General features: G+C 58.9%; 422 protein-coding genes, 5 tRNA genes, 1 other RNA gene, 9 pseudogenes and 1 riboswitch (2 of these 438 only partly in view). Of the genes and pseudogenes, 214 read left to right on the forward strand and 223 right to left on the reverse strand.

What is annotated here, in order from left to right; all coding sequences use genetic code 11:
- Positions 1 to 61, reverse strand: partial view of a tRNA adenosine(34) deaminase TadA gene (gene tadA / locus ACMG4M_RS11955; RefSeq protein ID WP_414430086.1) — the 5' portion only. 392 nt of this gene lie to the left of the window's left edge; 61 of the gene's 453 nt are visible here — the first part of the coding sequence; its start codon is at positions 59 to 61; its stop codon lies beyond the left edge, outside the window.
- Between the two features lie 348 nt (positions 62 to 409).
- Between tadA and purT the strand changes: the two genes are divergently transcribed.
- A complete protein-coding gene (gene purT / locus ACMG4M_RS11960; protein WP_414430087.1) occupies positions 410 to 1603 on the forward strand; it encodes a formate-dependent phosphoribosylglycinamide formyltransferase in 1194 nt (397 codons plus the stop codon).
- 16 nt (positions 1604 to 1619) lie between these two features.
- A complete protein-coding gene (locus ACMG4M_RS11965; protein ID WP_035246668.1) occupies positions 1620 to 2015 on the forward strand; it encodes an NINE protein in 396 nt (131 codons plus the stop codon).
- A gap of 35 nt (positions 2016 to 2050) precedes the next feature.
- On the opposite strand, the gene ACMG4M_RS11970 is transcribed toward ACMG4M_RS11965, so the two are convergent.
- Positions 2051 to 2485: a hypothetical protein gene (locus ACMG4M_RS11970; protein ID WP_277672757.1), complete on the reverse strand. Its 435-nt coding sequence runs from the start codon at positions 2483 to 2485 to the stop codon at positions 2051 to 2053.
- A 12-nt stretch (positions 2486 to 2497) separates the two neighbouring features.
- Positions 2498 to 2833: an ArsR/SmtB family transcription factor gene (locus ACMG4M_RS11975; protein WP_414430088.1), complete on the reverse strand. Its 336-nt coding sequence runs from the start codon at positions 2831 to 2833 to the stop codon at positions 2498 to 2500.
- 99 nt (positions 2834 to 2932) lie between these two features.
- On the opposite strand from ACMG4M_RS11975, the gene ACMG4M_RS11980 reads away from it, so the two are divergent.
- Entirely contained in the window at positions 2933 to 4186 is a 1254-nt protein-coding gene (locus tag ACMG4M_RS11980) for an NADH:flavin oxidoreductase/NADH oxidase family protein (RefSeq protein WP_414430089.1), read from the forward strand.
- Between the two features lie 159 nt (positions 4187 to 4345).
- Here ACMG4M_RS11980 and ACMG4M_RS11985 read toward each other — a convergent pair whose 3' ends face one another.
- Positions 4346 to 6364: an FAD-dependent oxidoreductase gene (locus tag ACMG4M_RS11985; protein WP_414430090.1), complete on the reverse strand. Its 2019-nt coding sequence runs from the start codon at positions 6362 to 6364 to the stop codon at positions 4346 to 4348.
- Between the two features lie 223 nt (positions 6365 to 6587).
- Between ACMG4M_RS11985 and ACMG4M_RS11990 the strand changes: the two genes are divergently transcribed.
- On the forward strand, positions 6588 to 7190 hold the full coding sequence (locus tag ACMG4M_RS11990; protein ID WP_414430091.1) for a TetR/AcrR family transcriptional regulator: 603 nt from the start codon (positions 6588 to 6590) through the stop codon (positions 7188 to 7190).
- Positions 7191 to 7194: 4 nt separating this feature from the next.
- Here ACMG4M_RS11990 and ACMG4M_RS11995 read toward each other — a convergent pair whose 3' ends face one another.
- From ACMG4M_RS11995 to ACMG4M_RS12020, 6 genes are all read right to left on the reverse strand, one after another.
- Positions 7195 to 8199 (reverse strand): alpha/beta fold hydrolase, encoded by a 1005-nt coding sequence (locus ACMG4M_RS11995; RefSeq protein WP_414430092.1) that lies wholly within the window; start codon positions 8197 to 8199, stop codon positions 7195 to 7197.
- Between the two features lie 79 nt (positions 8200 to 8278).
- Positions 8279 to 9628, reverse strand: coding sequence for an ATP-binding protein (locus ACMG4M_RS12000; RefSeq protein WP_414430093.1), 1350 nt, complete (start codon positions 9626 to 9628; stop codon positions 8279 to 8281).
- Entirely contained in the window at positions 9625 to 10293 is a 669-nt protein-coding gene (locus ACMG4M_RS12005) for a response regulator transcription factor (protein ID WP_035246642.1), read from the reverse strand. Before ACMG4M_RS12005 ends, ACMG4M_RS12000 begins: the two co-directional genes overlap by 4 nt.
- A complete protein-coding gene (locus ACMG4M_RS12010; RefSeq protein ID WP_414430094.1) occupies positions 10293 to 10610 on the reverse strand; it encodes a PepSY domain-containing protein in 318 nt (105 codons plus the stop codon). Before ACMG4M_RS12010 ends, ACMG4M_RS12005 begins: the two co-directional genes overlap by 1 nt.
- Before the next feature lie 4 nt (positions 10611 to 10614).
- Entirely contained in the window at positions 10615 to 10923 is a 309-nt protein-coding gene (locus ACMG4M_RS12015) for a PepSY domain-containing protein (protein WP_414430095.1), read from the reverse strand.
- A gap of 186 nt (positions 10924 to 11109) precedes the next feature.
- Positions 11110 to 12396: an acetyl-CoA C-acetyltransferase gene (locus ACMG4M_RS12020; RefSeq protein ID WP_035246635.1), complete on the reverse strand. Its 1287-nt coding sequence runs from the start codon at positions 12394 to 12396 to the stop codon at positions 11110 to 11112.
- 314 nt (positions 12397 to 12710) lie between these two features.
- Between ACMG4M_RS12020 and ACMG4M_RS12025 the strand changes: the two genes are divergently transcribed.
- Positions 12711 to 14129, forward strand: coding sequence for a 3-oxoacyl-ACP reductase (locus ACMG4M_RS12025; RefSeq protein ID WP_414430096.1), 1419 nt, complete (start codon positions 12711 to 12713; stop codon positions 14127 to 14129).
- Positions 14130 to 14574: 445 nt separating this feature from the next.
- Here ACMG4M_RS12025 and ACMG4M_RS12030 read toward each other — a convergent pair whose 3' ends face one another.
- Entirely contained in the window at positions 14575 to 15492 is a 918-nt protein-coding gene (locus tag ACMG4M_RS12030) for a sterol desaturase family protein (protein WP_272961474.1), read from the reverse strand.
- A gap of 96 nt (positions 15493 to 15588) precedes the next feature.
- On the opposite strand from ACMG4M_RS12030, the gene ACMG4M_RS12035 reads away from it, so the two are divergent.
- The 6 genes and pseudogenes from ACMG4M_RS12035 (at position 15589) to ACMG4M_RS12060 (ending at position 22733) form a co-directional block, all read left to right on the forward strand.
- On the forward strand, positions 15589 to 16503 hold the full coding sequence (locus tag ACMG4M_RS12035) for a LysR family transcriptional regulator (protein ID WP_414430097.1): 915 nt from the start codon (positions 15589 to 15591) through the stop codon (positions 16501 to 16503).
- Positions 16504 to 16560: 57 nt separating this feature from the next.
- Positions 16561 to 17061: an FxsA family protein gene (locus tag ACMG4M_RS12040; protein ID WP_414430098.1), complete on the forward strand. Its 501-nt coding sequence runs from the start codon at positions 16561 to 16563 to the stop codon at positions 17059 to 17061.
- A 216-nt stretch (positions 17062 to 17277) separates the two neighbouring features.
- A complete protein-coding gene (locus ACMG4M_RS12045; RefSeq protein ID WP_414430099.1) occupies positions 17278 to 19497 on the forward strand; it encodes a TonB-dependent receptor in 2220 nt (739 codons plus the stop codon).
- Positions 19497 to 20681, forward strand: coding sequence for a sialidase family protein (locus ACMG4M_RS12050; RefSeq protein ID WP_414430100.1), 1185 nt, complete (start codon positions 19497 to 19499; stop codon positions 20679 to 20681). The genes ACMG4M_RS12045 and ACMG4M_RS12050 overlap by 1 nt, the downstream gene beginning before the upstream one ends.
- Positions 20678 to 21160, forward strand: a complete 483-nt coding sequence (locus ACMG4M_RS12055; RefSeq protein ID WP_414430101.1) for a TlpA family protein disulfide reductase — start codon at positions 20678 to 20680, stop codon at positions 21158 to 21160. Before ACMG4M_RS12050 ends, ACMG4M_RS12055 begins: the two co-directional genes overlap by 4 nt.
- A 248-nt stretch (positions 21161 to 21408) precedes the next feature.
- Positions 21409 to 22733, forward strand: a pseudogene (locus ACMG4M_RS12060) (Na+/H+ antiporter family protein).
- A 77-nt stretch (positions 22734 to 22810) separates the two neighbouring features.
- On the opposite strand, the gene ACMG4M_RS12065 reads toward ACMG4M_RS12060, so the two are convergent.
- The 4 genes from ACMG4M_RS12065 to ACMG4M_RS12080 all read right to left on the reverse strand — a co-directional run bounded on the left by ACMG4M_RS12065 (position 22811) and on the right by ACMG4M_RS12080 (position 26736).
- Positions 22811 to 23089 (reverse strand): hypothetical protein, encoded by a 279-nt coding sequence (locus ACMG4M_RS12065; protein WP_035246619.1) that lies wholly within the window; start codon positions 23087 to 23089, stop codon positions 22811 to 22813.
- Between the two features lie 161 nt (positions 23090 to 23250).
- Complete coding sequence (locus tag ACMG4M_RS12070) at positions 23251 to 24270, reverse strand: AraC family transcriptional regulator (RefSeq protein ID WP_414430102.1); 1020 nt, start codon at positions 24268 to 24270, stop codon at positions 23251 to 23253.
- 125 nt (positions 24271 to 24395) lie between these two features.
- Positions 24396 to 25553: a fatty acid desaturase family protein gene (locus ACMG4M_RS12075; RefSeq protein WP_272974487.1), complete on the reverse strand. Its 1158-nt coding sequence runs from the start codon at positions 25551 to 25553 to the stop codon at positions 24396 to 24398.
- 64 nt (positions 25554 to 25617) lie between these two features.
- Positions 25618 to 26736 carry a ferredoxin reductase gene (locus ACMG4M_RS12080; RefSeq protein ID WP_349380009.1) on the reverse strand — a complete coding sequence of 373 codons (1119 nt, stop codon included), beginning with the start codon at positions 26734 to 26736 and terminating at the stop codon, positions 25618 to 25620.
- A 302-nt stretch (positions 26737 to 27038) separates the two neighbouring features.
- Here ACMG4M_RS12080 and ACMG4M_RS12085 point away from each other — a divergent pair, with 302 nt between their 5' ends.
- From ACMG4M_RS12085 to mscK, 12 genes are all read left to right on the forward strand, one after another.
- Positions 27039 to 27686 carry a TetR family transcriptional regulator gene (locus ACMG4M_RS12085; RefSeq protein WP_272974485.1) on the forward strand — a complete coding sequence of 216 codons (648 nt, stop codon included), beginning with the start codon at positions 27039 to 27041 and terminating at the stop codon, positions 27684 to 27686.
- Positions 27687 to 27920: 234 nt separating this feature from the next.
- The gene (locus tag ACMG4M_RS12090; RefSeq protein WP_272974484.1) at positions 27921 to 28790 is read left to right on the forward strand and encodes a MaoC family dehydratase; all 870 of its coding nucleotides are present in this window, start codon (positions 27921 to 27923) and stop codon (positions 28788 to 28790) included.
- Positions 28791 to 29222: 432 nt separating this feature from the next.
- Positions 29223 to 30326: a tRNA 2-selenouridine(34) synthase MnmH gene (mnmH, locus tag ACMG4M_RS12095; RefSeq protein WP_414430103.1), complete on the forward strand. Its 1104-nt coding sequence runs from the start codon at positions 29223 to 29225 to the stop codon at positions 30324 to 30326.
- Between the two features lie 358 nt (positions 30327 to 30684).
- Complete coding sequence (locus tag ACMG4M_RS12100; RefSeq protein WP_335627643.1) at positions 30685 to 31557, forward strand: putative selenate ABC transporter substrate-binding protein; 873 nt, start codon at positions 30685 to 30687, stop codon at positions 31555 to 31557.
- 12 nt (positions 31558 to 31569) lie between these two features.
- Positions 31570 to 32220 (forward strand): ATP-binding cassette domain-containing protein, encoded by a 651-nt coding sequence (locus tag ACMG4M_RS12105; RefSeq protein WP_414430104.1) that lies wholly within the window; start codon positions 31570 to 31572, stop codon positions 32218 to 32220.
- Positions 32217 to 33737 carry an ABC transporter permease gene (locus tag ACMG4M_RS12110; RefSeq protein WP_272998730.1) on the forward strand — a complete coding sequence of 507 codons (1521 nt, stop codon included), beginning with the start codon at positions 32217 to 32219 and terminating at the stop codon, positions 33735 to 33737. The genes ACMG4M_RS12105 and ACMG4M_RS12110 overlap by 4 nt, the downstream gene beginning before the upstream one ends.
- Before the next feature lie 37 nt (positions 33738 to 33774).
- Positions 33775 to 34548, forward strand: a complete 774-nt coding sequence (locus tag ACMG4M_RS12115; protein ID WP_414430105.1) for a PhzF family phenazine biosynthesis protein — start codon at positions 33775 to 33777, stop codon at positions 34546 to 34548.
- Positions 34548 to 36707 carry a selenide, water dikinase SelD gene (gene selD / locus ACMG4M_RS12120; RefSeq protein WP_414431134.1) on the forward strand — a complete coding sequence of 720 codons (2160 nt, stop codon included), beginning with the start codon at positions 34548 to 34550 and terminating at the stop codon, positions 36705 to 36707. The genes ACMG4M_RS12115 and selD overlap by 1 nt, the downstream gene beginning before the upstream one ends.
- Before the next feature lie 47 nt (positions 36708 to 36754).
- Positions 36755 to 37144 carry a PA2779 family protein gene (locus ACMG4M_RS12125; protein ID WP_414430106.1) on the forward strand — a complete coding sequence of 130 codons (390 nt, stop codon included), beginning with the start codon at positions 36755 to 36757 and terminating at the stop codon, positions 37142 to 37144.
- Positions 37145 to 37297: 153 nt separating this feature from the next.
- Entirely contained in the window at positions 37298 to 38152 is an 855-nt protein-coding gene (locus tag ACMG4M_RS12130; protein WP_232222035.1) for a PA2778 family cysteine peptidase, read from the forward strand.
- Between the two features lie 81 nt (positions 38153 to 38233).
- The gene (locus ACMG4M_RS12135; RefSeq protein ID WP_269530021.1) at positions 38234 to 38365 is read left to right on the forward strand and encodes a hypothetical protein; all 132 of its coding nucleotides are present in this window, start codon (positions 38234 to 38236) and stop codon (positions 38363 to 38365) included.
- 88 nt (positions 38366 to 38453) lie between these two features.
- Entirely contained in the window at positions 38454 to 41822 is a 3369-nt protein-coding gene (mscK, locus tag ACMG4M_RS12140) for a mechanosensitive channel MscK (protein ID WP_414430107.1), read from the forward strand.
- A 75-nt stretch (positions 41823 to 41897) separates the two neighbouring features.
- On the opposite strand, the gene ACMG4M_RS12145 is transcribed toward mscK, so the two are convergent.
- Positions 41898 to 42113: a TIGR02450 family Trp-rich protein gene (locus tag ACMG4M_RS12145; RefSeq protein ID WP_035246582.1), complete on the reverse strand. Its 216-nt coding sequence runs from the start codon at positions 42111 to 42113 to the stop codon at positions 41898 to 41900.
- A gap of 821 nt (positions 42114 to 42934) precedes the next feature.
- Here ACMG4M_RS12145 and trmY point away from each other — a divergent pair.
- Positions 42935 to 43534, forward strand: coding sequence for a tRNA (pseudouridine(54)-N(1))-methyltransferase TrmY (trmY, locus tag ACMG4M_RS12150; RefSeq protein ID WP_277672744.1), 600 nt, complete (start codon positions 42935 to 42937; stop codon positions 43532 to 43534).
- Between the two features lie 251 nt (positions 43535 to 43785).
- Here trmY and ACMG4M_RS12155 read toward each other — a convergent pair whose 3' ends face one another.
- Together ACMG4M_RS12155 and ACMG4M_RS12160 are read right to left on the reverse strand one after the other, a co-directional pair.
- On the reverse strand, positions 43786 to 44193 hold the full coding sequence (locus tag ACMG4M_RS12155; protein WP_035246574.1) for an SMI1/KNR4 family protein: 408 nt from the start codon (positions 44191 to 44193) through the stop codon (positions 43786 to 43788).
- Positions 44194 to 44306: 113 nt separating this feature from the next.
- On the reverse strand, positions 44307 to 45437 hold the full coding sequence (locus ACMG4M_RS12160; protein ID WP_035246571.1) for a sterol desaturase family protein: 1131 nt from the start codon (positions 45435 to 45437) through the stop codon (positions 44307 to 44309).
- A 281-nt stretch (positions 45438 to 45718) separates the two neighbouring features.
- On the opposite strand from ACMG4M_RS12160, the gene ACMG4M_RS12165 reads away from it, so the two are divergent.
- Complete coding sequence (locus ACMG4M_RS12165; protein ID WP_414430108.1) at positions 45719 to 47599, forward strand: ATP-binding cassette domain-containing protein; 1881 nt, start codon at positions 45719 to 45721, stop codon at positions 47597 to 47599.
- Positions 47600 to 47613: 14 nt separating this feature from the next.
- Positions 47614 to 48948 carry a succinylglutamate desuccinylase/aspartoacylase family protein gene (locus ACMG4M_RS12170; protein WP_414430109.1) on the forward strand — a complete coding sequence of 445 codons (1335 nt, stop codon included), beginning with the start codon at positions 47614 to 47616 and terminating at the stop codon, positions 48946 to 48948.
- A 149-nt stretch (positions 48949 to 49097) separates the two neighbouring features.
- On the opposite strand, the gene ACMG4M_RS12175 is transcribed toward ACMG4M_RS12170, so the two are convergent.
- From ACMG4M_RS12175 to gyrA, 12 genes are all read right to left on the reverse strand, one after another.
- A complete protein-coding gene (locus ACMG4M_RS12175; RefSeq protein WP_414430110.1) occupies positions 49098 to 49400 on the reverse strand; it encodes a ComEA family DNA-binding protein in 303 nt (100 codons plus the stop codon).
- Between the two features lie 93 nt (positions 49401 to 49493).
- Complete coding sequence (gene pyrF / locus ACMG4M_RS12180; RefSeq protein ID WP_335627951.1) at positions 49494 to 50189, reverse strand: orotidine-5'-phosphate decarboxylase; 696 nt, start codon at positions 50187 to 50189, stop codon at positions 49494 to 49496.
- Positions 50190 to 50355: 166 nt separating this feature from the next.
- Positions 50356 to 51525: a lipopolysaccharide assembly protein LapB gene (gene lapB / locus ACMG4M_RS12185; RefSeq protein ID WP_414430111.1), complete on the reverse strand. Its 1170-nt coding sequence runs from the start codon at positions 51523 to 51525 to the stop codon at positions 50356 to 50358.
- Positions 51522 to 51752 carry a lipopolysaccharide assembly protein LapA domain-containing protein gene (locus tag ACMG4M_RS12190; protein WP_297766424.1) on the reverse strand — a complete coding sequence of 77 codons (231 nt, stop codon included), beginning with the start codon at positions 51750 to 51752 and terminating at the stop codon, positions 51522 to 51524. Before ACMG4M_RS12190 ends, lapB begins: the two co-directional genes overlap by 4 nt.
- A 57-nt stretch (positions 51753 to 51809) precedes the next feature.
- Positions 51810 to 52160 (reverse strand): integration host factor subunit beta, encoded by a 351-nt coding sequence (gene ihfB, locus ACMG4M_RS12195; RefSeq protein WP_290511045.1) that lies wholly within the window; start codon positions 52158 to 52160, stop codon positions 51810 to 51812.
- 68 nt (positions 52161 to 52228) lie between these two features.
- The gene (gene rpsA, locus ACMG4M_RS12200) at positions 52229 to 53911 is read right to left on the reverse strand and encodes a 30S ribosomal protein S1 (protein ID WP_035246555.1); all 1683 of its coding nucleotides are present in this window, start codon (positions 53909 to 53911) and stop codon (positions 52229 to 52231) included.
- 174 nt (positions 53912 to 54085) lie between these two features.
- Positions 54086 to 54769 (reverse strand): (d)CMP kinase, encoded by a 684-nt coding sequence (gene cmk / locus ACMG4M_RS12205; RefSeq protein ID WP_277672740.1) that lies wholly within the window; start codon positions 54767 to 54769, stop codon positions 54086 to 54088.
- On the reverse strand, positions 54766 to 57009 hold the full coding sequence (locus ACMG4M_RS12210) for a bifunctional prephenate dehydrogenase/3-phosphoshikimate 1-carboxyvinyltransferase (protein WP_414430112.1): 2244 nt from the start codon (positions 57007 to 57009) through the stop codon (positions 54766 to 54768). The genes cmk and ACMG4M_RS12210 overlap by 4 nt, the downstream gene beginning before the upstream one ends.
- Before the next feature lie 125 nt (positions 57010 to 57134).
- Positions 57135 to 58247 carry a histidinol-phosphate transaminase gene (hisC, locus tag ACMG4M_RS12215; protein ID WP_414430113.1) on the reverse strand — a complete coding sequence of 371 codons (1113 nt, stop codon included), beginning with the start codon at positions 58245 to 58247 and terminating at the stop codon, positions 57135 to 57137.
- A 124-nt stretch (positions 58248 to 58371) separates the two neighbouring features.
- Positions 58372 to 59454, reverse strand: coding sequence for a prephenate dehydratase (gene pheA / locus ACMG4M_RS12220; protein ID WP_277672737.1), 1083 nt, complete (start codon positions 59452 to 59454; stop codon positions 58372 to 58374).
- Between the two features lie 12 nt (positions 59455 to 59466).
- Entirely contained in the window at positions 59467 to 60549 is a 1083-nt protein-coding gene (gene serC, locus ACMG4M_RS12225) for a 3-phosphoserine/phosphohydroxythreonine transaminase (protein WP_414430114.1), read from the reverse strand.
- A 192-nt stretch (positions 60550 to 60741) separates the two neighbouring features.
- The gene (gene gyrA, locus ACMG4M_RS12230; protein ID WP_414430115.1) at positions 60742 to 63510 is read right to left on the reverse strand and encodes a DNA gyrase subunit A; all 2769 of its coding nucleotides are present in this window, start codon (positions 63508 to 63510) and stop codon (positions 60742 to 60744) included.
- A gap of 349 nt (positions 63511 to 63859) precedes the next feature.
- Between gyrA and ACMG4M_RS12235 the strand changes: the two genes are divergently transcribed.
- The 7 genes from ACMG4M_RS12235 to ACMG4M_RS12265 all read left to right on the forward strand — a co-directional run bounded on the left by ACMG4M_RS12235 (position 63860) and on the right by ACMG4M_RS12265 (position 71532).
- Positions 63860 to 65203 carry a TRZ/ATZ family hydrolase gene (locus ACMG4M_RS12235; RefSeq protein WP_414430116.1) on the forward strand — a complete coding sequence of 448 codons (1344 nt, stop codon included), beginning with the start codon at positions 63860 to 63862 and terminating at the stop codon, positions 65201 to 65203.
- 13 nt (positions 65204 to 65216) lie between these two features.
- Positions 65217 to 65915 carry a bifunctional 2-polyprenyl-6-hydroxyphenol methylase/3-demethylubiquinol 3-O-methyltransferase UbiG gene (gene ubiG, locus ACMG4M_RS12240; RefSeq protein ID WP_035246877.1) on the forward strand — a complete coding sequence of 233 codons (699 nt, stop codon included), beginning with the start codon at positions 65217 to 65219 and terminating at the stop codon, positions 65913 to 65915.
- A 172-nt stretch (positions 65916 to 66087) separates the two neighbouring features.
- Positions 66088 to 66768 carry an HAD-IA family hydrolase gene (locus ACMG4M_RS12245; RefSeq protein ID WP_414430117.1) on the forward strand — a complete coding sequence of 227 codons (681 nt, stop codon included), beginning with the start codon at positions 66088 to 66090 and terminating at the stop codon, positions 66766 to 66768.
- Positions 66765 to 67541, forward strand: coding sequence for a YciK family oxidoreductase (locus ACMG4M_RS12250; protein WP_414430118.1), 777 nt, complete (start codon positions 66765 to 66767; stop codon positions 67539 to 67541). Before ACMG4M_RS12245 ends, ACMG4M_RS12250 begins: the two co-directional genes overlap by 4 nt.
- A 294-nt stretch (positions 67542 to 67835) precedes the next feature.
- A complete protein-coding gene (locus ACMG4M_RS12255; RefSeq protein WP_414430119.1) occupies positions 67836 to 69002 on the forward strand; it encodes a putative solute-binding protein in 1167 nt (388 codons plus the stop codon).
- Between the two features lie 124 nt (positions 69003 to 69126).
- On the forward strand, positions 69127 to 70209 hold the full coding sequence (locus ACMG4M_RS12260) for a putative solute-binding protein (RefSeq protein WP_414430120.1): 1083 nt from the start codon (positions 69127 to 69129) through the stop codon (positions 70207 to 70209).
- A gap of 135 nt (positions 70210 to 70344) precedes the next feature.
- Complete coding sequence (locus ACMG4M_RS12265; RefSeq protein ID WP_414430121.1) at positions 70345 to 71532, forward strand: putative solute-binding protein; 1188 nt, start codon at positions 70345 to 70347, stop codon at positions 71530 to 71532.
- 363 nt (positions 71533 to 71895) lie between these two features.
- Here the strand turns inward: ACMG4M_RS12265 and ACMG4M_RS12270 are convergent, their stop codons facing one another.
- Positions 71896 to 73257 carry an ABC1 kinase family protein gene (locus ACMG4M_RS12270; protein WP_414430122.1) on the reverse strand — a complete coding sequence of 454 codons (1362 nt, stop codon included), beginning with the start codon at positions 73255 to 73257 and terminating at the stop codon, positions 71896 to 71898.
- Positions 73258 to 73432: 175 nt separating this feature from the next.
- Here ACMG4M_RS12270 and ACMG4M_RS12275 point away from each other — a divergent pair, with 175 nt between their 5' ends.
- From ACMG4M_RS12275 to ACMG4M_RS12300, 6 genes are all read left to right on the forward strand, one after another.
- Positions 73433 to 74461, forward strand: a complete 1029-nt coding sequence (locus tag ACMG4M_RS12275; protein WP_272961682.1) for a hypothetical protein — start codon at positions 73433 to 73435, stop codon at positions 74459 to 74461.
- A gap of 62 nt (positions 74462 to 74523) precedes the next feature.
- Complete coding sequence (locus ACMG4M_RS12280) at positions 74524 to 75537, forward strand: putative solute-binding protein (RefSeq protein WP_272961681.1); 1014 nt, start codon at positions 74524 to 74526, stop codon at positions 75535 to 75537.
- 192 nt (positions 75538 to 75729) lie between these two features.
- Positions 75730 to 78060, forward strand: a complete 2331-nt coding sequence (locus ACMG4M_RS12285) for a TRAP transporter large permease subunit (RefSeq protein ID WP_414430124.1) — start codon at positions 75730 to 75732, stop codon at positions 78058 to 78060.
- 172 nt (positions 78061 to 78232) lie between these two features.
- Positions 78233 to 78385, forward strand: coding sequence for a hypothetical protein (locus ACMG4M_RS12290; RefSeq protein WP_272962188.1), 153 nt, complete (start codon positions 78233 to 78235; stop codon positions 78383 to 78385).
- Positions 78386 to 78390: 5 nt separating this feature from the next.
- Positions 78391 to 78753 carry a PilZ domain-containing protein gene (locus ACMG4M_RS12295; RefSeq protein ID WP_272962189.1) on the forward strand — a complete coding sequence of 121 codons (363 nt, stop codon included), beginning with the start codon at positions 78391 to 78393 and terminating at the stop codon, positions 78751 to 78753.
- Entirely contained in the window at positions 78746 to 79471 is a 726-nt protein-coding gene (locus tag ACMG4M_RS12300; RefSeq protein WP_414430125.1) for a class I SAM-dependent methyltransferase, read from the forward strand. Before ACMG4M_RS12295 ends, ACMG4M_RS12300 begins: the two co-directional genes overlap by 8 nt.
- A gap of 192 nt (positions 79472 to 79663) precedes the next feature.
- Here the strand turns inward: ACMG4M_RS12300 and ACMG4M_RS12305 are convergent, their stop codons facing one another.
- The 5 genes from ACMG4M_RS12305 to rnd form a co-directional block, all read right to left on the reverse strand.
- Complete coding sequence (locus tag ACMG4M_RS12305) at positions 79664 to 80119, reverse strand: HIT family protein (RefSeq protein WP_272962191.1); 456 nt, start codon at positions 80117 to 80119, stop codon at positions 79664 to 79666.
- The gene (locus tag ACMG4M_RS12310; RefSeq protein ID WP_272962192.1) at positions 80116 to 80463 is read right to left on the reverse strand and encodes a hypothetical protein; all 348 of its coding nucleotides are present in this window, start codon (positions 80461 to 80463) and stop codon (positions 80116 to 80118) included. The genes ACMG4M_RS12305 and ACMG4M_RS12310 overlap by 4 nt, the downstream gene beginning before the upstream one ends.
- 66 nt (positions 80464 to 80529) lie before the next feature.
- Complete coding sequence (locus ACMG4M_RS12315; RefSeq protein ID WP_272962193.1) at positions 80530 to 80982, reverse strand: YcgN family cysteine cluster protein; 453 nt, start codon at positions 80980 to 80982, stop codon at positions 80530 to 80532.
- On the reverse strand, positions 80975 to 81280 hold the full coding sequence (locus ACMG4M_RS12320) for a YcgL domain-containing protein (RefSeq protein ID WP_272962194.1): 306 nt from the start codon (positions 81278 to 81280) through the stop codon (positions 80975 to 80977). Before ACMG4M_RS12320 ends, ACMG4M_RS12315 begins: the two co-directional genes overlap by 8 nt.
- Positions 81280 to 82353 carry a ribonuclease D gene (gene rnd, locus ACMG4M_RS12325; protein ID WP_297766363.1) on the reverse strand — a complete coding sequence of 358 codons (1074 nt, stop codon included), beginning with the start codon at positions 82351 to 82353 and terminating at the stop codon, positions 81280 to 81282. Before rnd ends, ACMG4M_RS12320 begins: the two co-directional genes overlap by 1 nt.
- A gap of 236 nt (positions 82354 to 82589) precedes the next feature.
- Between rnd and gpmA the strand changes: the two genes are divergently transcribed.
- Positions 82590 to 83336: a 2,3-diphosphoglycerate-dependent phosphoglycerate mutase gene (gpmA, locus tag ACMG4M_RS12330; RefSeq protein ID WP_272961692.1), complete on the forward strand. Its 747-nt coding sequence runs from the start codon at positions 82590 to 82592 to the stop codon at positions 83334 to 83336.
- Positions 83337 to 83571: 235 nt separating this feature from the next.
- Here the strand turns inward: gpmA and ACMG4M_RS12335 are convergent, their stop codons facing one another.
- Genes ACMG4M_RS12335 through ACMG4M_RS12365 form a run of 7 tightly spaced genes read right to left on the reverse strand, consistent with a single transcriptional unit; the run spans position 83572 to position 92468 of the window.
- Positions 83572 to 86856 carry an efflux RND transporter permease subunit gene (locus tag ACMG4M_RS12335; protein WP_414430126.1) on the reverse strand — a complete coding sequence of 1095 codons (3285 nt, stop codon included), beginning with the start codon at positions 86854 to 86856 and terminating at the stop codon, positions 83572 to 83574.
- Positions 86853 to 88016 carry an efflux RND transporter periplasmic adaptor subunit gene (locus ACMG4M_RS12340; protein WP_414430127.1) on the reverse strand — a complete coding sequence of 388 codons (1164 nt, stop codon included), beginning with the start codon at positions 88014 to 88016 and terminating at the stop codon, positions 86853 to 86855. The genes ACMG4M_RS12335 and ACMG4M_RS12340 overlap by 4 nt, the downstream gene beginning before the upstream one ends.
- Positions 88013 to 88972, reverse strand: coding sequence for a hypothetical protein (locus tag ACMG4M_RS12345; protein WP_414430128.1), 960 nt, complete (start codon positions 88970 to 88972; stop codon positions 88013 to 88015). Before ACMG4M_RS12345 ends, ACMG4M_RS12340 begins: the two co-directional genes overlap by 4 nt.
- Positions 88969 to 90060 (reverse strand): hypothetical protein, encoded by a 1092-nt coding sequence (locus tag ACMG4M_RS12350; protein WP_297766349.1) that lies wholly within the window; start codon positions 90058 to 90060, stop codon positions 88969 to 88971. Before ACMG4M_RS12350 ends, ACMG4M_RS12345 begins: the two co-directional genes overlap by 4 nt.
- Entirely contained in the window at positions 90057 to 91682 is a 1626-nt protein-coding gene (locus ACMG4M_RS12355) for a GH3 auxin-responsive promoter family protein (RefSeq protein WP_414430129.1), read from the reverse strand. Before ACMG4M_RS12355 ends, ACMG4M_RS12350 begins: the two co-directional genes overlap by 4 nt.
- Positions 91683 to 91695: 13 nt before the next feature.
- On the reverse strand, positions 91696 to 91911 hold the full coding sequence (locus ACMG4M_RS12360) for a hypothetical protein (RefSeq protein WP_414430130.1): 216 nt from the start codon (positions 91909 to 91911) through the stop codon (positions 91696 to 91698).
- Positions 91908 to 92468 (reverse strand): hypothetical protein, encoded by a 561-nt coding sequence (locus ACMG4M_RS12365; protein WP_414430131.1) that lies wholly within the window; start codon positions 92466 to 92468, stop codon positions 91908 to 91910. Before ACMG4M_RS12365 ends, ACMG4M_RS12360 begins: the two co-directional genes overlap by 4 nt.
- Before the next feature lie 294 nt (positions 92469 to 92762).
- On the opposite strand from ACMG4M_RS12365, the gene ACMG4M_RS12370 reads away from it, so the two are divergent.
- Both ACMG4M_RS12370 and ACMG4M_RS12375 read left to right on the forward strand, forming a co-directional pair.
- Positions 92763 to 93683, forward strand: a complete 921-nt coding sequence (locus ACMG4M_RS12370; protein WP_414430132.1) for a helix-turn-helix domain-containing protein — start codon at positions 92763 to 92765, stop codon at positions 93681 to 93683.
- A 125-nt stretch (positions 93684 to 93808) separates the two neighbouring features.
- On the forward strand, positions 93809 to 94801 hold the full coding sequence (locus ACMG4M_RS12375; protein WP_297766336.1) for a putative solute-binding protein: 993 nt from the start codon (positions 93809 to 93811) through the stop codon (positions 94799 to 94801).
- A gap of 154 nt (positions 94802 to 94955) precedes the next feature.
- Here the strand turns inward: ACMG4M_RS12375 and ACMG4M_RS12380 are convergent, their stop codons facing one another.
- The 6 genes from ACMG4M_RS12380 to ffs all read right to left on the reverse strand — a co-directional run bounded on the left by ACMG4M_RS12380 (position 94956) and on the right by ffs (position 99348).
- Positions 94956 to 96098, reverse strand: a complete 1143-nt coding sequence (locus ACMG4M_RS12380) for an acyl-CoA dehydrogenase family protein (protein ID WP_297766333.1) — start codon at positions 96096 to 96098, stop codon at positions 94956 to 94958.
- Between the two features lie 176 nt (positions 96099 to 96274).
- Positions 96275 to 96874 (reverse strand): recombination mediator RecR, encoded by a 600-nt coding sequence (gene recR, locus ACMG4M_RS12385; protein ID WP_297766330.1) that lies wholly within the window; start codon positions 96872 to 96874, stop codon positions 96275 to 96277.
- Positions 96875 to 96886: 12 nt separating this feature from the next.
- Positions 96887 to 97204: a YbaB/EbfC family nucleoid-associated protein gene (locus tag ACMG4M_RS12390; RefSeq protein WP_272961727.1), complete on the reverse strand. Its 318-nt coding sequence runs from the start codon at positions 97202 to 97204 to the stop codon at positions 96887 to 96889.
- 28 nt (positions 97205 to 97232) lie between these two features.
- Positions 97233 to 97622: a DNA polymerase III subunit gamma/tau C-terminal domain-containing protein gene (locus tag ACMG4M_RS12395; RefSeq protein WP_414430133.1), complete on the reverse strand. Its 390-nt coding sequence runs from the start codon at positions 97620 to 97622 to the stop codon at positions 97233 to 97235.
- A complete protein-coding gene (dnaX, locus tag ACMG4M_RS12400) occupies positions 97538 to 99097 on the reverse strand; it encodes a DNA polymerase III subunit gamma/tau (RefSeq protein ID WP_414430134.1) in 1560 nt (519 codons plus the stop codon). Before dnaX ends, ACMG4M_RS12395 begins: the two co-directional genes overlap by 85 nt.
- Before the next feature lie 154 nt (positions 99098 to 99251).
- Positions 99252 to 99348: signal recognition particle sRNA small type (ffs, locus tag ACMG4M_RS12405), an RNA gene on the reverse strand.
- A 170-nt stretch (positions 99349 to 99518) separates the two neighbouring features.
- Between ffs and gap the strand changes: the two genes are divergently transcribed.
- Entirely contained in the window at positions 99519 to 100535 is a 1017-nt protein-coding gene (gene gap, locus ACMG4M_RS12410; protein WP_297766325.1) for a type I glyceraldehyde-3-phosphate dehydrogenase, read from the forward strand.
- A gap of 99 nt (positions 100536 to 100634) precedes the next feature.
- Here gap and ACMG4M_RS12415 read toward each other — a convergent pair whose 3' ends face one another.
- The 5 genes from ACMG4M_RS12415 to ACMG4M_RS12435 all read right to left on the reverse strand — a co-directional run bounded on the left by ACMG4M_RS12415 (position 100635) and on the right by ACMG4M_RS12435 (position 105150).
- Entirely contained in the window at positions 100635 to 101153 is a 519-nt protein-coding gene (locus tag ACMG4M_RS12415; protein WP_297766322.1) for a hypothetical protein, read from the reverse strand.
- A gap of 228 nt (positions 101154 to 101381) precedes the next feature.
- Positions 101382 to 101831, reverse strand: a complete 450-nt coding sequence (locus ACMG4M_RS12420) for an Hsp20 family protein (RefSeq protein WP_035246484.1) — start codon at positions 101829 to 101831, stop codon at positions 101382 to 101384.
- 168 nt (positions 101832 to 101999) lie between these two features.
- Positions 102000 to 104054, reverse strand: coding sequence for a hypothetical protein (locus tag ACMG4M_RS12425; RefSeq protein WP_414430135.1), 2055 nt, complete (start codon positions 104052 to 104054; stop codon positions 102000 to 102002).
- Positions 104003 to 104668, reverse strand: a complete 666-nt coding sequence (locus tag ACMG4M_RS12430; protein WP_052042598.1) for a 2OG-Fe(II) oxygenase — start codon at positions 104666 to 104668, stop codon at positions 104003 to 104005. The genes ACMG4M_RS12425 and ACMG4M_RS12430 overlap by 52 nt, the downstream gene beginning before the upstream one ends.
- Before the next feature lie 14 nt (positions 104669 to 104682).
- The gene (locus ACMG4M_RS12435) at positions 104683 to 105150 is read right to left on the reverse strand and encodes a YbjN domain-containing protein (RefSeq protein WP_035246481.1); all 468 of its coding nucleotides are present in this window, start codon (positions 105148 to 105150) and stop codon (positions 104683 to 104685) included.
- A gap of 168 nt (positions 105151 to 105318) precedes the next feature.
- Here ACMG4M_RS12435 and ACMG4M_RS12440 point away from each other — a divergent pair, with 168 nt between their 5' ends.
- From ACMG4M_RS12440 to ACMG4M_RS12460, 5 genes are all read left to right on the forward strand, one after another.
- Positions 105319 to 106005, forward strand: a complete 687-nt coding sequence (locus ACMG4M_RS12440) for a hypothetical protein (RefSeq protein ID WP_414430136.1) — start codon at positions 105319 to 105321, stop codon at positions 106003 to 106005.
- 277 nt (positions 106006 to 106282) lie between these two features.
- Positions 106283 to 106831: a PadR family transcriptional regulator gene (locus ACMG4M_RS12445; protein WP_035246477.1), complete on the forward strand. Its 549-nt coding sequence runs from the start codon at positions 106283 to 106285 to the stop codon at positions 106829 to 106831.
- Positions 106828 to 107640, forward strand: a complete 813-nt coding sequence (locus tag ACMG4M_RS12450; RefSeq protein ID WP_052042596.1) for a DUF1853 family protein — start codon at positions 106828 to 106830, stop codon at positions 107638 to 107640. Before ACMG4M_RS12445 ends, ACMG4M_RS12450 begins: the two co-directional genes overlap by 4 nt.
- Entirely contained in the window at positions 107637 to 108671 is a 1035-nt protein-coding gene (locus ACMG4M_RS12455; RefSeq protein WP_035246475.1) for a DUF2804 domain-containing protein, read from the forward strand. The genes ACMG4M_RS12450 and ACMG4M_RS12455 overlap by 4 nt, the downstream gene beginning before the upstream one ends.
- Positions 108665 to 109183 (forward strand): DUF4282 domain-containing protein, encoded by a 519-nt coding sequence (locus ACMG4M_RS12460; protein ID WP_035246473.1) that lies wholly within the window; start codon positions 108665 to 108667, stop codon positions 109181 to 109183. The genes ACMG4M_RS12455 and ACMG4M_RS12460 overlap by 7 nt, the downstream gene beginning before the upstream one ends.
- A 214-nt stretch (positions 109184 to 109397) precedes the next feature.
- On the opposite strand, the gene ACMG4M_RS12465 is transcribed toward ACMG4M_RS12460, so the two are convergent.
- The 13 genes from ACMG4M_RS12465 to ACMG4M_RS12525 all read right to left on the reverse strand — a co-directional run bounded on the left by ACMG4M_RS12465 (position 109398) and on the right by ACMG4M_RS12525 (position 122332).
- Entirely contained in the window at positions 109398 to 111548 is a 2151-nt protein-coding gene (locus ACMG4M_RS12465; protein WP_084573427.1) for an acetyl-CoA hydrolase/transferase C-terminal domain-containing protein, read from the reverse strand.
- Positions 111549 to 111560: 12 nt separating this feature from the next.
- A complete protein-coding gene (locus tag ACMG4M_RS12470; protein WP_414430138.1) occupies positions 111561 to 111893 on the reverse strand; it encodes a DMT family transporter in 333 nt (110 codons plus the stop codon).
- An 8-nt stretch (positions 111894 to 111901) separates the two neighbouring features.
- Complete coding sequence (locus ACMG4M_RS12475) at positions 111902 to 112906, reverse strand: CobW family GTP-binding protein (protein ID WP_414430139.1); 1005 nt, start codon at positions 112904 to 112906, stop codon at positions 111902 to 111904.
- Between the two features lie 3 nt (positions 112907 to 112909).
- Positions 112910 to 113944 carry a dihydroorotase gene (gene pyrC, locus ACMG4M_RS12480; RefSeq protein WP_414430140.1) on the reverse strand — a complete coding sequence of 345 codons (1035 nt, stop codon included), beginning with the start codon at positions 113942 to 113944 and terminating at the stop codon, positions 112910 to 112912.
- 214 nt (positions 113945 to 114158) lie between these two features.
- Positions 114159 to 114248, reverse strand: a tRNA-Ser gene (locus ACMG4M_RS12485).
- Positions 114249 to 114351: 103 nt separating this feature from the next.
- Positions 114352 to 114540: a carbon storage regulator CsrA gene (gene csrA / locus ACMG4M_RS12490; protein ID WP_011589077.1), complete on the reverse strand. Its 189-nt coding sequence runs from the start codon at positions 114538 to 114540 to the stop codon at positions 114352 to 114354.
- A 230-nt stretch (positions 114541 to 114770) separates the two neighbouring features.
- Positions 114771 to 115997, reverse strand: coding sequence for an aspartate kinase (locus ACMG4M_RS12495; protein WP_035246464.1), 1227 nt, complete (start codon positions 115995 to 115997; stop codon positions 114771 to 114773).
- A gap of 93 nt (positions 115998 to 116090) precedes the next feature.
- Positions 116091 to 118691, reverse strand: a complete 2601-nt coding sequence (gene alaS / locus ACMG4M_RS12500) for an alanine--tRNA ligase (protein WP_272961709.1) — start codon at positions 118689 to 118691, stop codon at positions 116091 to 116093.
- A 176-nt stretch (positions 118692 to 118867) separates the two neighbouring features.
- The gene (locus tag ACMG4M_RS12505; RefSeq protein ID WP_035246462.1) at positions 118868 to 119635 is read right to left on the reverse strand and encodes a sulfite exporter TauE/SafE family protein; all 768 of its coding nucleotides are present in this window, start codon (positions 119633 to 119635) and stop codon (positions 118868 to 118870) included.
- Between the two features lie 214 nt (positions 119636 to 119849).
- Positions 119850 to 120317: a regulatory protein RecX gene (locus ACMG4M_RS12510; RefSeq protein WP_035246461.1), complete on the reverse strand. Its 468-nt coding sequence runs from the start codon at positions 120315 to 120317 to the stop codon at positions 119850 to 119852.
- Positions 120310 to 121347 carry a recombinase RecA gene (gene recA, locus ACMG4M_RS12515; protein WP_035246459.1) on the reverse strand — a complete coding sequence of 346 codons (1038 nt, stop codon included), beginning with the start codon at positions 121345 to 121347 and terminating at the stop codon, positions 120310 to 120312. Before recA ends, ACMG4M_RS12510 begins: the two co-directional genes overlap by 8 nt.
- Positions 121348 to 121501: 154 nt before the next feature.
- Positions 121502 to 121990: a CinA family protein gene (locus ACMG4M_RS12520; RefSeq protein WP_035246457.1), complete on the reverse strand. Its 489-nt coding sequence runs from the start codon at positions 121988 to 121990 to the stop codon at positions 121502 to 121504.
- 129 nt (positions 121991 to 122119) lie between these two features.
- Positions 122120 to 122332 (reverse strand): wax ester/triacylglycerol synthase domain-containing protein, encoded by a 213-nt coding sequence (locus tag ACMG4M_RS12525; protein WP_084573426.1) that lies wholly within the window; start codon positions 122330 to 122332, stop codon positions 122120 to 122122.
- Positions 122333 to 122579: 247 nt separating this feature from the next.
- On the opposite strand from ACMG4M_RS12525, the gene ACMG4M_RS12530 reads away from it, so the two are divergent.
- From ACMG4M_RS12530 to ACMG4M_RS12550, 5 genes are all read left to right on the forward strand, one after another.
- Positions 122580 to 123467 carry a LysR substrate-binding domain-containing protein gene (locus ACMG4M_RS12530; protein ID WP_035246455.1) on the forward strand — a complete coding sequence of 296 codons (888 nt, stop codon included), beginning with the start codon at positions 122580 to 122582 and terminating at the stop codon, positions 123465 to 123467.
- A gap of 106 nt (positions 123468 to 123573) precedes the next feature.
- Positions 123574 to 124068 (forward strand): hypothetical protein, encoded by a 495-nt coding sequence (locus tag ACMG4M_RS12535; protein WP_035246454.1) that lies wholly within the window; start codon positions 123574 to 123576, stop codon positions 124066 to 124068.
- On the forward strand, positions 124068 to 125633 hold the full coding sequence (locus tag ACMG4M_RS12540) for a GMC oxidoreductase (protein ID WP_272961711.1): 1566 nt from the start codon (positions 124068 to 124070) through the stop codon (positions 125631 to 125633). Before ACMG4M_RS12535 ends, ACMG4M_RS12540 begins: the two co-directional genes overlap by 1 nt.
- Complete coding sequence (locus ACMG4M_RS12545) at positions 125630 to 126394, forward strand: glutathione S-transferase N-terminal domain-containing protein (RefSeq protein WP_272961712.1); 765 nt, start codon at positions 125630 to 125632, stop codon at positions 126392 to 126394. The genes ACMG4M_RS12540 and ACMG4M_RS12545 overlap by 4 nt, the downstream gene beginning before the upstream one ends.
- Positions 126391 to 126750, forward strand: a complete 360-nt coding sequence (locus tag ACMG4M_RS12550) for a rhodanese-like domain-containing protein (RefSeq protein WP_035246450.1) — start codon at positions 126391 to 126393, stop codon at positions 126748 to 126750. Before ACMG4M_RS12545 ends, ACMG4M_RS12550 begins: the two co-directional genes overlap by 4 nt.
- 42 nt (positions 126751 to 126792) lie before the next feature.
- On the opposite strand, the gene ACMG4M_RS12555 is transcribed toward ACMG4M_RS12550, so the two are convergent.
- Complete coding sequence (locus ACMG4M_RS12555; protein ID WP_035246448.1) at positions 126793 to 128151, reverse strand: WS/DGAT/MGAT family O-acyltransferase; 1359 nt, start codon at positions 128149 to 128151, stop codon at positions 126793 to 126795.
- Positions 128152 to 128444: 293 nt separating this feature from the next.
- Here ACMG4M_RS12555 and ACMG4M_RS12560 point away from each other — a divergent pair, with 293 nt between their 5' ends.
- Positions 128445 to 129098, forward strand: a complete 654-nt coding sequence (locus tag ACMG4M_RS12560; protein ID WP_035246856.1) for a peroxiredoxin — start codon at positions 128445 to 128447, stop codon at positions 129096 to 129098.
- A 66-nt stretch (positions 129099 to 129164) separates the two neighbouring features.
- Positions 129165 to 129545, forward strand: coding sequence for a rhodanese-like domain-containing protein (locus ACMG4M_RS12565; protein WP_035246446.1), 381 nt, complete (start codon positions 129165 to 129167; stop codon positions 129543 to 129545).
- 43 nt (positions 129546 to 129588) lie between these two features.
- Here ACMG4M_RS12565 and ACMG4M_RS12570 read toward each other — a convergent pair whose 3' ends face one another.
- The 4 genes from ACMG4M_RS12570 to hmpA form a co-directional block, all read right to left on the reverse strand.
- The gene (locus ACMG4M_RS12570; protein ID WP_272980156.1) at positions 129589 to 130197 is read right to left on the reverse strand and encodes a DUF3365 domain-containing protein; all 609 of its coding nucleotides are present in this window, start codon (positions 130195 to 130197) and stop codon (positions 129589 to 129591) included.
- Between the two features lie 36 nt (positions 130198 to 130233).
- On the reverse strand, positions 130234 to 131607 hold the full coding sequence (locus ACMG4M_RS12575; RefSeq protein WP_414430141.1) for a TonB-dependent receptor domain-containing protein: 1374 nt from the start codon (positions 131605 to 131607) through the stop codon (positions 130234 to 130236).
- Positions 131517 to 132266: a TonB-dependent receptor plug domain-containing protein gene (locus ACMG4M_RS12580; RefSeq protein WP_414430142.1), complete on the reverse strand. Its 750-nt coding sequence runs from the start codon at positions 132264 to 132266 to the stop codon at positions 131517 to 131519. The genes ACMG4M_RS12575 and ACMG4M_RS12580 overlap by 91 nt, the downstream gene beginning before the upstream one ends.
- A gap of 106 nt (positions 132267 to 132372) precedes the next feature.
- The gene (gene hmpA, locus ACMG4M_RS12585; RefSeq protein WP_035246441.1) at positions 132373 to 133596 is read right to left on the reverse strand and encodes an NO-inducible flavohemoprotein; all 1224 of its coding nucleotides are present in this window, start codon (positions 133594 to 133596) and stop codon (positions 132373 to 132375) included.
- A gap of 78 nt (positions 133597 to 133674) precedes the next feature.
- On the opposite strand from hmpA, the gene ACMG4M_RS12590 reads away from it, so the two are divergent.
- The 3 genes from ACMG4M_RS12590 (at position 133675) to ACMG4M_RS12600 (ending at position 136064) form a co-directional block, all read left to right on the forward strand.
- Positions 133675 to 134115, forward strand: coding sequence for an RrF2 family transcriptional regulator (locus ACMG4M_RS12590; protein WP_272961716.1), 441 nt, complete (start codon positions 133675 to 133677; stop codon positions 134113 to 134115).
- Positions 134116 to 134335: 220 nt separating this feature from the next.
- Entirely contained in the window at positions 134336 to 134716 is a 381-nt protein-coding gene (rnk, locus tag ACMG4M_RS12595; RefSeq protein ID WP_035246438.1) for a nucleoside diphosphate kinase regulator, read from the forward strand.
- Between the two features lie 73 nt (positions 134717 to 134789).
- Positions 134790 to 136064, forward strand: coding sequence for a bifunctional O-acetylhomoserine aminocarboxypropyltransferase/cysteine synthase (locus ACMG4M_RS12600; protein ID WP_414430143.1), 1275 nt, complete (start codon positions 134790 to 134792; stop codon positions 136062 to 136064).
- A 193-nt stretch (positions 136065 to 136257) separates the two neighbouring features.
- Here ACMG4M_RS12600 and ACMG4M_RS12605 read toward each other — a convergent pair whose 3' ends face one another.
- Both ACMG4M_RS12605 and ACMG4M_RS12610 read right to left on the reverse strand, forming a co-directional pair.
- Entirely contained in the window at positions 136258 to 136731 is a 474-nt protein-coding gene (locus ACMG4M_RS12605) for an NYN domain-containing protein (protein ID WP_035246435.1), read from the reverse strand.
- A gap of 613 nt (positions 136732 to 137344) precedes the next feature.
- Positions 137345 to 138250 (reverse strand): LysR family transcriptional regulator, encoded by a 906-nt coding sequence (locus ACMG4M_RS12610; RefSeq protein ID WP_035246434.1) that lies wholly within the window; start codon positions 138248 to 138250, stop codon positions 137345 to 137347.
- Positions 138251 to 138350: 100 nt separating this feature from the next.
- Between ACMG4M_RS12610 and ACMG4M_RS12615 the strand changes: the two genes are divergently transcribed.
- From ACMG4M_RS12615 to fdxA, 4 genes are all read left to right on the forward strand, one after another.
- Positions 138351 to 139217: a pirin family protein gene (locus ACMG4M_RS12615; protein ID WP_272961719.1), complete on the forward strand. Its 867-nt coding sequence runs from the start codon at positions 138351 to 138353 to the stop codon at positions 139215 to 139217.
- Positions 139218 to 139271: 54 nt separating this feature from the next.
- On the forward strand, positions 139272 to 139898 hold the full coding sequence (gene ycaC / locus ACMG4M_RS12620; RefSeq protein WP_035246431.1) for an isochorismate family cysteine hydrolase YcaC: 627 nt from the start codon (positions 139272 to 139274) through the stop codon (positions 139896 to 139898).
- A 274-nt stretch (positions 139899 to 140172) separates the two neighbouring features.
- The gene (mutS, locus tag ACMG4M_RS12625; protein WP_414431135.1) at positions 140173 to 142716 is read left to right on the forward strand and encodes a DNA mismatch repair protein MutS; all 2544 of its coding nucleotides are present in this window, start codon (positions 140173 to 140175) and stop codon (positions 142714 to 142716) included.
- 338 nt (positions 142717 to 143054) lie between these two features.
- Positions 143055 to 143390: a ferredoxin FdxA gene (gene fdxA, locus ACMG4M_RS12630; protein ID WP_272961721.1), complete on the forward strand. Its 336-nt coding sequence runs from the start codon at positions 143055 to 143057 to the stop codon at positions 143388 to 143390.
- Positions 143391 to 144034: 644 nt separating this feature from the next.
- On the opposite strand, the gene ACMG4M_RS12635 is transcribed toward fdxA, so the two are convergent.
- The 4 genes from ACMG4M_RS12635 to arsS form a co-directional block, all read right to left on the reverse strand.
- Positions 144035 to 144373 (reverse strand): Hpt domain-containing protein, encoded by a 339-nt coding sequence (locus ACMG4M_RS12635; protein ID WP_035246429.1) that lies wholly within the window; start codon positions 144371 to 144373, stop codon positions 144035 to 144037.
- A gap of 144 nt (positions 144374 to 144517) precedes the next feature.
- Positions 144518 to 145162, reverse strand: a complete 645-nt coding sequence (locus ACMG4M_RS12640; protein WP_035246428.1) for a TIGR04282 family arsenosugar biosynthesis glycosyltransferase — start codon at positions 145160 to 145162, stop codon at positions 144518 to 144520.
- A complete protein-coding gene (locus ACMG4M_RS12645; protein WP_035246426.1) occupies positions 145149 to 145838 on the reverse strand; it encodes a TIGR04283 family arsenosugar biosynthesis glycosyltransferase in 690 nt (229 codons plus the stop codon). The genes ACMG4M_RS12640 and ACMG4M_RS12645 overlap by 14 nt, the downstream gene beginning before the upstream one ends.
- On the reverse strand, positions 145835 to 146794 hold the full coding sequence (gene arsS, locus ACMG4M_RS12650) for an arsenosugar biosynthesis radical SAM (seleno)protein ArsS (RefSeq protein WP_035246425.1): 960 nt from the start codon (positions 146792 to 146794) through the stop codon (positions 145835 to 145837). Before arsS ends, ACMG4M_RS12645 begins: the two co-directional genes overlap by 4 nt.
- Positions 146795 to 147324: 530 nt before the next feature.
- Between arsS and ACMG4M_RS12655 the strand changes: the two genes are divergently transcribed.
- A tRNA-Arg gene (locus ACMG4M_RS12655) sits at positions 147325 to 147401 on the forward strand.
- A 228-nt stretch (positions 147402 to 147629) separates the two neighbouring features.
- On the forward strand, positions 147630 to 147806 hold the full coding sequence (locus ACMG4M_RS12660) for a PLDc N-terminal domain-containing protein (RefSeq protein WP_084573421.1): 177 nt from the start codon (positions 147630 to 147632) through the stop codon (positions 147804 to 147806).
- Here ACMG4M_RS12660 and ACMG4M_RS12665 read toward each other — a convergent pair.
- Both ACMG4M_RS12665 and ACMG4M_RS12670 read right to left on the reverse strand, forming a co-directional pair.
- The gene (locus ACMG4M_RS12665; protein ID WP_035246423.1) at positions 147763 to 148503 is read right to left on the reverse strand and encodes an START domain-containing protein; all 741 of its coding nucleotides are present in this window, start codon (positions 148501 to 148503) and stop codon (positions 147763 to 147765) included. The genes ACMG4M_RS12660 and ACMG4M_RS12665 overlap by 44 nt on opposite strands.
- A 203-nt stretch (positions 148504 to 148706) precedes the next feature.
- Positions 148707 to 150152, reverse strand: a complete 1446-nt coding sequence (locus tag ACMG4M_RS12670) for a phospholipase D-like domain-containing protein (protein WP_035246421.1) — start codon at positions 150150 to 150152, stop codon at positions 148707 to 148709.
- Positions 150153 to 150562: 410 nt separating this feature from the next.
- Between ACMG4M_RS12670 and ACMG4M_RS12675 the strand changes: the two genes are divergently transcribed.
- The 4 genes from ACMG4M_RS12675 to recD all read left to right on the forward strand — a co-directional run bounded on the left by ACMG4M_RS12675 (position 150563) and on the right by recD (position 161532).
- Positions 150563 to 151921, forward strand: a complete 1359-nt coding sequence (locus ACMG4M_RS12675; protein WP_052042588.1) for a KamA family radical SAM protein — start codon at positions 150563 to 150565, stop codon at positions 151919 to 151921.
- A gap of 182 nt (positions 151922 to 152103) precedes the next feature.
- Positions 152104 to 155511 (forward strand): exodeoxyribonuclease V subunit gamma, encoded by a 3408-nt coding sequence (recC, locus tag ACMG4M_RS12680; RefSeq protein ID WP_414430144.1) that lies wholly within the window; start codon positions 152104 to 152106, stop codon positions 155509 to 155511.
- A 381-nt stretch (positions 155512 to 155892) separates the two neighbouring features.
- Complete coding sequence (gene recB, locus ACMG4M_RS12685; RefSeq protein WP_414430145.1) at positions 155893 to 159486, forward strand: exodeoxyribonuclease V subunit beta; 3594 nt, start codon at positions 155893 to 155895, stop codon at positions 159484 to 159486.
- 105 nt (positions 159487 to 159591) lie between these two features.
- Positions 159592 to 161532, forward strand: coding sequence for an exodeoxyribonuclease V subunit alpha (recD, locus tag ACMG4M_RS12690; protein ID WP_414430146.1), 1941 nt, complete (start codon positions 159592 to 159594; stop codon positions 161530 to 161532).
- Between the two features lie 419 nt (positions 161533 to 161951).
- On the opposite strand, the gene ACMG4M_RS12695 is transcribed toward recD, so the two are convergent.
- From ACMG4M_RS12695 to ACMG4M_RS12740, 10 genes are all read right to left on the reverse strand, one after another.
- Positions 161952 to 162275 carry a YdbL family protein gene (locus tag ACMG4M_RS12695; RefSeq protein WP_414430147.1) on the reverse strand — a complete coding sequence of 108 codons (324 nt, stop codon included), beginning with the start codon at positions 162273 to 162275 and terminating at the stop codon, positions 161952 to 161954.
- Positions 162276 to 162286: 11 nt separating this feature from the next.
- Positions 162287 to 162475 (reverse strand): YnbE family lipoprotein, encoded by a 189-nt coding sequence (locus ACMG4M_RS12700; protein WP_035246412.1) that lies wholly within the window; start codon positions 162473 to 162475, stop codon positions 162287 to 162289.
- A complete protein-coding gene (locus tag ACMG4M_RS12705) occupies positions 162472 to 165027 on the reverse strand; it encodes a YdbH domain-containing protein (protein ID WP_414431136.1) in 2556 nt (851 codons plus the stop codon). Before ACMG4M_RS12705 ends, ACMG4M_RS12700 begins: the two co-directional genes overlap by 4 nt.
- A gap of 221 nt (positions 165028 to 165248) precedes the next feature.
- Entirely contained in the window at positions 165249 to 165782 is a 534-nt protein-coding gene (locus ACMG4M_RS12710; protein WP_414430148.1) for an FMN-binding protein, read from the reverse strand.
- A complete protein-coding gene (locus tag ACMG4M_RS12715) occupies positions 165782 to 167425 on the reverse strand; it encodes a lipoprotein insertase outer membrane protein LolB (protein ID WP_414430149.1) in 1644 nt (547 codons plus the stop codon). Before ACMG4M_RS12715 ends, ACMG4M_RS12710 begins: the two co-directional genes overlap by 1 nt.
- A gap of 100 nt (positions 167426 to 167525) precedes the next feature.
- Positions 167526 to 169193, reverse strand: coding sequence for a class I adenylate-forming enzyme family protein (locus ACMG4M_RS12720; protein WP_414430150.1), 1668 nt, complete (start codon positions 169191 to 169193; stop codon positions 167526 to 167528).
- Positions 169180 to 170097, reverse strand: a complete 918-nt coding sequence (locus ACMG4M_RS12725) for an oxygenase MpaB family protein (RefSeq protein ID WP_414430151.1) — start codon at positions 170095 to 170097, stop codon at positions 169180 to 169182. Before ACMG4M_RS12725 ends, ACMG4M_RS12720 begins: the two co-directional genes overlap by 14 nt.
- 147 nt (positions 170098 to 170244) lie before the next feature.
- Positions 170245 to 170871, reverse strand: coding sequence for a TetR/AcrR family transcriptional regulator (locus ACMG4M_RS12730; protein ID WP_272980078.1), 627 nt, complete (start codon positions 170869 to 170871; stop codon positions 170245 to 170247).
- A 298-nt stretch (positions 170872 to 171169) separates the two neighbouring features.
- Positions 171170 to 172294, reverse strand: coding sequence for an acyl-CoA dehydrogenase family protein (locus ACMG4M_RS12735; RefSeq protein ID WP_414430152.1), 1125 nt, complete (start codon positions 172292 to 172294; stop codon positions 171170 to 171172).
- A gap of 116 nt (positions 172295 to 172410) precedes the next feature.
- Positions 172411 to 173613 carry an acyl-CoA dehydrogenase family protein gene (locus tag ACMG4M_RS12740; protein WP_414430153.1) on the reverse strand — a complete coding sequence of 401 codons (1203 nt, stop codon included), beginning with the start codon at positions 173611 to 173613 and terminating at the stop codon, positions 172411 to 172413.
- 182 nt (positions 173614 to 173795) lie between these two features.
- Between ACMG4M_RS12740 and ylqF the strand changes: the two genes are divergently transcribed.
- Positions 173796 to 174734 (forward strand): ribosome biogenesis GTPase YlqF, encoded by a 939-nt coding sequence (gene ylqF / locus ACMG4M_RS12745; RefSeq protein WP_414430154.1) that lies wholly within the window; start codon positions 173796 to 173798, stop codon positions 174732 to 174734.
- Positions 174735 to 175333: 599 nt separating this feature from the next.
- Here the strand turns inward: ylqF and ACMG4M_RS12750 are convergent.
- The 6 genes from ACMG4M_RS12750 to hsdR all read right to left on the reverse strand — a co-directional run bounded on the left by ACMG4M_RS12750 (position 175334) and on the right by hsdR (position 185870).
- Positions 175334 to 176497: a hypothetical protein gene (locus tag ACMG4M_RS12750; protein ID WP_414430155.1), complete on the reverse strand. Its 1164-nt coding sequence runs from the start codon at positions 176495 to 176497 to the stop codon at positions 175334 to 175336.
- A 151-nt stretch (positions 176498 to 176648) separates the two neighbouring features.
- The gene (locus tag ACMG4M_RS12755) at positions 176649 to 178061 is read right to left on the reverse strand and encodes a hypothetical protein (RefSeq protein WP_414430157.1); all 1413 of its coding nucleotides are present in this window, start codon (positions 178059 to 178061) and stop codon (positions 176649 to 176651) included.
- Positions 178062 to 178100: 39 nt separating this feature from the next.
- Positions 178101 to 179456, reverse strand: coding sequence for a restriction endonuclease subunit S (locus tag ACMG4M_RS12760; RefSeq protein ID WP_414430158.1), 1356 nt, complete (start codon positions 179454 to 179456; stop codon positions 178101 to 178103).
- Entirely contained in the window at positions 179456 to 181111 is a 1656-nt protein-coding gene (locus ACMG4M_RS12765; RefSeq protein ID WP_414430159.1) for an N-6 DNA methylase, read from the reverse strand. Before ACMG4M_RS12765 ends, ACMG4M_RS12760 begins: the two co-directional genes overlap by 1 nt.
- Before the next feature lie 38 nt (positions 181112 to 181149).
- A complete protein-coding gene (locus ACMG4M_RS12770; protein ID WP_414430160.1) occupies positions 181150 to 182226 on the reverse strand; it encodes a Fic family protein in 1077 nt (358 codons plus the stop codon).
- A gap of 119 nt (positions 182227 to 182345) precedes the next feature.
- Positions 182346 to 185870, reverse strand: coding sequence for a type I restriction-modification system endonuclease (hsdR, locus tag ACMG4M_RS12775; protein WP_414430161.1), 3525 nt, complete (start codon positions 185868 to 185870; stop codon positions 182346 to 182348).
- A 908-nt stretch (positions 185871 to 186778) separates the two neighbouring features.
- On the opposite strand from hsdR, the gene ACMG4M_RS12780 reads away from it, so the two are divergent.
- The gene (locus ACMG4M_RS12780; protein ID WP_007150272.1) at positions 186779 to 188119 is read left to right on the forward strand and encodes a tyrosine-type recombinase/integrase; all 1341 of its coding nucleotides are present in this window, start codon (positions 186779 to 186781) and stop codon (positions 188117 to 188119) included.
- 205 nt (positions 188120 to 188324) lie between these two features.
- Here ACMG4M_RS12780 and ACMG4M_RS12785 read toward each other — a convergent pair whose 3' ends face one another.
- The 12 genes from ACMG4M_RS12785 to cadR form a co-directional block, all read right to left on the reverse strand.
- Positions 188325 to 188675, reverse strand: a complete 351-nt coding sequence (locus ACMG4M_RS12785) for a DUF3147 family protein (protein ID WP_035246388.1) — start codon at positions 188673 to 188675, stop codon at positions 188325 to 188327.
- Positions 188676 to 188705: 30 nt separating this feature from the next.
- A complete protein-coding gene (locus ACMG4M_RS12790) occupies positions 188706 to 189053 on the reverse strand; it encodes a DUF6488 family protein (RefSeq protein WP_035246386.1) in 348 nt (115 codons plus the stop codon).
- Between the two features lie 32 nt (positions 189054 to 189085).
- Positions 189086 to 189979, reverse strand: a complete 894-nt coding sequence (locus tag ACMG4M_RS12795) for a HupE/UreJ family protein (protein ID WP_007148867.1) — start codon at positions 189977 to 189979, stop codon at positions 189086 to 189088.
- 3 nt (positions 189980 to 189982) lie between these two features.
- Positions 189983 to 193111 (reverse strand): efflux RND transporter permease subunit, encoded by a 3129-nt coding sequence (locus ACMG4M_RS12800; protein WP_035246384.1) that lies wholly within the window; start codon positions 193109 to 193111, stop codon positions 189983 to 189985.
- A gap of 12 nt (positions 193112 to 193123) precedes the next feature.
- Positions 193124 to 194356: an efflux RND transporter periplasmic adaptor subunit gene (locus ACMG4M_RS12805; RefSeq protein ID WP_414430162.1), complete on the reverse strand. Its 1233-nt coding sequence runs from the start codon at positions 194354 to 194356 to the stop codon at positions 193124 to 193126.
- Positions 194356 to 195600, reverse strand: a complete 1245-nt coding sequence (locus ACMG4M_RS12810; protein WP_414431137.1) for a TolC family protein — start codon at positions 195598 to 195600, stop codon at positions 194356 to 194358. The genes ACMG4M_RS12805 and ACMG4M_RS12810 overlap by 1 nt, the downstream gene beginning before the upstream one ends.
- A gap of 75 nt (positions 195601 to 195675) precedes the next feature.
- Positions 195676 to 196638 carry a M56 family metallopeptidase gene (locus tag ACMG4M_RS12815; RefSeq protein ID WP_414430163.1) on the reverse strand — a complete coding sequence of 321 codons (963 nt, stop codon included), beginning with the start codon at positions 196636 to 196638 and terminating at the stop codon, positions 195676 to 195678.
- Positions 196638 to 197024, reverse strand: coding sequence for a BlaI/MecI/CopY family transcriptional regulator (locus ACMG4M_RS12820; protein WP_007149039.1), 387 nt, complete (start codon positions 197022 to 197024; stop codon positions 196638 to 196640). The genes ACMG4M_RS12815 and ACMG4M_RS12820 overlap by 1 nt, the downstream gene beginning before the upstream one ends.
- A gap of 265 nt (positions 197025 to 197289) precedes the next feature.
- Positions 197290 to 200418 carry an efflux RND transporter permease subunit gene (locus ACMG4M_RS12825; RefSeq protein WP_007150465.1) on the reverse strand — a complete coding sequence of 1043 codons (3129 nt, stop codon included), beginning with the start codon at positions 200416 to 200418 and terminating at the stop codon, positions 197290 to 197292.
- Positions 200415 to 202154 carry an efflux RND transporter periplasmic adaptor subunit gene (locus ACMG4M_RS12830; RefSeq protein ID WP_035246376.1) on the reverse strand — a complete coding sequence of 580 codons (1740 nt, stop codon included), beginning with the start codon at positions 202152 to 202154 and terminating at the stop codon, positions 200415 to 200417. Before ACMG4M_RS12830 ends, ACMG4M_RS12825 begins: the two co-directional genes overlap by 4 nt.
- Positions 202144 to 203439 (reverse strand): TolC family protein, encoded by a 1296-nt coding sequence (locus ACMG4M_RS12835; RefSeq protein ID WP_035246375.1) that lies wholly within the window; start codon positions 203437 to 203439, stop codon positions 202144 to 202146. The genes ACMG4M_RS12830 and ACMG4M_RS12835 overlap by 11 nt, the downstream gene beginning before the upstream one ends.
- A gap of 795 nt (positions 203440 to 204234) precedes the next feature.
- Positions 204235 to 204642: a Cd(II)/Pb(II)-responsive transcriptional regulator gene (gene cadR, locus ACMG4M_RS12840; RefSeq protein WP_007148576.1), complete on the reverse strand. Its 408-nt coding sequence runs from the start codon at positions 204640 to 204642 to the stop codon at positions 204235 to 204237.
- 95 nt (positions 204643 to 204737) lie between these two features.
- Between cadR and ACMG4M_RS12845 the strand changes: the two genes are divergently transcribed.
- The 3 genes and pseudogenes from ACMG4M_RS12845 (at position 204738) to ACMG4M_RS12855 (ending at position 207461) form a co-directional block, all read left to right on the forward strand.
- Positions 204738 to 205634 (forward strand): cation transporter, encoded by an 897-nt coding sequence (locus ACMG4M_RS12845; protein ID WP_007150338.1) that lies wholly within the window; start codon positions 204738 to 204740, stop codon positions 205632 to 205634.
- A 3-nt stretch (positions 205635 to 205637) separates the two neighbouring features.
- Positions 205638 to 206150 (forward strand): signal peptidase II, encoded by a 513-nt coding sequence (gene lspA, locus ACMG4M_RS12850; protein ID WP_035246372.1) that lies wholly within the window; start codon positions 205638 to 205640, stop codon positions 206148 to 206150.
- Positions 206151 to 206171: 21 nt separating this feature from the next.
- A pseudogene (locus ACMG4M_RS12855) lies at positions 206172 to 207461 on the forward strand (ISL3-like element ISPpu12 family transposase).
- An 83-nt stretch (positions 207462 to 207544) separates the two neighbouring features.
- On the opposite strand, the pseudogene ACMG4M_RS12860 reads toward ACMG4M_RS12855, so the two are convergent.
- The 6 genes and pseudogenes from ACMG4M_RS12860 to ACMG4M_RS12885 form a co-directional block, all read right to left on the reverse strand.
- Positions 207545 to 207679 (reverse strand): annotated as a pseudogene (locus ACMG4M_RS12860) (Cd(II)/Pb(II)-responsive transcriptional regulator); the annotation flags it as partial.
- 390 nt (positions 207680 to 208069) lie between these two features.
- On the reverse strand, positions 208070 to 210379 hold the full coding sequence (locus ACMG4M_RS12865) for a heavy metal translocating P-type ATPase (protein ID WP_007151136.1): 2310 nt from the start codon (positions 210377 to 210379) through the stop codon (positions 208070 to 208072).
- Positions 210380 to 210409: 30 nt separating this feature from the next.
- Positions 210410 to 211762, reverse strand: a complete 1353-nt coding sequence (locus tag ACMG4M_RS12870; protein WP_081737601.1) for an APC family permease — start codon at positions 211760 to 211762, stop codon at positions 210410 to 210412.
- A gap of 129 nt (positions 211763 to 211891) precedes the next feature.
- Positions 211892 to 212641, reverse strand: coding sequence for a copper resistance protein B (locus ACMG4M_RS12875; RefSeq protein WP_039926256.1), 750 nt, complete (start codon positions 212639 to 212641; stop codon positions 211892 to 211894).
- Positions 212638 to 214395: a copper resistance system multicopper oxidase gene (locus tag ACMG4M_RS12880; RefSeq protein ID WP_007150118.1), complete on the reverse strand. Its 1758-nt coding sequence runs from the start codon at positions 214393 to 214395 to the stop codon at positions 212638 to 212640. The genes ACMG4M_RS12875 and ACMG4M_RS12880 overlap by 4 nt, the downstream gene beginning before the upstream one ends.
- Positions 214396 to 214483: 88 nt before the next feature.
- Entirely contained in the window at positions 214484 to 215017 is a 534-nt protein-coding gene (locus ACMG4M_RS12885) for a plastocyanin/azurin family copper-binding protein (protein ID WP_039926258.1), read from the reverse strand.
- A gap of 203 nt (positions 215018 to 215220) precedes the next feature.
- Between ACMG4M_RS12885 and ACMG4M_RS12890 the strand changes: the two genes are divergently transcribed.
- The 8 genes and pseudogenes from ACMG4M_RS12890 to ACMG4M_RS12925 all read left to right on the forward strand — a co-directional run bounded on the left by ACMG4M_RS12890 (position 215221) and on the right by ACMG4M_RS12925 (position 222327).
- Positions 215221 to 215889 carry a response regulator transcription factor gene (locus ACMG4M_RS12890; protein ID WP_007151491.1) on the forward strand — a complete coding sequence of 223 codons (669 nt, stop codon included), beginning with the start codon at positions 215221 to 215223 and terminating at the stop codon, positions 215887 to 215889.
- A 19-nt stretch (positions 215890 to 215908) separates the two neighbouring features.
- Positions 215909 to 217243 (forward strand): ATP-binding protein, encoded by a 1335-nt coding sequence (locus tag ACMG4M_RS12895; protein WP_197017557.1) that lies wholly within the window; start codon positions 215909 to 215911, stop codon positions 217241 to 217243.
- A gap of 673 nt (positions 217244 to 217916) precedes the next feature.
- Positions 217917 to 218111 carry a hypothetical protein gene (locus ACMG4M_RS12900; protein WP_231504753.1) on the forward strand — a complete coding sequence of 65 codons (195 nt, stop codon included), beginning with the start codon at positions 217917 to 217919 and terminating at the stop codon, positions 218109 to 218111.
- Between the two features lie 80 nt (positions 218112 to 218191).
- Positions 218192 to 218686, forward strand: a complete 495-nt coding sequence (radC, locus tag ACMG4M_RS12905) for a RadC family protein (RefSeq protein WP_007150682.1) — start codon at positions 218192 to 218194, stop codon at positions 218684 to 218686.
- Between the two features lie 100 nt (positions 218687 to 218786).
- Positions 218787 to 219755 carry a DUF932 domain-containing protein gene (locus tag ACMG4M_RS12910; protein WP_039926261.1) on the forward strand — a complete coding sequence of 323 codons (969 nt, stop codon included), beginning with the start codon at positions 218787 to 218789 and terminating at the stop codon, positions 219753 to 219755.
- An 84-nt stretch (positions 219756 to 219839) separates the two neighbouring features.
- Positions 219840 to 220340: a hypothetical protein gene (locus ACMG4M_RS12915; protein ID WP_232211688.1), complete on the forward strand. Its 501-nt coding sequence runs from the start codon at positions 219840 to 219842 to the stop codon at positions 220338 to 220340.
- On the forward strand, positions 220337 to 221344 hold the full coding sequence (locus ACMG4M_RS12920; RefSeq protein WP_007151632.1) for a YqaJ viral recombinase family protein: 1008 nt from the start codon (positions 220337 to 220339) through the stop codon (positions 221342 to 221344). The genes ACMG4M_RS12915 and ACMG4M_RS12920 overlap by 4 nt, the downstream gene beginning before the upstream one ends.
- Before the next feature lie 98 nt (positions 221345 to 221442).
- Positions 221443 to 222327, forward strand: a pseudogene (locus tag ACMG4M_RS12925) (hydrolase or metal-binding protein).
- Here ACMG4M_RS12925 and ACMG4M_RS12930 read toward each other — a convergent pair.
- On the reverse strand, positions 222324 to 222653 hold the full coding sequence (locus ACMG4M_RS12930) for a helix-turn-helix domain-containing protein (protein ID WP_232211689.1): 330 nt from the start codon (positions 222651 to 222653) through the stop codon (positions 222324 to 222326). The pseudogene ACMG4M_RS12925 and the gene ACMG4M_RS12930 overlap by 4 nt on opposite strands.
- Positions 222654 to 222903: 250 nt before the next feature.
- On the opposite strand from ACMG4M_RS12930, the gene ACMG4M_RS12935 reads away from it, so the two are divergent.
- The 3 genes from ACMG4M_RS12935 to ACMG4M_RS12945 all read left to right on the forward strand — a co-directional run bounded on the left by ACMG4M_RS12935 (position 222904) and on the right by ACMG4M_RS12945 (position 224733).
- On the forward strand, positions 222904 to 223464 hold the full coding sequence (locus ACMG4M_RS12935; RefSeq protein ID WP_007150011.1) for a DUF4339 domain-containing protein: 561 nt from the start codon (positions 222904 to 222906) through the stop codon (positions 223462 to 223464).
- Between the two features lie 39 nt (positions 223465 to 223503).
- Complete coding sequence (locus tag ACMG4M_RS12940; protein WP_007150918.1) at positions 223504 to 224292, forward strand: hypothetical protein; 789 nt, start codon at positions 223504 to 223506, stop codon at positions 224290 to 224292.
- An 84-nt stretch (positions 224293 to 224376) separates the two neighbouring features.
- Positions 224377 to 224733, forward strand: a complete 357-nt coding sequence (locus ACMG4M_RS12945; protein WP_007150100.1) for a hypothetical protein — start codon at positions 224377 to 224379, stop codon at positions 224731 to 224733.
- Between the two features lie 232 nt (positions 224734 to 224965).
- On the opposite strand, the gene ACMG4M_RS12950 is transcribed toward ACMG4M_RS12945, so the two are convergent.
- From ACMG4M_RS12950 to ACMG4M_RS12960, 3 genes are all read right to left on the reverse strand, one after another.
- Positions 224966 to 225163, reverse strand: coding sequence for a helix-turn-helix transcriptional regulator (locus ACMG4M_RS12950; RefSeq protein WP_035249040.1), 198 nt, complete (start codon positions 225161 to 225163; stop codon positions 224966 to 224968).
- A gap of 49 nt (positions 225164 to 225212) precedes the next feature.
- Positions 225213 to 225923 (reverse strand): inovirus Gp2 family protein, encoded by a 711-nt coding sequence (locus ACMG4M_RS12955; RefSeq protein ID WP_083787459.1) that lies wholly within the window; start codon positions 225921 to 225923, stop codon positions 225213 to 225215.
- A 376-nt stretch (positions 225924 to 226299) separates the two neighbouring features.
- Positions 226300 to 227415: a winged helix-turn-helix domain-containing protein gene (locus tag ACMG4M_RS12960; protein WP_196220376.1), complete on the reverse strand. Its 1116-nt coding sequence runs from the start codon at positions 227413 to 227415 to the stop codon at positions 226300 to 226302.
- A 422-nt stretch (positions 227416 to 227837) separates the two neighbouring features.
- On the opposite strand from ACMG4M_RS12960, the gene ACMG4M_RS12965 reads away from it, so the two are divergent.
- Complete coding sequence (locus ACMG4M_RS12965; protein ID WP_035249049.1) at positions 227838 to 228536, forward strand: hypothetical protein; 699 nt, start codon at positions 227838 to 227840, stop codon at positions 228534 to 228536.
- Positions 228537 to 228882: 346 nt separating this feature from the next.
- Here the strand turns inward: ACMG4M_RS12965 and ACMG4M_RS12970 are convergent.
- The 8 genes from ACMG4M_RS12970 to infC form a co-directional block, all read right to left on the reverse strand.
- Positions 228883 to 228959: transfer RNA gene (locus ACMG4M_RS12970), tRNA-Pro, on the reverse strand.
- A 376-nt stretch (positions 228960 to 229335) separates the two neighbouring features.
- Entirely contained in the window at positions 229336 to 229695 is a 360-nt protein-coding gene (locus ACMG4M_RS12975) for a MerR family transcriptional regulator (RefSeq protein WP_035249051.1), read from the reverse strand.
- Positions 229676 to 229978, reverse strand: coding sequence for an integration host factor subunit alpha (ihfA, locus tag ACMG4M_RS12980; protein ID WP_035249053.1), 303 nt, complete (start codon positions 229976 to 229978; stop codon positions 229676 to 229678). Before ihfA ends, ACMG4M_RS12975 begins: the two co-directional genes overlap by 20 nt.
- 25 nt (positions 229979 to 230003) lie before the next feature.
- Positions 230004 to 232394: a phenylalanine--tRNA ligase subunit beta gene (pheT, locus tag ACMG4M_RS12985; protein ID WP_414430164.1), complete on the reverse strand. Its 2391-nt coding sequence runs from the start codon at positions 232392 to 232394 to the stop codon at positions 230004 to 230006.
- Between the two features lie 99 nt (positions 232395 to 232493).
- Positions 232494 to 233513, reverse strand: coding sequence for a phenylalanine--tRNA ligase subunit alpha (gene pheS, locus ACMG4M_RS12990; RefSeq protein WP_272974448.1), 1020 nt, complete (start codon positions 233511 to 233513; stop codon positions 232494 to 232496).
- Positions 233514 to 233780: 267 nt separating this feature from the next.
- Positions 233781 to 234140: a 50S ribosomal protein L20 gene (rplT, locus tag ACMG4M_RS12995; protein ID WP_035249061.1), complete on the reverse strand. Its 360-nt coding sequence runs from the start codon at positions 234138 to 234140 to the stop codon at positions 233781 to 233783.
- Between the two features lie 27 nt (positions 234141 to 234167).
- A complete protein-coding gene (rpmI, locus tag ACMG4M_RS13000; protein WP_035249063.1) occupies positions 234168 to 234362 on the reverse strand; it encodes a 50S ribosomal protein L35 in 195 nt (64 codons plus the stop codon).
- Positions 234363 to 234400: 38 nt separating this feature from the next.
- Positions 234401 to 234946 carry a translation initiation factor IF-3 gene (infC, locus tag ACMG4M_RS13005; RefSeq protein WP_035249272.1) on the reverse strand — a complete coding sequence of 182 codons (546 nt, stop codon included), beginning with the start codon at positions 234944 to 234946 and terminating at the stop codon, positions 234401 to 234403.
- Between the two features lie 445 nt (positions 234947 to 235391).
- Here infC and ACMG4M_RS13010 point away from each other — a divergent pair, with 445 nt between their 5' ends.
- Positions 235392 to 236594: a helix-turn-helix transcriptional regulator gene (locus ACMG4M_RS13010; RefSeq protein ID WP_272974447.1), complete on the forward strand. Its 1203-nt coding sequence runs from the start codon at positions 235392 to 235394 to the stop codon at positions 236592 to 236594.
- 243 nt (positions 236595 to 236837) lie between these two features.
- On the opposite strand, the gene ACMG4M_RS13015 is transcribed toward ACMG4M_RS13010, so the two are convergent.
- The 3 genes and pseudogenes from ACMG4M_RS13015 to guaB form a co-directional block, all read right to left on the reverse strand.
- Positions 236838 to 238616, reverse strand: a complete 1779-nt coding sequence (locus ACMG4M_RS13015) for an acyltransferase family protein (RefSeq protein WP_414430165.1) — start codon at positions 238614 to 238616, stop codon at positions 236838 to 236840.
- Between the two features lie 47 nt (positions 238617 to 238663).
- A pseudogene (gene guaA, locus ACMG4M_RS13020) lies at positions 238664 to 240236 on the reverse strand (glutamine-hydrolyzing GMP synthase).
- Positions 240237 to 240332: 96 nt separating this feature from the next.
- Entirely contained in the window at positions 240333 to 241802 is a 1470-nt protein-coding gene (gene guaB, locus ACMG4M_RS13025) for an IMP dehydrogenase (protein WP_035249070.1), read from the reverse strand.
- A gap of 163 nt (positions 241803 to 241965) precedes the next feature.
- On the opposite strand from guaB, the gene xseA reads away from it, so the two are divergent.
- Complete coding sequence (gene xseA / locus ACMG4M_RS13030) at positions 241966 to 243324, forward strand: exodeoxyribonuclease VII large subunit (protein ID WP_035249072.1); 1359 nt, start codon at positions 241966 to 241968, stop codon at positions 243322 to 243324.
- On the opposite strand, the gene ACMG4M_RS13035 is transcribed toward xseA, so the two are convergent.
- From ACMG4M_RS13035 to ndk, 13 genes and pseudogenes are all read right to left on the reverse strand, one after another.
- Positions 243269 to 245197 carry an ATP-binding protein gene (locus tag ACMG4M_RS13035; RefSeq protein ID WP_272962705.1) on the reverse strand — a complete coding sequence of 643 codons (1929 nt, stop codon included), beginning with the start codon at positions 245195 to 245197 and terminating at the stop codon, positions 243269 to 243271. The two genes, xseA and ACMG4M_RS13035, sit on opposite strands and share 56 nt — an antisense overlap.
- Positions 245198 to 245205: 8 nt before the next feature.
- The gene (locus ACMG4M_RS13040; RefSeq protein ID WP_035249077.1) at positions 245206 to 246063 is read right to left on the reverse strand and encodes a hypothetical protein; all 858 of its coding nucleotides are present in this window, start codon (positions 246061 to 246063) and stop codon (positions 245206 to 245208) included.
- Between the two features lie 4 nt (positions 246064 to 246067).
- On the reverse strand, positions 246068 to 247933 hold the full coding sequence (locus ACMG4M_RS13045) for a TonB-dependent receptor plug domain-containing protein (protein ID WP_414430166.1): 1866 nt from the start codon (positions 247931 to 247933) through the stop codon (positions 246068 to 246070).
- 28 nt (positions 247934 to 247961) lie between these two features.
- A pseudogene (locus tag ACMG4M_RS13050) lies at positions 247962 to 248120 on the reverse strand (hypothetical protein); the annotation flags it as partial.
- Between the two features lie 104 nt (positions 248121 to 248224).
- On the reverse strand, positions 248225 to 249631 hold the full coding sequence (gene der / locus ACMG4M_RS13055) for a ribosome biogenesis GTPase Der (protein ID WP_035249081.1): 1407 nt from the start codon (positions 249629 to 249631) through the stop codon (positions 248225 to 248227).
- 129 nt (positions 249632 to 249760) lie between these two features.
- The gene (gene bamB, locus ACMG4M_RS13060; protein WP_035249083.1) at positions 249761 to 250903 is read right to left on the reverse strand and encodes an outer membrane protein assembly factor BamB; all 1143 of its coding nucleotides are present in this window, start codon (positions 250901 to 250903) and stop codon (positions 249761 to 249763) included.
- Positions 250904 to 251539, reverse strand: coding sequence for a YfgM family protein (locus tag ACMG4M_RS13065; protein WP_035249086.1), 636 nt, complete (start codon positions 251537 to 251539; stop codon positions 250904 to 250906). It lies immediately after the preceding gene.
- A 112-nt stretch (positions 251540 to 251651) separates the two neighbouring features.
- A complete protein-coding gene (gene hisS, locus ACMG4M_RS13070) occupies positions 251652 to 252890 on the reverse strand; it encodes a histidine--tRNA ligase (RefSeq protein WP_414431138.1) in 1239 nt (412 codons plus the stop codon).
- A 139-nt stretch (positions 252891 to 253029) separates the two neighbouring features.
- The gene (ispG, locus tag ACMG4M_RS13075; protein WP_035249088.1) at positions 253030 to 254148 is read right to left on the reverse strand and encodes a flavodoxin-dependent (E)-4-hydroxy-3-methylbut-2-enyl-diphosphate synthase; all 1119 of its coding nucleotides are present in this window, start codon (positions 254146 to 254148) and stop codon (positions 253030 to 253032) included.
- 20 nt (positions 254149 to 254168) lie between these two features.
- Complete coding sequence (locus tag ACMG4M_RS13080) at positions 254169 to 255074, reverse strand: helix-turn-helix domain-containing protein (RefSeq protein WP_414430167.1); 906 nt, start codon at positions 255072 to 255074, stop codon at positions 254169 to 254171.
- Positions 255071 to 255823, reverse strand: a complete 753-nt coding sequence (gene pilW / locus ACMG4M_RS13085) for a type IV pilus biogenesis/stability protein PilW (RefSeq protein ID WP_272980116.1) — start codon at positions 255821 to 255823, stop codon at positions 255071 to 255073. The genes ACMG4M_RS13080 and pilW overlap by 4 nt, the downstream gene beginning before the upstream one ends.
- Before the next feature lie 26 nt (positions 255824 to 255849).
- On the reverse strand, positions 255850 to 256995 hold the full coding sequence (gene rlmN, locus ACMG4M_RS13090) for a 23S rRNA (adenine(2503)-C(2))-methyltransferase RlmN (protein WP_035249094.1): 1146 nt from the start codon (positions 256993 to 256995) through the stop codon (positions 255850 to 255852).
- 83 nt (positions 256996 to 257078) lie between these two features.
- A complete protein-coding gene (gene ndk / locus ACMG4M_RS13095) occupies positions 257079 to 257510 on the reverse strand; it encodes a nucleoside-diphosphate kinase (protein WP_035249095.1) in 432 nt (143 codons plus the stop codon).
- A gap of 309 nt (positions 257511 to 257819) precedes the next feature.
- Here ndk and sufB point away from each other — a divergent pair, with 309 nt between their 5' ends.
- From sufB to ACMG4M_RS13130, 7 genes are all read left to right on the forward strand, one after another.
- Positions 257820 to 259259 carry a Fe-S cluster assembly protein SufB gene (sufB, locus tag ACMG4M_RS13100; RefSeq protein WP_035249097.1) on the forward strand — a complete coding sequence of 480 codons (1440 nt, stop codon included), beginning with the start codon at positions 257820 to 257822 and terminating at the stop codon, positions 259257 to 259259.
- Positions 259260 to 259399: 140 nt separating this feature from the next.
- Positions 259400 to 260155, forward strand: a complete 756-nt coding sequence (gene sufC, locus ACMG4M_RS13105) for a Fe-S cluster assembly ATPase SufC (protein WP_272962709.1) — start codon at positions 259400 to 259402, stop codon at positions 260153 to 260155.
- Complete coding sequence (sufD, locus tag ACMG4M_RS13110; protein ID WP_272962710.1) at positions 260152 to 261378, forward strand: Fe-S cluster assembly protein SufD; 1227 nt, start codon at positions 260152 to 260154, stop codon at positions 261376 to 261378. Before sufC ends, sufD begins: the two co-directional genes overlap by 4 nt.
- Complete coding sequence (locus ACMG4M_RS13115; RefSeq protein WP_272962711.1) at positions 261378 to 262592, forward strand: aminotransferase class V-fold PLP-dependent enzyme; 1215 nt, start codon at positions 261378 to 261380, stop codon at positions 262590 to 262592. The genes sufD and ACMG4M_RS13115 overlap by 1 nt, the downstream gene beginning before the upstream one ends.
- 140 nt (positions 262593 to 262732) lie before the next feature.
- Positions 262733 to 263092: a HesB/IscA family protein gene (locus ACMG4M_RS13120; protein WP_035249106.1), complete on the forward strand. Its 360-nt coding sequence runs from the start codon at positions 262733 to 262735 to the stop codon at positions 263090 to 263092.
- A gap of 1 nt (position 263093) precedes the next feature.
- Positions 263094 to 263639, forward strand: a complete 546-nt coding sequence (gene sufT / locus ACMG4M_RS13125) for a putative Fe-S cluster assembly protein SufT (RefSeq protein ID WP_272962712.1) — start codon at positions 263094 to 263096, stop codon at positions 263637 to 263639.
- A gap of 99 nt (positions 263640 to 263738) precedes the next feature.
- A complete protein-coding gene (locus ACMG4M_RS13130) occupies positions 263739 to 264185 on the forward strand; it encodes a SufE family protein (RefSeq protein ID WP_414430168.1) in 447 nt (148 codons plus the stop codon).
- A 158-nt stretch (positions 264186 to 264343) separates the two neighbouring features.
- On the opposite strand, the gene ACMG4M_RS13135 is transcribed toward ACMG4M_RS13130, so the two are convergent.
- The 4 genes and pseudogenes from ACMG4M_RS13135 to iscR form a co-directional block, all read right to left on the reverse strand.
- On the reverse strand, positions 264344 to 264910 hold the full coding sequence (locus tag ACMG4M_RS13135; protein ID WP_035249110.1) for a heme NO-binding domain-containing protein: 567 nt from the start codon (positions 264908 to 264910) through the stop codon (positions 264344 to 264346).
- A 318-nt stretch (positions 264911 to 265228) separates the two neighbouring features.
- On the reverse strand, positions 265229 to 265795 hold the full coding sequence (locus tag ACMG4M_RS13140; protein ID WP_414430169.1) for a heme NO-binding domain-containing protein: 567 nt from the start codon (positions 265793 to 265795) through the stop codon (positions 265229 to 265231).
- A 95-nt stretch (positions 265796 to 265890) separates the two neighbouring features.
- Positions 265891 to 267043: pseudogene (locus tag ACMG4M_RS13145) on the reverse strand (IscS subfamily cysteine desulfurase).
- 134 nt (positions 267044 to 267177) lie between these two features.
- Positions 267178 to 267642, reverse strand: coding sequence for a Fe-S cluster assembly transcriptional regulator IscR (gene iscR / locus ACMG4M_RS13150; RefSeq protein ID WP_062817401.1), 465 nt, complete (start codon positions 267640 to 267642; stop codon positions 267178 to 267180).
- A 215-nt stretch (positions 267643 to 267857) separates the two neighbouring features.
- Between iscR and ACMG4M_RS13155 the strand changes: the two genes are divergently transcribed.
- Positions 267858 to 267934 (forward strand) — tRNA-Met (locus tag ACMG4M_RS13155).
- A 206-nt stretch (positions 267935 to 268140) separates the two neighbouring features.
- Here ACMG4M_RS13155 and ACMG4M_RS13160 read toward each other — a convergent pair.
- Entirely contained in the window at positions 268141 to 268542 is a 402-nt protein-coding gene (locus ACMG4M_RS13160) for a hypothetical protein (protein ID WP_414430170.1), read from the reverse strand.
- 141 nt (positions 268543 to 268683) lie between these two features.
- On the opposite strand from ACMG4M_RS13160, the gene ACMG4M_RS13165 reads away from it, so the two are divergent.
- Positions 268684 to 269229: a hypothetical protein gene (locus tag ACMG4M_RS13165; RefSeq protein ID WP_414430171.1), complete on the forward strand. Its 546-nt coding sequence runs from the start codon at positions 268684 to 268686 to the stop codon at positions 269227 to 269229.
- A 551-nt stretch (positions 269230 to 269780) separates the two neighbouring features.
- Here the strand turns inward: ACMG4M_RS13165 and ACMG4M_RS13170 are convergent.
- The 7 genes from ACMG4M_RS13170 to ACMG4M_RS13200 form a co-directional block, all read right to left on the reverse strand.
- Positions 269781 to 270173, reverse strand: coding sequence for a tyrosine-type recombinase/integrase (locus tag ACMG4M_RS13170; protein ID WP_414430172.1), 393 nt, complete (start codon positions 270171 to 270173; stop codon positions 269781 to 269783).
- A gap of 272 nt (positions 270174 to 270445) precedes the next feature.
- Positions 270446 to 270973: a hypothetical protein gene (locus ACMG4M_RS13175; protein WP_414430173.1), complete on the reverse strand. Its 528-nt coding sequence runs from the start codon at positions 270971 to 270973 to the stop codon at positions 270446 to 270448.
- 165 nt (positions 270974 to 271138) lie between these two features.
- Entirely contained in the window at positions 271139 to 271351 is a 213-nt protein-coding gene (locus ACMG4M_RS13180) for a hypothetical protein (RefSeq protein ID WP_035249117.1), read from the reverse strand.
- A 281-nt stretch (positions 271352 to 271632) separates the two neighbouring features.
- The gene (locus tag ACMG4M_RS13185) at positions 271633 to 272244 is read right to left on the reverse strand and encodes a TPM domain-containing protein (protein ID WP_414430174.1); all 612 of its coding nucleotides are present in this window, start codon (positions 272242 to 272244) and stop codon (positions 271633 to 271635) included.
- A complete protein-coding gene (locus ACMG4M_RS13190; RefSeq protein ID WP_414430175.1) occupies positions 272244 to 272960 on the reverse strand; it encodes a TPM domain-containing protein in 717 nt (238 codons plus the stop codon). The genes ACMG4M_RS13185 and ACMG4M_RS13190 overlap by 1 nt, the downstream gene beginning before the upstream one ends.
- Positions 272957 to 273547 carry a LemA family protein gene (locus ACMG4M_RS13195; RefSeq protein ID WP_035249122.1) on the reverse strand — a complete coding sequence of 197 codons (591 nt, stop codon included), beginning with the start codon at positions 273545 to 273547 and terminating at the stop codon, positions 272957 to 272959. The genes ACMG4M_RS13190 and ACMG4M_RS13195 overlap by 4 nt, the downstream gene beginning before the upstream one ends.
- On the reverse strand, positions 273531 to 273851 hold the full coding sequence (locus tag ACMG4M_RS13200; protein ID WP_035249124.1) for a GIY-YIG nuclease family protein: 321 nt from the start codon (positions 273849 to 273851) through the stop codon (positions 273531 to 273533). Before ACMG4M_RS13200 ends, ACMG4M_RS13195 begins: the two co-directional genes overlap by 17 nt.
- Before the next feature lie 69 nt (positions 273852 to 273920).
- Between ACMG4M_RS13200 and ACMG4M_RS13205 the strand changes: the two genes are divergently transcribed.
- The 11 genes from ACMG4M_RS13205 to uca all read left to right on the forward strand — a co-directional run bounded on the left by ACMG4M_RS13205 (position 273921) and on the right by uca (position 284944).
- Entirely contained in the window at positions 273921 to 274316 is a 396-nt protein-coding gene (locus ACMG4M_RS13205) for a hypothetical protein (RefSeq protein ID WP_035249126.1), read from the forward strand.
- Positions 274317 to 274506: 190 nt separating this feature from the next.
- A complete protein-coding gene (locus ACMG4M_RS13210; RefSeq protein ID WP_414430176.1) occupies positions 274507 to 274869 on the forward strand; it encodes a HopJ type III effector protein in 363 nt (120 codons plus the stop codon).
- Positions 274870 to 274940: 71 nt separating this feature from the next.
- Complete coding sequence (locus tag ACMG4M_RS13215; protein WP_414430177.1) at positions 274941 to 275483, forward strand: glutathione peroxidase; 543 nt, start codon at positions 274941 to 274943, stop codon at positions 275481 to 275483.
- Between the two features lie 78 nt (positions 275484 to 275561).
- Positions 275562 to 275876 carry a hypothetical protein gene (locus ACMG4M_RS13220; protein ID WP_035249130.1) on the forward strand — a complete coding sequence of 105 codons (315 nt, stop codon included), beginning with the start codon at positions 275562 to 275564 and terminating at the stop codon, positions 275874 to 275876.
- Between the two features lie 13 nt (positions 275877 to 275889).
- Positions 275890 to 276675, forward strand: a complete 786-nt coding sequence (locus tag ACMG4M_RS13225; protein ID WP_414430178.1) for a dienelactone hydrolase family protein — start codon at positions 275890 to 275892, stop codon at positions 276673 to 276675.
- 187 nt (positions 276676 to 276862) lie between these two features.
- Positions 276863 to 277005, forward strand: a riboswitch (guanidine-I (ykkC/yxkD leader).
- A gap of 56 nt (positions 277006 to 277061) precedes the next feature.
- Positions 277062 to 278126, forward strand: a complete 1065-nt coding sequence (locus ACMG4M_RS13230) for a putative urea ABC transporter substrate-binding protein (RefSeq protein WP_035249134.1) — start codon at positions 277062 to 277064, stop codon at positions 278124 to 278126.
- A gap of 84 nt (positions 278127 to 278210) precedes the next feature.
- The gene (locus ACMG4M_RS13235) at positions 278211 to 279029 is read left to right on the forward strand and encodes an ABC transporter permease (RefSeq protein ID WP_272962088.1); all 819 of its coding nucleotides are present in this window, start codon (positions 278211 to 278213) and stop codon (positions 279027 to 279029) included.
- Between the two features lie 14 nt (positions 279030 to 279043).
- Complete coding sequence (locus tag ACMG4M_RS13240; RefSeq protein ID WP_272979917.1) at positions 279044 to 279835, forward strand: ABC transporter ATP-binding protein; 792 nt, start codon at positions 279044 to 279046, stop codon at positions 279833 to 279835.
- A 10-nt stretch (positions 279836 to 279845) separates the two neighbouring features.
- The gene (locus ACMG4M_RS13245; RefSeq protein ID WP_272974574.1) at positions 279846 to 280562 is read left to right on the forward strand and encodes an urea amidolyase associated protein UAAP1; all 717 of its coding nucleotides are present in this window, start codon (positions 279846 to 279848) and stop codon (positions 280560 to 280562) included.
- 58 nt (positions 280563 to 280620) lie between these two features.
- The gene (locus ACMG4M_RS13250; protein WP_272962085.1) at positions 280621 to 281262 is read left to right on the forward strand and encodes an urea amidolyase associated protein UAAP2; all 642 of its coding nucleotides are present in this window, start codon (positions 280621 to 280623) and stop codon (positions 281260 to 281262) included.
- A 91-nt stretch (positions 281263 to 281353) separates the two neighbouring features.
- Positions 281354 to 284944, forward strand: coding sequence for an urea carboxylase (uca, locus tag ACMG4M_RS13255; protein ID WP_414430179.1), 3591 nt, complete (start codon positions 281354 to 281356; stop codon positions 284942 to 284944).
- 73 nt (positions 284945 to 285017) lie between these two features.
- Here uca and ACMG4M_RS13260 read toward each other — a convergent pair whose 3' ends face one another.
- From ACMG4M_RS13260 to ACMG4M_RS13270, 3 genes are read right to left on the reverse strand one after another with little or no spacing between them, the layout of a single operon-like run.
- Positions 285018 to 285248 (reverse strand): DUF1272 domain-containing protein, encoded by a 231-nt coding sequence (locus ACMG4M_RS13260; protein WP_414430180.1) that lies wholly within the window; start codon positions 285246 to 285248, stop codon positions 285018 to 285020.
- A gap of 20 nt (positions 285249 to 285268) precedes the next feature.
- Positions 285269 to 285448: a hypothetical protein gene (locus ACMG4M_RS13265; RefSeq protein WP_035249151.1), complete on the reverse strand. Its 180-nt coding sequence runs from the start codon at positions 285446 to 285448 to the stop codon at positions 285269 to 285271.
- Between the two features lie 51 nt (positions 285449 to 285499).
- Positions 285500 to 285847, reverse strand: coding sequence for a DUF4345 family protein (locus ACMG4M_RS13270; protein WP_035249153.1), 348 nt, complete (start codon positions 285845 to 285847; stop codon positions 285500 to 285502).
- A gap of 195 nt (positions 285848 to 286042) precedes the next feature.
- Here ACMG4M_RS13270 and ACMG4M_RS13275 point away from each other — a divergent pair, with 195 nt between their 5' ends.
- The 3 genes from ACMG4M_RS13275 to ACMG4M_RS13285 all read left to right on the forward strand — a co-directional run bounded on the left by ACMG4M_RS13275 (position 286043) and on the right by ACMG4M_RS13285 (position 290600).
- Positions 286043 to 286828: a helix-turn-helix domain-containing protein gene (locus ACMG4M_RS13275; RefSeq protein WP_414430181.1), complete on the forward strand. Its 786-nt coding sequence runs from the start codon at positions 286043 to 286045 to the stop codon at positions 286826 to 286828.
- Positions 286829 to 286892: 64 nt separating this feature from the next.
- Positions 286893 to 289796: an RNA polymerase-associated protein RapA gene (rapA, locus tag ACMG4M_RS13280; protein ID WP_414430182.1), complete on the forward strand. Its 2904-nt coding sequence runs from the start codon at positions 286893 to 286895 to the stop codon at positions 289794 to 289796.
- 144 nt (positions 289797 to 289940) lie between these two features.
- Positions 289941 to 290600, forward strand: coding sequence for an alpha/beta hydrolase (locus tag ACMG4M_RS13285; protein ID WP_414430183.1), 660 nt, complete (start codon positions 289941 to 289943; stop codon positions 290598 to 290600).
- A 130-nt stretch (positions 290601 to 290730) separates the two neighbouring features.
- Here the strand turns inward: ACMG4M_RS13285 and ACMG4M_RS13290 are convergent, their stop codons facing one another.
- Genes ACMG4M_RS13290 through coxB form a run of 4 tightly spaced genes read right to left on the reverse strand, consistent with a single transcriptional unit; the run spans position 290731 to position 295072 of the window.
- The gene (locus ACMG4M_RS13290; RefSeq protein WP_272963339.1) at positions 290731 to 291609 is read right to left on the reverse strand and encodes a cytochrome c oxidase subunit 3; all 879 of its coding nucleotides are present in this window, start codon (positions 291607 to 291609) and stop codon (positions 290731 to 290733) included.
- A gap of 29 nt (positions 291610 to 291638) precedes the next feature.
- Entirely contained in the window at positions 291639 to 292214 is a 576-nt protein-coding gene (locus ACMG4M_RS13295) for a cytochrome c oxidase assembly protein (protein WP_035249163.1), read from the reverse strand.
- 27 nt (positions 292215 to 292241) lie between these two features.
- On the reverse strand, positions 292242 to 293849 hold the full coding sequence (gene ctaD, locus ACMG4M_RS13300; RefSeq protein ID WP_035249166.1) for a cytochrome c oxidase subunit I: 1608 nt from the start codon (positions 293847 to 293849) through the stop codon (positions 292242 to 292244).
- Between the two features lie 14 nt (positions 293850 to 293863).
- Positions 293864 to 295072 (reverse strand): cytochrome c oxidase subunit II, encoded by a 1209-nt coding sequence (coxB, locus tag ACMG4M_RS13305; protein WP_272974582.1) that lies wholly within the window; start codon positions 295070 to 295072, stop codon positions 293864 to 293866.
- Between the two features lie 400 nt (positions 295073 to 295472).
- On the opposite strand from coxB, the gene ACMG4M_RS13310 reads away from it, so the two are divergent.
- Positions 295473 to 295802: a DUF1820 family protein gene (locus tag ACMG4M_RS13310; RefSeq protein WP_297770556.1), complete on the forward strand. Its 330-nt coding sequence runs from the start codon at positions 295473 to 295475 to the stop codon at positions 295800 to 295802.
- Positions 295803 to 296274: 472 nt separating this feature from the next.
- Here the strand turns inward: ACMG4M_RS13310 and ACMG4M_RS13315 are convergent, their stop codons facing one another.
- Entirely contained in the window at positions 296275 to 296532 is a 258-nt protein-coding gene (locus ACMG4M_RS13315; protein WP_052042991.1) for a twin transmembrane helix small protein, read from the reverse strand.
- Between the two features lie 160 nt (positions 296533 to 296692).
- Here ACMG4M_RS13315 and ACMG4M_RS13320 point away from each other — a divergent pair, with 160 nt between their 5' ends.
- The 8 genes from ACMG4M_RS13320 to ACMG4M_RS13355 all read left to right on the forward strand — a co-directional run bounded on the left by ACMG4M_RS13320 (position 296693) and on the right by ACMG4M_RS13355 (position 304079).
- Positions 296693 to 297448 carry an SURF1 family protein gene (locus tag ACMG4M_RS13320; RefSeq protein ID WP_414430184.1) on the forward strand — a complete coding sequence of 252 codons (756 nt, stop codon included), beginning with the start codon at positions 296693 to 296695 and terminating at the stop codon, positions 297446 to 297448.
- The gene (locus ACMG4M_RS13325) at positions 297448 to 298062 is read left to right on the forward strand and encodes a hypothetical protein (RefSeq protein WP_035249178.1); all 615 of its coding nucleotides are present in this window, start codon (positions 297448 to 297450) and stop codon (positions 298060 to 298062) included. Before ACMG4M_RS13320 ends, ACMG4M_RS13325 begins: the two co-directional genes overlap by 1 nt.
- Positions 298063 to 298075: 13 nt before the next feature.
- Positions 298076 to 299146, forward strand: coding sequence for a COX15/CtaA family protein (locus ACMG4M_RS13330; RefSeq protein WP_035249181.1), 1071 nt, complete (start codon positions 298076 to 298078; stop codon positions 299144 to 299146).
- Between the two features lie 2 nt (positions 299147 to 299148).
- Positions 299149 to 300060, forward strand: a complete 912-nt coding sequence (cyoE, locus tag ACMG4M_RS13335; protein WP_035249185.1) for a heme o synthase — start codon at positions 299149 to 299151, stop codon at positions 300058 to 300060.
- Positions 300061 to 300298: 238 nt separating this feature from the next.
- Positions 300299 to 300754, forward strand: a complete 456-nt coding sequence (locus ACMG4M_RS13340) for a DUF962 domain-containing protein (protein WP_035249188.1) — start codon at positions 300299 to 300301, stop codon at positions 300752 to 300754.
- A 259-nt stretch (positions 300755 to 301013) separates the two neighbouring features.
- Positions 301014 to 301601 (forward strand): LemA family protein, encoded by a 588-nt coding sequence (locus ACMG4M_RS13345; RefSeq protein ID WP_035249191.1) that lies wholly within the window; start codon positions 301014 to 301016, stop codon positions 301599 to 301601.
- A gap of 10 nt (positions 301602 to 301611) precedes the next feature.
- On the forward strand, positions 301612 to 303519 hold the full coding sequence (locus ACMG4M_RS13350; RefSeq protein WP_414430185.1) for a M48 family metallopeptidase: 1908 nt from the start codon (positions 301612 to 301614) through the stop codon (positions 303517 to 303519).
- A gap of 194 nt (positions 303520 to 303713) precedes the next feature.
- The gene (locus ACMG4M_RS13355) at positions 303714 to 304079 is read left to right on the forward strand and encodes a hypothetical protein (protein WP_035249197.1); all 366 of its coding nucleotides are present in this window, start codon (positions 303714 to 303716) and stop codon (positions 304077 to 304079) included.
- Between the two features lie 344 nt (positions 304080 to 304423).
- On the opposite strand, the gene ACMG4M_RS13360 is transcribed toward ACMG4M_RS13355, so the two are convergent.
- On the reverse strand, positions 304424 to 305470 hold the full coding sequence (locus tag ACMG4M_RS13360) for a GNAT family N-acetyltransferase (protein ID WP_414430186.1): 1047 nt from the start codon (positions 305468 to 305470) through the stop codon (positions 304424 to 304426).
- 280 nt (positions 305471 to 305750) lie between these two features.
- Between ACMG4M_RS13360 and ACMG4M_RS13365 the strand changes: the two genes are divergently transcribed.
- Both ACMG4M_RS13365 and ACMG4M_RS13370 read left to right on the forward strand, forming a co-directional pair.
- Complete coding sequence (locus ACMG4M_RS13365; RefSeq protein ID WP_084573500.1) at positions 305751 to 306347, forward strand: cold-shock protein; 597 nt, start codon at positions 305751 to 305753, stop codon at positions 306345 to 306347.
- Between the two features lie 76 nt (positions 306348 to 306423).
- Positions 306424 to 307968 carry a sodium:solute symporter gene (locus tag ACMG4M_RS13370; protein WP_035249203.1) on the forward strand — a complete coding sequence of 515 codons (1545 nt, stop codon included), beginning with the start codon at positions 306424 to 306426 and terminating at the stop codon, positions 307966 to 307968.
- Positions 307969 to 308086: 118 nt separating this feature from the next.
- Here the strand turns inward: ACMG4M_RS13370 and ACMG4M_RS13375 are convergent, their stop codons facing one another.
- Both ACMG4M_RS13375 and ACMG4M_RS13380 read right to left on the reverse strand, forming a co-directional pair.
- On the reverse strand, positions 308087 to 308743 hold the full coding sequence (locus ACMG4M_RS13375; protein ID WP_035249205.1) for a hypothetical protein: 657 nt from the start codon (positions 308741 to 308743) through the stop codon (positions 308087 to 308089).
- The gene (locus tag ACMG4M_RS13380) at positions 308733 to 309986 is read right to left on the reverse strand and encodes a sialidase family protein (RefSeq protein WP_232222113.1); all 1254 of its coding nucleotides are present in this window, start codon (positions 309984 to 309986) and stop codon (positions 308733 to 308735) included. Before ACMG4M_RS13380 ends, ACMG4M_RS13375 begins: the two co-directional genes overlap by 11 nt.
- Positions 309987 to 310271: 285 nt before the next feature.
- On the opposite strand from ACMG4M_RS13380, the gene ACMG4M_RS13385 reads away from it, so the two are divergent.
- The 4 genes from ACMG4M_RS13385 to ACMG4M_RS13400 all read left to right on the forward strand — a co-directional run bounded on the left by ACMG4M_RS13385 (position 310272) and on the right by ACMG4M_RS13400 (position 313541).
- Entirely contained in the window at positions 310272 to 310979 is a 708-nt protein-coding gene (locus ACMG4M_RS13385; protein WP_035249207.1) for an START domain-containing protein, read from the forward strand.
- Between the two features lie 95 nt (positions 310980 to 311074).
- Positions 311075 to 311818, forward strand: a complete 744-nt coding sequence (locus ACMG4M_RS13390; RefSeq protein ID WP_035249209.1) for a lysophospholipid acyltransferase family protein — start codon at positions 311075 to 311077, stop codon at positions 311816 to 311818.
- A gap of 293 nt (positions 311819 to 312111) precedes the next feature.
- Positions 312112 to 312951, forward strand: coding sequence for an SDR family NAD(P)-dependent oxidoreductase (locus ACMG4M_RS13395; RefSeq protein WP_272963327.1), 840 nt, complete (start codon positions 312112 to 312114; stop codon positions 312949 to 312951).
- Complete coding sequence (locus ACMG4M_RS13400; RefSeq protein WP_414430187.1) at positions 312951 to 313541, forward strand: DUF938 domain-containing protein; 591 nt, start codon at positions 312951 to 312953, stop codon at positions 313539 to 313541. Before ACMG4M_RS13395 ends, ACMG4M_RS13400 begins: the two co-directional genes overlap by 1 nt.
- Before the next feature lie 15 nt (positions 313542 to 313556).
- Here ACMG4M_RS13400 and ACMG4M_RS13405 read toward each other — a convergent pair whose 3' ends face one another.
- Entirely contained in the window at positions 313557 to 313817 is a 261-nt protein-coding gene (locus ACMG4M_RS13405; protein WP_052042996.1) for a DUF1145 domain-containing protein, read from the reverse strand.
- A 111-nt stretch (positions 313818 to 313928) separates the two neighbouring features.
- Between ACMG4M_RS13405 and rhlB the strand changes: the two genes are divergently transcribed.
- Positions 313929 to 315185, forward strand: a complete 1257-nt coding sequence (gene rhlB, locus ACMG4M_RS13410) for an ATP-dependent RNA helicase RhlB (protein WP_272963325.1) — start codon at positions 313929 to 313931, stop codon at positions 315183 to 315185.
- Positions 315160 to 315480: a thiosulfate sulfurtransferase GlpE gene (gene glpE, locus ACMG4M_RS13415; protein WP_035249215.1), complete on the forward strand. Its 321-nt coding sequence runs from the start codon at positions 315160 to 315162 to the stop codon at positions 315478 to 315480. The genes rhlB and glpE overlap by 26 nt, the downstream gene beginning before the upstream one ends.
- A 146-nt stretch (positions 315481 to 315626) precedes the next feature.
- On the opposite strand, the gene ACMG4M_RS13420 is transcribed toward glpE, so the two are convergent.
- A complete protein-coding gene (locus tag ACMG4M_RS13420; RefSeq protein WP_035249217.1) occupies positions 315627 to 316310 on the reverse strand; it encodes an OmpW/AlkL family protein in 684 nt (227 codons plus the stop codon).
- Between the two features lie 133 nt (positions 316311 to 316443).
- Here ACMG4M_RS13420 and ACMG4M_RS13425 point away from each other — a divergent pair, with 133 nt between their 5' ends.
- Positions 316444 to 317448 (forward strand): hypothetical protein, encoded by a 1005-nt coding sequence (locus ACMG4M_RS13425; RefSeq protein ID WP_414430188.1) that lies wholly within the window; start codon positions 316444 to 316446, stop codon positions 317446 to 317448.
- Between the two features lie 143 nt (positions 317449 to 317591).
- Here the strand turns inward: ACMG4M_RS13425 and ACMG4M_RS13430 are convergent, their stop codons facing one another.
- Positions 317592 to 319058, reverse strand: coding sequence for a PhoH family protein (locus ACMG4M_RS13430; protein ID WP_035249221.1), 1467 nt, complete (start codon positions 319056 to 319058; stop codon positions 317592 to 317594).
- A gap of 318 nt (positions 319059 to 319376) precedes the next feature.
- Between ACMG4M_RS13430 and ACMG4M_RS13435 the strand changes: the two genes are divergently transcribed.
- Positions 319377 to 319838: a methyltransferase family protein gene (locus tag ACMG4M_RS13435; RefSeq protein WP_035249223.1), complete on the forward strand. Its 462-nt coding sequence runs from the start codon at positions 319377 to 319379 to the stop codon at positions 319836 to 319838.
- Here ACMG4M_RS13435 and ACMG4M_RS13440 read toward each other — a convergent pair.
- On the reverse strand, positions 319738 to 320460 hold the full coding sequence (locus ACMG4M_RS13440; RefSeq protein WP_084573501.1) for a YiiX/YebB-like N1pC/P60 family cysteine hydrolase: 723 nt from the start codon (positions 320458 to 320460) through the stop codon (positions 319738 to 319740). The two genes, ACMG4M_RS13435 and ACMG4M_RS13440, sit on opposite strands and share 101 nt — an antisense overlap.
- Positions 320461 to 320922: 462 nt before the next feature.
- Between ACMG4M_RS13440 and ACMG4M_RS13445 the strand changes: the two genes are divergently transcribed.
- The 3 genes from ACMG4M_RS13445 to ACMG4M_RS13455 all read left to right on the forward strand — a co-directional run bounded on the left by ACMG4M_RS13445 (position 320923) and on the right by ACMG4M_RS13455 (position 323476).
- Positions 320923 to 321969 (forward strand): M14 family zinc carboxypeptidase, encoded by a 1047-nt coding sequence (locus ACMG4M_RS13445; protein ID WP_272974403.1) that lies wholly within the window; start codon positions 320923 to 320925, stop codon positions 321967 to 321969.
- Between the two features lie 144 nt (positions 321970 to 322113).
- Positions 322114 to 322584 carry a hypothetical protein gene (locus ACMG4M_RS13450; RefSeq protein ID WP_035249227.1) on the forward strand — a complete coding sequence of 157 codons (471 nt, stop codon included), beginning with the start codon at positions 322114 to 322116 and terminating at the stop codon, positions 322582 to 322584.
- Positions 322585 to 322801: 217 nt separating this feature from the next.
- Positions 322802 to 323476, forward strand: a complete 675-nt coding sequence (locus ACMG4M_RS13455; RefSeq protein WP_272963317.1) for a TorF family putative porin — start codon at positions 322802 to 322804, stop codon at positions 323474 to 323476.
- 148 nt (positions 323477 to 323624) lie between these two features.
- Here ACMG4M_RS13455 and ACMG4M_RS13460 read toward each other — a convergent pair whose 3' ends face one another.
- The 5 genes from ACMG4M_RS13460 to ACMG4M_RS13480 all read right to left on the reverse strand — a co-directional run bounded on the left by ACMG4M_RS13460 (position 323625) and on the right by ACMG4M_RS13480 (position 327642).
- Positions 323625 to 324563, reverse strand: a complete 939-nt coding sequence (locus ACMG4M_RS13460) for an endonuclease/exonuclease/phosphatase family protein (protein WP_414430189.1) — start codon at positions 324561 to 324563, stop codon at positions 323625 to 323627.
- Between the two features lie 343 nt (positions 324564 to 324906).
- Complete coding sequence (locus ACMG4M_RS13465) at positions 324907 to 325314, reverse strand: hypothetical protein (RefSeq protein ID WP_035249232.1); 408 nt, start codon at positions 325312 to 325314, stop codon at positions 324907 to 324909.
- 12 nt (positions 325315 to 325326) lie between these two features.
- Positions 325327 to 326565, reverse strand: coding sequence for a hypothetical protein (locus ACMG4M_RS13470; protein WP_414430190.1), 1239 nt, complete (start codon positions 326563 to 326565; stop codon positions 325327 to 325329).
- An 83-nt stretch (positions 326566 to 326648) separates the two neighbouring features.
- Positions 326649 to 327095 carry a copper chaperone PCu(A)C gene (locus ACMG4M_RS13475; protein ID WP_272974387.1) on the reverse strand — a complete coding sequence of 149 codons (447 nt, stop codon included), beginning with the start codon at positions 327093 to 327095 and terminating at the stop codon, positions 326649 to 326651.
- Complete coding sequence (locus tag ACMG4M_RS13480; protein ID WP_035249237.1) at positions 327076 to 327642, reverse strand: SCO family protein; 567 nt, start codon at positions 327640 to 327642, stop codon at positions 327076 to 327078. Before ACMG4M_RS13480 ends, ACMG4M_RS13475 begins: the two co-directional genes overlap by 20 nt.
- A 91-nt stretch (positions 327643 to 327733) precedes the next feature.
- Between ACMG4M_RS13480 and miaB the strand changes: the two genes are divergently transcribed.
- Complete coding sequence (gene miaB, locus ACMG4M_RS13485) at positions 327734 to 329071, forward strand: tRNA (N6-isopentenyl adenosine(37)-C2)-methylthiotransferase MiaB (protein ID WP_272963313.1); 1338 nt, start codon at positions 327734 to 327736, stop codon at positions 329069 to 329071.
- Positions 329072 to 329102: 31 nt separating this feature from the next.
- On the opposite strand, the gene ACMG4M_RS13490 is transcribed toward miaB, so the two are convergent.
- From ACMG4M_RS13490 to ACMG4M_RS13500, 3 genes are all read right to left on the reverse strand, one after another.
- Complete coding sequence (locus ACMG4M_RS13490) at positions 329103 to 329792, reverse strand: anti-sigma factor domain-containing protein (RefSeq protein WP_035249240.1); 690 nt, start codon at positions 329790 to 329792, stop codon at positions 329103 to 329105.
- Positions 329789 to 330343, reverse strand: coding sequence for an RNA polymerase sigma factor (locus tag ACMG4M_RS13495; protein WP_035249242.1), 555 nt, complete (start codon positions 330341 to 330343; stop codon positions 329789 to 329791). Before ACMG4M_RS13495 ends, ACMG4M_RS13490 begins: the two co-directional genes overlap by 4 nt.
- A 130-nt stretch (positions 330344 to 330473) precedes the next feature.
- Positions 330474 to 332474 (reverse strand): hypothetical protein, encoded by a 2001-nt coding sequence (locus ACMG4M_RS13500; RefSeq protein ID WP_273010331.1) that lies wholly within the window; start codon positions 332472 to 332474, stop codon positions 330474 to 330476.
- 296 nt (positions 332475 to 332770) lie between these two features.
- On the opposite strand from ACMG4M_RS13500, the pseudogene ACMG4M_RS13505 reads away from it, so the two are divergent.
- The 4 genes and pseudogenes from ACMG4M_RS13505 (at position 332771) to ACMG4M_RS13520 (ending at position 336492) form a co-directional block, all read left to right on the forward strand.
- Positions 332771 to 333776: pseudogene (locus ACMG4M_RS13505) on the forward strand (PhoH family protein).
- Positions 333748 to 334257: an rRNA maturation RNase YbeY gene (ybeY, locus tag ACMG4M_RS13510; RefSeq protein WP_272963309.1), complete on the forward strand. Its 510-nt coding sequence runs from the start codon at positions 333748 to 333750 to the stop codon at positions 334255 to 334257. The pseudogene ACMG4M_RS13505 and the gene ybeY overlap by 29 nt, the downstream one beginning before the upstream one ends.
- Positions 334257 to 335138: an HlyC/CorC family transporter gene (locus tag ACMG4M_RS13515; protein WP_414430191.1), complete on the forward strand. Its 882-nt coding sequence runs from the start codon at positions 334257 to 334259 to the stop codon at positions 335136 to 335138. The genes ybeY and ACMG4M_RS13515 overlap by 1 nt, the downstream gene beginning before the upstream one ends.
- 40 nt (positions 335139 to 335178) lie before the next feature.
- A complete protein-coding gene (locus tag ACMG4M_RS13520; RefSeq protein WP_414430192.1) occupies positions 335179 to 336492 on the forward strand; it encodes a rhomboid family intramembrane serine protease in 1314 nt (437 codons plus the stop codon).
- Between the two features lie 342 nt (positions 336493 to 336834).
- Here the strand turns inward: ACMG4M_RS13520 and ACMG4M_RS13525 are convergent, their stop codons facing one another.
- Entirely contained in the window at positions 336835 to 337575 is a 741-nt protein-coding gene (locus ACMG4M_RS13525; protein ID WP_414430193.1) for a hypothetical protein, read from the reverse strand.
- 7 nt (positions 337576 to 337582) lie between these two features.
- On the reverse strand, positions 337583 to 338212 hold the full coding sequence (locus ACMG4M_RS13530) for a B-box zinc finger protein (RefSeq protein ID WP_414430194.1): 630 nt from the start codon (positions 338210 to 338212) through the stop codon (positions 337583 to 337585).
- Between the two features lie 299 nt (positions 338213 to 338511).
- Here ACMG4M_RS13530 and lnt point away from each other — a divergent pair, with 299 nt between their 5' ends.
- The 6 genes and pseudogenes from lnt to ACMG4M_RS13560 all read left to right on the forward strand — a co-directional run bounded on the left by lnt (position 338512) and on the right by ACMG4M_RS13560 (position 346186).
- Entirely contained in the window at positions 338512 to 339999 is a 1488-nt protein-coding gene (lnt, locus tag ACMG4M_RS13535) for an apolipoprotein N-acyltransferase (RefSeq protein WP_273010328.1), read from the forward strand.
- Positions 340000 to 340093: 94 nt separating this feature from the next.
- Positions 340094 to 340961 (forward strand): annotated as a pseudogene (locus ACMG4M_RS13540) (MBL fold metallo-hydrolase).
- A gap of 12 nt (positions 340962 to 340973) precedes the next feature.
- Positions 340974 to 342197, forward strand: a complete 1224-nt coding sequence (locus ACMG4M_RS13545; protein ID WP_414430195.1) for a lycopene cyclase family protein — start codon at positions 340974 to 340976, stop codon at positions 342195 to 342197.
- A 26-nt stretch (positions 342198 to 342223) separates the two neighbouring features.
- Positions 342224 to 343972, forward strand: coding sequence for a SulP family inorganic anion transporter (locus tag ACMG4M_RS13550; protein WP_273010326.1), 1749 nt, complete (start codon positions 342224 to 342226; stop codon positions 343970 to 343972).
- Positions 343973 to 344009: 37 nt separating this feature from the next.
- Complete coding sequence (locus tag ACMG4M_RS13555) at positions 344010 to 344438, forward strand: TIGR01244 family sulfur transferase (RefSeq protein ID WP_035249261.1); 429 nt, start codon at positions 344010 to 344012, stop codon at positions 344436 to 344438.
- A 2-nt stretch (positions 344439 to 344440) separates the two neighbouring features.
- A complete protein-coding gene (locus ACMG4M_RS13560) occupies positions 344441 to 346186 on the forward strand; it encodes a SulP family inorganic anion transporter (protein WP_272963302.1) in 1746 nt (581 codons plus the stop codon).
- A 115-nt stretch (positions 346187 to 346301) separates the two neighbouring features.
- On the opposite strand, the gene ACMG4M_RS13565 is transcribed toward ACMG4M_RS13560, so the two are convergent.
- On the reverse strand, positions 346302 to 346916 hold the full coding sequence (locus ACMG4M_RS13565; protein WP_035249265.1) for a YdcF family protein: 615 nt from the start codon (positions 346914 to 346916) through the stop codon (positions 346302 to 346304).
- A 140-nt stretch (positions 346917 to 347056) separates the two neighbouring features.
- Between ACMG4M_RS13565 and leuS the strand changes: the two genes are divergently transcribed.
- The 5 genes from leuS to ACMG4M_RS13590 all read left to right on the forward strand — a co-directional run bounded on the left by leuS (position 347057) and on the right by ACMG4M_RS13590 (position 352558).
- Positions 347057 to 349492: a leucine--tRNA ligase gene (leuS, locus tag ACMG4M_RS13570; RefSeq protein ID WP_414430198.1), complete on the forward strand. Its 2436-nt coding sequence runs from the start codon at positions 347057 to 347059 to the stop codon at positions 349490 to 349492.
- 9 nt (positions 349493 to 349501) lie between these two features.
- Entirely contained in the window at positions 349502 to 350011 is a 510-nt protein-coding gene (gene lptE, locus ACMG4M_RS13575) for an LPS assembly lipoprotein LptE (protein ID WP_414430199.1), read from the forward strand.
- The gene (holA, locus tag ACMG4M_RS13580; RefSeq protein WP_414430200.1) at positions 350011 to 351012 is read left to right on the forward strand and encodes a DNA polymerase III subunit delta; all 1002 of its coding nucleotides are present in this window, start codon (positions 350011 to 350013) and stop codon (positions 351010 to 351012) included. The genes lptE and holA overlap by 1 nt, the downstream gene beginning before the upstream one ends.
- A 45-nt stretch (positions 351013 to 351057) precedes the next feature.
- A complete protein-coding gene (locus ACMG4M_RS13585) occupies positions 351058 to 351606 on the forward strand; it encodes a DJ-1 family glyoxalase III (RefSeq protein ID WP_414430201.1) in 549 nt (182 codons plus the stop codon).
- A gap of 97 nt (positions 351607 to 351703) precedes the next feature.
- On the forward strand, positions 351704 to 352558 hold the full coding sequence (locus tag ACMG4M_RS13590) for a class I SAM-dependent methyltransferase (protein WP_414430202.1): 855 nt from the start codon (positions 351704 to 351706) through the stop codon (positions 352556 to 352558).
- A 166-nt stretch (positions 352559 to 352724) separates the two neighbouring features.
- On the opposite strand, the gene ACMG4M_RS13595 is transcribed toward ACMG4M_RS13590, so the two are convergent.
- Entirely contained in the window at positions 352725 to 354014 is a 1290-nt protein-coding gene (locus ACMG4M_RS13595) for an alpha/beta fold hydrolase (RefSeq protein ID WP_414430203.1), read from the reverse strand.
- 228 nt (positions 354015 to 354242) lie between these two features.
- On the opposite strand from ACMG4M_RS13595, the gene ACMG4M_RS13600 reads away from it, so the two are divergent.
- From ACMG4M_RS13600 to ACMG4M_RS13710, 23 genes are all read left to right on the forward strand, one after another.
- Positions 354243 to 355499, forward strand: a complete 1257-nt coding sequence (locus ACMG4M_RS13600; protein WP_297770421.1) for a glutamate-5-semialdehyde dehydrogenase — start codon at positions 354243 to 354245, stop codon at positions 355497 to 355499.
- Positions 355499 to 356182 (forward strand): nicotinate-nucleotide adenylyltransferase, encoded by a 684-nt coding sequence (gene nadD / locus ACMG4M_RS13605; RefSeq protein WP_414430204.1) that lies wholly within the window; start codon positions 355499 to 355501, stop codon positions 356180 to 356182. The genes ACMG4M_RS13600 and nadD overlap by 1 nt, the downstream gene beginning before the upstream one ends.
- Complete coding sequence (rsfS, locus tag ACMG4M_RS13610) at positions 356172 to 356528, forward strand: ribosome silencing factor (RefSeq protein ID WP_035250109.1); 357 nt, start codon at positions 356172 to 356174, stop codon at positions 356526 to 356528. Before nadD ends, rsfS begins: the two co-directional genes overlap by 11 nt.
- Positions 356528 to 356998, forward strand: a complete 471-nt coding sequence (gene rlmH / locus ACMG4M_RS13615; protein WP_414430205.1) for a 23S rRNA (pseudouridine(1915)-N(3))-methyltransferase RlmH — start codon at positions 356528 to 356530, stop codon at positions 356996 to 356998. Before rsfS ends, rlmH begins: the two co-directional genes overlap by 1 nt.
- Before the next feature lie 27 nt (positions 356999 to 357025).
- Positions 357026 to 358912: a penicillin-binding protein 2 gene (gene mrdA, locus ACMG4M_RS13620; RefSeq protein ID WP_414430206.1), complete on the forward strand. Its 1887-nt coding sequence runs from the start codon at positions 357026 to 357028 to the stop codon at positions 358910 to 358912.
- Positions 358909 to 360054 (forward strand): rod shape-determining protein RodA, encoded by a 1146-nt coding sequence (gene rodA, locus ACMG4M_RS13625; protein ID WP_414430207.1) that lies wholly within the window; start codon positions 358909 to 358911, stop codon positions 360052 to 360054. Before mrdA ends, rodA begins: the two co-directional genes overlap by 4 nt.
- 143 nt (positions 360055 to 360197) lie before the next feature.
- Positions 360198 to 361244, forward strand: a complete 1047-nt coding sequence (mltB, locus tag ACMG4M_RS13630) for a lytic murein transglycosylase B (protein WP_297770411.1) — start codon at positions 360198 to 360200, stop codon at positions 361242 to 361244.
- Complete coding sequence (locus ACMG4M_RS13635; protein WP_414430208.1) at positions 361241 to 362113, forward strand: septal ring lytic transglycosylase RlpA family protein; 873 nt, start codon at positions 361241 to 361243, stop codon at positions 362111 to 362113. The genes mltB and ACMG4M_RS13635 overlap by 4 nt, the downstream gene beginning before the upstream one ends.
- A 185-nt stretch (positions 362114 to 362298) precedes the next feature.
- The gene (locus ACMG4M_RS13640; protein WP_414430209.1) at positions 362299 to 363459 is read left to right on the forward strand and encodes a D-alanyl-D-alanine carboxypeptidase family protein; all 1161 of its coding nucleotides are present in this window, start codon (positions 362299 to 362301) and stop codon (positions 363457 to 363459) included.
- A 70-nt stretch (positions 363460 to 363529) separates the two neighbouring features.
- Positions 363530 to 364402: a D-amino acid aminotransferase gene (locus ACMG4M_RS13645; protein WP_414430210.1), complete on the forward strand. Its 873-nt coding sequence runs from the start codon at positions 363530 to 363532 to the stop codon at positions 364400 to 364402.
- Positions 364403 to 364405: 3 nt separating this feature from the next.
- Positions 364406 to 364675 carry a YbeD family protein gene (locus ACMG4M_RS13650; RefSeq protein ID WP_297770400.1) on the forward strand — a complete coding sequence of 90 codons (270 nt, stop codon included), beginning with the start codon at positions 364406 to 364408 and terminating at the stop codon, positions 364673 to 364675.
- Positions 364676 to 364907: 232 nt separating this feature from the next.
- A complete protein-coding gene (locus ACMG4M_RS13655; protein ID WP_414430211.1) occupies positions 364908 to 365210 on the forward strand; it encodes a hypothetical protein in 303 nt (100 codons plus the stop codon).
- A 371-nt stretch (positions 365211 to 365581) separates the two neighbouring features.
- The gene (lipB, locus tag ACMG4M_RS13660; RefSeq protein ID WP_414430212.1) at positions 365582 to 366271 is read left to right on the forward strand and encodes a lipoyl(octanoyl) transferase LipB; all 690 of its coding nucleotides are present in this window, start codon (positions 365582 to 365584) and stop codon (positions 366269 to 366271) included.
- A 16-nt stretch (positions 366272 to 366287) separates the two neighbouring features.
- Positions 366288 to 367268, forward strand: a complete 981-nt coding sequence (gene lipA / locus ACMG4M_RS13665; RefSeq protein WP_035250131.1) for a lipoyl synthase — start codon at positions 366288 to 366290, stop codon at positions 367266 to 367268.
- A 141-nt stretch (positions 367269 to 367409) separates the two neighbouring features.
- Positions 367410 to 368918 carry a D-alanyl-D-alanine carboxypeptidase/D-alanyl-D-alanine-endopeptidase gene (gene dacB, locus ACMG4M_RS13670; RefSeq protein WP_414430213.1) on the forward strand — a complete coding sequence of 503 codons (1509 nt, stop codon included), beginning with the start codon at positions 367410 to 367412 and terminating at the stop codon, positions 368916 to 368918.
- A gap of 148 nt (positions 368919 to 369066) precedes the next feature.
- Positions 369067 to 369735: a glutathione S-transferase family protein gene (locus tag ACMG4M_RS13675; protein WP_035250253.1), complete on the forward strand. Its 669-nt coding sequence runs from the start codon at positions 369067 to 369069 to the stop codon at positions 369733 to 369735.
- A gap of 53 nt (positions 369736 to 369788) precedes the next feature.
- Positions 369789 to 370409 carry a class I SAM-dependent methyltransferase gene (locus ACMG4M_RS13680; protein WP_414430214.1) on the forward strand — a complete coding sequence of 207 codons (621 nt, stop codon included), beginning with the start codon at positions 369789 to 369791 and terminating at the stop codon, positions 370407 to 370409.
- Between the two features lie 331 nt (positions 370410 to 370740).
- A complete protein-coding gene (locus ACMG4M_RS13685; RefSeq protein ID WP_297770380.1) occupies positions 370741 to 371178 on the forward strand; it encodes a copper resistance protein NlpE in 438 nt (145 codons plus the stop codon).
- 379 nt (positions 371179 to 371557) lie between these two features.
- Positions 371558 to 372229, forward strand: a complete 672-nt coding sequence (locus tag ACMG4M_RS13690) for a MotA/TolQ/ExbB proton channel family protein (protein ID WP_272962204.1) — start codon at positions 371558 to 371560, stop codon at positions 372227 to 372229.
- The gene (locus ACMG4M_RS13695; RefSeq protein ID WP_035250138.1) at positions 372219 to 372599 is read left to right on the forward strand and encodes an ExbD/TolR family protein; all 381 of its coding nucleotides are present in this window, start codon (positions 372219 to 372221) and stop codon (positions 372597 to 372599) included. The genes ACMG4M_RS13690 and ACMG4M_RS13695 overlap by 11 nt, the downstream gene beginning before the upstream one ends.
- Positions 372599 to 373009, forward strand: coding sequence for an ExbD/TolR family protein (locus ACMG4M_RS13700; protein ID WP_272962205.1), 411 nt, complete (start codon positions 372599 to 372601; stop codon positions 373007 to 373009). Before ACMG4M_RS13695 ends, ACMG4M_RS13700 begins: the two co-directional genes overlap by 1 nt.
- Positions 373006 to 373749, forward strand: coding sequence for an energy transducer TonB (locus ACMG4M_RS13705; RefSeq protein WP_349379997.1), 744 nt, complete (start codon positions 373006 to 373008; stop codon positions 373747 to 373749). The genes ACMG4M_RS13700 and ACMG4M_RS13705 overlap by 4 nt, the downstream gene beginning before the upstream one ends.
- Positions 373750 to 373864: 115 nt before the next feature.
- Positions 373865 to 374584 carry a ZIP family metal transporter gene (locus ACMG4M_RS13710; RefSeq protein ID WP_035250143.1) on the forward strand — a complete coding sequence of 240 codons (720 nt, stop codon included), beginning with the start codon at positions 373865 to 373867 and terminating at the stop codon, positions 374582 to 374584.
- Positions 374585 to 374813: 229 nt separating this feature from the next.
- Here the strand turns inward: ACMG4M_RS13710 and ACMG4M_RS13715 are convergent, their stop codons facing one another.
- The 4 genes from ACMG4M_RS13715 to ACMG4M_RS13730 all read right to left on the reverse strand — a co-directional run bounded on the left by ACMG4M_RS13715 (position 374814) and on the right by ACMG4M_RS13730 (position 378248).
- Positions 374814 to 375416 carry a flavin prenyltransferase UbiX gene (locus tag ACMG4M_RS13715; protein ID WP_035250146.1) on the reverse strand — a complete coding sequence of 201 codons (603 nt, stop codon included), beginning with the start codon at positions 375414 to 375416 and terminating at the stop codon, positions 374814 to 374816.
- Positions 375413 to 375871 carry a DUF2214 family protein gene (locus tag ACMG4M_RS13720; protein ID WP_035250148.1) on the reverse strand — a complete coding sequence of 153 codons (459 nt, stop codon included), beginning with the start codon at positions 375869 to 375871 and terminating at the stop codon, positions 375413 to 375415. Before ACMG4M_RS13720 ends, ACMG4M_RS13715 begins: the two co-directional genes overlap by 4 nt.
- A 158-nt stretch (positions 375872 to 376029) precedes the next feature.
- On the reverse strand, positions 376030 to 377382 hold the full coding sequence (mpl, locus tag ACMG4M_RS13725) for a UDP-N-acetylmuramate:L-alanyl-gamma-D-glutamyl-meso-diaminopimelate ligase (RefSeq protein ID WP_414430215.1): 1353 nt from the start codon (positions 377380 to 377382) through the stop codon (positions 376030 to 376032).
- 62 nt (positions 377383 to 377444) lie between these two features.
- Positions 377445 to 378248 carry a helix-turn-helix domain-containing protein gene (locus tag ACMG4M_RS13730; RefSeq protein WP_035250152.1) on the reverse strand — a complete coding sequence of 268 codons (804 nt, stop codon included), beginning with the start codon at positions 378246 to 378248 and terminating at the stop codon, positions 377445 to 377447.
- A gap of 208 nt (positions 378249 to 378456) precedes the next feature.
- Here ACMG4M_RS13730 and ACMG4M_RS13735 point away from each other — a divergent pair, with 208 nt between their 5' ends.
- The gene (locus ACMG4M_RS13735) at positions 378457 to 379413 is read left to right on the forward strand and encodes an esterase/lipase family protein (protein WP_414430216.1); all 957 of its coding nucleotides are present in this window, start codon (positions 378457 to 378459) and stop codon (positions 379411 to 379413) included.
- A gap of 54 nt (positions 379414 to 379467) precedes the next feature.
- On the forward strand, positions 379468 to 380463 hold the full coding sequence (locus ACMG4M_RS13740; RefSeq protein WP_272974397.1) for a lipase secretion chaperone: 996 nt from the start codon (positions 379468 to 379470) through the stop codon (positions 380461 to 380463).
- 93 nt (positions 380464 to 380556) lie between these two features.
- On the opposite strand, the gene ACMG4M_RS13745 is transcribed toward ACMG4M_RS13740, so the two are convergent.
- Positions 380557 to 381081 (reverse strand): hypothetical protein, encoded by a 525-nt coding sequence (locus tag ACMG4M_RS13745; protein WP_272962911.1) that lies wholly within the window; start codon positions 381079 to 381081, stop codon positions 380557 to 380559.
- Between the two features lie 188 nt (positions 381082 to 381269).
- Between ACMG4M_RS13745 and ACMG4M_RS13750 the strand changes: the two genes are divergently transcribed.
- Positions 381270 to 382532 carry a 6-phosphofructokinase gene (locus tag ACMG4M_RS13750; protein ID WP_272962912.1) on the forward strand — a complete coding sequence of 421 codons (1263 nt, stop codon included), beginning with the start codon at positions 381270 to 381272 and terminating at the stop codon, positions 382530 to 382532.
- A gap of 62 nt (positions 382533 to 382594) precedes the next feature.
- Here the strand turns inward: ACMG4M_RS13750 and murI are convergent, their stop codons facing one another.
- A complete protein-coding gene (murI, locus tag ACMG4M_RS13755) occupies positions 382595 to 383383 on the reverse strand; it encodes a glutamate racemase (protein ID WP_414430217.1) in 789 nt (262 codons plus the stop codon).
- Between the two features lie 392 nt (positions 383384 to 383775).
- On the opposite strand from murI, the gene ACMG4M_RS13760 reads away from it, so the two are divergent.
- Positions 383776 to 384144 carry a rhodanese-like domain-containing protein gene (locus ACMG4M_RS13760; RefSeq protein WP_414430218.1) on the forward strand — a complete coding sequence of 123 codons (369 nt, stop codon included), beginning with the start codon at positions 383776 to 383778 and terminating at the stop codon, positions 384142 to 384144.
- Between the two features lie 162 nt (positions 384145 to 384306).
- A complete protein-coding gene (ppa, locus tag ACMG4M_RS13765; RefSeq protein ID WP_035250163.1) occupies positions 384307 to 384837 on the forward strand; it encodes an inorganic diphosphatase in 531 nt (176 codons plus the stop codon).
- 200 nt (positions 384838 to 385037) lie between these two features.
- Here the strand turns inward: ppa and ACMG4M_RS13770 are convergent, their stop codons facing one another.
- Complete coding sequence (locus ACMG4M_RS13770; RefSeq protein WP_272962916.1) at positions 385038 to 386066, reverse strand: helix-turn-helix domain-containing protein; 1029 nt, start codon at positions 386064 to 386066, stop codon at positions 385038 to 385040.
- Positions 386067 to 386162: 96 nt separating this feature from the next.
- Between ACMG4M_RS13770 and ACMG4M_RS13775 the strand changes: the two genes are divergently transcribed.
- Complete coding sequence (locus tag ACMG4M_RS13775; RefSeq protein WP_035250167.1) at positions 386163 to 387026, forward strand: metal-dependent hydrolase; 864 nt, start codon at positions 386163 to 386165, stop codon at positions 387024 to 387026.
- A gap of 167 nt (positions 387027 to 387193) precedes the next feature.
- Here ACMG4M_RS13775 and ACMG4M_RS13780 read toward each other — a convergent pair whose 3' ends face one another.
- Genes ACMG4M_RS13780 through ACMG4M_RS13810 form a run of 7 tightly spaced genes read right to left on the reverse strand, consistent with a single transcriptional unit; the run spans position 387194 to position 393075 of the window.
- Complete coding sequence (locus ACMG4M_RS13780) at positions 387194 to 388201, reverse strand: DUF2333 family protein (protein WP_035250169.1); 1008 nt, start codon at positions 388199 to 388201, stop codon at positions 387194 to 387196.
- A gap of 28 nt (positions 388202 to 388229) precedes the next feature.
- Positions 388230 to 389570 (reverse strand): ATP-binding protein, encoded by a 1341-nt coding sequence (locus tag ACMG4M_RS13785; protein WP_035250171.1) that lies wholly within the window; start codon positions 389568 to 389570, stop codon positions 388230 to 388232.
- The gene (locus tag ACMG4M_RS13790; RefSeq protein ID WP_035250173.1) at positions 389567 to 390232 is read right to left on the reverse strand and encodes a response regulator transcription factor; all 666 of its coding nucleotides are present in this window, start codon (positions 390230 to 390232) and stop codon (positions 389567 to 389569) included. The genes ACMG4M_RS13785 and ACMG4M_RS13790 overlap by 4 nt, the downstream gene beginning before the upstream one ends.
- On the reverse strand, positions 390213 to 391118 hold the full coding sequence (locus ACMG4M_RS13795) for an FAD:protein FMN transferase (protein WP_035250174.1): 906 nt from the start codon (positions 391116 to 391118) through the stop codon (positions 390213 to 390215). The genes ACMG4M_RS13790 and ACMG4M_RS13795 overlap by 20 nt, the downstream gene beginning before the upstream one ends.
- 19 nt (positions 391119 to 391137) lie before the next feature.
- Positions 391138 to 392394, reverse strand: coding sequence for a DUF3570 domain-containing protein (locus ACMG4M_RS13800; RefSeq protein ID WP_052043092.1), 1257 nt, complete (start codon positions 392392 to 392394; stop codon positions 391138 to 391140).
- Positions 392395 to 392404: 10 nt separating this feature from the next.
- Complete coding sequence (locus ACMG4M_RS13805) at positions 392405 to 392632, reverse strand: DUF4266 domain-containing protein (RefSeq protein ID WP_035250177.1); 228 nt, start codon at positions 392630 to 392632, stop codon at positions 392405 to 392407.
- The gene (locus ACMG4M_RS13810; RefSeq protein ID WP_035250179.1) at positions 392629 to 393075 is read right to left on the reverse strand and encodes a TlpA family protein disulfide reductase; all 447 of its coding nucleotides are present in this window, start codon (positions 393073 to 393075) and stop codon (positions 392629 to 392631) included. The genes ACMG4M_RS13805 and ACMG4M_RS13810 overlap by 4 nt, the downstream gene beginning before the upstream one ends.
- Positions 393076 to 393221: 146 nt before the next feature.
- Here ACMG4M_RS13810 and dsbD point away from each other — a divergent pair, with 146 nt between their 5' ends.
- From dsbD to ACMG4M_RS13875, 13 genes are all read left to right on the forward strand, one after another.
- Positions 393222 to 395093 carry a protein-disulfide reductase DsbD gene (gene dsbD, locus ACMG4M_RS13815; protein ID WP_035250181.1) on the forward strand — a complete coding sequence of 624 codons (1872 nt, stop codon included), beginning with the start codon at positions 393222 to 393224 and terminating at the stop codon, positions 395091 to 395093.
- A gap of 36 nt (positions 395094 to 395129) precedes the next feature.
- The gene (locus ACMG4M_RS13820; protein WP_156964920.1) at positions 395130 to 395411 is read left to right on the forward strand and encodes a hypothetical protein; all 282 of its coding nucleotides are present in this window, start codon (positions 395130 to 395132) and stop codon (positions 395409 to 395411) included.
- A 90-nt stretch (positions 395412 to 395501) separates the two neighbouring features.
- Complete coding sequence (aroQ, locus tag ACMG4M_RS13825; RefSeq protein WP_035250183.1) at positions 395502 to 395942, forward strand: type II 3-dehydroquinate dehydratase; 441 nt, start codon at positions 395502 to 395504, stop codon at positions 395940 to 395942.
- A 3-nt stretch (positions 395943 to 395945) separates the two neighbouring features.
- Positions 395946 to 396404: an acetyl-CoA carboxylase biotin carboxyl carrier protein gene (accB, locus tag ACMG4M_RS13830; RefSeq protein ID WP_035250186.1), complete on the forward strand. Its 459-nt coding sequence runs from the start codon at positions 395946 to 395948 to the stop codon at positions 396402 to 396404.
- 12 nt (positions 396405 to 396416) lie between these two features.
- Complete coding sequence (gene accC / locus ACMG4M_RS13835; protein WP_035250187.1) at positions 396417 to 397769, forward strand: acetyl-CoA carboxylase biotin carboxylase subunit; 1353 nt, start codon at positions 396417 to 396419, stop codon at positions 397767 to 397769.
- A gap of 165 nt (positions 397770 to 397934) precedes the next feature.
- Positions 397935 to 398819, forward strand: coding sequence for a 50S ribosomal protein L11 methyltransferase (gene prmA / locus ACMG4M_RS13840; protein ID WP_273008925.1), 885 nt, complete (start codon positions 397935 to 397937; stop codon positions 398817 to 398819).
- A gap of 134 nt (positions 398820 to 398953) precedes the next feature.
- On the forward strand, positions 398954 to 400156 hold the full coding sequence (locus ACMG4M_RS13845) for a zinc-ribbon and DUF3426 domain-containing protein (protein ID WP_035250192.1): 1203 nt from the start codon (positions 398954 to 398956) through the stop codon (positions 400154 to 400156).
- Positions 400157 to 400354: 198 nt separating this feature from the next.
- Positions 400355 to 401395: a tRNA dihydrouridine synthase DusB gene (gene dusB, locus ACMG4M_RS13850; RefSeq protein ID WP_084573529.1), complete on the forward strand. Its 1041-nt coding sequence runs from the start codon at positions 400355 to 400357 to the stop codon at positions 401393 to 401395.
- A 44-nt stretch (positions 401396 to 401439) separates the two neighbouring features.
- On the forward strand, positions 401440 to 401721 hold the full coding sequence (gene fis / locus ACMG4M_RS13855) for a DNA-binding transcriptional regulator Fis (RefSeq protein WP_035250194.1): 282 nt from the start codon (positions 401440 to 401442) through the stop codon (positions 401719 to 401721).
- Positions 401722 to 401812: 91 nt separating this feature from the next.
- Positions 401813 to 403381 (forward strand): bifunctional phosphoribosylaminoimidazolecarboxamide formyltransferase/IMP cyclohydrolase, encoded by a 1569-nt coding sequence (gene purH / locus ACMG4M_RS13860; RefSeq protein WP_035250196.1) that lies wholly within the window; start codon positions 401813 to 401815, stop codon positions 403379 to 403381.
- 241 nt (positions 403382 to 403622) lie between these two features.
- On the forward strand, positions 403623 to 404909 hold the full coding sequence (gene purD, locus ACMG4M_RS13865) for a phosphoribosylamine--glycine ligase (protein WP_035250198.1): 1287 nt from the start codon (positions 403623 to 403625) through the stop codon (positions 404907 to 404909).
- A 71-nt stretch (positions 404910 to 404980) separates the two neighbouring features.
- A complete protein-coding gene (locus ACMG4M_RS13870; protein WP_414430219.1) occupies positions 404981 to 406036 on the forward strand; it encodes a cyclic nucleotide-binding domain-containing protein in 1056 nt (351 codons plus the stop codon).
- Positions 406008 to 408803: a hybrid sensor histidine kinase/response regulator gene (locus ACMG4M_RS13875; protein ID WP_349379999.1), complete on the forward strand. Its 2796-nt coding sequence runs from the start codon at positions 406008 to 406010 to the stop codon at positions 408801 to 408803. Before ACMG4M_RS13870 ends, ACMG4M_RS13875 begins: the two co-directional genes overlap by 29 nt.
- Here ACMG4M_RS13875 and ACMG4M_RS13880 read toward each other — a convergent pair.
- Together ACMG4M_RS13880 and ACMG4M_RS13885 are read right to left on the reverse strand one after the other, a co-directional pair.
- Positions 408742 to 409773 carry an AraC family transcriptional regulator gene (locus ACMG4M_RS13880; RefSeq protein ID WP_414430220.1) on the reverse strand — a complete coding sequence of 344 codons (1032 nt, stop codon included), beginning with the start codon at positions 409771 to 409773 and terminating at the stop codon, positions 408742 to 408744. The genes ACMG4M_RS13875 and ACMG4M_RS13880 overlap by 62 nt on opposite strands.
- Positions 409760 to 411235, reverse strand: a complete 1476-nt coding sequence (locus tag ACMG4M_RS13885; RefSeq protein ID WP_335627793.1) for an AAA family ATPase — start codon at positions 411233 to 411235, stop codon at positions 409760 to 409762. Before ACMG4M_RS13885 ends, ACMG4M_RS13880 begins: the two co-directional genes overlap by 14 nt.
- A 260-nt stretch (positions 411236 to 411495) precedes the next feature.
- Here ACMG4M_RS13885 and coq7 point away from each other — a divergent pair, with 260 nt between their 5' ends.
- Positions 411496 to 412155 (forward strand): 2-polyprenyl-3-methyl-6-methoxy-1,4-benzoquinone monooxygenase, encoded by a 660-nt coding sequence (gene coq7 / locus ACMG4M_RS13890; protein ID WP_035250209.1) that lies wholly within the window; start codon positions 411496 to 411498, stop codon positions 412153 to 412155.
- 275 nt (positions 412156 to 412430) lie between these two features.
- Here the strand turns inward: coq7 and speD are convergent, their stop codons facing one another.
- Entirely contained in the window at positions 412431 to 413237 is an 807-nt protein-coding gene (speD, locus tag ACMG4M_RS13895) for an adenosylmethionine decarboxylase (protein WP_052043094.1), read from the reverse strand.
- Positions 413238 to 413368: 131 nt separating this feature from the next.
- Positions 413369 to 413794 carry an OsmC family protein gene (locus ACMG4M_RS13900; protein ID WP_035250212.1) on the reverse strand — a complete coding sequence of 142 codons (426 nt, stop codon included), beginning with the start codon at positions 413792 to 413794 and terminating at the stop codon, positions 413369 to 413371.
- A 300-nt stretch (positions 413795 to 414094) separates the two neighbouring features.
- Between ACMG4M_RS13900 and crp the strand changes: the two genes are divergently transcribed.
- A complete protein-coding gene (gene crp, locus ACMG4M_RS13905; RefSeq protein WP_035250214.1) occupies positions 414095 to 414724 on the forward strand; it encodes a cAMP-activated global transcriptional regulator CRP in 630 nt (209 codons plus the stop codon).
- A gap of 453 nt (positions 414725 to 415177) precedes the next feature.
- Here the strand turns inward: crp and trpC are convergent, their stop codons facing one another.
- The 4 genes from trpC to trpE are packed head-to-tail and all read right to left on the reverse strand — an operon-like array spanning position 415178 to position 419122.
- The gene (trpC, locus tag ACMG4M_RS13910; protein ID WP_272963064.1) at positions 415178 to 415972 is read right to left on the reverse strand and encodes an indole-3-glycerol phosphate synthase TrpC; all 795 of its coding nucleotides are present in this window, start codon (positions 415970 to 415972) and stop codon (positions 415178 to 415180) included.
- Positions 415973 to 415986: 14 nt separating this feature from the next.
- Positions 415987 to 417030 (reverse strand): anthranilate phosphoribosyltransferase, encoded by a 1044-nt coding sequence (gene trpD / locus ACMG4M_RS13915; protein WP_297770248.1) that lies wholly within the window; start codon positions 417028 to 417030, stop codon positions 415987 to 415989.
- The gene (locus ACMG4M_RS13920) at positions 417027 to 417629 is read right to left on the reverse strand and encodes an anthranilate synthase component II (protein WP_035250222.1); all 603 of its coding nucleotides are present in this window, start codon (positions 417627 to 417629) and stop codon (positions 417027 to 417029) included. Before ACMG4M_RS13920 ends, trpD begins: the two co-directional genes overlap by 4 nt.
- On the reverse strand, positions 417629 to 419122 hold the full coding sequence (gene trpE / locus ACMG4M_RS13925) for an anthranilate synthase component I (RefSeq protein ID WP_414430221.1): 1494 nt from the start codon (positions 419120 to 419122) through the stop codon (positions 417629 to 417631). Before trpE ends, ACMG4M_RS13920 begins: the two co-directional genes overlap by 1 nt.
- A gap of 457 nt (positions 419123 to 419579) precedes the next feature.
- On the opposite strand from trpE, the gene ACMG4M_RS13930 reads away from it, so the two are divergent.
- The 3 genes from ACMG4M_RS13930 to ACMG4M_RS13940 are packed head-to-tail and all read left to right on the forward strand — an operon-like array spanning position 419580 to position 420939.
- Positions 419580 to 420038, forward strand: coding sequence for an MOSC domain-containing protein (locus tag ACMG4M_RS13930; protein WP_335627789.1), 459 nt, complete (start codon positions 419580 to 419582; stop codon positions 420036 to 420038).
- Positions 420035 to 420601, forward strand: a complete 567-nt coding sequence (locus ACMG4M_RS13935) for a DUF1415 domain-containing protein (protein ID WP_414430222.1) — start codon at positions 420035 to 420037, stop codon at positions 420599 to 420601. Before ACMG4M_RS13930 ends, ACMG4M_RS13935 begins: the two co-directional genes overlap by 4 nt.
- Positions 420598 to 420939, forward strand: coding sequence for a DUF3301 domain-containing protein (locus ACMG4M_RS13940; protein WP_414430224.1), 342 nt, complete (start codon positions 420598 to 420600; stop codon positions 420937 to 420939). The genes ACMG4M_RS13935 and ACMG4M_RS13940 overlap by 4 nt, the downstream gene beginning before the upstream one ends.
- Before the next feature lie 96 nt (positions 420940 to 421035).
- On the opposite strand, the gene ACMG4M_RS13945 is transcribed toward ACMG4M_RS13940, so the two are convergent.
- The 7 genes from ACMG4M_RS13945 to cyoA form a co-directional block, all read right to left on the reverse strand.
- The gene (locus ACMG4M_RS13945; protein ID WP_297770230.1) at positions 421036 to 421587 is read right to left on the reverse strand and encodes a response regulator transcription factor; all 552 of its coding nucleotides are present in this window, start codon (positions 421585 to 421587) and stop codon (positions 421036 to 421038) included.
- Between the two features lie 3 nt (positions 421588 to 421590).
- Complete coding sequence (locus ACMG4M_RS13950) at positions 421591 to 422919, reverse strand: ATP-binding protein (RefSeq protein WP_414430225.1); 1329 nt, start codon at positions 422917 to 422919, stop codon at positions 421591 to 421593.
- Positions 422920 to 423036: 117 nt separating this feature from the next.
- Positions 423037 to 423747 carry an SURF1 family protein gene (locus ACMG4M_RS13955; RefSeq protein ID WP_272962888.1) on the reverse strand — a complete coding sequence of 237 codons (711 nt, stop codon included), beginning with the start codon at positions 423745 to 423747 and terminating at the stop codon, positions 423037 to 423039.
- 140 nt (positions 423748 to 423887) lie between these two features.
- Entirely contained in the window at positions 423888 to 424244 is a 357-nt protein-coding gene (gene cyoD / locus ACMG4M_RS13960; RefSeq protein ID WP_035250241.1) for a cytochrome o ubiquinol oxidase subunit IV, read from the reverse strand.
- The gene (gene cyoC / locus ACMG4M_RS13965; RefSeq protein ID WP_272962889.1) at positions 424241 to 424876 is read right to left on the reverse strand and encodes a cytochrome o ubiquinol oxidase subunit III; all 636 of its coding nucleotides are present in this window, start codon (positions 424874 to 424876) and stop codon (positions 424241 to 424243) included. The genes cyoD and cyoC overlap by 4 nt, the downstream gene beginning before the upstream one ends.
- Positions 424869 to 426869 (reverse strand): cytochrome o ubiquinol oxidase subunit I, encoded by a 2001-nt coding sequence (gene cyoB, locus ACMG4M_RS13970; RefSeq protein WP_414430227.1) that lies wholly within the window; start codon positions 426867 to 426869, stop codon positions 424869 to 424871. Before cyoB ends, cyoC begins: the two co-directional genes overlap by 8 nt.
- Positions 426870 to 426907: 38 nt before the next feature.
- Positions 426908 to 427894 (reverse strand): ubiquinol oxidase subunit II, encoded by a 987-nt coding sequence (gene cyoA, locus ACMG4M_RS13975; RefSeq protein ID WP_414430229.1) that lies wholly within the window; start codon positions 427892 to 427894, stop codon positions 426908 to 426910.
- A 246-nt stretch (positions 427895 to 428140) separates the two neighbouring features.
- On the opposite strand from cyoA, the gene ACMG4M_RS13980 reads away from it, so the two are divergent.
- Positions 428141 to 429439, forward strand: coding sequence for an MFS transporter (locus ACMG4M_RS13980; protein ID WP_414430230.1), 1299 nt, complete (start codon positions 428141 to 428143; stop codon positions 429437 to 429439).
- A 438-nt stretch (positions 429440 to 429877) separates the two neighbouring features.
- Here the strand turns inward: ACMG4M_RS13980 and ACMG4M_RS13985 are convergent, their stop codons facing one another.
- Entirely contained in the window at positions 429878 to 430987 is a 1110-nt protein-coding gene (locus tag ACMG4M_RS13985; protein ID WP_414430231.1) for an NADH:flavin oxidoreductase, read from the reverse strand.
- 158 nt (positions 430988 to 431145) lie between these two features.
- On the opposite strand from ACMG4M_RS13985, the gene ACMG4M_RS13990 reads away from it, so the two are divergent.
- Both ACMG4M_RS13990 and ACMG4M_RS13995 read left to right on the forward strand, forming a co-directional pair.
- The gene (locus tag ACMG4M_RS13990) at positions 431146 to 431607 is read left to right on the forward strand and encodes a winged helix-turn-helix transcriptional regulator (protein ID WP_414430232.1); all 462 of its coding nucleotides are present in this window, start codon (positions 431146 to 431148) and stop codon (positions 431605 to 431607) included.
- Positions 431604 to 432239, forward strand: coding sequence for an N-methyl-D-aspartate receptor NMDAR2C subunit (locus tag ACMG4M_RS13995; protein WP_414430233.1), 636 nt, complete (start codon positions 431604 to 431606; stop codon positions 432237 to 432239). The genes ACMG4M_RS13990 and ACMG4M_RS13995 overlap by 4 nt, the downstream gene beginning before the upstream one ends.
- 232 nt (positions 432240 to 432471) lie before the next feature.
- On the opposite strand, the gene ACMG4M_RS14000 is transcribed toward ACMG4M_RS13995, so the two are convergent.
- From ACMG4M_RS14000 to ACMG4M_RS14030, 7 genes are all read right to left on the reverse strand, one after another.
- Positions 432472 to 432765 carry a hypothetical protein gene (locus ACMG4M_RS14000; protein WP_414430234.1) on the reverse strand — a complete coding sequence of 98 codons (294 nt, stop codon included), beginning with the start codon at positions 432763 to 432765 and terminating at the stop codon, positions 432472 to 432474.
- A gap of 636 nt (positions 432766 to 433401) precedes the next feature.
- Positions 433402 to 434148, reverse strand: coding sequence for a DUF2971 domain-containing protein (locus ACMG4M_RS14005; protein WP_414430235.1), 747 nt, complete (start codon positions 434146 to 434148; stop codon positions 433402 to 433404).
- A gap of 422 nt (positions 434149 to 434570) precedes the next feature.
- A complete protein-coding gene (locus ACMG4M_RS14010; protein ID WP_414430236.1) occupies positions 434571 to 436010 on the reverse strand; it encodes a hypothetical protein in 1440 nt (479 codons plus the stop codon).
- A 284-nt stretch (positions 436011 to 436294) separates the two neighbouring features.
- On the reverse strand, positions 436295 to 436891 hold the full coding sequence (locus tag ACMG4M_RS14015; RefSeq protein WP_414430237.1) for an NlpC/P60 family protein: 597 nt from the start codon (positions 436889 to 436891) through the stop codon (positions 436295 to 436297).
- 28 nt (positions 436892 to 436919) lie between these two features.
- Positions 436920 to 437594: a ribulose-phosphate 3-epimerase gene (gene rpe, locus ACMG4M_RS14020; RefSeq protein ID WP_414430238.1), complete on the reverse strand. Its 675-nt coding sequence runs from the start codon at positions 437592 to 437594 to the stop codon at positions 436920 to 436922.
- A gap of 85 nt (positions 437595 to 437679) precedes the next feature.
- Positions 437680 to 438351 (reverse strand): N-acetylmuramate alpha-1-phosphate uridylyltransferase MurU, encoded by a 672-nt coding sequence (gene murU, locus ACMG4M_RS14025; RefSeq protein WP_414430239.1) that lies wholly within the window; start codon positions 438349 to 438351, stop codon positions 437680 to 437682.
- On the reverse strand, positions 438348 to 439352 hold the full coding sequence (locus ACMG4M_RS14030; protein ID WP_414430240.1) for an aminoglycoside phosphotransferase family protein: 1005 nt from the start codon (positions 439350 to 439352) through the stop codon (positions 438348 to 438350). The genes murU and ACMG4M_RS14030 overlap by 4 nt, the downstream gene beginning before the upstream one ends.
- A gap of 90 nt (positions 439353 to 439442) precedes the next feature.
- Between ACMG4M_RS14030 and ACMG4M_RS14035 the strand changes: the two genes are divergently transcribed.
- The 6 genes from ACMG4M_RS14035 (at position 439443) to ACMG4M_RS14060 (ending at position 446210) form a co-directional block, all read left to right on the forward strand.
- Positions 439443 to 441725 (forward strand): LPS-assembly protein LptD, encoded by a 2283-nt coding sequence (locus ACMG4M_RS14035; protein ID WP_414430241.1) that lies wholly within the window; start codon positions 439443 to 439445, stop codon positions 441723 to 441725.
- Positions 441718 to 443046 (forward strand): peptidylprolyl isomerase, encoded by a 1329-nt coding sequence (locus ACMG4M_RS14040; RefSeq protein WP_414430242.1) that lies wholly within the window; start codon positions 441718 to 441720, stop codon positions 443044 to 443046. Before ACMG4M_RS14035 ends, ACMG4M_RS14040 begins: the two co-directional genes overlap by 8 nt.
- Positions 443043 to 444047, forward strand: coding sequence for a 4-hydroxythreonine-4-phosphate dehydrogenase PdxA (gene pdxA, locus ACMG4M_RS14045; RefSeq protein ID WP_414430243.1), 1005 nt, complete (start codon positions 443043 to 443045; stop codon positions 444045 to 444047). The genes ACMG4M_RS14040 and pdxA overlap by 4 nt, the downstream gene beginning before the upstream one ends.
- Positions 444044 to 444838 (forward strand): 16S rRNA (adenine(1518)-N(6)/adenine(1519)-N(6))-dimethyltransferase RsmA, encoded by a 795-nt coding sequence (rsmA, locus tag ACMG4M_RS14050; protein ID WP_035244893.1) that lies wholly within the window; start codon positions 444044 to 444046, stop codon positions 444836 to 444838. Before pdxA ends, rsmA begins: the two co-directional genes overlap by 4 nt.
- 76 nt (positions 444839 to 444914) lie before the next feature.
- Positions 444915 to 445292: a Co2+/Mg2+ efflux protein ApaG gene (apaG, locus tag ACMG4M_RS14055; protein WP_052042452.1), complete on the forward strand. Its 378-nt coding sequence runs from the start codon at positions 444915 to 444917 to the stop codon at positions 445290 to 445292.
- Between the two features lie 111 nt (positions 445293 to 445403).
- Positions 445404 to 446210: a symmetrical bis(5'-nucleosyl)-tetraphosphatase gene (locus ACMG4M_RS14060; protein WP_414430244.1), complete on the forward strand. Its 807-nt coding sequence runs from the start codon at positions 445404 to 445406 to the stop codon at positions 446208 to 446210.
- A gap of 198 nt (positions 446211 to 446408) precedes the next feature.
- Here ACMG4M_RS14060 and ACMG4M_RS14065 read toward each other — a convergent pair whose 3' ends face one another.
- On the reverse strand, positions 446409 to 447326 hold the full coding sequence (locus tag ACMG4M_RS14065) for a DMT family transporter (RefSeq protein ID WP_414430245.1): 918 nt from the start codon (positions 447324 to 447326) through the stop codon (positions 446409 to 446411).
- 415 nt (positions 447327 to 447741) lie between these two features.
- Between ACMG4M_RS14065 and ACMG4M_RS14070 the strand changes: the two genes are divergently transcribed.
- From ACMG4M_RS14070 to ACMG4M_RS14085, 4 genes are read left to right on the forward strand one after another with little or no spacing between them, the layout of a single operon-like run.
- Complete coding sequence (locus tag ACMG4M_RS14070; RefSeq protein ID WP_414430246.1) at positions 447742 to 448980, forward strand: multifunctional CCA addition/repair protein; 1239 nt, start codon at positions 447742 to 447744, stop codon at positions 448978 to 448980.
- Positions 448959 to 449696: a pteridine reductase gene (locus ACMG4M_RS14075; RefSeq protein WP_414430247.1), complete on the forward strand. Its 738-nt coding sequence runs from the start codon at positions 448959 to 448961 to the stop codon at positions 449694 to 449696. Before ACMG4M_RS14070 ends, ACMG4M_RS14075 begins: the two co-directional genes overlap by 22 nt.
- Positions 449697 to 449716: 20 nt before the next feature.
- Positions 449717 to 450142, forward strand: coding sequence for a DUF4124 domain-containing protein (locus ACMG4M_RS14080; RefSeq protein ID WP_414430248.1), 426 nt, complete (start codon positions 449717 to 449719; stop codon positions 450140 to 450142).
- Entirely contained in the window at positions 450115 to 451059 is a 945-nt protein-coding gene (locus ACMG4M_RS14085; protein WP_414430249.1) for a DUF4124 domain-containing protein, read from the forward strand. Before ACMG4M_RS14080 ends, ACMG4M_RS14085 begins: the two co-directional genes overlap by 28 nt.
- Positions 451060 to 451452: 393 nt before the next feature.
- Here ACMG4M_RS14085 and folK read toward each other — a convergent pair whose 3' ends face one another.
- A complete protein-coding gene (gene folK, locus ACMG4M_RS14090; RefSeq protein WP_035244901.1) occupies positions 451453 to 451959 on the reverse strand; it encodes a 2-amino-4-hydroxy-6-hydroxymethyldihydropteridine diphosphokinase in 507 nt (168 codons plus the stop codon).
- The gene (folB, locus tag ACMG4M_RS14095; RefSeq protein ID WP_035244902.1) at positions 451952 to 452314 is read right to left on the reverse strand and encodes a dihydroneopterin aldolase; all 363 of its coding nucleotides are present in this window, start codon (positions 452312 to 452314) and stop codon (positions 451952 to 451954) included. The genes folK and folB overlap by 8 nt, the downstream gene beginning before the upstream one ends.
- A 201-nt stretch (positions 452315 to 452515) precedes the next feature.
- On the opposite strand from folB, the gene plsY reads away from it, so the two are divergent.
- Positions 452516 to 453106, forward strand: coding sequence for a glycerol-3-phosphate 1-O-acyltransferase PlsY (gene plsY, locus ACMG4M_RS14100; protein ID WP_414430250.1), 591 nt, complete (start codon positions 452516 to 452518; stop codon positions 453104 to 453106).
- Between the two features lie 186 nt (positions 453107 to 453292).
- Here plsY and tsaD read toward each other — a convergent pair whose 3' ends face one another.
- Positions 453293 to 454330 carry a tRNA (adenosine(37)-N6)-threonylcarbamoyltransferase complex transferase subunit TsaD gene (gene tsaD, locus ACMG4M_RS14105; RefSeq protein WP_414431139.1) on the reverse strand — a complete coding sequence of 346 codons (1038 nt, stop codon included), beginning with the start codon at positions 454328 to 454330 and terminating at the stop codon, positions 453293 to 453295.
- Positions 454331 to 454490: 160 nt separating this feature from the next.
- On the opposite strand from tsaD, the gene rpsU reads away from it, so the two are divergent.
- The 5 genes from rpsU to ACMG4M_RS14130 all read left to right on the forward strand — a co-directional run bounded on the left by rpsU (position 454491) and on the right by ACMG4M_RS14130 (position 459438).
- A complete protein-coding gene (gene rpsU / locus ACMG4M_RS14110) occupies positions 454491 to 454706 on the forward strand; it encodes a 30S ribosomal protein S21 (protein ID WP_035244904.1) in 216 nt (71 codons plus the stop codon).
- 13 nt (positions 454707 to 454719) lie between these two features.
- The gene (locus tag ACMG4M_RS14115) at positions 454720 to 455166 is read left to right on the forward strand and encodes a GatB/YqeY domain-containing protein (RefSeq protein WP_035244905.1); all 447 of its coding nucleotides are present in this window, start codon (positions 454720 to 454722) and stop codon (positions 455164 to 455166) included.
- Between the two features lie 137 nt (positions 455167 to 455303).
- Entirely contained in the window at positions 455304 to 457205 is a 1902-nt protein-coding gene (gene dnaG / locus ACMG4M_RS14120) for a DNA primase (RefSeq protein ID WP_414430251.1), read from the forward strand.
- Positions 457206 to 457388: 183 nt separating this feature from the next.
- On the forward strand, positions 457389 to 459293 hold the full coding sequence (gene rpoD, locus ACMG4M_RS14125; RefSeq protein WP_272974781.1) for an RNA polymerase sigma factor RpoD: 1905 nt from the start codon (positions 457389 to 457391) through the stop codon (positions 459291 to 459293).
- A 68-nt stretch (positions 459294 to 459361) separates the two neighbouring features.
- Positions 459362 to 459438: transfer RNA gene (locus ACMG4M_RS14130), tRNA-Ile, on the forward strand.
- Positions 459439 to 459609: 171 nt separating this feature from the next.
- Here ACMG4M_RS14130 and ACMG4M_RS14135 read toward each other — a convergent pair.
- Positions 459610 to 459681: the 3' portion of a hypothetical protein gene (locus ACMG4M_RS14135; protein ID WP_156964810.1), read on the reverse strand. Its footprint extends 1383 nt past the window's final position; 72 of the gene's 1455 nt are visible here — the last part of the coding sequence; the start codon falls outside the window, past its right edge; the stop codon is at positions 459610 to 459612.

The following is a 459681-nucleotide window of genomic DNA, read 5'->3' on the forward strand; positions in this document are numbered from 1 at the left end:
CCACCTCGGCACCCTGCCGGGCCAGCTCCAGTGCCCTCTGCATCCAAATTTCGTCGTTCATGGCTCTATCCTGATGGTTGCGCGGCAATGGTATGTCCCAGCAAGCCCTAGCCCGGATTTCTCACCCAAACGCTCCTCAATTCGGGTTTGGCACTACTATACAAGATAGAAAGGCATTTTAGAGTAGATTCCATTTTGTATCTCACGCTTGCCATGCATTAGACGAGCGCTAAAGCACCGCCAGCGCGCCCAGACAGCTTGAAAAGGCATCCAGCCTGTCGCTGCGCTGGCTGAACGCACTGGCGGCACTTTATCACTCGCCTACTACATGGCATTGGATGAAAAGTCCGGGCTAGCACCAACACCCCATTTCGTTACAATCATGCCATCAACCGCATTGAGAGCTGTTATGACATCCATCGGCACACCTTTTACCGACACCGCCACCCGCGTCATGCTGCTGGGCAGCGGCGAACTGGGCCGGGAAGTGGCCATCGAACTGATCCGTTATGGCTGCGAAGTGATCGCCGTGGACCGCTATGATCACGCCCCTGCCATGCAGGTGGCCCAGCGTAGCCATGTCATCAACATGCTCGACGGAGCCGCCTTGCGCCAACTGGTAGAACAGGAGAAGCCGGCGCTGATCGTCCCGGAAATCGAAGCCATCGCCACCGACGAACTGGTACAACTGGAAAGCGAAGGCTTTACCGTCGTGCCTACTGCCCGGGCGGCAAAACTGACCATGAACCGGGAAGGCATTCGCCGACTGGCGGCAGAAGAATTATCTCTACCCACCTCGCCCTACCGCTTTGCAGAAAGCCTGGAGGACTACCAACAGGCCGTTGCCGAGATCGGCCTGCCCTGCGTGGTCAAACCGGTGATGAGTTCCTCCGGCAAGGGCCAGAGCACGGTGAAAACCGAAACGGATATCCAGACCGCCTGGGACTATGCGCAATCCGGTGGCCGCGCCGGACAGGGCCGGGTCATCGTGGAGGGCTTCGTGGATTTCGATTATGAAATCACCCTGCTGACCGTGCGACACCGGGATGGCACCCGCTATGCCACCACCTACTGCGCTCCCATCGGCCACCGCCAGGAAAACGGCGATTACCAGGAATCCTGGCAGCCGCAAGCCATGAGCGAAAAAGCACTGCAAGCGTCTAAACAGGTCGCCGGCGCCATCACCGAAGCCCTGGGCGGCATGGGTATTTTTGGCGTGGAGCTGTTTATCAAGGGTGATAACGTGTATTTCAGCGAAGTCTCTCCCCGCCCCCATGACACCGGACTGGTGACCTTGCTGTCGCAAAACCTGTCGGAATTCGCGCTGCATGCCCGTGCTATTCTTGGCCTGCCGATTCCGGATATCGAACAACGCGGCCCCAGCGCTTCCTCGGTACTGCTGGTGCAAGGTGAATCCAGCGAGATGCGTTACAGTGGCTTGGACAAGGCCCTGGCCCAACCGGAAACGGAAGTGCGCCTGTTCGGCAAACCGGAAGTGAAAGGCAGCCGCCGCCTGGGTGTCGCCCTGGCGAGAGGCGAATCCATTCAGCAAGCGCGGGACAAGGCCAATGCTGCCAGCGCGGCTCTGAACGTCGATCTTTAAAACGAGGATAATAACAATGCAAAATCAGGACACGCACAGCAAAGTGATCGGCTATCTGCTGTGGATTTTCGGTTTCATGGGCGCCCATCGCTTTTACTATGGTCGCCAGATCACCGGCACCATCTGGTTCTTTACCCTGGGCCTGTTTTTCATCGGCTGGATCATCGATCTATTCCTGATCCCGGGCATGGACGATGCGGCGGACGAACGCTACGAACCCGGCAGCATCGACTACAACATCGGCTGGGTTCTGCTTACCTTCCTGGGCATTTTCGGCATCCACCGTTTCTACATGGGCAAGGTGATCACCGGCATCATCTATCTGCTTACCGCCGGGCTGTTCGGGCTGGGCATCCTCTACGATTTCTGGACCTTGAACGGACAGATCACCGAGAAGAACCGCCTGGCCTGAACCCGGCAGACGCCACGCCCATCGCGGGCGTGGCCTCAACGCATCACAAACCCCGCAAACAACACCGCGAAACCACCCACCTCGGCCACGATCAACGACACCATGAATGTGGACATGGCCAGCTCTGGCACACTACCGCCACCGAGACGATGGGGGCGCTGCAACTGATTACGGGTGTCCTGCAGGAAGCCGTGGATAATATAGCTGCCGATGGCCAGGCCAAAAAACACCACGTTTGCCAGCACCGCCAGCGTATTGATCCAGTCGTCCCAGACGCTGAGCAGCGCAAAGCGCTCCAGTACCAGACAGGCAAATGCATACATCAGGCTGGCCCGGTGGGCCACGTCCACATAGTAATGCGCCCGACCCTTTTCATTGGTAGCGATCTGCCAGTACTTCCACACCCCGGTCAGCAGCCCCGTCAGAAAGTAAATACCGCAACCCCACAACGCCCATTGGTCTGCTGTCATTCTGCTCTCTCCTTATAATTCGAAAAAATGCGCCAGGGTAGCCAGCATTTGCGGCTGGGCATGGCAATAACGTCGACGCCCTTCCCGCTCAACCCGGATAAGCCCGGCCTCGGCCAGCTCACGGACATGGTGGGATACCGTGGGTGCACCAATGTTGAGACGCTGCATGAAATCCCCGAAGGCACAGCCCGCCGGCACTTTCGCCAGATCCGCATGACCATGGGCACGACAGTGCTCCAGAATCACTTGATAGATACGCAAGCGGTTGGGGTTCGACAGGGCACGAAAGGCCGCTGCCAACTGATCCGCTGAACTCTCCGGTATGTCTTTCTGTGCCAAAACCGACACCTCCACACAAAATGGTTTGACGGGTATAAAACTAACTTATAGTTTGACCATCATCAAACTATATAGCTGCTGACCTGCACAGGTCGCTGGAGGACAATCGTGAGCCACGCGGACACTCTCGGACAATCACTGGCCCTGCCCTGCGGAATAACGCTGAAAAATCGCTTCGCCAAATCTGCCATGAGCGAAGCGCTGGGCACCATCGATAATCATGTCACCCCCGCACTGGAGCGGCTCTACGGTCGCTGGGCCCAGGGCGGTACCGGACTGCTGATTACCGGCAACATCATGATTGACCGCAACCACACCGGCGAGCCCCGTAACGTAGTACTGGAAGATGAGCGCGACATGACCCTGCTGAAACGCTGGGCCGAGGCCGGCAAAAACCAGGGCAATGATATCTGGGTGCAACTCAACCACCCGGGCAAGCAGATCCCGCGCATGCTCGCCAGCGGTGATACCCTGGCCCCCTCCGCTGTCCCCTTCGGCAAGGAGCTCAAAAGCGCCTTCAAGACGCCACGGGCGCTCACAGAAGATGAAATCTTCGACATCATCCGCCGTTTCGCTACCAGCTCGGCACTAGCCAAGAAGGCCGGCTTCACCGGCGTGCAGATTCATGGCGCTCACGGTTACCTGGTCAGCCAGTTCCTGTCCGGCCATCACAACCGTCGCAACGATAAATGGGGCGGCTCCCTGGAAAACCGCATGCGTTTTCCGCTGGAGATCTATCGCGCCATCCGTGACGCCGTTGGCCCGGATTACCCGGTGAGCATCAAGCTCAACTCTGCGGATTTCCAGCGTGGTGGTTTCACCGAAGAAGAATCCATGACCGTAGCGGAAACCCTGGCCAATGAAGGTCTGGATCTGCTGGAGATTTCCGGCGGTAACTACGAAAACCCGGCCATGGCCGGCGCCAAAGGCGTGCGCGAAAGTACGGTGAAGCGGGAAGCCTATTTCCTGGATTACGCCCAGGCGATTCGCAAGCGGGTCTCCACGCCACTGATGGTGACTGGCGGCTTCCGCTCAGCCGAGGCCATGGCACAAGCCGTGGAAAGCGGCGCCACCGACCTGGTTGGTATTGCCCGCCCCCTGGCAGTGGAACCAGATCTGGCCAATCGCATTCTCGCCGGCCAGGAAGGCGTTATAAGCCGGGTCACACCGCGCAAGACAGGCATCAAGATGATCGACGAGATGGCCATGATGGAAGTCTCCTGGTTTTCCCGTCAGTTGCACCGCATGGGCAAGGGACAGGACCCGAAACCGGATGAAAGCGTGCTGCTATCGTTGTTCAAGGTGATCACGGAGATGGGTATCGGCAGCTTCAAGACCCGACGGTTGCGGGCAAACAGCTGAAAGGCAGTGAATAGTTAATAGCGAAAAACACAAAAAAGCCCTTGCCGAGATTTGCCGGCAAGGGCTTTTTTGTAGGAGCGGCGCTTGAGCCGCGAACCTGCTTGCGAAAACATTCCCAGGGACGCTTCGCGGCTCAAGCGCCGCTCCTACATCCCGCCCTTAAAGGGCCGCGGCTACTTCCGCACCCTGCTTGATGGCGCGCTTGGCGTCTAGCTCTGCAGCCAGGTCGGCACCGCCGATCAGGTGGAAGTTTTTCGCTTCTTCCTGATACAGCTCGCGCAGGGATTCCTGACCGGCACAGATCACCACGTGGTCCACATCCAGTACCCGGCTTTCCTCGCCGATCTTGATATGCAGGCCGGCATCATCGATTTTCTCGTAGCTGCAACCTTTCAGCATGTCCACGTTGCGGGATTTCAGGGTGGCGCGATGCACCCAGCCGGAGGTCTTGCCCAGATCCTTGCCCAACGAGGTCGGTTTACGCTGTAGCAGCGTGATCTGCCGGGCGGGTTTTTCCACCTCCGGCTCAACCAGGCCACCGGGTGCATTGCTATCCATGTCCACGCCCCACTCCTTCATCCACTCCGGCAAGGGCTGCTCGCCGTCACGGGGGTGTTCAGCCAGGAATTCGGACACATCAAACCCGATACCGCCGGCACCGATCACCGCCACTTTCTCACCCACCTTCGCCTTGCCACGCAGTACATCCACGTAGGACAGCACCTTGGGGTGATCGATGCCGGGGATACCCGGCGTACGCGGCAGTACACCAGTGGCGATGACGATTTCATCAAAGCCCTGGGCCTGCAGATCTGCCACTTCCACCCGGGTATTGAGTTTCAGGGTCACCCCGGTGTTTTCAATTCGCTTGCTGAAATAGCGAATGGTGTTGTGGAACTCTTCCTTGCCCGGCACTACCTTGGCCATATTGAACTGGCCGCCGATCTCGCCAGCCTGATCAAACAGGGTCACATCGTGACCCCGCTCTGCCGCCACCGTGGCACAGGACAGGCCCGCCGGGCCGGCGCCGACTACCGCCACCTTCTTGGGCTTGGCAGTGCGCAGATAAAGCAGCTCGGTTTCGTGACAGGCACGGGGATTGACCAGACAGGATGCCCGCTTGAGCTGGAAGGTGTGATCCAGACAGGCCTGGTTACAGGCAATACAGGTATTGATCTCGTCGGCCTTGCCCTGCTCGGTCTTCTTCACGAAGTCCGGGTCCGCCAACAACTGACGGGCCATGGACACCGCATCCGCCTGACCGCTCTTGAGAATCTCTTCCGCCACATCCGGATCGTTGATGCGGTTGGAGGCGACCACCGGAATGGACACCACCTCTTTCACCTGGCGGGTGGCTTCGGCAAAGGCTGCCCGGGGCACAGAGGTCACGATGGTAGGCACACGGGCCTCGTGCCAGCCGATACCGGAGTTCAACAGACTGCTGCCGGCTGCTTCCAGGGCCTTGGCCAGTTCCAGCACTTCTTCGCGGGTGGAGCCTTCCGGCACCAGATCAATCACCGACATGCGGAACATGATGATGAAATCATCGCCACAACGCTTGCGGATTTCGCGGACGATTTCCACCGGGAAACGACGGCGATTTTCTGCATTGCCGCCGTACTTGTCCTTGCGTTTGTTGGTGCGCGGCGCGGTGAACTGGTTAATCAGATAACCTTCGGACCCCATGATTTCCACACCGTCATAACCGGCCTTCTTGGCCAGGTAGGCAGTGTGGGCAAAATCTTTCACCGTCTGCTCCACTTCCTTGGTGGACATGGCCTTGGGCTTGAACGGGTTGATCGGGCTCTTGATCGCCGAGGCGGAACGGGAGAACGGGTGGTAGCTGTAACGGCCCGCATGAAGCACCTGCAGGGCAATCTTGCCCCCTTCCCGGTGCACCGCATCGGTGACCTTGCGGTGGTTCATCACATCAAAGCGGCTGTTGAACAGCCCGGAGAACGGGTAGAACCACCCTTTCTTGTTCGGGTTGAAGCCACCGGTAACAATCAAGCCAACACCGCCACGGGCACGCTCGGCAAAGTAAGCCGCAAGCTTGGGAAACTGCCAGAAGCGGTCTTCCAGACCGGTGTGCATGGACCCCATGATCACCCGGTTCTTGAGCTGGGTATGGCCCAGATCCAGGGGGGAAAGCAGGTTGGAATAGCGGTCGGATGTCATGGTGTGTGCTCCGTATCGTCACCAGAGATGGCTACGCGTTAATTATCTGGACGGCGTCAAGTTAATGGCTTATTTTGACACTGTCAAGATTATTGCTGAAACTAGTGTTTGAACAGAATAGGCATTTTTACCACAGAGACCACCGGGTTCACTGAATGGAAACCACCGCAGACTCTGTCTGGTGGGTAACTTGCCACAGGATAATCACGCCAGGATCATTTTCATGTCACGACCCGCGCGCTATCACCACGGCGACCTGCATTCCACCCTGCTCCGGGAAGCCAACCGGCTGCTGGACGAGGATGGCATTAATGGCCTGTCCCTGCGCAAGCTGGCGGAACGGGCCGGCGTCTCCCGTACCGCACCCTACCACCATTTCCGTGACAAGAATGCGCTGCTCTGCGCTCTGGCGACCCAGGCGTTCAGCCAACTGGATGAAATGATCGGTCGGCAATTACAGGGGGAAGGCTCGAAAGAACGGATTCAGCACTTTGTCCGCGAGTATCTGCGCTTTGCCACCGAACACCCGGAACAGTACGAGCTGATGTTCGGCCGCACCATCTGGAAAAGCGGGGCTCCCACCGAGGAACTGAAGGCGGTGGCCTATCGCAGCTTCCGCAACTATGCCGAACGGCTTGGGAGCCAGCTTCAGGGACGACTGCCCGCTGACACCGACCCCCTGCGTGTGGCCCAGGCCAGCTGGGCCACCGTCCATGGCCTGTGCCGCCTTCTGATCGATGGTATCTACGTGAACCGGGAAGACATAGAAGCCGTCAGCGAACAGTCAGTGGCACTGATCATGGCCGCCCTGGCCCCTTCAGCATGATCGGCTAACGACTTTGTTGCAGAAATGTCCGTAGCCCCGCCATATAGCGATCAAAAGCTTCGAACTGGGGCACATGGCCAATACCCTCCAGTTCCACCAGGGTGGCATCGGGTATGCGCTGGGCAGTCTTTTCGCCCAGCTGGTCGTAGCGGCCCAGGGTCTCACGAATCCCCTCAGGAGCCCGGTTACGTCCCAGGGCAGTTCGATCACGGGTACCGATAACAAGCAGCGTGGGCACCGCAAGGCGGTCAAAATCCTGCACCACCGGCTGGCTGAAAATCATGTCGTAGTGTAGCGCCGAGCTCCAGGCAATACGGGGATAATCCGGCCCTCGAATCCAGCCCTGTTGCAGGGTCAGCAGCGGGTCGTAGGCCTCCTTCCACTGACCATCAAAATAGCTGGCGGTCATGTAGCTCTTCACTTTTTCCGGGGTCTTGTTCAGCTCCCCCTGATACCAGACATCCACGGACTGCCATGGCACCTGCTTCTGCTGCCAGTCTTCCAGGCCGATGGGATTGACCAGCACGAGCCCATCGCTGCGCTCCGGAAACATCAGCGCAAAACGGGTAGCCAGCATGCCGCCCATGGAATGTCCCACCACCGTGACGCTGTCCACTTTTAGTGTGTCCAGCAGGCGACGGGTGTGGTCCGCCAGGGTCTGAAAGCTGTATTGGAAATGTGCCGGCTTGGAGGACTTGCCGAAACCGATCTGGTCCGGCACCACCACGCGGTAACCGTCGGCCAGCAATTCGATGATGGTGCGCTCCCAGTAGGCACCGGAAAAATTCTTGCCGTGCAGAAGCAGCACCGTTTTTCCATTGCCCTGTTTCGGCGCCACATCCATGTAGGCCATTTGCAGATCCTGTTGCTGATCGTTCAGGCTCAGCGTCTGCACCGGGAAGGGATAGGAGAAATCCGTCAGACGGGCATCAAGGGACAGCGGGGCAGCGACCAGGCGTCCGGCCAGCAACAGTCCCGCCAGCACCAGCCACAGTGGCTGTACTTTCATGGGGCGCTCCTTATCAGGCGTTGTCAGGTGTTTATGGTCCGAGTGCTATTGCCGCACCGGGGTTCCCGGCCAACCAGGATTATGGCCAGGGGGCCTCTGAATAACTTCCTGCGGCCGGGACCGGCAACCGCAGTTCCACCCGCAGACCTCCCCAGGCGCTCTCCCCCAGGGACAGCTCGCCCCCGTAAGCCGCCACGGTATCGCTGACAATGGCCAGCCCCAGGCCATCCCCCGGAGTGCGTTCGTCCAGGCGCTGACCACGCTGCAGCACTTGCTGGCGTCGCTCTGGCGCAATACCCGGGCCATCATCCTCCACGCACAGGTGCAGATGCCCGTCGCGGTCATCCAGGGTCAGGCGAATGCGGCTATCCGCCCACTTGAAGGCGTTATCCAGCAGGTTGCCCAGCACTTCCAGCATATCGTCCCGCTCCAGTGGCTGAGCGGGCAACTGATCGCCCTCCACCACCACTTGCAGAGAACGGTGATGTGCCCGCTCCAGCGTCGTTAAAAGCAGGGGCACATGGTCGGCAGGACAAAACCGGTTGCTGGCTGTCACGCCGGCCGCCACGCGGGCCCGCCCCAGAGCCCGGCGGATAGTCGCTTCCATCTGACCCAGCTGCTCTTCCAGCAATGCATGAAGAGCCGGGTCAGCGGTTTTCAGTGGTTCATTGCAGCGATTTTTCAGCACCGCCAACGGGGTTTTCAGCGCGTGCCCAAGGTCACCCAAAGCGTGACGGGAGCGCTGCAGCTGCTGCTCGGTATGACGCTGCAGCCGATTGATTTCCAGCACCAGCGGATGCAGCTCCAGCGCCACGTCTTCATTAAGCGCATTGCGCTGCCCACCGCGAAGTTGTTCGATTTCCTTGCGCGCTTGTCGCAATGGCGACAACCCCCGGCGCAACAACCACTGCTGCACCACAGCCAACGCCAGCAATACCACCAACCAGGCGATCAGCACGGCGGTGCGGGTACGGCTGTACGCTGTCATTACCGGGGTGTAATCCTGGGCCACAACGATCGTCACCGGCTGATCATTCATCCGGTACTCACCACGATAACGCAGTAACTGCTGACTACCCGGGCCTGGCTGCAGCGCCTCGTCCATGCCGGGGAGGCCCGGCAGTGTTAGCGTGGCGTCCCACAGGGACCGGGAACGCCAGCGGCTGTCAGCCACTTCCACCACAAAATAACGCCCGGACAGAGGCCGCCGATAGGCCGGATGCAGACGGGTCGGGTCGAGGGTGAGCTCATCATTCTGCCCCCGGCCGATGGCGGTGAGCACTCCGGCAGCATCGTCACGGAGCGAATCGCTTAGCGCTTCACGCTGCTCCCGCTCCAGCCACCACAGTGCCCCCTGGCTAATCAACAACCCTGCCAGCAGCAAGCTGACAAACAGGCTGATACCCAAGCGGCGGCCAATGGATCTCATCCGTCGCCCCCGATGAACACATAGCCCTGCCCCCGGCGGGTTTCGATCGCACCCTTGCCGAGTTTGCGGCGCAGCCGGTTTACATGCACTTCCAGCACATTGGAATCCCGGTCACTTTCGTTGTCATAGAGGTGGGAAGCCAGTTGCCCCTTGGAAAGCAACCGACCCGGGTTATGCATGAAATACCGCAACATGCGGAACTCGGCACCGGTCAGCGTCATTTCCTGCTCACCCTGCCAGACGCTCTGGCGCTGCTCATCCAGTGTCAGGCTGCCGACGCGCAGGCGCGAGTCATTGACGTTGCCATGGGTGCGCCGCAGCAGGGCCTGTACCCGCAACAATAATTCATCCGGGTGGAAGGGTTTGGTCAGGTAGTCGTCAGCGCCCACTTGCAGGCCCTCGATCTTTTCCGACCAGCTATCCCGGGCGGTGAGAATCAGCACCGGCACGCCCAGGCCCTCTGCCCGCCACTGACGCAATACCTGCAGCCCGCCCATGCCGGGCAAGCCCAGGTCGAGAATCACCAGATCGAAAGGATCATCGTGCGCCTTTACCAGTGCATCCCGGCCATCAGCCAGCCAGTCCACCGCATAACCGTGCTCACGCAACATGGGGATCAGTTGATCAGCCAGGGATACGCTGTCTTCCACCAACATCAACCGCATCAATCGTCTCGCTCATCGTCCAGCCAGGTTCCGTCACGGGCATCGATTTCCAGCTCACGAACCACACGCTCACGGGTCAGTAACTCGATTTCGTAGACAAGAATACCGTCATCCCGCTCCAGCTCCACCTCCAGCAGGCGGGCATCCGGGTAACGATCATGGATAGCGTCCAGTACGGTTGCAAAAGGCAGCACAAGGCCCTGCTCTCGTAATCGCAGGGCCTCTTCGTGGCCGACATCATCTGCGGTCAGCGAAGGGGACATCAGGCCAAGCAGGACGAGAAGACTCGCCCTGCCGGCCAGGATCGGGATTGGCAAGGGATCAGTCCCGCTCATCCTTCAGCACATCGCCGGTACTGGCATCAATGTCCACGTCCCATTCCTGCCCCTGGCCATCACGCAGCTCCACCTGGTAGATGTAGCGGCCATATTCATTTTCCAGGTCGGTATCGGTGATCTGTGCTTCCGGGTGCTTGTCCAGAGCCACCTTGTCGAGCGTCTCCAGTGACTGAATCGTGCCGTCTTTCACCAGTTGTGGCACTTGCTGGTGGGGAACATCATCAGCATAAACGGTGCCGGCGGCAGCCACGCCAAGCAGGGCTGCGATCAGAGTGGTTCGGGTCAATGTCATGGTGTTTCTCCTTTCCTTTTGGGTTGGGTTTCCCTGTCGGGATTGAGAACACTGTACGAGTACAACCTGAATCTACCCTGAACGGTAACTGAAACCAGCATGAATGGGTGGGCAGATATCCCCGTCGTATATTTCGGGCATAAAAAAACCGGCCCGAAGGCCGGTTTTTCTGAGTCATGCCAGCGATTACTTCTCGAGAATCGCTACCACGCCCTGGCCGCCAGCAGCACACACGGAGATCAGTGCGCGGCCGGAGCCTTTTTCGTTCAGCAGCTTGGCAGCGTTGGCGATGATACGGCCACCGGTAGCAGCGAACGGGTGACCGGCTGCCAGTGAGGAGCCTTTCACGTTCAGCTTGCTGCGATCGATGCTGCCCAGCGCTTTCTTGCGGCCCAGTTTTTCCTTGCAGAAGGTCTCGTCTTCCCAGGATTTCAGGGTAGACAGTACCTGGGACGCAAAGGCTTCGTGGATTTCGTAGAAATCGAAGTCCTGCAGGGTCAGGTCCAGCTTGTCCAGCATGCTCGGCACGGCGTATGCCGGGGCCATCAGCAGGCCTTCTTTCTTGCCGATGAAGTCCACGGCTGCGGCTTCACCGATGGTCAGGTAGGCCAGTACCGGCAGGCCACGCTCTTTGGCCCACTCTTCGGTGGCCAGCAGTACCGTGGAAGCACCGTCGGTCAGCGGGGTGGAGTTGGCCGGGGTCATGGTGCCGTCCGGGCCGCCGAAGCAAGGCTTCAGGGTAGCCAGTTTTTCCAGGGTGGAATCACCGCGCATGTTGTTGTCGCGTTCCAGACCCTTGAAAGGAGTGATCAGGTCATCCTGCCAGCCATCTTCATAGGACTTGGCCAGGTTCTGGTGGGATTTCCACGCCAGCTCGTCCTGATCTTCACGGGCAATGCCCCACTCCTTGGCGGTGAGTGCCTGGTGCTCGCCCATGGACAGGCCGGTGCGCGGCTCGCCGTTCTTGGGAATGTCGGGCATCAGGGATTTCGGGTTGAGCAGCTTCAGGCCCAGCTTGGCGCGCTCGCCGTTGGTCTTGGCACGGTTCAGAGCCATGAACACCTTGCGGGCGTCTTCGTTCACACCCAGGGGCGCGTCAGAAGTGGTATCCACACCGCCAGCGATGGCGCAATCGATTTGCCCCAGGGCGATCTTGTTAGCCACCAGGATGGCCGCTTCCAGGCCGGTGCCGCAGGCTTGCTGCAGGTCATAGGCCGGAGTTTCCGGGGCCAGCTTGGAACCCAGCACGCATTCGCGCACCAGGTTGAAGTCACGGGCGTGCTTCATGACTGCACCGGCAGCCACTTCGTCGATTTTCTCGCCGTGCAGCTTGAAACGATCCACCAGACCGTCGATGGCAGCAGTCAGCATGTCCTGGTTGCTGGTATCAACATAGGCGGAGTTGGAACGGGCAAACGGGATACGGTTACCGCCGATAATGGCAACCTTACGTACGGCTTTACCTGCCAGCATAGTCATGTCCTCTAAAGATGGCGGTGAGCAACAACAGCGTGAAAACGCTTAAGTATTCACTCGAATGGGCGCAGTCTACCCGCAACCGGCACGGCCTCATTGGCTCAAACGCCTGTTTGACTACCGGCGCCGGTCAATACACCCGCCACATTGCAGTGATTCAATACGCGCCAGTGTGCGACAGGGCTGACCGTCATGCCCTACGAAAGAAGTCTTATTTTGACCATTCTTTCTCCGGCACCCCTTTAAACCTGTCCCGGTTGACATAAGGTTAAGCGGGACTCATTCATCATTTGATGGCAAAGGACAGGACCATGAGCGATACCTATCAGGCGATTGCCAATTCCTCTATGGGCAAGGCGCTGTTTGGCGCAATCAACCTCCCTATTCCGGTCATTCTCGAGCGCTGGCAGCCGGGCCAGGCTTCCTTCATCAAGGGCCGCGTGCTGGTAGGTGCCGCCAACGGTTCCACCGGTATCGATACCGTACTGGCGACCCTGAATGGGGCTCCGGAAGCACAGGTCGCAGTACTGGCCAACACCGGTAACGCCACCGAGCTGCAGAAGAAAGCCGGCAAGCTGGGCGTGAGCGCGGACAACTACACCGCCAACCGCGAAGACGATGCCAAGTTCAAGGGCCTGGTATTCGATGCTACCGGCATCCAGAACCCGGACGAGCTGAAAGCCCTGTGGGAATTCTTCCACCCGGTGATCCGCAAGCTGGATAAATGTGCCCGCGTTGTGGTCATCGGCCGCACCCCGGAAAAACAGACTGGCGCTGCCCGCGTAGCCCAGCGTGCCCTGGAAGGTTTCACCCGCTCCGTGGGCAAGGAAATCAAGAAAGGCGCCACCGCCCAGCTGGTGTATGTAGACGAAGGCGCAGAAGCGCAACTGGCGTCTCCCCTGCACTTCTTCCTGTCACCGAAATCTGCCTACGTATCCGGCCAGGTGGTTCGCGCCACCGAAGCGGGCTTCAAGGCTGCCAAGTTTGACTGGGACAAGCCGCTGGCCGGCAAGAAAGCCCTGGTAACCGGTGGCTCCCGTGGTATCGGTGCTGCTATTGCCGAAGTACTGGCCCGTGACGGCGCTACCGTTACCGTGCTGGATATTCCGCCCATGGCCGACGACCTGAACCAGGTGGCCGGGCAGATCGGTGGCGATACCCTGGAACTGGACATCACCGCTGACGACGCCCCTGCCACCATCGCCGCCAAGGCCAAGGAAATCGGCGGCTACGATGTGGTCGTGCACAACGCTGGTGTCACCCGCGACAAGATGCTGGGCAACATGCCAGAGAAATTCTGGGACATGGTGCTGAACATCAACATCGCCAGCCAGCTGCGCATCAACGAAAAACTGCTGGCTGACGGCGGCATGGGCAAAGGTGGCCGTATCATCTCCATCAGCTCCATCGCCGGTATCGCCGGTAACCTGGGCCAGACCAACTACGGCACCTCCAAGGCAGCCGTGATCGGCATGATCGACGCCTACAAAGATGAGTACGCCGAGAAAGGCATCACCATCAACGCCGTGGCGCCGGGCTTCATCGAAACCCAGATGACCGCCGCCATCCCCTTCACCATCCGTGAAGCGGGCCGTCGCATGAACGCCATGAACCAGGGCGGTCAGCCGGTGGATGTAGCCGAAACCATCGCCTTCTTTGCCAGCCCGGCCTCTCAGGGTCTGACCGGTAACGTAGTGCGTGTGTGTGGTCAGATGCTGCTGGGTGCCTAAACCCAGAAGCAAGTTGAAAGTTTCGAGTTGCGACGCGACTTGAGACTTTTGCCACACGATCAACAAAAGAGCCGCGCCGAAAGGTGCGGCTTTTTTGTGTCTGGGTTGTGCTCCCAATCTATCAACGATAGCCGCTGTAGGAACGGAGCGTAGCGGAGTAACACACGTAGTTCCGTGCGGCCCGAAGGGTGAGCGTAGCGAATAACTTCTCTTGAAGGGCGAACCGTGTGTGAACGCGGGAATCAACCGAAGGATGATCAGACGCTGACTCGACAGGTTTTAAAAAAGGGTGCGGGAACGGATATGTCTGCCGCCTCGCTTCGCTCGGTTCGCTCCTCGTCACTCGAGACTGATGTTAAAAAGCCCCGCCAGGCTATCCCCGGCAGGGCGCGGAAGATCCCGTGCTCTCCCGCAACGAGGCGCTACAACATCAGCGCGGTAACTGTCATGCCGCTTTCGCCAATTTTTCTTCGCGCTTCTTTTTGGCTTTCGCCGCCCCACCCGGCATGTACTGGCGCACATCCCAGAAGAAATAGCGTTTCAGCACGCTGTTGGCCTCGTCATCCTTCTGGCGCCAGCCGTAGACGTCAGGCTTTTGCTTTTCGATGGCCAGGGTGCCGAAGATCAGCCAGTCGTAGATCGCCAGCGTGGAGGTCACATTCTTGGCGGAATTGGGGCCACGGGAATGGTGGTGGTGATGCTGGGTCGGGAAGGTCAGCACATGGGCCAGCGCCCACATGGTCTTGCGCACCCAGGCCCACTGGTGATTATGGAAGTAGAGATCCCAGTTCCAGTTCACATGGGTCTGCGCGGCCCAGATGCCCTTGATGGCGGTGCCGACCAGAAACACTTCCACCAGGCCCAGATACAGGCACACCAGCTGGAAGGTGTAATTCGGCATGATCAGCCACCAGGCCCAACCATTCACAAAGGTCTGGGTCACTGACAGTTGGCCCTTGTTGTCCTGGCCACCAGCCAGATGGTGGGGACGATGGCTCATCTTGTAGAACGCCTGCACCCATTGCAGGAAACGGTTCTTCGGTCGGCGGCTATGGGCAAACAGGTGAAATGCGCCGTGAATCAACTCTTCAATGCAGAAGAAGACGATCAGTGTCGGCCAGAAATACTGCGCTTCCAGCCAGGCCAGAGAACCGGCACTGCCGGGAAACAGCCGGGAAAGCCCCAGCGTCAGCAGCAGCAACACCAGGGGGCGCTGCACGGCCACCATCATGAAGGTGGCCAGAAAAGCGATTTTCCAGTCCTGCCGGGTCTTTTTACCGTCGCGGGTGCGGCCGGCCACCAGCTCCCAGATTGCTGTCAGAATGATGAATACCGTTACAAAGGCGGTCAGTTGCTGATCCATTGTTATTCTCCGGTTTAATCCTGTCGTTGCGCACACCCCAGAAAATAACCAGCTGGCACTCCTTTTCCTAATTGATATTTGATATAAGTAATATCCATGAAGCTGAACTTACGCAGTATCGACCTGAACCTGCTTCCCGTCTTCGCTGCCATCATGGAAGCTGGGCAACTGTCGCGAGCCGCCGACCAACTGGGGATGAGTCAACCCGCTATCAGCGCGGCGCTGCAACGGCTGCGTCACACCCTGGACGACGAGCTGTTTGTGCGAACCCGCCAGGGGATGGAACCCACTCCCCGCGCCCGGGAATTGCACCTGCTGCTCGCTCCCCAACTGGCGTCCCTGGGCGATGTCCTCGATCCAGGCAACCGCTTTGATCCCACCAGCAGCCAGCGCCATTTCCGGCTGCTCAGCGCGGATTACTTCGAGATGGTGATGCTGCCACCACTACTGCAGCGCATTCGCCACCGGGCACCTAACGTGGTGCTGGAAATCGCCCCCGCCGGCGACAACATGGCCGAGATGCTGCACAAGGCCCACGCCGACCTGGCCGTGGATGCTTTCGTCCAGGAAGACAGCCGACTCCACCGTGAGGTCCTGGTGGAAGAAAACCTGGTGGTGGTGGCGCGCCGAGGCCACCCTCTCTTCAAGGGGCGCTGCAGTAAATCACGATTTCTGGAGGCCGAGCATGTGGTGCTGCCTGACCGTAACCGCCGTCTGCCGCTGGACCAGATTCTCAACGCACCAGGCTGGCAGCGCCGCACCGGTGCCCGGGTGACCCAGTTTGCCAGCATGCTGGCCGTCAGCGCCCGCTCGGACATGATCGGCACCGTTCCCGAACGCCTGGCACGCCATTACGCCGAGGCGCTGCAATTGCAGGTATTGCCTTTTCCCGTGTCGATCCCCCCGGTACCGATTTATATGCTCTGGGCAGAAGCCCAGGAACGTGACCCCGCCCATCGCTGGCTGCGCCAGCAACTGACCGATTCCATGGCCCCGGAACCAGCCCCTTGAATCCCTGTCCAATTAACACCATCTTGAGACACATATACCTCTGACACAGGACACCCCATGGGTTTCGGTCGCATTTTCTTCTTCATCTTCGGTTTTGCCCTGCTGGAAGTGCTGGTGCTGGCGAAAGTGGCTAGCCTGATTGGCTGGCCGATCACTATCGTCGCCACCGTGGTTACCGCCCTGTTGGGTAGCTACCTGTTCCGCCGCCAGGGGCTGGAGACCTGGATACGTCTCAACCAGCGTATGCAACAGGGCGACATGCCCGGCCAGGAAATGGTGGAAGGGATCATGCTGCTGCTCGGCGGCGCCCTGCTGATCACCCCCGGCTTCATCACCGATGCGGTGGGCTTTGCCCTACTGCTGCCGGGCTCGCGCCGTGCCATGGCCCGCAAGGTCATCGAGAAAGGCACCCTGCAGGGCTTCACCACCATGCAGGGTGGCGGCTTCACCTATAGCCGTTACACCCAGCAAGGCCCCAACCCCTTCCAGCAACCGCCCCGACAGGACGATGGCAATGTGACCATTGAGGGGGAGGCACACAGGGAAAAAAATGAATAATTAATAGTGAATAATTAATAACTCGCGGGGCAGGATCGCGGCTTTTCCAAACACATGAGTCCGCGCCCAGACTCCGTGCGCGGCCTCTGGCATTGCAAACCTGAGAACAGACCTCGCGAACTATTAACTATTCATTCCCCCCACCTGCGACACTTTGCCACATTGGCCAACGCCCCGATTTTGCCAATAATGCCCCCGCCATCATCCGGGGGTTCCATGCATCGTCGTGTTTTCACCAGTATCCTGCTCAGCAGTCTCTCCTCGTTGCACGCCAATGAGCTGGAGACCATTTCTGTCAGTCAGTCCGGTTCAGCGCTGGATAGTCCGGCCTCTGCGCTCAGCAGTCAGATCACCGCTGCCGAGGTGGCGGACATCAACACTGCAGACAGCGAGGACGTGATCAAGTACCAGCCCAACCTGATGGTACGGAAACGCTTTATCGGCGACCGCAACGGCCTGCTTACCTTCCGCGATATGCACAATTTCCAGACCCCGCGCGCACTGGTTTACAGCGACGGGCTGCTGCTCAGTAATTTTCTCGGCGCCAACTTTGGCACGGCTCCCCGCTGGGATGTGGTGCAGCCCCGGGAAATCGATCGGGTGGAGATTCTCTACGGTCCCTACTCTGCCCGTTACAGCGGCAACAGCCTGGGCGGTGTCACCGTGTTCCACACCACGATGCCCAGCCAGCCAATGGCCCACCTCAGTGCCGGTACCTTTTTGCAGGACTTCGACGACTACGGCACTGACGAGTCGTATCTGGGCCATCGGTTGAACGCCGTGGTCGGCAATCGCAAAGGTGCCTGGAGCCTGCTGCTGGCCGCCAGCCGGCTGGAAAACGAAAGCCATCCGCAGAGCTTCGGTCTCACCCGTGGACCCGGCGCCAATCCCGGCACCCCGGTAACCGGGGCCTACCCCTATTCCCAGGGCGGCTATCTCTACAATGCGGCCAGCGGCAGCGAGGTGACCGAGCAGAACCTGAAACTGAAGCTGGGCTACGACCTGACCCGCGATCTGCAGGCCCGCCTCACCCTGGCCTGGCTGGACCGCCGTGATGAAACCCTGACACCCCAGACTTACCTGCGCGATGCCAATGGCAGCCTGATCTACAATGGCGATGTGACCATCAACGGTGAGGATTTTGCCGTCACCAGTCAGCGACTGGGCCTGAGCGAAAGCCAGGATCTGATCACCGGCCTGGAGCTGGATGGCAAGCTGGGTAATGGCTGGGACATCCAGACCGGCGTATCCGACTACCGGGTACTGGACGACACCAGCCGTCGCTCCGGCACCGATTTCGCGGTGGCCAGGGTCGGCGGCCCCGGCACCTTCAGTGATGACCAGGGCACTGGCTGGCAGACCTTCGACCTGAATCTGGGACATCGCCACGATGGCGGCTGGCTGGGCCAGCGAGTGGCCTTCGGTTACCACATCGACCGCTACCGCCTGGACGAGATCAACTACGACACCAGCGAGTGGCGTACCACCCGGGGCCGCACCCTGAAAAGCGCCTCCCAGGGCGAAACCCGCACCCAGGCCCTGTTTATCGAAAACCAATGGGCACTCACCGACAAACTGGATCTGACACTGGGTGGTCGTCAGGAATGGTGGCAGGCCAGCGACGGTCGTCTGGTCCAGAACGGTGCCTCCGCTGCCTATCCGCAACGCCACGAACAGGCCTTTTCTCCCAAGGCCAGCCTGAGCTATCGGCCAACCGGCGACTGGCTCACCAGCCTGTCCCTGGGCAAGGCTCACCGCTTCGCCACCGTGGGTGAACTTTACCAGGGCAGCCTGGATAACAATGGCGACTTCAATGCGGCCTTCGACCCGAATCTGAAAACCGAGGTGGGCCTGAGCAAGAATCTGATGGTGAAGCACTTCTTCCCATTGGCAACGGTGACCGTGAACCTGTGGGAAAACGACGTGGACGATGCCATCTTCCGGCAGACCAACGTTTTCACTGGGGTAAACAACTTCCAGAACATCGATCGGGTGCGCTCACGGGGCATCGAGTTCATCGCCAACTGGCCGGACCTGCTGGTGGACGGTCTGACCGTGGACTTCAACGTCTCCTACACCCGCGCCATTATCGAAGACAACGCCGCCCAGCCGGCCTCTGAAGGCAAGCAGTTCCCCCGCGTTCCCCGCTGGCGTGCCAACCTGCTGGCCCGCTACCAGGCCACACAAAAACTGAACCTGAGCAGTGGCCTGCGCTACGCCAGTGATCCCTATGACAGTCTGGATAACAGCGACGGCGATGCGGAAGGTTTCGGCTTTACCGACGACTATCTGGTGCTGGATGTACGCGGGCGCTACCAGCTGGATAATCACATCAGCGTGGCGCTGGGCATGGATAATGTCACCGATCATCGCTACTACGTGTTTCACCCCTACCCGGGCCGCACCTTGTTTGCCGAAGTTAACTGGGATTACTGATGCCGTATCGAGCACTCGCCTGCCTGACACTCACACTGCTGGCCATGGCGCCCGCAGTGTCAGCGCATTCTGCCCACAGCCACAACACCAAGGCGGCCTGCGAAGACCGCATTGCCCCCGCATGCGGTCGCGCCCCGACCCCGGCCTTCGATCATGATGGCAAGCTCTGGTGGGTCTGGTATCAGCAGGATCATATTCGTGTGCAACAGCAAGGCGGCGAACCGCGGATCGTCAACCCGGAACCGGAAGCGGTGGATGACCAGGGCGAAGATCGCCCGCAAATCGCCTTCGGCCCGGACAATCAAATCTACCTGCTATGGACCAAAAAACCGGACACACCCTGGACCGGGCATATCCGTTTCAGCCGCTCCCTGGATGGCGGCAACAGCTTCAGCGAACCGGTGACCATCAATGACGATCGCCGCACCATCGCCCACCGCTTTCCGGCCATGGCCGTCAACGACGACGGCGAGCTGTTCCTGGTGTGGGTGGACAAACGCGACCAGCAGAACGCCAAAGACGCAGGCCAGGACTATGTGGGCGCGGCGCTTTACTACACCCACTCCACAGACCACGGCGCCAGCTTCGCCCGCAATCAGCGCCTGGCCGCCCATTCCTGTGAATGCTGCCGGCTGGCCATGAGCATTGATGAGCAAGGCCTGCCAGTAATTCTCTACCGCCAGGTGTTCACCGGCGGCATCCGCGACCACGCCCTGATCCGCTTCCGGGATGCCACCACCCCAGAGCCCATCGAACGGGCCAGCGACGATCAATGGCAACTCAACGGCTGCCCCCACCATGGTCCGGCGCTGGCCATGGACGGCAACCGCCGTCATCAGCTCTGGTTCACCGCCGGACAAAAACGCCAGGGCCTGTTCTACCAGCGCAGCGGAGACAGCCCGATAAAACTGGGCGGCCCCGCCGCGGCCCACGGCCAGGTAGCGGTGCTGGGTGATACCGTGGCACTGGCGTGGAAGGATCTGGACGATGGGGAACGCAGCGTTATCCGTTTGAAACTGTCCTGGGATGGCGGAAAGCGCTGGAATGACGTGCGCTCCCTGCTGTACACCCGCAACGGTTCCGACCACCCCTTGTTGATCAGCAATGGCGAGCAGATTTTTCTCGCCTGGCGCACCGACGATGAAGGCAACCAGTTGGTAGCGATTAGCGGAGAAAGCCAATGAAACACCTGACGCTTTTCATGATGCTGCTGGCTTTCTCCTGCTTCGCCACGGCCCTGGAGCCACTGCACCGGGGGGGCTACCAGCAGGTCCTGGAGCAGCATCCACGCCCCGTACTGGTGGTGCTCTGGTCGGTGGACTGCCCGCCCTGTTATGACGAACTGGCTGCCCTGGGTCGACTGCATCAGGAAGGCGAGACGTTGCCGGTGGTGCTGGTCAACACCGACACCCTGCGCAGCAGCGATGATGTGGCCGCCACCCTGCAGCGACATAACACCGACGCCCTGCCCAACTACCAGTTCGCCGATCCAATCCCCGCCCGACAACGCCGGGAAATCGACCCGAACTGGTACGGCGAACTGCCGCGCAGCTATCTGATCGAGGAAGACAGCACCCAGGGGCACAGCGGCACCCTCACCGAAGAACGCCTGCGCCAGTGGCTGCAAAGCCTGTCTGCCGACAATAGCCAGCACAGCTTCTGAGGCTATTAAATACATTAGGGCTATGTTTTTATTTTCCGTAGGAGCGCCGCTCCTACAGTCTGACTTAACTACCGGCTTACTAACTGATCGCTGGCAGGGAAAACGATTCGCCATGCGAGCATGGCTCCTACATCGCTCTCAACGGCGCTCTACCAGACATCAAGGGGTCTTGCGGGTTAGCAAGCCCTCCCCCACCCCTGCTAAACTCCGCGCCTTCCAACCGACCCAGCCCGCCCGGCGGAGGCGCCATGAGCCCGTTACTCAACCCCATCGTCTGGTCCGTGATTCTGCTCATGGGCCTGAGCATTGCGCGCATGAATGTGGTGCTGGCGCTGCTGTGCGCGGCGCTGGTGGCAGGCATTGGTGGTGGGCTGGATCTGGAAAGCACTCTGGCGGCCTTTGGCGACGGCCTGGGTGGCGGCGCCAATATCGCCCTGAGCTATGCCTTGCTCGGTGCCTTTGCGGTAGCCATTGCCCGTTCCGGCATTACCGAATGGCTGGCCGCCCGCATCATCGCCCGGCTGGGTCGCACCCCGGCCCCACACCAGCTACGCCGGATTCGTACCCTGCTGCTCACCGTGCTGCTGGCTGCCGCCATCATGAGCCAGAACCTGGTGCCCATTCATATCGCCTTTATCCCCATCCTGGTGCCGCCGTTGCTGGAGGTGATGCACCAGCTGCGCCTGGATCGACGACTGGCCGCCTGCGTGCTCACCTTCGGGCTGATCACGCCCTACATGGTGTTGCCGGTGGGCTTCGGCAGTATTTTCCTGCATGCCCAGCTCGGCCCCAGCCTGGCAAAAGCCGGCCTTGAGATTCCCAAAGGAGAACTGCCGCTAGCCATGCTGCTGCCCGCGGCGGGCATGGTGGTGGGTTTGATTCTGGCGTTCATCCGCTATCGCAAGCCCCGCGATTACCGGCCGGTAGAGCTCCCCGGCGAGGAACAACACGTCTCGCTCTCGCCGCGCAACGTCATCGTCGCCGCCATCGCCCTGGCCGCCGCCTTGGCACTACAGCTTTACAGCGACTCCATTATTCTCGGTGCCCTGGTGGGGTTTCTGGTGTTTACAGCGGGGGTGTAGTGCCCTGGCGGGAATCCCAGGATGCCTTTACCCAGGGCGTGAAAATGATGTCCCTGATCGGTTTTATCATGATTGCCGCCAACGGCTATGCCGCGGTGGTAGGCGCCAGCGGGCAGGTGCCCGTGCTGGTGGAAAGCGTGACCAGCGGCCTGCAAAGTCCACCATTGGCAGCGGCGCTGTTATTACTGCTCGGCCTGTTTGTGACGCTGGGGATTGGCTCGTCGTTCTCCACCATCCCCATCATCACCACCCTGTATGTGCCGCTCTGCCTGGCACTGGGTTTCTCCCCGCTGGCCACCGCCGCCCTGGTCGGAAGCGCTGCCGCGCTGGGAGATGCGGGCTCCCCGGCCTCGGACTCCACGCTGGGGCCCACCGCCGGCCTGAATGCCGATGGTCAGCACGACCATATCCGCGACACGGTGATTCCCACTTTTATTCATTACAACCTGCCACTGATCGCCGCAGGTTGGCTGGCTGCCATGGTGCTCTGAATAAAGCGTCCGCTAGCTTGACCGTTGGAGCCTTTTTCACAAGGCTTCAACGAACCAACAAACGCTACAGCTCCGAATTACTTACTCTTCCACATACGGGCCACCGCCTTGTCACTGCCCAACAAACCCACCACTTCACACACCAGACCCACCGCCAGGAAAACAGCGACAGGAATCAGCCCGCCATACAGCTGCGCCACCAGCGTTGCCGCCAGGGCCCCGGTAGCAAGCACCAGAAACAATGTACCGACCACAATCAGAATTTTTCGATGCGAGGGGCGATAGGCATAGCTGTCATCACCAGACTCAAAGGGGGTGAGAATGGGAGAGAAAACTTTGCGCAGAGACTCTTTCACTGGTTAACACCGACTAAACGTTTTGATGGATGCCCCACCACCCGGTGAGGCGAAGAATTACGGCACCCTTGCATGGTGACGCCTGAAAATATTTCTACGATAAATCGCAAAAAGGCGCCACTGGCGCCTTTCTTTTGCTTTAACCTTTCAACTCGCAACGCTCAACGGTTCTCCGCCGCGTCTTCTTCCGCCTTCAACTTGCGGTACTCGATCGGGGTCATGCCGACCCAGCGTTTGAAAGCCCGGTAGAACGTGGACGGTTCCGAGAAGCCGGTGAGATAGACGATTTCATCAATGGATTCTTCGGTACCGGCGAGAAGACGCTTGGCCAAACGGCAACGATAGTCAGCGACCAGCTGGTTGAAGTTGGTGCCGGCATCCGCAAGCCGAGTCCGTAGCTGACGGGCCTTGATGCCCAGGCGTTCGGCCACTTCTTCCAAATTGGCATGACCGGATTCCAGCAGCTCACCGATCAACCGGTTGACCTGGGCCACCAGGTCCTGCTTTTCCAGCCGCGCCACCTGCTCACTGGCGAGCTGTTCATGCAGGTGCAGCAGTTCCGGCTCGTGATGGGCTGACGGCAGATTCATGACCCGGGCATCGAAGTACATGCCAATGCTCGGCATGTCGAATTTCACCGGGCAGTCGAACAGACGCTCGTATTCCAGTTTGTCCGCATGGCGGGTATGACCAAAGTGCACTTCCAGCGGCTCGAAGGCCCCGTCGGTAACAAAGCGGAAAAATTTGATCACGCCCATCATCATGCATTCGTTGAGATGGCTGAGGCGTTTACTCCAGATCATCTGCTTGAGGAAGACACGGTCACCCTCTTCAAACAATTCCCCCTGGGCGGCGTCGGACAGCAGGCGCTGGTAATCCAGAGCTCGCTTGAGGCCTTCGCCAAAGGTGGGGCTGGAGAGAAACAGGTATTCGAGCACCTGGCCCTTGTAGACCGGAATATGCTCCCCTAGATGCAGGCCGATGTGTTCATCACCGGACACCTTCTCCAGGGCCTGCCAGAACCATTCCTGGGCGTCATGGGGCGTACGCAGGTCCGGCACCTGAAGGATGGATTTGTCGAGACCGACTTCTGCCAACACGGCATCGGCATCAATACCGGCGTTTATCATGGCCTTATAGGCCATTCGCAACAGCACACCGGAATCTGTCATTTCTGCCATGCGTTCTGCCTTGTCCCCAAATAAAAAAAGCTACTCTCAGATCGACTGAGAGTAGCATAAGGATGGCAGGGCCGGAACCAGCGCAGGACCGGCCCGAACCAGGAGATCAGACCACCTTGAGGCTATCAGGCAGCCTTGCGTGTCTCTGACTCAGGTTCACGGGTCAGGGACACTACTTTGGCGCGCAGACCATTGAGCGGGCCCTTCTTGCTGCCCCCTTCCGTTTTGCTGGGCAGGGACAGCTTGAAGATCCGTTTCCAGACGCTCAGAGACTGCTTCACGAAAGAGCCGGTGTTGTACGGCAGGCCATGTTTTTCACAGATGGCACGTACTTCAGGAGCGATGCGGGCATAACGGTGAGCCGGCAGATCGGGGAACAGGTGGTGTTCGATCTGGAAGCTCAGGTTGCCGCTCATCACGTGCATCAGACGGCCACCTTCGAAGTTGGCCGAACCAAGCAGCTGACGCACATACCACTGGCCACGGGTCTCGTTCTCGATCACGGACTCGGGGAACTGCTCCACCTCTTCCGGGAAGTGACCGTTATAGATCACCTGGGAAGACCACAGGTTGCGCGCCACATTGGCCGCCATATTACCGGCGAACACGAAGGGGGCGAACGGTCCCGCCAGGGCCGGGAACAGCAGGTAGTCCTTGACCAACTGCTTGCGCATCTTCTTCCAGGTCGGCTTGAATTCGGCCTTCACCTCTTCCTTGGTCTTGGTCTTGTAGATCAGGTAGTCCTCCAGCTTGAGGCTCTGAATCGCCACAAAATGCTGGAAGAAGGTCGCCAGGATACCTGCCAGGATCGGGTTGAACAGGAAGCGGGGTTCCCACTCCTGGTCTTCCGACATGCGCAGGATGCCGTAACCAATGTCATGGTCCTTGTCGAGCACGTTGGTGAAAGTGTGGTGCTCGAAATTGTGGGTCTGCTTCCAGGCTGTGTTAGTGCAGGTGTTGTCCCAGTCAAAGACTTTGGAGTTGATGGCCGGATCGCCCATCCAGTCGTACTGGCCGTGCATCACGTTATGGCCGATTTCCATGTTGTCCAGGATCTTGGAGGCAGAAAGACAAGCCACACCCGCCAGCCATGCCGGCGGCAGGAAACCCGCCATCAGCAAGCCGCGACCGGCCACTTCCAGACGACGCTGACGCTTGATCAGGGTGCGGATATAGGTAGCATCTTCTTCGCCCAGGTCCGCCATTTCACGATTACGGATGACGTCCAGTTCCTGGCCAATGGTCTCGAATTGTTCGGCGGTCAAGTTGCTGAAAATACTCATGTGCTTTCTCCTTAAACCCGGTTTGAAGATTCGTCTCGGGACGCTTCGGTTTGGGTGAATCCGTTTAGATGTCGAGGGTCACCGTGCCCACCGGCACGCTGATGCAAATTTGAATGTCTTCTTCGCCACTGGTGATCTCGCCGGTGCGGATATCGCGCACTTCACCGGCCGTCTTGCGGCAGGTACAAGCGTGGCAGATACCCATGCGGCAACCGGATTCCGGGGTAAGCCCGGCGGACTCGGCCTGTTCCAGCAGGGTGGCGCCATTGTTGATGGCCATTTTTTCGCTCTGTACGAAGCGCACTTCGCCTTCGGCGCTGTCGCTTTCGATCTGCGGCGTCGCCAGGGTGAACTGCTCCTTGTGCAGACGCTCTGCCAGGCCATCCTCTTCCCAGACTTTTTCCACCGCAGCCATCATCGGCGGCGGACCACACAGAAAAGTGGTTGCCTGTGCAAATTCCGGCGCAGCAATGTACAGATGTTCACGGGAAAACAGGCCGGAAAGTTCACCCTGTTCACCCTCATCATTGAAGCAGCGCACCAGGGTCACGTTGTCGTGAGCCCGCGCAATCTCATCCAGTTCGCTGGCGTAGATCATGTCGGCGGCGGTGTTGGCGTAATGCAGGAAGGTGATCGGGCCGCTGAAGCCTTCGTCACACAGGGTGCGCAGCATGGACATCACCGGGGTGATACCACTGCCGCCACTGATCAGCAGCACCTGCTCCGGACGCTGTGCCGGCAGGGCAAACTCGCCGTCTGCCTGGGACAGCAGCACTACGTCGCCAGCGCTCAGCTGTTCACGCAGATGGCGGGAAACAAAGCCGTTGGCGTGCACTTTGGCGGTCAACTCGATGCAGCCGTCAGCACGGTGCAGGGAGTTGGCCGGTGAATAGCAGCGAGTCTGACGCTTGCCATCAATGGTGACGGAAAGCTGGACAAACTGACCGGGAACAAAGCCTTCCCAGTTGTGATTGGGACGCAGAGTCAGGGTCACGCTGTCATTGGTCAGGTAGCGCACGGCTTCAACCTTGGCGCGCACCTCATTAACGGACCACAGCGGATTGAACACTTCCAGATAACGGTCGACGCCATGGGGATAGGAAAGAATATCCGCCACACGGGACTGCAGCAGGCGGGTGAGGCCTTGCTGAAAACGGCTGGAGGTCTGTGTCATTGCGTTCATTGGGTTCATCCCTGTAAGTGAACAGTTGTGCTCATTATTCACAGACCCACTATTTACGTCAACACCTGTACACTTAAATTTGCAAACGCCTGCATTATCATGCAGTTACATATGTTTTTTTCGCACCAGTTGCATCACGGCCCTACAACGAGGAGAATTTACAGCGTATTTTCAGGGTCTGTTGGTGTCTAAAGCCCGCCACCACCCCGGCACATTCCTGCCCGGCCAGTCGGCAACAGGGAAAAGACACTGCCGGCCAGGCCTGACCAGCGACCTGAATCCCAATGCAGAGGCGACCGGTAATGACCAAGGAAACCACCAGCAGAGCCCGCAAGCCGAAACGGGGCCAGACCCGTGAAGCTCTGATGGCGGCGGCGCTGGATCTGGTCGTCAAGAAAGCCCCCTTCTCCAGCCTCAGCCTGCGCGAAGTGACCAAGCGAGCCGGCGTGGTCCCCACCGCCTTCTACCGGCATTTCCCGGACATGAGCGCCCTGGGCCTGACCCTGCTGGATGAATCTTTCCGCACCCTGCGCCATATGATGCGCCAGGTCCGTCAGGAAGAGCTGCCCAACGAGCGCATGCTGCGCGGCTCCCTGGAGGTGTACTTCAACTATGTCCGCAACAACCGCGCCCACTTCCTGTTCGTCTCCAAGGAACTGGCCGGCGGCACCCCCACCATGCGCAACGCCATTCGCCGGGAAATCCGCATGTTCACCAACGAGCTGGCCATGGACATGGCACGCTTTCCGTTTCTGAACCATGTGAATGCGGAAGACCTGCAGATGATGGCCGGGCTGGTAGTCAACAATGTGACGGCCCTGACCCAGGAAATGCTGGAACTGGAAGAAGACGACGAGTTCGGTCAGAACCAGGTGCTCGGCACGGCGGAAAAGCAGCTGCGGCTGATTTATTTCGGCGTCGGCTTCTGGAAGTCCAAACCGGATCAATGATCCCCGGGCTTGCGGCCCTTTCCTGCCGACAGCAAACCTCCATCACAGTTTTCTTTTCGTGTGCTTTAGTCCCTATACAGCCTGTCTGCGCGGCCAATAGCGTGTCGCCTGCCCTGCTCTATACTCCTTCCGTGTCGTCGTTCCATGATCTTTACGCCTCTGCCTGTCACAACGCAGGGACATAAAGATCATGGGTCTGAGACCACCACACGACCAACGGGAAAGGATCGAGTAATGAGTGAGGTAAAATTCCGCGAACTGCGAAATGCGCCCCCCATGGTGATCAACTTCGCCAAGGCGGTCCTGCGCGCCACCGTGAAGCCGGGCAGCAACCCCACCCTGCCGGACATCGGCCTGCGTCTGAACGACGTGGCACTGGATGAAAAACACCTGGCGGCCTACCGCAAGGTCTGCGGCTTCGCCGCCGACGGCAAGCTGCCGGTGACCTACCCGCACATGCACGCCTTCCCGCTGCATATGGCCCTGATCCTCAGCGACGGCTTCCCGTTCCCGGCCATGGGCCTGGTGCACGTGCGCAACAGCATCACCCAGTACCGCCCGATCAGCGAGCGCGAGCAGCTGAACGTGAAGTGCTTCCTGGGCAACCTGACCAAGGTAGACAAGGGCTACGAGTTCTCCATCTTCACCAGCATCAGCACTGGCGGTGAACGGGTGTGGGAAAGCGAATCGGTGAACTTCTTCCGCAGCGGCGGCGGTAGCAGCAGCAAGAAGAAAGATGCGCCCAAGCCGCAGCCGGCCACCGATACCGTGGAATGGAAGGTTCCCGGCGACACAGGCCGTCGCTACGGCGCTGTCTCCGGCGACCGCAACCCGATTCACCTGTACCCACTGTCCGCCAAGCTGTTCGGCTTCAAACGCCAAATAGCCCACGGCATGTGGTCCAAGGCCCGCTGCCTGGCCGAGCTGCAGAATCAGCTGCCGGAAGAAGCCTTCACCGTGGATGTGCAGTTCAAACTGCCCATGTTCATCCCCGCCACCGTGAAATTCGAGAACAAGCCGGCAGACGGCGGCAGCGACTTCCGCCTGCTCGCCAAGGACGGCATCAAACCGCACCTGGCCGGCCAGATCCGCCCGGCGGAGTAAAAACAGCTACAAGCGTCAAGTCACAAGCTGCAACGCGGGCAGGGCCGTGCTAATCACATAGCGCCCTGCCCGCGTTTTTTGTGGCTGGCTTGCAAAGAACGGTAGGAGCGCCGCTCGCGGCGCGATTCGAACCTTGCCGTAGGTTGTTGATGTAGGAACACCTCTTGAGGTGCGAACCGAGCGTAGCGAGGCGGCAAAGATCAAAGTCCGTCCGCCATTCTTTCTGGAACCTGTCGAGCGCTGATATCCCTGATCGCCCTGCGGCCGATTTCCGCGCAAGCGCGGTTCGCACCTCAAGAGGTGTATTCGCTTAGCTCACCCTTCGGGCCGCACGGAACTACGCGCGTTACTCCGCTACGCTCCGTTCCTACAGGTGCTCCGTAGCAATGCACAAGTAGATTGCCGCTGACACCTGCACTAAACTCGCTTCCCATGCGCAACGACACCGACGATTTCCTGTCCCTGTTCCTGAACGACACGCCCCTGCTGGACGTGCGTGCCCCTGTGGAATTTGCCAAAGGCGCCTTCCCCGGTGCCGCCAATATCGCCCTGATCAACGACGACGAACGCCACCAGATCGGCATCTGCTACAAGCAGCATGGCCAGCAGGCGGCCATTGATCTGGGTAACGAACTGGTCAGCGGAACCGAGCGCGAACAGCGCATGCAAGCCTGGCAGCAATGGTGGCAGGCCAATCCGAACGGTTATCTGTATTGCTTCCGGGGCGGGCTGCGCAGCCAGACCACCCAGGCCTGGCTGCGTGAAGCCGGGATCGATGCGCCGCTGATTACCGGTGGCTACAAGGCCATGCGCCGTTTCCTGCTCGACGAGATGGAAGCCTGCATTGCCGCCCTGCCCTTCGAGATCCTCTGCGGTCGCACCGGTTGCGCCAAGACCCGGGTCATCGAAAGCCAGACCAATGCCGTGGATCTGGAAGGGCTGGCTCATCACCGTGGCTCTTCCTTCGGCCGACGCCCCGGCGGTCAGCCCACCCAGATCGATTTCGACAATGCTCTGGCCATCGCCATGCTCAAGCAGCGAGCACAGAGCCCGGCCAGGGTATTGCTGGAAGACGAGAGCAAACTGATCGGCCGCTGCCACCTGCCCTTTTCCCTGCAGGACAAGATCAGCACCTGCCCGCGCATCATCATCAACGAGACGCTGGAATCCCGGGTGCAGGTGACCCTGGAAGATTACGTGGTAGGACCGCTGGAAGAATACCGCCAGCACTTTGGCGAAAAGCAGGCTCTTCACTATCTGGGGGAAGAGCTGCTCGCCGCCATGGACCGCATCCGCCGCCGCCTGGGCGGACTGCGCCACCAACAGCTCCGCCAGCAACTGTCCGAAGCTCTGGCCGTCCAGGCCATCAGCGGTGACACCGGACTACACGAAGACTGGATCCGCACTCTGCTCAGCGACTACTACGACCCCATGTACGACTACATGCTTTCCCGCCGGGAAGGGGACATTGTCTTTGAGGGTAGCCGCAACGAGGTCATGGCGTTTCTGGAAGAACGCCAGACGCCAGACGCCTGAAACCCCAAGCGACTGTTGGAGCCTTGCTCGCAAGGCGAATAATCCGCAGAACCTATTGGCGGGCATTCGCCTTGCAAGCAAGGCTCCAACGAAAGGCGGAGGGGAATTATCTCCCCGGTTTGCCTCCGAAGCCTCCGTTGGAGCTTTGCTCGCAAAGCGAAGAGCTACCCGCTGGCATGGCACCGGAATAACGCCCTTCGCCTTGCAAGCAAGGCTCCAACAGGGATTTATCTTCCAGGCTGCGTTGTACACTGGTATCCAGCACCCGGCGCTCTATAATCACCTTGTCGTGTCTGGCCGGACCCGCGACGGAATGTCCACTTTGTCCGGTAAGCCTCCCTATTGAACGGAGTCAACAATGCGTTTCAAGCTTCTTGCCGCCCTGTTTGCAGCACTGCTGCTCTCTGCCTGTAATGAACCCCACACCGGGACCTTCGTTTTCACCGCCATCCCTGATCAGGATGAATCGCAACTGGAAAAACGCTTCGGCGTGGTTGCCCTCTATCTGGAAGAAAAACTGGGCGTGCCGGTGAAATATGTGCCGGTGAAATCCTATGCCGCTGCCGTCACTGCCTTCCGCAATAACGAAGTGCAGATGGCCTGGTTCGGCGGTCTGTCCGGTGTTCAGGCTCGTCGCCTGGTGCCCGGCTCCCAGGCCATCGCCCAGGGCCTGGAAGATCCTGACTTCAAGTCCTACTTCATCGCCAACACCAGTACCGGCCTGACTCAGTCCGATACCCTCCCCGAGGCCTTTATCGATCAGCCGTCCTTCACCTTCGGCTCCAAGGGCAGCACCTCCGGGCGCCTGATGCCGGAGTTCTACCTGCGCGAGACCTTCAACCAGGCCCCGGACCAACTGTTTGATAAAGTCGGCTTCTCCGGCGACCATAGCGCCACCATCGCCCTGGTACAAAGCGGCGCCTACGCTACCGGCGCGGTGAACTACAAGGTATGGGAGCGCGAGCTGGAAGAAGGCAAGATCGACACCAGCAAGGTACAGGTGATCTGGGAAACCCCCGGTTATCCGGACTACCACTGGACCGTACGCGGCGATCTGAATGACAAGTTCGGCGACGGTTTCAGCCAGCGCGTCACCGAGGCCCTGCTGGCCATCGATGACCCGGTATTGCTGAATGCGTTCCCGCGGGAAAAATTCATCCCCGCCAGCAATGACGACTTTGCGCCCATCGAGGAAACTGCCGAAGCCATCGGCCTGCTGGACGCGCAGTAACAGGATCGGATTTTGACATTCCATCTTGAGAATGCACGACTTGGCCACCCGGGCCAGGTCGTGTTTGCGTCCCTGTCGCTGACCATTGCCGACGGGGAAAAAGTCGCCTTGCTGGGTCCCTCCGGCGCCGGCAAGTCCACCCTGCTGGCGGCACTGCGCCAGCAACAGGAAGCCAGCTGTGCCTGGTGCCCCCAGGCCGGCGACCTGGTCCCCATGCTCAGCGTCTTCCACAATCTCTACATGGGCGCCCTACCCCGTAACCCGACCCTGACCAACCTGCGCAACCTGATCTGGCCCAGCGCCCGGGAAAAGTCCAGCGTCGGCGAACTGGCCCGGGAGCTGGGGTTACAGGACAAGCTGTTCACCAGCGTGGACCAGTTATCCGGGGGTCAGGCGCAACGGGTTGCTCTGGGTCGTGCGCTCTACACACAACGACCGATACTGCTGGCCGACGAGCCGGTCTCCAGCCTGGATGAACACCAGGGGCTGGCGTTGCTGCGACAGGCACTGGGCCGCCACCATACCGCCGTGGTCGCGCTGCATGATCGGGAGCTGGCGCTGCAATGCTGCGACCGCATCATCGGCCTGGGTGACGGCAAGATTCTGCTCGACGCCCCCGCCAGCACCCTGAACCTGAGTGACCTGGACACGCTCTACCAATGAGCCCCGGCGAGCACGGCCAGGCTTCCGGCGCCCGGTATCCCGTCATCAACACCACCGCCTCCCGCTGGCGCCGTGCCAGCTTCTGGCTCGCCGTAGCCGGGTTGATTGCCCTGGCGTTTGCCGACCTGGAGATAGCCCGCTCCTCCCCGGGCAGCGAGCTGCTGCGCATGGGCCAGGGCTTTCTGGCACCAGACTTTTTCTCCACCGATAACCTCTGGCGAGCACTGGCCAATACCCTGGCCTTCGCCTGGCAGGGCACCGCCCTGGCCGCCCTGTTCGGCTTTCTCATGGCCATGGTCTGGCATCAACGTTGGGTGCGGAGCTTTGCCGCCAGCATCCGCGCTGTCCATGAGCTGTTCTGGGGGTTGCTGTTGTTACAGGTGGCCGGGCTGAGCACCGTCACCGGGGTATTGGCCATCGCCATTCCCTACGCGGGCATCTTCGCCAAGGTCTTCGGTGAATTTCTGGAGGAAGCCGACGCGGCCCCCGCCAGCGCCCTGCCAGCCAGCGGCCAGCGCCTGAGCGTGTTTTTCTATGCCCGCCTGCCACTGGTCTGGCAGGCCTTCAAGGCCTACGGCGGCTACCGGCTGGAATGCGCCATCCGCGCCTCAGCCATCCTGGGTTTCATCGGCCTGCCCACCCTGGGTTTCCATCTGGAAACCGCCTTTCGTGAAGGCAGCTACGACCAGGGCGCCGCCCTGCTTTACCTGTTCTTTGCCATCATCTTTACCCTGCGCTGGTGGCTGCGCCCGGCGCTGATTCCGGTATACCTGCTGGCCGCCATTGCCTGGGCGCCACCGCTGTTCACCGGTCGGCTCGATACCCTGGTGCGCTTTGTCACCGTGGATCTGGTACCAATGCCGTTACGCCAGGGCGGAGGATTGACGGAACTGTGGCAGTGGTTTGCCATGCTTTGGCAACAACAACTGTGGCCGGGGCTCTGGCAGACCCTGGTGCTGGGCCTCGGAGCCCTGCTGCTCACCGGCCTGCTATCGCTGCTGCTGTTTCCTCTGATCTCGCCCCTGTTCGGCAACCGGGTCAGCCGTACCGCCGGCCATGGCCTGTTGGTGGTCATGCGCACCACCCCGGAATTCTTTCTCGCCTTCTTCTTCCTGATTCTGCTCGGCCCATCCATGCTGCCGGGCATCCTGGCCCTGGCCCTGCACACCGGTGCCATCGTTGCTCACCTCACCGGCCGCTTCAGCGAAAGCCTGACGCTGCGCGCCGATGCCCCCACCGGCCTCAACCGCTACGCCTGGGAAGTACTGCCCCGCGTCACCCCCAATCTGCTGGCCTTCCTGCTCTACCGCTGGGAAGTGATCATGCGCGAAACGGCGGTGCTGGGGATTCTTGGCATTCATACCCTGGGTTTCTATATTGATTCCAGCGTGGCGGAATTCCGCTTCGATCGGACCCTGCTATTGATCCTGGCCACGGTGATGCTCAATCTGGCGGTGGATGCATTGTCTCGGGGATTGCGCAAGCGGTTACGGCTAAAACCGGGGTTGGGTCTATGAAGGCAATGAAACGAACGCGTTATTTTCAAGGCAGCTCATGAAACTCTATCAAGTCGATGCCTTTACCTCTTCCCTGTTTGCCGGCAACCCGGCAGCCGTGGTGCCGCTGGAAAGCTGGCCGGACGATGCCCTGCTGCAGAACATCGCCATGGAGAACAACCTGTCGGAGACGGCCTTTCTGGTGGCGGACGACACCGGCCATACGCTGCGTTGGTTTACCCCCAGTGTGGAAGTGGATCTGTGTGGCCATGCCACCCTGGCGGCTGCCTGGGTAGTGTTCAATGCGTTGGGATTTCCCGGTGAGCGGATTCGTTTCAATACCGCATCCGGTGCCCTGTATGTGGAGCGCAACGGCCAGACCCTGAGCCTGGATTTCCCCAGCCGACCGGCGCACCCGGTCAGCAACCGGGCACCCTACGAGCAGGCGCTGGGCATTCCTCTTACGGAGGTTCTTCAGGCTCGCGATACCCTGGTGGTGCTGGACAGTGCGGAACAGGTACGCAACTTCCAGCCGGATTTTGCCGCCATCGGCAAACTGGATACCTTTGCGATCATGATCACCGCCCCCGGCGATGACTGCGATTTCGTCAGCCGCTTTTTCGCCCCGGCCAAGGGCGTGCCGGAAGACCCGGTGACCGGCTCCGCCCATTGCACCCTGGTGCCCTACTGGGCCGAACGGCTGGGCAAGACCACCCTGCATGCCCGCCAGCTTTCTGCACGGGGCGGCGAATTACACTGCACCCTGAAAGGAGACCGGGTTACCCTGAGTGGCCAGGCCCGCTGCTTTTTGAAAGGCGATATTCTGCTGTGATGACCCCCTCGGCCAACCACGACCTGGTATTGATTGGCGGCGGCCACAGCCATGCCCTGGCCCTGCGCATGCTGGCAATGAAACCGATCCCCGGCGTACGGATTACCCTGGTGTCGCCCGATGCGTTGAGCGCCTATTCCGGTATGCTGCCCGGCCTGATCGCCGGCCACTACACCCTCACCGATAGCCACGTGGATTTGTACCGGCTATGCCTGACCACCGGCACCCGCTTTATCCGCGCTGCGGTAACACAGATCTGCAGCGCCGAACGGCGCCTGACTCTGGATGATGGCAGTACCCTGGACTATGACTGGCTAAGCCTGGATGTGGGCGCCACACCGGACCTGCAACCCGTGGGTGGCGGTCACCCGGACATCGTGCCGGTAAAACCGGTAGCCAGTTTCCACCAGCGCTGGCAGCAATGGCGTGATCATGACAGCCCACTGGCCGTGGTAGGCGCTGGCGCCGGTGGTACGGAAATGGTCCTGGCCATCGCCGAACATCAGCGACAGGCCGGACACCATGGAGCCCTGTCACTCATCAGCGGCGGAGAACTACTGCCAGGCTACCCGGAATCCGTGCGGCGGCGCATGCAACGCTATCTGGATGACTACGGCATCCAGTTGCGTGAGCATACACGGGTGGAAAAACGCGGCGATGCGCTCTACGCCAACGAAGCTCCCCTGGACGCCACCCGGGTGCTCTGGTGCACCGGCGTACGTGGCACCCGGGTGATCGCTGACAGCGACCTGGACTGTGACGACAAGGGCTTTGTGCGGGTAAACGAGACCCTGCAAAGCCGCAGCGACAGCCGCGTGTTTGCCGCCGGCGATTGCGCCGCCTTCCCCGACAGCCTGCCCAAGGCCGGCGTTTATGCCGTGCGTCAGGCCAAGGTGCTGGCCCACAACCTGAACGCCGCCATCAGCGGGCAACCCTTGCAGGCCTACCAACCGCAGAAACGCTTTCTTTCTTTGCTCTCCGCTGGCGGCAAGCAGGCAGTGGCCAGCCGTGGCGGAACCCTGTCCGTTGCCGGACACTGGGTATGGCGCTGGAAGGATCGCATCGATCGCGCCTTCATGGACAAGTTCGATCGCCAGTTACCCACCATGACACCGCCTGCGGCGGACCCGGATACCCTGCATTGCGCCGGCTGCGGCGCCAAGGTGGGCAGTGGCGCGCTCCATGATGCCTTGCGGGATTTACAGCCTTATCTCAGCGACGGCATTGAAGCCGGCGTTGATGCCGCCGACGACGCGGCCATCATTCACTGGGCAGACAACAAGCGATTGGTGCAGAGCCTGGATTATTTCCCGGCCTTCATTGACGAGCCCTACCTGTTCGGCAGAGTCGCCGCCCTGCACAGCCTCAGCGATCTGTACGCCATGAACGCCACGCCCCACTCTGCCCTCGCCAACGTGACCCTGCCCTGGCACCACCCGAAATTGCAGGGTCGGGATCTGCACCGCTTGATGGCTGGTGCCGTGAAAGAACTGAACACCGCCGGCTGCACCCTGGTTGGCGGCCACACCATCGAAGGCCCGCAGATGGCCGCCGGCTTTACCGTCAACGGTCAGGCGGACCCGCAACAACTCTGGCACAAACGCGGCGCCCGGAACGGCGATCGTCTGCTGCTGACCAAACCCCTGGGCAGCGGCGTGCAGCTGGCCGCCATGATGCAGAAAAATAAACTGTACGGCCCCTGGCTGGATGCCACTCTGGACCACCTGCTGGTCAGCAATCGCATCGCCCAGCAGGTCATGCAGGGTTTTCCCGTGCACGCCTGCACCGATGTCACCGGCTTTGGTCTACTCGGCCATCTCCATGAAATCTGTCAGCAAAGTGATGTGGCCATGGCCGTCGATAGCGACAGCGTTCCCCTGCTGCCCGGCACTCTGTCGCTGATTGAAAACGGAGTGATTAGCACCCTCAACGAGGCCAACCGGCAAGTGTTGATGCATTGCGATACGCAGCAGATTGCTGAGTCGCTACTGACTATCCTGTGTGACCCGCAAACCGCCGGCGGACTGCTGTTCAGCATTCCCGAAGCGGCACTGGCCCAGGCCCTTGTGCAATTGCGTGAAGCGGGAGTGAACGCGTCAGAAATTGGTAAAGTCCTTGTAAAAAATGGTGATTCTTCGAGAGATATTCTTCTGCATTAGGGTCAAGGTGTTAGTGTTGAATTCATTGAGCTGAATGGAGATATCCCATGACCAAGCGTATTACCGGTATTCTCAGTGCATCATTGCTGCTTTTCATGCAGTTGATGATTGTGCCGGCCGCCCAGGCCGCCATGATCGGTAACGACACGGTAATTCAACAACAGGACCGTGCGGCCATGAGGGCGCAGGTAATGGAGCTGATGGACCACAAGGTCGCCGCCAAGGCACTGGGTGATTACGGTGTCAGCCAGGATCAGGTGAGCCAGCGTCTCGACCGTCTTACTGATCAGGAACTGCAGCAGCTGGCCCAGAAAGCGGAAGAGTTGCCCGCGGGTCAAGGCGTGGTTGGCGTAATCCTCGCCATCATCCTGATTCTGGTGTTGCTGGATCTGCTGGGCGCCACCGACGTCTTTCCGGTTATCGATCCTATAAACTGATCCATGTCTGTCCCCTATGGCGAGGAGCCAATCGCTCCTCGCCTTTCACTCGTAAGCCTTACCCGCCCTTTCAACCTGGTATGCCTTGTCAGCCTGCTGGCTCTGCTTTCCTTGAGTGGATGTCAAAGTTTCCCGCCTCCTCAAAGTGCGCAGGTGGAAACCGAGCAGCAGCTAGTGGTGCCCTTTGTCCCCCAGGAAAAATACCAATGCGGCCCCGCCGCCCTGGCCATGATGCTGCAATGGGCCGGCAAGCCGGTGAGTGCAAACAGTCTGGTTGATGAGGTGTGGTTACCAGAGCGGGAAGGCAGCCTGGGCATCGAATTGCGTGCCGCCGCCCGCAGCCGTGGCCTGATGGCTTACCCGGTGGAAAACAGCGAGGCGCTGTTCCGCGAACTGCAGGCTGGCCGGCCGGTACTGGTGTTGCAGAACCTGGCCCTGCGTCGCTGGCCTCAGTGGCATTTTGCCGTAGTCACCGGCTATCAGGACGAAGGTAATACCATGGTGCTGCACAGCGGCACCGACGCCGGCAAGACCAGCCACTGGAACCGCTTTATCCGCACCTGGGCCCGTGCCGATCAATGGGGCTTTACCCTGGTCGAACCGGGACAACTGCCGGCCAGTGCGGAACCGGAAAGCCTGTTCCGGGCGATTTCTGCCCTGCCCAATGCCGAGGCCTTCTGGCCGGCGGCGGTAGAGGCGTTCCCGAACAGCGGCAAGCTATGGTTCGGCCACGGCAACAGCCTGTGGAGCCAGGATCAACAGCAACCGGCGCTCGACGCCTTCCAACGGGCAACCCGCCAGGCGCCAGACTTTGCCGCCGCCTGGAATAACCTGGCCTACGCCCAGCAGGCACTGGGCGATGAGGAAGGAGCCCGCGACAGTATCTGCCGTGCCCATGCCCTTGCCCCCCAGGACAAAGCCATCCGCGATAGCGTCATGGAGCTGACCGGTCAATCCTGTCCCGACGAGGCCTCGTCGACCGGTTCCGTCTGTTGCGCCGATAACTGATCGCGCTGCTCACGTAACCTGGCCAGCTTGGCTTCCCCTTCCGCCAGTTGCGCCAGCCGATGCAAAGAACGCATACATGGCATGCGTCTGATGCTGCTCTTAATGCTGATAAACATGAACGTAGCTATTCTCAAGCAACAGATGCCGACGCAGGCAGAACAACTGCTGCGCCCCTTGCAACGCCTTGGTAAGCTTGCCGAGACTTGGGCGTAAATAATCGTCTCTGCAGGGTGCAGTGAACGCGGCAAATTTCCCTGCAAAACACATTGATAGCCCCCTTACCCATTGGAGCTTGTTGGTTATGGATCGACGTCTGGCCCTTTTCCTGCTGATTTTTCTCCCCGCCATGGCGCAGGCCCAAATCGGCGGCTTTTCCCTGCCCGGCGTCGGCGACCTGGAAAAACAGATATCCGGCAGCGAAGACACCAGCAGCGATGGCAGCGCCAACCCTGACAAGAAAATTCTGCAACAGACCCTGGAACTACGCCGCGAAATCGACAGCAACCAGCAAACCATCAAGGATCTGGAAACTTTCGCGCGACAGGCATCCACCCAGCGGGCACGCCTCAACGCCGAGCTGGCCAAGGCCCGGCAACAGCAGGACAAGGACTGGGCCGCGCAATATAAGGACTTGGCGCTGCAAGCCCTTATCGAGAGGCTGACCAGCCGCCTGGATGCGCTGGAGAAGAACCAGAGCCGCCTGGCCGAGGTCAACGGTGAACTGACCCGCGCCCAGACCCTGCCCGAACAGGCCCAGAATGTGATCAGCAAGGCCATGGAGCGCATGGATACCATCCGCTCCCGGCTCAATGAGGGCACCGACGAAAACGGTGAGCCGCTCAGCGAAAAGCAGGAACAGGGGCTCAATACCGAACTACGCGCCCTGGAAACCCGTATCGAGCGCTACAACCAGGAACTGACCGTCGTCGACAAGAAACAGGATGTGGCCCGCCTGGAACAACAGTTACTGCGTACCGAGCAAGCCACCCTGGAAGCCCAGCTTGATGCCGTGCAGCCCCTGATCCAGCAACGCCGTATCAATCAGCTGGAAGAGATAGCCAAATCGCCAGAATCATCGCTGCCGGACAGCGTGCTGGAAAACAAGCGGATCCAGAATGCCAAGGCGGAAAACCAGGCCCTGCGTGAGCAACTCGCCAGCACCAGCCAGGCCGTCAACAGTCTGCTGCGCCGCGCCATCGACACCAAAACGCAATTGGACAAGGCCCGCGCCCTGTCCAGCACCGTCAACGATCAGATCCGCCTGCTGGATGGCAGCCTGCTACTGTCACGGGTGCTGTATCAGCAACAGAAACGCCTGCCGCAGACCCAGTCGGACATGAACCTGCAGAAACGCATTTCCGACGCTCGCCTGGAGCAATTCGAGCTGGAGCAAAAGATCCAGTCGCTGGATAACTCGCCCCTGCCAGAACAGGAAAAAATCAAAGGGGAGCTCTCCCCGGATCTGGAGCAAGCGTTTACCATCTTGCATCGGGAGCGGCGCGAGCTGTACGACCAGCTCAATCAGGAGCTGGGTCGGCAACTGGCTATCCTCACCCGTACCCAGCTCAACAAGGAGCAACTGGACAAGGTATCACGCAGCCTGCACAGCATTATCTCCGAGCAGACCTTCTGGATGCCCAGCACCCAGCCGGTGAGCCTGGAATGGCTCGGCAAGCTGCCCGGGCATATCACCCAGCAACTGCGCGACATGCCCTGGAAAGCCCTCTGGCAGGGCGCCCGCGAACTGGTTACCGGAAAATGGGGCTGGCTGGTGCTGGCCGCGATTCCCGCCATTATTCTGATGCTGCTGCGCCCACGACTGAAAAAACGCATCGACACCATGAACAAGGATGTGGGTTTCCTGCGCCGCGACAGCCAACTGCACACCCCGTTGAGTCTTATCTATACCGTGCTGATCTCGTCTCCCGCGCCCATCGCCCTGGCCGTGATTGCCGCCGGACTGTGGCGTCAGCCCAGCACCATTAACAGCGTACTGGGGGCCGCCCTGGCCCAGCTCGCCCTGCTCTGGCTGGTGTTCGAAATGCTTTACCGACTGCTGAAAAACGGTGGTATTGCCCAGCGCCATTTCCGCTGGGACAACCAGCAAAATCAGCATATGCGTCGCCGCCTGGCGCTCACCGGCCTGGCCTTTATTCCGATGACCTTCATCATCGCTTTCGGTGACCAGTGGCCCGCGCAACTCAGTAACGACCGGCTCGGCCTGGTAATCATGGTAGTCAGCCTGATCGTGGTGATGATCAGCCTGCCCTCGGTGGCCAGGAGCTATCCCGGCCGGCATTACAGCCGCACCATGAAAGGCCTATCCACCGGCTTGTGCGCCGCCGCCCCTCTTATCCTCACCGTGCTGATCGGCATCGGTTACTACTACACCTCGGTGCGACTGAGCGGCCACATGATCTACAGCCTCTACTTGGTGGTGCTATGGATTCTGCTCGACGCCGTGGCGGTTCGCGGCCTGGCCGTGGCCGCCCAGCGGTTGGCCTACCGGCGCGCAGTGGCCCAGCGGGAAGCCGAGCAAAAAAGCTCTGACACCTCCTCTGCTGCATCAGAAGCGGTGGAAGTGGAAGAACCGCAGCTGGACCTGAAACAGGTCAACCAACAATCCCTGCGCCTGATCCGCCTGGCACTAATCGCCGGTATCGGCCTGCTGGTGTATTGGGTCTGGGCAGATGTGTTCCACGCCTTCTCCTACACCGAAAACATCGTGCTCTGGGAAACCGCCGATGCTGCCGGCCAGGCCAGTGGCACCTCCCCCATCAGCCTGGGCGATGTGATGACCGCCCTGATCATTGGCGCTGTCACCTTCCTGCTGGCCAGCAACCTGCCAGGCCTGCTGGAGGTGCTGGTGTTGTCACGCATGGACCTGCGCCAGGGCACCAGTTACGCCACCACCACCCTGCTCTCCTATGTGATCGTGGCCAGCGGTGTGATCATCACGTTCGGCGCTCTGGGCTTGAGCTGGGACAAAATGCAGTGGCTGGTGGCCGCACTGGGGGTGGGCCTGGGCTTTGGCCTGCAGGAAATCTTCGCCAACTTCATCTCCGGCATCATCCTGCTGTTCGAGCGCCCCATCCGCATCGGCGACGTAATCACCATCAACAACCTGGATGGCACCGTCAGCCGCATCCGCATCCGCGCCACCACCCTGATCGACTTCGACCGCAAGGAGATCCTGGTGCCCAACAAGGTGTTTGTCACCGAGCGACTGATCAACTGGTCCCTGTCCGACACCGTCACCCGCATCATCATCAAGGTGGGCTTCGCCTACGGCTCCGACCTGCAAAAATGCCGCGACATCCTCATGCAGGCCGCCCGGGAAAACAAACGGGTGCTGCGTGACCCGGAACCGGTGGTGTTCTTCCTCACCTTCGGCGCCAGCACCCTGGACCACGAACTGCGTGTCCACGTGAACGACATCGGCGACCGCCTGGCCGCCACCGATGAACTCAACCGCCACATCGATGCCCTGTGCAAGGAACACGACATCGAAATCGCCTTCAGCCAGCTGGATATCCATATCCGAAATGGGGATGGCGACAAGTTGTGTATTGAGGGGGAAAAGAAGGAAAAATCTATACAGCAAGACGACAAGGGTCAGGCACCAAAAGCCAACGACGGGGAGCACAACGAAAGCAACGACCCCCGCTAAACCCGCAGGGCGGAAATACCGACCGGGTATCTCCGCCCTACGCCCCGCTCTCCAGAGGCCACACGACCGGAATAACTACTTCCAGCCCTGCTGCCAGTTCGATTCATCTCTTAGTGCTTTCCAATCAATAGAATCTGAACGGTTTGATATAACCGCCTCTATCAGGCAGTGAATGACTTCACCCTCTTCATCGAACTCGACCTCTGTCACCAGAAAATGTTTTTCTTTCTTTACTGGCTTGACCGCAGTCCACTTGCTGTTAAGCAACTTTTGGGGATTGATTTTATTCATTGCTAGCCTTCAATTGTCACTTAATAACGTCTCAGTCATCCGGCGCGTCAGCCCTCGGATGCACTGGCTTGTTATGAGACGGTCTAACTACAAGGCGCCTCACTTTGAAAAACAACCCAAAAAGGATAGAAGGTAAAACTAGAGTTGACAGCACCGGCAGCTCATTCATAGGCACTAGTACCACTAGCGCCACCGTACAGAGGCCTATGCCCGCTATTAATAGATTGGTCCTTCGGTCATATGCAAGAGCAACCCCACAATGCGGACACCTGTAATCCTGTCGCTCAAACTTATACCAAGGAGATCTATAGGGAGATTTCGCGATAAAGCGCTCCCCGAGTATCTCACCTCCGCAATTTGGGCACGAAATTCGACTATTCATTCTCATAACAGCGTATTCAATTGCAGATGCGATATATCACTTTGCAATATATCTCCGTCTCCAGCTTTCTCTGAATCTACCCGAAAAGCCAAGGCAATCAGTCTTTTAACCGCGACCCAGGAACCATTCTCAACTAAATTTTCTTGCACTTCCGTGTTGAAAGGGAAATTTTGTTCGGACTTTTCTTGCACCGCTAAATCTTAAAAATCACTTTATCTCAGCAACTTACAAAAATCTGTAAGCCATATACTACATATTCAACTTGCGCGCGGGTGAAAAACGGGACGCAAGATCATCTGGTGCTTCGAGCGGGGGCGTTACGTCAAGTCACTACTCCCTTTCCTCACCACCTATGGCTAGCCACTGGCCTTCACTTTGCGAGCAAAGCGCCAACGAGGGGGTTACAATCGTCGGCTGCGTCATCTTAGCCAGGAGTCATATGCGTACTTTCGTCCTCCGCGCCCGAGCCGCGCCCACCGACAGCCAGGCTCTGCTGGCCAATGTGGGCGGCGATGCCCATACGGAAATTCTCGCCCATACGCTGATGAACAGTCTGTTTGTGGCCCAGTCTCACCGGGATGATGTGGTGGTGCATCTGGTGCTGGAAAGCACCCAGGATTACTCCCGCACCATCAGTTTCACCGGGGCGGAGATGCAAAATATTGGCGGCTTCCATGAGAAAGCGTTGCTGGCCAAGGTGGCCAACGCCCTGGATGTGTCTCAGGGACTGGGCAAGGAGCAGGAACGGGCCATGGAGCCGGGCATCCGGGTGCGGACGCTGAGTTTTGAGCGGCTGGTGAAGGATCTGGCGGAGGACCATCAACTGTATGTGATGGACAAGAAGGGGGACAGCATTCGTGAGGTGGATTTCGGGGAGAACCCCTGCTTTCTGCTCACCGACCATATCCCCATGCCGAAGAAGACCTTCAACAGTCTGAAGCGGCTGGGCGCGGAGAAGATCAGCCTGGGGCCGAGGATGCTGTTTGCGTCGCAGTGTGTGGTGTTGATTCAGAATGAGCTGGATTTGGCGGGGATGTAGGAGGAACGGTTCTACAGGGCCGCTGTAGGAACGGCGCTTGAGCCGCGAATCGGTTGTGGCAACCAAGCCCCTGATCGCCCTACGGTCGATGCCCTCGCAAGCGAGGGTTCGCGGCTCAAGCGCCGCTCCTACAGCGGCTTCGTCCAAAGCGTCATTCGCGCCTCAAGAGGCGCTCCTACAGCGGCTCCGTCAGAGGGCATGCCGCGGTTTTCGCTATTAACTATTCACTGTTAACTATTAACTGCTCTTAATCAGCTTTCCAGCCACACCTCACGGGCCCACTGCCAGATAGAACTCCAATCCTCGTCCTCGTTGACGCCCTCCCCCGGTACCCAGAAGACGATCTGGCCGTCCTGGCCGATGGCGTAAACGCCTTCTTCGGCCTGGCAGACAGGAATCAGCGAACGGGGCATGCCCTGGCTCCAGGCCTGGGCGGCCAGCTCGGGGAGGAAGTTGTGGGCGTAGTCGTCGGTGACGGTGGCCGGTTCCAGGCTGCCGCAAATAATGTCGCCGGTGGTGAGCAGGAATTCCTTGTACTCCCCCGGCAGGGAAATCAGCAGCTGTTCTTCGATCTCCACCAGGCGGTCTTCGTCCGGCAGCTCCAGGGCTACCAGTGCGCCTTGGTGGCGTTCGCGCAGCAGGTCGATCAGGTCATCCATTTACAGCGTTCCGGTTGGCATATTCGTTGACGATATTTTGTAGGAGCTATGCTTGCATGGCGAATTTCGCCTGGACAATTCGCCATGCAAGCATAGCTCCAACGATACAATTTTTACCCTTGGCGATGATCCCGACGGAACGGGAACAGGAACTGGTCGACCACGCCTTCCGGCACCTTGGTGCTGGCCCGGGTGCCGTACTCGGCAGCCAGCCGGTTGGGCATGATCAGGGTGCCGAACAGTTTATCGTAGATGGGCAGAAACGCGGCGTAATTTTTGTCCACGGCCTGGTCTTCCGAGGAGTGATGCCAGTGGTGGAATTCCGGGGTGGCGATGAGCCAGCGGATGCCCGGAAACCGGAAGCGCACATTGGCGTGGATAAAGATGGCGTGGAAGGACACGAACACCAGGTAGGCGTACACCGCCGACGGCGAAAAGCCCAGAATGAAGATGGGCAGGTAGCCGATAAAGCGGTTGGCGATGATTTCCACCACATGCAGGCGTGAGGAGGCCAGCCAGTCCATCTGGGTGGTGGAATGATGCACGGCATGGAATTTCCACAGCCATGGCACTTCGTGGAAGGCCCGATGAATCCAGTAGCTGCCCAGGTCGATGACGATGAGGATCTCAATGAACTGCAGCCACAGGGGCTGGCTGGCGATGGCCTGCTGGAAGCCGATATCCACCTTGTCGTGGAGCACCACCTGGATGGGGATGATGGTGAAGAAGCTGATCAGTTGCAGGCCAACATGGCTGAACAGGAAGTATTTGATATCCGTCACCCAGCCCCCGCGCAGGGTTTTCTGGTCCGGGTCTTTGGGGAAGGCTCGTTCCAGGGGGATAAACACCAGCGCCAACACCAACAGGGTAAGGATGAAATAGTCGAGCCCGGCATAGAGGCTGCGACCTTCCACCGGCGGCACATCCAGCCGCCCGGAGCCGATCAGCGCGGCCATGCAGGCCAGCACCATGCCGATAATGCCGTAGCGCTTTTCCTGATGACGCAGCACACTGAAAAAGCCACAGACAAAGCCGATACCGATGCCGATGAACAGGGCAATGCGTAGCACCTCGGCGTTGTAGAAGGCACGGAATTCCGGGGTGGTCAGCAGCTCCGGGTAGAGGAAACAGAAGCTGCCCATCAGCGCCAGAACCCCCAATCCAATGGACACGGTGGCGGTGATCTTGCCCTGGCCCGGGGTCAGATCCACCTCTTCGTAACGTTCCCGCAAAAAGTCTGTCATCTGTTGTTCTCCTTCTGTGCCAAGGCTGCCCGATGATCCGTTCAGACACCACTACACGCCCGTAACAAGCTGCTACACTGCGCGTTCAAGAACATAGCGACTAGCTACGAGCTTCTAGCTACAACGCGCCTCAGCCAGGCGGAATACGACTGACTCCGTGCCCGCGATACTTGCAAAGTGCTCGCAGGCGCGGCGTTATCTTGTTCCCCTGAAAGTCGGATCGCGTTAGCCACTAGTCGCTGCTCCGCCCCATTATTCACATATTTGGTTATCCATAAAGTATGCCTCTCATTACCCTCCGCGACATTCAGCTCAGTTATGGGCAGCAGCCGCTGCTGGATCACGTCACTCTGTCTATCGACCCGGGGGAGCGGCTTTGTTTGATTGGTCGTAATGGCGCCGGCAAGTCCACCCTGATGAAGGTGATTGCCGAAGAGATCCATGCGGATGACGGCCAGATCGAGAAGACCCAGGGGCTGACCGTGGCCCGCCTGGAACAGGAAGTGCCGGACGACCAGGACCACAGCGTCCATTTCATGGTGTCGGAAGGCCTGGGCGAGCACGGTGCCCTGCTCAGCGAGCACGCGGAGCTGGTCCATCATCTGGGCGATGGTGACGACAAGGTACTGGCCCGGTTCGAACAATTGAGCAGCGACATCGAGGCCTGTGGTGCCTGGCAGCTGTCGCAGCGGGTGGATACGGTGCTGTCCAAACTAAAACTGGATGGCGATCAGGCCTTTGCCGGCCTCTCAGGGGGGATGAAACGCCGCGTGCTGCTGGCCCGGGCGCTGGTACAGGAACCGGATATCCTGCTGCTGGACGAGCCTACCAACCACCTGGATATGGATTCTATCCAGTGGCTGGAAGAATTCCTCAAGAGCTACGGCGCCACCCTGGTGTTCATTTCCCACGACCGGGCCTTTATCCGCTCACTGGCCACCCGCATCATCGAGCTGGACCGGGGCAAGCTGACCAGCTGGCCTGGCAGCTATGAGAAATACCTGAGCGGCAAACAGGCGGCCCTGGAAGCAGAAGAGCGCGCCAACGCCGAGTTCGACAAGAAACTCAGCCAGGAAGAAAAGTGGATTCGCCAGGGCATCAAGGCACGCCGTACCCGTAACGAAGGCCGGGTGCGTGCGCTCAAGGCCATGCGTGATGAATTCGCCCAGCGCCGCAACCGCACCGGCACTGCCAGCCTGACCATCCAGAGCGGCGACAACTCGGGCAAGGTGGTGGTGGAAGCCGAGCACCTGAATTACACCGTGGATGGCAAGACCATTGTGGAGGATTTCTCGGTCAATCTGCTGCGCGGCGACCGGGTCGGCATCCTTGGCCCCAATGGCTGCGGTAAATCCACCGTGATTCGCCTGCTGCTGGGTCGGCTGGCACCGGATAGCGGCAACGTGAAGCTGGGCACCCAGCTACAGGTGGCCTATTTCGATCAACTGCGCGATACCCTCAACGAGGAAAAGAGCGTGATCGACAACGTGGCCGAAGGCTCCGATGTGGTCACCATCAACGGCCAGAGCAAGCATGTGATCGGCTATTTGCAGGATTTCCTGTTCGACCCGAGCCGGGTGCGCCAGCCTGTGAAGTCCCTGTCCGGCGGCGAGCGTAACCGGCTGCTGCTGGCCAAGCTGTTCACCAACCCCTTCAACCTGCTGGTCCTAGATGAGCCCACCAACGACCTGGACGCGGAAACCCTGGAGCTGCTGGAAGAGCAGCTGATGAACTACCAGGGCACCCTGCTGTTGGTCAGCCACGACCGGGAGTTCATCGACAATGTGGTGACCTCGACCCTGGTGTTCGAAAACGGCGAGCTCAACAGCTATGTGGGCGGTTATCAGGACTGGTTGCGGCAGCGTCCGGAACCTGTGAAGGGAAAAACCGTCAAATCCGCCAAGCCAGTGCTCGAACCTGCCCCGACGGCACCCAAAGCCAAAAAGCTGTCCTACAAGGATCAGCGGGAGCTGGAGCAATTACCGGAACGGATCGAGCAACTGGAAGCGGCACTGGAAGCGGTGCAGGCTCGTATGTCGGACCCGGCTTTCTTCAAGGGTGACCCGGCCGAGATCAGCGCCGCCCAACAACAACAAACCGAGCTGCAGGCGGAACTGGAAACCACCTTCGCTCGCTGGGACGAGCTGGATCAGCTTGGCTGAATCAAGGAGTGTTTGTGTATAAAACGTGGTCCTCATTCGCTATCACGGCAATGTTTGTCCTGTTCGGCCTGGCGGCAACGCCGGGCTGGGCCAATGAAGTGGAAGACGAAGAACGGGCCGTGGAACGTCAGCAGGAAAGCGACGGCCAGGCCACAGCCGGTGACGGCAATACGGACACGGACAAGGCCGACAGCGCCGTCGCTGATGACCCGACCCAACCGGCGGCCGACCCGGCTCCCCTGCCCTTATCCCTGCTGGGACGGCAAGTGGAACCGGGCAGCTTTGCCACCCTGCACTGGACCCCGGATCAGTCTTTCGCCTCTATCGCCACCCCGGTGCCCGTGCTGGTCGCCCATGGCGACAAGGCCGGACCGCGGCTGTGTCTGACTGCAGCCATTCATGGCGATGAACTGAACGGCATCGAGATGGTGCGCCGGCTCATGTACGAGCTGGAGCCGGACCAGCTGGCCGGTACCGTGATCGGTGTGCCCATCGTCAATCTGGATGGCTTTCGCAGCGGCTCTCGCTACCTGAGCGACCGCCGGGATCTGAACCGCTACTTCCCCGGCAACAAGAAAGGCAGTGCCGCCAGTCGCGTGGCTCACTCCCTGTTCAGCAATATCGTGCGCCACTGCGATTACCTGGTGGATTTGCACACCGGCTCCCAGAAACGGGTCAACCAGCCGCAACTTCGCGCCGACCTGGACAACCCGGACGTGGTCGCCTTTGCCAAGCACTTCGGCGGCATGACCGTACTGCACAGCCCCGGTGTCACCGGCATGCTGCGCGATGCGGCGGTGAAAAAAGACATTGTGGCAGTGACCATGGAAGCGGGTGGCCCCAACCGGCTGGAAACCGAGGCCGTCAGCTACGGCGTACAGGCCATCGATACCCTGCTGGAAAATCTGGGTATGCGTAAGGCCAGCCGTTTCTGGAGTGCGCCGCAACCGGTGTTCTATGAGTCGGAATGGATTCGTGCCACCCAAGGCGGCATTCTGCTTGCCGAGGTGGAGCTGAACCAGAAAGTGAAGAAAGGCCAGGTGCTCGGCACCGTCACCGACCCGATCAGCAATACCGGCAGTGCCATCATTGCCCCTTATAACGGCCGGGTTCTGGGAATGGCAGTGAACCAGGTGGTCCACGCCGGCTTTGCCGCCTTCCGTATCGGCGAGGAAAAAACCACCGAGGAAGTGGAAGCGAAAGCAGAAAAAGCCACCCGGGAAAAAGAACAGAAAACCCAGCCATCAGAAGACAGCCCCGCCCACGACTCACCGGCACCGGAGCCTGAAGCAGACCGGGCCGATGACCTGAGCCAGGCGGAAGAAGAAGATAATCACTCGGAAGAGTGAGACGACCAACCAGAGAGACAACAAAAAAGGCTTCCTCCATGAAGCCTTTTTTGTGGCTGCTTTAAAACCGGTTGGAGCCTTGTTCACAAGACGAACGTATCGGTTACCTCTTCGCTTTGCGAGCAAAGCTCCAACGGGTCAGGGGCTGCTTACTGCACCACCAGACTGTCGCGCATCTTCGCCAGGGTCTTTTCACCAATCCCCTTGATGGCCAGCAGTTGATCCACGCTGGTAAAAGGCCCCTGGCTGTCACGCCACTGCACGATGGCTTCCGCCGTTTTCGGGCCCACACCCTTGAGTTCCTGCAGCTGGGTAACGTCCGCCGTGTTCAGGTCGATGCGGTTTTCTGTTTGGGTTTTGGCTACGTCCTTGACCGGTTCCATTTCCACCGCCAGCGCCGGCAGGCTCAATGCCAACAGCAGGGACATCACAACCGCTTTCAATGCTTTCATATTGATCTCCATTTTTTATACGTTGGAGACCACACCATAGGAAGCCGAGTGAGGAGGCGTTATCAGCCGGGGGTGACAGATTGCGTAAGTGGCTCAGGCAAGACTTTGTAGTATCTCGTCCACTACCGCTGTAGGTTCCGCAGCCTGGGTAATCGGACGGCCGATCACCATATAGTCCACACCCGCATCCCGTGCCTGCACAGGCGTCAACACGCGACGCTGGTCTCCGGCATCAGCGCCTGCAGGGCGGATACCCGGAGTAACCAGCTCGAATTGCTGACCGCAGGCCGCCTTGAGCATGCTCGCCTCCTGGGCGGAGCACACCACCCCATCCATGCCAGAGCGCTTGGCCAGCTCGGCAAGGCGCTGCACCTGCACCCGGGGCTCGTCTGTGACCCCGACCTGCTCCAGATCTGCCGCTTCCATGCTGGTCAGCACGGTCACTGCAATCAGGTGGGGGCGACTGGCATGGTTAGCGATGGCATTGGCAGCGGCTTCCATCATGCGCTGACCACCGCTGGCGTGCACATTGACCATCCACACCCCCATATCCGCTGCGGCGGACACGGCGCCGGCCACGGTGTTGGGAATGTCGTGGAATTTCAGATCCAGGAACAGCTCAAAGCCTTTCTTGTGCAGGCCTTCGACAATGGCCGGGCCACTGCGGGTGAAGATTTCCTTGCCGACTTTAACGCGCACCCTGGCCGGGTCCAGCTGATCGGCCATGGCCAGCGCCCGGGCGGCATCGGGATAGTCCAGGGCGACGATAACAGGGCTGGAGATAGGCATGGGAGCGTCCTCGGGGGATTGGTGGCGGGTATGGTATGAGTTGCGAGGTAGCTGTTCAACCGGTGCCGCAAGCCAGCCTGAAAGAATAACTGTAGGAGCTATGCTTGCATGGCGAACTGGCGCGAGCCTTCGCCATGCGAGCATGGCTCCTACAAGGAGGAGGCGGCTAGACTTCCTTGACCACCGGCTTGATGGAGCCCCAGCGCTTGCAGCTTGGGCAGCGCCATTGCATCAAGGGGGTTTCGAAACCACAGCGGCGGCATTTGTAGAGGCTCTTGTCGTTGAGCAGTTGCTCTGACAATTGCTTGAGCACGCCCAGGTGCTCGCGGGTTTCCCCTTCCGCGCTGCCGGCCAGGCTCATGTCGATGATCCGGTTGAGACCACGTACCGAGGGGTTGGCTTTCATGTATTCGGCAATAAAGTCCGCCGCTTCCTTGTCGCCGTAGCGCTCCTTGAGCGTTTCAGCGAGTAGCAGGATACGGCTGGTGCTGGGTTTCTCGGCACTGTAGTCCGCCAGCATCTGGATAAATTCCTCGTCTTTCTCCTGCTGCTGGTAGCTGGTGCGCAGCTTGTCGAGCGCTTCATCGAAGAAGTCGCTGTCCTGCACCCAGATGCGCTGAAGGGCCTGGATGGCAGCGTCCCAGTTCTGCTCGCCCATTTCCAGCTCGCCTTCGGCAAAGCTGGCGCGGACACACTTCTCATCGAATGACAGCGCCCGTCTCAGCATGCGGCGAGCCGGATTGATGTCGCCGTCGCGGCGCAGGTTTTCTGCCTGTTCGCAGCAATACTGGGCCAGTACCGGCCCCAGCGCCGGGCGGTTCTTGATCAACCGCTCGCCCATGCTGATGGCGTTGACCCAGTCGCGTTCCTGCTCGTACAGACCCATCAGCTGCTGGCAGACTTCATCCTTGGCCTGGCAATCCTGGTCCAGCATTTCCAGCAGGACCTGCTCGGCCAGATCGAAGATGCCGCTGGCCAGGTAATCCTGGGCCAGTTCCAGCTGAATTTCTTCCTGCACCGGGCGGCCATAGTCGCCGTGTTCCAGCAGATGGGTATGCAGCTGGGCAGCGCGATCAAACTCGCCGCGCTTGCGGAACAGCTTGCCCAGGGCAAGATGGGTATCGAGACCCTCTTCGCTCACGTCCAGACTCTTGAGCAGGGCTTCAATGCCCTTGTCCGGCTCTTCATTGAGGAAGAAGTTGATGCCGGCCACATAGTCCTTGGACAGGGAAGCCATGCGCCGACGCTGCCGGCGCTTGCTCTCACGCCGACCGAGGAAAAAACCGGCAGCGATGGCAACAAAAAAGAACGGCAGCAGCCAGAACGATTCACTCATGAAAACAGGCTCTTCAGGCCGCGCAGCCCGATACCGGCCAGCAAGCCAAGAAACAGGCCAATAGCCAGTACACCGATCACCAGCACGCCCAGGGACACGTCCCAGTGCCATTGATAAAACAGCATATCCAGCGTCACCAGATCACGGTTACTGGTGACAAACAGGAAAGCGAAAAGAAAGACGGCCAGTACAGCCAGAATTACCAGAATCCGGTACAGGTTTCGCATCGTAAGGTTCCCTCTTTACTGGCCAGGTCTGTGCCGGGCGGTAACAACAAACGGGGTTTAGTTAACGGCAGCCTGATTGCCGCTTGCGCCATTATCAACACCTTCACCACTTTCTTCATGCAGTGAATCGTTAACGCGCTCGCGCAGCTCTTTACCGGGTTTGAAGTGGGGAACATATTTGCCGTGCAGCTCGACGCTGGCACCGGTCTTGGGGTTGCGTCCCACACGGGGCGCACGAAAATGGAGGGAAAAACTGCCGAAGCCGCGTATTTCGATACGACCTCCGCCGGCCAGAGAATCGGCCATCTGTTCGATAAGCGTTTTGACTGCCAGCTCCACATCCTTGGGCGACAATTGGTTTTGCCGATCGGCAATCCGCTCAATCAATTCTGACTTGGTTAACGCCATTACAGCTTTCTCCCTGGGCTCCCAGCCCAGTGGGACCGGCACGATGCCGGTCCCCGGGAGGAGCCGTATTATGACTCGTTGCTGCTTTCCATCTGTTTCTTGATCAGATCACCGATGGTCTTCGGCGCATTGGCATCCTGCTGTTCAGACAGTCCGTCAATGGCTTCACGCTCGTCGGCCTGGTCCTTGGACTTGATGGACAAGCTCAGAACACGGTTCTTGCGATCAACGTTGGTGATTTTCGCTTCCACTTCGTCACCGACGTTGAGCACTTCGGTCGCATCGTTAACGCGGTCGCGGCTGATTTCGCTGGCACGCAGGGTACCTTCCACGTTCTCAGCCAGCTCGACGATGGCCGCTTTCGCGTCTACCGACTTCACTACGCCCTTAACGATTGCGCCCTTGTCATTAGCAGCAACATACTGAGCAAACGGATCGTCTGTCAACTGCTTGATACCCAAGGAAATTCTTTCGCGCTCTGCGTCGATGGACAGAACCACGGTTTCCAGCTCATCGCCCTTGTTGAAGTTACGCACGGCATCTTCGCCCTGCTCTTCCCAGGAAATGTCGGACAGGTGCACCAGACCGTCGATGCCGCCTTCCAGACCGATGAAGATACCGAAGTCAGTGATGGACTTGATCTTGCCGGAAATGCGCTCGCCTTTCTGGTATTTCTCTTCGAAGGCATCCCACGGGTTGGACTGGCACTGCTTGATACCCAGTGAAATACGACGACGGTCCTGATCGATGTCCAGGATCATCACTTCCACTTCGTCGCCGATCTCTACAACCTTGGACGGGTGGATGTTCTTGTTGGTCCAATCCATTTCGGATACGTGAACCAGACCCTCTACACCTTCTTCGATTTCGGCAAAGCAGCCGTAATCGGTCAGGTTGGTCACCTTCGCCTTGACGCGGGTGCCTTCCGGGTACTTGCCCACGATGTCGTGCCACGGATCTTCGCCCAGCTGCTTCAGACCCAGGGAAACACGCATCTTCTCGCGGTCGAACTTGAGTACCTTGACGTCGATTTCCTGACCCACTTCGACGATCTCGCTCGGATGCTTGATACGCTTCCAGGCCATGTCGGTGATGTGCAGCAGGCCGTCGATGCCACCCAGGTCCACAAACGCACCGTAGTCGGTCAGGTTCTTCACGATACCTTTGACTTCCATGCCTTCCTGGAGGGTTTCCAGCAGAGCTTCACGCTCCTGGGAGTGCTCGGCTTCCATCACTGCGCGACGGGAAACCACAACGTTGTTGCGCTTGGGATCCAGCTTGATGACCTTGAAGTCCAGCTCTTTGCCTTCCAGGTGCGCGACATCGCGAACCGGACGGATATCAACCAGGGAACCGGGCAGGAACGCGCGGATCGGGCCGATATCGACAGTGAAGCCACCCTTCACCTTGCCGGAAATCATACCTTTTACGATCTCGTCTTCGTCGAAAGCTTTTTCCAGCTCGCCCCAGACTTCGGCGCGCTTGGCTTTTTCACGGGACAGGCGGGTGAAGCCCATGCCATCGTCGATGGCATCTACGGCTACATCTACTTCGTCGCCTTCGGCGATTTCCAGTTCGCCTGCCTCGCTAAGGAATTCTTCACGGGCAATAATGCCTTCGGATTTCAGGCCTGCGTTAACGGTTACCCAGTCGCTATCGATGGATACAACAGTACCCTTGATGATAGAACCACGGGCAACGTCCAGGTCCTTAAGGCTTTCTTCAAAGAGATCAGCAAAAGATTCGGTCATGAAATTCACTCAGTGTTTTCGCACATGCCAACCAGCAGACATGGGTTAGTAAAAAAATGAGACCCGCCCTTCCCCAGCTGGCTTACTTTTTCAGGGTTGAGCAGATCGGCCGCTTGACACAGAATCACCCCTCGACAGTGCACTATCGAAGGGTTTCAACAACGTGTGCTACCTTCACACCAGTTGGCGTGCGGCAGCCTCTTCAAGGATCCGGTTAACCACTTCATCAACCGTCAGGGTGGTGGATTCGATTACCACGGCATCGTCTGCCGGGCGCAATGGCGCCACCTCACGGTTCATGTCACGGTCATCCCGGGTGCGGATGTCCTCGACGAGGGTCGCGAGGGTAGCATCAAAGCCCTTTTCCTTCAACTGCTCAAAGCGCCGTCTGGCGCGCTCTTCAGCGCTGGCGGTGAGGTAAATCTTGAGGGGGGCAGAGGTAAACACCACGGTACCCATATCGCGGCCATCCGCCACCAAGCCGGGGGCCTCGGCGAACACCCGCTGGCGGGCCAATAGCGCATCACGTACCGGCTGCAGCACGGCCACCTGGCTGGCCAGTTCACCGACGCTTTCCTGGCGGATGATGTTGGACACATCCTCACCATCCAGAATCACCGCGGTTTCGCCCTCCCGCTCAATAAATCTTACCGGCAAGGTTTTCGCCAGTTCCACCAGGGCGGGCTCATCATCCAGAGCAAGCCCCTGATTGCTCGCGTGATAACCCAGAACCCGATACAGGGCACCGGAATCCAGCAGGTGCCAGCCGAGACGGATTGCCACCAATCGGGCAACGGTGCCCTTACCGGAGGAAACCGGTCCGTCGATGGTCAATACCGCGGTGGACGGAGCAGTCATTTCACCTCCAGGTTCAAGCCCGCATGGGCGGCCAGCTGGGCAAAGCCCGGGAAGCTGGTGGCCACATTGGCGCAGTCATTAATGGTAATCAGGCCAGTGGCTCGCAGGGACGCCATGGCGAAGCTCATGGCGATACGGTGGTCACCGTGGGATTGGATCTCGCCGCCGCCGAAGGTGCCGCCGCTGATGCGGATGCCGTCCTCGAACACTTCATGATCCACGCCCAGCGCGGCCAGACCGTCCGCCATCACCTGGATACGGTCGGATTCCTTCACCCGCAGCTCTTCGGCGCCGCGCAACACGGTGTCGCCCTCGGCGCAGGCAGCCGCAATGAAGATGGCCGGGAATTCATCAATGGCCAGGGGCACCAGCGCCTGGGGAATCTCGATGCCTTTCAGGGGCGCCGCTTTCACCACCAGGTCCGCCACCGGCTCGCCGCCGGCATCGCGCTGATTTTCCAGGCGAATATCCGCCCCCATCAGCTTGAGGATGTCGATAACGCCGGTACGAGTGGGGTTGATACCCACGTGGGGTAGCGTCAGCTCACTACCTTCGGCAATGGAGGCACCCACCAGGAAGAAGGCCGCCGAGGAGATATCCGCCGGCACTTCCAGCTTGCAGGCGGTGAGTGTACCGCCGCCGCTCAACGCACTGGTGGCACCCTCACGGCGCACGTCGTAGCCAAAGCCACCCAGCATCCGTTCGGTATGATCGCGGGTCGGGGCCGGCTCGGTCACCGAGGTGTCGCCTTCAGCGTACAGGCCGCCCAGCAGCACGGCGGACTTCACCTGGGCAGAGGCCATCGGCAGATCGTAATGAATGCCCTTGAGCGGCTGACCACCGCGGATGCGCACCGGCGGGCGACCTTCGTTACCGGTGGAAATCTGAGCACCCATGTCGCGCAGGGGGCTAGCCACCCGCTCCATGGGACGCTTGGACAGGGACGCATCACCGGTGAGCTCCACATCGAAGGCCTGCCCGGCCAGCAAGCCGGTGAGCAGACGCATGGAGGTGCCGGAGTTGCCCATATAAAGCGGCTTCCCCGGTGCCTTGAGGCCATGCAGGCCGACCCCATGGATGGTCACCTGGCCGTTGTGGGGGCCCTCGATGACCACCCCCATATCGCGGAATGCCTGCAGCGTTGCCAGAGCGTCCTCGCCTTCCAGGAAGCCTTCTACCTGGGTCACGCCTTCGGCCAGGGAGCCGAGCATGATGGAACGGTGGGACATGGATTTGTCGCCGGGTACCCGTACCCGGCCGGTGAGTCGGCCACCCGGGGTCACCACAAAGGTGGGGTTGCTGTTGCTGCTGTCTGTCATGGTTGTGTCGTCACCTGAATGGTGGGCGCGGGTATAGGACGTGCGCCCGTTCATGGCCATAAAATGGGCCCGGGCCGTATTGGCGCGGGTCATGATGCCCATCAGGGCATCGGAATCATCGTCACTCACCGCCTGGCGGAAGCGCGCGATACCGTCGCTGAACAGGTCCAGGGACTGCAGCAGCGCGGCCTTGTTCTCGCGGAAAATGTCATGCCACATCACCGGATCGGAGCTGGCGATACGGGTGAAGTCGCGAAAACCGCCGGCAGCATAGCGGAAGATCTCCGTGGAGTCGCCCTGCCGGGCCAGAGTATCCACCAGCGAAAAGGCCAGCAGATGGGGCAGATGGCTGGTTTCCGCCAGTACCTGATCGTGGTAATCCGGCGCCATCTGCAACACTTCCGCGCCCATGGCGGTCCAGATCGCCCGCACCCGGGCGGTGGCAGCCGGATCTGTGGCCTCGGTGGGCGTCAGGATGACCCGGTGATCCTGGTACAGGTCCGCATCAGCAGCCCCAACGCCGCTCTTTTCCTTGCCGGCAATGGGATGGCCGGGCACGAAGCGGGAATAATGCTCGCCCAGGGAGACACGGGCCGCGGTGATCACATTGCCTTTGACGCTGCCGCCATCAGTGATGATTGCCGTGCGGGACAGGCCCGGCTTCAGCGCACTCAACACCTTGCCCATGGCCGAAACGGGGGTGGAGACAAAGACCAGATCGGCGCCCTTGACCGCTTCAGCCAGATCCTGGCTGCCTTCGTCGACCACGCCCAGGGCGATACCCTGCTCCAGGGTGCGCGCCGAGCGGGAGCCGGCCACGATGGACGCGGCCAGCCCGTGCTTGCGAGCAGCCGCAGCAAAGGAGCCGCCGATCAGGCCCAGGCCGATAACGGCAATGCGGTTGAAAAGGGGTTCAGACATGGCAACACCCCAATTTTGTTGTAGGAGCGCCTCTCGAGGCGCGAACCTGCTTGCAACAAGCCGTGCCAAGTACGATTCGCACCTCAAGAGGTGCTCCTACAGCGGGCATTTCCAAGGTTTGGGCGTTACCCATCCGCCATTTCCTTCAATACATGCTTGAGAGCAGCCAGGAAACGCTCGTTTTCGCGGCTGGTACCCACGGTGACGCGCAGGTGGTTAGGCATGCCGTAGCCACCCAGAGGGCGCACGATCACGCCTTCGCGCAGCAGGCCTTCGTAGACCGGCTGTGCCTCACGGCCACAGTCGAAAGCAATGAAGTTGGCTACCGAGGGGATCTGTTCCAGGTGCAGCTTCTGCAGGCCTTCGGCGATCTGCACCAGGCCACTGGTGTTTTCGCCGCGGGAATTCTCGATGTGATCGTCATCGGACAGCGCCGCTTCGGCGGCCACCATGGCCGGGGTGTTGACGTTGAACGGCTGGCGTACCCGGTTCAGCACATCAGCAATTTGCGGGTTGCAGACGCCATAGCCGATACGCAGGCCGGCCAGACCATGAATCTTGGAGAAGGTGCGCGTTACTACCAGATTCGGGTATTTTTGCAGGCGTTCGATGCCGTTCGGGTAGTGGCTTTCTTCCACGTATTCGAAATAGGCCTCGTCCAGCACCACGATCACCCGCTCCGGGATCCGCGACAGGAACTCATCCAGGGCATGGGCGTTGAACCAGGTGCCGGTGGGGTTGTTCGGGTTGGCCACGAAAATCACCCGGGTGCGTTCGGTCACCGCCTCGGCCATGGCCGCCAGATCGTGGCCATAGAGATTGGACGGCACCGCCACCGGCCTGGCATTGCAGGCCAGGGTCACCAGTGGATACACCGCAAAGGCGTACTCGGAGAAAATCGCTTCATCGCCAGGCTGCAGGTAGGCACGGGCGATCAGGTCCAGCACATCGTTGGAGCCGTTACCCAGGGTCAGCTGATTGGTTTGCACACCCAGCTTTTCTGCCAGCGCTGCCTTCAGGGAAAAGCCGGCGCCATCCGGGTACAGGTGCAACTCATGCAGATGCTTGAGGGCATGCAGAGCCTTGTGGCTGGCACCCAGGGGATTTTCATTACTGGCCAGTTTGACGATATCGGTGAGCCCCAGCTCCCGCTCCAGCTCCTCGATGGGCTTGCCCGGCTCATAGGGCTTGAGCTGCTGAACGCCACTGTTGGCGAGTTCGATGTAGTCGCAAGTCATGATGACTCCTTGAACTGTGGGAGCGGTCGTTCGACCGCGATTTCCGGCCTGTGGTGAAATTTCCCGGTCGAACGACCGCTCCCACAGCTTATCGCCAGCCGATAGAGCATTGTCCAACCCTGTGTCACAACACCGCTTTCGGGTACGAGCCCAGCAGCTTGATGGTATTGCCAGCCGCTTCCAGCTTGTCCAGCACCGGCTGCAGCTTGCCATCTTCCTTGTGGCCTTCGCAGTCCACGAAGAACACATAACTCCAATTGGACGTCCGCGAGGGCCGGGATTCAAGGCGGGTCAGGTTAATGCCTTCATCCCGGAACGGCGCCAGCACTTCATAGAGCAGGCCCGGGCGGTTCTTGCCGCTGATCATCAGGCTGGTCTTGTCGTTGCCGGACGGCGGCGTGTCCTGCCGGCCGATGATGATGAAGCGGGTGGTGTTGTCCGGGCGGTCTTCGATATTGCGTTGCACCGCTTCCAGCCCATACAGCTCTTCCGCCATTTCCCCGGCAATGGCCAGGGCATTCCATTCGTCCTTAAGGCGACGAGCGGCTTCCCCGTTGGAACTGACCGCTATGCGCTCAACCCCGGGCATGTGAGCATCCAGCCACTGGCGGCATTGAGCCAAGGTCTGCTGGTGGGAATAAACCCGGGTGACCTTGTCGCGACGGGTGTGCTCGCCGGCCAGCAGATGATGGTGAATACGCAGCTCCACCTCGCCACAGATTTTCAGGCTGGAGGTCATGAAGGTATCCAGGGTGTGGTTGACCACCCCTTCGGTGGAGTTCTCCACCGGCACCACGCCGTAGTGGGCAGCCCCGGCTTCCACTTCCCGGAATACTTCATCAATGGCGGCAAGCGGCACGCTTTCCACCGCATGGCCAAAGTGTTTGAGGGCGGCCTGCTGGGTAAAGGTGCCTTCCGGGCCCAGGAACGCCACTTTCATGCGCTGCTCCAGGGCCAGGCAGGCGCTCATGATCTCGCGGAAAAACCGCGCCATGGTTTCGCCATCCAGCGGCCCCTGGTTGCGCTCTTTGACCCGGCGCAACACCTGGGCTTCCCGTTCCGGGCGATAAAACACCGGGTTGGGGTCGGTGGCGGTCTTCACCTCGGCCACCTTGTGGGCCAGGGTGGCGCGCTCGTTGAGCAGATCCTGCAGCCGCTGGTCCAGCTCGTCGATCTGGTTACGCAAATTGTCCAGTGATTCGGTCATGGCGGTCCCCGCTCAGCCGTTGCGTTTTTCGAAGTCCGCCATAAAGGCGATCAGCGCATCTACTGCGGCTTCCGGTACCGCATTGTAGATGCTGGCACGCATGCCACCCACGCTGCGGTGGCCCTTCAGGTTCAACAGGCCGGCCTGGTCGGCTTCGCTGAGGAACTGTTTATCCAGGTTGGCATCGGCCAGCACAAAGGGCACATTCATCCAGCTACGGCTGATTTTCTCCACCGGGTTGCTGTAGAAGCCGCTGTTATCAATAAAACCATACAGCTTTTCGGCCTTGCGCTGGTTGGTTTCTGCCATGTTCGCCACCCCGCCCTGCTTCTTCAGCCACTGAAACACCAGCCCGGCCAGGTACCAGGAAAAGGTGGGCGGCGTGTTGTACATGCTGCCATTGTCCGCGTGGGTCTGGTAATTGAGCATGGCCGGCACGTGGGCGCCGGCCTTGCCGAGCAGGTCCTTGCGAATAATCACCAGGGTCAGGCCGGCAGGGCCGATATTCTTCTGGGCACCGGCATAGATAACCCCGAAGCGGTTCACATCAATGGGGCGCGAGAGGATGGTAGAGCTCATGTCTGCCACCAGGGGGCTATCCCCCACGTCCGGCACAAAGCTGTATTCCAGGCCACCGATGGTTTCATTGGGGCAGTAATGCACGTAGGCCGGATTGGCCGACAGCTGCCAGCTGTCCTGTGGCGGCACGGTGGTGAAATTGGTGTCTTCACTGCTGGCGGCCACGTTGATGTTGCCGTAGCGACCGGCTTCCTTGATCGCCTTCTTGGACCATTGCCCGGTATTGATGTAATCCGCCGTTTCGCCCTCGCCCAGCAGATTCATGGGCACCATGGCGAATTGCGAGGAGGCACCGCCCTGCAGGAACAGCACGGCGTAGTCGTCGCTGATCCCCATCAGGTCGCGCAGGTCCTGCTCGGCCTTTTCGGCAATTTCCACGAACACCTTGTCCCGATGGCTCATTTCCATGATGGACAGGCCCATGCCCTGGTAATCCAGCATTTCCTGACGGGCCTGCTCCAGAACGTCCGTCGGCAACGCCGCGGGACCTGCGCAGAAGTTATAGGCGCGGGACATGCATTTTCTCCGTGACTAGATTGAAAGTACCAAACCGGTTAATCAAAGAAGCCCGGTAACACCGGGCTCGGGTTGTTGCTTACTATTGTCTTTCAAGCAGCCCGTAGGAGCGGCGCTTGAGCCGCGAATCGTACTTGGCACGGCTTGTCGCGAGCACGTTCGCGGCTCAAGCGCCGCTCCTACAGCAGCCTTTTATTCCTCGGCGTCGTCGGAGGCGTCAGACTCCGGTGCTTCAGAGGTAACATCCCCTTCTTCCAGCACTTCGCCTTCTTCGATGTCTTCGTCATCACCTTCCAGCTCGGGGATGGTGGCCAGGCCACACAGCTTCTCGCCGTCGCCCAGACGAATCAGACGCACGCCCTGGGTGTTACGGCTGGACGTGCTGACCTGATTGACGCCGGTACGCACCAGAGTGCCCTGGTTAGAGATCAGCATGATGTCCTCTTCACCAAACACCTGAGCAGCGCCGACCAGCTCACCGTTACGCTCGTTGACCACCATGGCGATCACGCCCTGGCCGCCACGACCCTTGGTCGGGTAGTCGGTGAGCGGGGTACGCTTACCGTAGCCGTTTTCCGAGGCAGTCAGGATCTGACCCTCTGCTTCCGGCACGATCAGGGAAATCACGTCCACGCCATCAGCCAGTTTGATGCCGCGCACACCACGGGCCAGACGGCTCATGACACGCACCTTGGATTGATGGAAACGCACGGCCTTGCCGTTACGGGCCACCAGCATCACATCTTCGTCGCCGTGGGTAATCGCCACATTGACCAGATGCTCGCCTTCCTGCAGTTTCACGGCAATCAGGCCGGAGCTGCGTGGACGGGCGAAGTTGGCCAGGGCGGTACGCTTGACGATACCACTGGAGGTCGCCATGAAGATAAAGGGACCGGGAATGGCGTCGGCCACCACTTCGGCCTCATCGCCATCTTCAACTGCGTCCTCGACCACCTCGTCCGCATCGATAGCATCGATAACGTCGTCTTCGTCCACTTCTGCTTCCACGCCAGCGGCTTTCTGCTGACGTACCATTTCCGCATCGAGACGGAGGATGGCGGTAATGCGCTCGTCATTGCCCAGTGCCGGCAGCAGATTGACGATGGGCTTGCCACGGGACGCCCGGCCACCTTGCGGCAGCTCGAAGGTACGCAGCCAGAAGACCTTGCCGGCATCCGTGAACAGCAACAGGGTGTCGTGGGTGCCTGCCACAAGCAGGTGCTCCACGTAATCCTCGTCTTTGAGCTGGCCGGCAGACTTGCCACGGCCACCACGCTTCTGCGCCCGGTAGGTATCAATGGGCTGCATCTTGGCGTAACCACCGTTGGACAGGGTCACTACCACGGTTTCTTCGGCGATCAGGTCTTCCATGCTCAGGTCGAGACGGGAGGTGACGATTTCGGAACGGCGCTCGTCGGCATATTCCTCACGGACCGCCTTCAGTTCATCACGGATCACTTCCATCAGACGTTCGGGGTTACCCAGAATCTTCAGCAGTTCGGCAATCTGCTCCAGCAGTTCCTGGTAATCGTTGATCAGTTTTTCCCGTTCCAGACCGGTCAGCTTCTGCAGACGCAGATCCAGAATGGCCTGGGCCTGTTCCGGGCTCAGGTAATAAAGGCCATCACGCAGACCGAACTGCTCATCGAGGCCATCCGGGCGAGCCGCGTTTTCACCACCGGCGCGCTCCAGCATTTGCAGTACATCGCCGGGGGTCCAGCCTTTGCCCAGAAGTTTTTCCTTGGCTTCCGCGCCGCTGGGGGACGCCTTGATCAGCGCAATCACCGGATCGATATTGCTCAGCGCCACCGCCAGACCTTCTAGCAAGTGGGCCTTTTCGCGGGCCTTGCGCAGTTCAAACACGGTACGGCGAGTCACCACTTCACGGCGGTGACGAATAAAGGCATCCAGCAACTCACGCAGGTTGAGGGTCTTGGGCTGACCATCCACCAGTGCCACGGTATTGATACCGAACACCGACTCCATCTGGGTCTGCTGGTAGAGATTATTGAGCACCACCTCGGCGTTCTCGCCGCGACGCAGCTCGATCACGATACGCATGCCCTCTTTGTCGGACTCATCGCGCAGCTCGGTGATACCTTCAATCTTCTTGTCTTTCACCAGCTCGGCGATCTTCTCGATCAACCGCGCCTTGTTCACCTGGTAGGGAATCTCGTGGACGATAATGGCTTCTTTGCCACTTTTGTCGGTCGGCTCAATCTCGGCACGGGCACGCATGTACACGCGGCCACGGCCGGTACGGTAGGCCTGCACGATCCCGGCGCGACCGTTAATGATGCCGGCGGTGGGGAAATCCGGGCCCTTGATGTATTCCATCAGGTCGTCCGGCGTCAGGCTGTCGTCGTCGATCAACGCCAGACAGCCATCCACCACCTCGCCCAGGTTATGCGGCGGAATATTGGTGGCCATACCCACGGCGATACCGGAGGAGCCATTCACCAGCAGGTTGGGCACCCGGGTGGGCATCACATCGGGAATCTTTTCCGTGCCGTCATAGTTGTCGACGAAATCCACGGTTTCCTTGTCCAGATCGGCCAGCAGCTCGTGGGCGATCTTGGCCATGCGCACTTCGGTGTAACGCATGGCGGCTGCGGAATCCCCGTCGATGGAACCGAAGTTACCCTGACCATCCACCAGCATGTAGCGCAGGGAAAACGGCTGCGCCATCCGCACGATGGTGTCGTAAACGGCGGAGTCACCATGGGGGTGGTACTTACCGATAACGTCACCGACCACACGGGCGGACTTCTTATAGGCCTTGTTCCAGTCGTTGTTCAGCTCGTGCATGGCGAACAGTACGCGGCGATGCACCGGCTTGAGGCCGTCGCGCACATCCGGCAACGCCCGCCCAACGATCACGCTCATGGCGTAATCCAGGTACGACTGTTTGAGTTCGTCTTCGATGTTGACCGGGGTAACTTCTCTGGCGAGATCCGTCATAGCGATCCTTACTTTCCACAAGTATCGGGAAAGCCCCTGCGGCTTTCCCAAGCCGGCCCCTGATCAGGGCCGTTTTCACAGCGTGCCGATGGCACCCTGTGCAGTCTGTTCTTATGACAGCCCGCTCGCTGCCGACAGCGGCGGACCGGGCGTACATTCCTGCTCCTGGCACGAAGCCCGGAAAAGCCCCGGATGATAGCACAACCGGGCGGCTTCGGCGCCATAGTCCGCCGCCATTGTTATCGTGGCGGCAAGAGCGCCACTGACACGCTATACTGCGGCCTCAATTTGAGGGCAAGCCCCTCTAGCAGGCCGCTGAAAAGCCCGCCAAGATATCAAGGAGTTATGCATGAGCGACAATCAGGCTGACCTGATCGTCCACGCCCGCTGGATTGCCCCGGTCGCGCAGGACAACGCGCCCAGTGCCGAGGTACTGGAAAACCATGCCCTGGTCGTCCGTGATGGCCAGATTGTCGACCTGCTGCCCGGCGCCCTGGCCGACGAAAAATGGCAGGCCGATACGGTCACCCGGCTGGACAGCCACCTGCTGATTCCCGGCCTGATCAATGCCCATACCCACGCAGCCATGAACCTGCTGCGTGGTATCGCCGATGACCTGCCGCTGATGACCTGGCTGGAAAAGCACATCTGGCCAGCGGAAGGCCAGTTTGTCAGCGAGCAATTCGTGTTCGACGGCACCCGGCTGGCGGCGGCGGAGATGATTCGCTCCGGCACCACCTGCTTTGCCGACCAGTACTTCTTCCCGGCCAGCGCCGCCCGCGCCACCGTGGAAGCCGGCCTGCGCGCCAGCCTGTTCTGCCCGATCCTGGATTTTCCCACCCCCATGGGCGCCGGGCCGGAGGATTACCTGCGCCTGGCCACCGATGCCATGGACGAGTGGCGCCACGATCCGCGCATCCAGATCGGCTTTGGCCCACACGCGCCCTATACCGTGTCCGATGGCCCGCTGCAGAAGGTACTGACTCTGGCCGAGGAACTGGACGTGCCGATGATGATGCACGTGCATGAAACCGCCGGAGAGATCCAGATGGCGGTAGGCAACACCGGTGAGCGGCCACTCACTCGCCTGAAAAACCTGGGCTTGCTTTCGCCGCGTCTGCTGGCGGTGCACATGACCCAGCTCACCGAGGACGAAATTGCGCTGGTGGCCGAAACCGGCACCCAGGTGGTGCATTGCCCGGAATCCAACCTGAAGCTGGCCAGCGGCTTTGCACCGGTAGAAACACTGCGCAAGGCCGGGGTCAACGTGGCCCTGGGCACCGACGGTGCCGCCAGCAACAACGATCTGGACATGATCGGCGAGGCCCGCATGGCCGCCTTTCTGGGCAAGGGCGTCAGCCTCCAGGCCGATGCCCTGCCCGCCGCCGACATACTGCAGATGGCCACCCTGAACGGGGCCCGCGCCCTGGGCCGGGACGACCAGATCGGTTCACTGGAAATTGGCAAACAGGCGGATATGGTAGCGGTGGATTTGAACCGTCTGGAGACCCAGCCGGTCTATGATCCGGTGGCGCAATTGATCTATGCCGCCAGCCGCGACCAGGTGACGCATACCTGGGTGGGTGGGCGCTGCCTGATGGACAACCGCACACTCACCACCCTCAACGAAGCCGTGATCCTCAAGAATGCCCAGCAGTGGCAGGAAAAAATTGCCGGAGCCGACCGTGACTGAACAGCAACCGCAGATCCCCAATGTAGACGCCGGCGAAATCGCCAAATTCAATGCCCTGGCGGAGCAGTGGTGGGACCCCAATTCCGAGTTCCGCCCGCTGCACGACATCAACCCGCTGCGTCTCAATTACATCGACGAGCGCGTCAGCCTGCCCGGCAAAAAAGTCATCGACATCGGCTGCGGCGGCGGCTTGCTGTCCGAAGGCATGGCCCGGCGTGGCGCCGAGGTCACCGGTATCGACATGGGCGAGGCACCGCTGTCGGTGGCACGCATCCACGCGGAGAAAGCCGGCGTGGCGGTGGAATACCGGCAGATTCCGGCGGAACAGATCGCCGAGGAACGGCCCGCCCAGTACGACGTGGTCACCTGTCTGGAAATGCTGGAACACGTGCCGGATCCGTCATCCGTGATCCGCGCCTGCGCCACCCTGGTAAAACCCGGTGGGCAGATTTTCTTCAGCACCATCAACCGCAATCCCAAGGCCTTTCTGTTTGCCATTGTCGGCGCGGAATACGTGCTGCGCCTGCTGCCCCGCGGCACCCACGAGTACGCCAAGCTGATCAAACCCTCGGAGCTGGCCGGCTGGGCCCGGGACGCGGGGCTGGAAGTGAAAGACACCACCGGCATGGTCTACAACCCGCTGACCCAGGTGTACAAGCTGAACCGGGATGTGTCGGTGAACTATCTGATGCACGCGGTGAAAGGCGAATAAATTTCCCCTGTAGGAGCGCCGCTTGAGGCGCGAAACGAGCGAAGCGAGTAACGAGGTTCGAGTTGCGAAAAGCCAAACCGGTTGTGCCTTTTGCTCCTCGTTATTTGTACCTCGAAACTGTTTTTTTCGCGTCTCAAGCGGCGCTCCTACAGCGGCGTTGTAGAGAGAATGTATGGAAAAGCTTGAAGCCGTTTATTTCGATCTGGACGGCACCTTGATTGATACCGCACCGGATTTTTATACGGTGCTCAATACCCTGCTGAAACAGCATGGCCGACCGGAAGTAAGCTATTCCGCGGTGCGCGCCAATGTATCCAATGGCGCCCGCGCCCTCACCGAGCTGGGCTTCGGGGTGGGACCGGAGGATGCGGAATTCCCGCCCCTGCTGGACGAGCTGCTGAACGCCTACGAGCAGCACCTGGCCGTGGACACCTGCCTGTTTCCCGGCATGGCGGAAACCCTGGACTGGCTGGAGGCCAATGGCTTGCCCTGGGGCATAGTGACCAACAAGCCCTCACGGTTCACCGGGCCGGTGCTGGCGGGCCTGAAGCTGGACCAGCGGGTGGGCGCGGTGATCTGCCCGGACCATGTGAAACAGCGCAAGCCGGATCCAGAAGGCCTGCTGATGGCCGCCCGCCGCGACGGCGTGGATCCTGGCAACTGCCTCTACGTGGGCGACCATCTGCGTGACATCCAGGCCGGCCAGAATGCCGGCATGGCCACCGCCGTGGCTGCCTTTGGCTATATCGACGCGGATGATGATCCCCACGGCTGGCAGGCCGATTATTACCTGGAACAGGGCAGCGACCTGCTGCCCCTGCTGCAAACGATGAACACAAGGAGTACCGCATGAGCGAGTTGTCTGCCGTGAATGCAAAGGCACTGGCCTACCAGTGCCCTGCCGATGCCTTCAAGGATCGCATCATCCTGGTCACCGGCGCGGGCGCCGGCATCGGCCGCAGCGCCGCACTGACCCTGGCTCGCCACGGCGCCACCGTGATCCTGCTGGGACGCACCCCGGAAAAGCTGGAAAAGGTCTACGACGAGATCAAGGCCGCTGGCGGCCCGGAGCCAGCCCTGGCACCGGTGAATCTGGCGGTGGCCCGCCCGGAAGACTTCCAGGAACTGGCCGGCCTGTTCGACAAGGAATTCGGACGCCTGGACGGCATCCTGCATAACGCCTCCGTGCTCGGCGACATTACTCCGCTGGAGCGCTACGGTGTCGGCACCTGGGATTCGGTGATGCAGGTAAACGTGAACAGCGCCTTCTACCTGACCCAGGCCATGCTGCCGCTGTTGCGTGCCAGCGACGATGCCCGCCTGCTGTTCACCTCCTCCAGTGTTGGCCGCAAGGGCCGCGCCTTCTGGGGCGCCTATGCCGTCTCCAAGGCCGCCACCGAAAACCTGGCACAGGTGCTGGCCGAAGAGCTGGAGAACACCAGCAACATCCGCGTCAACACCCTCAACCCCGGCGGCACCCGCACCGACATGCGCGCCTTGGCCTACCCCGGCGAAGACCCGCAGACCCTGAAAACTCCGGACGAGATCATGGCCCCCTACCTGTTCCTGCTCGGCCCGGACAGCCGCGACGTCAACGGTGTCTCCATCGACGCGCAGCCTAAGTAAAAAGCCTGAGTTGAAAGTTCAAAGTTCAAAGTTGAAAAGGCGCGATCACGTTTGGAAACGTATCTGCCCGGTTCGGTGCCCGCGACTAAATGCAGCGCCGACACCGGACTCAAATACCCCCGGCCCTTTCCCGCGTTTCAACTTTAAACTTTGAACTTTCAACTCGCCCCCATTGACCTTTTCGCCGCTGCTTGCCGTAACGCGGTCACCCCCTGCGCCAAAGCGCTCCCTTATCCTGCCAGCGCATGCTAAATGTATTGCTCATAACAAGAATGCGGCATCAGGGAGATCACCATGCGCAGCCCCATTACTCTTTTCTTTCTTATCAGCCTGCTGTGCTCATCGCTGAGCGCGGCCAACCTGACAGAATCACAGAAGCAGCAACTCCAGACACTGTTGCCCGGCGTTACATTGACTGACTCCACCCTCGAAAAGCTCGAGGATGTGTTTTACACCAGAGAGATGCCGGTTCGGAGCCGACTGAAAGCCATCAGCCAGATGGTGGGACTGGATCAGATGCCCGCCGGCAGCACCCTGAAACGCACCATCTGCATCTGGGATATCGGCGGCCGTAACGGCGTGGTATTCAATGCTGCCATGGAGCAACGGGCACTGGCCCTGGAATACGGCATCAACCTGGATCTGGTGCCTTACACCAACGAAACCGTCATGGTGGATGAATTCAAGGCCGGCCGTTGCGATGCCGCCCTGATGAGCGGATTGCGTGCTCGCCAGTTCAACCTATACAGCGGCAGTGTAGATGCCATCGGCGCGGTACCCTCCCAGAAGCATATGCAAACGTTGCTGCAGGTGATGGCTCACCCCAGACAAGCCGGTCACATGGTGCAGGGGGATTACGTCGTAATGGGCATCTACCCGGCTGGCGCCGCACATATTTTCGTTAACGACAGAAGCATCAGCTCCCTGGCCAAGGCTGCCGGGAAACGGGTTGCCGTTCTCGATTATGATGAAACCCAGGCAGAAATGGTGGCAGCCATTGGTGCCACCCCCGTCAGCACCGATATCGTCAGCGCCCCCAACAAGTTCAACAATGGCCAGATCGATATCCTGCCCGCCCCGCTGGTCGCCTATGAAATTCTCGAACTGTATAAAGGCATGAGCCCGGATGGTGGCGTGGTCGACTATCCGTTAACACAACTTTCCATGCAGTTGATCGGTCGCCTGGACAAGTTTCCCAATGAGGTGGCGCAATTGATTCGTGAGGCCTCCTTTGAAGCCTACCCAGACGTGATAAAGCGCATTGAAGTGGAAACACGCCGAGTGCCTGAGCGCTGGATGATCGCTATTCCTGACAAGGACAAGCGGGAATACGAAGTGATGATGCAGGATGCCCGCGATGCACTGCGTGCGCAGAAATACTACAGCAGCGACATGCTGGATCTGCAGCGCAAAATACGCTGCAAATTCGACCCCACCCGCTCGGAATGCAGCATCACTTGAGCTGACGTTGAAGCGGGCATTACGCGGCGCCACCAGACGCCGCGTACAATTGTCATACAGGCGGTAAAACTTCCCTCCCCTTCTACATGCTATAAGCATGACAACGAATGACAAAGGAAGCGTCATGGGGAATTATCGCACCCTTATTACCAGCCTTCTGGGCTCGGCCCTGCTGTCTCTGGCTTGCACCAGTCAGGCTCTGACACTGACTCCCAAGCAGGAAAAACACCTGGCGGAAGCGCGTAATGAAATGGGCCTGGGCCCGGACGATATGCTCAAGCGTCATATCTGTTTGTGGGATCTGTCCGGTCGCTCCGGCCCCATTTTCAATGGTGCCACCAATCTGCGCCTGGATTTGCTCCGCTATAAAATTGATATCAGCCTGGAGGCCTTTACCAACGAAGGCGCCATGGTCGCATCATTGAAAAACGGTCAATGCGACGCTGCCCTGATGAGCGGTTTTCGCGCCCGCCAGTTCGTCCGCTTCAGCGGTACTATCGATGCCATCGGCGCCCTACCGTCGCTGAAGCATATGGATATGCTGATGCGATCCATCGCTCTGCCTCAGCTCAGCGAAAACATGGTCAGCAACAAATATCAGACTCTGGCAGTTACCCCCGCCGGCGCCGCCTATTTATTTGTCAATGACAAGAGGCTGAATTCACTGGAGCGCGTCGCAGGGAAAAAGATTGCCGTACTGGATTTCGATCCCGGCCAGTCGAAGATGGTTGCACAGATTGGTGCCACCCCGGTAGCCACTACGCTTGCCACGGCCCCCAACCAGTTCAACAACGGCAGTGTAGATGTACTGCCCGCACCACTTGTTGCCTATCAGGTATTGGAGCTTTACAAGGGTATGGAACCCGACGGTGGCATCGTTGATTACCCCATTGTTCAGCTCACCGCCCAGTTGATTGGTCAAACTGATCGTTTTCCTCCCGCATTCGCGGCAGTGATCCGGGAAGTGGCAGCAGACAGCTTTTCGTCTATCCAGAGCGCCTTGGAAAAAGAAGCGGGACAGATCCCGGCAACCTGGTGGATCGACGTGGATCAACATGAAAAACAGGAATATGACAGCATGATGCGCGCCGCGCGTCTGAAACTGCGCGAAACCGGCTACTACGACGCCACCATGCTGAAGATCATGAAACGTATTCGTTGCAAGCTGGATCCTCAGCGCCCCGAATGCAGCCAGGATACGGAATAAGGATTACGCAGCAATATCATCGTTGGCATCGCGGCCAGCCATCCCGGCTGGCCAGCCAGCGACTCATCGGTCACGACTGTCACAATGGGTGTTCAACCTGAAGCAACAACTTCCGGTTCAAACAATAAAGTGCCCATGGAGGCTTGCGTGACATTTTTTCGCCATCTGCTCATTCTTCCCCTGCTGATCGGCGCCCTGATCGCCCAGGCAGACAACCAACTGAATCTGACGCCAGCACAACAGGCGGAACTGGAAAAGTTTGCCCCTGGTGTATCGCTCACCCCCGAGCTCGCGGAGAAGCTGCGCGCCATCGCCTACGACCAGAGCCGCAGCCTCGACGATCGCATCGACGCGATGCAGAAAGTGGCCGGCTTCAGCATGGGCGAACCCCTCAAACGACGCATCTGCATCTGGGATATCGCCGGTCGCGCAGGACCGATCTATAAAGCTGCCGAAGACCAGCGCACCCGTCTGCTGGAATACGGTGTGGACCTGGATATTCAAGCCTACACCAGCGAAAGCGTGGTAGTGGAAGACCTGAAGGCTGGCATCTGCGATGCTGCCCTGATCAGTGGGCTGCGCGGTCGTCTTTTCAACAAGTACACCGGCACCATTGATTCCATCGGCGGCGTACCCAGCGACGAGCATATGAGAATCCTGCTGCAGGTCATGGCCAGCCCCAAGTCTGCCGACAAGATGGTGAGTGGCGAATACGTCATTCTCGGCCTGGCCTCTGCTGGTGGCGCCTATGTGTTCGTTAACGACAGAACCATCAACACCCTGGCCAATGCAGCGGGCAAGCGGGTAGCCGTCCTCGACTATGACCCGACCCAAGCGGAAATGGTCTCGCAAATCGGCGCCACCCCTGTCGCCTCCGATATCGTCTCTGCCCCTAACAAGTTCAACAACGGCGTCGTCGATGTCTTGGCCGCCCCACTGGTGGCCTACGAGGTGCTGGAACTTTACAAGGGCATGTCACCGGACGGCGGCATCATCGACTACCCGCTGGCGCAGATCACCATGCAACTGATCGGCCGCAAGGATAAATTCCCCAACGAGGTGGCACAGCTGGTTCGCGAAGAGTTTTTCAACAGCTACCACCTGATCAAAGAGCGGCTGGACCAGGAAGCGGCCAAGGTACCGGACCGCTGGTGGATCGACATCCCGGATGCGGACAAACGCGAATACGAAACCATGATGCAGGAAGCTCGCCTGACCTTGCGCGAAAAAGGCTACTACGATGCGGACATGCTGACCCTGCAACGCAAGATTCGCTGCAAACTCAATCCGTCGAAAGGGGAATGTGCGGATCCGGTGGAGTGAAAAGCAGCTACGAGCTATAAGCTTCTAGCTGCGACGCGGCAGGGTCTTGCAAAGCACGCAGCGCCCTGCCCGAGGTTTTTCCATGAAGTTACTTGTAGGCGGTCCAGTAAAGGCTGTAGGAGCCCACGCTTGCATGGCGAACCGAGCGTAGCGAGCGAGGCGGCAAAGGAGAAACCTAGCCGCCGTTCTTTCTGGAAAGACCTGTCGAACACTCAAATGTCTGATCGCCCTGCGGTCGATTTCCGCGCAAGCGCGATTCGCGGCTCAAGCGCCGCTCCTACAGCGGCTTCGTAGAAATGACGAAGCACGAGGAACATTCCAACCTTTGCCTACCCTACCAGTGCAGCTTGTAGCTAGCTGCTTTTAGTGCAGAAAACCGCCCGGCATATCATCAATCGCGCCGAACATATCGACGCGATTATCACTGAACATATCCATTTCAGGTGCCAGCACCTGCACATAACGATCGAAGTAGAGGAACTGCTTGAGTAGCAGGGCGAATTCGCGAGGGAAACGAATGCCGTGGCCCTCACCGATTTTCACCAGATCCATCAGCAAGCGGTTCACTTCCTTGTCGTTGCGGTCGGCCTGCACCAGAGCAGACGGATCGACCTGGCCAAGCGCCCCTTGCAGGCTTTCGATATCCCGCGCCAGCGCATCCACATCAACCTCTTCCCGGGTCATGCCAATGATCGCCATGGCCTCCGCCATCTGGCGAACATCACCACGTCCGATGGCATCAAAGAATTTGGCCATGCCATCCCATGCCTCACGGCGGATCCGGCCGACAATACCAAAGTCGATGAATCCCACCCGACCGTCTTCCAGCAACATCAAATTGCCAGCATGCACATCCGCATGGAAGAAATCGCACAGCATCAGGCTGGAGAACCAGGTATTCAGTGCAGAGATCAGAGTTTGCGCCGGATCATCCGTATATTGCCTGAGCACATTCATGTCGGTGAGGGGCACCCCGAAGAAGCGCTCCATGGTCAGCACCTTGCCGGTGGTGTGAGACATGACCGGATCCGGCGCGACAGCCGAGGTATTGCCGGTGTCACGCAGGAAAGCATTGAACGCCTGGAGATTGTGAGCCTCCTTGATGAAGTCGCACTCTTCCAGCATGCCGGCCTGCAACTCCTCGATCACACCGGAAATGGCGGAGCGCGACAGACCCGGCGCCAGCCGCTCGGTAACCCGGGCAGCAAAGTAGAGAAAGTTGAAATCCGTCAGCAGCACATTACGGACACCGGGCCGCTGAACCTTGATCACCACGTCCTGGCCGTTTTTGAGCTTCGCCGCATGAACCTGCGCAATAGACGCACTGGCCAATGGCTTTGGGTCGATAGACTGATATAGAGACTCCAGCGATCCACCCAACTCTTTCTCGATCGTTTCGCGAATATAGTGAAATGGCAGTGCCGGGGTACGGTCCAGGCAGCGCTGAAATTCCTCGACATACTCTTCCGGGAAAATCGACGGCGAGCTGGCAATAAACTGCCCAAGCTTGATGTAGGTGGTACCCAGGGATTCAAAGGTCGTGCGCAGCAAAGCCGGTACTGGCGGGCGATCGCCGAGCATCCAGCTTAACCCCTGGCGACCGACCACCCCGATCGTCTCCAGTATCCGCCAGCCGCCACGGGCCGTATTCATGGCCAGAGAAACACCGCTTCTCTCGCCTGCCAGCCAGGCCTTCATGTCTTTGATATCAGTATGGTCGGTCATAATAAAGTCTTACTTTCCTGGTGGGTGCGCTGCACAACGTAACGTATTCCATCATAAAGCAAATTTATTGTTTGTAATTGCTTGCAGGCTTTTTTGTAATTGCCGCTTGTGCCAATAGACGGACTTTCGTACCTTTGAGTCCGCTAATCCGAGAACAACAACAAGGAGCTATAGAATGGGTTCTCTGACCTTGACAAAAATGCTACGACATTCCCGTCTGGCCCTGGTAGGGGGCGCCATCCTGGCTCTGCAAGGCTGTGGCGTCATCTACAAGACAACCGGTGACGTGCTGATCAGCTTCGGCCGCTCCGAGATGCTTCCCTACATGCTCACGTTTGACGATGTACGCATGGCCTGTGTCACCGGCGAAGCCCAGACCCCGCTGCTGATGGCCTTTGAGCGCGTCGGCTCTCATCCCGAGAAGCTGGGTGCCATGGTCTTCACCACGGCCGCCACCTGTGCCGAACAGATCGCCATCGATGCCGAGTTGCGCTACATGCGTGCTGTGAAAGATGGCAACGTGAACGAAGCTCAGGATGCTCGCATCGAGCAGAAGCGCTGGTCTGCCGTCGCGGCGCAGCGACAGTATACCGCCTACCAGAACATGCTCACCGCCTTTGGTGAACAGAAAGAAGGCGAATGCCCCAAGCTGAAAACCGATTTCGACGAGCTGGTGTGGATGGTCGGCAACATCTCCGGTGTCCAGGCCCTGCTCAATGACGGTGCCTCCGACGGCGCCGTGGGCGTACCCCGCGATCTCGCCGCCAAGGTAGAGCGCAACATGAAGTGCCTGGATAACGACAAGTGGTGGGGCGTACCGCGTGGTACCCGTGCTGCCGTCTGGAACCTGTTGCCCATGCTGGCTCCGGCCAATGCCGAACCGTGGAAAGAGCTGGAAGCCTCTGCCAAGGCCGGCTTTGATGGTGGCGTCCGCCTGGGCAGCGCCCTGTATGCCATGAGCGCCTTCAGCAAGGGCGACGACGAACGCATGCGCAAGGCCATCCGTGACTTTGCCGCCAACGACCAGAATCTGGATCCGGAATACGCCATGATGGATGCCATTGCCGGCTTCATCATCACTGGCATTTCCGACCGGGAATGGACAGAAAATACCGGTAAGCGCACCCCTATTGGTGGGCTTGGGACTTTCTGGGATGACGCCGCCAAATCCGGACCGGCGGTCAATATTGACGATTTGCTGTAAGCCTGTTTGCGGCCCCTTGGGGCCGCTTTGAATTAGATTAAGAAGTAACCAGGAGACAAGCCATGCGCTATTTGAAGGCGTTTACCACAGCAGCCACTGCTGCACTTGCATTGACACTTAGCCCCGCCCAGGCCGCCGAAAAACGGTCCATGTGCGTATTTGATATCATCGGTGCCAACGGTGATATCTATAACATCATGAAGGACTACAAGACCGCCGCCCTCGGTTGGGGTGTGGATCTGGAGCTGAAACCCTACACCGATGAAAAAATCGCCTCCGAAGATCTGAAAGCCGGCCAGTGCGATGCTGCGGTACTCACCGGTATCCGTGGCCGCCAGTTCAACAACTACACCGGCAGCCTGGACTCCATCGGTGCCATCCCCTCCTACGATGCCATGCGCACCGTGATCACCGTGCTGGCCAGTGGCAACCCCTCCATCAACGAGAAGCTGGTTTCCGGCCCCTACGAAGTGGGCGGCGTTGCCCCCATGGGTGCCGCCTACCTGTTCGTGAAAGATCGCACCATCGACACCGTGAGCGAACTGTCAGGCAAATCCATCGCCGTACTGGAATATGACAGCGCCCAGGCCAGCATGGCGTCCCGGGTTGGCATGTCTCCGGTAATGTCCGACATCACCAACTTCTCCGGCCGTTTCAACAACGGTTCCGTGGACATCTGCTTTGCGCCGATTGCTGCCTACTCTGCCCTGGAACTGTACAAGGGCATGCAGCCGGATGGCGGCATGATCGATTATGTACTGGGCCAGCTGACTGCCCAGGTCATTCTCAAGAAAGACCGCTTCCCGGATGGCTATGCTGACAGCTCTCGTAAGTACATGCTTGGCCAGTTTGACCGCGCCATGACGGTGATCGAGAACGCCAACAACGAAGTCGACAAGAAGTGGTGGATTCGTATCCCCGAGGCCGACAAGCTGCGCTATGACGAAATGATGCGCGAAGCCCGCATCGCCCTGACCAATGATGGCGTTTACAGCAAGGATATGATGTCCCTGCTGCGCAAGGTGCGCTGCAAGGAAGAGCCTTCCCGCGCCGAATGCGTCAATCCGGTCGAGTAAGCGCAGTACCGATCAAAGTGGGGCCCGGGTGGCCCCGCTTTTCTCCAGCGACCTATTTTCTGTCACCCGGCTCTTCTCTGCCGGGTAGTCAAGGTGTTTACACTGCCCTGGAATGCGGCGAATAAGGCTTGAGGGCCCAAGGGTTGCCTCTTTCCCGCTCCCTAAGGCGGTATAACAATAACCGGGTGCACAATGGACAAACCTTCTTCTATGAAAGTGGCGAACCGTTCCGTCGGTGAATGGTTGGCATCGCTACCAACCCTGATTCTCCTGTTGCTGACGGTGTTTCTCGCATCAGGGGAAGTTCTTCACTCCCAGCTGCTGAAAATCGGCGAAAACACCTGGGAAGGCTACTTCAAGTTACGGGGTGCCGGCATCCTTCAGGAGCCGACCTGTAATCCGGACGCCAACCTTGATGACCAACTTGAAGCGGCCATCATCAGAAAGAAACAGCAGATGGCTGACGATCCTCTGGCCGGCATGTTCGGCACCGAGGTAAACGAAGACGCTTTGCGTCAGTCACTGGAAGCTTCCCAGCAAATCTGCCGTGAGAAGTGGGCCACCTACACCATGGTGCAGGAAAAGGTCACCCCCGGCGTGATTGCTTTCCGGACCCTGGAAGGCGGCGTGGCCAAGGTAGTGACCTCTCTGGGCCACTACAAACGACTGCTGCTGTGTATCCTGGTCATTATCTGTGCCGCCACAGCCACCCTGACCCGCCACCATATTGCCCTGCGCCCGGCGCAAACCCGCAAGGACCATTTCGTATCCAGCCTTGGCCAGCTTTCCGCCAATGTGATGCTGCTGATGTCCGCCTGGATCTACCGTGGCGAGGAAGTCAGCGCCATGGCCGACGGGGTTCAGGTCAACCACTTTTACCTTCACCAGTTCTGGATCGCCGGTTTTGCCCTGCTGTCCCTGGCGGCACTCTGGCAGCTGATCAAGCCGCCCAAGGACCTGGAAGAAGGCGGCAGCTGGGGCAAGGCCCTGCTGACCATTCCGCTGTACAGCTTCATGTGTATCACCGCTGGCATCCAGTTCGTCAGCCAGGGTTACTACCACGGTATCAGTGTATATCTGGGCATGATGATGGAACTGTCCACCCTGTTCCTGAGCCTGGCCCTGTATATCTGGATTGGTATGATGCTGCGCCAGACCAAGATGGCCCATCTGGTGTTTGACGTGCTGCGTCCGTGGAAGATGTCCCCGGAACTGATGTGTTTCGTGGTGCTCGCGGTTACCGCGATCCCCACCGCCTACACCGGCGCTTCCGGTATCTTCGTTATTGCCGCCGGTGCCACCATCTACAACGAACTGATCCGTGCCGGTGCCCGCAAGCAACTGGCCCTGGCCGCCACCGCCATGTCCGGTTCCATGGGTGTGGTACTGCGTCCCTGCCTGCTGGTAGTGATCATCGCTGCGCTGAACAACTCGGTAACCACTGATGAACTGTTCACCTCCGGCCTGAAGATCTTCGGTCTGTCGCTGCTGCTGTTCTTTATCTACAGTCAGTTTGCCCGTACCGAAGCGGCTCGCATCGCACCGTTCTCGGAAGCCGTACCAGCCAGCATCAAGCGTCTGGTTCCATTAGTGCCCTACGTGATCATCATGGGCACCGTGGTCGTATTCTTCCGCGATGTCCTGGACACACAGCTCAACGAGAACTATGCGCCGATCATTCTGCCGGTGATGCTGCTTGCCATTCTCAGCTACGAGAAACTGAGCAATAAGGCCCTGCATCTGTTCACCATCGTGCTGGTTCCGCTGCTGGTGTACTCCCTGTACAACCTGACCGGTATCAATGCGGCTTTGGAGGCTGGCAATATCCCCACCGGCACTTCTGCCGAGGATCTGGAAGCCCTGTTCTGGGGGCTGCTGTGGCGCAACCTGCTGCTTGGCGCGGCAGTCGTGCTCTACTATGTGCTGAAGCAACCCACAGAAGACCCGGATTATCGGGAAGAACCCGGGGTTGGTGACCGACTGGAAAACTCCCTGCGCTTTGCCACCAATGAAACCACCGGCCACATTGGTGCCCTGCTGATGCTGATGGCCCTGTCCGTGAGTGTCGGCGGTATCATCGAGCGCTCTGGTGTCATGGAGAACCTGCCGGAAACCTTCGCCAACGTCTGGCTGGCCATGACCCTGCTGGTAGTCACCATGGTGATCATCGGCATGATCATGGACCCCTACGGGGCGGTGATTCTGGTGAACGCCACCATTGCCCAGGTCGCGTTCGACAACGGTATTGCACCGTTGCACTTCTGGATGATCACCCTGGTGGCCTTCGAATTGGGTTACCTGTCACCACCAGTGGCACTAAATCACTTGTTAACACGTCAAGTGGTGGGTGAGGCAGAAGTGGAATCCGCCAAGCTCAAGGAAGGCAGCTTCTTCCGTCGCTATGAGAAGTTCCTGCTTCCCATCGCGGTGATGCTGACAGCGCTGCTGCTGGTATCTTATCTACCGTTGATGTCCGATTCGGTGCATGAGTACATGTTCCAGAAGATCGAGATTGGCGGCTAAATTCCGCGCTCATCTCAACCCACCAAAGAAGGAGCCTCAGGGCTCCTTCTTTTTTGTCTGCCATTCGGCCGACAATCCCGCACTCAGGCAGCCGCCTGATTCGATACCAGTTTCCTATCGTCCGCGGATAGCTGATACTGTAAAGTATCGGGATAAATCAGGGAGATGGCTGATGAACAAAACGCAGGAGACCCGCACTCCACGGGAAACCGAACCCTTGCCGAAAACGGTTAAACCCGCCCTGCTGTTCCTGCTGTTCCTGGCAGGCGTGGTCGCTACCATGGCGATTGCGGCCTATGCGGTCGACAGAATGATTTACGGATAAATCCTATGGCAACGGCAATGGACAATCGTCGCTTCCCCCGCACCTCGCGCGAAGAAAACCTGGCGCTGACCTTGCTGCCCAGCCAGTCCGGCTCGCTGGACCCGGCCGATCGCCTGTACCTGACCACCCACGATATTTCCCTGGCCGGCATCAGTATCGAGCTGCCGGCCCCGATCAAGCCGAATACGGATGTGGAGCTCTGGGTGGCACTGCTGGAAGAGCACGGCACCTACCACCTGTACGGCACTGTCGCCTGGTGTGCCGCTCCGGAAGGGCAGCTTCTGGCGGGGATTGCGCTGGATCTGGAACGGGCAGATGGCCGCCTGTGGGCCGCCCACTTCGATGACGACGGCTTCTTCAGTGACTGAATCGCTGTTTCAGCGCGGCAGTCAGTATCAGCAGTTTCGCCCCACCTACCCCCCTTCTCTTTTCCAGTGGCTGAGCAATCAGAGCACAGGCCATCATCTTGCACTGGATCTGGGCTGCGGCAGCGGTCAAGCCAGCCGGGGCCTGGAGCCCTGGTTCCGGCAGGTGCTAGGTGCCGACATCAGCCATGAGCAGTTGCTGGCAGCCCCTGCCTCGCGCAGCCACTATCTGCTTAGTATGGCCCATCGATTACCGCTGGCAGACGCCAGCCTGGACCTGATTACCGTCGCCCAGGCCTACCACTGGTTTGATCAGGCTGCCTTTCACGCTGAAGCGCAACGCACCTTGTGCCCCGGCGGCATGCTGGCACTGATCAGTTACGGGGTCTGTGAGGTGACAGGACTGGGAAGCATGATCCAGGATTTTCACGACGGCCCGCTGGCGCCCTGGTGGCCGCCTGAAAGGGCCCAGGTGGTCGCCGGCTACCCGGATGCCGACCTGCCTTGGCCGGCACTGACTTACCCCGGCGACTGCATTACCCTCGACTGGTCCGCCACCGACATGCTCGGCTATCTGGACACCTGGTCCGCCCTGGTCCAGGCCGCCCGGACCGGGGAACATCCGCTGGACGACTTCGCACCAACGCTCAGGCAAGCCTGGGGGGACGGGCTGCGCACGGTACACTGGCCATTACGGGTACGTGCCTGGCGCAAACAGTGAACAGTGAACAGTGAACAGTGAACAGTGAACAGTGAACAGTGAACAGTCTCAGGCTGCGATCTGAGGTAACACTATCAAGTCTTTTGTTGTTCTTTTCCAAAAACAGGCCGCGCCCAAAGGCTGGGCGCGACCTTTTGCGTTCCAGATCCAAAACACCGCCAACTCGCGACGCTGTTAACTATTCACTGTTAACTATTTAGCGGCTTCCGGAAAATGCTCCGCCAGCAGGCCAGCCAGGCGATCCAGTCTTTTGCGGCGGCGGGCCAGGCCGAAGACGTTGAGCAGTCGGGTAGCCCAGGTGAAGGCGGTCGCCAGGGTGTCGCCACCGCGCCGGGGGATCACGTGCACATGAACGTGGGGCACGTGTTGATTGGCTTCACGACCATCATTGACCACCACGTTATGGGCTCTCACCGCCAATCCGGCCTTTTTCTGGGCCACGATGGTACGCCGTGCCAAGTCCATCAGATGGTGCGTCAAGGGGCTATCCAGTTGTTCCAGCAAGGGCGCATGGGTCTTGGGAATCACCAGGCAATGGGCTTCGCGGATCGGAAACAGATCCAGAATCACCATGGCCCGGTCATCCTCGTAGACCACACTGGCAGGCAGCTTGCCGTCGCGGATCTGACAGAAAATGCAGTCGCTCATTGCTCAGCGGCCCCGACGCTGTGCTTGCGCCGCTGACGCCACAGTTCCAGCGCCGCCACGATCAGGGCCACCACCAGCATGGCCAGCAGCGGGCCTCCAGCACGCCACAGGCTCACATCTTCCTGGGCCAACCCGTCGAACAGTGTCACCACCCAGGCCGGCGCCCATTCATCATGCTGCGGTGATACCGACCAGGGGGTCAGTAGCAGCGCTGTCAGCAGGATACGCAACGGCACCTTGGCCCACACGGCCAGCGGCCGGGTCAGCCACCACCAGACGAAGAGCACACCCACACAGCCCAACAAGTACGCCAACCAGCCCCACATATACGCTTGTGTTGTCACAATGACTCCCATCCGGTTCAGGTATCAGAGATAAAGCAGGCCGCACTGAGCCCAGATTAAAGCCGTCTACTCTATCCAGTGAATAATATGCTCTTCCCAATCGTCTTCGTGCACAAGCTGCTCGGAGACCACTCGCCCGGCCACGCTGATTCTCGCCTGCCTGACCGTTCCCGCATCCCCACTGATCAGCGGATGCCACGCGGGTAATGGCTGCCCGTGGGCACGTAGCCGGTAGGCGCAAGTGGACGGTAACCAGGCGGTGTTCCGAGCCACTGCTTCGGTGACCTGGATGCAATCGGGCACCTTGCTAAAGCGATTATCGTACACCCGGCACTGGCATTTTTGGCTATCCAGATAACGACAGGCCAGGTTCGTGAAGGCCAGCTCGCCACTGTCCTCATCCTGCAACTTCACCAGACAGCAACGGCCACAGCCGTCACACAGGGCTTCCCACTCCGGTTTCGACAACTCCCCCAGAGGCAGTTCCCAGAAACGTTCACGCAGGCCCTTCTCAGGCATCCGGCCCTGCCGGTTTGTCAGGATGGCCATCGGCCATGAACATGTCTTCATCCGGTGGCGGCGGCATTTGCAGGTAAAACCCCTTGATGCGGATGTCGTCCATGACTTTGGCGACCTCGGCCCGGGCCAACGGCCGGTCCGGGCTGAGAATCATGTCGCTCACATGCACCGGTTTGCCAAACTGCTTCAACAGCACCTCGGGCAGGTCTCCGGTTCCCTTCTGCCGATCCACATACAGGTACATGCCAGCCTTGCGGCGGCTTTTATAGATCGAGCAGAACAGCTTGCCCTTCAACATCAAAGCAACTCCAGTAAGGGCCTGGTGACAATCTCATGGCGCCAGCCAGTGAGTGGCTCGGGCACCTGATCCGGGTGGCGGATCAGGGACTCCAGCCAGCGACGGCGCATCAGCACATCCGGCTTCATGTTCATGGACTCGGCAATCTCACCGACCCGTTTACGCAGGATCTTGGCCAGTTTTTTCTGGTGAGCATCCGGCGGCCCCGGCAAGGGTTCCGGCGGCGTGCCGCGTCGGCCCTCTGCCAGCAATTCAAGAATGGTATCACCATCGCGGCGAACCACCTTGGGATGCAGACCCAGCTCCGAAAACAAACCCCGGTCGCTGCGGCTGGAGCGGGCCAGATCCAGTAGCTGGGCATCCTTGAGCACAAAGCCCTTGGGCAGATCCCGCTCCCGGGCCATGCGATCCCGCCAGGGGGTCAACACCGCCAGCACCGCCAGCGCCTGACCCTGTAGCAGGCCGGCGCCTTTCACATTGCGCCAGGCCTTTTCCGGCGCGGTTACCGCCTGGGCCTGGGCCAGCAGCCGCTCGCATTCTTCCCGCCACCAGCTTTCACGGCCCAGGTTTACCAACCGGCCCCGGAGGATGTCGGTCACCTCAGGCAGGTATTTCACATCATCCTCGGCATAGAGCAACTGCTCCTGGCTGAGCGGTCGCTTGAGCCAGTTGGTGCGGGTAGCCCCCTTGGGCAAGTCCACTCCGAGCAGCATCTGCACCACCCTCTGGTAACCCAGCTGCATGTCCTCGCCGGTGAGAGCAGCGGCGATCTGGGTATCTTCGATGGCCGCCGGGTAGTCACCGCTGAACGCAGCGATGGCCTCCAGATCCTCGGAGCAGGCATGCATCACCAGGGTGTGCTGCTGAAACATAGGCGCCAGATCCGGGCCGCTCGCCTTGGTGGTATCGATCAGCCGGATCTGCTCACCATCGTGAACCTGCACCAGGGCCAGTTGCGGCCAGAAGGTGCGCTCGCGCATGAATTCGGTGTCCAGATAGAGAGGCGTTGTCGCCGCCAACCCGGAGCGCCAGGAGGTGATGTCGTCGCTGTTGTCACACCAGAGATAAGCCATGAAGTCGCCTGAGTCTGAATTGGCGACGATTATACGGGCTCAGGGCGGCACATTTCAGCAACGCAGGCCGCCGATATGGGATTTATCCGCGAGTCGAGCAGATAACCGCCTGAAGACAGTGTGAAAAATTGCACTCAGCGGATCGAATTCCAGCGAAATATCCCGGCTCACGCTCAATTTCCCGGCGCTTTTCTGCTACGCTTTGCGCCGCACTGAAAACCGCACAGGAATAACCCATGAGCACGAAACTGGTACTGGTCCGCCATGGCCAAAGCGTTTGGAACAAGGAAAACCGTTTCACCGGCTGGAAAGACGTGGATCTCACTGATCAGGGCCGCGAGGAAGCCCGCAAGGCCGGCGAATTGCTGAAGGAAGCAGGCTTTGAGTTCGATGTGGCTTACACCTCCGTGCTCAAGCGCGCCATCCGCACCCTGTGGTCCATCCTCGATAACATGGATCAGATGTGGATTCCGGTGATCCGCGATTACCGTCTCAATGAACGCCACTACGGTGCCCTGCAGGGTCTCAACAAGGCAGAAACCGCCGCCAAGTACGGCGACGATCAGGTGCATATCTGGCGCCGCAGCTACGACACCCCGCCGCCGAAGATGGAGCGCGACGACGAACGCTACGCCGGCAACTTCCGGGTCTACAAGGACCTCAGCGAGAACGAGATCCCCCTGTCCGAAAGTCTCAAGGACACCGTGGATCGCTTCGTGCCCTACTTCGAAAGCGAGATCAAGCCGCAGGTCGAAGCCGGCAAACAGGTACTGATCTGCGCCCACGGCAACAGCCTGCGCGCACTGGTTAAGTACCTGGGCGACATTTCCGACGAGGAAATCGTCAAGCTCAACATCCCCACCGGCGTGCCGATGGTCTACGAGCTGGATGACAACCTGAAGCCCATCAAGAACTACTACCTGGGCGACGCCGAGGAAGTGGCCAAGGCAGCCGAAGCTGTGGCCAATCAGGGCAAGGCATAAGCAAGACGCTGACGGCCTGACGCAAAAGCCCGACCCGGTTTCCCGGGTCGGGCTTTTTCATTTCTGAGGACAGATTAACGCCGGGCAGGCTCTGATAGGCGAGTTCAAAGTTAAAAAGCGCGTCAACGATGGGTTGATTCTGGGCGGCCATGCCCGCGCCATTAGCGTTAATCGCGGGCACGGCATTCCTACCTTTGACAACTTAGTCCGCGTTTCAACTTTAAACTTTGAACTTTCAACTACGCTGCTCAGACGCATCCCGGTCGCTACTCTGATCCTGCCGACCCGCCTCCCAGGCGGAGCGGAGGACGGCATCCTGGTAGGGATTGGTGGTGACCCACCAAGCCGTCATGCGGCCCCGTTCATAGGCCACATCCACGCTGTCATCTTCCGAAACCTCCGGCGCCCGCCAGCGGGCCAGCCAGCGCTGCTGCACGGCTCGCACGTCATGGCTGACCACCAGCAGACAAGGCACCAGCAACAGACTCACCAGCGTCGCAAACAGCACACCGAAGGCCAGGGATACCGCCATGGGTATCAGAAAACGGGCCTGAACACTGGTTTCCAGCATCAACGGCGCCACCCCGGCAAAGGTGGTGATGGAGGTCAGCATCACTGGTCGTAATCGACCGCTCACGCCTTCGATCACCGCATCGCGCAGGCGCATGCCATGGGCCCGGAAACTGTTGATGGCATCAATTAGCACCAGGTTGTCATTGACCACCACCCCGCTCACCGCAATCACCCCCACCAGAGACCACAGCGTCAGGCTGTAACCCAGCAGGAAGTGGCCCATAAAGGCGCCAACCATGCCGAAGGGAATCGCCGCCATCACCAGCAGCGGCTGGCCGTAGCCGCCGAACAGTATCGTGAGCAGGAAGAAGATGGCCGCCAGGGCAATCAGATAGCTGATCGACAGATGATCGAGGAAATCCTGGATCGCCGCCTGCTTGCCAGCCACGGTCCAGCCGGCCTGTTCATCCGCCGTCTGCATGGGCGCCAGCACCTGTTCGCGCAACGCCGTCATCACCTGGGCGGGCGAGGTCACATGTTCATCCACGAAGGCACTGACGGTGGCACTGCGCCGACCATCGTAATGACTGATCATGGCCGGTACCTGGCGACGATCCAGATCTGCCACTGCCGCCAGCACGGTGATTTCCCCATCCGGCAGCTGCACCGGCAGGCGTTCCAGGTCGCTGATACGGCGGCTGTCGCCGCTGGCCAGGCGCAGCATCACCGGCACCTCCTGGTCCTGTTCGAACCAGCGGTCCAGCTCGATGCCGTGGAAGGCATTGCGGATCTGTGAGCCAAGCTGTTCTTCGCGCAGGCCCGCCAGCTTGCCCTCCTCGCGCAGGCCGATATCCACAATGGTGCGCCGCGCATGCAGGTTGTTGGCCACCTCGTGAACCCCTTCCATGCGCGACAGGGCCAGCGCCGTCTGCTCACTCAACCGTTGCAGGGTGGCCAGGTCCGGGTGGAACAGGTTGACGTGAATGTCCGGCTTCACCTGCATCAGACTGGCGTGGAATTTTACCGACAGGGCATCGGCGATCGGCCCATGCTGGTCGCGCCACAGGCTGGCCAGCTCCCGGGGCGGCAGGGCACTGGTATCGCCACCAATGGCCAGGGTCACCCGCACCCGGAAACGGGCACCCGGATCGCGGGCATTTGAGGTTTTCTGGCGTACCCCCTGCTCGGCAAACACCGCGTCCACGGTCACCGGCTGATCGTCGCCCTGCAACTGCGCAGACAGCTTGCGGGCAGAGCCCTCCAGAGCCTGCACTTCACGCAGCAGCCGCGCCTCGCCGGTACCCTGCGGAAACACCACTTCCGCCATCACCCTATCCCCCTCCACCCGGGAGAACAGCACCATGGTCAGCCAGCCGCTGTTGACCAGGGCGCAGCAGAAAATAAACAGCCCCACGAAAACCACCACCAGCACATAGCGCCAACGTAGCGCGCGGCGCAGCAATGGCCGGGCGCGGTGTTCCAGCCAGCGGTCCAACCCGGCGTTGATACGGGTGGAGAGTTGCTCGGACTTGCGCCAGATGCCCCGGGCCGGGCGGTCATAGCTGAGGTGCGAGGGCAGAATCCACAGGGACTCCACCAGCGACAGCACCAGAATGGCCATGGAAACGATGGGGATTACGCGCATCAAGGCCCCTTCCGGGCCGGGCAGAAACAACAGCGGCGCAAAGGCAAACAGGGTGGTGAGCACCGCAAACAGGATCGGCCTCGATACCCGCTGGGCGCCGGCGATGGCCGCTTCCTGGCCACTCATGCCGCCCTGTCTACGTTGCTGATCGATGCTTTCACCGACGATCACCGCATCGTCCACCACGATGCCCAGCACCAAAATAAAGGCGAACAGGGAAATAGTATTGAAGGATTCGCCCAGTACCGGCAGCAAGGCACAGGCGCCCAGCATGCACACCGGAATCCCCAGCGCCACCCAGCCCGCCAGGCGCAGGGTGAGAAACACCCCCAGCATCAGGGTCAGCAGCACCAGCCCCTGCAGGGCATTGCGCCACAGCAGGTGGGAGCGCTCACGGAACTGGGCGGCGTCATCGCTCCACACCCGCAGGGCCACGCCACGGGGCAGCTCCGACTCCTGCAGATAGCCGCTCACGGCCCCGGCCACGTCCAGCACGTTCTGGTCGCCCACCCGGTAGACATCCAGGGCCACCGCCGGCTGGCCGTCCAGCCAGGCAGCCTGACTGTCCCGGGAGAAACCGTCCTCGATATGCGCCACATCCCCCAGCCGCAGCAGGTCGCCCTGCTCCGACTGGCGGATCACCAGCTGCTCGTAGGCGGTGGCATCCCCCGGCTGCTGGCCGGTCTGCAACAGCCAATCACCCCGGTCGCTGCGCAACAGCCCTCCTGCGATACGCTCCACGCTCTCGCTGGCCGCAGCGGCCATGCCTTCAAGCGTGAGCTGGTAGCGGTAGAGATCATCCCGCGCCACGGTCAGCGCCATTTCCCGTTCCGGCAGGTTCTCGATATCCACGCTGGATACCGCCTCATGATTGAGCAGCTGCCTGCGCACATTGTGAGCGAGCTGATAGATATCCTGGCGCGACAGGCTGCCGCTGAGCAGCAAGCGCACCACCCGGTTACGCACGATCAGCTCCTGCACCCGGGGCCGCTCGGCGTCGCGGGGCAAGGTGTCCAGCCCTTCCAGGCGGGTACGGATCTGCTCCAGCACGGCGCGGGTATCATGGCCCTTGAGCACATCCAGTTGCACCGAGCACAACCCCTCGCGGGCTTCGCTGATCAGCTCGGTGCCCCCTTCCACATCGTCGATGGCGGTTTCCACCGGCGTGCAGACCATGGCTTCCACGCTTTCCGGGGTGGCCTGGGGCCAGGCCACGTAGATGCCGATGCGATCCAGCGGCACGTTGGGCAGGGTTTCCTGGCGGGTGTGGGGGATGGCCATCAACCCTGCCAGCAGCAGGGTGATCATCAGCAGGTTGGCTACTGCGCCGTTACGGGCGAACCAGGCAATACTGCGATTCACAGGGTTGTCTCAGTGACAGAACGGTCCGCCAGCCCACTGGCAGGAACGCGGGGATCGATACGCATGCCTTCCAGCAGTTGCAGATCACCGGCCAGTACCACCCGTGACGACGCTGTCACTCCATCGTGCAGGTAGAGGTAGTCGTCATCGTGATGCAGCACTGCCACCGACTGACGACGCAAGCGCTTGTGCTTATCCAACACCCAGACCGTATTTTCGCCGGCCTGAGCCGCCCGGGGCAGCATCGCCACGTTGCGCGTCGGCGCTCCACGCAGCTCCGCCTGCACCAGCACGCCAGGCTCAAGGGGGAGGCCGTCTTGCGAATTGGTGACCTGGACGATCAGGTGCATCATGCGGTTCTTGTTCAGGCCGCCCTCACGCCGCACCACCTTGCCCTGCCACTGGCCATCGCGGCCGGCAAAGCGGCCGCGCAGGGTAACGTTGACCCGCCGCAGGGTCGTTTCATCGCCGGGCATGATGCCAAGCAGAGCCAGCCATTCATCGCGCACCGGCAAACGCACTTCCACCATGTCTTCCTGATATAACCGCGCCAGCACACTGCCGGCCTGAATCTGCTGACCGGCCATCACCTGCACGGCTTTGAGCCGCCCGCTGATGGGCGCTACCAGCTCGGTCTGTTCCTGGTTACGCTGGGCCTGGCGCAATCCGGCACGGGCGGAGGCCAGCCGGCTGTTGGCTTCGTCCAGTTGTGGCTCAAAACGGCCCAGTGCGGAAGACCGTTTGTAGGACCCGGACACCCGTGCTCGCGCCCGGGTTTCTTCCAGATGCAGGCGCGCGGCGTGGACCGCGTTCTGCTGGGCGGTGACTTCCAGGGCAAAGGGCTCCGGGTCCAGTTTCAGCAGTACCTCGCCAGCAGTCACCCGTCCCCCGTCCGCCAGCAGCGGCGATACTTCCTGCACCCGGCCGGAGACTTCCAGACTCAGGGGTAATTCGTGACGAGCGCGAACCAGGCCCTGACTGTGCACCGGGATCACCACGTCTTTCCATTCCACTTGCCAGGTATCTAGCGCGAGTATGGTGTCTTCCGTTTTCAGGGTGGGGGTAGCCGGCGGCACCAGATAGAGCGCGATCACCGCCAGCCCCATGGCCAGGGTCGCTAGCAGGGCCACCAACGCACGCAGACTGAGAATCCGTTTCATGCCGTCACTCCCAGCCCTTCAACCCAGCGTTGCAGGCATTGCTCGGCCACCGCCTGTGATGCCCCCAGGGAGGGGTGCAGCTTCAGCGCCAGATTGAGGCTGCCGTTGACGATCATCATGCCGTTGGCCACCGGGTGATTGGGGCTGCCCGGACCGCAGCAAACGAACACCGTATCCGGGGGCAAGCCGGCAGAAACAAAATCGATTTGCCATTCTCCCAGGTTGGAAAAGGACCCCGCGTGTTGGGGGCCGTTGAGCAGGCGAGCACACAACCAGTCCACCCCCCGCTGGCCGATCACCCGGCCAATGCGGGCCAGGTGCCAGTAGCGCCAGTGAATATTGGCTTTCAGGTAGCAGCGGATAGTGCCATCCAGCTGCTCTGGCGTGTCATCTCGATCCACGGTCAGATAAAAGGCGCTGGACAGGTTCATCCCCGGCCGCCCCATGGGCACTACCCCGCGCATATTCACCGGGAAACACCAGCTCACCGGACCGGGGCCCGTCATCAGGGTCTCCGCCACGGCACGATGCAGAGCCAGCAACAGCAGGCTGTTGAGCGACACTCGCTTGGCGTCGGCACGCTGCCGTAACCCTCGGGTCTGCTGCGGGCTCAGCCACTGCACCAGTGGCTCATCCGGCTGTTCCTGCAGAGACGCGTCAAAAGCACGCCATTGTGGCGATTGTGGCAGACGTTGCTCTGGCCGTGACTGCCAGCGCCGCCAAAACGAGGGCGCCCGTGTCTGACGGCTGAGGGGCATGGTTGGCTGACGAACCCCCATACGCTTGAGGGACTCGGCGATACCCCCCACGCCATCATGGTCTCGATGGCGCAGCGCAACGGTATGGCGCTTGCCGGTACCCGGCGTGATGAAGATAAACTCGATACGATCATCAATACCGAGCCGGGCGCGGGCCCGATACCACATGCCGATGTAGTCTGTTGCGCTGGCACTCACAGGCGAGCGACCTCCACATAGGGCAGGCGCCCGTCGAGCTGGTCTCGCGGATCGCCGTCATAGCTCACCAGAAAATGGTCGCTGAGCAACAGCCTGCGACGGTAACTCGCTGGCACCCGGGCCAGCGGGTCCTGGGCAAAAAAACCACATACCAGTGCATCATAGTGACCATGGAAGCGGCTGATGGCATCGTCCAGCAACAGCCGGAGCAGCTCCGGGCGATTGTCCTCCACCACCAGGCTGTGCAGAGTCAGGTAGGACAGCACACCGCCCGGTGCCGGCAATTTCATACCGCCACGCAGCAGGCTGTGGGTGTTGTAAAGATGGCGCATGACACCCATGCCGCGGGCATAGGCCAGGACTCGTGTCTGCTTGATACCCTGCTGATCCCAGAACCCCATCAGCCCCTTGAGCGTTCCACCAATCCACAAGCCGATAAAGTTGCTCGGGCTGAGCCCGTAGCAATAGGCATCACCCCGCACGCGAGACACATCCCAATAGGGGAAAAACTGTTTCTGGGCGCCTTGATAGCGCAGCAGCTGGGAAATAGCATCCAGGTCTGTCTCACCAGTCTGGCGAATGACCACATCGTCAGGCAGTTTGCGGGGGCGAGCCCGGGTATAAAGCATGCTGGTTTCAATGGTGCCCGACGGATAATAAGTGGGCAGCCCGGCTCGACCACTGGCCACCGTGGACAGGGACGCCATGTTGTCGCGCAACACCGTGGTCTGCATCCACTCACCGTCCGCCAGTTGCTTGCGCAATTGGCGAAACAGCCGGTGCAGAATCATGCCGTCGCGACAGTGTGGTGCAATACGCAAATCGTGGGCGTAACGCACCGGCTTCGCCTGCCCGTTTACCCACACATTGCGCCAGCCTACATTGTAGACCGCGCCGATCGAGCCCTGGCCCTCACGGGGCTCCGCCACCCAGACATCCGGCTCTTCACAGGTCACCCGGGCGCCACGAAAGTAGTCCGGATTACGTTCGAAATTCAGGGTGACTGCACCGGGCTGAGGCGTGCCCTGCAACAGCGACAGGATAGCGCCGTTATCTTCCTGCCGGGCCTGGCGTATGCGGTAACTCACAGCACTGCCTCCCCGACTGCCCGAGCCGATGCCTGCGAGTGGCGAAGCCATACCGGCAACTCTCCGGGCCAGTACTGCAGGGACTCCATCTTGATGTTGCCTTCGATCATGCCCCGCTCGCGGCACTGCTGAAGGTAACGCTCGCGCATGTCCGGGTGAATGACGCAACGCAGCGGTGCCAGCTGTTCCAGATTGCGGGCCAGCTGGTAATGAAAGTGTTGCTGCAGGGCACTGTCGAGGGCAGTTGCCACTTTTGCACTTTCCGCGCTCTCCCCTTCCAGCAACAGCACATAACCGGGAATACCCTCACCGGCATCCTCCACTGCCACCGTGCACACAGGCAGGGTTTTTACCGGCAAGGCGATACTGGCAAGCACGGCATCCAGCGCCGCCGCGGTGAGTTTTTCACCGACCATGTCCGTGGTACCAGCACGCCCCAGGAAGGTCAGCGCAGGAATCCCCCCCGGCATGCCATCAACACGGACCAGATCTTTCAGGCGATAGCGCAGCAGGCCACTACCGGTACTGAGCAAGGGCATCACCTGCTGCCCCTGCTCCAGTTCCCAGGGCGCATAGATGGTGCCATCGGACGGGTCCTGAAATTCATACACATGGCTGCGATAGGCCAGCGCGTGTTGCCCCTGATAGGGAATGGTGACCACCCCTTCGGTAGCCCACAGCCCCTTGCCCTGGAACGCCGCCTGCGGCAACAGGGCGTGCAGCTGCCGGGCCCAGGGCCCGGACGCAGCAGTATCCCAGGCACTGACCAGCGCCAGTGACGGCCACAATGTCATAAAGAAATCCGCACTCAGGCGGCCATCCCACTGACGCAGTAGTTCCGCCCCCCGGGTGGATCGGGGGCAGGACTGGGTATTGCTGCCCAGCATGCGGTTGCCCCAGGAGCCGGTCGCCAACACCTCGGCCAATTCCTCACGCCACGTGGCCATGGACTTGAGCAAGCCCAAACCGAAAGTGGGGCTCCAGATGGACATCATGGACAAGGAAGAATCACTGATCAGATAGGCCAGCGTGGCAAAAAGGGAATCCTCGGACGTGCGCGCCAGAGACACATCCTGGGGTACTGCCTGGGTAGCACCAGCCAACAACCGCTTGCCCATGGACATGAGCTGAATATCGTCGTTGATATCCTCCCGCATGTTGTCCCGCAGCGAGGTCGGCACCCAGGACATGGACCAGTAGTGACGGCCCTGCCTGAGCCTGGGGAACTGACGGTACAGGTCCACGATCCAGGGGCTGATGGCGTTATCCAGTTCCGAGAGAAAATGGCGGGTATAGGGAATCCACTTGATCGCCGAAGTGGATCCGCTGGTGGGCTGATAGCGAACCACAGGAGACTGTATCAGGGCATTGCCACCAGACTCGCGAGCACGATCAACCGGGTTACGCCAGTGCTCGTACTCGCTGACCGGTACGCGCTCGGCAAAGGTCTCCCAGTGCCAGTCTGCCGTTATGCCCTGGCGCTGCCCGACCTCACAGGCTGCCACCTTGCGCAGCAGCAACGCCAGTTTTCGCCTTTGCACGCTTTCCAGATGTGCCCGCCCGGCGGCAAAGCGCCGCTCCCCCGGCCAGGCGGCCATTTTGAGCAAACGATGTCCGAACATGGTTACCCCGGTTTTATTCGCAGGCTACAGCTGCAATTTGCGTTTTTGTTTTTCTTCGTTGTTTACGCCACAGAGAGAACGGGTAACTGAACAGCAGGGAAAAGTTGATTTCCCCGATACAAGGCAATTCGGTACCCCGGTTCCAGGTAGGATTACGTGTTTCGAAAAATTGAATCTTTTCATTTGCCTGGCGCATTTCTGCGGTAATGTTTGCCACATCGGATTTCAAGTGAGTATAACCCTCACCGAAATCCAGCAGTTTTTCTCTTCACAGTAGTAATCGGCAAACAAGCGCTCACAGTAGGAATCCACTAGAGGCGCAAGCTGGTCACTCTTTCCTTCCGGATGCGGGTAGTAATTGTGGAAGTTATTCGCCATCAACAAATAGGTTTTATAGCCTTTTGATATCAGCAACCAGAAAAGGGGGCGAAAAGGATGACGCAACTTCTCACGAATCATGCGAAAGAAAAAAGTCACCTGCAGAGCCCGGCTACCCCAGTATTTTTCTTCGATGATGGTATCGCCACTAAAGACGCCTTTTACCTGGCGGCCGGCCACATTCATGTCCAGGGTTTTCAGGGTAGAGAAACCAACCACGCGCTTGGTCGGTTTTTCCTCCACCAGGATCACGCCACTTTTTTCCACCATGTCCCGACAAAAAATATCCAGACTTATATTTTCGTAGTACCCCGAATAAATCTCATACATTCTTCGCATGATCGGAACTGATACTTTGGAAAGGGGTAGATAACGAGCTTTAAGGGTTTCTGTTTTTTCCCTTTGCATTTTTCTGCTCCATGATTATTTTTATGCACAAAAAAGCGGGGCTCATCATCTCCATGGAAGGTGACCGACTTAATAGTTAAAGCGGCCATTTTTTTGTTAAAAAGGGCAAGCAGTATTTAAAACCGGCAAGATAGCCAGCCTAATGAGAGCTTCATCACAAGCATAACAACAACTGCATCAGGCATAATAAAAATGAAAAACGACGGAATGGCACTCGACGTTCCTCTCATCTCAGTCCGTTATGCCCGCCGCTTTTTGCGGTTTGTACAAAAACATGGAATTAATGGCACGGTAGTGCTCGAAGGATCTGGCATTGATGGTCATATGCTCGACAATCCGGACGCTTATCTTTCCATGCGGCAGGTGCAACATCTGCTACACAACGGCAACCGTCTACTCAACGATCACACCGCACCGTTTCGTTTCGGTCAGGAGCTGGACCTGCAAGGTCATGGGCTGTTCGGATTTGCGCTGTTGCGACAACAGGATTACCGCAAGCTGGTGAACATGGTGGTGCAGTATCTACGGGTATCGCTACCACTGATGGATATGGAAATTCACTGCACTGGCGAACTGATTTCCATCCGCCTGCATGACAACTGGGACCTGAAAAAACTAAAACCCATGGTGGCCAAGATCTACATGGGCAGCATCCATGCACTGGCATCACTGGTCTGTCGAACGTTCACGTTCGAATTTGATTTTGCCTGCCCCGGCAACAGTCTCGCCTGGCAGCGGCTGGCCGACGGTGTAGAGGTAAAGTTCAACCGGCCACATAACCAGGTATTGATGCCGCTATCGGGGCGTCAGGCCAAGGATGACGATGCCAGCGTAGCCACCTACCTGGCCGCCGCCCGCTCCCGGGAACAGATCCAGGGCGATAACAGCCTGAAGGTGGTCATCAAGGTGCGCCACGAAATCATGAACGGCCCGGGCCGTGACAGCACCCTGGAGCGGGTGGCTCAGAAACTGGGCATGAGCCCGCGATCAGTACGGCGTCATCTGGGTCTGGCCGGTTTTGCCTTCAGCGGCATCCGCAATGACATCCGCGAAACTTTCGCAAGCCGCTATCTGCTGGAAACGGACATGCCACTGGAAAAGATCGCCGACCAGCTCGGTTACAGTGATCAGGCCAGCTTCAGCAAGGCCTACCGCAGCTGGACCGGACGTACCCCGGGGGAAGTCCGTCGTGCCAGTCGCCCTGACCGTAACTGATGGAAATTGACCTAATCGCTCCAGGGGCAGGCGCTTGGGTTTTTCCATTTCCCCATCATTCCCACTAGTATCAAGGGCACCATGCTGCACACCTTCATACCAGCAATAACAAGCAGGATAGATCCATGAAGAAGTTGATTATCGCCGTCACTACGGCCTTTGCCCTCACCGCTTCGCTGGCCGCCCAGGCCGAATCCATCAAACGCAAAATCTGTGTCTTTGATATCGTCGGCAACGTGGGTCCGGTAATGGGTGCCATGAAAGACTGGCAGACTGCCGCCCTGGGCTGGGGACTGGAAGTGGAGCTGATTCCCCATACCAACGAAGCCATTGCTGCTGAAGATCTCAAGGCCGGCGTCTGTGATGCTGCCCTGATCACGGGTATCCGCGGTCGTAACTTCAACAAGTACGCCGGCACCATCGATTCCATCGGCGCCATTCCCTCCATGGAACACATGAACGTTGTCCTGAAAGTGCTGGCGCACCCGCAAACCGCCGACAAACTCTCCCAGGGGTCCTATCAAGTCATGGGCGTGGCCCCGGCCGGTGCAGCCTATGTCTTCGTGAACGACCGGGAAGTCAACTCCCTGGCCAAGGCGGCCGGCAAGCGTGTAGCAGTGCTGGAATATGATGAAACCCAGGCCATTCTGGTTTCCCAGGTTGGCGCCACCCCGGTGGGATCCGACATCACCAACTTCTCCACCAAGTTCAACAACGGCGTGGTCGATGTCATCGTCGCTCCACTGGTGGCCTATGATGCGCTGGAACTCTACAAGGGACTGAGCCCGGATGGCGGCATCATCGACTACCCGCTGGCCCAGCTAACCATTCAGTTGGTTGCCAAGAAAGACCGTTTCCCCGCCGAGATGGCACAGAAGTCCCGCGAGTATTTCTACAACAACCTGAACCGCATCACCGAGCAGCTGGACAAGGAGGCCGAAAAGGTCGACAAGCGCTGGTGGGTGCAGATCCCGGATGCCGACAAGAGCGAATACGAAGTGATGATGCAGGAAGCCCGCGATCAACTGCGCGAGCAAGGCTATTACGATCCGGACATGCTCGGCCTGCTGCGCAAGGTACGCTGCAAGATGGATCAGACACGGGCGGAGTGCACCTGACAGCTACAAGCTACAAGCTACAAGCTACAACGCGATTGAAGCTTGTTGGCGCTCTAAAGCAAAGAGGCCGCGCCCATAGATTGGACGCGGCCTCTTGCGTTTCAGAATACAAAACCCTTTACCGTGTTGCAGCTTGAAGCTTGGAGCTTGCCACTCAAAGCCCCAACTGCTTGGCGATCACCTCGTTCATGATCTCGTGGGTGCCACCGCCGATGGAGAGGATGCGGTTGTCGCGATACAGGCGTTCGACCACGGTACCGCGCATATAGCCGCTGCCGCCAAACAACTGGACCGCATCATAGGTCACCCGGTCGGCACAACGGGTAGCCACGTTCTTGGCCATGGACACATCCAGCACACAGTTTTCGCCAGCGGCAATCTTGGCAGCCACCCGATAGGTGAACTCGGTGCTGGCTTTCACATCTGTGGCCATTTCCGCCAGCTTGTGACGAGTGACCTGGAACCCGGCCAGGGGACGACCAAAGGCTTCCCGCTCTTTCACGTACCGCATGGCCTCATCCAGCGCCAGTTGGGCTGTGCTGTTGGCGGTGACCGCCAGCACCAGACGCTCCATCTGGAAGTTGCTCATGATGCAGTAGAAGCCGCCGTTTTCCGGGCCGATCAGGTTTTCCGCCGGCACCCGGCAATCCTCGAAGAAAAGCTCGGCGGTGTCTGACGCCCACCACCCCATCTTCTTCAGCTTGCGGCCCACGGAAAAGCCCGGGGTGCCCTTCTCAACCAGTAACAGGCTGATACCGCCGTAGCCCTTGTCCCCGGTGCGCACTGCCACGGTGTAATAGTCCGCACGCACACCGCTGGTGATGAAAGTCTTGGCGCCGTTTACGACATAGTGGTCGCCATCGCGTACCGCGCGAGTGCGCAGGTTGGCCACATCGGAGCCGCCATTGGGTTCGGTAATGGCCAGGGCAGAGATCTTCTGTCCACCGATCACCTCCGGCACCACCTTCTGCTTCATGGCATCACTGCCCCACTTCCAGATCGGCGGCAGACCAATATCCAGGGAGCCCAGGCTGGCGCACAGGCCGCCGGACGAACACCGCACCAGCTCTTCGCAGGCGGCGATCTTCATGAACACATCTTCGCCGGTGCCACCGAGCTCTTCCGGGGCATTGATGCTCAGGATGCCGGCATCGGCGGCCTTGTTGTAAAGCTCGCGGGGAAATTCACCGGCTTCTTCCCAGTCATCCACATGGGGCAGGATTTCCCTTTCCACGAATTTGCGAACGGTTTCGCGCACCATCTGGTGGGTTTCATTGAAATAATCCAACGCGCTCACAGAGCCTCCTTTTTATTAGCTGACCTAGCGCTTGCTTGGTGGCTAACATAGCAGAGGGAAGCAGCAAGAGGCCAGAGGGGTATCTGGCGCTCTTCAGTGAGAAGCGATGCTTGGGTTAACCGGGTGGGCTTATTCGCGATGCAAGCATCGCTTCCCACAGAGGTCTGGTGCCGGTTTCACGCAAATGGACGACGACCGCGCAGGGCCTGCGCCAGGGTGGCGCCATCAACGAACTCCAGATCGCCGCCCATGGGCACGCCCTGGGCGATACGGCTGACGGTGATGCCGGCCTCCTGGGCCAGATCCAGCACATAGTGGGCGGTGGCTTCGCCCTCCACGGTGGTGCCGGTGGCCAGAATCAATTCATTGATCTCTCCCTGCTTCAAGCGCTGCTCCAGCACATCCAGCCCCAATTCCCGGGGACCAATACCATCCAGGGGAGACAATTCGCCCATCAGCACGAAGTACTGACCGCGGTATTCACCGGACTGCTCGAAGGCCAGCACATCCGCCGGGGTGGCAACGATACAGACCAGAGCGGAATCACGCTTGGGATCGCTGCACACCGGGCAGAGGTCCTCTTCCGCGTAATTGCGGCAGCGCTGACAGTGTTGCACGCCGTCCATGGCCGCATGCAGGGCATCGCCGAGCCGGCGGCCCTCTTCCCGGCCACGGTCCAGCAGGGCATAGGCCATGCGTTGGGCGGAGCGGGGCCCGACGCCGGGCAGGCAGGTAAAGGCGTGAATCAACTGGTCAACCAGCGGCGCATGCTTCACAGACAGTGCCCCTTACGGCTTGAAGCCCGGCGGAAAGGGAAAACCGCCGGCCATGTTCTGCATGTTGTCCTGCTGCTGCTTTTCCACCCGACGCACGGCATCGTTAACAGCAGCGGCCAGCAGGTCTTCCAGCAGTTCCTTGTCCTCGCTCATCAGGGACGCATCAATATCCACGCCCTTGACGTCGTGACGACCATTCATGGTCACCTTGACGAGGCCGGCACCGGATTCACCGGTCACTTCCGCGTTGGCGGCCTCGTCCTGCATCTTTTTCATCTTCTCCTGCATGGCCTGGGCCTGTTGCATGAGAGAGTTGATATCGAAATCCATCATTGTCTCCACCCGGACTGACCGGGAGTTATTCCACTGTTTCTTTTGGCGTTACGCTGCCTTCGTCCAGCCGGCCATCAAAGGTGCTTACCAGCTGCTGCACCACCGGATCCTCATGCAGGGTTCGGGTGGCATCAACCAGCAGTTCCTGACGCCGGGCTTCGGCCATGGCTTCCGGGGTATCGCCGGCTCGGCGTTCGTAATCCACCTGGATCTGGATGCGCCGCTGGAAATAATTTTCCAGCGCACCACTCAACTCGTCCAGCCGTTCCCGGTTAACCAGTACCTCGTGCCCGGTGCTGATCCGCAAGGTCCAGACCGTATCTTCCCGGCTCACCAACACTGCGTTGCGAGCGATATTGCGCACGGTGCCGTCCAGGTCCAGACGCAGCAGCAGAGCGGCCCACCAGGTGGCCACCTCGGATTCGCTGGTCGGTTCCTGCAGCGGCGCCAGCGGCGGCTCTTCTGCGGCGCTCTGCGTCGGCCGCTCTGCAACGGGTTCCGGCACCGGCTCCGCTGTGGGCTCCGGTTCAGGCTGGGGCCGCTCGGGCTCCGATGGAACGGGCTCAGGCGCCGTCTGCTGACTGGGCTCCTCACGACCTGGGCGCTCCACCTGAGCCAAGGCGGCGGATGTGGCGCCCCCTGAGGCACCGACTCCACAACCGGACTGGCAGCGGGCTGGGAAGTGGGCGGCGTTGGCGGCGTGGGGGCAGCAGCGGGCCGATCCAGCAGGGCTCGCAAATCCGGTTTGCCGCCGGCTTGTGCCGACGGCGTCGCCGCTTCAGGCTTTTTTGCGCCGGCGTGTTCCCCCCGGGTCGGCAAGACCCCTTTGGGGGTAAACAGCACCATGCGCAACAACAGCATTTCCAGAGCCGCGCGGCTGTCCGGGGCATCCTGAAGATCCCGGCGGCCACGCACAGCCACATCGTAATAGAGCTGTACCTGCTCGGCGCTCAGCGCCGCCGCCAGCTGGGTAATGGTTTCGTCATGGCTGCCCGGCACGGCCTGACAGACTGCCAGCTGGTGCAGCTGACTGATCAACTCGTCCAGTAGTGCCAGTTCCCCGGGGCAATGCTCGCTGACGGTGGCCAGCGCCTGCAGCACACCGGCCGGTTCCTGTTCCGCCAGCGCCACCAGCAGGGTCAGCACATGGTTGCGATCCACGGTACCCAGCATGGCGTTCACCGCCTCACTGCTGAGTTGCTCGCTGCCGAAGGCAATGGCCTGATCGGTCAGGCTGAGCGCATCGCGCATGGACCCCTGGGCCGCCTTGCCCAGCGCCAGCAAAGCGGGCGCCTCGTAGCGGATCATTTCCTTGTCCAGCAGGGCCTGTAGATGGCCGGCGATCTGCTCCGCGGGCAGCGCCTTGAGACTGAACTGCAGACAGCGGGACAGCACCGTCACCGGCAGCTTCTGCGGATCGGTAGTGGCCAGCAGGAACTTCACATGGGGCGGCGGTTCTTCCAGGGTCTTGAGCAGCGCGTTGAAGGAATGCGCTGACAACATGTGCACCTCATCGATGAGGTAGACCTTGTAGCGGCCCCGGGTCGGCGCGTACTGCACGTTGTCGAGCAGCTCGCGGGTATCTTCCACCTTGGTACGGCTGGCAGCATCCACCTCGATCAGGTCCACGAAGCGGCCTTCGCCGATCTCTACACAGGTAGGGCAGACACCACAGGGACGGGCACTGACGCCCTGCTCGCAGTTCAGGCAACGGGACAGGATGCGGGCGATGGTGGTCTTGCCCACCCCGCGGGTGCCGGTGAACAGATAGGCATGGTGCAGGCGATCCTGGTCCAGCGCATGCATCAGGGCCCGCGAGACGTGCTCCTGCCCCACCAGCTCATCAAAAGTGCGGGGACGGTATTTCCGGGCAAGAACCTGATAACTCATAGCACTCCAGCAGCAATCGTGGCCGCCAATACAAAGGGATTGGAATCAGAGCGCTTATGCTATCGAAGTTCCCGGAGGGAGGACAGTGCGGGGAGGTCGTTGCGTGTTAGAGAGTGCGTGAAAGCGTGAGGCGTGTAGCGGAATTTGGAGGTCTTCCCGCCAGCCACACCCCGGCACACGAGTCCACTGCTACCGTTGCTCCCTTCCGGGCCTGGCGGAGTTCACAGTCTGTCGTTGCGGGGGGACCGACGGGTCGACCATTACGCGCCTGCGACCGGAGCCGCAGAGCGAGGGCGCATTGTGGCCAAAGCGACCGGCCATTGCAAGATACGCCCTGTCCATCTGCCTAAAGCTTGATCAGGCTGGCCGTGGTGACAACCCGGGTCTACACTGAAAGTCTATGGTGGACGGAGAGTGTGCCATGACAAGCAGCAAGAAGATTCGCATTGCCATCAACGGCTTTGGCCGCATCGGTCGCTGTATTGTCCGGGCGATCAGTGAACATCCCGCCGGTGACCGTTTCGAACTGGTTGCCATTAACGATCTGGCAGATTTTGATGTGCTCGCCCACTTGCTGGCATTCGACAGCACCCACGGCCGCTGGCCCCACTCCGTGCATTACGACGGCAACCACCTGGAAATCAACGGCCACCGAATCCCCTGTTTCGCCGAAAGCCGGCTGGAAGATCTGCCCTGGAAATCGCTGACACCGGATCTGGTGATCGAATGCGCCGGCAAGTACAAGAGCCACGACGCCCTCAGCGCCCACCTTGACGCTGGAGCCCCGCGGGTACTCGCCAGTTATCCGGTGGACGACGCCGACGCCACCGTGGTCTACGGGGTCAACCATTCGGTACTGAACCGCGAACAACGGATTGTCTCCAACGCCTCCTGCACCACCAACTGTCTGGCGCCCATGGTGGCAGTGCTCGACCAGGCCTTTACGGTTCGCCAGGGCCTGATGACTACCATCCACAGCTATACCAACGACCAGAACCTGGTGGACAAGGCCCACGGGGATTTGCTGCGCGCCCGGGCGGCGGCGGTGAACATGATCCCCACCAGCACCGGCGCCGCGAAAGCCGTGGGGCTGGTACTGCCCCATCTGAAAGGACGACTGGATGGCCTGGCGGTGAGGGTGCCGACCCTGAATGTGTCGCTGGTGGATTTGACCGTCACCCTGGAGCAGGTGGAATCCCTGGAACAAGTCCATGAGGCACTGAGCAATGCGGCCCATGGCGATCTGCAGGGCGTATTGGCGGTGAATCATCTGCCGCTGGTCTCCAGCGACTTCAATCACCTGCCCTACTCCTGCGTGGTAGATACCAATCACAGCCGATTACTGGGCCAGCAGCTGAAACTGCTGGCCTGGTACGACAATGAATGGGGATTCAGCCACCGCATGCTGGATGTGGCAGCGTATTGGATGGACGCCTGAAACCGGGCGTCAGCATGATCAGGCCCGTTGGAGCCTTGCTTGCAAGGCGAAGGGTTCAGTCACGCCATTCGCCTTGCGAGCAAGGCTCCAACAAAGGTCTTAATCAAACGGACTGAAGTGCTCCTCGCGGCCGGCTTCTTCCGCTTCGTGGCGATGGCCCTGCATGACTTTTTCCACCTTGCTGGCCTGCACCTCATCATCGGCATCCACCATCATCAGGTAGTCACCCTGCTCCACCCGGTCCAGATAGGGCGTCAGGTGATGGTTGCGGGACGATACCCCGCGCAGGCCACCCAGCCAGGCCCCGAAACAGGTGCCGAACAGGGTCACGCCGATGATCGCACCGGTGTCCAGCTGCATGCCCCAGGGATCCGCACCAGCAAGCAGAAACCCGGCCGCCAGGCCCACACCCATGCCACCCAGCGCTCCCACAAAGCCGGAGTGCATGATATCGGTTTCTTCCCAGGGGGTAGCTGTATGCACATGGGCCTGGGCCATGGCCGAGCTGTCATTGCCCATCACATGCAGGCGGTTTTCACCAATACCCGCCAGGCGCAGATCTGTAGTTATCCCCTGAACAGAGGTCAGTGATTTTGCGAAGTAATACAGACGTTTCATTGCATGCCGCTCCCTGTGGCTGACAATGGATTGGGTTGGCAGAGTTCCGGCCCTCCTGGCCTGGATAACAACGACTCTGCACTGATCCGGTGAGCATGATCAGTCTCCGCTTAAGACCCTTTGGTTATATCGGGCCGATGCCGCTACGCATCGCTCCCAAACTAGCAAAAAGGGGCCTTATCGGCCCCTTAACTATGTCACAGAAAACGCGTCACAAAGTGCAACGATTTAATTACGATTTGTTGGCGATTGTTCACCTTCAACGGGGATTATCCGGGGCTTCTTTTCCTCGGGAACCACACGGTTCAATGTCACCGTGAGCAGGCCATCGGTAAGGCCGGCGCCGTCCACTTCCACGTGATCCGCCAGCTTGAAGGTACGTTCGAATGCTCGCCGGGCGATACCCTGATGCAACCAGGTACGCTCACCGTCATTCTGCGGCGCCAGATTACCGCGAATGCGCAGCTCATTTTCCTGGACCGTGATCTCGATATCATCGCGACCAAAACCGGCCACCGCCATCACGATACGGTAACGACCATCGCTTTCGCGGATAATGTCGTAAGGCGGGTAACCGTTGGACTGGTCCGCACGCAGGGCGGCATCGAGCAATTCATCAAAGCGATCAAAGCCCACGGAATGGCGAAACAGGGGGGCAAGGGAAAATCCGGTATTCATCACACATATCTCCATACTCTTCAGCAGACCCACAGGTTCTTTCGGCATCCACTGAAAAAAGGTTTACAGAATTGTGCGTGACACGGAACCGCTGCCATCCACGATGTCAGCAAGGTTCCAACCGGCCGGGTTGTCACAGCGAAATAAATGGGGATGGTGGAAAAACTTTCAAGACCCGGGAAGAATTTTTACCGAGGTCTGCTGGGGTGTAATCATAAAATCGGCAGGCGCATTATCAGGCAGTGTTGTGGCCGTCACCGGGATGCGGGCTGGCTGACCGTCAAAACGTACCGGCACCCGCACGCACAACCGCTCACCGGCGGTCACCGGCCAGCCGGCATTCTGCCCGCTCTGCCATTGCTCGCTGTCGCCGGAACAGGCCCGATCCATCAACAAACCACGCACCGCCGGGTGATCACTGTGGAACTGTACCTGCCCGGTCACCGGCGCGCGGTATTCAAAGGCCAGCACTGCGGTGCTCCCCGGTGGCAGTATCGTGTCATCAGGCGCCTGCCAGCCCGGTTCCGCAATCAGTCCCAGAGGCAGCGGCCCGGAGTGGCGATCGGCGCTGGCCGTCACCTGCCAGCGAACCTGGTTGCCATGGCGCTGACCCGGCTTGCCGTTCAGTGAAGACAGTACCGGCAACGACCACCCCTGCGGCAAGGTGAGTGACATCCATAGTGCCTGGCCACGACTTTGCGCTTCCGACAAGCGGAACTGGAAGGCACCGGACGCAGCGGAGGTGGTGGTTTTTTGCCAGTCGCTGGCCGGATCCTGCAAGGTCAGCGTCAGTCCGGGCAGTGGGGCCTCGTCGCCATCGCGACGCTGATTGAAGGCCTGGCCGTCGCTCGCACCGTTATCCTCGAACAACACGCCGGTAACCCAGTGGCCGGCGGGACGGCAACGGAATCCTGCCTCGGCACCCGCCACCGTCAGGGACTGAAATCCTGACCACTGACGCTCGCCTCGCGACAGCAACTGGCCATCGCCACCCTGACCGCCCCCTTTGGCTCCGGCGCCACCCGCGTGCTCGGGAGTAACCGCCAGTAAATCGGTGACCGGCAGATCCAGCCACAGGGTGCCGCCGCTACCACCGCCACCGCCCACATCACCGGCAGCACTGCCCGCTGCGCCGCGTAGATCCAGCGCCCCCTGACCCTGCAGGCCGGCGGCCCTGATCAACAGAAGCCCACCTCCGGCGCCGCCCTGACCGCCATCACCCTGGCGTCTGGCGGCAGCACCACCGCCACCGCCCAATACCAACACCCGGGGGGCAGGATGACCACCCCGGCCACCGCCTTCCGCCGGCAGGCCATGGCCACCGGCAGACCCGTTGCCACCACCGCCACCATTACCCAACCGCTGGTGGGATAAATCCAGGCCATTACCTCCGCCGCCAGCATTGGCCGGTGCGCCGCGCCCCATGTCGCCACCGGGATAACCGCCACCGGTATCCATCAGCAACACCGGCGTGCCAGCAAGGCCTTCGCCTTTGCTGGCGTGATGGCCGTACGCGGCTTGTCGATCCTGAACCGACGGCGCCGGGTAGCGCCAATCAGCCGGCCGCCCCAGCGCTCCCTGCAAGGACAACGCCGGGCCACCGCGGAAACCGGCACCCGCCACCGACAACCGGTGCCCATTCAGGGTTACCTTGCGGCGCACATCCACCGCCAGCACACCACCGGTGTAACCATCCCAGGGCAGCGCCCGGGTATCCTGCTGCAAGGAGAAATGCTCGTACTGAGGTACCCGCACCAGCTGCCAACGACGGCGACCTTGCTCGCCGCTGGCCGGTGCATTCACATAGCTGTGTATCAGGCCACCACCGGCACCATCGCCCTGAATCCACACCTGTTCTCCCTCCACACGATCCACCCGCACCCACTCGGCCATCAGGCCATGGCCCTGAAGCTGGCCATAACCGGTACGGTTGGCAGTGTTCATGGAAGCACTCTGCACTTGCAGTAACAGAGCCAGGTCACCGGCATGCAGGGGAATGTGGCCGCGTTGGCGAGTCAGGGAAAAGGTACGGGTGCCCGGGGAGAGGGTCTGGGTGTCCCGGCCGGTGAAATAGCTGTTGATAAGGGCATCATTGCCGCCCTGGCCATCGCGACCGGGGTTGGCACAGACCGTCGCCCACGCGCCGCTCTGCCCCAGCAGCAGGGCAAGTATCAGCGCGGTGGATCGAGCCAGTCGGCGGTGGTGTTGTTGCAGCGAAACCATCCGGCAATACTGTAGCGTTCCCGGGTGGCTGCCAAGACTTCGTGGGGAATTTTCTCGCTGAGGAAAGCCACCAGAGTGCCGGCACGGGGTTCCACTTCGCTGGCCACGCCCTGGGCATCAGGCTCCGGCCACAGCCGCAGGCGCCCGCCCCACTGGCTCTGCCAGCCTTCGTTCAGGTACAACACCACGGACAACAGGCGCCCGTTATTGCCGTTGAAGGCATCCAGATGACGCTGGTAATAATCACCGGGCCCGTAAATGGCAAAGTGTGATTCCAGCTCGAACAGCCCCATGAAAAGAGACCGGTTCACCGCCACCCGCAAGCTTTCCAGACCTTCCAGCAACTGACACTGGGCCAGGGTTTCTCCCCTTAGCCAACAGGTCCGATCACTGCGAACCCGGGTGTCTTTCTGGTGCACCTGGCGCCGACCAATACCGGCCAGCTGAAACTCACCCTGCCGGTCACGATGCTGCGCTTCCTCGCGCAGGGCTCGCACCAGTGACAAGGGGAAATAACCGGGAGAAATGGCATAGCCATGCTGGACCAACCCGTCGATAAGTCCGTCCAGGCGATCGCCGCCGACGCCACCCAGTGAATCCACATTGTCTTGCACGCTGGTGCTCCCGATTAATGCAGTGCCTCGCCGGCACCACTATCCATCTCGTCCGGCCAGATCAGCCAGTTAAACTCCTGGCCTTCATCCAGCAATTGCACCGTGGCATCCACGGTGGCCTGGACAAAGTAGATGAACTGCTCGAAGGAAACGCCGTGACGGCCCAGCAGCAGGTCGCAGGCAACCAGCCGGGGCAGAGAATCGTCGCTCACATCCAGGAACAGCTTGATGGACGGATACGCCATGTTCAGCCGGGTCAGCTCCGCCTGCACGGCAAACAGGGCCGACGGGCGCAATTCCAGCTCGGTGGTCAGCAGGATGCCATCCTCTTCCACGAACACACGGGCATCCACCACCCCTTCGCGCTCCTGCAACTCGGACAGGTGCAACCCATGGCAGTGCTCACAGATGTAATGCCGAATATTCGCTTGCTGGAGCCACTGTTTTACCCGCTCCGCATCCGCATTGACGACGCCTAACATGATTTCTCCTAGCCTACCCCGCAGGGCGCGAATCATCTTCCATTGGAACACAAAAAGAAATAGCTGAGTCGTGCCATCAGGAATAGTCAGGCCACGCCATTTTCGGTCATTTGAGCCCGCGGCCAGGCTGGGTATGATTCCTTCATCCCTCGCTTCAGGACCCGAATAATGACAATACCTCACGTTGCCTTCCGCTCCAGCGATATCCTGCATGAGAAAACCGACGGCTTTATCCGTCGCATGCAGGGTGACGCCTCCCGGCCAGAGCCCAAGGAGATCGAAGCGATCATGGGCATCTTCATCGACGAGGCCCTCAACGCCTTTCTGACCCGGGCCGCCGAGGCAGCCCAGTTATCCCCGGCCATGATGAAAGTGGTCCGCATGACCACCCAGACCATCAGCAAGACCACCTACCTGGTGGTCAGCCGCAGCGCCAAAAAACTGGATCTGCAGCAGAATCGCGCTGCCGCCGACTACATGGATCTGGTTCGTCAGCCCGCTCCCGGCGAGAATTTCTGGTACGTGGCGTTCCCGGTGGATGAGGAAATGGCTGCCCTGGGGAAAAGCCTGCCCGGCCTGTGCGAGGAAAATCCCGAAAAGGCGCGACAAGAGCTGGTGCGCTACCTGCTGGCACTGACCGATCAGGCCATCGACTGGTACTTCGAGCGGCCCATGGCCTTGCTGCAATTCGGCCCGGTGCTGCGCAAGTTGGCCAGCATGGGCGTGGAAACTACCCGCAAGGCATCACGCAGCCTGATCAACAACCTGGTCCCCAAACTGAACGCTGAACAGCTCAAGGCCTCCGCGGAGTTTCAGGCAAGCCAGTTGATCCCGCTTACTCCCCGCTCCTCCTGATCGGCAAAATCCGAAATCCTGACGTTACTGACAGGATTTCGGGTTACTTCTTTTGCTTCGCGCCTTGTAAGCCTGACAGAAACAATCTTTTCCTTTATGGCCTGCTCGGCCTACAGAGTGCATGCCTTTTGATAACAATTACTTACATTGCACTTTGGCTGTGGTGTAAGTTCACCAAGTTTTTACAAAACTACTTATTCAACGGATTGCGCAGCAATAACACGGCTCTCTACTATCAAAATAGTATTACGTCACATAATAAAACGAGGAGTGAGCCGTGTCTTTGCGCCATGCCATACTTGTCCTGCTTCAAGATCAGGAAGCCAGCGGTTACGACCTCGCTCGCGAATTTGCTAACAGCATCGGGCTGGTATGGAACGCCACCCATCAGCAAATTTACCTGGAGCTGGGAAAACTCAATGACCAGCATATGGTGAAATTTCGCCATATCCCCCAGGATGGCAAACCGGACAAGAAATTGTACCGGATCACGGAAGAAGGCCGCGACGAGTTGATTCGATGGCTTCGAAAACCCGCAGCCCCGCCGCGCATCCGCGACGCCTTTATGGTAAAAATTGCCGGTGGCGCCCTGTCGGATTCGTCGTCGATCCTGCGCGAGCTGGATGACCAGGCGGATCTGCGTCGTGAGCGTCTGCATACCTTCGAGGCACTGGCCAGGAAACTGGATGAACAGGGCCGTGAAAAGGATCTGTTTACCTATCTGACCCTGCGCCGGGGTATTCTCGATCAACAGGCCTGGCTTCACTGGGCTGATGAGGTAAAAACGGCATTAAACAAACGCGAGATTCTATCCACTTCAGCATGACCACAGCCTCTCATACACCAGCTGGCCTGCTGCGCTGGCTGGTGGAGGCCCCATCCCTGCTGCCCTGCCCTTCTCCCTGCCGGGATGCAGGCGAACTGCTAAAACGCGAATACCAACTCGACCCGGGGTTGCCGGAACGGGCCTCACTGCGTCTGCAGGCACACACGCCAGCAAGACGACTGGGGCTGATGTTCGAGCAATGGGTATCCGCGATGGTAGATGCCAGCAACAATCTGGAGCGAATTGCCAGTAATCTGCCCTTTCGCCACCAGGGCCGCACACTGGGGGAGCTGGACCTGCTGGTCCGCGATCACCTGGACGGAAAGCTGTGGCACTGGGAGCTGGCCCTGAAATTTTACCTGGGCACAGAGCAGGCCTGGTTTGGCCCCAACAGCCACGACACCCTGGACCGCAAGGCCCGCCATCTGTTCGACCAGCAGCTGCCACGTTCCTCCATGCCGGAAGTGCGCACCCAGCTTGCCGAGCAAGGTTGGCAGCCGGATGGCACCGCCTTGCTGAGCCGGGGACGGCTGTTCTACCGGCAGCATACCCCCACCTCGGGCCAGCAACCCCACCCGGGCCATGAACGGGGCTGGTGGCTACCCAGCGACGCCCTGGATGACGGCGAATGGTCAATTGTTGAGCGGCCTTACTGGCCCTGTCCGTTCATGTCGGACAAAAGTACCACTTTGATTGCTACCCCCACCCTGATTGACTATGTTGAAACCCGTCAACGCCCCCTCATGGTGACCCAACGCCATCGTGATACACCGGGTTTTATTGTTCCTGTCAGCTGGCCAAACACATGAACTTTCAGCCTCAACCCCTGGCACTGGTAGACAACCAGGGCCAGGTCGCCCTTGGCGTCTTTCCCGAGACCGTCGCCACCATCAACGGTCGCGAGGCTGATTACCGCACCCCCATGGGTCAGCCCGCGCCACGTTTTGCCCGGCATTTTCATTACAAGCAGTTCCAGTATTTCGGCGTTATCAGCCAGGAGCTGCTGGCCGGCTGTGCCCTGGCCCATACCGCCTACCTAGGGATGGCGTTTTTTTACATCTTTGAGCCCCGCACCGGGCGCTTACGAGAATATACTTGGCGCTCGCCGTTGGGCCGGGAACTGAACATGTCCACGTCACCAAGGCATGGTGAAAGCCACTTTCAGCGCCGCGGCGTGGATATCCGCCTGGGCTACCAGGAGCAGGACGGCGCCCTGAGCAAAACCCTGCGGGTGGACCTGAAGGACCTGTCGCTGAATGTACAGATGGACGAGGGCCCGGAGTATCAGCCCATGTCCTTGTGTACCCGCACCGGCGTCAATGGCTGGGTGTACGCCAATAAAGTCGCCGGTCGCACTGTCACCGGCACCCTGCAGCAGGACGGCAATCACCAGGATCTGGCCGAGCTGGGCGCCAGCGGCCACCACGATTTTTCCGCCGGCTATATGCGCCGCGAAACATTCTGGAACTGGGCGTGCCTGTCCGCCCTGATCGGCAGCACACGGGTGGGATTGAATCTGTCCTGCGGCGTCAACGAAACCACATTTTCAGAAAACTGCCTGTGGGTGGACGATCAGCTGATCCCCACCGGCGGTGTGATCTTTGAATACAACCGGGATGATCTGATGCAACCCTGGACCCTGCGCAGTCAGTGCGGGCAGGTATCGCTTCGCTTCACCCCCAATGGCAATCATCGCGAACGGATGAACCTGGGCCTGTTTGCCAGCAATTTCAATCAGCTGTTTGGCCGCTTCGATGGCGAGCTCCGACTCAAGGACGGACGCACCCTGACCATTGACGGGCAATACGGTTTTGTCGAGGAGCAGTACGCAAAATGGTAGAGAATAATCAGCACATAACACCGGAAAAACAAACGGAAAAATTCGGTGACCGTATGCGCCGCGGACTCTTCTGGGTTGTGCAGTACTGGCGCGAGCTGTTCAACTTCAAGTTCGACAAATACATGATCATTCAGGTGCTGCCCGGCGTCTACGGGATCGCTCTGGTAGCCATTGCCTGCGGTCTGGTCTACGTCTGCGTGGAAGCCTTTATGGCTTCAACCTGGCGTGGGCTGTTCTACTTTTTCTTCGCCGCACCACTGACGTTTCTGGTACTGGCATCGGTACTGCGCGCCCTGCTGGAGTTTTACATGGTGGTGTTCAAGATGTCCGAACATGTGGACGAACTGGTGGGCCTGAGGGATACCGTGGATCGCCTCTCCGGCATCAGCGACAGCGTCGACGAAATGGTGGCGGTCACCCGCCGCATTCCGTTCTGGCGAGCACTGTCCAGCAACCCCGCCAAGACACGTTCCAAAAAAGCCGATCAGGTAGAGGAAAGGAAAAGCGCCTGATCAGGCGCTTTCAAAATCCGCTTTTACCACAGAGGTCACAGAGAACACGGAGAGAATGCTTTTCTGTAGGAGCGGCGCTCGAGCCGCGAATAGGCTTAAGAAGGTTGATTCCACACCTTAACTCCATTCGCGGCTCAAGCGCCGCTCCTACGATTACGCAGGGTGCGGTTCTCCTCGCTCATCGCACCCTGCGGAAGATTCCCACGCATCAATATCAGCGCGTGGCTTCCAGCGCCGTCAGCAACAACCGCTGGTAAAGGTGGGCGCGGATTCCGTGCGGATCGGCCAGCGCCATGCGTTCCATTTCGGCAGCGAAATCGCTTTCGCTTCCCTCCTCGAACAACGCCTTTCGACCCAATTTCAGATATTCCTTCTGGCTGACTTTTTCCTTAAGCCAGGTCAGCCCCTTGAGCAGCCGTTGCTCCACGTCATTGAAATCTGACCCCAACGGGAAAGTGGGGAACGCCTTGTCACCATGCCGTTCAGCGATCTCGTGAAGATGCTCCGGATTGTTGCGCCGATAAGATTCCGGGATCTGGTAATCCTTACGCAGCTTGCCGGCGGCCTGGGCTTCTTCCATCAGTTCGATCTGGAAACGACTGTCGGCCACATTGAGCATGGCCATCACCACTTCCTCATCGGTCTTGCCGCGCAGATCTGCCACCCCGTATTCGGTGACTACCACATCGCGCAAGTGGCGAGGGATGGTGTTGTGACCATAGCGGAACAGCACATTGCTCATGGCCTCGCCGGCGCGTTCACGCCAAGCACGAACCATCAGGATGGAACGGGCCCCTTCCAGTTCATGGGCCTGGCTGACAAAGTTGTACTGCCCGCCTACCCCACTGAGTACCCGACCATCTTCCACCTGGTCGGCCACTGCCGCCCCAAGAAGAGTCACAGTGAAAGCGGTATTCACAAAACGGGCATCCTGGCGCTGCAAGCGCTTGAGGGTTTCATCACCGTAAAGATGATTGATGAAGCTGATGTGGGTCATGTTGATGGCAGCCCGGCTCGCCGCATCCATCTCACGAAGGCGTGCATAGAACGCCTGGGGCCCCAGGAAGAAGCCACCATGCATGACCACGCCACCGGCCAGCTCTTCGCCGAATACCGCCTTGAGAGCCTCCCGGGTAGCGCGGTCATCAAGGTCGTTGGCCACGCGGATATCATTGGGCAGCACCAGTTCATCACCGTGCTTTTCAACATCGTGACGGAAAATTCCGAAGCGTTTCAGCTGACGCAAGTGGTCATGATTAAGACGACGGCGAATGGCATCCTGCTCACGCAGAGCATCCAGCAGGGCCAGACCGGGCTTGGCCGGGTTATGCATTTCCAGCTGCTGCAGCGGTGCCCAGTCATACACCGGGCGGCGGATAATGCCATCATCAATCAGCGTCAGCAGACCATGAGTCATCATCTCGCTGCATCCGTACAGCCCCTCACGGAAAGACCCGGTGCCCCCCTCGCTATCGACCAGTTCCTGGTGGCTTTTCGGTAGCGACCAGGCATTAAGCAGGGACTGATAGAGATCGTTATCCTGCTCGCGCAGACGCAAATGATGTACCAGCGCATCTCCCAGGGCGCCGATACCGATCTGCAACGTACCGCCGTCCTTGATCAGGGTGCTGGCATGCAAGCCGACAAAGTGGTCCTGAATATTCACCGGCATGTTCGGGGTGCTGAACAGCCGCGTATGCCCCTGGGGATCGTCCAGCAGGATATCCATCTCAGCCAGCCAGTCATCCACCCGGGCATCGTTTTCCATAAAGGGCAGGTCCCGGTGCACCTGCCCCACGGAGATGATGGTCTCGCCGGCATCCCGGCGCGCCTTGAGCAGCGGCATCAGATCCAGAGTCACTTCCGGGTTACAGGAAAAACTGTAGCAATCACTGTCGTCTTCCTGCCGATGCGCGAGCATCTGCGCCACCACATTAACCTTGCGAGCGTTGAGATCCCGAGCCACGTGGGTGTAGTTGCTGCTGATGTAATGCTGCTGGGCGCTGTCGCTGCCCAGCATGCTGCCTGGCTGCACAAAGAATTCGAAGACGCGGATATTATCCGGCAGGGCACTGCGTTTCTGGGGCTTCAGATAAGCCAGTTCTTCATAGTCGCCGAACAAGCGATCGGCGAAAGGATTGAGAAAGCGTTTTTCCAGATCACTGCCGGCACCCGGCTTGCCCAGGGACAGGGCGGTATAGATATCCAGGGACAGAGAGGAATCCTTTTCCACCCGGGCATAAAGCGCATTCACAAAACGGTTTGGCTTGCCCAGTCCCAGCGGCATGGCCAGGCGAATTTCGCCACCGGTCTGCTCGATCACATAATCCACTGCCTGTTCGGCATTCTGCATCCGCTCTGTCACGGGAACTCCTTGTTATTCAATGTGCATGGTGCGCGATACGAACGTTACCAGCACCACACCAAGTACGATAAACGCCATACCGATCACTGCCGGCAAGTCCGGTTGCTGGCGAAAAAACAGCGCCCCGACAAGCGCAATCAATACAATACCGACACCGGCCCACACCGCATAGGCAATCCCCATGGGTACCGTACGCAGGGTCAACGACAGGGCATAAAAAGCGATACTGTAGCCCACCACAGTCACCACAGAAGGCCACAGCCGGGTGAATCCCTGGGAGGCATTCAGCGCGCTGGTCTCCACCACTTCAGCGAGGATGGCTACGGCAAGGTATAGATAACCCATGTCGGATCCTATTGACCGGCAAGCTGTGTCAGCAAGGTTTCCCAGTGTGCCAGTTGTTGTTGCGCAAAGTCAGCCTGGGGATGGCGAACAATCAGTACCAATCGGGTGAGCCTATCCTGATCCGGCCATTGATTCAGCGGGCCAAGCGCCGGCTCACTGCCTTCCACCCATTGCACCAGCAAGGGCCCATCCAGGCCGTCCACGCGCAACAGGCCTTTTACCCGGATCAGGGCATCACCGCATTGCTCGGCAAGCTGCTTGAGGGCGGCCTGCCAAAGAGGCCAGGACAACACTCCATCCCAGCGCAGTGAAGCGCTATACAGCTGGTGACGGGATGATGGGGTAACCGGTGACTGTGTCGACAACAGCGAGCCGCCCGGTTGCACCGGCGCAAAACTGCCGGTGACCCGGCAGCGACGGGGAAATGACTGTGCCAGCAGATCCACCGGGGCCGGTTCCGAGTAAATGTGCGCGGTGACATTCAGGGCAGCCAGTTGCGCCTTCAGAGCCGCCAGGGCTTGCGGCTCACAGTGCGCTGTTTTGGACAACAGCAAGGCATCGGCAGCATGGATCTGTTCCAGCCACTCAGGATGACGCTCCAGGCTACGGACCCCGGCCAGCGCATCCACCACGGTCAGTACCGACTGGCAGAAAAATCGTTTCTTCAACCAGGGGTCCTGCTCCAGCGGTGCGGTGACACCAAAGGGGTCGGCAGCACCGGTGGTTTCCAGCACCAGCGTGGAAAACGCCGGTAGCTCACCATTCTTGCGGGCCATGAAGAGGTTGCGCAGGGTGCTCGACAGGGAACCCTGTATCACGCAGCACAGGCAGCCGCCGGACAGCAGGGTCACCGGCACCCGCCCCGGGCCGGTGAGGTGCTGGTCGATACCAATATCGCCCAGCTCGTTGATGATCACCGCCAGATCCTGGCGCTCTTTGAGCCAGCGGTTGAGCAGCGTGGTCTTGCCGCTGCCCAGAAACCCGCTCAGGACAACGACCGGCAAGCGTTCCACCAATCAGCCCAGGGACCAGGGCAGTTGCTGGCCAGCGTAGAAAGGCACCATGGCCTCTCCGGCCGCATCAATCACCTCGGGCACGGACCAGGGCTTGCGCACCAGGGTCACGGTGTCGGTATGGCGGGGCAATCGGTAGAAATCTGCGCCGAAGTGGCTGGCAAAACCTTCCAGCTTGTCCAGCGCGTTGTGCTGCTCGAGAAAGCTGGCATACAGCGGCAACGCCGCCCGGGCGGAATAGCAACCGGCACAGCCACAGGCGGCTTCTTTCTTGTTGCGCGCATGGGGGGCGGAATCGGTGCCCAGGAAGAAACGATGATGGCCTTCCAGCACCGCCTGCTGGATCGTTTCCTGGTGCTGGCGACGTTTGAGGATCGGCAGACAGTAGTTGTGCGGGCGCACAGCGCCCACCAACAAATCGTTGCGGTTCATCAGCAGGTGCTGCGGTGTCACGGTCGCCGCTGTCAGCTCGCTGGCCTCGCGCACAAAGTGAATGCCTTCTGCCGTGGTCACATGCTCGAAAACAATGCGCAGGCCAGGAAACTGGCGGCGGATATCAGTGAGGTAACGATCAATAAAGACTTTTTCACGGTCAAAAATATCGATGTCTGAATCGGTGACTTCACCGTGAACCAGCAGCGGCACATCGTGTTTTTCCATGGCCGCGTAGAGATGGGTGATCTTGCCCGGATCGGTGACGCCACTGTCAGAGTTGGTGGTAGCACCGGCCGGGTACAGCTTGAAGGCATGCACAAAGTCACTCTTCGCGGCCCGCTCCACCTCTTCCACCGGGGTGGTATCCGTCAGGTACAACACCATCAACGGCTCGAAGGCAACGCCCGCAGGCACCTGAGCCAGAATTCGCTGCCGGTACTCGTCAGCCTGGGCCACCGTATTCACCGGCGGTGTCAGGTTGGGCATGACGATGGCACGGCCAAACACGTTCGCCGTGGCCGGCACCGTCTCGGCGAGCAGATCGCCGTCGCGGAAATGCAGATGCCAGTCGTCAGGGCGGGCGATGGTCAGGGTGTCAGTCATGGCGTCACCTTGGGTCGAAGTTTTTTCGGGGCACATAGTGTAGCGCAACTGCGAGGCCGGGCGGGTTGAAAATGTTGGCTTGTGAGTATGAGCACGACGGGTTAGCGCGGTTTTTGCGTGGCAGCCTGGATCCGCGAGGAAATCTGAGGGGCTGCGCCCTGCAAGCAAGGCTGCAACGAAAAACGCCCCGCAGTGCGGGGCGTTTTTGGATATATGGCGGAGAGGGCGGGATTCGAACCCGCGATACGGTAACCCGTATGGTTCCTTAGCAGGGAACTGGTTTCAGCCACTCACCCACCTCTCCGGAATGCGGTCATATTGTCAGTCTGGAATGTGGGCTCTTGCTGGCCTGTTTCCAAACTCGCCGCGCATCATAACGATTTTGCGGAGAAAATACAGCCCAAAAATCAGGCAGACTCTCCGTCTGATGATTTTTCGTGCTGAATTCGCTGGTAGATTTCTTCCCGATGCACGGCAACCTCTTTCGGTGCATTCACACCGATACGAACCTGGTTACCTTTCACACCCAGGACAGTCACAGTGACTTCATCACCTACCATCAGGGTCTCACCAACTCGACGCGTAAGAATTAACATAATGATCCCTCCTGGGGTCCTTCAATTTCCGTGAGCGCATGCCGTACCTGAGGCTCGCGGGTTGCCGTCCTTGACGACTCCTTGGTGCGGGACCATTTACCCACCCCTGGCACGGGGGCGGTAGTATGCCTGAAGCGTATTCGTAAGTCTCGCCGTGCAGGGCGAACGACCAACCGGTCGTCGCCAATGTCTACCTGGCGGCAGGGCCAGCACAAGGCTGGCCCAGGCCTTCAGCCAGCCGGCTGATCCAGCTCAAACGCGGAGTGCAGGGCACGCACCGCCAGCTCAAGGTATTTCTCGGCAATCACGACGGACACCTTGATTTCGGAGGTGGAGATCATCTCGATGTTGACCCCTTCGTTGGCCAGGGTTTCAAACATCTTGGAGGCGACACCAGCGTGGGAACGCATACCCACACCCACCAGGGAGACCTTGGCAATCTTGTCATCGCCAATGATTTCCGGGTTACCCAGCTCTTCGGAGGCCTTGCGCAGAGCCTCCTGGGCACGGGCGAAATCGTTACGGTGCACGGTGAAGGTAAAGTCGGCGGCGCCGTCCTTGCCCACGTTCTGCACGATCATGTCCACTTCTATGTTCTCTGCGCTCACCGGGCCGAGGATCTTGTAGGCAATGCCCGGGGTATCCGGGGCGCCACGCACGATGATTTTGGCTTCATCACGGGTAAAGGCAATTCCGGAGATTACCGGCTTTTCCATATCAACCTCGTCGTCGACGGTAATGAGAGTTCCAGGACCATCCTGGAAACTGGACAAGACACGCAGCGGCACATTGTACTTGCCGGCGAATTCCACAGAGCGGATCTGCAGGACCTTGGAGCCCTGACTGGCCATTTCCAGCATTTCCTCGAAGGTAATGCTGTCCAGGCGACGGGCGTTATCCACCACACGGGGGTCGGTGGTGTAAACGCCGTCCACGTCGGTGTAGATCTGACACTCGTCGGCCTGCAATGCGGCGGCCAGAGCCACGGCGGTGGTATCGGAGCCGCCACGGCCGAGAGTGGTAATGTTGCCGTCGGCATCCACACCCTGGAAACCTGCCACGACCACAACGCTGCCGCCATTCAGGTCGGCACGCACTTTCTTGTCGTCGATCTCTTCGATACGAGCCTTGGAGTGGACACTGTCAGTGCGCAGGGGAATCTGGCTGCCGGTGTAGGAGCGGGCATTGATGCCCTGCTTCTGCAACGCCATGGACAACAGGGCAATGGTGACCTGCTCGCCGGTGGAGACCAGCACATCCATCTCGCGCGGTGAAGGGTTATCGCTGACACCTTTGGCCAGCTCGATCAGGCGATTGGTTTCGCCGCTCATGGCGGACACCACCACGACCACCTGGTCGCCCCGTTTATGGAAGCCTGCCACCTTCTCGGCGACGGCTTGAATGCGGTCGACTGTACCCACTGAGGTACCGCCGTATTTCTGCACTATAAGGGCCATAAAGTCGCTTTATCTGCAAAAAAGAGCGCGTAACTCTAACAGAAACGCGCCGGGATTTCATGTTGAGGGCTGAGCCATGGTCTTGACCGCGGCTTACGCCCCCTGCTCAGACACCCAGTTTTTCACGCTTTCCAGGGCCGCCGGCAGGGCTGCAGGGTTGTTGCCCCCGCCCTGGGCCATGTCCGGGCGACCACCGCCGCGACCGTCCACCTGCTCGGCCACATGCTTTAGCAGATCACCGGCCTTGAAGCGGCCGGTTAGATCCTTGGTGACACCGGCCACCAGGGCCACTTTGTCACCTTCCACGGCGGACAACAGGATAATCGCCGAACCCAGCTTGTCTTTCAGCTTGTCCATGGTAACCCGCAGGGTCTTGCCATCGGCACCATCAAGCTGGGTAGCCAGTACTTTCACGCCGCCGATCTCCTGCACCTCATCGGTCAGGTCGCTGCCTGCACCGCTGGCCAGCTTCTGCTTGAGGCGTTCGATTTCCTTTTCCAGCTCGCGGACTTTCTGCGCCTGGCTGCGTACCCGCTCGGCGGCGTTGTCCGGGGTACTTTTCACCGTGGCAGCGATCTCGCTGAGCGCCCTCTCCTGCTGACGCATGACGCCCAGGGCATGCTCACCGGTGACCGCTTCGATACGGCGCACACCGGCAGCGGCTGACGCTTCCAGAGTAATACGGAACAGACCGATATCGCCGGTGCGGCTCACGTGGGTACCGCCACACAGCTCCTTGGAGAACCCCTCGCTGCCCATGCTCAGCACACGCACCTGGTCGTCGTATTTCTCGCCGAACAGAGCCATGGCACCGGCTTCACGAGCGGCATCGATATCCATCAATTCAGTGGTGACCGGGGTGTTAGCCAGAATCTGGCGATTGACCAGAATCTCGATCTGCTCGCGCTGGGCTTCACTCACCGCTTCGCCATGGGAGAAGTCGAAGCGCAGATAGTCAGACGCCACCAGAGAGCCTTTCTGCTGCACATGGTCGCCCAGCACGTCACGCAGGGCGGCGTGCATCAGGTGGGTGGCAGAGTGATTACGCATGATGGCGCGACGGCGATCCACATCCACGTAGGCGGACACTTTCTCGCCCACTTTCAGGCTGCCGCTTTCCACCTTGCCCAGGTGCACATGGGCCGCCTGGCGTTTTTTGGTATCGGACACCGCAAAACGGTTGTCGCCCTGCACCAGGAAACCACTGTCGCCCACCTGACCACCGGATTCTGCATAAAACGGCGTGCTGGCCAGCACTACCATGCCTTCTTCCCCGGCCAGGAGAGCGTCCACCGCTTCGCCGTCCTTGAACAGGCCGACGATTTCGTCTTCGTCCGCCAGTTTTTCGTAACCTGAGAAATCAGTCACCGCCTCGATGTTGAGGCGGTCGCTGTAATCATTAGCGAAGCTACCGGCACCGCGGGCCCGCTCACGCTGGGCTTGCATGGCTTTTTCAAAACCGGCCATGTCCACCGTCAACTCCCGCTCACGGGCCACATCGGCGGTGAGATCCGGCGGGAAGCCATGGGTGTCATAGAGGTTGAACAGCACCTCGCCGGGCAGCTCCTTGCCGTCCAGCTCGGCAATGGCCGCTTCCAGCACCTTCATGCCTGCGGCCAGAGTGCGGCCGAACTGCTCTTCTTCCGCCAGCAGCGCCTTCTCGATACGGGCCTGCTCGCGAACCAGCTCCGGATAGGCCTCGCCCATCTGTTCTACCAGCGCCCCCACCAGGGTGGAGAAGAACGGCTTGTCCTGGCCCAGCTTGTGGCCATGACGCAGGGCGCGACGGATGATGCGGCGCAGCACGTAGCCACGGCCTTCATTGGACGGGATCACCCCGTCACAGATCAGGAAGCTGGCGGAACGGATATGGTCGGCGATCACCCGCAGGGATTTCTCTTCCATATCCTGGCAGCCGGTGGCTTTTGCCGCGGCCTGCAGCAGCGCCTGAAACAGGTCGATCTCGTAGTTGGAATGGACCCCCTGCAGCACCGCCGCGATACGCTCCAGGCCCATACCGGTATCCACGCTGGGCTTGGGCAGCGGCTTCAGCTCGCCATCCTGCTGGCGGTCGTACTGCATGAACACCAGGTTCCAGATCTCAATGTAGCGATCCAGATCCTCGCCCTCGAACCCTGGTGGACCGCCGGGCACATCCGCCCCGTGATCGTAGAAAATTTCCGAGCTGGGACCACAGGGGCCGGTGTCACCCATCTGCCAGAAATTATCTTCGTCCAGGCGGGAGAAACGCTCGGCGCTGACGCCCATTTCCTTCAGCCAGATATCCGCCGCTTCATCATCGGACACATGCACGGTGACCCAGAGGCGCTCTTCAGGCAGGCCCAGGGTGCCGGTGAGGAACTCCCAGGCGAACTTGATAGCTTCGCGCTTGAAGTAATCGCCGAAGCTGAAGTTACCCAGCATCTCGAAGAAGGTGTGATGCCGCGCCGTGTAACCCACGTTCTCCAGGTCGTTGTGCTTGCCACCAGCACGCACACAGCGCTGGGAGCTGGTGGCACGGGTGTAATCCCGGGATTCACGACCCAGAAACACGTCCTTGAACTGGTTCATCCCCGCGTTGGTGAACAGCAGGGTGGGGTCGTTATGGGGCACCAGCGAGGAGGATGGCACCTTGGCGTGCCCCTGGCTGGCAAAGTAGTCCAGGAAGGCCTGGCGTAGTTCAGCACTCTTCATAGGAGAAACATTATCGGCTGGCTATCAGAGAGCGCCGAGTATACCGCCCTGCCGGCCCGGTTGCGATGGTTCAGTAAGCTGCGAGCTACTAGCCTCTAGCTTCGAGAACAACCCGAAAACAGAAGGTAGCCCTTCTTTAATCTAATAGCTTGAAACTAGCAGCTCGTAGCTTGTTTCTAGCCCTTGATCGCCGCCGCCAGGCACACCGCCAGCACCATCACCAGCAAAATACGCTTGAGCACTGTCGGGGAGACCCGGTGGGCGAAGCCTACCCCCAGGCGTACGCCGAGCAGGGTGCCGGCAGCCACCAGCAGGCCCGGTAGCCAGGCCACCTGGTCGCGGGCCACAAAAATGCCCAGGGCCAGCACGGTAAAACTGCCGGTGATGGCAAGCTTCAGGGCGTTGCCGCGCAGCATGTCATAGCGGAGCTGGCCCACCAGCACCGCGATCAACACAAAGCCCACGCCCGCCTGCACAAAGCCGCCGTAGGCGCCACAGAAGAACAGGCCCAACCAGCCGGCAACAGAGTCATTAGGTTGCAGTGGCAGCTCATCCGCTGCTGGCGACAGTTGATTGGGTTTGAACACCATAATCAGTGCCACCACCACCAAGGTCGTCAGCAATACCGGTTTGAGAATGGACTCCGGCAGATAGGACGCCGCCAGAGTACCCACCAGCGTCCCCAGCAGGCAGGGCACCAGAATCGCTGGCAGCGGCTTGAACGGCATGGTGCCGCGCTTGTTGAACTGGCGCACCGCCTCCACGCTTTGTATCAGCACCCCTACCCGCATGGTGCCGTTAGCCAATGCCGCGCTCATGCCACTGAGCATCAGCAACGGCAGGATCAGCAGCCCCCCGCCACCGGCCAGGGTGTTGATAAAACCCGCCAATACACCAGCACCCAGCATGGCTGCCGCCAACCAGGGATCAGACAGGTACTCCATGGAAAATCTCACACAAGCCGCAAAAGCGAAGGATACGCCGTGAACGGAATTCAAACCAAGAGGAAAAATTACCGGGCTGGCTCCGTCGACCACAAACCGGCACCGTTGGAGCCTTGCTCGCAAGGCGAATCATCCGGGTAACGTCAGCCCTTCGCTTTGCGAGCAAAGCTCCAACGGGGTGAGGATAGCAGCGATGGGAAACGGGAAGGACGAACTACAGCTCGTCTTCCGGGGAACAATCCAGCGCAGCAAAGCTCTGTTCGGCATTGAAACCGCGCTGTTGCAGGAACCTTAGCTGGCGAGCTTTTTCTTTCTGGTCCTTGCCAGGGTACTGACGAAAGCGCCGAGCCCGCACCTCCCGGGCCAGCGCGAACCAGTCCACCTCAGCCTCTGCCAGGGCCTGGGCGATCAGCTCGTTATCCACGCCCTTCAGCTGTAGTTCCTGCCGGATGCGCAGGGCGCCCTGCCCGCGATCGATGCGCGAACGCACAAAAAAACCGGCAAAGCGCCGGTCGTCGATAAAGCCGTGTTCGTCACACCAGGCCAGCACCGCTGGCAGCGCCGGTTGCTCACCGAGCTTGCGGTACAGCTTGGTTTCCAGCTCCCGGCGGGCATGATCCCGACGCGCCAGCAGGCTGACAGCCCGCTGGCGCAGTTCGGATTCAGTGAGCGGTTCACTCATTGCCGGCTTCGGCTTCCTCTTCCTTGACAGCCGGCGCCTCAGTGGGATCAGGCAGCAAGCGAGCGCGGATTTCCTGTTCGATTTCCTCGGCGACAGCCGGGTTTTCACGCAGGTACTCACAGGCGTTCTGCTTGCCCTGGCCGATCTTGTCACCTTTGTAGGCATACCAGGCACCGGATTTATCCACCAGGCCCTGCTGCACACCCAGGTCCAGCACTTCACCCAGCTGATTGATGCCCTGGCCGTAAAGAATCTGGAATTCGGCCTGACGGAACGGCGGCGATACCTTGTTCTTCACCACCTTCACGCGGGTTTCGTTACCGGTGACTTCGTCACCCTGCTTCACCGCGCCGATACGACGGATATCCAGGCGCACGGAGGAATAGAACTTGAGGGCGTTACCCCCGGTGGTGGTTTCCGGGTTACCGAACATCACGCCGATCTTCATGCGGATCTGGTTGATGAACACCACCAGGGTATTGGCGTTTTTCACATTGCCGGTGATCTTGCGCAGCGCCTGGCTCATCAGACGAGCCTGCAGGCCAACGTGGGTGTCACCCATTTCGCCTTCAATTTCGGCCTTCGGCACCAGTGCCGCCACGGAATCAACAATCACCACATCCACCGCGCCGGAACGCACCAGCATGTCAGTAATTTCCAGTGCCTGCTCACCGGTGTCCGGCTGGGACACGATCAGGTCATCCACGTTCACGCCCAGCTTCTCGGCATAGTCCGGGTCCAGGGCGTGCTCTGCATCCACAAAGGCACAGGTAGCGCCTTTCTTCTGCGCCTGGGCGATCACGCTCAGGGTCAGGGTGGTCTTACCAGAGGATTCCGGGCCATAGATTTCCACGATACGCCCTTTCGGCAGACCACCAATACCAAGAGCAATATCCAGCCCCAGGGAGCCGGTGGAAATGGACGGCATGCGCTCGCGCTTGCGATCGCCCATGCGCATCACGGAACCTTTACCAAACTGACGTTCGATCTGGGATAGTGCGGCGGACAGCGCCTTGGATTTATCGCTCATTATGACCCCTCTCCGTTTCGGCGTGACAGTCATTGCATCGCCGTTATCTGATCCGTTCTGGCTGACCTTTCGGACAGCACTGACAATATGGACAGCATTATGAACAGGTATTCCTGTCCTTTGCAACCCTGTTTATCCAATGGGCAGATTGTGACTACTGGAGACGGGCATTCAAGCCCTTGATGGCTTCCAGAATGGTCTGCTGACGAACGGCGTGACGATCACCCTCGAAATGAAAGCATTGCGCCTCGGCATAGCCCAGCTTTTGGCCCCAGGCAATCCACACCGTCCCCACCGGCTTGGAAGGCGTGCCGCCATCCGGGCCAGCCACACCGGTCACCGCAACACTAATATGGCCCCGTGAGCGGGCGACGGCACCACAGGCCATCTCCAGCGCGATCTCTTCACTCACCGCACCGTGCGTCTCAAGGGTTTCGGCGTTCACCCCCAGCAGCTCCTGTTTAGCCTCGTTGGAATAGGATACGTAGCCACGTTCAAACCAGCGTGAGGAACCGGGAATCTCAGTAAGCGCCTGAGCAATACCACCGCCGGTACAGGATTCCGCTGTCACCGCCATCAGTTGCTGCTTGAGCAGATTCTCTGACAGCTGCAACGCCGCCTGTTGAATTGAGCCTTGTGTCACACTTGCCTTCCTGAATTGTCGATTTCCCACAGGTCGGGAGATCAGAGAGCCTTAGTTTACCGACCATGGAGCCGTGCCGACACCACCTAACAAACTGCTCTGTGCCGCGTTGAAGACTACGCAGGGGTTTCAACATCCCTGCACGGGCCAGAGAGCCCTAGCGGCGCTTGCGCGGCAAGAGGGTATTCCACGCCGAGGACCAGGGCGGCGGGGATCGAGACGCTGCACGTGCAGCCGCGGCATCAGCGCCAGCAACCCACGAATACGGCCCGGGCGCGGCAGAGCCGAATGACGCACGTGATAGTCGATATCGAAGTTGCTATCGGTAATCCAGGAAAGCATCCAGGTTGCCCGAGACCCGCGAATACAGCTTCTGTTTGAACGGTCGACAGATGCCTTTCACATCCACCATGCCGCAATACACCTGTCCAATATAATCATCGATAGCAAACTGAACAGCCCCGTAAAAACAGAGCACTCGAATCACCCATCCCCTGGGCACCCGCCGAGACAGGCTGGCATGCTATGGTTGGTGACTGGCCGGCCGAGTTGGCGTCAGAAGAATAGCGAACAAAAGAATGGAAACAGCATGCGTCGACCCCTTCCAAATCTGAACTTTCTGATGACCTTCGAAGCCGCCGCCCGGCAGCTCAGCTTCAAGCAAGCGGCGAAGCAACTTCACATCACCCCCTCAGCCGTCAGCCAGCAGATCCAGCAACTGGAAGAGAGTCTGGGTGTCACGCTGTTCGAACGTCATAACCGCGCCCTGACCCTCACCGAAGAAGGCACCCGTTACCTGAACCAGATACAGCCACATCTCAAAGGGCTACGTCGCGCCACACTTGCTCTGACAACACCGCTTCACAGTCGCTTGCGGGTCAGCATGATGCCCCCGGTTGCTGCACGGGTGGTACTGCCTGGCATGGAAACTTTCCGCGAGCAGCACCCCGAAGTAGAACTGGAAGTGGAAACCAATCTGGCCAACATGGATCTCCAACAAGGTTCGTTTGATCTGGCTATCCGCTACGGGCAACCTCCCTGGCCCGGCCTCAGTCACGAAAAACTCGCCGAAGTGATGATCCAGGTCTTCACCCCCAACGGCTTCACCGACCGCTATGGGCTAGCTGGCAATGTTCAAGCCATGACAAGGGTGCCGCTGGTTCACATGACCGGCCGCCCCCAGGCCTGGCAGCACTGGTTCAACCAACTGGGACTACCGGAACCGGAGGGTCCCCAGTACTACGTCGACGATTACCCTGCTGCGATACAGGCCGCCGAAACCCTCGGTGCCGCTCTCGCTCTCTACCCGGTGGAATACTCCCTGGTACAGAGCGGCCGGGTGGAAGCACCCTTTCCGCCCTTGGGCCCATTGGACAACGCCATCTACGCCGTTTACCCGGACAACGCTGAACTCCCGAAAGGCGGCCGGTCCTTCATCGACTGGCTCAAGACACGGCTTGCCACGTTGCCGGCATGATGATTCAGATTAGCGAGCCTAACGCGAAACATTAATTTTTATCGTTTGTCCAAGCCCCCCTGACTACCTAGATTGATGTGCAAAGACGCTATAAGGAATTTGCACCATGGCAGTCGCTAAACCCCTTGCTCCTTTTCCCCCGCGCACCTTCCTTGCCCGGCACCGCCAGGACGAACTGGATGCTCTGTTCGCTACCCTTCCAGCGCCGCGCAAGAACGAACTGCAAGGCGACTATCAAGGCACCCTGCTGGGTATCAGTGGCCTGAGCAGTCTGCCCGGCGTGATCAAGTCTGGCCTCTACCGACTGCTGGCCAGTTGGCTTAATCCCTGGCAGGGAAAGCACTTCGACGCGTCCAATGGCGCCAACCTGTGGGGTCTTGGCACCCTGCAGGGCGCCTGGGGGCAATACCGGATTGAGGATCGGCAAGACAGCGATGCACTGGCGCTGGATTACGACGTCGAGGGCAATCCAGCCCTGCTTCGCCCGATTCTCGGCGAAGTACGCTACTTTCAGGACGCGCTTTATCTCGCCCGCATGCGCTACCGCACCCGCCGTGGCACCCGCACCCTGCTCTATTTCACCCTGCAGGAGACTCGCTGATGCCAGGCAGCATTGAACACCATTCCACCATTGTCATCGGCAGCGGTTTCGGTGGCGCCGTGGCCGCCAGCACCCTCACCGAAGCGGGTGAATCCGTACTGTTACTGGAACGCGGTCCCTGGCGAGATACTGACCCGGTCCGCAAAGCCGGCATCCCGCACCGCAGGCCCCTGCCCGCCGGACGCCACCTCTGGAGCGGACTGCTGCACCGTTTCGGCCAGCGCTGGCTTCCCGGCAAGGGCTTGAAGCTGTCCCGCCACGGCTTGTTTGATATTTATCTGGGCAGGGACATGACCGTGGTAGCCAGCAACGGTGTCGGTGGTGGCAGCCATGTCTACAGCGCCATGAATACCCGCCCGGAACAGCCTGACTACTGGGACCATCCCGAAGCTGGAATCCAGGCCGCCGGGATGGAACACCACTACCGCTGGATGATGCAGCGAATGGGTTCCCGCCGAGCCAGTGCCGACGACCGGATTCCCAACTGGACCCCGCAGGCCTTTGCCCACAGCACCGCCTTTGTCGCCGATGACAGCGTGCCGCAGCCGGCCATGGCCATCTGTATGGAAGGCTGCCAGGCAGACTACGCCAACAACAGCTTCTTCGGCAGCGCCAACGGCGCCAAGATGACCCTGGACCGGGCCTTCCTGTTACCCGCCATGGAGCAGGGACTGCAGGTAGCCGCGGAGCACGAATGCCTGAGCCTGTGGCGCCAACCCGGCGGGGGCTATCGACTGGAAGTCATGGACCATGCCGCACGCCGGCGCCGCTACCTGCTCGCAAACCGTGTCATCCTGGCCGCCGGCACCCTCAACACTCTGCGCCTGCTGTTCCACAGTCGGGAACTGGGCGGACTAGAGGGCATGCCGGCCCTGGGGCGAGGCTTTGGCGGCAATGGCGACAGCGTGGCCTGGTGGGGGCTGAATCAGGACGGGGCCGATTTCACCCGTGGCACCGCCACCCATGGCCGCTTCGCCCTGCGCGATCCGGTCACCGGCAAGGCTCAGCCCGGCCCCATTCTCACCCGGTATGGTTTCAACGGAATCGACACCCTGCCGCTACCGGCATCACTGAAAGCCTTCCTGCGCAGGAACGCCCTGCTGGTGGGGATGGGCGCCGACCTGGCCGATGGCGTGGTCACCTGGCAACGGGGGCGGCTGCGGATTCGCTATCTGGCCGAGAACAGCCCGGTGCTGACCAGGATCCAGCGATTATTTTCCGAAGTCGGTCGGCGCAGCCAGCGCCCCGTGCGCACACTGCCCGGCATGGCCTTTACCGTCCACCCTCTGGGTGGTGCCCGGCTCGCTGCCAGCGAACAGAACGGCGTCGTGAATGGCAGCGGCCAGGTGTTCGGCCACCCGAACCTGTACGTGGCTGATGCCGCCGCACTCCCCGCAGCGCCTGGCACCCCACCTTCCATGACCATTGCAGCATGGTCTCGGCATGTGGCAACAGGATTGATCCGCACAGGGCACAACAGGAAGAGCACAGGGAAACGCGCCCGGAGAACCATCAATACCGCCAAACCCACTGAAGCAAACACTGAACAAAGGACACCCGCATGATACAGCTTGTCTCATCCCTGCTGGCTTCCACGGCACGACAATGGCGCGGCACCTCTGCCTTGATCCGCGACGAACAGCCGCACGCCATGCTCACCCTCTACGACATGGAAGGCTGCCCCTACTGCCGCCCGGTTCGCGAAGCGCTCACCGAACTGGATCTGGATGTGCTGATCAAACCCTGCCCCAAGGGACAGGCCGGTTACTGGGACGAGCTGGAACAGCTCAGCGGTACGCGCCGTGTTCCCTTTTTTGTCGACCCAAACAACGGCCACCAGGTTACCGAAAGCAAAGCCATCATCGCCTACCTGCATACACAATACGGCAAAGGCCAATTGCCCCGCAGCAGCGAATCCCTGAAACTCAGCCAGCTGGCCAGCGCACTCCGTTTGGCAAAAGGAACACGTGGCCGCCCCTCCTGGGCGCCCCAAACGCCCCTCGAACTGTACAGTTTCGAATCCAGTCCTTTCTCACGGCTGGTCCGTGAACGGCTCACCGAGCTGGGGCTGGCTTATGTGTTGCGCAATTGCGGCAAGCAGCAGCTCAGTGATGCAGGTCTGCCATGGCTAAGGCCGGGCAAGGGGCCCTACCGTCCTGTTCCCGGCACCAACCGGGCCAGGCTCATGAAACAAACCGGCAAGGTGCAGCTGCCTTACCTTTATGACCCCAATACCCACACGGGTCTGTTCGAAAGCAGCGACATCATCCGCTACCTGCAGCAACAATACGGTGATGCCTCGACACAACAGGGAACGGCGCAATGAGCCCATGGCGCGACTGGCTGCCCTTTGGCAAGGTGCCGGAACTCTCGGCGGAACAACTGGCAGAGCGATTGAACGAGGTACAGCTACTTGATGTGCGAACCCGGCGGGAATTTCTCGCCGGACACATCTCCGGCGCCCGACACCTGGCCATTACCGCACTCAACCACGGCACTGTCGCGGCATTGCAACTGGACCAACGCCGCCCGGTGGTTGCCATTTGCCGTTCGGCCCACCGCAGCATTCCTGCCACCCGACAACTGATACGCATGGGGTTTGAGGCCTACCAACTTGCCGGCGGCATGAAGGAATGGTGGGGAAAGAATCTGCCCACCGATGAAAAGGGATACCGCCAGTGAAGAATCGCCGGTAATGGCAAACCGGGCTAATGCCCGGCAACATCAGCCAGCTTCCAGTTCACCCAGCGAAGCCTCTAAATAGTCCAGGAACCGCTGAATGTGCGGCAAGGTAACGCGGCAACCAATCACGCCGAATTCCAGGCTGTCCTTGTAACTCACCACCGTGATATTCAACGCATAGCCATGCAGTACCAGCGACACCGGGTAAGACGCCAGCAATTCAGCGCCGTTGAAATACAAGGTCTCTTTGGGCCCCGGCACATTGGAGATCACCAGATTGAACATGGGGCTGACCCGACCGGACAAACCGGTCACCTGCCCCAACGAAAGCGGCATATTGGTCATCACGGTATAGGCGTCGATGTCCGATTTCGGCATCTCGCCAAGACGGGTTTTCACCGCCTGCATGGATTCCTGAATGGCGACAAGCCGCCCCAGCGGGCTGGCAATGTGGGTGGCCAGACTCACCTGTACCGTGGTGATGGCATTGCCACCGCCTTCCGCCTGGTCCGCACTGCGCAGGGACACCGGCACCTGGGCCACCAGCGGTTCGGCAGGGAGAGCATCCAGTGATTCCAGGTAACGGCGCAAGGCGCCCCCGCACATGGCCAGGAAAATATCGTTGACGGTGCCGTTGTGCTGTTTCGCCGCTGCCTTGATCCTCGGCAAGGACCAGGACTGGGCGGCAAACCGGCGAGCGCCGGTGACCCGACAGTTAAGCTGGGTCTTGGGGGCCCGATAGATGGTTTTCACGTTGCTTTCTTTGGGCAGGCGCAGAAGATCCACCAGCTGACCGGCACCGCGGCGCACGCTTCCCACGCCATCCAGCACCCCCGACTTGGCGGCCACGGCCACGTTTTTCTTGCGCGGCTTTTTACGGCTGTCCCACTCTCCTGACCAGGGCGCAGGCAGACGCTCATCGGCGCTGCTCGCCATTCGCGACTGCATCAGATGCATGCCTGCCATACCGTCCACCATGGAATGGTGCATCTTGGTATAAAGGGCAAAGCGATTACCCTCCAGCCCTTCGATCAGATAGCTCTCCCACAGGGGTCTGCCCGGATCCAGACGCTGGGCATGCAGGCGAGAGACCAGCGCCAGCAACTCCCGTACCCGCCCCGGACGCGGCAGCGCCGAATGGCGTACGTGGTAATCAATATCAAAATTCTTGTCATCCACCCAGGCCGCATCCAGCCGGCCCGGCAGGCGGGACTGGATCTTCTGGCTGAAGGGCCGGCATACCCCGTCCACCTCCACCATGTAGCGGTAAACGCTTTCCATGTAGTCGCTGGGGGCATCTTCCGGCACCCCGAACAGGGCCAACCCGCCAACGTGCATGGGGGTTTCCCGGGTTTCCATCATCAACCAGCCGGAATCCATAATGGATAATTTTCGTGCCATCCCGATCTCCTTATTGTTATGGGCCACGGACGATGTTGGCCCCGAGGCTGTCATCTGCCAATAACCAAATCATCCATATTCATGGCGAAACAGCATTATGAGATTCGTTGCGTTTGGTTATTGCTGGCCAAATCTGGCCCTGCCCCTCAGGACAAGGCATCAGGCATATCGCTGGCTTCCAGGCTCGATAGGTTTTACATATCGAAACGATATAAGCATATATCTTGATGGAATATATCAATGCCCATAGTCTGGTTATGAATTTCACAACCCTGGAACCTACGGAGATTGCCATGGATATGAACAACCAGACTCAAAGCGGCCTGCCACGGATCAACGAACCCGCTCCGGATTTCACTGCGCTGACCACAGACGGAGAGAAGTCATTGTCAGATTACCGCGGTAAATGGCTGGTACTGTTTTCCCACCCCGCTGACTTTACGCCGGTTTGTACAACCGAATTTATGGCTTTTGCCAAGGCAGCTCCAGAGTTTGCAAAGCGCAACTGTGAACTGCTGGGTCTGTCCATCGACAGCATCCATTCACACATCGCCTGGATGCGTAACATCAAACAGAATTTCGGCGTGGAGATTCCCTTTCCGATTATCGAAGATCTGAAAATGAATGTTGCTAACGCCTACGGGATGATTCATCCGGGCGCAGCGGATACTTCTGCGGTAAGAGCCACCTTCATCATCGACCCCAATGGCGTACTCAGAGCCATGGTCTACTACCCGATGAGCAACGGTCGCTCAATCCCGGAGTTCCTGCGATTGCTCGAAGCACTCCAGACCAGCGATGAAAATGGTGTTGCAACCCCCGAAGGCTGGCAACCGGGAGACAAGGTAATCGTCCCCCCCGCGAAAACAGCCGAGGCGGCCAATCAACGGGTGGAATCTGGCGAATACGAGTGCACGGATTTCTATTTCTGCACCAAGTCCCTCTAATGCAATGCTACCCGCGCGGCCTGAGCGCCGCGCGGGGTTTCAAGTTGCAAGCAAAGGAGCACAGCAATGAAGAACGCCCATCAGATGGTCGAGGAAGCCAAACGTATCATCCACGAGATTTCTCCGGATAAAGCTGAAGAAGCACTTCCCAGCGCCGATTTGTTACTGGACGTCCGCGAACCCGACGAATTTCGTGATGGACATATTCCCGGAGCCATCAATATTCCAAGGGGACTCCTCGAATTCAAACTCAGCTCCGACCCGGAATTGGAGAATCGCGACCAGAAAGTAGTGGTTTACTGCAAAACCAGCGGGCGCGCAGCTCTTGCCGCAAGGGCACTTAAAGAGATGGGCTATTTACATATTTTTTCTATAGAAGGCGGGTTTGATGCATGGCAACAAGCCGAAAAGCCTGTAATAAAGCCCACTATGCCCGATTTCGACTAAGCCTTGCCCATGTTCGAGGGCAAGGCCTGCCTTGGCTTTCCTGTCAGGAACCCGGAGGAACTGCACGCTTCAGCGTAAAGGCGCCGCGCAACTCGCCCAGGGTATAGCCCCTGGCCTGATCCCCCGGATACAAAGCATCCAGTTGCTGACTGACGGCGGGCGCCAAATCGGTTCCATGGCAAGCCATACAGGGAGCCTGAACCGGTATCGCTTTCATGAAATGCTGAATGGTCTTGCCATTCTCTTCTCGCTCATCCATCCACTCGATAGTGCCGACGGGCTCCCCTGCCTGCAGGCGCTGCTCAAACCGGGCGAGAACGTCCCGCTCCACCTCATCCGCCGCATTGTCCAGGTTGCGCACTTTCAGGCTGGTCCGCCCGACTTGCCAACCGCTACTCTCACTAATCTGGCGAGTGAGCGGCATAGCCTGAATATGGCACACATCAATGGCCGCCACTGGCCCACCTGATTGCATGGCTGCCACCAACGCCTGCTTCAAGGCACCCGCCAGAGCCATGCTGTGCTGGCGGGGCTCCGACATGGGATCGATTGCCGCTTCAGGCGGTGCCTGCGAAGATTGAGATTGTGGTATTTCGGCATAGAGTGGTGCAACCATCGCCAACAGCAAACCACCAACATGAACCGCTTTCATGGGACTCTCCTTCATTGCTCCGGTAACACCGGCAGCTCAGAACCGGTAGCTGGCGCTGATCCAGGCATTGCGGCCTGGTTCTGTCAGCGTATCAGTGAAACTGTCCTCGCCGATATTCAGCGGATCACTGGCGGCCCGATTACGATTGATGAAATTCACGTAGCGCTTGTCGAAAAGATTATCCACCCCAAGAGCGATCTCGGCATTCTGACTCACCATCCACATGAGCCCCAGATCGACCACGGCATATCCCGCACTGGCCCGCTCTCCCGCATCCTCATTGAGACGATCATTGGCAGCGGCCAGGCGCAAAGTTATTGAAGCATCCCATTTGCCCGGCCGCCAGTGCTGGGAAAGTTGCCCCTGATAAGGGGAAACTTGCGCCAGGGTGCCGCCATCGCTGCGGTTGTCTCCTCGCATGATCAGTGCCTGGGCGCGAGTCTCCCAGTGGGAGGCATAGCGTACCCCACCTTCCCACTCCAGCCCGTACAGACTCGCCCGAATATTCCGGTAGCGATCACGCTTAATCGTACCAATCTGTACCTGTTCTCGATAAATATAGTCTTCCACATCATCCGCAAACAGGGTTAGTTGACTGTCCCAGCGGCTCGCTTGCGAGCGCAAGCCAATATCCAGCTGCCGATGGGCTTCCGGAGCCAAATCGGGATTACCAATCCACTGCTGGTTACCCATGGCAGCGTTGCGGGCAATATACAGTTCTGAGGCGTCGCCCAACCGCTCACTGTAGCTGGCACTGGCAAACCAGTGGTGGCCCTGCTGGTCCAGTTCAAATCGCAGGAAGGCGGCGGGCAACCATTCCCGCACCTCAAGATCACCCCTGACCCCGTAGGCCTGCTCATAGAGCTGTGCTGCACTACGCACCCAGGGCGGGCCGGCGGGGCGCTCGTTACTGTCCCTGGGGCGGGCCACAGCATGGTCAATTCTCACTCCACCGGACAAACGCTGCTGATCGGAAAAGTGCTGCGTCACTTCCGCAAAGCCGCCCAGATGTCGAATCATCACGTCCGGCCATAGTCGCGCCAGCTCAAGCACGGGGGAGCTTGAGACATTTCGCAACACCGCATCACGCCGATTGCGTTGGGCATTGAGGCCAAAAGCAATTTCTGTAGGGCCTGATACGGATTCCGCCATCAACTTTGCGGTCAGGGTTTCAGACTCGGAAGGCACCTCAACCTTCATGGCTGAGCCCATCTGTATGGGCGCCGGGCGAAGGCTGAAGTTATCCATGAGATGATCAACCTGGTTCCAGCTCACATTGCCCGACAGAGTCCAACGGGAACTCATCCGGTGGCGGCCTTTCAAGGCCACCGTGGTACTGTCACTGCGTGGGCTGTCCATGCCGGCTCCGGCAAACTGCACGTCCCTCTCCCGGGTTTCCTCGTATTGCACCGACCATTCACTGTCAGCATTCGGCGTCCACCCGAGGATCCCCCCCCCTGACGAATCTCATAACCGCTGGCAATTTCCCGGCCATCACCATCCTCATAATTGTTTGCCTTGCCGTACTGACCAAAGGTCCGCAGGTAGCCGTCTTCATTGCCGACAATCAGATTTGTCCATGCTTCACGACTGTCGCCATTGCTGCCGTAACGCCCCCCAAAATCACCCCGCACCGGGGCATCGTTTTCCAGGAAAACAGGCGTAACGCGACGAAACAGCACCGTACCGCCGGAGCCTCCCGGCCCGTCCTGCAAGGAAGTGATTCCCTTGCGAATCTCGATCTCATCGTAAGAGTGCAGCGGGGCGTAGGCGGTTGGTGGATCCATACGATTAGGGCAACCGCCATACACAAAGCTGTCATCAAGGAGGATATTCAGACGATTCTGGCTTTGGCCGCGTATCACCGGATCAATGCCATGTCCTCCCATTCGGACACCATCCACGCCGGGCTGTTGACGTAACCAGTCACCACTGTCGGCGGCAGAATGCAGCACATCCGGTGAGAGCTCAGAAGAAACAGCAGCGCCCACCCTTACCGTGGCAAGCTCATTTGCCGAGGCACACGCCGAGTAGACAACAAAAAAGATAACCGCACACCAAAACCGCATTTCCTGCCCCCCTTATTGACTGGGGCAATCTACAAAGGGACCAGGAAAAAGGAAATGCGGTGTTTTGCCACAGACAGGTTCCCCCCTGTCTGGACGGCCTTACCCGTTACGCCGCCAGATCATCAGCCGGGCCAAAGAACTCGAAATGGATATCCGCTTCGTCCACGCCCCGCGCTTTCAGCAACTGCCAGGCATGTTTAAGCATCGGCGCCGGCCCACACAGATAGAAGTCGGCGTGGCGCTCGCCCAGCAGCTCATCGAGCAGTGCCGCATCCAGAAAACCTTCACTATCATAGTCCCCCTGATGACGATCACTCTCTGACGGTTCACTCAAACGCAGATGAGTGCACAGGTTTGTGTAATCACGTTGCAACGCCACCAGCTCTTCAGCAAAAGGCCGGACCGCACTGTTAAGCGCGCACTGGATGAAGATCACCTCACGGCCCGGCTGGGCTTCCAGTGCCGCATACAACATGGACAACAATGGTGTAATGCCAACACCACCGGCCATCAACACCAGAGGGCGTTGCGTTTCATCACGGGTTTGCAGAGTGAATTCGCCACAGGGCGGCGCCAGCTCCAGCACATCCCCTTCCTGAATCCGGTCGTGCAGATGGTTGGAGCAGACCCCGTTAGGAGCGCCATCCACCACCGCCAGCTCCCGTTTGACACTGATCCGGAAGTAATCCGCTCCCGGACGATTGGACAGACTGTAGTTGCGCATCACCGGCTCACCATCCTGCGGAGTCAATCGCACGGTAATGTATTGGCCCGGTTGGTGGGCCTGGAGCGGCTGACCATCCTCCGGCGCCAGGTACAGTGACACGATATTGTCGCTGGCTGCCTCCCGTTTTTTCACCACAAAGCGCTTGAAGCCGGTCCAGCCGAAGTCCGTCTTCTGGTCCTGGTAAATCTGCTGCTCCCGGTCGATGAAGATAGTCGCCAGCACCCCATAAGCCGCCGCCCAGGCATCAATAATCTCCGGGCTGGCCGCCTCCCCCAGCACTTCCTGAATAGATGCCAGCAGGTTCTCACCCACGACGGGGTAATGCTCCGCCTGAATCCCCAGGGAGGCATGTTTCTGGGCAATCAGCTCCACCGCGTCGGCCAGTGCTGCCGGATTTTCAATATGCTGAGCATAGGCACAGATAGCCCCTGCCAACGCCCGCTGCTGAGTACCCGCTTTCTGATGGGCCGGGTTGAAGAACGTCAACACTTCCGGGTTTTCCCGAAACATGCGCTCGTAGAAGTGCCGGGTCAGCACCTCACCATTTTCCTGCAGGACGGGAACGGTTTGCTTGATCACTGCCACCTGATTCGCTGTCAGCATGACTGCCTCCTAAAAGTGGTATTTTACATGCCTGTTTATAAAAGGCATATTAGATACCTCTTTTGAACGGGTCAAGCCATGCAACTCTCTACCCATACCGACTATTCCCTGCGCACCCTCATTCATCTGGCACTGAAAGAGGGAGGGCGCCCGGTGACCGTGCAGGAAATTGCCCGGGACTACGGTATTTCTGCCAACCATGTGGCCAAGGTGGCCCAGACTCTGTCGCAGCTGGGCTATGTGAAAAGTCTGCGTGGTCGTGGTGGCGGTCTGGTGCTGGCGCAAACGCCTGCCGCCATCAAGGTCGGGAAACTGGTGCGGGAAACCGAAAACCTGAAATTGCTGGAATGCTTCGGGTCGGACTCAACCTGTCCCATCGACCCGGGCTGCAAACTGAAGAATGCACTGAAGAAAGCACAGAAGGCTTTTCTGGCGGTGCTGGACGAATACAGCCTTGAAGACATGGTGAAAAATGACAGGGAGCTGGAGAAACTGCTGTTCCGGGGCAAACCGGCCTGAAGAGACCGCTGGACAAACCGGGCGGCTCTGCTAATCTCAAGCCATGAACCCGATTCGCACCACCATTGCCGCCACCGACGGTCTGATCTCTTGCCGCACTGCCAGCGCTTTCGCCCTGGTTACGAGTACCCCTGCCTTTCTCTCCTGACGCCGAACACCCGACGGAAACCGGGGGTTCGGCGCCCCCGGCAAACACTCATCACACCGTCAGGAGAACATCATGAATACGCTACCCCCAATTACCGTTAGCACCACTGATCGCGACCGTCTTTTTGCCCTACTGGACAACTTCAAAGGGGAGTCGGACCAGATCGATTATCTTTACGATGAGTTGGCCCGTGCCCATATTGTTGAAGCTGATGCCATGCCGGACGATGTTGTGACGCTGGGTAGCCGCATGCGTTTTCGCAATGAGTCCACCGGCAAGGAACACGAACGAGCACTGACTCTTCCCCATGAAGCACAGTCAGTCAGCGACGCCATATCCATTCTCACCCCTGCCGGAGCGGCGCTGCTGGGCCTGAAGGTGGGGAACGACATTCAATGGCCTCTTCAGGGGCATTTTCTGCGCTTGCGTTTGCTGGCTGTAAGCCGAACATAACCCCGGATAAGCCTTCAACAGTTTGATACTCTCTGGAAACTGACTCACTCATACAACAACACAAGGACTGCTCATGAAGATGGAAACCCTTGCCGTGCGTGCCGGCTTTCAGGTGGACCCCACGACCAAGGCGGTTGTGACACCGATCTACCAGACCACGTCCTATGCCTTCGACAACACCCAGCATGGGGCGGATCTGTTTGATCTGAAGGTGCCCGGAAATATTTATACCCGCATCATGAACCCCACCAATGCGGTTCTCGAAGAGCGGGTCGCTGCCATGGAAGGAGGCGTCGGCGCCCTGGCCGTCGCCTCCGGCATGGCCGCCATCGAGTATGCGCTGGAAACCATCACCGAAGTGGGCGATAACATCGTCACTACCAGCAAACTCTACGGTGGCACCTACAACTTCTTTGCCCACAGTCTGCCGCGCCGGGGCATCGAGGCACGCTTTGTCAGCCATGATGATTTTGATGCGCTTGCCGCATCCATCGATGACAACACCAAGGCCATCTTTTGTGAATCCGTGGGCAACCCCGCCGGCAATATTGTCGACATCGAACGCCTGGCCGAGGTAGCCCATCAGGCCGGCGTACCGCTTATCGTCGACAATACCGTCGCCACACCTTACCTGTGGCGGCCCATCGAGCATGGCGCCGATATCGTCGTGCACTCGCTGACAAAGTACATGGGTGGGCACGGTAACTCCGTGGCCGGGATTATTGTGGATTCCGGGAAATTCCCCTGGACCAAGCACAAGGAGCGTTTCCGGGTACTCAACGAACCCGATCCGTCCTACCACGGCGTGGTCTACACCGAAGCCCTGGGCGAAGCCGCCTTCATTGGTCGCGCACGAGTGGCCCCGCTTCGCAACACCGGCGCCGCGCTGAGCCCGTTCAATACCTTTTTGATTCTGCAGGGCATTGAAACCCTGCCGCTGCGCATGGATCGCCATTGTGAAAATGCACAGAAGGTGGCCGAGTTCCTGCGCGATCACCCCCAGGTGAACTGGGTGAACTACGCAGGGCTGCCGGAAAGCCCGGACAATGCACTGGCGCAGAAATACATGGATGGCCGCGCGTCCGGTATTCTCAGCTTCGGCATTGAGGGCGGTCAGGAAGCCGGTGCCCGTTTCATTGACGCCCTGCAATTGATCCTGCGGTTGGTGAACATTGGCGATGCCCGCTCACTGGCCTGCCACCCCGCTTCCACCACCCACCGTCAGCTGGATGACAAGGAATTGGCCAACGCCGGCGTCAGCCGCGAGATGGTGCGCCTGTCCATCGGTATAGAGCATGTGGACGATATCCTGGCAGACATCAGCCAGGCTCTGGACGCCGCACGCTAGAACGTGGCCTACAGCAGGACCGGCCCGAACGGCAGGTAAATTCACTGAAGCATCGTTGTGTCAGCACCCGTTGGAGCTTTGCGAGCAAAGCTCCAACGGTACTCGCTACATCTTGTAGTCAGCGCCATTCTGCACTGCCCCAGCTCACCGACCGCGACCTCGACACAATGCCTGCGCAAGCAAGGCGCAATCCCTATAACAGAAGATCATCGCCGATCGGGTGGTATACCGAGGCGCTATCAATCAGGGAACGGGCTGTCAGTGATTCCACTCCATAGACCTCCGTTCGAACACCGGGGTCAACGTTGATCCGCTCCAGCAACACATCAAAGTCACCATCACCAGATAGCAACACCACCGTATCCACCTGCGACGCCAGGGTCATCACATCCACGGCGATACCCACATCCCAGTCCCCTTTGCTGGAACCATCGCTGCGCTGGATATAGGGCTTCAGTTTTACCGTGAACCCAATGTGCTTCAGGGCATCCTGAAATTTCGTCTGGCCATCATCGCCACGATGGGTGGCGTAGGCCATGGCGTGCACAATCTCACCTCGCTCAGAAAGGTGCTGCCACAGGGCACGATAATTGAACTGCCGCCCAAACGCCTGGCGGGTGGTGTAATAGATATTCTGAACGTCGGCGAAGACCGCGATGCGGGGCATAAGATCATTCCGGATTGCCGTAGGGGCGAATTGGATGGTGCACTCTGTTTTGCCGTTGACTCTGCTTCGGCGAGGACTCTAATCACGTCCGTCACCTTAGCACTTTATAGAAACGCTCTGCTGAATGCTGGGCATCCAGACCATACCCATGACTCATCCACCCATTCCAATACCATGCATTCTTCATATGAGTCACTGACTCTGAAGAAAGCGTGACTGCGGACTCGGGCCAACACCCGCCTATTATGCGTGGGGGTGTTTGACCTAATGTAATCAGGCCAAAATTGATAAATAAAAATTTCTCTTCAAAAAACTATAATTTTCACAGGATGACAACGGACTTAAATGAACGTCTCTGGGCGAACCAGGCCTACCTGCGCTGTGTCAAATAACAGTAATGACTGTGGGATACATTTACAGATATTGGCAGAACAAAAGCCGGATAATGATCCTGGTTGCTGTTCCATGACAAAAAACCATTCAGTCAGATCGCCGGATTGCTGGGCTACTCGGAGTAATCTGCCTTTAACCGCGCCTGTCGAGGCTGGCTTGGCAAGACATCCAGACAATCTCACCAAGAACATAACAACGATTAAAGGCTCGCCACCCGGAATCATTCCTCATCAAAGGACTCGTAGAACTCGACCAGACTGTCAATCAACGTTCTCACGGCAGGCAGAACACCACGCCGGGACGGGAACACCACATGAATGATATCCCGATGCAGCGCCCAGTGGGGCAGGATCTTTACCAGCTCGCCGCGTTCCAATTGCCTTTGCACAGTCAGCACAGGCAGCTGCACCACCCCTACTCCGGCCATGGCGGCCCGGCGCAGGGCAATCATGTCAGTGGTCACGAAACGGGGCTGATGAAACACGCTGATCTGGCTGCCATCCTCGCCCCGTAACTCCCAACGAAAATCCGGCCGCGGTGATCCCAGCCCAAGACTCGGCCACAGCTCCAGCTCTCTTGGATGACACGGCATACCGAACTGTGTGATCAGCTCAGGGCTGGCAACCAGGGCGAGCCCTCTGTCGGATAGCACCCGCAGCCGCAGGTCGCTGTCCTGTAACGGTGGCGGCCGTACCCTAATGGCCACATCCACCCCTTCATTGATCAAATCCACCCGGCGGTTGGTGGCTTCCAGATGGATCGTGATCTGCGGGTACTGACGCATAAAGTCGGCCAGGAAGGGCCCGATATGGACATGCAGCAGGGTAATTGGGCAGGTTACGCGAATCACACCACGAGGTTCGGCCCGAACGGTATCAATGGCCTCCTGGGCAGATTCGGCTTCAATAAGCATGGCATTGCAATGCTCATAGTACTGACCACCAATTTCGGTCACCGAAAATTGGCGGCTTGAGCGGTTTAGTAGCCGCACGCCCAAGCGGTCTTCCAGCGACGCCACCCGCCGACTGAGCTTGGACTTGGGGATACCAATTGCCCGTTCCGCCGGGGCAAAACCGCCGTATTCGACCACTTTCGCGAAGTAATACAGGTCGTTAAGGTCTTCCATTTATCGTTCCATTAATGCAACGCTGCATCGCAATATTGCCATCTATCAGCTCAATCGTTCCATCCCTATCATTCATTGCAGATTGATAAGGAGACCGTCGATGAAAAAAATCCTGGGTGTATATTCCGCGCCTCAACCCCACTGGGTGGGTAACGGTTTTCCGGTTCGCTCCCTGTTTTCCTATGAAAGCCACGGCAAGCAGCTGAGCCCATTTCTGTTGCTGGACTATGCCGGCCCGGCCCGCTTTCCACCGGCGACCAAGCCACGCGGCGTGGGCGAACATCCCCATCGCGGTTTTGAAACCGTAACGATTGTCTATCAGGGCGAAGTCGCGCACCGGGATTCCACCGGTGAGGGTGGGGTAATCGGTCCCGGGGATGTGCAGTGGATGACTGCCGGTGCCGGGATTCTCCATGAGGAGTTTCATTCTCCGGCATTCACCTACCAGGGCGGACACCTGGAAATGATCCAGCTGTGGGTCAATCTGCCCGCAGCCGACAAGATGGCCCCTCCCTCCTATCAGGCGATTACCGGGGAACAGATTCCCGTGGTGCCACTGGCCGCCGCCAACGGCGAAATCCGGGTTATTGCTGGTGAGTTTCAAGGGCATGCAGGCCCGGCCAAGACCTTTTCACCCATGCTGGTCTGGGACGTGACCTTGCAGGATCACGCCAACGTGCTGCTTGACGTACCCGATGGCTGGAATACGGCAGTAATCGCCAGGAGTGGCAGCAGCCTGATCAATGAACATGCCCGTGCCGCCGTCGGCCAGATGGTTGTGCTCAGTTCACAGGGTAATCAGGTGCAAATTCAGACGGAGGCAGAAAGCCAGCTACTGCTGATCTCAGGCGAGCCCCTGAACGAACCGATCGAAGGCTACGGTCCCTTTGTCATGAATACCAAGGAGGAAATACGTCAGGCAATCCGGGATTTCCAGCAGGGTGATTTCGGGAAAATGTCATCGTGATTTTTTCAATCGAGGGTAGCGAAATCGTTACCCGTTACCACCAGGAGAAAGACTATGGGTAAACAATATACTCGTCTCGACAAAGACAATGCTGCAGTGTTGCTGGTCGACCATCAGGCCGGCCTGCTGTCTCTGGTTCGTGATATTGATCCGGACAAGTTCAAGAACAACGTGTTGGCCCTGGCCGATCTGGCGAAATACTTCAACCTGCCGACCATTCTTACCACCAGTTTTGAAACCGGCCCCAACGGTCCGCTGGTCCCCGAGCTAAAAGAAATGTTCCCGGATGCGCCCTACATCGCCCGTCCGGGCCAGATCAATGCTTGGGATAACGAGGACTTCGTAAAGGCTGTTAAAGCCACCGGCAAGAAACAGCTGATTATTGCTGGCGTGGTCACCGAGGTGTGCGTGGCCTTCCCGGCGCTGTCGGCCCTGGAGGAAGATTTCGAGGTTTTCATCGTCACTGATGCCTCCGGCACCTTTAATGCCATGACCCGGGATGCGGCCTGGGATCGTATGACTTCCGCCGGCGCCCAACTGATGACCTGGTTCGGTACCGCCTGCGAACTGCATCGTGACTGGCGCAACGACATTGAAGGTTTGGGTGCTCTTTTCTCCAACCACATCCCGGATTACCGTAACCTGATTACCAGTTACAGCACCCTTACCGAAGGGAAATAATCCATCCGGCCCCGCTTGGCGGGGCCATCCCAACCATGCCGAGTATCCGCCAGGAGAAACCATAGTAAAGAAGGGACACGCATAAATCCGACCAATCAAATCTCACGTTACCCACCTCCACACCCTTAACCTCGCCCCTTCTACCATCCCACCACCCCCATACCTCCTTACCCCATGATTCCCGCCCCCATTCCCTATATCATGCCTCCTTTCATCTGAGTCACTGATACCCCCCGGAGGAAGCGTGAGCGCGGACCTGAGCCAACATACGCCGATGATGCAGCAATACCTGGCGATCAAGGCCGAGCACCCGGATCAGCTGGTGTTCTACCGCATGGGGGATTTCTACGAGTTGTTCTTCGGCGATGCCCAGAAGGCCGCGCGGCTGCTAGATATCACCCTAACCCAGCGCGGCCAGAGTGCCGGCAAGCCGATTCCCATGGCGGGGATTCCCTACCATGCGGCGGAGAACTATCTGGCCAGGCTGGTAAAGCTGGGCGAATCCGTGGCGATTGCCGAGCAGATTGGCGACCCGGCCCTGGCCAAGGGCCCGGTGGAGCGCAAGGTGGTGCGCATCGTCACCCCCGGCACGGTCAGTGACGAAGCTCTGCTGGAAGAGCGCCGCGACAATCTTCTGTGTGCCGTTTTCGATAACAACAACCAGTACGGTTGCGCCAGCCTGGACCTGGCCGCCGGGCGCTTTGTGGTGACCCAGGTGGAAGGTGCCGAGCAACTGCAGGCGCTGCTGGAGCGCTGGTCACCGGCGGAGTTGTTGCTGAGCGAGGAGCATGGCCTGCCCGGTCGCTGGGCCGAGCGGCCCGGCACTCGCAAGCGCCCGGGCTGGGAGTTTGATGAAGACGCTGCCCGCCGCCAGCTGTGCCAGCAGTTTCAGGTGCAGGATCTGGCCGGTTTTGGCGAGCCATCGCCGGTGGCCGTAGCCGCCGCCGGCGCCCTGCTGGGTTACGCCAAGGAAACCCAGCGCGGCGAACTACCCCATATTACCTCGCTGGCGGTGGAAAGCTTTGACGATGCGGTGGCCATGGATGCCGCCACCCGCCGTAACCTGGAGCTCACCGAAACCCTGGATGGCCAGGAACAGAACACCCTGGCCTGGGTGCTGGACAGCACTGAAACCGCAATGGGCGCGCGCCTGCTCAAACGCTGGGTACACCAGCCTCTACGCAACCGCACCACCCTCACCCAGCGCCAGGACCAGATCGACGCCTTGCGGCAGGGCTGGTGTTTCGAGTCCGCCCGCGATGTACTCAATGACATCGGTGACATGGAACGGATTCTCGGCCGGGTGGCCTTGCGCTCTGCGCGCCCTCGCGACCTGACCCGCCTGCACGCCAGCCTCAAGGCCCTGCCGCCTCTCATCGGTACCCTGCCCGGCGCCGACTGCTTTTACGAACTGATTGAGCGCATCGGCCAGTTCCCCAATCAGGTGGAGCTGCTGGGCCGCGCAGTGATCGACAATCCGCCCATGCTGATTCGCGACGGCGGCGTGATCGCGCCGGGTTATAGCGAAGAGCTGGACGAGCTGCGCTCCATCAGCGAGAACGCCGGCGCCATTCTGGTGGATATCGAAACCCGCGAACGCGAACGTACCCAGCTTTCCACCCTGCGAGTGAAGTACAACCGGGTGCATGGCTATTACATCGAGCTGTCACGGCGGGAATCGGACCAGGCGCCAGCGGATTATCAACGCCGCCAGACCCTGAAAAATGCCGAGCGGTTCATCACTCCGGAACTGAAAGAATTCGAGGACAAAGCCCTGTCCGCCTCCAGCAAGGCGTTAACGCTGGAGAAGCGTCTCTACGAAGCGCTGCTGGAAAAAGTGGCCGCCGACCTGCACGCCCTGCAGCGCAGTGCCGCCGCCGTGGCCGAGCTGGATGTGCTGGCTTCCCTGGCCGAGCGCGCCGAAGCACTCAACTGGGTGCGCCCGCAACTGGTGGACGACGATGCCATCATCGAAATCGTCGATGGCCGTCACCCGGTGGTGGAGCAGGTGCTGGACGATGCCTTCGTGCCCAACAGCCTGCATCTGGACGACGCCCGCCGCATGGTGATCATCACCGGCCCGAACATGGGCGGTAAGTCCACCTACATGCGCCAGACCGCCCTGATTGCCCTGCTCGCCCATCTGGGCAGCTGCGTACCCGCAGCCAGTGCCCGCATCGGCAGCCTGGATCGCATCTTTACCCGTATCGGTTCGTCCGATGATCTGGCCGGCGGCCGCTCCACCTTTATGGTGGAAATGTCCGAGACCGCCAACATCCTCAACAACGCCACCGCCCACAGCCTGGTATTGATGGATGAGATCGGCCGCGGCACCAGCACCTTCGACGGCCTCAGCCTGGCCTGGGCCGCCGCCGAACACCTGGCGCGCAACCTGAAGGCCTTCACCCTGTTCGCCACCCACTATTTCGAGCTGACCCAGCTGCCCGACCAGTTGCCTGGCATCTATAACGCCCATCTAACCGCCAGCGAGCACGATAACCGCATCGTGTTTCTGCACCGGGTACAGGAAGGCCCTGCCAGCCGCAGCTATGGCTTGCAGGTGGCACAGCTGGCCGGGGTGCCACAGAGCGTGATCCATCAGGCCGGGGAAAAGCTGCGCGAGCTGGAAGCCGGTAAACCACTGGCACCCGCAGACTGTTCAACCCCAGCTGCCGCCACACCGTCAGCGGCCCCTGCCCAGGCCAGCCTGTTCGCCGAGCCCAGCGCCGTGGAGCATGCCCTCAAGGAACTGGATCCGGACGATCTGACACCGAAGCAGGCGCTGGAAGCGCTGTACAAGCTGAGAGGACTGCTTTAGGCGTTGTAGGAGCGCCGCTTGAGGCGCGAAGCACCCAGTTGCGAGAAGCGAGTTACGAAAACCCAAGCCCCTGTTCACGAGTTTTCGCAACTCGCTTCTCGTGACTCGTCTCTCCGTACAAAGGCCGGTTCGCGCCTCAAGCGGCGCTCCTACGAAGCCAGGCCACCGCGATCTGTCCTCTCCGGCCCTGTCGGGTTATTACCTTATATCAAGGCTTTGTTTGCCTGCCCTTGGTCATGTCGCTAGACTAGCGCCACCCCAAGCGAGACAGGCCCTGCACTGCTATAATCAGCAGTCTGGCGCTGTACAAAGATCAAGACACCTGGCGAGGACAGGCTATGACGTTCGTAGTAGGTGAGAACTGCATTAACTGCAAACACACCGATTGTGTAGAAGTATGCCCGGTAGACTGTTTCTACGAAGGCCCCAACTTCCTGGTTATCCACCCGGACGAGTGTATTGACTGTGCACTGTGTGAGCCGGAGTGCCCGGTTAACGCCATTTTCTCCGAGGATGAGCTGCCAGAAGGCGAGCAGGAATTCCTGGAGATCAATGCGGACCTGGCCGAGAAGTGGCCGAACATTACCGAAATGAAAGATGCACCGGACGATGCGGAAGAGTGGGACGGTGTGCCTAACAAGCGCGACAAGCTGGTTCGTGAGTGGGAAGGCTAAGGCCTTCCCGGCGGACCCGGTAAGCCGTCTACCCCGGCTTTACCATTTCGCAGACAAAGAAAAAGGGCGGCATCCTGCCGCCCTTTTTGCGTCGAGTCATCCTGACCCTTTTGCGCTCACCGCAACATCCTTGTGTGCTGTCCTTGCTTATCCTTGTGCCCATATCCCTGAACACGAATCCACTATATCAACGGCTCCAGGCCGTTTGGGTAAAATAAATATTAAAAGTCTGCCCAAAAACCACCCAAAAAAAATAAAACCATTTAAAATCAATAACTTACCTTTATTTTGTCGCTTCAAAACAGCCGAAATCAGCCGAAAAAGACTGCTTTTTCCTACAGCTTTGTAAGAGATCTCTTACAAGCCAGCGCCACCCCTTCCCAGATTCATGAACAACAGCCCCGTAAACGAAACATGGGGATGCCAAAACGCGCCCATGTTTTTACATTTTCTCACCCGTTTTTACAGCACTGCCAAGCGCTTACCGTTAGCATTGTCTCCATGAAGTGAAGGGCCAGGGCCCCTAAAAACTTCGACCAGTATCCCCCCAAGGCGCTAGCAATAGCGCTCACAACCCCCCTCTTCCACCCCCCAAATTAGGAAGAGGGTTTTTTTTGTCTGAAATTCGCTAAAACGGAGTCTGATCAGATCTGACGCAAGGCATCACAGGCCTGGTCGAAGGCATCGCGCAGCCGAGTCAGCAAATCGGAAACCTGCCCCAACTCGCCTTCACGAGCCAGACTCTCCAGCTGCATGCACAGCTCGAAAACCCGCACCGCACCCAGATTGCCGCTGCTGCCCTTGAAGCTGTGCGCTTGGCGGCGCAGGGTTTCCTGGTCGCCCGCCGTATACGCGGACGCCAGTGTCTGGAGACGTTGCTCGCCATCCCGCTTAAAGGAATCGACCAACATGGAGAAATCCTGGCCCATTACATCCTGTAGTTCTGTAACGACCTCATCGTCGAGAATCGCTGAATCTTGCATACCGGCTCCGTCTTCCTTTACGGGGGTAACCCTAACCATTAATCATGAAATCTTATGTGGAATATCTCGAAAATCCAGAAAAAATTAGTAGCGGGACGTTAAATGAGGCTTTCCGTGCTTGGGATATCTGAACCCTCCAGGAAGTTATTCCGTTCCCTGGAGCACGGGCAATAAACCACAGGACTGCGCACGTATCACGTCATCACGGGTATCCACGTCCCATAGGACCGGTAAACGAACCACCCGCTCCCCGGGAAAACAGGCAATGCTGTCGGCCAGGGCCTGTTCGCCGCCGAACCGAACACCACGGAAGCGCTTAGGGTGCCACAGCGCTTGGCTGGAACTGCCGATCAACACATAGCCGCCATCCTCGCTGGGACCAAATACCACCGGCGCCTTGTCCAGCGCCTGCAGGGCCTGCTCGAAGTAATCCTGGTCCAGTACCGCACAGTCACTGCCAACCAGTAACACCTGATCGGCCTGGGCCAGGCCGCTATTCAGGGCCTGGGCCATTTTTTCCCCCAGGTCTTCGCCCTGTTGCAGGTGACAGGACCAACCATGGCGTTGCGCCAATGCCTGCAGCTCCGTATCGGCTTGATCCAGCCATAGCTGCACCCGACCCGGAAAACCACAGGCCGCGGCAATCGTGCGGGTCAACAACAGCCGGTACAGCGTGAGGGCACCCTCTTCGCCAAAATCGGGGATCAATCGGGTTTTCACCCGGCCTGCCTGCAGCGCCCGGGCAAAGACGATCAGCAGCGGCTGCGAGGTGCTCTCAGTGCTCGCCATAATAGTCCCGGTACAGTTGCTCGGGCTGGGCGCCACGCCAGTAGCGATAGCGCAGGGACCACATCAGCCAGATGGTCGGCCAGGCCCCCCGCGATTCCCAGCGACGGCTGCTGGTGGTCAGCACAGGGCGCAGACAATGGGGTCGTCCCTGCTCCTGCTTCAACCGCCGGCTCAGGGCAATGTCTTCCATCAAGGGCTGGTCTGGATAGCCTTCCAGAGCGGTAAAGATATCGCGGCGCACGAAGATACCCTGGTCTCCGGTGGCAATGCCGGAAAACCGGGAGCGCACATTGATCATGGCGCCGATGACGCGGAACAAAAAACGCCGGCCACTCAGGCGCACATCAAAACGGCCCCAGCGGGCGTCGGCAGGCAGGCGCATCAGTTGCTGCCGGTGGGTGCCATCAAGCTGGCTATCCGCATGGACAAACCACAACCAGTCGCCCCTGGCCTGACGGGCGCCGGCGTTCATCTGCCGGGCACGACCAGGGGCACTGAGCACTACCCGATCCGCCAGCTCACGGGCAATCTCCACACTGTTATCAGTACTGCCGCCATCCACCACCACCAGCTCATCCCCGGCTTGCAGGGCATGGCGAAGCATGGTCAGGGTCGCGTCCAGATTGCCGGCTTCGTTATACACCGGCACGATCACACTGACGGTGGTCTCGCTCACCCCAGAGAACCACTGCAACTACTACCGGCACCCGCGGTACAGCCGAAACAATGGTCCGCCACATAGATAGGCTCGCCTTCCAGATCGTGATCCAGCAACCCGGACAGGTGCGGGTGGCCCTCATGGTGCCCCAGGGGCATATCCAGCATCTGGTTGAAGTCACAATCGTACAGGTAGCCCTGATAATCCACGCTCACCGTGGCCCGGCACATCACCGCCGGCAGGGTGTCGCGGTTGAAGCTGTCGCGCAGCAGCTGCATGTAATCGTTGAACTGGTTGTGGGCCAACAGCACGGCACCGAAACGGCTGATGGGCATATTGGTGATGGTAAGCAGACTGTTGAACCGCAGCCCGAAGCGTTCATCCAGCTCACGCTTATAGTCCTCTTCCAGCACCGCCTGGGGTGGCGGCAGGTTCGGGCCAGTGGGGTTATAGACCAGGTCCAGCAACAGTCCGTCACTGCCATAGCCTTGGGCATTAAGCCGGCGAATAGCTTCTATACTGCCCTGATACACCCCCTTGCCGCGCTGCGCGTTCACATTCTCTTCCAGATAACAGGGCAGTGATGCCACCACATGCACCCGGTTATCCGCCAGAAACTGCGGCAAATCCTCGTAACCCGGCTCCAGCAGAATGGTGAGATTACAACGGTCGATGACTTCCACATCCATAGCCCTGGCCTGTTCCACCAGATAACGGAAATGGGGGTTCATCTCCGGCGCACCGCCGGTGAGATCCAGTACCTTGATATCGCGCAGCCGGATCACCTCCAACACCATGTCCACGGTTGCCAGGTCCATCAGTTCAGTGCGCGTAGGGCCCGCGTTCACATGGCAGTGAACACAACTGAGGTTACAGAGATACCCCAGGTTCACCTGCAAGATTGACGTAGCGTGGCGCCGCAACGGCGGGAAGTCGGTGCTGCTGCGCACCAGTAAATCGTGGGTATCCTGCATACGTCACCTGTGTCAGTTTCCTCAATGCTAGCAATTGGATGCGGGCTTGTCGCAAAGGTTACGTGAACGCTGCAAGATCGAGGCAATATGGTGGCAGCCCCAGAGTGTCATGTGGGTATTTGGGGCTATTTTTGCGGCAACGCTATAGCAAGGAAATAGAGAGGCAGGAGCCTGTATTGTTTTTGCTGTAGGAGCGGCGCTTGAGCCGCGAATGGTTAGCAAGGCCGCGGGGTTCGCGGCTCAAGCGCCGCTCCTACAGCGAACTAAACCCTTGCCGGGTTAATAATAGCCAATCGCTATTCCCGGACTGGCACCACGACGAAAAGTCCTTACAATCGTCCCTCTTCAAAGCCCGGTAGCTCAGTTGGGTGAGGTCGGGGATTTCCAAAGCGTGCTTTGGCCGAACGAACGCGAAGCGGATACCGCCGCTTTGCCGGCGCCCGCAGGGCGAGTAAGCGCCGATAAAATAGTCGCTTGCTCCCCGGAAACTGGCACCACAACTAAAAGTCCTTACAATCGTCACTTCTTCAGCCCCGGTAGCTCAGTTGGATAGAGCAAGCGCCTCCTAAGCGCTAGGTCACAGGTTCGACTCCTGTTCGGGGCGCCATTTCTTTTCTGGTTCCGTATCACATCGGCTCCATTGCCGGGCTGCTTGTGCGTTACCCGGGGGATTCAACGATGCCACCATCGCACTGTTTGGTCGGTCGGCGCCGCCGATGTCCTGACGGCACAACCCGCAACGCCATCAGACCTTCTTTTACATATCAGTGATTTACCCGATGGAGCGGCTGCTCTAGATTGAGGATTCCATTCGGGTACAAGAAGGATCTTGCTGATGAAAATCCTGGGACTGCTACAACTTGCCCTGGCGATCTATGCCATTGTGATGATCATCCAGTCCGGCGCGGAAACCCTGCACAAGGTGCTGTGGGTGCTGCTGGTGCTGGTATTACCGCTTGTCGGGCTGATTATCTGGGGGCTGATGGGGCCGGGCTCGCCGCTGAAGCGTTAGCGACCTCCTGCGACTGCTTTTCCTGTGGCTTCTGCCAGCTCTCCGGAGTCTGGTAGTAGCCGTGGGAGATTCCCTGAAAACGGGGCAGGTTCACCACCCGGCGCAGTCGACGCAGTGAGAAATAGGGAATATCCCGCAAAATGATATTCGCCAGCCAGGCCGGTACAGCGCCACCCGGGTCCAGTATCACCTCAATGGTTACCTTCACCTCCCCCGGCGACAATGGCTCGAATCGGTAATAGCCTTCCATCTGCGGCATGCGCACATAATCAGACTGCTCGGGAAATACCGGCGGATTCAGGGAAAACGGCATCACCAGATTGTAGCTGTCCGGCTCCTGGTAAAAAGTCACACGCAAAGGCGCATCCCGATCCTTCACCGGCCACGGCAGGCGAGTGGTGACATAGACATCACGCTGATAAGGGGACGCCCGATGCAGGTCACGGATTTCCGAGACCATGTGCATAAAAGACGCCACCGCCTCGTAATCGTCCATCAGGGCACCAATGGCATTAAAATCTGCCACCGGCACCACACCCACCCCGCGAAAGGTTTTCAGCCGTGAGCTGTCGTCATCCTGGCGATAAACCTGGATATCATCGCGGTCGGTGACCAGCACCCATTTTGACGGGTCAGCCATGGACATGGCGGAGCCGCCCAGCAGGATCAGGCCGAGTAAAAGTCGTTTTATTATCATTCTGTTTTCCTGACGCATCCCCATCGCCGCACCTGAGACAGCCCGGCGAGTGATCACTTTATAACCTGCCTGACAGCGCCAGACCTGCCTGACGGAAAAAAATGTGACACAGACAATCTGGAAATGCGACATGTCGCACAGTCGGTGCGCTCGAAACCCCGCTGACCGGTACGTCATGGCGGCAACTGACGCACGGGTTCAGGTCACAGATAGGGTTCCATCAGATGCGAGAGGGCGTTACGCAAACGACGCCAGGGCGCCATGTCCCGGAAATGCTCCGGCTCCATGCGGGTAGACAGCAAGATATGGCGATCCAGCATCTTATCCACCCGGGTGGTCAGAGTGTCGCTGTAACATTCCAGATCAAATTCAAAATTCAGGCGCAGGCTGCGGGCGTCCCAGTTACCGGAGCCGAGCATCAGCCAGTGCTGATCCACCGTCATTACCTTGCTGTGATCAAACGGCGGCGGCGACAGATAGAGCTCGGCGCCCTCGCCCACCAGCCAGCGCAAGGCATGCAGACTCGCCCAGTTCACCATGCGCAGATTGCTCTTGCGGGGAATCACGATCTGCACCTGCACGCCCTTCAGAATCGCCATCTGCAGGGACGCCATAAGGGTCAGATCCGGCACGAAATAGGGAGTGACAATCCGGATACGCTGCTCGGCGCTGCCAATGGCCGCCAGCAGGGTAAGCCGGCGTTTATCAAAATCCGCATCCGGGCCGGCGCTGATGCCCCGCGCCTGCACCTCGCCCACCTGGGCAGGGCCACGGTAGCTGGTCTCCAGCACCTCCCCGCAGGTAAACACCCAATCGGCGGCGAAGCTTCGCAACAGCTGGCCGACCACCGGCCCTTCAAGTCGGGCATGCAGATCCGTGGTGCGAGCCGGTTTATGTAGATAGCCAGCACGGATATTCATGCCCCCGGTAAAGCCCAGGGAGCGATCCACGATCATGATCTTGCGGTGGTTGCGAAGGTTGATATAAGGCATACGCCAGGGCGCCAGGGAGTACAGGAAACGCTGCACCGGCACCCCGCGACGGCGCAAGCGCCAGAACACCGACGGCAGGGAGTAGTGGGCGCCCATGCCATCAATCAGCACCCTCACCTTGACGCCCCGTTTAACCGCGGCGGCCAGGGCATCCACCAGCGGCTTGCCGGCAGCGTCATTGCCGAAAATATAGGTCACCAGGTAGACGCTTTCACTGGCACCGTTAATCGCGTCCAGCATGGCCTGATAGGTCTGCGGCGCATCCAGTAGTGCCAGCTCGTTGCCGTCGGTGAGCGGCAAATGAGTCAGGCGCCCTACCAGTCGGCTGAGCACCTGCAGGTGCGGCACCGTGGGCACCGCTTCTGCGGCCACCCGCCAGCCATCATCAGTGTCGATCAGCCCGCCGGTGAGTTGCCGGGCGCGACGCTGGATACGGTTCACCCCCAACATGAAATACAGTACTGCGCCGACCACGGGCACCAGCCACACCAGCCCGGTCCAGGCCGCTGCCGCCCGCGCATCGCGCTTGTTTTGCGCCACATGGGCAGTCACATAGATCGCCAGGAAAAGGCTGATGGCAGCGGCAATATAGGGCCAGAACGGCTCCAGCACTGCCAGCCCCTGGCCATAACGGCTTTTCCAGAATGTCAGATCCAACGCTTTTCCGCTCCTTGCCTAGCTACCGCCTGACGAGCTCAAATCCGCCCAGGGCGGCAATATCTGGCCAACATAGCATATCCCCCGCCGCCCCGCGGATTGCGACAAAAAACCAGTCAGATCAACGGCTTTGCGCTTTGCAGCCCAAGTCACTAAAATACGCCCTCTTTTTTTGGGACAACCGCAGCCGCCACGCGCTGTACGTCCTCCCCGACAAGGCTGGGAGACGTGAGTCCCGGGTCCTCAGCGCCGACCCTGATCGGCGCACGTTAACGGGCATTAGGCCCAACTCAGCGTCAGCTGCCGCTGGCCATCTGTAGTACCGAATACGAATCCCGCTGGTGTAGGCAACCAGTGTACCGGTATTGGCGATTCTGTCGTCATGCCGGCGCATGATGAGGAGCGATACCATGCCCGAAACCAATGCCGTCATTCCGCTGCATCAGAGCACGGAACCGCAGTTTGATGAACCGCGCCGTTTCAAGGTATTCACCGCGCGTCAGCTCGACAAGATCGAGCCACTCAAACGCCTGGACGACGAGACCCGCTTTGCCATGGAAGTCGTTGCCAATGTGCTGCCTTTCCGGGTCAACGAATACGTCATCGACGAACTGATCAACTGGGACAAAGTGCCCAACGATCCCATCTACCAGCTCACCTTCCCACAGAAAGGCATGCTGGCCCCGGAACACTTCGACAAGGTGGCTGACGCCATGCGCGGTGGCGACAAGGCGGAAATCAAGGCAGCCATCGCCGAGGTCCGTGAAGCCCTGAACCCGCACCCCGCCGGGCAGATGGAACACAACATGCCGGAAGTGGACGGCGAGAAGATCGACGGCGTCCAGCACAAGTACAACGAGACCGTGCTGTTCTTCCCCAGCCAGGGGCAAGTGTGCCACAGCTATTGCACTTTCTGCTTCCGCTGGGCCCAGTTCATCGGTGACAACGATCTGAAGATCGCCACCAAGGAAGCCGGCCAGCTCAAGAAGTACATCCAGGCGCACCCGGAAATCACCGATGTGCTGATCACCGGTGGCGACCCGCTGGTAATGAAGACCAAGAACCTGCGCGCTCATATCGAGCCGCTGCTGGAACTGGAACAGATCCGCACCATCCGCATCGGTTCCAAGGCGCTGACCTTCTGGCCCCAACGTGTCGTGTCCGACGACGATGCCCAGGACCTGCTGGACCTGTTCCAGGAAGTGCAAGCCAGTGGCAAACACCTGGCACTGATGGCGCATTACAACCACTGGCAGGAACTGGAAACGGACATCGCCCGGGAAGCCGTGCGCCGTGTCCGTGCCACCGGCGCCGTGATCCGTGCTCAGGGCCCGCTGTTGGCTCACATCAACGACAACGCCGACGACTGGGCTCGCCTGTGGCAGACCCAGGTAGAGCTGGGCATCATCCCCTACTACATGTTTGTGGAACGGGACACCGGTGCACGTCGTTACTTTGAAGTGCCGCTGGCCAAGGCCTGGGAAATCTACCGCGATGCCATGAAACAGGTATCCGGTATCGCCCGTACCGCCCGTGGCCCGAGCATGTCCAGCCACCCGGGCAAGGTGGAAATCCAGGGCGTTACCGAAATCAACGGCGAGAAAGTGTTCGCCCTGCGCTTCATCCAGGGCCGTAACCACGACTGGGTACAGCGCCCCTTCTTCGCCAAGTACAACGAGGAAGCCACCTGGCTCAACCATCTGGAACCGGCCTTCGGCGAAGAGAAATTCTTCTTCGAAGACGAGCTGGCGGAGATGGAGAACGAGTAAGGATCAGTTCACCGCTACGCTAGCGAGCGTGGAGCTGATTTGAAAGCCAAGAGGCCGCGTCCGCAGTGTGGGCGCGGCCTCTTGCGTTTTCGTGTCGCCAAATCTCTTATCGGTCTGGCCCTTCCTCCTTCCCCCCGACTCCCTTAGGCTTACCCCTTGGTAATTATCCTCAAGGAATATCCATGCAAAACGGGCTGATGGTGCTGCACGGCAACCGTCTGGAAACCCTCACCGAGCTGGTGGCCGACTGGCTGCAGCGTGAGCCGCTGTCACCACTGGAAACGGAAACCTTTCTGGTGCAGTCCAACGGCATGGCCCAGTGGCTGAAACTGCAACTGGCGGATGCCCTGGGGATCAGCGCCGGCTTCCAGTTCCAGATGCCGGCCCGTTTTTTATGGAGCGCCTATCGCACCGTGCTCGGCGAAACCCAGGTGCCGCGCACCTCGCCCTTCGATAAATCACGACTGTTGTGGCGCCTGTACCGGTTATTGCCCACGCTTCTCCATAACGAGCACTTCGGCCCCCTGCGGCATTTTCTCGCCGACGATGTGGATGGCCGCAAAAGCCACCAGTTGGCCGAGCGACTGGCGGATCTGTTCGATGCCTACCAGGTCTATCGGGCCGACTGGCTGGCGGACTGGGAAAGCGGCAATGACCGTCTGCGCAAGGCCCAGGACCGCGACGCCTTTGATGATTTCCCCACCAACCAGCTATGGCAGGCGCATCTGTGGCGCGCCCTGCTGGCAGACATGGATGACAGCAAACAAGGCCTCAGCCGCAGCGCCATCCACCGGGATTTCATGGCCGCGCTCACTCAACAACAGGGCACGCCTCCGCCGGGCCTGCCACGCCGGCTGATCATCTTCGGCATCAGCGCTCTGCCCCAGCAGGCTTTGGAAGCGTTGGCCGCACTCAGCCGGCATTGCCAGATCCTGATGCTGGTACAGAACCCCTGCCAGCATTACTGGGCAGATATCGTCGAAGACAAACAACTGCTGCGCCGCCAACTGGATAACCGCAAACGCCACCTGACCGCCCTGCCGGAAAACCGCGTCAATCCACTGCTGGCCGCCTGGGGCAAACAGGGCCGGGACTTTATCGGTCTGCTCTACGACCACGACGACCCGGACAGTTATCGCAGCGCCTTCCAGAACCAGATTGATCTGTTTGAAAACCGCGAACCGCACACCCTGTTGCAACACCTGCAGCAGGACATTCTCGATCTGGAACCGCTGCCGGCCCCGGACCAGCGTCCATCACTTGAAGTGGACAGCTCCCTCCATTTCCGCATCGGCCACAGCGCCCAACGGGAAGTGGAAATCCTCCAGGATGAATTGCTCGACCGTTTCAGCAACGACCCGAGCCTGCAGCCCCGCGACGTGATCGTCATGGTGCCGGACATCGAAGCCTATGCACCGCACATCGACGCCGTATTCGGTCGGCTGGAACGGGACGATCCGCGCTATCTGCCCTATACCCTCAGCGACCGCAGTGCCGGTGCCGCGTCCCCCCTGGCCCAGGCCGTGGAATCCCTGCTGCACCTGCCCCAGTGGCGCTTCACCGCCACCGACATTCTCGACCTGCTGGATGTGCCCGCCGTGCGCGAACGCTTCGGCATCGACGAAGGCGACCTGCCACAACTGGCTCGCTGGATCGACCAGGCCCGCATCCGTTGGGGCCTTAACAGCCAGCAACGCCAGACCCTGGACGTGCCCGGCTTCGAACAGAACAGCTGGGCCTTCGGCCTGAAACGGATGCTGGCCGGCTACCTGCTCGGCGACGGCCCGGCCTGGATGGGCATCGAACCCCTGGACGAAGTGGCCGGCCTGGGCGCGGAACTGGCCGGGCGGCTGTCGCGCCTGCTCGACACCCTGGAACACCACTGGCAGCAATCCCGTCAGGACGCCAGCGCCAGGGAGTGGCAACAACGCTTCACCCAGCTACTGGATAACCTGTTCGCCCCGGTGGACGAAACCGACCAGACCCTGGATGCGGGCCTGCGCGATGCCCTCAACGACTGGCTGGCTGCCTGCGCCGAAGCGGACTTCGACAGCACCTTGCCACTCACCGTGGCCCGCCGCCCCCTGCTCGATGCCCTGAATGCGGAAAGCCTGTCGCAACGGTTCATGGCCGGGCGCATCAACTTCTGCACCCTGATGCCCATGCGCGCCATTCCCTTCCGCCATGTCTGCCTGCTGGGCATTAAGGACGGCGACTACCCCCGTCAACAACAGCCCATGGATTTCGATCTGATGCGGCAATGGGGTAACTATCGCCCCGGCGACCGTTCCCGCCGCGACGACGACCGCTACCTGTTTCTGGAAGCCCTGCTCAGTGCCCGCGACAGCCTCTACATCAGCTGGACCGGCCGCAACGTGCGCGACAATAGCGAACGCCCGCCCTCGGTGCTGGTGGCGCAACTGTGCGATCATATCAACCAGCGCTGGCACGCCGACCAGGGCGAACCGGTGGATGCCCTCACCGTGGCCCACCCGCTGCAACCGTTCAGCGCCCGCTACTTCTTCCACACTGAGCAGGATGCAGCCAACGACATCCAGCTAAACGAGTCCCTACACACCTATGCCAACGAATGGCGTGCCCTCCACGATGGCCAGGCCACCCGTGTCAGCAATGACCAGCCCCTGCCACCACTGGACAGCGACGAGCCAATTACCTGCGCCGCCCTCGGCCGTTTTCTCAAGCAGCCGGTAGCGCACTTTTTCGAGCAACGGCTGAAGGCCCGCCTGAAACAACAGCGCCAGGTACTGGACGACAGCGAACCTTTCGCCTTCGATGGCCTGCAACGTTTCCAGCTACAGGACCAGTTGCTCAGCGTGGCCCTGCGCGCTGGCCCGGAGCATGCCGGCGGGGCCATGACGGAGGCCATGAATCGACTGGCCGGCAGCGGCGACCTGCCCCTGGCGCCCTTTGACGAGGGCAGCCGCGACAGCCTGCTGATGCCACTGTCACAACCACTGGAACAGTACTTTGCCCTGCTGGCAGACAGCGGCGCGCCGCAACCGCAACAGGAAATCCGCCTGAGCGCCGGCCCGTTACAACTGGAAGACTGGCTCACCGACCTGCGAGGCTCCGCCGCCAATGCCCAGCGTCTGGTGCTGCACACCGGCAAGCTGAAAGAGCGCTTCGACAAGCTCACCCGGGACTGGACCCTGCACCTGGCCGCCTGCGCCGCCGGGCATCCGCTGAACACGCACATCCAGGGACAGGATGGCCGCATTACCCTGCCTCACCTGAACCGCAGCGATGCCCAGCACTGCCTGGATCAACTGGGCCACGCCTGGCAGCAAGCCCTGTGCGAGCCCCTGCCCATCGCCTGCGCCACCGCCTTTGCCTGGCTGAAAGGGGAAGAAAAAGACAACGGCGACAACGAGGCACGCAAGGTGTTCGAATCCGGCTTTATGCACACCGGCGAGCAGGACAAGGAACCGGCCATTGCCCGCGCCTGGGCCGACTTCGATAGCATGCTGGCTGCCCGCCATGGCGACGATAGCGCCTTCGCCTACTGGACCGAGCAACTCTATGCCCCGCTCTACCAGCACGCCCAATGGAGTGAACATGGTGACAATTGAACGCACCCTTTCTCCTGTTTTCGTAGGGTGCACTGAGCCTAAGGCGAACTGCACCGTTGATGGGCGGCAAGCTGCAAGCTACAAGCTGCAACGCGGGAGAGTGCGATACCAGGCTGACTGTCCCGTAGCCGCGATTCGGTTTACTGTGACGGCGTTAGTACTCAAGTTTCGGCTTTCTTTCGGCAGAAAGTCCGGGCGAATTGAGCCTTCTGTGCTTACGCTGCTTCGTAGCTTCACCCTCTCCATGTCCCTCTCCCCTCAAGGGAGAGGGGACCGCTCAGAAAGGCCTGGTGTCACTTCCCTGCTCTCAGCCTTGAGAGGCGCTCTCTATTGGGTCCCCTCTCCCCTTGCGGGAGAGGGACAGGGAGAGGGGGGCAGTTCATGACCAACACTCGTCCTCTCCCGATTACCTTCCCGTTGCACGGTACCCGGCTGATCGAAGCCAGCGCCGGCACCGGCAAGACCTTTACCCTGGCCGCCCTCTACCTGCGTCTGGTGCTCGGCCATGGTGAAGACAATGCCTTCTCGCGGCCGCTGCTGCCGCCGGAAATTCTGGTGGTGACCTTCACCGAAGCGGCCACCGAAGAACTGCGCGAACGGATCCGCGACCGCCTGGCCGATGCCGCGCGCATCTTTGCCGATGCCAATGCAAACGCCGACGACCCGGTACTGGCCGAATTGCTCAACGACTACCGCGAGCCGGAAGACCGCGCCCGTTGTGCCCAGCGTCTGGATGCCGCCGCCCAGTGGATGGATGAAGCCGCCATCTACACCATCCACGGCTTCTGTAACCGCATGCTCAAACAACACGCCTTCGATTCCGGAAGCCTGTTCAGCCTGGAGTTGCAGGAGGACGCCAGCGACGAACAGCAAATGGCGGCGCGGGATTACTGGCGCTCGATAATTGCCGATTTCCCAGTGAGCGCCGCCAATGCCCTGCAAAGCGAAAACCTGGGCAATCCGGATGCCTTACTGGACGCCTGCCGTCCTCTGCTCGGCTTGAAAGAAGCGGACCCGGAAGCGTTACCGCAAAGCGTCAAACACTGGCTGACACAAACCGGCCCGCAGGCCGACAAGGACCAGCAGGCCCGCCAGCAACTGGCCGCCGAGCTGCCAGACTTTCTCGAATGGGTGCGCGCCGCCCGCGACAACAAGTGGCTCAACGGCAACAGCTACCGCACCACCAGCCTGCCCGGCATGCTGCAAACCCTGCAGCGCTACGCCAATGGCGAACGGCTTAACGACAAGGCCTACGACACCCTGGCAAAGTTTTCCCATGAAGGCATGAAGCTCACCAAGGCCGGTCAGGATCACCGCCCGGACTTTGCCTTCTGCCAGCAGCTGGATGCGGTCATGGAAGGCCGGGCAACCACCTCTCTGCCCCGCACCGACCTGCTCGCCCATGCCGCCGCCTGGATCGACCGGCGCGTGGACCAGGTCCGTCGCCAGACCGCCACCATGGGCTTCGATGACATGCTTAGCCGCCTGCACGATGCCTTGAAAGGCGACAACGGTGAGCGTCTGGCCCAGGTCATCCGTGACCAGTTCCCGGTGGCGTTGATCGACGAATTCCAGGATACCGACCCGACCCAGTACGGGATCTTTTCCGCGCTCTATGAAGGGCAAGAAGGCACCGGCTGGTTCATGATCGGCGACCCCAAGCAGGCCATCTATGCGTTCCGCGGTGCCGACGTCTTTACCTATCTGAAAGCCCGTCGGGCCACCGAAGGCAACCACTACACTCTGGATAAAAACTTCCGCAGCGCCGACGCCATGGTCAAGGCGGTGAACCATCTGTTCACCTACAGCCAGAACACCTTTGGCGATGTGTTCATGATGGACAACGCCATTCCGTTTGAAGCGGTAACGGCCAACGGTCGCAAGGACGTTCTGTTAGTCGACAAGAAAGAAAAATCCGGCATTACCCTGTGGGTGGACGAGCAGGAAAAACCGGTCAGCGCCGGCCAGTATCGGGATCAGCAGGCGGCACGCTGTGCCAGTGAAATTGCCCATCTGCTTAACGGTGCCGCCAACGGCGTCACCGGCTTCCAGAAAGCCGACACCTTCCGGCCCCTGCATCCCAACGACATTGCCATCCTGGTACGCGACCGCACCGAAGCCAAAGCCATCCGCGATGCATTGATGGAACGCCAGGTGCGCAGCGTCTATCTGTCCGATCAGGATTCCGTGTTTGCCCAGCCGGAAGCACACGACCTGCTGCTGATCCTGCACGCCTGCGCCACCCCGGAATCCGACACCCGGGTACGCAGCGCCCTGGCCTGCGCGGTACTGGACCTGGCCTATGCGGAACTGGATGCCCTCAATCAGGATGAAGTGCGCTGGGAAGAAACCGTGGAGCAGTTTCACGGCTATCGCCACCAGTGGCAGACCCAGGGCGTGCTACCCATGCTGCGCAGCCTGCTGATGGATTTTCATGTGCCCGCCCGGCTCAGCCAGAGCCTGGACGGCGAACGGGCCCTGACCAACCTGCTGCACCTGGCAGAACTGTTGCAGCAGGCCGCCACCCAGCTGGATGGCGAACAGTCATTGATTCGTTATCTGGAAGTCACGGTTGAGGAAGGCCGCAGCAGTAGCAAGGAAAGCATCCTGCGCCTGGAAAGTGACGACGACCGGGTCAAAGTGATCACCATCCACAAATCCAAGGGCCTGGAATACCCGCTGGTGTACCTGCCCTTTATCTGCAGCTTCCGCCCGGCGGACAAGAACAAGCCGCCGCTGCGCTACCACGAAAACGATCATCTCAATGTGTCACTGGAACCGGACGAAACGGTGGAAAACAAGGCGGACCACGAACGGCTCGCCGAAGACATGCGTCTGCTCTACGTGGCCCTGACCCGCGCCTGCCACACCTGCACCCTGGGAATCGCGCCCTACATCAAGGGCCGCGGCAAACAGAACCAGCTGGAGAAAAGCGCCATCGGCCGTTTGCTGTTCGGCAATGGCGTGGCCAACGACGGCCTGCGTACCGCACTGACACCGGTGGCCCATGATGCGGTCGCCATCATCAACGCGCCAGACAGCAACCCGGAATGCTATCAACCCAAAGCGCAAGCGCGGACTCTGCGCACGCCTCTGATTCCTGTGGCACGACAACGGCAACCCTGGTGGATTGCCAGCTACAGTGCGCTCAAACAGGTACAGGAAACCCTGGCCCCGGCGGACCCGCGCGGCGATCAACTGGCCGAGCAGCAAGACGACACCGTTATCGATGACGCCGAGCCACTGCCCGATACCATCCACGCCTTCCCCCGTGGCGCCGCACCGGGCACCCTGCTGCACGATGTACTGGAGCAGGCCGCCAACCAGCGCTTCACGCAAACCCTGGCCGACCCCGCCGAGTTTGAAACCAGCGTGGAAGAAAAACTGCAGGCCCGGGGCTGGCAGGATTACATCCAGGTGATCCGCCACTGGTGGAAGCAGGCAGTCACCACTGCCTTGCCGCTGAAAAACAACCAGATCGCCCTCAATACCCTGCACACCTATGTGCCGGAACTGGAATTCGTGTTCCCCGCCCACCAGGTGAAAGTGGCCGAGATGGACACCCTGATCCGCCAGCACATCCACCCGCAGCACCCGCGGCCACGACTGGAAGCCGACACCCTCAACGGTATGCTCAAGGGCTTTATCGATCTGGTGTTCGAACACGACGGCAAGTACTACGTGCTCGACTACAAATCCAACTGGCTGGGCGTGGATGACAGCGCCTACACCCTGGACGCCATGACCGATGCGGTGCTGGAAAAACGCTACGAAGTGCAATACGTACTCTACCTGCTGGCACTGCACCGCCTGCTGAAAAGCCGCCTGCCGGATTATGATCCCGACCAGCACCTGGGCGGCGCCGTCTATGTCTTCCTGCGCGGCCTGCAAGGGCCAGCAGCGGGCACGGTGTTTGATCGGCCGGAGACAGGGTTGATTGAAGCGCTGGATACCATGTTTGGAGGCTCATCGTGACACAGATCCCTACCACCTATTGTAGGAGCTTGCTTGCAAGCGAATGGCCCCGGATTCGCGTGCAAGCACGCTCCTACAAAAGCTCCCTGGCCGCAGGGGCCAGCCATGCAAACTGATCTGTTCTCCGCCCTCACCTGGGAAGACGCACTGCTTCTGCTGCGCGACAACAATCTGCTGCGCGATCTGGACGTGGCCATTGCCCGTTTCCTCAACCAGCAATGCCCCCAGGCAAGCTACGAAGTGCTGCTGCTCGCCGCCTTTACCAGCAATCAACAAGCCAGCGGCCACCTCTGTCTGGATCTGAAAAACCGGCAGCTGGCCACCCAGCTGTGGGGCACCAGCCCGCCGCCGGAACTGGTGACCCTGCTGCCCGGAAAACCGGACGACTGGCTGCACGACCTGCGACAAAGTCCGCTGGTGAGTCAGGATGGCAGCAGCCCGCTGGTGCTGGACGGCAGCCGCCTTTACCTGCGCCGTAACTGGGCCCGGGAAGTGTCTGTCGCCGAGGCCATCGACCAGCGACTGGCCACCGTCAGCGCGCTGCCTGTCAAGCGCCTGCGCGACGCCCTGACCCGATTATTTCCGAGCCCCGGCGACCAGACCGACTGGCAACAGGTGGCCTGCGCCCTGGCAAGCCGCAGCGGTATCGGCATCATCACCGGCGGTCCGGGCACCGGCAAAACCACCACCGTGGTACGCCTGCTAGGGCTGCTGCAAAGCCTGGCCATGGCGGATGATCAGCGATTGCGTATCCGCCTTGCCGCCCCCACCGGCAAGGCGGCGGCGCGGCTCACCGAATCCATCGGCGAACAGGTGCAGCAACTCGACGTGGTAACCGCGGTACGCGACGCCATCCCCACGGAAGTCACCACCCTGCACCGCCTGCTAGGCACCCGCCCAGACAGCCGCCACTTCCGTCACCACGCCGACAACCCGCTGCACGCGGATCTGGTGGTGGTGGACGAAGCCAGCATGATCGACATGGACATGATGGCCAGCTTGCTGGAAGCCCTGAGTCCGCACACCCGGCTGATCCTGCTGGGCGACAAGGACCAGCTCGCCAGCGTGGAAGCCGGCGCGGTGATGGGCGATCTGTGTCGCCATGCCCACCAGGGCCGCTATAAACAGAGCACCATCGATTTTGTCCAAGACACCTGCGGCGCCGACATCAGCAACTACCAGGAAACCGAACAGGCCCCGGGCAACGCCCTCGCCCAGCAGACCGCCATGCTGCGAACCAACTGGCGGTCCAAGGACAGCCCCGGCATCGGCGAACTGGCCCGAGCGGTGAACGAGGAAAACCTGCCGCAGGTGCGCAAGGCGTTCCAACAGTACAACGACAGCCTGCATCGCCATCCCCTGCGCAGTGACGGCCAGCAACTGGAAACACTACTACTCAACGGCAGCGGCGATCACCATGGCTTGCGCGCCCTGTTTAATGCCATGGCAACGCCACCTGCGCAACGACAGGATTTCGATGCCTGGGCAGCCGGATTACTCAAGCAACTCACCCACCAGCAACTGCTCAGTGGCCTGCGTAGCGGACCTTTTGGGGTGCAGCAACTGAACCAGCGCATTACCCGCCACCTGCAACAACAGGACCTGGCCCCGGAACGGGAATGGTATCCGGGCCGGCCGGTGATGATGACCCGCAACGATTATCAGCTGGGCTTGATGAACGGTGATGTGGGATTGACCTTGCCGCTGCTGGAAGAGCGGAATGACAAACCGGAATTACTGCTGCGAGTGGCGTTCCAGTTACCGGACGGTCGCATCAAATGGGTACTCCCCAGCCGCCTGGACGGGGTAGAAACCGTTTATGCCATGACGGTGCACAAATCCCAGGGCTCGGAATTCAGGCATACCCTGCTGGTGTTACCGGACGCCCCCCATCCGCTGCTCACCCGCGAACTGATCTACACCGCCGTCACCCGCGCCCGTGACCGCTTCACCTTGCTGGAATTTGGCAAACCGACGGTGCTGGACAGCGCCGTCAGGAAACGTACCTGGCGAGCATCGGGGTTGGCAGAGCGGCTTTTTAAATAGATTGTAGGAGCTATGCTTGCATGGCGAACCGAGCCTTAGCGAGGAAAAAACGGTGCAACATTATCCCGATTTCGCCAAAGGCACTAGCGACGTCTGATGTTATCAGCCCCCCCGCTTCGCGGTTCGCATGTCGCAGATCCCCTGGGGGACAAGCATAGCTCCTACAAACAGAGCGCTTGGTAGAAAAGTGAGACGTAAACTCCACCAATGCCCATAAAAAAACGGGATGCCGAAGCATCCCGTTTTTTGTTTCCCGAATCACGCGGTTACTTGAACTGCGCTTTCTTCTCTTCGGTTTCCACGATGATGTCCGCACGGCGGTTCTTGGCGCGGCCTTCGCGGGTGCTGTTGTCCGCTACCGGCTTGTTCTCGCCGAAGTCTTCGGTGCTTATGCGGTCACCGCTGACCTTGCATTACCACTACTTGGTGACCCACTGGCCGTCCGGGGTTCGTACATAATCACCGGCATCGGTCTTATCGATGGCCTTCTGGCCGGCCAGGCGGGCCACCTGATCCAGGGTGATGCCATTCTGCTTGGCGATACGCTCATAGGCATCACGGCGTTTCTGGTTGATATCCGCCACCAGTTCCACAGCAGCCGGGGTCGCCTTGACCACACCCAGATAACCGTCCGGTTGTTCACCCACCATGCCCTGGCTTTTCGCCGCATCCAGATCCAGTGCAAACGCCGCCATGCTAAACAGCAGGGTCAGGGTGGCAATCATGGTCTTTACAATCTTCATGGTCCCTACTCCTAAAACAGGTCGCTGTCTTCACTGAACAACTGATCGATATCCTTTTCCACCTTGAGGCGGATTTCATGATCGATCTTCACGTTCAGGTTGATGGTGATGGGCTCTTCCGGTGCCTTGAGGGCCACCGTCGGTGTGCAGGCGGGCAACATGGCCGCCGCCAGCAACAGACCCGGCGCGAGGTTTTTCATTGGGTTCTCTCCGTGCGCAGTTTCTCGGTAATGTCATCGCCAATACGCAGGCTGCGCATCAGCACCAGCATGTTTTCCCGATGAGTGTAGTTAAACACCACCGGCAGATTATTTCTCTGCGGATTCACGCCCTTGATGGTTACCGCGGCCTCCAGCCAGCCGTCCTTATCCATATTCATGCGAGCCTGAAAATCCGGAATGGTCAGCACGCTGAGGCTTTCCAGGGCCAGTTTCACGGCCTGGTTGGAGCTGGCCATGGATTGCACACTGGACGACGGCGGGATTCGCAGGGACAGGGTTTCCTCATTGGCCAGCCGGGCTCCTTCCACCACCATAAAATTCGTACCCAGTTGCAGCGGCACATAGCCGCCAACACGCCCATCCAGAAATACCGCCGGCGGGTTCTGCAAGGCGGCCACCTGCTCCAGATCAATGCGGGTAATCACCACCGGCTGGGGACGGGGTGACGGCCAGTCCAGTGCCGGTGCCCGCAGAGAGCCTCCCAGCAGATCCGCGCTGATATCAGTGAACTGCCATTGGCTGAGATCGCTCTCCATCTGCAGGGACAGGCCGGTAATCGGGGTACCGATATCCAGGGTGTTCGCCGTCACCGGCCCCTCACTCTTTAGAGACACTGCGCCATCACGATAGTGCCCTTGCAGAGTTCCCTGAATCCCTCGGGCCGTGACGCTGCCCCAGTCCACTCCCGTATCCGCCAGGCGGATTGTCCCTTGAGCAGACAGAATGTCACGCCATTGCCAGCTACCCTTGCCTGTGAGCGTACCTTCCTGCGGCGTCATTGCCAGGCCCTGGCCCATGGCCGGGATCAACTTGCTATCGATCTGAAAACTGCCTTGAGGGACGTCCCCTGCCAGAGAGGCTTGCGCCGTCAGCTCACTTTGCCAATCGGCAATGGTCAGCCGTGCCGTGGCTTTTTTACCGACCAGCCGGGCACTGCCTGCCACCACTGGCAACCGCCAGCGGGCCGCCAGCAGGCCACCACTGCGCAGTTGCACCTGACCATGGGCCCCGGCAGTGCTCACCGTTACCGGGCCACTGGCCGTCACGGTAAGCGGACGCAGCAGCACCTGTTCTATCAGCCCTTCACTAACGGACAGTTGGCTGCCATCCGCCAGCACCACGGCACTGTCTTTCAGGTGCCATGGCACCCGCAGGGAGACATCGCCGCCCCGGTCATAGTCAGGAATGGACGAGGCGGCCGACAACGTGCCCTGCCAGCCGCTCGCCGCCTGGCGGAACGACACGCTGCCATCGAGCGGATAGCCCGCGTACTGACCTTTCACCGTGGCCTTGCCGCCGTAAGGTGCCCGGTGCAGAGATTCCAGTGGCAAGCGGAAGGCCAGACGATCGTCGCCGTTACGAGCGTTGAGGGTAATCGGCTTGCCCTGCAAACCATCGCTGGCGGCCTGACCTTGCCAGTGGCCATCCAGCCGGAACCCTTGCCAACGTCCCTGTAGCCCCAGCGCTCCCTGCCACTGCCAGTGTTTTCCCTGCCACTTGAGCCGGCTGGGGCTGGCTTTAAGGCGCAGGTCGTCATAGCCAACCAGCAACGGCAGATCCGTGACGCCGTCCAGCGCCATGGGCACTTGCAGGGGCTCTTTCCATTGCGCGGAGAGTTGTTCCGGCAACGCCAGGGTTGCCGGCGACAGGGTCAGCATTCGATCCTGCCACTGAAAATCCAGTTGCCCATCCAGCTCCGGCCCCGTCAACATGACCCGCCCAGCACCTTTTTCTACGGTGCCGTCATCACTGTTGGCAGAAACATGCACCTGCCCTGGCGGCCCTTGCAGTTGTAACTGTCCCCGGGCTTGCAACAGGGCAATGCCCTGCCCTTGCAACGATAACGGTGCCGGGATTGCCAGTTGCCATTGCTCATTGAGCGATAACGGTTCGCTGAGGCTCATGTCAGCCTGCCACTGTTCACCGGTAAAGCGGGCCTTCATTGCCAGATCGGCTTTTTGCGGCTGAGATTGCAGACCGGCATCCTGCAGGGTTGCGCTCAGGGTGCCAGCGGGTTGTCCCTGCCATACACCATCGCATTCAAGCTGCCATGTGCCCTGCCAGTCCGTGAGCCATTCATTCAACGCACCGTTGCCGTGCAACGACCACTGCCCGTCATCACGCTCATATTCCGCCTTCAGATGGCTTCCTGTGCTCTCCACCTTTACCAACCAGTGCTGCTGTTGCTGACGGGCCGCTACCTGCAACTGTGGTGGCGTTACCTCCCCCATCGCGGGCAACAACAAGGTATCGATGGAAAGCACAAAGGGGGGCGTCCAAGGCAAGGAGTCCGGCATCACAACACTGTCATCGTCCGCACCGCTGTCACAGGTGGTGAGAGTGACCGTCCGCGTGTGGACGGTGAGGGGAAAGAGATCGCGTAGCACCAGGTTCTCACCCGCCACGGGGGCGCAATCGTCCGGCTGCCAACGCCAATGGGCCAGGGTCAGGCCGTTGTCCCAGCCCGGTTTGCTCACGCGCAGGCCCTGGCTATACAGCCAGCCCGCCGCCACCAGTGCCAGAAACAGCACGAGCAGCAACGCATAACCAAGGCCTCGAACAACAGGCGGAAAGAATCGAACCATGTGGGTTAGAGCCAGTGCAGCAACAATGGTTCGATAGTGGTGGCTTGGCGGGGTTCTGGCAACTGCCTACCCCCTCCCGTTGGAGCCTTGCTCGCAAGGCGAAGGCCCGAAGCAACCCCGACCCCCTTCGCCTTGCGAGCAAGGCTCCAACGGGGGGGGTAGTGTGATTATGGTGAAGAGACGCCTTCCATCACCGCCTGGTGCAACACCAATGCCATGGCCGCTACCCGACTGGTAGCGTCCACGGACAGAGTGGCGCCGGTGATGCCGTCCACCTGGCCGGACAGGGCATCGTTTTCACCAAGAGTCATACCGCGATACTGGCGACGGAAAAACGCCTGGTGCACTTCGCCACCACGGGGTTCCCGGTAAACCAGGATCTCCAGATCCACGATCCCTTCCGGCCCCACGGCTACGCCCACGGTCATGGGCATGTCCTTGCTTTTCTCGTCGATGATCCAGGCACTGATTTCATCGCTATGCCAATAGCGCAGACGCATACCCCGGTAGGGGTGACCCAGCACCTTTGTCACCCGCTCGCGCAGTTCGCCGCGCAAGGGCAGCAAACCCGCTTGCGGCTCCTGGTCGGCAAACACCTGTTGCAGAAAATCCGGCTGACTGAGGTGACGAATCTGCACCTCATAGGCCGGCAGCGTTGCCGCCAGCCCGAGCATCAGTAGCAGTGCGATAACTCTTGGCATCAGTTAACCAACCGCTCCTTGTCCAGCAGCGCCTCGATCAGGAACTGGTTATAGCCCCCCACCCGCTCGCCTTCAAGACGGGCATTGGCCTCATGATACAGCGGGTTGCGTTCCAGGCTCTTGGGCAACATCCACTGGGTGACTTTGGCGCCGCCCATGATCCAGCCATTATTGAACTTCTGCCACCAGCCGTATTTCATTTCAAATTCATCACGAATGCGCGGCGGCAGATTGGCGGCGGTGACCTGCTCTTGCACCCACAGGGGGAAGATCATCCAGATGGAGCGCGGGTCGAACAGATCCTCCTTCAGGCGGATGCCGTTTTCCTCCACGGTAAGCTGGGGGCTGGCCCACATGGCGCGGTTGTATTCCATGAAGGCATTCCAGTCTGCCGGCAGGGCCTGTTCCGGCACCCCGAACAGCATGGCAAACAGCTTGGTTTCTTCGTAGAACTGATCCTTCTCTTCCTGAGTCAGCTCGCCTTCCATCTTCTCGTACATGTAGGCCAGAGTTTCCCACAGGGTGGCATGCACCCAGATCATCGCTGCCACTTCGTTGGCGCGGTATTCGGAGCCACGCTCGAAGGCGCCGGAATCCATCGGCACCTGCCCTTCGATTTCCTCGTGGATATCGCGCACCTGATTGGCCGAGGTCATTACCTGGGGCATGCTGCCGAACACCATGGTGCCCACATGCTGGAAGGTACGACGGGCCCGGCCCAGTGGATCATCGCGCACTACCGAATGCTCATCGATGCTGGCAGTGACCCAGGGATGGGCCAGTTGCAACAGCAGCGCCCGGCCGGCACCGAAGGCTCCCGGCATCCCCGCCCGGGACAGCTTCCACATCATGGAATCCGGCCCGTACAAACCCACGCGGGAGTCCGGGATCTTGCCGTGGACCTTCACCAGTTGCCGGCAGAAGGCGGCTTCGTCCACCCAGCGGGGAATCGGCGGACTACCGTCGCTGGGTACCAGTCTTCTCACTGCATCCTGTACGGCGTTATTTTCCGGCGGCGACTCAAGCTCACTAGCCGACACATTCTGCCCACAGGGGCTGGTCAGATAAGCGGTTTCCGCGCGCACCATATCCAGGGTGAACGACCCCTGCTCACTCTTGAACTTCACTTCCGACGGCAACAGGTAATTCTGCACCGCCATGTATTCCTTGTAGTCGATATCCCAACCGGCTTCCTCGATACGATCTACCCGGTCCAGATCTTCCTGGTACACCACCGCATCGGCGGTGGCCGGCAGACCCCGCAGCCAGTAAGACAGATTGCCGGCACGAATATGCGCCTGCAGATGCTCGGCCACTTTCATGGCCTCCGCCCCGCCGATCACATCTACGATTTCACTGTCCGGCTCATAGACGTTGCCATGAATAATGACTTTCGGTTCGCCCACCGGTTCTTCCATAAGAATGGACAGGGCGTACTCCTCGCCGATCTGCCGGAAGGCGAAATGGCTTTTGCTGACGGTGCTGTCCGCCCGCAGCACAAAGCGCCCCTCCACTTCCCACTCGCGCATGTTCTCTGCAGATTCCGGCACGAAGTGGGATGCCTTGAACGCCGAGCATCCCTGCAGAACCAGCAGCATGCCCAGCAGGATCACCTTGCTATGTTGCAGCGTTATTTTTGTCATGGTCGTGACCCTTTATCGTTATTGGTATGGGTAAAAAATATCGCCAGCCTTTCCCGTAGGGTGCACTGAGCCTAAGGCGAACTGCACCCTACGTTTCAAGCTAGGCGGTTTGTCGCAAAGCCTTCTTATCAATCTTGCCCACCGAGGTAAGCGGAATGGCATCCAGGAAGAACACTTCCTTCGGCACCTTGTAGGGCGACATGTTTTCCCGACAGAAACTGTCCAGCTCTGCCTTCAGATCGGTTTCGCTCTTGTCGCAATCTGCGCTGCGTTCAACATAAAGCTGCACGATTTCGTTGCCGGGGCGGTTGCTGTCCGGACGGCCAACCACGGCGCACATGCCCACCCAGGGCAGGCTCTGCACCTTGCCTTCCACTTCCACGGAAAACACCTTGTAGCCACCGACAATCAGCATGTCCTTGCTGCGATCACAGACGCGGACAAAGCCGTCTTCGTCCATGACACCGATATCCCCGGTGTGCATCCAGCGCTTGCCGTCGATCTCCTGCAGCGCTTTTTCCGTGGCCTCCGGCATGGCCAGATAGCCCTGCATCACCTGGGGACCGGCAGCGATGATTCCCCCGGGCTCACCCAGCGGCATCGCGTTGCCCGTATCCACATCCACAATGCGCACCTCCGTGCCCGGCAGCGGGATACCCACATGGCCTTCCTTGAAGTGGGAGGCCGGGTTCAGGGTGATCACCGGGCTGGTTTCCGTCATGCCGTAGACTTCGCAGAACTTGTTCTTGCCGATCACACTTTCCAGCCGCTGCACTTCTTCCCTGGCAAAGGGCGCCGCGCCGGAAATAGCCATGCGCAGGCCGCTGAAATCCAGGCTCTTGAAGGTCTCGTTGGCACACAGCATCTGATACAGCGCCGGCACCGCCGCCAGCACCGTGGGGGTGCGCGCTTTCATTTCCGCCACGAAGTGATCGATATCGCGAGGGTCGGGAATCAGCAGAAAGGTAGAGGCGGTGCGCAGGGCGTTGAACACCACCGCCGCGCCGCCGATATGAAACAGCGGAAACGCAGAGGCCACGGTTTCCTCGCCGGTGCGATAGCCGTAAAACACATTAGCCTGCAGGTTGTTCATGAACAGGTTGCGCGAGGTCAGCCTGGCGCCCTTGGGCAGACCGGTGGTGCCGCCGGTGTACTGCAGGTACAGCACTGCATCCATATCCACGTGCGTGTTCACCGGCTCGGCGGTGTCCGGCAAGTGATCGTGCAGGGACATCACCTGCACACCTTCGTGAGTCTCTTCCAGGGCCTCGCCCTGCCCGGTCATCAGGTCCATGGGGCCGGAGACGATCACTGTGCTCAGGGTGTCCACCTTGCCCAGCACCGGCGGCATCGAGGTCTGCCAGAACGGCATCAGCGTGAGCAGGATTTTCACCTGGGCATCATTGGCCTGATGGGTAATTTCCGGCGGCATCATCAGCGGGGAAATGCTGGTGCTAACCATGCCCAGCCGGGCCGCCGCGATAAAGGCCACCACGTACTGGGGCGTGTTGGGCATCTGCAGGCCCAACACATCGCCGGCCCTGGCACCCTGGGCAGTAAACAGCGCGGCCATACGGTCGGCCAGGTGATCCAGTTGCTGGTAGGTAATCGCCTGGCCCAGGAACACCAGGGCTTCCCGGTCGGGAAACTGTTCCGCATAGTCGCGCACGTAATCGGACAGGGTTTTCTCAGGCAACGCCGGCAACGTATGCCAGTCGTAACCCAGGGATTCATAGGTGGACAGCCAGGGGCGGTTATCCGATGTCATAGTGGGCACCTTCGGGAATAGTGTTGAGGTGATAGGCCTCGGGGTGACGCTCGGCATCGAGCCAGGCGTTACGGGCCAGCGGGATCAGCCGCTGCTTTTTCGGTGTCAGTGCATGCAGCATGCGATAGACGCCACACCAGGCGCGGAACAGGCGCTGGTCACTCCTGCTCCAGGGGATATGGAATTTTTCCCGGAACTGATGCGGCAAGGTGGCGCGCAGGTTGAAACGCATGAAGCGCCCCATAACGATCAGAGTCATGCGCCAGGCCGTATCGGGAATACGGCTGCCCGGGGGCTTGGGGATTTCCAGATAATGTTCCGGGCTCATCAGGTCCTGAACCACCTCGCCCCACTCCAGGCGGTCACGGATGATGCCGTGGAAATAGGCCCAGTAGTCACTTTCCGTGGCGGGCAGGTCCTGGTCGCGAATGCCCATCATCTTGCCCAGCTGCCGCCACTCCACAAACATGGCGCGGCGCTGTTCGGCAGTGGGCGACTTGCCCAGCATTTCATGCATACGGATGGTGGCGTCGTAACCGGTGATGTGGACCCAGCTATAGGCTTCCGGGTCCAGGGCGAAGTACTTGTTGCCGTGCTTGTCCACGCCCTTGATGGTGCGGTGCAGGTCACGCAGCTTGATGCCCATCTCGATGGCTTTCTGCGGGCGCGCATAGACGATGGGCCAGAGCAGTTCCGTGGACCGTTTGGCGCGTCCCCAGGGGTCGGTCTTGTAGACCGAGTGCTCGCCCACCCCGGCATCGATGATCGGGTGCGCCACCTGCAACACGAAGGCCTGGGGCAGCATCAGATGAAACCGCCAGGAGCCGAAGTCCTGCCAGGTATAGGAATCCGGGCCCAGGGGCTGTGGGATATCGCGCGGTGTATCAGTGGCCGTTTGTGTCATGGAAAATCCTGTCGATGGCATGTCATTTGATACATATCCGCTTGAGACAAATATTAAAATACGTCTCAATCGATCACGCAGACAAGCGCATCACACAGTTTTCGCGTTTCTGTTTAGCGCGTTTTGGTCAAGGTAAGGAACATAATGTCAGGGGGTCAGCAGCGGGCGCAGATAGTCATTGGCCCACTGGCGCACACCCGCCTCGTTGGCCGGGTTCATCACGCCGTCCGGCGACAGCACCATGGACTGGGTAAGGCGCAGCATCAGCTCGGCCAGGGCCTCGGACGATTGCTTGCGGATCGCGCCCTTCTCCTGCTCCTGGTCCAGCATGCCGGCCATGTATAACCGGAAGAACCCCATCATCTGCCACAGCCGCTGGGTGAGAATCGGCAGGATGGTTTCCGGCTCGGAGGTGAGCAACCGCTGCAACAGCGGATGGTGATGGGCCCGGGTCACCGCCAGCACAAAGGATTCCAGTACCCGTTCCACACCGTTGTCGATCTGTGCCAGTTCCTCTTCGATCCTGGCCAGCTGTTGCTGACACTCACGCAGGATCACTACCTGGATCAACTGGTCCTTGTCGGCAAAACGACGGTAGGCCGTGGCCCGGCCGATACCGGCCTTGCCGGCCACATCTTCCATGGTGGTACGGCGCAGGCCGAATTCCACGAACAGGGCCAGACCCGCATCGAGAATTTTCTCGTAGGTCTTGTCGCCTTCCGGCACCTGCAGGTTTTTCAGCAGGGTTTTCGACGCGGCCGCGTTACGTGACATTCAGACTCCCAGTGTATCCCCGGTGGTGTCCATGGCTTATACCCCATGGCCACCGTGGTCGGCAAATTCATCGGCCCCGGTTGCTCCGTAGAGGCGTTGTTTAAAATCCTTTTTTTACCACAGAGGGCACAGAGTTCACTGAGGATGAACAGGCTTTGCTTTGCTGTTGGCGCCGGTCTGCGAATAGCGGTTTGTGCGGTTCGCTTGCAAGCAAGCTCCTACAACATGGCTACACCAAGGGGCATAAGAAACCTCTTTTTTCTCAGTGCTCTCTGCGCCCTCTGTGGTAAAAATCCATTTACGCCGACCGGGCAATGGCCATCAGGTGCACGTCCGCATTGCCGAACAGGCCATCCACACCGGTTACCCGTTTCACATAGTGGCCCACGCCCAGCTCGTCGGTCATGCCCATGCCACCATGAATCTGGATGGCTTCCTGACCGATCTTGCGCCCGGCCCGGCCCAGTTGCGCTTTCATGGCATGTACGGCTTTGGCCGCATCGTCATGGCCTTCCACGGTTTTCAGGGTGGCGGCCAGCAGTAGCGAGCGGGTCTGTTCCATGGCGATGAACATGTCTGCCATGCGGAACTGCAGCACCTGGAACTTACCGATGGGCATGCCGAACTGCTTGCGAGTCTTGCTGTATTCCACGGTCTCATTGAGCAGCACAGACAGGCTGCCCACGGATTCCGCCGACAGGGCCAACAGGCCTTCATGAAGCACATCCCGGGCAATGGCATAGCCGCCATTCAGCTCGCCGATGCGGGCCGCCTCGGATACTTTCACCTGATTGAAGCGAATCTCTGCACCCTGGCGACCATCCACGGTGCGGTGGGCTACCCGCTCCACACCTGGAGCATTGGCATCCACCAGAAACAGGCTGAGGCCATCCTGATCGCCGGGCTGGCCACCGGTGCGCGCCAGCACCACCAGCAGGTCCGCCTGGTCGCCGTTCATCACGCAGCTCTTGGTGCCGTTCAGTATCACCTCATTGCCTTTCAAGTCGGCGGCCATGGCGGTGTTTTCCAGGGTGAACACCCGCTCGTACTCTTCCGCGGCAAAGGCCACCTGCAGCTTACCTTCCAGCAAGGCGGGAATGGTTTCCGCCTGCTGGGCCGCGCTGGCGTGCCGCAGAAAACCGCCGCCCAGCACCACGGTGGCAATATAGGGCGCCATGATCAGGCCCTCGCCCAGGGCTTCCAGCAGCACCATGGTTTCCAGCGGGCCCATGCCCAGGCCGCCGTGCTCTTCCTCGAATGGCACCGCCAGCCAGCCCAGATCGGCAAACTGCTGCCAGGTGGCCGCATCCAGTGGCATCAGTTTCTTGTTCTGGCGATGGGTTTCCACATCACTGTTGTCACGCACAAACCGCTTGGCGCTGTCCGCCAGCATTTGCTGTTCTTCACTCAACTGAAAATTCATCGTTGTTCTCCATTCCCGGGCGGGGTCTTCCCCCCCTTACCGTTGGAGCCTTGCTCGCAAGGCGAATACCCTCGTCGACGCGCTTCGCCTTGCGAGCAAGGCTCCAACAATATCGTTTACAGCCCCAAAACCGCCTTGGCGATAATCCCGCGCTGCACTTCGTTGGAGCCGCCATAAATGGAACAGGCCCGCGAGTTCAGATAATGGGGCATGGCAGTGAGTGCATACTCCGGCCCGATCACCGGCTGTTCCTCACCGGGCACCAGGGCCTGGGGCTGCCAGATCACGCTCTGGCTACCCAGGGTTTCAATACGTAGCTCGGTGACTTTCTGCAGCAATTCGGTGCCGAGGATCTTGGTCATGGACGACAGGGCACCCGGGTCCTTGCCAGCGGATAGGGCGGACTTGATGCGCATCTCGGTGAATTCCAGCGCCAACACATCCGCTTCCAGCGCCGCAAACTTGTACTGCCACACCGGGTCCTGGTTCAGCGGGCCAAAGGCGGTCTGCTGCTTCTCGGCCATCAGGCGGATCTTTTCCAGCATCACGTTCAGGCCCGGGGCATATTCCTGACCGCCGCGCTCGAAGGTGAGCAGGTACTTGGCCACGGTCCAGCCATCGTTTTCTTCGCCCACCCGGTTCTTCTGCGGCACGCGCACATTGTCGAAGAACACCTGGCACTGCTCCGGCACTTCATCCAGGCCGACAATGGGCTCGATGGTGATGCCCGGCAGGTCCATGTCCAGCAGCAGGAAAGTAATGCCCTGCTGGGGTTTGCCGTCGCGATTTGTGCGTACCAGCGCGAACATCTTGTTGGCGTAGTGGGCGTAGGTGGTCCAGATCTTGGTGCCGTTGAGGATGTAGTCGTCGCCATCCTTCTCGGCAAAGGTCTTCAGGGACGCCAGATCAGAACCGGAGCCCGGCTCGGAATAGCCCTGGCACCAAAAATGCTCACCGTTGAGAATCTTCGGCAGGTATTCCTGCTGCTGTTCCTCGGTGCCGCAGCCGATCAGGCAGGGGCCGCACATGTGCAGGCCCATGGGCACCAGCGGCGGCGTCTCGGCCCGCACCAGCTCCTCCGCAAAGATGGCCCGCTGGGTCACGCTCCAGCCGGTGCCGCCGAATTCCTTCGGCCAGTGCGGCGCCGCCCAGCCCTTGTCGTTGAGAATGCGCTGCCAGGCCATGGCTTCCTTCACCGGCGCAAACACCGAGGTCACCATCCTGCCCGCTTCCCGAATTTCCGGGGTCAGGCTCTCCTCCAGAAAGGTGCGCACCTCATCCCGAAACGCCTTCTCCTGCTCCGGCACCCGCAGATCCATACCCTACTCCGCTGTTATCAGACTCAGTGGACCCAGTGTACGGGAGACAAAATGAGACACTAATGACGATTCGTATCACGCCCCTGGCGCAAAGCGTCAAAGCCCCACTCCCCCATCAAGCTCACACGAACCAACTCAGCTATAATGCGCCGATACTTCATGCAGACAGGCAACACCCGCTTATGAGCATCAACTGGTTCCCCGGCCACATGAACAAGGCCACCCGCGAGATCCGCGAGATCCTGCCCAAGGTGGATCTGATCATCGAAATCGTCGACGCCCGCCTGCCCTACAGCAGCGCCAACCCGGTGATCGAGAATTTCCGCGCCGACAAGCCCTGTCTGAAACTGCTCAGCAAAAGCGACCTGGCCGACCCGGCCATCACCCAGCAGTGGCTCGAGCACCTGCAAAAAGACCCCACCGTCCGCGCCCTGGCCATCACCACTCACCAGCCGGAACCGATGCGCAAACTGGCGGATATCTGCCAGCAGATGGTCCACAAAAAGCGTGACCGGGCCACCACCATCACCGCCCTGATCACCGGCATCCCCAACGTGGGCAAATCCACCTTCATCAACACCCTGGCCGGCCGTCAGGTGGCCCGGGCCGGCAACGAACCGGCGGTGACCCAGCGCCAGCAACGCATCGAACTGGGCGGCGGCCTGATCCTCATCGATTCCCCCGGCATCCTCTGGCCGAAAATCGAAAACCGTAACAGCGGCTACCGCCTGGCCCTCTCCGGCGCCATCAAGGCCACTGCCATGCAGGAAGACGACGTAGCCCTGTTCGCCGCCGAATACTTCATGCAGGCCTACCCGCAACAAATGAAAGAACGCTTCAAACGCGACGACCTGCCCGAAGAAGGCGTGCCCTTCCTGGAAACCATCGGCAAACAGCGCGGCTGCCTGGGCAGCGGCGGCCACGTGGACTTCGACCGCGCCGCCACCCTACTAATCAGCGAATACCGCGGCGGCAGACTCGGCCAGCTCACCCTGGAAACCCCGGCCATGGCCGAGCAGGAGCATGTGAAGGTGGCGGAGATACGTCGGCTGAAAGAGGAGGAGAAGGAGGCTAAGAAGAAGGCCAGGAAGGCGGCTTATAAGGCGAAGGGGCAGAAATAGGTTGCTGCCACCACCCGCGCTTTTCCCTTAAACGAAGGCGATAGCCCTCTGCGCATGATCATCGTCGACGAAGCCTTCAGGCACTTGGAGGAAAGCAGCCTGAGATTCGCACCGAAGACTCAGGTAAGCCATTTCCGACATGCTCCCCCTGTCCTAAATATGGGGAAAAATGCTTTTTTAACCCAATTAAGCTCTTTTCTGTTACTTCAATAGCAGACAAGGGGCATAAATATGGCGAGCAAAAGCATGACCTGCATGAACAAGCGAGGCGAACCGCTCACCGAGTATGAATTTGAATTTCAGGCTGAAGATGCCGCACGCTATATCAGCGCAATACATGGGAACGACATGATCCCTTATAATTGCAACAAGTGTAGCTACTGGCACCTGGCGCCGAAGAGCAGACATACCCCAAGCCGAACGTGCGATTACTGCACCAGCTCTTCAGGCGAGCCCAAGAGCCTTTATGAGACAAGAGAGGGTGCAGACAAACGTGCCAGTATACTAGCCGAGCAAGGATCCCCAAACCTACGCGTCTACGAATGCCCCCATGACAATGGCTGGCATCTGACCAGTTCCAGTTGGTAACTGTCTAATCACTAAACCCGCGATAAGCAGCCAGGGAGAGGGGCCTCACCAGCTTCATAGCCTTCTTCCTGGCTAACTGCCAAATGCAACTTCCACCAATATTCGTATCGATTACAAAGGCACCATCTAAATATCAAATTGGTTTCTCTTTCACGAGAGAAAAATACTTCCTGCCAAATATTGGAGGCGTAGAACAAGGGCAGCATGGAAGCCGCTTTTTCCTTCGGGTTTAGCACCGACAAAAGGTCTGCAAAATCACCGAACGAAAACTTCCGTCCCGGCTCCCGCCAGTGACTGATAACCTTATCCGGATCTGAGTCATCAGACGTCCCACGGCTCTTATCCTTTTTCCTCCAAGCTATTGAAAAGCCGGGGCACCTGGTTATTTCACCTGTCTTGGTCGGTTTATCTGGCCAGACACATCGCGATTTCCTGAATGAAATACAAGCCAACATATCAATAAGCCTGGCATTGGAAGTCTTGACGTTGAAATCCGGGTTAAGAGGCATCAAGCTCAAGAACCATGGAACAGGCTTTATATCAACAAACTCGGGAATGGATCTGTGAAATAGAACATCCATCAAAGCCAGCCAGGACAGAACTGAATTGTCAAAAACCGAGATTAAATCTGTGTTTAGATCAGCGTACTTGATGTCGGATACCGATGGGTACGGCCCGGTCACAAACTCGTTATCGAGGGCCACCGGATCAATTATCTTTACTCTACCCTTTGTTCCCTCATTCCTTATTTCGCTTATAGCTTCAGCAATTTCTGATCCATCATGAAACGCCTCCGGATCGAGCTTCAGAGCAATGGGAAACAAGTCAAGAGTATCGATATATTCAGCCTCTTTAATAAGTGCTCTATAGCTTGATGAGTGCAAAGCCAATTCATGAGAAACGAGAGAGTAGATCGACAAACGCTCTTTACCCTCGCCAGGGTCATTTCCCAACCCAGCTTCCTGCCTTTTTTTGTGCCAGTAGCTATCGAGTTTTCCGATTAACTTTTCGATCTCAGAATCATTTGCGGTGAAAGATAAAGCTTTGCGGGCCTTATCACTTCTGACGCCTACTTCATTGTGCAGAAAGGAAGACAGCTTTCGCCCCAAAGCCAACCTCGCCATTAAACGAGACGAAAACATTTCATCCATTGTAACCATGGGCTTATCGTTCAATCTTCAACCCCTCTCTGCTGATAGTCGCAACAATTTAGTAGCCATGCATTCTTGTTATGATTCTGCAGATTGCGGCAAATCATAATGGATGAAATTCACACCCCCTACTCTATAATCAGAAACGAAGCGCGATTAGAAGAAGATTCTGATATCAGTCGTTATCGCCGCCAGCCCGTGCATGAAAGGCGGCCAGCTCACCACCAGCCATTAACAAACCAATTCCTTCTATGGCCATTTCAAACCACTTATCTTCAAACTCAGACTCGCTCTTTACAGGCGAGAACGCAGCTTTCATGCAGCGCCGAAGGACGATTGGATGCCAGTCATTTGGACCGCGTTCGAAATCCCAGCCCTCTATCTTTGTTATTCTATCCACAAGCGCTTGGAATTCAGCACTTTCATAAAATCGCTCATTTCTACCCCACTCCCGATCAATATCCAGTATCACGGCGAAACTACCTGCCTCACCAACTGGCTCTACACCATGATCCCAACCATTAAAGTAGTAACCCGCGAAGAAACCGGGCTGTGATGGTTTCAACCAGTTCACCCCATAACGCCCTTCGACAAAGCCCGGCCGGCTTGTTCCTCTCAGATAGCATTGCTGCGTTGTTTTATCAGTTTCCAGTCCGCCAACCAGCCAATCCCAATCTTTCTCCAGCGCCGTCCTGTGAATAGTACCCAGAAAAGCGAACAGGTCTGCCGTAGGATAGGGAAGAGAATTTGCCACTTCCGCAAGATTTTCGGTAGCAAGCGCCAGATTGCTCTGGCGATTGCCACGACCGTTCATACCAAGAACATCCTTACCTTCTTCTGATATCTCGCTCTCCACATTGACGGAAAGGCCTTTCTGGCTGCCAGAATTTTCAATTCTAATGGTCGTTCTCTGGATAGTTTCAGTTTTGATGATGGGAGCAGAAAACCAGAGCAATGAAGCAGGGTCATCGTCTTGCTGATAGGGGCATACTTCAAGCACCCGAATCGAAAAGTCCGTTGCGCTGCTTTGGCTGACTGAGGCCACCCATGTCGCCAGCCCCTCTGGCGCCCGATCACAGGCAATGATGTAATGTAGCTGTCCATGCTGAAGCTGGCGGCGAATCTTTGCTGAAAGGGATGACAAATATTCGCTTTTCGGAAAAACCTCCCGGACAAGCTGATCAAGGGTTTCCGCAGAAGAATTCGGCCCTCGCAACATTCTGACCTGCTTATCTTCGTCCAGGGTAGTGACCGTTGCGCCATAATCAATGACTTGCGAAATCACTTTCCTGTCTTGAAGCTCAGGATTGCCGTACCTTTTTACTTCGACAATCCCTACATCCCCTGTGTCTGTGAGGAAAATAATGTCCGGATACTTCTGCGCACCGGTGATCGCCCTGGCGCTTGCCTGACGAACGATATACACACTGCGATAAAAAATGCCGGCATCGTCCAGACAAAGCAGATCAGGATTGGCAACTAACGTGGCTTCCAGCGCGCTTTCCTTCATTCCTATGTCCTGAAGGTTCCTGCGATGCCATACCACTGGAGGCTGTTCTTTTCTGGTCTGAATCAGTTTTTCTCGCATTACTACCCTCGTCCTTGAAATTGTTATCTTTATTGATACTTATCCCTGTTTCACAGTCTTCCTTCCCCGCTTCACCGGCTTGGCCGCGGCGCGTTCTGCCTTGATCTTTTCCAGCAGGGCTTCGGCGCTGTTTTCGCCGCTAATCAGATCCGGGTTTTCCTGGCGCCATTGTTCGGTGAGTTCGCCGCGGAAGGCCTTGGCGAGGATGGATTGGGTGAGGTTGTTGACCCGCTCCAGGGCTTTATTGACCTGTGTTTCGATGGTGTCGGCGTAGGCGAAGAGTTGGTCTACGCGGCGGACGATTTCGGTTTGTTCTTTGATAGTAAAAATTGGGATTTCGACAGAAGAAATTTTCGAAATGCTTAGAGTATAAAGGCCTGCACCTGAAGTCGCCTTTTCAACGATCCGCTCTTTTCCCAGTGGAGACATCAAATAATAGAGCGCGAACTCTGGCATAAGAAGATTTTTATCCGCCCTCACTTTAATCAAGTGATTCTGATGGACGCATCCTTCGATCTCCCCCTGCCAAAGAGCGACTCGCCCTATATGTTCAACACTGCCGTTTCCCTCAACAATCAACAAATCGCCATAATCAACAACAGCTCTAGACAATTCTTTTTCTTTGATGCCTATTTCATGAACATCACCCAACCGGAGTTCATTTTCATAAACATTAGCCACTCGCAAGAATGGCTTTTTAATCGGAAAGCTTGCCCGTTTAGAGTTTTTTGTAATCCCCCCTATAACTTCAGCCACATCTCCGATTATTTTCTCAACGGCTGCCTCTCCACCGATCAACTTCCCGCTCACGGCGGCGGCGAGGACGGATTGGCGGAAGCGTTTGAGGATTTTCGGGATGCGTTCGAGGCGGGCTTTGGTGCTTTCCACCTGGGCCAGCAGGGTGTCGAGTTTTTCGGCGATGAATTTTTGTTCGGCCAGGGGCGCCAGAATGAATGGGGCCACCACCCCATCCTTTGTTCCCAGCCTAGGCATATTCACTCCATAGCTGACGTCATTGACGTAATTAAGAAAGTCTCGAGTCTTCAACCAGTAGAATAGATAGCGATTAAATACGAACGGCTCAGCGTCAAGCGGGATAATTTCCGTACTGCAAACACCATCTCTATCAGCCACAACAACTTTATTGAGATATGGACGAAGTTTCCCATAGAGCACATCTCCTTCCTTGAAGCGGTTTTTTGTGCTCTTGAATGGTCGTTCTTTTGCTTCTTTACGGCTTACTATTTTCGAGCTTTCTTTCTCAACATCCTCTAGCTCAAGAACCCATGTCTCATCAGTGACATCTCCGAGCACGCACTTCTGTGTCTTTCCGTACGGAACAATTTCACCCAAGGTAGTGCTGACCCATTGTTGGGGAGTATCGTTATGGGCCATTACTCAGCCTCACCCATCACTTCACTTAAAAGAATACGAGCTCCGTCTGCCTCTTCCTCTGCACCCAACTCCCGCATCAACCCATCCAACTCACCTAGCGCCTGCACCAACTCACTCATCGCCTCCCCTGCCAACACTTCTGGTTCCGACAGATTCGCCGCGTCCACGCTGTCGCCATCCTTCAGCCAGGAAATATCCAGCGAGTCGCCTTTGTGGTCGGCGATCCAGTCGCGGGTGAAGCAGCGCCAGCGGCTTTTGATGAGTTGTTCGTCGGCGTCCTGGTTTTCTTCGGCTTTTTTTGCATCGGCGCTTAGATCAATTTCTTCGGCGTTGAAGCTGTATTCGCCTTCCGTGCGATTCTCTGGGTGAAGGATCGCCTGCGGGCAGGCTCCTACAGAATCGCCAGGGGCGTAGACGGCCTCGAAGGGTTTGAGGTGTTGTTCGCCGAAGGGGGTGCGTTTGCCGAAGTTGGGCATGTTGGTTCGCAAGTCGTAGACCCAGACGTTTTCGGTGCAGTTTTCTTCTTGCAGTTTGTCTTTGGCGCTACCTTTGGTGAAGAACAGCACGTTGGTTTTGACGCCCTGGGCGTAAAAGATGCCGGTGGGCAGGCGCAGGATGGTGTGCAGGTTGCATTTGTGCATCAGGTCGCGGCGCACGTCGGTGCCGACCCCGGCCTCGAACAGTACGTTATCGGGCAGCACCACGGCGGCGCGGCCGCCGGGTTTGAGGTTGCGATAGATGTGCTGCAGAAAGGCGAGCTGTTTGTTGCTGGTTTTGTAGGTGAGGTCGTCGCGGGTGATGGAGGCTTCGCCGCCCTTGGCGGTGCCGAAGGGGGGATTGGCGAGGATGATGTCCGCTTTTTCCAGCCCCTGCCCTACCTGACCCAGAGCGTTACCGAGATGCACTACGCCGTCTTCGTCCCCTTCCATGCCGTGGAGCAGGCAGTTCATGAGTGCCAGGCGGCGGGTGGAAGGCACCAGTTCCACGCCGATGAAGGCCTTGTTCTTCTGGAACTTGGCATCCTTGGCGCTGAGATCGAGATAGTCATCGGTTTGTTCGCGCATGTACTGGTCGGCGGCTACCAGGAAGCCGGCGGTGCCGGCGGACGGGTCCTGAATGGTTTCGCCGATTTGCGGGCGGATGCAGCGCACCATGGAATCGATGAGGGCGCGGGGGGTGAAGTATTGCCCGGCACCGGATTTGGTTTCATTGGCGTTCTTTTCCAGCAAGCCTTCGTAGAGATCGCCGAGGCCATCCTTCTGGGCGCTGAACCAGTCAATCTGGTCCAGGGTCTTGATCATTTGCTCAAGATGGCGCGGTTCACGCAGGCGGGTCTGGGCGTCGGCGTATATGGCGCTGATGAGCGGGTCTTCGTGGACCGGCTTGCCGTCGTTGTCCTTACCCGTGGAAAGACTGAGCAGGATGCGCTTGTAGTCGTTGAGCAGGTTGATGCCGGATTTTTCGTTGAGGTCGGTCCAGCGGCAGCCTTGCGGCAGCGGGTGGTTTTTCAGGGTGCCCGCTTCGGTGTTTTCGTGAACCATCTTGATAAACAGCAGCAGCACCAGCTCGGTGACGTAGTCGGAATAGTTGATGCCGTCGTCGCGGAGGACGTCGCAGAGGTTCCAGAGTTTCTGGACGATATCGTTATTGGTCATGAAGGTGTTTCCGTTATTCCTGTGGCGCTTTTTGCGATTTAGGCGTGCTCGATGAGCAGTTCGCACAGCGGCTGGTTGATGTAGTAGTTGGCGCGACCTATCTTTTCCTTGTGCAGGAAGCCATGGTCGACCAGCAGATCCAGGTAGCGGGTGGCAGTAATGCGGCTAACACCCAGATCGTTCATTACGAAGTCGATTTTGGTATAGGGGTGATTGAACAGGTTGTTGAGTAGCTCCTGCCGGTAGATCTTGGGTAGCTCTTCACGCATGCGGTGCTTGTACTGCTGCATGAGCTGCTTGATCTGGTTAATCAACTGGATGGTGGTCTGGGAGGTTTGCGCGACGCCTTCCAGCATGTAGAGCAGCCAGGGCTCCCAGTTGCCGGTGTCCCGCACGGCCTGTAGCTGGGCGTAGTAATCCCCCTTGTTACGAATGATGTAGCGACTGAGATAGAGCACGGGCAAGTCCAGCAGCCCTTTAGCTACCAGGTAGAGGATGTTGATGATGCGCCCGGTGCGGCCATTGCCATCGTAGAAGGGGTGAATACTTTCAAACTGGTGGTGGATGATGGCCATCTTGACCAGATCATCCGCATCGCAGCAGCCATCATCGTTGATGTACTCCACCAGGTTGTTCATGAGTGCATCGATGTCGCGGGCATCCTGGGGCGGAGTGTAGACCACTTCCCCGGTCTGTGAGTTTTTCAGCTCGGTGCCCGGCAGTTTACGAAAGCCTGCCTTGTTGCGCTCCAGCTGTTGCTGCACGGCGATGATGTCGTGAAGACGGAGCAGCCGTTGGGTACGTGCGACCCGGAAGCCTTCCTGCAGGGCAAAGGCGTAGTCCTGCACTTCCTTGGCGGCGGGGTTGGTGACCGCTTCTGCAAACAGGTTGGCCTTGTAGAGCTCATCGTGGGTGGTGACGATGTTCTCGATTTCGGAGCTGTCCTTGGCCTCTTGCAGGGTGAGGGTGTTGATCAGGATGGCTTCGTTGGGGATGGTGGCAGCCACCCCTTTGAGCTCGGCCAGGTAACGGTGCGCCTCTGCGGTTTTCTTGAGCACGGCGCGGGTTTCGAAGCGCTCGATATCCTCAAGAGGCAGCGGGGTGACGGTGGTCATGGATGGTGCTCCGTTTCGGCCGTTTTCTATAGGTATTGCGGTATCAGGTATAGAAAATCGCAATTTGCTATACATGTTCGCATAGTTATATATAGAAAATGCGCTTTTTTATATATATATCAGCCTGCATCCTGGGGTGGCCAGATCGCCTCCCCCAGCTCGTCCAGCACCGTATCCAGCTGATTTTCCAGCACTTTATCCAGCATTTTGACGCCACCCTGCTCGCCAAAACGCTGGTTGACGAAGTCCCGGTCGATGATGACTTCGTGGACCAGTTGCTTGGCCAGACGCTCCAGCCACTTGAGCTGGTTGTGGGCCCAGCTGTGCTGGGCGTAGATACGGTCCATGGCTTCCGTGACTCGCTGCTCGAAGGGTTTGAGGGCTTCGCCCAGGGCGGCGCGGCGGATGTGGCCGACAATGCTGGCGGCGATGTCCTTGTTGGTCTGGTTGCGCACGGCGCTTTGCAGCTTGGCTTCGGTGTAGCCGTTGTTGTCCAGTAGCAGGCGCACTTCCTTGAGCTGCTCGCGGGTGAGGTCGCGGGGCTTGTTGACCACCACGGCCAGGGCGGCGGAATCATTGAGCTGGTGCTTAATGAACTGGTTGAAGCTGTCCAGGTAGTCTTCCGGGCGCTGGTACTTGCCGTAGCTCTGAGTGCGGTCTTTCAGTTCATCGTCGTGATCAGAGATCAGCGGCATGCGTTCGCTGCCGAGCAGCACTTTGACTTCCGCCAACTGGTCGATCAGGCCGCCATGCTGCTGCAGGAAGGCGGCAGCCTGTTTGGGGCCGAGATCGTGCAGGTGCTTGTGGAGAGTTTTCGGCTCCACGCCCCACAGCTGCTCCAGTTCGTTGAGCTTGGTTTTGACCTGGGGGTTGGTCTCCGCCTTTTGTCCGGCCTTGCGCAATACCCGCATGAGTTTCTGGCTGAGCTGGCTGAGCACCACGTCGGCGTGGCTTTCGTCCTGCTGTTCGCCGGGGGCGTTAAGGGCCTGTTCCAAGGTGCCCGGGTTGGCCAGTTCGTTGACCAGCTGCTCCAGGGTAACGTTCGGGTCTTTGACCAACGGCTTCATGGTGTTCACGTCATCCAGGGCGGCGTAGATATCCACCGGGTCGTAGATGCGGAATACGGTCTTGCCGATGTCGTCGCAGCGGCGGGTGGCGCGGCCGATCATCTGTTCATAGAGGATGCGCGAGCGCACCCGGCGCAGGAATACCAGGTTGCAGATAGCGGGTACGTCGATGCCGGTGGTGAGCAGGTCTACGGTGATGGCGATGCTGGGGTAACGCTCGTTCTTGTACTGGCTGATCAACTGGGACACCTTGTCGCTCTGCCCGGTGATCTTGGCGACGGCGGCCTGGTTGTAAGTGCCGTTGTAGAGCGCTTTGAAGGCATCATCAAGCAGGCGTTTGACCATGTCGGCGTGGCGATCCGTGGCGCAGAAGATCATGGTCTTTTCGTCACCGAAGGGATCCAGTTCTTTCACCAGTTGTTCGCAGATCACCCGGTTGAAGTTTTCGTTGATGACCTGCTTGTTGAAGGTGTCGACCTCGAAACTCACTTCGTCTTCCAGCTCGGCGGTTTCCACGGCGCCGCTCCGGGTGTTGATGACGGACACTTTTGTACCCTTGTCGAACTTGATGCCTTCCTGGGTTAGCTGGGTTTCATAGCGAATGGGCGGCTCGTGGTCGATGAGCCAGTCGTCCGCCACGGCTTCCCGGTAGGAATAGGTGTAGACCGGTTTGCCGAAAATGTCGCTGGTGTGTTTGGCCGGGGTGGCGGTGAGGCCGACTTTGACGGCATCAAAGTAATCCAGCACCCGGCGGTAGCTGGACAGATACTGGCTGGCATCGCGAGTGGCCAGCTCGCCTTCGGTCATTTCCTGGTCCAGGGTGTACCCCCGGTGGGCTTCATCGACGATGATGCAATCATAGGCATCCACCGGCGGCGGGGTGTCGCTCATGAACACGCGCTTGACCATGGCCTGCACGGTGGCCACTTGCACACGAGTTTCCGCTTCAGCAGCCATGTCGCCCAGCTCGGCCACATTATAGATCTTGGACAGTGTCTGGTTCTGTTCCAGGGGGGCTTCATTGAAGGCATCAATGGCCTGCTGGCCCAGCGCCGAGCGATCCACCAGAAAGAGAATGCGCTTGAAACGTTCCGCTTTCAGGAAGCGGTACATCAAGCCGATAACGGTGCGGGTTTTACCGGTGCCGGTGGCCATGGCCAGCAGAGCCCGTCGGATGTCCCGTGACAGGGCGTCTTCCACTGCATGGATGGCTTTTACCTGGTAGTCGCGCAGCTTCAGGTAGCCGAAGGGTTCGCTTTGCAGCGCCTGCTCGGCTTTTTCCTTGCTGCGTTTGAGCTGATCCAGCAGGCCGTCCGGGGTGTGGAATTTGGGTAGTGCGCGCTTGGTGTTGCTGGGTGCGCGGACATCCCGAAACCAGGTGCCGGACTGCTCTGCCAGCTGCGGCACATAGGGACGGCCATTACAGGAATAGACAAAGGGCACGCTGTAATGGCTGTCGTTTTCATCTGGCCAGGCAATGGTGCGCCCGGCCAGTTCCCAGGCGGGTGTGAGCGGCGGGCTGACTTGAAAGCCCTTGCTGTAGCGTTCTGCCTGACGAACCTTGCCCGCCACATTGGTGTTTTCCTTTTTCGCCTCGACCACGGCGATGGGGGTCAGACCGGCGAACAACACATAGTCAGCGCGGCCTTTCTTATCCCCATAGGTGGTGGGCCATTCTGCGATGGCCCGGTTATGGCCTTTCTCCGGGCGGGCACCTTTCTGGTAGGTGAGTTCTTCGCTGTCGGCTTCCCAGCCTTCTTCCTGTAGCTGGTTATCGATGAGTACGCGGGTCAGGGCTTCATCCAGCACGATTTCCTTGCTGGCGGCCTGGGTCTGGGTGGCCACGTACTGCATCTGGCTGGAGGCCGCTTTCTCACCCTGCTCTTTCAACTGCTTCTGCAGCGCCTGGATGGTTTTTTCGTAGTCTTGCTGTTGCTGCTTTAGCGCGACTTCATGGTCTTCTGCCTGTTTGGCCAGAGCGCGAGACTCTTCATCCATGGCCAGCGCCAGGGCTTCATATTCCGCTTTTTCTTTTTCGATCAGGTCATTGAGCTGCTGACTGGAATCCAGGCTGACGTTGGCTTCCTGCAGCTCATGCTGGAGTTTTTCGATTTCTACCTGTAGTTGACGCTGCTGGGTACTGGGATCTTCGGGGGGCGTGAAGGGGCCAGGTTTGAAACCGGCTCCCGCCTTACCGAAAGCACGGTGGAACCAGATGGCCAAAGCGCGGGCCACTTTCAGTCCATCCATGGCTTCGCGGTGCTGGGTGCGGAACTGGTGGGTGGCCTTGTTACCCTCGATACGCAGGGTGTGGAACAACTCTCGCACCACCGGCTCGAAGCGCAGCTCGCGATTCAAGCGATAGAGCAGGTCCGCCTGGGAGGTCTGTTCATCAAAGTCGACACCGGCACGTGCTGCCAGATGTTGGGTAATGGCTTCCGCAAACTGACGCAGCTTGATCAGGGTGGTGTTGGGATCACTCGCAAAGGCCCGCTCCGCCGACGCCGCCAGCTCCACGAACAGTGGATCGTGCTCTTGCAGGAAATCGAAATTGGTCGAGGTGGTTCCCTGGTTCAATGCTGCCCCCAAATCCTTTCAGGTGCCGGTTTAGTGTCCCTGTCACCAGCGATATCAGCCACCACCCTGGCAGCCTGAAGTTTATTCATATTTGCTGTGAACCTTATCACAAGGCCACAGGGCTGCCAGCTTTCTCTGGCTACTTTTCGCATCTAGCTGGGCGCTTTCGAATCACACTACTGGTCTAGGCCAGGTCCCGCGTTTTTAGAGCCGCTATTCTCTTCTATACCCCTTACGTGCGTTACGTCGCCGAATTCCTACGGCGGGGCTGGAAACCGGCATGAGAGACACTTCACCCATAAGTCGGCGATCTCAGGAGTAATCAATGTCGAAAGAATGGCAAAATTTCGACATGGTCAGCCGGTATGTCGATTGAATCGACATCCGCAAGGCGCTGAGCTGTCACAAATTTTGCGACAACTGGACTAAGGTCTTGCGCATTTTTTAATGAGAAAAGGGGCCTTTGCGGCCAATTTTCAGATTTTGCGGGTGAAATAGTGAGGTTTTCTGAAACGTGGGCGTTTCGCACCTCGAGAGGTGTTATTCGCTGCGCCCACCCTTTGGGCCGTACGGAACGACGTGCGTTACTTCGCTACGCTCCGTTCCTGGCGCAGGAGCAGCCTTTAACCTTTGGTGGCCTGCAGATTTCAGGCACAAAAAAGCCCGGCTGTTGCCAGCCGGGCTTTTTTGTATCTCGATTGGTCGGGACGGGAGGATTCGAACCTCCGACCCCTTGCACCCCATAAAGGTTACAGCTTGTCCGTCGCCGTCCAACAGAATCTATAAACCATTAAATATCAGTAAGTTAGTTAAAAATACATCTTTGCATTGTCCAACAACGTCCACTAGAATCCACCGAAAGCGATTGAGAAACGGTGACGGAACGGTGACGAGATTTCGGAGCATACATGGGCATCATCACAGATAGACACCTCACTCCAAAAGACCCCAAAGATGCCTGGCTAACCGAAGACGGCCCACGTGGGCATGGTCGATTCATGGTCAGACTTCAGCCAAACGGGAAGCATCTCTTCTACTTCCGTTACAGTGACCAGACAGGTAAACGCCAGTTTCACCCGCTTGGAGTTTACTCACGCACTGGCACCACCGGGCTCACTCTCAAGCAAGCCCGCACCCAAGCCAGCGAGTTATCGCGGCTCTACGTCTCAGGCATCAAGAACATTGGAGAGCACCTTAACTCAGAACGGGCCGCTCGAGAGGCCGCTAGGCAAGCAGAGCTATCACGCCTTGAGCAAGAAGCGGCACAAAAAGAGGCCGAGGCCGCTGCACTGGCTTCTCGGCAAACCGTTTCCCAGCTCTTTGAGCGATGGATGGAAATTGACGTGTCACACCGGAAAGACAAGGGTACAGAAGTCCGGCGCATGTTCGAGAAGGACGTTCTCCCCCTCATTGGCCAAGTCTTTGTCGCAGACATCCGTAAAGGGCACATCACTCAGGTGACAGATGCCATGGCGGCACGGGGTGTCACCCGCATGGTGAAAGTCGTATTCAGCCTGATGCGACAGATGTTCCGCTTTGCCGTGGACCGAGACATCATTGAATTCGACCCCAGCAGCAGTATTCGGAAAGCCAAAATCGGAGGTAAGGAGACTGAACGTGACCGAGTGCTATCCGAGGACGAGATTCGACAACTGACAAACGCCCTACCCTCTGCCAACCTGCTGAAAACCTCTGAATTGGCTGTCTGGATAGCACTTTCCACCTGTTGCCGCATTGGTGAACTTCTGGCGGCACGCTGGGAGTATATTGACCTAGAGCAAAGAACTTGGCTTATTCCTGCCGAAAACAGCAAGAACGGCAAGCCTCATCAAGTACACCTGTCAGCCTTTTCTGTCAGTTTCTTCCAACAGCTGCAGGAAATGACAGGCCTGTCCCCATGGTGCTACCCGAACAGAGCGGAAACCGGCCCTCTCTGCTCAAAAACCATAACCAAGCAGCTTTCTGACCGACAGCGCCCGTCAAATAGTGGCACCATGAGCAATCGCACTAACAACGCGCAAGCTCTTTGTTTACCCGGTGGCAAGTGGACACCTCACGACCTTCGCAGAACCGGCGCAACCATGATGACCGCTCTAGGCGTACTTCCTGAAGTCGCAGAACGCTGCCTGAACCACACCGAAGAAAATAGGGTTAAAAGGACCTATCAACGCCATAGCTATACCAAGGAATGCAGCGAGGCTTGGGAGAAATTGGGCTCCCGGCTCCAGGATCTGACAGAACCAAGATGATAGCTGATGCGTTAAATGGGAGTTTTCGCTCCAAGTGACATCTAGAGCTCAACTAAGCATTCAGGCTACCTACTCTTTCTATGAAGAATATACTCACATATTTGACCCACGCCTAAATAACACGCCTATTATTGAATTCTGACAGCCAGCAATCGACATTAGTCTAAACAGGATTGGGCAATTTTCCGCAAAATAGTCGCTTTCCTCACCATAGATCAATTCCCCAGCGTTTTACCAAGAAAGCAAGCAGAGCAAAACAAAATACGGTCAAAAAAGCTGACACTAATAAAGCCAGCCAAAATCCCCAGCGCTCAAGCATTGCTGGGAATAAGGCGAACATGGGCAGCGTTGGGAGCACATACCAAAAGGTATACCAAGCATGATTGGCCAGTTTGGCAGTGGGTTGGCCCTCAAAATAAAGCCACACCAAGACCATTAGTGTAACGACAGGCAGTGACGCCAATAGCGCCCCCACCCTATCACTCTGCTTAGCTAGCTCGGAAACCAAGACTATAATTGCGGCTGATACTAGGTATTTAATGACTAGCATTGACATAATTTTTCCTCCTGATTCCCTAGCCTAATATCAATCAATTCCTTTGAACTCACCAGTGAAGTTTACGTCGTACACGTTACCCGTGTTGGACATAAGTATATAAAGCGTTCGCTCCTCATCTTCATGATTCATAGCCACAATGTAATATCCGGGGCCAGATTTACTGATACCCACGCTCTCGTCGGGGATCTCTCTCCAGCTTTCGTCCAGTTTGCCAAATCCCATACCCCGATCTTCCTCGGTGAGCTCGACAGCCACATACTTGGCTACTTCCTCCGCCTGATCGGCGGTTACCGTGGCATGCCCTCCGCCGTGAGAAAACACCGGCGAGGCAAAACTCAAGGCCATCATCGTCATCAAGATTTTCATCCATCTCATAACATTTTCCTCATAAAAACAGATCAAATTTATTAATGTACATGGGCTTCGCCGTCACCATGGGCGTGAGGATTAGAGGCACTGTTTGGCAACTCCTCCGGCTCACGACCCTCTGTTTCAACCTCACCGTTAACACTATCCTCTGCATCCAAATCAAAGCGCTTCTCGTACCCGGACAGCGGAGAATTAGCAACCCCCATGTCTTCATGAGTATGCTGGTGATCATCCTTGTTCAGCGGAAATTCATCAGGATTGCTTGAGTGTAGATATCCATGCAGCTGCATCAACAGCAACAGCAACCCCAACACCATCAGCAGCCCATTGGTCGCTTGACTGAAGCGTTTGAACGATGCCATGCGGCGCCAACCAGACAATAAAAACAACATGATGGCCAGCGCAGCAATCTGCCCCAACTCTACGCCAACATTGAAAGCCAGGATGCGAAAAACCAAACCATCTTCTGCCAGAGGTAATTGCTGCAATCGCGTCGACAGTCCAAACCCGTGAATAAGACCGAAAGCGAAAACCATCCACATTAAGTTTGGTGACTTCATCTTCAGATAAGTCTTGAAACCGCCAAGGTTATCAAACGCCTTATAGCAGATAGTCAGAGCGATAACCGCATCCACTAGGTAGTAATTCGCCTGAATACTATAGAGGGTGGCAAACACCAGAGTAATCGAGTGGCCAATGGTAAACGCGGTTATAAAACGAACAATGTCACTGAAGCGGGTCAGAAAGAACACCACGCCGAACAGAAACAGTAAATGGTCATAGCCTGTGACCATGTGCATCGCTCCAAGCTCAATGTACTCCATGAAACCGGCATTGAGCGCCCTCGCCTTATCCTCTGCTGACATGCCATGCCCCATGGCGATGCTGCTTGCCAAAATGGATAGAAGACCAATCCAGTATTTCAATTTCACAACCTAAACTCCCTTGTTGTTGATTTGCTGCGCTGCCTTCCCATTGACCAGCCGGTACAGGGCTGGCAGGACAAATAGCGTTAGCAAGGTAGAAGAAATAATGCCGCCAATAACGACAGTCGCCAGTGGTCGCTGAACCTCAGACCCGATACCCGTATTCAGCGCCATCGGCACAAAACCCAATGATGCCACCAGTGCGGTGGTTATAATTGGCCGTAATCTGGTCACCGCGCCTTCAATAATCGCGTCATCCAGCGTTACACCTTCATGCATCAACTCACGGATAAACGACACCATTACCAACCCATTGAGGATGGCAATACCCGAGAGCGCGATGAAACCCACAGCTGCAGAAATGGAAAAGGGGATATCTCTGAGAAACAGCAGTAGCACACCGCCCGTCAACGCTAGCGGCACACCAGTAAAGATCACGAGTGAATCCTTGATAGAACCCAGTGCAAAATACAGCAGCGCCACAATCATCAACAATGTCAGTGGCACAACCAGCGTCAGTCGCTGACTAGCAGATTGCAGTTTTTCATAGGTGCCGCCGTATTCCACCCAGTAACCTGCCGGCACCTGTACGGTTTCATTGATGGCTTCGCGAATTTCCTCCACAAACGAACCTAGATCTCGGCCACGCACATTAGCGGTGACGACCACCCTACGCTTGCCATTTTCACGGTTTACTTGGTTGAATCCATCAACCAAGTCAATACTAGCCAGCTCGCGCAAGGGAATCGAACCGAAACCAGGAACCTGAATAGGAAGATATCCCAAGCCTTCCATGTCGGTTCGATATTTTTCAGCCAGTCGAACGACGATATCGGCTCGACGATCACCCTCATAGAAACGCCCTGCCACTTCACCCCCTAATGCTATAGACAACTGGGATTGCAGCGTTGACTTATCTAGGCCATACGACGATAACACTGACTCCTTAGGTGTAATCGTCAAAACAGGTAGGCCAGTTACTTGCTCCATCTGAATGTCCGCAGCCCCGTCTATTTCAGACACCACACTTTCAATCTGCTTTCCCACAGCCTCAAGCTGTTTGAAGTCATCACCGAATACTTTAATAGCCAGCTCCGCGCGAACACCGGCCAGCAGCTCGTTAAAGCGCATCTGTATCGGTTGCAGAAATTCATAACGACTACCCGGAACAGTATCGACGATGGCAGATAAATCCTCGACGACTTGCGCCTTGGATTTCCCTGGATCTGGCCACTGATCCCTAGGCTTGAGAATAATGAAGTTGTCCGCAACGCTTGGTGGAACGGCATCGGTTGCCACATCGGCTGTGCCAATTTTGGCGAAAACTCTCTCCACTTCAGGCATCTTCCGGATTTTTTCTTCCAGCGTTCTCTGCATCGAAATTGCCTGACCAAGGGAGGTTCCAGGGATGCGAAGGGCATGCATAGCAATATCCCCTTCATCCAAATTCGGCACGAACTCACTGCCAAGACGACTGGCCATAAACATTGATACGAGCACAACGAATACAGCTAAAGAGACAACCACCATACGTAGAGCTACGGCTTTTTTTACCAGACGTTGGTAGCCATTTCGCAACCCTATCATGGCTCTATTTTCCTTCTCTTCCACTCCATTGCGAAAAAGCAAAGCTACACAGGCAGGCACAAACGTTACTGACAACAACATGGCGCTAGCCAAGGCTATGATCACTGTCAGCGCCATGGGGTGAAACATCTTCCCTTCTACGCCGGACAAGGAAAATATCGGAAGATAGACGGCGGTAATGATAAAGACACCAAACAGTGCAGGCCGCATCACCTCTTTGGTTGCCGTAAAGACAATAACCAGACGCTCTTTCTGACTTGGTGACGACCCCGCCCCCTTCGCTTGGCTCAGTCGGCGCAGGCAATTCTCCACGATGATGATTGCGCCATCCACCAGCAAACCAAAATCTAGCGCACCCAGGCTCATCAAATTTGCACTTACTCGCGCATGTACCATGCCAGTAATGGTCATTAACATGGCGATGGGAATCACAGCAGCAGTTAGAAGCGCTGCACGAACATTACCCAGCAAAAGGAACAGGATAACGATGACCAGCAACGCCCCTTCCAATAGGTTTTTTTGTACAGTTTCCAGGGTTTTTTCTACCAGACCGGTGCGGTCGTAGACAGCGGTGGCGGTAATACCTTCCGGTAGGCCAGCCTTGATTTCCTCAAGCTTTTCACCCACTGCGCTAGCGACCGTTCGGCTGTTTTCACCGACCAGCATAAACACCGTACTCATTACCACTTCGCGGCCATTCTGGGTTGCCGCTCCCGAACGTAATTCCAGCCCCTCTTCTACCGTAGCCACATCCTTAAGTCGTAACCGACTGCCATCCTCTGCCGTCACAAGGGTATTGGAAAGAGCCTCAAGTGAGACAACTTGACCCGGCACCCGCAGCAACCATTGAGAGCCGTTCTGCTCTACAAATCCCACACCACGATTTTGATTATTGGCCTCCACAGCCTCTACGATCTGTTGCTGACTGATACCGGCTGCAAGTAACTTACCCGGATCAAGAGCCACCAAAATTTCCCGCTTATAGCCCCCAATGGGGTTCACCTCAACAACACCGGGCACACGCAACAATTGCGGGCGAATGATCCAATCATGCACTGAACGCAGGTCCGTGGGTGTAATGGAATTGCCCTGTGCATCAACGGCACCGGGTTCCGCATCCACCGTAAACATAAAGATCTCACCCAGCCCGGTAGCGATTGGCCCCATCTCTGGTTGCAAACCCATAGGCAGATCTGAACGGGCACCTGATAACCGCTCACTTACTAGTTGTCGAGCAAAGTAGACGTCAGTGTCGTCACTGAAAATTGCTGTTACTTGAGATAAGCCATAACGGGAGACCGAGCGGGTATATTCGAGCCCAGGTAGGCCAGCCAACGTGGTTTCAATCGGATAGGTAACCCGCTGCTCAACTTCCAACGGGGTATATCCCGGCGCCTCAGTATTGATCATCACCTGGACATTTGTGATATCCGGCACCGCGTCAATCGGCAAGCGACTGAAATTCCACAATCCAAGAAAAGACAGAAGAGCGACAACCACCAGCACCAAACGGCGGCGCTGGATGGCGTGTTGAATTATGATTTCTAGCATATCTACAGGCCTTTAGTGATCGTGGGAAGCGCCGGACTTTTCGACATCGGCCTTGAGAAGGAAGCTGTTCTCACTGACATATTCGGTGCCGGGCTTCAAACCACCGAGCACCTCCACCCACTCTTTATCCTGGCGACCCAGCTCCAGCATGCGCACCTCATACTGCTGCCCTACCTTGGCAAACACTACGGTAAAATCCCTGAATCCCTGCAACCCAATACATTTCACAGCAAGGTCGACCGGATGCTTAGCCACTTCGATTTCAGCAGCCACAAATTGCCCCGGCTTCCAGCCTAAAGGAAGCTTGTCTAGTTTTATTAGCACGTTCTGGGACTGGCCTGAGACAGCCATAGGTTCAATAAAGATCACCTCGCCAGACACCGGCGTCTTGCCACCTGCCTGCTTCAACATGACCCGGTTACCCTCTTTTACCCGCTGGCGGTCAAGAGGATAGACCGCGACTTCTGCCTGGGTTTGCTCGATATCTACTATGACGGCCAAGATACGTTCTCCGGTCGCCTCACCAGCCCCCCCATCCATAAAAGCGATCACACCGGGCATAGGGGCACGCAATGAGTAAGACCGTAGGCTATCGTTACTTTCGATAGTAAAAAGAATATCTCCACGGGAAACCGTATCACCAAGTTTTTTGTGCACACGGACAATCTGTCCTGTAAAACGAGCTCGCAGCTCTCGCTTTCCAGAAGGAGGAAGCTTCAGCTTTCCGTAGGCAGAAATAGTCTCATGCAAGAGAGCGGGACCAGCGACCTCCGTGACAACACCCATGGAGTCAGCGACTTCTTGATCGATGGTTGTGCGGCCTTCAAAACTGTCATACTGCCATTGGTAGTTCTTCCCCTGATATTGCGCGGTTACCGTCACCTTGAATGAATGAGGCTCATATATTTCCATATCTCCGCGCAAAAACGACTCCTGAACAGTAAAACCGATTTCATCACGCACGCCGCCAAGCCGTGTCAGCACAACCTCAAGTTCCACTACTTCCGGATCCACTGCCTTACCATCGTCAGTTATCCAGGCGCGATACTCTGGCGGCACTCCGGTCTCAAAGATAGCCAGCTCCACCACAAAATTTCCTTCGCGAAGCATCAGACCGTTATTGGGTCCCTTATCAGGCTCGGCCTCTTTATTTTCAACAGCACCAGCAGCAATACCAACAGTAGGGAGAATCGCCAATAGACAAACCACTAACAGCAGACCAATATTTTTTATTGCTACTTTCATTAATTTTTCTCCTTACTGTTTGCAGAGAGAGATATTCCGGTGAGACGTTCAATTTCTGTGAGATTAACGTGGGAGCTCAACTGCGCACTGATCAACGCCAATCGAGCATCCAGCAATTCCTGTTTAACGGATTGCCATTCCAGATAAGTAAAACGGCCGACCGAATATGCTTTATTTGCCTCAGCCACCGCCTTCTGTAGCCGAGGAATAATTTCTTCATGCAAGGTGCTGGTCTGATGCCGGCTGTGCTGTAAGGCTTGATACAACTCAAACAGCCTGGCTTTTAAACGCGATTCCTCGCTGATCGCCATGGCTTGATTGACTGATCGTTTAGCCTGCAATTCGCTGACCCTTACTTCATTGCGCCGATTTTTACCCAGAGGAATCGCAACACCGGCCACTACGCCAAAATCATCTGTCGCCTCATAGCGACGGACACCCGCAGAAAAGCGCCAACTTGCAAGCGCATCAGACTTGGCTATCGCCATCTCCGATTCATTCACCCTGGCTCGGGTTAGGAAGATTTTGACTCTAGGGCTGTCTTTGAGTCTGACTTTCAGATCCTCCATGGATACCAGCGTCTGATTTGTCTGAAGCTGTCCGAGGAGCTCAAAGTCCGCTGAATCACTGTTACCCCATTGCGCTGCAAGCTGCTGACGGGCTATCGCCAGCTCATGCTCCAGGTCTTCCACATCAAGTTCACGGCGACGCAATTCCACCTCTGTACGCAGGACATCCACTCGGGATGCCCCCCCTGCCCGACCACGGCGACGTATCTCTTCAAGAGATTGGGCCGCACTGTCTCTTGCCCCTTCGGCTACAGCCAATCGTTCCTGGTAAGACAGCGCAGTGAGAAATGCTTGTGCGGTACGCGCTCCTACATCAAATCGCTGGCGCTCAAGCTCGATGGTAACCAGAGACTGGCGCGCTTCAGCGGCGCCGACCCGACTATCTATCTGTTTACCTTCCAAAGCCCAGCTCAGACTCAAGGTCGCCTGGGCGCTGTCAGCCCCTTCGTAGACACCGCTACCGAGCGCATCTTCTACTTCGAACTGGACTTCGGTAGCGGTTCTTAATTTGGCTTGGTTAATTTGTGCCTGTGACGCGCCAGCACGAAATGACATGGCTTCCAGTTGCGGATGCTGAGTGAGGCTGCGCTCAATAGCTTGCTGTAGAGTCAGCGAGGCTGCCGCCGCATCCTCCACTAAAGCGGTCTGACCTATCAGCAGTAAAATGGGCAGCATCAAGTGCGTAAAACACCGATTGGCAATCGGTTTTTTACGCGTAAAAAAACAGAAATCCAGCTCATCTGAACTCTCTCAATGAAGGAAAAGGGTTTCGAATAAATGATGGAGCACGTCAACACCGGCCGCGCTGCTTAATGTTGCAGAAATAGCAAGCACTACAACAGTCACCACAGGCAAAGCACGATATTCACTGACGCCTAGCAGGTGATGAACACGCCGTTCAACCGCATGGCGGGCAAAATAGCTATATGCATCATCTGCTTGCCTGTCTTGAGCGTTTACGGCGATTTTCTCCACCTGGAGTAACGCCTGAGCGATAATTGCAGGCTGGGGATAGCGCTGCACAACCCACTCATCAGCCAACTGTTCAATCGCCAGCTCAAACTCGGCCTGCAGGAAACGGCGTACACCGGGGGGATACAGGCACGTCAACAGGGAGAAGGCGAACTTGGCCAACGGATCGCGGCGACAAATATGAGCCTGCTCATGAAGACTAATAACCCGCCGCTCTTTCGCACTGATTCTGGAGGCAAGGCCTCGAGTAATATAGGCCTTGGGACTCCACAAACCGGCCACAAACGCCATTGGCACAGGGGTGTCTAGTTCTGCTAGTCCATCTTTGTCGCGCTCACTGAGCAGTCCGAGAAGTTGCTGACGCTGAACTTCGGACACCCCTTGCCAGCCCCTCCAAGCAAACAAGGCCAGCAGCCCAATAAGGCAAAAAAGCAAGAATACCCCATGCCAGGATGCGGGCGAGAAAAGATAGGCATGATGCCAATGAATAATGTCGGCCAGCCACAGGTTCGCTTGAGGCTTCCACTCAGGGAGGTAGGAAAGCAACGCTGCAACCACCCCGGCAAACAGCGGAAAAACGGCAAAGGCCCAAAGTAGGTTTCTTCGTATAGCCAATTGATAGTGCGGCAGACGACTGGCAACCAGACGAACCAGCAGACTAGCCATCATCGTTCCTGTGACCATTCCCAAGATCAGGATCGTCAACAAGTGAAGAAACAACGCCGGATAGCCGAATATCATCAGCAACTACTCTTCGAGTCGGCAGCCCGGCGCGCTTCAATCAGCTTTTCCAGGGCCGAAACCTGATCATCCGACAGCTTTTCAGAAAAGGTGCTGAAAGCTGCAATAAGGGTACTGCCAGGATCCGCACTGTAATCTTCGCCAATTTCTTCGATAAGCTTGGCGATAAAAGCTTGGCGATCCATGGCTGCACTATATTGAAAGGCATGCCCTTGTTTTTCACGGGAAAGGAGCCCTTTTTTGAACAATCGATCCAGCGTGCTCTGGATAGTATTCAAGGTACCTCCGCGCTGCTTCTCGAAATGCGCATAGACAGACTTTGCGTCTGCCGTCCGCCCCTTCCAGAAGTATTGCAAGACTTGCTTTTCTAGTTCACCCAGCTGCATGAATCCTAACCACTTAGAGATTATCAATCTGGTAATCAGACTGACACACCTAAAACCGATCGTCAATCGGCTTTTGTATGACTAGCTCCCTCTCCCACCATCACACGGACAAATTTTGTCTTTAGCACCTGTAACCCCCCGCCGATTATTAGTGTCAGATCAGCACTGATCTGACACTAAGCAGGGTGCCAAGACCAGAAGATTGCGATCCTTATGTGCTCTATTTACTTATTCACAATCGCAACCACCCAAGCTTTAAGCTTGGTTAACCTGGATTCCTGTTGCGTCGTTGCATCAGCAGATAGGCTGCGGGCAGTACGAAAAGTGATAACAAAGGTGCTGTTACCATCCCTCCTACCATGGGCGCAGCAATGCGGCTCATGATCTCACTACCTGTGCCTCCCCCCCAGAAAATCGGAAGAAGGCCGGCAATAATAACAGCTACAGTCATCGCCTTAGGTCGAACACGTAATACCGCGCCATCACGGATAGCACCCATCAAGGCAGCTTCACCCTTTTGGCCCTGCTCCTGTCTCTCCTGCCACGCCTGCTTTAGGTACAGCAACATGATTACGCCAAACTCGGCAGCGACACCCGCCAGGGCGATGAAGCCGACACCAGTAGCCACCGACAAGTTGTAGTCCAGCAGATACAAGAACCAGATACCGCCGGTCACCGCAAACGGTAACGTCGCCATAATCAGCAAGGCTTCACCTACACGGCGAAAGGTCAGGAATAACAGTACGAAAATGATCAGCAAGGTCGCCGGCACCACCACTTTCAGTCTCGCATTGGCCCGCTCCAGGAACTCAAACTGACCGGCAAAGGACAAGCTGACCCCCTCTGGCAGCCTGACTCCATCATTCACTGAGACACGTAGATCATCCACTACCGAGGCCAGGTCACGCCCCCGCACATCGATATACACCCACCCAGACAGTCGGCCATTCTCACTTTTTAACATCGGTGGCCCATCGGTAATCTTGATATCCGCCACAGTTCCTAGGGTAATTTGTTTTCCTTCGGGAGTGACTATGGGCAAATCGCGTAAGCGATGCACCGTGTCGCGCCACTCGCGAGGATAACGAAGGCTGATCGGGTAACGCTCCAGCCCTTCCACTGTCTCACCGATGTTTTCACCACCAATCAAACCACTGACCACCGACTGAATATCCGCGATGTTGAGGCCATACTGAGCCGCAATGCCACGCCGAATATCGATATCCACATAACGACCACCAGTCAACCGTTCAGCCAATGCTGAGGAGACACCGGGTACTTGTTTGGCTACCTGTTCGATTTGACGGCTCACCTGGTCAATGATCTCTAGGTCATTACCCGCTACTTTGATGCCAATTGGGCTCTTGATGCCAGTGGCAAGCATGTCGATACGATTGCGTATCGGAGGAATCCAGATATTTGCCAGTCCAGGCACGCGTACAATACGGTCCAGCTCTTCGACAAGCTTCTCCGTTGTCATGCCTTCACGCCATTGGTCCTTGGGCTTGAAACGGATGGTGGTTTCAAACATCGTCAATGGTGCAGGGTCAGTCGCTGTCCGCGCACGCCCCGCCTTGCCGAACACCTGCTCCACCTCAGGCACCGTTTTGATCAACCGATCGGTCTGCTGTAGAAGCTCGGTAGCTTTTTGTGCTGACAAGCCTGGTAAGGCACTTGGCATATACAGCAAATCGCCCTCATCCAGCGGTGGCAAAAATTCACCACCAAGCTGACTTAGCGGCCAAAAGGCGGTAACAAAAACTAAACCGGCAACCAGCAAGGTGGTTTTCGGCCACGCCAAGACTCGCTCTAGTACGGGTTGATAACAACTAATCAAAAAGCGACTGATTGGATTACTTTCCTCGGAAGGTATCTTTCCCCGAATCCAGTACCCCATTAACAGTGGAACCAATGTCACCGATAGGCCGGCTGCCGCCGCCATAGCCCAGGTTTTGGTAAATGCCAGTGGGCCAAATAGCCGCCCTTCCTGTGCTTCCAAGGTAAAGACAGGAATAAACGACAAGGTAATAATTAGCAACGAGAAGAACAGCGCCGGCCCCACTTCGACAGCTGCTTGCTCTATGACTCGCCAATGCGCATTACCAGTCAGAGATTGCCCTGGGTTATCCCGATGCCAAATCTCAATTTTCTTGTGGGCGTTCTCGATTAACACCACTGCTGCATCCACCATCGCGCCGATAGCGATAGCAATGCCGCCAAGCGACATGATATTGGCATTGATGCCCTGGTAACGCATCACAATAAAGGCAGCAAGGATTCCCAGCGGTAGGGAAATGATGGCCACCAGTGACGAACGCAAATGGCCAAGAAACAATACGCACACCAGTGCGACTACAATGAACTCTTCAATCAATTTGTAACTTAGGTTTGTGACTGCTCGATCAATCAGCTCACTTCGATCATAGGTAGTGACGATTTCAACCCCTTCCGGCAAGCTTTCCCGCAGTGTCTCAAGTCGCTCATGCACGGCAGATAGCACAGCGCGGGCGTTCTTGCCCGAACGCAGAATGACGACCCCGCCGACGACTTCCCCTTCTCCGTCCAGCTCGGCAATACCACGCCGCATCTCCGGACCAAGGCGAATCTGCGCTACATCTCCAAGTTGTACTGGCACCCCATCAACCAGTTTTAGTGGGATTTTTCGGAAATCTTCGAGTGATTGAAGGTAGCCACTGGAGCGCACCATGAACTCCGCTTCGCCCAGCGTCAGCACTGCTCCCCCGGTTTCTTGGTTAGCTTGTTCTATCGCCTTGCGTACTTGTTGATGACTAATCCCATGGCTGGCGAGTTTGACCGGGTCAGGGACTACCTGATATTCACGTACCATGCCACCGATGGTTGCCACTTCTGCAACGTCAGGCAGAGTCTGCAGCTCGTATTTTAGAAACCAGTCCTGTATCGAGGTTAGCTGCGATAGATCATGCTGGCCGGTGCGATCGATCAATGCATACTGATAAATCCAGCCGACACCGGTAGCGTCTGGCCCAAGTGATGGTCGTGCTGTACGCGGCAATTCAGACTGGACCTGACTAAGGTATTCCAACACCCGTGAGCGTGCCCAATACAAGTCGGTACCATCTTCAAACAACACGTAAACATAACTATCACCGAAGAACGAGTAACCACGTACTGTGCGCGCACCTGGCACGGCCAGCATGGTGGTGGCAAGTGGATAGGTAACCTGTTTTTCCACCAGCTGCGGTGCCTGACCTGGGTAACTGGTGCGGATAATCACCTGTACATCGGACAGATCCGGTAAAGCATCTACGGGGGTATTGTTGATAGACCAGATTCCCCACGCACTCATGAACAGCGTCGCCAGCAGCACCAAAAATCGGTTAGCCAACGACCAGCGAATCAGGGTAGCGATCATGGTGCAACCTCCTGTTTGTCGAGAGACACCACAGTCAAGCCATTATCGGTATCTTTGACGCCGACGCGCACACGATCGCCCACTGCTATATCGCTGGCCACCTGTTCGCTGGCAAGACGAAAGCGCATGGTCATGCCAGGCATACCGAGCGTCTTAAAAGGACCGTGTTTAAGCTTGACCTTGCCGTCGGATAGCCCCTCGATAACCCCCTCGGCGTAATGCAACGAATTCACTTGGGTGTCTTTTTGTTCCGCCACCTGCTTTTCTAGGCGCTCCACAATCAACCCTTTGTCTGTATCACGAATGCCAATGCGCACGCGATCACCTACCGATATCCCTTTGCCTACTTGTTCATTCGCCAGGTTAAAACGCATGGTCATGGCAGGCATGGACAAGCTCTTGAAAGGGCCATGGTCCAGCATTATTTTGCTGCCATTCAGTTGCTCGACAACACCTTCGGCATAGTGCAGTGCGTTCATCATTTCCGTCTCATCTGACATAGCCAGCTCCTGAACGGCAATGCCTTGCAGGCTGGCTTCGGAATCGAGCAGGAACTGACCACTGACAACCACCTTCTGGTCTTCCTTCAGCCCTGCCAGGATCAGCGTTTGGTCTCCCAGCTCGCCCCCCGGCAACACTGCCTGCGGACGATATCGACCCTCCCCCTCATCAAGCATCACCAGGCTGCGCTTTCCTGTATGCAATAAGGCTGCGGTTGGTACGGCCAATGCTTTCTGTGTGGCTTCGCCATGAATGCGTACCTGAGCGCTCATGCCCGGACGCAGATCACCCTCGTCATTGGACAAGGTCACTCGCACCGGCACAGTTCGGCTGGACTGATCCACCAGAGGCAGAATGTCGGCAACTTGCCCCTCACGCAGTGCTGGCTTCACTCCTTGAACGGTCACGTCAACAGCGTTACCACTACTGACTTGCCCCAATTGGCGTTCCGGGACTGCTATCTCCACCCACACGGGGTTGAGTGACTGAATCTCCGCCACGGGAGCACCGGCCGACAGCGTCATGCCAGCACGAGCATTGAGACTGCGTATCACGCCATCATGCGGAGCTGTCACCGTCCAGGTTTCCAGCGGTTTACGTTGGCGTTCAATACTTCGGATCAGGGATGCAGGCATGCCCAATGACAACAGGCGCTCCCGCCCGGCGACGATCAGTTCGTTGTTGCCGCTGCCGAGCACGGCCAGCCATTCATGCTGAGCTCCAGTCCAGGCCGGAACTCTCAATTGCATCAGCGGCTGACCACTGGAGATAGTGTCGCCCTCAGCCAGAGGCCAGACCTTGTCTACGAAGGAAGGCGCGGGGCTTTGCAGGCGTGTCAGGGCGCGGTCGTTGTAAGCAATCAACCCCGTGACATCAAGCTGAGATTGTGACTGAGCCACGACCACCGAGGCACTGCGAATTCCCAGATTTTGTACCATGGCTGCATCAATACGGACCGTTGGCTGATCGCTATCATCACCACCATTGGCATAACGGGGCACCAACTCCATATCCATGAAAGGTGAGGGCCCGGGCTCGTCAAAGTGCTGCTGGGGATACATAGGGTCATACCAGTACAGCACTTCCTTTTCATCCGCTTTGCTGTTGGTTTCACCGCTGTCCATCGCCATCGATATACTGCTCTGCGAAGGGGTGACGTAACGGCCCAAATATATTCCGGCTAGCAACAACAGCGAGGCAGCCAAACCGATCAAGGCATTGCGTTTAATGTTCATTATCTTGCTCCTCGCCCACCATGCCGTGGTGGTCGTAGGTAAAATGGAGGGCGGCTGCCTGCTGGTCATACTGCCCGCTGAGATCAATCTCCTTCAGTTTGGCGTCCAGCCATTCGCTACGTGCCCGTACAAGATCGGCCAAACTGCCATCACCGCCGCGCCAAGCGGCCCTAGCCAATCCCACTTTCTCTTTTGCCAGAGGCACCAGTCGCTCCCGTTGCCGGGCAAGCGTGCGTTCCTGGCGTTCATATTCGGCCAGATCGCTCTGCAGCATCGCTTCATGTTCGCGACGTACCGCCTCTGCACGAGATTCCAGTGCTTGCCACTCAGCTTCCGCCGAGGCAATGCGAGGCCCCTGGCGCGACCGGCTGAACAATGGCAGGTCCACATTGACCTGTAGCATCGCCATGTCACTGAATTCTTCACGATTCATATAAGCCAGAGTTAAAGCCCAGTCCGGCTTCTTGGCGGCACGAGCCTCGTCCGCGTTAGCCTGGGCGACAGAAGCCTGACGCGACGCTATCTCAAGTTCAGGGTGCTTATGCAGGCTATTCAGTAACTGTTCAGCATTGATGGCGAAATCAGGTGCTTGGCCAGCCGGTGATTGCCGGCCGGCTTCCCCCAGCCAGCGTATTAAACGAGCCTTAGCCTGGCGTTGCCTGGCCAGAAGAGCATCTCGCCGATCCAGTAATGTCACGGCTTCCTGCCTGGGTGCCACGCTATCAATAGCCTTTCCTTGACCCGATGAAAGCCGGGCACGCACTGCCTTGTCGAACAAACGATTTTCAGCAATGAGTTCTTCCAGCAGGACTAGTTGACGATCCAGAGTGTGGAGCTCAATCCAGGCTTGAGCGGTCTGACGCAGCACGGCCAGACGAGTGGCCTCTTTCGTGGCCTCCGTTAAGCCGATTTGCTGTCTGGCACCTTCTGCCCTTGCTGTGCGTTTGCTGCGATTGGGGAAACGCTGGGTTACACCAATACGCTGCATGGTCATGAAATCACTCGACAGGCTGTAACGATCGGCGCCATCCACAGGTACATTGTCGAGGCCAAGAATCAGGGTGGGATCGGGCAAAGCATCGGCAGGCCCTTCTGCCTGCTGAGCGGCCTCGACGCGGGCCGATTCCGCCCGCAATTCCGGTGATTGACGTAAGGCGAGCTGTAGCGCCTGATTAAAAGTCAGGCCTTCTGCCCCAAACGCCTGGACACTAGCTAGCAGCAGGGAGGGCGCTAGCCAGCCGAGTGCGCGCCGATACCGGCCGGCGCTCAGAAATATCCAATACATGTGTCACTCCAACACGGATCATGGCGCGCAACGCGCCCTCAGTGGGCCCAGACCAGGCCGGACCCCGAAAAGATCAGTGAGAAAGTGCTAGAGGCGGTCGCCAGATGGTAGATAAGGCAAGGGGGAGATAGAGAGGGTTAGAAAAATGAGGGGTAGCCGGATTTGCTGCCTGAAAAGAAACCGCCGGAGCCGTATTCATGATCGAGAGCTGCCCAGCATGGCACTCCTGGCCAGGCTTGCAAACCGGGCCGCTGTGCGTGTTGGATTCACCATCCAGACAACAATCGTTTTGTGGCATGGCGGACATCATGCTGCAACGGTCATCCATGTCTGCCTGCATCATGGTTTGTTCCATGGGGCAAGGCTGCGCCAATTGCACCGCTGCCATCCCCTGCAAGGAGATGCTAAGCAGAAATAGGCAACTAATGAAAAACCGAGCAATAAACATATGGTGTCAGCATAGTCCGAAGCAATGTGCTATTAACAACATAAACCTTGGGGTAGCCCCCATGTCAACGTTTAATATTGAGCTATGTAACTATTGATCGCCAGCTCTGCTCCCTCTGGCATGCTCTTCTGCTACGCCACAGCCTTCAATAGCATTACTTGATGAAGCGTGAAAGTGTCTCTCGATGCCATTCCAGGCGCCTGTTGGCATGCTGGGTACCGAGGCTTATGTCGACAGGTGGCGGCGTGGTTAAGAACTATGGGTAAGCGGATTAAATGGTTGATCTTACCTTTGCATGAGAGTGAGACAGACCGGCATCTCATCGGATTATCTGGTTGATGCTTCACCTACTGCTGGTGCATGTTTCCTTCGCTAATTCCAGCAAGAACCCCACACGCCTCAACTTCCCGGTCATCGTTGCAACTCGCTCTCAGTGAAACGAGTTGTTTCTCAAGCGCTTGCAGAGCGGTTATCTGCGACCGCACATGAGAGATGTGATCATCGAGCAAGGTGTTGACGGCGGTACAAGGCTGATGAGGGTCGTCCTGATAGCTCTGTAGTTCGTGAATCTCAGCCAGTGACAGGCCCAGGATTCTGCAGCGACGGATGAAGGCCAGCCCCTCACCATGCTTCTCGGTATAGACACGGTAACCGTTGTCCTGCCGATCAGGCGGCGGCAACAAGCCCTGCTGTTCATAGAAGCGGATCGTCTGTGTTTCGACCCCTACCAACTGCGCCAACTGACCAATGCGCATCAGCCTCCTCCCCAACGGATTCTTTACTCTATTGACCTTATAGTAGCTTTATAGTTTTAAATGGTACCACAACATTGTTCAAGTGGAGTCGTATCATGAGCAAATCCTGTGGTGGCGCCTGTGGCGGTGATGCAACGTCCGCAGCGGATACCGATATACAGGCCTCCTCCGAGGCGCCAGGGAGATGGGTCAGTGTTTATGCCGTGCCGAAGATGGACTGTCCATCAGAAGAACGAATGATTCGCCTAGCCCTGAACGGCTTTGAGGAGATTCGGGCGCTGTCCTTCGACTTGTCGAACCGCCGGCTGAAGGTCGTGCATGACGGCGAGGTCGAGCCCGTCACCTCGAAACTGAAGACCTTGGGGCTAGGCGCCTCGCTTCAGGAAACCGTCGCTGCAAATCCGGAGACCATCAAGGCCGCCGAGTTTTCGGCAGCTTCTGCTAAGCAAGAATCCGGGACCCTGCGCTGGTTGCTCGGCATCAATGCACTTCTGTTCGTGGTGGAAATGACTGCCGGTCTGATCGCCCAGTCCACCGGCCTGATTGGAGAATCCCTGGACAATTTTGCCGATGCGGCGGTGTACGGGCTTGCCCTTTATGCGGTTGGACATAGCGTGAAAATGCAGGTACGTGCCGCGCATCTTGCTGGTGTACTGCAACTGATCTTGGCTGTGGGCGTGCTCGTAGAGGTGGTGAGACGCTTTGTATTCGGTAGTGAGCCTGAATCGCTGGTGATGATGGCTATCGCATTCGTCGCGTTGATTGCCAATACCAGTTGTCTGCTGCTGATAGCCAAACACCGGGAGGGCGGAGCGCACATGAAGGCAAGCTGGATATTCTCGGCCAACGACGTGGTGATCAACCTGGGGGTCATTACCGCCGGCGTTCTGGTCGCGTGGACCGGCTCCAATTATCCGGATCTGGTTATCGGTAGCATCGCGGGGCTCGTCGTGCTTAACGGTGCCAGGCGCATTCTGGCGCTCAAGGGTTAAAGCATGCCCTTTATTGGCAACAATCTCTCGCCGTATGTCCTGTTTTCCATATCCGGCCTGATAGCAGCATCGGACCAAACTGTAAAATGGCTGGTTCAACAAACAATGGCTTATGGCGAGTCGATCGCGGTGACCCCGTTCTTTAACTGGGTGCACGTATGGAACACCGGTGCCGCATTCAGTCTGTTCGCAAATGCTGGGGGCTGGCAGCGCTATTTTTTTATCGGAATCGCGGTAGTGGTCTCGGTCGTGCTGATCAAGCTGATTCGTGAAAAAGGTCATAATGGAGACGCCATCGCTTACAGTCTTATCCTCGGTGGCGCCATGGGCAATCTGATTGACCGGATCTTTCGCGGCTATGTTGTGGATTCCTTTGATTTCTATTGGCGAGACTGGCATTGGCCGGCCTTCAACCTGGCTGATATTGCAATTGTCCTCGGTGCCTTACTTTTCGTTTCCAGCAGCTTGTTGGGTAAAAAAGCAAACACCAATGCCGAGTCGGATGGATCTGACTGACACCTACGCCTATACAACACCATGACCGAACTTCCCGACAACATCCTTCACCTGCCGCAATACCAAGTACTGGGCTGCAAATCAACCGACGACGAAATGCACTTCCAGGTGGACGTGCCCGATCCCATCGCCTGCGAGGAATGCGGCGTGCAGGGTGAGTTCGTACGGTTCGGCAAGCGTGACGTTCCCTATCGTGATCTGCCCATCCACGGCAAGCGGGTCACTCTCTGGGTGGTCCGCCGCCGATACACCTGCCGGGCCTGCAAGACAACATTCAGGCCCCAGCTACCGGAGATGGTGGACGGATTCCGTATGACACTGCGGCTGCATGAGTACGTGGAGAAGGAATCCTTCAACCACCCCTAAACCTTTGTGGCGGCACAGACCGGCCTGGACGAGAAGACGGTGCGCGACATCTTCAACGCCCGCGCCGAGTTCCTGGGGCGCTGGCACCGCTTCGAGACGCCCCGCATCCTGGGCATTGACGAGCTATACCTGAACAAGCGCTACCGCTGCATTCTGACCAACATTGAGGAGCGAACCCTGCTCGACCTGCTGGCCACCCGCCGCCAGGACGTGGTGACCAACTACCTGATGAAGCTGAAAGACCGGCAGAAGGTCGAGATCGTCAGCATGGACATGTGGAACCCCTACCGGGCAGCGGTCAAGGCTGTGCTGCCCCAGGCCCGTATCGTGGTCGATAAGTTCCATGTGGTGCGCATGGCCAACGATGCCCTAGAGAGAGTGCGCAAGGGCCTCAGAAAGGAGCTGAAACCGTCCCAGAGCCGGACTCTCAAGGGAGACCGGAAAATCCTGCTGAAACGCGCTCACGAAGTCTCAGACCGGGAGCGCCTCATCATGGAGACCTGGACAGGCGCGTTCCCGCAACTGCTGGCCGCCTACGAGCACAAGGAGCGCTTCTACGGCATCTGGGACGCCACCACACGGCTCCAGGCAGAAGCCGCCCTGGACGAGTGGATAGCCACCATCCCGAAGGGCCAAAAGGAAGTCTGGAGCGATCTGGTCAGGGCAGTGGGAAACTGGCGCGAAGAGACCATGACCTACTTCGAGACGGACATGCCCGTCACCAACGCTTACACGGAGTCCATCAACCGACTGGCCAAGGACAAGAACCGTGAAGGGCGCGGTTACTCCTTCGAGGTGATGCGGGCACGAATGCTCTACACCACGAAGCACAAGAAGAAGGCACCGACTGCGAAGGTCTCTCCTTTCTACAAGAAAACCATCGGTTACGGACTGCCGGACTTCGCAGAGGAACTCAACTACGGAGTCGATCTATCAACCATCTGAGGGTGGTATCAGATTGATGGGGTGAAGGTGCCCCATCAACCATTAAATCCGTATACCCAGAACTATAAAATCGACACTTTGATCTATTGCGGTTGTACGATGCCTTCGCTGATGCCTGCAAGAACCCCGCAAGCATCAACTTCACGGCCATCGTTGCAACTCGCTCTCAGTGAAACGAGTTGTTTCTCAAGCGCTTGCAGAGCGGTTATCTGCGACCGCGCATCAGCAGACTTCCTGTTATAAGCAACCTGTTGGCTTTACACACCTAGAGAGTTAATCACAATGAGTTGGATTAAAGTTGAACGGGCTGAGCAAACCCCGTGGAACTTGATCACGGTCAACAGATCACGGATGAAGTCGCTTAAGGCGCCAGCTATGGCAAAATAGCCCCTACTCGAGGCTCCACGCCGATGGCCTAGGATTGCATGCCCAAAGATCCGGTAGGCAGGTATTTCCGTGCCCAGCTTCTCCTTCATCGTGGTTTTGACGTCGATTTCGATCAGCACCCCGAAGCAGTTATCCGTGAGAGACTGACGCGCTCGTTTGTCAACCGCCTCAAAATCAGCATCTTCTATGGTTCGATCAATAGTGTACGGCACCAGCGATTATTACTTAGGGCCAAGCTTGATAACTCGCAGGCGCAATGCATTCACAATCACGCTGAAAGACGACAGCGACATTGCAGCAGCCGCGAAGATCGGTGAAAGCAGTATCCCGAAGAACGGGTACAAAACCCCCGCCGCAATCGGAACGCCCGCGGAGTTGTACACAAAAGCAAAGAACAGGTTCTGTCGGATATTGCGCATGGTCGCCAGCGACAGACGACGCGCTTCTACAATACCCATCAAGTCGCCGCGCAGCAGCGTAATGCCCGCGCTTTCGATGGCCACATCTGTGCCGGTGCCCATGGCCACCCCCACGTCCGCCGTTGCCAATGCAGGCGCGTCGTTAACGCCATCACCCGCCATCACGACAACACCCCCTTCATCTTTCAGACGCTGGACGATCTTGCCCTTATCTTCCGGCAGTACCTCCGCTTCCACTTCATCGATATGCAATTTGCGAGCAACCGCCTCGGCCGAGGTGTAGTTATCGCCAGTCAGCATGACCACTCGAATGCCGTCTTTTTGCAGCGCGACAATAGCAGCGTGGGTCGTTCTCTTGATGGGATCGGAGATGGCCAACAGCCCAGCGATTTTTCCATCGACGGCGGCAAAAATCACGGTAGCACCATCTTTGCGATGCTCGTCGGCATCGCTGTCAAATCTAGTGGTGTCGACATTCTCCGACTCCATGAGAAGACGATTACCAAGCAGCACCCGCTTGCCGTCGATTTTTCCTGTTACCCCTTTACCGTTGGGAGAATCGAAGTCTTCCGCATCCGGCAGCTTCAGCTCCATGCCCTTGGCTTTGTCCAGAATGGCGTGGGCCAGTGGATGCTCACTGCCTTTCTCGAGTCCGCCCGCAAAACGCATCAAAGCATCGTCATCGTACCCATTCGCTGTAACAATTCGGGTGATTTGTGGCTGCCCCTCTGTCAACGTGCCGGTCTTATCCACTACCACCGTATCTACCTTTTCCATGCGTTCAAGGGCTTCCGCATCGCGGATCAGCACACCACTTTGGGCGCCGCGGCCAACACCTACCATGATCGACATCGGCGTTGCCAGACCCAGTGCGCAAGGGCAGGCAATGATCAGAACACTGACCGCCGCAATCAGCCCGAACGCCATGGGCGGTGTCGGCCCAAGGAATGACCAGGCTATAAAGGCAACAATGGCAATTAGGATCACGGTGGGCACAAACCAGCTCGCCACCTTATCGGCAAGCCCCTGGATCGGTGCGCGGCTGCGTTGGGCGCTGGCCACCATCTGCACGATTTGGGAAAGCATGGTGTCCCGGCCAACCTTGTCGGCCCGCATGATAAAGCTGCCCTGTTGGTTAATACTGCCGCCAATCACTTGGTCGCCAGACTTTTTGCTGACTGCAAGAGGCTCACCGGTCACCATGGACTCATCCACGTTGGAGCTGCCTTCAAGTAACTCACCGTCCAGCGGCACCTTGTCCCCCGGGCGCACTCGCAGGCGATCACCCACCTTGACCTGATCCAGCGACACATCGGACTCGTCGCCCTGGTCATCCAGCTTTCGGGCCGTCGCCGGTGCCAGATCCAGCAGCGCCTTGATCGCGCCCGAGGTTTTCTCCCGGGCCCGCAGTTCAAGCACCTGGCCTAACAGAACCAGCACCACGATGACCGCAGCCGCCTCGAAGTAGACGGCGACAGAACCGTCTTCCTGCCGAAAGGCGTCGGGGAAAATCTGGGGCGCCAGTGTCGCCACCAGGCTGTAGATCAGCGCCACGCCAGTACCAATGGCAATGAGCGTGAACATGTTCAGATTGCGGCTGACGACGGACTTCCAGCCTCTGACAAAGAAAGGCCAGCCACACCAGGCCACTACTGGCGTCGCCAACACCAGTTGAATCCAGTTGGACATTTGTGGGGCAACGATCTGGTCAAGGCCGGTGAGATGTCCGCCCATTTCCAGCACCAATACCGGCAGGGCCAGCACCAGGCCAATCCAAAATCGACGGGTCATGTCTTTGAGCTCTGCCGAGGGCCCGTCATCCAGACTTACCTGCTCGGGCTCCAGGGCCATACCACAGATAGGGCAATCTCCGGGGCCCTGCTGGCGAATTTCCGGATGCATCGGGCAGGTGTACATGGTGCCCGGAGCCACGGGTTCGTCCTGTTTCTGTTCTCCACTGAGGTAGTGTCCCGGGTCGCCGTCAAACTTCGATTTGCACCCCGAAGAACAGAAATACCAGGTTTTCCCGCCATGCTCGCTGCGATGTTCCGCCGAGTGTGGATTCACCGACATGCCGCAAACAGGATCTTTGACCGTGTGCTCAGCCGTCATGGCCGATCCCTCCCTATCGAGTTCTGGTGATTAGTGATGATGAGCATGAGATTCTTTGTGTCCCGCTTCTTCGGCTTCTGTGGCCTTTTTCAGGAACAGTTGCTCGGCCACTGCGATAACAATCATGGTGACAACCGCCACGCCAATAACAAACAGGTCAGTATTCAGTTTGACCCAAACGAAGCCACCAAGAGCGAGCAAATCCAGAACAATTGCCACCGTGGGCACCCACACATTGGCCTTCACATCCTCCCGTAAATAGCGCAGAACGCCCCAATGGATAGCAATGTCCATGATCAGGTAAAAAATGATGCCCAGCGCTGCAATTCGGGACAGGTCGAAGAAGGCCGTGAGGATAAGCCCAAGCACCACGGTATAAACCAGCGTGTGCTTCTGGATGCTACCGGGCATGCCGAAATGACTGTGGGGGACCAGCTTCATTTCAGTCAGCATGGCCAACATGCGTGAGACGGCGAAAATACTGGCCAGAATGCCACCGGCGGTGGCCATCATCGCAATGGCGACGGTAAACCAGACGCCGTAGTCGCCCAATGCGGGACGCGCAGCGGCCGCCAGAGAGTAGTCCTGCGTTTTGATGATTTCCGCCAGGGACAGGTTACTGGCAACGGCGAAACCGACCAGGGTGTAGATCACCACGCAGGCTGCGATGGAAATAATAATCGCTCGCCCCACGTTTCTCTTGGGGTCTATGACTTCCGAGCCGCTGTTGGTGATGGTGGTAAAACCTTTGAAGGCCAGAATGCCAAGGGCCGTTGCCCCCAGGAAATTGCCAAAGGTTCCAGCCTCACCGGGGCTAGAGAAATCAACAGAAACACTGTCGGCAATCCAGATACCCACCAGCCCGAAAACCAGAATGCCTCCGATCTTCAGGATACCTATAAAGGAAGCCACGCCCTGAATCATTCGGTTGCCCAACAGATTGATCAGAAACGCGGCCAGAATTAGTGAGACGCCAAGAATGGGCACCATGCGGCCACTTTCATCGCCATCGAACAGTTGCATGGTGTAAGAACCGAAGGTTCGCGCAAGAAAGCTCTGGGCAATCACCATCGAGAAATACATCAGCAAAGCATTGAAAGCCGTCGGTAACCGATTGCCATAGGCTTTGTGCAGGTACATGCCTATGCCCCCGGCTGACGGGTAGGCATTGGAAATTTTGATGTAGGAATAGGCACTGAAGCTTACGATTACCGCCGCGGCCAGAAACGCCAACGGGAAAAGAACGCCAGTCATCTGCGCCATCTGCCCGGTAAGGGCGAAGATACCGGCGCCAATCATGACACCGGTGCCCAGCATAACAGTTCCCGGAAGTGTAAGACTGCCTTTCTGATAGCGCGTGGTTCTGTCGTGCGTGCTGCTCATACAACCTCCTGTTGTTTTGAACGGCGTTTGATACTCAATAAATAGCCAATGCTGGCTTGGGTAGATCTCACTTGCATCAATGTCGAGAAAAACGGGCCAAAGAAATATCTTTAGCCCCTAAGTACCTGATCAGAGTGCGATGCGCGCTCCAATCACAGCAAACCAATCTGCTGTACTGCCGCCGTCCGCTTCGGCAAAGTCGGCACTATCGCCGTATTTGCGCTCATGCACCACGCCCACATAAGGCGAGAACGCACGGTTGATCAGATCATAGCTCAACCTGAGTCCGGTTTCGGTAGAAACCAGTCCTTTACCAACGCCAATTTCCCGGTCCTCGCTAAACGCAACCGTGGCATCCAGCGTTGCCGCCAGAATCCAGTAGTTGGTGAGAAGCAGCTCGTACTCTGCATCCAGTTCGGCTGACGTATCGCCATCCTTACTGACATACAGGTTTGCATCGATCTCAAACCATTGGGGAGCCAGCCCGGCTACACCGAGAACGGCATATGTACGGTCCGGCCCCTCGGGCGTATCGAAACGTACGCCCGCTTTGGCGTCGAAGAACTTGGAGATGGGGATCTGGCCGACCAGCTGGTTTTCCAGTGTTTCGTAGGCCTGCTCCTCTATCTCGTACTCCCCGGTTGTGAGCAACCGGACTTTGAACTCGTCGGTGCCATAGAAAGCATCCGCATTCCAGACGCCCAGTTCCTCGTCATCGTCGCTGTAGCGGTATTCAAACTCCTCGAATTGAACACCCCAGGTTGTGAGCGGCTGTTTACGAGCGGTGGTGTCGGAGATCATTTCCTGAGCTGTCACCGCCGTTGAGAATCCGATAGAGGCAAAGAAACTGACCGCAACAAGTGATCGAATACAACTCATGCCTCACCTCCTTCTTCAGCAGCCGCGTCTGTTTTGGCCTGCGTCGACTCTGGCCCACCTTCAACAATCACCTTACGGAACATACCAGCGGCCGCGTGGTAAGAGAGGTGGCAGTGGAACGCCCATTGGCCTGGCTCGTCGACTTCGGTTTCCATGTAAACGGTGGTGCCGGGCTGCACACTGACCGTGTGTTTGATCGGATTCCACTGGTCTGCGCCAACATCTAGAATGGACCACATACCGTGCAAGTGCATGGGGTGAGTCATCATGGTTTCGTTGACAAACTTGAAGCGGACCCGCTCACCATATTTCAGGCGGATCGGATCGGCATCTTCGTACTTAACGCCATTGATACTCCAGGTGTACCGCTCCATATTGCCGGTCAAACGAAGCTCTATTTCTCGAGTCGGTTCGCGGTCTTCATACAGTGGATCTTGGGCCTTGAGGTCAGCGTAGGACAGGAACTTGCCGCCATTGGCTGCCGTGGGGACGAGGCCACTTCCCTTCGCATAGAAGGGGTCGCTTGGACCTTCTTTTCCCATCGCCATGGAACCATGGTCCATGCCGGACGTGCCCGAATGATCCATTCCTTTCATATTTGAGTGGTCCATGTTGCTCATGTTTGCGTGATCCATTCCCTCCATCGAAGAATGATCCATTCCGGACATCCCTTCTGAGCTATTCATATCCATGTCGCCATGGTCCATACCGGACATACCGCCCATATCAGCCATAGTCAGGCGGGCCGGTTCACGCAGTTGCGGCACGAACGCTTCCATACCCTCTTCTGGGGCCAGTGTCGCTCTGGCATAGCCCGAACGCCCCATGGATTCGGCGAAGATGGTGTAGGCCTGCTCACCTTTCGGGCGGACGATCACATCGTAGGTTTCCGCCACACCGATCCGGAACTCGTCCACACTAACCGGCTGAACGTTGTTGCCATCAGCCTGCACAACGGTCATGTCCAGACCGGGGATCCGGATATCAAAGTAAGTCATCGCCGAGGAGTTGATGAAACGCAGCCGAATGCGTTCGCCCGGCTCAAAAAGCCCAGTCCAGTTCTGATCCGGCCCTTTACCGTTGATCAGCCCTGTAAAACCCTGCAAGTCCTCGACATCCGCTTTCATCATCCGCATGCCACCCCAGGCCATACGGTCCCGAACGGTGTTCATCAGGCCGTTCTCGGACACGTCAGAGAAAAACTCTCCGACAGTCTGCTGCTCGCGGTTGTAGTAGTCCGGCATCATCTTCAGGTTACGCATGATGCGATCACCGGAGTGCGGGTGCTTATCGGTTAGCTGAACTACGTATTCGCGATCGTAGCGGAACGGTTCACGTCCCTCAGGTTCGATAACGATGGAACCGTAGGCGCCATCCGGCTCCTGAAAACCGGAGTGGCTGTGAAACCAATAAGTACCAGCCTGCTGGATGGGAAATTCGTAGGTGAAGGTTTCACCCGGCTTGATGCCTGGAAAGCTGATACCAGGCACACCGTCCTGATCAAAAGGAAGGATCAGGCCGTGCCAGTGAATGGAAGTCATCTCATCCAGGTTGTTGGTCACGTTGATCTTGACGTTTTCGCCTTCCTTGAAGCGCATCACCGGCCCGGGAGATGCACCGTTATAACCGATGCCGTCTTTCACGAAATCGCCGGTGTCAATTTCGACCCGATCAACCGTGAGATTATATTCGCCAGCCATGACCGATGCAGACATCAGCAGGCTTAACAACACTGAACCTAAGCGGCTGTTCATACTTTTTGCTCCAAATCGCTCTTCACTAAGAACCCTCAAAATAAATACCTACAAGCCCACTGGATCAACGCCCCATTAGTGAACTCAGTTACTGGACCTTGACGTCACCGTACATCCCTGCCTGGTAATGACCCGGCACGTTGCAGGCGAACTCGATATTGCTGTTATCGGAAAACTTCCAAATAACTTCCTGCCTCTGGCCCGGTTCCAGCAGGACGCTGTTAGGGTCGTCGTGTTTCATGGACTGGCCGTTCCCCATGTCCATTTCCATCATGTCGTGGTTGAGCTTTCCGCCCTGGATGACGCCATGTTCGACCATCATCATCATTTCCTCCTGATGCCCCTCATGCATCTCAGGTGTGCCGATGTTGAACTCGTGAACGAGGTTCCCCTTGTTCTCCACCACGAACCGCACCGTTTCCCCGGGGCTTACGATGATTGATCCCGGTTCATAGTAATTGTCGTACATTTCGACTGTTATGGTTCGGCTGGCCTCTGAGGCTTTGCCGGGCTCACCACTCGCAGCGCCGTGATCATGTCCTCCACCATGGGTTCCAGCGGCAAAGGTGGTCGCCGACAATAAGATAGTTGCGGCAGCAACGAGGAATTTTGATACGGTCATATATCTTCTCCTTTGAACAGCTTTGGCCCTGAGGGCCGGGTTGTCTCACTCAAAACTTGAGCAATATCCAGAAGCGGTTGCTACCATCGCTCAGCAACCTGAATCCAGGCTGAAAATCGGAATTATTTTTTGTTCTGGCACAATTCAGCTTGGGCAGCGACACTGACGGACTCTGATGCTCAATTTAGAAAGGCAGTTCAGGAATGAGATTACTTCTGGTGGAAGATGACTACCTGCTGACAAATGGGCTAAGCGCCCAACTGGAAAAGGCCGGTTTCAGCGTGGATACCGCCCGTACAGCGCGGGAAGCCCGGCACCTCGGGCAGCAGGAAAGTTACCGCGCCGGTATTCTTGACCTGGGCCTGCCCGACGGCAACGGCCTGGACGTACTGAAACAGTGGCGGACGCATAAGGTCAGTTTCCCGGTGTTGATCCTGACCGCCAGGGGAGACTGGCAGGACAAGGTCAATGGCTTGAAGGCCGGCGCCGATGATTACCTCGCGAAGCCTTTCCAGACCGAAGAGCTGATTGCCCGACTTCACGCCATCGTCCGGCGAAGCGAAGGCAGAATAATGGATACCCTGACAGCGGGCCGGTTCGAGCTGGACGAAAATCGCCAGACGTTAAGGGCCGGTGACGAGACCGAACATAGCCTGACCGGTACGGAGTTCCGTTTGCTCCGATGTCTGATGAGTCGTCCCGGGCAGGTTTTCTCGAAAGAACAGCTTCTCGACCAGCTATACAGCATCGACGACATACCCAGCGAGAACGTGATCGAAGCGTATGTGCGGCGGCTCAGGAAGCTGGTGGGACCGGACACCATCAAGACCCGACGTGGTCAAGGGTACCTGTTCGATGCCGATAGCCGCTAGACCTCGCTCAGTCAGGGGGATGCTCCTGATTCTGCTACTTCCGGCCGGTATTGGTCTGATGGCACTGGCTTGGATCATCCATGGGGCCTTGCTGGAGAGGATGACCATGGACTTAGTAGAACGCCGCTTGAAAGATGAGGTAGCTTTTCTGGAACACCAGATCCGCCAATCCGGTGGCCAGATTGATACACTCCAGACCGGCGACTATTTTCAGGAAGTGCTCCTCCACGCCTTCGCCATCGCCATCGCTTCTCCGTCTGGGCAGTCCATCTCACCGGAGACCTGGACTCCGATTCTGAGGCCGTTGCTCACCTCCGGGCAGGAGGGAGCCGTGAGAGCCAGGGATGCTGAGGTACCATCTGCGCCTTCCCAAATGCTTGGGTATCGCCGTGCCTTCACGGTCGACGGAAACCCCTTCGTGATCATTGTTGCCGAGGATATGGAGGCGCTTCATCGGAGCCAGGCCAAACTCCATATCTGGACTGCCGTCGTCTCGGTTTTACTGGTCATTCTGATGATCGGGAGCATATGGCTGGGAATCACTCTGGCCCTGCGGTCAATAGCGGGCCTTCAGATGAACCTGAAAAAACTTCAGTCAGGCGAGCTCTCCCGTATTAACGCAGACGGCCCGGAGGAGTTCCGGCCCCTCGTCCGGCAACTCAATCGACTGCTGGATTCACTGGATGACCGGCTGGAACGCTCCCGTGACGCACTTGCCAACCTTTCCCACAGCGTGAAAACCCCCATAGCGGCTGTCAGACAGATCCTGGAAGACACCAGTCGCCCGCTCGATGAGAAGCTGAGATGGGAAATGGCGGCGCGCCTCGACGACATAGATGCTCAGCTTGAGGCCGAAATGCGGCGAAGCCGGTTTGCGGGTCCACAGGTCGGCCAAAGTGTATGTCCGATCAAACAGGCCCGGGATCTGCTGTGGATGCTTGGCCGCCTCTACCCCGATAAATCTTTTGAATTGTCAACGGATCTGCCTGAAAACCATCGCTGGCCTGTCGAGGAGCATGATCTGAACGAAATCCTTGGCAACTTGCTGGATAACGCAGGCAAATGGTCATCCCGCTGGGTGGAGCTCACGCTGAGTGAAGATCAAGAGCAGTTAAAAATTATCATCAGCGACGACGGAGCGGGCGTATCAGAAACAGCCCACTCACAATTGGGCAAGCGAGGATTGAGGCTGGACGAGCAAACACCCGGTCATGGATTGGGGCTGGCTATTGTCCACGCAATAGTTGAGCGTTATCAGGGACAGGTTCATTACACGTCCAGTAAGGTAGGAGGCCTTACTGCAGTTGTTGTAATCCCTGGTTCTGATCGATTCGGCGACCGGTCAGACAACTGACACCTTCACCCTCCATTCTCTATGCTTCAAGTCAAATTCATCAATAGTTGGGATGATGATTTGGAGTCTCGTCCAGCCTGTTCAATCTCGACCGCTCTATAATGAGCTTTCCCTGAAGGATACTGAATCTACACCCACTAACACTACTTGCTCTACTTGCAACCCAAAACAGCAAACCGATGCTTTTGATCATGAATTTTATACCCCCCCCCCTTTCACTGCATGCCAGAGCCCGCCTTGTGCGGGCTTTTTCATGCCGTTTTGGAGTTTCTATGGATATTCGAGCGAGCTGGGCCTGTACCACGTACAGGGCTACGTTAATCCTGAGGAGATTATCAGTACGGCGGCCACCATTTTGTATGGCTGAAAGGTGTCTAGCAAACCGGTGGCGATTCACACACCTGAACTGACTTCCCACTTAGTAATTTCATTTCTGTTACCTAGTCTACGTCTCGATTCCAGATTTTTTCACCTACATATCACCCCCATGAAGCCAGGAAGGAATGACCTTCCTGACCCATCGCATGGAGGTTTCATGATCATTCAATGTCCCAGCTGCCAATCTATCCGGATAGCGGCACTCCACAACGGACGCAGAGTGTGCGGCTCTGTCGGCACAGCTGCAGGTGCCGCTAGTGGGGTAGCTGCAGCCACCAGTGGTGCCCGTGTGGGCATGACACTGGGCTATGTCGCGGGCCCTGGAGGATCTCTGCTCGGCGGCATCGCCGGAGCCGTGATTGGCGGTCTGATTGGAGGTGTTGCCGGCGGAGAGGCCGGTGCAGCTCTCGGTGACAAGCTAGACCAAACCTTTCTCGACAATCTGCAATGCCTGGATTGCGGCCACGCCTTTCGACTCGACACCGATTAACCCGTATTTCGCATTTCCCCCTTTCACTGCATACCAGAGCCCGCCTTGTGCGGGCTTTTTTATGCCGCTTTGGAGTTTTTATGGATATTCCCACTTTCGTAAAGAACGAGCAGGGCCTGTACCACGTACAGGGCTGCGTTAAATCCGAGGAGATTGTCAGTACCGCTGCCACCATCCTGCTGAATGAGCTGACCGGTCGGGAGGCGCTCACTGCGCCTACCGATGTTGCCCAGTTCCTGCAGATGGCCCTGGCCCAGGAGAAGAACGAAGTCTTCGCCGCTATCTTCCTCAACAACAAGCACAAGGTGCTCAGTTTCGAGCCCTTGTTCAGCGGCACCATTGACGGCGCGGCGGTGTATCCCCGTGTGGTGGTACAGCAGGCTCTGGCCTGCAATGCCGCTGCCGTGATCTTCGCCCACAACCATCCCTCCGGGTGCTGTGAGCCCTCCCAGGCTGATCGCACCATCACTACTCGGCTCAAGGACGCTCTGGCCCTGATCGATGTGCGGGTCCTGGATCACTTCGTCGTGTCCCGTTCCGAGTGGGTCAGCCTGGCCGAGCGTGGCTGGCTCTGAGCTTTTCCTCTTCTGCTTTTGCTCTACCCCTGACTCAACCCCCTCTTCTCATTCGTTAAGCCGCCCGTTTCGGGCTCATTGCTATTTCTGGAGATTTACCATGGCACATCTTGTCGAAAGCATGGCCTATGCAGGCCGCACCCCCTGGCACGGGTTGGGTAACCAGCTCGCCACCCAACAACCCCTCAATGTCTGGATGCGCGAAGCCGGCATGGACTGGGAGATCCGTGAGACTCCTGTCCGCTTCATTAGTAGCGAGGCCGGGACTCTCGGGCAGATCTCATCCTTCCCGGATCAGAAGGTTCTGTTCCGCTCAGACAATCAGGCACCTCTGTCCGTAGTGAGCAACCGCTTCAAGGTGGTTCAGCCACGGCAGATCCTGGAGTTTTATCGGGATCTCACCGAGCGTTCTGGCTTTGAGCTGGAAACCGCTGGCGTCCTTAAAGGAGGCCGCAAGCTGTGGGCCCTTGCCCGCACCGGGCAAACAGGCTCCTTGGCAGGTAATGACCAGACCAACGGCTATGTGCTGCTGGCCACCGCCTGTGACGGCACTCTGGCTACCACTGCCCAGTTCACCAGCATCCGGGTGGTGTGCAATAACACATTGGCGGTAGCTCTCAATGGCGCCGGCCAAGCGGTGAAGGTCCGCCACAACACCACCTTCGATGCCCAGGCCGTCAAGAAACAGCTGGGTATCTCCGTCTCTGCCTGGGATGACTTCATGTATCGCTTGAAAGCGCTGAGCGAACGACGGATCACCCGCAAGACCGCCGAGAAGGTCATGCGTTCGGTCTTCACCGATGTGAACTACTCATCGGGTGACATGCTGGTGAAGCCCAACGAACAGGCCATGAAGAAGGCCATGTCCCTGTATGACGGGGCCGGTCGCGGCGCGGAGCTGCCGTCTGCCAAGAGCACGGCCTACGGCCTGCTCAATGCCGTGACTGAGTTCGTGGACCACGAACGCCGCGCCCGCAGCACCGACAACCGGCTGGATTCCGCCTGGTTCGGCAAGGGTGCCCAGATCAAGCAGCGGGCCCTGAGCCAGACCCTGGAACTGGTGTCCTGACTGATTCCCTACCCATTCTTTTCCCTCGGCTAAAGCCCGACCCGCTCTGTGCCGGTCGGACTTTTTATTGTTTGGAGCCTGACCATGACAGAACGTAATCCCGATAGCAGCGCGACACCCGAAGTCAGCCTCTCTGCGCCACCCCTCTCTCCCCATCTGGCCGCCATCTGGGGCGCCTTTCTTCATGAAGGGGTGATGCTGAACAAAGAGCGGGGCACCCGGCTTCTGGAGATCTGGGGTAATGGCTGTATCGAACTGATCAGCACCCTGTGTGACTTCATCCCCGATATCTGGAAACAGGTGCAACCCTATTGGTACGGCCCGCAAGGGTTTCCTGGGGTATTCGAGTACGAGGTGGTGTCCATTCTGGGCGAACAGCTGGGCACCTATCTGCTCGAGAATGATGGCAATTTGCCACCCAAGGACGAGATCCAGCAGATGATCACCGATCTGGTGGTCACCTTCTTCAGCCAAGGCGGCAGTCATGAGATCCCGTCGGATCAGACGCCCCAGACCCATCGGCTGATCAATCTTCATGATCGCTTTACCGAGCGGCTGATCCAACTGGAAGGAGGTCACTCATGAGCACGCCCCGCGCTATCAAACCCTCATCCCGTCCTGCCCTACGCCTGGTGTCCACCAAGGGCATGAACCGGGAACAGTGGCTCAAGGTCCGCAAGCAAGGTATCGGGGCCAGCGATGCCGCTGCGGCGGTGGGGCTCAACCCGTATCAGTCGCCCCTGGAGCTGTGGATGATAAAGACCGGTCGGGATGGGCTGTTACCGGCCCCCGACCCGGACGACATCCATACCCCGCTGTACTGGGGCAATCTTCTTGAACCCAAGGTGGCCGAGGCCTATGCCAAGGCGACAGGCAACAAGGTGCGGCGAGTGAATGCCGTACTCCAGCACCCGGATGCGGACAAGTCCTGGATGCTGTCCAATCTGGATTACTCGGTAGTGGGCAATCCAGAGGTGCAGATCCTGGAGTGCAAAACCACTGGCCTTAATGGTGCCCGGCTCTGGGCCGATGGCGTACCGGAGTACATCCAGTGCCAGGTTCAGCATCAACTGGCCGTCACCGGCAAGCAGGCAGCGGACGTGGCGGTACTGATCTGCGGGCAGGAGTTACAGGTGCATCGCATCGAGCGGGATGAAGCCGTCATCAAGCAACTGATCGAGCTGGAGCTGGCTTTCTGGCACTTGGTAGAAACCGATACGCCACCCGACGCCGATGGCTCCGACTCCGCCGACCAGGCGCTGCGGGCACTCTATCCCCATGACGATGGCGAATCCCTGGATCTCATTGACGACACTGCTCTCAACGGCGACTTCAGCGAGATGCTGGATATCCGGGAGCGGCTAGCCCGTCTGGCGGAACGGGAAGCCCGGCTCAAGCAACGCATCCAGCAACGCATGGGGGATGCCGCTCGGGCTTACTTCATAGATGGCCAGGTGAGCTGGAAGCGCAGCAAGGACAGTATGGTGCTCGACACTGACGCCCTGCTCAAGACTCAGCCCGCGCTACTGCAGCAATTCCCCAAGCATCGGGCCGGCAGCCGCCGGTTCCTGGTGAAGCCCAGCGCCTGATCGTTCTCGCATCACCTCACTCAACACGCCACGCCTAACAGCATAAACGCCGGGCCCTGCCCGGCGGCTGTGCGGTTTCTTTATAACAGGAGATTCCCATGATCAAAGGACTCGCGATTACGCCCACCCGTGATTGGCCGTATCAGTATTGGCCGCATGGTGGAAAAGAACGGCAAGCGTCTGCCGGAGAAAGACGACCAATTCACCATCACCACCCAGATCCAGACCCGGGAGGGCTGGCTACCGCATCCGCTAGATGAGGCCCTACGCCAGGAGGGTCAGGGCAAGAAGCTACGCAGCATTCCCGTCACCCTGCCCTTCAATGATCCGGACCTGAACCTGCGGGCGGAGTACACCTTCTTCGAGCGCAAGAGTGGCCGCCCGCTGTGCAGTGGCGACGGTGAGAGCTGTCGACGCCGCACCGACCAGGGCCTAGAGCAGTTACCCTGCCCGTCACCCGACCTATGCGAATTCGGCGCCCACGATCTGTGCAAACCCTACGGGCGGCTGTACGTGCGGATCGGGGAAGAGGATGAACTGGGCTGCTTCGTGTTTCGGACCACCGGCTACAACAGCATCCGCACCCTTACAGCTCAGGCTTGCGTTACTTCCATGCCATCTCTGGCGGCAACCTAGCCACCCTGCCCCTGGAATTGAAACTGCGCGGGAAGAGCACTACCCAGAGCCACCGGGCACCAATCTACTACGTGGATCTGACACTGCGCGCTGAGCAATCCATGGAGGACGCCGTCAGCTACGCTAGAGAAACGGCCAAGGCCAGGGAAAACCAAGGCATCAACCAAGCAGAGCTGGACAAGGTGGCCCATGCCGGCCTGCTCAACACTCAGTTCGAGTACTCGGAGGAGGAAGGGTTACAGGTCGTGGAGGAGTTCGTGCCGGAAGGGTCTGCCCCACCGGGCAATGCTCAACCGCAGTCGGCACAGGGACTCAGCCAGAAGCTGGCCGGAAAAAAGGCAGGCTAATCAATCATAGCCAGCAGACCTTGGCGGCGCTTAACGGACAGGCGCCGGTAGCCCTTGAGCAGTTGGGCTTCGGCGTCATTGCGTACCTGGGCGTCATACTTGGAATTCAGCTCTGAGGCACCCTCGACCGGATCACCGCAGATCAGATGATCCAGCGATACACCGAGGACCGCCTTCAACTTCGGCAGTAAACGAAATCCGGGCGAATCACGGCCATTTTCCCAGGCGGATATCGTGGATTTGGTCACATGAAGCTCGTCGCCCAACTGCTCCTGGGTCAGACCCAACGCCAACCGTGCCGCCTTCAGGCGCTCGGGAAAGCTCATCACGCCCACTCCATCAATCTGATAGAGCAACGCTACGGCACTGCCATACCTCTGTCGTACCGGAATACTTGACCCTCAAGGTATAGCATTGCAATACTTTGTGAGTCTTGAATTACATAACACTCAAACTGAGACACACCTTCCAAACCAGCGGACACAGCGCCTGGGGGAGACCGCTCTTCCCAGGCACAGCACTCGACCTGTGCTTGGCTAAAAACCATGGAAGGACAGCCACTACAAGGAATGAACAATGGAAAACAGCACCACAGGGAACGAGATCTGGTTCTACGAACTCAACGGGGAAAGGAAGGGGGGCATCTCTGAAACCGATCTCATCACCCTGATCAGGAACGGCACACTGCGCCACGGATCATCCGTCTGGAAGAAGGGGTTCGCGGACTGGACCAGCATCGAAGACACCCAGCTTCGAGAGCACCTTGATGATACGACACCACCGCCGCTAACCGGCGCCAAAGTCAACAACACCGTTGTATGGATTCTGGCGTTTGCCCCACTGATCGGTCTCACCCTGGAATACTTTGTGGCCTACATGGTGCACAGCAGCGAGTACCGTGCCGAGCAAGCCGTTGCCAGCGGCCATTTCATTTTCATCACCCTCATACTCAACATCGCCCTGTCTTTCCTGGATGAAAAGAGACTCAAGAAAGCCGGCACTGATACCAGCACATTTGGTGGATGGGTGTGGCTGGTGCCCGTCTATCTCTACCAACGATCCCAAGCCCTGAAGCAGAATCTGGCGTACTTCATCGTCTGGGTCGTCTGTTTCCTCTTAATTGTGGTTGGTGCTTAAGCCAATCACTTCATGGAACGATTTTAAAAGGGAACCATCATGAAAAACCGCAAAGTAGCGCTAGCATGCATTTCTCTGGCAGCCCTATCCGGATGTTCTTCTGAAATAGACGTCATTCGGGAAGGGCGCCTTGAATTACTCCCCGAATATACGGTTGGCCAGGCGCTGGATAACCGTAAGCTTTGTGAGAGCACAGACTGGTCTGTCATTGAGGACGAACGGGGCCGAGATGTCGTTCGTTACACCTGTGATTTCAAGGACATAGAAAAGAATTACAGGGATACAGCAAATGAAATGATCGATGCTGCAAAAAACGACAGCAGGCTGATCACATTGCAGGAAAGGTTAAACGAACTCGAATCAGAAATAGCGAGAGAAAAACAACTATTAAAGAAAGCCCAAAATCATATCGATAACGGGAATTCTTGGACTGAAAGGAAAACAGAAAACGGCTCCAGCTATACGGTTTGGCCTCGTGTGAAACAGCAATCAATAACCGATATAGAAAATCACGAAAGAGGAGTCCGGAGCATAAAAAACCAGATCTCGATGATTGAAAAAGAAAACCAGGATTCCCTCTCTCTGGCTCAGGAGACTCTTGAGAAATACAAAGGAGCCAGGGCCTTTGAAACCATTGACTGGGTAGTAATGGAGGACGGCAGTTTCATGGTCCTTTCCGGCAGCATGCATCACACCAACATATTCAAGGGCGTCATCGAGGAAACACCCCACGAAAATATACAGTCCGCCCTCTACCTTATCTACAACGAAAACTTCGACACGCTATTTGCTTATGAAGATGCGCTACAGCAGATAGCGGAGCTTTGATCATACTTCAATAAAACCCAGTCGCTGACTTGAACGGGCGGCGAATCTGCCCGTTTTATCACCTCTTCCAAAAAGGACAACTCAATGAGCAAAGATATTGACATCGAAAAATACACCTCCGAAGACATCACTACTGAAAAGCTTTCTGAGCTAATCTCCAAGAAAGCCTCTTTTCAAATTGTCGCGGTCAAAAATATTAGCTCCGTGGTAAACAAAGTCGAGGGCGCTATTGAAAAGAAAGGACTACGTTGCCGGGTATACACTGAATATCGGGCGGCCTCCCTGGCCAGCTTCGCCATCCCCACTGGATTTACCCAGGTTACCGGCTTCGCCTCAGCTATTGGTATTGCCGCACATAACCTCGCAACCTTTAACCCTGATTACGAGATCGGCAAGAACAAACCTGCCGGCAAAGTGACAGTGCTGTATAAGAAAGATTAGCGCCTTATTGGTAACAGCACCGTCACGCCGTGTGTGGATACCCGAGCAGAACATCTCTCGGATAGTCCCCGTTTTCCTCGCCTACTACGCTCCAAGGTCTCGATCAATTGGCATTAAACCTCCCCGGTCCTATTGGTACCGGGGTCTACCATTACAAATTGGAGCCCCCTCCTGCTTTCATCTGATACAAAACCTCGCAGCCATCCATGAACAACGAAAGTCCAATAGCCGGTCAATGAGGCACTTCCTGGCAATCCCTCTCCTCAATCCTCTCCAGAATCCAGGCCTCGATTTCATCAGATACCCAGCCAACCGTTCTTCCCCCAAGCGGCACGGGTTTGGGGAATTCCCCCTCAGCAATACGCTTGTAGATAGAAGAACGGCCAAGACCGGTATCCTTGATCACTTCTGTTAGCCTCATGAATCGCATGAAATTCTCCTCGTCATTCGTTCATGCGATAGCGCAGCAACGTAAAAACTTACTCACCTCCTCTCTGGCTACAGCCAAAGTTCCTAAACCCATCGTCATAAAGCTTGGTATCCACCTTTGCCAAGTAGCTCATGCGCCTGAACACCCCCTGATATTGCGTGGTATACATAGAAGACCCTTTTGAAATCAGCTGGACAGCGCTATCTGGGAAATGGACTAAACCGATTCCTTGACTCCCAGTCAGACCAAGAGTGCGACCCCAAGCTCGCTGAATACGCTCTGCCATGTTGCTAACTGCTTGTTCTTCCGCCAACCACCAGGGGAAGTCCGGCTCTTGCTGACCTAAGATACGCCCCAACGCGGAGTAAGCATCCCTATTGACCATAATGGCAATATGATAATGGGGCTGCCCTTCCCCACCGAACTCGCGACACCAGATCATACGAACATGGCAGTCATGAACCCGTTTTCCCTGGCCGCGCTTACGCTTCGAATCGCACCTGATCTGCGAACGAAGAGAGTTGATGAAGCCGCTTGCCTGCCCCCCTTTGGGACCTGACCAACCGTACGGCAGCCTAGCAACGAAATGGATGACACAGGTTCGTGGATGCTCATTTAAGGCCCGGTCCAAAGTAGACCGGATAGATTTGAGGTAATTCACCGCGAGTGGACGGTCAGGCCTTGCCAGTACCGGCAAGCCTTCCCAGACGGGTTCATAGTGGAGTTTGAGGTTGGTGTTGCTTGAATGTCGTTTTCTCATTGTCTGGCACCTATGGTTTCTTCATAGGTACCAGCGCACTGGTTGAAATTTACTCATGAGCAGGCTGGTTTGGTCCAGCCTGCCTGTTACTCAACCAACTGCACTTACCAGCCTTCACAAGTGGGCTGGCTAAGTGACTTTATGACTATATATATCTATTACCGACACTCAGAGCGGGTTATCAAGTACTGAAAGCCCACAACAGGGCCTTTACCCCACAGACGGGAGCCCAAATAGCGCTATCCAGTTAAAACAATCGATTACGAGTTCTGGAACGGGGTTATCGTACCCAGAAGGCCCACAAACCAATAACACTATTGAGCTTGAAGGCTGACATCAATTCACAGCTTAAATCAGTGCTATCCACGGTATGTAACTACCCCTCATCCTCAATACCAACTTCCGTGTCTACAACCTCCTTTTTGGTCTTTACACTTGGCTTAACAAGCAGGCCAATTTCATACTGCTCTTTTGTAGACAAGTCTACACGGTTGATTTCCTTAGTTGATTTTACATAATCGATTGAAGCCCCTTGGTAAATCCCCGGAGTAACATTTCTGCCTGGCGGCGGCGCAACCACAGCCTTTAAAATCAACAACTTACCATTCTCTGTTGATCGCAATATCGATATCCTACCATCTGGTGGCATAAGCAAACGCATCACCCCTAGTTTTTTGCTTAGCACTTCAGATTTCATGCACGCAGCCCTCCATATCCAGCCAGATAGGAACATCGCCGCTCTAGAGGCCGCCTCATCGCTACCCTTTCTCTCCTTTACACATAGCAATGCCTCCATTTCTAAGCGCAGATTGATGCTTGGTTCTGGTAGAAATTGACTGCCAATGAATAAGTATCTATCGGTCAATATTTGACCTACATAATCGTCTAAAACAGCCTGCAGATATTCTTCAAGCCCATCGAGCACAGCATCTTTGAGTCTTTTAGCAACGTCATCTTCACACTTCACCGGCAACAAATAGTTTCTACGGTCATATTCAATGGCAACGTAGGAATCATCCTCACAACCATTACTGAGAATCCTTATCAACTGAGGAATCTCTCGGCCCGGGTGGTACTGATCTTTTTTTTGTATATGAAGGACAAACGCCCGACCACACCAGCTAGCCTCAAAAATAGGGTGAGCCAGGTTGAGAAAATAGATGCTCGGGCACTTGCCGATTCCTATATCACTCACAATCCCAGCAACCACATCTCGCATGTACCCTAAGCGCCAAAGCTTCCTCAAATGCCGGCGTACTCTTTGAACTGACATCCCCACCTGCTTGGCCAAGCCAAAAGTCGAACAATTTCTGACTACACCGCAGGAATCCGCCTCAGTCAGCAACACTATAAGAACCAGCTTGCTACCGACACTCAGGGCATCAGGGTTGGGAGGGCCAAAAGTACGACCTTTCTTTCTCGTGACCTCCAACCCTCCAGGTGAGGGAATACTGAGCAGTGACTTTACCAGCCCCTCATGTCCCACACTCACTGGCCCAACCTGGAGATTCAACCGATCGGCAACGAGCTTTGAAAGTCGATAATCGTAAGACGGCCTTCCGGTCCTACCTTCAACGCGCCGGGCATCAAGAAGACCTTGGTCAACCAGTACCCCTATCGAATGACGGGCTAATCTCTCACTAACTCCCAACTTCCCCGCCAAACGGTCCAGAGACGTTTGAGCCCATTCGCCTATACCAAATTGATAGATAAAGGCAGTCAAAAAATATCGCTCAGCGGCCTGCAGCTCTTCAGACGACAAGCAGTTAAAGCTGGATACTAGAGCATTGCCAAGGTACATATTTGCACAAATGATATCTATTTTTGCCCATTATCAATTATGATCATATTTACGTCAATTCATACGGTATGATTTACTTGTCATGAAAATCTCAAGCATTAGGAGCATTGAAAGTGAAGAAACCAATCCCACCGAAAGAGTGGCTTGGCTCCGACAAGGACAAGTCAGATTGGGCCAGGCACTATTTGCGAAACAACCCCCCATCAGCCCTTTCAGTAAAAGCTCCCCACGAAGAGAACGAGCCGACCTTGATGACACTGGAAAGAATTTGGAATAACGGATTGGGGGCAGATGCTTTTGCACGCATCAAACGAGCATGGAATGCTTACAGCTACCGGAAGAACAAAAACAAGCGGACTTTCAGTTTTGTGCTACCCGTAGAAGAAGCTCTGTTTTTGAAACGTACGTCCAAATATCTAAAGGTGTCACAAAGCGCCCACCTGACAGCTCTGATTTGCCAGGATAGAACACATATCGAGAAACTGAGAAATGAGCATCAACAAAGACTCGAAGGCGCCAGAAAAACGCGCAATTCACTGGTAGAGGACAGAAAAACCAAAGAGCTAGGTCGCCTGCGGAAAGAAAATACGAGGCATGCGGGCATTCTCAAGCAATATGAAGAACTTATAAGAAAGCTAGTAGAGAAAGACCTTGTAAGGCAGGAATTAGAAAGGCAGGGATTGCAGGACCCCATACAACTCGATGCGAACAAAAGGGACGACCTGGACTCTCAAGCCAAAAAGCTGGCAGCAAGACACCTTGAGGATGCTCGAATTGACGCGTCTCGCACTTCTAACTACTCAGCGCCCTGACACCACCTCCAAGTGATCCACCCAACGCTGCAACTACAAGCGTCACCCAGCCTCATAGCTATGGAGTACCCTCAACCCCTTTTCTAGAGTGATCCGGCACAGCTTCAGCCATCTTGCCGGGCATCCAATACGCGCCAGGCCTTTGTAAACGGACCGCCTGACCAATCAGGGAAAACTAAAGGTCAGTGGCGCGTAAAGTAAAGGAGACAGGCCAGCCACAGGGATTAGCTATTGAGAAACGGTGACGGAACGGTGACGAAACACAGAAAAGCATAAGCGACGCCTAAAAACCAAAAAGGCCAGTCATCCATGACTGGCCTATCTCTTTGTTTTTCCGACCTTAATTTGGTCGGGACGGGAGGATTCGAACCTCCGACCCCTTGCACCCCATGCAAGTGCGCTACCAGGCTGCGCTACGCCCCGAGATGTGCTTGGCAGGCAGAGCTACCAAAGCGGCGGCAATCATAGCGGATTTGATGGGGGGATGGAACCGGTAAAGTGCTGTTTGGTCAGGGTTTGAGCGATGAAGACGCAAGCTTCAAGCTGCAAGGGACAACGCGGGAGGGGGGCGTGCCGACTGGAGTGCCTCGACCCGCGTCCATTAGCGTCGGAGTGCGGGATGAGCGGCGGCTATTCGTTTGGGTAATGGGGTCTTTTCTGGTGGGCCCGGTGGAGGGCTGCTGACTCTTCGCCATGCAAGCATGGCTCCAACGGCGACTCGCGGGCATGAAAAAGCCCCGGGAGCTGGGCTGCCGGGGCTTTTTCGCCATCGGGGATGGGGGGAACAGTTGGTGCTGGATCAGGAGGCTTTTAGGACGTCGAGGACCTCTTCCATCTCCACGATCATCTGTTTGATGAGTTGGTGGTACTGGGTGGCCTGTTCGGCGTTGGCGCCGCCGGTGAGCTGCTGGCGGGCACCACCGATAGTGAAGCCCTGATCGTACAGCAGGCTGCGGATCTGGCGGATCATCAGCACGTCCTGGCGCTGATAATAGCGACGGTTGCCACGGCGCTTGACTGGCTTGAGCTGGGGGAATTCCTGCTCCCAGTAGCGCAGTACGTGCGGTTTTACGTCACATAGGTCGCTGACTTCACCAATGGTGAAATAACGCTTCCCTGGAATCGCCGGTAATTCGTCGTTATGACTTGGTTCCAGCATAGTCCTCAACCCGTTGTTTTAATTTTTGTCCTGGACGGAAGGTGACAACCCGGCGGGCGGTGATGGGAATTTCCTCACCGGTTTTCGGGTTGCGTCCTGGCCGTTCACTCTTGTCCCTGAGATCGAAATTGCCGAAGCCGGAGAGTTTCACGGGCACGTTGTTTTCCAGCGAATGGCGGATTTCTTCGAAGAACATCTCCACCATTTCTTTCGCTTCACGTTTGTTCAGGCCAAGCTCCTCGAACAAACGCTCGGCCATGTCCGCTTTGGTCAGCGCTCCCATCAATAGCTCCCTAACCCTTCCTTAATCAGTCCCTTAAGGCGGCGTTAAACTGTTGTTTTAACTGGGATACTACGGCATCCACCAGGTCGTTTACCTCTTCATCCTTAAGAGTGCGTGAACGGTCCTGGAAGGTCAAGCCCAAAGCGAGGCTTTTGCGATTTTCCCCGATGCTATCACCTTGATATATATCAAAAATCCGCACCCCTGTGAGACGTTCGTCACAGGCATTCCGGACCGCGGCGACCAGCTCACCCGCGGGCACGCTGTCTTCGACCACGAAGGCCAGGTCACGGCGCATGCGGGGCTGGTCTGACACACCGGCAAAGTGCGGCAGTACGCCGTCCAACAGCGGGGCCAGGGCCAGTTCGAAAGCGTAGAGCTGGGCGGGCAGGTCCAGATCGGCGGCCAGGCGCGGGTGGATGCGACCCAGGTAGCCGACCACTTCGCCGTCACGCTTGAGCGCGGCGGTCTGGCCCGGGTGCAGGGCAGGATGCTCGCCGGGGGCGAAGCTGAAGGCGTCGGCGTCGGACAGGGTCAGCAGGGCTTCCACGTCGCCTTTCAGGTCGAAGAAGTCCACCGGGCGCTTGCCTTCCCAGTTCTGCGGCTGGGCGCTGCCGTAGAGCAGGCCGGCGATCATGGGGGTCTGCTCCAGGCTCTCTTCACCCTCAGACGAACCGGTGGGCACGAAGCGCAGGCCGGTTTCGAACAGGCGCAGACGGTCGGCCTGGCGGTTCAGGTTGTGGCGGGCGGTGCTGAACAGGCCGGCCAACAAGGTGGTGCGCATGACGCCCAGGTCCGTGGAGATGGGGTTGAGCAGCGGCAGCGGCTCCACCCGCGGTTCCACCTGCTTAAGCAGGCCCGGCTCCACGAAGGTGTAAGTGATCGCTTCCAGGTAGCCGCGGTCGATCAGGGCGTCGCCCAGGCGGCGCTGGTTGACGGTCTGCTCGGCGATAGGTTCGCCTGAGGGGGAACCGGCAGGTACACGGCTGGGCAGCTTTTCATAGCCGTAGATACGCGCCAGCTCCTCGATCAGGTCGGCTTCGATGGCCATGTCGAAGCGCCAGCTGGGGGCCAGCACCATCCATTCCTTGCCGCTTTCCTGGGTGGACACTTCCATGCCCAGGCGGCTGAGGATGTCTTCCACCTGTTCGGCGGGCAGGCCCATGCCGAGCAGGCCTTCGATGCGGTCTGCACGCAGGGTGATTTCTGCCTGGCCCGGCAGGTGTGCTTCGTCCACCGCTTCGCTGACCGGGCCCGGCTGACCGCCGGCGATCTCCAGGATCAGGGCGGTGGCGCGTTCGATGGCCTCGTTCTGCAGCTGCGGGTCCACGCCACGTTCGAAGCGGTGGGAGGAATCCGTGTGCAGGCCGTAGGAGCGGGCCTTGCCGGCGATGGCCAGGGGCGCGAAGAAGGCGCATTCCAGGAAGATGTCCTGGGTGTCGCTGGTGACGGAGGACGGCTTGCCACCCATGACACCGGCCAGGGCCAGGGCCTGGCTGTCGTCGGCGATCACCAGGGTGTCGTCGCGCAGGGTCAGTTCCTGGTCGTCGAGGGTGAGCAGTTTTTCTTCGGCGTTGGCGGTGCGCACGGTGATGCCACCGTTGAGCTTGGCCAGATCGAAGGCATGCAGCGGCTGACCCAGCTCCAGCAGCACGTAGTTGGTCACGTCGACAATGGGATCAATGGTGCGCAGGCCGGCACGGCGCAGGCGTTCGATCATCCACAACGGGCTGTCGGCGTTGACGTTGACGCCCTTGATCACGCGACCCAGGTAACGGGGGCAGCCCTGGCTGTTTGCCAGGTTCACGGTGAGGGTGTCGTCGATGGCCGGGGCCACCTTGTCGATAGTTGCATTGATCAGCGGGCTCTGGTTCATCACCCCGACTTCGCGGGCGATGCCGCGCAGGCTCAGGCAGTCGGCCCGGTTGGGGGTCAGATCCACTTCGATGACGGCGTCATCCAGCTGCAGGTACTGGCGGAAGTCGGTGCCTACCGGCGCGTCGTCCGGCAGTTCCATCAAGCCGTCGATGAGGTCTTCCAGGCCCAGCTCGGAGGCACCGCACAACATGCCGGACGATTCCACGCCACGCAGCTTGGCTTGCTTGATCTGGAAATCGCCGGGCAGGACGGCGCCTACTTGCGCGAAGGGGATTTTCAGGCCGGGGCGCACGTTGGCGGCACCGCACACCACCTGGGTGGTATCGGCGCCATTGCTGACCTGGCAGACGCGCAGTTTGTCTGCATCCGGGTGCGGCTCACAGCTTTCTACCTGGCCGACGACCACGCCGGTAAAGGCCGGTGCGGCGGGTTCAACGGCATCCACTTCCAGGCCGGCCATGGTCAGTTGCTGCACCAGGGTGTCGGTATCGATGGCGGGGTTGACCCATTCCCGCAACCAGGCTTCGTTAAAACGCATTGTCGAATTCCTTTAAATCATGGGAGTTTCTGTTTGGCCGCCGGGAGAATTCGCCTTGTGAACAAGGCTCCAACGGCGGCCTGACGGTACAGAAACGCCTTAACCGAACTGGGACAGGAAGCGGGTGTCGTTTTCGAAGAACAACCGCAGGTCGTTGACGCCGTAACGCAGCATGGTGAGGCGCTCCACGCCCATGCCGAAGGCAAAACCACTGTATTCGTTGGCATCCACGCCACCGTGCTCCAGCACGGACGGGTGCACCATGCCGCAGCCCATGACTTCCAGCCAGCCGGTGTGGGAACACACCCGGCAGCCTTTGCCACCACAGCTGACGCAGCCCACATCCACTTCGGCGCTGGGCTCGGTGAACGGGAAGTAGCTGGGGCGGAAACGCACCGGCAGGTCTTCCACTTCAAACACGAACTTGAGGAATTCCGCCACGGTGCCGCGCAGGTCGGCAAAGGTGACGCCCTTGTCCACCAGCAGGCCTTCCACCTGGTGGAACATGGGGGTGTGGGTCAGGTCGGAGTCGCAACGGTACACCCGGCCCGGGGCAATGATGCGGAACGGGGGCTTGCCCTGCTCCATCACCCGTACCTGTACCGGTGAGGTATGAGTGCGCAGCAGGCGGCCGTCACCGAAATAGAAGGTGTCGTGCATGGCCCGTGCCGGGTGATGGGAGGGAATATTCAGGGCTTCGAAGTTATGGAAGTCGTCTTCCACTTCCGGGCCTTCGGAAATATCGAAACCCAGGCGGAGAAAGAAATCCTCAATGCGGCGACGCATGCGGGTGACCGGGTGCAGGTTGCCAGGCAACTCGCCCCGGCCCGGCAGGGTCACGTCGACGGTTTCGCTGGCTAGCTGCTCGGCCAGGGCCGCTTCTTCCATGGCATGCTTGCGGGTGGCGATGGCATCCTGCACTTTCTGTTTGCCTTCGTTGATCACCGCACCGGCCTGGGGGCGCTCTTCCGCGCTCAACTTGCCAAGGCCCTTCATCAGGGCGCTGATCTCGCCTTTCTTACCCAGGTATTTCACCCGCACATCGTCCAGGGCCCGGATATCGCCAGCCTGTTCGACATCTGCCAGGGCAGCGTCCACCAGGGCGTTGAGATTTTCCATTTAAGACTCCGCAGTCTTTAAATCAGGAGAAAGTTGAAAGTTCAAAGTTGCAAAGCGCGATTCCAGACAGATGCCACCCGACACCACTAAAGCCGCGCCTCACCCATACACCGCGGGGAAAGAGCCACTCGATTGGCATTAAAACCCAACCGCGTTTCAACTTTATACTTTCAACTTTCAACTGGTCTTTTTTCAAACAAAAACGGGGGAAGAGCGCGAGCTCTTCCCCCGTTGAGTATGCTGCTCTGTCAGAGACAGAACAGTGAATCAGGCGGTGAGACTCGCTTTGGCTTTTTCGGCCAAAGCGCTAAAGGTTGCCTGATCGCGGACAGCGATGTCCGCCAGTACTTTACGGTCTACTTCGATGGACGCTTTCTTCAGGCCATCGATCAGACGGCTGTAGGACAGGCCGTTCAGACGCGCAGCGGCGTTGATACGAACAATCCACAGACGACGGAACTGACGCTTACGAACCTTACGGTCGCGGTAGGCGTACTGACCGGCTTTGGTAACGGCCTGAACCGCTACACGGAATACACGGCTGCGGGCACCGTAGTAGCCTTTAGCCTGCTTGAGAATTTTCTTGTGCCGACGACGGGCCTGCACACCACGCTTTACTCGTGCCATTTTTCAGATCTCCAAAAACCGTATCAGTTATGCGTAGGGCATCATGCGTTTAACCAGAGCTACATCAGAATCATGTACCTCGGTTTTCGGACGCAGCTGACGAATAGTCTTGGCAGACTTCTTGGTCAGGATGTGGTTTTTGAATGCCTGCTTGCGCTTGAAACCGGAGGCGGTTTTTTTGAAACGCTTGGCAGCCCCACGATTTGTCTTGATTTTAGGCATGGTACCTTCTCAAGTTGGTTAGTTAGTTCAACAACCGGTTACGGCTGTTTCTTCTTTTTGCCCGGGCTGAGCACCATGATCATCTGGCGCCCTTCCATGTTCGGACGTTGCTCAACGGAACCGTACTCTTCCAGGTCCTTCTCGATACGTGCGAGAAGATCCCGGCCCAGTTCCTGGTGAGCCATCTCCCGACCGCGGAAACGGACGGTGATTTTCGCTTTGTCGCCGGCCTCGAGGAAACGAATGAGGTTACGCAGTTTCACCTCATAGTCACCAATGTCGGTGCCGGGACGGAATTTGATTTCCTTGACCTGGGTCTGACGCTGTTTCTTGCGCCCTTCCTTGGCCTTCTGTTTGGCTTCGAACAGATGCTTGCCGTAATCCATGATTCGACAAACCGGCGGTTCCGCACCAGGGGAGATTTCCACCAAATCCATCTGCTTTCCGGTGGCTTTCTCCAGCGCTTCCTGCAGGGTCACAATACCGACCTGCTCACCGTCTACATCAATCAACCGAACATCGGTTGCCTGGATTTGCTGATTTATATTGGCGCGCTGCTCGCGGCCTTTGCCTCCACGCTTAATGTCGTGAACCTCCAATCTGTTATCGAAAACGAGGCAGGATGCCTCACCGCCTCAGTAAATAGGCGCGCATTGTATGCCACCACAACAGGCACAACAACCCCGACCCCAGTGGCCGGCGTGCGCAACTGACTGAAACGGAATGAATTCTGGCCGGTTGAGGGACTACCCCCACTCCAGACAACTGCGCAAACAGGGCCTGAATTCCGGCAAGGGAGCGTATTTTAAGCAAATCTGGACACTTTTCAAGCAGTGAATCCTGCCGAATGCCCTGTGGTGCGGCATTCCGGCTGGACGTTCCTTCCCGCGCCACACGTTCCAAAATGGGCCACTCGTACCACCCCACCCGCTCCAGGGGGCATTGGATCGCCCTCCTCCTATTCGATATATTTGAACCTGTTAACAATTTCAGGGGCAACAAGCTCTGCCCGGGGGAAGGTACACAGGAATGTCAGCAGCCGATCGAAGCGAACTTACCCATCTGGCGCGGGCAGAAAACGGTCAATCCAGTGCCGATCAGCTCGAAACGGACGACACCCAGGCAGATATTCTGGATAGTCTGGTCACCAGTCTTTACAGCTGTGTTGAACACAAGGACGGCTTCGACCTCTTTCTGCGCAACATCCGCGACACCTTTGGCCTGGTCAGCTGTTGCCTGGCCGTGATACAGAAAGAACCGCAACTGAAAGGGCTGTATGGCTGGGCCGTGGGCTATCCGCCCGGCATCGTCCCCCTGATGCTCAAGACCGGCCTGGTGTTCAAGGACAAGGCCATCGCCAGGGCACTGGAAACGGGCCCCAACGCCCTGTTCAGCTACGCCGATGGTGACCCGGAGAGTAACTTTCTGGCGGATATGTCCACCTTTTCCCGCACCTGGATACGCGCCGCTGGCATTATCGACAGTGCCACCATCGCGTTCACCAACAAGTACCAGCAGCACGTGGTGCTGGTATTCAACCGGCACAAAGACAGCCGCGTGTTCAGCAAGCCGGAAATGGCTATGCTCTCGCGGCTGAAGAAACACGCCGAAATTGCCCTCGATTTGTATGAGCGACTGCACCGCTCAGAGCAGAGTTTCAAGGACCTGCAAAGCAGCATCGCCGTATTGAAACAACCTGTTGCCGTGTTTTCGCCGGTTTCGCTCTTGGTGAGTGCCAGCCCAGCCTTTGTTGAGATTGGCAGACGCTACAAGGTATTCACCATTAATCAGGACAGCCGGGAAATCGTGTTCAGGGATCAACAGTTTGGCAAGGATTTCTACACCCAGCTGATGCTGTTCATTACCGGCAAGACCGGCGCCCTGGACGACAGCGACACCCTTTACCTGCAAACCAGCGCCCTGCCCCTGCGGATCTCCATCACCCCGGTACACAACCGAGAAAGCAACAACAGCAATGTGCTGGTGGAAATCTTCGACCCCAATGTCAGCCGCACCCCAAGCATTGCCGAAATCCGCAAGGTCATCAGCGCCACCGAGGCCGAGGCCCGCGTTTGCCTGTGCCTGCTCAAGGGGGCCAACACCGCCGAAGCTGCCGAGCAACTGGATTTGGCCATTAGCACCATTCGCACCAACATCAAATCACTGCTGCAGAAGAACAGCTTCAGCAGACAGGTGGACCTGATTACACACCTGATGCGGATTTGCTCTTAGGCTCTTCCCAGTGACAGCAACAGCCCAGGAAGAGAATAAAAAGGTCTGCGTATTCTGGATTATTCGTCCTGTCGCAGGCGAGGAAACAACACTTCTGCCCCAACATTGATCAGGCAAGCCTCCCAAGGGGGACAGGGCTGGGCTGTCCGACCGCTATTACCCCTCTATTACCGACAACCTGAAGGCGCTGGTGGCTGGTAAATCGGGGGCTCTTTTACTCATGTTAGCGGCCAGATCAACCCCTTACTTTGGCATCAGGGCCTCTGTCACTGGCGAAAGGAACAACACTTGTGCCCCAACATAAATAGCGCCATAACGGGTCAGATGCACCCGATCAGCACTTAACAATCTGCCGTTTTCATCGGTGATAAGCATGTTGCCATTCTGGTCTATCAGGGCATCAATGATGGACAAATAATGCTTTTTGGGTATCACTGCCCGGGCAAGACGCTCCTGCTCAAGCACCTCTTCAAGGATAGGATTGCGCAACAAAGCACGCTCCTGCTTTCTGGTGCGGGCAACCCAGTTAAGGTTATGTCCGAACTGTTTGGCGCCAACAAAGTAAACCCGGTTACCCTGCTCTGCAGACAAATCTATCACCCTATTGATACAAGAGGGCTCACCCAGACTATAATTTGACGCGAACAACACCATGCTGGCACTGGCAAACAGGCGTTGGCCAAGCTCAGACTCGACCAGGGAACAGTCACTGAGGTCATCCCGATAAATCAGGCCTACCGAGGTCAGGTCATAGGTCTCACGCACCACATTGACCAGGTCCCGACCGAAAGAATTGCCGATCACCAGCAGCTTTACCGGTACATCGGGATCAAACGCATCCTTCTTGAACAGGAAATTCCGCTCATTATAGGAAATGTACATATCCTCAGCTGCCGCCTGGTCCGGATCAAAGACCCGCGAGACAAACCCCTGGGTTTTATGGGCTGCCAGGCCGAAAGCCACCAGAAACAGCGAGGCACTGAACACGAAGATCCATAATGGCCGCGCCGCAACCAACGCCCTGTTCCTGAACGGGTTCTCGATGTATTTCCAAGACAGATAAGCCACCAAAAAGGTCGCCACCGTCAGTACAGCAAACGCCACTCTGCTCGGCTCTTCCACCATATAGATCCGCGCAAAAGCGAATAGCGGCTGATGCCAGAGGTAGGCCGAGTAGCTGATCAGACCAATTCCCACCAGCAACGGCAGACTCAGAAAACGCGCAACGAGGGTCCCTTCCCCGGCGAATAACACCAGCAGCACCACTCCGAGCACCGGCACCAGCGCGTAGAGCCCAGGGAAAGGCGTCGCGGCATCATAAGCGACCACCGAGAACATCACGCCCAAAAGCCCCAGTAAGGCCAGGCCCTCGTTGCTCCTGACGCCATATTTTTGCACCCAGAATGCAGCCACCGCCCCTGCCAACAACTCCCAGGCCCGGGACGTTATCAGATAAAAATTGGCGTCGGGGAAACGACTGCTGCCAAGTTCGCTGACCGCCAGACTAAGCAGTGCCAGAGCGATGATCATCCCCACTACCGATTTTTTGCCGAATTTCCAGCCTGCCAGCATGAGGAGCGGAAAGATCACGTAATACTGCTCCTCCACCCCCAAGCTCCAGGTATGCAGAAGCGGCTTGAACTCGGAGGCCAAGTCCCAATAGCCGGTGGTGATCATCAACAACACATTGTTGGCAAACAAGGTGGTGGCAACGATAGACTGACCAAAATTCTCAAGGGGGTCCGGCAACATCCACATCCAGGCAAACGGAATGCAGAACAGCATCATGAAAAATAGTGCCGGAAAGATTCGCCGGGCCCGGCGCTCATAGAAGTCAATGATACTGAAACGCTGCTTTTCAATATCTTCGGCAAGAATGGTGGTAATCAGGTAGCCACTGATGACAAAAAAGACATCGACCCCTACAAACCCCCCGGAGAATCCTTCAAAACCCGCATGAAAAAGAATCACCGGCACAACGGCCAAAGCACGCAGACCGTCAATCTCAGCGCGGTATTTCAAGGCATGCACCCTCTATCGATTCAGGAACGATTTATTCTTTTTCTCCATCATTCCCACTCAATGGTGGCCGGTGGCTTGGACGAAATATCGTAGGTCACCCGGCTGATGCCGGGGATCTCGTTGATGATCCGGCTGGAGACCAGTTCCAGGAACTCGTAGGGCAGGTGCGCCCAGCGGGCGGTCATGAAGTCGATGGTTTCCACGGCACGCAGAGCTACCACGTACTCGTAGCGGCGAGCATCGCCTACCACGCCCACTGACTTGACCGGCAGGAACACGGCGAAGGCCTGGCTGGTCTTGTGGTAAAGACCGGCGGCGCGCAGCTCTTCGATAAAGATATGGTCTGCCAGACGCAGGGTGTCGGCGTATTCCTTTTTCACTTCACCGAGGATGCGCACGCCCAGCCCCGGCCCCGGGAAGGGATGACGGTAGACCATGTCGTAGGGCAGGCCCAGTTCCAGGCCGATCTTGCGCACTTCGTCCTTGAACAGTTCGCGCAGGGGCTCGACCAGCTTGAGCTTCATATCTTCCGGCAGGCCGCCTACATTGTGGTGGCTCTTGATCACGTGGGCCTTGCCGGTCTTGCTGGCGGCGGATTCGATCACGTCCGGGTAGATGGTGCCCTGGGCCAGCCAGTTGGCGTTTTTCAGCTTGCTGGCCTGGTCGTCGAAGATATCGATAAAGGTGTTGCCGATGATCTTGCGCTTCAGCTCGGGATCCGCCTCGCCGGCCAGTTTGCCGAGGAAGTTGTCTTCCGCGTCCACGCGGATCACTTTCACGCCCATATTGTCGGCGAACATTTCCATGACCTGGTCACCTTCCTGGTGACGCAGCAGGCCGTTGTCGACAAACACGCAGGTGAGCTGATCGCCGATAGCCTTGTGCAGCAGCGCTGCCACCACGGAGGAATCCACCCCGCCGGACAGGCCCGAGGATCACTTCGTCAGTGCCTACCTGCTCGCGGATGGTGTCGATGGCATCATTGATGATGTTGCTCGGCGTCCACAGGGCTTCACAGTCGCACAGTTCGCGCACGAAGCGCTCTAGCAGGCGACCGCCCTGCAGGGTGTGGGTGACTTCCGGGTGGAACTGGATGCCGTAGAAGCGTTTTTCATCGTTGGCCATGCCGGCGATGGGGCAGCTGCCGGTGGTGGCGGTCGCCACGAAACCCGCCGGCATCTCGCCGACACGGTCACCGTGGCTCATCCACACGTCCAGGTATTCCTTGCCCTGCTCTTCGTGATCGACGATGCCGTCCAGCAGGCCGTTCTTTTCCGCCTTGGCGACCCGGGCGTAGCCGAATTCGTGCTTTTCACCGGCAATCACCTTGCCGCCCAGCTGCTCGGCCATGGTCTGCATGCCGTAACAGATACCCAGCACCGGGATGCCGGCGTCGAATACCGCATCGGGGGCACGGGGCGTTTCGGCGGCGGTGACAGACTCCGGGCCACCGGAAAGAATGATGCCCTTGGGCGCAAACTCGCGGATTTCCTCGGCGGTCATGTCGAAGGCACGGATTTCACAGTACACGCCGATTTCCCGCACCCGGCGGGCGATCAGCTGGGTGTATTGGGAACCGAAGTCCAGAATCAGGATGCGCTGGGCATGGATATCTTGCATGGCTCGCTTTCCGCTGGCGCCTGGCTGGCAGGCTGTAAATACAAGGGCCGGCTACGCCGGCCCTGAATCGTTATCGCTGACACTCGGTAGCGGGCTTCAGCCTACCGGGTAGTTCGGCGCTTCCTTGGTGATTGTCACATCATGCACATGGGATTCTTTCATGCCCGCGTTGGTGACTTTCACGAATTCCGGCTTGGTGCGCATCTCTTCGATGGTGGCACAGCCGGTGTAGCCCATGGAGGCGCGCAGGCCGCCCATCAGCTGGTGAACGATGGCGCTCATGGGGCCCTTGTAGGGAACCCGGCCTTCGATACCTTCCGGCACCAGCTTCTCGATGCCGGCGGCGGCATCCTGGAAGTAGCGGTCGGAGGAACCGGTAGAGCCGGACATGGCGCCCATGGAGCCCATGCCCCGGTAGGCCTTGTAGTAGCTACCCTGGAACAGCTCCACGTCGCCGGGCGCTTCTTCGGTGCCGGCCAGCAGGGAACCGATCATGATGGCGCTGGCACCGGCGGCTACGGCCTTGGCGATGTCACCGGAGAAGCGGATGCCACCATCAGCAATCAGCGGTACGCCGGTGCCTTTCAGGGCTTCCGCCACATCGGAGATGGCCGTGATCTGCGGCACGCCGATACCGGCCACGATGCGGGTGGTACAGATGGAGCCCGGACCGATACCGACTTTTACCGCATCGGCGCCGGCGGCAACCAGATCCCTCGCAGCAGCAGCGGTGGCAATGTTGCCGCCGATCACCTGCACCTCGGGGAAGTGTTTCTTCACCCAGGCCACCCGGTCGATAACGCCCTGGGAATGGCCGTGGGCGGTATCCACCACGATCACGTCAACACCGGCTTCCACCAGTGCGGCCACGCGCTCGTCGGTACCGGCACCGGTGCCGACGGCGGCGCCTACTCGCAGACGACCCTGAGAGTCCTTGCAGGCGTTGGGATATTTGGCGGCTTTCTCGATGTCTTTCACGGTGATCATGCCGCGCAGTTCGCCTTTATCGTTGACTACCACGACTTTTTCGATGCGATGCTTGTGCAGCAGGGCCTGAACTTCATCCGCGCCAGCGCCTTCCTGCACGGTCACCAGCCGGTCCTTGCCGGTCATGATGTCCTGCACGCACTGGTCGTAGTTGGTGATGAAGCGGGTATCACGGCTGGTGACAATGCCGACAACCTCATTGCCTTTCACCACCGGCACACCGGAAATGTTATTGGCTTCGGTAATGCGCAGCAGCTCGGCCACGGTGGTTTCCGGGCTCACGGTGATGGGATCTTTCACCACGCCGGATTCGTATTTCTTTACCATGCGCACGTTACGCGCTTGGTCGGCTGTATCCATGCTTTTATGGAGGATACCGATGCCCCCTTCCTGCGCCATGGTGATGGCCAGGCGGTGCTCGGTAACCGTATCCATGGCTGCGGACGCCAACGGAATATTCAGAGCAATGTCCCGAGTCAGTTTCGATTTCAGGGACACGTCCTTGGGCAGCACATTGGAATGGGCGGGAACAAGCAAAACGTCGTCAAACGTTAGTGCCTCTTGCGCAATTCTGAGCATATTGCACCGTAGGGAGTGAGGGGGCCCCTGGCAGGTCCGCCGGGTGGAGCGGCGGCACCTCGAGACAGGCACCCCGTTAAATTAGGCGGGCGATTATACGTCAAGGGCGGTCGGTCACACAATCACCGCTGGCCCACGGCAAAAAACTCGCTACCCTCCCGCGATGACATTTTCATCCCGCGCTGAACCGCTGTCCATCAGTCAACTGAACCTGGAAGCCCAGGGCCTGCTGGAAGGTTCCTTCCCGCTGATCTGGCTGCAGGGCGAACTATCCAACTTTTCCCGCCCGGCCTCCGGCCATTGGTACTTCAGCCTGAAAGACTCGCGTGCCCAGATTAATGGGGCCATGTTTCGAAATCGCAACCGGCTGCTCGACTTTAATCCCCAGAATGGGCAGCAGGTGCTGATCCGCGCCAAAGTCACTCTCTATGTCCCTCGTGGCAACTTCCAGATTGTCGTGGAACACATGGAGCCGGCCGGTCAGGGGGCGCTGAAGGCACAATTCGACGCCCTCAAGGCCCAGCTGCAGGCGGAAGGCCTGTTCGCTCAGGAACGCAAGCGCGCCCTGCCCGCCTGGCCTACCCAGATCGGAGTCATCACCTCCCCCAGCGGCGCCGCCATCCGCGATATTCTGCAGGTCCTCAAACGCCGCTGCCCGTCCATTCCGGTGGTGATCTACCCGGCGGCGGTACAGGGCGCCGATGCACCGGCACAACTGCGTCAGGCGCTGGATGTGGCGATTGCTCGGGACGAATGCGACGTGCTGATCATCGGCCGTGGCGGCGGCTCCCTGGAGGATCTCTGGGCGTTCAACGATGAAGCCCTGACCCGCGCCGTGGCCGCCTGCCCGATTCCCATTGTCTCGGCCGTGGGTCACGAAGTGGATACCGGCCTTACCGATTTTGCCGCCGACCTGCGAGCGCCGACTCCGTCCGCGGCCGCCGAGCTGGTGAGCCCGGACCTGTCAGTGGTCACGCAACGGCTGGGCGGCCTGCATCGTCGCCTGCGCTGGGTGATGGCCCAGCAGTTGCGGACGCCACAGGAACGTCTGCGCCATCTCAGCCAGCGCTTGCGCTCGCCGCGCCAGTCCCTGGAACAAAGCAGCCAACGGCTGGATGAATTGCAGGGCCGTCTGCAGCGCCATATGCAACAACGGCTGGCGCTAGCGCAAAGCCGCCTGCGCCCCAACCAGCAACGGCTGGCCCGGCTATCGCCGGAACGCCTTTTGGCGGACCGCCAGCAACGACTACAGACGCTGGAAAAACGCCTGCCGCAGCCCTTGCTGCGGCTGATCCAGCAGCAGCAGGTGCAACTGGGCAATCTGGGCAAACGGCTGCACACCGCCAGCCCCCTGGAGACCCTGGGTCGTGGCTACAGCATTACCTTCAAGGGGGACGAAGCGGTGCGCTCCGTCAGCCAGTTGCAGGCCGGCGATACCCTGACCACCCGCCTGGCAGACGGCGAAGTCAGCGCCCGTGTTGAGCGTGTTCAGGGGTCAGATAAGGGCTCAGCACCCGAGTAAGCTGCTGACGGCGGAAGGGCTTGGCCAGGTGGGCATTCATGCCCGCCACCATGCAGCGGTCGCGCTCTTCGTCCATGGCATTGGCGGTGAGCGCCACCACCGGGATTGGCGCCCGCCCCCGCTCTCTCTCCCATTGCCGTAACTCGCGGGTGGCTTCCAGGCCATCCATCACCGGCATCTGCACATCCATGAGAATGCAGTCGAAATCCCGCTGACGCACTTTTTCCAAGGCTTCGCGCCCGTTGCTGGCGGTCACCACGGTGACCCCCATGTGCTCCAGCAGCCGCCGCGCCACCAGCAGATTCACATCGTTATCTTCCACCAGCAGTACCAGCCCGAAAAGCAGGCCGCCGACACGGTCTTCCTCGTCGGCGGGCACCGCCAGCGGCGCCGGCGCCTGAGTGCGATAGAGCAAGCGCAAGGACAGGGTAAAGGTACTGCCGCCGCCCTCGTCGCTGCTCACTGTCAGGGTGCCACCGAGCATTTCACTGAGACGGCGGGCGATGGCCAGCCCCAGACCGGTGCCGCCAAAGCGACGTGAGGTGGACGAGTCGACCTGCGAAAAGGCTTTGAACAAATCACTCTGGCGATGCTGGGGAATACCAATACCGGTGTCGCGCACCGCCAGGGCCAGGTCCAGCCAGTCATCGCGAACCTGGGCGGTGGTGATCCCCAGAACCACGCCCCCTTCCTGGGTGAATTTCACCGCATTGGAAATCAGGTTATTGAGCACCTGACGCAACCGGGTGGGGTCGCTGCGCACCATTTTACCAGCCAGCTCCCCGGCGTTTTCCAGGCGCAGATACAGGCCCTTGCTTTCCGCCATGTAGCGGAAGGTGGCCACACAGTTTTCCAGCAGCGGCAGCAGCTCGAAAAACACCGGGTCCAGATCCATGCGTCCGGCTTCGATGCGGGAAAAATCGAGAATATCGTTGATCACATCCAGCAGGTGCCCGGTGGATTCCAGCGCGGCAAGGGTGTATTCGTGCTGCTCTTCGCTCTGCGGGGTTTCTTCCAGCAGTTGCAACATGCCCAGCACCCCGTTCATCGGCGTGCGCAGCTCGTGACTCATCATGGCCAGAAAGTCACTCTTGGCCTGGCTGGCAGACTGTGCCTGACGATGTGCATGACGGAGTTTGTCGATGGCAGTCTGCTGCTCGCGATGCGCCCCTTCCAGGCTGCTGGCAAGCTCGTTGATATCGTCCTGCAGTTCTGCCAACTCGCCGCGCAGGTGACTGCGGCCGCGGACCCGATAATCGCCATTGCGCAGGGTGCGCAACAGGCCGGACAGATAGCCCAGCGGGGAAGCAATCTGGCGGGCCAGGTAATGGGCGATCCAAAGGCCGATGATGGTAGCGAACAGGGCCGGCAACAGGCTTGCCAGCAGGATCTCCTTCTGCCGCGCCAGTAGCCGGGCACTGGACATGCCCAGCACCACTTCGCCGATTCGCTCGGGCTGGCTGTCGCTCTCTGCCCCTTCCAACAAATCGCTATCGGATACCGGCTGGCGATAAATGCCGGAGTGGAATTCCAGCACGTCGGCATGGTCCTGACGTTGACCACGCCCCTCGTAGAGCAACACCTTGCCTTCACCGTCGTGGAAGACCACGTATTGCAGGTCTGCCTGCTGCATGGCCAGGCGTGCCTGGCGGCGCAGATCATCATAGTTACCTGCCAGTACCCCATACTCCGACGAGGAGGCAATCTGCTGGGCCAGGTAGCTGCCCAGTTCACGCAAATCCCGATCGGCATCCTCGAAGCGCTGCCAGGTCAGCGCCACCAACAGCAGCAACAGCATGATCAGGGCCGGAATCAGCCCGAGAAGCTGCAGCTGCTTGCGGATGCCCGCCCCTTTTTTCATGGTTTCTTTCATGCCCTCTCTCATGGAGAAACCTCCAGGGCTTCACGAAGGGAGTCGATGTCGTGAAACACCATGTCGAAGCTGTTGGCCACGTGCTCATTCACAGCAACGGTGGGGGTATGCACAAAGCCGGAACGCCGCAACCGCTTGCTGCTTTGGAAAAATTGCAGATGCACCAGCGTCTCGGCGACCAGATCCGCACCGCTGGCATACAGGCTGGCCACGCTCCCCGCCTGCACATAGGCATGATCGGGACCGAACACCGGGCGACGCAGCCGGTAGCTGGTCAGCAACACCAGCTTGGCGGTACCGGGACCAAACAACTCGCCATCCACCGGTAACACCAGGGCATCAAACCTGGCCAGACTTTCGCGCAGGCGATCTCCCATCTCATCTACCGACGAGACCGGCAGTGCGGTCAGCCCCAGGCGACCCTGATAATCCTGCACCATGCCCGGTGTCCAGGCACTGTGCGGGCCGATAATCACCCCCACGCGGCGCGCCAGGGGCATCATGATCTCCAGCATGGCCAGCTGATCGTGCAATGCCACGCCGGCCCAGATGCCCTCACACTGGCATCGTTTGCGCTTGGCCAGGGTGACCGCTGACCGGCTCACGTAGACACCCAGTAATGGCTTGTCCAGTTTCTGAGCACGCCGGAACACCTGATCACCGATGGCGATCAGCAACTCTGCCTGTGTGGGATCGGCCACCCGGGTAATCGATGGCGTGGCGGCGTCGTCCAGCGCCTGAATAAAACTGTCGCGGAAGGGCCCATCCTCGGCAAGCACATGCACCGGCAGCGGGGTCTGGGCGCACAGGGACGGCGCCAGCCAGGCCAGCCACAACAAAAGGATGAGGCGTCCCTGCCGTTTCATTCCTCTATATCCTCACCGCCAGTCCCAACCAGAAACGGTCTTCCTGATAGCGGTTTTCCTCGAAGACCACCGGTTCCTTGTTCAGGGCATGCTGTACCACGCCCTTCCATTCCAGCTCCGTGTCGATCACCCGGTGCCGGAAACGCACCTGCAGATCCAGGCGCTCGAACACATTGTCGTTGTAGTCGTTGGCCAGGTAATAGGCGCTGGACAATCCCCAATGCTGGCTCAGCTGCCAGGCCCACAGGGCACTGGCGCTGTCACGGGCCGCCAGACGCCCCTCGGTCTTCTTGTTGACGCGGGTATGGATGTGGGCACCGGTAAGGCGCAGCAAGTGATTCACACCGGGCCGCCAGCTCAACTGGGCCTCCGTGCCCTGGTGGTCCACCCGGCCTTCGTTGTTGGGTTCGAACTCGAAGGGGTTGAGGGCATGGCTGAGCAGGTCAGTGAGCTCTTCCTGGAAATAGCGCACATCCAGCTCCAGGCCTGGGAACTGGCCGTAATAGCCCAGTTCCCAGGAGCGAATGCGCTCAGGCTTGAGAGTGCCGGGGCTGGTCTGGGTAATAAAGAAACTGGCCGGCGCCCAGCCCAGCAGGGCTTCGGTATTGTCGGCAAAGGGCGATGACAGTTCCCGGGCGCGGATATTGGTGCGCGCCTGGTCTTCGTAGATATCCGGGGTGCGCAGGGCCCTGGAAAACACATAGCGGAAGCTGTGCCCCGGCGCCGCTCGCCAGTTGAGCCCCAGCCGGGGGCTGAAATGCTGGCCGGAGATGCTGTCACGCTCCCAGTAGCCGCCCAGATTGAGGGTCACCGGGCGCAGCAGATCTACTGCCAGATTGCCAAAGGCGCGGTAACTGACATTGTCGTAGGTGCCGGACAGATAACTGTCGGAGCTGACCCGGTCGTGGCGCAGGTTCAGACCGCTGACCAGCCGTACCCGATCACCCATTTGCAGGGTGTCCTGGATTTCCAGGTCGTAACGCTCTTCCTCGATATCCAGCGCGCTGGCGGCACAGAAAGGCGCATTGGCGGACTGCAGGCTAGCGTACCGGTTGGCAAAATCCGGATCACTCTGCGCCGCCGCAAAGGTGGCGCCCACGTCCCGGTTATTTTCCAGATACAGCTCACGTAGCTCCCGGGAAAACAGCACCCCGCCGCCCGGCCCAGGCTGCCCGGTCAGAGGGTCCAGATAGCAGACCGAGAAATCCGTTACGTCGCGGGTGTACTGGCCATAGCCGGTAATCTGCAACTGGTGGTGCTGGTCGAAGGCATGCTGCCATTGCAGGGAGGCAAAGGCGCGCTGGCCTTTTTGTACCGGGTCCTGCTGGTAGATGCCGATATCCTGCACCCCGCCTTCCTGTTGCCGCTCCAGGCGGTTCTGGCTGCCGCCGGCCTGCATGATCAGGGTATTGCGCAGGTCCAGTTCACGGACCCATTCGCCATTGAGAGTTTCAATCCGTTTGGCGTCATTGAGCTGGCGGCCTTCAAAGGGTTCGTCGTAGCCGTCATCCGCGCGCCGTGACAGGGACGCCCGCCAGGCGCCAGCGTCATTCCGGCCGGCTGCAGAGGCATAGCCATCGCGGATGGCGTTATTGCCGCCCTGCACCGCCAGGGTGTGCTTGCTGATATCGCGGGGATCGCGGGTAATGATATTGATGACAGCGGTGAAGGCGTTGGCACCGTAGGCAGCCGCTGCCGGGCCACGGGTGACTTCGATGCGCTCCACATCGCGGATGTCCACGGGCATGTCGTTCCAGTTCACCCGCGCCAGACCGGGCTGATACTGGCTGCGGCCGTCCAGCAACACCAGCATGCGGCGCGAATCCCGGGCACTGGGTGCCGTGGTAGGCCACCGTGGGTACGTTGCCATCTACTTTGACCGCGGACATGCCCGGCACCAGCCGCAGCACCTCGTAGAGTTCCCGGGCGCCGCTGGCTTCGATCAGGTTACGGTCGATGACGGTGACACTGGCGGGCGCTTCAGACTGGGGCTGGCTGACCCGGGCGGGAGTCAGCACCATGGCCGGCTCATCGGCTAGCGGCATCATCGGCTCCATGGCCTGCACGCCCTGCGCACAGGCCAGCCCCAGCAGGCCTTGCCCCCAGTATTTGCCCCACGATCCCCGACGTTTGATGTGGCCCCCTCCCCCGTGCAGCGGGGTTACTTCTTGAAGCGTTTGATCATTCGCTTGCGCTTGTGCACCTGGCGATCCGTCAGTGTGTTCTTGCGCCCTTCAAAAGGATTGGAACCGGATTTGAATTCCAGCCGGATGGGCGTGCCGTCCAGTTTCAACAACTCGCGAAAGCGGTTTTCCAGAAAGCGTTTGTAGCTGATCGGCAGAGATTCGGTACGATTACCGTGCAAGATAATCGTAGGCGGATTATTACCGCCCAGGTGCGCGTAACGAAGCTTGGCGCGGAAACGACCATTACGCGGCGGCGGGTGGCCGGCGGTAATGCTTTCCATGATGCGCGTCATCTCGTTGGTGCCCACCTTGATAAAGGCCGAGTCCCAGGCTTTTTCAATCATGCCCCACAGATCGCCCACCCCGGTGCCATGCAGCGCAGAGATGAACTTGATCTTCACCCAGGGAGCGAATTCCAGGCGGCGCCCCAGTTCCACGCGCACCCGTTCCTTGTGGTCCGCATCCAGACCATCCCACTTGTTCACTGCAATCATCAGGGCACGGCCACTATCGAGCACATAGCCCAGCAGGTGGAGATCCTGATCGGTGATGCCTTCCCGGGCATCGATCACCAGCACCACCACCTGGGCGGCATCCACCGCCTGCAGCGCCTTGATCACGGAAAACTTTTCCACGGTTTCGGCAACCTTGCCACGGCGGCGTACCCCAGCGGTATCAATCAGGGTATAAGCTTTTTCCATGCGCTCGAAGGGAATCTCGATGGAATCCCGGGTGGTGCCGGCGTGGTCGAAGACCACCACACGCTCTTCCCCCAGCATGCGGTTGATCAGGGTGGATTTGCCCACGTTGGGGCGACCCAGCACGGCCACGCGAATGCTGCCGTCACTGGTATCCACCGGCTCACCCTGTTCATCGTAATAGGGTTCCAGATCCGGAAATGCCGCCAATATGATTTCGATCATGCTGCGCACGCCACGACCATGGGCAGCCGCGATGGGCAGCACGTCGCTGAGGCCCAGGGCATAGAAATCCGCCATGGCCGTATCCGGGTCGATGCCGTCGGTCTTGTTCACCACCAGATAGGTGGGCTTGGGCAGCTTGCGCAGCTCCATGGCAATCTGCTCATCGGCGGCGGTCAGACCGGCCCGACCGTCGACCAGGAACAACACCAGGTCCGCCTCGCCTACCGCCAACAATGACTGTTCTGTCATGGGCGCATCAATGCCATCGTCGTTTTCCCCGATGCCACCGGTATCCACAACGGTATACAGATAATCCCCCAGCCGACCGTCACCGTACTTTCGGTCACGGGTCAGGCCCGGGTAATCCGCTACCAAAGCGTCACGGGTACGGGTAAGTCGGTTAAACAGGGTGGATTTGCCCACATTGGGCCGCCCCACCAGGGCGATGACCGGTTTCATAGTTGTCTCTGCAAGGATGTCTGGGCGCTATGGTAACGCAATTCGGTGATAGAGGCGGAGAGAAGAAAATCAGGAAAACAGGGGCAGGCGCAATGGGAGCGGCCACTTGGCCGCTCCCTTTTGTTGAGATTAACGTTCTTTCAGTTGGTACGCGGCCAGTTTGCCGTCATAGCTGAGCACATAGAGGACACCATCGTAGCTCACGGCGGTGCCGGCAAAGCCATCCCAGTCGTGGCGTTTGCGGGCAACGATGCTGCCATCGTCCACATCCAGCCAGTGCAGATAGCCTTCGAAATCGCCAATCACCACGTGATTGCCCTGTACTGCGGTACCGGTAAGACGGCGACCATAGAGCTTGTCCTGCTTCCACAGAACCGTACCACTGCGCATATCCAGGGCACGTACCACGCCTGTGTCGTCAGCCACGAACAGGCTGCCATTGCTGGCACTGATGATCTGCGCGCTGGACAGTTCCTTTTCCCAGTAGGGGCGACCATTTTCCTGGTCCACCACTGCCGCCTTGCCCTGGAAGGTCACGGCGAACACGCCACCGCCTTCCACGATCAGGTTGCTGTCCACATCCACCAGGCGGTCCAGTTCGGAGCGTCCGGTGGGTTCGGCGATACGTTGCTCCCACAGCGGGATACCGTTCTCCAGATCCAGCGCCGCCAGCTTGGCGTTGGCAAAACCGGCGTAGGCCTTGCCGTTATCCAGGGTAGGCTGCGCCAGCCCGCGCAGGGTCAGGGTGGGCACCGGGGTCTCGTAGTCCCACAGCTGCTCGCCGCTTTCCACATCCAGGGCCGTCACATGGCCATCCTGGGTCTGGAATACAGCAACATTGCCGTCACTGGCGGGAATCGCCAGGGCTTCGCCGGAAAGCGTGGTGCGCCAGAGGGTATCGCCGGTTTCCATGGACAGGGCCACGGCCACCCCCTCGCGGGTACCGTAGAGCACCATGCCGTAGCCGGCATAGAAGCCACCGGCAATGCGGTCCTCGGTTTTCACCCGCCACTGGCGCTTGCCCTTGTCGCGGCTGACCGCATAGACATCGCCAAACACATCACCGGCAAATACCTGTTGCTCGGTCACCGCCGGGCGCAGGGACAATTGACTGTCCTCCACCCCGTTGCCGACGCCCTCTTTCCAGAGCCGCTTGACCTTGTAGCTGGCCTCGAATTTCGGCAAGTCATTGGGCTCAATGGCATTGGGGTTGGAGCTACAGCCGGCCAGCACGAGGCTGGCCAAAATCACGGGGAGAAGGAAATATTTCATTTAGCTCTTCAGGTCGTCCAGTTTCATCTGCACACGGTCTTTTTCACCACCGTCCTGCAGGACATCCAGGGCCTGTGTGTAAAGATCGCGGGCCTGTTCTGCCTCGCCCTGGGCCTTGGCCACATCGCCTCTCAGCTCCAGCGCCATGCCGTTAAAGGCCGACGGGAAGCTTTTGCCTAGCAGGTCATCGGCCTTGTCCCAGGCCTGCTGCTGCAGGAACACCCGGGCCAGACGCAAGCTGGCGGTGTAGCTCAGCTCATCGGTGGCACCATCATCGGCCACCGGCTGCAGGAAGCTCACAGCCTTGTCGTAGTCCGCGTCCTGCACAGCCAGGTTGGCCTTGGCCAGGCGGGCGTAATCCGCATAGGCGCTGCTGGAGAAGTCCTCCATCAGCAGGTCGGCCTTGTCGTTGATGACCGCCGCATCCATGGGGTTGGCGGACAGGGCTTCCACCATGACCTGGTAGTGAGCTGACGCTTCAGAAGCCTGCTCACCCTGATGACCCTGCCATTGACGCCAGCCAATCAGCGCAGCCACCGCCAGCACTACAGTAATCACTGCAGCGGTACCGTTTTCCTGCCACCAGGCCTTGATGCGTTCGACCTGTTCTTCTTCGTCGCGGATGTAATCGACCACCCTGCTCTCCTTTCGTTTTTATTGCCGGGAAGTGTTCTTCCTGACGCTTGGGTATTTCGTTTTTTCCGGTGCACAAATCAACGCCGGGGGTAGCAAACTACAAGCTGCCTATTTATTCCAGAAACGATATCAGTGCGTTGGTGACATCGCCCTGTGCAACCTGCTGCTGCTCACCTTGGCCTCGCAACGGCTTCACCGTGACGACCCCACTGGCCAGTTCATCTTCGCCCATGATCAGGGCGACGGCCGCACCGCTGCGGTCTGCCTTTTTCATCTGGCTTTTAAAACTTCCGCCGCCGCAATGGAGCTGAATGCCACGACCTGGCATGGCATCGCGCAGTTGCTCGGCCAGCGCCATGGCGGGGGGCAGTGCATCACCCATGGCCATTACATAGACGTCCACGGCGGCCGACAGTTCCGGCTTTTCCTGCTCGATCAGCAGAATCAGTCGTTCCACGCCCATGGCAAAGCCCACACCGGGAGTCGGTTTGCCACCCAGCTGCTCCACCAGGCCATCATAGCGACCGCCGGCACAGACGGTGCCCTGGGCGCCGAGGGCGTCGGTGGTCCACTCGAACACGGTCTTGCCGTAGTAGTCCAGGCCCCGCACCAGGTAGGGGTTCACTTTATAAGCAATGCCGTTGGCATCGAGCAAGGCTTTCAGGCCATCAAAATGCTCGCGGGCGTCTTCATTGAGGTAATCCGCCAGCTGCGGCGCATCCTTGAGCACTTCGCGGGTACCCGGGTCTTTGCTGTCCAGCACCCGCAGGGGGCTGCGCTCGAGGCGTTTCTGCGAATCCTCGTCCAGCTGTTCGAAATGGGTCTTCAGGTAATCCAGCAGGGCGTCGCGATAACGGGCCCGGTCGTCACTGTCACCCAGGGAATTGAGCTCCAGGGTGACCTTGTCGGCCAGGCCCAGGGCTTTCCAGAGACGGGCGGTGAGCAGAATCACTTCCGCATCGATGTCCGGACCGGTGATGCCGAACACTTCCACGCCAATCTGGTGAAACTGACGATACCGGCCAGCCTGGGGACGCTCATGACGGAACATGGGGCCGGTGTACCAGAGCCGCTGGGTCTGGTTATACAGCATGCCGTGCTGCTCACAGGCACGTACGCAGCTGGCGGTACCCTCCGGACGCAGGGTCAGGCTGTCGCCGTTACGATCATCGAAGGTGTACATCTCTTTTTCGACGATATCAGTGACTTCGCCGATGCTGCGCTTGAACAGGTCGGTCTGTTCCACCACGGGCATACGGATTTCCTGGTAGCCGTAGCTGGCCAGCACAGCGCGCACCTTGTCTTCCAGCCACTGCCAGAGACCCGTCTGTTCCGGCAGGATGTCGTTCATCCCGCGGATGGAGGTGATGTTTTTATTTACTGCCTTGCTCACAGAATGTCCTTAAAAAAACGCCGAACGCGAGACGCCTGACGCCTGACGCCGGCGCCGTTGTGGCATCTCGCGTCCGGCATCAGGCGTCCGGCGCCTTCTATTCACTACGCGCGATAATGCCTTTGGCTTCATCGTCACGCTGTTTCTGCACCTTGGCCCGTACCATGCGTTCCAGTTCATCGACCAGATTGTCCGCGGTGATGTGATGACTCTTTTCACCGTCTCGATACGCAAGATTGTTCGGTGTGCCCCCGGTCAGGCCCACGTCTACTTCACGGGCTTCGCCGGGACCGTTGACCAGGCAGCCAATCACCGCCAGGTCCACGGACTCGTTGATATCTTCCAGGCGCGCTTCCAGCTCGTTGACGGTCTTGATCACATCGAAGTTCTGCCGGGAGCAACTCGGGCAGGCGATGATGTTCACGCCTTTCTTGCGCAGGTTCAGGCTTTTCAGAATATCGAAGCCCACGCGCACTTCCTCCACCGGATCGGCAGCCAGGGAAATGCGGATGGTATCGCCAATGCCTTCCATCAGCAGCGCGCCCAGCGCCACAGCGGATTTCACCGTGCCGGAGCGGAAGGTACCCGCTTCAGTCACACCCAGGTGCAACGGCTGTTCCAGCTGGGCAGACAATTTACGGTAGGCCTGCAGGGTCATGAAGACATTGGAGGCCTTCACACTGACCTTGAAGTCCTGAAAATCATAGCGGTCGAGAATGTCCGCATGACGCATGGCGGATTCCACCAGCGCATCAGATGTGGGCTCACCGTATTTACGCTGCAGCTCCTTTTCCAGGGAGCCGGCGTTCACGCCAATACGAATCGGGATACCCTTGTCCTTGGCGCACTGGATCACTGCCTTGATGCGATCTTCGCGGCCGATATTGCCCGGGTTGATACGCAGGCAATCCACGCCACGCTCTGCCACAGCCAGGGCAATCTTGTAGTCATAGTGGATATCCGCCACCAGCGGCACATCCACCTGCTGACGAATCTTTCCGAAGGCGTCGGCGGCGTCCATGCTGGGCACCGAGACGCGCACGATATCCACACCGGCATCCTGCAGGCGGCGGATCTGGCCAACGGTGGCGTCCACATCGCAGGTTTCGGTGTTGGTCATGCTTTGCACGGAGATGGGGGCATCGCCGCCCACGGGGACGTTGCCGACAAAAATCTGCCGGGTCTTTCGGCGCTGGATTTTGACTTCCGGTTCCATGGTGTTTCTACCCTCGCGAATCAGGGAATGGAGACTCGCACAACTGTACCGGGGGAATTCGTCGGCAAGGTGACAACATCGCCATTGAGGATCAGTTCATCAACGGCCCCGGCATCGCCCAGAGTCAGGCTGAACGGCGCTTTGCCATCCAGTTGCAACGAGGCGCCGCCCTGCTGTTCACCCTGGCGCAAGGTGCGGCCAGTGGCGTCCTTGACGCTGATCCAGCAATTGCCGGAAAACGCCATCAGCAGGCGGTCGAGGCCGTTTTCGGCCAACATGCTCGGGGCAGGCTCGTCGCTGCTCTCTACACTATTTAGACTCTCGGCACTGTTACCGTCTGCCGCCGCCCCGGTGTCTTCAGGCTGGGCGTCGTTGGCAGTATCGTCAAGGGACTGGGGGGAAAGCTCGTCACCGGCGCCCTGCTCTGGCGCCGATTCCGGCTCACCGGGAAAAGGGCCAGTTTCGCCGCCGACCTCTTCATCAGCCTGCAGAGAAACACGTTCTTCAGGCGCATTCATTCCGGAGGTAGACAACGGCGCCAGCGCTTCTTCTTCAGGCCACAGCCAGATCAGCAGCGCCACCACAACCAGCAGGGCCACTACCGCCAGCAACGGCTTGCGCCACACGGACGGCGGCGGCGCCATTTTCGGCAGATCCAGCGGCTTATCGAAAGCATCATCGTTAACTATCTGCTGGAAGGTGTTGGCAATTTCATCCGCTGGCAAGCCGAGTAACCTGGCGTAATTCTTCAGGTAACCCTTGACGAAGGTTGCCTCAGGCAAACGCTCGTAGTCATCCGCTTCCAGGGCTACCAGGTAGCTCTGGGAGAGATGCATCTTCTTCGCCGCTTCGGCAGGGGTCCAGCCCAGTGCCTCACGGGCTTTGCGACAACGTTCACCCGGTAGCACGACCATGTTATCGCTCATTTCCCGCTCTCCTGAGAGGCTTTCCAATTCTGCCACTCACGGTATTCTCCGGAGCGGCGATGCATGTTTTCCAGTGCCAGCTCATAGCTGGACTGCTGATCTTCGTGACCCAACCTACTTGCCAGACGGATGCCGAGCCACAGGGATCGGGCACTCTGCCGACCACTGCGCTGTAGATACTGCTGGTAGTAATCCCAGGCAAGTCGCATGCGATCTTGCCGCTGGTACAGTTCGGCCAGTTCCAGGTTCGGTGTTACGGCCCTGGGGTCGAGGCGAATCGCTTTGACAAAGGCCTTTTCCGCGGCGTCATCATTGCCCAGCTGGCGATAACACCTGCCCATGTTGGCCCAGGCGCTGCCTCGACCCTGGTAGGAAGGATCATTGGCAGCGCGCTCGAATTTTTCCAGTGCGTCCTGGTAAGCACCACGACTGTAAAGCATGGTGCCGTAATTATTCAGCGCCGGAGCAAAGTTGCGATCTGCCCGTAACGCTTTCTTGTAATGAAACTCTTCCCGTTCGGGGTCATTTTCGTATTTGTAGAGCAGAGCCATGGCGTTGTGCGCCACCGCGCTATCATCGTTGTGGGCAAGAGCCCGGGAGAAATGCCGGCGCGCCTCGGAAGGATTGCCCTGCTGCATATACTGTAGGCCCGCGGCAACACGGCTGGTTACCGCATCGTCCACTTTGACTTCCCGTTGCCCCGAATCCACCGTCACACACCCGGTAGCCAACAGACTTGCGATCAGCAAGCCTGGAAAAACCCGAAAAAAACGTCTCATTGCGCTTGCGCTGTGTTGTTATCGGTTTGTTCGGAGCGGTGAAAAATGGATTGCTTCCAGCGCTCACTGCGCCGGGTCCGATCTTGCACCTGCCCCACCAGCTGACCACAGGCGGCATCAATATCGTCACCGCGCGTTGTCCTTACGGTAGTCAGCAATCCATTGTCATTCAGGTACTTATGAAACTCCAGAATATCGCTTTTCCGTGACCGTTCATAACCGGCATGGGGAAAAGGATTGAACGGGATCAGATTGACCTTCACCGGAATGCCGTTAAGCAGCTTGACCAGCTGACGGGCATGCTCCGGTTTGTCGTTCACATCACGCAGCATCACGTATTCCATGGTAATGGTTTTATGACGATGGGTGATGTTGTCGCTGTAGCGCTTGCAGGCCGCCATCAGTTCTTTCAGCGGGTACTTGCGGTTCAGCGGCACTAGTTCGTTACGCAGCTCGTCATTGGGTGCGTGCAGGCTGACGGCCAGCGACACATCCAGATCCTGGCTGAGCTGGTCCATCCTCGGGATATGGCCGGAGGTAGAGAGGGTGATGCGCTTCTTGCCGATACCGTAACCCAGGTCATCTTTCATGATGCGCATGGCGGTAAGCACATTGTCATAATTGAGCATGGGTTCGCCCATGCCCATCATCACCACATTGGTGATGGGGTGTTCGCCAAGATTGCGACGGGGACCAAAAGCGCGGCTGGCCTGCCACACCTGGCCGATGATCTCGGCGCTGGTCATGTCGCGCTGGAAACCCTGCTTGCCGGTGGAGCAGAAACTGCAATCCACGGCACAGCCGACCTGGGACGACACGCACAGAGTGCCGCGGCGACCATCAGGGATAAAAACGGTTTCCACAGAACCACCGCCGCTCAGTTCGAACACCCATTTGCGGGTGCCGTCACGGCTGATGCTTTCATGAGCTACATCCGGGCCACGGATTTCCGCCACCTCGGAGAGTTTCTGGCGCAATGCCTTGCCCACATCGGTCATTTGCTCGAAGGAATCCGCCTGATGGTGGTGGATCCATTTGAGTACCTGCTGGGCACGGAACTTCTTCTCGCCCATTTCCAGGAAGAATTCTTCCATTTGCGGACGGGAAAGACCGAGCAGATTGACCTTCTGTTGGGTTGTCATAGCATTCTCCAGTCAGACTGTTTAGTCAGTCTGTATACAAGTCTGCCACGGCAGGCGCCGTGGCAGACAGTGCACCGGCTGTTTTAGCGGGTGCGCGGGCAGAGTTCTTCGTCAGCGAAGAAATAAGCCACTTCACGGGCAGCAGACTCGGCAGAGTCAGAGCCGTGCGCCGCATTTTCGTCAATGGTCTGAGCGAAATCGGCACGGATGGTTCCAGCTTCCGCATCCTTCGGGTTGGTAGCACCCATCAGGTCACGGTTCTTGGCTACGGCGTCTTCGCCTTCCAGAACCTGTACGATTACCGGACCGCTGGTCATGAAGGACACCAGATCCTTGAAGAAGGGGCGCTCCTTGTGCTCAGCGTAGAAGCCACCAGCCTGCTCGTCGCTCAGGTGTACCATTTTCATGGCAACCACTTTCAGGTCGGCCTTCTCGAAACGGGATACGATGTCGCCAATTACGTTCTTGGCCACGGCATCAGGCTTGATGATAGAGAGGGTGCGCTCAACAGCCATCAGTCAGTTCACTCCAGAATTTACGTTAAATGGTCCCCGGGAACCCAAAACAAGCTCCTCCAGGCAGAGAAGGGGCAATCCGGCAACCTTGCGAACGCAAGAACCACAGCCACCCCTTTGGAACCGGCGGATTATACGCAAGCAGGGTGAATTATGATACCGTTGCCGCCCCGCCACGGGCCTGCCGCCCTGCCGCCACCGGGAGCCGGTCGAAAGCCCGCCTCTATATGGTCGATGGTCGACAGCGCTCACGAATGGCGTATAATACCTGACTAAATTACTCTGGTATTCAACATCAGGCCCTGACCTATGAGCCAAGCTGAACTGGACAAACTGATTCGCTCCAACTACGAGGCCGGTTTCTCCACCACGGTGGACACCGAAACCCTGCCCCCCGGGCTGAGCGAGGAAGTCATCCGATTCCTGTCCGCCAAGAAAGAAGAGCCGGAATGGATGCTCGAATGGCGCCTGGACAGCTACCGCAAATGGCAGGAAATGCCCTCCCCGGGCTGGGCCCACCTGCACCACGACCCTATCGACTTCAACAAGGTGTCCTACTATTCCAAGCCCAAGAGCCTGGATGACGCCCCGAAGAGTCTGGATGAGGTGGACCCGGAGCTGCTCGCCACCTATGAAAAACTGGGCATTCCCCTGCATGAGCAGGAGATGCTGGCCGGCGTCGCCGTGGATGTGGTGTTCGACTCCTCCTCCGTGTTTACCACCTTTAAAGAGAAGCTGTGGGAAGCCGGGGTGATCTTCTGCTCCATTTCCGAGGCGATCCAGAATCACCCGGAGCTGATCAAGAAATATCTGGGGAGCGTGGTACCCAAGGGCGACAACTTCTATGCCGCCCTCAACAGTGCCGTGTTCTCTGATGGCTCCTTCGTCTATATCCCCAAGGGCGTGCGCTGCCCCATGGAGCTGTCCACCTACTTCCGCATCAACGAAGCCAACACCGGCCAGTTCGAGCGCACCCTGATCATCGCCGATGAAGGCAGCCATGTGAGCTACCTGGAAGGCTGCACCGCACCCCAGCGGGACGAGAACCAGCTGCACGCGGCCGTGGTTGAGCTGGTCGCCCTGCCCGGCGCCGAGATCAAGTACTCCACGGTGCAGAACTGGTACCCGGGCGACGAAAACGGCAAAGGTGGCATCTACAACTTCGTCACCAAGCGCGGCGTTGCCCACGACAACAGCAAGATCAGCTGGACCCAGGTGGAAACCGGCTCCGCCATCACCTGGAAGTATCCGTCCGTGATCCTGCGTGGTGACAACAGCATCGGTGAGTTCTACTCCGTGGCCCTGACCCGCCACATGCAGCAGGCGGACACCGGCACCAAGATGATCCACCTGGGCAAGAACACCAAGAGCACCATTATTTCCAAGGGCATCTCCGCCGGCCGCAGCAGCAACAGCTACCGCGGCCTGGTACGGATCAGCCCTAGGGCAGAAAACGCCCGCAACTTCACCCAGTGCGACTCCCTGCTGCTGGGCGATACCTGCGGCGCGCACACCTTCCCGTACATCGAGTCGAAGAACCCCTCGGCCACCATCGAACACGAGGCCACCACCTCCAAGGTGAGTGACGACCAGATGTTCCTGTGCCGCCAGCGCGGTATCGACCCGGAAAAAGCGGTCTCCATGATCGTGAACGGCTTCTGTAAAGAGGTGTTCAAGGAACTGCCCATGGAGTTTGCCGTGGAAGCGGGCAAGTTGCTGGAAGTGAGCCTGGAAGGGGCCGTGGGCTAAGGCCATACCCTGAAGACGACACTGTAGGAGCCATGCTTGCATGGCGAACCATCGCGACCCCTTCGCCATGCAAGCATAGCTCCTACAACACCCTGATTAACCGGGCTGGAAGCCAGCCCAACCGAAAGGCGCATCAAAACATGCTGGAAATTCGTGATCTGCACGCCACCGTGGCGGACAAGCCGATTCTCAAGGGCCTGAACCTGACCATTAAACCGGGCGAGGTACACGCCATCATGGGCCCCAACGGCTCCGGCAAATCTACCCTGGCCAACGTGCTTGCCGGTCGTGACAACTACGCCATCACTGGCGGCGAAGCCCTGTTTGAGGGCAAGAGCCTGGCAGAGCTGGAGCCCGAAGAGCGCGCCCAGGCGGGCCTGTTCCTGGCCTTCCAGTATCCGGTGGAAATCCCCGGCGTCTCCAACATGGAATTTCTCAAGGCCGCGCTGGAATCGGTTCGCAAGGCTCAAGGCAAGGAAGAGTGGGACTCGGTTACCCTGCTCCGCCAGGCCCGTGCCGCCTGCAAACAGGTTAACCTGGACGCCAGCTTCCTCAAGCGCGGGGTCAACGAAGGCTTTTCCGGCGGCGAGAAAAAGCGCAACGAAATCATGCAGATGCTGCTGATGGAGCCGAAACTGGCGCTGCTCGACGAAACCGATTCCGGGCTCGACATCGATGCCCTGCAAACCGTGGCCAAGGGCGTCAATTCCCTGCGCAGCCCGGAGCGCGGCATCGTGCTGGTGACCCACTATCAGCGCCTGCTGGACTACATCGTGCCGGACTTTGTGCACGTACTGTCCAACGGCCAGATCATCAAATCCGGTGGCAAGGAACTGGCCCTGGAGCTGGAGAAGAAAGGCTACGGCTGGCTCACAGGAGAAGAGGAGTCCGCATGACACTCTCTGCAAGCGACCTCGCCATTGACCTGAAAAGCCAGGCCCTGGCCAACGCCCGCCGCCACGGCAGTGACGGCGATGCGCTGACCGACCTGGAGGCTGCCAGCTTCCCGGAACGCAAGACCGAACGCTGGAAGTACACCTCGTTGCAGGCCCTGGCCGACGGCCACCTGAACGCGGTTGCCGATGGCGAGATCAGCCAGCCCCTGCCGGCCCTGAGCGAGTTCGTGGTCACCATCAACAATGGCCAACTGCAGGGCAGTTCCCTGCCCGCCGGCGTCAATCTGCATCACGACGCGCCCGCGGTAAACGGTCTACAGACCCCCTTTGCCGCCTATAACGGCGCGGTGTGCGGGCAACCGGTGGTGCTGGAAGTGGCCGCCAATACCCGCATCGAACAACCGATTCACCTGCAAATCCAGAGCGCCAGCGAAGCGCCGGCCCACTGCAACCCGCGTGTCATCGTCAAGCTCAATGCCGGCGCCGAAGCCACCGTCATCGAGCACTATCACGCCGAAGGCCAGGCGCTGACCAATGCGGTCACCGCCCTGATCACCGCCGACAACGCCACCCTGACCCATTACCGGTTGCAGGGCGAGCAGGCCAATACCTTGCACATCGGCACCCTGATCATCGATCAGCAGGGCGTCAGCAAGGTAGACAGCTACCAACTGATGACCGGCAACCGCCTGCGCCGCAACGACGTGCGCGCCCTGGTGAACAAGAGCGGTGCCGAGCTGAACATGAAAGGCATCTTCGTGGTGCGCGACAAGAGCCACGTGGACAACCAGCTGTGCGTGGAGCACGCGGTGCCCAACTGTCAGTCCGATCAGAACTTCAGGGGTCTGGCCGGTGAAAGCGGCAAGGCGGTCTTCAATGGCCGCATCCACATTCACCCCTTCGCCAGCGGCACCAATGCGGAGCTGTCCAACAAGAACCTGCTGCTCAACCCCGGCGCCGAGATCAACACCAAGCCCGAGCTGGAAATCTATAACGACGATGTGAAGTGTGCCCACGGCACCACCGTCGGCCAGCTGGATGCCGGTCAGCAGTTCTACCTGCAATCGCGCGGCATTCCCGCTGCCGAAGCCAAGCGCATGCTGAGCCTGGGCTTCGTTAACGAATTGCTGATGGCCCTGCCCGACGCGGCAGTGACCGAGTGGGCCCAGCCCTGGCTGGAAGCGGAACTGACCCATGCCAGCCCGGCAGGAGACGCCGCGTAATGACGTTTGATGTGGCAGCCCTTCGCGCGCAGTTCCCGATCCTGGATCAACAGGTCAACGGCAAGCCGCTGGTGTACCTGGATAACGGTGCCACCACCCAAAAACCGGAAGCGGTGCTGAACGTGCTGGAGCACTACTACCGCACAGTGAACTCCAATGTGCACCGCGGCGCCCATCATCTCAGCGACCTGGCTACCGGCCAGTTCGAGGGCGCCCGTGAGACCGTGGCCCGCTTCCTGAACGCCAGCCGCGAAGAAATCCTGTGGACCAAGGGCACCACCGAGTCCATCAACATCGTCGCCCAGTGCATCGGCCGTGAGCGCCTGCAGCCCGGCGACGAGGTGCTGATCAGTACCAGCGAGCACCACGCCAATATCGTGCCCTGGCAACAGGCCTGCCTGGCCACCGGCGCGACGCTGAAGGTGATCCCGCTGCGCGAGGATTGCAGCCTGGATCAGGACGCCTTCGACCAGCTGCTCACCGAGCGCACCAAAATCTTCGCCATCGGCCATGCCAGCAATGCCCTGGGCACCCTGAACCCGGTGCAGGAAATGGTCGCCAAGGCCCGTGAGGCAGGCGCCATTACCGTAGTCGACGGCGCCCAGGCGGTGGCCCACTTCCCGGTGGATGTGCAGGCCCTGGACGTGGATTTCTACGCCTTCTCCGCCCACAAGTTGTTTGGCCCCACCGGCATCGGCGTGCTTTACGGCCGTCGCGAGCTGCTGGAGGCCATGCCGCCCTACCAGACCGGCGGCGAGATGATCGAAACGGTGAGCTTCGAAAAGAGCACCTGGAACCAGCTGCCCTACAAATTCGAAGCCGGCACCCCCAATATTGCCGGGGCTATCGGCCTGGCCGCTGCTATCGACTGGTTCAATCAGCAGGACCGCGAAGCACTACAGGCCCATGAAGATTCTCTCTTGGTCCATGCCACCAAACAGGCAGAGGCTTTCGATGGCTTGAAAATCATCGGCACCGCCGCCAATAAGGTCAGTGTGCTGTCCTTCCTGCTGGAAGGCGCTCACCCGGCGGATGTGGGCATGCTGCTGGATAAACAGGGCGTGGCGGTTCGCACCGGCCATCACTGCACCATGCCGCTGATGGACACTCTGGGCATTCCGGGCACTGTCAGGGCCTCGTTCTCCATTTATAATACCCTTGATGAGGTGGATCGCCTGTTCGAGGCGCTGGAGAAGGTGAAGACCTTTCTCTGAGCCCGGCACACACCTCACCGTAGGAGCGTCGCTTGAGACGCGAACCCTGCTCGCGACAGGCTGCGCCAAGTACGATTCGCGTCTCAAGCGACGCTCCTGCGGCAATATCAACCATGCGCTAATGCAAGGTAGGTAATTTCATGACAGTTCAGACATTCCAACCCGGCCAGGTCACCCTTAACCTGACCGAGGCTGCCAACCAACAGGCCCTGCGGGAAATCCAGCGAGCCAGTGCCAGCGGCATCCGTCTGGATCTGGACGAATCCGGCTGTTCCGGGTTCATGTACACCCTCGATTTTGTGGAAGAACCCAAAGACGGCGACAAGCTGTTCGAGATCGACGGCGTCAACCTGTACGTGCCGGAAAAGTGGCTGCCCATGCTTAATGGCCTGGTCATCGACTACGTCACCGAGGGCGTCAACAGCCTGTTCAAGTTCCGCAATCCCAACGCCACCGGTGAGTGCGGCTGCGGCGAGAGCTTTACCGTAGACGAGGTCTGAGTTGGCGCAAGAACAGAGAACGGTTGTCGTCCAGCGTGATGTACCGGCCCGCAAGGTGCCGGACGGCACCCGCATTACCATCCCCAAGAACAGCTTCGTCAATCTGAGCCAGGCCCTGGGCGGCACCTACACGGTGACCATCAATGGCAACATGGCACGCATCGACGGCACCGACGCAGACGCCATCGGCCAGCAACCGCTGAAGCTGGACTTCGCGCCCGCCAACGAGGACGGCAGCGTGCGCCAGGACGACCTGGACAGCACCCTACAGACCATCTTCGACCCGGAGATTCCGGTGAGCATCAAGGAACTGGGCCTGGTCTACGGCTGCGATGTGATCCAGCGCGATGGCGAAAACGTGGTGCAGGTCCGCATGACCCTCACCGCCCCCAACTGCGGCATGGGCCCGGTACTGGTGGGCGATGTGGAAGACCGGCTCGGCAAGGTGCCCAACGTGGACAAGGTGGAAGTGGCCCTGGTGTTCGATCCGCCCTGGAGCCGCGATATGATGAGTGAAGAGGCTCAACTCGAGTTGGGAATGTTTTAGAAGCTGCAAGCTACAAGCTTCAAGCTACAAGGGGAAAACCCGGGTTTAGCTTGCGGCTTGAAGCTTGTAGCTTGCAGCTATCTCTGGAGTGCAAGCGACGTGTTCGATATCCACAACATCACCCTTGGCGAAAAGATTACCGCTGAGGACATCAGTGAAGACCTGGAATTCCTGGATGACTGGGAAGAGCGCTATCGCTATATCATCGACCTGGGCAAGCAACTGCCCGAGCTGCCCGATGAACTGAAAACCGAAAACCGCTTTGTGCGCGGCTGCCAGAGCCAGGTGTGGCTGGAAACCGATTACGACAGCGACGCGGACACGCTGTACATGGCGGTGGATTCCGACGCCCTGATCGTCAAGGGCCTGGCCGCCATCGTACTGGCCGCCCTGAACCGCCAGTCTCCCCAGGCCATCCACGATTACGACATGGACGCCTTCTTCGATCGCATCGACCTGCTCAACCACCTCAGCCCCACCCGCGGCAACGGCCTGCGCGCCATGGTCGGCAAGATCAAACAACAGGCCCAGTCACTGACTGCCTAGCCTCCCGCTACGCAAAAAGCATTTTCACCACAGAGGACACAGAGCTCATAGAGAAAGAATGTTTATCCTCCGTGAACTCTGTGTCCTCTGTGGTAAATCGCTTTTGACTTGGTTCTGGAACTTGTCGTCCGAGAAGACGGTACAACACTACGTCCGCCTTACACCGCCTCCAGCGCTTGCTGCGTCTTGTTCGGCTGGATATGGAAGACAAACCGCTGCTCCCCACCCTCACCCGCTTCCGAGCCAAGCAGGCTGGCGGTTTCATTGAAATAGGCGGCAACCCCCTTCACCGAGCCATGAATCATCGCCGCCATATTGCGGTGGGAGTGGTAGTGGATTTCCAGGGTATCGTCGCCGCGCTTGTGCACCTCAATCTTCGGTGCTGTCGCCGCCGGGTCCTTGAGGCGCAAAATGCGTTCGTGGATCTGCTGCATGTTCAGCAGAAATGTCATGGCATCCCAGCCCGTGGGAATCATCGGCTGGTACATAGTAATCAGCGGGCCGATCACCCACTCACCGAAATCCGCCAGCAGGTCATCCCGGCGTAGCCCGGTAGCAGATTCCGCCGCCCGCAACAGCGCTTCCATTTCCTCATCCGGATACAACGCCACCGGCAGGTAGGTCTTGCCCTGCAACCCCGCCGTGGAGACCACTTCGCCCCAGGCGTCGGTACCCATGAATTCATCCAGATACCGCTTGAAATTGGTCACGATCACGCCATGCATGTCACTGCTCCCGAGCCGGCTCTCCTTCTCCCTCTATAACAGCAAGAGCTGTGCCGCATGTACGACCGTCCAACCAGCCCGCACCACCACTGGCCCGGCGAATATCTACCCCTTCACAGCCAGGTGACATAGCCGGTCACATTTTTCTGTTTTTGCGCGATTTATCCCCCTGACGGGAAAGCCTAAGGGCGATGAAAGAAAGGACCGTTGGAGCCTTGCTTGCAAGGCGAAGAGCAAAACGCTGGCACCGTGCCAGACCAACCTCTTTCGCCTTGCAAGCAAGACTCCAACGGATAATGAGGCAACGGCGCGTGCCTTTCAGACCGCATCCCGCTGCGTCTGCTCACCGGCAGAGATCCGCATGATGAAGGTCCTGTGGGTACCCACCACCCGCTTCTCCTCCATCAGCGCTGCCTTCTGCCCATAGTACTCGGCCACACCATAGACGCAGCCCAGCGCCAGATAGCTCATGTCCCGGTGCGACTGATACTCCACCTCCAGCAGCCCCGGGGAAATTTCCGACACATTGATATGCGGCGGCTTGGCGTTGGCATCTTTCATGCGCACCACCCGCTCGTGAATGCGATCGTCGATGTTTTTCAGGAAGGTCACCGCGTCCCAGTCATCAGGAATAAAGGAGCGGTACATTTTCATTAGCGGGGGAATCACCCAGGCACCGAAATCCTTGAGTATCTCGTCGCGGCCCTGGCCGGTGACCTCCACCGCCGCCGCCAGAAGATCCTCAAGATCACTGTCCGGGTACATGCTGATAGGAATAAAGGCCTTGCCAGGCAGCCCGGCCTTGTCACGCAGAGTGTCCCAGGCGTCCTCGCCCAGTTTTTCTTCCACGTATTTTTTCAGGTTAGAAATAATGACGCCATGCATGGAGCTCCCTCCCACTCAGGTGTTTATTCACCATAGCAGGGAGGTACTACCGTGCAGAAAACCGCTCGGGGCATAAAACGCGCCGCCGGTTAGGATTAACCGGCCACCTTTCTCAATCGCGGAATCACCTGGGTCACATTGTCGATCACCCGGTCAATATCCGCCTCCGAGGTAAAGCGCCCCACGGAGAAGCGAATGGAGCCATGGGCCAGTGCATCCGGCACGCCCATGGCTTTGAGCACATAGGACGGCTCCAGGGACGCGGACGTGCAGGCGGAGCCGGAAGACACCGCCGCCTGATTCATGGCGGTAAGCAGCATTTCGCCATCCACATCGGCAAAGGCCACATTGAGGTGCCCCGGCAAGCGCGGCGCACCGTCGCCATTGATGCTCACCCCATCCAGCTGGCTGATGCCCTGCCACAAACGATCACGCAGCCCGGCAATACGGGGACCTTCCTCGTCCCTTAAACGGGCTGCCAGGGCAACTGCTTCGCCCATACCGACGATCTGATGGGTGGCCAGGGTGCCGGAGCGCATGCCCCGCTCATGGCCGCCACCATGAATCTGGGCGGCCACCTTCACATCCGGCGAGCGGCGCACATATAACGCGCCAATGCCCTTGGGCCCATAAATCTTGTGCGCGCACACGGACAACAGATCCACCTGCAGGGCCCGCACATCCAGATCCAGCTTGCCCACACTCTGGGCTGCATCGGTATGGAACAACACACCGTTCTCGCGGCACAGGGCGCCGATGGCGGCGATATCGTTGATCACCCCGGTCTCGTTGTTGGCATGCATCACGCTCACCAGCACGGTGTCCTCACGGAGCGCCTCGGCCACGCTCTGCGGATCGATGCGACCATCCGCAGCCGGTTTCAGGTAGGTCACCGGGTGGCCCTGCTTTTCCAGCCAGCCACAGGCATCCAGCACCGCCTTGTGTTCGGTGGCACTGGTAATCACATGCCCCCCCCCCACGGGCTTCGATCACGCCCTTGATGGCCAGATTGTTGGCCTCGGTGGCACCACTGGTCCAGACGATCTCCCGCGGGTCCGCCTGCAGCAGGTCCGCCACCTGACGGCGGGCGGATTCCACCGCCTCTTCCGCCAGCCAGCCATACAGGTGGCTGCGAGAGGCCGGATTGGCAAACGTCCCTTCGGGACCGAGATGACGGACCATCACATCAACCACCGCCGGGTCCACCGGGGTCGTTGCCGCGTAATCGAGATAGACAGCTTGGCTCATGGCGACTTGGCTTGTAACGATTGGGAGTTGGCGAAGCAACGGAGACGAAATTATACCTGAATCCACACCGTCAGCGTGGCGACCGGGCAACGACCCGTCGCCGCCACGGGATGATGGTGGGGTGTAGAAATTGCTTACAGGCTACTGACGGGTAGGCGCTGGTGCTGACGGTCCTGGCGCTGGGCCACCTGCTTCACTTCCTGGCGAGCCACCAGCTCACCCAGGGAAATGCCACTGAGGAACGCCTGAATCTGGTCGGAAAGATCGCACCACAGGTGATGGGTCAGGCAGGTGTCGCCCTCCTGACAATCCCCGTGACCGCCACAGCGAGTGGCATCCACGGATTCATCCACCGCCGCAATTACTGCAGCCACATCAATATCCTCGCTGGGCCGGCTGAGCTGATAGCCCCCACCCGGCCCACGCACGCTGTTCACCAGGCCACTACGGCGCAACTTGGCGAACAACTGCTCCAGATAGGAAATGGATATGCCCTGGCGATCGGAAATATCCGCCAGCGATACCGGGCCCGTGGCCGCATGCAATGCCAGATCCAGCATCGCCGTCACCGCGTAGCGACCTTTTGTAGTCAAGCGCATATCCACACCCTTATTGCGTGTATTTGACGTGAAGCGTAGTAATCCTGAGCGTTTTGGTCAAGTATTAATGGATTACAATTAAGAATCATTTTCATTTGACCTGCAACTATGGCAGAAATTCCCTTCCCCTGCCAACAACTGATCAAACATTGCCCACACACGCACCCAGCGCTTGACACCCACCCCTCCCTCGCGGAAAATTCGCGGCCTCAAATGGCAAGGTAGCTCAGCTGGTTAGAGCACAGCACTCATAATGCTGGGGTCGGCGGTTCAAGTCCGCCCCTTGCTACCAAACGATGAAAAAAAGGGCTGGAGAGTGATCTCCAGCCCTTTTTTTACCAAGAGAAAAGCAGACATCCAGGATGGGGCTTGGCCAACCTTCTCGCACGCAAGGGGCTGATCGAGGACTCCATATGATCAAGAGAACAATCTTGTATTATTTGTATTGGATACAATACAAATAATACAAGCTGGACGAAGTCGAGGTTTGCTAGCTGGCTAACTGCTCCAAATCACACCCGCTAAAGAGATAATGACCGCAACTGCCGAAACCGCAATCGGCAGCATAAATCGCCAATGAGCCCCCTCTAAATCTGCAAGCACCCCCTCCAGAAGAGGGAAGTTTATCAGGTGCCGATCTTCACCCATTCGAAGAACAAACAGAGGAACCAAAGCCCCATCTGGTTGCTTATAGCCGTATTTCTTGTCCAAGTGGTAATAAAGTCGGCCAAAAACAAGACCTGGGTTTATCCCAAGGTAACGCCCCACCCTCTCCATATCTACTGGCACAAAGTTTTTTGTCGTTCTTACTGGATTATCAACATCAAAATCACAGAACTCACTGTAGTGCACCTTGTATATCTTCTTTAACAACGCCCTATCTGAAATGATCTTTGCCATGCCCCTCCCTGCCTTTGAATCTACACTTGAATCGCAACGCCTCTAAGAGTCACCGTTTCCCGCCCTCATATGCCTGATCTTTCACAGATTAGATTCAATACGTATAGTTAGCCGCTTAGCGTATCAATGCGAAGGGAATCCATGCTAGATCAAGAAAACTGGACCTGGACGGATCCAGAGAGCGAGGAAGTTTATTCCCTCGGTCATTTAGAGGATTATCTCACCAACTTTGAGATTTTGGTCGGGGGCGAACTTCGTCAGCTGGAAACGCGTGTCGTTTTCTCAAACCACTGCTATACCAGGTCAATGTCAGACGATGATGACCCTCGACAGATTGTTGATGAGCAACATAAAAGGGACGGCACAGTAGACACAAGGGTCTTCTGCGAGAAACGCTGGGAGTTCTCTTTACGATTGCAAGACATCATAAGCGAGATACACGACAAACTATGCTTCCAAGGTAATCGTGGCTCCGTAATATATCGCCAGGAGGACAAGCCGAGCCTGCAAAGCCATGAAGGTTGGTATCTATGCTTGGATTTGGAGTACAAGCCAGGTTCGGACCCCGAACTCACAATATGGGTTAGAAGTGTTCACTACAGAACAAACAGGCCAGCTAACATTCGTCCAAAACCGAATAAATTCAAGATCCTGGCGAAGCGTTTCCTAGAATCAAAGATCCTTTAAACACAAAAGCCCCGCATAAGCGAGGCTCTGTGTGAATCGAGTTACTGTCGGGCGTCTTGGATATAACCACTCATTGGTGGAAGCCAGAATATGGCGCCATGCTAGCTACCCATCCTCCTCAGATGGGACACCGACTTTCGCGAGCACGAAACAAATATATTAAAACTCCATCAGCATGTCAACCTCCCCCCAAAAGCCTTAAGACTAGGGGTAAGCCTTTCAATTTCATAGGGTTAGCCACCCCCTCCCTTTAGAACAAATAGCTTACAGGAGGTATAAGTGTTAAGGACTGCACAGCTAATCTTAGCCCATCGTGGCCTAGTAGCGGCAATGTAATCAGAAAGGTGCGCAAGGTACTGATTCAGGGCACAGCAAATGTCTAACGTTATGATTTCAAAGAGGAAATCTGTTATAATCACTCTTAACAACAGCCTTGAAAGAGTGATTATGATGACCAGGAAAAAAACGGTAAAGAAAGGGAAAAGGCAGTTGACTAGCCGCACTGTCAATATGCACAGTACTTTTAGTATTTCAAATTAATCCGTGTCTGGCTAGATCAAGAGCAGCTCCGTTCGCTGAGCCATCGGAGAGAAATCTAGAACACGGGCAAGGTGATCCGGCGAGAGGTGCGCGTAGCGCATTGTGATTTTTAGGTCGGTGTGCCCCAGTATTTTTTGCAGTTCCAGTATACTGCCCCCGTTCATGATGAAGTGACTTGCAAAGGTATGACGCAGGATGTGCGTCGGCTGTTGGGGCGTTTTGAGCCCAGTACGCCGGTAGGCTGAACGGAATGCCCCACTGCTATAGCTGAACAGCTGCTCCCCTTCCTGCCCCACTGATAGCGCCTCAGCATGCAGCTCAGGAGATAGCGGCATGATGCGCACCCTGCCATTTTTGGTATTAGCATAGCGCACCCTACCCCCTGCCAGATCCGCACGACGCAACCCCTCCGCCTCACACCAGCGAGCACCAGTAGCAAAGCAGATTTTGTGGCGTAGGGGTTACGAGAGGTGCGGCACTGACGCAGCACTAGCTCAATTTGGTCAGGCGTCAGATACTGCAATTCCTGCTCAGGTATGGGGATCTGGCGAATAGCCTGCAACGGGTTTGCCCTGGTCCAGATGTCGAACCGGATAAGCTCGTTAAGGGATCCGGGGGCAGGTCTTGCCCTGTGCCCCCAAGTAACCTCCTCACAGTACCGCGCGCCAACAGCCGATCAGTTAAACCGATACTCCAACCCCAGCGTATACGCCTCCACATCCGCGTCATCCAGTGAATAGCGGTCCACGCTGCCGCGGAATTTCAGGTTGTCGAGGCCGTAGCTGAAGCCCACACCCCAGAAACCGTCGGTGCCGTCTTCGTCGCCGCCGTGGTCGAATTCCGCGTCCCAGCGCAGGGCGCCGGCGCGCAGGAACAGGTCGGTGCCGGTGGCGATGCGGGCCTTGCCGATGGCGGCGGCTTCGATGCCGGAAATATCGACTTCATTGCCGTCGCCGTAGTCACCCAGCCATACCGCGCCGCCTTCTACGCCAACGGAGAAGCTATCGCGGGCCAGGGGAAAGCTGACACCACCCAGCAGCGAGACGGTGGTATCGGTGGTGTCCACTTCGGAGGGGATATCCCGGTCATCCAGATCGGTCCAGCCGCCTTTGAGCACGCCATAGACACTGTGAGAGGCAAAGACCGGGGTGGAAAGTGTGATAGCGCTGAGGATGGCGGTGGTAGCAAGCAAAGGGGTTTTCATGTGTCGCTCCCTGCGATCATTGTTAGATTCAGGTACGACTTTATCACGAGGCAGGAAGGATGCCAGAGGGCAAACCCCGGTGCGGGCGTCAGGGGATTCGCCTGTGAAGGGTTACTGCGCTCCGGTTGCAGACATCAGAGGCTGTCGCACGATCAACAACGTCGCTCAGGGACGGATCACGAAGTAATAGTCGCCGCTGAGTTTCAGGCGCATGCAGCCGTGGTCATCGGGGAGATCGTTTTCCCACTCCACGTCCTGGACGCCCAGATCGAAGGCGGCGGTGTTGCGGGCGATGGCTTTGAGGCGCTCCACATCGTTGGACTCGGTGATCAACACCGGGGGGATGGCAGCAGCGCTCTTTTCGCGAAACAGTCTCATCGTCTCTCTCCTCGCTGTGTCAAAGCAGCTACATCAAGGCCCATGGCGACCCTGCTTTGAGGTGACGACCGCTCAGTCCTTGTTCGGGGTGAGCCGGTATTTTTATTCGTGCGTTTTACCTTTGCTCTCTCTTGTTACCGGAACCTTTTACCCGGTGCAATAACCCTGTTTGCTCATATTCAAGAAAATGCGAAGTGAGTCAACCGCCTGATTTCACAGTAAAAAAGCCTGCACAGGGCAGGCTTTTTCTCAAGAAAATGAATGAGTTAACCATTCGTCGGTCAGAGCATGATCAAGTGGTTCGGCAGCTCATTTTTTTGTTCCGTGGCGGGCACGTGGGTGGCCAGTTTGTCGCCGCAGGCGGCCACGCATTCCTGGAAGCCTTCCGCTACCCGGCCGGCTTTCACCCGGGCGATGAAGGCATCCACGATGGTCTGCCACTCGCTGTCATCCACATGGCGAGCAATGCCCTGATCCGCCAGGATTTCCACGTAGTGTTCCGCTTCGCTGACGAAGATCAGCAGGCCAGTGCCGCCGCGGGTGCGGTGCAGGCCCTGCTCGAGGAACGCCTGCCGGGCCAGGCCGGCGGCGCGCATGCGTTGCAGGCGACGAGGCACGACCCAGAACTGCACCGGCTTGAGGCGGAACAGCACCGCCAGCACCAGCAGTACGCCCCATTGCAGCAGCAAGGCTTCAAAGGGGGTCAGCCAGACCGGCAGGAAAAGCAGGGCCACCGGCACCAGCAGGGACAGCAGCGCGGCCCACAGCAGGGTCACATAGCGGTAATCGTCGGCCTGGCGAGCCAGCACCGTGACCAGCTCAGCGTCGGTGCGTTTTTCCTGTTCGCCGATTGAGCGGGACAGGGTTTCCTGTGCGTTCTTGTTCAGCAACATTACCAACCTCCCGAGGCGCCACCGCCTCCGAATCCACCACCGCCGCCGCCGAAGCCGCCGCCACCGAAACCACCACCGCCGCCAAAGCCGCCCATGGGCACCGGCATGAACATGCCGCCACGGCGGCCACCCCGGCCCCCACCGCCACCAAAGGACAGCAGGAAGGTGACCACGACCATGCCGATCAGCATCAGCAGGGCCTTGAGGCCGCTGGGTTTGTCGCGGGGTTGGCGTTCGCCTTGATATTCGCCCTTGATGGCCGATTGAATGGCGGTGACACCGGCCTGGATACCACCGTAGAACTGACCCTGGCGGAAGGCGGGCAGGATTTCCTGCTGGATGATGACGCTGGAAAGCGCATCGGTGAGCACCCCTTCCAGGCCGTAACCCACTTCGATGCGCACCTTGCGATCCTTGGGCGCCACGATCAGCAGGACACCGTTATCGGATTCCTTGCTGCCGATGCCCCAGTGGCGGCCCAGCTGGTAGCCGTAGTCGGCGATCTCATAACCTTGCAGATCCGACAGGGTGACCACGACCACCTGGTTGGAGGTGTTCTGTTCCGCCGAGGCCAGTGCCTGGGTCAGGCTCTGACGCTGGGCGGCGGTCATCAGGTTGGCGTTGTCCACCACCCGGCCGGTGAGTTCGGGAAATTCCGGCGCCGCCCACAGGGGCGACGACAGAAGCAGTATCAGCAGGGTAAATAAGCGCATCATTCGAAACTGACGGCCGGCGCCTGATCCGCATCTTCCGCGGTGGCTTCGTAGGTTTCACGCATTTCCATGTCGCTGTACAGGAAGCTGTGCCACAGCCGCCCGGGGAAAGTACGGATTTCGGTGTTGTACTGCTGCACGGCGGCGATGTAGTCACGGCGCGCCACGCTAATGCGATTCTCGGTACCTTCCAGCTGCGATTGCAGCGCCAGGAAATTCTGGTTGGCTTTCAGGTCCGGATAGCGTTCCGCCACCACCATCAACCGTTGCAGGGCCGAACCGAGCTGACGCTGGGCCTGCTCGAACTGTTTCAGTTTTTCCGGATTATTGAGCATGTTCCCATCCACCTGGATGGAGCCCACCTTGGCGCGGGCCTGGGTCACTTCCACCAGCACTTCCCTCTCGTGACTGGCATAGCCCTTCACGGTATTGACCAGGTTGGGGATCAGGTCTGCCCGGCGCTGATACTGGTTTTCCACCTGCGACCAGGCGGCTTTTACCTGTTCGTCGTAGGTGGGAATGTTGTTGATGCCACAGCCGCTGAGCCAGCCGGCCAGCATGACCAGAAAAAGGCTACGCCAAAGTGTCATGGTTCTCTGCTCCTTCAATCCAGAATGACAGCGGTTCCTTGCGCTTGTCGTCGCGCAGGCTCGCCAGTAACTGCTGTTTTTCGCTACGGGTCAACCGCTTGAGCCGGGCTTCCAGCCGCGAGGCGGAGGCTCGATCGCCGGCGGGCACCAGCAACACCGGCTGTACCGGTCGGCGGGCACGGGTGTAACGTGCGCCCTTGGGGCTGTAATTATGCTCGTGAAAACGCCGGGCCGGTTCGGTACTGATACCGGTATACAGTGTCTGGTCCGCACAGCGCAGCATATACACCCACCACTCTTGCATGGTTTTTACATCCCACTTTTTACTGGCTGCTATGATGCCAGAGACGTTCAAGACAACAAGGATGAAAAAATGATTACCTACCTTTATTGGTTTCTCGTTGCAGTACTCGTCATCGGTGCCCTGTTCGGTATCGGCGTGCGTCTGGGCAAATGGAAGCCGGCACTGATTATTGCCGCCGTGATCTGGTTGGTGGCCACCCTGGCCTACTACTTCTGGCTGGAACAGATTTTTGTGAAACGCTTTGGCGGCACCATGAATATCAAGGTGCCCGAAGAGCAGTACCACATCGGTGCCACCTGGAAGGGCGACAACCTGTGGATCCAGAACTACAACCCGGAAACCAACGAGTGCATCTTCCAGGAATACTCCCGGGGCAACATGCTCGAAGGCAAGGTCGTGCTGAAGAACTGTGACCCGCTGCAGGGCACCGGCATGGTGCTGCCGAAAGACCCGGCGCTGAAGTAACCGCCTCTTTGAAAAAGGGACGTGCCAACCCCCACCGTTGGAGCCTTGCTGGCAAGGCGAATGCCAAAACTGGTCAGGCAACCTCTTCGCTTTGTGAACAAAGCTCCAACGGGTAACCGTAGCCGCCCCTTCCCCTGTTCCGGTGATGCGGCTACCCTTCCGCTTTTCACTGACCGGAACAGGACGCCCCATGAGCAATTCCCTTCAAACCCTGATGTTTGCCTTGAACCTGGTACCCGATGCTGTCGCCTTCGAGCAGGTGCAAGAGGTGATTGCCGAGCACTACACCTACACCCCTACCCGCTTTACCAACGGCAGTGGCAATGACCAGGTGGTAAATGAGGCAGGCAGCAATGAGGGATCCTGCAAGATTTTTGCCTTCGCCAAACTCAACAACCTGTCCGACGCCCAGACCCTGGCCTGCTTCGGGCATTTCTATCGGCATGACGTTCAGGGCAACCCGGACGGCACCGACCACGCCAACATCCGCACCTTCATGCGCCACGGCCTGAGCCAGGTGCAGTTCGATGGCGACGCCCTCGTTCCTCGATAATGTGATCCCCTTCGCGCCATCTTGATCCGCTTTCGTGAATCCTGTGCAGACAATTTCATGGAGAGATGATCATGGCGCGCTATCTGGGCCTGCTGTTTGCCTTGTTACTGCCCCCCGCGGTGCAGGCGGCGGACGGCTGTGCCGACGCCCTGGATACCACCGTCAGAAAGCTGCATTCCCAGCAGACGCTGGATCTCTGTGCTCTCACCCGCAACAAGCTGACGCTGGTGGTGAATACCGCCAGCCAGTGTGGCTACACCCCGCAGTTCAAGGATCTGGAGGCGCTGTACCAGACCTACCGGGAGCAGGGCCTGCTTGTGGTGGGCTTCCCCTCTGACGACTTCCGCCAGGAGTTGAACAGCGAGTCCGATACCGCGGAAGTCTGTTATGTGAACTACGGCGTCACCTTCCCCATGGCCGCCACCAGTTCGGTCAAGGGCGACAACGCCAACCCGGTATTCCGGGCCCTTGGTGCCGCCACCCAGGCGCCGGGCTGGAACTTCAACAAGTATCTGGTGGCGGCGGACGGCTCCCTTATTCGCCATTTCCCGGCAACGGCGGAGCCACGCGGTGGTGAGCTGGAAGCGGCCATCCGCGATGCATTGACCCGGTGACCTGGGCAAGGAGGTAGATGCCTCCGGCAGAGGCTGATATTGTGAACGGTCACCCATTATTACCCGGCGGTGAGTCCTGTGAAGGTTCGCAGCAGCAAAGAACAGCAACGCCATCAGCTTGAGCGCGATATGGAGCGCTATCTGTCCAAGGGCGGAGAGATCAAGGAGATCCCTCGTGGCGTCAGTGGTACCGATCCCGTGCACGGGAAAGGTCACCAGACTGTGCTGTTCAACGGCCCCCGCCAGCCCCAGCGCACCGATCTGAGCCAGGTGGCCGCCACCATCGACGCGCGCAAGCACAAACCCCGCCGCCAACGACTCACCCACCGCCCCACCCGCAAGCTGATTTATGATGATTTCGGCGAACCGTTACGCTGGGTGTGGCACGACTGAAGAAGGATCTGCAATGAAACGGCTTCTGCTGTTGGTATCCCTGTTTATGATGAGTCAGACCGCGTTCAGCGACATCATTGAAACCCAGGTCACCCTGCCCGACGATCTGGGCACCGGGGTCATGTACCTGAATGACAAACAGAAAAAACCTGGGCCCGGGGTAATCGTGATCCACGAATGGTGGGGCCTGAACGATTACGCCCGCGATCGCGCCCGCATGCTGGCCCGGGCCGGTTATACCGCCCTGGCGGTAGACATGTATGGCACCGGCAAGGTGGCCACTCATCCGAAGGATGCGGAATCCTTCATGAAATCCGCCATGGCCGAGCCAGAAAAGATGAACGCCCGCTTCGAAGCCGCCCGCAAGATGATGCTGAAACAGCAGCAGGTAGAAGCAGGCCGTCTGTTCGCTATCGGCTACTGCTTTGGCGGTGGCGTCGTACTGAACCAGGCCCGCATGGGCACCGAGCTGGCCGGCGTGGCCAGCTTCCATGGCACCCTGGGCACCGACACTCCCGCGCAACCGGGTGACATCAAGGCGCGTATTCTCGCCGCCACCGGCCAAGCCGACCCGATGATTCCCGCCGAACAAGTCACCGGCTTCGTGAAGGAAATGACCGAGGCCGGCGCCGACTTCCAGCTGCTCAGCTTCCCGGGCGTCAAGCACAGCTTCACCAATCCGAAGGCGGATGCGGTGGCAGAACGCTTCGACATGCCGGTGGGCTATGATGCCCATGCGGACCAGGTGAGCTGGAAAGCGCTGGTGGATTTCATCGAACATAAATCCCACGCGGAATAAGCGCACCAGTTAGGGGCATTGAACAACGCAATGCCCCGTCACTGCCCATCTTTCTGCCCGATTCGTTTTTCTTCTGTGCCAAACCCCCTGATTTTCCTCACTCTCACCACTTGGCATTCCCTTTGCTTTACCAAAAGAAGAGGAATCGAATGGCCACGTTGCCATTAAGCACTCAATACAATTTGAACCAATAGACCGCTAGGGTTCCGGTCGCCTGCGCCGACAGACAGCGTGCAGCCGATGCCTGGTCCGAGAGCAGTCGACCTTCTTGCAGTCGTTTCGCAGCACATGCGGCTGAAGGTTACACGGCGGGACAAAAGCCCGGGAGGACACGATGACCGCGTTGTCATTGGATTCCTCATCGTCCGTAGCCAAGGAGGTCCGAGATGACCCTTTCCGTACGTAAGACCGCTGCCGTTGCAGCACTTGTCCTTTCCACATCCCTGATGCCGGTCACCGCACTGGCCAAAGATTCCTTCAGCATTTGCTGGTCCATCTATGTGGGCTGGATGCCGTGGGATTACGGTGCCCAACAGAAGATCGTCGACAAGTGGGCCGACAAGTACGACATCGAGATTGATGTAGTACAGATCAACGACTACGTGGAATCCATCAACCAGTACACCGCCGGTGCCTATGACGGCTGCGCCATGACCAACATGGATGCGCTGACCATTCCCGCTGCTGGCGGCGTGGATTCCACCGCCCTGATCGTGGGCGACTTCTCCAACGGTAACGACGGCGTGGTGCTCAAGGGCACCGACAAGCTTGCCGACATCAAGGGCCAGCAGGTCAACCTGGTGGAACTGTCGGTATCCCACTACCTGCTGGCGCGGGCGCTGGAAACCGTAGGGCTCACTGAACGCGACCTGACCGTGGTGAATACCTCGGATGCGGATCTGGTTTCCGCCTTCACCACCAAAGGCGTCACCGCCGTGGCCACCTGGAACCCGCTGCTCAGCGAAATCACTGCCATGCCGGACAGCCACAAGGTGTTCGACTCCGCGCAGATCCCTGGTGAAATCATCGACCTGATGGTGGTCAACACCGACACCCTGGAAGCCAACCCGGATTTCGGTAAGGCGCTGACCGGTGCCTGGTACGAGATCATGGCCACCATGTCCGCCGATGATGAGGCCGGCAAGGCCGCCCGTACCTTCATGGCCAATGCCTCCGGTACCGACCTGGCCGGCTATGAAGCCCAGCTGGATTCCACCCGCATGTTCTACCAGCCCGCCGAGGCCGTGGCCTTCGTCAACAGCCCGGCACTGAAAGACACCATGCAGAAGGTGGCGGAGTTTTCCTTCCAGCACGGTCTGCTGGGTGAAGGCGCCCCGGACGCCGGCTTTGTGGGTATCGAAACCCCGGCGGGCATCTATGGCAGCGACAGTAATGTAACGCTGCGCTTTATCCCGGATTACATGGCCATGGCAGCCGAAGGAAAGCTGTAACAACGCAAGCACGTCGCACGCTGGCACGTACCACGCCAGCGTGCGGTGTCCGCCCTGTTGCGAATTCAATCACCGGGAATTGCCATGAAAAAACTGATCAACCGTCAACCGGGACGTGTCGGTGCCTGGGCACTGGGCCTGCTGCCTTTCGTGCTGCTGCTGATTGTCTATATGGTCGCCTCCGATGCGCGCCTGACGGAAAACCCCAACGACAAATTGCTACCGGCAATGGGCAGTTTTGTGGATGCCATTCAGCGTATGGCATTCGAACCCAGCAAGCGCAGCGGCGACTATCTGTTGCTGAACGACACCCTGGCCAGCCTGCAACGGCTTGGCATCGGTGTGGCCATCAGTGCGCTGATTGCCCTGGTGGTGGGGATCGGCAACGGCACTATTCCCTATATCCGCTCTACCCTGTCACCGCTGGTGACCGGCATGTCACTGGTACCGCCCATGGCGATCCTGCCAGTGCTGTTCATTATTTTCGGCCTGGGTGAACTGGCCAAGGTAATGCTGATCATCATCGGCATTACCCCCTTTCTGATTCGTGATCTGCAGCAACGGGCGCTGGAAATTCCGGAAGAGCAGATCATCAAACTGCAGACCCTGGGCGCCAATACCTGGCAGATCATTACCCGCCTGGTCTGGCCGCAACTGATGCCGCGATTGATCGGCGCCGTGCGGTTGTCACTGGGCCCGGCCTGGCTGTTCCTGATCGCCGCCGAGGCCATCGCCGCCACCGAAGGGCTGGGCTATCGCATCTTCCTGGTGCGGCGTTATCTGGCCATGGATGTGATTCTGCCCTACGTGGTGTGGATCACCCTGCTGGCCTTTGCCATCGACTTTCTTCTGCGTCGCTACTCGCAGTGGCGCTACCCCTGGTTCCATCAACAGGCTCATTAAGGAGATCCGTGGTAATGGCTATCATCGAAATGAAAAACCTGTGGAAGGAATACGGCGACCAGGTGGTGCTGGAACGGCTCAACGCCACCGTCCAGGAAGGCGAGTTTGTCACCGTTGTCGGCGCCTCCGGCTGCGGCAAGACCACCTTCCTGAAACTGCTGCTGGGCACCGAACAGGCCAGCCGTGGCGAACTGCTGCTGGATGGCCAGCCCCTGCCCGGCGAACCGGATGACAGTCGTGGCATCGTGTTCCAGCGTTACTCGGTGCTCAACCATCTGACCGCCCTGGAAAACGTCATGCTCGGCGGCGAATTGCAGCACAGCCCCTGGCTGGGTTTCAGTTTCGGCAAGCGCCGCAAACAACTGCAGAAAGACGCCCTGGCCATGCTGGAAAGCGTGGGCCTCAGCCACGCCGTGGACAAATACCCCCATGAACTCTCCGGCGGCATGCAACAACGGCTGGCCCTGGCCCAGGCGCTGATCAAGAAACCCCGCATCCTGCTGCTGGACGAACCCTTCGGCGCCCTGGACCCGGGCATTCGTGCCGACATGCACAAGCTGGTGCTGTCGTTGTGGAAAGAACAGCGACTCACCGTGTTCATGATCACCCATGACATCAACGAAGGCTTTTACCTGGGTACCCGGCTGTGGGTGTTCGACAAGCCCCGCCTGGACCCGCAGGCCCCCGGTGCCTATGGCGCCCGGGTGACCTACGACCTGCCCGTGGGTGACTGCGAAACCGGCACCCTGACAAACATTAATCAAAGCGTGCGCAATACCAGCCGCGCTCTCCATGACACCCTGTAAGGAGCGCCCGATGAGCGACAGCCTTTACACCACTACCCTGCCCGGCAGCGCCCACTGGTCGCTGCGGGTACGCCGTGGCATGCAACTGCGATTTACCGACGTGGAAGGTGGCGCCAACCTGTCCCTGCTGATGTACAACCCGGAAGACCTGCTGGAACGCTACAACGCCCCGGACACGCTCAAGGGCCAGCACACCTTCAAGCTGACCCGCGGCAACTGCCTGTACTCGGATATGGGGCGGGTGTTTGCTTCCATGGTCGACGATGATTTCGGCTGGCACGACACCGTCTGCGGCACGCTCAGCGAAAAAAGTCTGCAGGAAAAATACCCGGTCAGAACCTATCAGGATCATCACAACCACTGGACCCTGAGCGGCGAGCACAGCTTTCTCACCGAGCTGGCCAAATACGGCCTGGGCGAACGGGATCTGGCCGCCAACCTGAATCTTTTCTCCAAAGTCATCACCGACGATGACGGCAACCTGATCTTCGATGCCAGCGCGGCCCGCGCCGGCGCAAGCGTCACCCTGCGCTTTGAAATGGACACCCTGGTGATCCTGCATACCTGCCCGCACCCGCTGAACCCGGCGGCAGACTATCCGATGAAACCGGTACAGGTGGAGATGCTCAAAGCCGCCCCACTGAGCGACGACGATTACTGCAAACACTTCCGCCCGGAAAATGGCCGCGCCTTCGAGAACAATCGTCTGTACCACCTGGGTGTATAACCCGCTCCTGTAGGAGCGCCTCTCGAGGCGCGATAACCAAGGCAAAAAAGGATCCACCATGATCAAAGAAAGCCACCGACAACCGGAACAGACCAGCTTCCGCGAAGTGGTCGCCGCCGGGGATTATTTCATTCACACGGTAAAAAAAGGTCAGACCGTTCGCCTGCTCGATCTGCAAGGCAACCAGGCCGCCGACACCCTGTTCTACAGCGCCGCCGACCCGGCGGAACGCTACAGCGCCATGGATACCATCCGCGAGCAGGGCAACGTCTACCTCACCGCCGGTAGCGTGCTGATGTCCAACCGCATCAACCCGCTGCTGGAGATCGTGGCCGATACCTGTGGTCGCCACGACACCCTGGGCGGCGCCTGCGCCACGGAAAGCAACACGGTGCGCTACGACCTGGAAAAGCGCTGCATGCACGCCTGCCGGGATAGCTGGATGCTGGCCGTGAACCAGCACCCGGAGTTTGATCTGGGCAAACGGGACATTACCCACAACATCAACTTCTTCATGAATGTGCCGGTCACCGCCGACGGCGGCCTCACCTTCGAGGATGGCATTTCCGCCCCGGGAAAATACGTGGAACTGACCGCCTGCATGGATGTGGTGATGTTGATTTCCAACTGTCCACAGCTCAACAACCCCTGCAACGGCTACAACCCCACACCCATTGAAGTGCTGATCTGGAACCATTGATTCTGATTGACCCGCACTTCCCCGGGGACGACCCCGGCGGCCAAAGAATGCAATGACGGGACGACCCGTCAGCCGTCAAAGAGACATCGCCATGTTCAACAAAGTGTTGATTGCCAACCGCGGCGCCATTGCCACCCGTGTGATTGCCACCCTGAAAAAACTCGGCGTTACCGCCGTGGCCGTCTATGCCGAAGCGGATCGGGATTCCCTGCATGTGACCCAGGCCGACGAGGCCTACTGCCTGGGCGACGGTGGCGCCCGCGACACCTATCTGAATCAGGATGCCCTGTTTGCCCTGATGGAGCAGCACGGCATCGAGGCGGTGCATCCCGGCTACGGGTTTCTCAGTGAAAACCCGGACTTTGTGCAGGGCTGTGAAGCCCGTGGTATTGCCTTCATCGGCCCGACGCCACAGCAGATGGACACCTTCGGCCTGAAACACACCGCCCGTGCCCTGGCAGAAAACACCGGCGTTCCCCTGCTGCCCGGTACCGACCTTCTCACCGACAAAGAGGCTGCCCTGACAGCGGCAGACCAGGTCGGCTACCCGGTGATGCTGAAAAGCACCGCTGGCGGTGGTGGCATCGGAATGCAGATTTGTGAAAACGCCGCCAGTCTGGACAAGGCCTGGGACACGGTACGTCGCCTGAGCGCCAATAACTTTTCCAACGATGGCGTTTTTATCGAAAAATATATCGCCCGTGCTCGCCATATCGAGGTGCAGGTTTTCGGTGACGGCCAGGGCCATGCGGTCACCCTCGGCGAGCGCGACTGCTCCGCCCAGCGACGCCACCAGAAAGTGCTGGAAGAAACTCCCGCGCCCAACCTGCCCGATGCCGTTCGCAGCGAACTGCAGGCCACCGCCAAAACGCTGATGGAAGCGGTCCGCTACCGTAACGCCGGCACCGTGGAATTTATTCTCGACCAGGACAGCAACGCCTTTTATTTCCTGGAAGTGAATACCCGCCTGCAAGTGGAGCACGGCGTCACCGAACAGGTTTACGGCGTAGACCTGGTGGAGTGGATGCTGAAACTAGCCGCCGGCGAGTTGCCCTCGCTGGAGAGCCTGGCCGCCACCCTGACAGTCTGTGGCCATGCCATCCAGGCACGGTTGTATGCGGAAGACCCGAACAAGGATTTCCAGCCCAGCGCCGGCCTGCTTACCGCCGTCACCTTTCCCATGGCCGATGGCAATGCCCTGCGTATTGATCACTGGATCGAAGCCGGACTCACCGTCTCTCCACTGTTCGATCCCATGTTGGCCAAGGTGATTGTTCATGAAGCCAGCCGCGACGCAGCCCTGGCCGCACTGGACAAGAGTCTGGAAGAAACCTGCATCGAAGGCATCGAAACCAATCGCGATTATCTGCGCAGCATTCTTGCCGACCCGGTGTTTGCCGACGGGCAGATGACTACCCGCTACCTGAATGACTTTCGCTACCAGCCGTTCACCCTGGATGTACTGGCCGGCGGCACCCTGACTACAGTGCAGGATTACCCCGGCCGCAGTGGTTACTGGCCGGTGGGCGTACCGCCATCTGGCCCGTTCGATGCCCTGAGTTTTCGTTTGGCCAATCGCCTGCTGGGCAACGAGGAAAAGGCAGCGGGGCTGGAGTTCACTCTCAACGGCCCGACCCTGAAATTTAATCAGGCCACCCGCATCGCCCTCACCGGCGCAGACATGCAGGCAACCCTGGATGGCAACCCGGTTCCCGGCTATACCGCCATTGCCATACAGCCGGGCCAGACCCTGAAGCTGGGCAAGGTAGTCGGCGAGGGGGCCCGTGCCTACCTGGCCATTGCCGGCGGCATCCAGTGCTCTCCCTATCTGGGCTCGCGCAGCACCTTTACCCTGGGTCAGTTCGGTGGCCATGGTGGCCGCGCCCTGCGCACCGGGGATGTGCTGCATTTCTCTCCCGACAACGGGACGGACAGCGATCTTGAGGTACCGGAGACGCTGAAACCCTCACTGAACAACCAGTGGACCCTGCGAGTGATCTACGGCCCCCACGGTGCGCCGGACTTCTTTAACGACGACGACATGGCCATGTTCTTCAGCACGGACTGGCAGGTGCACTACAACTCCAGCCGCACCGGTGTGCGCCTGGTGGGTCCCAAACCCGGCTGGGCACGCAGCGACGGCGGCGAAGCCGGCATGCACCCGTCCAACATCCATGACAATGCCTACGCCGTGGGCACGGTGGATTTCACCGGTGACATGCCGGTGATTCTGGGCCCGGACGGACCCTCCCTGGGCGGCTTTGTCTGCCCGGCCACGGTGATTCTGGCGGACCGCTGGAAACTGGGCCAGCTCAAGGCCGGCGATACCTTGCGCTTTGAGACCATCAGCCTGGCCGATGCGGATGCACTGGCCGCAGAACAGGACGCCTGTGTGGCCGCCTTGAGCGCACCGGAACAACAAGTCAGCCCGGCGCCGATCACCACCCCGATTCTCAACCGCCTGAGCGAAAGCGACGCCGGAGTGGAGGTGGTCTACCGAGCCGCCGGCGACCGTTACCTGTTAGTGGAATACGGCCCCTTGGTGCTGGACCTGCGCCTGCGTTTCCGTGCCCATGCGTTGATGCTATGGCTGCAGGAACAGCAACTGGATGGCGTCATCGAACTGACCCCGGGCATTCGCTCCCTGCAGATTCATTTCGATCCGCGGCAACTGCCCCGCACAGAACTGCTGGAAACACTGGCCCAGGCAGAACATGCCCTGCAACAGCAGGACGATCTGGAAGTGCCCTCGCGCATCGTGCATATCCCGCTGAGCTGGGATGACGAGGCCTGCCATCAAGCCATCGAAAAATACATGCAGTCGGTGCGCAAGGACGCTCCCTGGTGTCCGTCCAATCTGGAATTCATTCGCCGCATCAACGGCCTCGACAGCATTGATGACGTTAAGAAAATTCTGTTCAGTGCCCGCTATGTGGTGATGGGCCTGGGCGATGTGTATCTGGGTGCACCGGTGGCAACGCCTTACGACCCTCGCCACCGGCTGGTGACCACCAAGTACAACCCGGCCCGCACCTGGACCGCGGAAAACTCCGTGGGCATCGGCGGCGCCTACCTGTGTGTGTATGGCATGGAAGGCCCCGGCGGTTACCAGTTTGTCGGCCGCACCCTGCAGATGTGGAACCGTTACCGGCAGACCGAGGCGTTTGATCAGCCCTGGCTGCTGCGCTTCTTCGATCAGATTCGTTTCTATGAAGTGAGCCACGAGGAACTCAATCAGATTCGCCGGGATTTTCCCAAGGGCCAGTATCCGATCCGCATCGAAGAGACCACCTTCAGCCAGAAGGACTACCAGCAGTTTCTGGATGACAACCAGCAGGACATCACCACCTTCACCGACGCCCGCAACCAGGCCTTTGATGAAGAACTGCAACGCTGGGTGGCCAGCGGCCAGATCAACTTCCAGTCGGAGCAGGATCTGGATGCGGACAACAGCGCCGAGTCGGTGGCGGGCACCCCGGTGGAATCTCCGGTGGCTGGCAACATCTGGAAATTGAATGTGGCCGAGGGCGACAGCGTCAACGCCGGCGATGTGGTGGCGGTGCTGGAATCCATGAAGATGGAAATCGAGATCAGCGCCCCGGAAAGCGGCCAGGTGGTTGCCATCAACCGCCAGGAAGGCCAGCAGATCAATGCCGGCCAGGCGATCATGGTGCTGGACTGAACCGAGAGAAAGTCATCATAGCGTCGACGGGAACAAGGCTGGGTAATGCGCCAGCCCTGGTTACCCTCAGGTCTCAGCCTCTCGCTGTCGCAATTTCCTTAAGGCAGAGGGACTCAGCCACCTTCGTTACTGGCCTCCTGGCGACGGGGGCGGCGCACCAGTTCCCCCGGCAATTGGGGCAACGGCTGGCATGAACGGTGCAACAATCCACACAGTACGTGCATTCGTAGGAACAGATGTAAGCTTCTGCCTGGGCCGGCAGGGAGCGCTGGCAGGTCTCGCACTGTGTTTTCATTTTCAGCATGGGAACGTCCTTGCAGGCTGCTAATGCGCCTTCACTTTCTGTTTGTTGCAGCGTTCGCAACGATACACCGTCACCAGCTTTCCCTGCTTCACATCGAATTGCTTGTCCTTGCACACCACCCACTTATGAAAGCCATGCTGGCACATGCCTTTGCGCGGGGTTTTCTTTTCCGGTTTTTTGAACGGCAGAATATCGCCCATGACCACATTACATCTTGATAACGATCCACCGAGGATAGCGTAATTTCCCGTTCAAAGCGCCAGCAACAAGCCAATCCCCAGCACCACCTCGCCGACAAGAAACAGGGCCGGAAACCGTTCCAGCCGACCATCAACCCCCCAGGCAACCAGGCGACCCACCGCCATGCCCAACAGGGCCACACCGACCGTCAACACCACCCCCGGCTGCCAGTGCGACCAATGGCCGCTGAATAACAACAAGGCGCCCATGGCGACACCAAAACCGCCATACACCGCCCGAACTTCGTTGCGCGCGGCCATGGGCAATGTGGGCAGATCCACCATTCCGGTGATGATTTGCGGAGCGATCAGCGCCAACAGGCCCATGGCAAGAAAGGTGATTGCAGCAATCAGTATCATCAGTGACTCCCCTATTCAGATAGCGGTAGCCGGAAGCACGTAAAGTCGTGATGCGCCGCCGGTATGGTTAGGATAGATTCAGGTCAGAGTCCGCTGATCAGGGAAGAGGAACAATTACCTCAGAGGTAATGGTGAAGCCTGTCGCCCTCTTTCATGCTTATCCGGAACTCAGACAACCCCGCTCCAGGAGAGCCCATGCAAACCGGACAGATACTCGCTGAACTGCGCAAGACACGACGCCTGAGCCAACTGGATCTGGCCCTGCGTGCGGAGGTGTCCAGCCGTCACCTGAGCTTTATCGAAACCGGCCGCAGCCAGGCAAGCGCCCCTATGCTCAAGCGGCTGGCCATGGAGCTGGAGCTGAGCTGCCGGGACACCAACCGGCTGCTGCTGTCCGCCGGCTATGCTCCGGCCTTCAGCAACACCGATCTGGACAGCGACGCCATGGCACCGGTGCGCCAGGCGCTGGAGATCATGCTGGTCAATCACAACCCCTTCCCTGCCGTGGTGCTGGATGCCCACTGGAATGTGCTGATGGCCAATCAGGCCCAGCAACAACTGATGAGCCTGATGATGCAGGAGCGCGGCCCCTTCCCACAGACCGCCAATGTGGTGGAGCTGGTGTTTCACCCCCAGGGCTACCGGCCCTTTCTGGTCAATTGGGAGGACGTGGCGAGCTTTCTGTTACGACGCCTGCACCGGGACCACCAGGCGAGACCGGATCCGGGGTTGGCTAGCCTGCTCAAACGCCTGGGTGAACTGGCAGATGTGGAGGCTCTGCTCCACCAGGAGCCGCCCGGTGACCGCAGCGAGCCCATGCTGGCCCTGGACATCGACCTGGCCGGGCAGCGCCTGCGCAGTTTCTCCACCCTGGCCAGTTTCGGCACCGCTCTGGATGTGGTGATGGAAGAGCTGCGTATCGAGCATTATTTCCCCGCCGATGACGCCACCCGCAGCTGGTTTCGCAAGCAGATTCAATAACCCCATCGAAGGGGCAGGCGCAAACCCGTATAATTCGCCCCCCGAGAATCAACCGGCAGTGATAATGACTGATTTTACCCCCGGCCAGCGCTGGCTGAGCGAATCCGAAACCGAACTGGGCCTCGGCATCATCAAGGAATTGGATTACCGACTGGTCACCGTGGGCTACCCGGCGGTAGAAGAGGAGCGCACCTACGCCATCAACAATGCGCCCCTGTCGCGGGTCATCTTCAGCACCGGCGACACCATCCGCACCGCCGACGAACTGGAGCTGGTGGTTACCGAGGTCAACGAACTCAACGGCCTCAAGGTCTACATGGCTCACCCGCTGGGCCAGCCGGAAGATATACAGCCGGTGCCGGAAACCCATCTGGGACACAAACTGCGCCTGACCACAGCGCTGGATCGCCTATTGTCCAACCAGCTGTCCTCCAATCGCTGGTTTGAACTGCGTGTGGATGCGCTAAACGCGCACTGCCAGCAACAGCAGTCCACCATCAAGGGGCTGCGTGGCCCGCGCATCGACCTGATCGGCCACCAGCTCTACATTGCCGACCAGGTGGCCAATCGCTTCGCCCCCCGTGTACTACTCGCCGACGAAGTCGGCCTGGGCAAGACCATCGAAGCCGGTCTGATTCTCCATCAGCAATTGCTCAGCGGCCGCGCCAAACGAGTGCTGGTGGTGGTGCCTTCGCCGCTGGTGCACCAGTGGTTTGTGGAAATGGTGCGTCGTTTCAATCTGCACTTTTCCATTTTCGATGCGGAACGGCTCAACGCTCTGCAGCCGCAAACCAGCATCAAGGACATGCTGGCGCAGATTATCGAAGAGGAAAAAGAGGCGGCGGAAAGCGAGGACGAGGATAACGAAGAAGACGCGCAGCAGACCTGGGACAACCCTTTCCTCAGTGAACAGCTGATCCTGTGCAGCACCGATTTTCTTGCCGAGTGCGACATCGACCAGCTGGCGGCAGCGGACTGGGATTTGCTGGTAGTGGATGAAGCCCACCACCTGGAATGGGCACCGGATGCCCCCAGCGACGACTACCAGCGGGTGGAAACCATCGCCCGCCAGGCCCGCGGCCTGCTGCTGCTCACCGCCACCCCGGAACAGCTCGGCCTGGAAAGCCACTATGCCCGCCTGCGCCTGCTGGACCCGGATCGCTACCCGAGCCTGGAGGCCTTCCGCGAGGAGCAGTCCCACTACCAGGAAATCGCCAGCCTGGCCGGCAAGCTCCATGACGAGGCCAGCTGGTCCGCAGACCTGAAAGCCGAAGCGGCCCGCCTGCTACCAGACATGACCATCAACGAAGACCAGCGCGAGGCGATCCTGGCCGAACTGCTGGATCGCTCCGGCCCGGGCCGGGTGATGTTCCGCAACACCCGCCACAATATTGCCGGCTTCCCGGCGCGCCACGTCCACGGCATTCCGCTTCCCCTGCCGGAGGAGTACCACTACGAAAGCGACGAGGAGCGGGAAGGTCACCTGCACCCGGAAACCCTGTTCCATGACGATCGCTGGTGCACCCTGGACCCACGGGTGAACTGGCTGGAGCAGTTCTTCAAACAGCACCGCAAAGAGAAGGTGCTGGTGATCTGCGCCAACCGCCATACTGCCACCGATCTGCATGCTCACTGCAACTACAAGCTGGGCATGAACGTGGCCATGTTCCACGAAGACATGGACCTGATCGAGCGCGACCGCGCCGCCGCCTTCTTCGCCGATGATGTGGATGGTGCCCAGGCGCTGATCTGTTCTGAAATCGGCTCAGAAGGCCGTAACTTCCAGTTTGCCCACCATCTGGTACTGCTTGACCTGCCGCTGAACCCGGACCTGCTGGAACAGCGTATCGGCCGGCTGGACCGTATCGGCCAGACCGAAGACATCCAGATCCATGTGCCCTACTTCGAGGCCCACGCCCAGGAAGTGCTGTTCCGCTGGTATCACGAAGGCATGGACGCCTTCGAACACACCAACCCGGCTGGCCACGACATCTACCTGCGCAGCCGCGATGCTCTGGAGCCACTACTGTGTGGCGACCCGGAATACACCGCCATTGATGCCCTGGTGGCGGAAACCCGCACCGTTGCCGATGAGCTGCACACCCTGATGGAAACCGGCCGCGACCGTCTGCTGGAACTGAGCTCCTTTGACAGCGAGCGGGCCGAACAACTGAAACAGGCCCTGGCGGACTGTGACGACGACAGCCCCCTGCCCTTCATGCAACGCGTATTCGACCGCTATGGTGTGGATCAGGAAGACCATTCCGACACCGCCGTGATCCTCAAGCCCGGCCAGCACATGCGTGATGCCTTCCCGGGGCTTCCGGAAGAAGGGATCACCATGACCGACAGCCGGGCCACGGCCCTGGCCCGGGATGACATGCAGTTCCTCACCTGGGAACACCCCATGGTCACCGGCAGCCTGGAAATGCTGCTCACCGAACACCGTGGCAAGGCCGCCGTGAGCCTGCTGAAGAACCCCAAGATCAACCCCGGCACCCTGTTGATCGAGGCCATCTACACCATTGATGCCGTGGCGCCTAAATACCTGCAGGCGGACCGCTTCCTGCCTACCACGGTGATTCGCCACCTGCTCGATGCCAACGGCAAGAACATCAGCCAGGCAATCAGCCACGACGGACTCAGCCAGCAGTGCCACAAGATGGACAAGCCGCTGAGCCGCAAGATCGTCGGCAGCCAGAAACCGCTGCTGGATAAACTGCTCAAGGCCGATGAAGCCCGCGCCGTGGAAGAAGCCCGCGGTACCATCGACGGCGCCCTGGAAAAAATGCGCCAGGAACAGGGCCATGAACTGGCTCGGCTGAAGGCACTGCAGGCCAAGAACCCGGCGGTCCGCGACGAGGAAATCCAGGCCCTGGAAGCCCAGACGGAAGCCCTGGAGAAAGTGCTTGGCGAAGCCCGCTGTCAGCTGGAAGCGGTACGTGTGATTGTAGCCGGCGGAGCGTAAAAGCGATCCACCGCCCTCGAACCTGGCGTTGGAGCCTTGCTCGCAAGGCGAAGGCTTCATGGGAGGCGAGCTTGACTCACCCCTTTGCCTTGCAAGCAAGGCTCCAACGAAGAAGAGCGGCCCCATGACAGACAAGGACAAAGCATGAGCGAACTGTTGAAGTGTGTGGAAATCGAGCCGGCAGGCGACGCCACGGCTACCGTGATCTGGCTGCATGGCCTGGGGGCCAGTGGTAATGATTTCGAGCCCATCGTGCCGGAGTTACAGTTGCCCGCCGGGCTGGATGTGCGCTTTGTGTTTCCCCATGCCCCGCAGATTCCCGTCACCGTCAACGGCGGCATGGTGATGCCCGCCTGGTACGACATTCTTGCCATGGATATCGACCGCAAGGTGGACGAGGCCGGGGTACTGGCGTCCGCAGATGCGGTAGATGCCCTGATCGAGCGCGAAATCCAGCGAGGCATTCCCGCCGAGCGGATTGTTATCGCCGGCTTCTCTCAGGGCGGTGCCGTGGCCTATCAGGCCGCATTGCGCTACCCGCAACAGCTGGCCGGCCTGCTGACCCTGTCCACTTATATGGCAATGCCGGTCACCCCCTCTACCGCCAATGCGTCCCTGCCGGTGTTGGTCTGCCACGGCAGCCAGGACCCCATGGTGCCGGAAGTGCTCGGCCGCCGGGCAGTAGATACCCTGACCAGCCTGGGCTATCAACCGGAATACCTCACCTACCCCATGGAGCATATGGTCTGTCTGGAGCAGATTCGTGATATCGGGCAATGGCTGAGCAAAGTGCTCTCGGACTGATCCTCCTCTTGTCAGTTACTCTATTGAAGCCTTGCTCACACCATGCGAGGTCGAAACAAAAAAAGCCGCGCCCCTTTCGGAGCGCGACTTTTTTCGTGTTACCTGCAGCGTGTAGCGTGCTGCGACCTGCTTACAACCAGTAAACGGTCACGAACAGGAACAGCCATACCACGTCCACGAAGTGCCAGTACCAGGCACCTGCTTCCCAGGCAAAGCAGTTATCCGGGCTGAAGTGCCCCTTGATAACACGGATCAGGGTGATAAACAGGAAGATGGTACCGATGGTCACGTGGGCACCGTGGAAACCGGTGAGCAGGAAGAACAGGCTCCCGTAGATACCCGCATCCAGGGTCAGACCCATGTCATAGGCGTGCACATATTCCAGGCCCTGCAGGCCCAGGAAGATAACACCCAGCACCACGGTAATGGCCTGGAAAATGATCAGCTTGCCGCGCTGGTTTTCCAGCAGGGCATGGTGAGCAATGGTCAGGGTAATGGAGCTGACCAGCAGGATGGCGGTGTTGATGGCCGGCAGACCCCAGGCACCCATGGGGGTGGTGGTGGTACCGTCCGGGGTCACGGTCAGGGGCCACATGGCCTGGAAACCCGGCCACAGCACTTCGTGGGTCATGGCATTGGAGCCTTCACCAGACAACCACGGAATGATCAGCCAACGGGTGTAGAACATGGCGCCGAAGAAGGCGGCAAAGAACATCACCTCGGAAAAAATGAACCACAACATGCCCTGACGATAGGAGCCGCCCAGCTGATTGCTGTGCAGTCCGCCCACGGATTCCTTGATGGTATCGCGCCACCAGGCAGCAATCACCAGCAGCAACCAGGCCAGACCGATGAAGAACAGCGGCTTGCCGAAAAAGCTCGGCTCCATGGTGTCCATGGTGCTCTGCTGAATGAATTTGGCACCGCCAATGGCGGTCAGGAACAGGCCGATGGACGCTGTCAGCGGCCAGGGGCTGCTCTCGGGAACGTAATACTTGTCAGTAGCCATTCGAAAATCTCCTCTACAACCGGCTGTTATCAGTTCACAGCCACGCTGTTATTTTTACCGGCGACCCGCTCTGTCACATCGAAGATCGTATAGGACAGAGTGAATTGGTTTATATGACGTGGAATTTCCGGGTCCAGATAGAAAATCATCGGCATGTCCTTACGCTCCCCTGCGGCCAGGGTCTGCTGGTCAAAGCAGAAACACTGGGTCTTGTGCAGATAGCGCGCAGCCTCCCCCGGAGTTACCGAAGGAATGCTCTGGGTAATCATGTCCTTTGAGGTCGGGTTGCTGGCATAAAAATGTACCAGGGTAATTTCCCCCGGATGCACCTTGACCCGCTTGGTCTCAGAGGTGAATTCACCGCTGATGCCGTCGCCTTTCTGGGTAATGAATTCCACCGTCACGGTACGATCCGCCACCACCTGTTCGGGAACCTCGGTGGCGGCCGTACTGGATGTCTTGCCGTTCAGGCCGGTGATGTCACAGATAACGTTATAGAACGGCACCATGAGGAAGGCGAAGCCGAACATGGCTACCGCCCAGATCAACAGCTTCTTCAGCGTACGCTTGTTGCGTTCTTCCACGCTGAGCTGTTTTTCACTCATGGTGCCCGCTCCTGTCCGTTACCGGACTTACTTGACCACCGGCGGGGTGTCGTAGGTGTGGAACGGCGCCGGAGACGGCACTTCCCATTCCAGACCTTCGGCCCCATCCCACGGCTTGGCCGCTGCTTTTTCGCCTTTCTTCATGGCGCACAGCACGGCGACCGCCAGGAACAGCAACTGGGACAGACCGAACCAGAAGCCACCAATGGAAATCCAGAAGTTGTAGTCCGCAAACTGTAGCGCGTAATCAGCGTAACGACGCGGCATGCCGGCCAGACCCACGAAGTGCATGGGGAAGAACAGCAGGTTGGCGGAAATCAGGGAGTTCCAGAAGTGCAGTTCACCCAGGGTCTTGTTGGGCATCACGCCGGACCACTTCGGCAGCCAGTAGTATGCAGCGGCGAAGATGGAGAAGATGGCGCCGGTCACCAGTACATAGTGGAAGTGAGCCACTACGAAGTAGGTGTCGTGGTACTGGAAGTCCACCGGGGTAATCGCCAGCATCAGGCCGGACAGACCACCACAGGTAAACAGCACCACAAAGGCAATCGCCCACTTCATTGGCAGCTCAAAGCTCATGGAGCCGCGCCACATGGTAGCCACCCAGTTGAACACCTTCACACCCGTGGGTACGGAGATCAGCATGGTCATGTACATGAAGAACAGGGTACCGGCCAGCGGCATGCCTACGGTGAACATGTGGTGAGCCCATACCACGAAGGACAGCAGCGCAATGGACGCGGTGGCGTACACCATGGAGGCGTAACCAAACAGCGGCTTGCGGGCAAAGGCCGGAATGATCGCTGACACGATACCGAAGCTCGGCAGGATCATGATGTACACCTCGGGGTGCCCGAAGAACCAGAACACGTGCTGGAACAGTACCGGGTCACCGCCGCCGGCGGCATCGAAGAAGCTGGTGCCGAAGTGACGGTCAGTCAGCATCATGGTCACTGCACCGGCCAGTACCGGGATTACCGCGATCAGCAGGAAGGCGGTGATCAGCCAGGTCCAGACGAACAGCGGCATCTTCATCAGAGTCATGCCCGGGGCACGCATGTTGAAGACGGTAACGACCACGTTGATGGCGCCCATGATGGAAGAAATACCCATCATGTGAACGGACAAGATGAACAGGTCCGTGGAATCCGGGCCATATTTGGTGGACAGCGGTGCGTAGAAGGTCCAGCCGAAGTTCGGCGCACTGGGGTTACCGTCACCAAAGGCACTCATCAGCACAGAGCCAATAAGAATCGTGAAGGCGAACGGCAGAATCCAGAAGGACCAGTTGTTCATCCGCGGCAGCGCCATATCCGGCGCGCCGATCATCAATGGAATCATCCAGTTGGCCAGGCCAACCGTGGCGGGCATTACCGCACCAAACACCATGATCAGACCATGCACGGTGGTCATCTGGTTGAAGAATTCCGGATCGACAAACTGCATGCCGGGCTCGAGCAGCTCGGCACGGATTACCATGGCCATGAAGCCGCCAGCGAGGAACATGGCAAAGCTGAACCACAGGTACAGAGTACCGATATCTTTGTGGTTAGTGCTGAACAGCCAACGTTTCAGGCCGGTCGGGGCGTGGTGATGATCGTGATGATCATCATGGGTTGCAGCTGCAGTAGACATTGCTATCCCCTCCCTTATTCGTGGTCGTTAACGTCGGCGGGCTGGATCAGATCGCCGGTATCGTTGCCGAAAGCGTTACGCTCGTAGGTGACCACTGCCGCAATCTGGCGCGGGGTCAACTGAGCCTTGAATGCGGGCATGGCAGCACGGCCATTGACCAGCACATCGATGTGTTCGTTCAGGTATTCCGGCTTGGTCGCGAAGTCAGTGCCCGCAAACGGCAGACCGATACCGCCTTCACCATTGGCACCGTGGCACAGGGCACAGGCGCTGGCGTAAGTCTGCTTACCTTCTTCCATGGCCTGATCAAGACCGGTGAAGGGTGTCAGATCCGGCCCGGAAGCGGCTTTCTCTTTCTCTTCAGCAACCCAGGTCTTGAACTCGTCTTGAGTGACCACTTCTACAGCGATGGGCATGAAGGCGTGGTTCTTGCCACACAGTTCCGCACACTGACCGTAGTAAGTGCCTTCTTTACCTTCCGGTACCAGCGCCCACATTTCATTGACGAAACCAGGGATAGCGTCTTTCTTGCCACCGAAATCCGGAATCCAGAAAGAGTGAATCACATCATCAGAGGTGACCAGGAAACGAACTTTCTGACCCGAAGGAATGATCAGTTTGTTATCCACTTCCAGCTGGTAGTTGTGGTCTTTCTCGGGAGCTTCTTTACCAACCAGCTCTTTCGCAGTGCCATAGGGGAACAGACCACCGGCCAGAACCGGGTTGTGGTACTGCTCCGGCGGCGTGGCCAGGTTGGAGAAGAACGACACACCAATATCGTTATCGTCTTCGTAGGTCAGATACTCGTAGCTCCACTTCCAGCGGTAGCCGGTGACCTTCACCGTCAGCTCGGACTCGGCGCTGTCGTCAATCTGCACCAGAACGCGGGTAGCAGGCACCGCCATGGCAATCAGAATCACGAAGGGGATCACGGTCCAGAGCACTTCCAGGAAGACGTTTTCATGGAAGGAGGACGGATTGGGGTTCTTGGCGCGGCGGTGGCTGATCATGGAGTACACGATCAGGCCAAACACCAGCAGACCAATGACGGTCACAATCCAGAGAACGGTGGTGTGAAGATCTTGAATATCCTGACTGACCTGGGTCACCCCTGGTCGCAGGTCGAGTTCGGAACGTTCGGTCCAGTCGCTGGCGAAGGTCATACCACTGATCATCAGTGACGTCAGACCAACCGCCGCGCGGTGGAACAGAGTTGACTGCATGCGTTTGCTCCCTGTTTTCCCCAGCATGGCCTCGTAGGGCACGCTTGTTCTTTGCCGTCACCGGCACCTGGAAAGCGAAGTTTCAGGATGATGCCGTGGAGCCGCAGCCAACGCCTTGTCACGCAGACCTCAGTGACCAAGGGGGCGGCCACTAACAGGGATCGTGCGGACGGCAAAACCCAATAAAATCAAATAGCTAGAAATCAGCACGGTCGATTTCACCAGATCGCCACAGGTGCGGCAAATTGCCCCACTGCATATATGGGCGCCAACTCTAGTCATTCGCTTGGCCAAAGTCCAGCCGAAAGGTAGGGTTTATCAAGCCTTTCAGGCAGATACGAGCCCTCCTCATCGTGCTAGACTCCGCTCCCCTTTACCACACACAGCTTGTACCACATCCATGTCAAAACGACGTCAAATCTACCGGGTGATATTCCAGAATCAGGGTCATGTTTACGAGATCTATGCCTCGCAGATATACCAAAGCGACCTTTATGGGTTCGTCGAGGTAGAGGAGTTTCTGTTCGGGGAAAGGGCCAGCCTGGTGGTGGACCCGGGAGAGGAAAAGCTAAAACGGGAATTCAACGACGTGATGCGTTCCTTTATTCCCCTGCACGCGGTGATCCGTATCGACGAGGTGGAAAAGGAAGGTGTCGGCAAGATCATCGAATCCAGTGGCGGCAACATCACGGCCTTCCCCATGCCCCCTGGGCCGGCGCCAAAGAAGTAAGGCCCCTCCTCTGTGGGCAACAGGCAAAAAAGAAGGGCGCCAGTCTCGCTGAACGCCCCGAGGGTTGCCTGATGTTACAAGAGGAGAAAACGTGTCTTGCTTACATGATTTGTCCGGCGAGAACGATAAAGGTTCCGTCAGCGGATAAAAAAACCACTATCGGCCTCAAACCCGGGATTTGAACGAATCCCGCAACGGCTCGCCGGTATTCAGCGCCACCTGCTCGGCGCGGGCCAGCAGCCGCACGAACAGAACCACCATCACTCGGATCATCCATTCCATAACGCAGCCTCCAGACAATGAAAGGGGTGGGTGAAGCGCATCCTGCTCCCTGGTCATCCGTAACTGACCCTTCACCACATTTGCCCGCACCCGGCGGGCTCAGCAAGTCAGAGGTCCGCCAGAAGGATAAGTTCGAGGTGATAACGCGCTTTTACCTGACTTTTACAACCGGCTTCTATTAATAGAAGGGTTATTGCGCCTGGTCAGTCTGCTCAATGGGCTGGCCGTAACGCTTGGTGGGATTCACATCATGGGGCTGAATCCAGCCCATCACCATGCTCAGCAGAATGAACAGGAAGATCACCGCCGAAAAGCCTACCCGCCAGGCCAGGGCACGCATGGTCTTGCCGGACTTGCCGTCGTCCTTGACCAGAGAGAACAGGGCCCGCCCCAGCGAAACCACTGCCGCAATCAACAGCACGATGACAATCAGTTTCACCCACCACATAAAATCACTCCGTCTCGATGGCCCTTCACCCTCACTTGGCGGCAAATCGGGTTTTACTATGTACAATGTGCTGCCATTGTAATGGCCGCACCTGCCAGTGCACGCACTATTGCGCTGCACCCCGTTCAGAACGGATGCTGCAGCCGCGAGAGCAAAGATCATGTCAAACACCAAGAGCCGCAGCCCGGTTCTGTCCTGGATCGCCTTTCTGGCCACCCTCGCGGTTGTCGCCCTTTGCCTGCGGCTGAGCTGGTGGCAACTGGAGCGGGCAGAGGAGAAGCGACTGTGGCAGGCCTCACAGGAAGAAAAAGCCCGTCAGCCTGCGGCAGATCTGCCTGCCTTGCTGGCCGACCCGGCGCCCCTGCACCGGCAAGCCGCTGTCTCCGGCAAGCTGGACAACGCCCGTAACGTGCTGCTGGACAACCGCATCCGCAATGGAATCGCTGGCTACCACCTGTTAACTCCCTTGCAGACCCGGGACAACCAATGGGTACTGATCAACCGGGGCTGGCTGCCTCGCGGAGCCCGGCGGGAACAATTACCCGAGATCCCCGCCATCAATGGCCGGATAACCGTGGCAGGAACGGTATATCGCCCCTCCCGGGAGACATTTGTACTGCAGAACGCTCCATTGCCAGACAATCAGTGGCCTTTACGGGTACAGAAAGTGGATTTTGACGCCATTGGCGAAAAACTTGGGGTAGAATTGGCGCCCTTCGAAATCCGGGTGCGCCCGGATCTGGCTCTGGGCGGTCACCCTCCCTTGCCACGCCCCTGGCAGGACATCGCCCCCATGGGCCCGGACAAGCACAGGGCTTATGCGCTGCAGTGGTTTGCGCTGGCAATGGCAGCCCTGCTGATATATGTTGCCGCCGCCGTGCGCAACCGGCGAAAGACGCGAGAGGAACACTCCTAATGTCTCCACGCACCAAGAACATTGCCACCCTGTCGGCGATCGTTGCTCCTTTTGTCCTGTTCTTTCTGGCGGGCCGCTTTCTGATCGATCCCTGGGAACTGCCGCGGGAAAACAAGGGGCAGCTACTGATTCCCCATATTGCCATGGCCAATCTGAAAGCGGTCAATGACGATGGCGACGCCTACACCGGCGACGACATGGCTGGCCTCTGGACCATCCTGTATGTGGCTGGCAGCGAATGCGATACCCGCTGCAAGAACGGCCTGTATTACCAGATGCGCCAGGTGCGCCAGACGCTGGGCGCGGATGTGGACCGGGTGCGGCGAGTAATCCTGCATACCGCTACGGCGGGCGACGACCTCAACGATTTCTTGAACAACAATGTGAAAGGCATGGTATCGATTCATGCCGAACCACAAACCGTGAACGACGCCCTGGCGCCGGTGTATGAAACCACCGCCGGTGAACCGATTGGCGATATTTTCCTGGTCAGCCCGGACGGCCAGATCTTCATGCGTTACCCCACGCACGAGAACATGGATGCCACCCTGGAAGAGGCGGAAAACATCCGCGTCGATCTCAAACGCACCCTGAAAGGGTCTCTGATCGGTTAACGGAACGCTATCTATGCAAGCGCTTACTCCTTCACAAATCTGGCTGCGCCGGCTGTCATTGCTGGCCGTTTTCATGGTTGCCGTAGTGATTATCCTCGGCGCCTGGACCCGCCTTTCCGATGCCGGCCTGGGCTGTCCGGACTGGCCCGGCTGCTATGGCCACCTGGATGTCCGCAAGGCCATCAACCATGTGAATACCACCAACGAAAGCATGCCCGGCAGCCTGCGCGAAGCTCACAAAACCGTGCCGGAAATGGTGCACCGCTATTTCGCCTCGACCCTGGGCCTGGTAATCCTGATCATCGCGGCTCTCTCCTTCATCAACCGCAAGCAGGAAAAACAGCCCCTCAAACTACCCCTGTTTCTGGTGGTGCTGGTGATCTTTCAGGGCATTCTCGGCAAATGGACGGTGACCATGGGTCTGCAGCCCACCATCGTCATGCTGCATCTGCTGGGCGGCTTCACCACGTTTACCCTGCTGGTATTACTGACTGCCCGCCTCTACCGCTGGCCCCGCTTTCTCAATGATTGCGACGTGCGCATGCTCAAGCCGATTGCCTCCATCACCCTGGTCGCGGTGATCCTGCAGATCGCCCTGGGCGGCTGGACCGCCAGTAACTACGCGGCGGTGGCCTGTACCGACCTGCCGGTGTGCGAAGAAGGCTGGCAGGATCGCCTGGATTTCGACGAGGCCTTTATTTTCTGGGGCCACGAACATGACAAGCCGGACTACGAGTTCGGTGTGCTGGATAACGATGCCCGCACCACCATCCACGTGATGCATCGCTTTGGCGCTTTGCTGGTGACCTTGCTGGTGCTGGCACTGGTAGCCAAGATTCTGATCCGCGCACGCAGTGTATTCTTCCGCAATTTCGCACTGGGAATCTTCGCCTTGCTGGTGGTGCAGATCGCTCTGGGGCTGAGTAATGTGATGTTTGCCGTGCCTCTGGATGTGGCTGTAGCCCACAACTTTGTGGCCGTACTGCTGCTCGCCAGTCTGGTACTCTTCATCCGCGCGATTAACGTGAAATGCGGCCAGAGCCAACCGTCTCCGTCCACATCGTCCAAAGCGCAAGGAGCGTGACCATGAGCCAATCCACCACCTGGCGCGACTATCTGGCCCTGACCAAACCCGGGGTTGTCATGCTGCTGATGGTGACCGCCGTGGCAGGCATGTTTCTGGCCACCGAGCCGGCAGGCATGGTGCCGATGCACATCTTCATCCCGGCCTTTCTGGGGCTGACCCTGGCGATGATGTCGTCTGCGGCCATCAACCAGATCATGGACCAGAAAATCGATGCGATAATGAAGCGCACCGAGAAGCGCCCACTGGTGGCCGGCAAGCTGAGCCCGAAAGCGGCCATTGCCTTCGCCGTACTGCTGGCGGCGGCATCCATGGTCATGCTGTATTTTCTGGTCAACCCGATCACCGCCTGGCTGACCCTGTTCGGCTTTGTCGGCTATGCCTTCATTTATACGCTCTATCTGAAACGCGCCACGCCGCAGAACATCGTGATTGGCGGTATCGCCGGCGCCATCCCGCCGTTGCTGGGCTGGGTCGCTGTCACCGGCGAGGTGCATCCCTACGCCTGGCTGCTGGTGCTGATCATCTTCGTCTGGACGCCGCCGCACTTCTGGGCCCTGGCCATTCACCGCCGCGATGAGTATGCCAAGGCGGATATCCCCATGCTGCCGGTGACCCACGGCATCCCGTTCACCCGGGAGTCGGTGCTCTACTACACCATCCTGCTGTTTATCTGCACTCTACTACCCTATCTGACCGGCATGAGCGACCTGATCTACCTGCTCAGCGCCCTGATTCTGGGGCTGGTGTTTCTTTACCATGCCGTGCGCCTGCGGTTTTCCACAGACCCCAAGCTGCCGATGAAAACCTTCGGCTATTCCATTACCTACCTGTTTGCGCTGTTTACCGCGCTGCTGGTCGATCATTATCTTTCGGTGACACCACAAACCGTGGCCGCGTGGCTGGGGGCGTAAAAAGACCAATTGATAATTGAGAATGGAGAATTGATAACTGGCGCGGGCCAGTCTTTTTCAGATTCTCCAACGCAGGAGGCCGCGCTCAATGTCTGGGCGCGGCCTCATTGCTTTCAGGCTACTGAGCAGCCCATCCGCGCCGTTATCAATTATCAACTATCCACTATCAATTGCCCCTCGCATCCCGCCCACCAGTTGGCGTTATACTGGCTGTATAACCACAACCCGGGAGGACATCATGACAACGCGCAGCATGGATGAGTGGCTGGACGCCTACGGCGAAAGCCACCAGAACCCCACCAACAAGAAAGTCCACTTTGCCTGTGTACCGGTCATCTTCTTCAGCATCGTGGGTTTCCTGTGGGCCATCCCCGCCCCCTTCTTTGCCGGCTTCTGGGCGTTCCTCACCCTGGTTGGCGTCACCCTCTACTATGCTCGCCTTTCCCGTCCTATTGCCCTGGGCATGCTGGTTTTCAGTCTGGCCTGCCTGTTCGTCCTGTCACTGATCGCCGCTAGTGGCGCCAGCGTCTTCTGGGTATCACTGGTTCTGTTTGTGGTGGCCTGGATCGGCCAGTTCTGGGGACACAAGGTCGAAGGCAAGAAACCCTCCTTCTTCGAGGACATCCAGTACCTGATGATCGGCCCGGCCTGGATCATGGGGTTTCTGTATCGCAAGTGGGGTATCAAATACTGAATCGCCCCGCAACAACGCCGCTGTAGGAGCGCCGCTTGAGGCGCGAACCGAGCGATAGCGAGGGATGCGTTAGAGGTTAGCGCCAAAAGCATTTTATTGATAAAGCATTGAAGCAAGGATCACCGCTACTCCTTCGCCAGGGCTCAGATTCGCACCTCAAGAGGTGCTCCTACAGGCGCCTGGTAGCACCGCCTTTCCCCATTAACACTTTTGCAGTAGTTTATAGCCACAATAAAACTGCACGGGGAAGGCTATCGTCATGGGGACTCTTATTTTTATCGGCGTTATCGTCGCCGTTATCATCTACATCATTGCCATCTACAACCGCCTGATTGCCCTGAAGAACCGTTTCAAAAACGGCTTTGCGCAGATTGATGTGCAGCTGCAGCGCCGTCACGATCTGATCCCCAATCTGGTGGAAACCGCCAAGGCTTACATGAGCCACGAGAAAGACACCCTGACCCAGGTGATCGAGGCCCGTAACCAGGCGGTGAGCGCCAAGAAAGCGGCAGCCGAACATCCCGACGATGGTGGCGCGGTAAGCAACCTGGGCAAGGCCGAATCCCTGCTGTCCGGCTCCCTGGCCAACTTCTTTGCGCTCAGCGAAAACTACCCGGACCTGAAAGCCAACGACACCATGGCCCAGTTGATGGAAGAGCTGAGCAGCACAGAAAATCGCATCGGCTTTGCCCGTCAGGCATTCAATGATGCGGTAATGAACTACAACACCTACCGCGAACAGTTCCCGCAGAATTTCATCGGCGGCCTGTTTGGCAGCTTCAAGGAAGCCCAGCTTCTGAAGATAGAAACTGAGGAAGCCCGCAAGGCAGTGAAAGTCAGCTTCTGAGTCGGCGACCATGGATTTCTTTCAACATCAGGAGCGAGCCCGCCGCAAGACCGGGCTGCTGGTCCTGTATTTTTTCCTGGCCGTTGTTGCCATTCTGGTCTGTGTGAATCTGGCACTGCTGCTGGCATTTGCCTGGATGGACGTGCAGCTTCCTCCCAGCCAGTGGCTCACACATCCCATGACGCTGGGCATCAGCCTGTTCACCCTGCTGGTGATGGTGTGCGGCTGCCTGTTCAAGACCTGGAAATTACGCCGCGGCGGCAAGGGACTGGCCGCCATGCTCGGCGCTCGCCCGATTGACCCGGACACCCGCCACAGCGACGAAAAGAAACTGATCAATGTGGTGGAGGAAATGAGCATTGCCTCCGGCATCCCCGCCCCACAACTCTATGTACTGGACAAGGAAGAGGCGATTAACGCCTTTGTAGCCGGCTTTCGGCCTTCCGAAACCGTGCTGGTGGTCACCCACGGCACCTTGAAGAAACTCGACCGGGACGAACTGCAGGGCGTCATCGCCCACGAATTCAGCCATATATTCAATGCCGATATGCGCCTGAACTTGCGCCTGATTGCCGTGCTGGCGGGGATTCTGGCCCTGGGCAAGATCGGCGAATTCATGCTGCGCGGCTCTTCCCGGCGCAGCTCCTCCAATCGCAAGGGTAACAGCCTGGTGCTGGTCGCCCTGGCACTGGTCGTGGTGGGGTATCTGGGGTTGTTCTTCGGGCGGCTGATCAAGGCCGCCATTTCCCGACAGCGTGAGTTGCTGGCCGACGCCTCGGCGGTCCAGTTCACCCGCAATCCGGCTGGCCTGGCCGGTGCGCTGATCAAGATTCGTAACGGCAATGGCTCCCACCTGGATTCCGTGCACGCCGAGGACATGAGCCATATGTGCTTCGGGGAAACCCTGGGTTTTCGCTTTCGCAACCTGCTGGCGACTCACCCACCGCTGGACGAACGTCTCGGGGCCCTGGGCAGTGACTGGGTGGCCCGGGCACGCACTCGGGCGCGCAGTGCCGGTCAGCCAGATGTCTCTCCCTCGGCGTCGGTACCGGAAGGTGTTGCTGCGTTCAGTGGCGGCAGTGATGCCAGCAGCAGCGTCTCAGAAGGATCCGGTCCGGCAACTTCAAGCCGGGTAGGCACAGTCAGTGAGGCCGATGTGGGCTATGCCCGTTCGCTGCTGGAAGCCATTCCCGCAGATCTGCACAAGAAACTCCACAACCCCGTTCAAGCAGAACTGGCCTTGTATGCCCTGATCATCAGCAGCTCGGACAGCGATCCGCAAAGCCTGCTCAAAAGCGCCGGCATGAGCGAACACCTGTCCGCTTTACAGCCGTTGAGCCAGCAGCTGTCCGAACTGGGTAGCCGCCTGCGTCTGCCCATCATCGACCTGGCATTACCTACTCTTAAAGGACAACCCTCGGCCCAGCGCAGGGAGATTCTGGAGCGACTGGCTACCCTGACCCGGGCAGACCAGCGCACCACCCTGTTCGAGTGGGCACTGGTGGCCCTGGCCCGGCAACAGCTCGACGACCACGCCAGGCGCAATCGCCATACCCGTTTCCACCGCTACCGCGCGGTGACAGGCGAGCTGCAACTGGCGTTCTCGGTAATGACCTGGGCCAGCGGCGCCCGCGACGAGCAGGCCCGGGCCTTGTTCCGGCAAGCCAGCCATGGGCTGCTGCCCGAGGCCCGCACCTTGCTACCACTGTCCCAGTGCAGCAGTCAGCGACTGGGACAAGCGCTGGATCGACTTGCCGACCTGTCTCCCCTGCTCAAAGGCCCGGTGATCGACGGGTTGGCGGACCTGGTGCTAACGGATGGCAAGGTGCAGGTGAGCGAAGCCGAGATGCTGCGAGCCATGGCAGCCTTGATGGAGTGTCCGCTACCGCCGCTTTTTGCGGGCAATCAAAATCAATAAATACGCAGTTCAAAAAAATGAATAATGTTCATTTGTGCGATATTTCCTACACTCTTTGCAGCAAATCACCTCTGTGTTTGCCTGAGATTGCAGGCAAAATGCAGTCATCGCCATAATCCTGCCACCGGTCGCAGGCGGTGTGATAAGCCGTGAATATTCAGGGACGATCCAAGAGCAAGGCCGAGGAAAACGCCATGGAACCGAACAAAGCCAGCACCCGCAATGCCTGGGATGCCGTCGCCAGCACTACCACACAACTCAGGGACGGCAGCCTGGACCCTGCGCTGACCGCCTGGGTGAAAACCCGGGGGTTCAATATCAACAGCACGGTCTTTTCCAGCGTCTGCCGTTTTGACGACGGAATTTATACCGGCACCCTGGTGGATCATCACGGCCATGCCTGGGAGTTTCTGGCAGACCTGAATGACCCGGAGGGCTGTGACCTGGAAGATGTCACCGCCAGCCTGGGCCCCAAATCCCCGGACCACCCCAACGCCGATCTCTGCGACCTGGTCACCATGGCCCTGTACTACCAGCGCGAGCAGCAAGTGGCGGCCTGACGCCAATGATGGGCCCCTAGAGCGGAATCCGGGTTGCTGCCGTAGGAGCGTCGCTGGCGGCGCAATTCGAGCCTTGGTGAGGATTTGAAGATTTAATGTAGGAGCACCGCTTGAGGTGCGAACCGAGTGCAGCGAGGGGGTAAAGTTCAAAGTCTGTCCGCTGCTTTCGGAAACCTGTCGAGCTCTGAAATGCCTGATCGCCCTGCGGGCGATTTCCGCGCAGGCGCGGTTCGCGGCTCATACCCGCAGGGCACAGAGAGCGCCGCTCCTACAGCGGCTTCATAGACATGCCGAGGTCTGAGGAACTTTCCACCCTTTCCCTATCCAACGAGCGTAGCTCGTAGCTAGTCTCCGCCCCCTTTCCTGAACGGCAGCAAGCTGCGCGCCTCTTCCCGGTAACGTTGCACGTGCACCGCTTCTTCCCGGCAGAAATCTGCGATGGCGTTATGAAAAGCCGGCTCCCGCAGGTGGTGCATGGACCAGGTAATGACCGGCTCGAAGCCGCGCAGAATCTTGTGCTCCCCTTGCACCCCCGGATCAAACGCCGCCAGCTGTCGCTCGATGGCAAACTCAATGCCCTGGTAATAGCACAGCTCGAAATGCAGTCCGTCCCGCTCCTCCAGGCAACCCCAGTAGCGCCCGTAAAGACAGTCCGCATCAAAAAAATACAAGGCGGCGGCCACCGGCCGGTCTCTGTCCCGGGCCAGTACCAGCATCAGCTGATCGGCCAACCGCTCACCGACGGTAGAAAAGAAGGCTTCGTTTAAATAGGGCAGCTGACCCCGTTTCAGGTAGGTGCTGGCGTAGCATTGGTAGAAGAACGCCCAGTCGTTGGCACTGATCTGCCCTCCCTGATGACGGGTAATGGTCAGCCCCTGTTCCTGAACGCGCCGCCGCTCCTTGCGCAGGTTCTTGCGCTTGCGGGACTGAAACTGGCCCAGAAAATCATCGAAATCCCGATAATCCCGGTTAACCCAGCGAAAATGGCAGGCCTGCCGCGATACCAGCGGCAGTTCCTGTAACTGTTCCCGGCAGGCCGTATCCGGAAAAAGCAGATGCCAGCCACTGGCCTGCTGCTCGCGCAGGGTCTCCTGCACCCCACCCCAGAGCGAATCCGCAGAAATGTCACCCTGCCAGCGAGCACCGGTGACCGGCGTAAAGGGGATCGAGGTAACCAGTTTCGGGTAGTAATCCAGGCCATGGCGCTGATAGGCGTCCGCCCAGCTGTAATCGAACACATACTCGCCCCGGGAATGGCTGCGCGCATAAAGAGGCATCCAGCCGCCATCGACTTCCAGGTGGCAAGGCTGCCAGCCGGTTTTCGGGGTAACGGCGCCACAGCCCTGCAGGGCATCGAAAAAGGCGTCGCTCAGGAACGGATAAACAGACACTGTCACTCCAGTTGGGCTCTTGCAGGCTGCTAGGCATGAGTTTCGCCGCTGGCTTGGGTACAATGCGCGGATTGTACGGTTCAATAACCTGTGCCGACGGCTGGGATCTCGTCGCAAACAGTGCCGCCGTGCAATACCGCCTCGTTTTCCGGCGGGTTTACAGAGACTGTTTCAGGCCAACGCCATCCATTGTGACCGCATATTCTCCGCGAAGCAGCGGCGTAATGGCCAGAAGCGGCTACTTTTATCACTCATTGCTCAACAAGGTAACGTCAATTTCATGAATGTCTCCAAACCCCTGACCGTTTTTTATGTCGTTGCAGCCCTGTTACTGGCCATTCCCGGCGCCTGGCTGCTGTTCGCTCCGGAAATGGCACTGGTCACCCTCCACGAGAATCTCGCCGTGGTGAAAATTTCCAACATTCACAGTCAACAAACCGGCCTGGGCCTGTTGCTGGCGGCCGTGGTCAACCTGGTCTGCCTGCTTGGCGGTGGTCAGCGCCTGCCTCTGCATGTGGCGGTGTTTTTCTACCTGGCCGGCCTGGTGGCCAGCCATGGCAGCGTGGTGTTCGCGGATCAGTGGTGGCTGTGGCTGCCGGTGCTGGTCTACCTGCTGCCACTGTTGCCACTGGGCAAACTGATACCGGCCAAACTGCCCCTGGGCGGCAACGGTCAGCAGCGCGGCGAAGTAAAGTGGTTCAACCCCAACAAGGGTTTCGGCTTCATCCTCACCGACAGTGGTGAGGAACTGTTCGTACACTTCAAGGCAGTCCAGAACGGTGGTCGTCGCAGCCTGCGCACTGGTACCCGGGTCAGCTTTGATACTCGCATGTCCGACCGCGGCGAACAGGCCGATAACGTCTACATCGAACAGTAACGCATCACGCCACACGCAACATGCTGCACGCCGCGGTGTGTTGCGTGCAGCATGCTGCCTGTAGTGGAAAATAATAATGACATTGGCAACGGCTGACTGGGTGGTCCTGGCGGGCTACCTGTGTGTGGTATTGGGCATCGGCATCTACTTTTCCCGACGCAATACCAGTACCGAGGAATATTTCGTTGGCGGCCGTCGCTTTCGCGGCTGGGTCATCGGGCTGTCACTGGTGGGCACTTCCATCAGCTCCATTACTTTTCTGGCCTACCCTGCCGACGCCTTCAAGACTGACTGGTTACGCTACCTGCCCAACCTGGCCCTGTTGCCGGCCATGCTGGTGGCGGCCTTTGTCTTCCTGCCCTATTTCCGGCGCGGCAACATGACCAGCGCCTACGAATTTCTGGAACAGCGCTACGGGCCTTCGATCCGGGTCTATGGCGCGGTCGCCTTTCTGGTGGCACAGGTGGTGCGCCTGGCCATGATCCTGTGGCTGTTGTCCCTGCTGATTCAGCAGGTCACCGACCTGTCCCCTGCCACAGCCATTGTGCTGGGCGGCCTCTTTGTGGGGTTGTACACGGTGATTGGCGGGATCGATGCGGTGATCTGGACCGACGTGCTGCAGACCGTGGTGCTGCTGCTCGGCGGGTTGCTTTGCCTGTGGGTGATCCTGGATGCTCTGCCCGGCGGACTGGGGCAAATTTTTGATCAGGCCGGCAAGGCCGGCAAATTTGCCCTGGCTCCCTGGGAAGACGGCGCCCCCGGCGAGACCTCCTGGTCGCTGTCGCTGAGCGAGAAGACTGCCACCATGATGTTGCTGATCGGCCTGACCAACTGGCTCACCGAATACTCCAGCAACCAGAATACGGTGCAGCGTTACTGCGCCTCCCAATCCACCGCCGAAGCCCGCAAGGGGCTGTGGGTGTACCTGTTCACCGCCCTGCCGATCTGGGCCTTCTACATGTTTCTCGGCACCGCCCTGTGGGTCTTCTTTCAGGTCTACCCGGATGTGCAGGCCGGCGCCATTCTCAGCGGCGAGGCTCGCGCCGAAACCCTGATGCCCTACTTCATCACCAATTACCTGCCCGCAGGCGTTGCCGGCCTAGTGATCGCGGCGGCGTTGGCGGCAGCCATGAGCTCGCTGGATTCCAGCATCAACTCGGTAACCACGGTGAGCGTGGTAGATCTTTACCGACGCCATTTCAACCCCGGCCAGGATGACCGCCATTACCTGAAAGTGGCCTGGGGCATCGCTGTGGCCGTCACCGGCCTGATGATTGCCGGGGCCCTGTGGCTGAATCAGGCGGATACCAAAACCCTGCAGGACACCTCCACCATTCTGGTATCGCTGCTGGGCGGCGGCATGCTGGGGCTGTATCTGCTGGGCTTTTTCAGTAACAAAGGGGATGCAAGGGCAGCCTGGTGCGGCATTGCCTGCACCCTGGTATTTACCGGCTGGACGATTCTCACCAACAAGGGGATGTTGCCAGAAGCGCTAAGCGCCCCCTTTGACCTCTACTACACCGGCCTGATCGGCAACCTGTTGATGTTTGTGGTGGGCTATCTGGCGGCGAGTGCTCTAGGCGGAAAATCCGGCGACACAGAAGAACTGCCAACGCGTTAAAATCACGGCGAGAAAGCCCAGGACCAAAAGCCTTTTCACCACAGAGGGCACAGAGCACACAGAGAAAAACTTGTCTTTCCCTCGGTGATCTCTGTGCCCTCTGTGGTAAATCCGCCTTTCAGCTTTTGGATGATCGCGCCGCCAGAGCGTTGTCGGCAGATTCCCGCGACTGATTGCCTGACGCTGATGGCTGTTGTGGAGCGGGCATGGCCCGCGCCTGCAGCAGACGATCACGGATCAGCCACCCGGCCGCCCAAAGCACCAGCCAGGGATCGATCAGGTAATCCCACAGGTTGTCGCTGACCAGCAGATCGGCACCAAATGCCAACTCCGCCGCCACCAGGATCAGACAGGTGGCATAGGCGCGCAGCACCCAGGCCAGCAATCCCAGCAGCAACAGCGCGGTACTGAAACCGAAATTGCCGAAGCCCAGGGCATAGGGATCGGCATAACTGGACCCCATGCTCATCGGGTAGAACCACAACGCCATCAATACCAGCATCAGGCAGGCGCCCCTTAGCTGTTTCAGGGGGAGCCAGTAATGGCCGGCAATGCGATGCTGGATCGCCAGGATTGCCAACAGACCGGACGTGATACTGAAGCCTGCCAGATAGCTGATCACCCACGGTGCCAGCCCCCACGGAAACGGCAACACCGCCCAGACGAACACCACCACGGACAAAATGATCCGCCCGCGCACGGATAACAGCGACGCGCTGATACGCAACTGTACTGCCACCAGCACCAGAGCACAGACCAGAATATCAAGCGTCATTATTCTGCTCCTTGCCGATGTTCTTGCTGGCAGAATCCGCTTTCAGCCAGACGTGGCGAATCGCGGTTTTGTTCCAGGTGTACACCATGTGCAGATCACCATTGCGGGAACGAATCATGTAGGGGTAGTCGTACTGGAATTCACAGCCGAGCCGACCGTCACACTTGTTGTGGCGGGCTCGATCCAACAGCTGCTCTTCTTCATCCGGCAGGACATCACTGTTCAGCTCCGGCTCAATCAACGCACTGAATTGCTGCTCGGTCATTTCCTCACCACGCCAGCGCTCCCGGTCATGGAAAGTCCAGCGTTCCTGCCAGCTGCTGCCACCATCACGGGTTTCCCGTATGCACAGATCATCCCGCTCAAGGCGATTGCAGTTTGCCGCCACCAGCCAGTGCCCTTCATCCATGGCCAGACCGCTCAACGCAGCACTGGGGTTTTCCAGAGAAGAATATTCCAGTGCTTCCCATTGCCAGCCACCGTCGTGGCTTTCTGACTGATAGAGAAAGCCGTTGTTGGGTTCATGCTCATTACGCAGGAAAGCAACCGCATGGGTTGGACTATCCACCAGCACCAGCGGCTGGATGGCCTTGCGACCATGGCCGATACGGGCCTTGCCGAGAATCTGGCTGTCTTTGTCCAGCCGCAGAATTTCGCCGAACTTGCCAATCATTTCGTGATAGACCGGCAGACCGATGGTGCCGTCGCTGTAACGAATGGGTGCCGTTTTCACCAGGGTGCTGATATTGAGGAAGGGGGTGGTGACCAGTGCTTGATCGAAGCGCCAGTTCTTTCCCTGATCAAAGGATTCCATCACCACAAGTCGACTTGCTGCCCAGCCGCCAAAACTGACCGCCACCACGAACAGGCGCATGCGACCATCTTCATCAAGAGCCGGCACCACATTGCCCAGCTTGCGTACATGCCGCCCCCACCCCTGGCCAATCTGCTCCCGGGTGATTACTGGCTCTTCATTGGACCAGGAACCCGACTGCGGATCGAACACCGAAGAATGGATGGCCACATCCGCCGCACCTTCACGGCTGCCAGCGAACCAGAAGGCGCGAAGGGTGCCATCCGGCAACTCCACCATGGAAGCAGCATGGACCAACGGGGTGTCGCCATCGGACACAAAGGCGCTGCGCCATTGAGAGTTGTCCGGCACCTTGCCCTGTGGTTCCACCACCATGGTTGGGGCGGGCTGCCAGAGATGGGACGGTGAAGCGGCAAAATATCCCGCCACCAACGCAGCCCCAACAAATAGATGAAATGCACGTTTAAGCATAGATAGCTGACCAAAAACCTTTTTATTGTGTCTGCGAATCAGGTGCGCCGACCTTCGGCAGGCAAGTCTAGCAAACCCGCATAAAATTGCCTGCCATCGAAACGCCGAATGACAACCGATTATCCGAAGCATGCAGCAGAAATATACTGCAACGGTCAAAATATGTTCAGCGGCATCTCAATAATGGCATAATGCCGCCGCACCTTATTCCAATAACAGGCATGCAAGGATTTCCCTTTTTTTATGGACAGACTCAGTGTTCTCTTTCTGGCTCTCTTTGTTGCCATCTTTGCCCGAGCTGCCGACAGCAACGAGCTCGAGGACTGGAAACTGGTCAGCGACCGTAATGATATCCAGGTCTACATGAAGCATCGGGATGAATCCCGGCTGAAGACCTTCCGCGGGGTGACCCACTTTACGCTGGCGGATGAATACTCCCTGGTCGCCCTGCTCAATGATTACCCCTCTTATCCGAAATGGCTGCATTTTGTTGACAGCGCGGAAGAGTTCAACCGGATCAATCCGCTGGATCGCTCCCTGCGCTTTACCACCCAGCTGCCCTGGCCACTGGCAGATCGTGAAGCCGTTTTGCGGGCCAAGGTCACCCAGACCATGACTGAAGACGAAGAATCGGTGATGGTGGATCTGATCAATCGCCCCGATGCTCTGCCCCCCAATAATGAGTATATCCGCTTCCCGGAAATGACCGGCAAGCTTGGCTTTCGTCGCTTAGGCGGCAAGAAAGTGGAAATGACCTACGAGCTGATTCTCGACCCCGGCGGCTACATTCCCGCCTGGATCGCCAACATCCTGCTACGAGACGCCCCCTATTTCACCCTGGAGCGTTTACGCCGCATCGTCAGCAAGCCCGAGTACCAGAATCATTACTACGATTACCTGGACCTGTACGGGCCGGGTCGCCCGGCGGCGGTTGTGGGCAGCCGCAAATAACCAAAACGTAACAAAGTGATTATCAGTCTGTCATTTTCGGCCAGCTCTCCATTACCATAAGGAAAACACCTGAACAGGTTACGGAGAGCCCCCTCATGCGGCTGTTTTCCTTCCTCTATAGCTGGCTTGTCGTTGTTCCGCTGATGACAGCCACCACCCTGCTATTCGGGGCACTGTGTCTGTTGCTGGTGCCCTTCCTGCACCCCGATCGGGTGGCCCGCCTGACTGCTGTTCCCTGGGCCAGGCTATGTCTCTTTTACAGCAACGTGCGTGTGGATGTGCATGGCAGCGAACACCTGCAGTCGGGTCAGAGCTATGTCATCGTCGCCAACCATCTCAGCCAGTTCGATATTTTTGTGCTGTATGGTTATCTCGAGGTGGATTTCCGCTGGGTGATGAAACACGAACTGCGGCGGATGCCGGTAATCGGTATCTGCTGCGAAAAGCTCGGTCATATCTTCATCAACCGCTCCGACACCCAGGCAGCCATTGCCAGCCTCAACCAGGCCCGTACCCGCCTGGCCAACGGTGCCAGCGTATTGTTTTTTCCGGAAGGCACCCGCAGCCGTACCGGGCAGATCAAGCCGTTCAAGAAAGGCGCCTTCAAGATGGCCCAGGAGCTGCAACTGCCGGTGCTTCCCGTCACCCTGACCGGCACCTTCGAAATATTGCCGCCGGGAACCGTACGGCTACGCCCCGGCCAGCATGCGCAGATTACCCTGCACCCTGCCATTGTCCCGGTGGGCTCCAGCGAGGCGGAACTGGTTCAGTTAATCCACCAGAGCCAAACAGCTATTGCCGCCCCACTTGGCGAGGCCTGCCCGCAACTCAGTCTCTGATCCGGTTATCCTCAGCGCCACCTCCGGGCGGCGCCATCGCCACGCCAGCCCTTCCTTGTCTGACAAGATTGGCCCATTCTGCAGTGACAAAGTGTCTACACTCGGTCGCCGAATCGAGTTGCAAGTTGAAAGTTCAAGGTTGAAGAGCGCAGGGGCCGGCCGTACCAACGAAAACCGCTGCCCTACGCCGCTACAACGTTTGTGTGCGGGCATGGCATCTCAGTCGCCAACAAGCCCGCCCGCGCCTTGAAACTTTCAACTTGCAACTGAATTAAGCGGATACAGGAGTCATCATGAAGAATTTTAAAGACAAAGTTGCCGTTATCACCGGTGCCGGTTCCGGCATTGGCCGTGCTCTGGCTCAGGAACTGGCGTCCGCCGGTGCCAAGCTGGCCCTGTCCGACATCAACGAAGCCGGCCTGAAGGAAACCGCCGACCTGCTGGGGCTGGGCGAAGATCGGTTGATGACCCGCAAACTGGATGTGGCCGACCGCCAGGCGTTTTATGATTTTGCCGACGATGTGGTCAACCACTTCGGTTACGCCAACATGATCTTCAACAACGCTGGCGTGGCACTGGGCGCCACCGTAGAGAAAATGAACTACGACGATTTCGAGTGGTTGATGAACATCAACTTCTGGGGCGTGGTTTACGGCACCAAGGCATTCCTGCCCTATCTGAAGGAAGCCGGCGAAGGCCACATCATCAACGTGTCTTCCGTGTTTGGCTTGATCGGCATTCCCACCCAGTCCGCCTATAACGCGGCAAAATTTGCCGTGCGCGGTTTCACCGAATCCCTGCGCCTGGAGCTGGAAATGGAGCAATGTGGAGTGTCTGCCACTTCCATTCATCCGGGTGGCATCAAGACCAACATCGCCAAGGCCGCCCGTATCAGCGATGACGTGGCTGCCATCACCGGGTCCGATCCGGAACAATCCAAGGCGGATTTCGAGAAGATGTTCCGCACTACACCGGAAGAAGCCGCAAGCACCATCCTCAAGGGTGTTCGCCAGAACAAGCGTCGGGTTCTGATCGGTTCTGACGCCCTGGCCATCGATACCATGCAGCGCCTGATGCCCACCAGCTACCAGCGCCTGATGGTGATGGGCCAGAAGTTCATGAACAAGAAGTAATGACCGAGCGCCCCTACTCGCAAGCCGCTGAAAACAACAAGGCCCCGATCCTTTCCGTGCTGCAACAGCATTGTCAGGTCCCGGGCGCCTTGCTGGAGATCGGTGCCGGCACCGGCCAGCATGCGGCCTGGCTGTCGGGGCGCCTTCCCCATCTGCACTGGCAGCCCTCCGATGTGGCCGCCAACCTGCCCCATATACGGCAATGGCTGAGTGACCCGGGCAGCCAGGCTCTACCGCCGGTGGAACTGGATGTGGCCGCTCAATGGCCCGCCGGCCCTTTTGATTACCTGTTTACCGCCAACACCTTCCACATCATGGCGGCGCCACTGGCGGAAACCTGTATCCGGGAGGGCTGCCGGCAACTGACGGGTCAGGGCAAATTCCTGGTCTATGGTCCCTTCAACTACGACGGCCAGTACACCAGTGACTCCAACCGTCAATTTGATCAATGGTTGAAGGAAATGGACGACAATCGCGGCATTCGCGACCATGAATGGGTGGTGGAACAGTTCGCCCGCCAGCACCGACAGCTGCTGGCCGACCACGAGATGCCCGCCAACAACCGGTTGCTGGTATTCGGCCGGGACTAGGCCGGGACTAGCTAGCTACACCGTACGCCGAATGGTACGCATTCTGGGCTTGAGATAGGCCACCCCGAAGATCATGATCATCAGGGCATCGCGCCAGTGAAACAGGCCGCGTCGGCGGATCCACACCATGAAGCCGATGCATTCCAGGAGATGCAGCACCGCCACCACCAGCCCGGCACCCAACAGCAATCGATCAAACGGGGACGGCAGATCCAGGAAAATGGCTAACCCTACCGCCACCCAAAACACTACAATAACGCCGCGAAGCAAGCCCATAGGAAACATCCTCTGACAGCGCTGGTTAATTTTTCTACAATACCCCGTTTTCAGCAGGAACGGGTGCCCTACACGGTGGCACCAACACTTGCATTCAGACTGAGCGAATACATGCAAAAAGACAACACAAGCACCTGGACCCTGGATCAGTTCCCGGTGCCGGAAAAAGACGGCGAAACCCGCTTCCATGATTTCGATCTGGACCTGAGCCTGATGCGTGGCATCGCCGAGCAGGGCTTCCAGTACTGCACCCCCATCCAGGCGGAAGTGCTGGAACACACCCTGGCCGGCGCCGACGCCATCGGCCGGGCCCAGACCGGCACCGGCAAGACCGCGGCCTTCCTGATCACCGTGATCAACGACCTGCTGCGCCACCCCATTCAGGTTAAACGCTACGCTGGCGAGCCCCGCGCCCTGATTGTGGCCCCCACCCGGGAACTGGCCATGCAGATCGAGAAGGACGCCAGAGCCCTGGCCAAGTACACCGATCTGCAGGTCATGAGCGTGGTCGGCGGGATGAACTTCAACCGCCAGCAGGAACGTCTGCAGAACGAATTGATCGACATCCTGGTGGCCACCCCCGGTCGCCTGCTGGATTTCGCCAAACGCCGCGACCTGTGGCTGGACCGGGTGGAATTCCTGGTACTGGATGAAGCGGATCGCATGCTGGACATGGGCTTTATTCCCGATGTGAAACGCATCGTCGGCATGACCCCGAAGCCCCAATACCGCCAGACCCAGCTGTTCTCCGCCACTTTCAGTGACGATGTGATGAACCTGGCCAGCCGCTGGACAGAAGCCGCGGAAGTAGTGGAAATCGAGCCCACCCAGGTAACCACCGACACCGTGGAACAGAAGGTCTACATCACCAACGCCGACGACAAGTTCACTCTGCTGTACAACTTGATCACCGGCATGAACATGGACAAGGTGATCGTGTTCGCCAACCGCCGGGATATTACCCGCCGGGTCAGCGACCGGCTGCAAAAGAAAGGCCTGAAGGTATCTCTGATCTCCGGTGACGTGCCCCAGACCCAGCGCATGAAGACCCTGGAACGCTTCCGCGCCGGTGATCTGCAGGTGCTGATCGCCACCGATGTGGCCGGCCGCGGCATCCATATCGACGGCGTGTCCCATGTGGTCAATTACAATCTGCCGGAAGACCCGGAAGACTATGTTCACCGTATCGGCCGCACCGGGCGGGCCGGTGCCAGCGGCATGTCCATCAGCTTCGCCTGTGAAGACGACGCCTTCCTGCTGCCGGAACTGGAAAACGCCATCGGCATGAAACTGGAGTGCGAGTACCCACCGTCGGATCTGCTCGCCGAGAAGGACTCAAAGAATGGCAACACGCATCAGCCCGGATGAGGGTAAAACCCGCTTCGAACAGGGCGATGCCCTGTTCGTGGACATCCGCGACCCGGCCAGCTTTGCTGCTGGCCATTTGCGCGGCGCCGTCCATCTGACCCAAGCCAACGTGGAACCGTTTCTGGCCGATACCGCCCCGGAAAAACCGCTGGTGATCTACTGCTACCACGGCAACAGCAGCCAGGGCGCCGCCGATTGGCTTGCCGAGCAGGGGTTCAGTGATGTGGTCAGCCTGGACGGAGGCTATGAAGTCCTGCGCCAGCGCTTCCCCGAACTGCTGGAAGAGATGGCGTAACCACGCGAAGGCAACACGCCAAACAACAAAGTTTCCCAAAAACAGGACGGAGATGATTCCGTGCGCTCATTCCTCCGGGCGCACACTCACCTCCGCCACTCTTACGTCTGCAGGGCGCAGCCGGTGCATGAAGTGCCCAGCGGCCTTCAGAACCGGTAGCCCAACCCCACCATGTAGACCCAGGGATCGATTTCCACATCGATCTTGTCCACGCGGGCATTATTCACATACAGCCGCGCCTCGGTATCAATGTCGATGTTCCAGACGCTGACGTTGAACAACCAGTTTTCGTCGAGAGCAAAGTCAGCCCCCACTTCCCAGGCGAAGCCCATGGAGTTACTCAGCTTCACATCGGCATCGGCACCGCCCAATAGCGGGCTCACCACAGAATCATCGATGCTGTCGTCAAAAAACAGCGTGTAATTCAAACCCGCGCCAACATAAGCCCGCATAGGTCCGATCTGTGGCGCATAGTATTGTGCCAGCAGCGTCGGTGGCAGGTGGCTGGTTTCCCCAATGGCAACATCACCACCTCCGGTTTCCAGGAGGATGTCGTGGGTAAAGGGAGTCGCTCCCACCAGTTCGACACCAATGGAGTCGGTTACCATATAGGCCAGCGTCAGGCCCACCTGGGTGTCGTCATCCACGTCGACGCCAAGGCCACCCACTGCCGGCAAGGCCGGGTTAAAGGTTTCACTGCTGGCATCCGGCTCAACCTTGATTCCCCCCAGACGCACAATCACGTCCCCCGCCTTATGGGCCATGGCAGGCCCGGCCATCAACATCCCGGTTAGCAGCAGCGCCGCTTTTCCTTGTCCTCGCAGTTGCATACAGTTCCCCTTTCTTCCAGCAAGATAGAGTCAGCGACCAGAAACCCTCACAAGGCCACCGCACCGGAACTATTAAACGGCCATCGCCGATTGAGGGTATTGCTCTGAATCAATAAAAAGAGGTTTTACTACCATGTCATCCGCTCAACTGATCTCCGCCCTGCGCGATGCGCACCAGGCACACCTTTGTGCACAACTGCAAAACGAGGAACACTGGCAGGCCCTGATGGCCCAGGCCAGCGGCAGCCTGGGCGCGGTACCGCTGGGCAAACTGGTAGACAGTGACTCCCTGACCACCGTAGTGGATCAATGGCTGCAACAAGCGCTCAGCGCCCAGGGCCTGCAGGGTGTCGTCAGCGACGTCAGCAAGGCGGTCTGGGAAGCCGCCGAAAAAGACCCTGCCACCGTGGGCGAACTACTCAGCGAAGACCATTTCGAAGCGATTCTGGAGCAGGTACTGAAGCTGCAGACCCTGCGCGAGAAAGCCGTCCACGCCGCCATGAACCATCCGCTGGTCAGCGAAATGGTCAGCGAAATGCTCTACACCGGCATCAAGAACTTTCTGTTGGAAGAGAACGCCCTGGCCAAACTTCCCGGCGTCAGCAGTGTGATGAAAATGGGCCGCAAGAGCATGGTCGGCAAGGCAATGGGCAGCATGGAAGAATCCATCCGCGACTATCTGCGAAAGAATATCCGCGTCACGCTGAAAACCGGCGAGCAGTGGCTGAACAAGCAACTGACCAACGAGCGCATAGAGCAACTGGCCCGGGACGGCTATCAGCGCGTGGCTCCTCTCAAGCCCGCCGACTATCTGAAGCTGGTACCCGCCGGCACCATTGATGAAGTGGTCAGCCAGAGTTGTGCCATCGGTGACGAAACTGCCCGTCTGGATTACACCCGCCAACTGGTCAGCGTAGGCATCCACGCCGCCGTTCAATCCCTCAGCGACATGCCCCTGCAAACCCTGCTGGAAGGCATGAAGATCAGCGAAGAGCAGGTTCGTGAAATCACCGCCCCCGCCCTGGCCCGCGGCGCTACCGTCCTCATTGAACAGGGCGTGCTGGAACCGTTTATTCAGTGGGTGCTGGATGATTTTTATCAGTCGGAAGCGTGTAAAAAGATAATTGATAATGGATAGTTGAGAATTGATAACGGCGCGATCTGCGCAATCTTGACTGAAACAGCAGAGGCCGCGCCCAGAGTCTGGGCGCGGCCTCTTACGTTGGGGTCATGCCAATCATTCATGGCCGACGTTATCAATTATCCATTCTCAATTATCAATTAAAGAAACTGCTCCGCATATTCCGCCAGCAACGACCTCGGCACCCCGTTCAGCTGAACCGAACCCCCATGGACGAAGCGCTTGAAACGTTCGGTCATGTAGGTGAGGCCGGAGCTGGTGGGTGACAGGTACGGGGTGTCGATCTGGGCGAGGTTGCCCAGGCACACCACCTTGGAGCCTTCCCCGGCCCGGGTGATGATCGCCTTCATCTGATGGGGGGTCAGGTTCTGGCTTTCGTCGATCAGGATCAGGGATTTCTGGAAGCTGCGCCCGCGGATATAGTTCATCGCCTTGAACTGGATATTGGCCTTTTCCTTCACATACTGAATGCTGCCGGAAGGGTTTTCATCGTTCAGGTGCAGCGCCTCTATGTTGTCGTTGATGGCCCCCAGCCAGGGATCCATTTTTTCCTCTTCGGTGCCCGGCAGGAAACCATGCTCTTCTGCCAGCGGCGGCGTGGAGCGGGTGGCAATGATCTTGTTGAAGCGTTTCTGCTCCACCGTCATTTCGATCGCGGCGGCCAGCGCCAGAATGGTCTTGCCGGAACCGGCCGCGCCGGTGAGCGTCACCAGATGCACATCCGGATCCATTAACAGTTGCAGGGCCATGGCCTGCTGCAGGTTCTTCGGCCGCAAGCCCCAGACCTCCTGGTCGAGCAGACTGTCCGCCTTGTAATGGCGTAGGGTCACCACGCCGTTGTCCACATCCAGCACACGCCCGACGAACCCCTGCTCATCGATGATGTACTGGTTGGGATAGACTTCTTCACCCAGAATCTCGCTGACCAGCAAGCCGTGGGATAGATGGTGCAGGGTATCGGCGCCCACCTGCTCGGTTTCCACCTGGGTCACCTGATCCCAGAAGGAGCCGGGCACCTCGAAATAGCCACGGGTTAGCTGCTTGATGTCCGTCACCAGCTGATCGTTGTGATAATCCTCCGATTCGATGCCACAGGCCCGCGCCTTGAGGCGCATGTTGATGTCCTTGGTGACCAGAATAAAACGCCGCTCCGGCTGACTGGCCTGCATGGCCACCACATCATTGATGATGCGGTTGTCGTTGAGGTCATTGGGCAGGGGGGCATTCAGCTCGCCGGTTTTCGACATCAGCACCGTCAGCGTGCCCTGGGTGACTGTCTCCGGACCGCGGGGAATGGGGATGCCCGCTTCCACCTGCGCTGGCGTGGCGCTGCCCAGCACCCGGTCGATCTGGCGAATGGCTGCACGACAATCCGCCGCCGTGTGGGATTTGTTACCGCTCTTCAGCTTGTCCAGCTCCTCCAGCACCGTCATGGGAATCACCACCCGATGTTCCTCAAAGTTGAGCAACGAGTTCGGATCGTGGATTAACACGTTGGTATCAATGACGTAGGTTTTTTGTTGCTCTTGGTCGAGGGTTGAATCGTTCTGGTTGGCGCTTGCGTGGTTGATGGAGAGGGTGTGAAGTCTGGCCGCGCGCTCTTCCATGCGTATCCCCTGTGGGCATCAGTGGGCGGCATTCGGCTTGGGCGTCAGATCTGGCTTTTGGTCTGAGAAAGCGAGAGTGACGCCTGCGCCTGCCGCCGTTGGTTTAAGCCTTCTGGCGGTTCAGTTGCAGCAGCTGTAACAGCTTTTGATCGCGATCACTCCCGCAATGGCGGGGGTTGGAATTACCATAACCCAGCTTTTTCGAAATGATCAATAGAAAACCTCGCAAAGTTTGCCGACGGGCAGGCAGACGGTTGTCATAGCGTTTAGAATTCCCACTGGTTGTTTCTCTCCTTTTTCTGAAAACAGGTTATCGCTATGCCCCTTGAGCACCCGCACGTGATGATGCCGCCGCCGGCCCTGTACCTGGGCGGCTTGCTGATGGGCTATGGCATTGATCAGGCCCTTACCCTGCCCGCTCCCACGTTCCCCGGGGACCGCTGGGTGATACTGGCCCTGGCCGTAATCGGCACCGCTCTGGTGTTGGCCGCGGTCCTTCAGCTGCGCCTGGCGCGCACCACTCTGGTCCCCCATCGCCCTGCCAGCCAGCTGCTTACCGGTGGTGTGTTCCGGCTGAGCCGCAACCCGATCTACCTGGGTTTCACTGCCCTGTACCTGGCCATGGCCCTGAGCCAGCACAGCGCGGGCATGCTGATCATGCTGGTGCCGATTGTCTGGGTCATCCAGCAGCATGTGATTGCGGCGGAAGAAGCGTTTCACGCCCAGCAGTTCGGGGAACAATGGCAGGCGTATCGGCAACGGGTACGGCGCTGGTTGTAGCACTGACACGGGCGTGGATAGCGATTGCCTGCGACCCGGCCTTGAGAAATTCCACCGCGCCCAGCTTGCCGTGTTGCAAACGCATGTGGCGCGAGCCGAAATGGCCCGGCACCAGGCTGCTGGCGCGGGTCTGCCGGGGCAGCCACCCTAGCCGGCGGTACAGTTCGGCGACCAGCTCCGAACAGAACCAGCCACGCTGATCCGGCTTGCGGGTAAAGCCTGTCAGCACGTCCAGGGCGTTGCACAGCACGTAGTTCTTGTAGGGACGATGAAGCAGGCGCTTCACCATCCGCGCCAGCAGTTGCTGCTGCCGGTCACTCAAGGGGGGGCCATGCCGACGGCGCAACGCCACCGTGCCGGGGTAATCACGCAGCTTGTCCGCCAGCGGTACCAGCGCCACACCGGCCACCGGGCATCCCAGAGTTACATCCGACGATTCACTGAGGGTGGTGGACTCAAGAACCAGAGGGTCGGGATTGCCGGGCAGGTGCACCACCATACCGATATGACTCCAGGGGCTGCGGGTAAAGACCCGGATCACCTCACTGGTAAAACCACGGCCAGAGAACAACAGCAGATCCCCGGTTCGCAGTGAGCAAGCAGACTCAAGAGGCATTGTCATGGGCACAGCCACAGGCTCTTATCCGTTGCAGGACTATCCTGAGGCCACACTAGAAAAATGTCGTGACGGTTCGCTGACAGTGGCGTCACGGTTTGGTGAAGAAAAAGTGCCTATCTCTCTACAGCGCCGCCGTAGGAACGGAGCGTAGCGGAGTAACGCCCGCAGGGCGGCCCCGAAGGGGTGAGCGCAGCGAATAACACCTCTTGAGGTGCGAATCCGAGCGACAGCGAAGGAAATGTACCAGGTAACCACCGGCTCCTTCTAAAGACACCTGTCGAGCCCGGAAATCCCTGATCGCCCTTCGGTCGATTTCCTCGCTTCGCGAGGTTCGCGGCTCAAGATCCGCTCCTACAGCGGCTTCGTAGATACCCGGGGGATAACATGCAGGTCAAACATCGTCACATTCCTGTTATCTACCGTCGTTACCCTGTGCAATCATCTTTGCCGGTCCCGCCCCCGCCTATGGAAGACAAGCTCTACCTGCTGCAACGCCATCTGCCCGAGCTTCTGCACCTGGATGCACTGATTCGTCATGGTGAGCGTCACCTGCGTGTGTCCACGGTTCATAAGGTGCCAATGGGTGAGTTGTCATTGCCGGTGCGGGTAATCGAAATGGGCAGCACTTCTCCCGGCGTGCCGGTCATCGGTTTTTTTGGTGGCGTTCATGGCGTGGAGCGGATCGGCAGCCAGGTGTTGATGTCCTGGCTGCACAGTCTGATTCATCGTTTGCAGTGGGACGACCAACTGCATCGGCGGCTGGAGCAGGTGCGACTGGTGTTCATGCCGATGATCAACCCCGGCGGCATCTGGAAGCGCACCCGCAGCAACCCCAATGGCGTGGACCTGATGCGTAACGCCCCTATCGATGCCATGGGCCGGGTGCCTTTTCTGGTGGGCGGCCACCGCATCAGCCGCCATCTGCCCTGGTACCGGGGCAAAAGTGGCGCGCCCATGGAGCCGGAAGCCCAGGCGGTCATCCGGGTGGTGCGGGAAAAGCTGATGCCGGCGCCGTTTTCCATGAGCCTGGACTGTCACAGTGGCTTTGGCCGGCGCGACCGGATCTGGTGCTGTTACGCCCGCAGCCATCGCCCCATTCCCCATATCGGCGAAGTATTCCGGCTCAAGCAGCATTTCGAAGACACCTATCCTCACCATCATCCCTACCTGATCGAGCCGCAGTCGGTGAACTACACCACCCATGGCGACCTGTGGGATTACCTTTACGACGATGCCCAAGATCGGGCACCGCATCACACCTTCCTGCCGTTTACCCTGGAAATGGGCTCCTGGCTGTGGGTACGCAAGAACCCACGGCAAATGCTGGATTTTTTCGGCTATTTCAATCCGGTAATCGGCCACCGCCATCATCGGGTACTGCGCCAGCACCTGCCCCTGTTCGAGTTTCTCACCGCCATGACCGCCAACGCCGGTAACTGGCTACCCACTACCCGGGAAAAATCGGCGCTGACCCGGCAGGCCATTGCCCACTGGTTTGGGGACGCTGACTAGCCGCTGAGCATCTGCAAAACGCCCCTCTCAGTGCATTGTATACCCAAGACGCCATTCATGGCCCCGACCTTGCAACAGAAAAGCCCATTGGGTCCGCCGCCCGGCTGACTTACACTTTGCCAAACGCCTCGATAAGGACACACCATGAAAGCCCTGATTCTTGCCCCCCTGGCCCTGCTGGCCGGTTGTCAGCACCTGAACTACCAGCCACCGACCAGCGGCGATACCGCCCAGGTCACCTTCACCAGCAACAACACAGCAGCTCAACCGGTGGTCTGTGTGCCCGGCAAGGGCTTCAAGTCAACGGAATACGCGCTGTCGCAAAACCCGGTGAGCGGTGGGGCTCTGGACGACTTACTGAAAACCATGAAGAAAAGTCCCCAGGTCACCACCACTGTCGACATTGCCCCAGCCACCCGCATTGGCGTCATCTATAACCGCCGCCAGGCTGACAATAGCCGTGACCGCTGCAAAGTGGCCCTGCAGTTTGCCCCTCAGGCCGGCGGTGACTACCAGGCACACTTTGTCCATGAGAACGGTCAATGTGGTCTGTCACTGAAAGATGCCAGCGGCGCCAGTGTGGATGCCGTGCTGACTGACTGGCAGTGCCCATAATATGCGCACCAATGCGGTGCGCGGCACCAAGTTCGCGCACCGCATTGTCTGTTTCCCCTTTGTTAAATCTCCCCTTTCCTCGTCACAAACTATCAAGTCACTGTTTTATATAAATAAAAAATAGTTGGCACGCTCTCTGCAATATCTCTTTCGAGCCGAAAAGGCGGTGCGTCACCAGCGCACATTGAACGAATTAGACTTGTTAAGAGGGTTGCACATGAAAAACGTATTTGGTCTGAAGAAAACCGTTTTGGCCGCTTCCATCGTGGCTGCCAGCCTGGCTCCGGCCATCGCTGCCGCTGAAGTCAGTGGTACCCTGGGCGCTTCCAGCCAGTACTTGTGGCGTGGTCAGCAACTGACCGACGGCGCTGCGGTATACGGTAGCGTTGACTACTCCCACACTTCCGGTCTGTACGCTGGTGCCTGGGCATCGTCTGAAACCGACGACACCGAGTACGACCTGTACGCCGGTTTCGGTGGCGAGATCGAAGGTCTGAGCTACGACATCAGCTACATCGACTACAACTACACTGCTGGCGGCACCGCAGGCGATAACCCTGCATCTGGCGCTGACTTCCAGGAAGTACACCTGGGTGTAGGCTTTGCCGGCCTGAGCGCTGACGCCTTCATCGGTGTAGGCAACTCCGGCAAGGGCGGTGATGAAGACTACGAAAGCGACTACTTCGCTGTGGGTTACGGCTACGACAAGTACTCCGCCACCGTAGGCTTCTACGACTTTGAAGCTGATGATAGCGACTACACTCACGTGGATCTGGGCTACGCTGTTACCGATCAGTTCACTTTCACCCTGTCCAAGATCGTTGATCAGGAAGAAGACAACACGTACGACGACGATCTGGTCATGAGCGTTTCTTACGAGTTCGCGCTTTAAGCACCAAGAAAACGGGCGGCTCACGCCGCCCACTGTTTAACGCCGCGGGGCTCTCCCTGGTCCTCGCAAACACGCAAGCAACCCCGCGGCGTCTTTTTACTTTCTACGTAACATCCCCAACGCTCCGGGCAACACACCGACCCTGTCGTTATCTCCCCGCAGAAAAGTACACTACCAACGCATCATGATCAGACACTGGCGCTGCCCCCTGGCTGCCATAGAGGCTGTGATAGCGACCTGCATTGCCACGACCTACCGCCATTCTGCTGACAGACGTTTTCAAATCCGGTGACACCCAGATATGGTCCAGAGCCTGCGGTCGGCAACGGTGTCGAAAACTGTAACGTTCCCGCTTCGGCAACCGTTGCCACAGATTGAACAGACCCGATTGCGCAAAACGCGCATAGCTGGCAGAGAGGCGCCCGGCATCCCAGGTGCTGTTGAAGTCGCCGGCCACCACCAACGGAACATCCTGCTCGGCGGCCCAGTTGGCCAGCAGTGCGGCCTGGCTCTGTCGTTTCTCATGGACCCGGGGTTTCTGCAGCCCCCGCGCACTGCGCAGGTGCACAACCACCAACTGTAATTGCCGGGGTGCTTGCACTGTCACGCGCAGGGGCGGACGGGAAAACAGTGAGTGGCCGTGAAAACTCTGCTCCGCGAACAACCTGTCCACCGAGGCAATCTGCACCGGCTCCCGATAAAGCAGCCCCACATCCATGCCGGAAGGATCATTGCCCTCTTTCAGTACCACGCGGTAACGCCAGCCCTGCCGGGCAAGACCTGCCGCCAGGGCGTCGAGCAAGTCGCGGTTTTCCACTTCCTGTACTGCCAGCATATGCGGCACCTGCAAAGGGCCGGCAATGAAATCTACCAGCGCCTGTATTCGCCTATCCAGTACAGCCGAAGAAAGCGGCTTATCCAGGTGGCTGTCTTTGCGGGTATCGCGAAGCCGCCACAGATTCAGGGTTGCCAGAGTCCACTCATTCTCTGCAGGGGCAGGCACACCACGGGCGGGAGCAAGACCTCGGCAATCCGCCGACAGGCTCAAAGGAACAAGAAGCAGGTAGACGATCAGTAAATAGCGCATTGACGCAGTTTATGAGGTGCCGGCAAAGCACAGCAGAGGCGAAGTCTCAAACATGGGTAGGAAAGAGGACCGACAGCTGCAGGAGATTTCTGCCATTTTGGCACTGGCTTGCCCCGGAATTTCTTCCGGATAACATGGCCCCGACTGTGAACCCCTGACCGCCGCCAATAGCGTAGGGTGTCACTGAGCCTGGGGCGAACTGCACCGATTCGGCGTTTGATGGTGCAGTTCGCCCTAGGCTCAGTGGCACCCTACGTTTTGCAACACTGCCGAGGGCGGATACGACCATAAAAAAGCCCGCCGAAAAGGCGGGCAAGGGGTATGTGAACAACAACAGAAAACGTCAGGGTCGATAGACCACTTTCAGGTCCGGGGTCACCAGTGATGCATCCAGATAACCGACAAAGTTACGGTTGCTGCCCACCAGCATAACCATCTCCTGTTCACTGGAGACTTCCCGGGGCGGCATGCCCCGGCCGGTAAAGATCATCCTCGCCCAATAACTTTTCATCTGCTCGGCGCTCTTGCCGAGCACCTGCTGGTAAAAACCATCTCGAGCACGGCCCCGTGACGGCAAGTCCAGCGGTTTCACCGAGACACCGGATACCCGGCGGGTCTGGCCATTGAAGATCTGTCGCACTTCATCCTGAGTCAGTGCATCGAGACCGCTGTTGGCGGACACCACCACCACCGGTTCTGCCTGGGCCGCTGCCGCCAGCATCAGGAGGAATGAAAATAGTATTTTTTTCATGGTCATTCCCCCTTAAAAAACCAGATCCGCACTGAGGCGAATCACCGTGGCATGATCGTCTTCAAGCTGGCCACCGTCGGTGAAGAAGAACCCCGACGTAGTAACATCACTATCGGAAAAATCGTAGTAATAACTCACCTCCCCTTTCAGGGCGATGGAATCAGTGAGGGAATAGCGCAGCCCACCGGTCCAGCTCTTCTGTTGTTCCGCCAGGCCATTATTCAGGGCAGCCGGAAGGCTGCTATCCAGATCACGAGGCGTCACTTCTGCCCAGGTGACCATGGGCATCCACTTGCCCAGGTATTTGCCCACTGTGACGTAGCCACTCTCGCTGCTCGGGTACCAGTTACCAAAATCCAGCCGCGCCTTTTCCACGGAGAAAAACCAGCTACCGTCATCGTATTGCAGACCGACACCCGCAAAATAGGTATAAACATCATCAAAGGAGAGACCCAGGACGGCAGGCGGAAAACCAAGGGCACCTTGCAAGTCCTGCTGGCTGACGGAAACGTCAGCAGCGGTGTAGGCGGCTCTCGCCGTCCAGTTACGCCAGTAGCTGGTAAAGTTCACACCGCTCAGGTCATCGGCCTGGAACTGGGCATTGGCCACACGCTCACCGCCATCCACGGTACTGGAACCCCAGAACCCGGAAAGACGATGTGACACGGGCCCGCTGGTGAAACGCCAGGAGGCTTCTACCGCCTCCATGGTTTTCACCGGTGCCAGTTGATACACCTCCGCCGGCAAGCTGGCCCACGGGTAGGCATAGCCCACATCGATGTATTGGGAATGCATGTAGAACGGCGCCACGATACGCCCCGCTTTCATGCTCACAGAATCGCTGACCTGATAATCCAGATAGGCCCACTGCAATTCCGCATTGAATTCGTCATCGCCGTACGCAAACAGCTGCACTACAGCTTCCGCCCGTTCGCTGAGTTCGGCATTAAACTGCACGCCAGCGCGAGTCAGGGAATCATGGCTCCATTTATCACTGGCGCCATCGATGTAGCTGGCAGAACCAGAGGTGGTGTCCACCTCGGCCCGGGACATACCCGCGGAGAGAAAACCGTTGATACGGATCCGGTCAGCAGCATCGCTGAGGGTATTATCAAACTGCTGCTTTTCGAGCTGTTCCAGGCGCTGCTCATAGTCCTGCAGCCTCTGCTGGACATCACTTTCCGAAGTCTGGGCCCAGGCCGGGCTCGCACTCAGGGACGCACCCAGCATCACGGATAATGCCTTTCTCATAGATCCCCCACGCTTTTATAGCCGTTTTAACCATACAACGACTACGAATAAAGCATGGCATTATCCGCAAAAAGAAACCGGGTTCAACCGTCAGATTGGGACGCCCGTTTTACCGGGAACGCCGCGCAGGCGTCCTGCCCGCCATTCAGATGAAAGCAGATCTCCACCTTGTCACCGGGAGCCGGGACCTGTGTGAGCTTCATCAGCATCAAATGCCTGTCCCCCGGTGCCAGCACCACACTGTCTCCGGCCGGGATTTCCAGGTGATGCAGGTGCACCATCCTGCGGCTGCCGTCCGCGGCGGTTTCCACATCATGCAGCATGGTGTGGCCGGCAACAGGAGTACTGACACCGGTGATGATCACGGTATCCTCGCCAGTATTGTTCAACGTCACATAGCCCGCCATGGTCGGCGACACCGGCGGTACCGCGCGTAACCAGGGATCGGAAAACGTCAGCTCCGCATGGGCGGGCACGGCAAGGGCCAACACCGCGCCTGCCAACAGAGTTTTAAAGCAGGCTCTTGGCATCAGTTACCACCTCGTCAATGGTGAAATCCGCCGGGTAGAGTTTGCGCACCCGACCCTGGTCGTCCAGTAGATAAATATAGTCACTGTGAGTGAACAGGTAATCCTGCTCCTCCTGATCCTTGATAAACACCACCCCGTATTGCGTTGCCACCTCGCGGATTTCCGCTAGGCTGCCGGTCAGGCCGATGATGTCCGCCTTGAACCAGGGCAGATACTCATTCAGGTGCTCGGCTGTATCCCGCTCCGGGTCGAAGGTAATAAACACAGGCTGTACCTGGTCCGCTTCACCGGCCTCTTGCAACTGCCGATAAACCTGGGCCACCCGGGCCAGCACCGCCGGGCAGATGTCCGGACAATGGGTGTAACCGAAGAACAGGATGGATACCTTGCCCTTGAGCTGTGCCTGGCTGAAAGGCTCGCCGTTGTGGTCAGTTAGTGTAAACTCACCACCCAGCCTTGTATTGACTGGTAAGTCGCTTTCCTGCTTGCCACAGCCGGCAACCAGAAGAGCCAGAAGCAATGGCAGGATGTACGGCAGTTTTCGCATGATCTCTCCGGTTGGTATAATCCGCGCCCATTTAAGCGGACTCTAATTGCAGCCGCGCCCATTTTCCCTCTATTCAACGGTTAGGCAACCCATGGCACGCAAGCTTTTCATTCAGACCCACGGCTGCCAGATGAACGAGTACGATTCCACTCGTATGGTGGACCTGCTCGAATCCAGCCACGGCCTGGAGCCCACCGACAATCCGGAAGAAGCGGACGTATTGCTGCTCAACACCTGCTCGATCCGGGAAAAAGCCCAGGAAAAGGTCTTCCACCAGCTGGGCCGCTGGAAAAAGCTCAAGGACGCCAAGCCGGACATGGTAATCGCGGTAGGCGGCTGCGTGGCCAGCCAGGAAGGCGATGCCATCCGTGACCGGGCCCCCTACGTGGACGTGGTGTTCGGCCCGCAGACCCTGCACCGCCTGCCCGGCCTGATTACCCAGGCCGCCACCACCCGCAAACTGGCCATCGATGTGACCTTTCCGGAAGTGGAAAAGTTCGACAACCTGCCGGAACCCAGCGTCGACGGCCCCAGTGCCTTCGTGTCCATTATGGAAGGCTGCTCCAAGTACTGCACCTTCTGTGTGGTGCCCTACACCCGCGGTGAGGAAGTCAGTCGCCCGGTGCAGCCAGTGCTGAAGGAAGTGGAACACCTGGCTGAGATGGGCGTGCGCGAGGTGAACCTGCTGGGCCAGAACGTGAATGCCTACCGGGGTGTGGGCGCCGACGGCGACACCCTGGACCTGGCCGACCTGATCCGGCTGATCCGCGACATCGACGGTATCGATCGCATCCGTTACACCACCAGCCACCCGGTGGAGTTTTCCGACGCCCTGATTCAGGTCTATGAGGATGTACCGGAACTGGTCAGCCACCTGCACCTGCCGGTGCAATCCGGCTCGGACCGTATTCTTGCCATGATGAAGCGCAACCACATGGTGCTGGAATACAAGAGCAAGTTGCGCAAGCTCAAGCGCATCCGCCCGGACATTTCCTTCAGCTCCGATTTCATCATCGGCTTTCCCGGGGAAACCGATCGGGACTTCGAAGATACCATGAATCTGATCCACGACATCGGCTTCGACATGTCCTTCAGCTTCATCTATAGCGCCCGCCCCGGCACACCGGCGGCGGACCTGCCCGATGATGTGCCCATGGAGGTGAAGAAACAGCGCCTGGCGATTCTGCAGCAGCGCATCACCCAGAACGTGCAGGACATTTCCCGCAAGATGGTGGGCAGCACCCAAAGAATTCTGGTGGATGGTTTCTCCAAGAAAGACCCGGGCCAGCTCAAGGGCCGCACGGAGAACAACCGGGTGGTTAACTTCCGCAGCGATGATACCGACCTGATCGGCAAATTCGTGGACATCACCATCGACCAGGCCTACAGCAACTCTCTGCTCGGCAGCGACCCGCGCAACCCGGGCTGACCCCAGGTTGCAACGTTGCCTGCTGCGCGGCCTAAATCGCCACCGCCCGGCCAATGAACAGGACCGGCCCGGTGGGTCGGTCAGCCGGGGAGCCACCCGGCGGCTCCAGCGTCAGTTCAAACAGCTGGCCACTCTCCACACCGCCCACGCGGCTGGCCGGTAACACCAACGACTCACCCGGCTGCACCAGCCCAAGGGAACGGGGGCCCAGTGCCGGGTCCGACAGGGTCCAGAACTGGACACTGCGATCCGCCGGATACTCACTCTCTGACAGCGGCGTCAGCTGCAAGTCTCCCTGCGCAGACACGGTCACTCTCCAGCCCGGGCTGGCGGCCTCACCCGGTGCCTGCAGCACCACGGTGTAAACCGGCGCCGGCACCCGCAGTGGCCCCAGCAGCAACACCACCGCCACCAACAAGGCAACACTGACGGTTCTCCAGAGCGTCAGGCTCTGCCACAACCATTGCCAGTCGAATCGACCACGGGAGTCCTCCGAGGCGGTTCGCCGGGAAATCTCTCGCCATAGTCGCGGCGGCAGCGGTACCGGTTCCAGCAACTCCGCCGCCCCCAACCAATGCTCCCGCCAATGGTTGGCCAGGCTCGCAGCGTCGTCGTCCTGTTCCAACCACTGCTCGATCTCTGCCGACTGCTCACGGGAATGCAGGCCGAGGACATACTCGGCAACCAACAGACGCTGTGCTTCAGGCTGTTCCGGAATCATAGTCGCAGACACTCCTGCAGCCCTTTCAACCCGGATCGAACCCGGCTCTTGATGGTGCCCAGGGGAATGGCCAGGGTTTCGGCAATCTGCTCGTAGGTAAACCCCTGGTAGAACGCCATAAGAATGGGGCGACGACGATCCATCTGCATTCCTTGCAGGCAATTGATGATCGCACGTCGTTGATCGTCCTCCACCGAGCATTGCTCTGGGGAGGGGCCCGAATCAGGCCATTGGTCCCCTGGCAGGGGCTCGAACGCATCACGTCGGGAACGGTGGTGTTGATTGATCAAGCGATATCGCAATAATCCAAACAGCCAGGTCCGCGCGCAGCCTCGCTGGCTCTGAAAGCGCCTGGCATTTTCCCAGACCTGGATGAAAGTATCCTGCAAGGCATCCTCAGCCAGTGATGACTCGCCGGTAAATCGGCGCGCCAACGCCAACATGCGCGGAGCTTCGTTGAGGTAAAGCTGATGAAAAGCCTGCCGGTCGCCACTGGCACATGCCCGTAACAGGACATTGCCTTCTTCCAGCTCAGCGCGTGAATCGTCCATGAACCTGCGTATCCAGTAAGAAGCAGAATGAAGATGATTCACCAGAGTACGAGAAGAATGTGTCAACAAGAGGAAAACCGGGCCGCCGAAGCGGCCCGATACAGGGAGCGGGAAAAGTGCTCCCCCGTGCTTACTCCGGAGCGCGGCCAAGATAATCCGCAATCAGCGACACCGATTCCGGCGACGACTGCATCCAGGTCTGCGAAGGCGTTACGTCACCACCGGCAGAATCGAGGATATTGTCAAAGCGCAGCACCATGCCCTGGGATTTCTCCGCCACATAGAGGTGCTCGCCATCAAAGGCAATATCCACCGGATTACCGAGCTGGGTGTTGCCCACCGTACTGTTGTCGCCGTTATCGATATTCACGGTGACATCGGTGATGCCATCAGCGGTTGAGCCGTTGTCCAGCACATACAGCTTGCCGTCGGTAGGATTCGCACCGCTGCCCACATCCGACAGGATCAGCTGGTCGGTTTCCGCCACATAGACAATGCCGTGCAGATTGGTCGGAGCGGCAAACGCTACACCCGCCTCGGCAGGGGTAATCACCCGGTCGGGGCCGGCACTGCCACGCGCCGTGCTGTAGCTGTCAAAGACCGCTACCGTGCCATCGGTGAGGGCCACGAAGAGCTGATCGGAATCCGGGTCGTAATCCAGATCCCAGGGCGCCACGGACAGGCTGGTCGTGAACAAAGGAGCGGCATCGCCACCGGCCTGGGCGCCGAACACCCGCACTGACGAGTTACCGTTATCGGTGACCAGCACCCAGCCCAGCGAGTCCGCCACATCAAAGCCTTTCGGTGCCATCAGCCCGGTGCTCGCGCCTTCAATCACCCGGTCACGGCTCACAGAGAACATCTCGCCATCGCGATCCGTCGCCAGGCGGTTGATCACAGCCAGGCCGGAGTCGTAGGTAATGTAGGCATCGCCCAACTGGTTGAATGCCAGGCTTTCGCGATCCTGGTTGGTGGAAAAGCCGCGCTGCATGGCGCCCAGATCCAGGTCCAGTACCACCACATCCGGGTCGCCCGGGGCTGCCGGCGGATTACTGGTTACCGCCACGCCGGTGAAGGTGGTGCCAGTGGTATCGAGATCGGAAAGGTCCGGTTGCAGCTCGGGCTCAAGAATAATGGCCAGGGATTCCGGTTTGATACTATCGACGACCTTGTTCGGCGCAATGTCCCCGGAACCGCCGGAAAACACGTTGCGGTACACCAGAATGGCATCGTTGGATTTTTCCGCGATGTAAACCGTGTTGCCGTCCAGCACCAGGTCCACCGGGTTGCCCAGCTTGGTCGCCGGGCCGGCCAGGGTCCGTACAGGCGTCACCGTGCCATTGGCCGTGGAAGCATTGCTGATCACATACAGCTGGCCATCATCCGCCACGGCAGCGTCACCCACATCACTGACTACCAGGGTGTCAGAGTCAGCCCGATAGGCGATGCCATGCATATTGGAGACGGTGCCTGCCGTATCCGGGGTAATCACCCGGGCGGGGGTCGACATGAAACCACCCGCAACATAGTCATCTACCACAATCACGGTGCCATTGGTCATGGCCAGGAACAAACGATCCGCCGCTTCGTCGTAGGCCAGATCCCAGGTATTTCCCGACAGGGCGGTACTGGCAAGGGGCGTCGCATTTGCCCCCGCTGCAGTGCCGTACACTTCCACACTGTTGCCGCCGATGTTCGCTGCCATTACCAGCCCGGCTTCATGGGCGATGGCAATCCCTTTGAGCGTCATGGACCCCGGTGCCGCCACACTACGGTCCAGCGTCGGCACCGCCGCGGAGCCGTCGGTTCGCTCAGCCAGCTGGTGCAGAACCTGTACAGTGCTGGGGGCCCCGGCACTGTCGTTGGCAACGTAGAGATTGCCCAGCAGGTCCAGCGCAATACCCTCATTGGCATCGGCATTGAACGTGCCTTGCACGTCCAGGTCAGCATTCAGGCGGTCGATCTGACCGGCATTACCACTGCCATTGTGCATCACCAGCAATGACGGCCCCTGGGCCACACCAGGGGAATTGATCAGGGATCGGTCACTGCCATTACCCCCACAGGCTGCCAGCGTTACCGCAACGGCCAGTGGCGACAGCCACAGCAAACCTTTGCCATTCACATTCATCTCATCTCTCCTTGGATAGCGATGCCGGCTTTACGCCGGTCAGTCAGGACAATGCGTCCTACTGCTGATACCGCCCCCGCACAGAAACGGATGTAACAGCGCGTAATAATTCTCGTTTGAAGTGTATCCGCCACAGAAATCGCGCCGCCCTACCGGTTGTCCGACACCCCGCCATCAACGCTTGCGGCCCGCCACCCTCCGGGGCTAGGCTGCGCGGGTAATTTTTCTTCCCCGTAAACACGCTTCGGGGTATTCTGAAACTCTCCGCAACAGCCCGAGGGGCCACGTTTTCCATCTTGGACACACCACTCGCTTCCCAGCACATCAGCCTCGAACCCAACGATTCCCGTCGCCTGGCCAGTCTCTGCGGCCACCTGGACGAGCACATCAAGCAGATAGCCCAGCGCCTGCATGTGGATATCCACAATCGTGGTAACCAGTTTCATCTGGCAGGGCCATCCGCCTCCGTGGAAGCCGCCGGGTCAATCCTGTATGAGCTTTATGATCAGACCCGCGATGGCACCGACCTGACGCCGGAAATGGTGCACCTGCAGCTGCAACAGTCCAACGTAGCCGACCATGCTGCTGCAAAAAGCATCGACAATACCAGTGGCGTTCCCCAGTGATGAAGTGGTGGTTCGTACCAAGCGGGTTCGTATAAAGCCCCGTGGCGCCCACCAGCGCGAGTATGTGAAACAGATCCGCAAAAACGATATCAATTTCGGCGTCGGCCCGGCCGGCACCGGCAAAACCTGGCTGGCAGTCGCCTGCGCCGTGGATGCGCTGGAAAAAGCGGAAATTCAACGGATCCTGCTGGTACGTCCGGCGGTTGAGGCCGGCGAAAAGCTGGGCTTTCTGCCCGGGGACCTGGCAGAAAAAATCGACCCCTATTTGCGCCCTCTCTACGATGCCCTCTACGAAATGCTCGGCTTTGAAACCGTGGCCAAGCTGATGGATCGCATGGTGATTGAAGTGGCACCGCTGGCCTACATGCGCGGGCGAACCCTGAACAACAGCTTCGTGATTCTGGATGAAGCCCAGAACACCACCCCGGAACAGATGAAGATGTTCCTGACCCGCATCGGTTTCGGAACCCGCGCCGTCATCACCGGGGATGTGACCCAGGTGGATCTGCCCCGTCATCAACGCTCCGGCCTGGTGAATACCCTGGAAGTGCTCGACGGCGTAAAAGGGATCGGCGTGACCCTATTCGACAGCCGCGACGTGGTTCGCCACCCGCTGGTACAACGTATTGTAGAGGCCTACGACCGCCATGAACGGGATACCGACACCCAGCGTTGATATCCAGTGGGCCAGCGACGCCCCGGACGCTCCCGACGAATCCCGGTTATGCAACTGGGTACGCCATGCTGCCCAGGTAGCCGGCGGCGTGGTCGGCGACATCACCCTGCGTATCGTCGATGAAGACGAAATCCGCACCCTCAACCGGGACTACCGCGACAAGGACAAGCCCACCAATGTGCTGTCCTTCCCGTTTGAGATGCCCGAAGGCCTTCCCGAAGATGCCATGGAGCCGCTGCTCGGCGACATCATTCTCTGTGCCCCGGTGGTACGCCGGGAGGCCGCCGAACAGAACAAGACCCTGCAAGCCCACTGGGCTCACATGGTCACCCACGGTGTACTGCACCTGCTGGGCTACGATCACATTGATGACGAGGACGCGCAGATCATGGAAGCCATGGAAATCCGCGCCCTTAACGAACAGGGTTTTGCCGACCCTTACAACATTGAGCCACACACCAATATGGAGCTTCACCCCTGATGTCGGACGACTATTCGGATAACGGTACCAGCCGAAGTTGGTTGGAGCGTGTCGGCCAGTTTTTCTCCTCCACGCCCGGCGACCGGAGTGAACTGCTGGACCTGATGCGCTCCATGCGCGATTCCCACATTATCGACGGGGACACCCTGGGAATTATCGAAGGCGCCGTCTGTGTCGCCGATATGCAGGTACGCGAGATCATGATTCCGCGCTCCCAGATGGTCAGCATCAAGGCCAGCTCCGACCCGCGGGATTTCCTGCCCACCATCATTGATTGCGCTCACTCCCGTTTCCCGGTCCTGGGCGACGACCCGGATGAAGTGATCGGCATCCTGCTGGCCAAGGACCTGCTACCGTTAATCCTCGATCCGGCCCGCATGGACCGTTTCGCCATCAAGGATCATATCCGCTCTGCTATGGTGGTACCCGAGTCCAAACGGCTCGACTCACTGCTGCGCGAATTCCGTATCAGCCGCAATCATATGGCCATCGTGGTCAACGAATATGGCGGCGTGGCCGGGCTGGTCACCATTGAAGATGTGCTGGAACAGATCGTCGGGGAAATTGAAGACGAACACGACGTAGAAGAAGAGGACTACCTGATCAAGGATTTGGATAATCAGGAGTACACCGTCAAGGCGCTGACACCCATCGATGATTTCAACGAGCACTTCCACTGCCAGTTCAGCGATGAGGAATTCGACACCATCGGCGGGCTGGTGATGCAGAAGTTCGGCCGCTTACCCGGCCGCGATGAAAGCGTGGAACTGGATGGCTATCTCTTCACCGTGCTCAGCGCCGACGGCAGAACAATAAGATTGCTGCGGGTTACACCGCCGGGGGAAAACCAGGATGCCACTGCCACAGAGGTCGAAAGCTGACACCATCTCCGCCCTGTTAAAAGCACCGTGGGTGACGGCCGTGATTGCCGTTGCCCTGTTGCTCGGCGCCTTGCTCAACCCGGCTAACGCACCCCAGCCGGTACTTGGCTGGTACGTGGACAGTGGTCTGAAAACCCTGGAATGGGACAACTACCTGTCCTGGCTACGCTTTAACGGGCGTGGCGAACTGGCCGGCCAGCTGGAACAGCAGCTCGCCAGCGGCGATAGCCACGCTTACAGCGCGGCGCTGCTGTCGCCCAGCTTCGTCAAAGACAGTGACCTGCGCGCCCGGGACTTCTGGTCACCGGCCCAGATAGAAAAGTGGAAAACCCTGCGCCAGCAAACACAGGATCAACTTGCCGCCAGCAACTTGTACCGCTGGGGGCTACCAGACAACAGCCCCCGCCCGGCCCGTTTCTTTACCTCCCCCTTTGCAGGTGGCTCCCTGTGGCTAACCGCTCTCACCGTGTTTCTGCTGGTGCCACTGGCATTCCCCCTGGAGCGTCAGCTTGGCCATGGCCGGGTACTGACCCTGTGGCTGCTGGGCTGCCTGCTGGCCGGTGCCGGCTACCTGCTGGTGGCTCGCAGCGGGCAGCTGCCGTTTCATGGCGCCGTCGCACCGCTCATGGTCTGGTATGGAGCCTTCCTCGGCTTGCAGGGCTGGCGCACTTCCCTGCCGGTCTGGTTACCAGGCAAGGCAAGGACATCCATATCCCTGCCCACCCCGGCCCTGGCGGCAATGCCGCTGGTACTACTGGGGTTACTGGCCTGGCAAGCCCAGCCGGCCATAGCCAATCTGGCCGCCGGCGCACTGGCCCTGGCCGGTGGCACCCTGCTGATCCAGCTCATGCGCCCGGCGGAGCCGTCCGTGAACACCGAAACAGCCACGCCTGCGGATCCACAGGATCAACAGGGGCTGCAACGGGGCTGGGATGCCCTCGCCCAGCTGCAGGCGGACGCTGCCAGCGAGGCCTTTCAGCAAGTACTGGACCGGCAGCCGGATCACTTTGATGCCCTGACCGGCCTCTTCAATGCCCGCCGCATGGGCCAGGACAGCAACGGCTGGGTCGACATCTCCCATCGCCTGTTTGCCCACCCAGCCAGCGAAAAGGGACAAGCCCAACAAGTTGTCGGTTGCTGGCAGCAGTTCCGCCAGCAGCAGGGCGCCGAATTACCCTCTTCCGTTGGTTGGCATCTGGTAACCACCCTGACCCGGGCCGGTGAATTTGCCCAGGCAGAAGCACTGGCCGTCAGTCTGGATCACCACGACACTCGCAAGCCTGCCCTGCAGGTCTTGCGCGATGCACTCCATCGGGAAGGTTTGGGTCACCGGGCCAAGGCGCTGGAAGTGTAGCGGCGAGCCCCAAGTTGTAACGCGGACTGGGCCATGCTGGTCGAATAACGCCCTGCCCGCGTTTAACGCAACAATCCGATCTGTAGGAGCGTCGCTGGCGGCGCGATTGAATGTAGGAGCACCTCTTGAGGTGCGAACCGAGCGCAGCGAGGCAACAGAGGATTGTCTGTCAGCCGTTCTTTCTGAAACCTGTCGAGGTCTGAAATGCCTGATCGCCCTGCGGTCGATTTCCTTGCTCCGCAAGGTTCGCACCTCAAGAGGTACTCCTACAGCGGCTTCGAAGAAAGCTCGGAGGTTGAGGAACTTTCGGATCTTTCTCTATCCCACGAGCGTAGCTCGCCCCTACCCCCACGCGGCCCGGTAGTCCGCCACCTGCTTGCGCAGTTTCGCATCCCGGCACTGGCTTTCCACAAATCGCAGGTACTGCTCCGCCTTGCCGGCGAGTCCGAATTGCTCGGCGAGAATCTTTGCCAACAACAGATAGGCGTCGCCTAATTCGCTGAAATCCGGGTGCCGATCATGCAGGTCCTTGAGCAGCCCCACGGCTATTTTCGGCTCCTGTTCGTGGATACCCCGGGCCAGGGCCAGACGCAGGGAGGGCGATGCGGGCAGCCAGGTTGGCTCTACATCTCGCTGACGAGCCAGCAACGCCAGCGCCTCGGTCCAGGCGCCGGACACCACCAGCATTTCCAGATAGGTGGGCGCGGCGCTGCGGCGCTCATCGTGCCGGCCGGTAATATCCAGAAGCCGGTCATAACGTTGCCAGTCCGCCACGGTGGCCTTTTTGCTCTTCAGGGTTTTGGCCGTGCTCAGCAGCACCTTGTCAAAGCGCCCGGCACAGAGCTGAACCCGCTGGCGCCGCTCTTCCAGCGAGGTGGTCACTTTCTTGCCTCCCTGATCCAGTCCCCAAAGACGGCCATGACGGGCCAGGATATCGCCGCACAGGCAGGCCAGGGCGAGCCACCAGACTGCCGCCAACGCCCCGGCCAGTCCCTGGGCAAGGGGTAGCGGCATCACATCCACGGCCACGGCAACCAGCGCTACGCCCAACAGCCACCCCACCGATGCCAGAAGGGCAGCCACCGCATAATCACGCGGTGCGGAGAAGATATAGGTCAGTGCCGCCGCATAGGAGCCGGGCTCCGACCCACTGGGCCTGAATGGCGAGCCAGAAAGCCGGCACCAGCAACAGGCCGACAGCACCAATCAGCAACCCCGCCGGCACCGACACCATCAGCAGCACAAACCCGGCCGGCACCATCACCAGCAGGGCCGGCAAAGCCTGCAATAACGCCGCCCTCCAGCCCGCCATATCAGTCAGGCAATCCCAGCCCGGAGCACTACTTTTCCGGGCTTTGCCGGGGTGGCTGCGCAAGGTCATCACTGCCCGGGCAAAGCCCCAAGTCGGCAGCCCTGCCAGCAACACCACCGGCACCATTACCGGCAAGGGCGGCACCAGCGACGCCAACAACGCCCACAGCACCAGCAGCGGTAACAGCACAGGGGCAAACGGGTAGCGCAGGTAACGATCCAGTTGCCGCCACAGAGGGCCACCCTGTCCCTGCTCACTGCTTTCCAGTTCCTGGTTGCAGAGCAGGCAACGGGCCTCTATCAGGCTGTCATTACGGCCATCCACACATTGCTGACACAGATACAGCCCATCATGGCTGCAATACCAGAGCGCTTCCGCCCCCGGATGGTACTTGCAATAGCGATTCACTATGATGCCCCCAAGCTTTCAGTTGAAAGTTCAAAGTTGAAAGGCGCGGATTGAGTCGTAGCCACTCGAACAACGTCAGGCCCGCGCCGCACTCTTTTGAAGGAACAGCGCGGGTACGGCCTTTGCCGCTTCCATGGCCTGTCCCGCGCTTTTAAACTTTGAACTTTCAACTCACCCCGAACACGGCCCGTAGAGCAAAGCCGTTAATTGATTTTGCTTGCTACTTTATTCGTATTATTGCACAGACTCTAGCCGTAACCGCCCAGCGGCCTGGCCGCCATCATGAAACGAGGAATTCCATGCGCCACCGTTTGCTGGCCCTGATTGCCGGCCTGCTTTTCCCCCTTGCCTTCGCGCCCTATGACCTGTGGCCGCTGCTGTTTGTCAGCGTGGCCGCCGGCTTCTGGTGTCAGCAGCAGGCCGGCTCCGGCAAGGAAGCCTTCCTGCGCGGCTGGCTCTATGGCCTGGGCATGTTCGGGTTCGGCGTGTCCTGGGTGCATGTCTCCATGCACGACTATGGCTACATGCCATTGTGGATGGCGATTCCCTTTACGGCGATGTTCGCCGCCTTTCTGGCTCTGTTCTACGGCCTGACGTTTTCCCTGAGCTGGCGACTGGGGCGCTCGGCACTGGTGTTCGCCGGTATCTGGCTGCTGCTGGACTGGCTGCGCGGCTGGCTGCTCACTGGTTTCCCCTGGCTGTATGCCGGGTACGCACTGATTGATACCCCCCTGGCCAGCCTGGCGCCTCTGGGCGGGGTCTGGCTGCTGAGCCTCGCCACGGTACTGCTCAGCGCCACCCTGATTCAGCTTCGCCAGCCGGGCCCGCTGCGCTGGGTTGCCGCCGGCCTCTCGGTACTTGTTCTGCTCACCGCCATTGCCAGCCATTTCCTCACGTTTACCCATGCCAACGGCCCGGAACAGAAAGTGGCGTTGGTGCAGGGCAATATTCCCCAGGACCTTAAGTGGCAGATTTCCATGCGCGGCGAGACTCGCCGTATCTATCACGAGCTGACCCGGGAGATTCCCGCCGACACCCTGGTGCTGTGGCCGGAGTCGGCCATGACCGAGTTCTACCAGACCATTACCGATTTCATCGAGGATGAAGGTAACCAACTGGCAGACCGTAACGGCGCCCTTATCACAGGCATTCCCTGGCGCAGCGTCAGCGACGCGGACATTACCTATCGCAACAGCATCGCGGCCATTCCGCTTCGCGACAGTGAGAACGACAGCGAGCGGGTCTACCACAAGCAGAAGCTGGTGCCCTTTGGCGAATACGTCCCCATGCAATCGCTGATTCGCGGCCTGATCCCCTTCTTCGATTTGCCCATGTCCGGCTTTACGCCGGGGGATCCCAGTCAGCCCAACCTGCAGGTACTGGGCCATACCGTGGCGCCCTTTATCTGCTACGAGATTCTCTACCCGCAACTGGTGGCCAGCCGCAGCCATGATGCCGATGTGCTGGTGACCATCAGCAATGATGCCTGGTTCGGCAGCTCCGCTGGCCCGGTCCAGCATTTCCAGATGGCCCGTTTACGGGCGCTGGAAACCGGCCGCTGGCTGCTGCGCGGCACCAACAATGGCGTCACCGCCGTTATCGACCACCAGGGCCGGATCGTGGACGCCCTTCCCCAGTTCGAGCGTGATGTGCTTTACAGCCATTACCAGCCACGTACCGGCATCACGCCATTCATGGCCCTGGGCGTCTGGCCCTGGCTGGTGCTCTCGGGGCTGTTGTTGCTGCCCGCCATGCTGGGAAGGAAGAAGAAACACCCCTATATATAACTTTACAGTATAAGCTTATTACTAATTTGACTTTGCTTGAATTCCCTTCTATAACTGTGCATGAACGCTGCCCAGTCACAGGAGGGAACAAGCCATGTCTCGTCCAACCGTCAAAGCTTTTTTCGACAACGACACCAACACCGTCAGCTATGTGGTGACAGACCCGCAAACCCGGCAATGCGCCATTGTGGACTCTGTGCTGGACTACGACCCCAAAGCTGGACGTACCCGCCATGACAGTGCCAGCCAGATTGTGGCCTACGTCAAACAGGAAGGCCTCACCGTAGACTGGTTGCTGGAAACCCATGTGCATGCGGATCATCTTTCCGCCGCACCACTGGATCCAGCAACAAGTGGGCGGCAAGCTGGCCATCGGCGAGCATATACGCACCGTGCAGGACACCTTCGGCAAGGTCTTCAACGCCGGCACCGAGTTCGCTCGTGACGGCCGTCAGTTCGATCATCTGTTTGCCGATGGCGACACCTACAAGGTCGGCAACATTGAGGCGCGGGCCATTCACACTCCGGGGCATACCCCGGCCTGCATGAGCCATGTGATCGGCGATGCGGTGTTTGTCGGCGACACCCTGTTCATGCCGGATTATGGCACCGCCCGCTGCGACTTCCCCGGCGGTGATGCCCGCACCCTGTACCAGTCCGTGCAAAAGCTGCTGGCCCTGCCGGACGACACCCGCATGTTCCTCTGCCACGACTATCTGCCGGAAAGCCGCAGCGAATACCAGTGGGAAACCACCGTGGGCGATCAGCGTCGCCACAATATCCACGTGCACGAAGGCGTTTCCGAGCAGGAGTTCGTCAGCATGCGCGAAAAACGCGATGCCACCCTGGATATGCCGCGACTGATTCTGCCTTCGGTGCAGATCAATATGCGCGCCGGCCACCTTCCTCCCGAGGAAGACAATGGCATTAGCTACCTGAAAATTCCGCTGAACGCACTGTAAGAGGCGATGACCATGACACCGACTCTGTGGGACGTAGTGGTGATCGGCGGCGGTGCCGCCGGCATTGCGGTGGCAGCCAGTATCCTCAAGCGCAAGCCGCACCTGTCCGTGGCCATCGTGGAGCCCAGCGACCGCCACTTTTATCAGCCCGCCTGGACCCTGGTGGGTGGCGGCTGTTTCAACCCAGCCAATACCTGCAAAGCCACCAGCAAGCTGATCCCAAACGGTGCCAAGTGGTTGCGCAGCCGGGTGACTGAAATGGAGCCGACGCACAACCGGGTAACTCTGGAAGACGGCCAGTCACTGAATTACCAGTTTCTGGTGGTTGCGCCGGGACTGGAGCTGAACCTGGGCGCCATCGAGGGCCTGGAAAGCAGCCTTGGCAAGCACGGCGTTACCAGCAACTATCTCTTTGAATTGGCGTCCTATACTTGGGAATGCGTGCGAAACCTGCAGCGTGGCCGAGCTCTGTTCACCCAACCGCCCATGCCTATCAAGTGTGCCGGCGCGCCGCAGAAGGCCATGTACCTGTCCTGCCACCACTGGGAAGAAACCGGTACCCTGGGCAACATTGATGTGCAGTTCCATAATGCCGGCGCCGTACTGTTCGGCGTGGCGGATTTTGTGCCGCCACTGATGGAATATGCGAAGCGCTACAACGCCAATCTGAATTTCAATAGCACCCTGATCGCCGTGGATGGCCCGGCCCGCGAAGCCACCTTCCGGCGTACCAATGGCGATGGCACCAGCACCGACCACACCGAGCCCTTCGACATGCTGCATGTGGTACCGCCGCAACGGGCCCCACAGTTTGTGCGCGACAGCGAGCTGGCCAACGAGGCCGGCTGGGTCGCCGTGGACGAAGCCACCCTGCAGCACCCCCGTTTTGCCAATGTATTCAGCCTGGGCGATGCCTGCGGGGCCAGCAATGCCAAAACCGCCGCCGCCGTGCGAAAGCAGGCGCCGGTGGTGGCCGAAAACCTCTGCGCGGTGCTGGAAAATCGTGCGCCGACAGCTCGCTATGAAGGCTATGGCGCCTGCCCGCTGACCGTGGAAAAAGGCAGGGTCGTGCTGGCCGAATTTGGCTATCAGGGCAAACTGCAACCCAGCTTCCCGCTCGATCCCACCGTACCGCGCCGGAGTATGTGGTGGCTGAAACGTCATGCCATGCCAAAGATCTACTTCGAGCTGATGCTAAAGGGCCATGAGTGGCTGGCCAGGCCAGGCAAACTCTGACGCGTGACACAACAAGGGATGGCAAGATGAAACTGCCTGCCTGGTTGGGCGCCGCCCAGTGGCTGCCCCACTACAACCGCGAGACCGCTGCCCGGGATAGCGTGGCAGCGGTGATCGTCACCATCATGCTGATTCCCCAGAGCCTGGCCTACGCCATGCTCGCCGGGCTGCCGCCGGAAGTCGGTCTCTACGCCAGTATCCTGCCACTGGTTGTCTATGCCCTGCTCGGTTCCAGCCGAACCCTGGCGGTTGGCCCGGTGGCAGTAGCCTCGCTGATGACTGTTGCTGCGGCCAGTCAGGTAGCCACGGCCGGCAGTCAACAATACCTGGCAGCCACTATTATTCTGGCTTTTCTGTCCGGCACCATTCTTCTGGTGATGGCTCTGCTTCGACTGGGCTGGATTGCCAATCTGTTATCGCACCCTGTGGTGAGCGGCTTTATCAGTGCCTCCGGCCTGCTGATTGCCGCCAGTCAGCTCAAGCATCTGCTGGGAATCCCCCTGTCGGGCCACAACCTGGTAGAGCTTGGCCACTCCCTGGCACAGCATTTTCCTGAAACCCATTGGCCCACAGTGGTGCTCGGCACGCTGGTTACGACCTTCCTGTTCTGGGTACGCAAGGCGCTCAAGCCGCTGCTGCAAAAACTCGGCTTCAATGCATTCTGGTCCGACCTGGTGAGTAAAGCAGGACCAGTCATCGCCGTACTGGGATCCACCCTGGCCGTGGCCATGCTGGAACTGGATAGCGGCGGCATGGCCATTGTCGGTCACATTCCCGAAGGCCTGCCCTCACTGTCATTACCCGTATTTGACGCTGACCTCTGGCAGGCACTACTGCTGCCCGCTCTGCTGATCAGCCTGATCGGCTTTGTGGAATCCATCTCTGTTGCCCAGACCCTGGCGGCCAAACGTCGCCAGCGCATCAATGCCAACCAGGAACTGATGGGGCTGGGCGGCGCAAACCTGGCCAGCGCCTTCAGCGGCGGCTTTCCGGTGACCGGAGGCTTCTCCCGCTCCGTGGTGAATTTCGATGCCGGCGCACGGACCCCCATGGCCGGCGTATTCACCGCCATAGGCATTGCCCTCACCGCGCTGTTTTTGACCGGCGCTTTCACCTACCTGCCCAAGGCAACCCTGGCCGCCACCATTGTGGTCGCTGTGCTATCGCTGGTGGACCTGCCGGCGCTGAAACACACCTGGCATTTCTCCCGACTGGATTTCACAGCCATGGCCATCACCATGGTCGGAGTACTGGGCTGGGGCGTGGAAGCCGGTGTGCTGGCCGGGGTGGTCACCTCCCTGGCGCTCTATCTATGGCGCACCAACCAGCCCCATGTCGCCGAAGTGGGCCAGGTTCCCGGCACCGAACATTTCCGCAATGTGCAGCGTCACCAGGTACGGGTGTCTCCCCGTGTGCTGAGCATGCGTATCGATGAATCCCTGTATTTTGCCAATGCCCGGGGCCTGGAAGACCGTATCTACGATGCTGCACTGCTGCGTCCGCAAACAGAACACGTGGTACTGATGGGCACCGCCATCAATCACCTGGATGCCAGTGCCGTGGATAGCCTGTTGAGCCTGAACCAACGTCTGGATGATGCCGGTATCCGGCTGCACCTTTCCGAAATCAAGGGGCCGGTCATGGACCAGTTGCAACACACCGCCCTGCCGGCATTACTGACCGGTCAGATATTCCTCACCCAATATCAGGCCGTTCGCACACTGGCACCGGAAAGCATCGAGGAAAATCCCGCTCCCCCTTGCAGCCCTGTCTGACACGGTTAAGCTGAGCGTTCATTCGCAAGGAGTTTTCATGGCTACCATCAATCGCCTTAACGAGAGTCTGTCTGTGGCACCGCAGCTGCAGCCTGAGGATATGGCCGAGCTGGCCAAGGCCGGGTTCAAGACCGTCCTCAACAACCGCCCCGATGGCGAAAGCGAAGACCAGCCCAGCAGCGCCGAGCTGGCCGCCGCGGCAGAAGCCGCTGGCCTTGAATATGCCCATCAACCGGTGGTCGGCAATAACATCAGCGACGTGGACATCGACGGTTTTGACGCCATCGTTTCTCTGGCAGAGCAACCGGTACTGGCCTTCTGCCGCACCGGCACTCGCTGCACCACCCTGTGGGCCCTGACCCAGGCGGACGAGCAGGATAACGCCAGCATCCTGGCCACCGCCGAGCAGGCCGGCTATGACCTGAGCCAGCTTGCCGACCGACTCGACCAGCGCCGGGGCCAGTAAGCATGGCCGATGCCGGCCGCCGGTTTCGCTGGCTGCCGGCCAGTGACTGGCTCGCCAGCTACAACCGCGAGCAGGCGGCCGGGGACACCCTGGCTGCCATCATCGTCACCATCCTGCTGGTTCCCCAGGGTCTGGCCTACGCCATGCTCGCCGGCATGCCGCCGGAAACCGGCCTCTATGCCAGCATCCTGCCGCTGATTCTCTACGCCCTGTTCGGCACCAGCCGTACCCTGTCCGTGGGCCCCGCCGCCCTCACTTCACTGATTACCGCGTCCGCCGCCGGCACCCTGGCCCAGGGCGATCCGCAACTGTTCATCCAGGCTGCCATCGGCATGGGGCTGCTGTCCGGGCTGTTTCTGGTGGCCATGGCCATATTGCGGCTGGGCTGGCTCACCAACCTGCTCAGCCACCCGGTGATCACCGGCTTCATCAGTGGCTGTGCCATTCTCATTGCCGCCAGTCAGCTCAAGCACCTGTTGCGCATCGACGCCTCCGGCGAAGAGCTGGTGACACTGGCACAGACCCTGGCGCAACAGCTGCCGCAGACTCACTGGCTGACACTGGCCATCAGCCTGATCGCCATTGCCTGCCTGCTGATCCCGAAATACCTGGCCACCCCCCTCAAGGCCACGCGACTGCCCGGCTGGCTGGTGGCCTTTATCAGCAAATGCGGACCGATTCTGGCCGTACTGGTCACCACCCTGCTCACCGTGACCCTGTCGCTGGATAGCCGTGGCCTTGCCGTGGTCGGGGCGATCCCCGCGGGGCTGCCCGAATTCACCCTGCCCGGGCTGGGCCGCGAACACTGGCAAAGCCTGATTACCCCGGCCGCGTTACTGGCGCTGATCGGCTTTGTGGAATCCATTTCCCTGGCCCAGGCCCTCGCGGCCAAACGTCGTCAGCGCGTGGATGCCAACCGGGAACTGATGGGGCTGGGTCTGGCCAACATCGGTAGCGGCCTGTCCGGCGCGTTCGCCGTGACCGGCAGCTTTTCCCGCACCACGGTGAATTACGACGCCGGTGCACGCACGCCCATGGCCGGCCTGCTGACCGGTATCGGTATCGCTCTGGTGGCCCTGTTTTTTACCGGTTGGTTCCAGTACCTGCCACTGGCATCCCTGGCCGCCATCATCGTGGTCGGCATCCTGCCACTGATCAATCTGTCGGAATTGAAACACCTGTGGGCATTCAGTCGCCCGGATGCCCTGGCCATGGCTGCCACCCTGGCCGGGGTGCTGCTGATCAATGTGCAGAGTGGCTTATTGCTGGGGGTAGTGCTTTCCGTGGCCCTGTTCCTGTGGCGCACCAGCCAGCCCCATGTCGCCGAGCTGGGCCGCATTCCCGGTACCCATCATTTTCGCAACATGGATCGCCATAGCGTTGAACTCACCGAGGAGGTGCTGTCCATCCGGGTGGACGAATCCCTCTATTTCGGCAATGCCCGCACCCTGGAGGACCGTATCTACGACGAGGCCCAGGCGCACCCTCAGATTCAGCATGTGGTGCTGCACTGCTCCGGCATCAATCACCTGGATGCCAGCGCCATGGAAAGTCTGGAAAGCCTGAACGAACGATTGAAAAACGCCGGAGTGACCCTGAACCTGTCCAATGTGAAGGGGCCGGTAATGGACGTGCTGGTAAAAACCGACTTTCCGAAGGTGCTGACCGGCAGGGTCTATCTGAGCCACTACCAGGCCATGGAAGTACTGGCGCCGGACAGTCTGCAAGAGCAGGATCCTGACGCCTGACGCCTGACGCCTGACGCCTGACGCCTGACGCCTGACGCGAATCAGTTTAAACGTGCCCTGAGAGCATCAAGCGTTTTGCGATTTTTTGCGTCCGGCGTCGGGCGCCCAGCATCTCCTACAAATACCGCAGGTGATACCACACCAGCGCCAGCCATTCGTACCAGATCTCCGGCACCATGGATAACGCCCCGGCGGAGGGCACCCACTCCTGCTTTGGCAACCGCTTGCGCCAGGCAGCCTGGGCCAGCACCCCCTGGCTCTGAAAACACAGTAGAGCCCGCGGCAGGTGAGCCCGATCGCTGACCAGGATGATCTCGTCGATGCTACGCTGACCCAGCAGCTCACCGCTGTACACGGCATTTTCCCAGGTATTACGGCTTTTCCCTTCCTCCAGCACCGTCATGGTCGGCCAGCGTCGGCGCACCAGTTCCGCCATCAACTGTGCTTCGGAAGGCTCGTTATCCGCATGGGGAGTGGTGCTGATGCCGCCACTGACTACCAGCGGCAAACTATGCTCATGGGCCATTTCCGCGGCCAGCTGCAACCGCCGCAGGCCACGGGTGGTCAGGGAAAACTGGCCATCACGTTGGCGCCGTCCGGCACCCAGTACCACCACCGCCTGGGGAGTAATACCGGTATTGCGTCGCGGCAGGGGCGGCAACAGGCTGCGGACCACTGCCGGCAGGGTTCCCCCCACCAGCACCAGCAGCACCAGGTAGGTCAACGCCATCGGCACTCCCGTTTGCGGTGATTATTCAGCCAACACTTTCGCGGTGCAGACCAGTGAGAAATCCGGGCTGAGCTCATGTATCCTATGTCCCCTTCGCAACCGCGATGTTCCCGTAAGTTTTTTTGATCAGTAGAGAGCCGATGGACGCACAGTATCGCCCCGATCAAGTCGAAGCCCAAGCCCAGCAGTACTGGGAGGATAACCAAAGCTTCAAGGTCACCGAAGAGGCCGGCAAGGAAAAATTCTATTGCCTGAGCATGTTCCCCTACCCGTCCGGGCGGCTACACATGGGCCACGTGCGCAACTACAGCATCGGCGATGTGATCAGCCGCTACCAGCGGATGCAAGGCAAGAATGTGCTGCAGCCCATGGGCTGGGACGCCTTCGGCCTGCCCGCCGAGAACGCCGCCATCAAGAACAAGGTGGCTCCGGCCAAGTGGACCTTCGAGAACATCGACTACATGCGCGGGCAACTCCAGCGCTTGGGCTTCGGCTACGACTGGGATCGTGAGCTGGCCACCTGCACCCCGGAATACTATCGCTGGGAACAGTGGTTCTTCACAAAGCTCTACGAGAAGGGCCTGGTGTATCGCAAGATGTCAACGGTGAACTGGGACCCGATCGATCAGACCGTACTGGCCAACGAGCAGGTGATTGATGGCCGCGGCTGGCGCTCCGGTGCCCTGGTGGAACAGAAAGAGATCCCCCAGTGGTTCATCAAGATCACCGACTACGCCGATGAATTGCTGACAGATCTGGATCAACTGGATGGCTGGCCGGAACAGGTCAAGACCATGCAGCGCAACTGGATCGGCCGCTCCGAAGGAGTGGAAATGGAGTTCGCCATTCAGGGCGAAGCGCCTCTGCGCGTCTACACCACCCGCCCGGACACCCTCATGGGCGTGAGCTACGTGGCCGTGGCAGCAGCGCATCCGCTGGCGAAGAAAGCCGCTGCCGCCAACCACGAAGTGGCGGACTTTGTGGAAGAGTGCCTGCACAACAAGGTGGCCGAAGCCGATATGGCCACCATGGAAAAGAAAGGCATCTACACCGGCCTCACCGCGACTCACCCGATCAGCGGCGAGCAGGTACCGGTCTGGGTGGCCAACTTCGTGCTGATGAGCTATGGCACCGGTGCCGTCATGGCGGTCCCCGCCCATGACCAGCGCGATTACGAATTTGCGAAGAAATATGGCCTGCCCATCAACCAGGTGATTGAGCCTGCCAATGGTGAAGCCATTGACCTGGACAGCGAAGCCTTCACCGAAAAGGGCAAGCTGGTGAACTCCGGGGAATTCACCGGCAAGACCTCCGCCGACGCCTTCGACGCCATCGCCACCTGGCTGAGCGAACGCAACTTGGGCGAGAAGAAGGTGAATTACCGCCTGCGCGACTGGGGCGTCTCCCGGCAGCGCTACTGGGGCGCTCCCATTCCCATGGTGGAAACCGAAGACGGTGAACTGCACCCCACCCCGGAAGACCAATTGCCGGTGGTGCTGCCCACCGAGGTGGAAATGGACGGCGTGAAAAGCCCCATCAAGGCCGACCCGGAATGGGCCAAAACCACCTTTGACGGCCAGCCCGCCCTGCGCGAAACCGACACCTTCGACACTTTCATGGAATCCAGCTGGTACTACGCCCGTTACTGCTGTCCGCAGAACGATCAGGCCATGCTGGACCCGGCGGCCGCCAACTACTGGCTGCCGGTGGATCAATACGTGGGCGGCATTGAACACGCCATCCTGCACCTGCTCTACTCGCGCTTCTTCCACAAGCTGCTGCGCGACACCGGCCTGGTGGAATCCGACGAGCCCTTCAAGCAACTGCTGTGTCAGGGCATGGTGCTCAAAGACGGCGCCAAGATGTCCAAGTCCAAGGGCAACACCGTGGACCCCCAGGAAATGATCGAGGAATACGGTGCCGATACCGTACGCCTGTTCATGATGTTTGCGGCGCCGCCGGAGCAATCCCTGGAGTGGAACGATTCCGGTGTGGAAGGCGCCTTCCGTTTCCTCAAACGCCTGTGGCGACTGGTGGCCGAACACGTTGAAGCCGGCAATACGGGCGCGCTGGATCCGGCCTCCCTGGACGATGCCGGCAAGGCCCTGCGTCGCAAGACCCACGAAACCATCCAGAAGGTCAGCGACGATTTCCATCGCCGCCACACCTTCAACACTGCCATCGCCGCGGTGATGGAACTGATCAACGAGGTGAGCAAGTTTGAAGGCGAGCCTGCCGTGCGCCAGGAAGCCCTGGAAGCCGCTGTGCTGCTGCTCTCCCCCATCACCCCGCACGCTTCCCACAGCCTGTGGCAGGCGCTGGGCCATGACGAGGCAGCACTTAACTCCGCCTGGCCCCGGGTAGACGAAAGCGCGCTGGTGAAGGACAGTCTCGAACTGGTGGTGCAGGTAAACGGCAAGGTACGCGCCAAGCTCGAGGTGCCCGCCAACGCCGACAAGGACACCGTGGAAAACCTGGCCAAGGCCGAGCCCAATGTGCAGAAATTCACCGACGGCAAAACCATCCGCAAGGTGATCGTTGTGCCGGGTAAACTGGTCAACATCGTTGCCAACTGAGAGGCGGTTATGACATCCAGCTTGCGCGCCACATCCCGTCTGACCCTGCTTCTGGTGCTGGGGCTTGTCCTCAGTGCCTGCGGCTGGCAACTGCGCGGCACCACCAGCACACCGTCCATGGAAACCCTGACGGTCAGTGGCGCCTCCACGGAGCTGCGCTACACCCTGGAGGACGAGCTGGAAGACCAGGGCGTGCTGGTCCACAACGAAGCACCCTACATCCTGGTCATCGATGACGAAGACTGGATGCGCCGCACCTCGGCGGTGGATGCCCAGGGTCGCCAGGCGGAAATCGAACTGCGCTACACACTGCGCTGGCACATCAAGGACCGCAAAAGCGGCGCCCTGCTGACCACGCCAACGCGCATGATGACCCTGCGCAACCTGCCCTGGTACCCGGAAAACGCCACCGCCTCCTCCGACGAGGAGCAACTGGTCCGTGACGACCTGTTTCTGGACATGGCCTACCGGCTGATCAACCAGATCGCCGCTGCCTCCGAGGGCTGGGAGACCTACTGATGCGTCTGCGCCCGGAGCAGCTCGGCAAACACTTGGCCGATCGACTGCTGCCCGCCTACCTGGTAGCCGGCGATGAGCCGCTGCAACAGGGCGAGCTGCTTGACGACCTGCGCCGCGCTGCTCGCGATCAGGGCTTTGACGAACGTCACCGTTTCTCCTCCGACACCGGCATTGACTGGAATTCGCTGCTCAATGAATCCCAGAGCATGAGCCTGTTCGGCGGCCGCCGGATTCTCGAACTGGTGCTCAACGACAAACGACCGGACAAGGCCGGCAGCCAGATCCTCCGTGATGTTCTGGCCAATCCCGGTGATGACACCCTGTTATTGATCCGCTGCTCCCGGCTGGATCGCCGCAAGGACTGGAACAGCGCCTGGGTGAAAGCCCTGGACGCAGTGGGTGCGGTCATCGAAGTCTGGCCGGTGGAAGGCGCCGGCCTGCGCAACTGGCTGCAGGATCGCCTGGCCAGCCGCGGACTCAGTGCCAGCGAAGACGCCTTGGCCCTGCTGATCGAACGCAGCGAAGGTAACCTGCTGGCCGCCGCCCAGGAAGTGGACAAACTGACCCTGCTGGTGGAAGACGGCCAGGTGGGACCGGAAGACGTGCAACAGGCGGTGGGCGATTCCAGCCGCTACTCGCCGTTCGATCTCACCGAAGCCACCGCCCAGGGCAATGCCCAGCGGGTGCTGCATATCATTCAGACCCTGCGCGCCGAGGGTGTGGAGCCGCCAGTGTTGCTATGGGCCCTGAGCCGCGACATCCGTATCCTCGACGGCATGCTCAGCGGCGGCCCACCACCCCGCTTGCCCCCTCAGCGGGTACGCGCCATGCAAGCCCAGGCCCAGCGCCTCAACCCGCAACATCTGAAGGCCGCCCAGGCCAGCGCCATCCGCGCCGACCAGTGCGTCAAGGGCATGGCCAAAGGTGATCCATGGCAGTACATCACCTCGTTGGCACTGCGCCTTGCAGGACATCCGCTACCGCGTAGCATGGAACGGTAAAGGCCGCTGCAAACGACAAGCTTCAATCTGCAAGGAGCTGGAACCATGCCCACCACCCTGATCCCCATCGCTGATGGCAGCGAAGACATCGAGACCGTCACCCTGATCGACGTGCTGCGCCGGGCGGGCGTAGAGGTAACCGTGGCCAGCGTCACCGGCAGCCCGCACATCATTGCCGCACGGCAAACCCGCATCGAAGCTGATGCCCTGATCGACGATGTGATGGCACAGGATTTCGATCTGATCGTGTTACCCGGTGGCATGCCCGGAGCTCAGGCCCTGGCCGACAGCGACAAATTGATCGATAAACTCCACGCCCAACGAGACAGCGGACGTCTTTACGGCGCCATGTGCGCCGCCCCCGCGGTGGCCCTGGCGCCCCACGGCCTGCTCGATGGCGTTTCCGCCACCGGCCACCCGGGCTTTACCGATGCTCTGCCGGACAAAAGCAGAATGGAAGAACGAGTAGTCCGTGACGGCCAGTGCCTGACCAGCCGCGGCCCGGGCACCGCTCTGGAATTTTCTCTGACGTTGGTAGAAACCCTGTGCGGCAGGGAAACGCGCGATGCGGTGGCATCGCCCATGGTTCTTTGAGCCCTGAAACCACCGGCAATTTGGCACAAATTGCCATCACTCAATGGCATAATTCTGCTAGCCTGTCAGGCTTCAGCCATAACCAGCCAGAACAACAATGAGTGAACCCCGGGATACTTCTTCCATCAGTTTTACCGCCCTCTACACCGGCCACGTGTGGACCCGCGACGGCATCTCCGCGCCCTTCTTCCGCACCAAAGGCGGTGCCTTCCTGTATGGCGCCCTGGCCCCCTTCGAGTACGTGGGCCGGCATATCGTCGGTGGCAACATCCGCACCTTTCTGTTGCAGCGCCACCACCTGATCGACCACCGGCTGCATCAACTGATCGACGACGGCGTGACCCAGGTGGTGGAAATCGCCTGCGGCCTGTCACCCCGGGGACACCGTTTCTGTGAGCAGTACCCGCAACTTACCTACATCGAAACCGACCTGCCGGACATGGCCCTGCGCAAGCAGCAACTGTTGAAAGAACACGGCGTGCTGAGCGAGCGCCATCGCGTGCAGCCTATCAACATCTTCGCCGAAGACGGGGAACTCAGTCTGGATCATGTGCTGGCCCAGCTGGATCAGAGCAAACCTGTGGTAGTGATTACCGAAGGGCTGGTGAATTACTTCCCGCTGGCGGTGATTTCCGACTTCTGGCGCAAACTGGCCAGCGCCCTGGAAGCATTCCCCCAAGGCACCTACCTGACAGACAACTACCCGCTCTACAAAGGCATGCCCTTCTACCGGACCCTCAAGGTACTGGGGAACATGCTGGGCACCGTGTCCCGCAGCCAGGTCGGCTTTCACTTCCACTCCGACATGGAAGCCGTGGATCATTTCCATAGCCTTGGCTTTCACAGCCTGACCATCCACAACCCGACCGACTACTACGATCAGCTACCGATACCCAAGACGCGGGGCAATCCGATGGTGAGGATCATGGAAGGGACGGTTGGATCTAATTGATAGTTGATAATGGATAATTGATAACGTCGCGAGCCAATCTCGCAGTTATCCTGAACGGCAAGAGGCCGCGTCCAATGGCTTGGGCGCGGCCTCTTTACTTTCAGATTATGACTGCGCTTGGTCGCGCAGTTATCAATTATCCATTATCAACTATCAATTGCTTCTTTCATCCATAAATCCGATGCACATTCCCCTCGCTGTCCTGGCGCAGAAAATATTCGCTGTCTTTCAGCAGCTCGGTGAAACGTTCTGCCGCCTGGATGTTGCCGTGCTTGAACAGGCAGCGCAGGTAGCCGGCACCATCGTAATCGAATACCAGCAGCTCCAGTTTCAGCTCCGGACTCTCCATGTAGAGCGTGCAGTCACGGGCGTGGTCGGCAATGGAGAAGCCGGGCTCGCTGAGTTTGATCAGGCAGCCGAAGAAGTTGATATCTACCACCTGCACCGGCTTGTTGAACCGGAAGCGGTCGCCCACCCGGGATTCGCTGGTCACGTGGCCATGATTGTTGCATGGCACCAACCGCTCGGCACGGCGCCGCTCGATGCGGTTGCACTCGCCTTTGCCGAAACGACGGATACCTTGCACGGTGTCCAGTGATTCGCCGCGCAGGAAAGTGGAGAACAGATCCAGGGACACTTCCCGCTTTTCCAGCTGCGGCAAATGATCCGCTCCCTTGATCAGGGTGAACTGGGCATTGGGACATTTTTCAGCGAAAGAGGCGTTTTCCCAGGGCAGGGTAAAACTGTCGAACTCACCGGTGGTGACCAGCGTATCGCACTCCGGATAGCCCAGCAGACCTTCCACGGACAACAGCCGGCGGCCATTGATCTTGTAGCGCTCACGCTCGTTGTCGGAAAGCCGCTTCATCTGCCGATAGAACAGCTTGCGGGCGGTGGGCGTAATACCGGTTTCCTTCATCTTGTCGTAGTTGACCAGATAGAGCACCACTGCCTGACTGAACTCATCCATGCGACCCTGTTCCAGGACTCGCACAGATTCCTCCACCAGCATGCGCCAGCTTTTGCGCGGCCGGGTGACGATACCTGCCACGATCAGCTTATCGGTGGCCTCAGGATACTTGTAGGCAAAGGTACTGGCCACCGCAGAGCCCAGCGACAGCCCCATTAGGTGCACTTTTTTCAAGCCGGTTTGGCAGGTGAATTCGTAAAGCAGGTCTGCCAGATCCTCCATGCTGAGGTCCGGGGCGATCTGTGTGTTGTTGCCCAGGGATGGCAGGTCCACCAGCACCACCGGAAAATCCTGGTAGATGCGTTCGACACAATATTTGTAGGAGGTAAAATTCTGGAAGGCACCACCCACCACCAGCAACGGCGGTTTGTGGGCATTGTCCGGATGCGAGAACGCCAGGTAATCAATACGCCACTGACCTACCCAGAGCTGAAACGGGGCGGCTTTAATGGCGGAGCGGGTATATTCCTGGTAGCGAATGGCCATAAGTGTCTGGCTCCGTTCAAGTTTTTTCTTGTTGTATCGGCTACCCTTTACCCGTCAGGATGAGGCAGTCCGTGTTGCGCCACACAAACAGTACATTCGTACCACAAAATCAAGGATTTAGGCCCTATTGTGTAGCAAAGGTTTTCAATTCTTCACCATTTGTGTGCAAGCGTAAAGAGCCGGTTGTCGTTATAATCCACCTCTTGACCACTTTCAGCTTTGAGAATTATGGATATCCAGCAATACATGCAACGTCTTGGCGAACAGGCCCGTACGGCCTCTCGCGCCATGGCCCGGGCCAGTTCCGGTGACAAGGACAAGGCCCTGGCTGCCATAGCCGGCGCTCTGCGCAGCCACCGCAACGCGGTACTGCAAGCCAACCAGCAGGATCTGGATAAGGGACGCGAAAGCGGCCTGGATGCCGCCCTGCTTGATCGCCTGGAACTGACACCGGCTCGTTTTGACGCCATGGTGGAAGGCCTGGAACAGATCATTGCTCTGGCCGACCCAGTGGGTGTGATAACCGACCTGGCCTATCGCCCCTCAGGGATTCAGGTCGGCAAGATGCGTGTACCGCTGGGTGTCATCGGCATTATTTACGAGTCCCGCCCCAATGTGACCATCGATGCGGCAGCCCTGTGCCTGAAATCCGGGAATGCGGCCATCCTGCGTGGCGGCTCCGAAGCCATCAACGCCAACCAGGCCATCGCCGAGTGCATTCGTGTGGGCCTGCGCGAAGCCGGCCTGCCGGATACTGCGGTACAAGTAGTGGAAACCACCGACCGGGCAGCGGTGGGCGAATTGATCACCCACCCCGAGTATGTGGACGTTATCGTACCGCGAGGCGGCAAGGGCCTGATCGAGCGCATCAGCAATGAGGCGCGGGTACCGGTGATCAAGCATCTGGATGGCAACTGCCACACTTATATTGATGACCAGGCGGATATTACCAAGGCCATCAACGTGGCCTACAACGCCAAAACCCAGCGCTACGGCACCTGCAATACCACCGAAACGCTGCTGGTGGCCAACGCCATCGCCCAGCAGGTACTGCCCGAACTGGCTGCCAAATACCGCGATGCCGGTGTGGAGTTACGCGGTTGTGAGAACGTTCGCAGCATTGTCGAGGGTATCCAGGAAGCCACCGAGGCCGACTGGGGCGAGGAATACCTGGCGCCGATTCTGGCGGTGAAGCTGGTCAAGGATCTGGACGAGGCGATTGATCATATCAACCGTTACAGCTCCGGCCACACCGAAGCCATCGTCACCGAAAACTACACCCGGGCGCGGCAGTTCCTCACCGAGGTGGATTCCAGCTCAGTGATGGTGAATGCCTCCACCCGTTTCGCAGACGGTTTCGAATACGGGCTGGGTGCGGAAATCGGTATCTCCACGGACAAGATCCACGCCCGTGGACCAGTGGGACTGGAAGGCCTGACCAGCCAGAAGTGGGTGGTGCTGGGCGACGGCCACATCCGCCAGTAGTGCGCGCCACTCACGACACCACACCGCTGGTGCTGTTCGGCGGCACCTTCGACCCCGTCCACCGGGCCCACATCAGTGCGGCCCGGTCGGTGTCCCGGGTGCTCGGCAATGCCCCCGTGCATTTGCTCCCCAACGCGGTGCCGCCGCATCGCCCGCAACCCCTGGCCGATGGTGAACAGCGTCTGGCCATGCTGGAGCTGGCCTGCGCGGACCACCCCTGCCTGATTCCCGACGACTGGGAACTGCAACAATCCGGCCCCAGTTACAGCCTGCTGACCCTGCAACACTACCGTGCGCAGATCGGTAATCGTCCGCTGGTGTTCATGATCGGCGCCGACAGCTTTGCCAGCCTGCATCACTGGCACCGCTGGCAGGACTATGCAGACCTGTGCCACCTGGCGGTGGTACCGCGCCCGGATAGCCCGCAGGCAACAGACACGGTGCTGGCCACCTTCCCGGAAACGCAAGCCGATCGCCTCATGCGTCACGCCAACGGTCTGCGCCTGATGCTGCAGGGGCCGTTTCTGGATGTGTCCGCCACCGCCATTCGTCAGGCGCTGGCAGAAAAAGGCGATTGCCCGGCCCTGGAGCCGGCAGTTGTTGCCCATATTCACCGCCACCATCTGTATAATGTGGCGAAATCCTCTTCCCCCGAATCAGACACGAGGCCTCATGAGCGCTGACACCCCGCTACTGCAACTGGTTATTGACGCACTGGAAGAAGTCAAAGCCCAGAACATTACCCAACTGGACGTGCGTGAAATCACCAGTGTGGCCGACAACATGGTCATTGCCAGCGGCACCTCCAATCGCCACGTGAAAGCGTTGGCAGACAATGTATTGGAAACCGCAAAAGAAGCGGGTCACGAGCCTCTGGGCAGCGAAGGCCAGGACACCGGCGAGTGGATTCTGGTGGACCTGGGCGATGTCATCGTGCACCTGATGCTGCCCGCCACCCGCGAGTTCTATGACCTGGAACGCCTGTGGCGCAATCCCCAGCATCACCCGGACCGTGAAAGCAAAGAGTAATGCGTCTTTTCCTGCTGGCGGTGGGCACCCGCATGCCCGCCTGGGTCACCGAGGGCTTTGCCGAATACCAGAAACGCATGCCCCCGGACATGCGTCTGGAACTGGAAGAAATCCCTCTGCCGAAACGGAGCAAGGGGGATACCGCCAGCCAGGTTCGCAGCGAGGCTGACGCCATCCGCAAACGCCTGGAAAAGTACCCCGGCGCCAAAATCGTGGCACTGGAAGTTAACGGGCGAGCGCTGGACACCCCCGCACTCAGCCGTAAACTGGGCGAACTGAAAGATCTGGGTCAGGATCTGGTCCTGTTGGTAGGGGGGCCGGACGGCTTGTGCCCGCAATTGTCCGCCAGCGCCCACGAGCGCTGGAGCCTGTCGACCCTGACCCTGCCCCACCCGCTGGTGCGGGTGCTGTTGGCCGAACAGCTGTACCGGGGCTGGACGCTGCTCACCGGGCACCCCTATCATCGCTGACCTTCGCCCCCTGACACAGACGCCACCATGCGCCGACCTTTAACACTGAAAGATCACCACCACGAACAGCGTATCTTCAGCGTGCGCCTGGTCGTGGCTGTCTTTCTGGTGTTGCTGCTGACCCTGATTCTGGTCAGCCGGATGATCTGGCTACAGGTGATCCAGCACAGCCGCTATACCACCCTCAGTGACAACAACCGGGTACAGACCCTGGCGGTATCACCACCGCGGGGGCTGATCACCGACCGGGACGGCGTTATTCTGGCCGAAAACCGGCCCGACTTTTCCTTGGAGTTGATCATTGAGCAGGCCGGTGAGCTGGACCAGCTTATCGGCGAGCTGGGCAAGTTGATCGAGCTGGACGAGGGCGATCTGGAACGCTTCCAGAAACGCCGCCTGACAGCGCGCCGCCCCTGGGAACCGGTGCCACTGCGCGGCCGTCTCAGCGAAGAGGAAATCGCCCGACTGGTCGTCAACCAGCATCGCCTTCCCGGCATCCGCATTTCCGCCGATCCGATCCGTCATTACCCCCATGGCATTCTGTTCTCCCACGTATTGGGCTATGTAAACCGGATCAACGCCCAGGATCTGGAGGCCATGACCCTGGACGAACAGCGCGACTACGCCGGCACCCACTTCTATGGCCGCTCCGGTATCGAGCGTTTCTACGAGAACCAGCTCCACGGCCAGGTGGGCTACCGTCAGGTGGAAACCAATGCCCGAGGGCGCATCTTGCGTGTCCTCGAAGAACAACCCCCGGTACCGGGCGAAGACCTGCGCCTGCGCCTGTCCATGCGCGTACAAAAGGCGGCCTACGATGCGCTGGGCGATCGGCGTGGCGCCGTGGTGGCTATCGACCCACGCGATGGCAGCGTGCTGGCCTTTGTCAGCCGTCCCGGTTTCGATCCCAATCTGTTCGTCACCGGCATTTCCTACAAGGATTACTCCGCCTACCAGAGCGACCCTGACAACCCGCTGTTTAACCGCGCCCTGCAGGGCCGTTACCCACCCGGCTCCACTATCAAGCCGATGCTGGGCATTGCCGGCCTGGATGCCGGCGTCACCAACTGGCAACGCACCATCTCGGACCCCGGCTATTACCAGTTGGAAAACGATCCGCACCGCTACCGGGACTGGAAACGCTGGGGCCATGGCCGCGTCGATCTGCACAAAGCGGTGGTTCAATCCTGCGACACCTACTTCTACGATATGGGTTTCAAGCTGGGCATTGCCCGCATGCATGAGTACATGAGTCAGTTTTCCCTGGGGGCACCGACCGGCATCGACCTGTATAACGAATCCAGCGGTATCATGCCCTCCAAGCAATGGAAGCGCGCTTACCGCAACCGGCCCTGGTTTCATGGCGATACCATTAACGCCAGCATCGGCCAGGGTTTCGTGCTCACCACACCGTTGCAGCTGGCCACCGCCACCGCCATTACCGCCAGCCATGGCAAGAAGGTGGTGCCGTCTATTGCCGGTGAAAAACAATCGGTGGAACGCACCGGCATCACACTGAATGATGAAAGCAACTGGGAAAAAATGACCGACGCCATGGTCGCCGTCACAGGCCCCAGAGGTACCGCCAGGGTAATGGCCGTAGACGCCCAATATGCCATTGCCGCCAAATCCGGCACCGCCCAGGTCTTCTCCGTAGGGCAGGACGAAACCTACAACGAGGACGAACTGGCCGAGCGAATGCTCGACCATGCCCTGATGGTCTCCTTTGGCCCTGCTGAACAGCCCGCCATCGCTGTGGGCGTATTGGTGGAAAACGGCCGCCACGGCGGCTCCACCGCCGGTCCCGTGGCCCGCCAGGTCATGGATGCCTGGCTGCTGAATGAAAACGGAGAGCTGGAGGTCCCGCCGGTGTTTGAAGAACACCCCGCACCTCCCGCCGAGGTCAGTCCATGAGTCAGCGCGAATACCTCCGTCAGATGCCAGGCCAGACCGGCGCCACCCTCTCCCCGGGGTTGGCCATGCGCCTGCACCTGGATGCGCCCCTGCTGGCCGGCCTGTTCGTGCTGATGCTGGGTGGGCTGGCGGTGCTGTACAGCGCCGGCGGCGAAAGCCTGGAAATGGTCATTCGCCAGTGCATTCGTTTCAGCGCAGGGCTCACCGCCCTGTTCCTGCTGGCCCAGATTCCGCCGCGCAGTTACCGCTTCTGGGCTCCTTTCCTTTATTGCGGAGGGCTGGGCCTGCTAGTGCTGGTGTTGATTGCCGGCACCGAGGCCAAAGGCGCCCAGCGCTGGCTCAGTATTCCCGGCATCGGCCGTTTCCAGCCAGCAGAAGCCATGAAGCTGGCAGTACCCGCTATGGTGGCCTGGTATTTCAGTGAGCGCACCCTGCCCCCCAAACTGCTGGATGCGCTGGTTGCCCTGGCACTGCTCGGCGTACCGGCGGCCCTGATCGGCATGCAACCGGATCTCGGCACCGCCATTTTGATTGCCGCCAGCGGACTGGTGGTGCTGTTCATGGCCGGGTTGTCCTGGCGACTGATTGCCGTGGCGGTACTTCTGGTAGTAACCGCCGCACCGCTGATGTATTTCTTTGTCATGCACGACTACCAGCGCAACCGGGTCGATACCTTCCTCAACCCGGAAGCGGACCCGCGCGGAACCGGCTGGAACATCATCCAGTCAAAAACCGCTATTGGCTCTGGTGGCGTGGATGGCAAAGGCTGGCTGGACGGCACCCAATCGCGTCTGGACTTCCTGCCGGAGTCCTCCACCGACTTTATCCTGGCAGTACTGAGCGAAGAATTCGGCCTGGTGGGTGTCAGCGTTCTGCTGATGATCTACCTGGTGATTGTCGGGCGAGGCTTCTTTATCAGTTGGCAGGCACAGGAGACCTTTTCACGCCTGCTTGCCTCCAGCCTGACGATGACATTTTTTATTTATATTTTTGTGAATATAGGCATGGTGTCCGGACTCTTGCCCGTGGTGGGGGTACCGCTACCCCTGATCAGCTATGGCGGCACCTCCATCGTTACCCTGCTGGCCAGCTTCGGCATGCTGATGTCGATCCACACCCATCGGCGGCTGATGAGTTACTAGCCGCGAGGAGCGAAACCCTAAAAAAGATGGTTTTGCTCTTCGCTGCTTTCAACTGGCAACGCGTTTCTCGCCTTTTGCATTCAGCCGGGCACCAAACCGCTCTGACACGGTCTATGGGAATAATGAAAACAGGAGATCACCCTTTGCGTCGTTCCTACCAGGCCATTCTGGCCGCAGCACTGTCATTCACGTCCCTGCCAGCCCTGGCAGAGCACACCTGCCCGGAAAACAATGATTACCTGCAGCGAGATCTGGCCAAGACCATGATCCGCGAGCTGGTTTCCGAGGGTGGCGATGAAGCGCGCATCCGCCAGGTGCTGGGCAGCGCCCAGTGCCAGCCCAAGATCCTGGAATCCATCGCTCGCCCGGCAGAAAGAACCCATACCTGGGCCACCTATCAGAAAATCTTTCTGCAAGAGAGCCGCGTGCAAAAGGCGGTGGAATTTTCCCGCCAGCACGCAGACACCCTGGCCCGTGCAGAACAAACCTACGGCGTCCCCCGGGAAATTATTCTTGCCATCATCGGGGTGGAAACCCGCTACGGTCAGCACATGGGCACCTATCGTGTCGTCGACGCCCTGGCCACCCTGGGGTTTGACTATCCGCCCCGGGCCAGCTTCTTCCGCAAGCAGCTGAAAGCCCTGTTCGAACTGGAACAGCAGGCCCATATCGACGCCGACACCATTACCGGCTCCTATGCTGGCGCCATGGGTTACGGACAGTTCATTCCCACCAGCTACCAGGCCTATGCGGTAGATTTCGACAATGACGGGATCACCGATCTGGTCAACAACCCGGTGGATGCTATCGGCTCGGTGGCCAACTATTTCCATGAGCATCGCTGGCAGCCGGGTCACCCCGTGGCCGCCCGCGCCCGGGTGGAAGGGAACGGCTATCAGCCACTGGCGAAAAAAGGCTACAAGCCCTCCTTCAATCTGGACCGCGCTGGCCAGGCGGGTGTCACGGCAATCAGCTGTCAGGGCAGTGGCGTGATCAGCGAATACTGTTTTGATCTGCCAGGAGACACCCGCGTCGCCCTGTTGGACCTGGAGGGCCTGCAGGGCACCGAGTTCTGGCTGGCCACTGATAATTTCTATGTCATTACCCGCTATAACCACAGTCGCCTGTATGCCATGGCCGTGCTACAACTGTCCCGAGACATCGCGGCAGCCCTGGAGAGCCCACAATGATGCGACTGGCTTGTGCCGTAGCCACCTGCGCCCTGCTGAGCGCCTGCGCCACCAGCCCCGGGCCATCCTCGTCCGGAGGCCCGGTTAATAACGGTGCGCCGGGCTCGGACCGTTACAGCATGGCCCAGGACACCCCGCCCGAAGAACGGCGCGACATCTCGCAACTGCCGGAACCGGTACCCAAGAACGAGCCACGCAGCCGTTACGGCAACCCGGACACCTACAGTGTCTGGGGCAAGACCTATCGGGTACTGCCCAGTGCAGAGGGTTACCAGGCTGAGGGCCTGGCCTCCTGGTACGGACAGAAATTCCATGGCCACCGCACGTCCAGCGGTGAATCCTTCGACATGTACCGGTTCACCGCCGCCCATCGCAGCCTGCCTCTACCCACCTATGCCCGGGTTACCAACCTGGATAACGGCAAAAGCTTGGTGGTCCGTGTCAACGATCGGGGCCCCTTCCATGAAGATCGCATCATCGACCTGTCCTGGGCCGCCGCCGTTCGGCTGGGTATAGAAGACGCCGGCACCGGCCGGGTCAGGGTGGAGACCATCAGTGCCACCCCGGCGCCCAACACACCGACCAGCAAGGTACCCACCGCAGTCCGCGCCGCAGTGGACAGCCCGCCACCGAACGCCGCCAGTAATACCCGGCTGTTCCTGCAAGCGGGAGCCTTTCAGGATCGTGCTGCCGCCGAGCGGATGCAGCAGACCCTGCTTGAAGAGCTGGGACTGGGCAGTGAGATTCGCTCGGTCAACGCGCTACACCGGGTCTGGATCGGCCCCTATGCGGACGATCAGCAGCGCCAGCAGGTGCGCCAGAGCATGGCCGACGCGGGTTTCGAGCGGCCTGTGCCGGTCACGCCCTGAGGTGTTTGCGCAAACTAAGCCGTTCCTCCGGTTAACAGCTCGGTTGCGCTCCTCTAGAATGCAGCCATCCCGTGATGTCAGGGGACGTTTTGCCCTTATCTCTGTCTAAGACGCTCAGGGCTTCCCCCTCGACTCACAAATCCCTGAATTTTCAGGCCGACAAGGACACAACAGGCAGGAAATCCATGCGCCCCCAGTCGTTTCGCTCCACCCTCTTTATCGTATTTGCCATTATCGGCACTCTGATTTCCGTGCAGGCCCAGGCGAACACCGTGCCTCGCGCCCCTCAGATTGATGCCCGTGGTTATCTACTGATGGATGCCGCCAGTGGCAACATCATCGTCGAGCACAATGCCGAGCAGCGCCTGCCCCCGGCCAGTCTGACCAAGATGATGACCGCCTATATCGCCGAGGCTGAACTGCAGAAAGGCAACATTTCCGAACAGGATATGGCGCCTATCAGCGTGCAGGCCTGGAAAATGGGGGGCTCGAGGATGTTTGTCCGCGAAGGCACCCGGGTGTCCGTGGGGGAACTGCTGCGCGGCATCATTATCCAGTCCGGCAACGATGCCAGCGTGGCCATGGCGGAATTCATCGCCGGCTCCGAGGATGCCTTCGCCGATCTGATGAACCAGCACGCCCGCCGTCTGGGCATGAATGACAGCCACTTCGTCAATTCCACCGGCTGGCCCGCCGAGAATCATTACACCACCGCCCGCGACATGGCCCTTCTGGCTCGCGCCATTACTCGCGACTTTCCCGAACACTACGACATCTACGCGGAAAAGGAATATACCTACAACGGGATCACCCAGCAGAACCGCAACCTGCTGCTATGGCGTGACCCCAGTGTGGACGGCCTGAAAACCGGCCATACCGAGGAAGCCGGTTATTGCCTGGTGTCTTCCGCCAAGAAAGACGGCATGCGTCTGATTACCGTGGTCATGGGCACCGACTCCGAATCCGCCCGCGCACGGGAATCCCAGAAACTGCTCACCTACGGTTTTCGCTTCTTTGAGACCTACAAGGCCTACAGTGCCGGAGACATCCTCGACACCGTGGATGTCTGGATGGGCGAGAGCAAACAGCTGCGCCTGGGCCTGGCCGAAGACCTGGTTCTGACCATTCCCCGTGACAGCCATGAAAGTCTGAAAGCCGAAATCACCGTGAACCCGCAACTGAAAGCCCCCATCGCGCAAGGTCAGCAATACGGCACCGTGACGGTACGCCAGAACAATGATGTACTGATGGAGAAGCCGCTGGTGGCCCTGGAGAACATCGAAGAAGCCGGTATCTTTACCAAGCTCTGGCATCATGTTCTGCTGTTCTTCAAGGGGTTGTTTTAAGCACGCCTGACGCTCGACGCCTGACACCCCGCTGGCGGCACCGGGTGTCAGACTCGTCAAAGGAAACGACATGTCCCAGGTCTATCTCAATGGCGCTTTCATGGCGCTGGAAGAGGCACGGATCTCCCCAATGGATCGGGGCTTTTTGTTTGCGGACGGCATTTACGAAGTGGTTCCGGCCTACAACAGCGTACTGTTCCGTTTTGACCAACACCTGGAACGCCTGGAACGCTCCTTGCGGGAAGTGGAAATCAGTAATCCCCATGACCGCCAGCAGTGGCAGGTTCTGTGCGAGGAACTGATTGCACGCAATGGCGGCGGCAACCTGTCTGTGTATCTACAGATCACTCGGGGCGCCGCCACAAAACGCGATCATGCCTTTCCCGAGCCGCCGGTTGCCCCCACCGTTTTCATGATGACCAGTCCCATTGCCGTGCCCGCCGCCGACAGCCCGGACACCGCCAGCGGGGGCAAGGCAATCACCCGGGATGACACCCGTTGGGCCCGCTGTGACATCAAATCCATCTCGCTGTTGCCCAACAGCCTGCTGCGTCAACAGGCCGTGTCGGCCGGCGCCATGGAAGCCATTCTGCTGCACGATGGCTTCGTCACCGAAGGCTCCGCCAGCAATGTCTTCATCGTGCACGACGGTGTGATCGTTACCCCACCAAAAAATCATGCCATTCTGGGCGGCATCACCCGCGACCTGATAGTAGAATTGTGCGGACAACATGGCCTGCCCTTCGCGGAAAGGGAAATCACCGAGGCAGAACTGCGTCAGGCCGATGAGATCTGGATTACCAGCTCCACCCGGGAAGTCGTACCGATCACACAACTGAACGAGGCGGCGGTTGGCGATGGCAAGCCTGGCGCCATGTGGAAAACAGTGGCCCGCCACTATGTGGATTTTAAACGCCGCCTGTGCGGCCTGGAGCAGGAGTAACCAATGGCGATTCAGGAACATCTCTGGGAATTTCCCCACGACATGCAGCTCAAGGTCATGGGCCTGACGGACTCACCGCTGGAAACCGCAGTGATCGAGATTCTCGAAATGCATCTGGAGGATTTTGACGCCGACAAACATCTGGCGAGCAAACCCAGCAGTAAAGGCAACTTTGTCTCGATCACCGCCCAGGTGACCATGCGCAACCGCGAACAGGTGGAAGCGATTTATAAAGCGCTCAATGAGTGCCCCCATGTGAAGATGAGCCTCTGATTCCGGCAAACCAAAGCCATTCCTGAAAGAGCGGGTGCAAGCCATGACGGCGTTACCTCTCACCCGCTACTCGCTTCTCGCTCCTTTTTACCTGTGACTGGCCATCGTCCTCATTACACAAATTAACCCTCGGTCACAGCCCGACACGCAAGCCTCACCAAGCCACCATTGGTTTGGCACCTGCGTGCCCGTATCGTGATTCTTATAAGAAGAACGTAACGGGATCACAAAAATGAAAATGCTGACCTTGCTGTGCTTGTGCAGTTGCTTGCTTATTCTGGTCGCAGCTGATCTACCGAGCCACACCCCCCAGGTTGTCCATACCTCCACCATGCCCAATTCTGCGGACATTATTCCGACCATGCCGCGCAGCCCGCATATCCAGCAAAGCGTGCATGGCACCCCCGTTCATTTCGACGCCTTTGAAACCATCAAACTCCGCGAGCAGGACCAGGACGGTATCGAGTTCGGCATCAGCGTTCAGGAACTGAATCTGCATCTGGTAAACCAGAGGACAGGGAATCGCCTGATATAGGCTAGTTATTCTGGTTCGATCGTTGTTACCCCGTAAGGGGTCTGCCTTAAGCCCGGCTTTGCCGGGCTTTTTTTATGTTAGCTGCACGCGACAAGCGTCAACACGTCGCTGAGCGTGGGTCGAGGCCTCTGTGTAGGAGCTATGCTTGCATGGCGAACGGGTTGGGCTGGCACCGAATCGGCATGATCTGGATGGACCTGTCGAGCTCTGAAATTCCTGATCGCCCTCCGGTCGATTTCCGCGCAAGCGCGGTTCGCACCTCAAGAGGTACTCCTACAGCGGCTTCGCAGAAATGCCGAGGTTCAGGCCTTTCCCTATCCAACAAGCGTAGCTTGTAGCTTGTAGCTTGTAGCTGCCTTTATACTCCCCCCATGAACGACGCCTTGATTCGCTATTTCCCCCGGGTGGATTACACCCCCTGCTGGCAGGCCATGCGCACGCTGACCGATGACCGTACCGTCGACACTGCCGACGAGCTCTGGGTGCTCGAACACCCCCCCGTGTTCACCCTGGGTCAGGCCGGCAAGCCGGAACATGTGCTCAATGCCGGGGAGATCCCGGTGGTCAACAGCGACCGTGGCGGACAGGTGACCTACCACGGCCCCGGGCAGACGGTGGTCTACCTGATGCTGGACATCAAACGCCTGGGGCTCGGTAGTCGGGGGCTGGTCAGCGCCATCGAACAGGGCATCATCGATTTTCTGGCCAGCCACGGCATCAACGCCGCGAACCGGGACGATGCTCCCGGTGTCTACGTCAACGGTGCCAAGATCGCCTCTCTGGGGCTGCGCATCCGCCGGGGAGCCAGCTACCATGGCCTGGCCATCAACCGGGACATGGATCTGTCACCCTGGCAGCGCATCAACCCCTGCGGCCATGTGGGCCAACCCATGACCACCCTCAGCGAGCAGGGCGTGGTGCTGGATCGTCACACCATGGAGCAGCAACTGGTGACGTTATTAGCCAAACGTCTGGGCCTGATGCCACGGACAGCGCCCGCGCCCGACTGGTACAATGACATTTCCGAATTTCCGCCGGCCCAACACAGCCCGGCACCCTGACAGTAACGGACACCCCATGAGCGAGCAGGCACAGGCCAAGCGCAAGGTTCAGATCGGCGACAAGCTGCGTGGCGCGGACAAGGTACGCACCATTCCCATGGTCAACGAAGAGACCGGCTACCAGCGTAAACCGGACTGGATTCGCGTACGCGTTCCCGCCAACGGCGAAATCCAGCGCATCAAGTCGATGCTGCGCGAGCAGAAGCTGCATACGGTCTGCGAGGAAGCCGCCTGCCCCAACCTGCCAGAGTGTTTCGGTGGCGGCACCGCCACCTTCATGATCATGGGTGACATCTGCACCCGTCGCTGCGCGTTCTGTGATGTGGGCTTCGGCCGCCCCAACACGCTGGACCCGGAAGAGCCGCTGCACCTGGCAGAATCCGTGGACAACCTGGGCCTCAAGTATGTGGTGATCACCTCCGTAGACCGGGATGATCTGGCCGACGGTGGCGCCGAGCACTTTGCCGAATGCATTCGCCAGGTACGCTCCCGCACCCCGCAGACCAAGATCGAAATCCTCACCCCGGATTTCCGTCCCTGCCTGGATACCGCGGTGGATATTCTGGTGGAAACAGCCCCGGATGTGTTCAACCACAACATCGAGACCGTCCCGGAGCTGTACAAACACATTCGCCCCGGCGCCCGCTACCAGCATTCGCTGGACCTGCTGCAACGCTACAAGGCCCGCCGTCCGGACGTGAGCACCAAGAGCGGCATCATGGTGGGCCTGGGCGAGACCTACGAGCAGGTCATCAACACCATCAAGGACCTGCGTGCCCACGATGTGGACATGCTGACCATCGGCCAGTACCTGCAGCCCAGCAAACACCATGCCCCGGTGGACCGTTTTGTCCACCCGGACGAATTCCGCGACTACGCCCGTGTCGCCAACGAGCTGGGTTTTCGCTCCGTGGCATCCGGCCCCATGGTGCGCAGCTCCTACCATGCGGACCTGCAACACAAGGGTATTGATGTCGGCATGCATAAACCCGACTGATCTCTCACCATCATGAGTACGCAACCGGCGATGAAATTTACATTTCATCGCCACTCCCCCGCTGACCCGGCACCGGCTTTGGTTTAGTCTAGGCCCAGTCGAGTTGTTCTACTTTCTGCCATTCCGTGGCCAGGTCCGCTAATGTCTCACCCAGTTCCCTTCAGGGCGCGCTTTTTCCAGTTATTCCCCGCCCTGTCATGCCTCGTCCTGCTTGGCGCCGTGGCCGCCACACCGGTCCATGCCGGTGCCCCTACGCCCTTGCTGGCACCGGTACTGGAGGCCGCCAGAAACCTGAAATTGGCAGACGAGCATCTGGCAGTCACCGCCATCCCCTTGAACGGCCCCGGGGACGCCCGCTTCCTGAATGCGGATATGCCCTTCAATCCCGGCTCGATCATGAAGGTAGTGACCACCTATGCGGCGCTAGAACTGCTTGGCCCTACCTACCAGTGGCATACCCGCCTGTACACAGATGGCACGATCAGTGACAGCACCTTGCACGGCAACCTCTACTTTGTTGGCAGTGGCGACCCGAAACTGACTGAAGAGCGTCTCTGGCTGCTGATGCGCGAGTTGCGCGCCATGGGCATCGCCCATATCCAGGGTGACCTGGTACTGGATGCCAGCGCCTTCAATCTACCCAACGGCATCCCCGATTTCGATGACGATGGCGACAACCCCAACGCCCCCTTTCTGGTTAAGCCCCATGCCCTGCTCACCAACCTGAACGTATTGCGCATTCGTACTCGCGCTGATGCAAGGGGCATCCATACCTGGACCGAGCCCACCCTCAACGGCGTGGAGATCGATAACCGTATGGTCTTCAAAGACTATGGTCACTGCCCACGACGCTACCAGTTCGACTACGAGCCGACGCTGACCGATAGTGGCCATACCCGCATCACGCTCACTGGCGTCTTGCCCAAGGGCTGCTCCACCAGCAGCTACCTGTCGGTGATGGAGCAGGGTGACTACACCGGCGCCCTGCTCACCGGCCTCTGGCAGCAACTGGGCGGCACCCTCACCGGCCAGATCCGCCAGGGCCTGCGGCCCCGTGATGTCGATACCGAGCTGCTGGCCACCACCTCCTCGCGGGATCTGGTGACGATGGTTCGCGACATCAACAAGTGGAGCAATAACGTGATGGTGCGCCAGTTGTTCCTCAGCCTAGGCGCCAAATACCGTCAACCCGGCGATCGGGACGACCTGGCCGCAGCGGAAAGAACCATCCGGGAATGGCTGGAAGCCAAGGGCATACTGAGCCAGGGTATCGTTTTCGAAAACGGTTCCGGGCTGTCCCGGATAGAGCGCATTTCCGCACGACAGATGGCCAGTCTGTTGCAGCAAGCCTGGGAAAGCCGCTTCGCCGCCGAGCTGATTGCGTCCCTGCCGCTGGTGGCCATGGATGGCACCATGCGCCGCCGGCTGGGCAAAGCGGGGATGGCCGGCATGGGCCATATCAAAACCGGATCGCTCAGGGATGTTCGCTCCATTGCCGGCTTCACCCGTGACGAAAACAACACCACCTGGGCGGTGGTGGCCATGGTCAACCACAGCCAGGCCTGGCGCACGGAAACCATCCTCGACTCGGTGATCGAACAGGTGCATCTGGCAGCACGCCCACCCAGTATCGATACGGCCGGACACTGACGCCTGACGCAAATCAGTGTCAAGGCGTCTTTTGCCGTCAAGCTTACTTCCTGCTGTCTTTGCCCTGTGTCGACCCCCTGGCGTCAGGCATTCCTGTCACACCAAGTCTGCTATGCTGCCCGGCAACATCGTATTTGCGAGGCAGCCCATGATTACCCTTCACCACCTGGAAAATTCCCGCTCCCTGCGTATCGTCTGGCTACTCGAAGAACTGGGGCTGGACTACGAGATTCGCCACTACGCCCGCGACAGCAAAACCATGCTGGCTCCGCCGGAACTCAAACAAGTGCACCCACTGGGTAAATCCCCGGTAATCACCGACGGTGACATCACCGTGCCTGAGTCCGGCGCCATCATCGAATATCTGATACAGCGATACGGCAACGACAGCTGGAAAATCAGCGCCGACGACCCACGCTGGGTGCAGGAACGCTACTGGCTACACTACGCAGAAGGCTCGCTGATGCCCCTGCTGGTGATGAAGCTGGTATTCAGCCGGATTCCCAAATCACCCATGCCCTTTATCGCCCGCCCGGTTGCCAAGGGCATCAGCGGCAAGGTCATCGGCACCTTCATCGACCCGCAACTGGAAAACCAGCTTGCCGTTATCGAAGCACACCTGGGCACCCACAGCTGGTTTACCGGTGACACCCCCAGCGCAGCGGATATAATCATGAGCTTCCCACTGCAGGCGGCCTCCGCCCGCGCAGACCTGAGTCAACTACCCGCCATCCAGCGTTTTCTGCAACAGATGGAGGCGCGCCCGGCCTACCAGCGGGCCGTGGAACGGGCGGGCCCGCTGACGCCCATGCGTTAACAGGCACCATTACACCGGAACAACGCATCCTTGCCAGCTGGCATGACAATGCCATGCCCTGGATACGCCTGATACAGGAACAGGGCATTGCCAGCCGCCGCACCAGCGACCCGGCCATTGAACGGGCCATCATCGCCCGGCAGGCAGGCCGGGTTCTGGATGTGGGTTGTGGCGAAGGCTGGCTTTGCCGCCGCCTGGCTGCCCGGGGCATTCACACCACCGGCATCGATGCCATCCCCTCCTTGGTGGACAGCGCCCGCCAGCAGCATCCGGAGGGGGATTACCGTTGCCTGTCATTCAGCGAACTGGACACCGACCTCGCCGAGTCCTTCGATCTGGCCGTCTGCAATTTCTCCCTGTTTGGCGAGCAATCCGTGGAGCAGTTGCTCGCCACCCTGCAGACACGACTGACCCCCAGCGGGGTGCTACTGGTACAAACCCTGCACCCGTTGATGGCCTGTGATGGGGACTACCGGAGTGGCTGGCGGGAAACCCGCTGGCCCGGGTCCGGCAGCGATTTCGGTGCAGCTCCACCCTGGTATTTTCGGACCCTGGAAAACTGGCTCGCCCTGTTTCAGCGCGCGGGCTACCGGGTCAACCTGGAAGAACCCCTGGACCCGCAACAAAAGCTGCCGGTATCGGTGATCTTTCACGCTGTCGCCGACCATCAATAACAGTAAACCAACAACTGATAACAAAGTGTTGCTGGTTGAAACCAGGATCCAGCCCTAGCCTGTTGGCACAACAAAAACAGGGTGGATGAGGCATGATTCTTCTTTATTTCCTGATTGTGTTTGTTTTCTTTCTTGCAATCATGCAGTGGGTTTTTCGCCGGATCGACGCTCGTCACAGTCTCTCTTCAGCGGCTGGCGCCGAGAGCGTGCTGTCTACAGAACAACGCGCAAACACACGATAGAATTATCAAAAACTGTTAAAACGGCGAACCAAACACAAAATCTTTATTCTAAGCAGTATCTTTACAGGAGCTGTCAGGGAGTAAACGACATGAAAACTTATCTCGCCGCCGCCATCTTGGGTAGTGCCGTCCTCGTTACCGGCTGCCAGAGCCAGCAACCGGAAGAACCCATCAACCCCACTGCCCAGAAAATCATTTACAGCGGCATGCTGCCCTGCGCTGACTGCTCAGGTATCCGCACCACCCTGACGCTGTATCGGGATCAGTACGACAACCCCTCCCGCTTTGAGCTGCGCGAAGAATACCTGAGCGGATCCAAGGTGGAGCTGAGCGCCTCGGAGCGAGGCAGCTGGGAATCCGAAAAGCGCCTGCAAGGCAACATGGAATACGACGTCTACACGATCAATCCTGACGACCCGGATGCCGATCGCCAGTACATCAAGGATGCCGTCAATGCCATTGAACAACTGGACCAGAGCGGTAACCGCATCGAATCCAACATGAACTATCGCTTGCTGCTCAAGTAAGCCTGTGAGGGCGCTTCGGCGCCCTCTGCATTTCATGATTCTCCCAAAACGGCTACTACAACTCTGCCGCCCCAAAACCTCCCTCTATGCCCTTGCCAGCAGCTAATTACCCTTATCCCCAGTAACGAAAAATCACTATTCCCTGGTACGTCAGGCCATTACCGTGAATAGACTGCAAATAGGAATGACTTGCATTAAGGCGCCTATGAACCTATCATTGCGAACCGAATTCGGGCCTTCGCGCTGAGGGCCACAAGTCTGTGTTTCCCGGTTCCTTTCTCAGTCACCGAGATGCCACAACCGCGTGCCAGACTCTACGCACGCTTTTTGTATTAATGACCGGGCCTTCAATTGATTCGCCCGCAGCAGGAGTGTTTCCATGCCCCCGATTTCCCTGCACCTGCCCGACTGGTTTGTCAGCGGTGGCGCCACCATGTGGGTCCTCGCCTTCATGTCCGTGATTGCCCTGGCCACCCTAATCTCCAAGATCCTGCAGTTCGCCCGCGTTCGCCCGGGCAGCGCTCGCCAGGCAGACCGCCTGCTGGACGCCCTGGCCAAGGGTCAGCAGCCCGGCAAACCCGGCAAACTGACCAGCCCCATCGACCAGGTGGTATGGCAATGCTGGCAGAACAGCAAGCTGGAAGAAGCCGCCTGGCAAGAAGAAAGCCTGCGCCTGGCTCGCAGCTCTCTGGACAACCTGCGCGGCGGCCTGCGCATCCTCGAAGTGATCAGCGCCGTAGCGCCCCTGCTCGGCCTGCTGGGTACCGTATTCGGCATGATCGGCGCCTTCCAGGCCCTGGAAACCGCCGGCTCCCAGGTCGACCCCTCCATCCTCTCTGGCGGTATCTGGGAAGCCCTGCTGACCACCGCTGCCGGCCTGACCGTGGCCATTCCCACCCTGGCCGCCTTCCACTGGGCGGATCGCAGTCTGGAGCTGTGCCGGGAAAAGATGCAGGACCGTCTGTCCCGACTGAAAGTCCTGCGCAACAACCACGCGGAATCCGAACCCCTGGAAGAGGACCGCGACCAATCGGTGGCGCATGCATATTGAACCGGAGCGTCACCGCACACCCTTCATAAGCCTGACGCCACTGATTGATGTAGTATTTATTCTGTTGGTGTTCTTTATGCTGGCCACCCGCTTCGGGCAGTTCTACGACCTGCCCGTCAACGTGCAGCCCGCAGACAGCATCAACAAACCCGATGACAAGTGGCTGGTGATCGAAGTGGAAGCCGACGGTGACCTGAACCTGAACGGTGTCAGCTTTACCCCTGATGCGGTAGCCGATCGACTCGACACCCAGAAGAGCAAGGTGTGGGTCACGGTCAGCGCCGATGCCACCCTGCAGCAGGCCCTTGCCGCCGTGGACGCCATCAAGGCCGCCGGCGTCAAGGATGTACAACTGGAGCTGTTGCCGTGATGATCATGGAAACGTCTTCCCGTCGCCCGCCGCTGGAACCGGTGTTACCGCTGATCAATGTGGTGTTTCTGCTGTTGATCTTCTTCATGCTGGCCGGCCAGCTGGCCAAAAGCCCCTCCGTGTCCGTGGATACCCCACTGAGCCAGAGCGCCAATGGCCCTGAAGCCCGTGACAAGCTACTGCTGGTGTTGCAGCAGGATGGTCAGTGGTTTGCCGAGGACAACGATACCGCGCTCACTGAAGCGACACTGCAAGACTATCTGAGCGAACGCCCGGAAGGTGGGGAAGTGCGCCTGTTGGCGGACGCCGGTGTCACCATGACCACCCTGCGCGAGCGTCTGGAAATCCTGCAAGGCCTGGGCGTGGAACAGGTACGCCTGGTGACCCGCAACGACGGGGGTGACCAATGACATCCCGTACCCTGTTTGCCTGGGTCGCCTCTGTCCTGATTCATGCCAGCGTACTGGTCACCGTAGGTGCACTGACCCTGGCCGGCGGACGCCCGAGCAAACCCGGCGTCACCGAAATGGTAGTGAACCTGTCTGCGCCGCCAGCGGAAAAGCCTGCTGCGCCGCCCGCACCGGCGAAACCGGAACCGGCCCCGAAACCCGAGCCGAAACCCAAGCCCAAGGTAAAGCCAAAACCGAAACCGGTGGCGAAACCCAAACCGGAGCCGAAACCGGAACCCGAGCCTGAGCCTGAGCCTGTAGTGGCCAAGAGTGACGTCGTAGAGGAACAGGACACCCAGGAAGACGCCGAGAGTGAGCAGGCCGCTGCCAGCCAGACGCAGCAAGTGGGCGCCAAGGGCATGGCCGGAGACCCGGGCGAAGGGGTGCATCAATCCGGAGACACGGAAAACGCCCTGAACAAGTACCTGGCCAAGGTGCGCGACACCATCGACTACAACAAGCAGTATCCGCACCGCGCCCGCATGCGTCGCCAGGAGGGCACCGTAAAAGTGTCGTTCTGGATCAACGCTGCCGGGCGGGCGGAAAAAGTGGCAGTGGTAGAAAGCTCTGGCAGCCGTATCCTGGATCGGGCGACCCAGGAGCTTGTCTCCCGTTTGCGCTTTGATGCCCCACCGAAGGATCTGGACAGCATCCCGGTGGAAATCCTCGCCCCGGTGGATTACGACCTCAGCAACAGTTGATCCCTGCTCTGCCAGTCTTTATGTTCGACCTGACCCGCTAATTTCCACATGGGCTCAGGTTGAATGTATGGCGGGTACTTGCCTGTCCCATCCCTGCAACAAGGATGCCCTCCCCATGAGCGCTCTGACCCTCGCCTTATTGCTGAGTCTGGCCGCTGGCCTGAGCATGGCCGCCGGCGCCCTTATCGGCGTCAAACAACACATCGCACGGGGCTGGCTGGAGCAGGAAGTCCGCCATACGGTTATCGCCTTCGGCGGCGGCGCCCTGCTGGCTGCGGTAGCGCTGGTGCTGGTGCCGGAAGGCGCCCAGCACCATACCCCCTTGTCCGCCACCCTGCTGTTTGTGGGCGGCGGCATTGCCTTCATGGTGGTGGATCGGGCCCTGGCCGCCCATGGCGGCGCCATGTCCCAGCTGCTGGCCATGCTGCTGGACTTTGTTCCTGAAGCCATCGCCCTGGGGGCAGCACTGGCGGTGGGTGGCGGCCAGGCCTACCTGCTGGCATTCCTGATCGGCATGCAGAACCTGCCAGAAGGCTTTAACGCCTACCGGGAAATCCGCAACAGCAAAGGCAACACCCTGTCCTCCACCAAAATCATCCTGGCGTTCGCCGCCCTGGCCCTGCTCGGCCCGGCCAGCGCCGCCCTCGGCTTTCTGGTACTGGTGAACAATCCCCTGATTCTGGGCGGTATCATGCTGTTTGCCAGCGGCGGCATTCTCTACCTGGTGTTCCAGGACATCGCCCCACAGGTGCCTCTGAAAAAACACTGGGCTCCCGCCCAGGGAGCGGTAGCTGGTTTTGCGTTGGGGTTGGTGGGGCACCTTCTGGTGCATTGAAACGAAGCCCCGTAGGAGCGCCGCTTGAGGCGCGAACCTTGCGAAGCAAGGAAATCGCCCGCCGGGCGATCAGGTTTATCAGGGTCTGACAGGCTTCTGATCGAATAGCGGATAGGGCTTGTTACTGCTGCCTCGCTGTCGCTAGGTTCGCGCCTCAAGCGGCGCTCCTACGGGGCTTCGTAGAAATGAAAGCGAGTAGCTGCTTGTGTGGCTTTGTAGAGTGAGGAACTCATTCCCCCCAGCGCTTCACCAGCGTCTGTTCTACCCCCAGATGATCCAGTAACCGGGCGACAATGAAGTCCACCAGATCCCCTACCGTCTGCGGCTGGTGATAGAAGCCCGGCGCCGCCGGCATGATGGTGACGCCCAGGCGAGACAGCTTGAGCATGTTTTCCAGATGGAGGGGAGAGAACGGCGCTTCCCGGGGCACCAGAATCAGCTTGCGGCCTTCCTTGATGGCCACGTCCGCCGCCCGTTCGATCAGATTGTCACTGGCGCCACAGGCGATGGAGGACAGGGTGCCGGTGGAGCACGGGCACACCACCATGGCGGCAGGCGCACCACTGCCGGAGGCCACCGGAGAGGTCCACTGCTCCAGCCCACACACTACCAGGGTGCCACGGTCAGTCTGCACCCAGTCACGCAGGGCCTGTTCGGCCTTACCGGTGCCGGCCGGCAGCTTCAGCTCGGTTTCCATGCCGATCACCACCCGCGCCGCCTTGGACAGAATCACGAACACTTCGCAATCCGCTTGCAGCAGGCACTGCAACAGGCGCAATCCATAGGGCGCTCCTGAGGCGCCGGTAAAAGCCAGGGTTATTCGTTTGCTCATACACCCATTCCTACACCACGGGCCATCAACGCCGCGAGAATTGGCATCAGTACCACCAGGTGGAGTTCAGCGACCAACACACCGCGCAGATTGCGTTGCAGCGTGGCATCAATCTCGGGGACATGTCCGGCCTTAACGGTTTTCCGCCAGCCCAACAGGACCTTGGTGGGATACAGACTCAACAGCGCGATCAGAATAAACAGGGTTACCTTGCCATGAAACCAGGGGCTGGAGAGGTAAAAATCCCAGCCCTTTTCCGTCCACCCGGCCCGCGCAATACCACTCACCAGCACAGCCAGCGCCGAGAGACCATAGCCGATATCCAGCCACAGAAGAGTACGAATATTGCGTTCGTTGATGCCGGTTCGCCACAACAGGAGTTCCCCGTATAGAAAACCAAACAGCATCAGAATGCCGAGGTAATGCACCGATGCCCAAAATACGGACCAGAACATGACAACCTCCCGTGTTGATTCACGCCGAACACCAAGCTAACCGTAAAGCCGGCCACCGTTGGAGCTTTGCTTGCAAAGCGAAAGGCCCGGCCCCTGAGAGAATTCGCCTTGCGAGCAAGGCTCCAACGAACCCTCAGGAATAACATGCGGTAAGGGGCTTATGCTTTCAGCGCATCCAGCAATTTCTGATGAATGCCGCCAAAGCCACCGTTACTCATCACCACCACGCTCAGTGGTTTGCCTTTGCGTGCCACCACCCGGGCAATGATGTCGTCAATGTCATTGCTCACCGATGCCGGTACCGGCGATTCGCTAACCACCGGGTCGAGAGACCAGTCCAGCCCCGGCGGCTGATACCAGATTACCTCATCCGCCGCCCCGGTGCTGGCCGCCAGCGCTTCCTTGTGGCTGCCCATGCGCATGGTGTTGGAACGGGGCTCGATCACCGCGAGAATCTTCCCGTCTCCCACCTTGCGGCGCAGGCCATCCAGGGTGGTGGCAATGGCCGTGGGGTGATGGGCAAAGTCGTCGTACACTCGCACACCATCCACTTCCCCACGCAATTCCATACGCCGTTTCACGCCCAGGAATTCGCACAGGGCGGCAGCACCATCCGCCAGGGTGACTCCCACATGGCGGGCCGCCAGCAATGCAGCCATGCCATTGTTCACACTGTGCTGGCCGGTCTGGTCCCAACGTACCTGGGCCACCGGTTCACCATTTTCCAGAACGGTAAAGACGGACCCGTCCGCGTTATCCAGGCGATAACCCAGGGTCTCGTTTTCGCCGAAGCGTTCAATCTCGCTCCAGCAGCCTTTCTCCAGCGTCTCTTCCAGGGCCGTTTCACCGTGCGGAAGAATCAGCCGCCCGGTGGCGGGCACGGTACGAATCAAGTGATGGAACTGGGTCTGGATAGCGGCCAGGTCGGCGAAGATATCCGCGTGATCGAATTCCAGATTATTGAGAATGACGGTGCGCGGGCGGTAATGAACAAACTTGCTGCGCTTGTCGAAGAAGGCGGTGTCGTATTCGTCCGCTTCCACCACAAAAAACGGTGTCTCACCGAGGCGGGCAGACACCCCAAAATTGCCGGGCACACCACCAATCAGGTAGCCGGGGTTGAGCCCGGCGTGCTCCAGAATCCACGCCAGCATGGAGCTGGTGGTGGTCTTGCCGTGGGTGCCGGCCACCGCCAGCACCCAACGACCGGGCAAAATCACATCCTCCAGCAGCTGGGCGCCGGAGGTATAGGGCAAGCCCCGATCCAGCACGGCTTCCACGGCTGGATTGCCTCGGCTCAGGGCATTGCCGACCACCACCAGATCCGGCGCCGGTTCCAGCTGCGCCGGATCATAACCCTGGGTCAGTTCGATGCCCGCCGCTTCCAGCTGGTCGCTCATGGGCGGATAGACGTTTTGGTCACTACCGGTAACACGATGGCCCTGGGCCTTGGCCAGCTGTGCCAATGACCCCATGAAGGTGCCGCAGATGCCGAGGATATGGATATGCATGGGAATAAACCGATGAAAAGAATCCCTGCACCTTAACGGCAAGGGGCCTTCAGGTGAAGGGATCAGTGATCCCCTCCCACCAGAATCCGCACCTGTCGGGAGCGGCGCAGCACCGCCGAGGGGCTCATGCCGAGCATGCTCTTGAATACATGGGTCAGATGAGAGGAGTCGGAAAACCCTGCCGCCAAAGCCGCATCCGTCAGCGTGCTGCCCATGGCCATCATTGATGAGGTGACGAACAGCCGGTGCCAGAGACGATAGCGGCGGATAGGGATACCGGTGGTCTGCTTGAACAGCCGCTGCAAACGATCCCCGGACAGCCCCACCTGTTCTGCCAGCGCCTCATTGGACAGGTTGTCCGCCGGGTCGGCGCGGATCAATTCAACCACCTGGGCAATCCTGGCATCCGGTTCAAAACCGGCCACCGGCTCGTTATCGCCGGGGAAGACCAGCCCCCGCAGTCGGGCATAGGCCTCGGCAGCTTCAGTGGCACCGTCGTGGAGAGTCCGCAACATTGCCAGTTGATCGACTTCCCGGATGGAATCCCGATAAACGCCACATTTCTCTGCGGTCATCGTCGGCGCATGAAACAGCAGGTCCTTGCCCAACGGGTCCAGAAAACAGCAGGCGATACGCTTACCCAGCGACTCCGCCGAGAACAGTGCCCCTGCCGGAATCAGGTAGGAGCGCGCGGATAAGGTCTGCCCCTCTACCGTCAGCGGAATCACATCATCCAGCCCGAACAGCAGCGTATGCGCTCCCTGAGAGTGTGATGACAGGCGTTCAATCCGGCCCAGATAAAGCGTTCGCTGCCGCCACAGATACAGCGTAGACGCAGGCAAACCGGGTTTCGCTGACAAGGTCATTGTTGTTTTTTTCCGAGTCGTCAAGCACGCGACAGAATCGCGAGCGGGATCACAGTTTTTCTGTTTATGACAAAACGAGGCACCAATTCCTACAAGTTACTACCACCCAACCTGCTTATAGTCCAATCGTCGACAAAAAACACAGCCCTGGCGCCGGCTGTCTATGAAGGCCCAGAGAGGCCGAAAAATAACAACACAGGAGAAACCCATGTCGATCCGACTCCCCGGGCTGCTGGCAGCCCTGACTCTGCTCGTTACCACCACCCAGGCCCACGCCTGGTGGCCATTTGGCAAAGACAAAAGCTACGCCGATACCCGTTACCCCATCGTGCTGGTCGGCGGCATTATCGCCTTCGATGACATCCTCGGTGTGGACTACTTCTACGGGATTGCCGACAACCTGCGTGACTATGGCGCCCAGGTGTACGAAAGCAATGTCAGCGCGCTGCAAAGCAACGAATACCGCGGCGAGGAACTGATCGTCCAGATCGAAAACTACCTGGCGGTCACCGGCGCCAATAAAGTGAACCTGATTGCCCACTCTCAGGGCGCGCCCACCTCTCGCTACGTGGCGGCGGTACGGCCAGATCTGGTGGCATCAGTCACCTCCGTGCACGGCGAAAACCGCGGCACGGTACTGGCCGATGTTATTCGCGGCCTGACGCCGGAAGGTGGCATTGGTGAAGGCCTGGCCGACAGTATCGCCGGCGCTTTCGGCGCGCTGTGGGAATTTGCCTCCGGCGGCCCTAATCCGGATAACCAGTCCGCCAGTACCGTGCTGGCAGCGTCCACCACCGAGGGCATGGCCGCCTTCAACCAGCGTTATCCCCAGGCACTGCCCACCGATGCCTGTGGCACCAGCGGCCAGCATAGCGTCAACGGCGTGCGCTACTGGTCCTGGGGCGGCACGGGGGTACACACCAACCTGTTCGACCCGTTCGACAGCATCATGGTCACCGTCACCCGGTTGGCCTTCCCCTCCGGCGTCAAACATGACGGCATTCTGCCTCTATGCGGCATGTACCTGGGTAAACCCATCCGCCACGACTACCGTCACAACCATGCGGATGCCATCCGTCACCTGTTTGGTCTGATGGGCTGGGAAACCGACCCCAAGACGCTCTACCGCAACCACGCCAACCGGCTCCGAAACGCGGGCCTGTAAAACCGACCCGCAGGGCCTGGTGCCCTGCGGGCCAACCGGAACAGGAGAGCCGTTATGAAACGCCATCTCACCCTGCTGGCCACTGTCGGGTTGTTGGCCGCTGCTGGCTTCTGGGGTCTGCCACAGATGTCTGCCACCACCCCCGGAGAAACCCAAGCGGCTGACACCCTCCCGCAAGCTGCCCGCACTGATAGACCCACTCCCCCCCAGTCTTCACTCCCGGCTGCCCAAGCACTGGCCAACAGTTCGCTGGCCGGCACCACAGTCCCTGCCGATCTGGTCATGGACGGCGAGGGGCAACTGATCGTGAACAGCAGCACCCGGGCCATTCTCGAGTACTTTCTATCGCTGAGCGGTGAGCTGCCTGATGAGAAGATCCGGCAGCTGATCCAACAATGGGCGAAAGACAACGCCAGCTCCCGTGCGGCCAGTGATCTGCTCGCGTTGCTGGATCGCTACAACGATTACCGCCAGCGTTATGCCAGCGGCGATTTTGCCGCCAGCGCTGAAAGCGATATCGCCGACAAGCTGAACCAGCGCCGACAATGGCGTGAACAGATATTCGGCGCCGATGCCGCAGCTCTGTTCGCTGACGAGGATCGCTATGACAATTTTAGTCTGCAGCGGCAGGACATCCTCACCAGCGATATGAGCGATGCGGAAAAAGAGCGTGCCATGGAGACTCTGCATGCATCACTGCCGGCGCACCTGGCAGATCAGTACCGGCAACAGCAGGCCCTTCAGCACCTGCAAGACACAGAGCAATCCATCGAGAAAACGGGGGGAAATAGCGCAGACCGGTTTGCCTACCATCAGCAGGCCTTCGGCGATGAAGCCGCGCTTCGTTTGCAGTCTCTGTCACAGAAACGGCAGGAATGGCAGCAGCGTTATCAGGACTATGCGACACAGCGGGATCGAATTCTGCTATCCGGCCTGGTTGGCGACGACAAACAGCAACAGCTGGAACAATTGCGGGCCAGATTGTTTGCAGAAACCGAACAGCAGCGGGTAGCTGCCCTGGACCGGCTTGATGAGCCCGCCAGCGAATAACCCGACCCGGAGACTCGAAGGGTGGCGATGCGGACCATACTGACGGTCAGGACAAGCAGCCTGACCTCGGTGCATTCCTGTGCTGAAAGCGGATCAGCGAGTCACAGTGACCACTTCCGGCACCAGCATCACCACCGCCGCATAGCCAGCCACCAGCAGGGTCAGGGCAATACCCAGGCCCAGAAACGGCCCCACATTCATGGCTCGGTGGTAGACAAAACTCTGCGCTGCCAGCTGCCAGCTCACCAGCACCAGATACAGCCCCTCGATCCAGCCCAGGGACTGCTCCGCACCCGCATTGATCGCCAGCAGTGGCAGAGTCACCAGGGTCAGCACCACATCGATGCCCACCAGCGACAGGGCTGTCTGCAGCCAGCGGCTTTGCAGCCCCTTGAACCCCAACAGCACAAAGATGCCGGCCAGAATCACCGTCATCGAGGTGAGCTGGCTGCTCAGCAGCACCAGTACCGGCAGCGCCGTCTGCAAGCTGCCAACCAGCAGTTGCAGGGCACACCAGCCCAGCAACACCAGGCCCAGCAGGCTGGGCGAGTAGGGAGCGTTTTCGGGGCCGGCACGAAATATGGCCAGCCGCCAGAACAATGTCATCAATGCAGTCATGGATCCTCCGGCCGGCTATTGTTCCAGAGCCGGGGAGAAACAGCCACTAGCTTCGAGCTACGAGCTGAAACGTGCGCTTGTAGCTATAAGCTCGAGGCTAACAGCTGTTTCCTTTCGTCCGACAACACCGGGTGTGTTTCATGGGCTCCTTCGCTAGAATGCACGCAAATTGAATCAAGGGGTCTCTCATGGCGCGTAAAAACGCTTTCTATGCTCAGTCCGGCGGTGTCACCGCTGTCATCAATGCTTCCGCCGCCGGCGTGATCGAAGCCGCCCGCGAAAACAAGGATGTGATCGGCAAGGTCTACGCTGGCCGTAACGGCATCATCGGCGCCCTCACCGAGGAGCTGATCGACACCAGCAAAGAAAGCAAAAGCGCCATCGACGCGCTCAAGCATACCCCCGGCGGCGCCTTCGGCTCCTGCCGCTACAAGCTGAAAGACCTGAAGACCTCCCAGCGCGAGTACGAGCGTCTGATCGAGGTGTTCAAGGCCCACAACATCGGCTACTTCTTCTACAACGGCGGTGGTGACTCCGCCGACACCTGCCTGAAAGTGTCCCAGCTCTCAGAAAAGATGGGCTACCCGATCCAGGCCATCCACGTGCCCAAGACCGTGGATAACGACCTGCCCTTCACCGACGTGAGCCCGGGCTTCGGCTCCGTGGCCAAGTACACCGCGGTGAGCTGCCGCGAGGCGGCCCTGGACGTGGCCAGCATGTGCGCCACCTCCACCAAGGTGTTCGTCATGGAAGTGATGGGCCGCCACGCCGGCTGGATTGCCGCCGCTGCCGGTCTGGCAAAGGAAGAGAGCGACGATGCGCCTCACCTGATCCTGTTCCCGGAAATTGCCTTCGACAAGGCCGCCTTCATGAAGAAGGTGCAGGCCACCGTGGAGAAGGTCGGCTACTGCGTGATCGTGGTGTCCGAAGGCGCCCGCTACGAAGACGGCACCTTCCTGGCTGACGCCGGCAACACCGATGCCTTCGGCCACAAGCAGCTTGGCGGCGTGGCCCCGGTGATTGCGCAGATGGTCAAAGACGAGTTCGGCTACAAATACCACTGGGCGGTGAGCGACTACCTGCAACGGGCCGCCCGCCACATTGCCTCCGCCACCGACGTGGAGCAGGCCTACGCCGTGGGCCGCGCTGCCGTGGAATTTGCCGTAGCCGGCAAAAACGCGGTGATGCCCACCATCGAGCGCAAGAAAACCAAGAAATACAGCTGGACCATCGGTGAAGCGCCGCTGAAGAAAGTGGCCAACGTGGAAAAGAAAATGCCGCGCAAGTTCATCACCAAGGATGGCTTCGGCATCACCCCCAGCGCCCGCGACTATCTGGCACCGCTGATCGGCGGCGAATCCTATCCGCCATACAAGGACGGTCTGCCGCAATTCGCCAAGCTGAAACTGGCCCCGGTGGCCAAGAAGCTGAACGACGCGTTCGAGGTGTAAGCGCACCCCGATACGAAAAACGCCCCGCATTGCGGGGCGTTTTTGTATGTGCTGGTCTATGCCTATAGCGGATACACCGCTTTCACCGCCCCCCACAAGCATTCTATCTGCCGCCCAAACACTGCAACTTCACCGCTGGTGTGAAACGCTTCTGTGCCGATGCTGTCCGAATCCGCCAGCAAGCCCTCACACTTCAGTCGCCGCACCACTTCCCGGGCCACCGCCGACTCGGTACTGACAATCTGCACATCCGGCCCCGCCACCTGAGCAATGCGCCCAGCCAGATAGTTGTAATGGGTACATCCCAGCACAATGGTATCTGCTCCCTTCCCCAACAGCGGTGCGATATAGCGATGCAGCAGCTCCAGGGTCCTGTCATCATCAAAACGCAACGCCTCAATCTGGCCCACCAGATCCGGACAGGGCTGTACCGCAATACTCACCGTACTGGAAAACCGCGCCGCCAAAGCGCTGAAGGAATGGGTCTGCAAGGTTCTGGGCGTGGCCAGCACTCCCACCACCCCGCTACGGGTCGCCAGCACGGCCGGCTTCACCCCCGGCTCCACGCCGATAATCGGCACCGACCAGGTGCTCCGTAGCTGCGCAATGGCGGAGGTGGTCGCGGTATTGCACGCCACCACCACGGCTTTGGCACCCTGCCCCAGCAGGAAATCCGTCACCGTGTTCATTCGCTCCAAAATAAAGTCATCAGATTTGTCGCCATAGGGCGCATGACGGGAATCGGCCACATAAAGGATATCGTCGGCAGGCAGCAGCTCACGGACTTTCGCGGCCACGGACAGGCCACCGATGCCGGAGTCGAAGATACCGATGGGACGGGAATGGGGCATGGCAGAATCTGGGGGTCGGGTTTACCTTGGATGGATAGTGTACTCGACCGGGGCGGAAACAGGGAAAGAGTTGGGGTTGCCCTGAGGCCAAAGCACAAACAATGATTCTTAAGAAGGCGGTACAGATGGCGGATATTGTGGCGTTTACACTGCAAAAGTCACTGCCGTGCACCTGTCACTGTTCTCGGGACCACAGCGGTGGTAGCGTCAGAAAGTAAAAAGGAGAACCCGTGAGCAAAACACTCGACGAGTTGTCAAAACAGGCGTTCGTGTATGAATGTGCCAGCCGCGCCCTAGCAAGGGGCAGCCAAGCCTTCTATTGCCAGCATGGTCCGGGATGCAGAAAAGCTGTGGGACGAGTTGCAGGAATGGCAAAACCGACAGGAGTCAGAATGATGAAACGTTTCAGCCTGGTCTTACTGGTGCTACTGAGCACCCTCTCCGCGCCGCTATGGGCCGCCGACAGTATCAGCATCAACGAACTCAAACAGGCCATGCAGGCCGACAAGGCTCCCATCATCATTGATGTCCGTGATGAGGACGAATACCTGGCTGGGCATATTCCCGGCGCCATCATGGTGCCGGCCAAACAGATGGACCAGCATCTGGATATGCTCAAGCAATACCGTAAGCAGGAAATCGTGCTGTACTGCGTATCCGGCCGCCGCGCCAGCGCCGCCGCCACCGTGCTGGAGGACGCCGGTTTCAAGAAGGTGCGGCTGCTTGAAGGCAACTACCCCGGCTGGAGCGAGGTCCAATAAGCCTGCCCGAGCCCCCAGGGAGCCCGTCATGGGCTCCCTAACTCCTTGACCATAAAGCCATTATCCTTAGTCCTTAGGCTACGACCTTCCGCCATTAGCCGGAACCGCCCTGCATTGCTATAATCCGCGCCCACCACCAACCCTGTTTGAGAAGGATAGATCATGGATTTTGCTAAGGTTCCCGCCGGGAAAGAGATTCCGGAAGACATCTACGTGGTCATCGAGATCCCGGCCAACGCTGACCCGATCAAGTACGAGATCGACAAGGACAGCAACGCCGTATTCGTCGACCGCTTCATGGCAACCCCCATGTTCTACCCGGCCAACTATGGCTACATCCCCAACACTCTGTCCGAAGACGGCGACCCGCTGGACGTGCTGGTTGTGACCCCTTACCCGGTGGTTCCCGGTTCCGTGATCCGCTGTCGTCCGGTCGGCATCCTGAACATGACCGACGAAGCCGGTAAAGATGCCAAACTGGTGGCGGTACCGCACACCAAGCTGACCAAGATCTACGACAACGTGAAAGACATCAACGATCTGCCTGAACTGCTGCTGGCTCAAATCAAGCACTTCTTCGAGCACTATAAAGAGCTGGAAGCTGGCAAGTGGGTGAAGGTCGATGGCTGGGACGGCGCCGAAGCCGCCAAGGCCGAGATCCTGAAATCCGTGGAAGCCTACGAAAAAGGATAAGGCAAGCCACAAGCTTCAATCTGCAACGCGAGATAGTTTCGCGGTAAGCAGAGAGCAAAAAGGCCGCGCCCCTTCAAAAGGGCGCGGCCTTTTCTTTTTCAGGATTTTTCCCTGCCAAATCCGGCGGCGCGGCATAAACGCTAATCAGCGTGGCTACAACCGCAAGCCGCGCCTTGTAGCATGAAGCTTGAAGCTTTCTCTTACCTCTGCTCCCGGTAGGCCCGCGGCGTGACCCCACTCCAGCGCTTGAATGCCTTGGAAAAGTTGGCCACATCACTGTACCCCAAGGAATAAGCCACCTCGCTGATGCTGTTATCCGGCTTCGCCAGCAGACGCTGTGCCTGGCGATAACGCTCCTGATCCTGAAGTTGTCGATAGCTAAGCCCGGATTGTTGCAGATGGCGCTTGAGAGTGCGGGGGGAGACTGACAGCTTTTCCGCCATGGCCTCCAGGGACGGCAACGGCGCCGTTCGATCCTGCAAGGCACTGCGGATACGCTCTGCCATGACACCGTCTTCCTCGGTACGCCACTGACGGAACTCCAGCTCACACTGCTCCCTTGCCAACGCCGCCACCTGCGGATCAGCCAAGCGTGGGCGGGCAGCCAGGGCGGGCAGCGGAAAGACCAGGGCATCCTCATTCTGATCGAACAGAACTGGCACCCCCACCTCTTTTTTAAGCGTCGACAGATAGGCCGGTGCACTTCCACGGCGGCGGATCTCCAGCCCTTCCGGCGGTGCATCCAGCAACTGTTCGATCATGAACGCCAGCCCCACCAGCATCGCTTCAATAACAAAATCATGGGCCACGCCCAGTGAAGCCGTACTGCGAAGTTGCACATGGGCCAGTTCGCCCTGACGACACTGGTCAATCACCAGGAAAGGCGCCCGCAGACCGAGGAAGCGGCAGGCCGCATCCAGGGCATCCTGGGCACTGGCACTGGACAAGGCCAGCAGGCCAACCGGGCCATGCAGAGTGATGCTCATGGCCCGGGCATAGCGGAACCCCAGCCCTCGCTCATCAACCATGGCCACCCCCCGCTCGGCCACGGTCTGGGCCAGGGACATGGATACCCGCCGATCCGGGGCCAGCAACTCGTCGCGGCTCACTCCCAACCCCGCCAGCAGGGACGTGGCATCCAGCCCCATGCCCGCCAGCACGTCATAGAGCAATACCACGTAAATACCCGGTATCCCGGCACTTCCCCAGGGACGGCCCGAACTCACCATTTGTTGGCCCTCCACGACAAGACCTTGATTGCAAGACTGAGCATAGTAGTTGTCATTGAACGATGTCATCAATGGCATTTGTACCAGGAGACACTGATGAATCTGAAGCTGGTGAAAAAAAAGAAACACCCTTCTGTGCCCATTATCCCGCGTCGCATGGGATTTTCCTTCGACGGCATACAGCATGATGACTACTGGTTCGATAACGACCCTGTGCTGACCCATCTGTTGAATATCCTGTCGCTGACCTTCCCGGATGGCGAGCGTTTCTTTGTGGATTCTGTTCGTGCCCTGCGGGACAAGGTAGAGGACAAGGATCGTCAGAAGGATATTTCCGGCTTCATTGGCCAGGAGGCCATGCACTCCCTGGAGCATCAGGCATTCAACGACCTGATTGCTGACGGCAAGTATGACGACATCGTTGCCCATGCGCTTGCCGTCACCAACAAGCTGCTGGCCGGTGCCCGCAAGTACATGAGCAAACGTCAGCAGCTGGCGGCTACCGCAGGCCTGGAGCACTTTACCGCCATTCTTGCCGACGCCATCCTGCGCCGCCCGGAGTTGCTGCAAAAGATGGACCCGGCAGTCCGTGACCTGTGGGTGTGGCACGCTATCGAGGAAACCGAACACAAGGCCGTAGCCTACGATTTGTACACGGATGTCAGCGGCAACTATCTGGAGCGCCAGCGACTCTTCCTCTCCAGCACCGCCTACCTGATCGGCTTCTCCAGCTACTTCACCTGGCAGATGCTCAAGCGGGACAATGTTCACCGTAAACCACTCACCCTGGCCAAAGGGCTGTGGAAAGGGTTCGGTTACAAAGGTGTGATCAGCAGCATCATCCCTGCCTGGTTCAGCTACCTGAAACCCGGCTTTCACCCCTGGGATGATGACAACAGCGCGCTGATTGAAAAATGGCGGGCAAGCCTGCCTCAGCCCAAGGAAAAGAATGCGGCGTAAAATAATTGATAGTTGATAATGGGTAATTGATAACTGCGCGATCAGGCGCAGTCATAATCAGAAAGCAAAGAGGCCGCGCCCAATGACTTGGGCGCGGCCTCTTTCGTTCAGGATATCCGAGAGACTGGCTCGCGACGTTATCAATTATCCATTATCAATTGCCTTTCTCACCCTTCCTGCAACAGTTTCCGCAGATCCACCAGTGCCGCATTGGCGCGGGACACATAATTGGCCATCACCAGGGAATGGTTAGCCAGCATGCCAAATCCATCGCCGTTAAGAATCAGCGGACTCCACAGGGTTTCCTGGGTCGCTTCCAGCTCGCGTACCATCTGGCGAAAGCTGACAGTGGCGTTCTTTTTCCGTAGCACTTCGGCGAAGTCCACCTCGGCAGCACGCATCAACTGGGTCAACGCCCAGGTTGCGCCCCGTGCTTCATAAAACGCATCGTCGATTTTCAACCAGGGCGTTTTCACAAAGTCTTCTTCATTACCGGGCTTGGCAACGGACTCGGCACTGCCCACATCCATATTCAGCTCACTGCGCCCCACACTCTGGCTCAATTTCAGGCTCAGGGAGCCCAGCCGGCTCTGCACTTCGTTGAGCCAGTAGTTGAGGTTATCCGCTCGGGCATAAAATTTGCCGTCGCCTTCGTTGGCATCGGTAAGGCGATCCAGATAGCTTTGCAGCGCCTTGATACCCCGGCGGTATTCACTTTCCGTGGCGGGCATAGCCCAGCTCTGTGCATCAAAGTTGAATTGGGGCTCGGCAATGGCCAGATCCCGGTCTTCCTGACTCTGGGACTGGGAGCGACTCATATCCCGACGTAGCACCCGGGTAAAATCACGCACCTGCACCAGTACGCCGTACTCCCAGGCGGGCATGTTATCCATCCACAGACGGTGGGGCAGGATATCGTTACTGAGATAGCCTCCCGGCTTGGACAGCAAGGTGTCAGAAACGAAGATAAGTTCACGGGCAATGGTTTCGCCGGCGACCACGTTTTCGCGACTGGGCAATTCACGCAGATCAGGCTCCTGGCTCCAGTACCAGCTCAGCAGAACATCCACCAGCAGTAGCAGCCCCAGCAACCACAGCACCCCTTTCCAAATCCGGTTATGGCGGGGGTCGAGCATGGCGTCACCCATTTTTTCGCTGAATTTTTCGTTACTCATGATCACTCCCAAGATCGACGAACCACCACTATAACCCAGGCATTTCAGTAGCGGCAGGGAGTAACACGATAGCAGCTGCAGGAGAGTCCGCACACCGTTTACGATAAGACAGGCTTCCCCCATAGAGCGACAGGATGCCGGTGACGATAGACAGCCCCAAACCCGCGCCATCCTTATCGGAGTGACCGCGGCTGAAACGTTCCCCATAGCGATGCCCCTGATCCTGGCTCAGACCTTCACCGCTGTCAGAAATCGCTATGCGCACGTGATTGCCCTGTTTCTCGGCGTTCACGCCAACGATACCAGGATCGGCATAGCGACAGGCGTTATCGACCAGATTGCGCAACACCAATCGCAGCGCCTCCTCGGGAATAGCTACCCAGAGGGAAGTATCCAGACACAACTCCAATTGCTGATGGAGACGATCCGCCACCGGCACCAGGGACGCCAGTGTTTCCCTCGCCACTCTCAATACGTCGACACAGCCACCCTTCTCAGGAGGCCCGAGAGCAGGATCCAGACGGGCCAGCACCAAAAGCTGCTCAAGCATGCGCTCAGCCCGCCCCACCGCCTCCTTCAGTGCCTGCAGAGAGGCTTCCCGCTGCTGAGGGTCAGGCAAGGAGATCGCATTCTCCACGTGCAATTGCAATACCATCAGCAGGGTTCGCAATTCGTGGGCCGCGTCCGCAGTAAAACGCTTTTCTCGCTCAATACCGGCTTCCAGGCGCTCTAATAATTGATTGATGGCCTCCTTCACTGGCTCCAACTCTCGCACTTTTTTGCCATCGGACAGCCGGGTCAAGTTATCCGGTGAACGTCTGCTTACTGAACGAGCAAGATCCGATAGAGGCGACAGGCCTACACGTATGGCCAGCCACACCAGCAACATGATGAAAGGCACGCTGATCAGATAAGGCGCCAACAACGAACCTGCCACGTTCCTGACCATTGAGTGACGAGCATAATCACTCTCCGCCAGGATCAGCCAGCGCTCATTGGCCAGAGGCAGCGAATAAGCATGCCAGCCTTTTTTTTCCTGATACAGCGGCTGACTATTCAGCGCGATCAACGGCATCTCGGGAGAGCCCTCGCTGGCGGCGACCAGGTTGCCGTCTTGCCAGAGCTGATAGATGAAATAACGCAGGTAGCGAGACTCCTGATTATCCAAAACCGACAGAGACGCATCTGGCGGATATCCCTCCCGCCAGAAACCCGCCAAGAGATGGGCGCTTTGCACCAGCTCCGCGTCGTACTGCTCATCCAGTTCGTGATAAAGGGTTCGGTAGGCAAATAAAGCCTGTAACAGGCCACCTCCAACGATGACCATCAGCAGGGACAAGATCAAAAAACGGCGAATGGAAAAAGTCATCCCGTCTCACCCGCCAAGCTGTAACCCACCCCCCTGACCGTACGAATCAGACCACTCCCCAGCTTTTTACGTAAATGGTGGATATGTACTTCCAAAGCATTGCTTTCCACATCCTCGTTCCAGCCATACAGCCCCTGCTCAAGCTGGTCACGAGTAAGAACACGACCACGATGGCGCACCAGCTGTAATAGCACACTCATTTCCCGTCGTGACAGGTTTACCGGCTCGCCGCCAAGTGTCACAAGGAACCGCTCGGCATCGATTTCCAGTTCACCGATCTTTAGCGTTTCCGTTCCCGGGGCTTCCCGACGGCGTAGTCGTGCACGAATCCGGGCGATCAGCTCCATAGAGGAAAACGGTTTCACCAGGTAGTCATCTGCCCCGCTATCCAGCCCGCTGATGCGGTCTTCCAGAGCATCTTTGGCACTGATGATAATCACCGGAATCTGTTTATCCTGTTGCCGCAAGGCTTTTAATGCAGCCAGGCCCTCCAGCCCAGGCAGGCCGAGATCTAGCAGCACCAGTGCAAAACCGCCGTCTTCCAGTGCCGGCATCACCAGATCACCCCGATCAATGTGATCCACCGTGTAACCTTCTGCACGGAGTGCACGCTGCAAGCCATCAGCTAACAGGGCGTCGTCCTCAACCAGTAGCAGGCGCATCGTCCCCCCATTGAATCCAGTATTGCGCACCGGCTTCATCAAGCAGGCGCTCGGCATCTTTTCCCTGCAAAATAGCCAGAGTTGAAAGCAGTCCTGCCTGGGTACACTGTTGTCCAAATACGGTGACGGCACGGGGAGCACTGGAGACAGGCCAGCCGCTGCGCGGATCCAGCACATGACTGTAACGAATCCCGTCACGCAGTAAAAAACGGCGACTATCGCCGCTTGTGGCCAGCGCTCCGGTAGTGAATTGCAACCGCCCGGCCAGAGGCCTGGCGGTGCCCTCCATGCCGACCAACCAGGGTTCCTGCGAAGCCCGCCCCACCAGATCGCCGCCAAAGTTCACCAGCAGATCCGCCTCAGAGAGCTGTCCCGCCAGATTGAAAGCGCGATCAACCGCGTACTCCTTACCGATACCACCAAGATCCAGCTCCATCCCTGCCTGCAAACGAATGCTATGAGCCCGCCGATCGACTTTCTGCCAACCCACCAATGGCAGCAAGGTATCGATCTGGGCCTGCTCGGGCAGACAGTCTGAGCCATCAAACTGCCAGGCACGGCGAAGCACCCCCGAGGTAATATCAAAGGCGCCCTCACTGAGTCGCCAACACTGATCGGCAAAATCCAGCAAACGAGCCGTCTCGTCATCCAGGGCCACCCACTGCCCGCTGGCGTTATTGATGGTCGCCATCAAATTGTCATCCCGATAGCGGGAAAACTTGTGCTCGATGCGCCAGACCTCTTCGGCCACACATTGGATCGACCGCCAGGCAAGGCTCTCGCTGACACCTCTAATCAGACATTCGCAGGGGCTGGCCATGGCAGCAAAACGGCCCCGCCAGAGAGGGCCATCCTGTTCCATGATGATATCTCTGCCCTGGCTCATACGGGCTCCATCGCAACGATTACCAATAGAAGGTATACCCGACCTGCGTAATCAGCGCATCCAATTCCGAGGCATCACTGTCACCGCTCTGCTGGAAGCTTTCCACGCGCAAGCTCAGCTGCTGGTTGTTCTTCCACTGCTTGCCAACCTTCACCCCATAGGTGGTATCGGTAAGATTGCCCAAGCGATAATCCGCCGACACTTCGTCGAGAGAGCCCACCTGCGCAGCAGTAACAGATTCCTGGTAGAAATCGGCTTCCCCCTGGTCATACCAGCGCACATGCGGTTGCAGGAACCAGCCATTGTCGAACTGAAAGCGATATTTCACATCCAGAGTATGTGACGTAATGCCCCAATCGTCCGACATGAAACGATAGCCCACCGCCAGCACATCACGATTGAAGTGATAGCGATTCTCCCAATAAAGCGCATTTTTGGTGCGTGAATCCGGCCGCAATTCGAAAATTTGGGCGTCGCCGGCACCAATGTCCATCGCACCAAAACTCTCCGCTTCCAGCGGGTCGCCATTGGCACCAACCACAGTGACGATTTTGTAGGGATCAGTGTGATAACCATCCGAGACCGACACGTTGTAATTTAGCTGCATCAACCAGTTACGGTTGATCACCTGGGTAACACCAAACAGCAAATCATTGATTGAACGGTCTTCCGAACCATCGGTTTTCTGCTGATCACTCTGGAAAGTCAGCCCCACCGGGCTACCCCCTACCGGATCAATGGTGTCCGCCTCATGGGCCAGACCAAAAGTCAGGGTCGTATTTTTGTTGTTCAGGTCCCACAACAGGCCGGCATTAAGGCCCATGGAGGTAAAGTCATACTCGTTGGAAAAGTTCATTCCTGCAGTCCAGCGTAACGTCCGGCTGAACGGACGCGTATACTGCATGTTGGCAGCAACCCGGGTATCTTTGAAAGAGTCATCCAGCGGCACTTCGTTAGTGACCTGGTATTGCTGACCGCCTGACGGGGACGTAAAGGTCTGCGGCTTGTCTGATTTGATTGCCCCGTTATGGGAAGCACCGGTCAACGAATCCAGTGTCAGCTTGAGCTCCAGCTCGCTGTCATCGGAAAACTGTTTCTTGCCGCGCACCACCGGCTCAACCGCCGTGACTCGATCTTTCTCGCTATAATAAAGCACGGCAGAGTCGAACTGCCAGGCATCCGCATCCCCCTGGGCCAGGGCAGGCTGCCCCAGCAAGGCGCAAGTTGCAGCGGCAATTCCGACACCGATTTGTTTTCCATCCAGTTTCTTTTGCATTGTCATTCCCTCAGTTACAGCCGCAGCCACCACCACCAAAACCGCGCCCACCACTGGACGCTTCCTTGCTGAAATAGATGTGATCATCCAAAGCATCATCCAGACCGTCAGCAGCGCCAGGTGTCATCACCGGCTTGGCCATAAGGTCCCTCTGCCAGGGCTGAACGCCGAGATTTTGACAACCGCTCAAGCCAGCCAGTGCAGCCAGCAGTACGGTAAAGGTAAATAGGGTTTTCATTGTTGAGACTCCATCAGACGGACGATTTCCTTCTCGTATTTGTCGCTATGCTTGGCGACAAAACCGATATGCCTGGATAGCTCGCTTCCGTTTGCCGCCAGTAACACTGCGCTCGGCATTCCCTCTAGTTGATATCGGGAAGCCAATTCGCCATGAGGATCAAACACCAACGGAAATAGGGCTGGATAACTGGCCAGGAATCGCTCGGCATCAGCCCTCTCCTGATCTACATTGATACCAATCACCGTAAACCCCTGATCGCCATATTTTTCCTGCATTTGATTGAGCCAGGGAAAGGAACGACGGCAAGGCACACACCAGCTGGCCCAGAAGTCCACGTAAATCACTTTTGCGTCACCGACCTGCTCCGGCGAGAATGGAAGGGGATCGGCATGGGCTAGCCAGGGAATGGCCAGCAGAACAAGCACCCGTAAATAGCGCATGAGGCTCTCCTTATTGTGAGCCCACAGCTTCCACCGGACGCCTTAAAGGAACCTTAAGGCACCGTTAATAAACACCCCTGAAACTAATTCGCCTATTCGGCATCGAAACTGTGCCGGTAATATCTTTGGGGTTTGAGGAGACAGTAATGCAGAACAGCTGGCAGCGACTGGGGCTTTTTCTTTCACTGTTTTGTTTATGGCCTATTGCCATCGCGCAAGACCTGTTTGGCGAGCAGCCTCTTCCTGGCGTCGATGAAGCCATTCAATTGATCACCGATGCAGACTGGGACAACCAGCAACTGCTGCTGGATTTCGAGCTTATGGAGGACGTTTACCTCTATCAGCACCGTTTCGGCTTCAGCCTGCGTGACCAGAACGGCAACGTGCTGGAGGATTTCGCTGACTACGCCCTGCCTCCCGGCAAGGACAAGACCGACGAGATTTTCGGGGATGTGGAGGTGTACTACGACCGGCTTACCCTGAACTTGCCAGTGACCAGCGTACCGCTGGTGGCGACCGAGCTGGAGGTGCGCTACCAGGGCTGCATCGAGGACACCCTGTGCTACCCGCCCACCAGGAAAGTCATCCCGCTGGCCAACCCGTCACCGGCAAAAAAGCCCCCGGCCGCTCAGGCGGCCCGCCCCGCTGATACCACCAGCAGCAATAACGATGACGGCGGCTTCCTCAGCACCCTGCAATCCGACGATGCCAACGCCTTCAACCGCTGGATGAACGACCGCTCCCTGGGCCTGGTAATCGGCCTCTTTTTTGTCGGCGGGCTGCTGCTGGCGTTCACCCCTTGCGTGTTCCCCATGGTGCCGATTCTGTCCGGCATTATTGCCGGCGAGAAGGAGCCCAGTGCCAGCCGTGGCTTTGTACTAAGTACCAGCTATGTGCTGGGCATGGCGGTGCCCTATACCTTTGCCGGCCTGCTGGTTGCGGTATTTGGCGCCGGGCTCAACCTGCAATTTATGTTGCAACAGCCAGCGGCCATCATTACTTCCACCGTGATCTTCGTGCTGCTGGCGCTGTCCATGTTCGGCCTTTATGAGCTGCAACTGCCCGCCTTTCTGCGTAACAAGTTGCACCAGCCCGGCGAGAGCAAGCGCGGCAGCCTTTTCGGTGCCGCTATCATGGGGGCCATCTCTGCCCTGGTCGTGTCTCCCTGTGTTACCCCGATTTTGGCCGGTGCACTGATCTATGTGGCCGCCAGCGGTGATGCCCTCACCGGCGCCGCCTCCCTGTTTGCCCTGTCCATGGGCATGGGCTTGCCGCTGATCATCTTTGGCACCGGCGGCGGCAGCTTGCTGCCCCGGGCCGGCATGTGGATGGAAGAGATCAAACGCTTCTTCGGGGTGGTCATGCTCGGTGTTGCCATCTGGCTTCTGGATCGCATCATCAACGGCACCATTACCCTGGGCCTTTACGGCTTGCTTCTGGCGGTCTACGGCGTGCAGCTCGGCGCTCTGGAAGCCGCCGGCGAAGGCATCGCCCGGCTCAAGCGCGGCATCGCCCTGGTGCTGGCCCTGTATGGCTCGGTGATGATCGTTGGTGCGCTCAGTGGCGGCGACGATCCACTCCAGCCCCTGGCGCCGATGACGCAATCGGCACCGGCCGCGGCCACCGCCAGTGCCCCGGGGGACCACGGGCCCTGGCAAACCATCTTGGGACGCGACAATCTGGGCACCGCCCTGGCTAATTCCCGCCAGGCAGGCAAACCGGTGCTGGTGGATTTCTTTGCCGAGTGGTGTGTGGCCTGCAAAATACTGGAGGAAACCACCCTCAGCGACCCGCAGGTACTCGCCGCCATGAAAGACTTCGATCTCTACCGGGTGGACATCACCGAGATCAACGCGGACAGCCAGGCGATCATGGAGCAATACAACATCCTCGGCCTGCCGGCGCTGGTGTTCTTCACCCCGGAAGGCATGGAACTACCGGAATCCCGGGTGCTGGGGGAAATGAAGCCGGACCGGTTTCTGGAACACCTGGATAAGCGGGTTATGCCGGGGCTGTAGCAGGTAATATCGACGTAGCTGCCGTAGGAGCGGCGCTTGAGCCGCGAACCGCGCTTTGCGCGGAAATCGACCGCAGGGCGATCAGGAATCCCAAAAATCGACAGGTCTATCCACGATAGCGTCGCGGATACCCACGTCTTCGTCGCCTCGCTGACGCTCGGTTCGCGGCTCAAGCGCCGCTCCTACAACAGCCCTGTTGAAATGTTGTTGTTCCTGCATCTAAACAAAAACCGTGAAACAGTACCGATTGCCCGGCATCTTCCGGTAACTTGTAACGAATGTTGTAAACCCCTTTTTTCTGTCATGATTTCCCCCTAATATTGCACAAGTGCCAGAAACGCCGGGATAACCGGTGCATTTCCTGCACGTTCACGGCAGATAACGACAAATTCCCCAGGGGGACCTGTTTTGGCTTCCATTCTGGTCTTACACGGCCCAAACCTGAACCTGCTCGGCACCCGCGAGCCGGACAAGTACGGCCATACCACCCTGGCCGATATCAACCAGCAATTGCAGGCCCAGGCCAGCGATGCAGGCCATCACCTGCAGCATCTGCAAAGCAACGCGGAATACGAGCTGGTTGAACGGATCCACGATGCCCGCACCGAAGGCATCGACTTCATCATCATGAATCCGGCGGCATTCACCCATACCAGCGTGGCCCTGCGTGACGCCCTGCTGGCGGTGGATATCCCCTTTATCGAGGTGCACCTGTCCAACGTGCATGCCCGGGAAAGCTTCCGCCATCATTCCTATTTTTCCGATATTGCCCGGGGCGTGATCTGCGGGCTCGGCGCAACCGGCTACCAGCTGGCGCTGACCGCCGCCCTAGAACAACTGGATGGTTAATACATGGATATTCGCAAGGTCAAGAAACTGATTGAGCTGCTGGAGGAATCTGGCATTGAAGAGCTGGAGATCTGCGAGGGAGAAGAGTCCGTGCGCATCAGCCGCGGCTCCCGCCACCCTGCAGCGCCGGCACATTACTATGCCGCACCGCAGGCCGCCGCGCCCGCTCCGGCCCCGGCCCCGGCTCCCGCCGCTGAAACACCGGCACCGGCTGACAACACCCCCAGCGGCCACTTGGTGCGCTCGCCCATGGTCGGCACTTTCTACCGCTCCCCGTCGCCGGGGGCCTCCTCCTTTGTTGAGGTAGGCAAGAAAGTCCAGGCCGGCGACGTGCTGTGCATCGTCGAAGCCATGAAAATGATGAACCAGATCGAAGCGGACAAGTCCGGCACCATTGATGCCATCCTTGTGGAAGACGGCGAACCGGTTGAGTTCGATCAGCCTCTGTTCTCCATCGTTTAACGGAGGCATCTCATGCTGGAAAAGGTTGTCATTGCCAACCGCGGCGAAATTGCCCTGCGTATCCTGCGCGCCTGCAAGGAGCTGGGCATTCGCACCGTGGCGGTTTATTCCAAGGCGGACCGGGATCTGATGCACGTGCGACTGGCCGACGAAGCGGTCTGCATCGGCCCGGCCTCGTCCACCGAGTCCTATCTGAACATCCCGGCGATTATCAGTGCGGCGGAAGTCACCGACGCCGACGCCATTCACCCCGGTTACGGCTTTCTCGCAGAAAATGCGGATTTTGCCGAAAGCGTGGAACGCTCAGGCTTTACCTTTATCGGCCCCAAGGCGGACACCATTCGCCTGATGGGCAACAAGGTGGCCGCCATTGAAGCCATGAAAAAGGCCGGCGTCCCTACCGTACCCGGCTCCGACGGCCCCCTGGGCGACGACGGCGATGCCTCCCTGGCCATGGCGGAGAAGATCGGCTACCCGGTGATCATCAAGGCCGCCGCCGGCGGCGGTGGCCGTGGCATGCGCGTGGTGGAAGAAGCCAAGCACCTGCTGAACGCCATCACGCTGACTCGTTCCGAAGCCAAGAACGCCTTCGGCGACGCCACCGTCTACATGGAAAAATTCCTGCAGAAACCCCGCCACGTGGAAGTGCAGGTGCTGGCAGACGGCGCCGGCCATGCCATTCATCTGGGCGACCGGGACTGCTCCCTGCAACGTCGTCACCAGAAAGTGGTGGAAGAAGCACCAGCGCCTGACATTCCCCAGCACCTGAAAGACGAAGTGGCCGAGCGTTGCGTCAACGCCTGCAAGGAAATCAATTACCGGGGTGCCGGCACTTTCGAGTTCCTCTACGAAAATGAAGGTTTCTACTTCATTGAGATGAACACCCGCGTGCAGGTGGAACACCCGGTCACAGAAATGATCACCGGTGTCGACATCGTCAAGGAACAGCTGCGTATCGCCAGCGACGAAGGCCTGCAATTGCAGCAGACCGACGTGAAGTTCCAGGGCCATGCCATCGAGGTGCGCATCAACGCTGAAGATCCAGTGCGTTTCACTCCCTGCCCCGGCAAGATCACCTATTTCCATGCCCCCGGCGGTAATGGTGTACGGGTGGATTCCCATATCTACAGTGGCTACACCGTGCCCCCCTACTACGACTCCCTGATCGGCAAGCTGATCACCTGGGGCGAAAACCGCGAGATCGCCTTCGCCCGCATGAAAAATGCGCTGGACGAAATCGTGGTGGAAGGCATCAAGACCAATGTGGAACTGCACCGCAACAAGATCTTCAAGGACAAGGCCTTTATTGCCGGCGGGGTGGATATTCACCATCTGGAGAAGAAGCTGGGACAGGATACAAATTGATAATTGAGAATGGATAATTGATAGTTACGCGCAAGAGCTGATCTGCGATCCCAGCCATGAGGCCGCGCCCAATGCTTGAGCGCGGCCTCATGCGTTGAAACACCGGTCCAAATCCAGGTCGCGAGTTATCAATTATCAACTGTCCATTCTCAATTCGGAGAATCCATGGCCTGGCTCCAGCTACACCTCGCCACCACCGAAGCCCACGCCGATGCCTTCCAGTCCGCACTGGAAGATATGGGGGCTTGTGCGGTCACGCTGACTGATGGCGCCGATCAGCCGGTGTTTGAACCGCCCCCCGGTGCCCGCCCGCTGTGGCAGAACACCGTGGTCAGCGCCCTGTTCGATGCTGACCGTGACCCGGCATTGATCCTCGCCGCCCTGCAACAACAGGGACTGGACGCTCAGGCCCATCACCACGAGACATTGGATGACCAGGCCTGGGAACGGGCCTGGATGGATGACTTCGCTCCCATGCGCTTCGGCGAACGGCTGTGGATCGTCCCCAGCTGGAGTGAGTCACCGGATCCGCAGGCCGTGAACCTGAAGCTGGACCCGGGCCTGGCCTTCGGCACCGGCACCCACGAGACCACCGCCCTGTGCCTGGAATGGCTGGACCGGACCGACCTCCAAGGCAAGGCGGTGCTGGATTTCGGCTGTGGCTCGGGGGTGCTGGCCATCGCCGCCCTGCTGTTAGGCGCAGGCAATGCCACCGGTACCGACATCGATTCCCAGGCACTCACCGCCAGCGAGGATAATGCCCGCAATAACGGTGTCGCCGACGGTCTCAGCCTTTACCTGCCGGAAAATCTGCCGGCGGATTACCGCTGTGATGTACTGGTCGCCAATATCCTGGCCGGCCCGCTGGTGGAACTGGCCGACCAGCTTGCCGGTTATTGTCGCGCCGGGGCCAGCCTGGCCCTGTCCGGCATTCTTGCTGAGCAGGCAGAGTCGGTGCGCAGCGCCTATGCCCCCTGGTTCGACCTGAATCCCACCAGCCAACAGGGCGACTGGGTTCGAATCGACGGGGTACGACGCAAAACTGAGTGACAGGTCCTTGCGGCCTGTCCTGCTTTTTCTGTAAAACGTAGTTGCCTGCACACCATCTTGATTCCCTGGCTGCGTGGTAGCCTGTTGCGTGCAGCTTGTTGCGTCTCATCACCAATAACAATCAGGCGAAAGCCATGGCCGCCCAATACAAGACCCGCTGCCCGCACTGTGCAGCCCAGTTCAAGATTACCGAAGAACACCTCAAGCAGGCGCGCGGCGCGGTTCGCTGCGGCTCCTGCCTGCAGATTTTTCAGGCCAGCGACTACCTGATTGATCCGCCTCTCGCCCAGGAAGAACCCGCCGGTGACCGCTGGGCCAGAGCCCTGGAAAGCGAAAGCACCAGCGTACCGGATAGCGCCGAACAAACCTTCACCGATGACGATGATGGCGCCTCCTCCAGCCCCAGCATTGAGGGCATGGAGCTAAGCGACTCTTTCATCAATCTGGATGAAGATGCTGCCGAATCCGGTCTCGGCGAAGACTTCTCCGATATGCACGGCGCCGGTCGCGCCAGCCACCACGAAAATGCCGACGAGGCCTGGGCCGAAGCCCTGCTCAAGGAACTGGAAGAGGACGAGGACCAGCCCGCCAAGCAGGAAACCCGTCAGCCTGCCAGTTTCGGCCCCCGGGAAAGCCAGGCAGACAAACGCAAAGCGCCTTCACCGCCACCACAGGCGAAAAAGAAACCGGCCCCCAAACCACCCAAGGATGACGACGAAGACGATTTCTTTGGCGGCCTGGACCTGTTTGGTGACGACCTGACCGAGGAGCCGGTGCCGCTGTCCCGGCCAGTACGCGAACGCGACACCCCCTTCCGTCAACAGCGCGACTGGGGCGGCCTGCTCAAGTGGAGCGGCCTGTCCGTGCTGGCCCTGGTGGTACTGGTGGGACAATACGCCTACTTCAATTTCGACGACCTGGCCCGCAGCCCGCAATGGCGACCGCTCTACCAACAGGCCTGTGGTGTACTTGGCTGTCGGCTCCCCAACCGCACCGACATCAGCAAACTGCGCGGCGCCAACCTGGTGGTACGCAGCCACCCGGATTACGCCAACGCCCTGATCGTGGACGCCATCCTGTTCAATGAAGCCCGCTACCCGCAACCCTTTCCGGAGCTGGAACTGAGCTTCAGCGCCCTCAACGGCAACCCGGTAGCCAGCCGCCGCTTCAGCCCGGCGGAGTACCTGCGTGGCGACCTGACCAACCTGGAGGCCATGCCGGTGAACACCCCCCTGCACATCTCCCTGGAAATCGTCGATCCTGGCGAACAGGCGGTAAACTATAACCTGCGTCTGCTGCCGGCCGTGGAGGCTCAGGAGCGGGTGAGCCAGCGCTAACACGCCCCCGCGGATCAACGAGTCACGAGGGACGAGTCTCGAAAAGCCAAGCCTTTCGAGACTCGTTCCTCACCACTCGTCATCCGGATAGCTCCATCACATTCATCCGTAATCGCGCATTTTTTACCCTGTGCCCTTTCATCCCCGCGCGCCGCTCACTATCATTAGCGCCCCTTTCACACATGCCATTGCGACCCTATGCAGATCGGCCCATATACCTTGCCCAATTCGCTGATTCTGGCCCCCATGGCCGGCGTCACGGATCGCCCTTTCCGGCGTTTGTGCCGGGATCTGGGCGCTGGTCTGCTGGTGTCGGAAATGGTGACCTCGGACACCCGTCTGTGGAACTCTCGAAAGTCACGCCAACGGCTTGATCACAGTGGTGAACCCGGCCCGGTGTCGGTGCAGATTGCCGGCGGTGAGCCGGCCATGCTGGCCGATGCGGCCCGCGCCAATGTGGATCATGGCGCCCAGATCATTGATATCAATATGGGCTGCCCGGCAAAGAAAGTGTGCAAACGCGCTGCAGGCTCTGCCCTGCTGGCGGACCCGGACCTGGTGGCCCGCATCCTGGATGCGGTTGTCGCTGCCGTGGACGTGCCGGTGACGCTGAAAATCCGTACCGGCCCGGATCGCGACCATCGCAACGCGCTGGAGATCGCCCGTATCGCGGAAGCAGCGGGCATTCAGGCCCTGGCCATCCATGGCCGCACCCGTGCTGACAAGTTCAACGGTGACGCCGAGTACGCCTCCATCGCCCAGGTGGTGGCCGCGGTGAATATTCCGGTTATGGCTAACGGTGACGTGGATAGCCCGGAAAAAGCTAAACGGGTACTGGAATCCACCGGCGCGGGTGGTATCATGATCGGCCGCGCTGCACAGGGGAACCCGTGGATCTTCCGGGATACCCTGCATTACCTCGAGCACGGCTCGCTACCCGCAGCGCCGTTCGTAACGGAAGTCCACGATTGCGTGCAACAGCACCTCGCCGAACTCCACCAGTTCTACGGAGAGTTCATGGGAGTGCGTATCGCACGCAAACATCTGGGCTGGTATACGCAAAACCTGCCCGGTGGCGAAGACTTCCGGCGCGGATTTAACACACTGGAAAATGCCACCGATCAACGGTTGGCAATCGAGCAGTTTTTCCAACAGATAAACGCCACGACCGACCGGGTACGATTCGGTTGTTATGGCGAGGTGTCTGCCCGGAAGAAAAACGGAGCCTTGGCCGCATGACCCTTTCTTCAGTTAACACAGCCGCTGCACGGACACTTACTGAAATGAACACCGCAGAAGCACGAAAGCCGCACCTGACCATCGCGCGCAGCGAAACCCACGACACTCTGCGCAATTGTGTGCGACGTTCGTTAAACGATTATTTCAACCAGCTGGACGGTGAGGCCGTAAGCGAACTCTACCCGATGGTACTGGCGGAAATGGAAATCCCGCTGCTTGAGAAAGTGCTCGAGTACACCCGCGGCAACCAGACCAAGGCCGCCGAGCTGCTGGGCCTGAACCGCGGCACCCTGCGCAAGAAGCTCAAGCAGTACGGTCTGCTTTAAGCACGACCCCAGCGATAAAGGGCAGTCCTTACTGCCCTTTTTTTGTTTTTAAATGAACCACTTATCCCAGAACGCAACTTGGTGAAATCCCATGAGCAACGCGGTTGAACGTGCACTGATCAGTGTTTCCGACAAGACAGGTATCGTCGAATTTGCAAAGGCACTGGCCGAGCAAGGCGTGGAAATTCTTTCCACCGGCGGCACCTACAAGAAACTGCAGGACGAAGGCATCGCCGTGCGCGAAGTCTCCGACTACACTGGTTTCCCGGAAATGATGGCCGGCCGGGTGAAAACCCTGCACCCGAAAGTGCACGGCGGCATCCTTGGCCGTCGCGGCCAGGACGAACAGGTCATGGCCGACAACGACATCAGCCGCATTGATCTGGTGGTAGTCAACCTCTACCCGTTCGAAGCCACCGTGGCCAACCCGGACTGCTCCCTGGAAGATGCCATCGAGAACATCGATATCGGCGGCCCGACCATGGTGCGTTCTGCAGCCAAGAATAATGCCAGCGTGGGCATCGTCACCAATACCAGCGACTACCAGCGTGTGCTCAACGACATGGCTACCCACAACGGCGCCCTGTCCGACACCCTGCGTTTCGACCTGGCCATCAAGGCGTTCGAACATACCGCCGCCTATGACAGCGCCATTGCCAACTACTTTGGCAAGAAGGTGGGCGAGAACAATGCTGACTTCCCGCGCACCATCAACCTGAATTTCGAGAAAACCCAGAACATGCGCTACGGCGAGAACCCGCACCAGAAAGCGGCCTTCTACACCGAGCGCAACCCGGCACCGGCCTCCATTGCCACCGCCAAGCAGCTGCAGGGCAAAGAGCTGAGCTACAACAACATCGCCGATACCGACGCGGCGCTGGAATGCGTAAAAGGCTTCACCAAGCCCGCCTGTGTGATCGTCAAACATGCCAACCCCTGCGGCGTGGCGGTGAGCCTGGACGGCATCGGCAAGGCCTATGATCTGGCCTTCGCCACCGATACCGAATCTGCCTTCGGCGGCATCATCGCCTTCAACCGCGAGCTCGATGCGGCCACCGCCCAGGCCATTGTCGACCGTCAGTTCGTGGAAGTGATCATCGCGCCTTCTGCCACCGACGAAGCCCTGGCCATCACCGCCGCCAAGAAGAATGTGCGGGTGCTGGTCTGTGGCGAGATCGAGGGTGCGGCCGCTGAAGGCCTGGACTACAAGCGCGTGAATGGCGGCCTGCTGGTCCAGGACCGCGATATCGGCATGATCACCGAAGGTGAGCTGAAAGTGGTGACCAAGCGCGCGCCCAGCGAAGCCGAGATGCATGACCTGATCTTCGCCTGGAAGGTGGCCAAGTTCGTCAAATCCAACGCCATTGTCTACGCCAAGAATCGCCAGACCGTAGGCGTAGGTGCCGGCCAGATGAGCCGCGTCAACTCCGCCCGCATCGCCGCCATCAAGGCCGAGCATGCCGGCCTGCAGGTAGAAGGCTCGGTCATGGCTTCCGACGCCTTCTTCCCGTTCCGCGACGGCATCGACAATGCCGCCAAGGTAGGCATCAGCTGCGTGATCCAGCCGGGCGGCTCGATCCGCGACGAAGAAGTGATTGCTGCCGCCGACGAAGCCGGCATGGCCATGGTCTTCACCGGCATGCGCCACTTCCGTCACTAAAACCAAAAGCGGCTGTTACCACAGAGGGCACAGAGGTCACTGAGATAAACCCATCCGGCTTTGATAGCCCCGGTTTGCTCCCTTGAGCTCTGTGCCCCGTGGAAAATTCGAATCAGTCCTGGCAGGCCACGACAAGCACAGGAAACGGAAGACAATGCCCTGATCGGTATTCTGTTTTTCCTCAGTGACCTCAGTGCCCTCTGTGGTAAAAAAGCATTTGATCTTACAAGGTTGAAGCAAGATGAAAGTTCTGGTGATTGGCGGCGGTGGCCGCGAGCATGCGCTGGCCTGGAAAGTGGCCCAGGCTGAGCAGGTAGAAAACGTGTTTGTGGCGCCGGGCAATGCCGGCACTGCCCGCGAAGCCAAGTTGGAAAACGTGGCCATTGATGTGCTGGATCAGCCTGCCCTGCTGGCATTTGCCCAGGACAATAACATTGACCTGACCATCGTCGGCCCGGAAGCGCCACTGGTGGAAGGGCTGGTAGACAACTTCCAGGCCAATGGCCTGAAGTGTTTCGGTCCCAGCAAGGCGGCGGCGCAACTGGAAGGCTCCAAAGCCTTCACCAAAGATTTCCTGGCCCGCCAGAACATTCCTACCGGCGCCTACGGCAACTTCACCGATATGGACGAGGCCCTGGCCTATGTCCGTGAAAAGGGCGCCCCCATCGTCATCAAGGCCGACGGCCTGGCGGCGGGTAAAGGCGTGATTGTCGCCATGAACCTGCAGGACGCCGAAGACGCCGTGCGCGACATGCTCGACGGCAACAAGTTTGGCGACGCCGGCCACCGCGTGGTGGTGGAAGAATTCCTGGAAGGCGAGGAAGCCAGCTTTATCGTCATGGTGGACGGCAAGAACGTGCTGCCCATGGCCACCAGCCAGGATCACAAACGCGTCGGCGACGGCGACACCGGCCCCAACACCGGCGGCATGGGTGCCTACTCCCCGGCCCCGGTGGTCACCGATGCGGTCTACCAGCGCATCATGGACGAGGTGATCACTCCCACCGTGGAAGGCATGGCCGCCGAGGGTATGCCCTACACCGGCTTCCTTTACGCCGGGCTAATGATCAACCCGGATGGCGCCCCCAAGGTCATCGAGTACAACTGCCGCTTCGGTGACCCGGAAACCCAGCCGATCATGATGCGTCTGCAATCCGACCTGGCCGCCCTGTGCCTGGCAGCACTGGACGGCAAGCTGGACCAGACCGAAATCCAGTGGGACCCGCGCCCCACTCTCGGCGTGGTCATGGCCGCTGGCGGCTACCCGGACAGCTACGACAAGGGCGACGTGATCGACGGCCTGGATCAAGCCGATTCCGACACCGTGAAGGTATTCCATGCCGGTACCGCCGAGAAAGACGGCCAGGTCGTCACCAGCGGCGGTCGCGTTCTCTGCGTGACCGGTGTCGGCGATACCGTCAGTGAAGCCCAGGCCAATGCCTACTCCGGTGTGAAGCAGATCACATGGCGCGACGCCTACCACCGCACAGACATCGGTTACCGTGCAGTGGCCCGCGAAAAGTCATAAAGTAATAGCCTCTACGAAATAAAGGTGAGCCTACTTTGGCTCACCCACTAACGAAGCACCGGGGGCTACCAATGAGCGATGTCGTCGCCGACATGTCTCGTCTCGAGAATTTCATTCCCTTTGACTGCCTGGGCGAATCGCATCTGAAGGAAATCCAGGGCCAGTTCGAAGTCATCAAGATCGACCCCGGGCGACTGCTGTTCAAACGCGGGCAGACCAGCCACAAGGCCTATTTTCTGGTGGAAGGTTCTCTGGATCTCACCGACGCCAGTTTCCAGGTACGCCACTTCGCCGCCGATGACGACGAGAATTACCTGGCGCTGGACAACTATCCGGAACACACCATCAACGCCATTAGCGCGGAAACCACCACCCTCTACGCCATCGACCGTAACAAGCTGGATCTGCTGATGACCTGGACCCAGGCCGCCGAATCCATGCTTGATGAAGACGATGACGAAAGCGAACGGGACTGGATGGATGCGCTATTGTCCTCGGAACTGTTTTCCGCCATACCACCGGCCATGATTCACAGCCTGTTCGTGAAATTCGAGGAACGTGACGTTCAGCTTGGCGAAACCGTGGTCACCGAAGGCGAGGATGGCGACACCTTCTTCGTCATCAAGCAGGGTAAGGCCATGGTCACCCGCTCCAAGGGGGCCAAACAGGAAACCCTGGCAGCCCTGTCCGCCGGGCGCTTCTTCGGTGAAGACGCCCTGATCAGCGACAGCCCCCGCAACGCCACCATCACCATGAGCAGCGACGGCGTACTGATGTGCCTGGGCAAGCAGGACTTCCAGTCCATCCTGCAGGACTCGGTAATCCGCCATCTTAGCGAAGACGAGCTGGATACCATGGTGCTCGAGGCTGAAACCGCCTGCATCCTGGTGGATGTGCGTCTGCCCATGGAGTTCCGCCACGACCGTACGCCGGGAGCCCGCAACCTTCCACTCAACGAACTACGCCGCGAAGTTCACAATCTGGAAAAGGATTTTTTCTATGTGGTGTGCGGAGATGGTCGACGCAGTGAGCTGGGAGCCTATATCCTCTCGGAAGCAGGCCTGAATGCCTATGTGCTGGACCGGGGAAAAGCGACGGATGCAAAAAAACCAACGGAAGTGGCCTGACTCTTTTCTGTTCAGAGGCGCTCTGATACTCCTGCTGGGCCTGGCTGGCAGCCTCTGCCGGGCCAACCCGGAACCACCTCCACCCTTTGTGATCCACAGCCTGCCAGATCAGGCGCGGATTACCATCTACTCCGAATACCTGCGCGACCCCTCCGGCGAGCTGGACATCCATACCGTCAGCCAGCTACCGGCCATGGATCACTTCCAGCCGGCCACCCGCTATATCGAACGCCTGGGCATTCGCAACGGTCACTGGTGGGTGCGCGTAGCTATCAAGAACGAACTGGGTAATCAGCACGATTTCGCCCTGCACCTGCGCGGTAATCCGGCGGCACAACTCTATCTACCGAACGCAGACGGCGTCTACCGGCAACTGGAGCCGGAACAGCGTATTACCGGTCGCGGCAGCAGTTTCCAGGTGCACCTACCCACCGGCGAAACCCGACTTGCCTATTTGCAACTGCCACCCCGGGCCTATCTCACTTACGGATTGACCCTGACCACCGTCAACCACTTGCTTGAGACCCAACAGCAGCAAAATGCCATCTACATGTTACTGGCCGGCGCCCTGTTGATCCTGGCGATTTATAACCTGATTGTCGGCGCTCTTCGCGGCGGAGCCACCTATTACTACCACTGCGGTTTTATCCTCAGCATTCTGTTGATCGGACTGACCCTGGCGGACTTGCTCCCCTGGGATCTCAGTCAAAATAACCTGCTTCATCCACGACTATTGTTTGCCGGCATGATGCTGGCCATGTGGTCGGCCACCGGCTTGTCACGCAGCTTTTTCAACCTGTCGGACCAGACCGGCTGGCTGCATTACTGCACCCGTCTGCTGCAGATGCTGGCCCTGGCCAATCTGCCTTTTACCGTGATTCTACCGCTGGCCGCCGCCGGCTACATCAGTTTCGCCCTGGTCACCATGGCCACCCTGTTTCTGCTCACCATGGGCTACACCGCCTGGCACCGGGAAATCACCGGCGGCGGCCTGTTTTTCCTGACATCTCTGCTGATCAGCTTTCCTGCATTGCTGATATGCCTGGCCTGCCTGGGAATCGTACAAACCGGCGCGGAACTCCCCCAATGGCTACTGGGCGCTACCGTGCTGGAGGCAATGACTCTGGGCATCGGCCTGCGGCTACAACACAGCCAGCAGGCTCGTATGCAGATCGAGAAGAAGCGCTCCGAGGCGGTTGCCGAAACCGTGGACAGCACCCGCCGGGAAACCCTGTCACGGATCGGCCATGATATTCGCACCCCGCTCAGTGGCATCCTGGGCATGGCGGAAATTCTTGGCGACACCCCGCTTACCCCCAACCAGCGCGAATGCGTCGGCGCCATCCAGAATGCCGGCGACAGCCTGCTGCGCATCATCAATGACGTACTGGAGCATTCGCAGCTATCCACCCAGGGGGCCGATATCAATCACAGCGCCCTGGACATCCATGACCTGATCATGGAAGCCATCGACCTGTTCAAGGAAAAGGCCGAGGAAAAACAGATCGAACTGATCACCCACGTGCATACCAATGTGCCCACAAGGGTAATCGGTGACGCGGGGCGACTGCGCCAGATCCTCACCAACCTGATGGGCGCTTTGGTACGCCATGGCAGCCACGGGGAACTGGTGGTGGATGTCTCCATGGAGCCCACCGGCCAGGCGGACCGGGTGCGCTTCGGGTTCTCCGGTAGCGCCATCAGCGACGACATTCTCAAACGCCTGCGCAGCACCACCAAACAACCAGAAAGCAGCCACCTCAGCCTAGCCATCGCCGAGCAGCTGGTGGAAGCCCTGCACGGCCGCATGGGCACCCTTCAGGATCAGCGCGGCGCCCATTACTGGTTTGTGGTTCCCCTGCCGCCAGAAATCACCGATGCGCCATCTCCTGTAATGGTGGATACCTCCGCGCTGGAAGGTCGCAGCCTGCTGGTAGTTGATGATTCCAGCACCGTAACCCGGGTGCTTCGCCATCACGCCCTGTCCTGGGGCATGCGTGTCACCGCCTGCCACGACCCCCGTGAAGCACTGGCCTCCCTGCGGACCCAGGCCAACATCAACGAGCCCTATGACGTGGTGGTGCTGGACCACAACATGCCCGGCATGGACGGCATGCAACTGGCCGCTCGGATCCACGAGGACCCGGTGATCATGCATCCCACCGTGCTGGTGATGCTCACCGGCATCAGCCTGGCCCCCACCGCCACCCAGGCCCGCAACGTGGGCATCCACCGGGTGCTGTCAAAACCGGTTTCCGCCCCCCGTCTCCGCCAGGTACTGGCCGAGGAACTGGGGCTGGGCCACCGCCCCATTCCCACCAAGACCGAGCACAAGCCCGACCCACAACTGAACATCCTGGTAGCAGAAGACCATTACCTGAGCCAGAAAGTGATTCGTGGCATGCTTGCCAAACTGGGCCTCAAGGCTGACATCGCCTCCAACGGCCAGGAAGCACTGGCCCTGGCCGAGAAGCACCGCTATGACCTGATCCTGATGGATTGCGAAATGCCGGAAATGGACGGCTTCGAGGCCACCCGACGGATTCGTCAGTACGAGCAGAAACAGGGACTTCCGGCAGTGCCCATTGTCGCCCTCACCGCCCACATCCTGCGCGAGCACAAGGAACGCAGCCTGGCGGCGGGCATGAATGCCCACCTGCCCAAGCCGGTGGAGTTGAATGTGCTTCGCGATACCCTGGTGCGCTTTACCCGCCCCGACGCCACTGATTCGGACTTGTTCCTCGCCAACGACGAAATGCCCGACTGAAAGAACTGGATTCGGCGAAGCCCAGCAGCAGGGCGATTTCGGTCAACGACAGCGCCGGGTCCTGCAGATACAGCTCCGCCAGACTCTGGCGCAAACCATCCAGGATTTCCGCAAATCGCAATGAACGGCGCGCCAGCCGGGCGCTGAGCGTGCGGGCGGGCATACCCAGGCTATCCGCCACGGATTCCAGCGATGGCTCGCCATCCGCCAGCTGCTGATAGATGCGGGCGCGCACGGCACTGACCAGATTGGTATTAGCGTCAAAGTTGGCAAGCAGGTCACGGGCCTCGCGCTCCATCATGACCGACAACCCAGGATCTGCCGATTCCAACGGCAGCGACAGGTACTCCGCCGGCAATTCCACCCCGTCGAAATCCGCCGAGAACCGCACCGGCGCATCAAAAAACGCCTGATAGCGTTGCTCATCCTCCGGCGCCGGGTGGCGAAAACACACCCTGGTAGGACTCAACTGCCGGGCTATCAGCGGGCGCATAAACGCCACCCAACCGGTTACCGCCGCCTCAGTGAGATAACGGCCCGGCTCGCCGGCCAGCGGGCACTGCCAGCTCAAACGGACTGTGTCGACATGGTGCGACAGTTGCGTCTCTCCCAGCTTGCCGGACAGGCTTTCAAAGCGGATCAGACGCTCGATGGCCTGGCCCAGATCGCGGCTGGCCAGAATCACATAACCCAGCACTTGATAAGAGCGCGGCTTAACCCGCTTGCCGATTTCGAAGCCCAGCCCGGAATCGCCGCAGGCCTGCAGAATCACCAGGAACAGCCGCAATACATCCACCAACGGCAGCAACTGTCCCGGCTCCGCAAACGGTGTCTCGCTGAGCCCGGCCTGCTCTAGCACCGCGTCCCGGGACAAACCGTAATGATCCAGCAACGGCGGCAGCACCGCATCCACATAGGCCGCAGTGAGACTGCGATCAGAGCCCGCCAGGCCGGGATCAAGCACCGGCATGAACCGCCCTGCCCTGGCACCACTGCCGCAGCCGCGCCAGGGATTCCGCCATGGTCACCGACAGCGGCACGGTGGCCGCCAGCTCAGCCTCCAGCAGCGCCTGGTCCAGCACGCCATCGGCAGCGCTGGCACTGTAGAGACCGGCCACCACGGCCTGTTCGATTTCCGCCCCGGTAAACCCGTCGCTGTGCGCAGACAGGGTGGGCAGATCAAATCGCTCCGGCGCCTGGCCGCGTTTTTCCAGGTGAATGCGGAAAATCACCTCGCGCACCGCCGGCGATGGCAGATCCACAAAGAAGATTTCGTCCAGGCGCCCCTTGCGGATCAGTTCCGGTGGCAGGCGCTCGATATCGTTGGCCGTGGCCACCAGGAACACCTGGCTCTGGTTTTCCGCCATCCAGGTGAGCAGGGTACCGAGCACCCGCCGGGAGGTGCCGCCATCGTTGTCGCCCACGGCGATGCCCTTCTCGATCTCATCGATCCACAGCACACAAGGGGACATGGTTTCCGCCAACTCCAGGGCCTCGCGCACGTTGCGCTCGGATTCGCCGAAGAACTTGTTGTAGATCGCCCCCATGTCCATGCGCAGCAGTGGCAACCCCCACAATCCGGCTACGGCTTTGGCAGCCAGGCTTTTGCCGCCGCCCTGCACGCCCACCATCATGATGCCCCGTGGACTGTCGATATCGGTTTGCCCGTGAAACGCTTGCTCTCGTTTGCCCAACCAGTCTTTCAGACCCTGCAAGCCGCCCACGTCGGCAAAGCTTTCCGTGTCGTACTCATAGCTGAGCACGCCGTCCATTTCCATCAAGGCAAACTTGGCCTTGTTGATCTCCGGCAGGTCCGCCTCGGTAATGGCACCGTCATGGATAATCGCCCCCCGGGCCAGCTTGCGGGCATCTTCCACGCTCAGGCCACGCAGGTTGCGCACCAGTCGATCGAGTGAGTTCCGGTCCGCGCGCACCCGCTCGCCTTTCTCCTGTTTGAACCGACGGGCCTCATCCTGAACGATGTGCTCCAGCTGCTTCTCGTCCGGCATGGACAGGGAAAAACGGGTGCAGTAACGACGGATTTCCGGGGGAATGGAAAACTGGTGGCTGATCAACACCAGGGTGTGATGCAGGCGCTCATGATGCAGGGCAATTTCCTTGAGCAGGCGCACCTGTTTGGGCTCACCCTCCAGATAAGGATGCAAATCACACAGGGCATAAATGCCCGGCTCATTGGTGCCACGAATCTGGCCCAAAACGGCGTCGGGTTCCACCGTATGCTTCTGGCTGGGCGCCTCCTCGAATTCCAGCCGGCGCAGGCCATCCACCCCGTTCCAGGCGAACACCGGCCGGCCCTCGCGCATTCCCAGGCGGCGAATCAGATCCAGCGCCCGCAATTCCTCCCAGGTCTCGATGACCACGATGGGATAGCGGGATTCCAACAGCATTTTCAGGTCGTTCAGGTCACTCATGGTTTTACGCTGGCACGCCTCACGCAACAGGCTTCACGCTGGCTTGCATCGCCCTTGTTATTTTGTTTTGTCAGTAGGAGCGACGCTTGAGTCGCGAATCCGGGCTTGCCTCGCACAATTCGCGACTCAAGCGTCGCTCCTGCAGCACCCCCACACACCCCAGGGTGATTTAATTAAAGCGCTCTTAGGCTACACTAGGAGTCCCTTACTTTTCACGCGTGCAAGCATGTTGCATGTTTGCGTGCCAGCGATCATCTGCCATGACCGAACGTCGACTGTCACCGCTGGATAAACTACTGGCCCGGGCCGATAACGCCCTGCGCACCCTGACGCCGGGTACCATCCAGGCGGAGCGCGCCCCTGCCCATGCGTCCGCGGAGCCGGATGCCCCCGAAGCCGGCAGCCTGCCCACCGACAAGCGCCGTCATGTGCTGGGACTGATGCGCATCAACCATACCGGTGAAGTGTGTGCCCAGGCCCTGTATCAGGGCCAGGCCAGCACCGCCAGCCTGCCCCATGTGCGCCATGCCATGGAGGAAGCAGCCCGTGAGGAAGAGGATCACCTGGCCTGGTGCGAGGAGCGGATTCAGGAGCTCGGTGGTGTCCCCAGCAAGCTTAACCCGCTGTTCTACGCCATGAGCTATGCGGTAGGCGCCACTGCCGGCCTGGTCGGCGACCGCTGGAGCCTGGGCTTTGTGTCGGAAACGGAAAACCAGGTGGTCAAACATCTGGAAGCCCACCTGTTCCAGGTCCCGGAAAGCGACCTGCGCACCCGCGCCATTCTGGAACAGATGAAAAGCGACGAACTCAAACACGCCGTCACCGCCAAAGACGCCGGCGGCGCAGACCTGCCCCCACCAGTTCGCCACGCCATGACACTGATGAGCAAGGTGATGACGTTCACGACTTACAGAATCTGATCGGCGCGCTGAAAAAGCACCTGTAGGAGCGCCTCTTGAGGCGCGAACCGAGCCTTGGCGAGGCAACCCTTCAAAACCCTACTGATCTTTCTATCGAAACTCTGTCACGGTTTGGAGTGTTTGATCTCCCTGCGGGCGATTCCGTGCTTCGCACGGTTCGCGCCTCAAGAGTCGCTCCTACAGCGGCTTCGTAGCCAACAACAAAAAAGCCGCACCCAAGAGGATGCGGCTTTTTTGTTTTGCTTGGAGCTTGAAGCTTGTAGCTCGAAGCTTCCTTACCCCATATTCCGGCTGTAGAAGATCTCCAGCATCTCGGTGCGCAGGCGCTCCTCGATCTGCTCCAGCTCTTCCTTCTCGAATTCGTCACTGCCGGCACCGAACAGATAGTTGTCGATGTCGAAGTCCTTGAGCAACATCTTGGTGTGGAAGATGTTCTCCTGGAACACATTCACGTCGATCATCTGATAGGCGTTCTGGGTGTCTTCGGTGAGGAAGTTCTGGATCGAATTGATGTCGTGATCAATGTAGTGCTTGGTGCCATCCAGATCCCGGGTCATGCCCCGCACCCGATAGTCGACAGTGACGATATCGGAATCGAAGCTGTGGATCAGGTAATTCAGCGCCCGCAGGGGTGAAATCACCCCACAGGTGGACACATCTACGTCCACTCGGAAGGTGGAGATACCGTTATCCGGGTGGGATTCCGGGTAGGTGTGCACCGTTACATGGCTCTTGTCCAGATGCGCCACCACGGAGTCCGGCAGCGGGCCAGGCGCTTCTTCATCCCAGTCAGTGCCATCCGGCGGACTCTCATGCTCGGCAATCAGCATGGTCACGCTGGCGCCCTGGGGATCGTAATCCTGGCGAGCCACGTTGAGCACGTTGGCGCCGATGATCTTGGTCACGTTGGTGAGAATCTCGGTGAGACGCTCGGCATTATACAGCTCGTCAATATACTCGATGTACTCCTTGCGATGCTGTTCCGTCTTCGCATAGGCGATATCGAAAATATTGAAGCTCAAGGATTTGGTCAGGTTGTTGAAACCATGAACCGTAATCTTGGGATTGGGATCTTTCACCACAGCTGTACCCCGTAGGCGTCACCGCCACAATAAAACCAACACACCACCGCAGACTCTGCGGCTACCTGTTTGCGAGACCTCAGGGCCTCAGCTTGCCTCCGGCTTGCGCCGGACCGTTGACCGGGCAGGAATCAAGCTTCCTGCCCCTCAATGGTATAACTATGGGTGATCTCAACACCACCTCGGGTCAGCATGATGCTGGCCGAGCAATACTTTTCAGCAGACAGCTCCACCGCCCGCTTCACCTGGTTTTCTTTCAGGTTATTGCCGCTGACGATGAAGTGCAGATGAATCTTGCTGAATACCGCCGGCACCTCATCAACACGCTCGGCGGTCAACTCACAGCGGCAGTCCGTCACGTCCTGGCGGGACTTCTTGAGGATATGCACCACATCAAAGGAGGAACAACCGCCAACACCCAGCAACAGGGTCTCCATGGGACGCGGTCCCCGGTTCTGACCACCGTGATCCGGCGGACCATCCATGAGCACCGTATGGCCGCTTTCTGTCTGCGCTTCATAGCAGGCTTCACCCTGCCATTTAACCACTGCTTTCATGGGGGATCTCCCAGGTTCCAGTCACCGCTCCAGGCTGCCTTTATCCAGCCCCGAAAGGGGGCGCAGAGTACCATAGCGCGGGGGCGCCGCCACCCCCCTGACAGCCCCGGATGGCAGATAATTTTGCCACCGGGCAGCCCTCCCCATTGCCTGCTGATCCGGTGCCGGTCAGCCATAAACCACCGCTGAGCCTGTGAAAATTGAGAGTGAGAGCCAGTTCCCTTGGCATCAATGATAAAAACAGGCAATATCCTTACGCTTACCAGCTAAGACATTTTTCTGGCTTAATATTGAGCACCCATGACTGACGGCAACAAAATTATTCCAAATCTGGACCAGTTTCTGGCCCACTGCCATCGCCGCAAGTACCCGGCGAAGAGCACCATCATTTATGCGGGTGATGAATCGGATGCGCTTTACTATATTTTGAAGGGCTCCGTGACGGTCATGATCGAAGACGACGATGGTCGCGAGATGATCATGGCTTACCTGAATGAAGGGGATTTCTTCGGTGAAATGGGGTTGTTCGAGAACGACCCGTCACGCTCTGCCTGGGTAAAAGCAAAGACTGAATGCGAAGTCGCCGAAGTCAGCTACGGCAAATTCAAGCAACTGGCCCGGGAAGACGCCGACATCCTGTTCGCCGTCTCCGCCCAGATCGCCGGTCGCCTGCGCGCCACCACCCGCAAGGTGGGCGATCTGGCGTTCCTGGATGTGACTGGCCGTGTGGCTGGCACCCTGCTGGACCTGTGCAAACAGCCCGACGCCATGACCCACCCGGACGGCATGCAGATCAAGGTCACCCGCCAGGAAATCGGCCGCATCGTCGGCTGCTCCCGGGAAATGGTCGGCCGGGTACTGAAGAACCTGGAAGAACAGGGGCTGGTGTCTGTTAAGGGCAAGACCATGGTGGTTTACGGAACGAGATAAGGCAGTTAACAGTTAATAGTTAATAGTGAACAGTTAACAGCGCCGCGGACCAGGTTGTTCTGTCATTAAACGCAAGAGGCCGCGCCCATCATCTGGGTGCGGCCTTTTTGTATCTGGCACTCTACCTCACTAAATGCCATCCACTGAGGAATGCACCTGCAGGAGCGCCTCTCTCTGTGCCCCGCGAGTATGAGGCGAGAGCCGTGCGTAGCACGGAATCGACCGAAGGGAGGTTGGGGCGCCCTGACTGGATCGAGAGGTCTGGCTGGATCTGCAAGGATTGCCTCGCTGTCGCTCGGTTCGTCCCCTGAAAGGGAACTCCTACAGCGGCTTCGCAGATATGGGCTGTCCAAAACAAAGGGCCGCACCCTCTTCATGGGCGCGGCCTCAAACTTCTCTGCGCGGCACCAACCTTACCCGCGCAGCTATTAACTATTAATTATTCACTATTAACTAAAAAAACAAGGCTTTAAGCGCCGCCCCCGGGTCCTCCGCCCGCATGAAGGCCTCGCCCACCAGGAACGCATTGATGCCGTTCTTGCGCATCAGCGTCACGTCTTCCGAGGTGTGGATACCGCTTTCGGTGACGATCATACGGTCGCCGGGGACCTTTTCCGCCAGCGTCAGGGTAGTATTCAGGCTGGTCTCGAAGGTATGCAGGTTGCGGTTGTTGATGCCGATCAGCTCGGCGTTGAGCTTGACCGCCCGCTCCAGCTCTTCTTCGGTATGCACTTCCACCAGCACATCGCAGCCGGCCTGCTGTGCAGCGTGGTACAGCTCGTTCATCTGCTCATCAGACAAGGCCGCCGCGATCAGCAGAATGGCATCAGCCCCCATGGCCCGGGACTCGAATATCTGCCAGGGGTCGATCATGAAGTCCTTGCGCAGCACCGGCAGATTGACCGCGTTACGTGCTGCACGCAGGTAATGCTCATCACCCTGGAAGAAATCTTTGTCGGTGAGCACCGACAGACAGGCCGCGCCGTTTTTCTCGTAGCTGCGGGCAATCTCCACCGGATCGAAATCATCACGGATCACACCCTTGCTGGGGGAGGCCTTCTTGATTTCGGCGATCACTGCCGGCTGGTGGTCACGCACCCGGTCAAACAGGCTGGAAATGAATCCCCGGGACTTGCGCTCGTTGGCAGCCATGGCCTCCAGCTCACCCAGGGTGTAGTTGTTCTTGCCGACCGCAATTTCTTCCTGCTTGCGGGCAATGATCTTGTCGAGAATGGTGCCTGTGCTCATAACCGCTCTCCTTATCAGTCCGCAGCGGTGAGGGCCGTGCTGTATTGAGCCAGTTCACGCATGCGCTCTGCTGCCTCTCCATTGTGTATCAGGTCTTCGGCCATTCGTACCCCTTCTTTGTGAGTCCGGGTAATGCCGCTCACATAGATGGCCGCCCCCGCGTTCAGGGCAATCATGTCCGCTGCCTTGCGGGCCGCGTCACTGCTGCGTTTGCCGAAGGCATCGCGAATCAGGGCCAGGGAGGCGTCGGAGTCGGTCACATCCAGGCCGACCAGTGAATCGGAGTCCAGCCCCAGGTCTTCCGGCGTCACCTCGTATTCGCTGATTTCCCCGTTACGGCATTCCGCCACATGGGTACGGGTGGCCAGGCTGATCTCGTCCAGGCCATCCCGGCTATGCACCACCATCACGTGCTCGGCGCCCAGCCGGCCCATCACCTCCGCCATGGGGCGGCACAGTTTCTCGGAGAAGACCCCCACGACCAGACGCTGCACGCCGGCCGGGTTGGTCATGGGGCCGAGAATATTGAACAGGGTGCGCATACCCAGTTCCTTGCGCGGGCCCACCGCGTATTTCATGGCCTTGTGGTGGTTGGGGGCAAACATGAAGCCCACTCCCACGTTATCCACACAGCTGCCGATCTGTTCCGGGGTCAGGTCCAGGGCGATTCCAGCGGTTTCCAGCAGATCCGCCGAGCCGCTTTTGGAGCTCACCGACCGGCCACCATGCTTGGCAACCCGGGCCCCGGCCGCCGCCGCCACAAAGGCGCTGGCAGAGGACACATTGAACAGGTTGGCGCCGTCGCCACCGGTGCCGACGATATCCACCAGGTACTGGCGGTTCTGCACCGGCACGGCGGTAACCAGCTCGCGCATCACCTGCACGCCACCGGTGATCTCGTCCAGGGATTCGCTCTTCATGCGCAGGGCTACCAGGAAGCCGCCGATCTGGGCGTCAGTAGCGCCGCCGGTCATGATCTGACGCATCACGTCCTGCATTTCCTCAATGCTCAGGTCGATCTGCTCGACCACCTTGGCCAGGGCCTGCTGGATATTCATGCGGCGTCCCCTTGTTGTTCGTTGTTCAGAAAGTTCTCGAGCAGGGCATGGCCATGCTCACTCAAAATAGACTCGGGGTGATATTGCACCCCTTCGATGGGCAGGGTTTTGTGCCGCATGCCCATCACCTCGTCCACACTGCCGTCCTCGTTGCAGGTCCAGGCGGTCATTTCCAGGCAGTCCGGCAGACTGTCCTTTTCCACTACCAGGGAGTGGTAACGGGTGGCCGTGTAGGGAGAGGGCAGGTTGCGGAAAATACCCACGCCACTGTGGTAGATCGGTGAGGTCTTGCCGTGCATCACCTGGCGGGCGCGCACCACCTTGCCACCGAAGGCCTGGCCGATACTCTGATGGCCCAGGCAGACCCCGAGAATCGGCAGCTTGCCGGCAAAGTGCTGAATGGCGGCAATGGAGATGCCCGCCTCGTTGGGCGTACAGGGGCCCGGAGAAATCATCAGCCGGTCCGGATTCAGCGCTTCAATCTCGTCGATGGAGATCTGGTCATTGCGGTGCACCAGCACCTCGGCGCCCAGCTCCTGCAGGTACTGCACCAGGTTGTAGGTAAAGCTGTCGTAGTTGTCGATCATCAGCACACGCATTACCGCTGCCCTCCGTCTGCCAGGTTGAGACCACCCAGTGCCAGATTCACCGCCCGAAACACGGCCCGGGCCTTGTTCATGGTCTCGTCCCACTCGGACTGGGGCACGGAGTCGGCAACAATGCCGGCGCCAGCCTGTACGTAGAGCCGTTGATCCTTGACCACGGCGGTACGGATGGCGATGGCGGTATCCATGTCACCGTTGAAACCGATATAGCCCACAGCACCGCCGTAGACGCCCCGCTTGGTGGGCTCCAGTTCGTCGATGATTTCCATGGCACGAATTTTCGGCGCGCCGCTCAAGGTGCCCGCCGGGAAGGTGGCGCGCAGCACGTCCAATGGCCCCAGGCCGTCGCGCAATTCGCCTTCCACATTGGAGACGATATGCATGACGTGGGAGTAACGCTCCACCACCATCTTGTCGGTGAGCGTGACCTTGCCGGGCTTGGCCACCCGGCCCACATCGTTACGGCCCAGGTCGATGAGCATCAGGTGCTCGGCGATTTCCTTGGGGTCGGCCAGCAGGTCTGCTTCCAGGGCCTGGTCTTCCTCGGCATTGGCACCGCGCTTGCGGGTACCGGCGATGGGTCGCACGGTGACGGCGCCCTGCTCTGCCCGGGTGAGAATTTCCGGGGAGGAGCCAGCGATATGGAAGTCCCCCAGATCCAGATAAAACATGTAGGGCGACGGGTTCAGGTAGCGCAGGGCCCGGTACAAATCCAGGGCCGGCGCCTTGAAAGGGCAGCTCATGCGCTGGGCCGGCACCACCTGCATCACGTCCCCGGCGAGGATGTACTCGCGCACCTTTTCCACACCGGCCTTGAACTGCTCCTCCGGGAATTCACTCTGAAAATCGCTCTCGTCCACGGGCTCGCCATAGACGGTATGCTCCGGCTCCGGCAAGGGCGCGCGCAGCAGGGTTTGCAATTCGTCGAGACGCTGCGCGGCCTGCTCGCCGGCGTCCGCGTCACGGGGATCCACATGTACCACCAGAAACAGGGCACCGCGCAGATTATCGAACACCACCACTTCTTCGGAGCGCATCAGCAGGATATCCGGCACGCCAAGCACATCCTCGCCGGGCGCCGGGCCCAGCCGGGGCTCGAAATAACGCACGCTGTCATAACCGAAGTAGCCCACCAGGCCGCCGTTGAAACGGGGCAGCCCGGGGATTTCCGGTGAGCGATACTGCTGACGGTAGTCTTCAATCCACTGGATCGGGTCAACCACCTCGGTGGTGGTTTCGCCCTGTTCATTACTGACAGTAACGGCCTGGCCGGTGATGCGAATCACTTCCGTGGCCGGCAGCCCGAGAATGGAATAACGGCCCCAGCGCTCGCCCCCCTGAACGGATTCAAACAGGTAGCTGTAAGGCCCCTGGGCCAGCTTGCGGTAGGCGGTCAGCGGCGTATCCAGATCCGCCAGCACCTCGCGTACCAGCGGCACCCGGGTATAGCCCTCTTGGGCATAACGATCCAGTTGCTGTTGTGACATGGTTGTCCCTATTGGTCTTCGCTCGGCCATTCAAACGCACAGGCCGACAAGTGCAACAATTGTAGAGGAAAAACAAGGCAAAAAGGGCGTGTCCGTGCAAGCGTTCAACACAGGCACAGAGGGAGCGTCACCATCGCCAGCTGGCGGGTGCGGAGAGGAAGGCAAAGCTGTTGATCAGGGCACGGTCCAAGGGGGACGTCCTTTCTCAAACGTGAAGATTCGGGGAATTCTAGCTAATGATAGCGCCCGACGCCAGACACTCCCCCCAGACCATGCCCCCGTTGGAGCCTTGCTCGCAAGGCGAAGGTTTCAGTGGGCACCAGGACGGATTCACCCCTCGCCTTGCGAGCAAGGCTCCAACGGCTATCGCCCCCTTAACAACGGTGGATTCAAGCGCGTTTTGGTAGACTGTTGCCTGAATGTCTGTGTTAGCCTCCGGCCTCAACCCAGGAGCCCCATGAAAATCCTCGCCCTTTACACTGCCAGCGAATCCCGCGGCCCTGTGGAAAGCCAGCCCGCCGTGCAGCTACGTGCCGGGTGCGGCATCGTTGGCGACCGGCATTACAAACGCAATGCAAAACCCGCCGAACAGATTACCCTGATCGAATCCGAAGCCATCGCTGCCTTCAACCGTGATTATCAACAGCAGGTTGAATCACACACCCTGCGCCGCAATGTCCTCACCGAGGGGGTGGACCTGAATGCCCTGGAGGGCCGGGAATTTCTGCTCGGCGATATCCGCCTGCGCGGCATCGAACTATGCGAACCCTGCTCCGTGGTGGGCAAATTGCTGGCCGGCGACCTGACACCCCCTCAGGTGGTCAAGGCCCTGCTGGGCCGGGGCGGCCTGCGTTGTGAAATCCTGTCCAGCGGCGTGGTTCGCGTGGGCGACAGCATCAAGACTGAGACCCCATGAATACCACTACACCGCAAACCGTTATCAGCACCACCCGCCAGTGGCTGGAGCAGGTCGTCGTCGGCCTCAACCTGTGCCCCTTTGCCCGCAAGCCTCTCGGTGCCGGCCAGGTTCACTTTGCCGTCAGCGACAGCCGCAATGTGGAAACCCTGCTGGTGGACCTGTACGACGAGCTGGAACGGCTCGATCACACCCCCGCCGAGCAGATCGACACTACCCTGCTGATCATCCCCGACCAGCTGGAGGATTTTCTCGACTATAACGACATGCTCGATCTGGCCGATGGCTTGCTGGAACAGCAAGGCTGGGAAGGCACCTATCAGATTGCCAGTTTCCATCCGGCCTATCAGTTTGCCGATACGCAGGTGGACGACCGGGAGAATTTTACCAACCGGGCGCCCTTCCCGATCCTGCATATCCTCCGTGAAGCCAGCCTGGACCGGGGCCTGGCCAGCTACCCGGACCCGGAACAGATCCCCGAGCGCAACATCGCCACTCTCAACGGCTTCAGTGACGACCAGTGGCGCAGCCTGTTCGGCAACCTGACAGGGAAAAAACCATGAGTCTGGATTTGACAGATATCGGCCTGGTCACGGCGGTGGTGGTAATCGCCGCCCTGTTCTGGCGCTCCCACGGCATCCGCGAACGGGCGTTGATTTACACCCGGCGATTTTGCCAACGGGAAGAGGTAGAGTTTCTGGATGATACCGTAGGGCTGGAAAAGCTGGCGCTGATGAAAGACCGCCACGGCAAACGGCGCATCACACGCATCTACCGCTTCGAATTCACCGTCACCGGCGGCGAGCGCTACCCCGGCCACACCTATGTGCAAGGCGGCCAGGTGCAGCGGGTCGAGCTGCCGCCCCACCGCTACACCCCGGACCCGGAACAGCTGCACTGAGCCGTACTGTAGGAGCGTCGCTGGCGGCGCGATTCCATATGGTGGCTATCGCGCCGCGAGCGACGCTCCTACGCGGCGTTGTTGAGAACTTCGAGGTTATTTAACGCGCTGCTTGCCCAGCTTCCTGGCCAGGGTGCGGCGGTGCATGCCAAGACGTCTGGCGGTTTCGGAGATATTGAAGCCGGTCTCTGCCAGGGTTTCGTGAATGCGTTCCCACTCCAGGGTTTTCAGATCGGTTTCCCGGGCGGTGAGGGCCACATCCACGTCGCCCTCGGCACGCAGGAAGGCGGCTTCAATGTCATCGGTGTTGGAGGGTTTGGCCAGGTAATGACAGGCCCCCAGCTTCACCGCTTCCACCGCCGTGGCAATACTGGCGTAGCCGGTGAGCACCACGATCAGCATATCTTCATTGTGCTCGTGCAGACTCTGGACACAGGCCAGGCCGGAGGCCTCTCCTTTCAGCTTCAGGTCGACCACCGCGTAACCCGGATCATGGTTTGCCAGCAGGGCATCCATTTCTTCCATGCCGGCAGCATGGATCACCGTATAGCCGCGTCGCTCAAAGGAACGGCTGAGGGTACGGGCGAATGCCTCGTCATCTTCCACGATCAGCAGCAACCGCTCTGTCTGTTGATCAACATCACTCACAACTTATTCCTCTTCCAGGATGACTGCGGACAGGGGCAACGACAGCATTACCACGGCACCGCCCTGGACCAGATTGCGGGCGCGCAGGTTGCCGCCCAGGGTACGCAGCACATTCATCACCAGGAACAGGCCCAGCCCACTGCCCGATCGTCCCTTACTGGATTGGTAGGGCCGCCCCAGGCTTTCCAGCATGGCCGGCGGGAAGCCAGGACCTCGGTCGGTCACCGAGATCACCAGGGTGTCGTCGTCACGGTGCACATCCAGACGCAGCCATTGCGGGGATGCCTCCAGGGCATTGTCCAGCACGTTATGAATACTTTGCTTCAGGGCCGAATCGGAGACGATGCTCAGGTCCTGGCCGAAGTCATTGCGGTAGATAAAGTCCTTCACTGGCCGGGTTTCCCGCCATTCGCTCACCAGGTCATCCAGGAATTCCCGAGCGGTGGTTTCCTCGGAGGATTCTCCCCGGGCCTCACCGGCGGACAGCAGAATGCCACTGACGATGGATTTGCAGCGCAGCACCTGGGTCTGCATTTCGCCGATTTCCTGGGCCATGTCCGGGTCGGATTTGAACGGCTCCATGTGTCGCCAGTCACCGAGAATCACCGACAGGGTGGCCAGCGGTGTGCCCAGCTCGTGGGCGGCACCGGAGGCCAGCAGCCCCATACGCACAATGTGCTCTTCCTCGGCGGCGCGCTGGCGCAGCTCCGCCAGATGCTCGTCGCGCTGGCGGCGATTGCGAGTAATGCGGTTGATAAAGATCACCAGCAGCACCCCGTTAAGCACAAAGCAGATGATCATCCCTTCGATATAGAGACTGAACAGCCCTTTTGAATGATCCAGCGGCAGCGGCAGCGGCTTGCCCGACCAGGCCAACCAGGCAAAACACAGGGTGGTGGTAATCAGGATCACCCAGGTGGACCACACCTTGAGCAGCACTGCACCAAGAATCACCTGCAACAGGTAAAGAAACACAAAGGGGTTGGTGGCCCCACCACTGAGATACAGCAGGATGGTCAGCGTCGCCACATCAATCAGCAGCGACAGAAACAGCTCGGTATTGCCGATGCTTTTCGGCAGCTTGAGGCGCAGCAGACTGACCGCGTTGAGCAACAGCAAACCAAACAGCACCACCAGCATCTGCCCCAGGGGCAGGGTGATGCCGAAACCAAAGTGCACCAGAAGGATGGTGGCCAGCTGACCGCCCATGGCGATCCAACGCAGCTGAATCAGCAGCTGCAGGTTCTTGCGGCCGGCCACATCTTCACTGGAACGGCGGATGGCCGCCAGGGGCGGGGTGCCGGCGGGAGCTGTCATTGTCAGTTTTTCCATGGCGAGTCAGTTTACCGACTTCGGCGTGAAGGTGTGAGGAGGTTATGGACCGGGCATGATGGCCGCCATGGCGAGGGCGGGTTCGCCATGCAAGCATAGCTCCTACAAAAAACGGCTTCAGCGCTTGCGCTGTTCGCGTACCACCAGCCAGGCCGCCAGGACCACACCCATCGCCAGGGCAAACCAGGTGATGGCGTAAACCAAGTGATTATTGGGGAAACGGATTACGGTGAGCCCACCAATCGGTCCGGGGTGGTCGCTGGCATCCGCATCGATAAAGAAGGGGGCCACCGGTGCCAGCCCGTGCCGCTCCCCCATGGCCAGCACATCCCGGGAATACCAGCGGTGTTTCGCGGGCACATTGTCCCGCAACAGGCCTCCGCCCGGTTCGTTGAGACGCAGCAAGCCGGCCACAGCAATCTCGCCGTCCGGAGTAAAGTCTCCCCGGCTGGCTTGCGCCCGCTCGGCCTGGGGCACGAAACCCCGGTTGATGTAGATCCAGCTACCATCCGCCCGCTGCAACGGCACCATCACCCAGTAGCCCTGGCCTTTTTCCGTGGCCGCCGCTACCAGCGAGATGCCGTCGGCAAGATATTTCCCGGTTAACTGAACACGCAGATATTCATGGGAGTCTTTACTGACGGCGGACCAGTCACCCTGCCCGGGCGCGTCTACCGGTAGCGCATGGACACGGACATCCACCCGGGCGATCAGATCCTCTTTCCAGCCCAGACGCTGCACCTGCCAGACGCCCAGTGCGATAAAGCCTGCAAAGGCCGCCAGACAAAACAGCAGAAACAGGAAAGAAAGAAGACGCCGACGAGCCATGGAGATGCCTCTTCAAACGAGGGAGAAACCTGTAGGAGGCTGCTTGCAGCCGAACCGTTTTACCTCTCAGGTCGGGGAGAGGGTTCGCTTGCAAGCAAGCTCCTACAGGGTGCGGGTTTCGTCAAACCAGGGAGCCCGTGCTACCCCATCATGCCCGGCATCATATTGTTGTTCAGGCTGATCATGACCCACAGGGAACCGGCCAGGGTGATGAACACCAGCACCAGGGTGAAGATCAGTGCCAGCATGTTCCAGCCCCCTTCCGAATGGAAGTTCATGTGCAGGAAAAACACCATGTGCACAACGATCTGCACCACCATGAAGGACAGGATCAGCAGCGCCGTGGTGGTAGAGCTTTCAAACACATTGCCCATCACCAGCCAGAACGGGATCACGGTAAGAATCACCGCCAGCACAAAGCCGATCACGTATTCCTTCAGGCTAACGTGGGGGCCTTCCGCCTCGTGATGATCGTGGTCGTGTGTATGCTCACTCATGGCAGCACTCCCATCAGATAGACATAGGTAAAGACACCCACCCAGACCACGTCCAGGAAGTGCCAGAACATGGACAGGCAGAACACCCGGCGCTTGTTCTCGGGGATCAGGCCGTGCTTCTTCAGCTGGAACAACAGGGTCACCAGCCAGACGATACCGAACAGCACGTGCAGGCCGTGGGTGCCCACCAGGGCGAAGAAGGCGGTGAGGAAGCCACTGGTCTGCGGCGTCGCACCGATGTGGATCAGGTGATAGAACTCATACAGCTCCAACCCCAGGAAGGCGGCGCCCAACAGGCCGGTGATGGCCAGCCAGAACAGGGTGCCCCTCAGGCGGTTGGCCTGCATCTGCAGCATGGCAAAGCCATAGGTGATGGAGGACAACAGCAGGAACGAGGTATTGATCGCCACCAGGGACAGATCGAACACTTCCATGCCGGTGGGCCCACCGGCATAGCTGCGCGCCAGCACCCCGTAGGTAGCGAACAGGGCGGCGAAGATCAGGCAGTCGCTCATCAGGTAGAGCCAGAAGCCCAGCAGGGTACCGTTCTGGGGGTGGTGATCCCCCTTCACCAGAAACTCCAGCTGGCCATCCTGCGTTTTCACGTCAGCGGTCATGGTTGCTTCAGACATTGGCAAGCACCTTGGTTCGTTCGGCTTCAATCCGTTCTACTTCCTCCGCGGGGATGTAGTAGTCACGGTCGTAATTGAAGGTGTGGTAGATGGCCGTGCCGATCAGCGCCACAAAGGTCACCGCCGCCGCCAGCCACATATGCCAGATCAGGGCGAAGCCACAGGCCACGCTGATCGCCGACAGCACGATGCCTGCCCAGGTGCCCTTGGGCATGTGAATCGGGATAAAGCCGGATTCCGGGCGCTTGAAGCCGTGCTGTTTCATCTGCCACCAGGCGTCCAGATCGTGCACACGCGGCGTGAAAGCAAAGTTGTAAGGCGGTGGCGGCGAGGAGGTAGACCACTCCAGGGTACGGCCATCCCACGGGTCACCGGTCTCGTCGGCCAGCGCTTCGCGGCGACGGAAGCTGACAATCAACTGGATCAGGAAGGCAGCGATACCCACCGCGATCAGCACCGCACCGAAGGCGGCAATCTGGAACCAGATCTGCAGGGACTGATCCTCGAAATGGCTGACACGACGAGTCACGCCCATCAGGCCGAGCACGTACAGCGGCATGAAGGCGAAGTAGAAACCGATCAGCCAGAACCAGAACGACAGCTTGCCCCAGAACTCATCCAGCTTGTAACCGGTGGCTTTCGGGAACCAGTAAGTGATACCGGCAAACAGACCGAACAGCACGCCACCGATGATCACGTTATGGAAGTGGGCGATCAGGAACAGGCTGTTATGCAGCACGAAGTCCACCGGCGGTACCGCCAGCAACACCCCGGTCATGCCACCGATCACGAAAGTGACCATAAAGCCCAGGGTCCACAACATGGGCACATCGAACTTGATGCGGCCACGGAACATGGTGAACAGCCAGTTGAAGATCTTCGCCCCTGTCGGTATCGAGATAATCATGGTGGTGATCCCGAAGAACGAGTTCACGCTGGCCCCCGACCCCATGGTGAAGAAGTGGTGCAGCCATACCAGGTAGGACAGCACGGTAATCACCACGGTGGCGTAGACCATGGAGGTGTAACCGAACAGCGGCTTGCGGCTGTAGGTGGCCACGATCTCTGAGAAGATACCGAACACCGGCAGGATCAGGATGTACACCTCCGGGTGACCCCAGATCCAGATCAGGTTCACGTACATCATGGCGTTGCCGCCCATGTCGTTGGTGAAGAAGGCGGTGCCCAGATAACGGTCCAGGGTCAGCATGCCCAGCACGGCAGTCAGTACCGGGAAGGCCGCCACGATCAACACGTTGGTACACAGGGACGTCCAGGTGAACACCGGCATCTTCATCAGGCTCATGCCCGGAGCACGCATCTTGACGATGGTCACCAGCAGGTTGATCCCCGATAACAGCGTACCCACACCGGCGATCTGCAACGACCAGATGTAGTAATCCACCCCTACCCCGGGACTCTGCAATATCCCCGATAGTGGCGGATACGCCAGCCAGCCGGTCTTGGCGAACTCGCCGATGAACAGGGACATCATCATCAGCACGGCGCCACCGGTGGTCATCCAGAAGCTGAAGTTGTTCAGGAACGGGAAGGCCACATCACGGGTGCCGATCTGCAGCGGAATCAGATAGTTCATGATCCCGGTCACCAACGGCATGGCCACGAAGAAGATCATGATCACGCCGTGGGCAGTGAAGATCTGGTCGTAGTGATCCGGTGGCAGATAGCCCATGTTGTCGCCGAAGGCGAAGGCCTGTTGCAGGCGCATCATGATGGCATCGGCGAAGCCGCGCAGCAGCATCACCAGACCCAGGATGATGTACATGATGCCGATCTTCTTGTGATCGATGGAGGTGAACCACTCGGTCCACAGATAGCCCCACAGCTTGTAGCGGGTCAGCGCCGCCAGCATGGCCACACCACCCACTGCCACCACGGCAAAGGTGGCCAGAATGATCGGATCATGGAACGGAATGGCGTCCCAGGTGAGCCGGCCAAAAATGAGTTTGGTCAGGTCCAGGTTTTCAAACATGGTCGACACCTACTACGGCTGAATTCGGGGAAACACACTTATTCATGGTGGCCTCCATGCGCGTCATGGCCGGCATGGGCATCGTGCCCTTCAGCGGAATCCGCTTCCTGCTTGCCATGGCCGCTGTGGTACATCATGTCTTCCATGCACACGGTGCCCGGGTCCACGCAGCGGTTGAGGATCGCGTGGTACAGGGTCGGATCAACGCTGGCATAACGTGTCACCGGGTCCTTGATGCTGGGCACTTCCAGCTCCTTGTAGACCTCGCGGCTGAGGGTATTGCCGCTGGCCTGGTTCTTTTCTACCCAGGCCTGGAAGTCCGCCTCACTAAGGCCATGGAACTGGAACTTCATGTGCGAGTAGCCGGCACCACTGTAGTTGGCGGACAAGCCCTGGTAGACGCCCGGCTCGTTGATCACGCCATGCAGCTTGGTCTCCATGCCGGCCATGGCGTAGATCTGCCCGGCCATGGCGGGAATGAAGAAGGAATTCATCATGGTGGAGGCGGTAATCTTGAAGCGGATCGGATGATCCACCGGCGCCGCCAGCTCATTCACCGTGGCGATGCCCTGCTCCGGATAAATGAACAGCCATTTCCAGTCCAGCGCCACCACTTCCACGGTGAGCGGCTCCAGATCCGCCGGCACCGGAGTGCTGGCATCAATGCGATCCAGCGGCCGATAAGGGTCCAGCTTGTGGGTATACACCCAGGTCATCGCCCCCAGGGCGATGATGATCAGCAGCGGCACCGCCCAGATCACCAGTTCCAGCACGGTGGAATGGGTCCAGTCCGGTTTATAGGTAGCTTCTGTATTGGAGTCGCGGTAACGCCAGGCGAACCATAGCGTCAGCACGATGACAGGAACGATGACCAGCAGCATCAGGATGGTGGACCAGACAAGCAGGTCCCGCTGTTGCACTGCCACATCACCAGAGGGGGACATCACGACTGCATCGCAACCCGACAGCAGGGCAGCGACAAGCAACGTCAGCGACACTCCACGCAAGTATTTGAATATTTGCATTGGCGGCTATTCTGGTTGGCTTATGGGATAGGGGAACTCTAGCCAAGGCAATGGGGAGCGGGTATTGGACATTTTGTCCCATGGCCTTAAAGTGCTAGGGGAGCGGCGTTATTCCCACCGTTGGAGCCATGCTCGCATGGCGAACCTGGCAGAGCCCTTCGCCATGCGAGCATGGCTCCAACGGGAAAACATCCGCATCCATCACTGAACGGGCTCTGAAGCCCAGGCAGAACAAGAGCGCACAACATGTCCCAACCCCAGCAGTCCCACGGTTCCAGCCATGCCCCGGTGGCACCCAATGAAATCGCCGTCGGCGTGGTCATCGGCCGTACTTCCGAATACTTCGACTTCTTTGTCTACGGCATCGCCTCGGTACTGATCTTCCCGCAGGTGTTCTTCCCCTTCGTCGACCAGCTACAGGGCATGCTCTATTCTTTCTCGCTGTTTGCCCTGGCCTTTGTGGCGCGGCCCTTTGGTACCGCTCTGTTCATGGCCATCCAGCGCCACTGGGGCCGCGGCATCAAACTCACCGCCGCCCTGTTTCTGCTGGGTACCGCCACCGCCGGCATCGCCTTCCTGCCCGGTTACGAGAAACTGGGCGGTTACGCCATCGCCCTGCTCGCCCTGTTCCGCATCATGCAGGGGGTCGCTTTCGGCGGCTCCTGGGATGGCCTGCCCTCGCTGCTGGCTCTGAACGCTCCAAAGGAAAAGCGTAGCTGGTACGCCATGATCGGCCAGCTGGGTGCGCCGCTGGGTTTTGTGATCGCCAGCGCCCTGTTCCTGTTTCTCTATAACAGCCTGAGCGCTGCGGACTTCCTGGGCTGGGGCTGGCGCTATCCGTTCTTCGTGGCCTTTGCCATCAACGTGGTCGCCCTGTTCGCCCGCCTGCGTCTGGTGCTCACCGAGGAATACACTGAAGCCCTGGAAGAAAGCGATCTGGAGCCCATCGGCACCACCGAGATGGTGCGCAAGCAGGGCTACAACATCTTCATCGGCTCCTTCGCCGCCCTGGCCAGCTATGCCCTGTTCCACCTGGTGACCATCTTCCCGCTGTCCTGGATCGCCCTGCAGGGCAGCCAGACCACCGGCCAGGTGCTGACCGTACAGATCGTCGGCGGCATCGTCGGCATTATCGCCACCATCGGCTCCGGCTGGATCGCCGCGCGCATCGGCAAACGCACCACCGTGGGTGCCCTGGCGGCGATCATCGGCGTATTCAGCCTGCTCACCCCGCTGTTGATGGGCGGTAGCCCAGCCATGCAGGACACCTTCATCCTGCTCGGTTTCGCCCTACTGGGTGTGTCCTACGGCCAGGCCTCCGGCACTGTCACCGCCAACTTCGAACGCCGCTTCCGCTACACCGGCGCCGCCCTCACCTCCGATTTCGCCTGGCTGTTCGGCGCCGCCTTCGCCCCGCTGGTGGCCCTGGGCCTGTCCGCCAAATTCGGCCTGCTGTCGGTAACCGTCTACCTGCTCTCCGGCGTCATCTGCACCCTGCTGGCCCTGGCGGTGAACCAGACCTTGTCGGATCAGGCGGAGGATTAACCACCTGTAGGAGCACCTCTTGAGGTGCGAACCAACCCAAACAAAGAGGCCGCACCCGGAAATCCAGGCGCGGCCTTTTTCATGTCCGATGGTTCTCGTAGGAGCGGCGCTTGAGCCGCGAACCGCGTGCAAACGCGGAATCGTCCGTAGGGCGATTAGGGACATCAGAACGCAACAGGGCTTCCGATAGAGAGACACGAGCCAACTGACAACCCCTTCCTCGCTGTCGCTCGGTTCGCGCCTCAAGAGGCGTATTCGCTTCGCTCACCCCTTCGGGGCCGCCCTCCGGGCGTTACTCCGCTGCGCTGCGTTCCTACAGCGGCTTCGTAGAAAGCCCAAAACAAAAAAGGCCGCATCCAACATCTGGACGCGGCCTCTTTCTTATCGGACCCGGCAAACCCGGCCCGCGTTTTCCTCGCAGCTAGTAGCTAGCCGCTATCAGCTCAAACTCCCCAACGCCTTCTTGGTAAACGGCGCAATCTCTTCCTCACGCCCTTCCTTCACCTTCACCAACCAGCTCGGGTCCTGCAGCAGGGCTCGGCCCACCGCAATCATGTCGAACTCATCGTTATCCATGCGCCGGGTCAGCTCATCCAGCGCCGCCGGGTTGGCGGTACCGCCCATGCCTTCCGGGCTGTTCAGGAAGTCACCATCCAGGCCCACGCTACCCACGGAAATGGTGGGTTTGCCGGTGATCTTCTTGGTCCAGCCGGCCAGGTTCAGGTCAGAGCCTTCAAACTCCGGCAGCCAGAAACGACGGGTGGAGGCATGGAAGATATCCACCCCGGCATCCACGAACGGCATCAGGAAGCGTTCCAGCTCTTCCGGGTTCTGGGCCAGCTTGGCGTCGTAATCCTGCTGCTTCCATTGCGAGAAGCGCAGCACAATGGCGAACTCCTCACCCACCGCTTCGCGCACCGCCTTGACGATCTCCACGCCGAAGCGGGCCCGGTTCTCAATGGAGCCACCGTACTCGTCATCGCGCTGGTTGGTACCTTCCCAAAAGAACTGGTCCAGCAGGTAGCCGTGGGCACCATGAATCTCTACCCCGTCAAAGCCCACCTCTTTGGCGGCCCTGGCGGAGTCGGCAAAAGCCTGCACCACGTCCTGGATATCCTCATGGGTCATGGCGTGGCCGTTTTCCTTGCCCGGCTTGAACAGGCCGGATGGCGAATGCCCGGGCACGTCCTTGTCCGGACCAATGCCGGGCTTGCGCACCGAGCCCACGTGCCACAGCTGCGGAATAATCTGACCGCCGGCCTCGTGGACCGCATCCACCACCTTCTTCCAGCCCGCCATGGCCACATCACCATAGATCGCCGGCACCCGCTCATAGCCGTTGGCCGCCTTGTGGCCCACAAAGGTCCCCTCGGTGATGATCAGGCCCACCTCGCCTTCCGCCCGACGGCGGTAGTACCCCACCACCTCGTCATTGGGCACATAGCCCGGCGAGAAGGTGCGGGTCATGGGGGCCATGGCCACCCGGTTACGCAACTTCAGGGATTTATGCTCAAAAGGACGCAGCAGGCTGTCCAGGGAACCACTCATGATTACTCTCCCGAATTTCATTTCACTCTGGCGCTCAAGGGAGCGCGATAAAAAACAACAGAATCAGCGAGGCCATCAATCGACGGCCCTCAATTTGGTTGCGTTATAAAACCTTATTTGGTTTCGTTATGCAACCTTTCTGGCGTACAATGCCACCCATGACACGCAAACGTTTCGATGAAATGGGCTGCTCGGTAGCCTGCGCCCTCAATGAGGTCGGTGACTGGTGGTCCCTGCTGGTGGTCAAGCAGGCCATGCTGGGCACCCGCCGCTTTGTAGATTTCCAGCACAACCTGGGCATCGCCAAGAACATCCTCTGCAACCGCCTCTCCCGCCTGGTGGACAACGGCGTCATGGTGCGCGTGGACGTGGGCGAACATGGCAAGCGCTACGAATACCGCCTCACCGACAAGGGCCGCGACCTGTTTACGGTAGTCACCGCCCTGCGCCAGTGGAGCGAACGCTGGAACGGGGAAAAGGACAGCATGCAGCTGGTGGACCGCCAGACCGGAGAGCCGCTGGCGCCGGTGGTAGTGCAGAACCAGCAGGGCCAACCCCTCACCGTGCGGGATGTGCGTTTTGTGGATGAAGACGGCAGGCCATTAGAGGAAGCGGGATGACCACCGCGTCAGCGCTACAACAACGATGGCGCACCATCGTCGCCCCGCTACTGCCTGACCCGGAGCCCACCTGGCAACAACTGGCCACCCGCTACAACGAACCCCATCGTCACTATCACACCCTGGACCACGTCGCCGCCTGCCTGGGCTGGCTGGGCTGGCTGGATCACTACCGACACCTCGCTGAAGACCCGCCCTGCCTGGAACTGGCCCTGTGGGCCCACGATGTGATCTACGATCCCCGCGCCAGCGATAACGAAGCTCGCAGCGCAGACTGGTTTGCCCAGCAGTTTGCTGTCAGCGATCTGACCAACTCACAGAGAGCCCGGGTGCACGAACTCATCCTGGCCACCATCCACCCGCACCCACCCACGGACCCGGACATGGCCCTGCTGCAGGATATTGATCTGAGTATTCTTGGGGCAGATGCGGAATTGTATGACCGGTATGAAGGGTGGATTCGGCAGGAATATGACTTTGTGCCGGAAGAGGCGTTTCGGAAAGGGCGGAGTGCGGTGTTGCGGAGTTTTCTGGATCAGAGGGTGATTTATCACACCGCTGAGCTAAGGGAGAAGCTGGAATTGCCAGCCAGAGAAAACCTCAGTAGCGCACTGAAGAATCTGCGAGATTAACGCCCTATCCGTAGGAGCGTCGCTCGCGGCGCGATTTCTAAAAATCGGGATCGGGTCTTGAATGTTGCAATCAAACGCACGACGCAAGACCTGACCCTATAACCGGGAAGTGTCGGCGCGGGACAATCTTAGTCGGGCTTTGGGGAAGCTTTCAGAGGACTGATTGCCGCACGCTTTGAGAAAGGGAAGACCTGCCACCGTGTCCTAAGGCAAGCCCAAGTCACATTTTTTCTTATTTCCCCCTCTGTCTTTTCCAGACTTCAAGAATAATTGACACTAAAAATGAAAATACAACCACTACTCCATTAATCTCAATGTAATCGTCTAGTGTCACATGCTCACCCGTCCTCGCATTTATCATAGGACTATTCATCTGCCAATCAGCCACACTAACGATGGCCAGCATGACGCCCAGAGCAAGCATCAAGGCTGCATTTGAAGACGCCATCAGGCCGCTTCTCGTCAGAAACTCCAACAAGCCCCAGGCGAAAAGTATTCCCAGGAAGTACAGAAAAATCGGATGCATGTGATTACCACTATCTTTATTTAGTCAACAGGTGCGGGCCACCCATTTTCCATGGCCGATGGGAACTGGGAGACCTGACCCCATTGCTCTCCCATTATGAAGCTGCTAAGTCGACTTTGAACTTCCGAGAAGTATATGGTCTCGCGTCCCGAATTAGCAGCTATTGAGATGGCTATTTTTTTTATGTCCTCCAGGCCTTCGACCATTTCAGAAACCGGAGCATAGGTCGACAGAAAATTATCGCCGTCATCAAGGACAAAGGTGAAGCTAAAAGCTACCGGCGACTTCAGGTATTGAATCAACCCTTCAGACGCAGATCGGCTTTTCTTGATGTCAACTGGAGCTTGATTATCGATGTAGATAAGGATGGTTTCTAACTTGTCATGATGGAGCAGAAGAACGAATGAGGCTGTGTCATGACGATCCGGATTGCCAAAAACGTAGTCTGAAATGACATACTAAGCTGCCCCCTTGGGGAGAGGATCAAGCCAATCAGAGACGGCCTTTTGGGCATTCTGATTCAGCACCCTCTGCAAAGCCAGTATGACATCGAACATATGCTTTCCGGCACTCTTTTTCAGGCAACTCTAAGACGCCCCATCATTCTGGGTAAAGACTATTTTTGACCAATTTTTTTTATATTTCTTCGAACTCAATTGCAAACGCTCCATATTTACGTTGTGCTTTATAGAATTTAACTCTATCCGCCGACAGGATATTTTTTACCCTTTCAATGCTTTCCTCAGCAGAACGAAGACCAAAGTATATCGCTGTAATTGGCGCCGGTAGAGGAAGAGCAACATTTCCTTTTTTAGCCACAAGCCTCCATTCAGCCTCATACTTCCAACCCTCAGCTTTGGTAAACAAATTAACATCTAGCAAATCGATGATTCGATGAAGATTTGGGTAATCACCAGTATACCTCACCTTTCTACACATAAAGTGGCTGAGAAAATTATCTTTTATATTTCTTCTCTCAAACTCCACACAAAATCCAGTATGATTATTCGCGTAGTGAGACCACATAAGTATTTCGTCATTTTTCTCACTCAACGAGAATACACCTGACTCTTTTGCCTGAATCATAGCTTTTTCGATTGAGTTATCTTCCACTTCCTCAATCGGCTTTATCTGATTCATTTCAACAATATCATTGATTTTCTTATCGGCCTCTTCGGGTTCATAAAGCTCCCTAATTAGATCACTCAACTGATGAAGTTGATCAGCAGTAGTCTTCGGCTCTCCGGGCGTTAGCGCACAATCAAAAGGGTCATTGAAGCTTTCTGGCTTCGCAAGCCACATTTCCCTGTTAACAAGCATTCTTAATGAGAATTCATTGAAAGCACGATACTTGTACAACTTCGTAACTTCCGGATGTTCCATAAAAAATTATCTTCCCTACCAGAAGTAGACACTTATTTAATCACACATTTTCAGGCATTCAAGCTCATAAGTAATTGGTCTTTTGCAGATATCTGCATGGGGTCAGGCCTTCCATTTCCCAGGCTGTAGGCTTCATGGGAATCGGGAGACCTGAACCCATTGCTCGTTCAACAGACCAACAACTAAACCGTTTTAAATATCACGATAAGGCTCCCAGAGAGTTTTCGCCTTCTCAAAAAGAAATCTCGATTTAACCAGATTCTGGTGCACAGATATTGCCGCTTGCACGGCGAAAACCTAATTCCCGCTTAAGTGGATAGCAACGCTACCGCAACTCTCAATCATTGACCTATAAAAAGGGGAATAAAACCAAAACATCCATGCGCTGCGCATATATATTAAAGTGTTTATTATGTGGATTATTATTTTGCCAGCTCCTCTAAGTCTATGTACTCAAGTAGTTCTGGTAATTCTTGGAATTGCTTCCAAAGCAAAAATGATTTATCGACCACCTTTACTCTTGAGCGACTGGAATCGTATTCAAACACTATGGGCTTAGTGCGATTATCGAGCTGCAAGCTAACTGCTTTATTTAAAGCACCAGAGAGCTTCTTGACTGAAACTTCAGATTTTTTTGGATGAGCAGTCTGTATTTGTCGCCTCAGCGCCTGTATCGGAAGGCCTTCAAGAAGAAATTTTTCGTCGATTGTAACCAGAGCAAACAAAATCCATTTATATAATTCCAGCTCTGTCGGTTGAAACCCTGCGCTAAAATCCATTAAGAATTTGGTAAACCTGCCAGTATGCATATCTAATACAGACTTAATTTCATCTGTAATATCGATATTTTCCGCCACTACTATTTGCTCTTCCTGTGTTTTGCTTATGCTCTGGGCCTCACATACCTTCATACACAGTTGCTGTACGAGAAAAATGCTGCCATTACACTTCTGTTTAACACAGTTTTTAAAATTTTCAGTAAATGAAATATTCAGGAGAGCTTCGCTAACGGTGAAGAGTTCATCTATATTCTCATCCAACCACTTATCTGCGTTGATCGATACTATTCGCCCAGCTAGATCACCATTAAAAGTGGTCAGTCTGTCATCTTCAAGCCACACACCTACGATAATAAAACAAAGTGAGCTTTCTTCGTGGTAAGCCTTTAAAGCAATCGAAAAGTCAACTTGCGCATCTATTTCAAGATAATGAAAGTCTTCTAATACAATGAATTTGTCAAAATCAATTTCTTTTAGTGCACTAATTACATCATTGGTATTTTCCAGATCAAGCTCTAAACTCTTTTTGTTTATCTGCCTAGCTAGTTCCATTGATATATCTGAACCAATTTTGGTATCTGTTAACCCAACAGATAATGATACCTTACTAGTTCCTTTGATCGTTTTCGATTCTGAAACGGTGATTTGATAACCTGCACGTTTTAAAATAGATTCATTGATATCCGCAATACTCCAAGTATTGCTGCACGTCACCGAAATATAGTCACTTTCGAGTAAGTTCTTCTTTCTTAAAGAAGTCTTTCCCTGCTTTGAACTCCCATGAATCACTATGTGAGTCTGTTTTACCAATGAATCAACAAAGAGATCATCGACATGAGATCTAGATATATAATTCATAGGTAAATCACGTGAAGTTCTAAAAACCTCATCTACTAGTACGATATTTTCCAATTCCCCGCCCCAACTCGTATAACAGCGAATGCAGTTGCACATGCGATATATCACTTTGCAATATATCCCCAGCCTCAAATCACGCCAAAACCCAACCGGTTCAATCAAGTACCAGAAAAAAGGAACCACTCCCACCTGATTTTTCTCGCACCCCCAAACCCGAAAATTCACTTTATCTCAGCAACTTACAAAAATATGTAAGCTATATCCTACAAATTCAACTTGCGCGCGGGTGAAAAACGGGCGGTGGAGTGGCCACATATCAGGACGACAATAAGCGGGACGCTTCGGGTGCAACGGATGAATTGGGGTTTGCGTAGGGAGCAGGCGAACTGCACCGCATGGGCGGGAAATGGTGCAGTTCGCCTTAGGCTCAGTGCACCCTACTCGTTCGTCAAAGGGGTGGGAGCAGTAACGCTAGATGGAACAAAAGGGGGCACACGAGGTGGAGCGTATTACAGGCCTGCCAGACGGCGTGCCTGCCAGTAACGCTGGCGCCAGTAGGGATTGCTCAGGGATGAGGTCATCACGCCTTGGCTGGAGGACGCATGCAGGAAATCGCCGTTGCCCATGTAGATGCCTACATGGCGGTTGCCGGGGCCGGTGCGGAAGAACACCAGGTCGCCCACGCGGATCTCATCACGGCGGACTTTTTCGCCGCTTTTCAGCAACTCGGTGGTGGTGCGCGGTACCTGCATGCCCAGGCGGGACAGGAAGGTGAGGTAGACGAAGCCGGAGCAATCCACACCCCGGGGGCTCAGGCCGCCGTAGCGGTAGGGGACGCCTTTCCAGTCTTCGTGCTGGGCTTGCAGGGAAACGCGCAGGGGCGGCGCTTCGGACATGACTTCTGCCACCAGCGCATCCAGTTCCTGCTGGGACTGGAGATCCGGTGCGCTGCCGGCAAATGCCGAGCCGCCAGGGGCAACGGGAGCGTGCGAGGATGGCGGCGCGTCAGCGGGCGTCCTGCCGGCACAGCCGGCCAGCAGGAGCAGCAAACAACACAGTGAGGGAATGGCGTGGCGCATGGAGGGATAAGGCAGCGGCAGGGCCATTCGGTTCCCTCCTGAGTGGTGTAGGCCCTCAGGCCTGCGCCAGCTCCTCGCGCATTTGCTGGATGACGGCGGTGTAGTCGTCCTTGCCGAAGATGGCGGAACCGGCCACGAAGGTGTCGGCGCCGGCGGCGGCCACTTCACGGATATTATTTTCAGAGACACCACCATCCACTTCCAGGCGGATATCGCGGCCGCTGGCGTCGATCAGCTCACGCACGACGCGGGTCTTGTCCAGGGTGGTGGGTATAAACTTCTGCCCGCCGTAGCCCGGGTTCACGCTCATCAGCAGGATCATGTCCAGCTTGTCCATGACGTATTCCAGGCAATCCGGGCGGGTGGCCGGGTTGAGCACCAGGCCGGCTTTGCAGCCGTGGCTCTTGATCAGCTGCAGGGAGCGGTCCACGTGCTGGCTGGCTTCCGGGTGGAAGGTGATATAGCTGGCGCCGGCTTCGGCGAACGAGGTAATCAGGTCATCCACCGGGCTGACCATCAGGTGCACGTCGATGGGCGCGGTGATGCCGTGGTCGCGCAGGGCCTTGCAGACCATGGGCCCGATGGTCAGGTTGGGCACGTAGTGATTGTCCATCACGTCGAAGTGGATCACGTCCGCCCCGGCGGCCAGTACGGCATCGCACTCTTCCCCGAGACGGGCGAAGTTGGCCGCGAGAATGGAGGGGGCGATCAGATAATCCTGCTTGGGCATGACAATTCCTCAATTACAATTTTCCGTAGGAGCCATGCTTGCATGGCGAACAGACGCCTGCGGGTTCGCCATGCAAGCATGACTCCTACAGCCGGGTTTTCTTGAGCAGCGTATCCAGTTCGTCCAGGCGTTCCGGGGTACCGATGTCCCACCATTGGCCGGGGTGGTGCTCGCCGCTGACGGCATCGTCTGCCATGGCGGCGCGCAGCAGCGGCGCCAGTTTCGCTTCGCCATCGGGCAGATCCCGGAACAGGGCCGGATCGAACCGCCCCATGCCCGCATAGGTCAGCCTGGGTTCGCCATTATCGCGCACCCGGCCCCCTTCTGTCAGATGAAAATCCCCGCCCGGGTGGTGGTCCGGGTTATCCGCCAGCACCAGATGCACCGGGTCAGGCCGGTCTGCCACCAGCCGGGACAGGTCGTAATCGGTCCAGATGTCACCGTTGACCAGCACAAAGGGCGCATCGCCCAGCAGCGGTAGCGCCCGGCGAATGCCGCCGGCGGTTTCCAGCGGGGTGCCTTCGTGGGAATAGGCGATGGGGATGCCAAAGCGCCGACCATCGCCCAGGGTGGCGGCCAGTCTGTCGCCCAACCAGCCGGTGTTGATCACCAGGGAGTCGATACCGGCATCGCGCAGTTTTTCGATGTGGTATTCGATCAGCGCCTTGCCCCCGGCCTGCAGTAACGGCTTGGGGGTGTGGTCGGTGAGGGGCCGCATGCGCTTGCCGTAGCCGGCGGCCAGGATCATCGCCTTCACTCGTTGTCCTCGAGCTGATCCAGGATCCATTCCAGGTCCGCCAGCTCCGGGCGGCGGGCGATGACGGTGCGCAGGTAGGCGAAGAACCGGGACACATCGCCCAGGTATTTGGGCTTGCCGTCCCGGTGGCAGATGCGGGCAAAGATACCGATCACCTTGAGGTGGCGCTGGGCACCCATCAGGTCGCAGTGGCGCAGGAAGGTGTCGAACTCCGCCGGCACCGGCAGGCCTGCGGCGGTGGCCTTATCGAAATACTGGCGCAGCCAGCCCAGCACCCGTTCTTCCGGCCAGCTGATAAAGGCATCCTTGAACAGGCTGATCACGTCATAGCTGATGGGGCCAGCCACGGCATCCTGGAAGTCCAGCACCCCGGGGTTGGGATCGGACACCATCAGGTTGCGGGGCATGTAGTCCCGGTGCACAAAGACCTGCGGCTGGGCCAGGGCCGAGTCGATCAGCACAGTGAACACCCGGTCCAGGCGCTGGCGCAGCTCGCCGGTGACCACCTTTTCCCGGTGGCGAAACAGGTACCACTGGGGGAACAACTCCAGCTCGCGTTGCAGCAGGGCCTCGTCGTAGACCGGCAGGCCGCTCACATCGGTATGCAATTGCTGGGTAATCAGGGTATCGATGGCGGCGCTGTACCAGGCATCCGCATTGTTTTCGTTCAGGGCGGTCAGCCAGGTTTCATTGCCCATATCGGTGAGCAGCAGGAAGCCCTGGTCCAGATCCTGATGGACGATTTCCGGCACATGCAGGCCGGCACGCTGAAGACGCTGGGCCACGTCGATAAAGGGGCGACAATCTTCCTGGGCCGGCGGCGCATCCATGGCGATCAGGCTGCGGCCACCATGCTGATAGCGAAAATAACGACGGAAACTGGCATCCGCGGAAGCCGGCTCACCCGCCACACCGGCACCGAGGTAAGCACTCACCCACTGGTCCAGAGCGACCTTGCGGGGGTCGACCTTATTGTCGGATTTACTTTTATCAGGCTGCATTGCCTTCCTTGTTCGATTACACTGCCGCTTTTACAGGGCGGAATTGCCGCCGCTGTACAAAACGGCCTTTTTACCTGTTCTGAGCAGCCGATGCCACTGCCCGTACAACGAATTCTTATCCCCGGCCTGCTGCTTCTGGCAGGCACCAGCACCGCGGACAACGACCTGAACTGGGTTGACCGCGAAGAAATGGCCACGTTCCCTGCCGTGCAACAGCGCAGCATCCCGGAATGGTGTGGCGGCATCTACTATAACCCTGCCGTGGGCATTCCCGTGGCAGGCAGCGACACCGTGGTCACCGCCGACCACTCCACCATGTCGCAGAACGGCCTGATCGAGCTGGACGGCGACGTGCTGATCGAACAGCCCGGCAGCCGCATTACCACTGACAGTGCGCAACTGGATCAGGCCACCGGCAAGTTCCAGCTGGAAAACGGCATGCGCCTGGAAAGCGACCAGGCCACCTTTATTGCCTCCAGCATGAGCGGCCAGACCCGCCGCAAGGAAGGCAGCCTGCTGGGCGTGCGCTATTCCCTGTTCAATACCGCCGCCCGCGGTAGCGCCGACTATATCTTCCTCAACGAAACCACCACCACCATTACCCGTGGCACCTACACTACCTGTGCGCCGGGCTCCAGTGGCTGGTCGCTGGAAGGAGAACGGATTTACCTGGACCGGGAAAAAGGCTGGGGCGAAGCCAACAATGTGGTGCTGAAGGTAAAAAGCATGCCGATCTTCTGGCTGCCCTGGATGACCTTCCCCATCGACGATCGCCGCAAGACCGGCCTGCTGTTCCCCACCATCGCGATCGGTGACAGCAGCGGCGGCCTGGACATTACCCAGCCGATCTACGTGAACATCCACCCACAGCTGGATGCCACCATCGGGCCCCGCTTTATCGATGGCCGTGGCCAAGGGGTGGACTCGGAATTCCGCTATCTGACGCCCTGGGGTCAGGGCGACATCAGCTATGGGGTGCTTTTCAACGACCGTAAATTCGATGACGAAGACCGGCAGGTGGCCCGCTGGACCCATAGCGGCAATATCAACCGCTGGAACCTGAAGACCGACTTCAATTACGTGTCGGACGACTTCTATTTCAAAGACCTGGACACCGGCCTGGAAATCAGCTCCCAGACCCACCTGCCCCGGCTGGCGGAAGCCCGCTATTACGGCCGCACCTGGCAGGTACTGGGGCGCATGCAGTCCTGGCAGACCATCGACCCGACCCTGGCGGATCAGGATCTGCCCTACCGCCGCCTGCCCCAGTTGCAGCTCACCGGCGACCCGACCCTGTATGGCCCTCTGAAAGGGCTGTGGCTGTCCGATATCACCGCCTTTGAACGCAGTGGCTCCGATGAAAGCGGCAAAGCTACTGGCCTGCGGGCTCACATGGCTCCAGCCCTGAACCTGCGCCTGCAGAATTCCTGGGCTTACCTGGAGCCCCGCGCCCGGCTTTACCACACTCGCTATGAGCTGAGCAGCGTGGAGGCCAACGAGAAAGACAACCCGGATGTCACCACCTGGGGCGCCAGCGTGGATTCCGGGTTGTTCTTCGAGCGCCCCAGCCGCTGGTTTGGAGAGGACTTCACCCAGACCCTGGAGCCTCGCCTGTTCGTTAACAAGGTGGAATTCAAGAATCAGGACTTCCTGCCCAACTTTGACAGTCGCGAGCTCACCTTTTCCTACAACTCGCTGTTCCGGGAAAACCGCTTTATCGGCTACGACCGCATTGGTGACGAGGAAAAATTGGCGCTGGGCCTGACCAGCCGTTTCCTCCATGATGCCACCGGCCGCGAACAACTTCGGCTGCGACTGGCCCAGGGCTTCTACTTCGATGACCGAAGGGTTATCACCGAGCAGACAGTGGAAGACCCCACCGATGACCAGACGCCGCTGGTGGGCGACGCCAGATGGAACTTTGCCCGCGACTGGTACCTCTACACTGAAGCCCAATGGGATCTGGAAGAAAACGAGCGGGAACGCTCCAGCTTCCAGATCGGTTACAACGACCGGGAACGCCGGGTGGTCAATGTGGGCTATCACGACCGCCCCGAAGACGACATCCGCGAATCGGAACTCAGCGGCATCCTGCCAATTCATCGCCACTGGCGCATGGTAGGCCGCTGGATGTACGACCTGGAAAACAAGCGCACCCTGGAAACCATAGCCGGGGCCGAATACCGCAATTGCTGCTGGAAACTGCGCCTGCTGAGTCAGCGGGAACTGGTGGATGATGATGGCGATGGCGATCTCGAAGCCGACAGCACCATCTGGATACAAATTCAGATGGTTGGCCTGGGCGGCTTCGGCGGCCAGGTGGATGCCCTGCTGGAGCGCAGTATTCCGGGATACAGGAGACAGTATGATTGATAGAACGCTGCACGCTGCACCACGCACGCTGCACGCCAGACACACCCTGCTTGGCCTGCTGGCCATGGCCGTGCTGATGTTGCCGGCCTGGTCCCACGCCAAGGTGCAGATGCTCGACCGCATCGTGGCCGTGGTCAACGACGGCGCCATCATGGCCAGCGAGCTGGACGAGCGCATCAACACCATTGCCCTGCAATTCCAGGAAAAGGGCCAGCCACTGCCGCCCCCGGCGGTAATGCGTGAGCAGGTGCTCGACCGCATGATCCTTGAGCGCATGCAGCTGCAGCTGGCCGAGCGGGGCGGCATCAAGGTAGACGACGCCACCCTCAATCAGGCCCTGGCCGGCATTGCCCGCCAGAACGGCATGACCCTGGAAGATTTCGCCGCCGCCCTGCGCCAGGACGGTTACGACTGGGCCCAGTTCCGTGAGCAGATCCGCCAGGACATGCTGATTTCCCGCCTGCAGCAGCGCAGCGTTGCCTCGCGCATCCGCATCACCGACCGGGAAGTGGACCGTTTCCTGAATTCGGAAATGGGCAAAAAGATGTTCGAAGCCGACTTCCGCCTTGGCCATATTCTGGTGCGGCTACCCGCCGGCGCCAGCCCGGAGCAAGTCCAGGACGCCAAACAGAAAGCCGAGAGCATTGTGGAACGCCTGAAGCAGGGCAGCGACTTCCAGCAGCTGGCCACGTCGGAATCCGACGGCCCCAAGGCCCTGGAAGGCGGTGACCTGGGTTGGCGCCCGGCGGCCCAATGGCCCAGCCTGTTCGCAGAAACCGCCATCGACATGAACAAGGGCGAGATTTCCCAGCCGCTACGCTCCGGGGCCGGCTTCCATATCATCAAGATGATGGACCGCAAGGGCGGCATCGAAAAAGTGGTCACCCAGTACCAGGTCCGCCATGTACTGATCAAGGCCGATGCCCTGACCACTGCCCAGGAGGCGCGTTCAGAAGCCATGCGTCTGCACGACAGCATTGCCTCAGGCCAGCAAGAATTTACCGCCGTGGCAGCAGAGCATTCCGACGATCCGGGCAGTGCCCGTAACGGTGGCGAGCTGGGCTGGATCACCCAGGGCGAGATGGTGCCGGAATTCGAGGACATGATGCTCAACACTCCGGTGGGCGAGCTGTCGCCGGTGTTCGAGAGCCAGTTCGGCTTTCACTTCCTGCGCGTGGACGGCACCCGCGACGCGGACATGAGCGAAGAATTCCGTCGCATGCAGGCCACCCAGGCGCTGCAGAAGCGCCGTTTCGAGGAAGAGCTGGAAACCTGGCTGCAGGAGCAGCGCAGCGAATCCTACGTGGATATTCGCTTATGAGTCTGACGTCTGACGTCGGACGTCTGACGCCAGAGCGTCCCATCGCCATCACCTGCGGGGAACCCGCAGGTATCGGCCCCGATCTGGTCCTGACACTGCCCGCCTCCTTCCCGGATGCCCCGCTTGTTGCCATCGGCGACCGTGAGGTGTTGGCCCAGCGGGCCACGCAACTGGGCCTGGAGGCGCCGCTTTCCGACTGGCAGCCAGGGCAACCTCTGACGCCAGGCACCCTGTCGGTCTGGCACACCCCGGCCGGGGCGCCGGTGACAGCCGGCCAGCCCGACCCGGCGACCGCCAACGGCACGATCACCATGCTGGCCCGTGCCGCTCAGGGCTGCCTGGATGGCACCTTCGCTGCCATGGTCACCGCTCCGGTGGCAAAGAATGTGATCTGCGACGGTGCAGACCCGGCCTTTACCGGCCATACCGAGTTTCTCGCCGAACAGGCCGGGGTGGACCGGGTTGTGATGATGCTCACCGCCCGCGAACTGCGGGTGGCCCTGGTGACAACTCATCTGCCGCTCAGTCAGGTGTCCCGGGCAGTAACCCCAGACAGCCTGACCCGCACCCTGACCATTCTGCGCGACGACCTGATCGGCAAGTACCGTATTGAGGAACCCCGCATTCTGGTGCTCGGGCTTAACCCCCATGCCGGTGAAGGTGGCCATCTGGGCCGCGAAGAACTGGACGTGATTATCCCCACTCTGGACGCCCTGCGCGCCCGGGGCATGGCGCTCACCGGCCCGCTGCCGGCGGATACCGCCTTTCAGCCGGACCTGTTGGCACAACACGATGCGGTGCTGGCCATGTACCACGACCAGGGCCTGCCCGTGCTCAAGTACGCCGGCTTTGGCGAAGCCATCAATATCACCCTGGGGCTGCCCTTTATCCGCACTTCCGTGGACCATGGCACCGCCTTCGATCTGGCCGGCACCGGCCAGGCCAAGGCCGGCAGCCTGATCGCCGCCACCCGACTCGCTCTGGAGCTTGCCGCCACATGACAGAACACCGCACCCGCAAACGTTTCGGCCAGCACTTTCTGCACGACCGCAATCTGGTGGACCTGATGGTGCGTACCCTGGGGCTGCAGAAAGACGACACCCTGGTGGAAATCGGCCCCGGCCGCGGCGCGCTCACCTACCCGCTGCTGGAAGATATCCCTCACCTGCATGTGGTCGAGCTGGACCGGGACCTGATCGCCCTGCTGCGCCAGGAAAACAGCCCGGAGCGGCTGACCATCCACGAAAGCGACGCCCTGCGCTTCGATTTCCGCACCCTGAAGCCGGCGGACAAGCCGCTGCGGGTGATCGGCAACCTGCCCTACAACATCTCCACCCCGCTGATCTTTCACCTGCTCAGCCAGGCGGACGCCATCAGCGACATGACCTTCATGTTGCAGAAAGAAGTGGTAGACCGCCTCACCGCCAGCCCCGGTACCCGTGACTGGGGGCGCCTGTCGATCATGGTGCAGTACCACTGCCAGGCGGATTACCTGTTCTTTGTGCCCCCGGAAGCCTTCAGCCCGCCGCCCCGGGTAGATTCCGCCGTGGTCCGGCTGATTCCCCATGCCAGCCCGCCCCACCCGGCGGACGACGAAGAGCACCTGCGCCGGCTGGTGGCCCAGGCCTTCACTCAACGACGCAAGGCGATCCGCAATAGTCTAAAATCACAGGTCACGCTGGATCAGTTCGAGCAGGCTGGCATTGACGCCGGCCTGCGTCCGGACCAGCTCTCCGTGGCAGACTATGTGGCCTTGGCCAATATCACCCGACCGGACAGCGCCAAGGCCTGACCGTTCTCTGCTACACCTAAGCCTGACAACATCGGCTCACAATCCATTCAGAGCGATTCACATCAACGGAGCAAACATGACCCCGCGCCACAATATCCAGGTTTCGGTAGATACCGAGTTTCTCGCCGATCAGAGCGATCCGGACAGCCTGCGCTGGGTGTTTGCCTACCACATCACCATTCGCAACGAGGGTAGCGTCAGCGCCCGTCTGCTGACCCGCCACTGGGTGATCACCGATGGCGAAGAGCGCGTTCAGGAAGTCCACGGCGAAGGCGTCATCGGCGAACAGCCACACATCGCACCGGGGCAGACCTTTTCCTACACCAGCGGTGCCATTCTGGAAACCGAAGTGGGCAGTATGCGCGGCAGTTACCAGATGATTGGAGAAGATGGCACACACTTCGACGCACACGTTCCCATGTTCACCCTGGCGGTACCGCATGCGTTGCATTGACCCGGGACGCCAGACTCAAAACACCAGACGCCTTATCCTGCCAAGACCCTGTCCATCTTGCCGGGGAGAGTTAAGCGCGTCAGGCGTCCCGCGTTATGCCGGAGGCGCCCTGTGAGCGATTACGCCATCGGTGATTTGCAGGGTTGCCTGGAGCCTTTCAACTGTCTGCTTGAGCGTATCGGTTTCAATGCGGATCGCGACCGGCTGTTCCTGGCAGGCGACCTGGTCAACCGGGGCCCGGATTCCCTGGGGACCCTGCGCCGGGTTTATGAGCTGCGCGAGAATGTGCACGCCGTACTGGGCAACCACGACCTGCACCTGCTGGCGGTAGCCCAGGGCAGCACCGACAGCCGCCGCAAGGACACCCTCACGGATATCCTCGAGGCACCGGACCGCGATGCGCTACTGGGCTGGCTGCAGAACTGCCCGCTAATGGTGGATATACCGGAACATCAGGCGGTGATGACCCATGCCGGCATTCCACCACTATGGACACTGGCACAGGCCCGAGGCCGGGCCAGAGAAGTGGAACAGGTACTTCGCAGTTCACAGGCCAACGAGTTTTTTGCCAATATGTACGGCAACCAACCGGCGGGCTGGGACGACGGCCTGGCAGGATCAGAGCGCTGGCGGGTAATCACCAATCATTTTACCCGCATGCGTTTTGTCAACGAGGCTGGCGAGCTGGACCTGACCAGCAAGGGGGAACCCGATGCCCCTCCGGAAGGCTTCATGCCCTGGTTCCACCACCCCCGTCGCCTCAGCGGCGACACACGCATCCTGTTCGGGCACTGGGCCGCCCTTGAAGGCTACGCCGACAAGTTGCAGGTGGAAGCGCTGGATACCGGTTGTGTATGGGGCGGCAGCCTCACCGCCCTGCGCCTGGATGACCTGACGCGGATTGCGTGCCACTGCTGACGCCTCACACTACTGGGGAAACCCTGCCATCAGCGGCCGCCATCCTCGGAGACCGCTACTCACATCAGCCAACCGGAACCGGTCGCAAACAATTCCTTGTAACGCCTACCGATTTCGAAACCACCACAGCAATAGCCAAACCGAACACAACCAAAAGCCCTTCCCGGCTGGCAATAGTCCTGGAGCGCATAGCAACGCTCAACTGTCAATTTGCAGCTGCCTGAGCGACCGTCGTACCCGATGATCCCCCAGCACAAACAGAGACAACGCCAATACAATCACAGCCGCACCGATCAGCACCATACCGCCCAGACTTTCCCCATTAAGTAAACTCCCCAGCGTCAGGGCCAACACAGGGGTGATCAACGTAACCAGAGCTACGGTGGCCGCAGGCAGCCGCGATAGAATCTGGAAATAACAATAGAAGCCCAACAGTGATCCAAACACCGCCAGATAGATAATGGCGGACAGCCCGCGCAGATCACCGCTATAGGCAAAGGACTGGCCGGCAATCAGCATGGCCAATGCGTAGCACGGCAATGACAATATCAGGCCGCCGACGGTCTGCTGCATGGGCTGCAGACCGGCGCCCACCCGCTGCACGGCAATGCCGCCACCGGCAAACAGGGTCACCGCAGACAACATCCACAACAGCCCCGTGCCGCGCTCACCCATATCCGCGCCGGCCAACAGGCCCGCCAGGCTTTCATCAAACACCAGTGCCAGCCCGAACAAACCCAGCAGGCAGGCGCTCCAGTGCCAGCCATTCAACCGCACGCTGCCCGGCAAAGATTGCATCATCAGCCCGGAGATTAGTGGTGCCAACCCGAAAATCACCGAAATCAGACCAGAAGGGAGATGTGTGGCCGCCATGTAGCTACACGCCATGGCGCCAAAAATACCGGGCAAGGCAACGGTATAACTGAGCACAGCGCGACCATGCAGCGGCAGACGCTGACGCCTCCAGCACAACCACAGCAAACCCAGCAGCGCAGCAATGGCCATACGCACCCCGGCTGCCGCCAGCGGTGCCATGGCATCACCACTCCATTTAATCCCCAGCGGCGTGGTTGCCCACACCGCCACCACGATCAAATACGCTGCCAGGGTTGGCATGTCGTTCTCCTTTGTTGAGGAGCAAGTTGAAAGTTCAAAGTTGAAAGGCGCTGTGGATACTGGTGCCAACCGACAACCTCCTCAGCCACGACGCAAAGCGAGAAAACCATGTTTCACAGTCTTTACCTTTGCGGCGAGGTGGTCGCGATCAATGATTGGCAGCTGCCTTTCACGCGCTTTTCAACTTTGAACTTTCAACTTGCAACTGATTAACGACCTGCCACCTTTCCAAAAACACAAAAAAGGCCGCAGGTCAGGGACGCTGCGGCCTTTTGCAGAACTGAAACTATCAGTCACACAGCCGCGGTCCCTGCGCACGCCATTTGCGTGCACAGCGGTCTGCGACCAGCATGTGTAGTTTCAGTACGATAGAAAGCATGCGACCATTCTGTCCAAGATAACAAGAGCGCACAAGATGAAAATTTATCTGGTGGGTGGTGCCGTGCGGGATGCATTACTCGGGCTGCCAGTGACAGAAAGAGACTGGGTCGTCGTCGGTGCCACGCCGGACGAGATGCAGGCCAAAGGTTATCAGCCAGTGGGCCAGGATTTCCCGGTATTCCTTCACCCGAAAACCAAAGAGGAATACGCCCTGGCCCGCACGGAACGCAAATCCGGGCATGGCTATGGAGGCTTCACCTTCCATGCCGCCCCCGATGTCAGCCTGGAAGACGATTTGGTGCGCCGTGACCTGACCATCAACGCCATGGCCCAAGAAGAAGGCGGCCTGGTGTTTGATCCCTTCAACGGTCGCATGGACCTGAAGGCCCGCCTGCTTCGCCATGTCTCCCCCGCCTTTGCGGAAGACCCCTTGCGGGTATTGCGGGTGGCACGGTTTGCTGCCCGCTACCACTGGCTGGGTTTTCGGGTCGCCGATGACACCCTGGCGCTGATGCGACAACTGGCTGACAGCGGCGAGCTGGATTATCTGGTGCCGGAACGGGTGTGGAAGGAAACCAGCCGGGCGCTGATGGAGCGGGATCCCCAGGTGTTTTTCCAGGTGCTGCACGCCTGTGGTGCCCTGACAGTGCTACTACCCGAACTGGCCGCGCTGGATGGGGTTCCGCAACCGGAGCAGCACCACCCGGAAGTGGATACGCTGGTGCATCAATGGCTGTGCCTGGAACAGGCCAGTCGACTGAACCTGCCGTTGACGGCCCGTTACGCTGTGCTTTGTCATGATCTGGGTAAGGGCAAAACGCCTGAGGAAGAATGGCCCCGGCACATCGCCCACGAGATTCGTAGCGCCCGGCTGGCGAAAACCGTATCCAAGCGCTGGCGCGTCCCCAAGGACGCCGCCACCCTGGCTGCCCTGGTGGCGGAATACCATACCCATTGCCACCGGGCCCTGGAGCTGAAACCCGCCACGGTCTGGAAGCTATTGAAGACGCTTGATGTGATACGCCGCCCGGAACGGCTGGAAGATTTTCTGCTCGCCTGCGAAGCCGATGCTCGCGGTCGTACCGGGCTGGAAGATCGCCCCTACCCCCAGGTGGATTACCTGCGTGGCGCGGCGCAGGCAGCCAGCCATATTGATGTGGCAGCACTGCGGCAGAGAGGCATTGAAGGACCGGCACTGGGCGAGGCCATTGAAAAAGCTCGCATTCATGCAATCTCGGAGTTTAAAAAAACATGGCAGACCCCGTCGCCCTGATTACCGGTAGCGCCCGCCGCATCGGCGCAGAAATCGTTCGTACCCTGCACGCTAATGGCATGCGGGTGATCATTCATTACCGCAACAGCGCCCAAGAGGCTCGCGCTCTGGCGGACAGCCTGAATAGCTCGCGCCCGGATAGTGCAGCCATTCTTCAGGCGGATCTGGATCAGCCCGACCAGGTTCGGCAACTGGCCCAGGACGCCCAGGGCTACTTCGGTCGCATGGATCTGCTGGTCAACAATGCCTCCAGCTTCTATCCGACCCCCGTCGATCAGGCCGATGATGCCGACTGGGACAGACTGGTTCACAGCAACCTGCGCGCCCCCTTTATTCTCAGCCAGAAACTGGCCGACGCTCTGCGCCAGCAGCAGGGCTGTATTATCAATATTGTGGATGTTTACGCGGAAAAACCGCTACAAACCCATACCCTGTATTGCATGGCCAAGGCCGGACTGGCGATGATGACCCGCAGCCTGGCCCGCGAACTGGGCCCGGATATCCGCGTCAACGGCGTGTCGCCAGGCCCGATTTTGTGGCCAGAAGCCGGACAGATTAATCAGCAGGCGATTCAGGATGCCACCGCACTGAAACGCTGCGGCACCCCGCAGGATATTGCCCAGACCGTCTTGTGGCTGGGAACACAGGCGCCGTTTGTTACCGGCCAGATTCTGGCTGTGGACGGCGGCCGCTCACTCACATTACAGGGCAGTTAAACGTTTTCTGGGGGGACAGAATGAAAGGACTCATTACACTACTGGCATTGTTACCGCTACTCGCCAATGCAGAGGTGTACCGCTGGCAGGATGCCGACGGCAACTGGCACTTTGGCGATCAGCCGCCACAGGAACAGCACGAGACACTGGATATCAAGGCGCCGCCCAAGATCGGCCAGGGCGAACGGGTCCGGGAAATCAATCAGCGCACCCTGCGACTACGCGAAAGCGAACAGGCCAGGGAGCAGGAACAGGCGGCCAGAGAGCAAAAACAACAAGATGCTCAGGATAAAAAATGCCGAGACGCCAGGGCAAAATTGAAGCGACTGCAGGGCCGTTTTGTCTACCGGGATGACGACGGCAATGTCACCCATCCCACCATGGACAAGGTCAAAGCTGACCAGGACGACGTACGCCAATGGATACAACAACACTGTACGCCCTGATCCGCAGCGGCCTTTGCCTGGTCGCACTGACAACATCACTGGCGGCCCATGGGGATATTTTTCAGTGGCGCGATGACAACGGCAAGCTGCATTTTGGTGATCGTCCGCCCGAGCAGGTGGACAGTAAAAAAGTCACCCCAAAAACGTCGCCCATCATGCAGGAACTGGAGATTATCTTACTGCGGCAGGACTTCACTCTGCCCGACGGACTCCATGAAAACACTCTGCAGGCGATCCGCAACATTTACCGGCGTTACCGCAACGATTTCGGTCTGGACCTGCATGGCACCGCCCAGGTCAATCTGTATCTGTTCGAACAGCAGGCAGATTTCCGTCAATGGATGGTCGACCGTATCGGCTCCAGCAACCCCAATTATGGCGGCGTGTTTATCCCGTCCAGTAACGAGGTGGCCGTCTGGCGCTGGGGAGATGATCAAGACGTGGCCCAGACGGTTCTTCATGAAAGCAGCCATGTGCTTCTACATCAGTTATCTCCAGCCTCCCCGGTGTGGCTGCATGAAGGCCTGGCTCAGTACTTTCAGACTCTGAAAATTCAGCCCGATGGCCGCCTGAAAGTCAGCGCTCTGCCTGACGCCCAGGCACGCATCCAGCAATGGATAGATGAAGGACGGCTGATCACTCTGCGACAGTATCTGTCCCTGGGTGATGCTCAGTGGCAGCGCATGGCCCACGAACTTGATGCCATTCCCTACACCGTCGCCTGGGCGACTACGGCGTTTCTGATGTCCAAACCCGTAGGCCGCAGCACATTGCGCCAGCTGCTTCAGGAACTGGAAAAGACCGACCGCCGCCCCACGCTGAGAAGGATCGACCAGATCTATCCGGGTGGGCTGACACGGCTGGAGTATGATTTTTTCCGCTGGGCGCAGAGTGACATGGCACCGCATTGGTATTGAACACAGCGGTAGGCTGCAACGCGAGAAAGGTTCAGTAAAACGATCACCGTCCTGCCAGCGAACACAGGTTCAGCGCCCTATAAAGCTGGCTACAAAGCCGCTGTAGGAACGGAGCGTAGCGGAGTAACGCACGAAGTTCCGTGCGGCCCGAAGGGTGAGCGCAGCGAATAACACCTCTTGAGGGACGAATCCGAGCCTGGGCGAGGCGACAGAGATCGAGGTGCCGGCCATTCTTTCTGAAACCTGTCGAGTCCTGAGATTCCTGATCGCCCTCCGGGCGATTTCCACGCAAGCGTGGTTCGCCATGCAAGCATAGCTCCTACAGAGGCTTTGTAGAGAACAGGGGGCGGATCAATTTCTGGCCATTCCTTATCCCAAAAGCCTAGCTCGTAGCTACGCCTCCAGCTCCACCACCCACAATGCCTGTCCGGAAAAATCTGTCTCTTCCAGCAACTGCCGGTAGGATTTGCCGATTTCCGGGTGGATGGCGTCGGGAGCCAGATCCACCAGGGGCTTGAGAACAAAGGCGTGTTTGAGGATTTCGTCACGGGGAAGTTGCACCCCGTCGATATCGCCGGTGAGGTCGTTGTAAGTGAGAATGTCGATATCCAGGGTCCGGCTGGAAAATTTCTTTTCCCCACGCACCCTGCCATGGTCTTTTTCCATATCGCGCAAGACGGCGGCCAGCTCACCCACGGACAAGGCAGTGTCGATTCCGACCACCAGGTTGTAGAAGGCATCGCCAGAAAAACCCACCGCTTCGCTTTCGTACACCGGGCTGACCGCCAACTCACCGAAGGCGGCAGCCAGTGCCTGCAGACCGGAACGGATATTGTGCTCCCGGTCGATATTGGAGCCCAGGCTAAGGTACACCCGGGCGGATTGATCCGTATTACCCATTGGGTTTTTGACCCCTTTCGATGATCACGCCCACATCCCGCGACCCACGCAGGGCGCCGGGCTTACTCAGCCGCAGTTTCAGCCAGGGCACATTGAATTCACCAATCACCAGCTGAGCCACGTTTTCCGCCAGGGTTTCCACCAGCTGGAATTCGCTGCCTTCGATAAACGCAATCACACGCTTGCCGATGGCCTTGTAGTCCAGCGCATCGTCGATATGGTCCGACGCCGCGCCTTTGCGGATATCCGCTGCCATTTCCAGATCCAGGCTGACAGTCTGACGAATACGCCGCTCCCAGTCGAAAATCCCGATCACGGTATCCACTTTCAAATCATTGATATAAACAATGTCCATACTCGCCCTCTTGGCGCAGATTTCACGGGGAAGCGACTTTCCATCTTCATGAATCCCACTTTGGGTAATCAGATGTTACGCTTGCAACGCAGGCAGGCGTGTCGCCGTGTGTACAATTAACGCCTGCCAAGCATGCAGAATTCGCCACCCCGGCGATGTGAAGGGAGATTATAGCCGGTGCAAGCAGGGACATTACAGGATGTGTGGTATTGGCTGCTGCCATTGTGCGTGGCCGGCTATCTGATGGGCTCCATTTCCAGTGCAATTCTGGTGTGCCGACTGTTCGGCTACCCGGACCCGCGCACCGAGGGCTCCAACAACCCGGGCGCCACCAATGTGCTGCGCATCGGCGGCAAGCCCGCCGCGGCGCTGACACTGCTGGGCGATGTGCTCAAAGGGGTGATCCCGGTGGTGCTGGCCCACTATCTGGGCATGGGCCCGTTCGTGGCCGCACTGGTGGGCACCTTTGCCTTTCTCGGCCATCTGTTTCCGGTATTTTTCCACTTTCAGGGCGGCAAGGGTGTGGCCACGGCCTTTGGCCTGTTGTTTGCCCTGCACTGGCCCAGCGGCCTGGTGGCGGGTATCGTATGGCTGCTGGTCTTCGCCCTCACCCGCATTTCTTCCCTGGCCTCGTTAAGCGCCTTCGTGGTCGCCCCGGCCTGCATCTTCGCGTGGCTGCCCCAGGCCTTCTGGCCGATGCTGGCACTGTCACTGGTCATGATCCTGCGCCATCGCAGCAACCTGCAAAAACTCCTGCGCGGGGAAGAATTGGGGTTCAGGAAGAAGGATTGAGTTGCAAGTTTCAAGTTGAAAGTTACAAGGCGCGGATCACGGCAGCAGCCAACCGTTAACCAGTATCGCCGCGCCTCTGGGGAAGGAAAGCGCTCCCTCGTATCTTTGTGCTCGTTTCTTTAGTGCCTGGCGGCGCGGATCAGAAGTTGCCGAATAGCACCGGAATTGGCTCGCGCCTTGCGGCTTTCAACTTTCAACTTGCAACTTCTCCAGCTCCGTCAGCGGCCAGCGCGGCCGGACCTTGATGGGTAACTCCGCACTTTCCCCCGCCTGCAGGCGCAGGGCGCCGGCAAAGGCGATCATGGCGCCATTGTCGGTGCAGTACTGAGGCGCGGGGTAGAACACCTGCACTCCACGCTTCTTCATCTGCTCGGCCAGCTTGGCCCGCAACGCCCGATTGGCACTGACGCCGCCGGCCATTACCAGCCGCTTGTCGCCAGTCTGCTCCACCGCCCGGCGACACTTGATTACCAGGGTATCCACTGACGCTTCTTCGAACGCCAGGGCAATATCTGCCCTGTCCTGCTCGCTGAGCGCATCCTTGCCGCCCAGGTCGTTGATGGTATTGAGTGTGAACGTCTTCAGGCCAGAAAAGCTCATATCCAGGCCAGGACGGTCCGTCATCGGTCGGGGAAAGCGGAACCGCCCCGGTGTCCCTTGCTCCGCCAGGGCGGCAATACGCGGCCCCCCCGGATAACCCAGCCCCATCATCTTGGCGGCTTTATCGAAGGCTTCACCGGCGGCATCATCCACGGATTCACCGAGAATGGCGTAATCGCCCAGAGAGCGGGCCTCGAGCAGCAGGGTATGGCCACCACTGACCAACAGGGCCACAAAGGGAAAGGCCGGGGCATCGGGCTCCAGCAATGGCGCCAGCAGGTGGCCTTCCATATGGTGCACTTCCACGGCGGGGATCCCCCAGCCAAAGGCCAGTGAACGGGCCACGCCGGCGCCCACCAGCAACGCCCCGGCCAAACCCGGACCCGCAGTATAGGCAATACCATCAAGCTGATCCGCAATGGTATCGGCGTCCGCCATCACCTGTTTCACCAGGGGCAGTACCCGCTGCACATGGTCGCGGCTGGCCAGCTCCGGCACCACGCCGCCAAAGCGGGCATGCATCTCCACCTGGCTGTACAGGGCCTGTCCCAGCAGACCGGCATCGGTGTCATAAATGGCCACCCCGGTCTCGTCACAGCTTGATTCAATACCCAATACACGCATGATGCTCACCCCTTGAAATACGGGCGCCATGATAGCGCCGGACGACCGGATTTGCATTTATTCCTAACTCAGGTAGAATCCCCGCCCTCGCCGCACCCGGGACCACCTGAGCCCGCGGCGAATCCATATAACCCAAAGACTTTTAGGAAGGTGATTCTTCATGCCTCAGGTGAAGGTGAAAGAAGGCGAACCGTTTGATGTGGCCCTGCGCCGTTTCAAGCGTGGCTGTGAAAAAGCGGGTGTTCTCTCTGAAGTGCGTCGTCGCGAGCAATATGAGAAGCCCACCCAAGAGCGTAAGCGCAAACGTGCCGCAGCCGTCAAGCGTCACCTTAAGAAACTGCAGCGTGAGCAGCTTGCACGCAAACGTCTCTACTAAGGTAGACGTCTGAATGAGTGCGCTCAAAGAGCAGCTCACTGCAGCCATGAAAGACGCCATGCGTGCTAAAGAAAAGGCACGTCTTGGCGTTTTTCGTATGGCGCTGTCAGCGATCAAGCAAATCGAAGTAGATGAGCGCATCGAGCCCGATGACGCCCGTGTACTGGCGTTGCTCGACAAGCTGATCAAGCAGCGCAAGGACTCTGCGACTCAATACCGCGATGCGGGCCGTCCGGAACTGGCGGAAACCGAAGAAGCGGAAATCGTAGTACTCCAGGAATTCCTCCCCACCCAACTGAGCGACGCAGAAGTGGACGCTCTGATTGATGATGCCATCTCCCAGACCGGTGCCGCAGGCATGCAGGACATGGGCAAGGTAATGGGCATCCTCAAGCCGCAACTGCAGGGCCGTGCCGACATGGGCGCCGCCAGTGGCAAGGTTCGCGCCAAGCTGAACTGATCCCCACGGTCACCCAGCCTGACCGGTTTTATTCGACTCTTTTCCTCTCAATCCATACTGACTTCGTACGGCGAACGGAACTACCGCCAGTTACCGCTTTCTGTTTGAATAGCCTCCCATCTGGCAGAATCTGACCCATGGCACGCATCCCGGAAAATTTCGTACAGGACCTGTTAGCCCGCACCGACCTGGTGGAGCTGATCGACTCCCGCGTGCCCCTGAAAAAAACCGGCCGCAACTACAGCGCCTGCTGCCCCTTCCATCAGGAAAAGACCCCGTCGTTCACGGTCGCCCCGGACAAGCAGTTCTACTACTGCTTTGGCTGCGGCGCTTCCGGCAATGCGGTGGGCTTCCTGATGGAATACGAACATCAGAGCTTCCCGGAAGCAGTGAAACAGCTTGCTGGCCGCGCCGGCATGGAAGTGCCGGAAAGCCGCCCGGAAACCCCCGCCGACCGTCAGAAAAAAGACCGCCTGCAATCCCTTTACGACCTGCTCAGCCGGGCTGAAAAGTTTTATTGCCAGCAACTGCGCCAGGCGCCGGAAAAGCAGAAAGCGGTCACCTATCTGAAGGGGCGGGGACTCAGCGGGGAAATCGCCAAACGCTTCGGGGTCGGCTTTGCGCCACCGGGTTACGACAATCTGATTGGCGGTTTGTCGCTTACCGAAGCCGGCCTGGAGCAGGCCCTGACCGCCGGTTTGCTGGTGCGCCGGGACGACACCGGGCGCACCTATGACAAGTTTCGCGACCGCATTATCTTTCCGATCCGTGACTCCCGTGGGCGCACCATCGGCTTTGGTGGACGGGTACTCGGCGACGGCAAACCCAAATACCTGAACAGCCCGGAAACCCCGGTATTTCACAAGGGCCAGGAGCTCTACGGTCTGTGGGAATGGCGTCAGAGCCGCGACCGCAGCGACCGGCTCTACGTGGTGGAAGGCTACATGGACGTGATCGCCCTGGCCCAGCACGGGGTGCCCAATGTGGTCGCCACCCTGGGCACTTCCACCAGCGAAGATCACGCCCGCAAGCTGTTCCTCCAGGTCAACGAAGTCGTGCTCTGCTTTGACGGCGACAAGGCCGGGGTCAGTGCCGCCTGGCGCGCCCTGGAATCCCTGCTGCCGGCACTGGACGACGGCAAACAGGTGCGCTTCCTGTTCCTGCCGGACGGCGAAGACCCGGATACTCTGGTCCGACAACAGGGCCCGGAAGCCCTGCGGGCGCTCACGGATAAGGCCGACGCGCTCTCCACCTACCTGTTCCGGCATTTGTCCGAAGGCCTGGATCTGGCCACGGTGGATGGTCGCGCCCGTCTGGCCCGACTGGCCCTGCCCTACCTGGACAAGCCCGCCGGACCGGTCTACCGGGCACTGCTTACCCAGGAACTGTCGCAACTGACTCGTCTGGACAAGGAGTCGCTGACGCAATTGAAGCCGGCCCCCAAAACGGGGCCTGCTCCAGCCCCGCGCCCCAGGCCCGAGCCGGCACCGCATGACGACTTCATGCCCATGGATGGCGGTGAATCGATGCCGCCACCGGACGACTACTACCCGGCAGATAACCACTACTCGCCACGACCTCCCAGCCGCCCCGCCCGCTACCAGGATGGCAGCCGCAAGGGCCCCATGACCCTGCCGGAACGGCTGGTATTGGTACTGCTGGATTACCCGGAGCTGGTGGAAGCGCACCCTCTTCCCGACGGTGTAGAGCTACTCCCCATGCCCCACATCGACCTGCTGATACAGGTGGCCGGCCTGTGCCGGCAGAATCATGGGCCCGCCGCCCTGCTGGGCGCCCTGATGGCACTGGAACAGGGCGAAACCCTGTCCCGTCTGCTCAAGGCCAGCCTCAAACCGCCCATGCAGAAAGAGATGGCCGCACGACTGTGGCAGGATGCCCTATCCCAGCTGGAAGTCGCCCGCCTGGAAGCCGCCCTTCACGAAATGGAGCAGGCCGGCATCCCCGACACCGCCCAGTGGCAGGAGCTGCACAGAGCTCTGGCCGAAGCTCGCCAGCACGCTCGCCAGCCTCTCAACTAGGAAAAACACATAAATATATGATTTTCTTAGAAAAACAAACTGACAATAATTCAGCACCATCAGGCCGGTAGTCTTGCAATTACTGGCCGAGATCCCCATATACCGGTATAATACGCCGTTTTCCCACGCCACAATCCGCTAGTCAGCCACGGCAAGCTAGCACGACGTTACGGGCTTTATTGCATGACGACTCAAAAGCAGCAGCAACAATCCCAGCTGAAGCAGTTGATCGCGCTCGGCAAGGAACAGGGTTACCTGACCTACGCCGAAGTGAATGACCACTTGCCGGAGTCCATTACCGACACCGATCAGGTGGAAGACATCATTCAGATGATCAACGACATGGGCATCACCGTGGTGGAAAAAGCCGCCGATGCCGATCAGTTGATGATCGAGGAAAGTGCTGACAGCACCGACGAAGTTGCCGCCGAAGAAGCTGCCGCTGTTCTCGCCTCTGTAGAGAGCGAGCCCGGCCGCACCACCGACCCGGTGCGCATGTACATGCGCGAAATGGGCACGGTGGAACTGCTGACCCGTGAAGGCGAAATTGAAATCGCCAAACGTATTGAGGAAGGCACACGGGAAGTCCTGCACGCCCTGGCTTTCTGGCCCGGCGCTGTGGACATGCTGATTACCGAATATGCCCGCGTGGAAAACGAGGAGCGCAAGCTCACCGACATTATCGCCGGTTACCTTGATCCCAATGATGACGGCGCCGCCGCCACCAATGCCAACAAGGAACCGACTTTCGCAGAAAAAGCCAAGAAAGCCGCTGAAGCGAAAGAGAAAGCCAAAGAGAACGGCGATGACGACGACGCTGACAAAAAAGACAGCGACGACGATGATGACGATGAAGATGAAGGCGGTCTGGATCCGGTACTGGCGGCAGAGCGTTTTGCCGAGCTGAAAAAACTGCACGAGAAAGCCGAACGCGCCCTCAAGCGCAACGGCCGTGATCATGCCAGCTCCGCCAAAGCCCTGGAAGCCCTGGCCGAGCACTTCACCCTGTTCAAGTTGGTCCCGCGCATCTATGACGAAATGCTGGTCGGCGCGCGCAACAACCTGGACCTGGTGCGCAAGTTCGAGCGTCAGATCATGACCTCCGCCATCCGCCGCGGCGGCATGGATCGTCGGGACTTCATCAAACTGTTCCCCGGCAATGAAACCAACATGGGCTGGGTCGATCAGCAACTGAAAACCAAAAAAGGCAAGACCATTGCCGACAAGCTGAGTGTCGTCAAAGAAGACATTCAGCGTGCGCAGCGCAAGATCACCACCGTCGAGGAAATCATTGGCCTGCCGGTAGGTGACATCAAGGAAATCAACCGCCGCATTTCCATCGGTGAAGCCAAGGCTCGCCGTGCCAAGAAGGAAATGGTGGAAGCCAACCTGCGTCTGGTAATTTCCATCGCCAAGAAATACACCAACCGCGGCCTGCAGTTCCTCGACCTGATTCAGGAAGGCAACATCGGCCTGATGAAAGCCGTGGACAAGTTCGAATACCGTCGCGGTTACAAGTTCTCCACCTATGCCACCTGGTGGATTCGCCAGGCCATTACCCGCTCTATCGCCGACCAGGCGCGCACCATCCGGATTCCGGTGCACATGATAGAGACGATCAACAAGATCAACCGGGTACAGCGTCAGATGCTCCAGGAAATGGGCCGCGAACCGACTCCGGAAGAACTGGGCGTGCGCCTGGAAATGCCGGAAGACAAGGTCCGCAAGGTACTGAAGATCGCCAAAGAGCCGATCTCCATGGAAACCCCCATCGGTGACGATGAAGATTCCAGCCTCGGAGACTTTATCGAGGACGGCAACATGGAATCCCCGGTGGATTCCGCCACGTCCCTGGGCCTGGAAGAAGCCACCCGCGACGTGCTGGCCAACCTGACTGCTCGGGAAGCCAAGGTCCTGCGCATGCGTTTCGGTATCGACATGAACACTGACCACACCCTTGAGGAAGTGGGCAAGCAGTTCGATGTCACCCGGGAGCGTATCCGTCAGATAGAGGCCAAGGCGCTGCGCAAGCTGCGTCACCCCAGCCGCAGCGAACACCTGCGCAGCTTCCTGGATGGCGACCTTTAACGCTTGAAAAAAATTGCCGGCCCCCGAATAATCGGCGGCCGGCATTTTATTGTCCTTCCGTTTTTTTCGGGCCTATAGCTCAGCTGGTTAGAGCAGTCGACTCATAATCGATTGGTCCCAGGTTCAAGTCCTGGTGGGCCCACCAATTCCCTTGTTATCTCGCACATTTGTGGCGTAAAGCATAAGTTGCCCGAAACTGGCGACTTGTACTTCGCAGGCCGCATAAAGTGACCGCCACACCTTTATTTTTAACAGGTTATCGCCGCCCTTTAGAAAAAAGCGGCCCCATCTGGACCGCTTGCATACCACTCACTGATTACCTTATCGGCTGGAAGCGCATCAGGTCATCAATACTGGGCGGTGTCCGGAACTCGGAGAACAGGGGAAC

This window comes from Alcanivorax sp. IL3 (assembly GCF_047495465.1).
GTDB classification, from domain to species: Bacteria; Pseudomonadota; Gammaproteobacteria; order Pseudomonadales; family Alcanivoracaceae; genus Alcanivorax; species Alcanivorax jadensis.

What these genes read in the sequence shown, in the direction of transcription:
- ACMG4M_RS13190 (WP_414430175.1), bottom strand. Translation starts at nt 272,960, where the DNA reads ATGATGCGCTTATTTACCCTGCTGATACTGCTTCTGTCGTCGCCCCTG.
- ACMG4M_RS13805 (WP_035250177.1), bottom strand. Translation starts at nt 392,632, where the DNA reads ATGAAAACCCTATTTACCTTTACCGTACTGCTGGCTGCACTGGCTGGC.
- ACMG4M_RS13475 (WP_272974387.1), bottom strand. Translation starts at nt 327,095, where the DNA reads ATGCCAAGAGCCTGCTTTAAAACTCTGTTGGCAGGCGCGGTGTTGGCC.
- ACMG4M_RS12560 (WP_035246856.1), top strand. Translation starts at nt 128,445, where the DNA reads ATGGATATGAACAACCAGACTCAAAGCGGCCTGCCACGGATCAACGAA.
- ACMG4M_RS13750 (WP_272962912.1), top strand. Translation starts at nt 381,270, where the DNA reads ATGGCGCGTAAAAACGCTTTCTATGCTCAGTCCGGCGGTGTCACCGCT.
- ACMG4M_RS12530 (WP_035246455.1), top strand. Translation starts at nt 122,580, where the DNA reads ATGCGTCGACCCCTTCCAAATCTGAACTTTCTGATGACCTTCGAAGCC.
- ACMG4M_RS12470 (WP_414430138.1), bottom strand. Translation starts at nt 111,893, where the DNA reads ATGGGTTATCTATACCTTGCCGTAGCCATCCTCGCTGAAGTGGTGGAG.
- ACMG4M_RS12635 (WP_035246429.1), bottom strand. Translation starts at nt 144,373, where the DNA reads ATGCAAGATTCAGCGATTCTCGACGATGAGGTCGTTACAGAACTACAG.
- ACMG4M_RS13515 (WP_414430191.1), top strand. Translation starts at nt 334,257, where the DNA reads ATGTCGGACGACTATTCGGATAACGGTACCAGCCGAAGTTGGTTGGAG.
- ACMG4M_RS12950 (WP_035249040.1), bottom strand. Translation starts at nt 225,163, where the DNA reads ATGCGATTCATGAGGCTAACAGAAGTGATCAAGGATACCGGTCTTGGC.
- ACMG4M_RS13550 (WP_273010326.1), top strand. Translation starts at nt 342,224, where the DNA reads ATGAAACTGCCTGCCTGGTTGGGCGCCGCCCAGTGGCTGCCCCACTAC.
- ACMG4M_RS12165 (WP_414430108.1), top strand. Translation starts at nt 45,719, where the DNA reads ATGCCTCTCATTACCCTCCGCGACATTCAGCTCAGTTATGGGCAGCAG.
- ACMG4M_RS12695 (WP_414430147.1), bottom strand. Translation starts at nt 162,275, where the DNA reads ATGAAGATTGTAAAGACCATGATTGCCACCCTGACCCTGCTGTTTAGC.
- ACMG4M_RS12245 (WP_414430117.1), top strand. Translation starts at nt 66,088, where the DNA reads ATGGAAAAGCTTGAAGCCGTTTATTTCGATCTGGACGGCACCTTGATT.
- ACMG4M_RS13600 (WP_297770421.1), top strand. Translation starts at nt 354,243, where the DNA reads ATGGATATCCAGCAATACATGCAACGTCTTGGCGAACAGGCCCGTACG.
- ACMG4M_RS13800 (WP_052043092.1), bottom strand. Translation starts at nt 392,394, where the DNA reads ATGCAAAAGAAACTGGATGGAAAACAAATCGGTGTCGGAATTGCCGCT.
- ACMG4M_RS13330 (WP_035249181.1), top strand. Translation starts at nt 298,076, where the DNA reads ATGCAAGCGCTTACTCCTTCACAAATCTGGCTGCGCCGGCTGTCATTG.
- ACMG4M_RS13115 (WP_272962711.1), top strand. Translation starts at nt 261,378, where the DNA reads ATGACGTTTGATGTGGCAGCCCTTCGCGCGCAGTTCCCGATCCTGGAT.
- ACMG4M_RS12080 (WP_349380009.1), bottom strand. Translation starts at nt 26,736, where the DNA reads ATGAACGCAATGACACAGACCTCCAGCCGTTTTCAGCAAGGCCTCACC.
- rpoD (WP_272974781.1), top strand. Translation starts at nt 457,389, where the DNA reads ATGACGACTCAAAAGCAGCAGCAACAATCCCAGCTGAAGCAGTTGATC.
- coq7 (WP_035250209.1), top strand. Translation starts at nt 411,496, where the DNA reads ATGACCGAACGTCGACTGTCACCGCTGGATAAACTACTGGCCCGGGCC.
- tsaD (WP_414431139.1), bottom strand. Translation starts at nt 454,330, where the DNA reads ATGCGTGTATTGGGTATTGAATCAAGCTGTGACGAGACCGGGGTGGCC.
- ACMG4M_RS12510 (WP_035246461.1), bottom strand. Translation starts at nt 120,317, where the DNA reads ATGAGTGAACCGCTCACTGAATCCGAACTGCGCCAGCGGGCTGTCAGC.
- ACMG4M_RS13250 (WP_272962085.1), top strand. Translation starts at nt 280,621, where the DNA reads ATGATCAAAGAAAGCCACCGACAACCGGAACAGACCAGCTTCCGCGAA.
- ACMG4M_RS13675 (WP_035250253.1), top strand. Translation starts at nt 369,067, where the DNA reads ATGATTACCCTTCACCACCTGGAAAATTCCCGCTCCCTGCGTATCGTC.
- ACMG4M_RS12460 (WP_035246473.1), top strand. Translation starts at nt 108,665, where the DNA reads ATGGTAGAGAATAATCAGCACATAACACCGGAAAAACAAACGGAAAAA.
- ACMG4M_RS13080 (WP_414430167.1), bottom strand. Translation starts at nt 255,074, where the DNA reads ATGAGCGATAACATGGTCGTGCTACCGGGTGAACGTTGTCGCAAAGCC.
- ACMG4M_RS13310 (WP_297770556.1), top strand. Translation starts at nt 295,473, where the DNA reads ATGTCAAAACGACGTCAAATCTACCGGGTGATATTCCAGAATCAGGGT.
- ACMG4M_RS13980 (WP_414430230.1), top strand. Translation starts at nt 428,141, where the DNA reads ATGTCCCAACCCCAGCAGTCCCACGGTTCCAGCCATGCCCCGGTGGCA.
- ACMG4M_RS13900 (WP_035250212.1), bottom strand. Translation starts at nt 413,794, where the DNA reads ATGAAAGCAGTGGTTAAATGGCAGGGTGAAGCCTGCTATGAAGCGCAG.
- ACMG4M_RS13135 (WP_035249110.1), bottom strand. Translation starts at nt 264,910, where the DNA reads ATGCATGGCGTGATCGTGACCAATTTCAAGCGGTATCTGGATGAATTC.
- ACMG4M_RS14000 (WP_414430234.1), bottom strand. Translation starts at nt 432,765, where the DNA reads ATGCATCCGATTTTTCTGTACTTCCTGGGAATACTTTTCGCCTGGGGC.
- ACMG4M_RS13180 (WP_035249117.1), bottom strand. Translation starts at nt 271,351, where the DNA reads ATGAGACTGTTTCGCGAAAAGAGCGCTGCTGCCATCCCCCCGGTGTTG.
- ACMG4M_RS12845 (WP_007150338.1), top strand. Translation starts at nt 204,738, where the DNA reads ATGAGCAAATCCTGTGGTGGCGCCTGTGGCGGTGATGCAACGTCCGCA.
- ACMG4M_RS13705 (WP_349379997.1), top strand. Translation starts at nt 373,006, where the DNA reads ATGACATCCCGTACCCTGTTTGCCTGGGTCGCCTCTGTCCTGATTCAT.
- rpmI (WP_035249063.1), bottom strand. Translation starts at nt 234,362, where the DNA reads ATGCCTAAAATCAAGACAAATCGTGGGGCTGCCAAGCGTTTCAAAAAA.
- selD (WP_414431134.1), top strand. Translation starts at nt 34,548, where the DNA reads ATGACCCCCTCGGCCAACCACGACCTGGTATTGATTGGCGGCGGCCAC.
- ACMG4M_RS13345 (WP_035249191.1), top strand. Translation starts at nt 301,014, where the DNA reads ATGGGGACTCTTATTTTTATCGGCGTTATCGTCGCCGTTATCATCTAC.
- ACMG4M_RS13655 (WP_414430211.1), top strand. Translation starts at nt 364,908, where the DNA reads ATGAAAATGCTGACCTTGCTGTGCTTGTGCAGTTGCTTGCTTATTCTG.
- ACMG4M_RS12735 (WP_414430152.1), bottom strand. Translation starts at nt 172,294, where the DNA reads ATGAATTTTCAGTTGAGTGAAGAACAGCAAATGCTGGCGGACAGCGCC.
- bamB (WP_035249083.1), bottom strand. Translation starts at nt 250,903, where the DNA reads ATGAAATATTTCCTTCTCCCCGTGATTTTGGCCAGCCTCGTGCTGGCC.
- pyrC (WP_414430140.1), bottom strand. Translation starts at nt 113,944, where the DNA reads ATGACTGACACCCTGACCATCGCCCGCCCTGACGACTGGCATCTGCAT.
- ACMG4M_RS13260 (WP_414430180.1), bottom strand. Translation starts at nt 285,248, where the DNA reads ATGCTGAAAATGAAAACACAGTGCGAGACCTGCCAGCGCTCCCTGCCG.
- ACMG4M_RS12320 (WP_272962194.1), bottom strand. Translation starts at nt 81,280, where the DNA reads ATGTTGAAGGGCAAGCTGTTCTGCTCGATCTATAAAAGCCGCCGCAAG.
- ACMG4M_RS13770 (WP_272962916.1), bottom strand. Translation starts at nt 386,066, where the DNA reads ATGGTGAGTTCGGGCCGTCCCTGGGGAAGTGCCGGGATACCGGGTATT.
- ACMG4M_RS12155 (WP_035246574.1), bottom strand. Translation starts at nt 44,193, where the DNA reads ATGGATGACCTGATCGACCTGCTGCGCGAACGCCACCAAGGCGCACTG.
- ACMG4M_RS14080 (WP_414430248.1), top strand. Translation starts at nt 449,717, where the DNA reads ATGAAAGGACTCATTACACTACTGGCATTGTTACCGCTACTCGCCAAT.
- lipA (WP_035250131.1), top strand. Translation starts at nt 366,288, where the DNA reads ATGAGCGAGCAGGCACAGGCCAAGCGCAAGGTTCAGATCGGCGACAAG.
- ACMG4M_RS13240 (WP_272979917.1), top strand. Translation starts at nt 279,044, where the DNA reads ATGGCTATCATCGAAATGAAAAACCTGTGGAAGGAATACGGCGACCAG.
- ACMG4M_RS12525 (WP_084573426.1), bottom strand. Translation starts at nt 122,332, where the DNA reads ATGCTTTCCTGGATTACCGATAGCAACTTCGATATCGACTATCACGTG.
- ACMG4M_RS12015 (WP_414430095.1), bottom strand. Translation starts at nt 10,923, where the DNA reads ATGACATTGACCCGAACCACTCTGATCGCAGCCCTGCTTGGCGTGGCT.
- ACMG4M_RS12070 (WP_414430102.1), bottom strand. Translation starts at nt 24,270, where the DNA reads ATGGCAGAAATGACAGATTCCGGTGTGCTGTTGCGAATGGCCTATAAG.
- ACMG4M_RS12940 (WP_007150918.1), top strand. Translation starts at nt 223,504, where the DNA reads ATGAAAAACCGCAAAGTAGCGCTAGCATGCATTTCTCTGGCAGCCCTA.
- ACMG4M_RS13140 (WP_414430169.1), bottom strand. Translation starts at nt 265,795, where the DNA reads ATGCATGGCGTCATTATTTCTAACCTGAAAAAATACGTGGAAGAAAAA.
- ACMG4M_RS12870 (WP_081737601.1), bottom strand. Translation starts at nt 211,762, where the DNA reads ATGAGCAGCACGCACGACAGAACCACGCGCTATCAGAAAGGCAGTCTT.
- ACMG4M_RS12295 (WP_272962189.1), top strand. Translation starts at nt 78,391, where the DNA reads ATGGCAACGGCAATGGACAATCGTCGCTTCCCCCGCACCTCGCGCGAA.
- recB (WP_414430145.1), top strand. Translation starts at nt 155,893, where the DNA reads ATGACCAACACTCGTCCTCTCCCGATTACCTTCCCGTTGCACGGTACC.
- ACMG4M_RS13545 (WP_414430195.1), top strand. Translation starts at nt 340,974, where the DNA reads ATGACACCGACTCTGTGGGACGTAGTGGTGATCGGCGGCGGTGCCGCC.
- ACMG4M_RS13320 (WP_414430184.1), top strand. Translation starts at nt 296,693, where the DNA reads ATGTCAAACACCAAGAGCCGCAGCCCGGTTCTGTCCTGGATCGCCTTT.
- ACMG4M_RS12810 (WP_414431137.1), bottom strand. Translation starts at nt 195,600, where the DNA reads ATGCTGCCCATTTTACTGCTGATAGGTCAGACCGCTTTAGTGGAGGAT.
- ACMG4M_RS12030 (WP_272961474.1), bottom strand. Translation starts at nt 15,492, where the DNA reads ATGGATCAGCAACTGACCGCCTTTGTAACGGTATTCATCATTCTGACA.
- rlmH (WP_414430205.1), top strand. Translation starts at nt 356,528, where the DNA reads ATGCGTCTTTTCCTGCTGGCGGTGGGCACCCGCATGCCCGCCTGGGTC.
- ACMG4M_RS12715 (WP_414430149.1), bottom strand. Translation starts at nt 167,425, where the DNA reads ATGACAAAAATAACGCTGCAACATAGCAAGGTGATCCTGCTGGGCATG.
- ACMG4M_RS12710 (WP_414430148.1), bottom strand. Translation starts at nt 165,782, where the DNA reads ATGCCAAGAGTTATCGCACTGCTACTGATGCTCGGGCTGGCGGCAACG.
- ACMG4M_RS13010 (WP_272974447.1), top strand. Translation starts at nt 235,392, where the DNA reads ATGTCAGCAGCCGATCGAAGCGAACTTACCCATCTGGCGCGGGCAGAA.
- cyoC (WP_272962889.1), bottom strand. Translation starts at nt 424,876, where the DNA reads ATGTCTGAAGCAACCATGACCGCTGACGTGAAAACGCAGGATGGCCAG.
- ACMG4M_RS12615 (WP_272961719.1), top strand. Translation starts at nt 138,351, where the DNA reads ATGAAAAAAATCCTGGGTGTATATTCCGCGCCTCAACCCCACTGGGTG.
- ACMG4M_RS12570 (WP_272980156.1), bottom strand. Translation starts at nt 130,197, where the DNA reads ATGAAAGCGGTTCATGTTGGTGGTTTGCTGTTGGCGATGGTTGCACCA.
- lspA (WP_035246372.1), top strand. Translation starts at nt 205,638, where the DNA reads ATGCCCTTTATTGGCAACAATCTCTCGCCGTATGTCCTGTTTTCCATA.
- ACMG4M_RS12005 (WP_035246642.1), bottom strand. Translation starts at nt 10,293, where the DNA reads ATGCGGTTGATGTTGGTGGAAGACAGCGTATCCCTGGCTGATCAACTG.
- uca (WP_414430179.1), top strand. Translation starts at nt 281,354, where the DNA reads ATGTTCAACAAAGTGTTGATTGCCAACCGCGGCGCCATTGCCACCCGT.
- ACMG4M_RS13470 (WP_414430190.1), bottom strand. Translation starts at nt 326,565, where the DNA reads ATGAGAAAGGCATTATCCGTGATGCTGGGTGCGTCCCTGAGTGCGAGC.
- ACMG4M_RS12790 (WP_035246386.1), bottom strand. Translation starts at nt 189,053, where the DNA reads ATGAGATGGATGAAAATCTTGATGACGATGATGGCCTTGAGTTTTGCC.
- ACMG4M_RS12135 (WP_269530021.1), top strand. Translation starts at nt 38,234, where the DNA reads ATGCGTCTGATGCTGCTCTTAATGCTGATAAACATGAACGTAGCTATT.
- ACMG4M_RS13175 (WP_414430173.1), bottom strand. Translation starts at nt 270,973, where the DNA reads ATGAAAACCCCTTTGCTTGCTACCACCGCCATCCTCAGCGCTATCACA.
- rplT (WP_035249061.1), bottom strand. Translation starts at nt 234,140, where the DNA reads ATGGCACGAGTAAAGCGTGGTGTGCAGGCCCGTCGTCGGCACAAGAAA.
- ACMG4M_RS13635 (WP_414430208.1), top strand. Translation starts at nt 361,241, where the DNA reads ATGATGCGACTGGCTTGTGCCGTAGCCACCTGCGCCCTGCTGAGCGCC.
- ACMG4M_RS13270 (WP_035249153.1), bottom strand. Translation starts at nt 285,847, where the DNA reads ATGATACTGATTGCTGCAATCACCTTTCTTGCCATGGGCCTGTTGGCG.
- ACMG4M_RS12825 (WP_007150465.1), bottom strand. Translation starts at nt 200,418, where the DNA reads ATGATCGCTACCCTGATTCGCTGGTCGTTGGCTAACCGATTTTTGGTG.
- ACMG4M_RS13445 (WP_272974403.1), top strand. Translation starts at nt 320,923, where the DNA reads ATGGAAGACAAGCTCTACCTGCTGCAACGCCATCTGCCCGAGCTTCTG.
- rpsA (WP_035246555.1), bottom strand. Translation starts at nt 53,911, where the DNA reads ATGACCGAATCTTTTGCTGATCTCTTTGAAGAAAGCCTTAAGGACCTG.
- ACMG4M_RS12340 (WP_414430127.1), bottom strand. Translation starts at nt 88,016, where the DNA reads ATGAAACGGATTCTCAGTCTGCGTGCGTTGGTGGCCCTGCTAGCGACC.
- ACMG4M_RS11995 (WP_414430092.1), bottom strand. Translation starts at nt 8,199, where the DNA reads ATGAAAGTACAGCCACTGTGGCTGGTGCTGGCGGGACTGTTGCTGGCC.
- ACMG4M_RS12495 (WP_035246464.1), bottom strand. Translation starts at nt 115,997, where the DNA reads ATGGCCCTTATAGTGCAGAAATACGGCGGTACCTCAGTGGGTACAGTC.
- ACMG4M_RS12075 (WP_272974487.1), bottom strand. Translation starts at nt 25,553, where the DNA reads ATGAGTATTTTCAGCAACTTGACCGCCGAACAATTCGAGACCATTGGC.
- ACMG4M_RS12425 (WP_414430135.1), bottom strand. Translation starts at nt 104,054, where the DNA reads ATGGTTTCGCTGCAACAACACCACCGCCGACTGGCTCGATCCACCGCG.
- crp (WP_035250214.1), top strand. Translation starts at nt 414,095, where the DNA reads ATGACTGACGGCAACAAAATTATTCCAAATCTGGACCAGTTTCTGGCC.
- ACMG4M_RS12805 (WP_414430162.1), bottom strand. Translation starts at nt 194,356, where the DNA reads ATGAAAGTAGCAATAAAAAATATTGGTCTGCTGTTAGTGGTTTGTCTA.
- ACMG4M_RS12125 (WP_414430106.1), top strand. Translation starts at nt 36,755, where the DNA reads ATGACCAAGCGTATTACCGGTATTCTCAGTGCATCATTGCTGCTTTTC.
- ACMG4M_RS12290 (WP_272962188.1), top strand. Translation starts at nt 78,233, where the DNA reads ATGAACAAAACGCAGGAGACCCGCACTCCACGGGAAACCGAACCCTTG.
- ACMG4M_RS12890 (WP_007151491.1), top strand. Translation starts at nt 215,221, where the DNA reads ATGAGATTACTTCTGGTGGAAGATGACTACCTGCTGACAAATGGGCTA.
- gap (WP_297766325.1), top strand. Translation starts at nt 99,519, where the DNA reads ATGACAAGCAGCAAGAAGATTCGCATTGCCATCAACGGCTTTGGCCGC.
- ACMG4M_RS13715 (WP_035250146.1), bottom strand. Translation starts at nt 375,416, where the DNA reads ATGAGCAAACGAATAACCCTGGCTTTTACCGGCGCCTCAGGAGCGCCC.
- ACMG4M_RS12235 (WP_414430116.1), top strand. Translation starts at nt 63,860, where the DNA reads ATGAGCGACAATCAGGCTGACCTGATCGTCCACGCCCGCTGGATTGCC.
- ACMG4M_RS12640 (WP_035246428.1), bottom strand. Translation starts at nt 145,162, where the DNA reads ATGGCGAGCACTGAGAGCACCTCGCAGCCGCTGCTGATCGTCTTTGCC.
- ACMG4M_RS13695 (WP_035250138.1), top strand. Translation starts at nt 372,219, where the DNA reads ATGCATATTGAACCGGAGCGTCACCGCACACCCTTCATAAGCCTGACG.
- ACMG4M_RS13780 (WP_035250169.1), bottom strand. Translation starts at nt 388,201, where the DNA reads ATGAGTAACGAAAAATTCAGCGAAAAAATGGGTGACGCCATGCTCGAC.
- ACMG4M_RS13215 (WP_414430177.1), top strand. Translation starts at nt 274,941, where the DNA reads ATGGCGCGCTATCTGGGCCTGCTGTTTGCCTTGTTACTGCCCCCCGCG.
- ACMG4M_RS14030 (WP_414430240.1), bottom strand. Translation starts at nt 439,352, where the DNA reads ATGCAGCCTGATAAAAGTAAATCCGACAATAAGGTCGACCCCCGCAAG.
- der (WP_035249081.1), bottom strand. Translation starts at nt 249,631, where the DNA reads ATGAAACCGGTCATCGCCCTGGTGGGGCGGCCCAATGTGGGCAAATCC.
- fis (WP_035250194.1), top strand. Translation starts at nt 401,440, where the DNA reads ATGAACACCGCAGAAGCACGAAAGCCGCACCTGACCATCGCGCGCAGC.
- ACMG4M_RS12610 (WP_035246434.1), bottom strand. Translation starts at nt 138,250, where the DNA reads ATGGAAGACCTTAACGACCTGTATTACTTCGCGAAAGTGGTCGAATAC.
- ACMG4M_RS13200 (WP_035249124.1), bottom strand. Translation starts at nt 273,851, where the DNA reads ATGCAAGAGTGGTGGGTGTATATGCTGCGCTGTGCGGACCAGACACTG.
- trpE (WP_414430221.1), bottom strand. Translation starts at nt 419,122, where the DNA reads ATGTCACAACAGCAACTGGATCGTTATGCCCAAGAGGGCTATACCCGG.
- ACMG4M_RS13365 (WP_084573500.1), top strand. Translation starts at nt 305,751, where the DNA reads ATGAATGTCTCCAAACCCCTGACCGTTTTTTATGTCGTTGCAGCCCTG.
- ACMG4M_RS12725 (WP_414430151.1), bottom strand. Translation starts at nt 170,097, where the DNA reads ATGACACAAACGGCCACTGATACACCGCGCGATATCCCACAGCCCCTG.
- ACMG4M_RS12375 (WP_297766336.1), top strand. Translation starts at nt 93,809, where the DNA reads ATGAAGAAGTTGATTATCGCCGTCACTACGGCCTTTGCCCTCACCGCT.
- trpD (WP_297770248.1), bottom strand. Translation starts at nt 417,030, where the DNA reads ATGAATATCCAGCAGGCCCTGGCCAAGGTGGTCGAGCAGATCGACCTG.
- ACMG4M_RS12665 (WP_035246423.1), bottom strand. Translation starts at nt 148,503, where the DNA reads ATGATAATAAAACGACTTTTACTCGGCCTGATCCTGCTGGGCGGCTCC.
- iscR (WP_062817401.1), bottom strand. Translation starts at nt 267,642, where the DNA reads ATGCGCTTGACTACAAAAGGTCGCTACGCGGTGACGGCGATGCTGGAT.
- ACMG4M_RS13185 (WP_414430174.1), bottom strand. Translation starts at nt 272,244, where the DNA reads ATGTTGCTGAACAAGAACGCACAGGAAACCCTGTCCCGCTCAATCGGC.
- ylqF (WP_414430154.1), top strand. Translation starts at nt 173,796, where the DNA reads ATGAGCATCAACTGGTTCCCCGGCCACATGAACAAGGCCACCCGCGAG.
- radC (WP_007150682.1), top strand. Translation starts at nt 218,192, where the DNA reads ATGGATATTCCCACTTTCGTAAAGAACGAGCAGGGCCTGTACCACGTA.
- ACMG4M_RS12450 (WP_052042596.1), top strand. Translation starts at nt 106,828, where the DNA reads ATGACCACAGCCTCTCATACACCAGCTGGCCTGCTGCGCTGGCTGGTG.
- ACMG4M_RS13225 (WP_414430178.1), top strand. Translation starts at nt 275,890, where the DNA reads ATGAAACGGCTTCTGCTGTTGGTATCCCTGTTTATGATGAGTCAGACC.
- pyrF (WP_335627951.1), bottom strand. Translation starts at nt 50,189, where the DNA reads ATGCCTATCTCCAGCCCTGTTATCGTCGCCCTGGACTATCCCGATGCC.
- ACMG4M_RS12115 (WP_414430105.1), top strand. Translation starts at nt 33,775, where the DNA reads ATGAAACTCTATCAAGTCGATGCCTTTACCTCTTCCCTGTTTGCCGGC.
- ACMG4M_RS13420 (WP_035249217.1), bottom strand. Translation starts at nt 316,310, where the DNA reads ATGCAACTGCGAGGACAAGGAAAAGCGGCGCTGCTGCTAACCGGGATG.
- ACMG4M_RS13785 (WP_035250171.1), bottom strand. Translation starts at nt 389,570, where the DNA reads ATGACTTTTTCCATTCGCCGTTTTTTGATCTTGTCCCTGCTGATGGTC.
- ACMG4M_RS14085 (WP_414430249.1), top strand. Translation starts at nt 450,115, where the DNA reads ATGGATACAACAACACTGTACGCCCTGATCCGCAGCGGCCTTTGCCTG.
- ACMG4M_RS13875 (WP_349379999.1), top strand. Translation starts at nt 406,008, where the DNA reads ATGCAAAAAAACCAACGGAAGTGGCCTGACTCTTTTCTGTTCAGAGGC.
- mrdA (WP_414430206.1), top strand. Translation starts at nt 357,026, where the DNA reads ATGCGCCGACCTTTAACACTGAAAGATCACCACCACGAACAGCGTATC.
- ACMG4M_RS13350 (WP_414430185.1), top strand. Translation starts at nt 301,612, where the DNA reads ATGGATTTCTTTCAACATCAGGAGCGAGCCCGCCGCAAGACCGGGCTG.
- ACMG4M_RS12090 (WP_272974484.1), top strand. Translation starts at nt 27,921, where the DNA reads ATGAGTGAGGTAAAATTCCGCGAACTGCGAAATGCGCCCCCCATGGTG.
- ACMG4M_RS12895 (WP_197017557.1), top strand. Translation starts at nt 215,909, where the DNA reads ATGCTCCTGATTCTGCTACTTCCGGCCGGTATTGGTCTGATGGCACTG.
- ACMG4M_RS13760 (WP_414430218.1), top strand. Translation starts at nt 383,776, where the DNA reads ATGATGAAACGTTTCAGCCTGGTCTTACTGGTGCTACTGAGCACCCTC.
- ACMG4M_RS13230 (WP_035249134.1), top strand. Translation starts at nt 277,062, where the DNA reads ATGACCCTTTCCGTACGTAAGACCGCTGCCGTTGCAGCACTTGTCCTT.
- ACMG4M_RS13955 (WP_272962888.1), bottom strand. Translation starts at nt 423,747, where the DNA reads ATGGCTCGTCGGCGTCTTCTTTCTTTCCTGTTTCTGCTGTTTTGTCTG.
- ACMG4M_RS14035 (WP_414430241.1), top strand. Translation starts at nt 439,443, where the DNA reads ATGCCACTGCCCGTACAACGAATTCTTATCCCCGGCCTGCTGCTTCTG.
- ACMG4M_RS12505 (WP_035246462.1), bottom strand. Translation starts at nt 119,635, where the DNA reads ATGGAGTACCTGTCTGATCCCTGGTTGGCGGCAGCCATGCTGGGTGCT.
- prmA (WP_273008925.1), top strand. Translation starts at nt 397,935, where the DNA reads ATGGCCTGGCTCCAGCTACACCTCGCCACCACCGAAGCCCACGCCGAT.
- ACMG4M_RS13480 (WP_035249237.1), bottom strand. Translation starts at nt 327,642, where the DNA reads ATGCGAAAACTGCCGTACATCCTGCCATTGCTTCTGGCTCTTCTGGTT.
- ACMG4M_RS12740 (WP_414430153.1), bottom strand. Translation starts at nt 173,613, where the DNA reads ATGGATCTGCGGGTGCCGGAGCAGGAGAAGGCGTTTCGGGATGAGGTG.
- cyoB (WP_414430227.1), bottom strand. Translation starts at nt 426,869, where the DNA reads ATGTTTGAAAACCTGGACCTGACCAAACTCATTTTTGGCCGGCTCACC.
- ACMG4M_RS12020 (WP_035246635.1), bottom strand. Translation starts at nt 12,396, where the DNA reads ATGCTGGCAGGTAAAGCCGTACGTAAGGTTGCCATTATCGGCGGTAAC.
- ACMG4M_RS12000 (WP_414430093.1), bottom strand. Translation starts at nt 9,628, where the DNA reads ATGAGATCCATTGGCCGCCGCTTGGGTATCAGCCTGTTTGTCAGCTTG.
- ACMG4M_RS12875 (WP_039926256.1), bottom strand. Translation starts at nt 212,641, where the DNA reads ATGAGTTGTATTCGATCACTTGTTGCGGTCAGTTTCTTTGCCTCTATC.
- ACMG4M_RS13375 (WP_035249205.1), bottom strand. Translation starts at nt 308,743, where the DNA reads ATGACGCTTGATATTCTGGTCTGTGCTCTGGTGCTGGTGGCAGTACAG.
- ACMG4M_RS12210 (WP_414430112.1), bottom strand. Translation starts at nt 57,009, where the DNA reads ATGTCTGAACCCCTTTTCAACCGCATTGCCGTTATCGGCCTGGGCCTG.
- ACMG4M_RS13195 (WP_035249122.1), bottom strand. Translation starts at nt 273,547, where the DNA reads ATGACACTTTGGCGTAGCCTTTTTCTGGTCATGCTGGCCGGCTGGCTC.
- ACMG4M_RS13700 (WP_272962205.1), top strand. Translation starts at nt 372,599, where the DNA reads ATGATCATGGAAACGTCTTCCCGTCGCCCGCCGCTGGAACCGGTGTTA.
- purH (WP_035250196.1), top strand. Translation starts at nt 401,813, where the DNA reads ATGAGCAACGCGGTTGAACGTGCACTGATCAGTGTTTCCGACAAGACA.
- mnmH (WP_414430103.1), top strand. Translation starts at nt 29,223, where the DNA reads ATGCGCAACGACACCGACGATTTCCTGTCCCTGTTCCTGAACGACACG.
- trpC (WP_272963064.1), bottom strand. Translation starts at nt 415,972, where the DNA reads ATGAGCACAGGCACCATTCTCGACAAGATCATTGCCCGCAAGCAGGAA.
- sufD (WP_272962710.1), top strand. Translation starts at nt 260,152, where the DNA reads ATGACACTCTCTGCAAGCGACCTCGCCATTGACCTGAAAAGCCAGGCC.
- ACMG4M_RS13740 (WP_272974397.1), top strand. Translation starts at nt 379,468, where the DNA reads ATGAAACGCCATCTCACCCTGCTGGCCACTGTCGGGTTGTTGGCCGCT.
- ACMG4M_RS12085 (WP_272974485.1), top strand. Translation starts at nt 27,039, where the DNA reads ATGACCAAGGAAACCACCAGCAGAGCCCGCAAGCCGAAACGGGGCCAG.
- ACMG4M_RS12055 (WP_414430101.1), top strand. Translation starts at nt 20,678, where the DNA reads ATGAAACACCTGACGCTTTTCATGATGCTGCTGGCTTTCTCCTGCTTC.
- rnk (WP_035246438.1), top strand. Translation starts at nt 134,336, where the DNA reads ATGAATACGCTACCCCCAATTACCGTTAGCACCACTGATCGCGACCGT.
- dnaX (WP_414430134.1), bottom strand. Translation starts at nt 99,097, where the DNA reads ATGAGTTATCAGGTTCTTGCCCGGAAATACCGTCCCCGCACTTTTGAT.
- dusB (WP_084573529.1), top strand. Translation starts at nt 400,355, where the DNA reads ATGCAGATCGGCCCATATACCTTGCCCAATTCGCTGATTCTGGCCCCC.
- ACMG4M_RS12780 (WP_007150272.1), top strand. Translation starts at nt 186,779, where the DNA reads ATGGGCATCATCACAGATAGACACCTCACTCCAAAAGACCCCAAAGAT.
- pheS (WP_272974448.1), bottom strand. Translation starts at nt 233,513, where the DNA reads ATGGAAAATCTCAACGCCCTGGTGGACGCTGCCCTGGCAGATGTCGAA.
- ACMG4M_RS13680 (WP_414430214.1), top strand. Translation starts at nt 369,789, where the DNA reads ATGCCCTGGATACGCCTGATACAGGAACAGGGCATTGCCAGCCGCCGC.
- accB (WP_035250186.1), top strand. Translation starts at nt 395,946, where the DNA reads ATGGATATTCGCAAGGTCAAGAAACTGATTGAGCTGCTGGAGGAATCT.
- rodA (WP_414430207.1), top strand. Translation starts at nt 358,909, where the DNA reads ATGAGTCAGCGCGAATACCTCCGTCAGATGCCAGGCCAGACCGGCGCC.
- lapB (WP_414430111.1), bottom strand. Translation starts at nt 51,525, where the DNA reads ATGAGTGAATCGTTCTGGCTGCTGCCGTTCTTTTTTGTTGCCATCGCT.
- ACMG4M_RS12035 (WP_414430097.1), top strand. Translation starts at nt 15,589, where the DNA reads ATGAAGCTGAACTTACGCAGTATCGACCTGAACCTGCTTCCCGTCTTC.
- cmk (WP_277672740.1), bottom strand. Translation starts at nt 54,769, where the DNA reads ATGACTGCTCCGTCCACCGCGGTATTGACCATCGACGGACCGGTTTCC.
- ACMG4M_RS12910 (WP_039926261.1), top strand. Translation starts at nt 218,787, where the DNA reads ATGGCACATCTTGTCGAAAGCATGGCCTATGCAGGCCGCACCCCCTGG.
- ACMG4M_RS12915 (WP_232211688.1), top strand. Translation starts at nt 219,840, where the DNA reads ATGACAGAACGTAATCCCGATAGCAGCGCGACACCCGAAGTCAGCCTC.
- ACMG4M_RS13565 (WP_035249265.1), bottom strand. Translation starts at nt 346,916, where the DNA reads ATGGCGTTGACCTACCTGGTGCTGCTGGTGCTGGTGGGGGGAACCCTG.
- ACMG4M_RS13730 (WP_035250152.1), bottom strand. Translation starts at nt 378,248, where the DNA reads ATGACCTTGTCAGCGAAACCCGGTTTGCCTGCGTCTACGCTGTATCTG.
- folK (WP_035244901.1), bottom strand. Translation starts at nt 451,959, where the DNA reads ATGGGTAATACGGATCAATCCGCCCGGGTGTACCTTAGCCTGGGCTCC.
- ACMG4M_RS13790 (WP_035250173.1), bottom strand. Translation starts at nt 390,232, where the DNA reads ATGCGCCTGCTACTGGTTGAGGACGACGCCCTGTTAGCTGATGGCTTG.
- purD (WP_035250198.1), top strand. Translation starts at nt 403,623, where the DNA reads ATGAAAGTTCTGGTGATTGGCGGCGGTGGCCGCGAGCATGCGCTGGCC.
- ACMG4M_RS13595 (WP_414430203.1), bottom strand. Translation starts at nt 354,014, where the DNA reads ATGGCCATTCGCTACCAGGAATATACCCGCTCCGCCATTAAAGCCGCC.
- ACMG4M_RS13880 (WP_414430220.1), bottom strand. Translation starts at nt 409,773, where the DNA reads ATGCCGGTGCTTGATCCCGGCCTGGCGGGCTCTGATCGCAGTCTCACT.
- ACMG4M_RS12815 (WP_414430163.1), bottom strand. Translation starts at nt 196,638, where the DNA reads ATGATATTCGGCTATCCGGCGTTGTTTCTTCACTTGTTGACGATCCTG.
- ACMG4M_RS13265 (WP_035249151.1), bottom strand. Translation starts at nt 285,448, where the DNA reads ATGGGCGATATTCTGCCGTTCAAAAAACCGGAAAAGAAAACCCCGCGC.
- ACMG4M_RS13325 (WP_035249178.1), top strand. Translation starts at nt 297,448, where the DNA reads ATGTCTCCACGCACCAAGAACATTGCCACCCTGTCGGCGATCGTTGCT.
- ACMG4M_RS12260 (WP_414430120.1), top strand. Translation starts at nt 69,127, where the DNA reads ATGGGGAATTATCGCACCCTTATTACCAGCCTTCTGGGCTCGGCCCTG.
- rapA (WP_414430182.1), top strand. Translation starts at nt 286,893, where the DNA reads ATGACTGATTTTACCCCCGGCCAGCGCTGGCTGAGCGAATCCGAAACC.
- ACMG4M_RS13340 (WP_035249188.1), top strand. Translation starts at nt 300,299, where the DNA reads ATGACAACGCGCAGCATGGATGAGTGGCTGGACGCCTACGGCGAAAGC.
- ACMG4M_RS13710 (WP_035250143.1), top strand. Translation starts at nt 373,865, where the DNA reads ATGAGCGCTCTGACCCTCGCCTTATTGCTGAGTCTGGCCGCTGGCCTG.
- ACMG4M_RS13120 (WP_035249106.1), top strand. Translation starts at nt 262,733, where the DNA reads ATGACAGTTCAGACATTCCAACCCGGCCAGGTCACCCTTAACCTGACC.
- ACMG4M_RS12100 (WP_335627643.1), top strand. Translation starts at nt 30,685, where the DNA reads ATGCGTTTCAAGCTTCTTGCCGCCCTGTTTGCAGCACTGCTGCTCTCT.
- ACMG4M_RS13930 (WP_335627789.1), top strand. Translation starts at nt 419,580, where the DNA reads ATGAAAATCCTCGCCCTTTACACTGCCAGCGAATCCCGCGGCCCTGTG.
- mpl (WP_414430215.1), bottom strand. Translation starts at nt 377,382, where the DNA reads ATGCATATCCATATCCTCGGCATCTGCGGCACCTTCATGGGGTCATTG.
- murI (WP_414430217.1), bottom strand. Translation starts at nt 383,383, where the DNA reads ATGCCCCATTCCCGTCCCATCGGTATCTTCGACTCCGGCATCGGTGGC.
- ACMG4M_RS13385 (WP_035249207.1), top strand. Translation starts at nt 310,272, where the DNA reads ATGGACAGACTCAGTGTTCTCTTTCTGGCTCTCTTTGTTGCCATCTTT.
- gpmA (WP_272961692.1), top strand. Translation starts at nt 82,590, where the DNA reads ATGAGCACGAAACTGGTACTGGTCCGCCATGGCCAAAGCGTTTGGAAC.
- ACMG4M_RS12785 (WP_035246388.1), bottom strand. Translation starts at nt 188,675, where the DNA reads ATGTCAATGCTAGTCATTAAATACCTAGTATCAGCCGCAATTATAGTC.
- ACMG4M_RS12535 (WP_035246454.1), top strand. Translation starts at nt 123,574, where the DNA reads ATGGCAGTCGCTAAACCCCTTGCTCCTTTTCCCCCGCGCACCTTCCTT.
- ACMG4M_RS12280 (WP_272961681.1), top strand. Translation starts at nt 74,524, where the DNA reads ATGCGCTATTTGAAGGCGTTTACCACAGCAGCCACTGCTGCACTTGCA.
- ACMG4M_RS14075 (WP_414430247.1), top strand. Translation starts at nt 448,959, where the DNA reads ATGGCAGACCCCGTCGCCCTGATTACCGGTAGCGCCCGCCGCATCGGC.
- ACMG4M_RS14070 (WP_414430246.1), top strand. Translation starts at nt 447,742, where the DNA reads ATGAAAATTTATCTGGTGGGTGGTGCCGTGCGGGATGCATTACTCGGG.
- ACMG4M_RS13560 (WP_272963302.1), top strand. Translation starts at nt 344,441, where the DNA reads ATGGCCGATGCCGGCCGCCGGTTTCGCTGGCTGCCGGCCAGTGACTGG.
- pdxA (WP_414430243.1), top strand. Translation starts at nt 443,043, where the DNA reads ATGAGTCTGACGTCTGACGTCGGACGTCTGACGCCAGAGCGTCCCATC.
- ACMG4M_RS13405 (WP_052042996.1), bottom strand. Translation starts at nt 313,817, where the DNA reads ATGGGCTTGCTTCGCGGCGTTATTGTAGTGTTTTGGGTGGCGGTAGGG.
- ACMG4M_RS12145 (WP_035246582.1), bottom strand. Translation starts at nt 42,113, where the DNA reads ATGAATAAAATCAATCCCCAAAAGTTGCTTAACAGCAAGTGGACTGCG.
- purT (WP_414430087.1), top strand. Translation starts at nt 410, where the DNA reads ATGACATCCATCGGCACACCTTTTACCGACACCGCCACCCGCGTCATG.
- ycaC (WP_035246431.1), top strand. Translation starts at nt 139,272, where the DNA reads ATGGGTAAACAATATACTCGTCTCGACAAAGACAATGCTGCAGTGTTG.
- ihfB (WP_290511045.1), bottom strand. Translation starts at nt 52,160, where the DNA reads ATGGCGTTAACCAAGTCAGAATTGATTGAGCGGATTGCCGATCGGCAA.
- dnaG (WP_414430251.1), top strand. Translation starts at nt 455,304, where the DNA reads ATGGCACGCATCCCGGAAAATTTCGTACAGGACCTGTTAGCCCGCACC.
- ACMG4M_RS13720 (WP_035250148.1), bottom strand. Translation starts at nt 375,871, where the DNA reads ATGTTCTGGTCCGTATTTTGGGCATCGGTGCATTACCTCGGCATTCTG.
- sufB (WP_035249097.1), top strand. Translation starts at nt 257,820, where the DNA reads ATGAGCCAAGCTGAACTGGACAAACTGATTCGCTCCAACTACGAGGCC.
- ACMG4M_RS12190 (WP_297766424.1), bottom strand. Translation starts at nt 51,752, where the DNA reads ATGCGAAACCTGTACCGGATTCTGGTAATTCTGGCTGTACTGGCCGTC.
- ndk (WP_035249095.1), bottom strand. Translation starts at nt 257,510, where the DNA reads ATGGCTGTTGAGCGCACCCTCTCTATCATCAAGCCTGATGCCGTGGCC.
- ACMG4M_RS12765 (WP_414430159.1), bottom strand. Translation starts at nt 181,111, where the DNA reads ATGACCAATAACGATATCGTCCAGAAACTCTGGAACCTCTGCGACGTC.
- ACMG4M_RS12275 (WP_272961682.1), top strand. Translation starts at nt 73,433, where the DNA reads ATGGGTTCTCTGACCTTGACAAAAATGCTACGACATTCCCGTCTGGCC.
- fdxA (WP_272961721.1), top strand. Translation starts at nt 143,055, where the DNA reads ATGACGTTCGTAGTAGGTGAGAACTGCATTAACTGCAAACACACCGAT.
- ACMG4M_RS12730 (WP_272980078.1), bottom strand. Translation starts at nt 170,871, where the DNA reads ATGTCACGTAACGCGGCCGCGTCGAAAACCCTGCTGAAAAACCTGCAG.
- ACMG4M_RS14015 (WP_414430237.1), bottom strand. Translation starts at nt 436,891, where the DNA reads ATGGCCCTGCCGCTGCCTTATCCCTCCATGCGCCACGCCATTCCCTCA.
- ACMG4M_RS13295 (WP_035249163.1), bottom strand. Translation starts at nt 292,214, where the DNA reads ATGAGTGAAAAACAGCTCAGCGTGGAAGAACGCAACAAGCGTACGCTG.
- ACMG4M_RS12605 (WP_035246435.1), bottom strand. Translation starts at nt 136,731, where the DNA reads ATGCCCCGCATCGCGGTCTTCGCCGACGTTCAGAATATCTATTACACC.
- ACMG4M_RS13995 (WP_414430233.1), top strand. Translation starts at nt 431,604, where the DNA reads ATGACCACCGCGTCAGCGCTACAACAACGATGGCGCACCATCGTCGCC.
- lptE (WP_414430199.1), top strand. Translation starts at nt 349,502, where the DNA reads ATGACATCCAGCTTGCGCGCCACATCCCGTCTGACCCTGCTTCTGGTG.
- ACMG4M_RS12930 (WP_232211689.1), bottom strand. Translation starts at nt 222,653, where the DNA reads ATGAGCTTTCCCGAGCGCCTGAAGGCGGCACGGTTGGCGTTGGGTCTG.
- ACMG4M_RS12700 (WP_035246412.1), bottom strand. Translation starts at nt 162,475, where the DNA reads ATGAAAAACCTCGCGCCGGGTCTGTTGCTGGCGGCGGCCATGTTGCCC.
- ACMG4M_RS13490 (WP_035249240.1), bottom strand. Translation starts at nt 329,792, where the DNA reads ATGATTCCGGAACAGCCTGAAGCACAGCGTCTGTTGGTTGCCGAGTAT.
- ACMG4M_RS13285 (WP_414430183.1), top strand. Translation starts at nt 289,941, where the DNA reads ATGAGCGAACTGTTGAAGTGTGTGGAAATCGAGCCGGCAGGCGACGCC.
- ACMG4M_RS13040 (WP_035249077.1), bottom strand. Translation starts at nt 246,063, where the DNA reads ATGAAACGGCAGGGACGCCTCATCCTTTTGTTGTGGCTGGCCTGGCTG.
- ACMG4M_RS12415 (WP_297766322.1), bottom strand. Translation starts at nt 101,153, where the DNA reads ATGAAACGTCTGTATTACTTCGCAAAATCACTGACCTCTGTTCAGGGG.
- ACMG4M_RS13425 (WP_414430188.1), top strand. Translation starts at nt 316,444, where the DNA reads ATGTCATCCGCTCAACTGATCTCCGCCCTGCGCGATGCGCACCAGGCA.
- ACMG4M_RS13990 (WP_414430232.1), top strand. Translation starts at nt 431,146, where the DNA reads ATGACACGCAAACGTTTCGATGAAATGGGCTGCTCGGTAGCCTGCGCC.
- ACMG4M_RS12455 (WP_035246475.1), top strand. Translation starts at nt 107,637, where the DNA reads ATGAACTTTCAGCCTCAACCCCTGGCACTGGTAGACAACCAGGGCCAG.
- ACMG4M_RS14065 (WP_414430245.1), bottom strand. Translation starts at nt 447,326, where the DNA reads ATGCCAACCCTGGCAGCGTATTTGATCGTGGTGGCGGTGTGGGCAACC.
- ACMG4M_RS12025 (WP_414430096.1), top strand. Translation starts at nt 12,711, where the DNA reads ATGAGCGATACCTATCAGGCGATTGCCAATTCCTCTATGGGCAAGGCG.
- guaB (WP_035249070.1), bottom strand. Translation starts at nt 241,802, where the DNA reads ATGCTCAGAATTGCGCAAGAGGCACTAACGTTTGACGACGTTTTGCTT.
- ACMG4M_RS13590 (WP_414430202.1), top strand. Translation starts at nt 351,704, where the DNA reads ATGAGTGAACCCCGGGATACTTCTTCCATCAGTTTTACCGCCCTCTAC.
- ACMG4M_RS12265 (WP_414430121.1), top strand. Translation starts at nt 70,345, where the DNA reads ATGGAGGCTTGCGTGACATTTTTTCGCCATCTGCTCATTCTTCCCCTG.
- ACMG4M_RS12580 (WP_414430142.1), bottom strand. Translation starts at nt 132,266, where the DNA reads ATGCGGTTTTGGTGTGCGGTTATCTTTTTTGTTGTCTACTCGGCGTGT.
- ACMG4M_RS13355 (WP_035249197.1), top strand. Translation starts at nt 303,714, where the DNA reads ATGGAACCGAACAAAGCCAGCACCCGCAATGCCTGGGATGCCGTCGCC.
- ACMG4M_RS12540 (WP_272961711.1), top strand. Translation starts at nt 124,068, where the DNA reads ATGCCAGGCAGCATTGAACACCATTCCACCATTGTCATCGGCAGCGGT.
- ACMG4M_RS13685 (WP_297770380.1), top strand. Translation starts at nt 370,741, where the DNA reads ATGAAAACTTATCTCGCCGCCGCCATCTTGGGTAGTGCCGTCCTCGTT.
- pheT (WP_414430164.1), bottom strand. Translation starts at nt 232,394, where the DNA reads ATGCGTTTTAACGAAGCCTGGTTGCGGGAATGGGTCAACCCCGCCATC.
- cyoD (WP_035250241.1), bottom strand. Translation starts at nt 424,244, where the DNA reads ATGAGTGAGCATACACACGACCACGATCATCACGAGGCGGAAGGCCCC.
- ACMG4M_RS13690 (WP_272962204.1), top strand. Translation starts at nt 371,558, where the DNA reads ATGCCCCCGATTTCCCTGCACCTGCCCGACTGGTTTGTCAGCGGTGGC.
- rpe (WP_414430238.1), bottom strand. Translation starts at nt 437,594, where the DNA reads ATGCCCAAGCAGGATTATCTGATCGCCCCCTCCATTCTCGCGGCCAAC.
- ACMG4M_RS13435 (WP_035249223.1), top strand. Translation starts at nt 319,377, where the DNA reads ATGCCCCTTGAGCACCCGCACGTGATGATGCCGCCGCCGGCCCTGTAC.
- ACMG4M_RS11970 (WP_277672757.1), bottom strand. Translation starts at nt 2,485, where the DNA reads ATGACAGCAGACCAATGGGCGTTGTGGGGTTGCGGTATTTACTTTCTG.
- ACMG4M_RS13555 (WP_035249261.1), top strand. Translation starts at nt 344,010, where the DNA reads ATGGCTACCATCAATCGCCTTAACGAGAGTCTGTCTGTGGCACCGCAG.
- folB (WP_035244902.1), bottom strand. Translation starts at nt 452,314, where the DNA reads ATGGACATTGTTTATATCAATGATTTGAAAGTGGATACCGTGATCGGG.
- ACMG4M_RS11965 (WP_035246668.1), top strand. Translation starts at nt 1,620, where the DNA reads ATGCAAAATCAGGACACGCACAGCAAAGTGATCGGCTATCTGCTGTGG.
- ACMG4M_RS13235 (WP_272962088.1), top strand. Translation starts at nt 278,211, where the DNA reads ATGAAAAAACTGATCAACCGTCAACCGGGACGTGTCGGTGCCTGGGCA.
- coxB (WP_272974582.1), bottom strand. Translation starts at nt 295,072, where the DNA reads ATGCAGTCAACTCTGTTCCACCGCGCGGCGGTTGGTCTGACGTCACTG.
- ACMG4M_RS13045 (WP_414430166.1), bottom strand. Translation starts at nt 247,933, where the DNA reads ATGGCAACGTACCCACGGTGGCCTACCACGGCACCCAGTGCCCGGGAT.
- ACMG4M_RS12880 (WP_007150118.1), bottom strand. Translation starts at nt 214,395, where the DNA reads ATGAACAGCCGCTTAGGTTCAGTGTTGTTAAGCCTGCTGATGTCTGCA.
- ACMG4M_RS11985 (WP_414430090.1), bottom strand. Translation starts at nt 6,364, where the DNA reads ATGACATCCGACCGCTATTCCAACCTGCTTTCCCCCCTGGATCTGGGC.
- ACMG4M_RS13645 (WP_414430210.1), top strand. Translation starts at nt 363,530, where the DNA reads ATGTCCCAGGTCTATCTCAATGGCGCTTTCATGGCGCTGGAAGAGGCA.
- ACMG4M_RS12800 (WP_035246384.1), bottom strand. Translation starts at nt 193,111, where the DNA reads ATGCTAGAAATCATAATTCAACACGCCATCCAGCGCCGCCGTTTGGTG.
- dsbD (WP_035250181.1), top strand. Translation starts at nt 393,222, where the DNA reads ATGCAGAACAGCTGGCAGCGACTGGGGCTTTTTCTTTCACTGTTTTGT.
- ACMG4M_RS13315 (WP_052042991.1), bottom strand. Translation starts at nt 296,532, where the DNA reads ATGTGGTGGGTGAAACTGATTGTCATCGTGCTGTTGATTGCGGCAGTG.
- ACMG4M_RS14040 (WP_414430242.1), top strand. Translation starts at nt 441,718, where the DNA reads ATGATTGATAGAACGCTGCACGCTGCACCACGCACGCTGCACGCCAGA.
- gyrA (WP_414430115.1), bottom strand. Translation starts at nt 63,510, where the DNA reads ATGACGGATCTCGCCAGAGAAGTTACCCCGGTCAACATCGAAGACGAA.
- serC (WP_414430114.1), bottom strand. Translation starts at nt 60,549, where the DNA reads ATGTCCCGCGCCTATAACTTCTGCGCAGGTCCCGCGGCGTTGCCGACG.
- ACMG4M_RS12935 (WP_007150011.1), top strand. Translation starts at nt 222,904, where the DNA reads ATGGAAAACAGCACCACAGGGAACGAGATCTGGTTCTACGAACTCAAC.
- pheA (WP_277672737.1), bottom strand. Translation starts at nt 59,454, where the DNA reads ATGACCGAATCACTGGACAATTTGCGTAACCAGATCGACGAGCTGGAC.
- ACMG4M_RS13845 (WP_035250192.1), top strand. Translation starts at nt 398,954, where the DNA reads ATGGCCGCCCAATACAAGACCCGCTGCCCGCACTGTGCAGCCCAGTTC.
- ACMG4M_RS12550 (WP_035246450.1), top strand. Translation starts at nt 126,391, where the DNA reads ATGAGCCCATGGCGCGACTGGCTGCCCTTTGGCAAGGTGCCGGAACTC.
- ACMG4M_RS13460 (WP_414430189.1), bottom strand. Translation starts at nt 324,563, where the DNA reads ATGCGCTATTTACTGATCGTCTACCTGCTTCTTGTTCCTTTGAGCCTG.
- csrA (WP_011589077.1), bottom strand. Translation starts at nt 114,540, where the DNA reads ATGTTAATTCTTACGCGTCGAGTTGGTGAGACCCTGATGGTAGGTGAT.
- ACMG4M_RS14005 (WP_414430235.1), bottom strand. Translation starts at nt 434,148, where the DNA reads ATGGAACATCCGGAAGTTACGAAGTTGTACAAGTATCGTGCTTTCAAT.
- ACMG4M_RS14115 (WP_035244905.1), top strand. Translation starts at nt 454,720, where the DNA reads ATGAGTGCGCTCAAAGAGCAGCTCACTGCAGCCATGAAAGACGCCATG.
- cyoA (WP_414430229.1), bottom strand. Translation starts at nt 427,894, where the DNA reads ATGCAAATATTCAAATACTTGCGTGGAGTGTCGCTGACGTTGCTTGTC.
- ACMG4M_RS12555 (WP_035246448.1), bottom strand. Translation starts at nt 128,151, where the DNA reads ATGGCACGAAAATTATCCATTATGGATTCCGGCTGGTTGATGATGGAA.
- ACMG4M_RS13440 (WP_084573501.1), bottom strand. Translation starts at nt 320,460, where the DNA reads ATGACAATGCCTCTTGAGTCTGCTTGCTCACTGCGAACCGGGGATCTG.
- ACMG4M_RS12255 (WP_414430119.1), top strand. Translation starts at nt 67,836, where the DNA reads ATGCGCAGCCCCATTACTCTTTTCTTTCTTATCAGCCTGCTGTGCTCA.
- ACMG4M_RS12160 (WP_035246571.1), bottom strand. Translation starts at nt 45,437, where the DNA reads ATGACAGACTTTTTGCGGGAACGTTACGAAGAGGTGGATCTGACCCCG.
- hisC (WP_414430113.1), bottom strand. Translation starts at nt 58,247, where the DNA reads ATGACTTGCGACTACATCGAACTCGCCAACAGTGGCGTTCAGCAGCTC.
- ctaD (WP_035249166.1), bottom strand. Translation starts at nt 293,849, where the DNA reads ATGTCTACTGCAGCTGCAACCCATGATGATCATCACGATCATCACCAC.
- ACMG4M_RS12440 (WP_414430136.1), top strand. Translation starts at nt 105,319, where the DNA reads ATGACAATACCTCACGTTGCCTTCCGCTCCAGCGATATCCTGCATGAG.
- ACMG4M_RS13585 (WP_414430201.1), top strand. Translation starts at nt 351,058, where the DNA reads ATGCCCACCACCCTGATCCCCATCGCTGATGGCAGCGAAGACATCGAG.
- ACMG4M_RS12830 (WP_035246376.1), bottom strand. Translation starts at nt 202,154, where the DNA reads ATGAACATTAAACGCAATGCCTTGATCGGTTTGGCTGCCTCGCTGTTG.
- ACMG4M_RS12720 (WP_414430150.1), bottom strand. Translation starts at nt 169,193, where the DNA reads ATGACATCGGATAACCGCCCCTGGCTGTCCACCTATGAATCCCTGGGT.
- ACMG4M_RS12045 (WP_414430099.1), top strand. Translation starts at nt 17,278, where the DNA reads ATGCATCGTCGTGTTTTCACCAGTATCCTGCTCAGCAGTCTCTCCTCG.
- ACMG4M_RS12040 (WP_414430098.1), top strand. Translation starts at nt 16,561, where the DNA reads ATGGGTTTCGGTCGCATTTTCTTCTTCATCTTCGGTTTTGCCCTGCTG.
- ACMG4M_RS13290 (WP_272963339.1), bottom strand. Translation starts at nt 291,609, where the DNA reads ATGGCTACTGACAAGTATTACGTTCCCGAGAGCAGCCCCTGGCCGCTG.
- leuS (WP_414430198.1), top strand. Translation starts at nt 347,057, where the DNA reads ATGGACGCACAGTATCGCCCCGATCAAGTCGAAGCCCAAGCCCAGCAG.
- ACMG4M_RS13640 (WP_414430209.1), top strand. Translation starts at nt 362,299, where the DNA reads ATGCGCCCCCAGTCGTTTCGCTCCACCCTCTTTATCGTATTTGCCATT.
- dacB (WP_414430213.1), top strand. Translation starts at nt 367,410, where the DNA reads ATGTCTCACCCAGTTCCCTTCAGGGCGCGCTTTTTCCAGTTATTCCCC.
- recD (WP_414430146.1), top strand. Translation starts at nt 159,592, where the DNA reads ATGCAAACTGATCTGTTCTCCGCCCTCACCTGGGAAGACGCACTGCTT.
- ACMG4M_RS12435 (WP_035246481.1), bottom strand. Translation starts at nt 105,150, where the DNA reads ATGTTAGGCGTCGTCAATGCGGATGCGGAGCGGGTAAAACAGTGGCTC.
- holA (WP_414430200.1), top strand. Translation starts at nt 350,011, where the DNA reads ATGCGTCTGCGCCCGGAGCAGCTCGGCAAACACTTGGCCGATCGACTG.
- hmpA (WP_035246441.1), bottom strand. Translation starts at nt 133,596, where the DNA reads ATGCTGACAGCGAATCAGGTGGCAGTGATCAAGCAAACCGTTCCCGTC.
- ACMG4M_RS12315 (WP_272962193.1), bottom strand. Translation starts at nt 80,982, where the DNA reads ATGCCTGAGAAGGGCCTGCGTGAACGTTTCTGGGAACTGCCTCTGGGG.
- rhlB (WP_272963325.1), top strand. Translation starts at nt 313,929, where the DNA reads ATGCAAAAAGACAACACAAGCACCTGGACCCTGGATCAGTTCCCGGTG.
- ACMG4M_RS12660 (WP_084573421.1), top strand. Translation starts at nt 147,630, where the DNA reads ATGAAAATCCTGGGACTGCTACAACTTGCCCTGGCGATCTATGCCATT.
- ACMG4M_RS12900 (WP_231504753.1), top strand. Translation starts at nt 217,917, where the DNA reads ATGACACTGGGCTATGTCGCGGGCCCTGGAGGATCTCTGCTCGGCGGC.
- recC (WP_414430144.1), top strand. Translation starts at nt 152,104, where the DNA reads ATGCAAAACGGGCTGATGGTGCTGCACGGCAACCGTCTGGAAACCCTC.
- ppa (WP_035250163.1), top strand. Translation starts at nt 384,307, where the DNA reads ATGGATTTTGCTAAGGTTCCCGCCGGGAAAGAGATTCCGGAAGACATC.
- ACMG4M_RS13165 (WP_414430171.1), top strand. Translation starts at nt 268,684, where the DNA reads ATGCTAGATCAAGAAAACTGGACCTGGACGGATCCAGAGAGCGAGGAA.
- ACMG4M_RS13275 (WP_414430181.1), top strand. Translation starts at nt 286,043, where the DNA reads ATGCAAACCGGACAGATACTCGCTGAACTGCGCAAGACACGACGCCTG.
- ACMG4M_RS12285 (WP_414430124.1), top strand. Translation starts at nt 75,730, where the DNA reads ATGGACAAACCTTCTTCTATGAAAGTGGCGAACCGTTCCGTCGGTGAA.
- ACMG4M_RS12420 (WP_035246484.1), bottom strand. Translation starts at nt 101,831, where the DNA reads ATGAATACCGGATTTTCCCTTGCCCCCCTGTTTCGCCATTCCGTGGGC.
- ACMG4M_RS12675 (WP_052042588.1), top strand. Translation starts at nt 150,563, where the DNA reads ATGCCCGAAACCAATGCCGTCATTCCGCTGCATCAGAGCACGGAACCG.
- ACMG4M_RS13985 (WP_414430231.1), bottom strand. Translation starts at nt 430,987, where the DNA reads ATGAGTGGTTCCCTGGACAGCCTGCTGCGTCCTTTTGAGCATAAATCC.
- ACMG4M_RS12955 (WP_083787459.1), bottom strand. Translation starts at nt 225,923, where the DNA reads ATGAGAAAACGACATTCAAGCAACACCAACCTCAAACTCCACTATGAA.
- ACMG4M_RS13450 (WP_035249227.1), top strand. Translation starts at nt 322,114, where the DNA reads ATGAAAGCCCTGATTCTTGCCCCCCTGGCCCTGCTGGCCGGTTGTCAG.
- ACMG4M_RS12835 (WP_035246375.1), bottom strand. Translation starts at nt 203,439, where the DNA reads ATGTATTGGATATTTCTGAGCGCCGGCCGGTATCGGCGCGCACTCGGC.
- rlmN (WP_035249094.1), bottom strand. Translation starts at nt 256,995, where the DNA reads ATGACAACCCAACAGAAGGTCAATCTGCTCGGTCTTTCCCGTCCGCAA.
- rsmA (WP_035244893.1), top strand. Translation starts at nt 444,044, where the DNA reads ATGACAGAACACCGCACCCGCAAACGTTTCGGCCAGCACTTTCTGCAC.
- ACMG4M_RS13160 (WP_414430170.1), bottom strand. Translation starts at nt 268,542, where the DNA reads ATGGCAAAGATCATTTCAGATAGGGCGTTGTTAAAGAAGATATACAAG.
- miaB (WP_272963313.1), top strand. Translation starts at nt 327,734, where the DNA reads ATGGCACGCAAGCTTTTCATTCAGACCCACGGCTGCCAGATGAACGAG.
- ACMG4M_RS12565 (WP_035246446.1), top strand. Translation starts at nt 129,165, where the DNA reads ATGAAGAACGCCCATCAGATGGTCGAGGAAGCCAAACGTATCATCCAC.
- ispG (WP_035249088.1), bottom strand. Translation starts at nt 254,148, where the DNA reads ATGGAACCGGAAGTCAAAATCCAGCGCCGAAAGACCCGGCAGATTTTT.
- ACMG4M_RS12885 (WP_039926258.1), bottom strand. Translation starts at nt 215,017, where the DNA reads ATGACCGTATCAAAATTCCTCGTTGCTGCCGCAACTATCTTATTGTCG.
- accC (WP_035250187.1), top strand. Translation starts at nt 396,417, where the DNA reads ATGCTGGAAAAGGTTGTCATTGCCAACCGCGGCGAAATTGCCCTGCGT.
- ACMG4M_RS12355 (WP_414430129.1), bottom strand. Translation starts at nt 91,682, where the DNA reads ATGTTCGGACATCGTTTGCTCAAAATGGCCGCCTGGCCGGGGGAGCGG.
- ACMG4M_RS12270 (WP_414430122.1), bottom strand. Translation starts at nt 73,257, where the DNA reads ATGACCGACCATACTGATATCAAAGACATGAAGGCCTGGCTGGCAGGC.
- sufC (WP_272962709.1), top strand. Translation starts at nt 259,400, where the DNA reads ATGCTGGAAATTCGTGATCTGCACGCCACCGTGGCGGACAAGCCGATT.
- ACMG4M_RS12770 (WP_414430160.1), bottom strand. Translation starts at nt 182,226, where the DNA reads ATGACCACCGTCACCCCGCTGCCTCTTGAGGATATCGAGCGCTTCGAA.
- ACMG4M_RS13465 (WP_035249232.1), bottom strand. Translation starts at nt 325,314, where the DNA reads ATGAAAAAAATACTATTTTCATTCCTCCTGATGCTGGCGGCAGCGGCC.
- ACMG4M_RS13920 (WP_035250222.1), bottom strand. Translation starts at nt 417,629, where the DNA reads ATGCGTGTGCTGATGATCGACAACTACGACAGCTTTACCTACAACCTG.
- ACMG4M_RS13455 (WP_272963317.1), top strand. Translation starts at nt 322,802, where the DNA reads ATGAAAAACGTATTTGGTCTGAAGAAAACCGTTTTGGCCGCTTCCATC.
- ACMG4M_RS12755 (WP_414430157.1), bottom strand. Translation starts at nt 178,061, where the DNA reads ATGCGAGAAAAACTGATTCAGACCAGAAAAGAACAGCCTCCAGTGGTA.
- ACMG4M_RS12545 (WP_272961712.1), top strand. Translation starts at nt 125,630, where the DNA reads ATGATACAGCTTGTCTCATCCCTGCTGGCTTCCACGGCACGACAATGG.
- ACMG4M_RS13885 (WP_335627793.1), bottom strand. Translation starts at nt 411,235, where the DNA reads ATGAGTGACCTGAACGACCTGAAAATGCTGTTGGAATCCCGCTATCCC.
- ACMG4M_RS13210 (WP_414430176.1), top strand. Translation starts at nt 274,507, where the DNA reads ATGAGCAATTCCCTTCAAACCCTGATGTTTGCCTTGAACCTGGTACCC.
- ACMG4M_RS12365 (WP_414430131.1), bottom strand. Translation starts at nt 92,468, where the DNA reads ATGCAAAGGGAAAAAACAGAAACCCTTAAAGCTCGTTATCTACCCCTT.
- rsfS (WP_035250109.1), top strand. Translation starts at nt 356,172, where the DNA reads ATGAGCGCTGACACCCCGCTACTGCAACTGGTTATTGACGCACTGGAA.
- hisS (WP_414431138.1), bottom strand. Translation starts at nt 252,890, where the DNA reads ATGAACGACATCCTGCCGGAACAGACGGGTCTCTGGCAGTGGCTGGAA.
- ACMG4M_RS13205 (WP_035249126.1), top strand. Translation starts at nt 273,921, where the DNA reads ATGATTACCTACCTTTATTGGTTTCTCGTTGCAGTACTCGTCATCGGT.
- ACMG4M_RS13935 (WP_414430222.1), top strand. Translation starts at nt 420,035, where the DNA reads ATGAATACCACTACACCGCAAACCGTTATCAGCACCACCCGCCAGTGG.
- ACMG4M_RS12390 (WP_272961727.1), bottom strand. Translation starts at nt 97,204, where the DNA reads ATGGATTTCGATATCAACTCTCTCATGCAACAGGCCCAGGCCATGCAG.
- ACMG4M_RS12920 (WP_007151632.1), top strand. Translation starts at nt 220,337, where the DNA reads ATGAGCACGCCCCGCGCTATCAAACCCTCATCCCGTCCTGCCCTACGC.
- lipB (WP_414430212.1), top strand. Translation starts at nt 365,582, where the DNA reads ATGAACGACGCCTTGATTCGCTATTTCCCCCGGGTGGATTACACCCCC.
- ACMG4M_RS13745 (WP_272962911.1), bottom strand. Translation starts at nt 381,081, where the DNA reads ATGACTGCATTGATGACATTGTTCTGGCGGCTGGCCATATTTCGTGCC.
- rpsU (WP_035244904.1), top strand. Translation starts at nt 454,491, where the DNA reads ATGCCTCAGGTGAAGGTGAAAGAAGGCGAACCGTTTGATGTGGCCCTG.
- ACMG4M_RS13735 (WP_414430216.1), top strand. Translation starts at nt 378,457, where the DNA reads ATGTCGATCCGACTCCCCGGGCTGCTGGCAGCCCTGACTCTGCTCGTT.
- ACMG4M_RS13940 (WP_414430224.1), top strand. Translation starts at nt 420,598, where the DNA reads ATGAGTCTGGATTTGACAGATATCGGCCTGGTCACGGCGGTGGTGGTA.
- ACMG4M_RS13810 (WP_035250179.1), bottom strand. Translation starts at nt 393,075, where the DNA reads ATGCGCTATTTACGGGTGCTTGTTCTGCTGGCCATTCCCTGGCTAGCC.
- ACMG4M_RS13500 (WP_273010331.1), bottom strand. Translation starts at nt 332,474, where the DNA reads ATGAATGTGAATGGCAAAGGTTTGCTGTGGCTGTCGCCACTGGCCGTT.
- recA (WP_035246459.1), bottom strand. Translation starts at nt 121,347, where the DNA reads ATGAGCGATAAATCCAAGGCGCTGTCCGCCGCACTATCCCAGATCGAA.
- ihfA (WP_035249053.1), bottom strand. Translation starts at nt 229,978, where the DNA reads ATGGGAGCGCTGACCAAAGCGGACATGGCCGAGCGTTTGTTCGAGGAG.
- ACMG4M_RS12110 (WP_272998730.1), top strand. Translation starts at nt 32,217, where the DNA reads ATGAGCCCCGGCGAGCACGGCCAGGCTTCCGGCGCCCGGTATCCCGTC.
- ACMG4M_RS13795 (WP_035250174.1), bottom strand. Translation starts at nt 391,118, where the DNA reads ATGAGCCAGGGCAGAGATATCATCATGGAACAGGATGGCCCTCTCTGG.
- rnd (WP_297766363.1), bottom strand. Translation starts at nt 82,353, where the DNA reads ATGGCTTATCTCTGGTGTGACAACAGCGACGACATCACCTCCTGGCGC.
- ACMG4M_RS13245 (WP_272974574.1), top strand. Translation starts at nt 279,846, where the DNA reads ATGAGCGACAGCCTTTACACCACTACCCTGCCCGGCAGCGCCCACTGG.
- cyoE (WP_035249185.1), top strand. Translation starts at nt 299,149, where the DNA reads ATGAGCCAATCCACCACCTGGCGCGACTATCTGGCCCTGACCAAACCC.
- cadR (WP_007148576.1), bottom strand. Translation starts at nt 204,642, where the DNA reads ATGCGCATTGGTCAGTTGGCGCAGTTGGTAGGGGTCGAAACACAGACG.
- trmY (WP_277672744.1), top strand. Translation starts at nt 42,935, where the DNA reads ATGCGTACTTTCGTCCTCCGCGCCCGAGCCGCGCCCACCGACAGCCAG.
- ACMG4M_RS12050 (WP_414430100.1), top strand. Translation starts at nt 19,497, where the DNA reads ATGCCGTATCGAGCACTCGCCTGCCTGACACTCACACTGCTGGCCATG.
- ACMG4M_RS13950 (WP_414430225.1), bottom strand. Translation starts at nt 422,919, where the DNA reads ATGGAAAAACTGACAATGACAGCTCCCGCCGGCACCCCGCCCCTGGCG.
- ACMG4M_RS12975 (WP_035249051.1), bottom strand. Translation starts at nt 229,695, where the DNA reads ATGCTGGAACCAAGTCATAACGACGAATTACCGGCGATTCCAGGGAAG.
- alaS (WP_272961709.1), bottom strand. Translation starts at nt 118,691, where the DNA reads ATGAAGAGTGCTGAACTACGCCAGGCCTTCCTGGACTACTTTGCCAGC.
- ACMG4M_RS13035 (WP_272962705.1), bottom strand. Translation starts at nt 245,197, where the DNA reads ATGAAAGAAACCATGAAAAAAGGGGCGGGCATCCGCAAGCAGCTGCAG.
- ACMG4M_RS12945 (WP_007150100.1), top strand. Translation starts at nt 224,377, where the DNA reads ATGAGCAAAGATATTGACATCGAAAAATACACCTCCGAAGACATCACT.
- ACMG4M_RS12175 (WP_414430110.1), bottom strand. Translation starts at nt 49,400, where the DNA reads ATGAAAGCATTGAAAGCGGTTGTGATGTCCCTGCTGTTGGCATTGAGC.
- glpE (WP_035249215.1), top strand. Translation starts at nt 315,160, where the DNA reads ATGGCAACACGCATCAGCCCGGATGAGGGTAAAACCCGCTTCGAACAG.
- mutS (WP_414431135.1), top strand. Translation starts at nt 140,173, where the DNA reads ATGATGCAGCAATACCTGGCGATCAAGGCCGAGCACCCGGATCAGCTG.
- ACMG4M_RS13390 (WP_035249209.1), top strand. Translation starts at nt 311,075, where the DNA reads ATGCGGCTGTTTTCCTTCCTCTATAGCTGGCTTGTCGTTGTTCCGCTG.
- ACMG4M_RS12590 (WP_272961716.1), top strand. Translation starts at nt 133,675, where the DNA reads ATGCAACTCTCTACCCATACCGACTATTCCCTGCGCACCCTCATTCAT.
- ACMG4M_RS11990 (WP_414430091.1), top strand. Translation starts at nt 6,588, where the DNA reads ATGTCACGACCCGCGCGCTATCACCACGGCGACCTGCATTCCACCCTG.
- ACMG4M_RS12250 (WP_414430118.1), top strand. Translation starts at nt 66,765, where the DNA reads ATGAGCGAGTTGTCTGCCGTGAATGCAAAGGCACTGGCCTACCAGTGC.
- mscK (WP_414430107.1), top strand. Translation starts at nt 38,454, where the DNA reads ATGGATCGACGTCTGGCCCTTTTCCTGCTGATTTTTCTCCCCGCCATG.
- ACMG4M_RS13395 (WP_272963327.1), top strand. Translation starts at nt 312,112, where the DNA reads ATGAAGAATTTTAAAGACAAAGTTGCCGTTATCACCGGTGCCGGTTCC.
- ACMG4M_RS13495 (WP_035249242.1), bottom strand. Translation starts at nt 330,343, where the DNA reads ATGGACGATTCACGCGCTGAGCTGGAAGAAGGCAATGTCCTGTTACGG.
- lnt (WP_273010328.1), top strand. Translation starts at nt 338,512, where the DNA reads ATGCGCCACCGTTTGCTGGCCCTGATTGCCGGCCTGCTTTTCCCCCTT.
- xseA (WP_035249072.1), top strand. Translation starts at nt 241,966, where the DNA reads ATGACATTTTCATCCCGCGCTGAACCGCTGTCCATCAGTCAACTGAAC.
- ACMG4M_RS13870 (WP_414430219.1), top strand. Translation starts at nt 404,981, where the DNA reads ATGAGCGATGTCGTCGCCGACATGTCTCGTCTCGAGAATTTCATTCCC.
- ACMG4M_RS12600 (WP_414430143.1), top strand. Translation starts at nt 134,790, where the DNA reads ATGAAGATGGAAACCCTTGCCGTGCGTGCCGGCTTTCAGGTGGACCCC.
- ACMG4M_RS12760 (WP_414430158.1), bottom strand. Translation starts at nt 179,456, where the DNA reads ATGGCCCATAACGATACTCCCCAACAATGGGTCAGCACTACCTTGGGT.
- ACMG4M_RS12865 (WP_007151136.1), bottom strand. Translation starts at nt 210,379, where the DNA reads ATGACGGCTGAGCACACGGTCAAAGATCCTGTTTGCGGCATGTCGGTG.
- ACMG4M_RS13400 (WP_414430187.1), top strand. Translation starts at nt 312,951, where the DNA reads ATGACCGAGCGCCCCTACTCGCAAGCCGCTGAAAACAACAAGGCCCCG.
- ACMG4M_RS13430 (WP_035249221.1), bottom strand. Translation starts at nt 319,058, where the DNA reads ATGGAAGAGCGCGCGGCCAGACTTCACACCCTCTCCATCAACCACGCA.
- ACMG4M_RS13370 (WP_035249203.1), top strand. Translation starts at nt 306,424, where the DNA reads ATGACATTGGCAACGGCTGACTGGGTGGTCCTGGCGGGCTACCTGTGT.
- ybeY (WP_272963309.1), top strand. Translation starts at nt 333,748, where the DNA reads ATGAACGGGATACCGACACCCAGCGTTGATATCCAGTGGGCCAGCGAC.
- ACMG4M_RS12305 (WP_272962191.1), bottom strand. Translation starts at nt 80,119, where the DNA reads ATGAGCGACTGCATTTTCTGTCAGATCCGCGACGGCAAGCTGCCTGCC.
- ACMG4M_RS13775 (WP_035250167.1), top strand. Translation starts at nt 386,163, where the DNA reads ATGAATCTGAAGCTGGTGAAAAAAAAGAAACACCCTTCTGTGCCCATT.
- apaG (WP_052042452.1), top strand. Translation starts at nt 444,915, where the DNA reads ATGACCCCGCGCCACAATATCCAGGTTTCGGTAGATACCGAGTTTCTC.
- ACMG4M_RS13650 (WP_297770400.1), top strand. Translation starts at nt 364,406, where the DNA reads ATGGCGATTCAGGAACATCTCTGGGAATTTCCCCACGACATGCAGCTC.
- ACMG4M_RS12820 (WP_007149039.1), bottom strand. Translation starts at nt 197,024, where the DNA reads ATGCAGCTGGGTGAACTAGAAAAGCAAGTCTTGCAATACTTCTGGAAG.
- arsS (WP_035246425.1), bottom strand. Translation starts at nt 146,794, where the DNA reads ATGCAGGATACCCACGATTTACTGGTGCGCAGCAGCACCGACTTCCCG.